The organism is Bacillus sp. FSL H8-0492, assembly GCF_038006145.1.
Lineage (GTDB): Bacteria > Bacillota > Bacilli > Bacillales > Bacillaceae_G > Bacillus_A > Bacillus_A mycoides.
Genome location: NZ_JBBOUP010000001.1, coordinates 771,372 through 1,232,744, shown reverse-complemented (window position 1 = coordinate 1,232,744; position 461,373 = coordinate 771,372). Strand labels below are relative to the sequence as shown.

General features: G+C 36.3%; 477 protein-coding genes, 3 tRNA genes, 10 pseudogenes, 4 riboswitches and 12 other annotated features (2 of these 506 running past the window's edge). Of the genes and pseudogenes, 116 read left to right on the top strand and 374 right to left on the bottom strand.

Annotated elements, in window-relative coordinates; all coding sequences use genetic code 11:
* Window positions 1-455, top strand: the 3' portion of a protein-coding gene (locus tag MHH66_RS06335; RefSeq protein ID WP_002033881.1) for a GNAT family N-acetyltransferase. It extends 97 nt beyond the left edge of the window; 455 of the gene's 552 nt are visible here — the last part of the coding sequence; its start codon lies beyond the left edge, outside the window; it ends in the stop codon at window positions 453-455.
* Between the two features lie 23 nt (window positions 456-478).
* Here the strand turns inward: MHH66_RS06335 and MHH66_RS06330 are convergent, their stop codons facing one another.
* Window positions 479-1,018, bottom strand: a complete 540-nt coding sequence (locus MHH66_RS06330) for an NUDIX domain-containing protein (RefSeq protein WP_002014941.1) — start codon at window positions 1,016-1,018, stop codon at window positions 479-481.
* A gap of 74 nt (window positions 1,019-1,092) precedes the next feature.
* Here MHH66_RS06330 and mciZ point away from each other — a divergent pair, with 74 nt between their 5' ends.
* Together mciZ and MHH66_RS06320 are read left to right on the top strand one after the other, a co-directional pair.
* Window positions 1,093-1,221: a Z-ring formation inhibitor MciZ gene (gene mciZ / locus MHH66_RS06325; protein ID WP_000870295.1), complete on the top strand. Its 129-nt coding sequence runs from the start codon at window positions 1,093-1,095 to the stop codon at window positions 1,219-1,221.
* A gap of 53 nt (window positions 1,222-1,274) precedes the next feature.
* A complete protein-coding gene (locus MHH66_RS06320; protein ID WP_078184394.1) occupies window positions 1,275-2,189 on the top strand; it encodes an aldo/keto reductase in 915 nt (304 codons plus the stop codon).
* A 57-nt stretch (window positions 2,190-2,246) separates the two neighbouring features.
* Here MHH66_RS06320 and MHH66_RS06315 read toward each other — a convergent pair whose 3' ends face one another.
* The 3 genes from MHH66_RS06315 to MHH66_RS06305 all read right to left on the bottom strand — a co-directional run bounded on the left by MHH66_RS06315 (window position 2,247) and on the right by MHH66_RS06305 (window position 4,061).
* Window positions 2,247-3,074, bottom strand: coding sequence for an aldo/keto reductase (locus tag MHH66_RS06315; RefSeq protein WP_063218947.1), 828 nt, complete (start codon window positions 3,072-3,074; stop codon window positions 2,247-2,249).
* 130 nt (window positions 3,075-3,204) lie between these two features.
* Window positions 3,205-3,729 (bottom strand): GrpB family protein, encoded by a 525-nt coding sequence (locus tag MHH66_RS06310; RefSeq protein ID WP_061674474.1) that lies wholly within the window; start codon window positions 3,727-3,729, stop codon window positions 3,205-3,207.
* A 68-nt stretch (window positions 3,730-3,797) separates the two neighbouring features.
* Window positions 3,798-4,061 carry a YqkE family protein gene (locus tag MHH66_RS06305; protein ID WP_002014945.1) on the bottom strand — a complete coding sequence of 88 codons (264 nt, stop codon included), beginning with the start codon at window positions 4,059-4,061 and terminating at the stop codon, window positions 3,798-3,800.
* Between the two features lie 201 nt (window positions 4,062-4,262).
* Here MHH66_RS06305 and MHH66_RS06300 point away from each other — a divergent pair, with 201 nt between their 5' ends.
* Together MHH66_RS06300 and MHH66_RS06295 are read left to right on the top strand one after the other, a co-directional pair.
* Window positions 4,263-5,852: a bifunctional metallophosphatase/5'-nucleotidase gene (locus MHH66_RS06300; RefSeq protein ID WP_078184395.1), complete on the top strand. Its 1,590-nt coding sequence runs from the start codon at window positions 4,263-4,265 to the stop codon at window positions 5,850-5,852.
* A gap of 169 nt (window positions 5,853-6,021) precedes the next feature.
* Complete coding sequence (locus MHH66_RS06295) at window positions 6,022-6,333, top strand: ferritin-like domain-containing protein (RefSeq protein ID WP_063218945.1); 312 nt, start codon at window positions 6,022-6,024, stop codon at window positions 6,331-6,333.
* A gap of 49 nt (window positions 6,334-6,382) precedes the next feature.
* On the opposite strand, the gene MHH66_RS06290 is transcribed toward MHH66_RS06295, so the two are convergent.
* Window positions 6,383-6,859, bottom strand: a complete 477-nt coding sequence (locus MHH66_RS06290; RefSeq protein ID WP_002014948.1) for a ribbon-helix-helix domain-containing protein — start codon at window positions 6,857-6,859, stop codon at window positions 6,383-6,385.
* Between the two features lie 131 nt (window positions 6,860-6,990).
* Between MHH66_RS06290 and MHH66_RS06285 the strand changes: the two genes are divergently transcribed.
* Both MHH66_RS06285 and MHH66_RS06280 read left to right on the top strand, forming a co-directional pair.
* Window positions 6,991-7,989: an alpha/beta fold hydrolase gene (locus tag MHH66_RS06285; RefSeq protein WP_002138220.1), complete on the top strand. Its 999-nt coding sequence runs from the start codon at window positions 6,991-6,993 to the stop codon at window positions 7,987-7,989.
* Window positions 7,990-8,108: 119 nt separating this feature from the next.
* Window positions 8,109-9,428, top strand: a complete 1,320-nt coding sequence (locus MHH66_RS06280) for a Na+/H+ antiporter family protein (RefSeq protein ID WP_002138221.1) — start codon at window positions 8,109-8,111, stop codon at window positions 9,426-9,428.
* A 25-nt stretch (window positions 9,429-9,453) separates the two neighbouring features.
* On the opposite strand, the gene MHH66_RS06275 is transcribed toward MHH66_RS06280, so the two are convergent.
* Together MHH66_RS06275 and MHH66_RS06270 are read right to left on the bottom strand one after the other, a co-directional pair.
* On the bottom strand, window positions 9,454-10,380 hold the full coding sequence (locus tag MHH66_RS06275; protein ID WP_063218944.1) for a LacI family DNA-binding transcriptional regulator: 927 nt from the start codon (window positions 10,378-10,380) through the stop codon (window positions 9,454-9,456).
* A 248-nt stretch (window positions 10,381-10,628) separates the two neighbouring features.
* Window positions 10,629-11,123: a GNAT family N-acetyltransferase gene (locus MHH66_RS06270; protein ID WP_078184396.1), complete on the bottom strand. Its 495-nt coding sequence runs from the start codon at window positions 11,121-11,123 to the stop codon at window positions 10,629-10,631.
* Between the two features lie 82 nt (window positions 11,124-11,205).
* Between MHH66_RS06270 and MHH66_RS06265 the strand changes: the two genes are divergently transcribed.
* Window positions 11,206-12,129, top strand: a complete 924-nt coding sequence (locus MHH66_RS06265; protein ID WP_002033868.1) for an alpha/beta hydrolase — start codon at window positions 11,206-11,208, stop codon at window positions 12,127-12,129.
* Between the two features lie 10 nt (window positions 12,130-12,139).
* Here MHH66_RS06265 and MHH66_RS06260 read toward each other — a convergent pair whose 3' ends face one another.
* Window positions 12,140-12,385, bottom strand: a complete 246-nt coding sequence (locus tag MHH66_RS06260; RefSeq protein ID WP_002014992.1) for a DUF2552 family protein — start codon at window positions 12,383-12,385, stop codon at window positions 12,140-12,142.
* 139 nt (window positions 12,386-12,524) lie between these two features.
* On the opposite strand from MHH66_RS06260, the gene MHH66_RS06255 reads away from it, so the two are divergent.
* The 5 genes from MHH66_RS06255 to ribH all read left to right on the top strand — a co-directional run bounded on the left by MHH66_RS06255 (window position 12,525) and on the right by ribH (window position 16,799).
* Window positions 12,525-12,731 carry a CDGSH iron-sulfur domain-containing protein gene (locus MHH66_RS06255; RefSeq protein ID WP_001151582.1) on the top strand — a complete coding sequence of 69 codons (207 nt, stop codon included), beginning with the start codon at window positions 12,525-12,527 and terminating at the stop codon, window positions 12,729-12,731.
* Between the two features lie 190 nt (window positions 12,732-12,921).
* Window positions 12,922-13,065, top strand: a riboswitch (FMN riboswitch).
* Window positions 13,066-13,374: 309 nt separating this feature from the next.
* On the top strand, window positions 13,375-14,487 hold the full coding sequence (ribD, locus tag MHH66_RS06250; RefSeq protein WP_063218942.1) for a bifunctional diaminohydroxyphosphoribosylaminopyrimidine deaminase/5-amino-6-(5-phosphoribosylamino)uracil reductase RibD: 1,113 nt from the start codon (window positions 13,375-13,377) through the stop codon (window positions 14,485-14,487).
* Window positions 14,469-15,113: a riboflavin synthase gene (ribE, locus tag MHH66_RS06245; protein ID WP_063218941.1), complete on the top strand. Its 645-nt coding sequence runs from the start codon at window positions 14,469-14,471 to the stop codon at window positions 15,111-15,113. Before ribD ends, ribE begins: the two co-directional genes overlap by 19 nt.
* 12 nt (window positions 15,114-15,125) lie before the next feature.
* Window positions 15,126-16,319 carry a bifunctional 3,4-dihydroxy-2-butanone 4-phosphate synthase/GTP cyclohydrolase II gene (ribBA, locus tag MHH66_RS06240; RefSeq protein WP_078184397.1) on the top strand — a complete coding sequence of 398 codons (1,194 nt, stop codon included), beginning with the start codon at window positions 15,126-15,128 and terminating at the stop codon, window positions 16,317-16,319.
* Between the two features lie 18 nt (window positions 16,320-16,337).
* On the top strand, window positions 16,338-16,799 hold the full coding sequence (gene ribH / locus MHH66_RS06235; RefSeq protein ID WP_000230892.1) for a 6,7-dimethyl-8-ribityllumazine synthase: 462 nt from the start codon (window positions 16,338-16,340) through the stop codon (window positions 16,797-16,799).
* Between the two features lie 23 nt (window positions 16,800-16,822).
* Here ribH and MHH66_RS06230 read toward each other — a convergent pair whose 3' ends face one another.
* From MHH66_RS06230 to MHH66_RS06195, 8 genes are all read right to left on the bottom strand, one after another.
* Complete coding sequence (locus MHH66_RS06230; protein WP_002088493.1) at window positions 16,823-17,143, bottom strand: hypothetical protein; 321 nt, start codon at window positions 17,141-17,143, stop codon at window positions 16,823-16,825.
* Between the two features lie 181 nt (window positions 17,144-17,324).
* Window positions 17,325-18,323: a biotin synthase gene (bioB, locus tag MHH66_RS06225; protein ID WP_078184398.1), complete on the bottom strand. Its 999-nt coding sequence runs from the start codon at window positions 18,321-18,323 to the stop codon at window positions 17,325-17,327.
* Window position 18,324: 1 nt separating this feature from the next.
* The gene (gene bioC / locus MHH66_RS06220; protein WP_078184399.1) at window positions 18,325-19,134 is read right to left on the bottom strand and encodes a malonyl-ACP O-methyltransferase BioC; all 810 of its coding nucleotides are present in this window, start codon (window positions 19,132-19,134) and stop codon (window positions 18,325-18,327) included.
* Window positions 19,100-19,840, bottom strand: coding sequence for an alpha/beta fold hydrolase (locus tag MHH66_RS06215; RefSeq protein ID WP_078184400.1), 741 nt, complete (start codon window positions 19,838-19,840; stop codon window positions 19,100-19,102). Before MHH66_RS06215 ends, bioC begins: the two co-directional genes overlap by 35 nt.
* Window positions 19,837-21,024 (bottom strand): 8-amino-7-oxononanoate synthase, encoded by a 1,188-nt coding sequence (bioF, locus tag MHH66_RS06210; protein WP_078184401.1) that lies wholly within the window; start codon window positions 21,022-21,024, stop codon window positions 19,837-19,839. The genes MHH66_RS06215 and bioF overlap by 4 nt, the downstream gene beginning before the upstream one ends.
* Window positions 20,990-21,718, bottom strand: a complete 729-nt coding sequence (gene bioD / locus MHH66_RS06205; RefSeq protein WP_078184402.1) for a dethiobiotin synthase — start codon at window positions 21,716-21,718, stop codon at window positions 20,990-20,992. Before bioD ends, bioF begins: the two co-directional genes overlap by 35 nt.
* Window positions 21,718-23,151 carry an adenosylmethionine--8-amino-7-oxononanoate transaminase gene (gene bioA, locus MHH66_RS06200; RefSeq protein ID WP_078184403.1) on the bottom strand — a complete coding sequence of 478 codons (1,434 nt, stop codon included), beginning with the start codon at window positions 23,149-23,151 and terminating at the stop codon, window positions 21,718-21,720. Before bioA ends, bioD begins: the two co-directional genes overlap by 1 nt.
* A 77-nt stretch (window positions 23,152-23,228) precedes the next feature.
* Complete coding sequence (locus MHH66_RS06195) at window positions 23,229-23,585, bottom strand: hypothetical protein (RefSeq protein ID WP_002111675.1); 357 nt, start codon at window positions 23,583-23,585, stop codon at window positions 23,229-23,231.
* A gap of 142 nt (window positions 23,586-23,727) precedes the next feature.
* Window positions 23,728-23,947: a binding site (T-box leader), on the top strand.
* Between the two features lie 338 nt (window positions 23,948-24,285).
* On the opposite strand from MHH66_RS06195, the gene nhaC reads away from it, so the two are divergent.
* Window positions 24,286-25,659, top strand: coding sequence for a Na+/H+ antiporter NhaC (gene nhaC, locus MHH66_RS06190; RefSeq protein WP_078184404.1), 1,374 nt, complete (start codon window positions 24,286-24,288; stop codon window positions 25,657-25,659).
* 56 nt (window positions 25,660-25,715) lie between these two features.
* Here the strand turns inward: nhaC and cpdB are convergent, their stop codons facing one another.
* Entirely contained in the window at window positions 25,716-28,097 is a 2,382-nt protein-coding gene (gene cpdB, locus MHH66_RS06185) for a bifunctional 2',3'-cyclic-nucleotide 2'-phosphodiesterase/3'-nucleotidase (RefSeq protein ID WP_078184405.1), read from the bottom strand.
* A 365-nt stretch (window positions 28,098-28,462) separates the two neighbouring features.
* Between cpdB and MHH66_RS06180 the strand changes: the two genes are divergently transcribed.
* Together MHH66_RS06180 and MHH66_RS06175 are read left to right on the top strand one after the other, a co-directional pair.
* Window positions 28,463-29,242, top strand: coding sequence for a GDSL-type esterase/lipase family protein (locus tag MHH66_RS06180; RefSeq protein WP_078184406.1), 780 nt, complete (start codon window positions 28,463-28,465; stop codon window positions 29,240-29,242).
* Between the two features lie 72 nt (window positions 29,243-29,314).
* Entirely contained in the window at window positions 29,315-29,761 is a 447-nt protein-coding gene (locus MHH66_RS06175; protein WP_002088507.1) for a MarR family winged helix-turn-helix transcriptional regulator, read from the top strand.
* 24 nt (window positions 29,762-29,785) lie between these two features.
* On the opposite strand, the gene MHH66_RS06170 is transcribed toward MHH66_RS06175, so the two are convergent.
* From MHH66_RS06170 to argC, 7 genes are all read right to left on the bottom strand, one after another.
* Window positions 29,786-29,992, bottom strand: a complete 207-nt coding sequence (locus MHH66_RS06170; RefSeq protein ID WP_002167706.1) for a hypothetical protein — start codon at window positions 29,990-29,992, stop codon at window positions 29,786-29,788.
* Between the two features lie 58 nt (window positions 29,993-30,050).
* A complete protein-coding gene (locus MHH66_RS06165) occupies window positions 30,051-30,602 on the bottom strand; it encodes a DUF2062 domain-containing protein (protein ID WP_002167705.1) in 552 nt (183 codons plus the stop codon).
* Window positions 30,603-30,749: 147 nt separating this feature from the next.
* Window positions 30,750-31,700 (bottom strand): ornithine carbamoyltransferase, encoded by a 951-nt coding sequence (gene argF, locus MHH66_RS06160; protein ID WP_002185000.1) that lies wholly within the window; start codon window positions 31,698-31,700, stop codon window positions 30,750-30,752.
* Between the two features lie 12 nt (window positions 31,701-31,712).
* On the bottom strand, window positions 31,713-32,873 hold the full coding sequence (locus MHH66_RS06155) for an acetylornithine transaminase (RefSeq protein ID WP_002129009.1): 1,161 nt from the start codon (window positions 32,871-32,873) through the stop codon (window positions 31,713-31,715).
* Entirely contained in the window at window positions 32,870-33,637 is a 768-nt protein-coding gene (argB, locus tag MHH66_RS06150; protein ID WP_078184407.1) for an acetylglutamate kinase, read from the bottom strand. The genes MHH66_RS06155 and argB overlap by 4 nt, the downstream gene beginning before the upstream one ends.
* An 11-nt stretch (window positions 33,638-33,648) precedes the next feature.
* Window positions 33,649-34,872: a bifunctional glutamate N-acetyltransferase/amino-acid acetyltransferase ArgJ gene (gene argJ, locus MHH66_RS06145; RefSeq protein WP_078184408.1), complete on the bottom strand. Its 1,224-nt coding sequence runs from the start codon at window positions 34,870-34,872 to the stop codon at window positions 33,649-33,651.
* A gap of 10 nt (window positions 34,873-34,882) precedes the next feature.
* Window positions 34,883-35,920, bottom strand: coding sequence for an N-acetyl-gamma-glutamyl-phosphate reductase (argC, locus tag MHH66_RS06140; RefSeq protein ID WP_078184409.1), 1,038 nt, complete (start codon window positions 35,918-35,920; stop codon window positions 34,883-34,885).
* A gap of 224 nt (window positions 35,921-36,144) precedes the next feature.
* On the opposite strand from argC, the gene MHH66_RS06135 reads away from it, so the two are divergent.
* A complete protein-coding gene (locus tag MHH66_RS06135) occupies window positions 36,145-36,330 on the top strand; it encodes a YqzH family protein (protein ID WP_078184410.1) in 186 nt (61 codons plus the stop codon).
* Between the two features lie 29 nt (window positions 36,331-36,359).
* Here MHH66_RS06135 and MHH66_RS06130 read toward each other — a convergent pair whose 3' ends face one another.
* Window positions 36,360-37,154: an SDR family oxidoreductase gene (locus MHH66_RS06130; RefSeq protein WP_078184411.1), complete on the bottom strand. Its 795-nt coding sequence runs from the start codon at window positions 37,152-37,154 to the stop codon at window positions 36,360-36,362.
* Window positions 37,155-37,163: 9 nt separating this feature from the next.
* The gene (locus MHH66_RS06125) at window positions 37,164-38,117 is read right to left on the bottom strand and encodes an MBL fold metallo-hydrolase (protein WP_002014957.1); all 954 of its coding nucleotides are present in this window, start codon (window positions 38,115-38,117) and stop codon (window positions 37,164-37,166) included.
* A gap of 166 nt (window positions 38,118-38,283) precedes the next feature.
* Between MHH66_RS06125 and proI the strand changes: the two genes are divergently transcribed.
* Window positions 38,284-39,123 (top strand): pyrroline-5-carboxylate reductase ProI, encoded by an 840-nt coding sequence (proI, locus tag MHH66_RS06120; protein WP_002033843.1) that lies wholly within the window; start codon window positions 38,284-38,286, stop codon window positions 39,121-39,123.
* A 57-nt stretch (window positions 39,124-39,180) separates the two neighbouring features.
* On the opposite strand, the gene sdaAA is transcribed toward proI, so the two are convergent.
* From sdaAA to rnz, 4 genes are all read right to left on the bottom strand, one after another.
* Window positions 39,181-40,059: an L-serine ammonia-lyase, iron-sulfur-dependent, subunit alpha gene (sdaAA, locus tag MHH66_RS06115; RefSeq protein WP_002033842.1), complete on the bottom strand. Its 879-nt coding sequence runs from the start codon at window positions 40,057-40,059 to the stop codon at window positions 39,181-39,183.
* 18 nt (window positions 40,060-40,077) lie between these two features.
* Window positions 40,078-40,737, bottom strand: coding sequence for an L-serine ammonia-lyase, iron-sulfur-dependent subunit beta (gene sdaAB, locus MHH66_RS06110; RefSeq protein WP_002088527.1), 660 nt, complete (start codon window positions 40,735-40,737; stop codon window positions 40,078-40,080).
* Between the two features lie 45 nt (window positions 40,738-40,782).
* Window positions 40,783-40,929 carry a hypothetical protein gene (locus MHH66_RS06105; RefSeq protein WP_158080567.1) on the bottom strand — a complete coding sequence of 49 codons (147 nt, stop codon included), beginning with the start codon at window positions 40,927-40,929 and terminating at the stop codon, window positions 40,783-40,785.
* 553 nt (window positions 40,930-41,482) lie between these two features.
* Entirely contained in the window at window positions 41,483-42,406 is a 924-nt protein-coding gene (gene rnz, locus MHH66_RS06100) for a ribonuclease Z (protein WP_002014952.1), read from the bottom strand.
* Between the two features lie 189 nt (window positions 42,407-42,595).
* Here rnz and MHH66_RS06095 point away from each other — a divergent pair, with 189 nt between their 5' ends.
* The 3 genes from MHH66_RS06095 to MHH66_RS06085 all read left to right on the top strand — a co-directional run bounded on the left by MHH66_RS06095 (window position 42,596) and on the right by MHH66_RS06085 (window position 46,473).
* A complete protein-coding gene (locus tag MHH66_RS06095; RefSeq protein ID WP_000665712.1) occupies window positions 42,596-42,847 on the top strand; it encodes a DUF3932 family protein in 252 nt (83 codons plus the stop codon).
* A gap of 196 nt (window positions 42,848-43,043) precedes the next feature.
* Window positions 43,044-43,211: riboswitch (M-box (ykoK) riboswitch) on the top strand.
* A 330-nt stretch (window positions 43,212-43,541) separates the two neighbouring features.
* Complete coding sequence (gene mgtA, locus MHH66_RS06090) at window positions 43,542-46,247, top strand: magnesium-translocating P-type ATPase (RefSeq protein WP_078184412.1); 2,706 nt, start codon at window positions 43,542-43,544, stop codon at window positions 46,245-46,247.
* A gap of 76 nt (window positions 46,248-46,323) precedes the next feature.
* Window positions 46,324-46,473: a hypothetical protein gene (locus tag MHH66_RS06085; RefSeq protein WP_165689456.1), complete on the top strand. Its 150-nt coding sequence runs from the start codon at window positions 46,324-46,326 to the stop codon at window positions 46,471-46,473.
* Here MHH66_RS06085 and MHH66_RS06080 read toward each other — a convergent pair.
* Window positions 46,466-47,704, bottom strand: a complete 1,239-nt coding sequence (locus MHH66_RS06080; protein WP_078184413.1) for a DNA polymerase IV — start codon at window positions 47,702-47,704, stop codon at window positions 46,466-46,468. The two genes, MHH66_RS06085 and MHH66_RS06080, sit on opposite strands and share 8 nt — an antisense overlap.
* A 142-nt stretch (window positions 47,705-47,846) precedes the next feature.
* On the opposite strand from MHH66_RS06080, the gene MHH66_RS06075 reads away from it, so the two are divergent.
* The gene (locus MHH66_RS06075) at window positions 47,847-48,053 is read left to right on the top strand and encodes a hypothetical protein (RefSeq protein WP_078184414.1); all 207 of its coding nucleotides are present in this window, start codon (window positions 47,847-47,849) and stop codon (window positions 48,051-48,053) included.
* Between the two features lie 51 nt (window positions 48,054-48,104).
* Here the strand turns inward: MHH66_RS06075 and MHH66_RS06070 are convergent, their stop codons facing one another.
* Window positions 48,105-49,223 (bottom strand): tripeptidase T, encoded by a 1,119-nt coding sequence (locus MHH66_RS06070; protein WP_002111705.1) that lies wholly within the window; start codon window positions 49,221-49,223, stop codon window positions 48,105-48,107.
* Window positions 49,224-49,350: 127 nt separating this feature from the next.
* On the bottom strand, window positions 49,351-49,896 hold the full coding sequence (locus tag MHH66_RS06065; RefSeq protein ID WP_078184415.1) for a GNAT family N-acetyltransferase: 546 nt from the start codon (window positions 49,894-49,896) through the stop codon (window positions 49,351-49,353).
* Between the two features lie 188 nt (window positions 49,897-50,084).
* On the opposite strand from MHH66_RS06065, the gene prli42 reads away from it, so the two are divergent.
* A complete protein-coding gene (gene prli42, locus MHH66_RS06060; protein ID WP_000549036.1) occupies window positions 50,085-50,177 on the top strand; it encodes a stressosome-associated protein Prli42 in 93 nt (30 codons plus the stop codon).
* A 90-nt stretch (window positions 50,178-50,267) separates the two neighbouring features.
* Here prli42 and MHH66_RS06055 read toward each other — a convergent pair whose 3' ends face one another.
* The 19 genes from MHH66_RS06055 to MHH66_RS05965 form a co-directional block, all read right to left on the bottom strand.
* A complete protein-coding gene (locus tag MHH66_RS06055; protein WP_002088543.1) occupies window positions 50,268-50,507 on the bottom strand; it encodes a DUF3894 domain-containing protein in 240 nt (79 codons plus the stop codon).
* Between the two features lie 64 nt (window positions 50,508-50,571).
* Window positions 50,572-51,132: a L,D-transpeptidase gene (locus tag MHH66_RS06050; RefSeq protein ID WP_002015103.1), complete on the bottom strand. Its 561-nt coding sequence runs from the start codon at window positions 51,130-51,132 to the stop codon at window positions 50,572-50,574.
* 16 nt (window positions 51,133-51,148) lie between these two features.
* Window positions 51,149-52,117, bottom strand: coding sequence for an aromatic acid exporter family protein (locus MHH66_RS06045; protein ID WP_002033971.1), 969 nt, complete (start codon window positions 52,115-52,117; stop codon window positions 51,149-51,151).
* A 156-nt stretch (window positions 52,118-52,273) separates the two neighbouring features.
* A complete protein-coding gene (locus tag MHH66_RS06040; protein WP_012261686.1) occupies window positions 52,274-53,431 on the bottom strand; it encodes an RNA-guided endonuclease InsQ/TnpB family protein in 1,158 nt (385 codons plus the stop codon).
* 380 nt (window positions 53,432-53,811) lie between these two features.
* Window positions 53,812-54,534, bottom strand: coding sequence for an amino acid ABC transporter ATP-binding protein (locus tag MHH66_RS06035; RefSeq protein ID WP_078184417.1), 723 nt, complete (start codon window positions 54,532-54,534; stop codon window positions 53,812-53,814).
* Window positions 54,527-55,186 carry an amino acid ABC transporter permease gene (locus tag MHH66_RS06030; protein ID WP_002067073.1) on the bottom strand — a complete coding sequence of 220 codons (660 nt, stop codon included), beginning with the start codon at window positions 55,184-55,186 and terminating at the stop codon, window positions 54,527-54,529. The genes MHH66_RS06035 and MHH66_RS06030 overlap by 8 nt, the downstream gene beginning before the upstream one ends.
* A gap of 36 nt (window positions 55,187-55,222) precedes the next feature.
* Complete coding sequence (locus MHH66_RS06025) at window positions 55,223-56,002, bottom strand: transporter substrate-binding domain-containing protein (RefSeq protein WP_078184418.1); 780 nt, start codon at window positions 56,000-56,002, stop codon at window positions 55,223-55,225.
* Between the two features lie 250 nt (window positions 56,003-56,252).
* Entirely contained in the window at window positions 56,253-56,666 is a 414-nt protein-coding gene (locus MHH66_RS06020; protein ID WP_002015097.1) for a BrxA/BrxB family bacilliredoxin, read from the bottom strand.
* A 144-nt stretch (window positions 56,667-56,810) separates the two neighbouring features.
* Window positions 56,811-57,269, bottom strand: coding sequence for an NUDIX hydrolase (locus tag MHH66_RS06015; protein WP_078184419.1), 459 nt, complete (start codon window positions 57,267-57,269; stop codon window positions 56,811-56,813).
* 73 nt (window positions 57,270-57,342) lie between these two features.
* The gene (locus MHH66_RS06010) at window positions 57,343-58,047 is read right to left on the bottom strand and encodes a DUF421 domain-containing protein (RefSeq protein ID WP_061674762.1); all 705 of its coding nucleotides are present in this window, start codon (window positions 58,045-58,047) and stop codon (window positions 57,343-57,345) included.
* Between the two features lie 106 nt (window positions 58,048-58,153).
* On the bottom strand, window positions 58,154-59,332 hold the full coding sequence (locus MHH66_RS06005; protein ID WP_000831201.1) for an FtsW/RodA/SpoVE family cell cycle protein: 1,179 nt from the start codon (window positions 59,330-59,332) through the stop codon (window positions 58,154-58,156).
* Between the two features lie 340 nt (window positions 59,333-59,672).
* On the bottom strand, window positions 59,673-60,989 hold the full coding sequence (locus tag MHH66_RS06000; RefSeq protein ID WP_000257676.1) for a dihydrolipoamide acetyltransferase family protein: 1,317 nt from the start codon (window positions 60,987-60,989) through the stop codon (window positions 59,673-59,675).
* 15 nt (window positions 60,990-61,004) lie between these two features.
* The gene (bfmBAB, locus tag MHH66_RS05995; RefSeq protein ID WP_000290070.1) at window positions 61,005-61,988 is read right to left on the bottom strand and encodes a 3-methyl-2-oxobutanoate dehydrogenase subunit beta; all 984 of its coding nucleotides are present in this window, start codon (window positions 61,986-61,988) and stop codon (window positions 61,005-61,007) included.
* A gap of 13 nt (window positions 61,989-62,001) precedes the next feature.
* Complete coding sequence (bfmBAA, locus tag MHH66_RS05990; RefSeq protein ID WP_000852549.1) at window positions 62,002-63,003, bottom strand: 3-methyl-2-oxobutanoate dehydrogenase subunit alpha; 1,002 nt, start codon at window positions 63,001-63,003, stop codon at window positions 62,002-62,004.
* Between the two features lie 27 nt (window positions 63,004-63,030).
* Window positions 63,031-64,452 (bottom strand): dihydrolipoyl dehydrogenase, encoded by a 1,422-nt coding sequence (lpdA, locus tag MHH66_RS05985; protein WP_002015090.1) that lies wholly within the window; start codon window positions 64,450-64,452, stop codon window positions 63,031-63,033.
* Window positions 64,453-64,456: 4 nt separating this feature from the next.
* Window positions 64,457-65,560: a butyrate kinase gene (gene buk, locus MHH66_RS05980; RefSeq protein ID WP_002088555.1), complete on the bottom strand. Its 1,104-nt coding sequence runs from the start codon at window positions 65,558-65,560 to the stop codon at window positions 64,457-64,459.
* A gap of 87 nt (window positions 65,561-65,647) precedes the next feature.
* Window positions 65,648-66,748, bottom strand: coding sequence for a leucine dehydrogenase (locus tag MHH66_RS05975; protein ID WP_002015088.1), 1,101 nt, complete (start codon window positions 66,746-66,748; stop codon window positions 65,648-65,650).
* 35 nt (window positions 66,749-66,783) lie between these two features.
* A complete protein-coding gene (gene yqiS, locus MHH66_RS05970) occupies window positions 66,784-67,683 on the bottom strand; it encodes a phosphate butyryltransferase (protein WP_002033959.1) in 900 nt (299 codons plus the stop codon).
* 195 nt (window positions 67,684-67,878) lie between these two features.
* A complete protein-coding gene (locus tag MHH66_RS05965) occupies window positions 67,879-69,951 on the bottom strand; it encodes a sigma 54-interacting transcriptional regulator (RefSeq protein ID WP_002129032.1) in 2,073 nt (690 codons plus the stop codon).
* Between the two features lie 137 nt (window positions 69,952-70,088).
* On the opposite strand from MHH66_RS05965, the gene MHH66_RS05960 reads away from it, so the two are divergent.
* On the top strand, window positions 70,089-70,322 hold the full coding sequence (locus MHH66_RS05960; RefSeq protein WP_001190193.1) for a DUF2627 domain-containing protein: 234 nt from the start codon (window positions 70,089-70,091) through the stop codon (window positions 70,320-70,322).
* A gap of 51 nt (window positions 70,323-70,373) precedes the next feature.
* On the opposite strand, the gene MHH66_RS05955 is transcribed toward MHH66_RS05960, so the two are convergent.
* Window positions 70,374-71,102: a glycerophosphodiester phosphodiesterase gene (locus MHH66_RS05955; protein ID WP_078184420.1), complete on the bottom strand. Its 729-nt coding sequence runs from the start codon at window positions 71,100-71,102 to the stop codon at window positions 70,374-70,376.
* Between the two features lie 50 nt (window positions 71,103-71,152).
* Here MHH66_RS05955 and MHH66_RS05950 point away from each other — a divergent pair, with 50 nt between their 5' ends.
* Window positions 71,153-71,299 carry a YycC family protein gene (locus MHH66_RS05950; protein ID WP_001247671.1) on the top strand — a complete coding sequence of 49 codons (147 nt, stop codon included), beginning with the start codon at window positions 71,153-71,155 and terminating at the stop codon, window positions 71,297-71,299.
* Between the two features lie 240 nt (window positions 71,300-71,539).
* Here MHH66_RS05950 and MHH66_RS05945 read toward each other — a convergent pair.
* From MHH66_RS05945 to accB, 21 genes and pseudogenes are all read right to left on the bottom strand, one after another.
* Window positions 71,540-72,102: pseudogene (locus tag MHH66_RS05945) on the bottom strand (PRK06770 family protein).
* Window positions 72,103-72,399: 297 nt separating this feature from the next.
* Window positions 72,400-72,495: pseudogene (locus MHH66_RS05940) on the bottom strand (sporulation initiation factor Spo0A C-terminal domain-containing protein); the annotation flags it as partial.
* A gap of 204 nt (window positions 72,496-72,699) precedes the next feature.
* A complete protein-coding gene (locus MHH66_RS05935) occupies window positions 72,700-73,158 on the bottom strand; it encodes an SMI1/KNR4 family protein (protein WP_078184421.1) in 459 nt (152 codons plus the stop codon).
* A gap of 18 nt (window positions 73,159-73,176) precedes the next feature.
* Window positions 73,177-73,629, bottom strand: coding sequence for a YrhA family protein (locus tag MHH66_RS05930; protein ID WP_063218917.1), 453 nt, complete (start codon window positions 73,627-73,629; stop codon window positions 73,177-73,179).
* Window positions 73,608-73,733, bottom strand: coding sequence for a hypothetical protein (locus MHH66_RS05925; RefSeq protein ID WP_098167373.1), 126 nt, complete (start codon window positions 73,731-73,733; stop codon window positions 73,608-73,610). The genes MHH66_RS05930 and MHH66_RS05925 overlap by 22 nt, the downstream gene beginning before the upstream one ends.
* A gap of 40 nt (window positions 73,734-73,773) precedes the next feature.
* Window positions 73,774-74,388, bottom strand: coding sequence for an immunity protein Imm33 domain-containing protein (locus tag MHH66_RS05920; protein ID WP_078184422.1), 615 nt, complete (start codon window positions 74,386-74,388; stop codon window positions 73,774-73,776).
* Entirely contained in the window at window positions 74,372-75,637 is a 1,266-nt protein-coding gene (locus MHH66_RS05915) for a WXG100 family type VII secretion target (protein ID WP_078184423.1), read from the bottom strand. Before MHH66_RS05915 ends, MHH66_RS05920 begins: the two co-directional genes overlap by 17 nt.
* Before the next feature lie 592 nt (window positions 75,638-76,229).
* Complete coding sequence (spo0A, locus tag MHH66_RS05910; RefSeq protein WP_002015081.1) at window positions 76,230-77,024, bottom strand: sporulation transcription factor Spo0A; 795 nt, start codon at window positions 77,022-77,024, stop codon at window positions 76,230-76,232.
* Window positions 77,025-77,310: 286 nt separating this feature from the next.
* Window positions 77,311-78,603 carry a SpoIVB peptidase gene (gene spoIVB, locus MHH66_RS05905; RefSeq protein ID WP_002015079.1) on the bottom strand — a complete coding sequence of 431 codons (1,293 nt, stop codon included), beginning with the start codon at window positions 78,601-78,603 and terminating at the stop codon, window positions 77,311-77,313.
* Window positions 78,604-78,722: 119 nt separating this feature from the next.
* Entirely contained in the window at window positions 78,723-80,462 is a 1,740-nt protein-coding gene (gene recN / locus MHH66_RS05900; protein WP_002088564.1) for a DNA repair protein RecN, read from the bottom strand.
* A 270-nt stretch (window positions 80,463-80,732) separates the two neighbouring features.
* Window positions 80,733-81,182: an arginine repressor ArgR gene (gene argR, locus MHH66_RS05895; RefSeq protein ID WP_002015076.1), complete on the bottom strand. Its 450-nt coding sequence runs from the start codon at window positions 81,180-81,182 to the stop codon at window positions 80,733-80,735.
* 142 nt (window positions 81,183-81,324) lie between these two features.
* Window positions 81,325-82,164, bottom strand: a complete 840-nt coding sequence (locus tag MHH66_RS05890; RefSeq protein WP_002015074.1) for a TlyA family RNA methyltransferase — start codon at window positions 82,162-82,164, stop codon at window positions 81,325-81,327.
* 3 nt (window positions 82,165-82,167) lie between these two features.
* Complete coding sequence (dxs, locus tag MHH66_RS05885) at window positions 82,168-84,060, bottom strand: 1-deoxy-D-xylulose-5-phosphate synthase (protein WP_002088566.1); 1,893 nt, start codon at window positions 84,058-84,060, stop codon at window positions 82,168-82,170.
* 307 nt (window positions 84,061-84,367) lie between these two features.
* The gene (ispA, locus tag MHH66_RS05880; RefSeq protein WP_061674771.1) at window positions 84,368-85,261 is read right to left on the bottom strand and encodes a (2E,6E)-farnesyl diphosphate synthase; all 894 of its coding nucleotides are present in this window, start codon (window positions 85,259-85,261) and stop codon (window positions 84,368-84,370) included.
* The gene (xseB, locus tag MHH66_RS05875) at window positions 85,261-85,491 is read right to left on the bottom strand and encodes an exodeoxyribonuclease VII small subunit (RefSeq protein WP_000428422.1); all 231 of its coding nucleotides are present in this window, start codon (window positions 85,489-85,491) and stop codon (window positions 85,261-85,263) included. Before xseB ends, ispA begins: the two co-directional genes overlap by 1 nt.
* Window positions 85,481-86,839 (bottom strand): exodeoxyribonuclease VII large subunit, encoded by a 1,359-nt coding sequence (gene xseA / locus MHH66_RS05870; protein ID WP_002015068.1) that lies wholly within the window; start codon window positions 86,837-86,839, stop codon window positions 85,481-85,483. Before xseA ends, xseB begins: the two co-directional genes overlap by 11 nt.
* A gap of 26 nt (window positions 86,840-86,865) precedes the next feature.
* Entirely contained in the window at window positions 86,866-87,726 is an 861-nt protein-coding gene (gene folD, locus MHH66_RS05865; protein ID WP_002067081.1) for a bifunctional methylenetetrahydrofolate dehydrogenase/methenyltetrahydrofolate cyclohydrolase FolD, read from the bottom strand.
* Between the two features lie 23 nt (window positions 87,727-87,749).
* Complete coding sequence (gene nusB, locus MHH66_RS05860; RefSeq protein WP_002067080.1) at window positions 87,750-88,142, bottom strand: N utilization substance protein NusB; 393 nt, start codon at window positions 88,140-88,142, stop codon at window positions 87,750-87,752.
* Between the two features lie 348 nt (window positions 88,143-88,490).
* Window positions 88,491-88,883 (bottom strand): Asp23/Gls24 family envelope stress response protein, encoded by a 393-nt coding sequence (locus tag MHH66_RS05855; protein WP_000807630.1) that lies wholly within the window; start codon window positions 88,881-88,883, stop codon window positions 88,491-88,493.
* Between the two features lie 22 nt (window positions 88,884-88,905).
* Window positions 88,906-90,258, bottom strand: coding sequence for an acetyl-CoA carboxylase biotin carboxylase subunit (gene accC / locus MHH66_RS05850; protein ID WP_002015065.1), 1,353 nt, complete (start codon window positions 90,256-90,258; stop codon window positions 88,906-88,908).
* Between the two features lie 16 nt (window positions 90,259-90,274).
* Window positions 90,275-90,763: an acetyl-CoA carboxylase biotin carboxyl carrier protein gene (gene accB, locus MHH66_RS05845; protein ID WP_002015063.1), complete on the bottom strand. Its 489-nt coding sequence runs from the start codon at window positions 90,761-90,763 to the stop codon at window positions 90,275-90,277.
* A 471-nt stretch (window positions 90,764-91,234) separates the two neighbouring features.
* Between accB and MHH66_RS05840 the strand changes: the two genes are divergently transcribed.
* The gene (locus tag MHH66_RS05840; RefSeq protein ID WP_012261697.1) at window positions 91,235-91,432 is read left to right on the top strand and encodes a hypothetical protein; all 198 of its coding nucleotides are present in this window, start codon (window positions 91,235-91,237) and stop codon (window positions 91,430-91,432) included.
* Between the two features lie 58 nt (window positions 91,433-91,490).
* On the opposite strand, the gene MHH66_RS05835 is transcribed toward MHH66_RS05840, so the two are convergent.
* From MHH66_RS05835 to MHH66_RS05795, 9 genes are read right to left on the bottom strand one after another with little or no spacing between them, the layout of a single operon-like run.
* Window positions 91,491-92,147 (bottom strand): SpoIIIAH-like family protein, encoded by a 657-nt coding sequence (locus MHH66_RS05835; RefSeq protein ID WP_078184424.1) that lies wholly within the window; start codon window positions 92,145-92,147, stop codon window positions 91,491-91,493.
* Window positions 92,148-92,162: 15 nt separating this feature from the next.
* A complete protein-coding gene (spoIIIAG, locus tag MHH66_RS05830) occupies window positions 92,163-92,825 on the bottom strand; it encodes a stage III sporulation protein AG (RefSeq protein WP_002088572.1) in 663 nt (220 codons plus the stop codon).
* Complete coding sequence (spoIIIAF, locus tag MHH66_RS05825; RefSeq protein WP_002015059.1) at window positions 92,815-93,447, bottom strand: stage III sporulation protein AF; 633 nt, start codon at window positions 93,445-93,447, stop codon at window positions 92,815-92,817. Before spoIIIAF ends, spoIIIAG begins: the two co-directional genes overlap by 11 nt.
* A gap of 12 nt (window positions 93,448-93,459) precedes the next feature.
* Window positions 93,460-94,632, bottom strand: a complete 1,173-nt coding sequence (gene spoIIIAE / locus MHH66_RS05820; protein WP_002067101.1) for a stage III sporulation protein AE — start codon at window positions 94,630-94,632, stop codon at window positions 93,460-93,462.
* 10 nt (window positions 94,633-94,642) lie between these two features.
* Complete coding sequence (gene spoIIIAD, locus MHH66_RS05815; protein WP_078172833.1) at window positions 94,643-95,026, bottom strand: stage III sporulation protein AD; 384 nt, start codon at window positions 95,024-95,026, stop codon at window positions 94,643-94,645.
* A 23-nt stretch (window positions 95,027-95,049) separates the two neighbouring features.
* Window positions 95,050-95,253, bottom strand: coding sequence for a stage III sporulation protein AC (gene spoIIIAC, locus MHH66_RS05810; protein WP_000020914.1), 204 nt, complete (start codon window positions 95,251-95,253; stop codon window positions 95,050-95,052).
* Between the two features lie 14 nt (window positions 95,254-95,267).
* The gene (spoIIIAB, locus tag MHH66_RS05805; protein WP_002088574.1) at window positions 95,268-95,783 is read right to left on the bottom strand and encodes a stage III sporulation protein SpoIIIAB; all 516 of its coding nucleotides are present in this window, start codon (window positions 95,781-95,783) and stop codon (window positions 95,268-95,270) included.
* A complete protein-coding gene (gene spoIIIAA / locus MHH66_RS05800) occupies window positions 95,777-96,703 on the bottom strand; it encodes a stage III sporulation protein AA (protein ID WP_063218914.1) in 927 nt (308 codons plus the stop codon). The genes spoIIIAB and spoIIIAA overlap by 7 nt, the downstream gene beginning before the upstream one ends.
* 27 nt (window positions 96,704-96,730) lie before the next feature.
* Window positions 96,731-97,012, bottom strand: a complete 282-nt coding sequence (locus tag MHH66_RS05795) for a YqhV family protein (protein ID WP_000816054.1) — start codon at window positions 97,010-97,012, stop codon at window positions 96,731-96,733.
* Window positions 97,013-97,190: 178 nt separating this feature from the next.
* Here MHH66_RS05795 and MHH66_RS05790 point away from each other — a divergent pair, with 178 nt between their 5' ends.
* Complete coding sequence (locus MHH66_RS05790; RefSeq protein WP_063218913.1) at window positions 97,191-97,772, top strand: GNAT family N-acetyltransferase; 582 nt, start codon at window positions 97,191-97,193, stop codon at window positions 97,770-97,772.
* Window positions 97,753-98,073: a hypothetical protein gene (locus MHH66_RS05785; RefSeq protein ID WP_063218912.1), complete on the top strand. Its 321-nt coding sequence runs from the start codon at window positions 97,753-97,755 to the stop codon at window positions 98,071-98,073. The genes MHH66_RS05790 and MHH66_RS05785 overlap by 20 nt, the downstream gene beginning before the upstream one ends.
* 35 nt (window positions 98,074-98,108) lie before the next feature.
* Here the strand turns inward: MHH66_RS05785 and efp are convergent, their stop codons facing one another.
* From efp to MHH66_RS05765, 4 genes are read right to left on the bottom strand one after another with little or no spacing between them, the layout of a single operon-like run.
* Window positions 98,109-98,666 carry an elongation factor P gene (gene efp, locus MHH66_RS05780; RefSeq protein ID WP_002015051.1) on the bottom strand — a complete coding sequence of 186 codons (558 nt, stop codon included), beginning with the start codon at window positions 98,664-98,666 and terminating at the stop codon, window positions 98,109-98,111.
* A 21-nt stretch (window positions 98,667-98,687) separates the two neighbouring features.
* On the bottom strand, window positions 98,688-99,749 hold the full coding sequence (gene pepQ, locus MHH66_RS05775) for a Xaa-Pro dipeptidase (RefSeq protein ID WP_002015050.1): 1,062 nt from the start codon (window positions 99,747-99,749) through the stop codon (window positions 98,688-98,690).
* Between the two features lie 4 nt (window positions 99,750-99,753).
* Entirely contained in the window at window positions 99,754-100,194 is a 441-nt protein-coding gene (gene aroQ, locus MHH66_RS05770) for a type II 3-dehydroquinate dehydratase (protein WP_002015049.1), read from the bottom strand.
* Between the two features lie 55 nt (window positions 100,195-100,249).
* Entirely contained in the window at window positions 100,250-100,735 is a 486-nt protein-coding gene (locus MHH66_RS05765) for a YqhR family membrane protein (protein ID WP_002015048.1), read from the bottom strand.
* Between the two features lie 244 nt (window positions 100,736-100,979).
* On the opposite strand from MHH66_RS05765, the gene MHH66_RS05760 reads away from it, so the two are divergent.
* Together MHH66_RS05760 and MHH66_RS05755 are read left to right on the top strand one after the other, a co-directional pair.
* Entirely contained in the window at window positions 100,980-101,900 is a 921-nt protein-coding gene (locus tag MHH66_RS05760; protein ID WP_002015047.1) for a DUF1385 domain-containing protein, read from the top strand.
* Between the two features lie 79 nt (window positions 101,901-101,979).
* Complete coding sequence (locus MHH66_RS05755) at window positions 101,980-102,381, top strand: SA1362 family protein (protein ID WP_063218911.1); 402 nt, start codon at window positions 101,980-101,982, stop codon at window positions 102,379-102,381.
* Window positions 102,382-102,460: 79 nt separating this feature from the next.
* Here the strand turns inward: MHH66_RS05755 and MHH66_RS05750 are convergent, their stop codons facing one another.
* The 3 genes from MHH66_RS05750 to splB all read right to left on the bottom strand — a co-directional run bounded on the left by MHH66_RS05750 (window position 102,461) and on the right by splB (window position 104,749).
* The gene (locus tag MHH66_RS05750; protein WP_078184425.1) at window positions 102,461-103,108 is read right to left on the bottom strand and encodes an HAD family hydrolase; all 648 of its coding nucleotides are present in this window, start codon (window positions 103,106-103,108) and stop codon (window positions 102,461-102,463) included.
* Window positions 103,109-103,161: 53 nt separating this feature from the next.
* Window positions 103,162-103,590 carry a transcriptional regulator MntR gene (gene mntR / locus MHH66_RS05745; protein WP_001143080.1) on the bottom strand — a complete coding sequence of 143 codons (429 nt, stop codon included), beginning with the start codon at window positions 103,588-103,590 and terminating at the stop codon, window positions 103,162-103,164.
* A gap of 133 nt (window positions 103,591-103,723) precedes the next feature.
* Complete coding sequence (gene splB / locus MHH66_RS05740; RefSeq protein ID WP_002067092.1) at window positions 103,724-104,749, bottom strand: spore photoproduct lyase; 1,026 nt, start codon at window positions 104,747-104,749, stop codon at window positions 103,724-103,726.
* Between the two features lie 156 nt (window positions 104,750-104,905).
* Here splB and MHH66_RS05735 point away from each other — a divergent pair, with 156 nt between their 5' ends.
* The 3 genes from MHH66_RS05735 (at window position 104,906) to MHH66_RS05725 (ending at window position 106,940) form a co-directional block, all read left to right on the top strand.
* The gene (locus MHH66_RS05735; protein ID WP_000556081.1) at window positions 104,906-105,223 is read left to right on the top strand and encodes a PadR family transcriptional regulator; all 318 of its coding nucleotides are present in this window, start codon (window positions 104,906-104,908) and stop codon (window positions 105,221-105,223) included.
* 5 nt (window positions 105,224-105,228) lie between these two features.
* Window positions 105,229-105,900 (top strand): DUF1129 family protein, encoded by a 672-nt coding sequence (locus MHH66_RS05730; RefSeq protein WP_078184479.1) that lies wholly within the window; start codon window positions 105,229-105,231, stop codon window positions 105,898-105,900.
* A 200-nt stretch (window positions 105,901-106,100) separates the two neighbouring features.
* Entirely contained in the window at window positions 106,101-106,940 is an 840-nt protein-coding gene (locus MHH66_RS05725; RefSeq protein ID WP_078184426.1) for a hypothetical protein, read from the top strand.
* 28 nt (window positions 106,941-106,968) lie between these two features.
* Here MHH66_RS05725 and MHH66_RS05720 read toward each other — a convergent pair whose 3' ends face one another.
* Entirely contained in the window at window positions 106,969-107,805 is an 837-nt protein-coding gene (locus tag MHH66_RS05720; RefSeq protein ID WP_002033999.1) for a lipoate--protein ligase family protein, read from the bottom strand.
* 169 nt (window positions 107,806-107,974) lie between these two features.
* On the opposite strand from MHH66_RS05720, the gene MHH66_RS05715 reads away from it, so the two are divergent.
* The gene (locus MHH66_RS05715) at window positions 107,975-108,358 is read left to right on the top strand and encodes a rhodanese-like domain-containing protein (RefSeq protein WP_002034000.1); all 384 of its coding nucleotides are present in this window, start codon (window positions 107,975-107,977) and stop codon (window positions 108,356-108,358) included.
* 35 nt (window positions 108,359-108,393) lie between these two features.
* On the opposite strand, the gene MHH66_RS05710 is transcribed toward MHH66_RS05715, so the two are convergent.
* Window positions 108,394-108,930: a hypothetical protein gene (locus MHH66_RS05710; protein ID WP_016100627.1), complete on the bottom strand. Its 537-nt coding sequence runs from the start codon at window positions 108,928-108,930 to the stop codon at window positions 108,394-108,396.
* 317 nt (window positions 108,931-109,247) lie between these two features.
* Here MHH66_RS05710 and MHH66_RS05705 point away from each other — a divergent pair, with 317 nt between their 5' ends.
* The 5 genes from MHH66_RS05705 to MHH66_RS05685 all read left to right on the top strand — a co-directional run bounded on the left by MHH66_RS05705 (window position 109,248) and on the right by MHH66_RS05685 (window position 111,898).
* On the top strand, window positions 109,248-110,225 hold the full coding sequence (locus MHH66_RS05705; RefSeq protein ID WP_002034002.1) for a LacI family DNA-binding transcriptional regulator: 978 nt from the start codon (window positions 109,248-109,250) through the stop codon (window positions 110,223-110,225).
* A gap of 98 nt (window positions 110,226-110,323) precedes the next feature.
* Window positions 110,324-110,905 carry a TetR/AcrR family transcriptional regulator gene (locus tag MHH66_RS05700; protein ID WP_002034003.1) on the top strand — a complete coding sequence of 194 codons (582 nt, stop codon included), beginning with the start codon at window positions 110,324-110,326 and terminating at the stop codon, window positions 110,903-110,905.
* A 71-nt stretch (window positions 110,906-110,976) separates the two neighbouring features.
* Window positions 110,977-111,309 (top strand): DMT family transporter, encoded by a 333-nt coding sequence (locus tag MHH66_RS05695; RefSeq protein ID WP_000312339.1) that lies wholly within the window; start codon window positions 110,977-110,979, stop codon window positions 111,307-111,309.
* Between the two features lies 1 nt (window position 111,310).
* Window positions 111,311-111,625: a DMT family transporter gene (locus MHH66_RS05690; protein ID WP_002015033.1), complete on the top strand. Its 315-nt coding sequence runs from the start codon at window positions 111,311-111,313 to the stop codon at window positions 111,623-111,625.
* A gap of 15 nt (window positions 111,626-111,640) precedes the next feature.
* On the top strand, window positions 111,641-111,898 hold the full coding sequence (locus MHH66_RS05685) for a DUF3975 family protein (protein ID WP_063218909.1): 258 nt from the start codon (window positions 111,641-111,643) through the stop codon (window positions 111,896-111,898).
* A 16-nt stretch (window positions 111,899-111,914) separates the two neighbouring features.
* Here MHH66_RS05685 and MHH66_RS05680 read toward each other — a convergent pair whose 3' ends face one another.
* The 11 genes from MHH66_RS05680 to gcvT all read right to left on the bottom strand — a co-directional run bounded on the left by MHH66_RS05680 (window position 111,915) and on the right by gcvT (window position 120,310).
* Window positions 111,915-112,100 (bottom strand): hypothetical protein, encoded by a 186-nt coding sequence (locus tag MHH66_RS05680; RefSeq protein WP_063218908.1) that lies wholly within the window; start codon window positions 112,098-112,100, stop codon window positions 111,915-111,917.
* A gap of 247 nt (window positions 112,101-112,347) precedes the next feature.
* The gene (locus MHH66_RS05675) at window positions 112,348-112,944 is read right to left on the bottom strand and encodes an ABC-2 transporter permease (RefSeq protein ID WP_078184427.1); all 597 of its coding nucleotides are present in this window, start codon (window positions 112,942-112,944) and stop codon (window positions 112,348-112,350) included.
* 32 nt (window positions 112,945-112,976) lie between these two features.
* Window positions 112,977-113,591 carry an ABC-2 transporter permease gene (locus MHH66_RS05670; RefSeq protein ID WP_078184428.1) on the bottom strand — a complete coding sequence of 205 codons (615 nt, stop codon included), beginning with the start codon at window positions 113,589-113,591 and terminating at the stop codon, window positions 112,977-112,979.
* A 14-nt stretch (window positions 113,592-113,605) separates the two neighbouring features.
* Window positions 113,606-114,274, bottom strand: a complete 669-nt coding sequence (locus MHH66_RS05665) for an ABC-2 transporter permease (protein ID WP_063218906.1) — start codon at window positions 114,272-114,274, stop codon at window positions 113,606-113,608.
* Window positions 114,255-115,127 carry an ABC transporter ATP-binding protein gene (locus MHH66_RS05660; RefSeq protein WP_063218905.1) on the bottom strand — a complete coding sequence of 291 codons (873 nt, stop codon included), beginning with the start codon at window positions 115,125-115,127 and terminating at the stop codon, window positions 114,255-114,257. Before MHH66_RS05660 ends, MHH66_RS05665 begins: the two co-directional genes overlap by 20 nt.
* A gap of 3 nt (window positions 115,128-115,130) precedes the next feature.
* Complete coding sequence (locus MHH66_RS05655) at window positions 115,131-115,505, bottom strand: GntR family transcriptional regulator (protein WP_063218904.1); 375 nt, start codon at window positions 115,503-115,505, stop codon at window positions 115,131-115,133.
* 118 nt (window positions 115,506-115,623) lie between these two features.
* On the bottom strand, window positions 115,624-115,815 hold the full coding sequence (locus tag MHH66_RS05650; RefSeq protein WP_002088608.1) for a hypothetical protein: 192 nt from the start codon (window positions 115,813-115,815) through the stop codon (window positions 115,624-115,626).
* Window positions 115,816-115,885: 70 nt separating this feature from the next.
* Window positions 115,886-116,089 (bottom strand): DUF3929 family protein, encoded by a 204-nt coding sequence (locus MHH66_RS05645; RefSeq protein ID WP_000262495.1) that lies wholly within the window; start codon window positions 116,087-116,089, stop codon window positions 115,886-115,888.
* A gap of 284 nt (window positions 116,090-116,373) precedes the next feature.
* Window positions 116,374-117,849 (bottom strand): aminomethyl-transferring glycine dehydrogenase subunit 2, encoded by a 1,476-nt coding sequence (gene gcvPB, locus MHH66_RS05640; protein WP_002122485.1) that lies wholly within the window; start codon window positions 117,847-117,849, stop codon window positions 116,374-116,376.
* Window positions 117,846-119,189: an aminomethyl-transferring glycine dehydrogenase subunit 1 gene (gene gcvPA / locus MHH66_RS05635; RefSeq protein ID WP_002015020.1), complete on the bottom strand. Its 1,344-nt coding sequence runs from the start codon at window positions 119,187-119,189 to the stop codon at window positions 117,846-117,848. Before gcvPA ends, gcvPB begins: the two co-directional genes overlap by 4 nt.
* A gap of 20 nt (window positions 119,190-119,209) precedes the next feature.
* Window positions 119,210-120,310 (bottom strand): glycine cleavage system aminomethyltransferase GcvT, encoded by a 1,101-nt coding sequence (gene gcvT / locus MHH66_RS05630; protein WP_002034013.1) that lies wholly within the window; start codon window positions 120,308-120,310, stop codon window positions 119,210-119,212.
* Between the two features lie 391 nt (window positions 120,311-120,701).
* Between gcvT and MHH66_RS05625 the strand changes: the two genes are divergently transcribed.
* Complete coding sequence (locus tag MHH66_RS05625) at window positions 120,702-122,384, top strand: DEAD/DEAH box helicase (protein WP_002015016.1); 1,683 nt, start codon at window positions 120,702-120,704, stop codon at window positions 122,382-122,384.
* Window positions 122,371-123,165, top strand: coding sequence for a YqhG family protein (locus MHH66_RS05620; RefSeq protein WP_078184429.1), 795 nt, complete (start codon window positions 122,371-122,373; stop codon window positions 123,163-123,165). Before MHH66_RS05625 ends, MHH66_RS05620 begins: the two co-directional genes overlap by 14 nt.
* Window positions 123,166-123,215: 50 nt before the next feature.
* Here the strand turns inward: MHH66_RS05620 and MHH66_RS05615 are convergent, their stop codons facing one another.
* Complete coding sequence (locus MHH66_RS05615; protein WP_002088613.1) at window positions 123,216-123,347, bottom strand: hypothetical protein; 132 nt, start codon at window positions 123,345-123,347, stop codon at window positions 123,216-123,218.
* Window positions 123,348-123,445: 98 nt separating this feature from the next.
* Entirely contained in the window at window positions 123,446-123,673 is a 228-nt protein-coding gene (locus tag MHH66_RS05610) for a hypothetical protein (RefSeq protein ID WP_000032698.1), read from the bottom strand.
* 71 nt (window positions 123,674-123,744) lie between these two features.
* Between MHH66_RS05610 and MHH66_RS05605 the strand changes: the two are divergent.
* Both MHH66_RS05605 and MHH66_RS05600 read left to right on the top strand, forming a co-directional pair.
* A pseudogene (locus tag MHH66_RS05605) lies at window positions 123,745-123,861 on the top strand (GTP pyrophosphokinase).
* Between the two features lie 128 nt (window positions 123,862-123,989).
* Window positions 123,990-124,625, top strand: coding sequence for a VC0807 family protein (locus MHH66_RS05600; protein WP_002015010.1), 636 nt, complete (start codon window positions 123,990-123,992; stop codon window positions 124,623-124,625).
* A gap of 67 nt (window positions 124,626-124,692) precedes the next feature.
* Here MHH66_RS05600 and MHH66_RS05595 read toward each other — a convergent pair whose 3' ends face one another.
* The 10 genes from MHH66_RS05595 to comGA form a co-directional block, all read right to left on the bottom strand.
* Window positions 124,693-124,893: a YqzE family protein gene (locus MHH66_RS05595; RefSeq protein WP_078184430.1), complete on the bottom strand. Its 201-nt coding sequence runs from the start codon at window positions 124,891-124,893 to the stop codon at window positions 124,693-124,695.
* 38 nt (window positions 124,894-124,931) lie between these two features.
* Complete coding sequence (locus MHH66_RS05590) at window positions 124,932-125,429, bottom strand: shikimate kinase (RefSeq protein WP_002129082.1); 498 nt, start codon at window positions 125,427-125,429, stop codon at window positions 124,932-124,934.
* Between the two features lie 151 nt (window positions 125,430-125,580).
* Window positions 125,581-126,231, bottom strand: a complete 651-nt coding sequence (locus MHH66_RS05585) for a 2OG-Fe(II) oxygenase (protein ID WP_002034016.1) — start codon at window positions 126,229-126,231, stop codon at window positions 125,581-125,583.
* Window positions 126,232-126,404: 173 nt separating this feature from the next.
* Window positions 126,405-126,776, bottom strand: a complete 372-nt coding sequence (gene comGG / locus MHH66_RS05580; protein WP_033709423.1) for a competence type IV pilus minor pilin ComGG — start codon at window positions 126,774-126,776, stop codon at window positions 126,405-126,407.
* Window positions 126,773-127,234 carry a competence type IV pilus minor pilin ComGF gene (gene comGF / locus MHH66_RS05575; protein ID WP_061689623.1) on the bottom strand — a complete coding sequence of 154 codons (462 nt, stop codon included), beginning with the start codon at window positions 127,232-127,234 and terminating at the stop codon, window positions 126,773-126,775. The genes comGG and comGF overlap by 4 nt, the downstream gene beginning before the upstream one ends.
* Window positions 127,218-127,514 carry a hypothetical protein gene (locus MHH66_RS05570; RefSeq protein ID WP_016100615.1) on the bottom strand — a complete coding sequence of 99 codons (297 nt, stop codon included), beginning with the start codon at window positions 127,512-127,514 and terminating at the stop codon, window positions 127,218-127,220. Before MHH66_RS05570 ends, comGF begins: the two co-directional genes overlap by 17 nt.
* Window positions 127,507-127,962, bottom strand: coding sequence for a competence type IV pilus minor pilin ComGD (gene comGD, locus MHH66_RS05565; RefSeq protein ID WP_078184431.1), 456 nt, complete (start codon window positions 127,960-127,962; stop codon window positions 127,507-127,509). The genes MHH66_RS05570 and comGD overlap by 8 nt, the downstream gene beginning before the upstream one ends.
* Window positions 127,959-128,258, bottom strand: coding sequence for a competence type IV pilus major pilin ComGC (comGC, locus tag MHH66_RS05560; protein WP_002088623.1), 300 nt, complete (start codon window positions 128,256-128,258; stop codon window positions 127,959-127,961). The genes comGD and comGC overlap by 4 nt, the downstream gene beginning before the upstream one ends.
* Before the next feature lie 11 nt (window positions 128,259-128,269).
* On the bottom strand, window positions 128,270-129,307 hold the full coding sequence (gene comGB / locus MHH66_RS05555) for a competence type IV pilus assembly protein ComGB (protein WP_078184432.1): 1,038 nt from the start codon (window positions 129,305-129,307) through the stop codon (window positions 128,270-128,272).
* Window positions 129,294-130,337, bottom strand: a complete 1,044-nt coding sequence (gene comGA, locus MHH66_RS05550) for a competence type IV pilus ATPase ComGA (RefSeq protein WP_002138337.1) — start codon at window positions 130,335-130,337, stop codon at window positions 129,294-129,296. The genes comGB and comGA overlap by 14 nt, the downstream gene beginning before the upstream one ends.
* 205 nt (window positions 130,338-130,542) lie before the next feature.
* On the opposite strand from comGA, the gene MHH66_RS05545 reads away from it, so the two are divergent.
* The 3 genes from MHH66_RS05545 (at window position 130,543) to MHH66_RS05535 (ending at window position 133,264) form a co-directional block, all read left to right on the top strand.
* A complete protein-coding gene (locus tag MHH66_RS05545) occupies window positions 130,543-131,238 on the top strand; it encodes a helix-turn-helix transcriptional regulator (protein WP_002014995.1) in 696 nt (231 codons plus the stop codon).
* Between the two features lie 281 nt (window positions 131,239-131,519).
* Window positions 131,520-131,762, top strand: coding sequence for a DUF2626 domain-containing protein (locus MHH66_RS05540; RefSeq protein WP_002088627.1), 243 nt, complete (start codon window positions 131,520-131,522; stop codon window positions 131,760-131,762).
* Window positions 131,763-131,869: 107 nt separating this feature from the next.
* Window positions 131,870-133,264, top strand: coding sequence for an L-cystine transporter (locus MHH66_RS05535; protein WP_002138338.1), 1,395 nt, complete (start codon window positions 131,870-131,872; stop codon window positions 133,262-133,264).
* Between the two features lie 80 nt (window positions 133,265-133,344).
* Here the strand turns inward: MHH66_RS05535 and MHH66_RS05530 are convergent, their stop codons facing one another.
* Together MHH66_RS05530 and MHH66_RS05525 are read right to left on the bottom strand one after the other, a co-directional pair.
* A complete protein-coding gene (locus MHH66_RS05530; protein WP_165689457.1) occupies window positions 133,345-133,755 on the bottom strand; it encodes a hypothetical protein in 411 nt (136 codons plus the stop codon).
* 69 nt (window positions 133,756-133,824) lie between these two features.
* On the bottom strand, window positions 133,825-134,040 hold the full coding sequence (locus tag MHH66_RS05525) for a DUF3912 family protein (protein WP_078184433.1): 216 nt from the start codon (window positions 134,038-134,040) through the stop codon (window positions 133,825-133,827).
* A gap of 252 nt (window positions 134,041-134,292) precedes the next feature.
* On the opposite strand from MHH66_RS05525, the gene MHH66_RS05520 reads away from it, so the two are divergent.
* Window positions 134,293-134,604: a hypothetical protein gene (locus tag MHH66_RS05520; RefSeq protein WP_002129099.1), complete on the top strand. Its 312-nt coding sequence runs from the start codon at window positions 134,293-134,295 to the stop codon at window positions 134,602-134,604.
* Between the two features lie 35 nt (window positions 134,605-134,639).
* On the opposite strand, the gene MHH66_RS05515 is transcribed toward MHH66_RS05520, so the two are convergent.
* From MHH66_RS05515 to MHH66_RS05490, 6 genes and pseudogenes are all read right to left on the bottom strand, one after another.
* Window positions 134,640-135,128 carry a hypothetical protein gene (locus tag MHH66_RS05515; RefSeq protein WP_002015119.1) on the bottom strand — a complete coding sequence of 163 codons (489 nt, stop codon included), beginning with the start codon at window positions 135,126-135,128 and terminating at the stop codon, window positions 134,640-134,642.
* Between the two features lie 108 nt (window positions 135,129-135,236).
* Window positions 135,237-135,615, bottom strand: a pseudogene (locus MHH66_RS05510) (nucleoside 2-deoxyribosyltransferase).
* A 97-nt stretch (window positions 135,616-135,712) separates the two neighbouring features.
* Window positions 135,713-135,955 carry a DUF3966 domain-containing protein gene (locus MHH66_RS05505; RefSeq protein WP_085960924.1) on the bottom strand — a complete coding sequence of 81 codons (243 nt, stop codon included), beginning with the start codon at window positions 135,953-135,955 and terminating at the stop codon, window positions 135,713-135,715.
* Window positions 135,956-136,199: 244 nt separating this feature from the next.
* Window positions 136,200-137,258 (bottom strand): undecaprenyldiphospho-muramoylpentapeptide beta-N-acetylglucosaminyltransferase, encoded by a 1,059-nt coding sequence (locus tag MHH66_RS05500; protein WP_063218900.1) that lies wholly within the window; start codon window positions 137,256-137,258, stop codon window positions 136,200-136,202.
* A gap of 18 nt (window positions 137,259-137,276) precedes the next feature.
* Window positions 137,277-140,675 (bottom strand): methionine synthase, encoded by a 3,399-nt coding sequence (metH, locus tag MHH66_RS05495; protein WP_078184434.1) that lies wholly within the window; start codon window positions 140,673-140,675, stop codon window positions 137,277-137,279.
* Entirely contained in the window at window positions 140,675-142,507 is a 1,833-nt protein-coding gene (locus MHH66_RS05490; protein ID WP_016100611.1) for a bifunctional homocysteine S-methyltransferase/methylenetetrahydrofolate reductase, read from the bottom strand. Before MHH66_RS05490 ends, metH begins: the two co-directional genes overlap by 1 nt.
* Before the next feature lie 70 nt (window positions 142,508-142,577).
* A riboswitch (SAM riboswitch) is annotated at window positions 142,578-142,687 on the bottom strand.
* Between the two features lie 202 nt (window positions 142,688-142,889).
* Window positions 142,890-143,003, top strand: a riboswitch (SAM riboswitch).
* An 89-nt stretch (window positions 143,004-143,092) separates the two neighbouring features.
* Between MHH66_RS05490 and metI the strand changes: the two genes are divergently transcribed.
* From metI to MHH66_RS05470, 4 genes are all read left to right on the top strand, one after another.
* A complete protein-coding gene (gene metI / locus MHH66_RS05485; RefSeq protein ID WP_078184435.1) occupies window positions 143,093-144,205 on the top strand; it encodes a cystathionine gamma-synthase/O-acetylhomoserine thiolyase in 1,113 nt (370 codons plus the stop codon).
* The gene (gene metC / locus MHH66_RS05480) at window positions 144,202-145,365 is read left to right on the top strand and encodes a cystathionine beta-lyase (protein ID WP_002184957.1); all 1,164 of its coding nucleotides are present in this window, start codon (window positions 144,202-144,204) and stop codon (window positions 145,363-145,365) included. The genes metI and metC overlap by 4 nt, the downstream gene beginning before the upstream one ends.
* A gap of 171 nt (window positions 145,366-145,536) precedes the next feature.
* Window positions 145,537-146,049 (top strand): cysteine hydrolase family protein, encoded by a 513-nt coding sequence (locus MHH66_RS05475; RefSeq protein WP_063218898.1) that lies wholly within the window; start codon window positions 145,537-145,539, stop codon window positions 146,047-146,049.
* 433 nt (window positions 146,050-146,482) lie between these two features.
* A complete protein-coding gene (locus MHH66_RS05470) occupies window positions 146,483-146,773 on the top strand; it encodes an ArsR/SmtB family transcription factor (RefSeq protein WP_000894375.1) in 291 nt (96 codons plus the stop codon).
* 151 nt (window positions 146,774-146,924) lie between these two features.
* Here the strand turns inward: MHH66_RS05470 and MHH66_RS05465 are convergent, their stop codons facing one another.
* Together MHH66_RS05465 and MHH66_RS05460 are read right to left on the bottom strand one after the other, a co-directional pair.
* Window positions 146,925-148,037 carry a class I SAM-dependent methyltransferase gene (locus tag MHH66_RS05465; protein ID WP_063218897.1) on the bottom strand — a complete coding sequence of 371 codons (1,113 nt, stop codon included), beginning with the start codon at window positions 148,035-148,037 and terminating at the stop codon, window positions 146,925-146,927.
* Between the two features lie 9 nt (window positions 148,038-148,046).
* On the bottom strand, window positions 148,047-148,676 hold the full coding sequence (locus MHH66_RS05460) for an MBL fold metallo-hydrolase (RefSeq protein ID WP_002034035.1): 630 nt from the start codon (window positions 148,674-148,676) through the stop codon (window positions 148,047-148,049).
* A gap of 170 nt (window positions 148,677-148,846) precedes the next feature.
* Between MHH66_RS05460 and MHH66_RS05455 the strand changes: the two genes are divergently transcribed.
* Window positions 148,847-149,017 carry a DUF2759 domain-containing protein gene (locus MHH66_RS05455; protein WP_002034036.1) on the top strand — a complete coding sequence of 57 codons (171 nt, stop codon included), beginning with the start codon at window positions 148,847-148,849 and terminating at the stop codon, window positions 149,015-149,017.
* Between the two features lie 80 nt (window positions 149,018-149,097).
* Here the strand turns inward: MHH66_RS05455 and glcK are convergent, their stop codons facing one another.
* The 15 genes from glcK to MHH66_RS05380 all read right to left on the bottom strand — a co-directional run bounded on the left by glcK (window position 149,098) and on the right by MHH66_RS05380 (window position 163,878).
* Complete coding sequence (gene glcK, locus MHH66_RS05450; protein WP_002034037.1) at window positions 149,098-150,081, bottom strand: glucokinase; 984 nt, start codon at window positions 150,079-150,081, stop codon at window positions 149,098-149,100.
* 19 nt (window positions 150,082-150,100) lie between these two features.
* On the bottom strand, window positions 150,101-150,301 hold the full coding sequence (locus tag MHH66_RS05445) for a YqgQ family protein (protein WP_002015140.1): 201 nt from the start codon (window positions 150,299-150,301) through the stop codon (window positions 150,101-150,103).
* Between the two features lie 103 nt (window positions 150,302-150,404).
* The gene (locus MHH66_RS05440) at window positions 150,405-150,983 is read right to left on the bottom strand and encodes a 5-formyltetrahydrofolate cyclo-ligase (protein ID WP_063218896.1); all 579 of its coding nucleotides are present in this window, start codon (window positions 150,981-150,983) and stop codon (window positions 150,405-150,407) included.
* Between the two features lie 104 nt (window positions 150,984-151,087).
* Window positions 151,088-151,237 (bottom strand): 50S ribosomal protein L33, encoded by a 150-nt coding sequence (gene rpmG, locus MHH66_RS05435; protein ID WP_001265616.1) that lies wholly within the window; start codon window positions 151,235-151,237, stop codon window positions 151,088-151,090.
* Between the two features lie 69 nt (window positions 151,238-151,306).
* Window positions 151,307-153,661 carry a sugar phosphate nucleotidyltransferase gene (locus tag MHH66_RS05430; protein ID WP_002190680.1) on the bottom strand — a complete coding sequence of 785 codons (2,355 nt, stop codon included), beginning with the start codon at window positions 153,659-153,661 and terminating at the stop codon, window positions 151,307-151,309.
* 345 nt (window positions 153,662-154,006) lie between these two features.
* Window positions 154,007-154,663 carry a phosphate signaling complex protein PhoU gene (gene phoU / locus MHH66_RS05425; protein WP_002015145.1) on the bottom strand — a complete coding sequence of 219 codons (657 nt, stop codon included), beginning with the start codon at window positions 154,661-154,663 and terminating at the stop codon, window positions 154,007-154,009.
* Between the two features lie 325 nt (window positions 154,664-154,988).
* On the bottom strand, window positions 154,989-155,804 hold the full coding sequence (pstB, locus tag MHH66_RS05420) for a phosphate ABC transporter ATP-binding protein (protein WP_002088644.1): 816 nt from the start codon (window positions 155,802-155,804) through the stop codon (window positions 154,989-154,991).
* A gap of 28 nt (window positions 155,805-155,832) precedes the next feature.
* The gene (pstA, locus tag MHH66_RS05415; protein WP_078184436.1) at window positions 155,833-156,699 is read right to left on the bottom strand and encodes a phosphate ABC transporter permease PstA; all 867 of its coding nucleotides are present in this window, start codon (window positions 156,697-156,699) and stop codon (window positions 155,833-155,835) included.
* Window position 156,700: 1 nt separating this feature from the next.
* On the bottom strand, window positions 156,701-157,651 hold the full coding sequence (pstC, locus tag MHH66_RS05410) for a phosphate ABC transporter permease subunit PstC (protein WP_078184437.1): 951 nt from the start codon (window positions 157,649-157,651) through the stop codon (window positions 156,701-156,703).
* Between the two features lie 27 nt (window positions 157,652-157,678).
* The gene (locus MHH66_RS05405; protein WP_002138359.1) at window positions 157,679-158,596 is read right to left on the bottom strand and encodes a PstS family phosphate ABC transporter substrate-binding protein; all 918 of its coding nucleotides are present in this window, start codon (window positions 158,594-158,596) and stop codon (window positions 157,679-157,681) included.
* 520 nt (window positions 158,597-159,116) lie between these two features.
* On the bottom strand, window positions 159,117-161,243 hold the full coding sequence (locus MHH66_RS05400) for a peptidoglycan D,D-transpeptidase FtsI family protein (RefSeq protein WP_002015153.1): 2,127 nt from the start codon (window positions 161,241-161,243) through the stop codon (window positions 159,117-159,119).
* Window positions 161,244-161,352: 109 nt separating this feature from the next.
* Window positions 161,353-162,630 (bottom strand): MFS transporter, encoded by a 1,278-nt coding sequence (locus MHH66_RS05395; protein WP_078184438.1) that lies wholly within the window; start codon window positions 162,628-162,630, stop codon window positions 161,353-161,355.
* A gap of 122 nt (window positions 162,631-162,752) precedes the next feature.
* Window positions 162,753-163,364: a superoxide dismutase [Mn] gene (gene sodA, locus MHH66_RS05390; protein ID WP_001052029.1), complete on the bottom strand. Its 612-nt coding sequence runs from the start codon at window positions 163,362-163,364 to the stop codon at window positions 162,753-162,755.
* Window positions 163,365-163,584: 220 nt separating this feature from the next.
* A tRNA-Ile gene (locus MHH66_RS05385) sits at window positions 163,585-163,658 on the bottom strand.
* 28 nt (window positions 163,659-163,686) lie between these two features.
* On the bottom strand, window positions 163,687-163,878 hold the full coding sequence (locus MHH66_RS05380; protein WP_002034057.1) for a hypothetical protein: 192 nt from the start codon (window positions 163,876-163,878) through the stop codon (window positions 163,687-163,689).
* 19 nt (window positions 163,879-163,897) lie between these two features.
* Between MHH66_RS05380 and MHH66_RS05375 the strand changes: the two genes are divergently transcribed.
* The 3 genes from MHH66_RS05375 (at window position 163,898) to ispG (ending at window position 166,365) form a co-directional block, all read left to right on the top strand.
* On the top strand, window positions 163,898-164,665 hold the full coding sequence (locus MHH66_RS05375; protein ID WP_063218894.1) for a DUF1189 domain-containing protein: 768 nt from the start codon (window positions 163,898-163,900) through the stop codon (window positions 164,663-164,665).
* A gap of 65 nt (window positions 164,666-164,730) precedes the next feature.
* Complete coding sequence (locus MHH66_RS05370; protein WP_002129120.1) at window positions 164,731-165,096, top strand: hypothetical protein; 366 nt, start codon at window positions 164,731-164,733, stop codon at window positions 165,094-165,096.
* A gap of 165 nt (window positions 165,097-165,261) precedes the next feature.
* On the top strand, window positions 165,262-166,365 hold the full coding sequence (ispG, locus tag MHH66_RS05365; protein WP_161793976.1) for a flavodoxin-dependent (E)-4-hydroxy-3-methylbut-2-enyl-diphosphate synthase: 1,104 nt from the start codon (window positions 165,262-165,264) through the stop codon (window positions 166,363-166,365).
* A gap of 84 nt (window positions 166,366-166,449) precedes the next feature.
* On the opposite strand, the gene MHH66_RS05360 is transcribed toward ispG, so the two are convergent.
* The 4 genes from MHH66_RS05360 to MHH66_RS05345 all read right to left on the bottom strand — a co-directional run bounded on the left by MHH66_RS05360 (window position 166,450) and on the right by MHH66_RS05345 (window position 169,539).
* A complete protein-coding gene (locus MHH66_RS05360) occupies window positions 166,450-166,863 on the bottom strand; it encodes a Fur family transcriptional regulator (RefSeq protein WP_002015164.1) in 414 nt (137 codons plus the stop codon).
* Window positions 166,864-166,876: 13 nt separating this feature from the next.
* Window positions 166,877-167,710 (bottom strand): metal ABC transporter permease, encoded by an 834-nt coding sequence (locus MHH66_RS05355; protein WP_002015165.1) that lies wholly within the window; start codon window positions 167,708-167,710, stop codon window positions 166,877-166,879.
* Complete coding sequence (locus MHH66_RS05350) at window positions 167,710-168,480, bottom strand: metal ABC transporter ATP-binding protein (RefSeq protein WP_002015167.1); 771 nt, start codon at window positions 168,478-168,480, stop codon at window positions 167,710-167,712. Before MHH66_RS05350 ends, MHH66_RS05355 begins: the two co-directional genes overlap by 1 nt.
* Before the next feature lie 180 nt (window positions 168,481-168,660).
* Window positions 168,661-169,539 carry a YitT family protein gene (locus MHH66_RS05345; protein ID WP_002015168.1) on the bottom strand — a complete coding sequence of 293 codons (879 nt, stop codon included), beginning with the start codon at window positions 169,537-169,539 and terminating at the stop codon, window positions 168,661-168,663.
* Between the two features lie 151 nt (window positions 169,540-169,690).
* Between MHH66_RS05345 and MHH66_RS05340 the strand changes: the two genes are divergently transcribed.
* A complete protein-coding gene (locus tag MHH66_RS05340) occupies window positions 169,691-169,945 on the top strand; it encodes a DUF2624 domain-containing protein (protein ID WP_002088657.1) in 255 nt (84 codons plus the stop codon).
* A gap of 19 nt (window positions 169,946-169,964) precedes the next feature.
* Here MHH66_RS05340 and MHH66_RS05335 read toward each other — a convergent pair whose 3' ends face one another.
* Window positions 169,965-170,861, bottom strand: a complete 897-nt coding sequence (locus MHH66_RS05335) for a deoxyribonuclease IV (protein ID WP_002167660.1) — start codon at window positions 170,859-170,861, stop codon at window positions 169,965-169,967.
* Between the two features lie 251 nt (window positions 170,862-171,112).
* The gene (locus tag MHH66_RS05330) at window positions 171,113-172,423 is read right to left on the bottom strand and encodes a DEAD/DEAH box helicase (RefSeq protein ID WP_002015172.1); all 1,311 of its coding nucleotides are present in this window, start codon (window positions 172,421-172,423) and stop codon (window positions 171,113-171,115) included.
* A gap of 179 nt (window positions 172,424-172,602) precedes the next feature.
* Between MHH66_RS05330 and vrrA the strand changes: the two genes are divergently transcribed.
* Together vrrA and MHH66_RS05320 are read left to right on the top strand one after the other, a co-directional pair.
* Window positions 172,603-173,316 carry a VrrA/YqfQ family protein gene (gene vrrA / locus MHH66_RS05325; RefSeq protein ID WP_063218892.1) on the top strand — a complete coding sequence of 238 codons (714 nt, stop codon included), beginning with the start codon at window positions 172,603-172,605 and terminating at the stop codon, window positions 173,314-173,316.
* A gap of 89 nt (window positions 173,317-173,405) precedes the next feature.
* The gene (locus MHH66_RS05320) at window positions 173,406-174,356 is read left to right on the top strand and encodes a 4-hydroxy-3-methylbut-2-enyl diphosphate reductase (RefSeq protein WP_002015175.1); all 951 of its coding nucleotides are present in this window, start codon (window positions 173,406-173,408) and stop codon (window positions 174,354-174,356) included.
* Between the two features lie 40 nt (window positions 174,357-174,396).
* Here the strand turns inward: MHH66_RS05320 and MHH66_RS05315 are convergent, their stop codons facing one another.
* The 32 genes and pseudogenes from MHH66_RS05315 to gpr form a co-directional block, all read right to left on the bottom strand.
* The gene (locus MHH66_RS05315) at window positions 174,397-175,518 is read right to left on the bottom strand and encodes a Nif3-like dinuclear metal center hexameric protein (protein ID WP_002190694.1); all 1,122 of its coding nucleotides are present in this window, start codon (window positions 175,516-175,518) and stop codon (window positions 174,397-174,399) included.
* Window positions 175,515-176,222: a tRNA (adenine(22)-N(1))-methyltransferase gene (locus MHH66_RS05310; RefSeq protein WP_078184439.1), complete on the bottom strand. Its 708-nt coding sequence runs from the start codon at window positions 176,220-176,222 to the stop codon at window positions 175,515-175,517. The genes MHH66_RS05315 and MHH66_RS05310 overlap by 4 nt, the downstream gene beginning before the upstream one ends.
* A 166-nt stretch (window positions 176,223-176,388) precedes the next feature.
* Complete coding sequence (gene cccA, locus MHH66_RS05305) at window positions 176,389-176,745, bottom strand: cytochrome c550 (RefSeq protein ID WP_002129130.1); 357 nt, start codon at window positions 176,743-176,745, stop codon at window positions 176,389-176,391.
* A gap of 385 nt (window positions 176,746-177,130) precedes the next feature.
* A complete protein-coding gene (gene rpoD / locus MHH66_RS05300; protein ID WP_000764062.1) occupies window positions 177,131-178,258 on the bottom strand; it encodes an RNA polymerase sigma factor RpoD in 1,128 nt (375 codons plus the stop codon).
* 59 nt (window positions 178,259-178,317) lie between these two features.
* The gene (gene dnaG, locus MHH66_RS05295; RefSeq protein ID WP_078184440.1) at window positions 178,318-180,120 is read right to left on the bottom strand and encodes a DNA primase; all 1,803 of its coding nucleotides are present in this window, start codon (window positions 180,118-180,120) and stop codon (window positions 178,318-178,320) included.
* A pseudogene (locus MHH66_RS05290) lies at window positions 180,101-180,235 on the bottom strand (hypothetical protein); the annotation flags it as partial. The pseudogene MHH66_RS05290 and the gene dnaG, both read right to left, overlap by 20 nt.
* 774 nt (window positions 180,236-181,009) lie before the next feature.
* Window positions 181,010-181,822: a pyruvate, water dikinase regulatory protein gene (locus MHH66_RS05285; protein ID WP_002015180.1), complete on the bottom strand. Its 813-nt coding sequence runs from the start codon at window positions 181,820-181,822 to the stop codon at window positions 181,010-181,012.
* Window positions 181,823-181,851: 29 nt separating this feature from the next.
* Window positions 181,852-182,484: a helix-turn-helix transcriptional regulator gene (locus MHH66_RS05280; RefSeq protein WP_002015181.1), complete on the bottom strand. Its 633-nt coding sequence runs from the start codon at window positions 182,482-182,484 to the stop codon at window positions 181,852-181,854.
* Between the two features lie 106 nt (window positions 182,485-182,590).
* Complete coding sequence (recO, locus tag MHH66_RS05275) at window positions 182,591-183,337, bottom strand: DNA repair protein RecO (protein ID WP_002129136.1); 747 nt, start codon at window positions 183,335-183,337, stop codon at window positions 182,591-182,593.
* Between the two features lie 33 nt (window positions 183,338-183,370).
* Window positions 183,371-183,514, bottom strand: a complete 144-nt coding sequence (locus tag MHH66_RS05270) for a YqzL family protein (RefSeq protein WP_000883924.1) — start codon at window positions 183,512-183,514, stop codon at window positions 183,371-183,373.
* A 176-nt stretch (window positions 183,515-183,690) separates the two neighbouring features.
* Entirely contained in the window at window positions 183,691-184,596 is a 906-nt protein-coding gene (gene era / locus MHH66_RS05265) for a GTPase Era (protein ID WP_002088672.1), read from the bottom strand.
* Complete coding sequence (locus MHH66_RS05260) at window positions 184,589-184,987, bottom strand: cytidine deaminase (RefSeq protein WP_002015184.1); 399 nt, start codon at window positions 184,985-184,987, stop codon at window positions 184,589-184,591. Before MHH66_RS05260 ends, era begins: the two co-directional genes overlap by 8 nt.
* A 99-nt stretch (window positions 184,988-185,086) precedes the next feature.
* Entirely contained in the window at window positions 185,087-185,440 is a 354-nt protein-coding gene (locus MHH66_RS05255) for a diacylglycerol kinase family protein (RefSeq protein WP_002190697.1), read from the bottom strand.
* Window positions 185,437-185,907: an rRNA maturation RNase YbeY gene (gene ybeY, locus MHH66_RS05250; RefSeq protein WP_002088675.1), complete on the bottom strand. Its 471-nt coding sequence runs from the start codon at window positions 185,905-185,907 to the stop codon at window positions 185,437-185,439. The genes MHH66_RS05255 and ybeY overlap by 4 nt, the downstream gene beginning before the upstream one ends.
* A complete protein-coding gene (locus MHH66_RS05245; RefSeq protein ID WP_063218889.1) occupies window positions 185,904-188,048 on the bottom strand; it encodes an HD family phosphohydrolase in 2,145 nt (714 codons plus the stop codon). Before MHH66_RS05245 ends, ybeY begins: the two co-directional genes overlap by 4 nt.
* 196 nt (window positions 188,049-188,244) lie before the next feature.
* A complete protein-coding gene (locus MHH66_RS05240; protein ID WP_063218888.1) occupies window positions 188,245-189,204 on the bottom strand; it encodes a PhoH family protein in 960 nt (319 codons plus the stop codon).
* A gap of 3 nt (window positions 189,205-189,207) precedes the next feature.
* Window positions 189,208-190,407: a sporulation protein YqfD gene (gene yqfD, locus MHH66_RS05235; RefSeq protein ID WP_002143171.1), complete on the bottom strand. Its 1,200-nt coding sequence runs from the start codon at window positions 190,405-190,407 to the stop codon at window positions 189,208-189,210.
* 249 nt (window positions 190,408-190,656) lie between these two features.
* Window positions 190,657-190,950, bottom strand: coding sequence for a sporulation protein YqfC (gene yqfC, locus MHH66_RS05230; RefSeq protein WP_002067170.1), 294 nt, complete (start codon window positions 190,948-190,950; stop codon window positions 190,657-190,659).
* Between the two features lie 107 nt (window positions 190,951-191,057).
* A complete protein-coding gene (locus MHH66_RS05225; RefSeq protein ID WP_000054578.1) occupies window positions 191,058-191,501 on the bottom strand; it encodes a GatB/YqeY domain-containing protein in 444 nt (147 codons plus the stop codon).
* 15 nt (window positions 191,502-191,516) lie between these two features.
* Window positions 191,517-191,690 carry a 30S ribosomal protein S21 gene (gene rpsU / locus MHH66_RS05220; protein ID WP_000048061.1) on the bottom strand — a complete coding sequence of 58 codons (174 nt, stop codon included), beginning with the start codon at window positions 191,688-191,690 and terminating at the stop codon, window positions 191,517-191,519.
* Between the two features lie 472 nt (window positions 191,691-192,162).
* Window positions 192,163-193,515, bottom strand: a complete 1,353-nt coding sequence (gene mtaB / locus MHH66_RS05215) for a tRNA (N(6)-L-threonylcarbamoyladenosine(37)-C(2))-methylthiotransferase MtaB (RefSeq protein WP_002015193.1) — start codon at window positions 193,513-193,515, stop codon at window positions 192,163-192,165.
* A gap of 6 nt (window positions 193,516-193,521) precedes the next feature.
* Window positions 193,522-194,271 (bottom strand): 16S rRNA (uracil(1498)-N(3))-methyltransferase, encoded by a 750-nt coding sequence (locus MHH66_RS05210; RefSeq protein ID WP_078184442.1) that lies wholly within the window; start codon window positions 194,269-194,271, stop codon window positions 193,522-193,524.
* Between the two features lie 145 nt (window positions 194,272-194,416).
* Complete coding sequence (gene prmA / locus MHH66_RS05205; RefSeq protein ID WP_002167655.1) at window positions 194,417-195,355, bottom strand: 50S ribosomal protein L11 methyltransferase; 939 nt, start codon at window positions 195,353-195,355, stop codon at window positions 194,417-194,419.
* A gap of 28 nt (window positions 195,356-195,383) precedes the next feature.
* Entirely contained in the window at window positions 195,384-196,490 is a 1,107-nt protein-coding gene (gene dnaJ / locus MHH66_RS05200; protein WP_002067161.1) for a chaperone protein DnaJ, read from the bottom strand.
* Between the two features lie 202 nt (window positions 196,491-196,692).
* Window positions 196,693-198,528, bottom strand: a complete 1,836-nt coding sequence (dnaK, locus tag MHH66_RS05195; protein ID WP_002015198.1) for a chaperone protein DnaK — start codon at window positions 198,526-198,528, stop codon at window positions 196,693-196,695.
* A 26-nt stretch (window positions 198,529-198,554) separates the two neighbouring features.
* Complete coding sequence (grpE, locus tag MHH66_RS05190; protein ID WP_063218887.1) at window positions 198,555-199,121, bottom strand: nucleotide exchange factor GrpE; 567 nt, start codon at window positions 199,119-199,121, stop codon at window positions 198,555-198,557.
* 114 nt (window positions 199,122-199,235) lie between these two features.
* On the bottom strand, window positions 199,236-200,252 hold the full coding sequence (hrcA, locus tag MHH66_RS05185) for a heat-inducible transcriptional repressor HrcA (RefSeq protein ID WP_002015201.1): 1,017 nt from the start codon (window positions 200,250-200,252) through the stop codon (window positions 199,236-199,238).
* Between the two features lie 133 nt (window positions 200,253-200,385).
* Window positions 200,386-201,525, bottom strand: coding sequence for a radical SAM family heme chaperone HemW (hemW, locus tag MHH66_RS05180; RefSeq protein WP_063218886.1), 1,140 nt, complete (start codon window positions 201,523-201,525; stop codon window positions 200,386-200,388).
* A gap of 51 nt (window positions 201,526-201,576) precedes the next feature.
* The gene (locus MHH66_RS05175) at window positions 201,577-201,951 is read right to left on the bottom strand and encodes a winged helix-turn-helix transcriptional regulator (RefSeq protein WP_002015203.1); all 375 of its coding nucleotides are present in this window, start codon (window positions 201,949-201,951) and stop codon (window positions 201,577-201,579) included.
* A gap of 190 nt (window positions 201,952-202,141) precedes the next feature.
* Window positions 202,142-203,965: an elongation factor 4 gene (lepA, locus tag MHH66_RS05170; protein WP_002015204.1), complete on the bottom strand. Its 1,824-nt coding sequence runs from the start codon at window positions 203,963-203,965 to the stop codon at window positions 202,142-202,144.
* 208 nt (window positions 203,966-204,173) lie between these two features.
* Window positions 204,174-204,536, bottom strand: a complete 363-nt coding sequence (locus tag MHH66_RS05165) for a DUF3679 domain-containing protein (RefSeq protein ID WP_176126954.1) — start codon at window positions 204,534-204,536, stop codon at window positions 204,174-204,176.
* On the bottom strand, window positions 204,536-205,639 hold the full coding sequence (gene gpr / locus MHH66_RS05160; protein WP_078184443.1) for a GPR endopeptidase: 1,104 nt from the start codon (window positions 205,637-205,639) through the stop codon (window positions 204,536-204,538). The genes MHH66_RS05165 and gpr overlap by 1 nt, the downstream gene beginning before the upstream one ends.
* 180 nt (window positions 205,640-205,819) lie before the next feature.
* Here gpr and rpsT point away from each other — a divergent pair, with 180 nt between their 5' ends.
* A complete protein-coding gene (gene rpsT, locus MHH66_RS05155) occupies window positions 205,820-206,077 on the top strand; it encodes a 30S ribosomal protein S20 (RefSeq protein WP_002088694.1) in 258 nt (85 codons plus the stop codon).
* Window positions 206,078-206,161: 84 nt separating this feature from the next.
* On the opposite strand, the gene holA is transcribed toward rpsT, so the two are convergent.
* Window positions 206,162-207,172 carry a DNA polymerase III subunit delta gene (gene holA, locus MHH66_RS05150; protein WP_063218885.1) on the bottom strand — a complete coding sequence of 337 codons (1,011 nt, stop codon included), beginning with the start codon at window positions 207,170-207,172 and terminating at the stop codon, window positions 206,162-206,164.
* 348 nt (window positions 207,173-207,520) lie between these two features.
* Here holA and MHH66_RS05145 point away from each other — a divergent pair, with 348 nt between their 5' ends.
* A complete protein-coding gene (locus MHH66_RS05145) occupies window positions 207,521-207,655 on the top strand; it encodes a YqzM family protein (RefSeq protein ID WP_000997609.1) in 135 nt (44 codons plus the stop codon).
* A 31-nt stretch (window positions 207,656-207,686) separates the two neighbouring features.
* Here the strand turns inward: MHH66_RS05145 and MHH66_RS05140 are convergent, their stop codons facing one another.
* The 3 genes from MHH66_RS05140 to MHH66_RS05130 all read right to left on the bottom strand — a co-directional run bounded on the left by MHH66_RS05140 (window position 207,687) and on the right by MHH66_RS05130 (window position 211,240).
* Entirely contained in the window at window positions 207,687-210,005 is a 2,319-nt protein-coding gene (locus MHH66_RS05140; protein WP_078184444.1) for a DNA internalization-related competence protein ComEC/Rec2, read from the bottom strand.
* 14 nt (window positions 210,006-210,019) lie between these two features.
* The gene (locus tag MHH66_RS05135) at window positions 210,020-210,577 is read right to left on the bottom strand and encodes a ComE operon protein 2 (protein ID WP_002088698.1); all 558 of its coding nucleotides are present in this window, start codon (window positions 210,575-210,577) and stop codon (window positions 210,020-210,022) included.
* A 63-nt stretch (window positions 210,578-210,640) separates the two neighbouring features.
* Window positions 210,641-211,240 (bottom strand): helix-hairpin-helix domain-containing protein, encoded by a 600-nt coding sequence (locus MHH66_RS05130; protein ID WP_063218883.1) that lies wholly within the window; start codon window positions 211,238-211,240, stop codon window positions 210,641-210,643.
* Between the two features lie 77 nt (window positions 211,241-211,317).
* Here MHH66_RS05130 and comER point away from each other — a divergent pair, with 77 nt between their 5' ends.
* Window positions 211,318-212,145 (top strand): late competence protein ComER, encoded by an 828-nt coding sequence (gene comER, locus MHH66_RS05125; protein ID WP_002015213.1) that lies wholly within the window; start codon window positions 211,318-211,320, stop codon window positions 212,143-212,145.
* 172 nt (window positions 212,146-212,317) lie between these two features.
* On the opposite strand, the gene MHH66_RS05120 is transcribed toward comER, so the two are convergent.
* The 8 genes from MHH66_RS05120 to MHH66_RS05085 form a co-directional block, all read right to left on the bottom strand.
* Window positions 212,318-213,067 (bottom strand): class I SAM-dependent DNA methyltransferase, encoded by a 750-nt coding sequence (locus tag MHH66_RS05120; RefSeq protein WP_078184445.1) that lies wholly within the window; start codon window positions 213,065-213,067, stop codon window positions 212,318-212,320.
* On the bottom strand, window positions 213,064-213,420 hold the full coding sequence (gene rsfS, locus MHH66_RS05115) for a ribosome silencing factor (RefSeq protein WP_078184446.1): 357 nt from the start codon (window positions 213,418-213,420) through the stop codon (window positions 213,064-213,066). Before rsfS ends, MHH66_RS05120 begins: the two co-directional genes overlap by 4 nt.
* Window positions 213,417-213,986, bottom strand: a complete 570-nt coding sequence (gene yqeK / locus MHH66_RS05110) for a bis(5'-nucleosyl)-tetraphosphatase (symmetrical) YqeK (RefSeq protein WP_002143180.1) — start codon at window positions 213,984-213,986, stop codon at window positions 213,417-213,419. The genes rsfS and yqeK overlap by 4 nt, the downstream gene beginning before the upstream one ends.
* Window positions 213,976-214,545: a nicotinate-nucleotide adenylyltransferase gene (locus tag MHH66_RS05105; RefSeq protein ID WP_002015218.1), complete on the bottom strand. Its 570-nt coding sequence runs from the start codon at window positions 214,543-214,545 to the stop codon at window positions 213,976-213,978. The genes yqeK and MHH66_RS05105 overlap by 11 nt, the downstream gene beginning before the upstream one ends.
* Before the next feature lie 135 nt (window positions 214,546-214,680).
* Entirely contained in the window at window positions 214,681-214,974 is a 294-nt protein-coding gene (gene yhbY / locus MHH66_RS05100; RefSeq protein WP_002015220.1) for a ribosome assembly RNA-binding protein YhbY, read from the bottom strand.
* 4 nt (window positions 214,975-214,978) lie between these two features.
* Window positions 214,979-215,812 carry a shikimate dehydrogenase gene (aroE, locus tag MHH66_RS05095; RefSeq protein WP_002015222.1) on the bottom strand — a complete coding sequence of 278 codons (834 nt, stop codon included), beginning with the start codon at window positions 215,810-215,812 and terminating at the stop codon, window positions 214,979-214,981.
* Window positions 215,813-215,827: 15 nt separating this feature from the next.
* Window positions 215,828-216,934, bottom strand: coding sequence for a ribosome biogenesis GTPase YqeH (yqeH, locus tag MHH66_RS05090; RefSeq protein WP_002015224.1), 1,107 nt, complete (start codon window positions 216,932-216,934; stop codon window positions 215,828-215,830).
* Between the two features lie 3 nt (window positions 216,935-216,937).
* Window positions 216,938-217,450 (bottom strand): YqeG family HAD IIIA-type phosphatase, encoded by a 513-nt coding sequence (locus MHH66_RS05085; RefSeq protein WP_002015225.1) that lies wholly within the window; start codon window positions 217,448-217,450, stop codon window positions 216,938-216,940.
* Between the two features lie 246 nt (window positions 217,451-217,696).
* Between MHH66_RS05085 and MHH66_RS05080 the strand changes: the two genes are divergently transcribed.
* Complete coding sequence (locus tag MHH66_RS05080) at window positions 217,697-217,852, top strand: sporulation histidine kinase inhibitor Sda (protein ID WP_002015226.1); 156 nt, start codon at window positions 217,697-217,699, stop codon at window positions 217,850-217,852.
* 152 nt (window positions 217,853-218,004) lie between these two features.
* Here the strand turns inward: MHH66_RS05080 and MHH66_RS05075 are convergent, their stop codons facing one another.
* The 3 genes from MHH66_RS05075 to MHH66_RS05065 all read right to left on the bottom strand — a co-directional run bounded on the left by MHH66_RS05075 (window position 218,005) and on the right by MHH66_RS05065 (window position 221,478).
* Window positions 218,005-218,793: a phosphatidylserine decarboxylase gene (locus tag MHH66_RS05075; RefSeq protein ID WP_002129166.1), complete on the bottom strand. Its 789-nt coding sequence runs from the start codon at window positions 218,791-218,793 to the stop codon at window positions 218,005-218,007.
* Window positions 218,794-219,084: 291 nt separating this feature from the next.
* On the bottom strand, window positions 219,085-219,798 hold the full coding sequence (sigK, locus tag MHH66_RS05070) for an RNA polymerase sporulation sigma factor SigK (RefSeq protein ID WP_000051382.1): 714 nt from the start codon (window positions 219,796-219,798) through the stop codon (window positions 219,085-219,087).
* Window positions 219,799-219,981: 183 nt separating this feature from the next.
* Entirely contained in the window at window positions 219,982-221,478 is a 1,497-nt protein-coding gene (locus MHH66_RS05065; protein WP_078184447.1) for a YcdB/YcdC domain-containing protein, read from the bottom strand.
* Between the two features lie 304 nt (window positions 221,479-221,782).
* On the opposite strand from MHH66_RS05065, the gene MHH66_RS05060 reads away from it, so the two are divergent.
* Window positions 221,783-222,433 carry a GTP pyrophosphokinase gene (locus tag MHH66_RS05060; RefSeq protein ID WP_002015229.1) on the top strand — a complete coding sequence of 217 codons (651 nt, stop codon included), beginning with the start codon at window positions 221,783-221,785 and terminating at the stop codon, window positions 222,431-222,433.
* Window positions 222,434-222,458: 25 nt separating this feature from the next.
* On the opposite strand, the gene MHH66_RS05055 is transcribed toward MHH66_RS05060, so the two are convergent.
* Window positions 222,459-222,923, bottom strand: coding sequence for a hypothetical protein (locus MHH66_RS05055; protein WP_061689599.1), 465 nt, complete (start codon window positions 222,921-222,923; stop codon window positions 222,459-222,461).
* A gap of 54 nt (window positions 222,924-222,977) precedes the next feature.
* Window positions 222,978-224,363, bottom strand: coding sequence for an alkaline phosphatase (locus tag MHH66_RS05050; RefSeq protein WP_002129171.1), 1,386 nt, complete (start codon window positions 224,361-224,363; stop codon window positions 222,978-222,980).
* A gap of 269 nt (window positions 224,364-224,632) precedes the next feature.
* Between MHH66_RS05050 and MHH66_RS05045 the strand changes: the two genes are divergently transcribed.
* Window positions 224,633-225,472, top strand: coding sequence for a GNAT family N-acetyltransferase (locus MHH66_RS05045; protein ID WP_078184448.1), 840 nt, complete (start codon window positions 224,633-224,635; stop codon window positions 225,470-225,472).
* Between the two features lie 15 nt (window positions 225,473-225,487).
* The gene (locus tag MHH66_RS05040; protein ID WP_078184449.1) at window positions 225,488-226,372 is read left to right on the top strand and encodes an alpha/beta fold hydrolase; all 885 of its coding nucleotides are present in this window, start codon (window positions 225,488-225,490) and stop codon (window positions 226,370-226,372) included.
* Window positions 226,373-226,407: 35 nt separating this feature from the next.
* On the opposite strand, the gene MHH66_RS05035 is transcribed toward MHH66_RS05040, so the two are convergent.
* The 3 genes and pseudogenes from MHH66_RS05035 to MHH66_RS05025 form a co-directional block, all read right to left on the bottom strand.
* On the bottom strand, window positions 226,408-226,908 hold the full coding sequence (locus MHH66_RS05035) for a DoxX family protein (protein WP_044442499.1): 501 nt from the start codon (window positions 226,906-226,908) through the stop codon (window positions 226,408-226,410).
* A 216-nt stretch (window positions 226,909-227,124) separates the two neighbouring features.
* A pseudogene (locus MHH66_RS05030) lies at window positions 227,125-227,521 on the bottom strand (hypothetical protein); the annotation flags it as partial.
* Complete coding sequence (locus MHH66_RS05025) at window positions 227,522-228,097, bottom strand: histidine phosphatase family protein (protein WP_002143189.1); 576 nt, start codon at window positions 228,095-228,097, stop codon at window positions 227,522-227,524. It lies immediately after the preceding pseudogene.
* A 169-nt stretch (window positions 228,098-228,266) separates the two neighbouring features.
* Between MHH66_RS05025 and MHH66_RS05020 the strand changes: the two genes are divergently transcribed.
* Together MHH66_RS05020 and MHH66_RS05015 are read left to right on the top strand one after the other, a co-directional pair.
* Window positions 228,267-228,605, top strand: a complete 339-nt coding sequence (locus MHH66_RS05020; protein ID WP_002143190.1) for a hypothetical protein — start codon at window positions 228,267-228,269, stop codon at window positions 228,603-228,605.
* A gap of 72 nt (window positions 228,606-228,677) precedes the next feature.
* On the top strand, window positions 228,678-228,800 hold the full coding sequence (locus MHH66_RS05015; RefSeq protein ID WP_000071861.1) for a DUF4023 domain-containing protein: 123 nt from the start codon (window positions 228,678-228,680) through the stop codon (window positions 228,798-228,800).
* Window positions 228,801-228,843: 43 nt separating this feature from the next.
* Here MHH66_RS05015 and MHH66_RS05010 read toward each other — a convergent pair whose 3' ends face one another.
* A complete protein-coding gene (locus MHH66_RS05010) occupies window positions 228,844-230,076 on the bottom strand; it encodes a TolB family protein (RefSeq protein WP_078184450.1) in 1,233 nt (410 codons plus the stop codon).
* 174 nt (window positions 230,077-230,250) lie between these two features.
* On the opposite strand from MHH66_RS05010, the gene MHH66_RS05005 reads away from it, so the two are divergent.
* From MHH66_RS05005 to MHH66_RS04995, 3 genes are all read left to right on the top strand, one after another.
* Window positions 230,251-232,998, top strand: coding sequence for a S8 family peptidase (locus tag MHH66_RS05005; RefSeq protein ID WP_078184451.1), 2,748 nt, complete (start codon window positions 230,251-230,253; stop codon window positions 232,996-232,998).
* Between the two features lie 70 nt (window positions 232,999-233,068).
* Window positions 233,069-233,297, top strand: a binding site (T-box leader).
* 51 nt (window positions 233,298-233,348) lie between these two features.
* Window positions 233,349-233,576: a binding site (T-box leader), on the top strand.
* A gap of 162 nt (window positions 233,577-233,738) precedes the next feature.
* Window positions 233,739-235,493: an aromatic amino acid hydroxylase gene (locus tag MHH66_RS05000; RefSeq protein ID WP_078184452.1), complete on the top strand. Its 1,755-nt coding sequence runs from the start codon at window positions 233,739-233,741 to the stop codon at window positions 235,491-235,493.
* Window positions 235,474-235,788, top strand: coding sequence for a 4a-hydroxytetrahydrobiopterin dehydratase (locus tag MHH66_RS04995; RefSeq protein WP_016096087.1), 315 nt, complete (start codon window positions 235,474-235,476; stop codon window positions 235,786-235,788). Before MHH66_RS05000 ends, MHH66_RS04995 begins: the two co-directional genes overlap by 20 nt.
* A 16-nt stretch (window positions 235,789-235,804) precedes the next feature.
* Here the strand turns inward: MHH66_RS04995 and MHH66_RS04990 are convergent, their stop codons facing one another.
* Both MHH66_RS04990 and MHH66_RS04985 read right to left on the bottom strand, forming a co-directional pair.
* Window positions 235,805-236,662, bottom strand: a complete 858-nt coding sequence (locus MHH66_RS04990; protein WP_078180811.1) for a VOC family protein — start codon at window positions 236,660-236,662, stop codon at window positions 235,805-235,807.
* 21 nt (window positions 236,663-236,683) lie between these two features.
* Window positions 236,684-237,088, bottom strand: coding sequence for a DoxX family protein (locus MHH66_RS04985; RefSeq protein ID WP_001071557.1), 405 nt, complete (start codon window positions 237,086-237,088; stop codon window positions 236,684-236,686).
* Between the two features lie 156 nt (window positions 237,089-237,244).
* Between MHH66_RS04985 and MHH66_RS04980 the strand changes: the two genes are divergently transcribed.
* A complete protein-coding gene (locus tag MHH66_RS04980) occupies window positions 237,245-237,790 on the top strand; it encodes a helix-turn-helix domain-containing protein (RefSeq protein ID WP_002015249.1) in 546 nt (181 codons plus the stop codon).
* A 39-nt stretch (window positions 237,791-237,829) separates the two neighbouring features.
* On the opposite strand, the gene MHH66_RS04975 is transcribed toward MHH66_RS04980, so the two are convergent.
* From MHH66_RS04975 to adhE, 9 genes are all read right to left on the bottom strand, one after another.
* Complete coding sequence (locus MHH66_RS04975) at window positions 237,830-238,207, bottom strand: MaoC/PaaZ C-terminal domain-containing protein (RefSeq protein ID WP_002015250.1); 378 nt, start codon at window positions 238,205-238,207, stop codon at window positions 237,830-237,832.
* A 110-nt stretch (window positions 238,208-238,317) separates the two neighbouring features.
* Window positions 238,318-238,776, bottom strand: a complete 459-nt coding sequence (locus MHH66_RS04970) for a GNAT family N-acetyltransferase (RefSeq protein WP_002015252.1) — start codon at window positions 238,774-238,776, stop codon at window positions 238,318-238,320.
* A 58-nt stretch (window positions 238,777-238,834) separates the two neighbouring features.
* Window positions 238,835-239,362, bottom strand: coding sequence for a GNAT family N-acetyltransferase (locus MHH66_RS04965; protein ID WP_078184453.1), 528 nt, complete (start codon window positions 239,360-239,362; stop codon window positions 238,835-238,837).
* A 294-nt stretch (window positions 239,363-239,656) separates the two neighbouring features.
* Window positions 239,657-240,052: an ankyrin repeat domain-containing protein gene (locus MHH66_RS04960; protein WP_002129192.1), complete on the bottom strand. Its 396-nt coding sequence runs from the start codon at window positions 240,050-240,052 to the stop codon at window positions 239,657-239,659.
* Window positions 240,019-240,837 (bottom strand): ABC transporter ATP-binding protein, encoded by an 819-nt coding sequence (locus tag MHH66_RS04955; RefSeq protein WP_002129193.1) that lies wholly within the window; start codon window positions 240,835-240,837, stop codon window positions 240,019-240,021. The genes MHH66_RS04960 and MHH66_RS04955 overlap by 34 nt, the downstream gene beginning before the upstream one ends.
* Window positions 240,824-241,852 carry a FecCD family ABC transporter permease gene (locus MHH66_RS04950; protein WP_002015259.1) on the bottom strand — a complete coding sequence of 343 codons (1,029 nt, stop codon included), beginning with the start codon at window positions 241,850-241,852 and terminating at the stop codon, window positions 240,824-240,826. The genes MHH66_RS04955 and MHH66_RS04950 overlap by 14 nt, the downstream gene beginning before the upstream one ends.
* A 5-nt stretch (window positions 241,853-241,857) precedes the next feature.
* Window positions 241,858-242,805, bottom strand: coding sequence for an ABC transporter substrate-binding protein (locus tag MHH66_RS04945; RefSeq protein ID WP_002015260.1), 948 nt, complete (start codon window positions 242,803-242,805; stop codon window positions 241,858-241,860).
* 147 nt (window positions 242,806-242,952) lie between these two features.
* Window positions 242,953-243,189, bottom strand: coding sequence for a YrhC family protein (locus MHH66_RS04940; RefSeq protein ID WP_002034123.1), 237 nt, complete (start codon window positions 243,187-243,189; stop codon window positions 242,953-242,955).
* A gap of 126 nt (window positions 243,190-243,315) precedes the next feature.
* Window positions 243,316-245,919 carry a bifunctional acetaldehyde-CoA/alcohol dehydrogenase gene (gene adhE, locus MHH66_RS04935; RefSeq protein ID WP_002143202.1) on the bottom strand — a complete coding sequence of 868 codons (2,604 nt, stop codon included), beginning with the start codon at window positions 245,917-245,919 and terminating at the stop codon, window positions 243,316-243,318.
* 478 nt (window positions 245,920-246,397) lie between these two features.
* On the opposite strand from adhE, the pseudogene MHH66_RS28565 reads away from it, so the two are divergent.
* A pseudogene (locus MHH66_RS28565) lies at window positions 246,398-246,581 on the top strand (transposase); the annotation flags it as partial.
* A gap of 21 nt (window positions 246,582-246,602) precedes the next feature.
* A complete protein-coding gene (locus tag MHH66_RS04930) occupies window positions 246,603-247,958 on the top strand; it encodes an RNA-guided endonuclease TnpB family protein (RefSeq protein ID WP_078184480.1) in 1,356 nt (451 codons plus the stop codon).
* A 288-nt stretch (window positions 247,959-248,246) separates the two neighbouring features.
* On the opposite strand, the gene MHH66_RS04925 is transcribed toward MHH66_RS04930, so the two are convergent.
* From MHH66_RS04925 to MHH66_RS04910, 4 genes are all read right to left on the bottom strand, one after another.
* The gene (locus MHH66_RS04925) at window positions 248,247-249,380 is read right to left on the bottom strand and encodes a bifunctional cystathionine gamma-lyase/homocysteine desulfhydrase (protein WP_002067265.1); all 1,134 of its coding nucleotides are present in this window, start codon (window positions 249,378-249,380) and stop codon (window positions 248,247-248,249) included.
* A gap of 3 nt (window positions 249,381-249,383) precedes the next feature.
* Window positions 249,384-250,307 (bottom strand): O-acetylserine dependent cystathionine beta-synthase, encoded by a 924-nt coding sequence (locus MHH66_RS04920; RefSeq protein ID WP_063219490.1) that lies wholly within the window; start codon window positions 250,305-250,307, stop codon window positions 249,384-249,386.
* 82 nt (window positions 250,308-250,389) lie between these two features.
* Complete coding sequence (mtnN, locus tag MHH66_RS04915) at window positions 250,390-251,085, bottom strand: 5'-methylthioadenosine/S-adenosylhomocysteine nucleosidase (protein ID WP_061674809.1); 696 nt, start codon at window positions 251,083-251,085, stop codon at window positions 250,390-250,392.
* A gap of 14 nt (window positions 251,086-251,099) precedes the next feature.
* On the bottom strand, window positions 251,100-251,738 hold the full coding sequence (locus tag MHH66_RS04910) for a class I SAM-dependent DNA methyltransferase (RefSeq protein WP_002015267.1): 639 nt from the start codon (window positions 251,736-251,738) through the stop codon (window positions 251,100-251,102).
* A 137-nt stretch (window positions 251,739-251,875) separates the two neighbouring features.
* Here MHH66_RS04910 and MHH66_RS04905 point away from each other — a divergent pair, with 137 nt between their 5' ends.
* Window positions 251,876-252,091: a YrzA family protein gene (locus tag MHH66_RS04905; protein ID WP_002015268.1), complete on the top strand. Its 216-nt coding sequence runs from the start codon at window positions 251,876-251,878 to the stop codon at window positions 252,089-252,091.
* Window positions 252,092-252,127: 36 nt separating this feature from the next.
* Here the strand turns inward: MHH66_RS04905 and MHH66_RS04900 are convergent, their stop codons facing one another.
* The 12 genes from MHH66_RS04900 to alaS all read right to left on the bottom strand — a co-directional run bounded on the left by MHH66_RS04900 (window position 252,128) and on the right by alaS (window position 264,251).
* Complete coding sequence (locus tag MHH66_RS04900) at window positions 252,128-252,778, bottom strand: YrrS family protein (RefSeq protein WP_002138429.1); 651 nt, start codon at window positions 252,776-252,778, stop codon at window positions 252,128-252,130.
* Between the two features lie 116 nt (window positions 252,779-252,894).
* Window positions 252,895-254,649 carry a peptidoglycan D,D-transpeptidase FtsI family protein gene (locus MHH66_RS04895; RefSeq protein WP_063219491.1) on the bottom strand — a complete coding sequence of 585 codons (1,755 nt, stop codon included), beginning with the start codon at window positions 254,647-254,649 and terminating at the stop codon, window positions 252,895-252,897.
* Between the two features lie 92 nt (window positions 254,650-254,741).
* Complete coding sequence (gene greA, locus MHH66_RS04890) at window positions 254,742-255,218, bottom strand: transcription elongation factor GreA (protein WP_078213491.1); 477 nt, start codon at window positions 255,216-255,218, stop codon at window positions 254,742-254,744.
* 276 nt (window positions 255,219-255,494) lie between these two features.
* Window positions 255,495-256,133 carry a uridine kinase gene (gene udk, locus MHH66_RS04885; protein WP_002015274.1) on the bottom strand — a complete coding sequence of 213 codons (639 nt, stop codon included), beginning with the start codon at window positions 256,131-256,133 and terminating at the stop codon, window positions 255,495-255,497.
* Window positions 256,134-256,150: 17 nt separating this feature from the next.
* The gene (locus MHH66_RS04880) at window positions 256,151-257,431 is read right to left on the bottom strand and encodes a peptidase U32 family protein (protein WP_002015275.1); all 1,281 of its coding nucleotides are present in this window, start codon (window positions 257,429-257,431) and stop codon (window positions 256,151-256,153) included.
* Window positions 257,432-257,449: 18 nt separating this feature from the next.
* A complete protein-coding gene (locus MHH66_RS04875; RefSeq protein WP_063219492.1) occupies window positions 257,450-258,379 on the bottom strand; it encodes a peptidase U32 family protein in 930 nt (309 codons plus the stop codon).
* A 7-nt stretch (window positions 258,380-258,386) separates the two neighbouring features.
* Entirely contained in the window at window positions 258,387-259,028 is a 642-nt protein-coding gene (locus MHH66_RS04870; RefSeq protein WP_002034114.1) for an O-methyltransferase, read from the bottom strand.
* 215 nt (window positions 259,029-259,243) lie between these two features.
* Entirely contained in the window at window positions 259,244-260,314 is a 1,071-nt protein-coding gene (mltG, locus tag MHH66_RS04865; protein ID WP_063219493.1) for an endolytic transglycosylase MltG, read from the bottom strand.
* A gap of 241 nt (window positions 260,315-260,555) precedes the next feature.
* A complete protein-coding gene (locus MHH66_RS04860) occupies window positions 260,556-260,834 on the bottom strand; it encodes a DUF1292 domain-containing protein (RefSeq protein ID WP_002034112.1) in 279 nt (92 codons plus the stop codon).
* A gap of 12 nt (window positions 260,835-260,846) precedes the next feature.
* On the bottom strand, window positions 260,847-261,260 hold the full coding sequence (gene ruvX / locus MHH66_RS04855) for a Holliday junction resolvase RuvX (RefSeq protein WP_001221204.1): 414 nt from the start codon (window positions 261,258-261,260) through the stop codon (window positions 260,847-260,849).
* Between the two features lie 3 nt (window positions 261,261-261,263).
* Entirely contained in the window at window positions 261,264-261,530 is a 267-nt protein-coding gene (locus tag MHH66_RS04850) for an IreB family regulatory phosphoprotein (protein ID WP_000348591.1), read from the bottom strand.
* Between the two features lie 78 nt (window positions 261,531-261,608).
* Window positions 261,609-264,251, bottom strand: a complete 2,643-nt coding sequence (gene alaS / locus MHH66_RS04845) for an alanine--tRNA ligase (protein WP_063219494.1) — start codon at window positions 264,249-264,251, stop codon at window positions 261,609-261,611.
* Between the two features lie 41 nt (window positions 264,252-264,292).
* Window positions 264,293-264,511 (bottom strand) — a binding site (T-box leader).
* A gap of 237 nt (window positions 264,512-264,748) precedes the next feature.
* On the opposite strand from alaS, the gene MHH66_RS04840 reads away from it, so the two are divergent.
* Window positions 264,749-265,093: a PH domain-containing protein gene (locus tag MHH66_RS04840; RefSeq protein ID WP_002167639.1), complete on the top strand. Its 345-nt coding sequence runs from the start codon at window positions 264,749-264,751 to the stop codon at window positions 265,091-265,093.
* Between the two features lie 38 nt (window positions 265,094-265,131).
* On the opposite strand, the gene MHH66_RS04835 is transcribed toward MHH66_RS04840, so the two are convergent.
* Complete coding sequence (locus tag MHH66_RS04835; RefSeq protein ID WP_078184454.1) at window positions 265,132-266,217, bottom strand: AI-2E family transporter; 1,086 nt, start codon at window positions 266,215-266,217, stop codon at window positions 265,132-265,134.
* A gap of 159 nt (window positions 266,218-266,376) precedes the next feature.
* Here MHH66_RS04835 and MHH66_RS04830 point away from each other — a divergent pair, with 159 nt between their 5' ends.
* Window positions 266,377-266,589, top strand: a complete 213-nt coding sequence (locus MHH66_RS04830; RefSeq protein ID WP_002015285.1) for a hypothetical protein — start codon at window positions 266,377-266,379, stop codon at window positions 266,587-266,589.
* A gap of 36 nt (window positions 266,590-266,625) precedes the next feature.
* Here the strand turns inward: MHH66_RS04830 and MHH66_RS04825 are convergent, their stop codons facing one another.
* The 7 genes from MHH66_RS04825 to cymR all read right to left on the bottom strand — a co-directional run bounded on the left by MHH66_RS04825 (window position 266,626) and on the right by cymR (window position 273,032).
* A complete protein-coding gene (locus tag MHH66_RS04825; protein WP_002015286.1) occupies window positions 266,626-266,754 on the bottom strand; it encodes a YrzQ family protein in 129 nt (42 codons plus the stop codon).
* Between the two features lie 18 nt (window positions 266,755-266,772).
* Window positions 266,773-266,961: a hypothetical protein gene (locus MHH66_RS04820; protein ID WP_002015288.1), complete on the bottom strand. Its 189-nt coding sequence runs from the start codon at window positions 266,959-266,961 to the stop codon at window positions 266,773-266,775.
* A gap of 127 nt (window positions 266,962-267,088) precedes the next feature.
* Window positions 267,089-269,425 carry an SF1B family DNA helicase RecD2 gene (gene recD2 / locus MHH66_RS04815; protein WP_063219495.1) on the bottom strand — a complete coding sequence of 779 codons (2,337 nt, stop codon included), beginning with the start codon at window positions 269,423-269,425 and terminating at the stop codon, window positions 267,089-267,091.
* Between the two features lie 107 nt (window positions 269,426-269,532).
* Window positions 269,533-270,192, bottom strand: coding sequence for a tetratricopeptide repeat protein (locus MHH66_RS04810; RefSeq protein ID WP_002088750.1), 660 nt, complete (start codon window positions 270,190-270,192; stop codon window positions 269,533-269,535).
* Between the two features lie 110 nt (window positions 270,193-270,302).
* On the bottom strand, window positions 270,303-271,418 hold the full coding sequence (gene mnmA, locus MHH66_RS04805) for a tRNA 2-thiouridine(34) synthase MnmA (RefSeq protein WP_002088752.1): 1,116 nt from the start codon (window positions 271,416-271,418) through the stop codon (window positions 270,303-270,305).
* 16 nt (window positions 271,419-271,434) lie between these two features.
* Entirely contained in the window at window positions 271,435-272,580 is a 1,146-nt protein-coding gene (locus tag MHH66_RS04800) for a cysteine desulfurase family protein (protein WP_002129219.1), read from the bottom strand.
* Between the two features lie 35 nt (window positions 272,581-272,615).
* The gene (gene cymR, locus MHH66_RS04795; protein WP_000704117.1) at window positions 272,616-273,032 is read right to left on the bottom strand and encodes a cysteine metabolism transcriptional regulator CymR; all 417 of its coding nucleotides are present in this window, start codon (window positions 273,030-273,032) and stop codon (window positions 272,616-272,618) included.
* 394 nt (window positions 273,033-273,426) lie between these two features.
* Here cymR and MHH66_RS04790 point away from each other — a divergent pair, with 394 nt between their 5' ends.
* Both MHH66_RS04790 and MHH66_RS04785 read left to right on the top strand, forming a co-directional pair.
* A complete protein-coding gene (locus tag MHH66_RS04790; protein ID WP_078184455.1) occupies window positions 273,427-274,713 on the top strand; it encodes a replication-associated recombination protein A in 1,287 nt (428 codons plus the stop codon).
* A gap of 37 nt (window positions 274,714-274,750) precedes the next feature.
* Window positions 274,751-275,392, top strand: a complete 642-nt coding sequence (locus MHH66_RS04785; RefSeq protein ID WP_002034101.1) for an RsfA family transcriptional regulator — start codon at window positions 274,751-274,753, stop codon at window positions 275,390-275,392.
* Between the two features lie 156 nt (window positions 275,393-275,548).
* Here the strand turns inward: MHH66_RS04785 and MHH66_RS04780 are convergent, their stop codons facing one another.
* From MHH66_RS04780 to MHH66_RS04730, 11 genes are all read right to left on the bottom strand, one after another.
* Window positions 275,549-276,316 (bottom strand): tRNA threonylcarbamoyladenosine dehydratase, encoded by a 768-nt coding sequence (locus MHH66_RS04780; RefSeq protein WP_000903181.1) that lies wholly within the window; start codon window positions 276,314-276,316, stop codon window positions 275,549-275,551.
* A gap of 195 nt (window positions 276,317-276,511) precedes the next feature.
* Entirely contained in the window at window positions 276,512-278,287 is a 1,776-nt protein-coding gene (gene aspS, locus MHH66_RS04775; protein ID WP_078184456.1) for an aspartate--tRNA ligase, read from the bottom strand.
* A 12-nt stretch (window positions 278,288-278,299) separates the two neighbouring features.
* A complete protein-coding gene (gene hisS / locus MHH66_RS04770; protein WP_033713424.1) occupies window positions 278,300-279,571 on the bottom strand; it encodes a histidine--tRNA ligase in 1,272 nt (423 codons plus the stop codon).
* A 69-nt stretch (window positions 279,572-279,640) separates the two neighbouring features.
* Window positions 279,641-279,871: a binding site (T-box leader), on the bottom strand.
* Between the two features lie 54 nt (window positions 279,872-279,925).
* Window positions 279,926-280,102, bottom strand: coding sequence for a hypothetical protein (locus MHH66_RS04765; RefSeq protein WP_001242605.1), 177 nt, complete (start codon window positions 280,100-280,102; stop codon window positions 279,926-279,928).
* Window positions 280,103-280,370: 268 nt separating this feature from the next.
* Entirely contained in the window at window positions 280,371-280,811 is a 441-nt protein-coding gene (locus MHH66_RS04760; RefSeq protein WP_002015302.1) for a D-tyrosyl-tRNA(Tyr) deacylase, read from the bottom strand.
* 17 nt (window positions 280,812-280,828) lie between these two features.
* Window positions 280,829-283,012, bottom strand: coding sequence for a GTP diphosphokinase (relA, locus tag MHH66_RS04755; RefSeq protein ID WP_002167636.1), 2,184 nt, complete (start codon window positions 283,010-283,012; stop codon window positions 280,829-280,831).
* Between the two features lie 211 nt (window positions 283,013-283,223).
* Window positions 283,224-283,736, bottom strand: a complete 513-nt coding sequence (locus tag MHH66_RS04750; protein WP_002015305.1) for an adenine phosphoribosyltransferase — start codon at window positions 283,734-283,736, stop codon at window positions 283,224-283,226.
* Window positions 283,737-283,801: 65 nt separating this feature from the next.
* Window positions 283,802-286,123: a single-stranded-DNA-specific exonuclease RecJ gene (gene recJ / locus MHH66_RS04745; RefSeq protein WP_078184457.1), complete on the bottom strand. Its 2,322-nt coding sequence runs from the start codon at window positions 286,121-286,123 to the stop codon at window positions 283,802-283,804.
* Between the two features lie 101 nt (window positions 286,124-286,224).
* Window positions 286,225-287,118: a cation diffusion facilitator family transporter gene (locus tag MHH66_RS04740; protein WP_063219497.1), complete on the bottom strand. Its 894-nt coding sequence runs from the start codon at window positions 287,116-287,118 to the stop codon at window positions 286,225-286,227.
* A 307-nt stretch (window positions 287,119-287,425) separates the two neighbouring features.
* The gene (gene secDF / locus MHH66_RS04735; RefSeq protein ID WP_063219498.1) at window positions 287,426-289,690 is read right to left on the bottom strand and encodes a protein translocase subunit SecDF; all 2,265 of its coding nucleotides are present in this window, start codon (window positions 289,688-289,690) and stop codon (window positions 287,426-287,428) included.
* 282 nt (window positions 289,691-289,972) lie between these two features.
* Window positions 289,973-290,257, bottom strand: coding sequence for a post-transcriptional regulator (locus tag MHH66_RS04730; protein ID WP_063219499.1), 285 nt, complete (start codon window positions 290,255-290,257; stop codon window positions 289,973-289,975).
* A gap of 186 nt (window positions 290,258-290,443) precedes the next feature.
* Here MHH66_RS04730 and spoVB point away from each other — a divergent pair, with 186 nt between their 5' ends.
* Window positions 290,444-292,003 (top strand): stage V sporulation protein B, encoded by a 1,560-nt coding sequence (gene spoVB, locus MHH66_RS04725; protein ID WP_002015313.1) that lies wholly within the window; start codon window positions 290,444-290,446, stop codon window positions 292,001-292,003.
* 29 nt (window positions 292,004-292,032) lie between these two features.
* On the opposite strand, the gene MHH66_RS04720 is transcribed toward spoVB, so the two are convergent.
* Complete coding sequence (locus MHH66_RS04720) at window positions 292,033-292,689, bottom strand: DUF421 domain-containing protein (RefSeq protein WP_002143230.1); 657 nt, start codon at window positions 292,687-292,689, stop codon at window positions 292,033-292,035.
* 103 nt (window positions 292,690-292,792) lie between these two features.
* Between MHH66_RS04720 and MHH66_RS04715 the strand changes: the two genes are divergently transcribed.
* A complete protein-coding gene (locus MHH66_RS04715; RefSeq protein ID WP_002015315.1) occupies window positions 292,793-293,176 on the top strand; it encodes a TIGR04086 family membrane protein in 384 nt (127 codons plus the stop codon).
* 37 nt (window positions 293,177-293,213) lie between these two features.
* On the opposite strand, the gene yajC is transcribed toward MHH66_RS04715, so the two are convergent.
* From yajC to ruvA, 6 genes are read right to left on the bottom strand one after another with little or no spacing between them, the layout of a single operon-like run.
* A complete protein-coding gene (gene yajC / locus MHH66_RS04710) occupies window positions 293,214-293,474 on the bottom strand; it encodes a preprotein translocase subunit YajC (protein ID WP_002015317.1) in 261 nt (86 codons plus the stop codon).
* A 27-nt stretch (window positions 293,475-293,501) separates the two neighbouring features.
* Window positions 293,502-294,641 carry a tRNA guanosine(34) transglycosylase Tgt gene (gene tgt, locus MHH66_RS04705; protein WP_002015319.1) on the bottom strand — a complete coding sequence of 380 codons (1,140 nt, stop codon included), beginning with the start codon at window positions 294,639-294,641 and terminating at the stop codon, window positions 293,502-293,504.
* Window positions 294,642-294,653: 12 nt separating this feature from the next.
* On the bottom strand, window positions 294,654-295,706 hold the full coding sequence (gene queA / locus MHH66_RS04700) for a tRNA preQ1(34) S-adenosylmethionine ribosyltransferase-isomerase QueA (RefSeq protein ID WP_002167633.1): 1,053 nt from the start codon (window positions 295,704-295,706) through the stop codon (window positions 294,654-294,656).
* Window positions 295,707-295,725: 19 nt separating this feature from the next.
* Window positions 295,726-295,926, bottom strand: a complete 201-nt coding sequence (locus tag MHH66_RS04695) for a DUF2905 domain-containing protein (RefSeq protein WP_000138161.1) — start codon at window positions 295,924-295,926, stop codon at window positions 295,726-295,728.
* Window positions 295,923-296,924, bottom strand: a complete 1,002-nt coding sequence (gene ruvB, locus MHH66_RS04690) for a Holliday junction branch migration DNA helicase RuvB (RefSeq protein WP_078184458.1) — start codon at window positions 296,922-296,924, stop codon at window positions 295,923-295,925. The genes MHH66_RS04695 and ruvB overlap by 4 nt, the downstream gene beginning before the upstream one ends.
* A gap of 5 nt (window positions 296,925-296,929) precedes the next feature.
* Window positions 296,930-297,547, bottom strand: coding sequence for a Holliday junction DNA helicase RuvA (gene ruvA, locus MHH66_RS04685; protein WP_002088786.1), 618 nt, complete (start codon window positions 297,545-297,547; stop codon window positions 296,930-296,932).
* A 188-nt stretch (window positions 297,548-297,735) separates the two neighbouring features.
* Here ruvA and MHH66_RS04680 point away from each other — a divergent pair, with 188 nt between their 5' ends.
* Window positions 297,736-298,680 (top strand): iron-hydroxamate ABC transporter substrate-binding protein, encoded by a 945-nt coding sequence (locus MHH66_RS04680; protein WP_078184459.1) that lies wholly within the window; start codon window positions 297,736-297,738, stop codon window positions 298,678-298,680.
* 11 nt (window positions 298,681-298,691) lie between these two features.
* Here the strand turns inward: MHH66_RS04680 and MHH66_RS04675 are convergent, their stop codons facing one another.
* Window positions 298,692-299,207: a BofC C-terminal domain-containing protein gene (locus tag MHH66_RS04675; RefSeq protein WP_078184460.1), complete on the bottom strand. Its 516-nt coding sequence runs from the start codon at window positions 299,205-299,207 to the stop codon at window positions 298,692-298,694.
* Between the two features lie 588 nt (window positions 299,208-299,795).
* Here MHH66_RS04675 and MHH66_RS04670 point away from each other — a divergent pair.
* Window positions 299,796-300,230: a branched-chain amino acid ABC transporter substrate-binding protein gene (locus MHH66_RS04670; protein WP_078184461.1), complete on the top strand. Its 435-nt coding sequence runs from the start codon at window positions 299,796-299,798 to the stop codon at window positions 300,228-300,230.
* Between the two features lie 32 nt (window positions 300,231-300,262).
* On the opposite strand, the gene MHH66_RS04665 is transcribed toward MHH66_RS04670, so the two are convergent.
* The 5 genes and pseudogenes from MHH66_RS04665 to nadB form a co-directional block, all read right to left on the bottom strand.
* Window positions 300,263-300,910, bottom strand: a complete 648-nt coding sequence (locus MHH66_RS04665) for a YhcN/YlaJ family sporulation lipoprotein (protein ID WP_002034140.1) — start codon at window positions 300,908-300,910, stop codon at window positions 300,263-300,265.
* Between the two features lie 1,928 nt (window positions 300,911-302,838).
* Window positions 302,839-302,995, bottom strand: a pseudogene (gene safA / locus MHH66_RS28560) (SafA/ExsA family spore coat assembly protein); the annotation flags it as partial.
* 224 nt (window positions 302,996-303,219) lie between these two features.
* Complete coding sequence (gene nadA / locus MHH66_RS04655) at window positions 303,220-304,326, bottom strand: quinolinate synthase NadA (protein WP_063218767.1); 1,107 nt, start codon at window positions 304,324-304,326, stop codon at window positions 303,220-303,222.
* Window positions 304,327-304,356: 30 nt separating this feature from the next.
* Window positions 304,357-305,190: a carboxylating nicotinate-nucleotide diphosphorylase gene (gene nadC, locus MHH66_RS04650; RefSeq protein WP_063218768.1), complete on the bottom strand. Its 834-nt coding sequence runs from the start codon at window positions 305,188-305,190 to the stop codon at window positions 304,357-304,359.
* 19 nt (window positions 305,191-305,209) lie between these two features.
* Window positions 305,210-306,739: an L-aspartate oxidase gene (gene nadB, locus MHH66_RS04645; protein WP_063218769.1), complete on the bottom strand. Its 1,530-nt coding sequence runs from the start codon at window positions 306,737-306,739 to the stop codon at window positions 305,210-305,212.
* 153 nt (window positions 306,740-306,892) lie between these two features.
* Here nadB and MHH66_RS04640 point away from each other — a divergent pair, with 153 nt between their 5' ends.
* The 3 genes from MHH66_RS04640 (at window position 306,893) to MHH66_RS04630 (ending at window position 309,309) form a co-directional block, all read left to right on the top strand.
* Window positions 306,893-308,035 (top strand): IscS subfamily cysteine desulfurase, encoded by a 1,143-nt coding sequence (locus tag MHH66_RS04640; protein WP_063218770.1) that lies wholly within the window; start codon window positions 306,893-306,895, stop codon window positions 308,033-308,035.
* Window positions 308,035-308,577 (top strand): transcription repressor NadR, encoded by a 543-nt coding sequence (locus MHH66_RS04635; protein ID WP_002034157.1) that lies wholly within the window; start codon window positions 308,035-308,037, stop codon window positions 308,575-308,577. Before MHH66_RS04640 ends, MHH66_RS04635 begins: the two co-directional genes overlap by 1 nt.
* Window positions 308,578-308,661: 84 nt before the next feature.
* The gene (locus MHH66_RS04630; protein ID WP_012261756.1) at window positions 308,662-309,309 is read left to right on the top strand and encodes an MOSC domain-containing protein; all 648 of its coding nucleotides are present in this window, start codon (window positions 308,662-308,664) and stop codon (window positions 309,307-309,309) included.
* Window positions 309,310-309,421: 112 nt separating this feature from the next.
* On the opposite strand, the gene pheA is transcribed toward MHH66_RS04630, so the two are convergent.
* The 20 genes and pseudogenes from pheA to MHH66_RS28555 all read right to left on the bottom strand — a co-directional run.
* On the bottom strand, window positions 309,422-310,273 hold the full coding sequence (gene pheA / locus MHH66_RS04625) for a prephenate dehydratase (RefSeq protein WP_002015384.1): 852 nt from the start codon (window positions 310,271-310,273) through the stop codon (window positions 309,422-309,424).
* A gap of 95 nt (window positions 310,274-310,368) precedes the next feature.
* Window positions 310,369-312,282: an ABC transporter permease gene (locus MHH66_RS04620; protein ID WP_063218771.1), complete on the bottom strand. Its 1,914-nt coding sequence runs from the start codon at window positions 312,280-312,282 to the stop codon at window positions 310,369-310,371.
* A gap of 49 nt (window positions 312,283-312,331) precedes the next feature.
* Window positions 312,332-314,254 (bottom strand): ABC transporter permease, encoded by a 1,923-nt coding sequence (locus MHH66_RS04615; protein ID WP_078184463.1) that lies wholly within the window; start codon window positions 314,252-314,254, stop codon window positions 312,332-312,334.
* On the bottom strand, window positions 314,229-315,005 hold the full coding sequence (locus tag MHH66_RS04610; protein ID WP_000114530.1) for an ABC transporter ATP-binding protein: 777 nt from the start codon (window positions 315,003-315,005) through the stop codon (window positions 314,229-314,231). Before MHH66_RS04610 ends, MHH66_RS04615 begins: the two co-directional genes overlap by 26 nt.
* Before the next feature lie 93 nt (window positions 315,006-315,098).
* Window positions 315,099-316,181 carry a HAMP domain-containing histidine kinase gene (locus MHH66_RS04605; RefSeq protein WP_050399547.1) on the bottom strand — a complete coding sequence of 361 codons (1,083 nt, stop codon included), beginning with the start codon at window positions 316,179-316,181 and terminating at the stop codon, window positions 315,099-315,101.
* Window positions 316,171-316,878, bottom strand: a complete 708-nt coding sequence (locus MHH66_RS04600) for a response regulator transcription factor (protein ID WP_002067394.1) — start codon at window positions 316,876-316,878, stop codon at window positions 316,171-316,173. Before MHH66_RS04600 ends, MHH66_RS04605 begins: the two co-directional genes overlap by 11 nt.
* Window positions 316,879-317,049: 171 nt before the next feature.
* On the bottom strand, window positions 317,050-318,333 hold the full coding sequence (obgE, locus tag MHH66_RS04595) for a GTPase ObgE (RefSeq protein WP_002015378.1): 1,284 nt from the start codon (window positions 318,331-318,333) through the stop codon (window positions 317,050-317,052).
* Complete coding sequence (locus MHH66_RS04590) at window positions 318,333-318,881, bottom strand: sporulation initiation phosphotransferase B (protein ID WP_002015377.1); 549 nt, start codon at window positions 318,879-318,881, stop codon at window positions 318,333-318,335. The genes obgE and MHH66_RS04590 overlap by 1 nt, the downstream gene beginning before the upstream one ends.
* Before the next feature lie 63 nt (window positions 318,882-318,944).
* A complete protein-coding gene (gene rpmA / locus MHH66_RS04585; RefSeq protein WP_000944957.1) occupies window positions 318,945-319,235 on the bottom strand; it encodes a 50S ribosomal protein L27 in 291 nt (96 codons plus the stop codon).
* 3 nt (window positions 319,236-319,238) lie between these two features.
* The gene (locus MHH66_RS04580) at window positions 319,239-319,583 is read right to left on the bottom strand and encodes a ribosomal-processing cysteine protease Prp (RefSeq protein ID WP_002138477.1); all 345 of its coding nucleotides are present in this window, start codon (window positions 319,581-319,583) and stop codon (window positions 319,239-319,241) included.
* Window positions 319,584-319,594: 11 nt separating this feature from the next.
* Window positions 319,595-319,903: a 50S ribosomal protein L21 gene (gene rplU, locus MHH66_RS04575; protein ID WP_000270907.1), complete on the bottom strand. Its 309-nt coding sequence runs from the start codon at window positions 319,901-319,903 to the stop codon at window positions 319,595-319,597.
* A gap of 14 nt (window positions 319,904-319,917) precedes the next feature.
* Window positions 319,918-319,996, bottom strand: a sequence feature (ribosomal protein L21 leader region).
* A 77-nt stretch (window positions 319,997-320,073) separates the two neighbouring features.
* On the bottom strand, window positions 320,074-321,483 hold the full coding sequence (locus MHH66_RS04570) for an Rne/Rng family ribonuclease (RefSeq protein WP_002034148.1): 1,410 nt from the start codon (window positions 321,481-321,483) through the stop codon (window positions 320,074-320,076).
* A gap of 42 nt (window positions 321,484-321,525) precedes the next feature.
* A complete protein-coding gene (locus MHH66_RS04565) occupies window positions 321,526-322,386 on the bottom strand; it encodes a M50 family metallopeptidase (RefSeq protein WP_002088816.1) in 861 nt (286 codons plus the stop codon).
* Window positions 322,379-323,125: a M23 family metallopeptidase gene (locus tag MHH66_RS04560; protein WP_002034147.1), complete on the bottom strand. Its 747-nt coding sequence runs from the start codon at window positions 323,123-323,125 to the stop codon at window positions 322,379-322,381. Before MHH66_RS04560 ends, MHH66_RS04565 begins: the two co-directional genes overlap by 8 nt.
* A gap of 133 nt (window positions 323,126-323,258) precedes the next feature.
* Window positions 323,259-324,056, bottom strand: a complete 798-nt coding sequence (gene minD / locus MHH66_RS04555; protein ID WP_000503308.1) for a septum site-determining protein MinD — start codon at window positions 324,054-324,056, stop codon at window positions 323,259-323,261.
* A 2-nt stretch (window positions 324,057-324,058) separates the two neighbouring features.
* Window positions 324,059-324,745: a septum site-determining protein MinC gene (gene minC, locus MHH66_RS04550; RefSeq protein WP_002015372.1), complete on the bottom strand. Its 687-nt coding sequence runs from the start codon at window positions 324,743-324,745 to the stop codon at window positions 324,059-324,061.
* Window positions 324,746-324,780: 35 nt separating this feature from the next.
* Complete coding sequence (gene mreD, locus MHH66_RS04545) at window positions 324,781-325,326, bottom strand: rod shape-determining protein MreD (RefSeq protein ID WP_002015371.1); 546 nt, start codon at window positions 325,324-325,326, stop codon at window positions 324,781-324,783.
* A gap of 14 nt (window positions 325,327-325,340) precedes the next feature.
* Window positions 325,341-326,192, bottom strand: a complete 852-nt coding sequence (gene mreC / locus MHH66_RS04540) for a rod shape-determining protein MreC (protein WP_002129256.1) — start codon at window positions 326,190-326,192, stop codon at window positions 325,341-325,343.
* 41 nt (window positions 326,193-326,233) lie between these two features.
* A complete protein-coding gene (mreB, locus tag MHH66_RS04535) occupies window positions 326,234-327,253 on the bottom strand; it encodes a cell shape-determining protein MreB (protein ID WP_002015369.1) in 1,020 nt (339 codons plus the stop codon).
* Between the two features lie 158 nt (window positions 327,254-327,411).
* Window positions 327,412-327,483, bottom strand: a pseudogene (locus MHH66_RS28555) (JAB domain-containing protein); the annotation flags it as partial.
* 204 nt (window positions 327,484-327,687) lie between these two features.
* On the opposite strand from MHH66_RS28555, the gene MHH66_RS04530 reads away from it, so the two are divergent.
* The 5 genes from MHH66_RS04530 (at window position 327,688) to MHH66_RS28550 (ending at window position 335,698) form a co-directional block, all read left to right on the top strand.
* Complete coding sequence (locus MHH66_RS04530) at window positions 327,688-329,109, top strand: hypothetical protein (RefSeq protein ID WP_078184464.1); 1,422 nt, start codon at window positions 327,688-327,690, stop codon at window positions 329,107-329,109.
* Window positions 329,069-332,110, top strand: a complete 3,042-nt coding sequence (locus MHH66_RS04525) for a hypothetical protein (protein ID WP_078184465.1) — start codon at window positions 329,069-329,071, stop codon at window positions 332,108-332,110. Before MHH66_RS04530 ends, MHH66_RS04525 begins: the two co-directional genes overlap by 41 nt.
* A gap of 29 nt (window positions 332,111-332,139) precedes the next feature.
* Window positions 332,140-333,903, top strand: coding sequence for a site-specific integrase (locus tag MHH66_RS04520; protein ID WP_078184466.1), 1,764 nt, complete (start codon window positions 332,140-332,142; stop codon window positions 333,901-333,903).
* Window positions 333,890-334,642 carry a hypothetical protein gene (locus MHH66_RS04515; RefSeq protein ID WP_078184467.1) on the top strand — a complete coding sequence of 251 codons (753 nt, stop codon included), beginning with the start codon at window positions 333,890-333,892 and terminating at the stop codon, window positions 334,640-334,642. The genes MHH66_RS04520 and MHH66_RS04515 overlap by 14 nt, the downstream gene beginning before the upstream one ends.
* A 678-nt stretch (window positions 334,643-335,320) precedes the next feature.
* Entirely contained in the window at window positions 335,321-335,698 is a 378-nt protein-coding gene (locus MHH66_RS28550; RefSeq protein ID WP_078184468.1) for an IS3 family transposase, read from the top strand.
* Window positions 335,699-336,007: 309 nt separating this feature from the next.
* Here the strand turns inward: MHH66_RS28550 and MHH66_RS04510 are convergent, their stop codons facing one another.
* A complete protein-coding gene (locus MHH66_RS04510) occupies window positions 336,008-336,283 on the bottom strand; it encodes a hypothetical protein (RefSeq protein ID WP_061688029.1) in 276 nt (91 codons plus the stop codon).
* Window positions 336,284-337,552: 1,269 nt separating this feature from the next.
* On the opposite strand from MHH66_RS04510, the gene MHH66_RS04505 reads away from it, so the two are divergent.
* Window positions 337,553-338,242: an anthrax toxin lethal factor-related metalloendopeptidase gene (locus MHH66_RS04505; protein WP_340866694.1), complete on the top strand. Its 690-nt coding sequence runs from the start codon at window positions 337,553-337,555 to the stop codon at window positions 338,240-338,242.
* Between the two features lie 393 nt (window positions 338,243-338,635).
* Here MHH66_RS04505 and MHH66_RS04500 read toward each other — a convergent pair whose 3' ends face one another.
* From MHH66_RS04500 to MHH66_RS04490, 3 genes and pseudogenes are all read right to left on the bottom strand, one after another.
* Complete coding sequence (locus MHH66_RS04500; RefSeq protein ID WP_078184469.1) at window positions 338,636-338,854, bottom strand: hypothetical protein; 219 nt, start codon at window positions 338,852-338,854, stop codon at window positions 338,636-338,638.
* Between the two features lie 206 nt (window positions 338,855-339,060).
* Window positions 339,061-339,576 (bottom strand): annotated as a pseudogene (locus tag MHH66_RS04495) (tyrosine-type recombinase/integrase).
* Between the two features lie 617 nt (window positions 339,577-340,193).
* Window positions 340,194-340,316, bottom strand: a complete 123-nt coding sequence (locus MHH66_RS04490; protein ID WP_078184470.1) for a DUF3983 domain-containing protein — start codon at window positions 340,314-340,316, stop codon at window positions 340,194-340,196.
* Window positions 340,317-340,570: 254 nt separating this feature from the next.
* On the opposite strand from MHH66_RS04490, the gene MHH66_RS04485 reads away from it, so the two are divergent.
* Window positions 340,571-340,816, top strand: coding sequence for a hypothetical protein (locus tag MHH66_RS04485; protein WP_078184471.1), 246 nt, complete (start codon window positions 340,571-340,573; stop codon window positions 340,814-340,816).
* A 2,161-nt stretch (window positions 340,817-342,977) separates the two neighbouring features.
* Here the strand turns inward: MHH66_RS04485 and radC are convergent.
* From radC to hemA, 13 genes are all read right to left on the bottom strand, one after another.
* Window positions 342,978-343,604, bottom strand: coding sequence for a DNA repair protein RadC (radC, locus tag MHH66_RS04480; protein WP_078184472.1), 627 nt, complete (start codon window positions 343,602-343,604; stop codon window positions 342,978-342,980).
* A gap of 50 nt (window positions 343,605-343,654) precedes the next feature.
* The gene (locus MHH66_RS04475) at window positions 343,655-344,230 is read right to left on the bottom strand and encodes a Maf family protein (RefSeq protein WP_012261761.1); all 576 of its coding nucleotides are present in this window, start codon (window positions 344,228-344,230) and stop codon (window positions 343,655-343,657) included.
* A gap of 217 nt (window positions 344,231-344,447) precedes the next feature.
* On the bottom strand, window positions 344,448-345,410 hold the full coding sequence (locus MHH66_RS04470) for a hypothetical protein (protein ID WP_063218775.1): 963 nt from the start codon (window positions 345,408-345,410) through the stop codon (window positions 344,448-344,450).
* Window positions 345,411-345,574: 164 nt separating this feature from the next.
* Window positions 345,575-346,876: a bifunctional folylpolyglutamate synthase/dihydrofolate synthase gene (locus tag MHH66_RS04465; protein WP_078184473.1), complete on the bottom strand. Its 1,302-nt coding sequence runs from the start codon at window positions 346,874-346,876 to the stop codon at window positions 345,575-345,577.
* Between the two features lie 94 nt (window positions 346,877-346,970).
* Window positions 346,971-349,616 (bottom strand): valine--tRNA ligase, encoded by a 2,646-nt coding sequence (locus MHH66_RS04460; protein WP_078184474.1) that lies wholly within the window; start codon window positions 349,614-349,616, stop codon window positions 346,971-346,973.
* Window positions 349,617-349,654: 38 nt separating this feature from the next.
* Window positions 349,655-349,886 (bottom strand) — a binding site (T-box leader).
* 134 nt (window positions 349,887-350,020) lie between these two features.
* Window positions 350,021-351,046, bottom strand: coding sequence for a spore coat protein YsxE (ysxE, locus tag MHH66_RS04455; protein WP_012261764.1), 1,026 nt, complete (start codon window positions 351,044-351,046; stop codon window positions 350,021-350,023).
* Window positions 351,047-351,118: 72 nt separating this feature from the next.
* The gene (gene spoVID, locus MHH66_RS04450) at window positions 351,119-352,126 is read right to left on the bottom strand and encodes a stage VI sporulation protein D (RefSeq protein WP_170969887.1); all 1,008 of its coding nucleotides are present in this window, start codon (window positions 352,124-352,126) and stop codon (window positions 351,119-351,121) included.
* A gap of 79 nt (window positions 352,127-352,205) precedes the next feature.
* Window positions 352,206-353,495 (bottom strand): glutamate-1-semialdehyde 2,1-aminomutase, encoded by a 1,290-nt coding sequence (hemL, locus tag MHH66_RS04445; RefSeq protein ID WP_002034163.1) that lies wholly within the window; start codon window positions 353,493-353,495, stop codon window positions 352,206-352,208.
* Window positions 353,495-354,484, bottom strand: coding sequence for a porphobilinogen synthase (gene hemB, locus MHH66_RS04440; protein WP_002015358.1), 990 nt, complete (start codon window positions 354,482-354,484; stop codon window positions 353,495-353,497). Before hemB ends, hemL begins: the two co-directional genes overlap by 1 nt.
* A 20-nt stretch (window positions 354,485-354,504) precedes the next feature.
* Entirely contained in the window at window positions 354,505-355,257 is a 753-nt protein-coding gene (gene hemD / locus MHH66_RS04435; RefSeq protein ID WP_063218779.1) for a uroporphyrinogen-III synthase, read from the bottom strand.
* Between the two features lie 2 nt (window positions 355,258-355,259).
* Window positions 355,260-356,189, bottom strand: a complete 930-nt coding sequence (gene hemC / locus MHH66_RS04430; protein ID WP_002034194.1) for a hydroxymethylbilane synthase — start codon at window positions 356,187-356,189, stop codon at window positions 355,260-355,262.
* 15 nt (window positions 356,190-356,204) lie between these two features.
* Complete coding sequence (locus tag MHH66_RS04425; RefSeq protein ID WP_002015354.1) at window positions 356,205-357,038, bottom strand: cytochrome c biogenesis protein; 834 nt, start codon at window positions 357,036-357,038, stop codon at window positions 356,205-356,207.
* 17 nt (window positions 357,039-357,055) lie between these two features.
* Entirely contained in the window at window positions 357,056-358,387 is a 1,332-nt protein-coding gene (hemA, locus tag MHH66_RS04420; RefSeq protein ID WP_002015353.1) for a glutamyl-tRNA reductase, read from the bottom strand.
* Between the two features lie 417 nt (window positions 358,388-358,804).
* Here hemA and MHH66_RS04415 point away from each other — a divergent pair, with 417 nt between their 5' ends.
* Window positions 358,805-359,257 (top strand): MarR family winged helix-turn-helix transcriptional regulator, encoded by a 453-nt coding sequence (locus tag MHH66_RS04415; protein WP_002034199.1) that lies wholly within the window; start codon window positions 358,805-358,807, stop codon window positions 359,255-359,257.
* A gap of 2 nt (window positions 359,258-359,259) precedes the next feature.
* On the top strand, window positions 359,260-359,676 hold the full coding sequence (locus tag MHH66_RS04410) for an organic hydroperoxide resistance protein (RefSeq protein ID WP_002015349.1): 417 nt from the start codon (window positions 359,260-359,262) through the stop codon (window positions 359,674-359,676).
* Between the two features lie 33 nt (window positions 359,677-359,709).
* Here MHH66_RS04410 and yihA read toward each other — a convergent pair whose 3' ends face one another.
* The 7 genes from yihA to MHH66_RS04375 all read right to left on the bottom strand — a co-directional run bounded on the left by yihA (window position 359,710) and on the right by MHH66_RS04375 (window position 369,153).
* Window positions 359,710-360,306, bottom strand: coding sequence for a ribosome biogenesis GTP-binding protein YihA/YsxC (yihA, locus tag MHH66_RS04405; RefSeq protein WP_002088829.1), 597 nt, complete (start codon window positions 360,304-360,306; stop codon window positions 359,710-359,712).
* A complete protein-coding gene (gene lon, locus MHH66_RS04400) occupies window positions 360,303-362,633 on the bottom strand; it encodes an endopeptidase La (RefSeq protein WP_002192456.1) in 2,331 nt (776 codons plus the stop codon). The genes yihA and lon overlap by 4 nt, the downstream gene beginning before the upstream one ends.
* Before the next feature lie 185 nt (window positions 362,634-362,818).
* Window positions 362,819-364,489, bottom strand: a complete 1,671-nt coding sequence (gene lonB / locus MHH66_RS04395) for an ATP-dependent protease LonB (RefSeq protein WP_063218780.1) — start codon at window positions 364,487-364,489, stop codon at window positions 362,819-362,821.
* Between the two features lie 106 nt (window positions 364,490-364,595).
* A complete protein-coding gene (gene clpX, locus MHH66_RS04390) occupies window positions 364,596-365,855 on the bottom strand; it encodes an ATP-dependent protease ATP-binding subunit ClpX (protein WP_000472285.1) in 1,260 nt (419 codons plus the stop codon).
* Between the two features lie 264 nt (window positions 365,856-366,119).
* Window positions 366,120-367,397, bottom strand: a complete 1,278-nt coding sequence (tig, locus tag MHH66_RS04385; protein ID WP_002015345.1) for a trigger factor — start codon at window positions 367,395-367,397, stop codon at window positions 366,120-366,122.
* Window positions 367,398-367,707: 310 nt separating this feature from the next.
* Complete coding sequence (locus tag MHH66_RS04380) at window positions 367,708-368,706, bottom strand: hypothetical protein (RefSeq protein WP_063218781.1); 999 nt, start codon at window positions 368,704-368,706, stop codon at window positions 367,708-367,710.
* A 198-nt stretch (window positions 368,707-368,904) separates the two neighbouring features.
* Complete coding sequence (locus MHH66_RS04375) at window positions 368,905-369,153, bottom strand: hypothetical protein (RefSeq protein ID WP_001983650.1); 249 nt, start codon at window positions 369,151-369,153, stop codon at window positions 368,905-368,907.
* A gap of 315 nt (window positions 369,154-369,468) precedes the next feature.
* Here MHH66_RS04375 and MHH66_RS04370 point away from each other — a divergent pair, with 315 nt between their 5' ends.
* Complete coding sequence (locus MHH66_RS04370; protein WP_063218782.1) at window positions 369,469-370,083, top strand: PH domain-containing protein; 615 nt, start codon at window positions 369,469-369,471, stop codon at window positions 370,081-370,083.
* A gap of 51 nt (window positions 370,084-370,134) precedes the next feature.
* On the opposite strand, the gene MHH66_RS04365 is transcribed toward MHH66_RS04370, so the two are convergent.
* From MHH66_RS04365 to MHH66_RS04330, 8 genes are all read right to left on the bottom strand, one after another.
* Window positions 370,135-370,208: transfer RNA gene (locus MHH66_RS04365), tRNA-Arg, on the bottom strand.
* A gap of 1 nt (window position 370,209) precedes the next feature.
* Window positions 370,210-370,283, bottom strand: a tRNA-Gly gene (locus tag MHH66_RS04360).
* Between the two features lie 108 nt (window positions 370,284-370,391).
* A complete protein-coding gene (locus MHH66_RS04355) occupies window positions 370,392-370,895 on the bottom strand; it encodes a metallophosphoesterase (protein ID WP_063218783.1) in 504 nt (167 codons plus the stop codon).
* Between the two features lie 13 nt (window positions 370,896-370,908).
* The gene (locus MHH66_RS04350) at window positions 370,909-371,517 is read right to left on the bottom strand and encodes an XTP/dITP diphosphatase (RefSeq protein WP_063218784.1); all 609 of its coding nucleotides are present in this window, start codon (window positions 371,515-371,517) and stop codon (window positions 370,909-370,911) included.
* 11 nt (window positions 371,518-371,528) lie between these two features.
* Complete coding sequence (gene rph, locus MHH66_RS04345) at window positions 371,529-372,266, bottom strand: ribonuclease PH (RefSeq protein ID WP_002015340.1); 738 nt, start codon at window positions 372,264-372,266, stop codon at window positions 371,529-371,531.
* A 131-nt stretch (window positions 372,267-372,397) separates the two neighbouring features.
* A complete protein-coding gene (locus tag MHH66_RS04340) occupies window positions 372,398-373,447 on the bottom strand; it encodes a GerMN domain-containing protein (RefSeq protein ID WP_002129281.1) in 1,050 nt (349 codons plus the stop codon).
* A 130-nt stretch (window positions 373,448-373,577) separates the two neighbouring features.
* Entirely contained in the window at window positions 373,578-374,390 is an 813-nt protein-coding gene (gene racE / locus MHH66_RS04335; RefSeq protein ID WP_002015338.1) for a glutamate racemase, read from the bottom strand.
* A 360-nt stretch (window positions 374,391-374,750) separates the two neighbouring features.
* Entirely contained in the window at window positions 374,751-376,076 is a 1,326-nt protein-coding gene (locus tag MHH66_RS04330; RefSeq protein WP_063218785.1) for an MFS transporter, read from the bottom strand.
* Between the two features lie 369 nt (window positions 376,077-376,445).
* Here MHH66_RS04330 and MHH66_RS04325 point away from each other — a divergent pair, with 369 nt between their 5' ends.
* Window positions 376,446-377,129: a type 1 glutamine amidotransferase domain-containing protein gene (locus MHH66_RS04325; RefSeq protein ID WP_063218786.1), complete on the top strand. Its 684-nt coding sequence runs from the start codon at window positions 376,446-376,448 to the stop codon at window positions 377,127-377,129.
* Between the two features lie 49 nt (window positions 377,130-377,178).
* Here MHH66_RS04325 and MHH66_RS04320 read toward each other — a convergent pair whose 3' ends face one another.
* From MHH66_RS04320 to MHH66_RS04300, 5 genes are all read right to left on the bottom strand, one after another.
* Complete coding sequence (locus MHH66_RS04320) at window positions 377,179-377,817, bottom strand: TetR/AcrR family transcriptional regulator (RefSeq protein WP_063218787.1); 639 nt, start codon at window positions 377,815-377,817, stop codon at window positions 377,179-377,181.
* A gap of 163 nt (window positions 377,818-377,980) precedes the next feature.
* Window positions 377,981-378,643, bottom strand: coding sequence for a type 1 glutamine amidotransferase domain-containing protein (locus tag MHH66_RS04315; protein ID WP_063218788.1), 663 nt, complete (start codon window positions 378,641-378,643; stop codon window positions 377,981-377,983).
* 107 nt (window positions 378,644-378,750) lie between these two features.
* Window positions 378,751-378,975 (bottom strand): spore germination transcription factor GerE, encoded by a 225-nt coding sequence (gene gerE / locus MHH66_RS04310; RefSeq protein ID WP_000659484.1) that lies wholly within the window; start codon window positions 378,973-378,975, stop codon window positions 378,751-378,753.
* Window positions 378,976-379,140: 165 nt separating this feature from the next.
* Window positions 379,141-380,436: a purine/pyrimidine permease gene (locus MHH66_RS04305; protein ID WP_078184475.1), complete on the bottom strand. Its 1,296-nt coding sequence runs from the start codon at window positions 380,434-380,436 to the stop codon at window positions 379,141-379,143.
* Window positions 380,437-380,548: 112 nt separating this feature from the next.
* The gene (locus tag MHH66_RS04300) at window positions 380,549-381,790 is read right to left on the bottom strand and encodes an amidohydrolase family protein (protein WP_063218790.1); all 1,242 of its coding nucleotides are present in this window, start codon (window positions 381,788-381,790) and stop codon (window positions 380,549-380,551) included.
* 364 nt (window positions 381,791-382,154) lie between these two features.
* Between MHH66_RS04300 and MHH66_RS04295 the strand changes: the two genes are divergently transcribed.
* Window positions 382,155-382,340 carry a PspC domain-containing protein gene (locus MHH66_RS04295; protein ID WP_002129290.1) on the top strand — a complete coding sequence of 62 codons (186 nt, stop codon included), beginning with the start codon at window positions 382,155-382,157 and terminating at the stop codon, window positions 382,338-382,340.
* A 70-nt stretch (window positions 382,341-382,410) separates the two neighbouring features.
* Here MHH66_RS04295 and MHH66_RS04290 read toward each other — a convergent pair whose 3' ends face one another.
* Complete coding sequence (locus MHH66_RS04290) at window positions 382,411-382,983, bottom strand: helix-turn-helix domain-containing protein (protein WP_002138507.1); 573 nt, start codon at window positions 382,981-382,983, stop codon at window positions 382,411-382,413.
* Between the two features lie 101 nt (window positions 382,984-383,084).
* On the opposite strand from MHH66_RS04290, the gene MHH66_RS04285 reads away from it, so the two are divergent.
* Window positions 383,085-384,050 (top strand): DMT family transporter, encoded by a 966-nt coding sequence (locus MHH66_RS04285; RefSeq protein WP_063218791.1) that lies wholly within the window; start codon window positions 383,085-383,087, stop codon window positions 384,048-384,050.
* A gap of 142 nt (window positions 384,051-384,192) precedes the next feature.
* A complete protein-coding gene (locus MHH66_RS04280; RefSeq protein WP_002067333.1) occupies window positions 384,193-384,858 on the top strand; it encodes an aquaporin in 666 nt (221 codons plus the stop codon).
* 62 nt (window positions 384,859-384,920) lie between these two features.
* On the opposite strand, the gene MHH66_RS04275 is transcribed toward MHH66_RS04280, so the two are convergent.
* The 3 genes from MHH66_RS04275 to MHH66_RS04265 form a co-directional block, all read right to left on the bottom strand.
* Window positions 384,921-385,352, bottom strand: coding sequence for an Rrf2 family transcriptional regulator (locus MHH66_RS04275; RefSeq protein ID WP_002088848.1), 432 nt, complete (start codon window positions 385,350-385,352; stop codon window positions 384,921-384,923).
* Between the two features lie 271 nt (window positions 385,353-385,623).
* On the bottom strand, window positions 385,624-386,850 hold the full coding sequence (locus MHH66_RS04270; protein ID WP_002015418.1) for an ABC transporter permease: 1,227 nt from the start codon (window positions 386,848-386,850) through the stop codon (window positions 385,624-385,626).
* Window positions 386,851-386,852: 2 nt separating this feature from the next.
* The gene (locus tag MHH66_RS04265; protein WP_078184476.1) at window positions 386,853-387,713 is read right to left on the bottom strand and encodes an ABC transporter ATP-binding protein; all 861 of its coding nucleotides are present in this window, start codon (window positions 387,711-387,713) and stop codon (window positions 386,853-386,855) included.
* A 353-nt stretch (window positions 387,714-388,066) separates the two neighbouring features.
* On the opposite strand from MHH66_RS04265, the gene MHH66_RS04260 reads away from it, so the two are divergent.
* A complete protein-coding gene (locus MHH66_RS04260; RefSeq protein ID WP_063218792.1) occupies window positions 388,067-388,894 on the top strand; it encodes a 5'-nucleotidase, lipoprotein e(P4) family in 828 nt (275 codons plus the stop codon).
* 28 nt (window positions 388,895-388,922) lie between these two features.
* On the opposite strand, the gene motB is transcribed toward MHH66_RS04260, so the two are convergent.
* Window positions 388,923-389,708, bottom strand: a complete 786-nt coding sequence (gene motB, locus MHH66_RS04255) for a flagellar motor protein MotB (RefSeq protein WP_063218793.1) — start codon at window positions 389,706-389,708, stop codon at window positions 388,923-388,925.
* Entirely contained in the window at window positions 389,698-390,492 is a 795-nt protein-coding gene (gene motA / locus MHH66_RS04250) for a flagellar motor stator protein MotA (RefSeq protein ID WP_002129301.1), read from the bottom strand. Before motA ends, motB begins: the two co-directional genes overlap by 11 nt.
* 264 nt (window positions 390,493-390,756) lie before the next feature.
* Between motA and MHH66_RS04245 the strand changes: the two genes are divergently transcribed.
* Window positions 390,757-391,536 (top strand): M15 family metallopeptidase, encoded by a 780-nt coding sequence (locus MHH66_RS04245; protein ID WP_063218794.1) that lies wholly within the window; start codon window positions 390,757-390,759, stop codon window positions 391,534-391,536.
* A 36-nt stretch (window positions 391,537-391,572) separates the two neighbouring features.
* On the opposite strand, the gene MHH66_RS04240 is transcribed toward MHH66_RS04245, so the two are convergent.
* From MHH66_RS04240 to sdhC, 4 genes are all read right to left on the bottom strand, one after another.
* On the bottom strand, window positions 391,573-392,016 hold the full coding sequence (locus tag MHH66_RS04240) for an acyl-CoA thioesterase (protein WP_002034215.1): 444 nt from the start codon (window positions 392,014-392,016) through the stop codon (window positions 391,573-391,575).
* Window positions 392,017-392,261: 245 nt separating this feature from the next.
* Window positions 392,262-393,023, bottom strand: a complete 762-nt coding sequence (gene sdhB / locus MHH66_RS04235) for a succinate dehydrogenase iron-sulfur subunit (protein WP_002088861.1) — start codon at window positions 393,021-393,023, stop codon at window positions 392,262-392,264.
* A complete protein-coding gene (gene sdhA, locus MHH66_RS04230) occupies window positions 393,016-394,809 on the bottom strand; it encodes a succinate dehydrogenase flavoprotein subunit (protein ID WP_002034228.1) in 1,794 nt (597 codons plus the stop codon). The genes sdhB and sdhA overlap by 8 nt, the downstream gene beginning before the upstream one ends.
* A gap of 13 nt (window positions 394,810-394,822) precedes the next feature.
* Window positions 394,823-395,449, bottom strand: a complete 627-nt coding sequence (gene sdhC / locus MHH66_RS04225) for a succinate dehydrogenase cytochrome B558 (RefSeq protein ID WP_002015407.1) — start codon at window positions 395,447-395,449, stop codon at window positions 394,823-394,825.
* Window positions 395,450-395,758: 309 nt separating this feature from the next.
* On the opposite strand from sdhC, the gene MHH66_RS04220 reads away from it, so the two are divergent.
* Complete coding sequence (locus tag MHH66_RS04220) at window positions 395,759-396,208, top strand: YslB family protein (protein WP_002015405.1); 450 nt, start codon at window positions 395,759-395,761, stop codon at window positions 396,206-396,208.
* 115 nt (window positions 396,209-396,323) lie between these two features.
* Here the strand turns inward: MHH66_RS04220 and uvrC are convergent, their stop codons facing one another.
* The 8 genes from uvrC to MHH66_RS04180 form a co-directional block, all read right to left on the bottom strand.
* Window positions 396,324-398,108 (bottom strand): excinuclease ABC subunit C, encoded by a 1,785-nt coding sequence (gene uvrC, locus MHH66_RS04215; RefSeq protein WP_063219801.1) that lies wholly within the window; start codon window positions 398,106-398,108, stop codon window positions 396,324-396,326.
* Between the two features lie 154 nt (window positions 398,109-398,262).
* Window positions 398,263-398,577, bottom strand: coding sequence for a thioredoxin (trxA, locus tag MHH66_RS04210; RefSeq protein WP_000974757.1), 315 nt, complete (start codon window positions 398,575-398,577; stop codon window positions 398,263-398,265).
* A 211-nt stretch (window positions 398,578-398,788) separates the two neighbouring features.
* Window positions 398,789-399,766, bottom strand: a complete 978-nt coding sequence (etfA, locus tag MHH66_RS04205; RefSeq protein WP_002015402.1) for an electron transfer flavoprotein subunit alpha — start codon at window positions 399,764-399,766, stop codon at window positions 398,789-398,791.
* A 36-nt stretch (window positions 399,767-399,802) separates the two neighbouring features.
* Window positions 399,803-400,576 (bottom strand): electron transfer flavoprotein subunit beta, encoded by a 774-nt coding sequence (etfB, locus tag MHH66_RS04200; protein ID WP_002088867.1) that lies wholly within the window; start codon window positions 400,574-400,576, stop codon window positions 399,803-399,805.
* A gap of 78 nt (window positions 400,577-400,654) precedes the next feature.
* The gene (locus MHH66_RS04195) at window positions 400,655-401,431 is read right to left on the bottom strand and encodes an enoyl-CoA hydratase (protein WP_002088868.1); all 777 of its coding nucleotides are present in this window, start codon (window positions 401,429-401,431) and stop codon (window positions 400,655-400,657) included.
* 11 nt (window positions 401,432-401,442) lie between these two features.
* Window positions 401,443-402,030 carry a TetR/AcrR family transcriptional regulator gene (locus tag MHH66_RS04190; protein WP_012261773.1) on the bottom strand — a complete coding sequence of 196 codons (588 nt, stop codon included), beginning with the start codon at window positions 402,028-402,030 and terminating at the stop codon, window positions 401,443-401,445.
* Window positions 402,031-402,136: 106 nt separating this feature from the next.
* Window positions 402,137-403,822 carry a long-chain-fatty-acid--CoA ligase gene (locus MHH66_RS04185; protein WP_078185963.1) on the bottom strand — a complete coding sequence of 562 codons (1,686 nt, stop codon included), beginning with the start codon at window positions 403,820-403,822 and terminating at the stop codon, window positions 402,137-402,139.
* Between the two features lie 193 nt (window positions 403,823-404,015).
* Entirely contained in the window at window positions 404,016-404,936 is a 921-nt protein-coding gene (locus tag MHH66_RS04180) for a BclA C-terminal domain-containing protein (protein WP_340866693.1), read from the bottom strand.
* A 406-nt stretch (window positions 404,937-405,342) separates the two neighbouring features.
* Between MHH66_RS04180 and MHH66_RS04175 the strand changes: the two genes are divergently transcribed.
* From MHH66_RS04175 to MHH66_RS04160, 4 genes are all read left to right on the top strand, one after another.
* Window positions 405,343-406,317 carry an ABC transporter substrate-binding protein gene (locus MHH66_RS04175; RefSeq protein WP_078185037.1) on the top strand — a complete coding sequence of 325 codons (975 nt, stop codon included), beginning with the start codon at window positions 405,343-405,345 and terminating at the stop codon, window positions 406,315-406,317.
* Between the two features lie 7 nt (window positions 406,318-406,324).
* Window positions 406,325-408,361, top strand: a complete 2,037-nt coding sequence (gene fhuB / locus MHH66_RS04170) for a Fe(3+)-hydroxamate ABC transporter permease FhuB (protein WP_063218401.1) — start codon at window positions 406,325-406,327, stop codon at window positions 408,359-408,361.
* A gap of 113 nt (window positions 408,362-408,474) precedes the next feature.
* Complete coding sequence (locus MHH66_RS04165; protein ID WP_002129313.1) at window positions 408,475-408,978, top strand: DinB family protein; 504 nt, start codon at window positions 408,475-408,477, stop codon at window positions 408,976-408,978.
* A gap of 134 nt (window positions 408,979-409,112) precedes the next feature.
* On the top strand, window positions 409,113-409,445 hold the full coding sequence (locus tag MHH66_RS04160) for a YfjL-like protein (protein WP_078185038.1): 333 nt from the start codon (window positions 409,113-409,115) through the stop codon (window positions 409,443-409,445).
* 63 nt (window positions 409,446-409,508) lie between these two features.
* Here MHH66_RS04160 and MHH66_RS04155 read toward each other — a convergent pair whose 3' ends face one another.
* From MHH66_RS04155 to MHH66_RS04130, 6 genes are all read right to left on the bottom strand, one after another.
* Window positions 409,509-410,204: an ABC transporter permease gene (locus MHH66_RS04155; protein ID WP_002167610.1), complete on the bottom strand. Its 696-nt coding sequence runs from the start codon at window positions 410,202-410,204 to the stop codon at window positions 409,509-409,511.
* Window positions 410,205-410,308: 104 nt separating this feature from the next.
* On the bottom strand, window positions 410,309-411,013 hold the full coding sequence (locus tag MHH66_RS04150; protein WP_002167609.1) for an ABC transporter permease: 705 nt from the start codon (window positions 411,011-411,013) through the stop codon (window positions 410,309-410,311).
* Window positions 411,014-411,047: 34 nt separating this feature from the next.
* Window positions 411,048-411,209, bottom strand: a complete 162-nt coding sequence (locus MHH66_RS04145) for a hypothetical protein (protein WP_002167608.1) — start codon at window positions 411,207-411,209, stop codon at window positions 411,048-411,050.
* Window positions 411,202-412,125 (bottom strand): ABC transporter ATP-binding protein, encoded by a 924-nt coding sequence (locus MHH66_RS04140; protein ID WP_063218399.1) that lies wholly within the window; start codon window positions 412,123-412,125, stop codon window positions 411,202-411,204. The genes MHH66_RS04145 and MHH66_RS04140 overlap by 8 nt, the downstream gene beginning before the upstream one ends.
* A 126-nt stretch (window positions 412,126-412,251) precedes the next feature.
* Window positions 412,252-413,187: a HAMP domain-containing histidine kinase gene (locus MHH66_RS04135; protein WP_063218398.1), complete on the bottom strand. Its 936-nt coding sequence runs from the start codon at window positions 413,185-413,187 to the stop codon at window positions 412,252-412,254.
* Between the two features lies 1 nt (window position 413,188).
* A complete protein-coding gene (locus tag MHH66_RS04130; RefSeq protein ID WP_061675613.1) occupies window positions 413,189-413,881 on the bottom strand; it encodes a response regulator transcription factor in 693 nt (230 codons plus the stop codon).
* A 170-nt stretch (window positions 413,882-414,051) separates the two neighbouring features.
* Between MHH66_RS04130 and MHH66_RS04125 the strand changes: the two genes are divergently transcribed.
* Together MHH66_RS04125 and MHH66_RS04120 are read left to right on the top strand one after the other, a co-directional pair.
* Window positions 414,052-414,225 carry a hypothetical protein gene (locus MHH66_RS04125; protein ID WP_002015431.1) on the top strand — a complete coding sequence of 58 codons (174 nt, stop codon included), beginning with the start codon at window positions 414,052-414,054 and terminating at the stop codon, window positions 414,223-414,225.
* The gene (locus MHH66_RS04120; protein ID WP_001014315.1) at window positions 414,226-414,420 is read left to right on the top strand and encodes a YwbE family protein; all 195 of its coding nucleotides are present in this window, start codon (window positions 414,226-414,228) and stop codon (window positions 414,418-414,420) included.
* A gap of 43 nt (window positions 414,421-414,463) precedes the next feature.
* Here the strand turns inward: MHH66_RS04120 and MHH66_RS04115 are convergent, their stop codons facing one another.
* Together MHH66_RS04115 and MHH66_RS04110 are read right to left on the bottom strand one after the other, a co-directional pair.
* The gene (locus MHH66_RS04115; protein WP_063218397.1) at window positions 414,464-415,663 is read right to left on the bottom strand and encodes a class I SAM-dependent rRNA methyltransferase; all 1,200 of its coding nucleotides are present in this window, start codon (window positions 415,661-415,663) and stop codon (window positions 414,464-414,466) included.
* A 92-nt stretch (window positions 415,664-415,755) separates the two neighbouring features.
* A complete protein-coding gene (locus tag MHH66_RS04110; RefSeq protein WP_078185039.1) occupies window positions 415,756-417,546 on the bottom strand; it encodes a cation:proton antiporter in 1,791 nt (596 codons plus the stop codon).
* 256 nt (window positions 417,547-417,802) lie between these two features.
* On the opposite strand from MHH66_RS04110, the gene isdG reads away from it, so the two are divergent.
* Window positions 417,803-418,126, top strand: coding sequence for a heme oxygenase (gene isdG, locus MHH66_RS04105; protein ID WP_002015426.1), 324 nt, complete (start codon window positions 417,803-417,805; stop codon window positions 418,124-418,126).
* 69 nt (window positions 418,127-418,195) lie between these two features.
* Here isdG and srtB read toward each other — a convergent pair whose 3' ends face one another.
* From srtB to zapA, 13 genes are all read right to left on the bottom strand, one after another.
* Window positions 418,196-418,960 (bottom strand): class B sortase, encoded by a 765-nt coding sequence (srtB, locus tag MHH66_RS04100; protein ID WP_002129321.1) that lies wholly within the window; start codon window positions 418,958-418,960, stop codon window positions 418,196-418,198.
* A 31-nt stretch (window positions 418,961-418,991) separates the two neighbouring features.
* The gene (locus MHH66_RS04095) at window positions 418,992-419,762 is read right to left on the bottom strand and encodes an ABC transporter ATP-binding protein (RefSeq protein ID WP_002088890.1); all 771 of its coding nucleotides are present in this window, start codon (window positions 419,760-419,762) and stop codon (window positions 418,992-418,994) included.
* The gene (locus MHH66_RS04090) at window positions 419,752-420,735 is read right to left on the bottom strand and encodes a FecCD family ABC transporter permease (RefSeq protein WP_078185040.1); all 984 of its coding nucleotides are present in this window, start codon (window positions 420,733-420,735) and stop codon (window positions 419,752-419,754) included. The genes MHH66_RS04095 and MHH66_RS04090 overlap by 11 nt, the downstream gene beginning before the upstream one ends.
* A gap of 27 nt (window positions 420,736-420,762) precedes the next feature.
* Window positions 420,763-421,644, bottom strand: coding sequence for a heme ABC transporter substrate-binding protein IsdE (isdE, locus tag MHH66_RS04085; protein WP_078185041.1), 882 nt, complete (start codon window positions 421,642-421,644; stop codon window positions 420,763-420,765).
* 69 nt (window positions 421,645-421,713) lie between these two features.
* Window positions 421,714-424,653 (bottom strand): NEAT domain-containing protein, encoded by a 2,940-nt coding sequence (locus MHH66_RS04080; protein WP_078185042.1) that lies wholly within the window; start codon window positions 424,651-424,653, stop codon window positions 421,714-421,716.
* A gap of 32 nt (window positions 424,654-424,685) precedes the next feature.
* Complete coding sequence (locus MHH66_RS04075) at window positions 424,686-425,144, bottom strand: NEAT domain-containing protein (RefSeq protein ID WP_002067448.1); 459 nt, start codon at window positions 425,142-425,144, stop codon at window positions 424,686-424,688.
* Window positions 425,145-425,167: 23 nt separating this feature from the next.
* Window positions 425,168-425,902 (bottom strand): heme uptake protein IsdC, encoded by a 735-nt coding sequence (gene isdC, locus MHH66_RS04070; protein WP_078185043.1) that lies wholly within the window; start codon window positions 425,900-425,902, stop codon window positions 425,168-425,170.
* 460 nt (window positions 425,903-426,362) lie between these two features.
* Entirely contained in the window at window positions 426,363-427,688 is a 1,326-nt protein-coding gene (gene brnQ6 / locus MHH66_RS04065; RefSeq protein ID WP_078185044.1) for a branched-chain amino acid transport system II carrier protein BrnQ6, read from the bottom strand.
* A gap of 113 nt (window positions 427,689-427,801) precedes the next feature.
* Window positions 427,802-428,052, bottom strand: a binding site (T-box leader).
* Between the two features lie 107 nt (window positions 428,053-428,159).
* Window positions 428,160-428,849, bottom strand: coding sequence for a 23S rRNA pseudouridine(2604) synthase RluF (locus MHH66_RS04060; protein ID WP_078185045.1), 690 nt, complete (start codon window positions 428,847-428,849; stop codon window positions 428,160-428,162).
* A gap of 196 nt (window positions 428,850-429,045) precedes the next feature.
* A complete protein-coding gene (locus MHH66_RS04055) occupies window positions 429,046-431,406 on the bottom strand; it encodes an endonuclease MutS2 (protein ID WP_078185046.1) in 2,361 nt (786 codons plus the stop codon).
* A gap of 19 nt (window positions 431,407-431,425) precedes the next feature.
* The gene (polX, locus tag MHH66_RS04050) at window positions 431,426-433,144 is read right to left on the bottom strand and encodes a DNA polymerase/3'-5' exonuclease PolX (protein ID WP_033709473.1); all 1,719 of its coding nucleotides are present in this window, start codon (window positions 433,142-433,144) and stop codon (window positions 431,426-431,428) included.
* A 55-nt stretch (window positions 433,145-433,199) separates the two neighbouring features.
* Window positions 433,200-433,739 (bottom strand): CvpA family protein, encoded by a 540-nt coding sequence (locus MHH66_RS04045; RefSeq protein WP_002034246.1) that lies wholly within the window; start codon window positions 433,737-433,739, stop codon window positions 433,200-433,202.
* 2 nt (window positions 433,740-433,741) lie between these two features.
* A complete protein-coding gene (zapA, locus tag MHH66_RS04040) occupies window positions 433,742-434,011 on the bottom strand; it encodes a cell division protein ZapA (protein WP_002088902.1) in 270 nt (89 codons plus the stop codon).
* A gap of 123 nt (window positions 434,012-434,134) precedes the next feature.
* Between zapA and rnhC the strand changes: the two genes are divergently transcribed.
* Entirely contained in the window at window positions 434,135-435,073 is a 939-nt protein-coding gene (gene rnhC / locus MHH66_RS04035; protein ID WP_078185047.1) for a ribonuclease HIII, read from the top strand.
* 216 nt (window positions 435,074-435,289) lie between these two features.
* On the opposite strand, the gene MHH66_RS04030 is transcribed toward rnhC, so the two are convergent.
* The 6 genes from MHH66_RS04030 to MHH66_RS04005 all read right to left on the bottom strand — a co-directional run bounded on the left by MHH66_RS04030 (window position 435,290) and on the right by MHH66_RS04005 (window position 443,056).
* Window positions 435,290-435,424: a YuzL family protein gene (locus MHH66_RS04030; RefSeq protein ID WP_002112167.1), complete on the bottom strand. Its 135-nt coding sequence runs from the start codon at window positions 435,422-435,424 to the stop codon at window positions 435,290-435,292.
* 82 nt (window positions 435,425-435,506) lie between these two features.
* Window positions 435,507-436,409 (bottom strand): SDR family oxidoreductase, encoded by a 903-nt coding sequence (locus MHH66_RS04025; RefSeq protein ID WP_063218387.1) that lies wholly within the window; start codon window positions 436,407-436,409, stop codon window positions 435,507-435,509.
* 173 nt (window positions 436,410-436,582) lie between these two features.
* Window positions 436,583-437,974: an asparagine--tRNA ligase gene (gene asnS / locus MHH66_RS04020; RefSeq protein WP_063218386.1), complete on the bottom strand. Its 1,392-nt coding sequence runs from the start codon at window positions 437,972-437,974 to the stop codon at window positions 436,583-436,585.
* Between the two features lie 52 nt (window positions 437,975-438,026).
* Window positions 438,027-438,278 (bottom strand) — a binding site (T-box leader).
* Window positions 438,279-438,420: 142 nt separating this feature from the next.
* Window positions 438,421-440,841, bottom strand: coding sequence for a phenylalanine--tRNA ligase subunit beta (pheT, locus tag MHH66_RS04015; protein ID WP_078185048.1), 2,421 nt, complete (start codon window positions 440,839-440,841; stop codon window positions 438,421-438,423).
* Window positions 440,842-440,859: 18 nt separating this feature from the next.
* Window positions 440,860-441,894 (bottom strand): phenylalanine--tRNA ligase subunit alpha, encoded by a 1,035-nt coding sequence (gene pheS, locus MHH66_RS04010; protein WP_078185049.1) that lies wholly within the window; start codon window positions 441,892-441,894, stop codon window positions 440,860-440,862.
* A 43-nt stretch (window positions 441,895-441,937) separates the two neighbouring features.
* Window positions 441,938-442,166 (bottom strand) — a binding site (T-box leader).
* A gap of 92 nt (window positions 442,167-442,258) precedes the next feature.
* Window positions 442,259-443,056, bottom strand: a complete 798-nt coding sequence (locus MHH66_RS04005) for a TrmH family RNA methyltransferase (RefSeq protein WP_002015458.1) — start codon at window positions 443,054-443,056, stop codon at window positions 442,259-442,261.
* Window positions 443,057-443,138: 82 nt separating this feature from the next.
* Between MHH66_RS04005 and sspI the strand changes: the two genes are divergently transcribed.
* The 5 genes from sspI to MHH66_RS03980 all read left to right on the top strand — a co-directional run bounded on the left by sspI (window position 443,139) and on the right by MHH66_RS03980 (window position 445,980).
* On the top strand, window positions 443,139-443,348 hold the full coding sequence (gene sspI / locus MHH66_RS04000) for a small acid-soluble spore protein SspI (protein ID WP_000009511.1): 210 nt from the start codon (window positions 443,139-443,141) through the stop codon (window positions 443,346-443,348).
* 326 nt (window positions 443,349-443,674) lie between these two features.
* On the top strand, window positions 443,675-444,232 hold the full coding sequence (locus MHH66_RS03995; RefSeq protein ID WP_002067431.1) for an HD domain-containing protein: 558 nt from the start codon (window positions 443,675-443,677) through the stop codon (window positions 444,230-444,232).
* A gap of 139 nt (window positions 444,233-444,371) precedes the next feature.
* A complete protein-coding gene (locus MHH66_RS03990) occupies window positions 444,372-445,085 on the top strand; it encodes a CPBP family intramembrane glutamic endopeptidase (RefSeq protein WP_078185050.1) in 714 nt (237 codons plus the stop codon).
* A 142-nt stretch (window positions 445,086-445,227) separates the two neighbouring features.
* The gene (locus tag MHH66_RS03985; RefSeq protein ID WP_063218383.1) at window positions 445,228-445,599 is read left to right on the top strand and encodes a hypothetical protein; all 372 of its coding nucleotides are present in this window, start codon (window positions 445,228-445,230) and stop codon (window positions 445,597-445,599) included.
* Between the two features lie 24 nt (window positions 445,600-445,623).
* Window positions 445,624-445,980 (top strand): hypothetical protein, encoded by a 357-nt coding sequence (locus MHH66_RS03980; RefSeq protein WP_016102978.1) that lies wholly within the window; start codon window positions 445,624-445,626, stop codon window positions 445,978-445,980.
* Between the two features lie 21 nt (window positions 445,981-446,001).
* Here MHH66_RS03980 and MHH66_RS03975 read toward each other — a convergent pair whose 3' ends face one another.
* Entirely contained in the window at window positions 446,002-447,795 is a 1,794-nt protein-coding gene (locus MHH66_RS03975; protein WP_063218382.1) for a DHA2 family efflux MFS transporter permease subunit, read from the bottom strand.
* Window positions 447,796-447,807: 12 nt separating this feature from the next.
* Complete coding sequence (locus tag MHH66_RS03970; protein ID WP_002190842.1) at window positions 447,808-448,461, bottom strand: HlyD family secretion protein; 654 nt, start codon at window positions 448,459-448,461, stop codon at window positions 447,808-447,810.
* A 296-nt stretch (window positions 448,462-448,757) separates the two neighbouring features.
* On the opposite strand from MHH66_RS03970, the gene MHH66_RS03965 reads away from it, so the two are divergent.
* A complete protein-coding gene (locus MHH66_RS03965) occupies window positions 448,758-449,375 on the top strand; it encodes a TetR/AcrR family transcriptional regulator (protein WP_002015467.1) in 618 nt (205 codons plus the stop codon).
* Between the two features lie 41 nt (window positions 449,376-449,416).
* Here MHH66_RS03965 and MHH66_RS03960 read toward each other — a convergent pair whose 3' ends face one another.
* The 12 genes from MHH66_RS03960 to MHH66_RS03905 all read right to left on the bottom strand — a co-directional run.
* A complete protein-coding gene (locus MHH66_RS03960; RefSeq protein ID WP_002088917.1) occupies window positions 449,417-450,502 on the bottom strand; it encodes a M42 family metallopeptidase in 1,086 nt (361 codons plus the stop codon).
* 69 nt (window positions 450,503-450,571) lie between these two features.
* Window positions 450,572-451,063 (bottom strand): dUTP diphosphatase, encoded by a 492-nt coding sequence (locus MHH66_RS03955; RefSeq protein WP_002015469.1) that lies wholly within the window; start codon window positions 451,061-451,063, stop codon window positions 450,572-450,574.
* 515 nt (window positions 451,064-451,578) lie between these two features.
* A complete protein-coding gene (gene rplT / locus MHH66_RS03950) occupies window positions 451,579-451,935 on the bottom strand; it encodes a 50S ribosomal protein L20 (protein ID WP_001138364.1) in 357 nt (118 codons plus the stop codon).
* 38 nt (window positions 451,936-451,973) lie between these two features.
* Window positions 451,974-452,174: a 50S ribosomal protein L35 gene (gene rpmI / locus MHH66_RS03945; protein ID WP_001125945.1), complete on the bottom strand. Its 201-nt coding sequence runs from the start codon at window positions 452,172-452,174 to the stop codon at window positions 451,974-451,976.
* 21 nt (window positions 452,175-452,195) lie between these two features.
* Window positions 452,196-452,699 (bottom strand): translation initiation factor IF-3, encoded by a 504-nt coding sequence (gene infC, locus MHH66_RS03940; RefSeq protein WP_002015470.1) that lies wholly within the window; start codon window positions 452,697-452,699, stop codon window positions 452,196-452,198.
* A gap of 63 nt (window positions 452,700-452,762) precedes the next feature.
* Window positions 452,763-452,883: a sequence feature (ribosomal protein L20 leader region), on the bottom strand.
* Window positions 452,884-453,089: 206 nt separating this feature from the next.
* Window positions 453,090-455,027, bottom strand: coding sequence for a threonine--tRNA ligase (thrS, locus tag MHH66_RS03935; protein ID WP_002034275.1), 1,938 nt, complete (start codon window positions 455,025-455,027; stop codon window positions 453,090-453,092).
* A 48-nt stretch (window positions 455,028-455,075) separates the two neighbouring features.
* Window positions 455,076-455,303, bottom strand: a binding site (T-box leader).
* 31 nt (window positions 455,304-455,334) lie between these two features.
* Window positions 455,335-456,216: a putative sporulation protein YtxC gene (ytxC, locus tag MHH66_RS03930; protein WP_078185051.1), complete on the bottom strand. Its 882-nt coding sequence runs from the start codon at window positions 456,214-456,216 to the stop codon at window positions 455,335-455,337.
* Between the two features lie 389 nt (window positions 456,217-456,605).
* Entirely contained in the window at window positions 456,606-457,544 is a 939-nt protein-coding gene (gene dnaI / locus MHH66_RS03925; RefSeq protein ID WP_002015473.1) for a primosomal protein DnaI, read from the bottom strand.
* 33 nt (window positions 457,545-457,577) lie between these two features.
* On the bottom strand, window positions 457,578-458,984 hold the full coding sequence (locus tag MHH66_RS03920; protein ID WP_002015474.1) for a replication initiation and membrane attachment family protein: 1,407 nt from the start codon (window positions 458,982-458,984) through the stop codon (window positions 457,578-457,580).
* 145 nt (window positions 458,985-459,129) lie between these two features.
* Window positions 459,130-459,591, bottom strand: a complete 462-nt coding sequence (gene nrdR / locus MHH66_RS03915; protein WP_001203686.1) for a transcriptional regulator NrdR — start codon at window positions 459,589-459,591, stop codon at window positions 459,130-459,132.
* 196 nt (window positions 459,592-459,787) lie between these two features.
* On the bottom strand, window positions 459,788-460,171 hold the full coding sequence (gene speD, locus MHH66_RS03910; protein ID WP_002003660.1) for an adenosylmethionine decarboxylase: 384 nt from the start codon (window positions 460,169-460,171) through the stop codon (window positions 459,788-459,790).
* 384 nt (window positions 460,172-460,555) lie between these two features.
* Window positions 460,556-461,373: the 3' portion of a glyceraldehyde-3-phosphate dehydrogenase gene (locus tag MHH66_RS03905; RefSeq protein ID WP_063218381.1), read on the bottom strand. 211 nt of this gene lie beyond the right edge of the window; the window shows 818 of its 1,029 coding nt (coding positions 212-1,029); its start codon lies off the right edge, out of view; it ends in the stop codon at window positions 460,556-460,558.

Below are 461,373 nucleotides of genomic sequence, written 5' to 3'. Positions count from 1 at the left end.
CAATCCAAGCTTCGCTAGAAGACTTATTACCATGGATGCCAATTACAGCTGAAACAGAAGAACGTGCTGAAGAAATTGTTCGCGAAGCTCACGGACAGTTTTTACTTCGTGAAACACTTGATTTCCACTTATACGATAAAGTATCTGGTACATTCATCGGAGCTATTACGCTCAAGCCTGAAAACTGGGATATTCCAAAGTTTTCACTTCACTTTTGGCTACATAGCGCTTATACAAAGCATGGCTATATGACAGAAGCCATTAAAGGTGCGATTCAATTTGCCTTTGATAAACTAGGTGCTAGAAGAATTGAAATTCGTACTGATGCAACAAATATAAACGCATGTAACTTAGCAGAACGTCTAGAATTTATTTTAGAAGGTACAATGGAAAATGATTTCCTAGCACCCGATGGCAGCTTACGCGATGCACGTGTATATGCAAAAATCAACTAAAAACACTCGCCTTAGGCGAGTGTTTATTTTTGTAATTGTAAATATTGTACTGCAAACATCGTCTTAGCATCATGTATGCGAAGGTCTTTCATAAGATCAATCGCTTCTTCTAATGACACTTCCATTAATTCCACAAATTCATCTTCATCTAAAGCTGCTTTATTTTCTTTTTGTTTTAATCCTGTCGCTTTATATACATATAAAATCTCATCTGCAAAACCAGGTGATGTATAGAAAGATGTAATAAGCTCCATATTTTCACATACATATCCTGTTTCTTCTTCTAATTCACGAACTGCTGTTACCTCTGGCTTTTCCCCAGGTTCTAACTTCCCAGCAGGAATTTCCACAATTGCCTTTTCGAGAGCTTTACGATACTGCTCAACGAGTACAATTTTCCCCTCATCAGTAATAGCAATAATAGCAACTGCCCCAGGGTGATTTACGATTTCACGTTTACTCATTTCTCCATTTGGTAATACTACATCATCAACACGAACTTTTATAACTCTACCATCAAAAATCGGTTCAGTTTTTACTGTTCTTTCTGCAAGATTACTCATACTACTTCATCTCCCTGTTCTATTTCCTAATCGTTCTTCATACATTTTACCACATTGAAAGGAGCGTGATAGAAATGAAAGTTTACATTTTACCAAATCGCGTCACTTTAGTCGGCAAAGCATGGCAAATTCGTCATAAGCTAAAACAATATGGCAAAGAGTATACAACTGTACAAGAGTGGATTACAGCAAATAAAAAGTAAACGTTTGTCAACCTCCTTCCCCTTTCGTACAATAAAGGTAAGGAGGTTGACCTATGAAAAAACGTCAATTAGGAAACTCAGATTTATATGTTACGGAAATTGGATTTGGCTGTATGTCTCTCGGTGCATCTGAGGCTGAAGCTATGCGTATTATCGATGAGGCAATCGATTTAGGAATTAATTTTTTTGATACAGCGGACTTATACGATTATGGATTAAATGAAGAATTTGTTGGAAAAGCTCTGAAAGGAAAACGTGACCAAATTGTTCTTACAACAAAGGTTGGAAATCGATGGACAGAAGAAAAAAACGGTTGGTCTTGGGATCCTTCTAAAGCTTATATAAAGGCCGAAGTAAAAGAGAGTTTACGTAGACTTCAAACAGATTATATTGATTTATATCAACTGCATGGCGGGACGATTGAAGATCCTATAGATGAAACAGTTGAAGCCTTTGAAGAATTAAAGAAAGAAGGGATTATTCGTCATTATGGTATCTCTTCTATACGTCCAAATGTCATTCGTGAGTATGCAAAACGATCAAATATCGTTAGCATATTAATGGAATACAGCCTTTTAAATCGTCGCCCTGAAGAATGGTTCCCGCTTCTTAATGAACAGCAAATTAGCGTTATTGCTCGCGGACCACTTGCAAAAGGGATTTTAACTAACAATAATGCAAGAAAGATAGAAAGAGTAAAAGAAAAAGATTACCTCTCTTATTCTTACGATGAGTTATATTCGACACTCACGAGTGTAAAAGAAATAACCCAAGAAAGCTCTTTAACAGGAACAGCTATTCAATATTGCTTACATAACGAAACTGTTGCAGCTGTTATACCTGGTGCAAGCTCTATTCAACAATTGCAAGAAAATATACAAGCTAGCCAACAGTTATCTTTAACAAAAGAAGAATATGTACAACTTCAAAAGATTGTTAAGTATGATTCATATGCTTTGCATCGCTAAAATATTGATACCGATAAAAGCAAAAGACTGCCCCCCAACACTAGGCGGCAGTCTTTTTTATAACGTATCATATTTATCAGGATTCGTTCCTACATGTAAATTACGATTTAACGTATTAATTTGATCCATCTCTTCTTCAGTTAATGAGAAATCAAAAATAGTAAAGTTCTCTTTAATACGAGATGGCTTAACAGATTTAGGAATAGTCACAATCCCACTTTGAATATCCCACCTTAATATAACTTGTGCAGGTGACTTTTCATATTTTTTAGAAATAGCCTGAATAATTGGATGCTGGAATACTTCGCCGCCTCTCATTAAAGGACTCCACGCTTCCATCTGAATTTGCTCACCTTGACAGAAATCACGCAATTCAAATTGCGCTAACATCGGATGAAGTTCCACTTGGTTTACCATCGGCTTCACTTTGCAATTTGGTAATAACAGTTCTAAGTGATGTTTATGAAAATTAGAAACACCAATCGCGCGCACTTTACCTTCTTCATATAGCTTTTCTAAAGCACGGTACGTATCAACATACTTCCCTCTTATCGGCCAATGGATTAAATATAAATCTACATACTCCATTTGTAATTTCTTTAAACTTTTTTCAAACGCCTCGAGCGTCTCCTCGTACCCTTGATCGTCGTTCCAAACTTTTGTTGTAATAAACAAGTCTTCTCGCGGGATTCCAGATTCACGAACCGCTTCTCCGACACCGCTTTCATTTTCATATACAGTTGCTGTATCAATCGAACGGTATCCAACTTCTAACGCTGTTTTTACTGCTTGTTTAACTTCGTCGCCTTCTTTCGCTTTATAAACGCCTAGACCAATCATCGGCATTTTCACGCCATTATGAAGTGTAGTTGTTGGAATATGCATACTCGTTCTCCCTTTCATTGTTACATTTTTATAAACCACCACTTTATTTCAACAAGATTCATCCAAAAAGTCAAAACATATGTACAGTTTACATAATAATTTTATACACATTTAAAAAAATAAAGTGAACTCAGTCATTCACTTTATTTCCTTTCCATTCTTTCGCTTTTTCATCAACATTACGTACAAATTCATTTTTTCCTTCTGTATACAACGTGCCATCATATGTATATTTTTCAGCTAGTTCTTTCTTTAAAGTCGCATACGCTTCTGCTTCTTCACAATGAGCCATCATATAATCACGAAATGCTAAATGCCTTACTATCTCAGGATTTCCTTTTTCAAATACGTGTAAGTGATACGAGCGTTTTTCCTCAGTCCCATGAATAAAATAACGACGTCTTGAAATACCATTTTCCCCTTTTACGATGTAACCAAGCTCTTTAAAACGTTCATTCCAATGATCTACTCTGTCGATACTCTCTACTTCCATAATCATATCTATAATTGGTTTAGCTGCCAGTCCTGGCACTGACGTACTTCCAATATGATGGACTTTCACCATTTCTGGCATCGCCGATTTTAATCTTTCGGCTTCCATTTGGAATTTCTCACTCCAATGATTTTCATACGGAACGACTACAATTTCCCTCATTCTAACTCCCCTTTTCTTACAAACTCGTCAAAAAAATGATCAGCGGCATTTCACTGACCATCTTTTTATTATTTAAAGTCTTTCCAAGTAAGGCTACTTTCACTTAACAGTTCTTCAAATGATTTATTCTTTTCACGTTCTTTTTGTTCCTTACGCTTTCTTTCTTGTTCTGCTGCCTCTTTTTTCTCTTCTCTCACTTGCAACTCTTTTTTCTTATTCTTTAATTGTTGCATTAACGAATCGTTCAATTGATCACCTAGTGTAAGTGATTCTTTCTCTGGTTGATTCATTTGAGAGTGTCTTTGTGTTTGTCTTTGCTTCTTTTTCTTCATACTATTCACCTTTTACTTTTTTCTCCATTATAGAGGATACACGGCGAAATCGACAATAAAAAAGGTTCCCTACTCTATTATTTATCTTTTGTAAATATGTTAATTTTTCGAAAAAACTAAATTTTTATATGGATATAATCCTAGTAATCTATTAAAATTATGTCGTATGATGTCAGATTATAAAAAAAGGAGAAATTAATTATGTGGAAAAAAATTATTCCTGCTGTTGCTGTTTTAAGTACTATTACTTTTTCAAGCGTATTCGCCGCTCCTCCATCTCAGACTCCTGCCGAACAAAACCGATACATAGACGTACAAATGCTTGGTATTAATGATTTACATGGTCAACTAGATACTGTAAAAAAAATTAACAATAAAGAAGCTGGTGGTGCTGATTACTTAGCTACTTATTTAAAAGAACGCAAAAAACAAAACCCTAATACACTTCTCGTACATGCTGGAGATATCGTCGGAGCTAGCCCACCAGTTTCTGCTTTATTACAGGACGAACCAACTATTGAATTTTTAAATGATTTAAAGTTTGATGTTGGTACAATTGGAAATCATGAATTTGATGAAGGCATTGATGAAATGCGACGTCTCATTTATGGTGGATATCATGAAAAAACAGGGAATTTCAAAGGAGCAAACTTCCCTTATGTCGCTGCAAACTTCTATAATAAATCAACTGGCCGCTTATTTTTACCACCATTCACTGTAAAAATGGTTGACGGAGTTCCTGTAGGGTTCATTGGAGTTGTTACAACGGATACACCGAATGTCGTTATGCCTACTATGCTTAAAAATGTAGAAATCACTGATGAAGTAGAGGCTATTAATAAATCCACACAACAATTAAAGCGTCTCGGCGTTAAATCTATCGTAGTCCTTGCACATGTCGGCGGAACAACTGATGAGTCTGGTGTAACAAATGGAGACCTCACTCGAATTGCAAATGAAACAGATCCCGAAGTTGATGTTATTTTCGGCGGACATAGTCATACGTACGTAAATGGTACTGTAAATAATAAACTTATCGTGCAAGCGAACTCTTACGGGATGGCTTTCTCTGATGTAGATGTAACGATTGATAGAAAAACAAAAGATATTGTGAAGAAAAAAGCTGAAGTTATTACAACGTACCATGAAGGTGTAGAGCCTGATAAACAAGTAAAACAAAAGTTAGATCAATATAAAGAAAAAATTGCACCGCTTGTAAATGAAGTTGTCGGAAAATCTACAGCACCTATCGACCGTAAACAAAACGATGCTGGTGAATCTACACTTGGAAATTTAGTTGCGGATGCCCAGCGCCAAACTATGCAAACACAAATCGCTCTTATGAATCCTGGTGGAATTCGTAATGATCTAGACGCTGGAGATATTACATGGGGCGAATTATACGGCATTCAGCCTTTCGGAAACCAATTAATTAAAGTAGATCTAACAGGTCAAGATATTCGTGATATATTAAATCAACAATGGCAAAAAGGAGCAACGAGAATGCTTCAAATTTCAGGTATTCAATACACTTGGGATGCAAATAAACCAAATAACGAAAAGGTTACGAATATCCGTTTAGCAAATGGTGAAGAATTAGTTCCCTCTAAAACGTATAGCGTAGTTGCAAATGCTTTCCTAGCTTCTGGCGGTGATGGATTCGTATCCTTTAAAAATGGAAAAAATGCTGAAACTGGTCCAAACGATTTTGAAGCATTAGTCGATTATGTAAAACAAGTGAAAGAACCAATTCAGCCGATTATTGATGGACGTATTCAAAAAAACAATTAAATACTATTTAAACTAGTGCGTGACACTCGAAAGAAGAAGCTCCTTTTATATGCAAGGAGCTTCTTCTTTTAGAGTCATACGTATTGTCATTCTTCTAGTGCAGTAAAGGATACGCACATAGCCCCTTGTTTCTTCGTAGTATATAGAAAACTATAATGGGAAGATTTGTATGTATTTCTATCAAACAATGACGATACATTGTATCGACAAACACATTCGTAGTATTGAGAAAGCAATTAATGGAGAATATAGCGCCATTCATTTTTATGCTAGATTAGCTACTTTAGCTCCAGACATAAATGAACGAACTCAAATCCTTGAAATTCGGCAAGATGAGCAACGAACAGTTGATTTTTACTTAGAAATTGCTGACGAAACGACAAATCAACAAGTGAAAGAAACATTTCAGCGCGCAGCAGCTGATGAACAAAATCATGCCGTTTGGTTCCTATATTACTTTTCGAAACAAAACAAAAAATGAAATAAAAGAAAGGATACACGCTCTTATATGGAACATAGTATCCTTTCTTTTATTTCTCTGGATACGTTTCATGATTAACATCATACCGTTGCAAAAACTCCTGTAGTGCTTCTTCTACAATTTTAGACTTTTGAATCCCTTTTGATTCCGATATAACATCTAGTCTTGCTAATACTTCTATATTAATCGAAAAGGTTCGTTTCTTTTTCTCTGTGCTCTTACTTATAATTTGAACACTTACTTCTTCTCTTTTTCTTAGCAATTCATAAATGCTTTGTAATTGTTCATAAATTAGTAATTGATAGTCTGTTTTTGCATATTGAAGGGCAGTAGCTTCTTGTATTTGCAAATGACGTGGCTCTTCACCATCACCTATAAAGATACGTTTTTTCTGCTCTCCATCATATTCATATCCAATCACCCTTAATTTCTTTGATAATGTATATGGGCTCATTTCAAGCCGTTTCGCTATAATAGCGATTGATTCGCGTCTATTTAAAGAATCAATAATTTCTCCAATCGTCACATTCTCCCTCCTCTCTTAATCGCCTAAACTTGAAATCAAACCAGTATGTTATGATACAATGATTTTCTAGTAGTATATGCAAAAGAAAGAGCCTGTGCGATTCATACCATTTAAGAAAAGGAGGTTTACATATGCTTTTTCGTAGCCATACCCCTCGGTTTTACAACGAAAAGAAGCAACTAATCCCTAACAGTATCGCTACGATAGAAAGCGTTATGATTAATGACCGGAAACAATCTCTCCTTATACGCGGCCAAAACGTGGATCAGCCTATTTTATTATGCTGTCACGGCGGTCCTGGTATGGCACAAATCGGCTTTATTCGCCATTTTCAAAAAGAGTTAGAAAAGCACTTTATCGTTATTAATTGGGATCAGCGAGGGGCAGGTAAATCCTTTTTATGGCGGGACATCCAAACAAATCTTACGATTGATCAATTTTTTTCAGATGCAAAAAAGGTTATTCAATATCTTCTCAAACGCTTTAATAAGCAAAAACTATTTCTCGCTGGTCATTCTTGGGGAAGTATTATCGGACTACAAATCGCTAATCAATGTCCCGAATATATAGAAGCATACATCGGCATCGGTCAAATCGTACATATGAAGCAAAATGAAGAATTACTATATCAACATTTAATTAGCTCTGCCAAAAAGCATGACCATAAAAAGGCATTAGCTTCTCTTTTAAAATTAGGGAAACCACCCTTTTTAGATACGAGACGCCTCATTATTCAAAGAAAGTGGCTTGGTACATTCGGAGGAGCAATCCAAAATGGATCTTCCTTTTCTTTCATACGAAAAGGCTTCTTTTCTCCTGAATATACGCTATTAGATTGGTTCAAATTTCTCGCAGGAAATTTAAAATCCGGAGTTTTATGGGAAGAGATGCTGACAATCGATTTCTTTTCATCTATTTCAAGTTTATCTGTTCCTGTTTATTTTTGTTCTGGTCGCTATGATTATCAAACTCCTTATGCACTCGTTCAACAATATTGCGATATCATTCAAGCTCCTATTAAAAAGATGATTTGGTTTCCAAACTCGGCACATTCTCCAGATTTAGAAGAGCCTGAGTTATTCGCTAAATCTTTACAATCAATTAAACAAGAACTATCTTTTCAACATTAATAACAAAAGGCGCTTTTACATTTCATAGAAAACATTTTATAATGATATGTCGCAAGTATATGTCACTACAAACACTTGCTTGCCTTAACAGAATAAAAATTAGGGAGATTACATTTATTATGAACGCTGTACTCATCGCAGTAGCAGTCATGCTACTGCTTAGTTTGTTACGTGTCCAAGTCATTGTCGCCATTATCGTTGGAGCTTTAACAGGCGGCCTTATCGGCGGACTCGGTATTTCAGAAACAATTAGTACTTTTACAGCCGGTCTTGGGAACAGTGCTCCTATCGCATTAAGCTACGCAATGCTCGGTGGATTTGCTATTTCCCTTTCAAAAACAGGACTTCCTGATGCAATGATCCAATCAGCTTTAAAATGGATCGGCAACGAACAAGACACGAAAAAACAAGTCTATTCTAAAATACTTATATTATTTATCATTTTAACAATGGCTTGTTTCTCACAAAATATTATCCCTGTTCATATCGCTTTCATCCCAATCTTAATTCCAGCACTTTTAAAAGTATTAAATGAGCTGAGGGTGGATCGTAGGCTTGTAACATGTCTTATTACATTTGGGTTAATTACCCCTTACATGTGGGTTCCAGCAGGGTTCGGAAAAATTTTTCATGACGTATTGCAAACAAATGCTGCGCAAAGCGGTCTTACATTTGATGTCGCACTTATTCCAAAAGCGATGACTATTCCAGCAATCGGTATGATTATCGGATTATGTGTAGCGGTTTTCATTACATACAGAAAACCACGTACATATGAAACAGAACAAATTCATGCTGCACAGAATGAAATCGTTCCCTATACGAAAAGAAGCATTACTTTGGGTTTATTATCAATACTCGCTACATTAACTGTGCAATTAGCAACAGAATCAATGATTTTTGGTGCTTTAGCAGGTATTATCGTCTTATCAGTTAGCGGTAGCCTCCCTCTTAAAGAAGCCGATGCTATTTTAACGAGTGGAATGCGTATGATGTCCTTTATCGGATTTGTTATGATTTCTGCCGCTGGATTTGGCGCTGTTCTTCGAAAAACTGGACATGTTGAATCTCTTGTGCAAACGAGTGCACATATAATCGGAAATAATAAACCGCTTGCTGCATTTCTTATGCTCATTATTGGACTTCTCGTTACGATGGGAATTGGCTCTTCCTTTTCAACCATCCCAATCTTAACAACAATTTTCGTACCGTTATGCGTCCAGCTCGGATTTAGTCCCATGGCTACAATCGCAATTATCGGTACAGCTGGTGCACTTGGTGATGCAGGTTCTCCAGCATCTGATAGTACACTTGGACCAACGTCTGGTTTAAATGCTGATGGTCAGCACCATCATATATGGGATACATGTGTCCCAACATTTCTACACTATAATATACCGTTACTTATATTCGGCTTTATTGCCGCAATTACACTATAAAAGGTGCGTTTTAAAAACGCACCTTTTACTTTGTTGTTTCTCTCTCAATGCACCTAAATTCTGTTTCCACTTCTTCTTGTCGCACTTGTTTCTTCTTTATTTTTCCTATTAACTGTTGAAAAGCTATTTCCCCATTTTCTTCGATATAACTTCCAATCGTCGTTAATGATGGACTTATCCATTCACCCTCTACACTCCCGTTAAATCCAATGATTTGTAACTTACCTGGTATATGAATATTAAGAGTTTTCGCCGCCCTGATTAGCTCAATAGCGACCTTATCACTTGAAGCTACAACCCCATCTATGTATGGATGCTTTTGTAACAATTCAAGAAACTGTTGATTCGTATACCCTTGTACAATTTCCTCTCGATAAGAAAGTCCTTCTTTCCAAGCAGTATCTAGAAATCCTGCCACATGCTCTTCCATTTCTTCACTCTCTACTCCCTCACCGATATAAGCAAGAAACTGGCAGCCTTTCTCTTTTAATAAAGAAACAGCTTTCTGTCCACTTTCATAATAGCTCATAAGAGATTGTCGTTCTTCAAGCACAGCGAAAGGAAGTGAGATGTCTCCTATACTTCGAAAAACAGATTTCGTCATTATAACGCCTGCAATGTTATTTTGCTCCAACATATCTATGTATCTATTCTTATTTTCTATATTACAAACTATTACTTGATACCCTTCTTTGTATGCTATTTCCTCAACGAAACGGAGCAAAGTGATGTATGATGGATTATGCAAATTATCTACAAGTAATGCAATCACCATTGAAGGCTGTTTAAATAAAGGCTTTGCTGTAGCATTCGGTCTATAATGTAATTCTTCAATTGCTTTTTTTACTTGTTTCACCGTATCTTCATGGACATATCCTTTTTCGTTAATGACTCTTGAAACGGTTGCGACTGAAACACCGGCCAATTTTGCAACATCACGTATAGTTGCCACATCGTCACCCCTTAATATGGTAATAGATTACAATTTTAAACTAAACCAAAATATAACATTCGTCAAGGTTATTGTTTTATATTTCTGAAAATTGTTACACAATTCCCACTCTACTCATAAAGTGAAACTTTAATCAGTGGGGGTTTTGTTCATCCCCCACTGATTATTAGTTGAACCAATCGGGCGTTTACGGGCAGTGGATCTCCCACCTAACTTCTTTGCTCCAACTGAATTTTGAGGTGGGAGTTTTACTGCCCGTTAATGCGGGAGAAAATATACTCCAGCTGAATTTCATGTGAAATCGCGATATTACCATAACCAATAAATGGAATTTCTTTCTTTATTTTTCGTGCTTCCTTTACCGCATCAATATACAAGTTCGTCATCATGAAGTTACGTTTTTGATAAAAACGAAGTGCGTTCATATTATCATTCGTCGTAATAAGCCACACTTTTTTACATTCGTTCTCTTTTGCCACTTGCAACACACAATCCACCAGTTTTGTACCAATCCCCTTCCCTTCCTCAAAACTATTTAACGATACAATTTCACACATGTTTTCTATCACTTTATATGTTATAATTCCCACTATTCTGTTATTTCTAAGTACAATAAAACCAGGTAATTCTTCTAATTGATGTACTCTGCCTCGCGAGACCATCATTGAGCTTCCCCAATTTTCACACATAAAATCCTGAATTACTTCTTTCATTTCTGGTGTGATTTTTTGTATATGAACCATACACGATTTCTCCCCTTTTCACATCATTGTGATACAATGTTAGTGTATCACATGTAGAGGTATTTGGAGGATGAGGTAAAGTATGAAACGTTTTTTTACAGCATTGTTTACTATACTAGGTGCACTAACTGCGATTGGGATTTTCTTTACAAATAAAGTTATGTACTTGAAGAAAAAAACAGAGGAAGAAGTTTTAGAACGCGAAACGAAAAAGCATTTTCATTTGGACGATTTTAAGGCTATTCAAAAAGAAGAGGTTCACATCCCTTCTCAATTCGGATACGAACTTCACGGATATTACATGCCAGCTGGTCATTCCAATAAATTTATGATTTTTTGCCACGGTGTGACTGTAAATAAAATGAATTCCGTTAAATATGCAAACTTATTTTTAAATAGAGGATATAACGTATTTATTTATGATCATCGCCGTCATGGTAAAACCGGTGGTAAAACAACAAGTTATGGCTATTATGAAAAACATGATTTAAAGTCAGTAGTTGACTGGCTAAAGGATCGTTTCGGAACGAATATTACACTCGGAATTCATGGTGAATCTATGGGCGCTGCAACTCTTCTTCAATATGCAGGATTTGTAGAAGATGGTGCTGATTTTTATATTGCTGATTGTCCTTTCTCTGATTTTTATGGACAGTTACAACATCGTTTGAAAGTTGAGTTTCATTTGCCAAAATGGCCTTTATTACCTTTAGCAAATGCCTTTTTAAAAGTTCGTGATGGCTATACAATTCGTGAAGTTTCACCAATTGATTGTATAAAAAATATTAACAATCCGGTTCTCTTTATTCATAGTAAAGATGATGACTATATTTTATCTGATATGACGAAATCACTTTATGAAGCGAAAGAAAATAATAAACAGCTTTATATTGCAGAACATGGTGCACACGCTTGCTCTTATAATGAAAATAAAGAAGAGTACGAAGATGCCATCGATCAATTTTTAAACACATATGTAAAAGAAACAAAAAACAGGCTTGCATAAGCCTGTTTTTTTACTGCGCTAAAACGTCTGTAACTTGTTCCATATTTTCAGAAATCCACTTTACTGCCTCGTCTAGCGTTGGGAATTCCGTCGTTTGAAAAGTTACCTCATCTTGAAGTAACCAAACATCTTTCGGTTCTTGTCCTACACCTGCGATTGACCAATGAAGTAAACTATATGGATGATTATCATTCAAAAATGATGCCCATGTGCGCTCATTTGCAATATTTTGTAGTGTGTGTAATTTTTTATCCATCTTTCGTCACCTTACTCTAGTCAGTTATAAAAACTATTATAACACTCTCTTCTCTCTCAAACAAAGCGCTCTTTTTATATTGTCAAGTACTCTCCCTAATTATATGATGAGAGTAAGCGTTTGGAAGGGAGGGATAACGTTGGCAAAAGTACAAATTAAAGTGAATGATAATGGCTCTTTTCGCGTTACAGGGGACGTGGAATTAGTTGACTCACAAGGGAATGTATTCCCAGCAAAACCAGCATTTTCTTTATGTCGTTGTGGTTTATCAAAAAACATGCCTTATTGCGATGCTTCGCATAAAGGAAAATTCGAGTCTGTTGTTAGAGCACCAGAGGCAGAATAAATATTTAAAGAGCATGCACATTTATTTGTGTATGTTTTTTCTTTTGATCAAAGCCTATACAGCCCTTCCCCTTTCCACATTTCTATTACTTTCTTCCCCATTCAAATCGGTATATATTTTCAAACAATTCTTCACATTCGAATATTTTTTACTATGCTTTTTTCTTTTTTGTGCTATAATGTGAGCAAACAACATCCTTCGGGGTCGGGTGAAATTCCCAACCGGCGGTGATGAAGCGATAGCTTCTAAGTCCGTGACCCGTTTTCAACGCGAAAACGGTGGATCTAGTGAAACTCTAGGGCCGACAGTATAGTCTGGATGGGAGAAGGATATGTTTTCTAGTAATTTTATATAGCGAATACACTTTTATTTCAGTATGCATATTTTTAAAGTTTCATTTTGAATCTTTATATATGTTTTATTTTGTATAGTTATGTTTCTATACTGAAATAAAAAGATACGACTAGCGTTGAAAGAATTTGATATTTTGCTAGGTTTTTTCCTTATGCCAAAATATCAGTCATCGTTAGGTTTCTTTCCTATACTTTCGTATTCGAACTATATTTCTAGAAATCACGTCTCCCAAACCCCAAGGATATAAAATCCTTGGGGTTTTTTGATTTTTTCAGGAGAGGTGAAAAGAATGACAGATCAAGAATATATGAGGATTGCCTTGCAGTTAGCACAAGGAACATCGGGACAAACAAGCCCAAATCCTATGGTTGGTGCCGTTGTTGTTAAAGATGGAAAAATTGTTGGAATGGGTGCCCACATGCGTGCTGGTGAAGAACATGCTGAAGTTCATGCTCTTCACATGGCTGGTGAAAGAGCAAAAGACGCTACCGTTTATGTAACACTTGAACCGTGTAGCCATTTTGGAAAAACACCCCCTTGCTGTGAATTACTCATTGAAAAAGGAGTTCAGCGTGTTGTAATTGCTACTCTTGATTGCAATCCACTCGTTTCCGGCAATGGAAAAAGGAGATTAGAAGAAGTTGGAATCGAGGTAACTACTGGTGTTCTTGAGGCGGAAGCCACTTTATTAAATCGATACTTTTTTCACTATATGAAAACGAAACGTCCCTTTGTAACAATAAAAACAGCAATGAGCTTAGATGGAAAAACAGCAACTATAACCGGTGAAAGTAAGTGGATTACAGGCGAAGAAGCACGCGCTGACGTTCACCAGTATCGTCATATACATGATGCTATTCTAGTCGGTGTGAATACAGTTCTAACTGATAATCCACACTTAACAACACGAATTCCAAACGGAGGTAAACATCCTATACGCGTTATTTTAGATACCCACTTACGAACGCCGCCATCTTCTTATGTCATAACAGATGGCTTAACTCCGACATGGATTATTGTCGGTAAGGATGTAAACAAAGAGAAAATAGCGTCTTATGAATCTAACAATATAGCTGTATTCCAAATGAAAACACAGCAAATTGAAATACAAGATGTCCTATCCCTGCTCGGTGAGAAACAAATTCTTTCTCTGTTCGTTGAAGGTGGTCAAACGGTGCATGCAAACTTCTTAAAAACAAATAGTTTTAATGAAATCGTGACCTATATAAGCCCGAAATTAATTGGTGGAAAAGATGCACCCACCTTATTTGGCGGAGCTGGTTTTTCGAAGTTACAAGATGCACTTTCCTTAACAATTCAAGAGATGAAACAAATCGGTAATGATATAAAAATTGTTGCAACCTTAAAAAGCGAGGTGACGGAATGTTTACAGGAATCGTAGAAGAGTTAGGAACGATATCAAGCATGACTCAAAGTGGTGAAGCAATGAAGCTAACTATTAGCGCAAAGCAAATTTTATCGGATGTCAAATTAGGTGATAGTATCGCAGTTAACGGCATTTGCTTAACAGTAACTACTTTTACGACTACTTCATTCACTGTCGACGCAATGCCTGAAACAATGAAAGCAACATCACTTCGTATGCTAAAGCCAAGTGCCAAGGTGAATTTAGAACGGGCGATGGCTGCAAGCGGACGATTCGGTGGACATTTCGTCACCGGACATATCGATGGCATCGGTACGATTTTAACTAAAAAACAACATTACAATGCCATCTATTACAAAATAGCAATTTCTGATGAATTACTACGCTATTGTTTGCATAAAGGATCCGTTGCTGTTGATGGCACTAGCTTAACAATATTTGATATAGACGAATCTTCAATTACAATTTCACTCATCCCCCACACAGTAAGCGAGTCTATAATCGGAGAAAAAAAAGCCGGGGACATCGTAAACATTGAGTGTGACATGATTGGAAAATATATTGAACGCTTTATCTCAAAGCCAGCAAAAAGAACTGGTTCAATGACCGAAAGCTTTTTACAAGAAAACGGATTTCTATAAGGAGGAAGCACAATGTTTCATCGTATTGAAGAAGCTCTAGAAGATTTAAAACAAGGAAAAGTCGTTATCGTATGTGATGATGAAAACCGAGAAAATGAAGGCGATTTTATTGCTTTAGCAGAGTACATTACACCAGAAACGATTAATTTTATGATTACACACGGTCGTGGTCTCGTTTGCGTACCGATTACGGAAGGGTACGCAGAACGTCTACAGTTAGAACCAATGGTATCTCATAATACAGATTCACATCATACTGCTTTTACAGTAAGCATCGATCACGTTTCTACAACAACAGGCATTAGTGCTCATGAGCGTGCAACTACGATACAAGAATTGTTAAACCCTGCATCAAAAGGCGCTGATTTCAATCGCCCTGGACATATCTTTCCATTAATTGCGAAAGAAGGCGGTGTACTGCGCCGTGCTGGTCATACAGAAGCCGCTGTCGATTTAGCCAAACTTTGCGGAGCAGAACCAGCTGGAGTCATTTGCGAAATTATAAATGAGGACGGTACGATGGCACGTGTACCTGATTTACTAGAGTGCGCAAAACAATTTGATATAAAAATGATTACAATAGAAGATTTAATTGCTTATCGCCGCCATCACGAAACACTCGTGACGAGAGAAGTGGAAATTACATTACCTACAGATTTCGGTACTTTCCATGCGATTGGCTATTCTAACTCATTAGATATGAAAGAACATATCGCGCTCGTAAAAGGTGATATTTCAACAGGCGAACCTGTACTTGTACGCGTTCATTCAGAATGCTTAACAGGAGATGTATTTGGTTCGTGCCGCTGTGATTGCGGACCACAGCTACATGCTGCACTTGCTCAAATTGAGCGTGAAGGAAAAGGTGTTCTTCTCTATATGAGACAAGAAGGACGAGGAATTGGCCTTCTGAATAAGCTTCGCGCTTATAAGTTACAAGAAGAAGGGTTAGATACTGTAGAAGCAAATGAAAAACTTGGGTTCCCAGCTGATCTTCGTGATTACGGTATTGGCGCTCAAATTTTAAAAGATTTAGGCTTACAAAGTTTACGATTATTAACGAATAATCCACGAAAAATTGCTGGCTTACAAGGTTACGATTTAGAAGTAACCGAGCGTGTACCGTTGCAAATGCCAACAAAAGAAGAAAATAAAACGTATTTACAAACGAAAGCAAGCAAATTAGGACATTTACTAAACTTATAATTAAGGGAGAGATACATTATGGTATTCGAAGGTCATTTAGTTGGTACAGGATTAAAAGTTGGGGTTGTTGTTGGACGTTTTAATGAGTTTATTACAAGTAAGTTACTTGGCGGAGCTTTAGATGGATTAAAGCGTCACGGTGTAGAAGAGAATGATATTGATGTTGCATGGGTTCCTGGTGCATTTGAAATTCCTTTAATCGCTAAAAAGATGGCCAATAGCGGAAAATATGATGCTGTTATTACATTAGGTACAGTAATCCGCGGTGCTACAACACATTACGATTACGTTTGTAATGAAGTAGCAAAAGGTGTTGCGTCTTTATCACTACAAACGGACATTCCAGTTATTTTCGGTGTATTAACGACAGAAACAATTGAACAAGCGATTGAACGTGCAGGTACAAAAGCTGGTAATAAAGGATATGAATCGGCAGTTGCTGCGATCGAAATGGCTCATTTATCAAAACAATGGGCTTAAAAAAGAGGCTACGGCCTCTTTTTTTATTTTCTCACCTTTTTTCGTACATCTTCTATTAATTCATCCATCGTTTTTCCTTCTGTTTTTATACGAAGAGCTTGTGCTGTTCTCCACACATTTTCTCTCTTTTCCGCTTCTTCTATAATAGAAATTTCCTTCCTCACTTCTTTTAAATCTTTTCCTTCTGTTTCAAGCCCAAAATGTTCAGCTTTCGTTCGAAAATGCTGTTCAATTCTTTGTTGCATTTCTTTTTGTTCAGGATTTTCAGCCGCCTTAACTGGATCAGCACTTATCGCTTTTATTAAAATCAGACAGGTCATAATCGTTAATATGTATTTGTACATGTAAAATCCTCCAACCCGATATAAATTACATTTTTACTATGTACAATTAGGGCTTGGAAAATTCGTCCACAAAATTATTTTTCTCGTCCAAAAGTGACTACTATCAAGCGTTAATGGACTTTTATTACATTTTATTTACAAAAAAAAGCAAACCCTTTAAAGAGTTTGCTTTTCATCTATCTTATAGCGCACATTCTTCAATCTCAAATCCTAAATCTTCAATCATACCCCAGTCCGCAGTCGGCTCTTGTCCAGCTGTTGTTAAATAGTCCCCGACAAAGATAGAGTTTGCTGCAAATAAACCAAGTGGCTGTATAGAACGTAAATTAAGTTCTCGACCACCTGAAATACGAATTTCTTTTGTTGGATTTACAAAACGCATCATCGCCAGCACTTTTAAACATTCTACAGGTGTTAATTCTTTTTGTCCTTCAAGCGGAGTACCCTTTACAGCAACAAGGAAATTACATGGAATAGAATCCGCATCTAAACGTTGTAATTCAAATGCAATTTCAGCGCGCTGTTCAATCGTTTCTCCCATTCCGAAAATTGCTCCAGAGCATGGAGAAATACCGGCTTGCTTCGCTTTTTGGACTGTATCAACACGATCGTCATACGTATGCGTTGAACAAATGCTATCATAATTGTTGGCATGCGTATTTAAATTGTGATTATAACGATGCACACCAGCTTCTGCTAACTGACCTGCTTGATCTTCATTTAAAAATCCTAAACAACAGCAAATTTTTAAATCTGTCGTTTCACGAATTTCCTTAACTGCTCCAATAACGTGATTTACTTCTTTATTCGTCGGACGACGACCAGATGCAACAATACAATATGTACCTGCTTTACGACGAATTGCTTCGTGCGCTCCTTCAACAATTTTCTCTTGTGTTAACCATGCATACTTATCAATCGGTGCTTCTGAAATAATAGACTGTGAACAATACCCGCAATCTTCAGGACATAATCCAGATTTCGTATTTATAATCATGTTCAACTTTACTTTTTTACCAAAATGATGATGGCGAATGATGTAAGCTGCATTCATAATTTCTAAAACCTCTGTATCATCAGCTTCTAATATTGCAATTGCATCTTCTTTCGTAATCATTTTCTCTTCTACTACGTCGTATGCAAGTTTTTTCCAATCCCTTTTTGTTTGTACTTGTTTCATTTCATCTCTTCCCCTCTTTTGTTATATACGTAAATAAAGCATGATATGTTGCCATTATCCCTTCTTTTCCCGTGAAGTCTCTTTCGTATATACGAAGCATCGTACGAAAGAGTGAAGGGCTTTGACAGTAAGACTCTTCATTACTATTGGTTGCCCCTACTTTTCGAATAGAATGTAGAAACTCCCTAACTTCTGTAAAGCTTTCTATGTAACACGTTTCAGAAACATGTACATCCCCTGTTTCTATCTTGCATATATGAAGCAACTGATCTTTCGAATAAAAACGTTGACCAATCAAAGTTTCATTTTGAATGTTTTTTTCCTCTTTCGCTCGCTGAAACGAAGCATGGAGCTCTTGAAAAGTTTCTTGTCCAAAGGTGGAAAAGAGTACTATCCCATCTGTAGACAAATGATCAAATAAATTTCTTATCACTTGTTTTACATTGTTAAGCCATTGAAATGTGGCATTCGAAATAATAACATCATATGATTCTTCTAATCGTAATCGTTCAATATCCTCACAATGAAACGTCACATTTTCGGTATTTTGTCTAGTTTTTGCAATCGTAATCATACTTTCAGCAAAATCAACGGCTGTAATTTGTGCTTTTGGAAATAACTTTGATAATTGCTCTGTGACATAACCTGTCCCGCATCCAAGTTCTAAAATACGTATTGATGATGTTTCACTATATCGCCGCTTCAATATAGAAAGTAACGAATGTGCCATCTTTTTTTGTACATTTGCATATTGATCGTAAGATACGGCTGCCCCATTAAACCGTTTTTGTAGTAACGTTTTGTTGATCATTTCGTATCCCCTCTACAAATTGGATTATCTCATTCGCGCAATATTCGAAATTCGTTACACATAATGTATGACCAGCCCCGCTTACTACTTTTAGCGTAGCATTCGTATTCTCCGTCATATTATGAGCTGCGGATAATGGACATATCACATCCTGTTCTCCATGAAGAAGTAACAACGGGACTTTGATATCTGTTAATTCGTTTCTCATATCTGTTTCTATTAAATAATCTAAGCCTAATTGTAAAGACTGAATCGAGTCCCCTTTAAAATTCAGCGCAATCTCTTTAAAACTCGTATTCTCCTTCAGCTCATTTTTTGTAAACATATTTTCATAGAAACGATTCAAAGTATCTTCTTTCTTTCTCGTTAAATTCTTTTTCATACGTTCTACATGCAAAGAATTCCATCCGCTTGTATAGTCGCTCGTATTTGTAAATTTAGCAGTACCACCAATTAGTACAATACCTTTCGCCTTAATCTTTTTATAAGCTTGAATTGCCGCTAATGCTCCTAATGACCATCCAACTAAAATTACATTTTCATCACGTGCTACCTCTATTATTCGTCCCGCAAATTCACTTTGTTCTTTCACATTACGCCAATCTAAACATTGAACAGGATAGTCTTTAAAATACGGAAGTACAAAATTCCAAACATCTTCTTCCATTCCCCACCCAGGAATAAAAATAACCTTTAGCTCTTTCATACTAAAAACCCCTCTTCTTTACCGATGCGTATAATATGCTGAATGGCCCATTTTAAATCCGCCATTGTATGTTGTGACGTAACAGCAAAGCGAATTCGGGAACTACCAATCGGAACAGTTGGCGGACGAATTGCAATGGCTGCGATACCTATCTCTTGTAATCTTTCACTAAACCGTAAAGCATTTTCATTTGAACCGACTACAATTGGTACAATATGAGTTGAGCTATTCCCAATGTCAAAACCAGCTTCTTGTAAATGCGTCCTGAAATATGCACCATTCGCTATAAGGTTCTCTCTTCTTTCGTTATCTTCTTTTACAATCTCAATTGCTTTTTGCACTGCTCCTAATGCTCCTGGTGGTAAAGCTGTAGTAAAAACAAAGCTTCTCATCATATTTTGTAAGTACTCTATATAAATTGCATCACCTGTTAAATACGCACCATAACACCCTAAAGCCTTGCTAAACGTCCCCATATGTATATCGATTTTTTGAGCAAGATCTTTTTCTATATGAGATAATCCAGCTCCACCGATTCCATATATTCCACTCGCATGTGCTTCATCAACTATAATGATTGCCCCGTATTTCTCTTTCAGCTTCACTAAATCTCTCAAATATGCAGTATCACCATCCATACTAAAAACAGTATCAGTTACGATTAATTTCCTCTTTTCAGGTGACGCTACTTTCAACATCTTCTCTAAATGATCCAAATCATTATGACGATACCTTTTATGTTCTGCACCGCTTAATATAATTCCATCAACAATACTTGCGTGATTTAATTTATCACTAAAAACAATATCGTGACGACAGGCTAAAGAAGATAGTACACCTACATTTGCTGTATACCCACTATTTACGATTAACGCTCTTTCAGTACCTTTCCAGTTGCATATACTTCTCTCAACCTCTTCATACAGTGGATAATTTCCTACAACGAGACGAGATGCTGTCGCTCCAGTTCCATATTTTCTTGTGCAAGCAATAGCAGCTTCTTTCAACCTTTCATCTCCAGCTAACCCTAAATAATTATTTGACGCTAAATTTAGCATCCTTTTCTCATTTCGAATAAGCCATGTCTCTTCCGCTTTCTCTGTCACATGCAAATTACGATACTGTCCTTGCTCTCTTAATTGTTCTATTTTAGATTGAAGATGCGCGCGCCACTTTTGATTCATTTTGGATGGACTCCTCTAATTTTGAAATCATAATATGTTCTTTTGCCGATTCCAATAATTCTTCCCTAGTAAAATCACCTTCAAGGAATGGTAATAAACCTAAAACCGGTACCCCGCTCAACTCTTCAATCATTTCTTTGTTTTCTTGTACTCTTTCTTTTTCACATTCTTTACAACCAGACAAAACGACACCTGCTACTGTTAAGCCATGTGCCCTTGCATAAGAAATCGTTAAGACAGTATGATTCACTGTTCCTAGTGTAGGACGCGCTACTACAATAAGAGGAAGCTGTAATTCTTTTGCAAAATCGATTACTAAAGCATCTTCTGTATATGGGACTGCAAGCCCACCAGCCCCTTCTACAAATAGGCTATTAAACTCTTTTAGTAGTTCATTATAGTGATCAGTAATTTCTTTTAACGTTACTGTCCTTCCAGCTCTTTTCATAGCAAGTCTCGGAGCAAGTGGTTCTTCAATAGAATACGGACAAATTTCTTCTTCTCTTGTCGATACACCCGATAAGGCTTTTAACCTTGCTGCATCTCCCTCTGCGTTTGATGCAGCATGTCCACTTTGCAACGGTTTATATACCCCTACGTTATATCCCAATTCTCTAAATACACCTGCTAACGCACCTGCAACCACAGTTTTTCCAACTTCAGTATCAGTTGCCGTTATGAAAAAACCACTCATTATTCTTCCTCCGTAACATCCGAGATTGCTTTATATAAAATGCGTAACATCTCATCAATTTCAGCAATTGTAGATGCAAGAGGAGGCATAAATACAATGGTGTTACCAAGCGGACGTAAAATCATGCCTAACTCTCTTGAGCGTTTACATACTTGAACACCGACTCTTTCTGTCCATTCATACGATTCTTTCATTTCTTTATTTTTCACAAGTTCAATACCAATCATTAATCCGCACTGACGAATATCACCTACGTGCTTATATTCATTAAGCGCTTCTAATTGCCCCGCTACATATTCTGTTTTATGCGCAACAGATTCTATTAAATTAGTTTTTTCATATAGTTCTAGATTCGCAATTGCTACCGCACACCCTAACGGATTACCTGTGTAACTATGCCCATGGAAAAATGTTTTTTGTTCCTCATACTCTCCTAAGAAGGCATTATATATTCCGTCTGTCGTTACCGTAACAGCAATCGGTAAATATCCACCTGTTAAACCTTTCCCAGCTGTTAAAATGTCCGGCATCACATTTTCATGTTCACACGCAAACATTTTCCCCGTACGCCCAAACCCAGTCGCTACCTCATCTGTAATAAATAAAACATTATATTTTGTACATAAATTACGTAGCCCTTTTAAATATCCTTTTGGCATTGTAATCATGCCTCCAGCACCTTGCATTAAAGGTTCTACAATAATTGCTGCAATTTCTTCATGTTTTTCTTTCAGCAATTCTTCCATTTCTTCTAAATGTTTCTTTACAATTTGTTCCTTATTATCTCCATAAGGAGAACGATATGTATATGGATACGGCATTTTAATTGCCTCAAATAACAGTGAACTATACACTTGGTGAAACAAGTCTATTGCTCCTACTGAAACAGCACCTATTGTATCACCGTGATATGCTTCTTTTAATGTAACAAATCTTTGTTTTCTCGGTTTTCCTTTATGCTGCCAATATTGAAAAGCCATCTTAATTGCAATTTCAACAGCGGTAGAACCAGAGTCTGAATAAAATACTTTCTTCAAGCCTTCTGGTACAACATCAATTATTTTTTCTGCTAATAAAATAGATGGAACGTTAGCAAGTCCTAACATAGTAGAATGAGCAATTTTATTTAATTGCTCACGAATTGCCTCATCTAGTTCCGGTACTTGATGCCCATGAACATTTAACCAAATAGACGAAACACCGTCCCAATATTCATTTCCATTTACATCGTATAGCTTTCTTCCCTCTCCACGTTCAATAATGACAGGATCTTCTTCTAAATAATCTTTCATTTGTGTAAATGGGTGCCATACGTAATCTTTATTCTTCTTCGATAATTCTTCATATGTATAAGACGATTTTTCACTCGTGTTACTATTAACAGCCACAATTGTCACCCCTAATGTTAACTTGTTCATAAATATAGTTAACATTAAAAACAAATGACTGTCAATTATTTTTAAATCAAATAGTTCTTAAAAAAGAACAACTTATCATACGATAAGTTGTTCTACTTTCCATGTTGTATCTTTCCAATTTCTAAAATAATCTCTTCCTCTTTTTTTCCTTCTGTATCAATTCCAAGCTGCTTAGCATGCTCAATTAATAAATCATGGCGCTGCTCAAACCTAGCGGTATCTACTTCTTTCGTAATCTCTTCTTTTGTTTTCCCTTCAGTAGAAACTCCTAGTTTTGCAGCTGATTTTTCCATCGATTTCTTCTCTTCAGTTTCTTTCACTTTCTTCACTTCTGACTGCTGTATTTGCTTTTGTTTCGACTGCTCTGATTCAGCTGCAAAAGCTGTGTAAATTCCAGCACTTCCGCCAACGACTAGTAAGGTGGTAAAAAGAATTATTTTTTTCTTCACTCTTTCCTCCCCTTTCAAATTCATTATAACGCACATTTTTACAGTATAAAAAACATTTCTCCTTTATTCCCCTAAAAAAATATCGAATATTTTTATTGACATGTATGATGAATATATGATAAAAATTTAACTAACATCATATGAATCGGCGTTGATAGGATTTAGTAGTATTTCGTTTTCTGATTTCAGAGAGCTGGTGGTCGGTGCGAACCAGTACAGAGCGATTTATGAATTACCCCCTGGAGCTTCTTTTACGAAACGTGAGGAGTAGTGAAAGACGGTTTAGACCGTTATGTCTAAAGAGTGGTGAAACGACACTGTTTCACAATTTAGGGTGGTACCGCGAATTTTTCGTCCCTGCATATATTGCAGGGGCGTTTTTATTTTATTAGCGCATATCATATGGCCCTTTATTTTGTGATACATTCCTTTCACAAGCTAGGGTGGTACCGCGATTTCTTCGTCCCTGCATAATTATATGCAGGGGCGTTTTTTTATTCCAATCTTTATTGAGCGATTATCCTAAAAATTTGAGATAGGAGAGATACAAAGCTTGATAAATCCCGATTTTTTAAACTTTATGATGAAAAACAATTACCGGTAATTTGTCACAAATTTCTAAATCTTAAAAGGGAATATACAGTATTGGCGAATTTCATATAAAAAAGAGCTATTTTAGATTAATTAGGAGGGGAAAACAATGATTTCAAAAATTGAATCTATTCTTTTAACATTTTTTATCTTTTTCTGTATTGGCTTTAGTGTTATTCAATTAGAAGTTTCACCACATATCCCAATTTTATTCGGCATCGTTATTTTATTAGCGTTTGGATTTATGAAAAAAATCTCTTGGTCTACTATGGAAAAAGGGATGATAAGTAGTATTTCAGCTGGTATTCCATCTATTTTTATTTTCTTACTTGTAGGAGTATTAATTAGTGTTTGGATCGCAGCTGGAACAATTCCAACTTTAATGGTATACGGATTCCAACTTGTATCTCCAAAAATTTTCGTTCCCACTGTTTTTGTTGTTTGTGCAATTGTTGGAACAAGTATCGGTAGTGCATTTACAACTGCAGCAACAGTAGGGCTTGCCTTTATGGGAATGGGTAGTGCTCTCGGATACGATCCAGCTCTTATTGCTGGTGCAATTATTTCTGGTGCATTCTTTGGGGATAAAATGTCTCCTTTATCTGATACAACAAACTTAGCTCCAGCTGTAACTGGTGTAGATTTATTTGAACATATTCGCAACATGCTTTGGACAACAGTCCCTGCTTTCATTATTGCTTTTATCGCATTTTTCATTTTAGGAAGCGGCACTAGAGGAGACGTTGATTTCACAAACTTTATTAGTACGTTAGAAAAAAATGCAACGATTTCTATCGTTACACTTATTCCGATTTTATTACTGTTCCTATTCGCATTTAAGAAAGTACCCGCAGTTCCAACATTACTTGCAGGAATCGTAGTAGGGATCATCATTCTCTTTATTTTTAACCCTAGTACTTCTTTAGCTGATTTAATGAAAATTATGCAAGATGGTTACGTTTCTAAAACTGGTATAAAAGATATTGATAGCTTATTATCTCGCGGTGGTTTACAAAGTATGATGATGTCAATTGCTCTTATTTTCCTAGCTCTTTGTATGGGTGGTTTACTACAAGGAATGGGCATTATCACGCAGCTTATGAATATCATCTCTAGCTTCGTAAAAAATAGTACACGCTTAATCATCTCTACCGCTTTCACTGCAATTGGTGTAAACTTCTTACTTGGCGAACAATACTTATCAATCGTTTTAACAGGACAAGCATTCGCTAACAAATACGATGAAGTCGGTTTAGAACGTCGTAATTTATCACGAGTATTAGAAGATGCTGGTACAGTAATTAATCCGCTCGTACCATGGGGTGTAAGCGGCGTATTCTTAACAAACGTCCTTAGCGTTCCAACATTCGATTATGTTCCATACGCAATCTTCTGTTTAGCTTGCCCAGTCTTAACAATTATTGTTGGTTTCACTGGATTTGGTCTTTCATGGAAGAAGGAAAAAACAGTACCAGTTTCATAATATATACGTAAAAAAAGGATTACCGATTACGGTAATCCTTTTTTTACAATGCTTTACTATCTATTTGCTTTCTTTTTTCTAAATAACATAAGTAATCCCGCTCCAACAAACGCAAGACCCGCTCCAATTGTAGAAGCGACACTTGCACCTGTTTTCGGTAAATCACGTTCCTCTTTATCCGCTTCTTTATTTTCACTTACAGTTTCTTTTGAATTTTGATTATCCGTTGTAGTTTGTCCAGATCCTGCGTTGTTTCCATCTTGTTTTGGTTCATTTCCATTATTACCTTCATCTGTTGGCGGTGCCGTTGGATTCTCCCCATTATTACCATCACCTGTTGATGGTGTCGTTGGATTTTCTCCATTACCTCCATCACCTGTTGGTGGTGTCGTTGGGTTCTCTCCATTACCTCCATCACCTGTTGGTGGTGTCGTTGGGTTTTCCCCACCAGTTTCCTTATCATCATTCTTCTTCGTTATATCAATTGCATATTTAGCAAATTCATTTGCAGATGGTCCAACATATGATATCTTTCCATCTTCCTTTATATACTCTTTTGCTTTTGGTGAAGAGTCAAATGTTGTAATTAATTTATCTGCAACGATCGGTTTAAATGTCCAATTTTGATCGGCTGTCGGATTAATAACCGGTGTTTCTTGCATATACTTCACAATGATTTGACGTGTTTCATCTTGTGATTGGTATACAACTTCGCCTTTACTTACACCAGGGAACGTTTTACTGCTGCCACGATAGTTATTTGTAGCGACGATGAACTCTTGAGTGTCAGCTACAGGCTTACCTTCATACGTCATATTTACAATACGATTCGCATTCGCATTTTCCTTTATAACTTTTCCATCTTTATCATATTTCGCTGGTTGCGTCACATCAATTTCGTATTTTAAACCATCTAAAATATCAAAGTTATATGTAGGGTATCCTATATTTACCAGAGGTTGTTCTTTTGTTTCCTCTGGCTTAATTTTATTAAACTGACCTGCAGACATTTCAAGCCATTCTTTCACTTGCGCTCCATTTACTTTTACAGCATATAATGTATTTGGATATACATATAAATCTGCAACGTTTTTAATTGCTAAAGTTCCTTTTGGAATATCAGTATAATATGCAGCACCGTTTCGGCCACCTGCTTTAAATGGTGCCCCTGCAGATAAAACTGGAATTCCTTTAAACTCTTCGTACTCTGGTTTTTTAAGCTCCTCTTCTACGTACCATTTTTGTGCATTTGTCACAAGTTGTACGGAAGGATCATCTTGTACTAGTGAAAAATAACTATTAATTGGTGCAGTCGTTTTACCTACAGGTGTATTTACATATTCGATTGTCTTTTCATGCTCATCTTTAATCTCATTAACTAATGTTTGATCAGGTCCTACATTACCTTTATCATTAACAATCGGACGAAGTTGTGGCTTAGATTGATCTTTTTGTACTTCCCATTTTCCGTTTACCTTTTTCAATTGCATATCGATAATACCTAAGTTACTTCCAAAAACACCAGGCATTACAACTGGAACACCATTAAATACATCCTTCACTTCAGTATGTGAATGTCCCATTAATACTGCATCTACACCAGGAACTTCTGTCGCTAAATGAAACGATGCATTTTCCATTTTTCCCCCTTCTATGTATTTGCTCTTATCGACGCCTGAATGAGCCAATGCAACGATAACATCTGCACCTTCATCTTGCATTTTTCCTACCATTATTTTAGCCGTTTCAACGATGTCTTTCGCCTTTACTTTTCCTTCTAGGTTCGCTTTATCCCAATCCATAATTTGTGGTGGGACAAACCCCATTACACCAATTTTCAATTTCTGTTTTTCACCGGCTTCATCTACTACTTCTTTCTCTAAAATATGATACGGTTTAAAATAATTTTCATCGTTCGCTTCATTATCATCATGGTCATCTTTATATACATTCGAGTTAATAACTGGGAAATTCGTTTTTTCAATCACTTTGTTTAAATAATCTAAACCGTAGTTAAATTCATGATTCCCAAGAGAGATGACGTCATACTTCATTAAGTTCATTAAACGATATAATGGATGTGTATAACTAGGATCCACAGGCTTCTTCGGATCATTTATTTTATTCGCTACATAATCTCCAAGCGGTGTCCCTTGTAATGCATCCCCATCATCAAATAGGACAGAGTTCTTCGCTTCTTCACGTGCTTCATTAACAAGTGTTGCAGTTTGCACGAGACCTACTTTATTATCTGTTTTCGTTTGATAATAATCGTAATTCATTAAGTTAACGTGAATATCTGATGTTTCTAGAATTCGTAAGTTAACCGTACTCTCCCCAGTATTCTCATCCGCATGGGCTGTTGTTGGCAATACTTGCGGCGCTATTACACCTATAGCAAGTGTTGCTCCAGCTAGCATTTTTTTTGACTTTTTCACAAAAAATCCCCCTTATACAATTACCAGAAATAATGAAATGAATCCCTATCTGCCTCTAACCACATACCTTTTTTCTTCTATTAGAGACACGATTTTCATTTCATCCTGCGCTAACGAGTAGTCCCCTTAAACGCCCGATTGATGAAAACTAACAATTAACGGGAAATAAAGCTCCCACTAAGCCGAATTTCACCTTATCTGACATTATCATATATAAAGTTCTTTCATATCGTCAATATTTTTTGACAAACTTCAACAAATTTTCTGTAAAGTTATTATAAACTTTTCATAAACATATAATATGCCCTTACATTGCTAATACTGCTGAATATGATACAATTACCAATTACAAGGAGGATGAATTTATGAGAAAAGTCATCTTAACAATTGTTTGTCTCCTCCTTCTAATCATTTCTTATTCTAATTTTGAAAAGAACGATGAGACAAAACAAAAAGAAACTGAAAGAAAAACAGAAAAAACATCTGCTCCCAGTTGGATTGATAAGCAAACGAATGATTCCTTTTATCACCTCGTATTAGGTGATTCACTTGCAAAAGGATATGGATCTACACAAGGGGGATTTGCCGAATTAGCTTCTAAACAATTAGAAGGACAAATTCATAAACCAATTAGGGTAGAAAACCTCGGTGTAAATGGTCTCACTACAGATCGTCTCGTTAAAAAAGTCCAGTCAGAAGAAGTTCAACAAAAAATTAGGGAAGCAAATATAATTACTATTAATATTGGAGCAAATAATTTATTCCGCTTAAATCGTGATGTAGGTGTTATAGATGGTATTAAAATGTTAAATAAAGAAAAAGCCCGTTTTGAAACGGATGTAAAAAACATTGTAAAGACCGTTCGAGATCAAAATCCGAATGCTTTACTCATTCTATCTGAACTCTATAACCCTTTACAACTAGATGACTCCATCGCAAGTTATGCAAATATGTTTTTAGATGGTTGGAATGATTCTATTTATTCTATTTCAAAAGCACATCAACCGTCGATTGTTTTACCAATTCGCAAATTAATATCGAAGGATAAAAAAGATTTACTATTTGACCAAGTACACCCAAATGATAACGGTTATACGATTATTGCCAATACATTTACAAAGCAAGTGTTATCCTACAAATATTAAGGCTACCATGAAACAATTCTATTTTTATACCTTGTCTTTTTTGTTACAATGATAGTGGAAGGGGGCCGTTATATGGAATCACGCGAGTGGGAACGTATTGTTGATCATCTTCTTTCGCTAGTGCCTCTTTTTTATCGCAAATTTATGCTTCCTGGAGAGTTTTCTTCTCAAAGACATATGCCGCCATCACATACGCAAGTGTTACTGCTTTTGCATGAAAATGGTACATTAGCAGTTTCAGAAATTGGCAAGCGGCTAGCGATTTCACGGCCTAACATGACCCCTCTATTAAACAAACTTATTCAAGAAGAGCTAATAGAGCGTCATTATAGCGAAAAAGATCGAAGGGTCATTTTAATTTCCCTAACAACTGAAGGGAAAATGTTAGTAAGTCAGTATCAGCAATTCATTTTAGGCAAACTAAAAGAAAATTTTCAAACATTATCTGAGGAAGAGCGCGAAAAGCTCATTTATTCTCTTAAAACCATTCAAAATTTAATTTTGAAAACAAACGCATAAAGCTGCTTCTAAATAGAAGCAGCTTTATGATTCGTAATAATTACCATAGTATACATTTGAATACGGCCATGTCGTTAAATATGGTTTTTGTTCTTGCGTAGGCTGTTGTTGTGGTATTTGTGGTATTTGCTGTAATTGTTGTTGTCGATATAACTCGTATTGTCTACTCATATCATAAACCGGATAATAATTTACATATGGGTATACTTGCGGTACGTAATAATAATACATTCATTCTCTCCCCCTTTTTCTTAAACATATTCAAAGGAGAAAATGAATGTGACATTCTTTATATTTGAACAAGTGGTTCTCTCACTTGTTTCTTTCTTTTCTTCAAACGTAACTTACGATTCTTTTCATATAAATAATGCACAACGAAATATGAAATTACCCCACACACAATTCCTATTATCGTCATACCAATTAATACATATACTTCACTCTGTAATAAGCTCTTTAACATCGTAAAAATATGGCTCGAAAACAAATCTGATATCGTAAATGGTTCATGATGTATTTTCTGTACATGAAATGGGTAAATCATTTTTCCTAGCGCATAAGCAAACGGAAATAAAAATACTGGGAGAAACGATATTTTCCCAATAATATTACCAATGACTGCGGCTGGAAAAGATCCCTTTGCTAACCTTACAATTGGATAAAATATTAAATATACGAGCGATGCTGTATAAATCACCAACATTTCTAAACCAAATCCAATAGCAAAACCTAGCGACACTTTCTTTGCTCCTTCTGGCGATCGAAGCAACTTAAAATATTGAAACTTTAATATTCTCCACATCCGCTGAAAAAACGAATATGTTTTCTTAGTTGTTTTCAAATTCATCATCTCTTTAACTATATTTTTTATCTAGTATGTCCTTACATGATATGAAAAACAAATTTAGTTTTCTCTTTTTATTATAAATGATATAGAGATAATTAACTAAATATACATCCGACATTTCCATATAAAAAAACCTCCCTTTTAGGAAGGCTCTTCTATATTTTTAAATAAACTCACTAATAAAGCTTTTTGCGCGTGCAACCTGTTACCAGCTTGCTCAAAAACGATAGACTGTGGCCCATCTATAACCTCTCCAGTTACTTCTTCTTCACGATGAGCAGGCAGGCAGTGCAGGAAACGATATGTTTGCTTTGCATGTATAACAAGCTCTTTATTTACTTGGAAAGGCTGGAATAAAGTATATTTTTCTGCTTCTCCTTCTTGGCCCATACTCATCCAAACGTCAGTATAAATAAAATCTGCTCCACTTACCGCTAATTCAGGATTATGCAAAATTTCAATTTCAGCCCCTGTTTCATCAGCAATCGCTAATGCTTTTTTAACAATTTCTTCATTCGGCTCATACCCTACGGGAGTTGCAACAGTCATATTCATTCCAACTTTTGCACTCGCTAGCAATAGTGAATGACATACATTATTCCCATCACCTACATAAGCTAATTTAACTCCTTTAAACGTATGAACTTCTTCATATATCGTCATTAAATCTGCCAATGCTTGGCAAGGATGATGATCATCAGTTAAACCGTTAATAACTGGGATACTGGACTCTTTTGCAAGCTCCTCTACATCCGCATGCGAAAATGTGCGTATCATAATTCCATCAATATAATGAGATAGTACTTTCGCAGTATCTGACACCGTTTCTCCTCTGCCAATTTGCATCTCTTTTCCACTTAAAAACATTCCATGTCCTCCGAGCTGTACCATTCCTGCTTCAAAAGAAACGCGAGTACGGGTTGAATGTTTATCAAAAATGAGACCTAATATTTTCCCTTGTAATAAAGGCTCCTGCTTGTTCTTTTTTAAATATATAGCGAACTCAATTAAAGAAATGATTTCTTCTTGCGTCAATTCTTCTAACGTTAAAAGATCTTTCGTATTTAATTTCGGTACTTGTACAGTTGACATGAAATTTCCCCCTTATATTATTGATGCATTTTTTGTACAAACCACTCTTTTTATCATATATATTGCCTGTTCTAGCTCTTCATTCGTTACAATAAGTGGTGGTAATAGTCTTATAACATTAGGCCCTGCTTGTAATACGAGAAGTCCTGCTTTTTCTAGTTGTTCTATGACATTTGCAACCTCATGCTTGCATTCGATTCCAATCATAAGTCCCTTACCACGAATATTTTGAACACATTCAACGTGTCGTAATTCTTCTTGCAATTTCTTTAATACGTACTCGCCCTTTTCCTGTACCTCTTTAAAAAACGATTGCTCCTTAATGAATTGCAATACTTCTTTCGCTGCAGTCATAGCAATATAATTCCCACCGAAAGTTGAACCGTGTGAGCCGGCAGTAAAAGAAGAACCTAGTTCTTTTCGGCCAATCATCGCTCCAACTGGAATACCATTCCCAAGCGCCTTTGCGATGGTAACGATATCAGGAACTATTCCCATTTGCTCATAAGCGAATAGTGTTCCTGTTCTGCCTATTCCAGTTTGTACTTCATCTATAATAAAAAGAGCATTGTACTGATTACATAGTTTTTCAATTTCCTTCAAAAAGGATGGATCAGCTAATATTACTCCTCCTTCTCCTTGAATAACTTCTACCATTACCGCCGCAACTTCTTCATTCATTACTTCCTCTAATGCTCGTATGTCGTTAAATGGTATATGTAAAAAAGACGGAAGTAATGGACCGAATCCTTCTTTCACTTTATCTTGCCCTGTTGCACTCATCGTTCCAAATGTTCTCCCGTGGAAAGATTGCTCACATGTTACTACGAGAGATTTTCCAGTATGCTTACGTGCTAGTTTTAAAGCCGCTTCATTTGCCTCCGCCCCGCTATTACAAAAAAACACATGATCTAATGCTGTATCTTCTGTTAATAATGATGCGACCTCTTCTTGTAAGGAGTTCGTAAATAAGTTAGATATATGCCATATATTTCTAAGTTGCTTTTCTACTGCCTTTACAACCGTAGGGTGACAATGTCCTAAGTTACATACTCCAATACCAGAAGTGAAATCTAAATATTGCTCACCACTTTTATCAATAACTTTCGCCCCATTGCCCTTTAGAAATTCAATTTCTCTTCTTCCATATGTTTGAAAAAGATGGTTTGTCATACGATACTCACTCCTTTTGTTACCGTAGTTCCAACACACTCTCCTGTAACCTCAGTAAAATCCTTTGTACCATTTACGATACTAGCCTTTTTCACTCCCATTTTTAACGATGTAAGTGCCGCCTGTACTTTCGGAATCATTCCACCTGTAATGACGCCTTGTTCTATAAAAGTAAGAATTTCATATTCATCCGTTTTCTTTACCAATCTTCCTTCGTGTAATACTCCATCTACGTCCGTTATAAAAATGAGTTCCTTTGCAGATAATGCTGCCGCAATTCCAGCTGCAGCATTATCCGCATTTATGTTATAAATCTCATTTTCATTTATCCCGATTGGAGCAATAACAGGAATATAATTCATATTTATTAACCCTTTTAGTAAGGCTGTTTCGACATAACTTACTTCTCCCACATATCCTATCTCCTTGCTGACAGGTTGAACTTGAAGTAAATTGCCGTCACATCCTGAACAACCTACCGCAAGTAAATTATGCTTTTGTAAATTCATTACGAGTTTTTTATTCGTACTTCCACATAGCACCATTTGAACAATATCCATAACTTCTCTTGGTGTTACTCGTAACCCATCTCTTTTCTCTACTTTGATGTTACAATCTTTTAATTTGGCATCAATTTCTGGACCACCACCATGAACAATCACTACCTTATACTTTTGTTGCAATTTCTTTATACAATCAAAAAACACATCATTTAATTGATCCAACATACTACCGCCGCATTTCACTACAATATAATCGCTCATCTTCCCTCTCCTTATGTACGATAACAAGCGTTTATTTTCACATATTCATAGCTTAAGTCACAGCCCCAAGCTGATCCGTTCTCTTCTCCTAAATGTAAATACACATCAATAATAATTTCATGTTCTTGTAATCTCTTTTTCATTTCCTCTTCAGAAAACATTTGAGATTCACTATTTTTTAACACAGCGATAGATTGAAGAGTAATATCAATTGTATTCGGATTAATCTCTACTTCACTTTGTCCAATACTGCTAATAATTCGCCCCCAATTTGGGTCTTCACCATATATCGCTGTTTTCACAAGACTCGAACCGACTATTTGCTTTGCAATTTTCTTTGCCTCTTCATTTGTTAGAGCTCCTAGCACATTTACTTCTATTAACTTCGTAGCACCTTCACCATCTTGTGCAATTTTTTTCGCTAAATCTTCACATACCTTTTGTAAAGCAACTACGAAAGTTTCCCAGTCTTCATGTTCCATATTCATCGTTTTCGTTTCTGATAATCCACTTGCCATAACGATGACCATATCATTTGTAGAAGTATCTCCGTCCACCGTAATTTGATTAAACGTATGATTCGTAATTTGTGATAATGCTGTTTGCAATACTTCATGCTCTATATTGGCGTCTGTTGTAATAAAACTAAGCATCGTTGCCATATTCGGTTTGATCATCCCTGAACCTTTTGCGACCCCAGCAATGATCACTGCTTCCCCATCAATTATCATCTCATAGCAAGTTTCTTTCGTTATAAGATCTGTCGTTAAAATTGCTTCACAAAAAGAATAAGCTTCACTTACTTCCTTTGTTGGCACAAGCGATTCAATTCCCTTTCGAATGATATCCATCGGTAAAGGTACTCCAATTACACCTGTTGAAGCGACTGCGACGTACTTTTCTTTTACTCCAAAGTGTTCCGCTCCTAATGTTCGCATCTCATAAGCATCTTGCAATCCTTTCATCCCCGTACAAGCATTTGCATTGCCGCTATTTACAACAATTGCTTGTAATTTCCCTTCTGCTGCTATGCTCTCCTTCGTTACTTGCAACGGCGCTGCTTGTATTTGATTTGTTGTATACACAGCGGCACATGATGCTGGCACCTCACAAACGATTGCACCCAAATCCTTTTTCACCTTTTTCAGACCATTTGCAGTACCGATTGCCAAAAAGCCTTTTGGTGTAACAATTGAACCATTTGTTAATTTTGTAATAGACGATGCTTTAATCATAATTTCCCCCTTATGGATAAAGCGGCATATGCTGTAAACCCGTTGTCTCTTCTAGTCCCGCTAATAAATTTGCATTTTGAACTGCTTGCCCTGCCGCACCTTTCATCATATTGTCTATAACAGAAACGACCGTAACTCTTTCTGTTCTTTCATCGTAAGCTATCCCAATATCACAATAATTTGAGCCCCTTACTTCTTTCGGACTTGGAAATTCTCCTTGCGAGCGAACTCGAACGAAAGCTGAGTATTCATACGTTTCTTCATACAACTTTTGAAGTTGCTCTATTTTCATTTCCTCTTTCACTTTCGCATAAAGTGTAATCATAATCCCTCGTGATATCGGTATTAAATGTGTACTAAACGTGATTGGCTTCGTTTCACGATTCCACTCTGCAAGCATTTTCTCAATCTCAGGAACGTGCTGATGTTGATTAACTTTATAAATGTGTAAGTTATCGTATAACTCAGGAAAGTGAGTCATTGTTGTTGGCGTTTTGCCCGCTCCAGATACTCCTGATTTCGCATCAATAATAATCGAAGCTTCTTCAATTATGCCGCTACGTACTAACGGCGCTACCGCTAATAATTCAGCTGTAGCAAAACATCCTGGGTTTGCAATTAAATTTGCATTTTGGATCTCAGGCCTTTTCCATTCACTTAATCCATATACTGCTTTCCTAAGAAGTTCTTCCTGTGCAGCTGGCCTTTTATACCACAATTCATATGACGAGGGATCTATCATACGAAAGTCTCCAGATAGGTCAATTACTTTTAAACCTACTGCCAACAATTTTGGTGCTAACTCTGCCGATACTCCCGCTGGGGTTGCTAAAAATACAATTTCAGCTTCCTTCTCTATTTTCTCCGCATCAATTTCTTGTAACGTATGGACAAGAACATTTCGAAAATGCGGGTATACATTTGTTATAAATTCACCAACTTGTGAAAAAGAATGGAGAGATGCTATCGAAAAATATGGATGTTGCTCTAATAACCGAATTAACTCAATACCTCCATATCCAGTTGCTCCAATAATTGCGACTTTCATAAGCTCCTCCTCATATCTATTCTTTAAATTAAGTTTGATTATAATATTGCATAATTATAAAGTCAATTAAATATTTATAATTTTTAAAAACTTCAAAATATTATTCTCACTATAAAAGCAATATACACAAGTGGATTTTTATGCAAAAATAGTGCATAGTAGTATTTTCATTTCACTTCAAGTACAATAAAACAATACATGTATACATACAGGCGGGGAAAAACATGAATAAAAAATTAATTGAGAAAATGATTATAAAAAGCTTTCGGCAATATCAATGTAATCCTGTTTCAAAAGAGGATCAGGCAATGCTAATTAAACATATTCAAATGATAATTCATTTAAATACTGAAATTGATGTATACGAGGCTGTTGAGGATATCGTTTACGATTATGTGACTGGAAAATAAAAAATAGGAGATTTCCATATGGAAATCTCCTATTTTTCACTTAATGATTTGCCTGCAACGCGTTCAAATAAACCTGGGAATAATGCGTAGAGCTTTGGCCCCATTCCCATCCACTTTGGCAAGTTTACTTCACGTTTTTTCGTTTGCATCGCCTTTACGATTTGTTCTGCTACATATGTTGGTTTTAACATGTAACGTCCCATATTTTTCACATATGTACCTGATTGATCGGCTATTTCAAAAAAGTTCGTATCTATCGGTCCTGGGTTAATTGCTGTTACATATACATTTGTGTTAGATAACTCCATACGTAAACTATTCGTAAATCCTAATACAGCGTGTTTTGTTGCTGCATAAGCACTCGACTTCGGAGTTGCAATTTTTCCAGCCAATGAAGCAATATTAATAATTTGTCCTTCGTTCCTTTTTACCATATTAGGTAATACCGCTTTCGTACAAGCTACTAATCCAAATACATTTACTTGAAACATATCCTTCACTTCATCCATTGAAGCATCTTCAAACGTTTTAAAAATACCAAACCCAGCATTATTTACCAATATATCAATACGTCCTACTTCTTGTAATACCTTTGAAAAAACAGATTGTACTTTCGTTTCTTCACTTACATCTAATACATAGTAATAGCAAGGCGTATTATAAGTTACTTTAATTTTGTCTGCTAATGCTTGTAGCTTCTCTTCTGTTCGAGCCATTAATACCGGCGTCGCCCCTTGCTCTGCAACCTGCATTGCCACTTGCTCTCCAATTCCACTAGAAGCACCTGTAATGACGATTACTTTTTCTTGTAAACGTCCCGTCATTGCTGTCACCTACTTTGCATAATAAATCAATTGTTGTGAAGATTCATCAATCATCACCTGTTGATTATATGCTAAAAAGTCTAATTGTCCAACAGTTTCTGAGATAGTAAGTGGTAATTGCTCTTTATATAATACCGGAAATAGTTTTACACACACCTCAAATGCTGTCATTGGCTTTTCCTTTAATAGTTCAAGCACTTTAAAAGCACGTGTCTCTTGCTTTTGTAATCTTGTTTCAATAAGTTGTTTCACATTCAGAACATCTTCCCCATGCCCTGATAAAATCCGTGAAATATTCATTTCACTTAAACGTTTTAACGTTTGATTGTACTGCAATAAAGGATGCGCTCTTTCTGTTTGCCCTTCATATGGTGGTTCTAATATTGGATTTGAAGAAATATGACTAATGAGAGCATCCCCACCAATTAATATTCCATCAGATTCTCTATATAATGAAATATGAGTGGAAGCATGACCCGGGGTTTCAATCACTGTAAATCCAGGTAAGGAATCTATACGATCTCCCTCTCTCACGGTATGTGTTAACGATCTATTACAAGAATATTTAAGTGTCTTCGTCGTCAATAACGCCTCACCATTCAGAAATACTGCTGGAACGCCGAACTGCAAGGCTGTCTCTTTAAAAAATTCATGATACCTCTTTAAAAATTCAGCATTCTGTGTAATCCACGGTTCATTCCAAGGATGTCCGATAATCTTTACTTTTTCAGAAAATGTATTTAAAAGTCCGCAATGATCCGCATGGTGATGCGTAATCACTACCGTTTCAATATCTTCTATCTTATATCCTAATGCACCTAATTGACTTTCTAGTGCTTTCTTTGCTTCTTCTGTATTTGTCCCTGTATCAATTAACGTTAATGTTTCTCCCTCAACTAAAAACACATTCACTGTCTCAACTGCAAATGGAACAGGAATCTCCATTCGATGAATCGCCGTCATGCTTAGCCCCCCCTGTCTTTTTCCGGTTCAAAAATGAATACCTCTTCAGTTTACAACTTCCCTATAAATTTGTCATTATTTTCAGATAAAAAGAGGTCTTTTCCATAACATAACGAATGTATGTACATTTATAAGTATTTCTAACCAAATTTAAAGGAGGCACATCATGTCTATGCAAAACATTTCCTTTCTCGGTGCAGGCTCTATTGCCGAAGCGATTATTGGTGGCTTATTAAACGCAAATGTTGTTAAGGGAGAACACGTCACTGTAAGTAATCGTTCTAACGAGACAAGATTACAGGAGTTACATAAAAAATACGGTGTCAAAGGTACACATAATAAAAAGGAATTACTTGCTGATGCAAATATTCTTTTTCTAGCTATGAAGCCAAAAGATGTCGCAGAAGCGGTTATTCCTCTTAAAGAATACATAAATAATGACTTGCTTATTATTTCGTTATTAGCAGGTGTTTCTACTCATTCAATTAGAAACCTACTTCAAAAAGACGTTCCGATTATTCGTGCAATGCCAAATACATCTGCAACCATTTTAAAATCCGCTACCGCTATCTCACCTTCAGAACACACAACGGAGGAACATATTCGCACTGCAACATCTTTATTTGAAACGATTGGTCTCGTCTCTGTTGTAGAAGAAGAAGATATGCATGCTATCACTGCATTATCTGGAAGTGGACCAGCTTATATTTATTACGTGGTAGAGGCACTGGAAGAGGCAGCAAAAAAAATTGGTTTAAAAGAAGATGTTGCAAAATCTCTTATTCTTCAGACGATGATTGGTTCTGCTGAAATGCTAAAAGCAAGCGAAAAACACCCTTCTATTTTGCGAAAAGAAATTACTTCTCCTGGCGGAACAACTGAAGCAGGTATTGAAGTATTAAAGGAGCATAATTTTCAACAAGCATTAATCTCATGTATTACACAAGCAACGAAACGATCACACGATCTTGGAAAAACATTAGAAGAAATAGCAAAAGAAAAATAAAAAACGGAGCTCAACTTTATTTGAGCTCCGTTTTTACTTTAATCATATGATATGCTTTTAGTTATTACTCTTACCAAAAATCTCTTCTTGCAAACGACGACCTGTCGGTGTTGCTGCAAGGCCACCTTCTGCTGTTTCACGAAGTGCTACTGGCATCGTTTGTCCAATTCTAAACATCGCCTCAATGACTTCATCACATGGAATTGTACTAGTTACACCAGCTAATGATAAATCAGCTGAAATCATGGCATTCGCAGCTCCTGCTGCATTACGTTTTACACAAGGTACTTCTACAAGCCCTGCAACAGGATCACATACTAAACCAAGCATATTCTTTAATGAAATCGCCATCGCTGTAGCTGCTTGATCTTGTGTTCCACCAGCCATCTCAACTGCTGCTGCAGCTGCCATTCCACTTGCTGAACCTACTTCAGCTTGGCAACCTCCTGCCGCGCCAGAAATACAAGCATTATTCGCAACAACCATACCGAAAGCTCCTGCTGTAAATAAAAATTCAATCATTTCTTCGCGTGTCGGCTGTAATTTTTCTTGTAGTGCAAACAGTACACCTGGCACTGTTCCAGCAGATCCTGCTGTTGGTGTTGCACAAATAATTCCCATCGCCGCATTTACTTCATTTGTCGCAACAGCTTTACTCACTGCGTCCAAAATCGTATCTCCAGATAAACCTTTTCCACTCTGCATATACGCTTGGACTTTCACAGCATCCCCGCCAGTTAAACCAGTCGGTGATTTTACACCACGAATACCGCGTTCTACTGCTTGTTCCATCACGACTAAGTTCTTTTCCATTCCAGCAATTACTTCTTCACGTGAGATATTTCTTGTTTGCATTTCACATTGAATCATAATTTCTGCGATTTTTACATTTTGCTCTTTAGCTTGCGCCACTAGTTCCGCTGCGTTCCGAAACATGGTGTGTCCCCCCTGCAATTAATCCATAATAGTTACTTGACAAATATTTTGTTGCCCATTTATTTCCGCAATTACTTCATCTGCTAATAATTCATCTGTTTCAATGACCATAAGCGCTCTTCTTCCTTTTTCTTTACGAGAAACACTCATTGTACTTATGTTAATCTCATGCTTAGCAAGGATTGAAGCTACAGCTGCGATAGCACCAAAGCGATCGTTATTTACAATAAGTAGTGCTGGACTCGTGCCTGTTAATTGAAGATCGAATCCGTTTAATTCTACAACTTCAATTTTACCGCCACCAATTGAGCAAGCAACAACTTCAATTTCCTCTTCACCTTTATACAGACGAATTTTCGCTGTATTTGGATGCGGAGCATTTGCATCTTCTTCAATGAATTCCACTTCAATCCCGCGTTCTTTTGCAATATCTAACGCACTTGGAATACGTAAATCATCTGTTTCAAATCCTAGTATTCCACCGATTAGCGCTACATCCGTACCGTGACCACGGTATGTTTTTGCAAATGAACCATATAATGAAATGCTAACTCTCTCTGGTTCATGACGAAACAGCTGACGAGCAACTTGCCCCATTCTTGCCGCGCCTGCTGTATGTGAACTTGATGGACCAATCATAACCGGACCAATAATATCAAACACTGAGCGATACTTCATCATAACTCCCCCTAAACCTCTATGAAAAAATTATTTACTATTCTATTAAGCTACCGAATCGGTTGCTGTTCCAGTCGTACCACGAATTTGTTCCGCTGTAAGAATTGGATAGTTTTTGAATAACAGTGAAGCAATATATCCTGAAATAATACCAGTTATAATAATAAATAAGAAACTTAGCATTACCTGCATTTAAAAATAATATAAGATAGTCCACAATAAAGTCTGGTAGCAATCCAAAGTTTAACACAGAACCCCTTACAAGCATAGCATAAACAAGTGAAACTCCCATTGCTTTCATACCTTTTGATATTTTAAAGCTAAAAAGGGAAAAAAGACTTAGTACAAATAATAGTAATATCCTTCCTATTATAATTTCCATGTTGCTCTCTCACGATTTAGTCAACTTCACTTGTTATGACAAATGGCTAAAACGCATGTAGCCTACAATAAATTATAATCTGCCCTCATTATAGCTTGTTTTTAATAAAACGCTTACTTTTAATGAATTTTAAAAGTTCTGAATAAAAATCCATTTTTGCTATTTGTACCACTCGTATGTCGTCTGACTTATATAACAGTTTTTCTAAATAATCGGTATTATGTATTTTTATCCTATATCTTCACATCATTAAAACTTTCTGTGTCATCCTATATAAAAATAAAATGATAACAGTTTTATTTTTAATTTTTTTTAGAAATAAAAAAAATGGCAACCTATCGTCACCATTTTTTCACAACATTATTATCTTTCTACTGGAAATGATTTTAAATCCGTAGCTATTTCTGTATTAGAAAATAGCTCTCTTGCCTCTTTCAATAATTCCTTATATGTATCTCCTTGATAACGAGAACTAATATGAGTCAATATTAAGCGTTTTGCATTTGCCTGAAGTGCAATACTCGCAGCTTGCTTAGATGTGGAATGAAAATAATCATACGCTTGTTGTTCATCTTCTGCCGCAAAGGTCGCTTCATGAACAAGTACGTCAGCATCTTGCGCAAGCTCTCTACTCGCTTCGCAATATCGTGTATCGCCTAAAATTGTAATAACTCTTCCTTTTTGAGGTGGGCCAATAAAATCTTTTCCATCTAACACTGTGCCATTCTCTAATTCAACTACTTCACCATCTTTTAAGCGTTTAAAAACTGGACCAGGTTTCACACCCATTCCAAGTAACTTATCCACTAAAAGAGCTCCCTGTATATCTTTCTCTACAATTCGATATCCGAAGCATTCAATTCCATGTGATAACCTTTTTGTTTCTACACAAAATTCATTATCCTCAAACACAATACCTTCTTCCGTAATCTCAACGATTTCAAGTGGATATTTAACGTGTGTCGTACTTACTAATAATGCCACTTCAATAAATTGTTTAATTCCTTTTGGTCCGTACACTGTTAATTTTGTTGTTCCACCTTGAAACGAACGGCTACCCAATAAACCCGGCAATCCAAAAATATGATCGCCATGTAAATGCGTAATAAATATTTTTTCAATGCGGCGTGGACGTACAGACGTATGTAGTATTTGATGTTGCGTCGCCTCGCCACAGTCAAATAACCAAGTCTGTCCTCGTTCTTCTAACAACTGCAAAGCAATTGCTGAAACATTCCTTCCTTTTGAAGGAACACCTGCACCAGTCCCTAAAAATACAAATTCCACTTTCTTTCCTCCAGCTCTTTATATAATCTATCTTTCATCTTACGGAATGTTATTTCAAATGGCAAATTGAATTTGTATAACCAATCATCTAGACAACTATATAACACGAACATTATACTTAAAAAATTTAGCTATCGTTCGTATTTTGTGGTAAAATGATTGTACTACATTTTAAGGGAGCGTTTTATTATGAAAGAAGTATTTCGTTTACAAACTGATTTTTCATCTTCATTTGATCGCTGGGTAAGTTCTTTCGTTTCTGATCACCCAGCACAATTAGAATGGACGACTTTAAAAGAATTAATCCATGAATATACAACATCACATACAAATGAGACGTTACCAACATATATTTCTTCAGCTTTAACATATTACGCACAACGCGTTTCAACAACAAGTAACTCAGAAATTGTTATTTTTGAAAATCCTACAATCTCATAATCTATAATAAAAAAGCACTGGTTACAGTGCTTTTTATTTATGTTCATTAAAGTATTTATTTTCCCGCCTTATTTCAAAAACTCCGCTTATTTCCTACTATATAGCCATCATAAATCTATTTGATTTTTCGAAAAAATAGATTAAAAAGATATTGACACTACGATTTTACAGTGCTAACATTCAACTTGTAATTGAATATGGTCTCTGTTAGGTGAGGCTCCTGTATAGAGAAACGCTGCTGCCCAAAAATGTCGAGAGACGCCAATGGGTCAACAGGAAAGGTCGGAATGAAGGCCTTTCTTAACGTAGCTGGTTTCAGTACCTATGCTATACAGTGCTAAAACTCAACGAGGGAGAGGTGCGTATGTTTTGTCATACACAAAAACTGTTTTTATCTATGTTTAATAACAGTCTTTGTTGTTGACTCTTTTTGACTACGAATTCAGACCTTTACTCGTTTTGAGTAAAGGTCTTTTTATGTCTTTATGCACCTTACTATGAAACAAACATAGCATATTCAGAAACTACTAATTGTACGGAGGTGAGGAACAGTGGCAAGTGATGATTCGGCCCAGATACCCATATGTTTTACGTTAATATTTCACCATGTAGGTAGGAAAGAAACTGTTCCTCCCAATTTTAAATAGTCGAGTAACAGATTGTTTCCTCCTTCATGAAAGAGGAGGAACTACCAATGTTAAATTTACAAAGACAAGAAACAAAGCATGCTTACGATCAAGATAGCATGAAAGCAAATAACGAATTATTAGTGGAAGTTGCAACACAGGATGTAAACTCTGCGTTAAAACTCTTAGAAACAACAGAAAATGGACTCTCTAAACAAGAAGTGTCTCGTAGACTTTCTTTATATGGTCCGAACGAAATTGCTCATAATAAAACATTGCCGTGGTACATTCAATTTCTGCTGGCATTTAAAAATCCATTTATTTTTGTTTTATTAGCTCTTGGAGCACTCTCTTTTTTCACAGATGACATACAAGGAACAATTGTCGTATTTGTAATGGTACTGCTAAGTGCAACGATTCGCTTTTTACAAGAATTCCGCTCTCAGAAAGCGGCGGATAAGTTAAAGGCTATGGTTCGAACAACTGCGAGTGTCTTTAGAATAGATGGATTTGTACACGAAACAAAAAACGTAACAAATTTAAAGCGAAATTACACAACAGAAATTCCAATTGAAGAACTTGTACCTGGCGATATTATTTCACTTTCAGCTGGTGATATCGTGCCAGCTGATGTGCGTATTTTATCCGCAAAAGATTTATTTGTTAATCAGTCTTCTTTAACCGGGGAAGCACTTCCTGTAGAAAAATACGAAAACTGCTACCATACGGAAAATAAACATATATTACCGAAAAACATGAAAAAAAATTACAATCCGCTCGATATGGAAAACCTTTGCTTTATGGGTACAAATATTGTTAGCGGTAGCGCAAAAGCTGTTGTTGTTTCAACTAGTACGGATACGTATTTCGGCTCTTTAGCAAAAAAGGTTATCGGAAAACGTGCAGAAACAAACTTTGATAAAGGCGTAAACAAAGTAAGTTGGCTCTTAATCACATTCATGCTTATTATGGCACCCATTGTCCTTCTCATTAATGGATTCACAAAAGGAGATTGGCAAGAAGCTTTTTTCTTTGCTATTGCTGTTGCAGTTGGCCTTACACCTGAAATGCTGCCAATGATTGTAACTGCTAATTTAGCTAAAGGCGCCGTGAACATGTCTAAACAAAAAGTAATTGTAAAACAGCTCAACTCAATTCAAAACTTAGGTGCTATGAACATTCTTTGCACAGATAAAACTGGAACTTTAACAGAAGATAAAGTTGTCCTAGTTCGTCATTTAGATCCTAACGGAAATGAATGCGATCGTGTATTACGCTTTGCCTATTTAAATAGCTTCTATCAAACTGGATTGAAAAATTTAATAGATAAAGCTGTTATTGAACATACAGAGGAGAACCATAAATTTGATCCATCAGCTTTTCAAAAGCTAGATGAAATTCCATTCGATTTTGCTCGGCGTCGCATGTCTGTCATCGTGAAAAATATTTTAGGTGAACATACAATGGTTTGTAAAGGTGCCGTAGAAGAAATTTTATCAATTTGTAACTACACTGAAGTTGATGGACAAATTGTCCCTCTCACTGAAGAAATGAGAGTAAATGTAAAACATCTTAGCGAAACTTTAAATAGTGAAGGAATGCGTGTCATCGCTGTAGCCTACAAGAACGATAACAAACCTTATCATAAAGCTTATGCAGTACAAGATGAATCCGCTATGATCCTTACTGGATATATCGGCTTTTTAGATCCACCTAAACCATCTGCTGCTTCTGCAATTCAAGCATTGCAAAAACATGGCGTACAAGTGAAAATCTTAACAGGCGATAACGAAATTGTTACAAAAAAAGTTTGTAAAGAAGTGGGATTAAATATAGGTGAGCCTGTCCTCGGTTACGAAATTGATTCTTTACCAGATAAAACATTAGCAACACTGGCAGAAGAAACAACAGTGTTCGCAAAACTAAATCCAATGCAAAAGTCCCGCATCATTCGCGTATTGCAAGGTAATGGTCATACTGTAGGTTATATGGGGGATGGTATTAACGACGCCGTTGCACTACGTGATGCTGATGTTGGAATATCTGTTGATACTGCTACTGACATTGCAAAAGAATCTTCCGATATTATTTTACTTGAAAAAAGTTTAACTATATTAGAAGCAGGTATTTTAGAAGGACGCACTACTTTCGGCAATATTTTAAAATATATAAAAATGACAGCTAGCTCTAACTTTGGAAATGTATTTAGTGTATTAGTGGCAAGTGCTTTCATTCCATTTTTACCGATGCTTGCAATTCATCTCTTAATTCAAAACTTACTTTATGATATTTCACAGCTTTCAATTCCATGGGATAAAATGGATAAAGAATTTCTAGAGAAGCCTAGAAAATGGGATACTGCAAACTTGCGTAACTTCATTATTTGTATCGGTCCAATTAGCTCTATATTCGATATTATCACATTCGTTGTCATGTGGAATGTGTTCGGTGCAAATACACCTGGAGAACAATCGCTATTCCAATCTGGTTGGTTTGTCGTTGGGTTGCTAACTCAAACATTAATTGTCCATATGATTAGAACACAGAAAATTCCGTTCATTCAAAGTACAGCATCAATACCAGTTCTTATATTAACCGCTTGTATTATGGCAATCGGAATTTACATTCCATTCTCACCACTTGGTGCAGCAATTGGTTTACAAGCATTACCACTAAGCTACTTCCCGTGGCTCATAGGAATATTATTAGGTTATGCTTTCTTAACACAATTCCTGAAAAAGCTTTATATTAAAAAATTCCACAGCTGGTTGTAAAAATGAGAATGAGTGGGTATTTCTCACTCATTCTCAAAAAATATAACATGTACTTATATGTATGGAGGTAACCATGATGATATGGTATGACATCGTATTAAGGTTATTTATAGCAATTATTGTAGGATCTTGCATCGGAATGGAAAGACAATGGAGACATCGAATGGCTGGATCCTCTCTTCCATCTAAAACAGAAGGGTTTAAATCTCTAAAACCTTCTACATAAACTTATTTTCTAATTTTTGCTGAAACGACTTTTCTTGCTTACGCAATAATTGACTACCTCTCTGTAAAAGAGGTGTTCCATACTTTTCATTAATTTGATCAATAACAGCAAGTAACGGCTCTTCTTTCGCATCTTCTTCGAATGAAAACAAATCTAACTGTTTCACTGATTCTGTCTTCCACTCTAATTCAGTAGCTGTAACACCTAACAGACGAACAGAATCACCATCCCAGTGTTGCTTCCATAAACGTGATGCTGCTTGGAAAATAACCCGTTCTTCCCATATTGCATTTTTCAATTGTTTACTCCGTGTTACCGTGCGACGATCATGGTATTTAATCATAATTTGAATGTTATAACTAACGAGAGTTCGTTTTTGTAGCCTTTTGCTTACTGATTTCGATAACCTTTCTAACATATCAAGTAATTCTTTTTCTTCGTCCATATCCTTTGAGAAAGTCATCGAATTTCCAACGCTTTTATGTTGTCCCATTTGATTCGGATCAACTTCCCTGTCATCCATACCTTTTGCACGTTTTTGTAAATCAACACCGTGCTTTCCAATTTTAGCGCGAATGATATGCTCGTCTCCTTTTGCTAACTGTTCAATTGTATGTATATGAATATCTTTTAGTTTTTCAGCTGTTTTCTCTCCGATTCCATGCATCTCTGCAACTGATCGTGGCCAAATAATTTCTGGGATATCACGTTTTCGAAGTACTGTAATTCCAAGAGGTTTTTTCATATCTGAAGCAGTCTTTGCTAGGAAAAGGTTTGGGGCAATCCCAATGCTACATGGAACCTGTAACTCTGTTAGTAACGCTTGTTGAATCATCTTCGCTATTTCAAGAGGCGAACCGAGCGCATAGCAATCTGTAATATCTAAATACCCTTCATCTATAGAAAACGGTTGTATTTTTTCTGTAAAACGGGAAAGAATTTGAAACATTTGAAATGAAGCTTCTCGATATAATGTAAAATTAGGGTGCCTCACAACTAATTGCGGGCATAATCGCTTCGCTTCCCATAGAGGCATCGTCGTACGTATTCCATATTCTCTCGCCTCATAACTACATGTTATGATAATCCCTTTTCTCTCTTTTTCATTCCCCGCAATCGCTAATGGCTTTCCTTGTAATGATGGGTCATGAGCAATTTCGACAGATGCGAAAAAACAATTCATATCTACATGTAAAATAACACGTCCATTTTTCGGATACATTTCTCGCATACTACTCACCCCTTAAAGAACATTTGTTCCTTCATTATATCAAATTTCTTTACACGTTATACTAATTATTGGCTTTTCTCTATCTATTTTTTGCTATACTGTACGTAACAAATGGATATTATTGTAAAGGAGGTGAATCGTTATGAAACAACATAATAAACTCAATTATGTATTTATTATTATTATAGTAATCCTTGCGATTAATTATTTGTTACTTCCCCTTTTTAACATTAACATTTACGCTTTAGGAATCTTCTCTCATTTCATACATTTTGCAACAACTTATGTACTTCCGTGGGTCTTCTTATATTGGCTTATCCGCCTTGTGAAAGCAATTGAATCAAAATAAAAAAAGACGTGTAAACCATAATTGGTTCACACGTCTTTTTGACTTTATTACTTACTTCGCTACTTCTTCGATAATAGCTACAACTAATTCTGCTGTTTTCGCTAATTCTTCAACAGGAATTTTTTCATTTGTTGTATGAATTTCTTCATAACCAACTGCTAAGTTAACTGTTGGGATACCATGTCCTGCGATTACGTTCGCATCACTTCCGCCACCACTTTGGTGAAGAGAAGGCGTACGACCAATGTTTTCAGCTGCACGTTTCGCAACTTCTACAACGTGATCGCCAGCAGCAAACTTAAATCCTGGATACATAACGTTTACTTCAACGTCTGCATGACCACCCATTTCTTTTGCAGTTGTTTCAAATGCTTCTTTCATTTTTGCGACTTGTACTTCCATTTTCTCATTTATTAAAGAACGAGCTTCTGCAAAGATTTGAACATGATCGCAAACGATATTTGTTTGTGTACCACCTTCAAAACGTCCAATATTTGCAGTTGTTTCAGAATCGATACGACCAAGTGGCATCTTTGCGATTGCTTTTGCTGCGATAGTAATTGCAGATACACCTTTTTCTGGTGCTACGCCAGCATGAGCTGTTTTCCCGCGAATAATTGCATTCACTTTCGCTTGTGTTGGCGCTGCAACTACAATTTCACCAACTTTTCCATCACTATCTAATGCATAACCATATTTTGCTGTAATGCGCTCGCGATCTAACGCTTTTGCGCCAATAAGACCAGATTCTTCTCCAACTGTAATAATAAATTCAATTTTACCATGAGGAATGTTTTTCTCTTTTAAGACACGAATTGCTTCAAACATAGATGCTAATCCAGCTTTGTCATCGGCTCCTAAAATTGTAGTACCATCTGATACGATATATCCATCTTTAATAGAAGGCTTAATTCCATTACCAGGAACTACTGTATCCATATGAGAAGTGAAATAAATTGTATCAACACCGTCTTTTGTTGCTGGTAAAGTACAAATTAAGTTACCTGCACCATGACCAGTCACACCCATCGTGTCATCCTCAAATACTTCTACACCTAAAGCAGTAAATTTCTCTGTTAACACTTTGCAAATTTCTGCTTCAAATTTTGTTTCAGAATCTACTTGTACTAACTCCATAAATTCATTTACTAAACGTTCTTGATTAATCATAAGACTGCGCCTCCTGCACTACCATTATGTATGTAACAACATTAATTATAACAGAATTTCGCAAAAGTTTCGAAATACAAGACAAAAAACAGATGGTTAACACATCTAGATACCCATCTGCCTTCTATTACTCGTTTAACAATACCCAGCGCATATGATCTTCCCAGATGCCATTTACCATTAGCATTTTTCGAGATACACCTTCATATTGAAATCCTATCTTCGTCACTACTTGTATAGATGCTAAATTTCGTGGCATAATTGGTGCTTCTATACGATGTAAATGAAATTCTTCAAAGGTAACTTGAATTGCTTTTCTAAGCGCTTCTGTTGTGTAACCTTTATTCAATTCTTCCTTATCTAATTTATAACCGAGTACACAAGATTGATAAATTCCGCGAACAATTAGATTAAATGAAATACATCCAATAATTTTTGTATCATCACCCTTTTTAAAAATCCAAAGCCTGATAATCTTGCCTTCCGCGAACTCTTTTCTATCCTTTTGTAACTTTTTCTTTTGATAATCTAACGTGAAAAACCCCTCCGGTCTATACTCTTCCCACGCTTTTAAAAATTCACGATTTTTGTCGTAATATTGAAGAACTTTTTCCGCATACGACTCATCAATTTCTCTTAAATGTAAACGCTCTGTCTCGTATATTTTCATCATTGTATCTCCATTCTTCAGCTTGCATAAAAAAAAATTAATAATCTATCTTTTAACATATTCTCTACGTATGCTCAAATTTCCTGTAATATTTTGCACCCCCTTCCCGAATTTTGTCCTTTCTCTCCCCTTGTCCACAATTTCATTTCTCGTTACAATGAAATTGTACTGATTTGCAAGGAGGTTTAACGATGCATAAAAAAGCTCAAAAAATTATGGTTTATATAATGCTAATTTCTATGCTTGTAACAACATTACTTACTGGCGCAAGTATGTTTTGGTAAAAAGGACGATTCACTCGTCCTTTTTTTACTGCTTACACATACAAAATAGACCATCTCGAAATCGAGATAGTCTATCTTGTAATGAACATTTTATTTTATATATATTACAATTGCTACAATGCTAAAGGAAAAGGCCATTACAAGTGCTATTACAAAACTTGTATATTGTTTCTGCTGAAATGCCCCAATAACAAAAGTAAGATTGAGTAATGCCATAAATACGATCGCTACAACGTAAGAACATATATTAAAAGTTGCCAATATGAATGTAATAACAAATAGAAAACCAACACAAAACTGCATGTAAGAAATTTTTGGATTTAAATACATATGAGCAACCCCTTTACTCAATTATCTTTATATATTCTCATTAACGCATGGTTATGTACACATGTCAAGACAACTTATAATAAAAGAAAAAGCCAACCGTTTCGTTGACTTTTCCAAATACTATGGCCCCTTTTTCCTTCGCCAATTGCTGAAATGTTTTTTTCGATTTCACAATCGATACTTTCGTTCCAATTGGAATACGATCAAACAAATATTCCACATCATGTTTCTTCATTCTTATACATCCTTGCGAAATATATTTTCCAATTGAACTAGGTTGGTTTGTCCCGTGTATCCCATACTTACTTCCATCCGTGCCTCTTGCATTAAATCCCATCCATCTCGATCCAAGTGGATTTTTGGGAGAGCCCCCAGGAATATCCTTCGCAATATAATAGGGATCCTTCGCCTTCAATACAATGTCAAAGGTTCCTTCTGGGGTTAATTCATTTGTTTTCCCTGTCGCTACTGGAAAAACCTTTTGGATCTTCCCATCATCGATGTAAGCTAGTTTATTCGTTGCTTTATTTACAATTATAAAAGGATCTCCAGCACGTGGGTTATCACCAAGAGGCCAGATCGGTGATAGAGAAAGACATAATAATAAAGAAAGAAGATACGGCATATATAGTTCCTACCTTCTAAATAAGTTCTTTTATATTATCCTTTCCCTTAAAACGACTTTTAATGAGTAAATATTGCTCCATCTCATAAACAAGTTGAACAAGTTTTGCACGTATTTCAAATTCTTCTCGCGAGACTGGTAAAGGCATTTCTCTAAATACTTCTCGCATTTCTTGAAGTTGTCTTAACGAAATGACCCCTGTACTTTCAGGTCGAATAGAATTCCCTATATTTTCAATTACGTCTGCAATCATATCAGCTTGTTCATACGTCCAAGATAGTGATGCAGCTAATGGTATCATGCGCTCCAAAATTTCAAATTGTTGCATACGCATATCAAAATACCGATAATAATAGTCATCTTCACGCATAAATTCATTCTCAAGTTTTTTAAATGATAAATCTTTCGCTTCTTTCAGCATCATTTCTGTTTCAATTAATTCGGCCCCACTCCAATTACTATCTCGATTCCGTAAATAAACGACCATTTCAAACAAAATCGTTCTGAAATGCTCTTCTATTTTTCCTTGATACTCTTTCAGTTTATTCTCACTGCTTGGCATGTACATGTTTACTAATAAAGCGACACTAATTCCAATCGTTAATATAGCAATTTCATTACCAACTATAGACCATGTAATTTGCTTTAATGAATACAGATGCATAACGATAACCGAACTCGTGACAATCCCTTCTTGAATTTTGCACATAACTGCAGTTGGAATAAAGGTAAGCAGTAATACGCTAATCGCAAGTGGTGTATAACCAATCGTTTCAAAAATACAAAACGCAAATACCATCGATAATACACAAGCTAAAAAACGGTGCAACGATACTTGAACGGATTTTCGTTTCGTATTTTGCACACATAAAATGACTAAAATACCAGCTGAACTATAAAATTCTAATCCTAATAACTGAGCAATAAAAACTGCCGCTCCCGTTCCAAGCGCTGTTTTCACTGTTCTATATCCAATTTTAAACATATCATTACTGCTACAAAAAATGTAGACAAATGTATATTCTTAGAGTATTCCTGCTTCTATGTGTCCTGTCTCACCACTAACTCGCTACTACAGTTTGATCTAACACTCCACAGGCGTAAATTCCGATGTAGCCCACCGTACATATATACAATCTATTCACGTTAGTATTGTATATTTTTTTGCTTGTAAAAGGTTGATTGACGCGTTCAAATCTCTATCCATTACATTTCCACATTCACATGTATATACTCGGTCAGATAGCTTTATATTCGCTTTCTTTTGACCGCAACATGAACATAGCTTTGAAGATGGATAGAACCTGTCTACTTGACGTAGTTCAATTCCATATTCCTCACATTTCGTCAATAACCATGTTTTAAATGTATAAAAGCACTGCTTAGCAACTGCTTTAGATAGATGTTTATTCTTCATCATACCTTTCACATTCAAATCTTCCACTGTAATAAACGTTGGCTTGGTTTTCACCACATCATTTACAATAGACTTTACATACTCTAATCGAATATTTGCTAGCCTGGCATGTAGTTTTTGCACCCTAAGAATATTTTTATCTATATTCGCTCTTTTGTTAGTAACAGATTGTTCACCTCTCTTTTTTATATTTTCAAATTTACGCGATAAAGAACGTTGCTCACGTTTTAAGCGTTTTTCTATCTTTTTTACTTGTATTGTTTTATTAATGTTTTCATGAACGATACCGTCGCTACGTATAGCAAAATCCTTCAACCCCAAATCAATCCCTACACCTGTTTGATTGAGTATTGGCTTCGTTCCTGCTTCTTCCCATTCGCAAAGCACAGACACAAAATATCTTCCTGCTCTTTTACCTATCGTTCCACTTTTTACAATCGCATTTTTGGGGATATGCCCATATTCTTTTAACCTCATCCAACCAATCGTTGGGACTTTTACCCTATGTCTTTCTACTGTCCAATCTGTTTTGTTGTTTTTAGGAAAATAGCATTTCACATCTTGATTCTTCTTTTTCTTATAACGTGGAAATCCAGATAAACCCTTAAAAAATCTTTTAAAAGCTTTATCTCCATTCATAATTGCCTGTTTTACCGCTTTACTAGATACCTTTTTAATCCATTGGCTACATTCTTTTGTATAGACATTGTTTAGCCATTTAGAAAAATCATATCCACTCAAAAACTTTCCCTCTGATTCATACATCTCTTTGTTTTTGGAGAGATACAGATTGTAAACGTACCTACACACTCCAATTGTTTGATTGATCTTGATTATTTGTTCATTTGTCGGTTTCATCTCTATAAAATATGCTCTTCTCATATCTCTTTATCCCTCGACATTTTTTGTATTTTCTCAATCATATATCCTACGACTACATACATGAATGATAGATAGCAAATCTTGAACAAGTTCTTCTTGTGGAGATCGTTTTTCATTTATTTTTTTGATTTCGATAAGCAGTTAAAACACCTGAATTATCCCATCTTTTCAATGTTTCAATAGACATATGAATTATTCCCAAAAATTCTTTCAACATATACTCGTTCATAATTATATTTTAATACATATGTCTATGATGGTTTACTTTTTTGACTACTGTTTAATGCTCCTATATGGTATAAAGGTATTTACAGTTAGTATAAAAAAAGGATGACGCAATGTCATCCTTTTCTACCTATTATTCACGTACCCTTCACATATTACAATATCTTTTGCAAAAATTCTTTTGCACGGTCACTTTTTGGTGCTGTAAAAAACTCTTCCGGATTACTATCTTCTACGAGCTTTCCACCATCTAAAAAGAGAACACGGTCTGCTACTTCTTTTGCAAATCCCATTTCATGTGTAACGATTGCCATCGTCATTCCTGTCGTAACTAATGATTTCATAACTTCTAACACTTTTTTCACCATTTCTGGATCTAGCGCAGAGGTAGGTTCATCAAATAACATAACTTCCGGTTCCATCGCTAACGCTCTTGCAATTGCTACACGTTGCTTTTGTCCTCCTGAAAGACGATTTGGATATGCATCTTTCTTATCTAATAACCCCACTTTTTCTAGAAGTTTCTCAGCTTTTTTTTCAGCTTCTTGCTTCGTTACTTCTTTTACATTGATAGGAGCATACGTAATATTTTCTAATACAGTCATATGAGGGAATAAGTGAAAATGTTGAAATACCATTCCGACATTTTCACGAACGTGCATAATATTTGTTTTCGGATTCGTTACTTCTTCCGTTCCAATCCAAATGTGACCATCTGTCGGCGCTTCCAATACATTCATACAGCGTAAAAACGTTGACTTTCCAGATCCAGACGGTCCAATAATTGCAACAACCTCTCCTTTCTCAATCGTTGTTGTAATTCCTTTTAATACTTCATTTTTCCCAAATGATTTATGAAGGTTGTCAATTTTAATCACTTTTCTTCATTCTCCCTTCAATGGCTTTCCCGACTAATGTAAGAATAATTACTAATATATAATAAATAAGTCCAACAAAAAGTAATGGCTCAAGATATTTAAATGTTTCACCACCTACAATATAAGCACGGCGCATTAAATCAGTCGCTCCTATTACGGTTACTACAGCCGACTCTTTCGTAAGTGTCGCAAACTCATTCACAAGCGCTGGTAATATATTTTTTAAAGCTTGAGGAAAAATAATATTTCTCATCATTTTACTGTACGGAATACCTAAAGCCATTGCTGCTTCTGTTTGTCCTTTATCGACTGCTTGAATGCCGGCACGAATTACTTCTGACATATATGCACCTGAATTTAAGCTAAATGCAAGTACAGCTGCTAAAAAGGCCGGTATCTCATAACCCATCATTTGCGGAACACCGAAATAAATAATCATTAATTGTAATACTAGCGGTGTGCCACGAAATATTGACGTATAAATATCTGCTGCAATATTTAATACTCGTATTCTAGCAATTTTGCAAAGTGCTAATAACGTTCCTAAAATAAATCCTACCACAGCTGATGCAGCTACAATTTTCAATGTAACTTCTAATCCCTTTAATATATATGGTATTGAAGGCGTAATTGCCGAAAAATCTAGATTCATCCTTTTCATTCCCCTCACAGAAAAGTGAAAGGCAGCTTATTTTCCGCTGCCAAACCATTTCTTCACTAATTTATCCATTTCTCCATTTTCTTGCATTTTCTTAATTACTTTATTAAATTCTTCTGTTTTATCACTATTTTTCGGAAGAGCAATTGCTGCACCTACTTCTTCTGGTGCTTCTTGAATTTCAATTCCTTGTAGTTCTTTCATTTTTTCTAAATAATTTTTTGCAACTGTGTCTTCTATAATTGCAGCGTCAAAACGACCAGCTTTAATTTCTTGTACGATTTCTGGTATACGGTCACGTCCCTCAGCTTTGAAATCGACTTGTTTCTGAAATTCTTTTGCCTTTTCTTCTTGAATTGACCCTGTTTGTACCCCTACTTTTTTCCCTTTTAAATCTTCTAACGATTTAATATTAGAGCCGTTTTTTGAAACGATCATATTTTTAGCAACAAAATAAATATCTGTGAAATCAGCATTATTTTTACGCTCTGCAGTTGGCGTCATACCTGCCATAACGAAATCAACTTTTCCTGAATTAAGAGATGCTAATAATCCGCCGAAATCCATGTCTTTCACTTTCACTTCGTATCCAAGTTCTTTTCCGATATATTTGGCAATATCAACATCAAAGCCGATAATTTCATCACTTTTTGAAGCTTCCACGTATTCATACGGTTTATAGTCTGCTGAAGTCCCCATAACGAGTACTTTTTTATTTTTTCCCGTAGCCTTTTCTTTCCCATTACTACAAGCACTGAACATACTTACAATTAAAATAAGTGCAAACGATATTGATAATAACTTTTTCATCTTTCTTCCCCCTAATAATGTATATTTAAAAGTTTAATAGAATATTTATTCGATGTTTGTATTGTATCAGCACTTTAATTTTTATGCAATATATAAAATAAAAATAAATATAAAAACAGTATTAAAGCTGTTGTTAATGCATAAAAACATGTATAAAATAACAACTTCCTGCATGTTTAATTATTTTAAAAACTAAATAAAAAAGGTGGTACACCCACTTGATTGTGGACGTACCGCCTTTTTCTCTTCCTTATAGTTCTTCGCAATTATCTTCGAAATAAGATTGTAGTTTTGCAATTACTTGCATTGGTTCATGACCTTCAATTTCATGACGTTCTACCATCGTTACAATTTTTCCATCTTTCAATAACGCAAATGATGGAGATGAAGGTGGATATCCTTCAAAATATTCACGAGCTCTTGCTGTTGCTTCTTTATCTTGACCCGCAAATACCGTTACAAGGTGGTTAGGGCGTTTATCATAATGTACGGAATGTGCAGCAGCAGGACGAGCAATGCCACCTGCACAACCACATACAGAGTTTACCATTACAAGTGTTGTACCATTTCTTTTAAATGCTTCTTCGACTGCTTCTGGTGTCGTCAATTCTGTATATCCCGCAGAGACAATCTCTTCACGCGCTTGACGGACAACATCATTCATAAAAAAGTTAAAGTTAATCAATCTTTTCCCTCCTCTAATTCTACCTATTTGTATCTTACCAGTTAATGTTTATGAAATACAAGTAAGTTTACTTGTATTTAGGCATAGAAAAGGTGTTAGAGCCCTTGCTCTAACACCTTTTTGTCACTTTTCCATAATTTTCATATATTCACCAATCATTTTTTTATGCGATCCTACAATATAGTCAGGTAGTTCTGTTAGTGGGAAGAATGTAAGCTGAACCGCTTCTTCTTTATTCATAACAAAATTCCCTTCGTATTCATCGGTATAATAGGCTGTCGTTACGGATTGAAACTCATCACCGTTTGTTAATTTTGAAAAATAGTTCGCTCCAGAAAATACATTGATTAATCGGAGGTTCTTTACTTCTATTCCTGTCTCTTCATATACTTCACGGTAAGCTGTTTCTTCTGGTGATTCACCAAGCTCCATTAGCCCGCCAGGCAACCCCCATTTTCCGTAAGGCTCTGTTCTTTGCTGTAATAATACATATCCACTTTCATTTATAACGAGTACAACAGCACCAACTAAAATTAAAGGGCGATGACCAACTATTTTTCGTAATTCCTCTACATATCCCATGGAAACACCTCCCATTTTTACGTTGTCCACACTATTGTATCATATGTATGAAACGACAAAATGCGTATATTTTTCATTTTTTTAACAAAATATTTATTTTATGCGCTTCATCTACTGTAGCTAACATAATGGATTCGACTTCTGCACTCTTCTCTAGAAATTCTCTCGCCCACTCTTCTGTTTTCCCTACTAAAGCTAGAACATCTTGCTGAATCCTCCCATCCTTTACTAATACAAAAGAAACTGGAGATCTTCTTCCCGCCACTTTCAGATCAAGCCGCGAAACTGCTTCATATTCTGGATACCGAAATATAGAAACAACACCATTCGCTTCCCACAATGCTAATTTAATCGTTTGAATATCGCTCACATTTCGCATACGAAGTTCCGAAAATAAATATTCCACCGTAATTCTCGCTTTTTTCAAATTGCTAAAATCAATGGAGCCATTGTGTATAAGAATAATAGGTGCTGGCTCTAAAAAGCGTCTCCATCTATCCCATTTCAACATTAAGACTGAGCTTATAATGTGAAGTACAACGAGTATGAACGTTGTAATCATCGAGCCGAGTAACCCCACTTTTTCATCAGATAATGCGTTAGAAATATTCCCACCAAGCAATAATACTAATACAACATCTAAAAAACGAAGTTGCGCGATGGACCTTTGCCCCATCGCTTTCGCAACTAATATTAAAAATATGTATGCTATGATAGCCCGAATAACCCATTCACTATTAGAAAGATGCCGTGCCCCTTCAAAAATATGCATATGCATCACTTTGCACTCCTTACCCGTCTCAAACTGCTACTTTGTTTTAGTTTGCAACGTTTAAGAGCATATATGTAAAAAAGCTAGTTCGTTTTTACACGAACTAGCTTTTTTACTTAACTGAAAACATATATTTTTTATACGTTTTCCGTACGGACAATATGAGCCCCATCATAATCATATTCGAGAATAAGGAACTTCCCCCATACGATAAGAAAGGTAATGCAATCCCTTTTACAGGCATTAATCCGACGATCATACCAATATTTTGGAATATTTGAACTGTTAATATACCAATAGACCCAGCACATAATAATGTACCGAATAAATTATCAGCAGAATAACCGATAATAATTGTTCGATATAGCAGTAATAGGAACAAGAACACAACTAACGCGGCTACGATAAATCCACCTTCTTCGGCAATTGTAGCGAAAATAAAGTCAGTATGCTTCTCAGGGATATAGACGTTCCCTTCGCCAAATCCTTTCCCTTCCATACCACCACTACCTACAGCTAAAATCGATTGCTGTGTTTGATAACCTTGATCTGTATGTTCAAATGGATCTAACCAACCTAAAATACGTGATTGTTGGTGAGGTTTTAGTAACGTAACTAACTTATTAAAGAAGAAATCCTCATACCTTACGTAAATAAATATTAACGCCGATAATATGGTGACTGGAATAACTGTACATAACGCTATCAATTTCTTCTGAATACCTGACATAAATAAAATACATGCAATTGCAGCAGCATATAAGAACACCATCCCTGTATCCGGTTGGCTATATACAACAGCCATGGGCGGAAGGGATACAAGCACAATTTTACCTACTAATTGTAAATCCGTTTGGAATGTCCTTGCCATATACTGTGCATTATGTTTCACTGCTATACTTGCTACTACGAGAAGCAATGAAATTTTGAAAAACTCAGATGGTTGAATTTGTCCAACTAACGGAAATACAAACCATCTTTTTGCACCTAATTTTTCAGGTGTGAAAGTGGAAACCGGTAGTATTTTCAAAAGAATAAGTGAACCAAATCCGACGATATAAAGTGGCCAAGACAATTTTTGTAATTGATCTAAGTCGATGCTTGCAACAAGCAATAACAATACAACTCCAATTATGTAGTTCAAACCCTGTTTCATCGCAAAGTTTGCCTCTCCATATTGGCCAGTTTGCTGACTGCTATATATAGCAGCTATACTCGTAACACATAATGCTAACAAAATTAATATTAATTTTACATCTAAACTTTTTAGAAACTCGGTACTTCTTTTCATGACATCCTCCTGAAACATTGTTACAGCAAAATAAAAAACCAGGAGTCAACATTCTTCATGTTTTGACGACTGATTACACATTATCTATAAAACACTTATATAGAATAACCCTCTTTTTCATACAATACAATATATTATACTACAGTTTCGTCAGTAAGATTTGCCAAAAAAATTATTCTTTTCTTATTTTATATCTATATACCATATATCAGCAATGTATTTTCGTAAATTTCTAATACATACTCGTTCATTGTAAGATTGCCGGGAAAAGTGTTGTACATATAGTAGGATGCAAATGAAGAAATAAGATGATAAAAAGCTCGCATAAGCGAGCTTTTTATTAATATACAGATGTATTATTTTCTGACGTATTTTCTAGAATTTCTTTTACACGTCCTAAGAACTTACCACAAATTAGGCCATCTAGTACACGGTGGTCAAGTGATAAACATAAGTTAACCATGTCGCGAGCACCGAACATACCGTTATCCATAATTACTGGGCGTTTTACAATTGATTCAACTTGTAAAATAGCCGCTTGTGGGTAATTAATAATACCCATAGATTGAACAGAACCGAATGACCCTGTGTTATTAATTGTAAATGTTCCGCCTTGCATTTCGTCCGCTTTTAACGATTTCGTACGTACTTTTCCTGCAAGCTCTGTAATTTCACGAGCGATACCTTTAATCGTCTTCTCGTCCGCGTGTTTAATTACTGGTACAAATAGTTCATCCTCTGTTGCAACAGCGATAGAAAGGTTAATATCTTTCTTCTGAACGATCTTATCGCCAGCCCACATTGAATTGATTTGAGGATACTCTTTTAACGCTTGCGCTACTGCTTTTACGAAGAAAGCAAAGAACGTTAAATTAAAGCCTTCGCGCTTTTTGAAATCACCTTTAATTGAATTACGGTATGACACAAGGTTTGTCACATCTACTTCAATCATCATCCAAGCATGTGGCGCTTCGTGTTTACTACGTAACATGTTCGCTGCAATTGCTTTACGCACACCTGTTACTGGAATTTCGATATCGCCAGGCATTGTTGGTACAGAAACTGGTTTTGCAGCTTCTACTTTTTGTGCTACTGGCGCTGCTTTTGGTGCTTCTGGACGTGCTTCTACTACTGCTGCTACCGCTTCCTCTTTCTTCGCACCTGCTTGCGGAATATTTCCAGATTCCACTAGCTTTAAAATATCTTTACGAGTGATACGGCCATTTGCTCCCGTACCTTCTACTAAATCTAAATCAACGTTATGCTCGCCCGCAAGTTTTAAAACCGCTGGTGAAAAACGTGGTTTTCCATCAGTTGGTTGTTTTGCTTTCGGTGCTTTTTCAGGCGTAGCTACTTCTGCCTTTGGTTCTTCTTTTGTTTTTTCCTCAACAGCTGTCGCTGCTACTTCATCTGCGCCTTCTACTTGAATAACACAAACTACTTCACCTACAGCTAGCGTCTCACCTTCACCAGCGATTAATTCTTTCACAATACCAGTGAAAGAAGATGGTACTTCAGCATTTACTTTATCAGTCATTACTTCTGCAAGCGGATCATACTTGTTTACGTGATCGCCAACATTAACGAGCCATTTACTAATTGTACCCTCTGTAACGCTCTCCCCGAGCTGAGGCATTGTGATATTTTCTACAGCCATGTATAGTCCCCCCGATTAAAATTCCGCAAGTTCACGCATTGCTTTTTCAACTTTATCTGGATTTACCATAAAGAATTTTTCCATTGTTGGTGCATATGGCATTGCTGGAACGTCTGGACCTGCAAGACGTGCGATTGGCGCATCTAAATCAAACAGACAGTTTTCAGCAATAATTGCTGCCACTTCACTTATAATACTTCCTTCTTTATTGTCTTCTGTTACAAGAAGAACTTTACCTGTTTTAGAAGCCGCTTCAATAATCGCTTCTTTATCTAACGGATATACCGTTCTTAAATCAAGAATGTGTGCAGAGATTCCATCTTGTGCTAACTTCTCAGCTGCTTGAAGAGCAAAGTGAACACATAATCCGTAAGTGATAACAGTAATATCATCACCTTCGCGTTTTACATCTGCTTTTCCGATTGGTAATACATAGTCATCTTCTGGCACTTCACCTTTAATTAAGCGATATGCACGCTTATGCTCAAAGAATAATACTGGATCTTCATCACGAATTGCAGCTTTTAATAAGCCTTTTGCATCATATGGTGTAGAAGGAATAACAATTTTTAAACCTGGTTGGTTCGCAAACATCGCTTCCACAGATTGTGAATGATACAATGCACCGTGAACACCGCCGCCAAATGGCGCACGAATTGTAACTGGACAAGTCCAATCGTTATTAGAACGATAACGAATTTTTGCTGCCTCAGAAACAATTTGGTTTACTGCTGGCATGATGAAATCAGCAAACTGCATTTCAGCGATTGGACGCATACCATACATTGCCGCACCAATTGCTACCCCAGCAATTGCAGATTCTGCAAGCGGTGCATCAAGCGCACGATCTTCACCAAATTGATCATATAATCCGTGTGTCGCTTTAAATACGCCACCTTTTTTACCAACATCTTCACCTAAAACAAATACTTTCTCATCGCGTTCCATTTCTTCGCGCATTGCTAATGTAATAGCATCAATATAAGACATTACAGCCATGAAACGTTCCCCCCTATTCTGCGTATACGTGCTTCAATGCATCTTCAGGTGCTGCATACGGAGCATTTTCTGCATATTCTGTTGCTTCATTTACGATATGCATAATTTCGTCTAACATTTGTTTTTCAAATTCCTCAGTTAACACGCCAGCTTCTTTTAAATAAGCTGCAAATGTTATAATTGAATCTTTTTTCTTTGCTTCTTCTACTTCTTCTTTATCACGATAAACACGATCATCGTCGTCACTAGAATGTGCTGTTAAACGATATGATACTGTTTCAATTAAAGTTGGGCCTTCACCACGACGGCCGCGGTCTGCTGCCTCTTTTACAGCTTTATATACTGCAAGCGGATCGTTTCCGTCTATTGTATATCCAGGCATACCGTAACCAATTGCACGGTCTGATACGTTTTTACATGCTAATTGTTTTTCAACTGGAATAGAGATTGCATATTTGTTATTTTCACACATGAAAATAACAGGTAGTTTGTGTACACCAGCAAAGTTTGCTCCTTCATGGAAGTCACCTTGGTTTGAAGAGCCTTCTCCGAATGTAACGAACGTTACTAAATCTTTCTTCTCCATTTTTCCAGCTAGTGCAATACCAACTGCATGTGGTACTTGCGTTGTTACTGGTGATGATCCTGTAACAATACGATTTTTCTTTTGACCGAAGTGACCAGGCATTTGACGACCACCAGAGTTTGGATCTCCAGCTTTTGCGAAAGCAGACAACATAAGCTCTTTAGCTGTCATACCAAACGCTAGTACAACACCCATATCACGGTAGTATGGTAATGCATAATCTTTCTCTCTATCAAGAGCGAATGCCGCTCCAACTTGTGCAGCCTCTTGTCCTTGACAAGAAATTACGAATGGAATTTTACCTGCACGGTTTAATAACCACATACGTTCGTCAATTTTACGTGCAAGTAACATCGTACGGAACATTTCTAATACTTGCTCATCACTTAAGCCAAGCTCTTCATGGCGCTTTTCTTTTACTTCTGCCATTTTTCATAACCTCCTAAATCCACATTTTTATGCGTGTAACGCTCTTCCATCTACAGCAAGTGCAGCTTCACCAATCGCCTCAGATAATGATGGATGCGGATGAATTGTATGTGCTACTTCCCAAGGTGTTGCATCAAGTACTCTTGCAAGACCAGCTTCAGAAATCATATCTGTTACATGTGGTCCGATCATATGAACACCGAGAATGTCATTTGTTTCTTCATCAACTACAAGTTTTACAAAACCGTCTGATTCTCCGTATACAAGTGCCTTTCCGATTGCACGGAATGAGAATTTACCGACTTTTAACTTATAGCCTTTTTCTTTTGCTTCTTGTTCTGTTAAGCCGACAGAAGCAACTTCTGGACTACTATATACGCATTTTGATACCATAGAATAATCAATTGGTGCAACTTCTTTACCAGCGATATGTTCTACTGCAACAATTCCTTCATGAGAAGCAACGTGAGCAAGTTGCAAGCCACCGATTACATCTCCAATTGCGTAAATATGAGATTCCTTCGTTTGATAAAACTCATTTGTTTGAATGTATCCTTTTTCCACAACAATATCTGTGTTCTCTAAGCCCATATTTTGCGTATTCGCTTGTCTTCCTACAGATACAAGCATTTTTTCTGCTTTAAATGCTTTGTTCTCACCGTTATGTTCAGCTTGAATTGTTACTCCATTATCTTTTACCAATGTTTCTGGTAATACTTTTGCACCAGTTACCACTTTAATACCTTTTTTCTTGAATAGACGTTGCATCTCTTTTGAAACGTCATTATCTTCTAGTGGTAATATGTTTTTCGCATATTCTAATACAGTAACTTCTACACCGAAGTCAGCAAGCATAGATGCCCACTCAATACCAATTACACCGCCACCAACGATAATGATTGAGCTAGGAAGCGTTTCCATTTTTAGGGCATGATCCGAAGACATTACATACTCTCCGTCTAACTCTAATCCTGGTAATGAATTTGGACGAGAACCTGTTGCAACAAGTACATTTTTTGGAATTAACATTTCATTCTCTTCTCCACTTGCAAGTTCAACTGAAATTGTACCTGGCATTGGAGAGAAAATAGATGGGCCAAGAATACGGCCAATACCTTCAAACACATCAATTTTACCTTGTTTCATTAAATGCTGAACGCCTTTATGAAGCTGCGTTACAATCTTCTCTTTACGCTCTTGTACTTTAGCAAAGTTTAGTTCTACATTACTTGCAATAACTCCGAACTCTTCTCCTTTTTTAGCAGTTGCGTATACTTCCGCACTACGTAAAAGAGCTTTACTAGGAATACATCCTTTGTGTAAACAAGTACCACCAAGATTTTCTTTTTCAACAAGTGCAGTTTTTAACCCTAGTTGTGATGCACGAATAGCAGCAACATATCCACCAGTACCGCCGCCAACGATGACTAAATCATATTCTCTTGCCATTATCTCAACCCCTAGCTACTGTTTGTTTTTCTCGTACAATATATTCTTTTGGAGCTTCTTCTTCACGTAATACACGAAGTGCTCCTTCTGCTAACGCTTGTAATTCATCTTCTCCTGGATGTACGATAACATCTGCAATCCAGTGAACACGTTCTTTTATTTCATCGACAAGAATTTTACTGTACGCAAGTCCACCAGTTAATACGATTGCATCGATTTTCCCGTGAAGTACAGCACTAGCTCCGCCAATCTCTTTTGCAACTTGATACGCCATTGCTTTATAAATAAGTGTTGCTTCAGGATCACCTTTTTCAACCATTTGTTCTACTTTAATTGCATCGTTTGTACCGATAAGACTTACAAGTCCACCTTGTCCGACAAGTTTTTTAACCATTTCGTCTCGGTAATACTCACCAGAAAAACACATTTCAACTAATTGTCCTACTGGTACTGTACCAGCACGCTCTGGACTAAATGGTCCTTCTCCGTTTAAGCCATTATTCACATCGATAACTTTTCCTTTTTTATGAGCACCAACTGTAATACCGCCGCCCATATGTGTAACTAATAAATTTAAATCCTCATATTTGTGATTTAATTCATCTGCTACTTTACGAGCAACCGCTTTTTGGTTTAATGCATGGAAAATACTTTTACGTTCCATACCAGCAATACCGCTAATACGAGCAATTGGCTCCATTTCATCTACAACGACAGGATCCACAATGAATGCAGGAATGTTTAATCCAGAAGCAATTTCATATGCTAAAATGCCTCCAAGGTTTGAAGCGTGATGACCGCTAAACCCATTTTTTAAATCTTCTAACATCGCATCGTTTACTGTATACGTACCGCCTTCGATTGGACGAAGTAATCCACCACGCCCACAAACAGCGTTTAATTTTGAAATGTTAATACCATGAGAATGTAGAACTTCTAAAATCGTTTCTTTACGAAACTCATATTGGTCGATAATTCGCTTATATTTTCCAATCTGTTCTACGTCATGACGAATAGTTTCTTCTAGAACGGGTCTTTCATTATCAAAAACACCAATCTTTGTGGATGTACTACCTGGGTTAATAACAAGAATTCGATTTACAGACAATGTTGCTACCTCCACTAATAAATTTAAAAGGAAGTGGCAACCTCATAAGAGGTAACCACACCTTTTGTAAAAGTTATATATGAATGATTAGCGACGGCTAATAATGTCGTGACCGTTGCGTAAGTATGTGCTACGAGAGTTTTTCAAGCTTGCAATGCGCTCTTCAGCTAGACGATCTGCTGCTACATAAGTTGCTATGCCATCGCGTTTTGAAATTTCGATTACTTTTGCAATTGTGTCATAAATAGACTCAACACGTTTTAATGCACGTTCTCTATTGTATCCATATAATTCGTCTGCTACGTTAATTACGCCACCTGCATTAATAACATAGTCTGGTGCGTATACAATACCCATTTCATGAATAAGGTCGCCATGACGATCTTCTTTTAATTGGTTATTTGCAGAACCTGCGATTACTTTTGCTTTAAGTTGTGGAATAGTTTCATCATTAACTGTTGCGCCTAATGCACATGGTGCGTAAATATCACATTCAACACCGTAAATTTCATTTGGCTCAACTGCTGTTGCACCGAATTCTTCTACTGCACGTTGTACAGCTTCTTTATTAATATCTGTAACGATTAATTTTGCTCCTTCAGCGTGTAAATGTTTGCATAGGTGATATGCTACATTACCAACACCTTGAATAGAAATTACTCTTCCTTCTAGGTTATCTGTACCAAATGCTTCTTTTGCAGCTGCTTTCATACCACGGTAAACACCGTATGCAGTTACTGGAGATGGGTTACCAGAAGAACCGAATGATGGTGAAATCCCTGTTACAAAATCAGTTTCCTCATGGATAATATCCATATCATCTACTGTTGTACCAACATCTTCAGCTGTAATGTAACGTCCGTTTAGTCCTTGAATGTAGCGTCCTAATGCACGGAACATCGCTTCGCTTTTATCTTTACGTGGATCACCGATAATTACTGTTTTTGCACCACCTAAGTTTAAACCAGCTGCTGCATTTTTGTATGTCATCCCTTTTGCAAGACGCAATGCATCTTCAATCGCCGCTTCTTCAGAATCATATGTCCACATTCTTGTTCCACCAAGAGCTGGTCCAAGTGTTGTATCATGGATTGCAATGATTGCTTTTAAACCAGATTCTTTATCTTGACAAAATACCACTTGCTCATAATCATATTTTTCTAAGTATTCGAAGATTTCTAATGTCATTGTCGTTTCCCCCTAATTGTTTTACCCTATTTGGTTTATTTTGAAGCAGTCGCAACTGCCAATGCTAATGAATATACTTTTGTTTCTGCTGAATCAGCACGTGATGTTAAAACAATCGGTGCTTTAGCGCCAGCAATCATCGCTCCTACCTTTGCATTTGCAAAATAGACGAGTGATTTATATAGCACATTTCCAGCTTCAATCGTTGGGACGAGTAAAATGTCTGCCTTACCTGCTACATCACTTACTATGCCTTTATGTTCTGCTGCAATTTGTGATACTGCATTATCTAAAGCAAGTGGTCCATCAACGACACAATTTTTAATTTGTCCGCGGCGATTCATTTGAGTTAACATCGCTGCATCAATTGTCGCTTGCATCGCAGGATTAACAACCTCTACCGCTGCAATTGGCGCTACCTTTGGCAAATCAATTCCTATTGCCTGGGCAACTTCTACAGTATTTTGTATAATAGCAGCTTTTTGTGTTACATCAGGTGCAATGTTCATCGCTGCGTCTGTAACAAAAATAAGACGATCGTAATTTGGAACTTCAAACGCTGCAACATGTGAAAGCACGCTGCCCTTACGAAGTCCCCACTCTTTATTTAATACAGCTTTCAAAATATTTGCTGTTGGGATGTTCCCCTTCATTAGCACATCTGCTTCGCCATTGCTTACAGATTTAACAGAAAGTTCTGCAGCCTCAGCACTTGACGCTGCTGCAATCACTTCAATATGTTCTGAAGTTTGTAACCCATGCTCTTGTAGCATCCCTATTATTTTCTCTTGATTTCCATATAGACGAAATTGAGCTAGCTGTAACTTGATTGCTTTCGCTACAGCTTCAATTACTTCATGATCTTCAGCTACTGCTACAGCCACAGTTTTTTTAGGCTGTCCTGCTGCTTGATCAATTAAATGTTCTAACTTCATATTTTGTAATCAACCCTTTCCGTCGTCCCTCGTCTATTCATTAAGCAAATACCGTGCCAACTTTCAAAAGTGGTCTTACCAATAATGAAAACGCATTCAAAATGCAGTAAAATCAATACTTTGGAAAACAACGAAATATTCTGTCTCGTTTTGTCGCTTTTTGTATACCACGCAATAAATTGCACGGTACGCAATTTATTGCATGCTATTTTTTGCACAGTCATACTTTTCTAACTTGTAATATAAGTTTCGAACTGAAATTCCTAACGCTTTTGCAGTCTTCGTTTTGTTCCCATCAAATTTCTCTAAATATTCACGGATAATATTCCCCTCAAATTCTGTCACTAGGTGTTCAAGGGCCTTCTCTTCTAATTCAGGTAATAAATTATTTTGTTTCGTCTCTACTTGTTCTTCTTTATGTAAAGGCGGTAAATGATGTACATCAATATATATTTCGTTATAATTCATAAAGATAATAGCTCGTCCTAAAATATTTTCAAGTTCCCTAACATTCCCTGGCCATTCATATGATTGTAAATACGAAACGGCTGAATCGGTGAGTCCTTCTACATTACGACCATAATCTTGATTAATTTTTTGAATTAACCTTTCTGCAATCGCTGGTATATCTCCTTTACGCTGACGAAGGGAAGGAATTTGAATCGGGATTTTATTTAAACGATAATATAAGTCCTCTCTGAACTCTCCTTCTAGAATACCCTTTTCTAAATTCACATGTGTTGCTGCAATTACCCGGACATTAATCGGTATCGCTTTCGTTCCCCCTACTTTCACAATTTCTTTTTCTTGTAGCACACGAAGGAGCTTCGCTTGCGTATTTGCAGATAACTCTCCGATTTCATCTAAAAAAACACTTCCATTATTCGCTTCTTCAAAGAATCCTCGTTTCCCGCCTCTTTTCGCTCCAGAAAACGCACCTTCCTCATAACCGAATAATTCACTTTCTAATAAGGTCTCAGAAATAGCAGCACAGTTTACTCGTACAAACTTATTGTATTTTCGATTACTACTGTTATGAATAGCGTGTGCAAATAACTCTTTCCCCGTACCAGATTCCCCTCTAAGCAATACTGTTGCCGGTGTATTCGCTCCAAGTTTTGCTTGTTCAATAGCTGCCGTCGTTTCATCTGAATCACCAACAATATCATCAAATGAATATTTTGCTTCTAACGTTCGAATAATTTGTCTTGCCCTATTCAATTCATTTGTTAACTTTTGAATTTCTGATACATCGCGAATTACCCCGACGCTCCCTTTCAATATTCCATCGACAATAACCGGTGCTACGTTTACAATTACATCTCGCTTTTTTTGCCCAATCTTCATATGTATTCCTCGTACCGCTCGGCGCGTCCGAAGTACTTTCATATGCATACTTTCACCTTCCACAATATCAGTTGTAGCCGGCTTCCCAATAATTTCTTCTTCAGTCAAACCCGTTAACTTCGTATAAGCAGGGTTTATAACTAGTCCTCTTCCTTTCTCATCAACAACCGAAATTGCTTCCTCAGATGAGTTAATAATCGCCTCAAGTAGCGTTTGAATTTCTTTTAAGTCTGTAACTTCTTCCGCTAAATCTACAACTTCTGTAATGTCTTTAAAAATCGCAAATGCCCCTTGAACCTCCCCACCTTCTTTTAATATCGGAATACGCGTTGTAATAATCTTTTTTTCATTCTCTAACGTCAGTTCATGATTCACTTCTATTTTTTTCGTGCGTATAATACGAAGCAACTTACTCGTTGGAATAACTTCTAAAATATATTTCCCTATTGCTTCCTCTTTTTTATATCCAGTAATACGCTCTGCGCTTTTATTAAACAGACGAACTTGTCCCTCTTGGTCTATAACAATCATACCGTCATGCGTTGAATTTAAAATTAAATTCCCTTGTTGCGTCTGTTCTTCTAGCTTTCCAATTAAGCTTTCCTTCTCATGCGCTAATCTCGTAACAATTTTTGCAATATCCCCTGGTATAAGAAGGGTGTCTTTATGCTTGCTTCCCAATAAAACTTTATGTAAATCATAATCACCTGTCATATCAAACATTACATCAATATGCATAGAAAGAAACGGAGTTACACTATCACCAATCGGAACCCCATATTCCTTTGCGATTTGTAATCCTTTCGCAATTGGATTACTATCAATAACTCCTATAATTTGAAATATATTCGAATTTTGCAACAGACTCAGCAGTGTACTCCCACCTTCACCTGCTCCAACAATTAACACATTTTGTTTCATACATTACACTTCCTCTCGAAGTATCTCTGCAAAATTTTTCACATTCTTATCTTACTCGTTCAGCAACCTCTTGACAAACCCCCATTCCATATAACATCATTAAAATACACAAAATAATCTGAAAAGGAGCGTTATGTATGCAGCGTTACCTCGCTCTATTATTAGCACTCATCCCCATTTCATTAGCCGTGCTTGGTATTAAACTAATGAGAGATACTGTATTTGGGATTTTGTTCTCCCCAATCCCTATATTATGGTTACAATTTTTAATCGGCGCTCTTTGCTTCGCACTCGGGTTTTATATCTTCGGCGGCTTCGTCTTACACAGAGATCGTAAGAGAAATAAAGTACAAGCACGCTTCAGAAGATAAAACAAAGTTTTCACATATCATAAATAAAAAATGAGACCATTATATTAGGTCTCATTTTTTTATCGGTAATAAAGTTCTTGCTGTTTCAGGATAATCAGTAATAATCGCTGATATATTCATATCAAAATATTTACGCATAAGCGTTTCTTCATTTATCGTGTAAGGACGAACCTCCACACCACTTCCCATCGTTAATTCAGCGATAGCATCTTGAAGATAACGATAATTCGGATGTACTGCAGTAGCACCCATCTTTTTTGCATATGCCCACGGGCTATGCAAACCTTCACGATACAAAATAGCTGTTTGAATATCAGGAGCCATCATATGACATCGCTTCATACTGTAGTGATTAAAGGAAGAAAACACAATCCGATCCTCTAGACTAAACTTACGTACAAGTGTTATAACCACTTCTTCTAAACCTCTGTATGGGATTTTATTATTTTTCAGTTCAATATTGAGTAGCAATTTCGTTTTTGCGAGCCATTCTAACACCTCTTCTAGAAGAGGTATTTTGCAAAAACCTACTTTGTCACCGAATTTATAACTCGCATCCAACTTACATAAATCCTCATATAAATAATTTCGAACCGCACCTTTTCCATTTGTTGTCCGATCCACCGTTTCATCATGAATAACGACAACTTTTCCATCTTTCGTGAATTGAACATCGAGTTCAATTCCATCTGCCCCGAAAGCCTCCGCCGCTTCAAATGAAATCATTGTATTTTCCGGATACGTTCCCGCCGCACCACGATGTGCAAATATAAGAGTCATCCTCACTCCCCCAATCTTATGCTATACTATACGAAAAAGGAGGTACTTCTATGAGACCATTACAAATTTCTCCAGACACTGCAGTCCGCCTATCAAAAGCGTTAGGTGTTCCACTTGAACAACTTATGCATATGCCACAGCATATTTTAATCCAAAAGTTAGTTGAATTAGAAAAACAAAATAAAGACGAAGAATAATATAGTCCTGTTTTGCAGGGCTTTTTATTATCATCTATTATATCATGGATGACTTCCCCGCTAAAATCCTTTAACAGATGTACTACGATGCGATTTAGCCTTTACTTCATCATTTAATAATGAATTATATATCTTCTTTTTTGTTACAAGTCATAAAGAAAGCAGAATATTTATTCACAAGTCACCATTGCCCCCTTAAAGCAAGGTAATAAAATAACTAGAAGCCCTTCATATTATTTTTTATTGAACGTGCGGAGTATCCCCTGATTCGTATAGTTCTTTCGCTTTTTCCTCCCCGAATGTAGTTAAAATATAATGTTGCTCTTCTACCGCATCCATCGCTCTAGTGGCTTTACAAACATTCCCCTCTTGAGCATCCGAGAAAAAATTGTGATCTTCTACAATTTTACTAAAATCTTTTTTCACCCATCTATCAGCAATTGCTACAAGCTCATTTTTCTTCGCAAAACTACTCTTATTTATGATTTTTTTAATTTTTCAGCGTTATTTTGAATCATTGGGATGGATCCCGATTTTCGTTCTGCCACTACTTTTTGATGAGTCATGTGATACATCGCTGTAATGACTTCGCTTTCAGTAGAATTTTCAGTAACATACACATCAACAAAGACTCCATCTACCTCTCTACCTACTATCGTTGGGTCTTCTTTTTTATCTATTTGAGCACTCACTTCTTTATCTACTGGATTATCGGCAAGCTCTAACATTCCAAATGTAACTGCAACAGCAAGAACTCCCATAGCTGCTACTATTCCTAGCCAAGTTAATATTTTGTTTTTCATTTTCCTTCTCCCTCTGTATACCTATTTAATTACCTTAAAAAACTCACTTATATGTAATATTACTAAAAACAGGTTTTATTTTCCATAATATCAAACAACCCTTTTTATCTACCCAAATAATTTTGATAAAATCGATATCACTTCTCCCTCTTTTTCTCAACAAAATAAAAAGACCAACGAATTCTAAAATTCATTGGTCATTAAATAAAAGTTTATTGGTTTTAAAATTGATATCGAGTATAAATTTCAAGAATTATTAAGCTCTATTAAAACTTAAATCCCTTACTACTTTTCCTCTCAGCTAGCCTTATGTTCAAGTCTTAGCTTATCCGCAACCATTGCGATGAACTCGGAATTCGTAGGTTTTGCTTTTGACATAGATACTGTATAACCACCGCTATATCAAGGCATTGTATATTTCATAACTATCATTAAATGCTTCTATTTATTGGTTAGAAGTGCAAAATTTATCGCTTATCTAAATTTGATTGTATCATCTATTCAAAGTACCTTCAATAAAAAAAGGTAATGGACATTATAAAAGCTTATGATTAGATATTTTTCAAACCCTACACCTTACAGCAAGTCTTAAAAAGATTAAATATAATAGTCAGGATTTTCATCCATTTTAATTAAAAATCCTTCTAAAGAATCCGCTATTTTCTCATCTTCAGAGTAAATAGGACATTGACCTAATTCATTTTCCTCTTTAAATTTAATTGTTAAAAAATTCAATTCTGTTACTTCAAAAAACACTAATGATTCATCATCATCTACATCATCTAGGTTTGGATTATATTCATAAATATCTTGCCTTAAACGGAAATCTGCAACAGAAAAGGGGTCCATAAATCTGTTAAAAAAGAACTTACTTGATGCCTCTAAAAAACCATAACCAATTTCTATATAAAAATTTTTCAATTCTTTAGGGAATTTCATTTTTAATAAATCTTCTGCTTCCTCTATCTCTTCACTTTTTAAAGGATAGAAAATAGGTGTTTGGTCAGATTTTATACTTTCATCAGCTACAACACACTTTTTCAAAAAATTAAACATAATTTTTAATACCCCCTATTAAAGAAGTGCTGTTTTCAATGCTTCTTCAAGCATCGTATTAAAATCATTATATGTTTTCATCACTGTGCCAGATGGTTTATCAAGTTCTAAGTAAGTACCGTCAGATAAGTTTTTACAAAACCAAGCAATACTTGAATCTCCAAAGAAAAGATACTCTTTTTGAAATTCATTTTCATACCAAATCTCATTCGTGTCTATAAATCCACAAATCGGTTCGTTTCTTTCTGTTTCTAGTAAAGAAGGGTCAACTCCATAAATAACTAGTCCACCAAAATCTAAACCATTTATAATTTTAAGAAACTCCTCAAATTCACTCGGTAAATCAACATTAAATTTCTCTTTTGCATGTTCTCTTAATTTCTGAACTTCGCTATCTGTTGCTGGTGTGTTCAGATTAAAGTTAACACTTTTCAGTATATCTTCAATTTCTAAAATCGGATTTTTCCACATATAAATTTCACCATTGCTTCAGCTTGAATCTGTTCAAAAATTTCTTTTTCATTTCCCTCATAATTGTTTAACATTCTTAGAATTTCTGAAACCTTTGCGTCCATGCTGTTAACTCCTATCAATGATTTTAGAATTTAACTAATCTCAGTTTATAACACCATTCCAAACATCGACATCTTTATCATCTAAAATTGCTTTGATTTTATCTTTCTCAAAAACTACCAGATATTCATAAGGTAAGGCTAAAACTTGAATAATTGAAGGTCTAATTTTTAATAACTGATATGCGTAAAATGCTTCTAATTCATCTTCTGTTTCTTCTGTTTCTTCGACAGGACCGATATACCAACCAGAATCACCTTTTTCACAATCACTAGCCCTTTGTAAATAAACCTCATCTAGTTGCAACACGTTCTTTGCAGTCACTATTTTATCGCTAAACTTTATCATTTCACCCTCAATATTTAACTGACGTAAACAGTGTACTTGTTCTAATTGCACCCATAAAGCAATTGTTAAATCTTCTGTAGTATCCTTAAAAGGATTTTTTGTATAATCTGGGACAATAATACGATACCCATCTTCACATTTGGATAGAATAAAAAGAGACCAGCCAACTTGTATAGAAAATCCATCAACTAATTTGCTATCTTCTACTTTAGTTAGCAAATATAATAACTTTTCTATTTGAGGGCTTAAATGTTCTTCTGCTGTAGCTATTATATTTTTACCACCTATATTTTTAACTATTGTTTTCAATTGACTGCAACCTCTCTTTTATTGATTTTCTCAAAGCTTTTCTAGCCGTTACTTCACGTTCTAACATTTCCATTCTTATATTTTCGGGAACCTCTCCGTATCTAGGATGCCCCGGCCATGTACTCCAATCTTTTGCACCCTTAGAAGCATTTGTTGGTTTCCCAAGCCCTACAAAATTTTCATCCATATTAAGCACTTCTATTTGCTGTTCTCTCGGCAACGTATCAAACCCATCCATTTCTGTTATTTCTTTCATCGAAACAACATGGTCAGCTTCCAGTTTTTCAACTTCATAACCATATACAGGGTCAACTTTGGGTACATCTGTATTTACATTTTTTCTTACCCTATCATTAGGTGTTCTCTTCCTTAAATCTTTATATTCCTCTTTTGAAACCGCAAATTGATTTAATAAGTCTTTTGCTTCATGGTATGCACCACCAAGTTCATATTTTACAGAACTTCCCCCAACACCTTCATAGGCAAATCGATTCCCATTGTTTAACTTAAAATTATTTAATATATGTAGTGCGTTTCTATATCCAGCGGCATCAGTAATTTTAGAAACGCCCTTTGCTAAGTTTGCGGCTGTTGCTACCTTCCCTGCTTGTCCTGCTTTACTAAGACCTTTATCACCAATAAAACCTGTTAATAATGATGCTACACCATAGGCAGCATAATGCATTCTACTTTCCATATCTCCATTTTTGAAATTATTTATATATGAATCGGATAATGTGTTCCACATTGCAGGAAGGGTTTCATCGTAGTTTACAATTGCATCACTCATGTTTTCCCACGTCTCTGCATCACCCAATGCTTTAAGTCCTTCCCATGCATCTGTGACAGCATCTTCTACACCAGTAGAAATACCAGTCCATGCGTCACTTAAATCCTTTTTCTCTTCGTCCCAAGCTTTCTCAAAGTCAGATTTCGGCGGAAGTTTACCGCACATTGCACCCTCTTGGATATTACCATCATAAAGTTCATCAGCATTACGAAACTTTTCAGCAGCGTGCATTAGTTCTTCTGCAATCTTATCAAATTCCCGAAACACATTAAACATTTGAGGTTTTGTTTCATTAAACATCTGATAAAACCTTTGACTCGTTGCACCATTCCACATTAAAGCTACGTATTCCGTTTGGTTATATAAATCTTTATGTATCTGTTCTAACCTATTTTTAGTTTCAAGAACAAGCTTTGCTGACTGTTCTAGCCGTTCTGGCGTAACCTTTATTTGCGTCATGCCACCCCTTCTCCATACAATATTTTACAAACAAATTATATCACGTGAAACTATTTTACTGTCCTAAATATTCGGATTTTCTAGTAAAAAATTTAATCCATTCCTTTTAAAGAAGTTGAAATGAAGCTGTCTGCTATATAAAAAGCAAATAAACACGAGAACCCTATCAAAATATAATTCCCCCTAATCTTCTCTTTGCAGAATCAAGTATTCACCTTACTCTTTCAGGGTGATTTATATAATATAAAGTGAAACTTTAATCAATGGGGGTTTTGTTCATCCCTCCACTGATTATCACCCCTCACCAATCGGGCGTTTACGGGCAGCAGGGCTTCCACCTAACTTCTTTGCTCACGCCGAATTTTGAGGTGGGAGTCTTACTGCCCGGCAAATAGCGGGATAAATCACCTAAATCTCGATATAATAATTGTGTGCTTTCTATCAACAAAAAACCTCCTAATTATTAGGATCTGAATTTCAATCCAATAATTAGAAGGTTTTTAAATTAACCGCCAATTACCTATGTACTTTATTGCCTACATATGTAATTCGTTGGTTATTAAATTTTGTTATGAAATTAATACGACAACATTTACGAAGCCTTATGTTCAAGTCTTAGCTTATCCGCAACCATTGCGATGAACTCGGAATTCGTAGGTTTTGCTTTTGACATGGATACAGTATAACCAAATAAGGACGAAATAGAATCAATATTCCCACGGCTCCAAGCTACTTCAATTGCGTGACGGATTGCGCGCTCGACACGGCTTGCTGTTGTATTATATTTCTTTGCAATATCTGGATATAATACTTTCGTAATAGATCCTAGTAATTCGATATCATTGTACACCATAGAGATTGCTTCTCGTAAGTACATGTACCCTTTAATATGAGCGGGTACACCAATTTCATGAATGATACTTGTAATACTCGCATCTAAGTTTTTCGGTTTTCCATCGATTGTTGTTGCTGATCGGAAAGATGGTAATGGACGTTTAATAGTAGCACTTTCCTTACCACTAACTTGACGAATATGACTTGTTAAATTCTCCATATCAAATGGCTTTAATATGAAATATGATGCCCCTAAATCAACCGCTTTTTTCGTCACATCTTCTTGTCCGAATGCTGTCAACATAATAACGCTAGGTTGTCTTAACCTCTCAATATGTCGCATTTTCTCTAGCACAGCTAGACCATCTAAATGTGGCATAATAATATCTAAAACGAGTATATCAGGCTGCTTTTCTTTCAATAAGTTTAAACATTCTTGACCATTGTAAGCAATTCCGATAACTTCCATATCATCTTGGGCAGCAACATAACTCTCTAGCATCGATACCAATTCTTTATTATCATCCACAAGACATACTTTAATTTTTTCCACAGTTTTTCCTCCCTTACCGAATCGATTCTTCCGACATGTGTAAGCTTCTAGGCTACATGAATTGTTCGACAATTGTGTGAAAATTCCCTTTAAAGTTTCTTACTTTCCGATAAAATCACAAAAAAATATGTTTATCGTTCATTTTTTTACTTTCGCAACACATTCCATCATAGAATTACAGCGAAACGTTCAACCCTTTGCTTATATCTTACAACAAAAAACAGCTCTTGCGGAGCTTTTACAAAATTTCAACGAATTTTTCAAAAGAAAAGCGAGCTAATATGTATTAGCTCGCTTTTTTCTCTTGATCATAAATATTAATTCCAGCCTCATGTAACATCCATTCAATATGAACACCGTATCCTGACGTTGGATCATTTACAAATACATGTGTAACCGCACCAATTACTTTCCCATTTTGTACAATCGGACTTCCACTCATTCCTTGTACAATACCACCCGTTTTTGCTAGTAAACGTTTATCTGTCACTTTTATAACCATACCTTTTGTAGCTGGGAACTTTTGTGGTACCGTACTAACAACTTCAATATCAAACGCTTCCACCTTATCTTGATCAATAACTGTTAATATTTTCGCTGGCCCTTCTTTTACTTGATGGGATAATGCGATAGGCATTGCTTTATCCATTATGCCGTTTGTCATATCTGTGTTTAATTTCCCAAAAATACCATACGGGCTATTTATTGTAATATTACCAATCACTTCACGATCCGGTGAAAATCTTGCTAATTTTTCTCCCGGGTTCCCGTGACTTCCTCTTTCAATAGACGTTACTGTCGAACGCATAATTTGTCCATCTTCTACTTGAATTGGCTTTTTTGTATCATTATCGGAAATTACATGACCAAGCGCTCCATATTTCATAGAATCTGGATGTACAAATGTCATCGTTCCGATACCAGCTGCTGAATCACGAATATACAGTCCAATTCGGTAAGAGGATTCACCATTGTCTTTTTGTGGTGTTAGCTTAGCACGAATATATTTTCCATCTCTTAATAAAACAAGATTAAGCGGTTCACCTGTTTCTCCACTATTATGAATAAATGGTGCTACATCACTCATTCTTTCAATTGTTTTACCATTGATTTCAGTAATCATATCTCCAATCTGTACACCAGCTGTTTCACCAGGAGATACTTTACCCTTTTCAGTTTGAATTAAATGATGGCCTACAACAAGTACACCTTTTGTGTTCAATTTTACACCAATCGATTGTCCACCTGGAATAACTTTAAAATCTTTTAATACTTTCACATTTACTTTTTTCACTGGAAAACCAGCAAGTTGAAACACCATATCAGCTTCACCATTTTGGTGAGAATTTACCATAAGTTCTTGTTCATTTGAACTTACAGTAAATACATTACGATTTGTAGATGCAGCCTTAAAAACTGGTAATGATGCTATTTCTGATTGTTGTCCTTCAAAAACAACAAGTTGCTTCGGCGATGAAATAAACGTTCGAAGCGGTTTAAAACATCCAATAAAAACTAGAGAAACAAGGAGACAAAGACCTATTATTTTTCGAAATCTTTCTAATTTCAATTTGTTCACTCTCCTCGCTCCTACCCCACATTCAGCCTCTTGGCTTCACTTTTTAATCTCTCCTTGCAGCGCTTTATTTATAACCGGAAGAATTAAGAAATCGTCATTTGAGAAAAAAAAGCTATCCATTACTGGATAGCCTCTGCTGTCTGTTTGAAATGATGCGCTTGCGTAAGTAACTCTTTCGCATGCTCTGTCGTTAAATCTGTAATTTCAACACCAGAAATCATTCGAGCAATTTCTGTTACTTTTTCATCCGTACTTAACACAGTAACCGATGTAATCGTACGATCATTCGCCACTTGTTTTCTAATAAATAAATGAGAGTCCGCCATTGAAGCTACTTGAGGTAAGTGCGTAATACAAAGTACTTGCGAGTTTACTGATACACGATAAATTTTTTCCGCAATAGCCTGTGCAACCCGACCACTCACACCCGTATCCACTTCATCAAAAATAACAGATGCAACACCTTGATGCTTAGAAAAAATGCTTTTTAAAGCTAAAATAATACGAGATAACTCTCCGCCAGAAGCGACCTTTGAAAGTGGCTTTAACGGTTCACCCGGATTCGTTGAAATATAAAATTCCACATGATCGTAGCCATCCGCCGTAAGTTTTACCGGTGTTCCTTCCACGAGAGGTTCTTCTACATTTCCTACCCTCTTCATAATTCTCACTTCAAATTTCGTTTTTTCCATATATAGTTCTTTTAATTCTTGATGAATAGCGCTTGTAAGATGATCTGCAAGCTCATGACGCATAGTACTTAACAACGTTGCTTCTTTTACAATAACACCTTCTAATTTCGTTAACTGCTTTCTCGTCGTTTCAATATGTACGTCTTTATTTTCAATCGTAAAAATTTCTTGTTCAATTTTATCAGCATACGCTAAAATCTCTTCTACAGTATTTCCATACTTTCTCTTTAACATACGGATTTCATTCAAACGTGTTTCAATTTCATCTAGACGTTTCGGATCATATTCCATCATATCTAATTTTTCTCTAAGCTGGTATGCAACTTCTTCTAATAAGTAATAACTATTTGCAATAGAATCATGATTTTCTTGATACGCTTCATCTAAGTGCGTAATACTCTCCATTTGTCCCATTGCATTTCTTACGTGATCCAATCCCTGTCCGTCTCCACTTAACGAACGATACGCATCTCCTAATGCTTTATAAATCTTTTCAAAATTGGAGATTTTTAATCGTTCCTCAGTCAATTCATATTCTTCATCCATTTTTAAATCCGCCTTACGAATTTCTTCATGTTGGAATTGAATTAAATCTAGACGATGGGCCATTTGTTGTTCATTTTCACTTAAAGATTTCAGCTGTTTTTTTAACTTCTCATAGTCTGTATATACATTTTGATATATGCCCAATTGTTTAACAATGCGATTTCCATCAAAATGATCAAGCATAAACATATGACGCTCTTCATTCATTAAATCTTGTGTTTCATGCTGTCCATGAATATCAACTAGCGTTTTTCCAATCTCTTTTAATATGCTGAGTGTAACAAGTTTCCCATTTACACGACAGACACTTTTTCCGTTCGCAGCGATGTCACGCTTCAAAATAATCATGCCATCTTCTATTTCTATATCTAACTCTTCTGCCTTTGCGATACATGGATGCTTGTCATCTTCTACATAGAATAAGCCTTCTATCTCAGCCTTTTCTGTTCCATATCGAACAAATTCTGCTGAACCACGGCCACCAACAAGCAAACTAATTGCATCAATAATAATGGATTTTCCAGCTCCTGTTTCACCACTTAAAACGGTTAAACCTTTTTGAAAAGAAATATTTAATGCCTCAATAATAGCAAAGTTTCTGATCGATAATTCCGATAACAATGCCCCATTCACCTCGTTATAAACTAATCCCCTATTAAGGGCTTTTCTCAGTATTCTTCATTCAAATAGTTATACTATATGTTTGTATGTATAAATTACTCTTCTAACCCGCTCCATTGTACCAAACATTCGTTTTACGGGTCAATCCACCTATTTTCTAACTTCATTCAAAAAAAATAATGTATTGTATTTGAAAATCCGTATTTTTCGCCAATAAAAATATCTTGTTTACTTTCCACTTTACAGAGGAAAGTAAACAAGATTTTTCTGTTAAAGCATATTTAAGAAACGATCAGAGACAACACCTGTATCTTCAGGTGTACGGCAAATAATTAAGCAAGTATCATCACCACAAATGGTTCCGACGATCTCATCCCACTCTAAATGATCAATGAGTGCCCCAAGTGAATGAGCGTTACCAGGCAATGTTTTTAGCACAAGCATATGTCCTGCCGTGTCTAATTTTACAAATGAATCCACTAGATTTCGTTTTAATTTTTGCAACGGATTAAATCGTTGATCTGCTGGCAAGCTATATTTATAGCGGCCATCATGTAATGGCACCTTCACTAAGTGCAGTTCTTTAATATCGCGCGATACTGTTGCTTGCGTTACATTAAACCCCACATTACGTAAAATATCAACTAGTTCATCTTGTGTTTCAATTTCTTTGTTAGCAATAATTTCCCTGATTTTAATATGGCGCTGACCTTTATTCATACATTTGCACCTCACACTATCTCTTACCATAGTTTAAACATTGGTATACTTCATTTATTTATGTTACCGTATAATCCATTACTTGTACACAATTGTTTTTACAATCATTATACGATTACAACAAAAAGAGGAACAACATATGTTATTCCCCTTTCCCTTTTTGTTTTAGAACATCATGTGCTTCTGTAACAACTTGCTCAATAGAAACCGGAGAATGATTTTCGCCATTCTCACGCTCACCGTGCCACTTTAGATGAATTAAAAATTCAATATTTCCATCCCCGCCTGTAATTGGTGAGAATGTTAAACCTTCGATATTATAACCTTCCTTAAGAGCAAAATCGACAATCATTTCCACGACAGCTTCATGTACTTTTCTATCACGAACAATGCCTTTTTTCCCGACTTGTTCTCGTCCAGCTTCAAACTGAGGTTTAATCAATGCAGCTACATCACCATTTGGCATAAGCATTGTTTTTAAAACTGGCAATATAAGCCTTAATGATATAAATGAAACATCAATACTTGCAAACTGCGGTAAACCACGCTCTAAATCTGCCGGTGTCACGTAACGGAAGTTCGTTCGTTCCATCACAACAACACGCTCATCTTGACGCAATTTCCACGCAAGTTGATTATATCCTACATCTAATGCGTAGGATAACTTCGCCCCATTTTGAAGCGCACAGTCTGTAAAACCACCAGTTGATGAACCAATATCTATCATAACCTTATCTTGTAAATCAAGTTGAAATGTTTCTAATGCCTTTTCAAGCTTATAACCACCACGGCTTACATACGGCATGACTTGCCCTTTCACCGTAATCTCCGTATCTTGTGAGATTTTCTCCCCTGGCTTATCGAGTCTCATTTCATTCGCATATACAAGACCTGCCATAACAGCACGTTTAGCCTTCTCACGCGTTTCTATAAGTCCTCGCTCTACTAATAGTACATCTACTCTTTCTTTTTTTACGCTCATTTGTTACGCCCTTTTTTGTTTTGATGGAATCATTGTATGAATACGGTCTACAACAGCATCTGTTGTTAAACCAATTTCTTCTAACAGTTTTGTTACACTACCATGCTCTATGAAGCGATCAGGAATACCCATTCGTTCAATTAAAGCACTATGGTATCCGTTCTCAGAAGCAAATTCAACTACTCCCGTTCCAAAGCCACCGATTAAACAAGCCTCTTCAATCGTTAAAATCGGTATATTTTTCCCTAAAAGCTCATGTAAATATGCTTCGTCCATCGGCTTAATAAAGCGAGCATTCACTACTTTCACTGATACTCCAGCTTGTTCAAGACGCTCAGCTGCTTCCATTGCCATCGGGATTGTCGTACCAAACGTTAAAATTGCTGCTTGTGTGCCTTCTTTTAACGTTTCCCATGTACCGATTGGAATCGCCTTTAATTCTTCATCCATTTGAACGCCAAGTCCATTTCCGCGTGCATAACGTAAAGCAATCGGTCCATCTTCGTATTGCATCGCTGTATATACTAAATGTTGACCTTCATTTTCATCTTTCGGCATCATAAGCACCATATTCGGCAAGTGACGTAAAAACGCGATGTCAAATACACCTTGATGCGTTTCACCGTCTGCTCCTACTAATCCAGAGCGATCTATTCCAATGAAAACATTTAAATTTTGGCGACAAATATCATGAACAACTTGGTCGTATGCTCTTTGTAAAAATGTTGAATAAATTGCTAAGAACGGCTTCATCCCTTGTGTTGCCATACCAGCTGCCATTGTTGTAGCATGCTGCTCTGCAATACCTACATCAATCATGCGATCCGGAAATTCTTTTTGGAATTTCTCAAGTTTCGATCCAACAGGCATTGCAGGCGTAATTGCAACGATACGTTCATCCGTTCTCGCTAGCTTAAGCACTGTTTCACTAACAACAGCACTCCATGCTGGTGCAACTTCTTTCGGTTTAACGAAGTCACCTGACTCAATTTTATACGATCCTGTTCCATGCCAAGTTCCAATAACGTCACTTTCAGCTGGTTTATAACCTTTTCCTTTTTTCGTAATAACATGAACAAGTACTGGGCCTTTTGTTTTCTTTGCATATTGCAACGTTTCGAATAACTTTTCATAATCATGCCCATCGACCGGACCTAAATATGTAAAGCCTAATTCTTCAAAAAAGACGCCTGATACTAGTAAATATTTTAGACTATCTTTTATTTTCTCTGCTGTCGCAGCAACTTTCCCGCCGACTGCTGGGATTTTCTTCAATATATACTCTAGTTCATCTTTTACCCAATGGTACTTCCCTGCGGTACGTAAACGACCAAGTACATTATGAAGTGCACCGACGTTTGGTGCAATTGACATTTCATTGTCATTCAAAATAACAATCATGTCCGTTTTTTCATGCCCAATGTGGTTCAATGCCTCTAAAGCCATTCCGCCTGTTAATGCACCATCGCCAATGATTGGTATAACGTATTCTTCCGTTTTCTTTAAATCACGTGCTAGAGCCATTCCCATTGCAGCAGATAACGATGTCGAACTATGACCAGTTTCCCAAACATCATGCTCACTCTCGCAGCGTTTTGGAAAACCACATAGACCTTGGTATTGCCTTAATGTGCCGAATTCTTTCGCACGCCCTGTTAAAATTTTATGTACATAGGATTGATGTCCTACGTCCCATAAAAACTTATCTTTCGGACTATCAAATAATTTATGCAGAGCAATTGTGAGTTCTACTACACCTAAATTAGGTGCAATATGTCCACCTGTTTGAGAGAGCTCTTCAATTAAAAACTTACGAATATCCTCACTCAACCCCTCTAGTTCACTGATAGACATATCTTTCAAAAAACTAGGGTTTTGAATTTGCGTTAGATCCACATGGATCACTCACTTTCATTTCATAATCTGTCAACATGTCAAATATTATAAGAAACATTTACACAACACAAGAAATTATCTTTTCTATTCTTTTTATCTTGTCCTGCTTTCAGAAAACACTTCCATTTTTTCACTTATCATATTATACATCATATTTCTTTACGTGATGAAAAAAATAGCCGCTAACACGAAGTGATAACGGCAATGTAATCTACATATATTTTTGCCAATAACAAGAAAAGAAAAACCTTTCCTACATTTATATCATAAAATGATGAATGACTCAACAAATGGAAACGCTGTTATATTAGTTATTACGTTTTGCGATTAAATCACAAATAGATAGTAAATATTCATCTTGTAATTGTAAGGAGCTAATAGAATCTTTTGCTTTTGCAATTTTCTCCTCTAAAATAGATTTTGCTCTATCTACAGTAAATAACGTCGTATATGTGCTCTTCTCGTTGGAAGCATCACTACCAATCGGTTTTCCAATCTCTTCTTCTGTTCCTTCTACATCCAAAATATCATCTCTAATTTGGAAAGCTAGACCGATATATTTCGCAAATGCAAGTAACTTCTCTTCTTGCTCTTCTGTAGCATCAGAAAGTATCGCACCTGCAAGTACAGCAAACTCAAGCAGTTTACCTGTCTTATGATTATGAATGTACTCTAATTCATTAATTGTAAGTCGTTTTCCTTCAGCTTCCATATCTGCCACTTGTCCAGCAACCATTCCTTCAGGTCCTGCTGCTTTCGCAAGCTCAAGTACAAGTCTTACTTTTTTTTCAGCAGAGATTTCTTTTTGCCCATATGCCATAATAACTTGAAAAGCATATGTCAACAAACCATCTCCTGCTAAAACTGCCATTGCTTCACCAAATACTTTATGATTGGTAGGCTTTCCTCGTCTTAGATCATCATCATCCATACAAGGTAAATCATCATGAATTAACGAATATGTATGAATCATTTCAAGGGCACAAGCTGCACCCACTCCAAGATTTCTTTCTTTCCCAAACGCTTGTAACGTTGCAAATAAAAGTAACGGGCGGAGACGTTTCCCACCCGCTTCCAAAGAATATGCCATCGCTTCACGAAGCACATTTGGACATTGTAATTCATTTGCATAGCTTACAAGCTTTTCTTCTACGAAAGTTTTACTCTCTTTCAAAAAAGCATCAAAAGCTATATGTGTCACTATGCTTCATCTCCTAAAGCAGTAAACGGTTTAAGCTCTCCATCTTCCCCAAGGATAACTGCCATTTGTTCTTGTACATCTTTCAATTTCTCATCACAAAGCTTAGATAATTCCATGCCTTCCTTAAAATAAGAAATTGCTTCCTCTAAAGGTACATCACCTTGTTCAAGCTTAGAAACGAGATGCTCAAGCTGCGAAATTGCTTCTTCAAAGCTTAACTTATTTTCCATTATTCAATTCACGCTCCTCTATGCTTGATACGCTACAATCTAGTATTCCATCTTGTAATTGAACCGAAACAGCATCTCCAAGGCTAACATCTTTCACGCTTTTTAATACTTGTTTCTCTTCATCGTATACAAGCCCATACCCTCTCATCATTACTTTAAGCGGGCTTAATACCTCAAGCTTTTGAGCCGCTCTCACAAATACGAACTCCTTCGTTTGAAGTAATGTTTGCATTTCACGTTGCAACTGCTTTTGCAACGTTTCAATTGCCGTTTTCGTTTGTATAATTTTTTGAGATGGGTGGTGCTTTTCTAAATAAAATGAAAGTTGCTTTAATTGATTTACTTTTTTATCTATATAACGCTCTTTCGCTAAAACAAGTTGTTCAAGAGCCCTGTCTAACTGCTCTTCTTTTTGCTCGTACACTTGCCTTGGATAACGGAACGCATAAGATTTTTGTAACACTTGCAGTTTTTCTTCTTTTTTATGTACTCTCTCTCTCATTGCTCTTTGCAATCTCAGAGTTCTTTGTAATACCTTTTCTTGTAACTCTATAGTATTAGGTACCGCCAGCTCAGCTGCTGCAGTCGGTGTTGGTGCACGTAAATCCGCGACAAAATCTGCGATTGTAAAATCTGTTTCATGGCCTACAGCCGAAATAATCGGAATCTCACTTGTGAAAATTTCTCTTGCAACTACTTCCTCATTAAAGGCCCATAATTCTTCAATAGAGCCTCCACCACGTCCAACAATTAAAACATCAATATCTCCCATTTCATTCGCTGTACGAATTGCTTGTACAATCGAGGGAGCTGCTGACTCCCCTTGTACAAGTACAGGAAATACAATAACATTTCCAATTGGATAACGACGTTTAATTGTTGTTATAATATCGCGAATTGCTGCTCCTGTTGGCGACGTGATTACACCTATTGTTTTAGCATACGGAGGAATTATTTTTTTATAAACTTGAGAAAACAAGCCCTCTTCCTCTAAACGAACTTTTAATTGCTCATAAGCTAAATGCAAGTTTCCAATTCCGTCAGGCTGCATGTCTTGAATATAAATTTGATAAGAACCACTCGCCTCGTAAACAGAAATCTTTCCTTTTACAAGTACTTTCATTCCATTTTCCGGTCTGAATTTAATGTTACGATTGTGACCCGCAAACATAACCGCTGCAATTCTTGCATTTTCATCTTTCAATGTAAAATACATATGACCACGACTATGATATTTAAAGTTGGAAATTTCTCCTTTTAACCAAACAGACTGTAAATGCGGATCATACTCTATTTTTGTTTTAATATAGCGTGTTAATGCTGTAACGGTTAAATATTGTTTCTCCATTTCTCTCTCCTCATAGCCGATTCAAATTATTGACAAACAACACCTGCACGCTTTGCAGACTCCACAGTGTTGTGAAGAAGCATTGTAATAGTCATTGGGCCGACTCCTTTTGGCACAGGCGTAATGTAACCTGCAACGTCTAATACATTGTCAAAATCAACATCACCACAAAGTTTGCCTGTTTCTAAACGGTTAACACCAACATCAATTACAACCGCACCCTCTTTAATATAGTCAGCTGTTACCATTTTCGGTCGTCCAACGGCTACGATTAAAATATCAGCTAACTTCGATAATTCTTTTATATTTTGCGTCTTAGAATGACAATATGTGACAGTTGCATTTTCATTTAAAAACAGTTGCCCCACTGGTTTACCAACAATATTACTTCTTCCAATTACAACAACATGCTTTCCAGAAATATCAAGATTCGTTTCTTTTACTAATTCTAAAATGCCATGCGGTGTACATGGAAGGAATGTGTCTTGTCCCGTCATCATACGTCCTACGCTGATTGGGTGAAATCCATCTACATCCTTTTCCGGTGAAATTCTTTCAATGATAGCTTTTTCTTCAATATGTTTTGGTAAAGGTAATTGTACCAATATGCCATTAATGCGGTCGTCTCCATTTAAGCGATCGATTTCAGCAAGCAAACGCTCCTCAGTAATCGTTTCAGGAAGTTCAATTAGCTCTGAATAGATTCCTACTTGCTCACAGCCTTTTTCTTTTCCTTTTACATAAGAACGAGATGCTGGATCTTCTCCAACTAAAATAACTGCTAATCCTGGTACAATCCCTTGCTCTTTTAACTTCACAACTTTTTCTTTTAATTGTGCTCGTTTTTTCTCCGCAACTTCATTTCCTTTGATGATTACTGCTACCATTTTAAGTTTCCCCCTTAAAGAAATTACAGTGTATCTTTTATATTAGATAAAACGCCGTTAATAAAACGACGAGATTCCTCATCCCCAAATGTTTTTGCGATTTCAATTGCTTCGTTAATTGTTACATTGTGCGGAATTTCTTCCATGTATTTCATCTCACACACAGCTACACGTAAAATACTGCGATCAACAATACTAATACGCTCAAGCTTCCACTTTTTTAAATTTTGACGAATTGCTGCGTCAATCTCTTCTTTGTTGTCTACAAATCCTACAACAAGTGATTCTAGAAACTCATTTGTTTCTTCGCCTTCATCTAGCGTATTTTCCACCGCTACTTTCGGTTCCAATTCACCTGTAATATCCATTTGGTATAATGCTTGCATTGCTCTTTCTCTAGCCGTCCTACGTTTCATTGTAACTCTCCTTTATACTTCAAGTCTTTCCTTATGTTTTGTTATATTATTATAATTTATAAGCCGTCAATTCACTTACTCTTGCAGTTTTCATTGATTTTCCAACCTTATAATACAATGATAATAACACAATTTATCGTTTCACACACGGGGTACAAGGCTGAAAAATAATAAAAAGATTAACTTCAAGTTCCATATCTTATCACAATGTACGTTTTTTGGAAAAATGAAACATACCGTTTTATTTTTCTTTTTTTTTGAAATAGTATAACAATTAGAGGGTTTTAATTTGTGAAGAAATGAAACGATAAAAAAGATGCCTATTTTACTAGGCACCTTTTTCCACTCTTACACTGGTTCGATTTCTGTTTTTTGTGTTTCGAATGTTACGCCAACGATGTGAACGTTCACTTCTTTTGGCTCAAGTCCTGTCATTGTAAAGAGTGCTTGGCGAATATTGTCTTGAATTTTTTGTGCAACAACCGGAATCGCTACACCAAAATACATCACAACATAAAGGTCAACAATAATATCTTCGTTTGCCAATTCAACCTTTACACCTTTACCATGATTTTTCTTACCTAACTTCTCAACAACATCTGTAGCAAAATTACCACGCATTGCCGCTACACCTTCTACTTCAGCAGCTGCAATACCTGCAATTACTTCGATTACTTCTGGTGCAATTTCTACTTTTCCAAGAGTTGTATCTTGACCCATATCTAACATATGTTCAGCCATGAAAAAAACCTCCTTTAATGTATCACTGCGTCACAAGTTCATGCTCTTCCAAAAATTTCGTGTTAAACTCACCTTTTACAAAATCAGGATGCTCTAGCAATTGCAAATGGAACGGGATTGTTGTATGTACGCCTTCAATGACAAACTCACTGAGCGCTCGCTTCATTTTTGCAATTGCCTCTTCACGTGTTTTTCCGTGAACAATTAATTTAGCAACCATCGAATCATAGAAAGGTGGTATTGAATATCCCGGATATACAGCTGAATCGACGCGAATACCAAATCCGCCTGGTGGTAAGTACATTTCTACTTTACCTGGAGATGGCATAAATTTTTTGGCAGGGTTTTCCGCATTAATTCGACATTCCATTGCCCAACCATTAAATTGTACTTCTTCTTGCTGTAACGATAACTTTTCTCCAGAAGCAACAAGAATTTGTTCTTTAATTAAATCCATCCCTGTTACCATTTCAGTAACTGGATGTTCAACTTGGATTCTCGTATTCATCTCCATGAAATAAAAGCTTTTCGTTTTATATTCATAAATAAACTCAACCGTACCAGCACCTGTATAATCAACCGCTACCGCCGCTTTAACTGCTGCCTCACCCATTTGCTTGCGAATATTCTCATCAAGTGCAGGTGATGGACTTTCTTCTAATAGTTTTTGCAGACGGCGCTGAATTGTACAATCACGTTCTCCTAAATGAATGGCATTTCCATGTGTATCTGCCATTATTTGAATCTCAACATGGCGGAAATCTTCAACGTACTTCTCCAAGTATACACCAGGGTTCCCAAAAGCGGTACTGGCTTCTTGCTGTGTAATTTGAATTCCTTTTACAAGCTCTTCTTCATGGCGCGCAACACGAATACCTTTTCCGCCGCCACCTGCAGTCGCTTTAATGATAACTGGATATCCAAGTTGATTAGCAAGCTCGATCGCTTCTTCGGTATTTTTAATAATCCCTTGTGAACCTGGTACAATCGGAACCCCTGCTTCTTTCATTGTATCACGTGCAACGTCTTTTGTGCCCATCTTTGAAATGGCTTCTGGGCTTGGACCGATAAAAATCAAGTTACACTCACGGCATAATTCTGCAAAATCTGCATTCTCTGCTAAAAATCCATATCCCGGATGAATTGCATCACAACCTGTTAATTTCGCAACACTAATAATGTTCGTCAAATTTAAATAGCTTTCTTTTGAAATCGTTGGTCCAACACAATACGCTTCATCTGCAATTTGCACATGAAGTGACTCTTTGTCTGCTTCTGAATAAATTGCAACTGTTTCAATATCCATTTCTTTACAAGCACGAATAATTCGTACAGCAATTTCCCCACGATTGGCTATTAATACTTTTTTTATCATCACAAAGACTCCCTTATTACGCTTTTACAAGAAATAGCGGTTGTCCATACTCAACAAGCTGTCCGTTATTAACAAGAATCTCAACAATTTCGCCCTCTACATCTGCGTCAATTTCGTTAAATAATTTCATAGCTTCAACAATACATACGATAGAATCTTTCGATACTCTGTCCCCAACACTTACATATTGAGGTGTATCAGGCGAAGAAGAGGAATAAAATGTCCCTACCATCGGTGATGTGATTTTATGTAGGTTTTCATCTTGAACAACTTTCTTCTCTTCTTGTTTTGGCGCTTCTACTTGCGCTGCCGCTACTGCTGTTTCTACTTCGACAGATGCTGCTGGCTGTACTACCTGTTTCGTTACCGGTGCTTGCACAGTAACTATTTCATTACCACGTTTTTTCATTTTGATTGTTGTACCGTCTTTTTTGTATTCAAATTCATCAATATTAGAGCTATCAATTAATTTAATTAATTCACGAACTTCTTGAATTTTAAACATGTAAAATCCACTCCCATACTCTTGTTTGTCCCGTTTTTACAGATTGGCATCAAACTGATTTACTGTAAAAATACGATGTATTCTATTAGAAAATTTATTCCTATGACATTTACTAATAGAAATATTTACTATTCCCATCTTACGCTAAATTTTTTAAACATTCCAATTTATATTTCTTTATTATAAATCGAAACTCCTGTAAAAATATTATTCCACCAAAAAATTATTACCTAGTAATAATACCAAGTTTCACACAAAATTGGCAAGACCACTTCCTAAAAAACATTCTTTACTTTTTCAAAACTGCAAAGTGTAAAAACGTAATTCCCTCAGCATTCTTCATTTTATCCACGGTAAAAAAACATATTTTTACCAAATATTATTTTTTTGTTTACGCGCCGTTCATTCTTCCTTCATAAAAGAATAGTATGTTCAAAGTGTAGCAAATTTATTGTAGTGAGGTGCGGACATATGATATGGCTCATCCTGTTCTTGCCTGCCGTAGTGATTTGGACATTGGTCCTCTTCATTCACGTCAAATCTGGAAAAACTAATCACCATCATCACGAACCATTAATCTTTTACTCACAGCGTATTTCCCCGTTTCCAATTGAAAATACTAAATACAACTGCAAAGATGAAATAGAAAAAAGCTATCGAAAACGATAGCTTTTTTCTATTATTCTTTTATCTAATTTGAAGCAGCAACACCTATTATAATTTCAATTTATTTTACTGATGGATCAAATTTCACACCTACATCTTTTGAACCACCTTCACTTCTTACGAGCTGAATAATTTTATTCGCTTCTTTTTGTGAATGCTTTGCCGATTTAACTGTTACTTTAATGTCTGTTCCATCAGCTCTTACAAGAGCATCCTTATATCCGCCTTGAGATTTAATCACTGTCTCAAGTAATTGTTGCTTCGTTTCCATCGTAGTGATTGCATCAAGATTATCTTTCGCTTTACTCTTTTCTTCTGCTGAAGATTTTGATGACTTCATTACATTTTGTAACTTTTCTTTCTCTACACTACGCTGATCTTCCATTTGCATACGTAGCGCTGTAAAATTCTCATCGCTTGATTGAACTGTTACGCTAGCCTCTTTTTTACTTGTTTCTTTTTTGTCATTCTCTTTCTTGTCTGTTTCTTTATTTGTAGTTTCCTTGCTTGTATTTTCTTTTGTTGTCTCTTTATTTGCAGTTTCTTTCGTTGTTTCTTTTGTAACTGCTTTATCAACACCTTGCTTTTCTTGTCCCATCTTTTCACCCGTTGCCGGTGCTGCTGTATTCATTTTATCAGGAGTTGTTACGTAATAAACAGATAGTACAACCACTAAACTTAACATCGTTAATAGCCAAACCGTTTGTTTTTTTAACACTTTATTTCCTCCCTATCAATTTTTCGGTGATACTGAAACGCGATGAGCTGGTACATCTAATAATCGCGTCACAGCTTCTTTTACCATTGCTTTTATTTGTATATTATCCACTCCCTTTGCTACGACCAGAACACCTCGTACTTTCGGTTTCTCTGTTCGCAAAACAATCGGAGTTTCTTTATCACCTTCACGTATAATGACTGTCTTTTCATCAAGAGACTCGTCTTCTACTTCCCTTTTCCCGCCTGCTTTATCAGTTTCACCTGTCGTTTGTGAACGTTTTACTGTATTTTTCTCGAGTATTTTTTCTTCAGATGAATCTAAGTTCACTTTAATAGTTACATCTTTTACTCCGGCTATCTCTTCTAAAGAAGCTTTCAATTCTTGTTCATACGCTTTTTCGTATTTTTCTACATTTGACATATTATCATTGTTTTTTTGACCGAAAGTTGGTACATCTTTATCTTGGCTTTGACTTGTCTTTTCTTTAAACACAGGCACTTCTTCTTTTTTAGGTGATAAGAAATTACTAGAAAACATAAGCGCAATCCCAAGTATGAGTAGGACAAGCAAAAACTTAGGTGTTACCTTTTTCCCCTTCTCATTACTTTCTTTTCCATCCCCATTTAATAGGTTTCGAAAAAATGAGAACCTCGAATTTTTATCTTTATTGTCCATTTACGCTACCTGTCCTCCCTTCCATCTGAACTTGGATTTGTTTATCCTCTAGTTGCCACCTGCTTGAAAAGAAATCTTTCATTTCTACATTCGTTTCTTCTATTTTTTTTGGAGGTTCTTTCATATTAATTTCAATTGGCTTTACTGTTTCGATTGCATCATTTTTACTACGTTCTTTTTCTTTCAACGTCACAACAACAGATTGAATATCTTTCGCTGACTTTACTTCTTCTGCATGTTCCACTGCGACTATTTGTATTTCAGAGACTGTCATACCATACTTTTTCTCAAACTCTTTTCCTACGTCTTTTTTCATTTTGGTAGCCATCTCTTCTAAACTATATGCACGTGTTAGAGCTTGTATTTCTTTTTTCTTCGAATCTATCGAATTTTTTACAGATCCATCTGCTACGTACTTTTCCTCATTGAAATTTGCGATAACTTCATTTACATCTGTTTGTAACAACTTAAATAGAGGCGTTAAAATTAATACGACTAACAATAGACTTACAACGAATTTAACGTACTTTTGCAAATTTGAATTTGGAAGAATAAGATGAAGCATTGTCGCTAAGAGTAAAAAAACGATAATATTTCTAATCCACTCTGTAACAAATTGCATACTCTTCACCTCCTACCGCATCATGAGAGTAATGTTCCCGGCAGCAATAATAATTGTGATACTTAAAAAGAACATAAATGATACGATAGCTAAGCAAGCAAATACGTAAATGATACTTCGTCCAATGATATCTAAACATTGAATAATTGCTCCTCCGCCTACTGGTTGCAATACTGCTGCTGCGAATTTATAAATAAACGCGATACAAAAAATTTGAATCGCTGGGAAAGCGACAATTAAGCATAAAATAACGAGCCCGATAATTCCGACTGTGTTTTTTAATAATCCAGATGCACTAATAACAGTATCCGCCGCCTCAGTAAACATCCTTCCTACTACAGGAATGAAATTTCCTGTTACAAATTTAGCCGTTTTCACAGCTATACCATCAGCAACGGCTGACGCTGTTCCCTGTACAGATAATACGCCTAAAAAAACCGTCAAAAAGATACCAATAATCCCAACACTAACGTTTTGCAAAAGCTTGGACAATTTCGTAACTTTATATTGATCACTCATCGTGCTTACAATACTTAATATAGTTGCAAGTAATAAAAGTGGTAGAACGATATAGTTCATAAGAAGCCCACTCGTATTCATTAAGAAAATGATGATTGGATGAAAAAATGATACAGAAACAACACCGCCGCCTGTTGCTACGAGTGCAAGTAAAATTGGTAATAACGCTAGTATAAAATCTACCATTGTTTGTATCGTCTCTCTTGCATATGTCATAACGACATAAAAACTATTTAAAGCGAAAATAATAAGTACCATGTATACGACTGCATCAGCGATTTTACTCACGCTACTCTTTGAAAAAGCAGATTGCAACGATTGCAACAATGCACTGAAAATCGTGAGCATAATGAGCGTTCCGAGTAACTTTCCATTTGCAACAAGCTCATGAAATAAATATTTTAATAGACCTATCATCCACTCTTTTATGGAGAACTCTTTTTCTCCCTTTACAAACTCCATAAAGCTTCCTTTTTGACTCTCTGGTAAATAGCCTCCATACTTTGTAACAAGCCCGTCCCAAAATTGCTTCACATCTTCAATTCCGAGCTTATCCAATTGTTGATCAACGACGTTTGTTTCTATAGGAGAAGCTTGTACAACAATCGGTAAAGAAAAGAAAAGGAAGCAAGCAAATAATAGCTTAGCTCCAAACTTCCTCAACATTCACTCCCCCTTATCCCGTAGGTAAAAAACCGAGAATTGTTTCAATTACAACCGTCAAAATAGGAATTGCCATGACGAGAATTAAGATTTTCCCAGCTAATTCAATTTTCGAAGCGATTGCACCTTGACCAGCATCCTTTGTAATTTGCGCACCAAACTCAGCGATATAAGCAATCCCTATAATTTTCAATAACGTTTCTACATATACGTTGCTAACCTTCGCTTCACTCGCCACTCTCTCAATCATTTGTAAAATAGAATGAATTTGATCGATTAAGAGAAGAAACATCATGCTACCAATGAACACAATAAATAACGATGTAATACTAGACTTATGCTGATTTAAAACAGCAGCTAAAAATGTAGCAACGAGGCCTAATCCGACAATTTGTATAATTTCGATTCGAACCGCCTCCTTTACTGGAAGAGAAAGACACTTTTAATCTTGTCGAATAGAGTATTAATTAAAAATGCAACATGAAACAAAATAACGACAAAACCGACAAGGATAACCCAATTTGCAATATCCTCTCGCTTTAATTCTTTTAGTACAGTATGAATGAAAGCTAAAACAATGCCGATTCCGGCGATTTGAAATATTAATCCAACATCAATGGACATCGCCTTTCTCCCCCCTATAGCAGTAAAATTACGATAAGTAGCCCTGCTAGTACCCCTAAACTCTTTATCATTTTTTCATATTGTAGTTGTAATGCTTTCGCTTCTCCTTCTTCTCTCTCCAAATGTGTAATACATAAGCGAATATGTTTTTGCTGTGATTCACGATCATGTTGTCCAAGTGTTTCACCAAATTGTTGTAAGATTTCATACTCGGTTTGTTTAAACGCCGTTAACGTCCAGTTCTCCTTCAAACTATCAATCCAAGCTTCTCTAACTGTTTGCTCCCCGTCCTCTAGCCGTTTCGAAAAGCTTTGAAATATCCAATTTAACGGCTTCGGCATTTGTTTGACTAAACGCTCTGCAGCCTCAGATAACGGCGTGTGTCCATACATAATTTCAGCTTCTAATGATTGCAATGCTGCCTTCAATAACCTAAGTTGCCGCGGTCTCTCACTGTACCTTTTAGCGTATGAAAATCCGAAAAAAGTGCTAACAGCAACTATTAATACCGCACCAAATATTTTCACCATACGCCTTGAACCTTTCTATGGGATAATACTGGTTTTCCATCTCTATCTTTCACTTGCATAACTGTTCCTGGCCCTCTCGCTTTTGATAATTCCACAAACCTATCAAATACACCAAGTTCCAGCACCGCCTGTAACGATGGACGTTTCACAACATCATCATAAGAAAATCCATGTGCACTTATAAAAAGCTGAACACCTGCATGTACCGCCTCCATAATCGCTTCACTATCTTCTTTACGTCCAATTTCATCTACGATTAATATGTCTGGGCTCATAGAACGAATCATCATCATCATTCCTTCAGCTTTTGGACAAGCGTCTAATACATCTACTCGCACGCCAAAGTCATATTGCGGGATTCCTTTCACACAGCCCGCAATTTCTGATCGTTCATCAACAATCCCCACTTTACATGAAGGAATTTTCGAAGCACTTACACCTTGACTCATACAGCGTGCTACATCTCTTAAAAGTGTTGTTTTCCCCGTTTGCGGTGGGCCAATTACCATCGTGTTTAACCATCGCGATTCATAAAGATATGGCAGAAGCGGCTCAGCAATCCCTATTTTTTGACGGGCAATACGAATATTAAAAGAAGAGACATCTCGAATCATTTTCACTGCGCTTTTTTCTGTAATGACTTTTCCAGCTAGGCCAATTCTATGTCCTCCTCGTAGTGTCACATATCCACGTTTCAATTCCTCTTCCATCGTATAAATTGAGAATTGACTTAATTTATTCAATAAATGGATTGCATCTTCCGCTGTAGCGATATAGTCATAGAAAAACACTTCTCCATGTGCAATACACTCTAGTGGCCTTCCAATTCGAACGCGAATTTCCTCTAGAGTATCGTATTGTTTACAGCCTTCAACTAACTGTCTCATCGATTTCGGTAAAACTTCTAATACTTCTTTCATAAGCTTCTCCCCACTATACTCGACTTACTATTTCAACAACGCGATAAAAATGCAGCCAATTCCAAGCGCTAGAAAAAAGAGTTTCAAGAAAGAAATCTCACTTGCTACACTCGCTATGCCAATTGTCATTGTTAAAATTAATACGGTCGGTCCAACAAACGCCAACATACCATTTATAAACAATGCTTTCTTCGCATCATTCACGTAAAGCATAAGCAGAGCGGCGAATATTTCCGCGCTTCCTGAAAACAACCGAAGTAATCCCATAACAAGCACGGATGTTTCCATTGCCGCTAGCCACTGTTTCATTCTCCCACCTTCTCCCATAACAGTTACTACTTCCTTATTCTGAAAAAGAATATATTTGTACAACCATATGCAGAGGTTGTCTATTTCAGAAGTAAAAACATAATTTTTCTCTATCGACTTAATCTAAAACTGAATATTCCAATTAATTTATGGTATATTTAATAGAAAAGGAGCATAGATGATGAAGCAAGTTACTTTATTACCGCTCGATTTACGATATGCAAATGTGATTTTTGAGCTATCAAGCAATCCACATGTAAAAAATGCATTAGGGCTAAAAGTAGAATCAGTGGAAGATACAAAAACATTCATTCTTTTTGCAATTGAAGAGGAACGAAAAAAGCACTCCTTATCAAGAGTGATTGTAAATGAAGAAAATGAAATAATTGGCCTCACGACACTTAAACATATTAATTACGAACAAAAGCACTCACATATTGGAAGTTGGCTCGGCTATCAATATTGGGGAAGAGGATATAACGAATCTGCTAAAAAAGAGATCTTTAAAATCGCTTTTTTAGACTTGCAACTTACATACGTATTTGCCGGTGCTAAAACGACTAACATTCGCTCTTTAAAAGCACAAGAGAAACTATCTTACATTTCATTACATGTGGAAAAACAATTTCCAGACGTACACGCTGCTTTGGAGAAAGAAGTAAAATCACCTTGCGTACTGCATGTTGTATCATGCGAAAAATTTTCAAATTGGTTGGAAGTACAAAATGAGGGGGGAAAATATGAAAGCATTAAAAATTAGTTTAACAATTGTAGTAGAATTAGCTATTATTTATCTTTTTTCAAAAATGGTTGGCTGGTCATTTATCGAGAGCTTTTTCCTTGGCAGTCTAGCAATATTTGCAATTACGTGGTTAATTATTATGAGTAACTTTAGAAATAACAATATGGATCATGTAACGAATAAAACTTTTACCGGTATTGAAACTGGTGAAATACGCCCGTTTCAAATTGTTTTGACTCCATATATTATGGGTACCCTTTCACTCGTCACAGTTAGTTTTGTTATAACCGCAATTTACTATCTTCCCTACTTCCTATAAAAAAAGCACTCGTGATAATCACGAGTGCTTTTCTACTATGCACGAGAAACGTATTTACCTTCACCAGTGTTGATGATAAGCATTTCGCCTTCGTTAATGAAGATTGGTACTTGTACAACAAGACCAGTTTCTAATTTAGCTGGTTTTGTTACGTTAGAAGCTGTGTCACCTTTAATACCAGGCTCTGTTTCTGACACTGCTAATTCAACTGTGTTCGGAAGTTCAACACCAAGTACTTCATCTTGGTATGTCATAATAGATACTCCCATGTTTTCTTTTAAGAATTTTAATTCGCGCTCGATTTGGTTTTCGCCAAGTTCGATTTGCTCATAAGTTTCGTTATCCATAAATACGTGAGACTCACCGCTCGCGTATAAGTATTGCATACGACGGTTTTCGATGTGTGCTTTTTCTACTTTTTCACCTGCACGGAATGTTTTCTCTTGAACAGATCCTGTGCGAAGGTTGCGTAGTTTAGAGCGAACGAATGCAGCACCTTTACCTGGCTTTACGTGTTGGAAATCCATTACTTGCCAAAGGGCATTGTCCACTGAAATTGTTAAACCTGTACGAAAATCGTTTACTGAAATCATGTAAAAAAATCCTCCTGTGTATTACAAAATAATAAGTTCTTTTGGTGATTTCGTTATTACTTCATTACCTTCACTTGTTACAATGATATCATCTTCAATACGTACCCCGCCAACACCTGGAATATAAATACCTGGTTCTACTGTTACAGCCATACCTGGTTCAAGTACTGTATCAGAACGGAACGCTAAACCTGGTGCTTCATGGATTTCAAGACCGATTCCATGACCAGTAGAGTGTCCGAAGTATTCACCATATCCTTTTTCCGTTATGTAATCACGCGTTAATGCATCGGCCTCACGACCCGTTAAACCAGCTTTAATACCGTTCACACCACGTAGTTGTGCTTCTAAAACGATATTATAAATTTCTTTTAATTTATCAGATGGTTCACCGACTGCAATCGTACGAGTAATATCAGAGCAATATCCTTTGTAATAAGCGCCGAAGTCTAATGTAACGAAATCTCCTTTTTCTATCACTTTTTCAGATGCCACGCCGTGCGGTAATGCCGAACGAAGACCTGAAGCAACGATAATATCAAACGAAGAAGATGTTGCTCCTTGTTTTCTCATGAAAAATTCAAGTTCATTTGACACTTCAATTTCAGATACTCCCGGGCGAATGAATGATAGAATATGCTCAAAGGCAGCATCTGCAATCTGTGCAGCTTCCTTTAATATCTTAATCTCTGAATCAGTCTTTATCAAGCGTAACTTTTCTACAAGCCCAGAAGTTGGGATGAATTCAGCTTCGATCGCTTCATTATGCGTTACGTAAGAGCTATATGTAAGAGTATCTTGCTCAAATCCTAGCTTTTGAATTCCAAGTTCTTTAACTTGTTTCGCAACTTCATCAAGAATTAATCCTGCATGCTGCACTATTTCGTATCCAACCGCTTGCTTACTAGCTTGCTCTACATAACGGAAATCTGTAATAAATAGAGCACGCTCTTTTGAAATTAGTACAACACCAGCTGTTCCTGTGAAATTCGCCATATATCTACGGCTATGTTCATTCGTTAATACGATACCGTCAATACCAGCCTCATCAAACGCACTTCTTAATCTCTCGATCTTTTCCATTACTTTATGCCTCCCTCAATTTCTCCATTAATGCAAATAACGCTAACTTATAGCCATAAAAACCAAATCCAACAATTTGTCCCGCACAAACAGCCGCCGTCACAGATTCGTGACGGAACGATTCACGCTGGTGAATGTTAGAAATATGTACTTCAATAACAGGAATCGAAATGCTCGCAATTGCATCTCGAATCGCATAGCTATAATGCGTAAATGCTCCAGGATTTAAAATGATCCCTTCATATATATCTTCAGCCTCATGAAGACGATCGATAATAGCACCTTCATGATTCGATTGGAAACATTCTAACTCCACTCCCATTTTCTCTGCTTCGTGTTTCATATCTGTTTCAAGCGTCGCTAACGTTCCTTTTCCGTATACATTTACTTCCCTAACGCCAAGGCGATTTAGGTTAGGACCATTTACGAGGAGTAACTTTTTCATTTTCTTAAAACTCCTTAATATTAAAAAATGTCTATACGACATTTTAACATAGGAATCACTTGTTTGAATAGTTTGTCTTCTCGACCCCTTCTCCTCTATTTGTATTATTCGATTCGAATGCTACAGAATACGAAATAAAAACACCATATAATATAAAGATACATATTGTCGTTACAATTGTTTCTTTCGGTAAATGGAGTGCACTTTTAATAACAGGTGCCATTAGCCCCATCCCCAAAAATAATAATGCCCACCAAAACAAACCGTATAGTACGCCAGGGAATACTCCTTCAAACTTTTTAAAAAGGGCTTTATAGAGAAATGCCACTAAAATTGAAAGAAGTCCCATACAAACGATACCTAGTACATTTCCCCAAACCCCTTCTTTCCAATCTCCAAATGCAAACGGTAAAAGTAAATAGTTAGGTCCAGCTTCTGTAAATGAGAATATATGAAGGAAATACCATATACCTCCCCAAAATAAGCCACCAAATAAACCAATTTGTACAAAGTTTCTTATTGTTGATTGTTCTTGATTCACATTGACACCTCCGCTCACTAGTATGCCCGAAACTATTTTGAGGCATGTTTAAATCCTGCAAAATTTGTCTATAAAAAGAATAAGAAATGTCCGACTCTCGTAACATTTTCCCTTGTCATCTGCCTGTATTTGTCGATAAAATAAAGGAAACTCGGTGATTGTCTTATTTCAAGATGACAAAACCAAGTATGACAATTGCCTCTTTTTCTACATAAGAGAGAAACAAATACAGGTTGGTGTTAACATGGCAGAAGAGTCAAAACAAATATATGGCGGGCAGGCAGTCATAGAAGGAGTTATGTTTGGCGGTAGAGAATATACTGTTACAGCGGTTCGTCGTAAAGATAAATCGATTGAATTTTATCGTTTACCACGCGTTCGTAATAAAGCATTATCTCTACTAAAGAAAATTCCATTTTTACGAGGTATTGCCGCTATTGTGGATGCAAGTGCGAATGGAGCGAAACATTTAAACTTTGCTTCAGAACGATTTGATGTCCACCCAGAAGAAGATGAACAACTTGCAAATAAAAAAGAAGAACAATCAAAATTAACGATGGTATTAGGAGTTGCAGCAGTTGGCGTTTTATCGTTCATATTCGGTAAAGTAATTTTCACAGCAGTTCCTGCACTTTTAGCTGAATTAACGAGACCGATTTTCCCATCTCATACAGGGCAAATCATTGTCGAAAGTGTCATTAAGCTCATGCTATTATTGAGCTATATATACTTCATTTCTTTAACCCCACTTATTAAGCGGGTATTTCAGTACCACGGTGCGGAACATAAAGTAATCAATGCTTACGAGAATAACCTTCCACTGACTGTAGAAAATGTTCAAAAGCAAACTCGCCTCCATTATCGCTGTGGCAGTAGCTTTATAATATTTACAGTCATTATTGGAATGTTTGTTTATTTCCTAGTTCCTACAGATCCACTTTGGGCAAGGGTAGTAAACAGAATTTTATTAATTCCAGTTGTTCTCGGCATTTCTTTTGAAGTATTACAATTTACCAATCGATTACGAGATGTCCCTGTTTTGCGAGTACTTGGATATCCAGGATTATGGCTGCAACTATTAACAACGAAAGAACCAACAGATGATCAAGCGGAAGTTGCAATCGCATCGTTTGAAGAATTATTACGTTTAGAAAACAAACAATAATTATTTAAAAATGGTGTTCAACTCCTTTCCTCATCGTTAATATACTAATTTTAATATATGTTTTTAGGAGGTGTCCCTTATGAACGGTCGTTCGTTTACATTCGCTATATTTGTGCTTATTATCGGATTAGCAATATTCGGCCTTGTTTCATCTGTTATTACAGATCCAATGGGAGTATTGAAAAACATTGGTATCATGTTAGCTGTCGTCGGTATCTTTTACTTACTCTACAAAATGTTTACAAACTCTAGTGGTTCTGCAAATTCGCAAAGCTCATATAAGCGTGCAGCGAAACAATCGAACCGCAAACACGGGAAACAAAATGTAGCACCCCTAAGTAATTCTTTCTTGAAACGAAATGTTTCTGATGACAAGGGGAAAAAGGGTAATTCTCCATCGTTGAAAAGAAAAAGAAAACAATCTCATTTAACTGTCATTGAAGGTAAAAAAAACAAAAAGAAAGACCGTGCTTCCTTTTAGGAAATACGGTCTTTTTTTATCTCAATTAGTATGGGCAAATAATCAGTGGGGATGAGAAAAGCCCCGACTGATTAAAGTTTCACTTTATATGTTGAAGTACTTCTTTCAAACTTTTATCTTTCATACTTTCGATACGAAGGTGATGGTTTTCAAATTGTAAATTTCTTGTCACATCATTAGGTACGACGACACATTTTAATCCTGCTGCCACCGCTGCTTTCAATCCATTTAATGAATCTTCAAATACAACAGCTTCTGATGGTTCAATTCCTAATTCTTCTATCGCAACTTTATAAAGAGCTGGATCTGGTTTTACCTTCTCTACATCTTCTCGCGTTTTAATCACTTCAAAATAATCTCTAATTTGTAGCTCTTCTAAAAAACGAACGACCCACTCCCTAGATGAACTAGAGGCTAATGCGATTTTCAATCCAAGTTCTTTCGCTTCTTCTAAATATTCTTTTACCCCGTCACGCGCTTTTGGTATTTTCATTTTCTCTTTATGTAAAGTTGTTACTTTTCCCTTTAATGCATGCTCGTTAAATTTTTCTTTTAATTGCTCTTTTAAATATGCATAAAGCACTTCATCTGTCGTTCCAATACATTTCGCAAATTCCTCTAAAGGTAACTCGCCGCCGTATTCACGAACAGCATCTCTGAAAGAGTGAAACCATATTGTTTCTGTGTCCACAATTAATCCATCAAAATCAAAAATAATTGCTTTCATTATTCTCCCGTCCTTTTCGATTGAAATAAAAAAGGAAACGCCACACGTTCCCCTTAATTACTTTTCTCTTCATTTGCTTTTTGAACACCACGAAGTGTTTCTACTCGAACTTCATCTTGTTCAAAGTATTGTACTAAATCACCGATACGGTCAATTGATTCCCAACTTAAATGATGTTCAATTCCTTCTACATCATTATAAATTTTGCTTTCATCCACACCGATAATGCGCATGAACTGTTCTAACAATTCATGACGATATACGAGACGTTCTCCGATTTTTTTACCTTTTGATGTTAATACAAGCCCTCTATATTTTTCATAAATTAGATATTCGTCTTTGTCTAATTTTTGTACCATTTTTGTTACAGAGGATGGATGTACACTAAGCGCTTCAGCAATATCAGATACACGGGCATAACCCTTTTCATCAATCAACAAATAAATTTGTTCAATATAATCTTCCATACTAGGGGTAGGCATCGGTTTCCTCCATCCAATTTCATTTTGCTTATTCCGTGCGAAGCAATCAATAAAATGATACACCAGAAAGAATAACGTGACAAGGTGGAAACGAGCCTAAATATATAAAACAAAAAAAGAATCCAGATTCCCCTTATGTAAAATATTGAATTTCTGCATCGGGAAAATACTCATATATATAACCTCGTATTGTTTCTTCCAATACTTCTGCATCATCCTTTTGATATACATATTTCCCAATACCGTATCGTCCCCATTTATATTTCCGCTTCTCTTCATCCATTTCAAGTTTCGTATTCGGATAACGTTCTTGAATGACTTTTTTGGCTGGTTTCGTAAAACGATGTTGAATTAATTCGAACGTTAAATTTGGTATCGTCATGTCTTTTAATTCATTGTACAATCGTTCAAACAATTCACGGTACCCTTCTTCCCACCCTTCATGCATATAAATTGGCGCAACAATAAAGCCAAGAGGATAATTAGCCCCCGCTACTTTACGAGCAGCCTCAATTCGCTCTTCAAATGGCGATGTCCCTGGTTCAAAATTTTTAATCACATAACGTGAATTAATACTAAATCGAAAACGCGTTTTCCCATTATGCTTTGCATCTAATAAATGATCAACATGCGAATATTTCGTAACGAAACGTAAACGTCCATGTTCACTTTCTCCGATAAACTCTATCGCCCGCTTTAATGCATGTGTCAAATGATCAATTCCAACGATGTCTGATGTACACGCCGCTTCAAATCTTGTTATTTCAGGGGCCCTTTCATCCATATATTGCTTTGCCTTCTCAAAGATTTCATCTAGATTCACATACACCCTTACGTAAGGTTTGCTCCCAAGTGTCGTTTGCAAATAACAATAATGACAATGTCCCATACACCCTGTTGCAAGCGGAATTGCATATTCAGCTGAAGGTTTTGATGTATCGAACTTTAACGTCTTCCTCACCCCAACGACAAGTGTTGCTTTTGCATTACGATACTTTTGCAATTCATTTTCCCCTGGAAAATTTCTAATTTGATTGTGTGATGTCGTTTCACGAATTTCTAATCCCATCTTCGTAAACTTCTCATAAAGCTCTTTTCCAAGCGGATATTCGAGTGCCCTCGGTTCAAAGTAAACGAGTTTTGGCATAAATGGTTTCATGTGCTTCCCTTCTCTCGTTAGTATGGGAAGCACATGAAAATTAACACAGATTAAAGTTTTCCACTTCAGTAACTTGCGTTGCAAGTTACTGACTGTTATAATTTGGATAACAGCTACCTTGCAACGCAAGTTACCTGGATAAAAGGTGGTGAAATCATGCACAGCCAAATGTTAAAAGGTGTACTAGAAGGTTGCATTCTATATATCATTTCACAAGAAGAAGTGTACGGATATGAACTAAGTACAAAATTAAATAAACACGGCTTTACATTCGTAAGTGAAGGAAGCATCTATCCTTTATTGTTACGCATGCAAAAAGAGAAACTTATTGAAGGAACATTAAAAGCTTCCTCACTCGGTCCAAAACGAAAATATTATCACGTAACCGATAAAGGATTAGAACAACTTGAAGAATTTAAAAAAAGTTGGGGAATGGTTTCAACGACGGTAAACAACTTATTACAAGGGGAGTGATGGGGATGAAAGCTCAAGATATGATAGAACTAAACAACAGAAAACGCAAACTTCTAACACCTGAAAACGAAGCTGCTTATGGCGATATGCTAGTATATCTTCGGTTATCTAACGTACCTGAACATCAAGTAGAAGAACTATTATTAGAAATATTAGATCACCTCATCGAAGCACAAGCAGAAAATAAAAATGCTTATGATATTTTCGGAAATGATTTACGATCTTACTGCGATGAACTTATATCAGCTTTACCAACCCAAACAAAGCTAGAACAAACTTCTTTAATCGGTTTTGTTATTAGCTTACTTCTTGCTATACAGTTTGGAATAGATGCACTTGTTTCGACTTTCATTTTAATCTTCGGGAAGAATATCGAACAATTAAGCCCAGCTTTTAGCATCCCTGGAACCACTTTGTTCGTTTCACTTATTATACTAGGTATACTTTTCATTTTATATTTATTAAAGCGCTATTCCTTTGATCAAAAGATGAATTGGAAAAGAAGGATTCTATTTGGATTTGCATTTGCTACTCCATTTTGTTCAGCTGTATTTTTAAATGTCTATTTCAAAAAACAACCTTATCTCATTTATCATCTAACCTTTTGGCAAAACGCTTTAATCGCTATTCTATTTTATATTTTATATAAATTACTATACAAAAAATCAAATTTTTAACAGCCCTTCAAACGGCTGTTTTTCTTCTGTATAATTTTACAAATTGAAAAATTTCATAAAGAAAATAAGAAAAATGCAAAATAATTAAAGTTAATTGTTGACGTGATGCTTTTATTATCGGTATCATAAATCTTCGTGAGCAATTATTTTTCGTTATACGATTTTTTTATTATTACTGAATTTTTGAGAGGAGAAATTTGATGTCAGTTAAGAAGAAAACGCAAGTACGCACCGGCAAAATGGTACGTGAACTAATGTTAGCAGACGAAGATGTAAATGCTTCGCTAATTATGGTATATAGTGAAAACGGTGTAAACGCAGAAATTAAAATCGAGGGCTTAACGCCGAAATGTAACGAAGAATTATTTTTGAGCGGAAACGTGGATTGGAACAAGAGTGTTATTTATAAAATTGTTGATTTCACTGGGAACGCTGAGGTTGGTAAAGTTACATTAACAGCGATGAACAAAAATAATGTTTCTCTAGAAGTTGAACGCGTTATGTGGAGCAAAGAAAATAAAGAAGCTGCTGAGCAAGAAGAAACAGTTGTAGAAGCTACTCCGAAAAAAGAAGTAGTTGTAGAAGCTCCAAAAGCAGTTACACCTGCTCCAAAGCCTATTACGCGAGTAGAAACACCTGCTGCATCTAAACCTACTCCGGTACCAACGCCGAAGTCAGTAAGTGTTGAAGCAGCTATAGAACTATCTACTCCAGCACCTGTGAAAAAAGCAGTACCTACTCCAGTTACAAAGCAAGAGACAGCACTGGTTACTCCTATAAAACCGAAGCAACCTGCTTTGACTGAAACAAATACAAAACTACAAGAAAATTATGTTAAACTTGTGAAAAAGACAATTGAAGTTTGTCAAGATTACGAGCTTGGCATCGACATAGATGATTCTATTGAAGGATTAAAAAAAGAGCTACAAAGCCAAGGTATTAGCGTTACATTCGACAAAGAAATTATGGACGTTGTAAATCGCCTTCGTTCTTTACAAGATAAAGGAATCAAAGTAGAAAAAGTACTTAATTTACTATAAGAATAAGGAGATGGCGACCGCCATCTCCTTATTTTTTATAATTCCATTCATTACTTTCATACTTCTCTTTTGCTAAAGTTTGAACTTCATGAAGCTGTTCTTCTGTTAGTTCATACGGCACAAGCTCTATATCTAAACCTTTTTCAAATCCAGTTTCAAACGCTTTAATTAACTGTTCAATCGTAAATGTGCGGTCTGTTAATTCATTAATCGCTACCGCTTTAGAAGAAAACATGTTTTTCATACGCTCTTTTACTCGCTCATTTGGGAATAAAAATAAGTCGTATAACTCATCTAAATCTATTTCTAACGGAATAGAACCGTGTTGTAAGATAACACCTTTTTGACGTGTTTGGGCACTACCCGCGATTTTTCTTCCTTCAACTACAATCTCATACCAAGATGGCGCATCAAAACATACTCCTGAACGCGGATTTTTTAAATTCTCACGATCCGCTTCTGTTTTCGGAACTGCATAATACGCTTCTAATCCTAATGCCTTAAAACCGTCCAATAAGCCTTGCGAAATAATTCGGTATGCTTCTGTAACTGTTTTTGGCATATTCGGATGATCTTCAGACACAATAACACTGTACGTTAATTCTTTGTCATGTAGTACACCCCTGCCGCCTGTTTGACGACGAACGAATCCATATTTTTTTTCGTTAACTACATCCATATTTATATCTTTTTCAACACGCTGGAAATACCCGACTGTTAATGTTGGTACTTCCCATTCGTAAAAACGAATTGTTGGTGGCATTTTCTTTTCACTTTGCCAATTTAATAAACATTCATCTAACGCCATATTAAATGCTGGTGAACATTGACCAGAGTTAATATAACACCATTTTTCTTTTCCCATCCTGCACCTCATATAACCAATTATTTTTCACATTCTCTAGTCTACCAAATTCGACAAAATTTGTGAAAGAATACGAAATTTCTTCTTATATACAAATGAATCTGTTGCATAAATACATACGGGCATTATAATATTGAAAGTAGGATAAGAAAAAAGGAGCGATAGAATCGTGTCAACAAACTTGATTATTATACTAGCCGCAATTGCAGCATTCATCGGCTACACTGTATGGATGTATTTCTATCAGAAAAAATTAATTAAAACACTTTCAGAAGAAGAATTTCGCGCTGGCTACCGTAAAGCACAGCTTATCGATATTCGCGAAGCAGATGAATTTAACGCGGGACATATTTTAGGTGCGCGTAACATTCCATTATCACAAATTCGCCTTCGCCACAAAGAACTTCGCCAAGATCAACCGGTTTATTTATATTGCCAAAGCGGATTCCGTACAGGTCGTGCAGCTCAATACTTAAAAAAACAAGGCTACACAGATTTCTACCAATTAAAAGGTGGATTTAAATCTTGGTCAGGAAAAATTAAAAAGAAATAACATACAAAAACTAGCTGCACGATACAGCTAGTTTTTTATTCCATATTGTTCGCAATGTACAGTAGATTTTGTTTAATCACATCTTCATCTTTCTCATCTACATTACGATATAATAGCTGATATTCAATCCCCTTCTCTTTCCATATAAGCGTAGCAAATTCGTCCCCTCGCTCGTAATCATCCTTATTTTTAAAATAAGCAGGTGCTCCATTATTCAATTTCATTTGTTCTTGAAATCGATTTTCTTCTACGAGGTATGGAAAACTGTAAGAAAAGTTGGCCACTGTTAATTCTATATAATCGTGCCTTCCTTTCTCTTGTTGCTTATATTTAATCGTTAAGACAGCATTCTTCTTTCCCATCGTTCTTACCTCTCCCTGCACATCACTCGTAATGTCATAAGGTAAAAACGTTGGAACTTTAAACTTTGCCGGAAAATATTTTGGAAGTTCCTTTAGCGGAATCGGATCAGTAACACGGTCCTTAGCCCCTCCTGTTGTTCCTACAAATGTTTTTTCTTCTTGCATCGTTTGCTGAAATGAACATGAGCTAAGTATTACACTAGAAAACACGAAACAAATGATTCCTTTTTTCAATTTGTTTCCGCCCTTTCATACCGCTCTCTTAACGAGTGAAGCGTTTATACTCTCTACTATTCGCTTCGTTATCAAACGCCTCCTCCGAAAACTTTCCACGTTATTCTCACACATTCTGACAAAAATTCTTTGCAGACATACAAAAAAGACCCCACTATTCTTACGCCCAAATAAAAAGGTTACGCGAACAACAGAAGTCATGCTTATAACATAGATTGTGAAAAGCTTTTCAGGTCAAGATTTTTTTCATTCTTATTATTTTCCCCTTATAATTAAGGAAAGAGGTGATACATATGGCCAATATAAAACAAATTGCAAAAACTGCTGGTGTATCTATATCAACTGTTTCTCGTGTCCTTAATAATCATCCTTACGTAAAAGAAGAAAAGCGTAAGCGTGTTTTAGATGCAGTTGAAGAATTGAACTATGCAAAAAATATAAATGCTATCCATTTAATAAAGGGTAAAACATATACAATTGGCGTTATGCTACCTTTTATTAATCTTCCGTACTTTAGCACGATCATTGAAGGAATCGGAAACGAAGCGTTAGCAGCTGGATATCATATTAATTTATGCCAAACGAATTACGATAGTATTGAAGAAATTCGCGTTCTTGAAATGATGAAAATGAAACAATTTGACGGGATGATTATTTGCTCTCGCACGAGTTCATGGGAACAAATTGAACCGTTCGCAAAATTTGCCCCTATTATTTCATGTGAAAAAATGAACCATCCCCTCATTTCATCTGTCTATGTAGATCATTACGAAGGATTCCGCCTTGGTACTTCCTATTTACTCAGTAAAGGTCATGAAAAAATCGGCATTTGTTTAGCAAGAAAAACAAGTGTTAATTCAATCGAGCGTGAAAAAGCTTTCGCCGACACTCTCCGTCACGAAGGAAAAACAGTACACCCTGATTGGATTTTCCATCAATGTTATACGATGCAGGACGGGGCAAAAATACTTCATCGTATTTTAAACATGAAAAATCGTCCAACCGCTATTTTCACAGCGAACGATCAAGTAGCTGCTGGTTTATTAACAGAGGCAAAAAAACATGGCATTCGCATACCTGAAGACCTCGCTATCCTGGGATTTGATAACCATGAAATTTCAAAAGCATTAGAAATTACAACTATTGAGCATCCCGGGCTCACAATGGGATCACGTGCTTTTTCTTTATTTCATAAACAGATACAAAACGAACACATTATTGGAAACTCAGAAGAACTTTCATTCCATTTAATTGAGCGAAAAACAGTCTAGAAAAGAGTGCCAACCATAGCACTCTTTTTTCAGTTCTTCACCTATTGACTTTATATTTTTTATCTCATATAATGAACCTAACGAACGGTAGGTAGGGGATGAAAATGACAGCAAACCGCATTAAAGCTGTAGCACTTTCTCATTTCGCGCGCTACGGCTACGAAGGAACTTCATTAGCAAATATTGCTCAAGAAGTTGGGATTAAAAAACCATCGATTTACGCACACTTTAAAGGAAAAGAAGAGCTATATTTTACATGCTTAGAATCCGCTCTTCAAAAAGATTTACAAAGCTTCACTGACGATATCGAAAATTTTTCAAAATCGTCTACTGAAGAATTGCTAGTAAATCTGTTAAAAGGTTATGCAAAACGATTTGGTGAAAGTGAAGAATCAATGTTTTGGTTACGAACTTCTTATTTTCCGCCGGATGCATTTCGCGAACAAATTATTGATAAAGCGAATGTACACATTGAAAATGTCGGAAAACTTTTATTCCCTGTGTTTAAAAGAGCAAGCGAACAAGATGAACTGCATAACATTGAAGTAAAAGATGCTTTGGAGGCTTTTTTATGCTTACTTGACGGCCTTATGGTTGAACTACTATACGCAGGTTTAAATCGTTTTGAGACACGTTTAGAAGCTTCTTGGAAAGTATTTTGGCGCGGCCTTTCAAACTGACGGATTGCTCCTTTGCAATGCGTCGTTTTTAAGCCCTTTACCTAACGACTGGTAGGAAGGAGAAATGACATATGGCATGGATTTATGTAATCATAGCTGGTATTATTGAAATCTTTTGGGTTATTGGACTTAAAAAAGCGGAGGCACCACTTGAGTGGGCTGGTGTTGCTCTATTAATTACAATTAGTTTCGTCTTATTATTTAGAGCATATAAAGATTTACCTGTCGGCACTGTATACGCAGTCTTTACAGGAATTGGAGCTGGTGGAATCGTTCTTACAGAGATTTTCATCTTCGGAGAACCTTTCTCTATCGTAAAAGTATTATTAATCGGTTTAATCTTCTTCGGAGTAATTGGTTTAAAACGAGTAACAGAAGAAAAAGAAGCGAAGGAGGCCGCATAAAATGGCTTGGGTATTTTTAATTCTAGCTGGTATTTGTGAAATTGTTGGTGTACTCTTTATGAAAGTAGCCACTGAAAAGAAAGGCTGGGCACCAAAAGTTATTTTAATCGCTAACTTTGGCGTAAGCTTCTTCTTCTTATCTCTTGCAATGAACACATTACCGATGGGAACTGCTTACGCAATTTGGACTGGAATCGGAACTGCCGGAAGTGCACTTCTCGGTATTCTTATTTTCCGCGAGTCAGCGGATTGGCGTCGCCTTGCCTTCTTAAGCTGCATTCTGTGCGGCGCTGTTGGCTTAAAATTATTAGGCTAACGTGAGGTGAATGTCATGTGGAAAGAAAAAGGAAAACAAATCTTAGCATGGATTACACTCGGGATCGTCATTCTATTACAAATAAGTTTTCATATAATAGAATGGCTGTTTCATAAAATATTATCCATTCTTACATTCCTTCCTAACATGGCACTTGAAATTGCATCTATCGCTTGGTCAATTATTGTCTCCATTACAATCGTGATTATATGGAGTATCGCCAAGCTATGGAACAAGTTATTTAAAAAGGACAGTTCTTCTGAAAAGAAGTAACTGTCCTTTTTTATGTCTATTTAGATTTTCTATAGAAATTTGATGCGATAAGACAAAGCAAACCAACTATGACAACACTCATACCAATCCCTTTATGCAAAATAGGAAATAGCGGTGGTATATCCGAATAAAAATTTGCTATTATGAGACCAATTGAAAATAAAAGTACCCCAATTCTATATAACCACTTTCTTTTGTTCATCATTCTCCCTCCTAAAATTTTTCATATCCTTCTTTCTTTTGGACATACTACCTAAAAAAGGAGTGGGTTATATGCAAAATTCTATACATAAGCAGATCCTATTTTTATTTTTCCTCTTTCTCATTTTCGTTATCGTTTTCAGCTTTATATTACATACTCCGAAAGATGTGCCTAATAGCCTTTCTGTTTATAAACTTTTGCTCTCGTATTGCCGTTATTGAAGAAGGTGCCTTTTACGAGGCACCTTTTAAAATTCTCTCTTCTCATACAATTTCACTGAAACGAAGATAGATACTATGAACATGCAAATTGAACTAACGAATAACACGCTGTTATATAGCTGAATTTGTTCTAGGTTGATTTGAAAGAACATAGAACAGATTGCTGTCGGTGCTATTAGTATGAAAAGCGTAATAAAAATAGTTTTTTTATACGCTAACCAAAACGATATTGGTAAAACAAAGTTTAAATACACTAAAATAAAGCTAATACTAGCAACCGTTGTCGTTTCAATAAATTCAAATAGATTAACCCCATTCTTCATTCCCATCGTGAAACAACCGACCGTTACGCTTATAAAAAGAATAATAATTGCTACTATATATTTCGCAAATACAATTTGTTTTCTCAATATTGGTAAACTATTGACTATAACTTCACTCTCATTTTTACTATCTGCTTCAAATGTTTTTACTGTTGCCCCAATTGTAATAATTACTGACATAATTATGAATAGATTTTCCGTATCTGTTAAAGCCATATAAAAGAGAATAGGATAGAGTATGTACCAAATTAAAAATTTCCATTGAATGATGAAATCTTTTAAAATTAATTGCTTGATCATGTTTTACCCCTCCTAATATGAAAATGTCCCTTCTATAACTCTGCCTCCTGAAACATTGATATGACTATACTTACTAATACTCCGATACCAAGAACAATCATTGCTAGTGTAGCCTCTTGAGAGTGGAGTACTTTTAACATAATTGTTTTATCACCAAAAACATTGCACATAAGACCAATCATACCCATTAAAGGAAAAAGCATAATCACATTCAAGACAGTAATAGCTTTATATCCCCCAATGTAATTAGTAGGTATCGTTACTACACAATAAATTAAAGTTGCTACTATTGCTGAAAACACTGCATATCCGGGCATAACTATATCCCTGTCCAACAAAATATTTTTTAATATTACGACTATAAAAGTTGCACTCAAACCAGCCATAATAAATAATGTGCTTGAAATATATTTAGCTATAACTATCTCTTGTCTTGTTATAGGCAAACTCACTAATACTTTTTCTGCTTTACTTTTCTCGTCATAATAAAAAGAAATATATATAATCGTACTACATGTTATAAATAATCCTATTGCAATCCCCATTGGTTCGACGGAATTCTTAAAAATAGATAAAATGGGTATTAAAAAATAGAAAGGAAACATCTTCTTCTGTAAGAAAAACTCCTTCAAAATCAACTGTTGCATATGAATTCTCCTCTCTATAAATCACGCGTTTCATAAATTTTAATTGTAAGAAACATAGAAGCAATGTAAATACTAACTAATGTAATGAATCCAACTATAAATACACCAATATGCATAGGATTCATAATCCACTCAATGAATGAAAGTGCTGTTTCATTCAGCCCATCACTAATAAACATCCAAAAAATTACACCCACTCCCATTGATGCTGCTGATATTATACTTCTTACTACCTTCGATTTTGTACCGTAATAACTAGGGAAAAGTATCACAACAAAAAACAAGGCGTAAACAGCTCCATTGATTACTTCATACCATGGAATTTCAATGTATAGATTAGGATGATAGGCACCGATATCACCAATGACCACAATGCCTCTTATAAGAAAAACAACTAACATCGTAGAGAGTATGCCACCAACAATGAATATTGCACAGGAAATATATCTAGCAATGATGATATCCTTTCGGCTTACCGGTAAACTATTTATAACAATGTCACTTTTATTCCTTTCATCCATAAAGATTAACGTCATAACCGAGGAAAGGGTTATAAATAAACAACTCATCGGAAATAACAATTCACCACTTGGCTCTAACATAAATAACAAAAGAGGCATAACAAAATTCACTAACCACGTTACCCGAAAAAAGAACAAATCTTTATATATGAGCTGACGCATAGGCACCTCTCCCTTTCGCAGTGTAAACGATGATAGCATCTAATGTAGGATTTTCTAGTACGACCTCATTTCCAAACCAATCTATAATTGCTTGTTTATCCTTCGCTAAACCTTCGAAACCAAACTTATTTTTTCGTAATCCAACAAATAGCTCTTTTCCTTCTTGATCTAATAAATCATTACTTCCCTTTACGATTACGTAATTCTCCATTAATTCATCTTTCTCACCAGTAAATATAATTTCTCCATCGTTGATAAACGTAATATAATCCGCGATGCGCTCTAAGTCTGTTGTAATGTGTGTTGAGAATAATACAGATACTTCATCTTCCATTACAATCTCTTGCAGCATATCAAGTAATTCACTTCGAACAACTGGGTCTAATCCTGCTGTTGGTTCATCCATAATAATGAATTCCGCATGGTGTGAAAGTGCGATTGCAATCGCAAATTTCATTTTCATCCCTTTGGATAACTCTTTAATCTTTTTATACATTGGAACTTGTAATCTCTGCATATACGATTGATACTGCTTTTCGTCCCACTTTTTATATAACGGTGCAATAATCCGTTTCATTTGCTCACACGTTAAATCTTCGTAATAATGATTTTCATCATATACAAAACCAATATTTTGTTTTATTTCCTTTTCGGCTTTCTTATTGTCCTTACCAAAAATTTTTATATCACCGCTCTCTTTTCTGATTAAATTCATAATCATTTTGATCGTCGTACTTTTTCCAGCTCCATTCGGTCCGATAAATCCCATAATATATCCACGTGGCAATGTAAAACTTACATTTTTCACTGAGAAATCTTGATAAGTTTTACAAACGTTTTTTAGCTCTAACATCTCTTATTCCCCCTCATATAAACACGCAATCATCTGCTGTAAATCTTCAAGTGAAAGCTGCAACGCTTTACTTTCATTTACAACCTCTTCCACTTTACTTTCCAATAAACGAAGCCTTTGTTCTTTTAGTAGTTCATTATTTTTACGTGAAACATAAGTCCCTTTCCCAGCAACAGTTTCTATATATCCTTCTTTTTCAAGCTCCTCGTACGCACGCTTCGTTGTAATTACACTAATCTGTAATTCCTTCGCTAAGCTACGAATAGACGGTAATTGGTCTCCACCCTTTAAACCACCCTTTAAAATAAGCTGGCTTAATTGTTTTCTTATTTGCACATAAATAGGGTCTTGGGAAGAATTCGAAATAATAATATTCATGTTTTCCTCCAGTGTGTGTATATACTGTGTATACCTTATATATACAGTATATACACACCATCCTATTTTTGGCAAGAAAAAAAGACCAACATTTTCCTGTTGGTCTTTCGTATATGTATCACTTTTCAAAGCGATCTAACATTTCGTCTCTCATTCCGAAACTAACAACCGCAATTCCTACATACATAAAAAGAAGGAATGCTGGATGAACTGTATTGTACCAGCTGCTATCAACAATTAAATAAATCGTTAACGCCACAACAAGAACAAACGCTAAAATAAACATATAAAAGTGTCGTGTATTACCCATGATAAACTCCTCTCTTCTCTCTTCACCATTCAACAGTATATTGTATCGAATAATTCGATATGACTCAAGGTTAACTTTCTGTTATGTAATCAAGTTCTACCTTTACAATGTCCTCACACGCTATTGAAATGATTGTTCCTTGTTTATCAATCGCTGTCACTTCTCTATTATCCATTACACGGTGTGCTACTCTTTCTAACACTTTCCCTTGGTCTCGGTAACAAAATTCTTTTACATCTTTAATTGTTTCTCCATTTTCTAAATGGTATACCATTCTATAACATCGATATCCCACGCTTCCACCCCCGTCTTGCTCGTTTTTTCACATATACATAAAAATGAGTAATTTCTACCTCATCACATCTTCTTAATTTCAATAAAATTCTAACAAAAATAAATACTTTTATCAAACCGACTTTTTCAACAAAATCACCTATAAAACCGCATCTTTACAGCAATATGAAACAAAAAATATAAATTTTTAACATTTTTTTCATTCTAGCTGCACCAATGGTGCAAAAAAAAGAACCCGCATGTAGCGAGTTCTTTTTTTTCCAATCACACTTGTACAGGTGCTAGCTTTTCATAACGTAAAACTGGTTTACGAGCAGCCAATGTTTCATCTAAACGTTTTATTACTGTTGTATGTGGTGCCTCTTGTACAACTTCTGGATTTTCTTCTACCTCTTTAGCAATTTGAATCATCTTATCAATGAAACCATCTAATGTTTCTTTTGATTCTGTTTCTGTTGGCTCAATCATAATACATTCTTCCACATTTAATGGGAAGTAAATTGTTGGTGGATGGTAACCGAAATCAAGCAGACGTTTTGCAATATCTAATGTACGTACACCAAGTTTCTTTTGACGACGACCTGATAATACAAATTCATGCTTGCAATGTCTATCGAACGGAAGATCATAGAATGGTGCTAATCTTCTCATCATATAGTTCGCATTTAATACAGCATACTCAGTTACTGCACGCAAGCCATCTGGGCCCATAGAACGAATATATGTGTATGCACGAACGTTAATTCCGAAGTTACCATAGAATGGTTTCACACGCCCAATTGCTTCTGGACGATCATAGTTGAAGTGATAGCCATTTTCTGTTTTCTCTAAAATCGGTTTTGGTAAGTACGGAATTAAATCAGCTTTCACACCTACTGGACCAGAACCTGGGCCACCGCCGCCATGCGGACCTGTAAATGTTTTATGAAGATTTAAATGCACAACGTCAAATCCCATATCTCCTGGGCGTGCTTGGCTTAATACCGCATTTAAGTTTGCACCATCATAGTATAATTTACCGCCTGCGTTATGGACGATTTCTGCCATTTCTAAAATATTTTCTTCGAATAGGCCTAATGTATTTGGATTTGTTAACATAAGTGCTGCTGTTTCTTCGTTTACAACACGTTTTAAATCATCTAAGTCAACAAGACCATGTTCATTTGATTTCACCGTAATTGTTTCAAAACCAGCTACTGTTGCAGACGCCGGGTTTGTTCCGTGAGCAGAGTCAGGAACAATTACTTTCGTACGGTTAAAGTCACCGTTCGCTTCATGATATGCACGAATTAACATTAATCCTGTCCATTCTCCGTGTGCACCAGCTGCTGGTTGTAACGTAACAGTATCCATACCTGTAATTTCAATTAAATGTTCTTGTAAGTCATACATTAATTCCATTGCACCTTGCACTGTTTTTTCATCTTGAAGTGGATGAATATTTGCAAAGCCTGCGAAACGAGCTACGTTTTCATTAATTTTCGGATTATATTTCATCGTACAAGACCCAAGTGGATAGAATCCAGAATCCACACCGTGGTTACGGTTTGAAAGCGCTGTGTAATGGCGCATAATATCAAGTTCAGATACTTCTGGAAGCTCTGCATCTTCTACTCGAATATAATCACTCTCAAACACATCTTCTAATTTTACTTCTTCTACATCTAATTTGGGTAAGCTATATCCTACGCGTCCTTCTTTAGTCACTTCAAAAATAAGTGCTTGGTCTTGGTTCTTCATTGGATAGCCCCCATTTCGTTTACAAGTGTGTCAATTTCCTCTTTTGTACGAAGCTCTGTTACCGCTACAAGCATATGGTTTTCATGCTCTTTATAATCACGGCCTAGGTCGTAACCACCGATAATATTCTTTTGTATTAATACATCATTTATTTCTTTAACTGGACGTTTACAATCTACAACAAATTCATTAAAGAATGGTCCAGCGAACGTTACTGTGAAACCTTTCGCTTCAAATTGACGTTTTGCATATTGTGCTTTAGAAATGTTTTGACGTGCCATTTCTTTTACACCTTGTTTGCCAAGTGCCGTCATTGCAACAGAAGCTGCTAATGCATTTAACGCTTGGTTTGAACAAATGTTAGACGTCGCTTTATCACGACGAATATGCTGTTCACGTGCTTGTAACGTTAATACAAATCCACGTTTACCATCTGAATCTACAGTTTGTCCGACAAGACGTCCTGGAATTTTACGCATAAATGCTTTCGTTGTTGCAAAGTAACCACAGTGCGGTCCACCAAACTGCGTTGGGATACCGAATGGTTGTGCATCACCGATTACAACATCAGCACCGAATTTTCCTGGCGGTGTTAATGCGCCTAATGATAATGGATTTGAAGAAACGATAAATAATGATTTTTGTTGATGAACGATTTTTTCGATATCAGCTAACTTTTCCACTTGTCCGAAGAAGTTTGGATATTGAACGATTACACAAGCAACTGTATCATCTACTTCACTTTGTAATACTTCTAAATCTGTTACACCGTTTTTATGATCAATTTCAACAACTTCAAGATTTTGACCTTTTGCATATGTTTCAAGTACCGCTCTTGATTCTGGATGAACTGCCGCTGAAACAAGAATTTTCTTTTTGCGAGTATGACCAGCTGCTAGCATTGCTGCTTCAGCTAAAGCTGTACCTCCGTCATACATAGAAGAGTTTGCTACATCCATTCCTGTTAATTCACAAATCATTGTTTGGAATTCAAAAATTGCTTGTAATTCCCCTTGTGAAATTTCTGGTTGGTATGGTGTGTAAGCTGTATAAAACTCTGAACGAGAAATAACATGATCAACAATTACTGGAGCGTAATGATCGTATACACCTGCTCCTAAGAAAGAAGCATATTCTTTTAAATTAGCATTTTTACTAGCCATTTGAGATAACTCTTTTAACAGCTCTGGCTCTGATTTTGCTTCTTTAATTTTTAAATCCCCTTTAAAACGAACACTCTCTGGAATATCAGAGAATAACTCATCAATCGTTTGAACGCCGATTGTTTGTAACATTTCTTTTTTGTCTTCTTCTGTCATTGGAAGATAACGATGCAACATGAAATCTACCCCTCTCCCCGTTACTTTGAACGTTTATAAAATGGTGTTGGAACAACTACTGCTTTGACGCGTTTATTACGAATTTCAATTTCTACTTCTGTATCAACTGCTGCGTATTTTACATCAATTAGTGCTAAACCAATGCTTTTCTTTAACGTTGGAGATTGTGTACCACTCGTTACTTCCCCGATTTTTTCTTCTCCTATAAATACAGGGTAATGCGTACGAGGAATACCGCGTTCGATTACTTCGATGCCGACTAATTTACGAGATGCACCGTTTTCTTTTTGCTCTTTTAACGTTTCTTTTCCAAAGAAATCTGCTTCTTTATTTGGTTTTACCGCAAAGCCAATTCCCGCTTCAATCGGTGTAATATCTTTTGATAACTCTTGTCCGTATAACGGAAGTGTTGCTTCGAAGCGAAGTGTATCACGAGCACCTAAGCCACATGGTTTTAAGCCCTCTTCTGCTCCCACTTCAAGAAGTTTCTCCCAAAGTTTTGCTGCATCTTCACTCTTACAGTAAATTTCGAATCCATCTTCACCTGTGTAACCTGTACGAGATACAAGTGCAGGAATTCCATCTACAAGAATATTATTTTTAAATTTAAAGAACTTAATTTCTTTCAAATCTTCTGACACAACTTTTTGTAAAATGCCTTCTGCTTTTGGTCCTTGAATTGCAAGCTGCGCAACTTCACTAGAAACATTGACTACTTTCGCATCGCCAATTACATGGCTAGCTAACCATTCGTAATCTTTCTCGATATTTGATGCATTGATTACTAATAAATAGTCTTCTTCACCACGTTTGTAGATTAATAAGTCATCTACTGTGCCACCATTTTCATAGCACATAGCTGTATATTGTGCGCCCCCTACCTTTAAGGTAGATACGTCATTTGTAACAACACGTTGTAAAAATGCTAAACTATCTACACCTTTTACCTCTACTTCTCCCATATGAGATACATCGAACAAACCTGCTCCTGTACGTACAGCTTCATGTTCCTCTTTAATGCTTGAAAATTGAACTGGTAATTCCCAACCACCGAAGTCGACTGTTTTCCCACCATACTTCGCGTATACATCAAATAACGGTGTACGTTGTAATGTAATCATGCTCTTTCCCCCTTATGCTCTGACAAATCAATAAAAGTTGCTTCCCATATCTAAACATTTTCATTCTGAAAAGATAAGGTTATACGGAATCTCAGTATATTTTTTTATGAAAGCGTAAATAAAAAGTTACTTTCTTGGATAAAATACGAAAGATTCCACACATTTCACACCATTATCCTAACATTATTCGCTATATTTCATCAATATTCTAGCATAAAAAATAATTTAGAATTTTTCATTCTTAATCTTATTAAATACAAATTTTGAAATTTAGCCCTCTATCATTGCCTATTCTTTAACTTTTAGTAATTGTGATAGCGCCTTATTACGAGGCTTATAATAAAGATTTTTTTAATAATCACTTTAGTTTATAAAAGGTGGGAGAGTCTTAATGAATGTCGATATTTCCGTAGATCGAACGTGGCAAAATAATTTTTTAAAAAGAATTGATGAAGATGGTCCTTGGACAAATTGGGATTTATATCATTTAGCTTATAAAACAGAGAAATCGTTACTCGTCCCTACTTTTGATGGATTGCAAGCACCGAAACATTTATCACATTTCACGCCGCTTCCACATCAATTAGAGGTCGCTCAAAATGTCATTGAACAAATGAATGGTAAAGCGATTCTAGCAGATGAAGTTGGACTTGGAAAAACGATTGAAGCTGGACTTATTTTGAAAGAATATATGGTTCGAGGACTTGTAAAAAAGGTACTCATTCTCGTTCCAGCTTCTCTCGTATCTCAGTGGGCGTATGAACTAAACACAAAATTTTTTATTCCTGCGGTCGCTCAAAAGAAAAGTTATTCTTGGGAACAAGCTGATGTCATCGTTTCATCAATCGATACTGCGAAACGTTCACCGCATCGCGATATCGTTTTAAACCTAGAGTATGACCTTATTATTATCGATGAAGCACATAAACTAAAAAATAATAAAACAAAAAACTATGAATTTGCACAGCGATTAAAAAAGAAGTTTTGTTTATTACTAACTGCAACTCCTGTTCAAAATAAAATCGATGAAATCTTCAACCTCGTTTCTTTATTAAAACCAGGTCATTTAGGCAATCAATCTAATTTTGAAGAATATTACGCTTCCAAAAATCGTTCCACTGAATCAGATGAAGATTTAAAAGCTCTTATCAATAAAGTAATGGTTCGAAATAGACGCAATAACACTGGCATTGATTGGCCGAAGAGGCATGTACGAACAATCTTCGTTGAATTCAATGAAGAAGAACAAGCTTTGTATAATGAAATTGAAAATTGGCGTGGACAAGATGCCGTCACATCTGCTTTCTCATCCTTAACTTTAAAACGGGAAGCATGTAGTAGTCGTGAAGCTGTTTACTATTCACTAAAAAAACATGTAGAAAAAAGACAGAAAGAAAATGAGCACTACATAAAGGACCCACATATTGATGTGCTGATGGACAAAATTAATCATATTCCGTTCAACTCCAAAGCAAATAAAGCACTAGAGCTTATAAAAGAAGTTGACGATAAAGTCATTATCTTCACTGAATATAGAGCTTCACAAATGTATTTACAATGGTTCTTACAACAACATGGCATTTCCTCTGTTCCATTTCGCGGTGGATTTAAGCGCGGGAAGAAAGATTGGATGAAGGAGCTTTTCCAAAATCATGCCCAAGTATTAATTGCGACCGAAGCTGGTGGTGAAGGAATTAACTTACAATTTTGTAGCCATATGATTAATTACGACTTACCGTGGAATCCAATGCGACTCGAGCAAAGGATTGGACGTATTCACCGTCTTGGACAAAAAAATGATGTTCACATTTATAACTTAGCAACAAAGCACACTGTTGAAGAGCACATTTTAAAACTACTATATGAAAAAATTAATTTATTTGAACGTGTAATCGGTGAACTCGATGAAATTTTAACGAGAATCAACATGAAAAATATTGATGCGCATATTCAAGAAATTTTCGCGCAGTCAAAAAGCGAAGGTGAAATTCGAATCAAGATGGAAAATTTAACATCTATTATCGATTTTGCGAAGCGCAATGAAGCAGAGGTGCAGGACTATGCAGCAAAATGAAATTCATAATTACTTATATAACTTTTTTGAGGCGAATAACTGCGAAATTTTAGAACGTTCCCCTCACCTATTAGACGTGCAATTAACAATTGAAATGGATAAATTATTAATGAACCGCCCTTTCTATTGGCACTATCTTGAAAAAACAGGAGGCGTTCCGAACCCGATGCGCCTTACTCTTATTACAAATCCGGAAAACGAAGAAAACGACGGTGAACTTATTCATTACGGTTCACCCCGTTTGCATCAAATATTTGAAACAACAAAAGAACTAGGTTCATACATACGTTTATATGAGGAAGTGAAACATAGCGGGGCAACTCATACCCCCCTTCATCCTTGGCTTGGTGTAAATATAAAAGTATCTTATCAATGCGACCGAAAAAAAGACATACTTCATTCCATCGGTATTCATCTTATTTCCGGGACAATGATTGCAAACTTTCATGACACTTTAGCAGAGATCAAACTCACACCGAAAATACCTGACTTTTGTTTTACCCTCTCACCTATCAGTAAGCCACAAAGTGGCTTACAGCGTATAGAGGATGCTTTAAAAAGTATAATCGCTGAAGATGACCACACGTGGGCAAAAGAAGCGAGAGTGCGTTGGAATCACGATTTAGACCTTTTAAATCGATTTTACGAAGATAGCGATGAACTTCCAGAAAGCTATGAAATTGAAAAGCAAGCATTACAAGAACAATACGAACCACGCATTACAATACAAATTATAAACGGTGGTCTCTTTTATGTTACCGCAAATCATTTTCTATCTTAAAGAAAGCTCCTTCAGATTGAAGGAGCTTTCTTTTAAGATATGTTCCCAGCCTATTCTCTATCTTCATTACGCTCTTGCTGTTTTTTCTCTGTCATACGTTTCTGATATGCACGATCCTTTGCACTTACATGGTTTGCATCAGTTGGAAGATTCTCTTTTGAACGACCAATTCCATTACTCATCTTTTTCGCCTCCTTTTTGCATGTTTCAAAATGCATCTTTATTTTCAGCTAGAGGCACAATCCTTATACAAAAAAATAAGAGCAGCCAGTAGCTGCTCTTACTCATTCACGTATTTTTGAAACATATCATGGATGCCTTGATTTACGAGGTTCGAGATCTGTTCGTCAGATTTATTCGGATAACGATCACGTAATCTGATAGATGCCTTCACCATTAAATTTTCTAATACAGAACGGCCACCTTCTCCATAAATAATTTCAGCATACTTAACCAGTCTTCCATCCTCTAATGTTGCTGGATTATGATTGAAGAAAAATTTACTCATTGTCTCCACCTCTCTTTTGATAACGTTTACATTTATATAGATTATTTATGTTATTTATTTCACAATATTGTATGCATGTATATTTAATTAGTTTCATTATAAAGTAACATATCAATAGTAAATATGTGATTTTCCATCCATTTTGTGAACAAATCAAAAATGAAAGCGTTTCCTTTATTATATACTAAAAAAACTTACTACGCTAGGGACAATTTTTTTAATCTACTAATCATCTACTTTTCTTTTTTTTATTAAACTTTATACAATTTTCAGAAATTATATTATAAAATATATGTATGACTTAAGGAGGATTTGTATGAATCAAAATAAAAAAGCTATATTAGATCTTGTCTTTTATCTCGTATTCCCATTCCTCATTTGGAAATTTGCAAAACCTTATATCGATCCTTATTACGCAATGTTAATTTCCTCTGTTCCGGGGATTATTTATACACTGTATACCTTTAAAAAAGAAAAACAGTTTAACGTTACAGGGTTCTTTATTTTAATTACACTCATTTCTAATACAACGGTAGACTTAATATCTGGATCAGCGGAACGAATGCTATGGAATGATGCATATTATCATATCGTACTTGGCTGCATCGTTATATGTACAATCTTTATAAAAAAACCACTTATGTTATATTTCGCAGCGGATATTTCAGCACTGCAAGGTCATGATCGTGATAAAAGTCGTGAGCTTTATCGTGATAGTCGTATATATCCAGCACTGCAATATTTAACACTATTTTTCGGCCTTCAATTTATATTAAAAAGCTTCTTGAAAATCTATTTCATCTCTGTTTTCGGTGTAGATGGATATGGTGAAATGAGAGCTATTATGACCGCTGTTGGCTGGGGTATTTCTATTTGCATCGGAATAGGGTTTGTATGGGTAAATAATAAGATACATGCGGTTACTGAAGAAAAAGAATCTGTGCAACAATAAATAAAGATCCCCTAGCAGCTTGTTGCACTAGGGGGATCTTTATTTTGCCAGACATATTACGAAAAAGTTAGTTTGATTTTTTTCTTTTATTTTTTACATTTCGATAAAACAAAGCAGCGCTCAGTGGCATAACACCAAACCATTTATTTAAGAATGGCTCTTTCTCCGCGCGACGTTGTTGTTTCTGTTGTTTTCGATCCTCTTTTGGAGCATCCATATATGACACAAATTGCTGTGTCACAAAGCGTACATAATCATTAGTAGACATATTATCATCACCTCTACTTGATTAGTATGTCCACTTTTTTATTCATTAATCTTTTGCTTTAATTCATTCATAATTTGCTTTACCGACTTATTTGTCGTATCGATATGAATATCAGCCTCTTCATAATAAGCTCGGCGCGATTCAAATTTCGTTATAAATGCATCTATATCTTTCTTCTGAAATAGTGGACGTGTCGTATCTTCACGAAGCCTTTCTGCAATTACATGTGGATCGCAATATAAATACACAACAGTTCCATTTTCCTTCATCCACTTTCGATTTTCCGCTCGTTCAATAATCCCTCCACCCGTTGTAATAATTACATTCTGAACCGGTAGTGAACGTAACATTTCACTTTCATATTCCCGAAAAGCCATTTCGCCTTCTTCGGCAAAAATATCACGAATTGCCTTCTCTTGCTTCTCTTCAATTTTTTGGTCTGTATCTACAACATCCATATGAAGTTCTTTACTTAACACTTTTCCAATTGTTGTTTTCCCGGCTCCCATATAGCCAGTTATGTATATAGATTTCATTTTCGTTCCTCTCAATCATCCGTTATTATTTGTTATTATAACGAAAGATGTTACTTTATTTAATAAAAAAACGTTTTGTTCTTCTTATGCTATGAAGAACAAAACGTAACATACTCACTATTTTCTCGTAATCAAACAAGCTGGCTCACTTTTACTTATAAGTACCTCTTCTCACCCACTGCGTTGCAATCCATTTCTCACCTTTCGTTACAGGTGCTCCTCCATGTAACGTAAGCTCATTTAGTAATTGATCTTGATAAAAATACTCAAAGTATACTGCCATTCCCTTTCTAGGGTGTACAGAAAGATTTAATTTCGGAAAGAATGTTTCCCCGCCTTCTTCTACATCATTTAAGTACATCACAAGAGTACTTATACGATTATTAGCAGCTGACCTGCTATGTTCTGCAAAATAATCATAGTGCGCTTTATATTCTTGATCCACTTCATAATTTAAAATGTGCAATCCTTCTCCATGCGCTACAGGAACATTCGTGATAGATGAAATTCGTTTTTCAATCTTCGAAGTAAGTTCATTCTCTTCCAAAAATGCACCACTACTCGTTCGAATATCATTTACATCACGTGATGAACCAACTTTAGAACGTTTCATATTACTTTTAGACAATTCAATCAATTCAGCGCACTCTTCATCACTTAATACATTTGCTAATACAACAATAAGAGGTTCTTCGAATTTTGAAATAATTTGTATTTCCCTATCCTCTGTCATAATCGTATTTCCTTTATGATCAAAAATAGTTTGTTCCTTACTTTCACCTATTTGATTGTTATTTGTCATTTTCTTATCTCCCTAGAAAAAATGATTGGATAGCATGAATATATCATATTCTTTCTACCTTTCTCTTTTTTGAGAAAATTTAAACTTTTGAACATCGTTCTTATCCCTTTCCTCAAAGAAATTGACTCCCTCCACAATAGAAACTCATGGTTCTTCTCCATATATTTTACATATTATCCTTCTACCCAATCAAATATTTTATTATCCTTTTTCCTATAGTGAAAGCTCACTGTATAGAAAACTCTCTGTTTTGTAACACATTGCAACGAAATGATAATAACATCATTTTCAAAGACGTACTTTCCACTCACTTCTCCTCTTTCATACTGAAATAAAAAAACATCCTCTTTTTCTTTTTGCTGTAAGTCTCTTTTTATATCTGAAATAGCTCGATCAACAAGTTCCTCCATGAAAAAACTTTGTTCTATTTCAGAATAAAATTTTTTATCCGAAAGTAACATATTCGTTTCGTACATCAAAAAAGAAATGAATAAAATAAGAAAAATAATTGTTCCTGGCATTACAAATCCATTTTGTTTTCTCATGTTTCTATCTCAATTTCACTATAGCGCACAGCCACGCCTTCATATATTTCACCACTTATATCTTTCACATATATATATAAGAAATGAGGTGTTAATTTATACGAAATCGCTTCAATCCTTTGTAATATAAATTCCCTTCCGCGCATATTTACTTTTCTTATTAAATTACTATTCAACTTTTCATACGTCACCTGATCACCATTACGAAGTTGGAAGCGTAAAATATTCCCACCGTTTTCTAGCTCTATCTTCCTCCCACTTGATACTTCACGAAACTCTAATTGCATTTGTCCTAAAAACACATCCCACTCCCAGTCATTTAATCCTTTTGAATGTGTATTTTCTATCCCCATAATATGAAGACGCGGTAAAAGTAAAAAGAACATTGATAAAAGCAACAAACATGCAATCATTTCTATTAATGTAAATCCCGCTTCTTTTTTATTTTTCCTTTGCATAAAGGCATTGCTCCATCGCTTTTCCTCTCCTATCTTTCCACATCGTACAAACTTCATCTCCTCTCCAATATGTGTAATATACAATTCCTTTTATGACTTGCTCTTTTACTCGCTTTTCCTCATTCTCATACTTAAATAAGGCCGCTTCTTTTTTTAATAATATTAATGCTTTATAGCTCATTTTTATATTTTTTCTTTCTTGCATAATTAATAATGTTTGCGGGAGCAATAACGATGCCGCCATCATTATTAAACTTAACGCTACAACCATTTCAACCATTACTGATCCTTTTTGACACTTCACGATACGTAAATCTCCCTCTTCCAAGCTGAAATACAATCTCATATTTATACCCTCGATAGGAAAGTAAAATCGTACCACCCCTATTAATATTCCCGCTCGGATTATATGTCATTGGATTTGGAAAGGTATGCAAATCCACTTGGACATCTTTATCATATTCTCTCTTAACAATTAAAAGGTCTGTCTCCGATTCCGAAATATAATACATCTGTTTCCCTTTAAACCAGCGTAACGTATAATGTTGTTGACGCTTAATCGCCAACTGCTGCATATACAAAATATCATTTGAAAACTGTTTCAAAAACTGCTCAACTTTTTGTTTTTCATGTAATGAAGTAACGTTAAAATGCGTAACAACACTCAGTACAGAAATAGCAAATAAGACAAGTAGCATTTCTAAAAGAGTAAAACCTTTTTGCTTCACGATTTCCCAGCTGATACCGTACCATCATCGGAAATATGGATTGGTTCACCTTTCGGGCAAGTTTTTGAAGTAATATACTTTCCTGTTTCAAGTTCCTCTATTGATGGAATCTTATTATGTTGCAAGTGATATGCTTGTATTTGTGCTTCTATAGATTTCACATAGGCTGCACATCCTTTTCCTTGGACGGATGAGCGCTGTGTAACTACATTTGGAATAATTAATAGTAATAATACAGTTATGACAACCATAACTAATAACATTTCTAAAAGAGTAAAACCCTCCTCATTCTGCATGTAAATGCCCCCTATATAGAATTCATCATTTGAAACATCGGCATAATCATCGCTAAGTACATCAAAATGACTATAACCCCAAGACATGTAAATAAAATGGGTTGAATCACAAATAACATACGTTTAATTTTTTGTTCTACCTTTTCAATAATGAGCTCACTGTAATCACCAAGCTCATTTGTTAAATTACCGTTTGCTTGTCCATGCGTAATGATATAAGAAAGTTCTTTCTCGTAATAACCGCTTTTATCAATAATAGATTGTAACGGTTCTCCTGCAATTAATTGTCGCTCAATTCGGTCTGCTTCATACTGAAAGAACGGATGATACTTTTGCTTCATCATTATTGTTAATGCTTCGTGTACGGACAATCCACCGTGTAATAAACCACTTAATTGAGTGGAGAAATAATGAGAATGATTTAAAATAAGAAATGTTTTCATAAGGGGAATACGGATCATAATCTTTACCTTTTGAGTAGGCGGAAGTTTTCGGAAATAAAATATATATAAACTAAATCCCGTTATAACGATAAGAACAATCATATAAATGAAGTAGGGTAATAATTTAATTGCAACTAAAATTTGCTCCGTAAGTGGTGGTGCTGTAGAACGTAAAGAACTATACATCATTTCAAACTGAGGCAATAAAATGAGGTTAAAAACAGAAAGCATAATCATTAAAAAAAATGATAAAAACATAGGATATCGCATTACTTTCATCATATCTTTCCTATATTTATCTTTCTTGTAAAGAAGTACGCTTCCTTGTTGCAAAGCAAAAGAAATGTCACCATGTCGCTCTGCATAAAACAAATAACTTAACATCTCAGAGTGAAACATTAATTGGTGAAAAGAAGCGTGCAAACTTTGTCCATTTTTCAATCCCTCGATCATACGCTGTAACTGTAATTTCTTCCCTAATGGTAGTTGCAACTGCAAAAATTCTAACGCCTGCAAAAGTGAGTAACCTTTCTCTAATAAATCACTTAATCTTTTACATAATAATGCTTGATCACTTAAACTCCATTTTCTCTTAAACATATACATCTTCTTCTAAAAAGCCTAAAGCATACCCTTTTCGAACCGACGATTCCAACGTTTTATAGTGATACGTAACATGTTCTCCACTTGCTTCTTTAATCGCTTGTTTTAATTCATATCCATATAACAGTTCATAAATGCTTGCCTGTCTCACTTTCCTCATTGATTTACATAAAGTTGCACACTTCCCTCTGCAAAATGGACATTTTAATTCGACGAGCCGCTGAGCAGCTACTGCTAATAATGATTGTTCAATTTCTTGCCTTGTAATACCATAATCCATAAATCGTAGTATCGCTCCTTTCGCATCATTTGTATGCAAGGTTGTCATTACTAAATGTCCCGTCAAACTGGCCCTTACAGCTACTTTTGCTGTTTCTTCATCACGAATTTCGCCAACTAAAATAATATCTGGATCATGACGCAAAATAGCCTTTAATCCTGTTTTATATGTGATACCAGCTTTTTCATTTATTTGAATTTGTAATAAACCGTCTTTTCTTTGCTCAACTGGATCTTCTAGTGTAATGATGCGACGTGTTTGCCATTTTCTAGCTACTTCTAATAACGCATACATTGTTGTTGTTTTTCCAGAACCAGTCGGCCCAGTAAATACGAGTAACCCATGCGAATGCTTTAAAAAAGAGAGTAATTTTTCCGCTGAACTTGGAAATAACGAAAGGTGAGACAACGGCTGTACAGATGCTTGTAAATGGAGGCGAATAACGAGACTTTCTTGATATACTGTTGGAAGTGTTGAAAGGCGTAAATACACTTCTTGCCCATCAATTTGTAAGTACAACGAACCATTTTGAGGTTTTCTCCTCTCTCCTATATCCATTGATGCTAAAAATTTAAAGTGCGAAACAAGCTTTTCTCCAAATCCCTTTTCAATACACCGTTTCGTAATTAAATCTTTTCCAATACGTAATTGAATCGCCACATCCTTCTGCCTGGGCACAATATGTAAGTCCGATGCTTGCACCCCACAAGCTTCTTTCATAATCATATTTGCAAAAAGCTCGACACTATTCATCAAGTTTCCCTCCTCACTATGTATATATCATGAAAAAATGCACAAGAAAAATTAGAGATTTTGTATTTTCACTAGGATAAAAAGGGAAAATATGTTTGTGAAATTATGAACAATTTCTGAATTATTGTCTGAAATTACCTATATGGAAGTTTATCTGTATTATAATGTTAATATCTTGGATAAAGTGATAAAGGTGGAGATCCTAATGGAACAAGCTTTAAAAATTACAGGTGTGTTATCTGACCCTACTCGTTATTACATTTATAAATATATTTCGCAAAAGCATAATTACGTAACTGTACAAGAAATTGCAGATGAGTTTAACATTCATCCAAACGTAGCGCGTTTACATTTATCTAAATTAGAAGATGTTAATATGCTCAAATCAGAAACAAAAAAAACTGGGAAAGGCGGCAGACCAAGCAGACTATACGTCTTGTCTCAAGATGTCATCCAGTTACAATTCCCATTTCGCGATTATCAATTGTTAGCGCAGATAGCATTTAATTCACTGCTAAGCTTAGGTAGTGCTGGTGAAAAAGCGCTATATGAAACAGGGAAACAATTCGGCAAAGAATTAATGCAACAACATATGCATCGCTTAAATGTAAGTGCAGAAGCATTGACGATAGAACAAAAAATGCTAATCGCAAAAGAAGCATTCTCAACAGCTGGCTTATCTCCTGCTTTTGAATTAAGTACAGATGGCACAAAAATTTTCTATGATGTACACAATTGCCCATTTAAAGAAGTTGCTGCGCATCATCCGACTGAAATTTGTAATATGCACGGAGATATGATGAAGGGGATTTTTGAAATCCTATTCCCGAACGTGGAATTAACACGAAACGATAGTCTACTAGATGGATGCAAATCTTGTAACTATAAAGTGAAACTTTAATCAGTGGGGGGTGTTCTTCCCCCACTGATTATTAGCCCGCACCCATCCCGCATTAACGGGCAGTTATCTCCCACCTAACTTCCTCGCATTTTGCCGAATTTTGAGGTGGGAGTTTTACTGCCCACAAATAGCGGGATAAAGTTCGAATTTAGTTTTTCAACTAAGAAGAAGTCAATATTATAGTTGGCTTCTTTTTTATATGAATGAATATTTACAATAGTTAGAAAAATAAACTATAATGAAAAGAGGTTTTACTTTTTTTAGAAAAGGAGGGAGATGGCATGGAGCGCATGTTTCGCGTTCTTGGCTTTTGGACTGGAATTTTCTCGGTTATGTTTTACGTAGGGGATATGCATTCGGCCGCACTACTATTTTTAGGACAAACAGGATTCTTCGTACTTTTAAGTTATTTAAAATTAACAGAGCGTATGTATATATACGTATTCGGGGCATATTTAACCGTTTTCTTCATCGGATTTACATGGTACACAACATTTTTACTTGTCCCTGGAGCTGGGCATTAAGAGATGGCAAATTGCCATCTTTTTTTTAATTCCGCAATTCCCTAGTTGACTTATAGGTTTTATTACCTTATATTCTATATAACACATTGGAATTAGGGGGAATCAACATGAATACACTGCTTGTCGGGATTAACATCACAGTCATGCTCATTTTAGTTGGCGTATTGTATTATATGCAACGTAAGCATGTATCTTTTAATAAACGTGTATTTACTGCTTTAGGAGTCGGAATTATCTTTGGTCTTATATTACAATTTATTTATGAACCTACTTCTAAAGTAATTATCGAATCAAATACCTGGTTTAGTTTAATTGGTAACGGTTATGTGAAATTACTTCAAATGATCGTTATGCCACTTATTTTAGTATCTATTATTTCAGCATTTACAAAATTACAATTAACGAAAAACCTTGGTAAAATCAGTGGTCTTATTATCGGAATTTTAATTCTTACTACAGGAATTGCCGCAGCTGTCGGTATAGCTGCAAGCGCAGGATTTGATGTATCAGCAACAGGATTACAACAAGGTGATGCAGAATCTGCTCGTCTGAAATTAGTAGAAGAAAGATTTACTTCTATTGAAAAGACAACAATTCCAGACAAATTGTTAGAACTATTGCCTACAAATCCTTTTCTTGATTTAACAGGTGCTCGTCCAACATCAACAATTTCTGTTGTAATATTTGCAGCCTTTATCGGCATTGCCTTTATAGGTGTAAAACGAAAATATCCAGAACAAGCAGAGCTATTTAAGAAAATGCTTGATGCTGTATATGCAATCGTAATGCGTATGGTAACATTAATTTTACGTCTTACTCCATACGGCGTATTAGCTCTTATGGCAAAGACAGTTGCTGGTAGCGATATTAACGCTATTTTAAAACTTGGTAACTTCGTGTTAGCATCTTACGTAGCTCTTATCGTAATGTTTATCATTCACTTATTATTAATCGCATTATCTGGTTTAAATCCAATTCAATATTTGAAAAAAGTGTTCCCTGTATTAACATTTGCATTCACATCTCGCTCTAGTGCTGGTGCAATGCCATTAAATATTGAAGCTCAAAAAGAAAAGCTTGGTATTTCTGAAGGAATCGCTAACTTCGCTGCATCCTTTGGGGTATCTATCGGTCAAAACGGTTGCGCAGGTATTTATCCAGCAATGCTTGCTATGATGGTCGCTCCAACTGTAGGAATTGATCCATTACAACCACAATTCATTTTAACTTTAATCGCTGTCGTTGCTATTAGCTCATTCGGTGTTGCAGGTGTTGGTGGCGGTGCAACATTCGCAGCCTTAATCGTACTATCTACAATGAACTTACCAATCGGCATTGTCGCTCTTGTTATCTCAGTTGAACCATTAATCGATATGGGTCGTACAGCTCTTAACGTAAGTGGTTCTATGACAGCAGGTCTTATTTCTAGTAAATGGCTTGGTGAATTAGATCAGGATACGTACAATCAAGATGATGTAAAAACTGGTGAGATTGCTTCATAATAAAAAAAGACGCTAACAATTTATACTGTTAGCGTCTTTTTTATTATGTTCCATCTCTATACATCTTCTCTTGAAAGTTATCACTCCAAGTATTCTTCTAGTTGCTCTTTTAACTCTTCCTCAATCTCATAACAAGATTCATCAACAAGTTCCCCTACTTTCTTACTTCCCCAAATGCTTAATTGAATTTGCATTCCTAAAAAGATTCTTTCGCATTTCCAAATTGGAATATTATAAAATCCAATCATCTCTTTTTCTTCATCTAATATAGCTATGGCAACTGATGAATAATAACCCACCTCAAAAGGATGCTCTTTATCTTTAACAAGTTCCATAGATAGTTCCATGTTTTTCTCTATGTATAAATATGAATACTCTTTAAAAAGTTCAAGTGATATTCGCTCTATTCCATTCTCCATACATTGAATCTTCTCTTTCAACTCCAATGTAAGCTCCTGTGCTTTATATTTCATTTCCGCCTCCTTAAACATAAAAAAAGAGAATACAATAACATATTCTCTTTTCTCAAATATATTTCATTATCTCACAGCCCGTCCCTTTCACAAATAACCATTTTGCTCGCACCATGTATGAAATTGTCCTACATCTACTCCAACTAACACGATATCCTTTAGCTCTACATCAATACTTTGTTCTCCAATTACAATAGCAAAATGGGATTCTAATTGTTTTTCATTTTTCTTTACAGTTCCAATTTGGTTCCGATGCGGCCCATTTTTTATATATGCTTTTTGTCCTACAATATCAAAGTTCAAGATTCTCACCTCTTTTACTGCGCTCAAATTGGAAATACAATCTCCACCTCGGAAAATTTCCTTTCATTGCACTATTTCTCTCTATATATGACGAAACAATAAAAGAGTCCTTCCTTCTTTACAATTATTTTTTCTTTGTTTCATTTTTATGATTGAAACGTAAAGTTTATAATAAAATACACTTGGAAGCGCTTTCTACGTAATTTTTTATGTTATAATATAAAAGTAGAACTTCGTAAAGAGGGTTAAAAAATGAATACAAACATGATTAACAAAGTAATTGAAGCATTAAAAGTATATGGCTTTCAGGATGTATCATTCTGTGAAGAAACGAAGCAATTTTTATTTCATAACGAAACCGATATTATGAGCGGCTATGCAGAAATAACATATAGTAGCCAATTCGAAAAATTTAACGTACAAATTCATCCAATTGAAACGCATCACCAAGCAGAGTTACAAGAGGTTGAAAGACATATACAAGCTTGCATACGAAAAGTAGAGTATTTAAATGCACTTCTTACTGGACAAACAAAGCTAGATGATAAAATTATTATTATGTAAAAAAAAAGAACGTGAAGCTATCACGTTCTTTTTCATTATACGTTCATTTTCCCCTTCAGCTGTAATCCTGTAACAGATTCTAATACATCCATCGCTTCTTCAAACGTCATATCAAAAATTGTCTTCTCTTCTATATATGGAAACTGTCTAAAGCGCTTTTCTAACATTTTCACTGCATCCGATGTGAAGTTTGCGCTATCAATGCCAAATTCTGTTTCAAGAAGCACAATCCAATCTAACACATGAAAACCTAATCCATTTACGAATGAAATAAGTTTTTCTTCTGGCTGTGGAGATAAGAATACGTTTCGCTCCAGCTCACTGAAAAGTTCTTCTCCTAAAATTCCTGCTAACTCATCATCATGTTCGCGTTCAATAATCTCTTCATAACCGTAATCATCAACAAGCTCTTCTACTTCTTCACTATCCGCAAAAAGCAATTGACTAAGAATTGCATCTTTCTTAAATTCACTGTTTTGTACAACCTCTAAAAAACTTGTTTCCCATCCATTTTCTAATTTCATATTTATAACTCCTTTATATGCTTTACTTATAATAACTGTGCCCAAAATAGCCTAATGGTAACCTTCACTCTTTTTTTGCAAGAAATATTTCTCGCTGCATTCCCACGTCTAACATTCCACTTTATTCAATATATATGAGACAAGCCCCTCAATTTCTCCTTCGAAAATATCAACTTCTCGTAAATGGTAGAATGTCGTTTGCAACTCATTGCCCTTGTGATATATATAAATTTTCTTTTCTAAAGCAATTGCCATCCCTAATTCTGTATGACTTCCATTCCCACCCTCTAGTATGAGTAAGAAAACATCAGCTTCTCGTATCGCTTCTTGTTCTTCTTCACCAATCTTTTTGCAATTGTTCTCTATTGGTTGCTCTTTCATTTTTCGTCCAATCATATGTATGCTGCCATCCCACTTCTTTCAACTGGCTTGATACGAAACGAACAAGATGTTTATTTTGAAATCCTGAAGCAATATAAAATTTCATTTATATTCACTCCTTAAATATGTATGGGGAAACTCCTTTTTTAGCGTTAATGGGATTTTTTCAAAAAAAATCCCCATCCTTAGAACTTATTTGCGTTTCAATGATGGGGTGCCTCATGATCTTCTTTTATTTTTTGTTTTTTATAACTTTCATCAGCTAACATTTCTAGTTCAGCTGTTATTTCTGATTTTTCAAGCTCTCGTTCTTGTGAAAATTTCCGTGAAATATAAACAATAACACTACCAACGTACAACACAAAGCATATAATAAGTGCAGTATTTTCATAGAGACTTAGCTCCAACACAGTCACTCCTAATCCATTCGTATTTTCACGCTTAATCAATTGGAATTTCCCTATTAACCATTTGTTACCCCGCTATTTGAGGGCAGTAAGACCCCCACCTCAAAATTCAGCGAAAACAAAGAAGTTAGGTGTGGGATTAACTGCCCGTAAAAGCCCGATTGGTGAGGGCTAATAATCAGTGGGGATGAACCCCCCACTGATTAAAGTTTCACTTTATTGTAACATAAAAATATCAATTCTTGGAATCTTTCATCCTACTAAAAAAGACATGATTGTTTAATCATGCCTCTGAAATATGTTGAATGATAGTTTTAATCGCTTCTTTTCCATTATATTTTTTTAATGCTATTTTATACGTCTCATTATTATGAGATAGCTCTTCTATATGCTTTATAAGTGAGTTCACCGTTACATCCTCTTCATATAATACCGATGCATACCCTTGTCTTTTAAAGGATTCAGCATTTAAAATTTGATCTCCACGGCTTGCAAATTTCGATAACGGAATTAAAACCATCGGCTTTTGCATTGTTAAAAATTCAAAAATCGCGTTGGATCCCGCACGTGAAATAACAAAATCTGTTGCTGCTAATATATCCGGCAACTCTTCATGTACATATTCAAATTGTCTATATCCTTCTTTATTTTGTAAGGATTCATCAAGATTTCCTTTTCCGCAAAGATGCACAATTTGATAATTTTTCAGAAGATTTGGAAGTGCCGATCGAACCGTTTCATTAATTTTCTTTGCGCCTAAACTTCCTCCCATAACAGTAATAACTGATTTCTTCCGGGAAAACCCTAGAAACTTTAAACCTTTTTCAAGATTTCCTCTTAGTACGTCTTCACGTACAGGCGATCCTGTATATATTACTTTTTCTTTCGGTAAATGTTTCGCTGCTTCTTCAAATGTAACAAATATTTTCGAGGCAAAACGGAGCGCAATTTTATTTGCTAGTCCAGGTGTCATATCAGATTCATGTAATAAAACTGGCACCCTATTTAGCCACCCTCCTATTACGACTGGTACGGATACGAAACCACCTTTTGAAAAAATAACATCCGGTTTTAGTTTACGAATTGTTACGTACGCATCCATAACACCCTTCATCACGAGAAAAGGATCTTTTATATTTTTCAAATCAAAATAACGACGTAGCTTCCCGCTTGCAATACTATGGTATGGGATTCCTTCTTTTTCTATAATCGTTTTCTCAATCCCTTGATGAGAACCAATATAAGAGATATCCCAGTTCTGCTTTTGTAAATGTGGAATAATTGCTAAATTAGGTGTTACATGCCCGGCCGAACCGCCACCTGTAAAGACTATTTTTTTCATACGTCTCCCCCTTCTACACTATAGTACACTAAAATACCTTGCCTCAGGGTGAGAAAATACCATAGCCGTTACAGACGCTTCTGGCTCCATCATAAATCCTTCTGTTAATGAAATACCAATTTCTTCTGGATGAATTAAGCGAAATAATTTTTCTTGATCAGCAAGTTCTGGGCATGCTGGATAACCAAAGGATACGCGTATTCCTCTATATTTCGTACGGAATCTCTCTTCCATCGTCAGTTCAGGTGAATCTGGAATTCCCCAACGATCACGAATGAGCATATGTGTTTTTTCAGCAAGTCCTTCTGCTAATTCAAGTGCTAACGACTGAATCGCATGACTGCGTAAATAATCTCCCTTCGCCTTCCATTCCTCTGCAATATCTCGAACCCCTTCTCCAACGGTAACAGATAAGAAAGCGACATAATCCATCTCATCTCCAATCGGGCGTATATAATCTCCTAAAGTACGGTATGGTGCTTTCCCTTGTCTCGGAAATTCAAATCGCTCTATAATACGTGTGTGATCTTCCGGATCGTATATAATTATATTTTGTCCATCACTTTGCGCCGGGAAAAATTGATACACCGCTTTTGGGCGTAACCAAGATTGTCCTTCTTGTAATAATTCATCAATTAAATCATTTAGCTCATGTGCTCTTTTATCCCCTTCTTGCAAGAGTTTTTTTACGTTTCCTTTTAATCCAAGATGGTGTCCAATTAACATTTGTCTATTTAAAAACGGTGCAAGATGAAGGGCAGGAATATCCCGTAATACAACTCGTTTCGTCGAATCTGGCACTATAACAGTTGCTTTTGGCAACGGCTCAATAACTGCGGGAATTTCTATTTTTTTCTCCTCTTGTTTCACAATATGAAGATGGCGTTCCTTTTTATCTCGCTTCATCTTTTCACGTTCTTCTTCTTTTTGTAATTTGTTAATAATATCAAGACCTGTCATTGCATCACTTGCATAACATACGAGCCCTTTATAAGATGGAGAAATACGATTATCTGTAAATTTCCTCGTTAGTGCTGCACCACCTACAACAATTGGAATATCAATATTCGCTGCTTTTAAATCTTCAGCAGTCGTTACCATTTGTTGCGCTGATTTTACTAACAAACCCGAAAGGCCAATAATATCAGGTTTCTTTTCTTGTACTTCTTGAACAATTCGATCCGAACGAACATTAATTCCTAAATTAATAATTTCATATCCGTTATTTGATAAAATAATTTCAACAAGGTTTTTCCCAATATCATGTACGTCTCCTTTAACAGTCGCTAATAATACTTTCCCTTTTTTTGCACTCTCACTAGATTCCATATGTGGCTCTAAATAACTTACGGCAGCTTTCATACTTTCAGCACTTTGCAATACTTCAGCAACGATAAGCTCATTACCATTAAATAATCGCCCCACCTCATCCATTCCTGTCATAAGCGGCCCGTTAATAATATCCAGAGGTTTTCGTCCTTCTGTAAGCGCGAGACTTAGATCTTCTTGTAGTCCTTTCTTCGTACCTTCTACAATATAATTTGCCAGTCGTTCATCAAGTGTTAGCGTTTCTTGTATAACGACATCTTTCTTTTTGGCAACACGATAAAAGTTTGTAAATTTTTCTAACGTCTCTTTCGTCGTTTCAAATAATAATGCATCCGCAAGACGTTTTTCTTCCTCTGGAATTAACGCATAGCGTTCTAATTTTTCCGTATTAACAATCGCATAATCTAATCCTGCTTTCGTTGCATGATATAGAAAGACAGAGTTTAATACTTCACGTCCAGCTGGTGGTAAACCAAAAGATATATTACTCACACCTAGAATCGTTAAACATTCTGGTAACGCTTCTTTAATAAGACGAATTCCTTCTATAGTCGCTGCCGCTGAACCTATATATTCTTCATCACCTGTTCCTACAGGAAACACAAGCGCATCAAAAATAATATCAGATGGGCGTATACCATACTTTTTCGTTAGTAATTCATAGCTTCTTTTAGCAATCTCTATCTTTCTTTCTGCACTAACTGCCATACCATCTTCATCAATTGTCCCTACAACTATCGCAGCACCGTATTTCCGAAGAAGGGGTGTCACTTTTTCAAAACGTTCTTCTCCATCCTCTAAATTAATAGAATTGATAACACCTTTTCCTTGAATATAAGTAAGAGCTTTCGCCATAACATTTTCATCTGTTGAATCAATCATAATCGGTACTTTTAACACTTTCGTAACTTCTGCCAAGAATCTTTCCATATCTTCTATTTCATCACGATCAGGGTCTGCCATACAAATATCAATAATATGAGCATTTTTCTTCACTTGCGCTCTTGCCACTTCAGCAGCCTCTTCAAATTTCCCTTCTGCTACTAATCTTTTAAACTTACGCGATCCAATTACATTCGTCCTTTCTCCAACAAATAAGGGCCTCATAGAATCATCGTATTGCAACGCTTCTAGTCCACTAATTCCATGTCCAACCCTTTCATGATGCTCACGAGGATTAATCGAGGCAAGCGCCGATTTCATTACACGTATATGTTCTGGTGTTGTGCCACAACAACCACCAATAATATTAATCCATCCTTCTTCAGCAAAACGTTTTACTTTTTCAGCAAGTGACGCTGGAGATTCGTGATAATGCCCATCTTCATCAGGAAGACCAGCGTTTGGATAACACGAAATATAACACTCCGATAAATCAGATAGGGAACGTATATGTTCCCTCATAAATTCTGGACCAGTAGCACAGTTTAATCCAACCGATAATGGCTTCATATGCTCTACCGATAAATAAAAGGCTTCGATCGTTTGACCCGCTAAAGTCGTTCCCATCGGTTCAATTGTTCCAGAAATCATAATAGGTACTATTTTGTTTAGTTCTTCAAACGCCGATTGAATTCCAATGTACGCAGCTTTCACATTACGCATATCTTGACTCGTTTCAACGAGTAATACATCAACTTCTCCTCTTAATAGTCCTCTCGCTTGCCTTGTATAGGCTTCAATTAACTCTTCAAAAGTCACACCACCTGTAACACTAATCGCTTTCGTCGTTGGTCCCATCGCTCCCGCAACATACACTTCTTTCCCACTTTCTTTAACCGCTTGCTTCGCCAAAAGCGCTGCCCTTTCGTTTAACTCTTCATCTAAATGAGACAATGCATAATCACTTAATACAATATTTGTTGCACCAAACGTATTCGTTTCAATAATATCTGCTCCAGCTTCAATGTAGACTTTATGAATATTTAAAATAACATCCGGTCTTGTTTTTACTAAATATTCATTACAACCTTCGTATTCTTCTCCTCCAAAATCTTCCGCTGTTAAGTCTTCTTGCTGGATCATCGTTCCCATTGCACCATCTAATATTAAAATTTCATGTTGTAATCTCTCTTCTATTCGTTTCATCAATTAATACCTTCTTTCACTTCTTGCTTTTCTCTCACATATTTCACGAGATGTTCTGTAATTTCATATTTTAAAAACGGTGTAATAAGATAAATACCGTTAAAGTATTTCATCGCCGCATCGATCAACTCTTGTGAAATACGAATCCCTTCCTCTATGGCTGCCTCTTTCGTTTCATGTCCATCCATTCTTTGTCTTATCTCTTCAGGGAGAGTAATACCCGGCACTTCAAAATGAAGAAAATCTGCGTTCCGCTTACTTACTAACGGCATAATTCCAATAAAGATAGGTTGTTCCAAATGCTTTGTCGCTTCATATACTTCTTCTATTAAAGCAACATCATATATCGGCTGCGTTAAGAAATATTCAGCACCAGCATCAATTTTTCGTTCCATTCGCTTGACCGCTGCTTTTAAATGCCTTACATGAGGATTGAATGCACCTCCAACAGAAAATCTTGTTGCCGGACCAATTGATTTCCCTAAAATAGAGCGTCCGTCGTTCATCTCTTTAATCATTTTAATGAGCTCTATCGATGACAAATCATATACAGAAGTTGCACCTGGGAAATCACCAACGCGCGCTGGATCACCAGTTAAAGCTAGCACTTCCTCCATACCTAATGCTGATAATCCAAGTAAGTGAGACTGTAGTCCAATGACGTTATGGTCTCTACACGTTAAATGCGTCAATACTGGAATATCATGCTTCGTTAATAATGCACCCATAGCCATATTCGAAACACGAGGAGATGCTAATGAATTATCTGCTAGAGTAATAGCATCCGCTCCAGCCCTTTTCAGTGCTCTTGCCCCTTCAAAAAAACGCTGCGTGTCTAACGTTTTCGGTGGATCTAATTCCACTACAACTGTCGTTTGTTTCTTTGCCTTTTCTGCTAGAGTAACATGAGCTCTCGAACGCTTCTCATGTGTATGGACCACTTTAGGCCTTTGAATCGTCTCCTTTGCTATTACAGGTGCAACATTTAGAGTGGCACGTTTCATTCCTTCAATATGTTCCGGGGTAGTACCACAACAACCACCTAATAAACGAATACCTTGTTCAATAAATTTCGGTGTCATTTCTTCAAAATACGCTGGACTTCCCTCATATACGTAACGCCCTTCCACATAATTCGGGAGACCTGCATTCGGATATGCTGATAAATAGCCATTTTGAGGAATCGATATCATTTTGAAAGCTTCCGTCATGTGAAGCGGGCCTAGTTGACAGTTCAACCCAACAACATTGGCACCGTAATCTAAAAGCTGTTTTAATATTTCATTGACATCATTCCCATTTTGAGTCGTACCTGCCTCATGTAACGCTAACTGAGCAACAATCGGAATATTCGTTTGTTTACGCAATACTTTAACCGCATGCAATAATTCAAATTCATCATAAAAAGTTTCTAATAGTAATCCATCAACCTGTTCTTCTAGTAAAGCACCTGCCTGCTCAAGTAACATAAATTCTCGCTCTATATCAGTCGTTGTAACAGCACCAATATGTTTCATACCTCCAATTGTCCCTAAAATTGCATTCCGATCTGTTACTGATGCTTTCGCAATATTCACTGCCGCTTTATTAATTTGGACAACTTGATTCTCTAGACCATACATGCGGAGTTTCGCTTCATTCGCACCATACGTATTCGTTTGAATAACATCCGCTCCAGCAGCTACATATTGTTTATGGATCGATATAATTAAGTCCGGATCAGACAAATTCAATTCTTCAAAACTACTTTGTAAACCATGCGAATGTAATAACGTTCCAACCGCACCATCACCTATTACAATTCCTTTTGATAATAAATCTAGTAATTTCACGAATCTCCCTCATTTCTATCAATATAAAAACCCCCTCTTCACTTTGAAGAGGGGGACATAATTGTTCCTCCTCTTATTATGCAAAACACACGTTTTGCAGGTTTTAGCACCGTTTCAAACATTTAGTTTGAAGGTTGCCGGGTTTCACAGGGCCTTTCCCTCCACCGCTCTCAATAAGAGTTTGTCTTTATTATTTTATTTATGTAGCTAAAAGGAAATACGTTCCCCTTTTAACAATGTTTGTTAATTTTTTATAAATTTAGCACGCACTAAAATAAAAGTCAATGACACTTGCGGAAAAATAAAAATTATTTAAAATAAAGTTGCAATTCAATTATCTTTTGTTGTAAAGTTAAAACCATAATAAAATTTCATACGAACATTCTTATCTAGAGAGGTAGAGGGACTGGCCCTTTGACGCCTCAGCAACCATTAACATTCATTCGTTAATAAGGTGCTAATTCCAGCAAATTGTGAAAGATTTGACAGATGAGAAGAAGACTCTATTCAATCCGAAAGCCTTCTTCTTAGAAGGCTTTTTTTATTTTCACTTCGTCGTTCACTTTAAAAAGGGGGAATTTTCACATGTCAACAATCGAAACAAAACTAGCACAAATCGGGAACCGTAGCGAAGCTACAACAGGAACGGTTAATCCACCTGTTTATTTCTCAACTGCTTATCGTCACGAAGGAATTGGTAAATCTACTGGATTTGACTATTCAAGAACTGGAAATCCGACTCGTGGCCTTTTAGAACAGGCAATTGCAGACTTAGAAAGCGGTGAGCAAGGGTATGCCTGTAGTTCAGGAATGGCGGCTGTTCTCCTTGTCCTTTCACTATTCCGTTCAGGAGATGAGCTTATCGTATCTGAAGACTTATACGGGGGAACATATCGTCTATTTTCCGAACATGAAGACAAGTGGAATATTCGATGTAGATACGTAGATACACAATCTATTAAACAAATTGAGCAAGCAATCACATCTCAAACGAAGGCTATTTTCATAGAAACACCGACTAATCCATTAATGCAAGTAACTGATATCGTAAGTGTAGCAAGTGTAGCGAAAAGGCACGGACTACTTCTTATTGTAGATAACACGTTCTATACACCTTATATACAGCAACCATTAACAGAAGGTGCAAACATCGTCCTTCATAGCGCAACTAAATATTTAGGCGGTCATAACGATGTACTAAGCGGACTTGTCGTTGCGAAAGGGAAATCTCTTTGCGAGGAGCTTGCTCATTATCATAATGCCTCTGGTGCTGTCTTAAGCCCGTTTGATTCATGGCTATTAATTCGAGGCATGAAGACTTTAGCACTTCGCATGAAACAGCATGAAAAAAACGCTCATGCAATTGTTGCTTATTTAAATGATGAAGATGGTGTGACAGATGTATTTTATCCAGGAAGAGGTGGTATGATTTCATTTCGCCTTCAAGATGAAACTTGGATTAATCCTTTCTTACAATCTTTATCCTTAATTACATTTGCTGAAAGTCTTGGCGGTGTCGAAAGTTTAATGACTTATCCAGCAACGCAAACTCATGCCGATATTCCAGAAGATGTTCGAACAGCACGTGGTGTGTGTAATCGTCTTCTCCGTTTTTCAGTCGGCATCGAAAATAGCAATGACTTAATTCAAGACTTAAAGCAAGCAATTAAACTTGTAAAAGAAGGTGTAAGAATATGAGTTATTCCATAGATACGCTTTTACTGCATAATCAATACAAGCATGACTCACACACAGGAGCTGTTAACGTTCCCATCTATAACACATCAACATTCCATCAGTTTGATGTAGATGCTTTCGGAAAGTATGACTATAGTAGATCTGGAAATCCAACACGTGAAGCTCTTGAAGATATCATTGCTTTATTAGAAGGCGGGACAAAAGGATTTGCCTTTGCATCAGGCATTGCAGCCATTTCTACTGCATTTCTCCTTCTTTCACAAGGTGACCATGTTCTTATTTCAGAAGATGTATATGGAGGCACTTACCGAATTATAACTGAAGTTCTCTCTCGTTACGGTGTTTCACATACATTTGTTGATATGACCAATTTAGAGGCAATAAAACAAAATATCAAACCGAATACGAAGCTCTTTTATGTAGAAACACCATCTAACCCACTTTTAAAAGTGACAGATATTCGCGAGGTTTCTAAACTCGCAAAATCTATTGGTGCTCTTACATTTGTTGATAATACATTTTTGACACCACTATTCCAGAAGCCACTTGACCTTGGCGCCGATGTCGTTCTTCATAGTGCCACAAAATTCATTGCCGGTCATAGTGATGTTACTGCCGGATTAGCAGTTGTAAAAGATGCCGAACTCGCTCAAAAACTTGGATTTTTACAAAATGCATTCGGCGCTATTTTAGGACCGCAAGATTGTTCTCTCGTGCTTCGCGGCATTAAAACATTGCATGTACGTCTCGAACATTCAGCTGCAGGTGCCAACAAAATCGCACATTTTTTACAAGAGCACTCTAAAGTTCAAAATGTCTATTACCCTGGATTACAATCACATCTTGGCTATAGTATTCAACAAACTCAAGCAACATCAGCTGGGGCTGTTTTATCTTTCACCTTACAATCCGAAGATGCACTGCGCCAATTTTTATCAAAAGTTAAACTACCCGTTTTTGCGGTTAGTCTAGGAGCTGTTGAATCTATTCTTTCATATCCAGCAAAAATGTCACATGCAGCTTTATCACAGGAAGCACGTGATGAAAGAGGGATTTCCAATTCATTACTTCGTTTATCGGTTGGTCTTGAAAATGTTAACGATTTAATATCCGATTTCGAAAATGCTCTTTCTTATGTCGAAGAACCTGTAAATGCATAGAGAGAAAAGAAGATATGAAATTAAGTTTTTATATCTTCTTTTTATGCTGTCTAGCATATTCATTTTAATGTTTCTCTTTCTGTTATAGTCCATAAAAAAATAAAAATGCATTATCTATTTCCAAGTAATGGATTAATTGATATATTAAGAAATAAAAAAGGGGTAAAAATAATGGATACTTGTGCAGATATTTTAATCGTTATCGATTTACAAAATGGGGTATGTTATAGCGAAGAGCATTTATTCGATTTACAAAATTTACTTACAAAAGTAAATAAAAGAATTTCTTCATACAGAAAATCAAATAAACCAATCATTTTTGTTCAACATTGTGATGATGATTTGGTACCCGAAAAAGAACTTTGGGCTATTCATACCGATCTAGATGTTCAAGCACAAGATTTTTTTGTAAGAAAAACACATGCAAATTCATTTTATAAAACGAACTTAAAAGAGATTTTAGACCAATTATCTGTACATCGTATTGAATTCTGTGGTGCCCAAACAGAGTACTGTATGGATGCTACGATTAAATTTGCCCATGGACTGGGATACGAAAACTTCATGGTACAGAAAACAACCTCTACGTTAAATAATCCATTTATGTCCGCAAAAGAGACAATTAATTTTCATGAGAATATATGGAATCACAGATTTTTAAAGTTGATAAAAGATGAACTCTAGAATAAATGACTAATGACTTGATTATTCTAAGATTTATCAGTTACATCCAAACATTTCATTATCATCATAAAGAAGCTAATCATAATCAGCTTCTTTTCTTTTAACCTGTTATATATTCTATATATAACATTATAATTCCTTTTTCATATTATTTTAAAAATTTTGTATATTCATTTGAAAGAATAAGAAAATCATGATAAAATTGTGTTACGAATATATCTATATCTTTCAATTTTTGAAACGCATCAAAATTTTCACTCAAAAATGTCATTTTACAAAACTGTGCAAATTTATCTATTTTATTTACATCAGGGTCTCTTTTCTTACAATTTCTTTACTTTAGGACTTTTTTTCTGCAACAACTGTTTTCTTTTCTTTGATTTTTTGGTATGTATAGTATGGTATAACAGCTCACACGGAGGTGGAAAAGAACATGTTAGAAACCTTTCAAAAAGAAATAGAACTATATGAAAGCAATGCAGAATTATTGAAAGTGCTTGCTCATCCTGTTCGCTTATGTATTGTAAAGGGATTAATTGAACGTGGCCCAAGCAACGTTTCTACAATGTACACAGGCTTAAACATGCCACAATCTACAATTTCACAGCATTTAGCAAAGTTAAAAAGTGCTAAAATCGTTTCTAGTGAAAGAAAAGGATTGGAAATTTACTACAAAGTAGAAAACGAAACAATCATTCAACTCGTTCGCGTATTATTAGGTTAGGGACCTATAGACAGAGAAAAAGAGTGTATTCTATATTTTTCATCTCATATCTTTAATATAAATATATATCATGAGAGAAAATATATAATGCTACATAATTAAAAGTCGTATTAAAAAACAAGACACAGAAAATACTGTGTCTTGTTTTTTTTCATATTGTTAAATATTGATTCAAAAGTAAATTCTTCATATCTTTTGTGTGTATAACAACATCGAAAGCATTACCTAATCCTCCGTTCAAAATCATAGAGCGAATAGCTCTATTTAGTTTTTGAGTTTCAGAAAAAGGGTTGGTATCTTGATGGCTAGCAAGCTGATCTAATATTCCTGCTGCTAACAAAAACTCTGATTGCTTCCTATGCCATATCGTATTAATTCCTTGTAGCTCAAAATTCATCTTCAACTCATCCCAATGAACATGCGTAGTAAGGTCCATTTCTCCTGGATATGCAAGAGGATTACGAATTAGCTTGTGCTTATAATATCCTCTTAAACTTCCTTCACGATGTGCAGGATGCATCCATTCTTCTTTTGTATATCCATAATCAACTGTAATACATATACCTTTCTGAAACCATTTCGCAATCTCTTCTATATACTCTTCCATTGCAATAGGCACTTCAAAGCGCTGTCCCTCGGCAATATGAATGTTATATTTCAATAAGTAACGACCGACTCTTTTCTCTATCGGTCTAAATACTTCTGTAAGGTTTCCTTCATCTGTATACGTGATACGTACTTCATACAAAATTCCATTTCTTTTCTCAACTATCTCAACAGGAAACGCATCAAATAATTCATTCGAAAAAATAATTCCTTCGAAAGACTCTCCCATTTCAATATAAGATGTATAATACGACACATTATCAAATAAGCAAAGCCTCTCCTGTTGTAGCCTTCTATGAAAAGGGCTCACTTCAATAATTGAATAGTTTAAATTGATAAAGGTTTCCGGAGATAATTGTTTCCATTCTTGTAAAACATCATAGGCAAACTTTCCTGTTCCCCCACCAATCTCACAAATATTTGGAAAAACTTCTCCCTTTTCAACAAGCCGAATAAAAAACTTAGCAAAAGTCTTCGCAAATACAGAAGATACATTGCTACTCGTAAAAAAATCTCCCTGTCTTCCAATTTTTTCACGTTCTCTCATATAATACCCATATTCCTCTGCATATAATACGAGGTTCATATACGTACTATATGAAATCGAATGATCCTTTTCTTTTCCCATCCATTCTCTTAAAATGAGCTCCATCTCCATAATGACTCCTTATTGTAAAAATGGATTATTTTCTTTTTCAAAACCAATGCTTGTTTCTGGACCGTGTCCACATAGCACCGCTGTTTCATCTGGTAATACAAATAATTTCTCTTCAATACTTCCAATTAATTCAGCAAAACTTCCACCAGGTAAATCCGTTCTTCCAATACTCATTTGGAACAATACATCTCCAGAAAATACAGCATTCGCTTCTTTACTATAATAAGAGATACTTCCTGGAGAATGTCCTGGTGTCTCAAAAATTTCAAAACTAAAAGAACTGATCGTTAATGTACCCTCTTCGTCGATAATATGATCTGCTGGTTTTGCTGTAATACTGCGGTTCATCATAAAAATTTGCGAGCCATTCACAGTTGCATCGCCTAACCAATTCGCTTCTTCTTTATGTACGTATACCGGAATATGAAAAGCGTCTCTCACGGCATCAACAGCACCAATATGATCGAAATGAGCATGTGTTAATAAAACCGCAAGTGGCTTTAACTGTGCTTCCTGTAAATATGTAACAAGTTTCTCTCCTTCATGACCAGGATCAAAAATAATACACTCATTTTGATCATTCGTTAAAATATAAGCATTTGTTTGTAATGGGCCTAAAGGCATTTGTATCCATTTCATATGAAAATCTCCTCCAGTTATTTAATTTACTTTTAATGATACAACATTTCTTTCTCTTAGGAAAAGAAGGCGTGTTATCTCGACAATCATTTTTAAAACATGTACAATATAAAAGAGTAAATATTCTAAAAACTCATTTTAAGGAATGAGTAGACAGAGGAGGATATTGTATGGGCCTTGTTATTATTTTTACGCTAGTCACTCTGTTAGCTGTATTTGCTACGCTTAGAACACTTCGCGAAAAAAACTTATTCGCGGGTGGCTTCGCTATTGCAACCGTACTTGTTTTCGGATGGTTTACAATCATGACTGTTCTATATAATGGGTACCCACCAGCTTAATCCATTTACATTTTTATTCTCCAACAAGATCTTGCATAAAAAGAGGAAGGGGGCCCCTTCCTCTTTTCATTATTCACAACTTATATCATCTTCGCCTCGTATTTGTGCTTTTTTACAAGCCACGCTCCTCCAATTACACCTGCATCATTACCAAGTATTGCAATTGCTAACTTTGTGCTCTTTACAGCACGAGAGAAAGCATATTGCTCGAAATAACGTTGAATTGGCTCTAATAGTGCGTCTCCAGCTTTAGATACGCCACCACCAATTACGATTTTCTCTGGGTTCAACGTACTAGCAAGGTTCGCTACAGCTAATCCTAAATAAGAAGCTACTTTTTCCACTACTTCACCTGCTAGTTCGTCACCTTGTCCAAGCGCTTCAAACACATCTTTTGATGTAATAAGCCCTTCTTCTGCTAACATAGAACGTAAAACACTTTCTTTATCTGTCTCTTGTATTTGTTGCATAGCAACACGTACAATACCTGTTGCAGAGGCTACCGTTTCTAAACAACCCGACTTCCCGCAATTACATGGAAAAGCGTTCTCTGTAACAACTGTAATATGTCCAATCTCACCAGCAGCACCGCTTATACCATGTACAATCTCACCATTGGCGATAACACCACCACCAACACCAGTGCCAAGTGTCATACAAATTAAATCTTTTGCTCCTTCACCAGCACCTTTCCACATTTCACCAAGCGCCGCTAAGTTTGCATCATTATCAATAACAACAGGTAATCCCGTTTCTACTTCTAGTAAATCTTTTAACGGATAGTTTTTCCATCCTAAATTAACCGCTTCATAAATCATTCCAGATGCCACATGTACAGGACCAGGAGCTCCCATACCAATACCAATTAGCTTACTTTTTAATTCACCTAATTCTTCTAACTTTTTATCAATAGCTTTCGCTACATCAAGTGTAATATGTTTTCCTTGTTCATTTGTATTCGTAGGGATTTCCCACTTATGTAAAATTTCACCGTACACATTAATAAATGCTAATTTAATCGTTGTACCACCAAGGTCAACACCAACTAACCATTTCTCTTCCATGTTACGTACCTACCTTTATCTATTTCTTATTTATTTCTTTTTGAATTTCTTGCTTCAACAAAAATAAAGCTGTTTGATAGTCTTGTGGATCGATTAGCTGTGATTGATTTAATTCACGCAATTCATCTTGCATTAATTGTAAATCAGCGATTCGATCACCCGTATAAATAATCGTGCCAAATTTCTTTAGCAATTGCTGAATATCATAAATGGATATCATTTCATCACCCTCTATGCTCACTTACTATAAAAAATTATAATAAGAAAACGTTCACATATTTTATTATAATCACGAAGAAAAAGTCTCGTCAATTTTTATTTGTCTATACAAGCCCAATTTTAACCATTGTTCCTTTTTCTGTAATAATTTTTTCTACATTTTTATCAAATGGCTCTACTGGAATATGTTCTACCATTTGAAAACTATAAGCTAATGATAGCGCTTTCCCTTTATAATGCACGAGATAACGATCATAATAGCCACCGCCATATCCAATCCGTTCTCCTCGCTCTGTATAAGCTACGCCTGGCACGATTTGAAGATCAATTTCATCTGCATTCACTTCTTCCGTAAGGGCTGGAATTGGTTCACGTAAATTCATATACACTGTTTCTAATTGATCAAAATTACTAATTTTCCGGAAAGACATCGTTCGTGTTCCTTTATTACACTTCGGAACAACAACTTTCTTTCCTTCTTCCCAAGCTTTTTCGATAATAGGATATGTATTCACTTCATGCTCCATCGAGAGGGTGATTCCAATTGTTTTAGCTTCAACCCACTCTTTTTGCGCATACAACGAAGCTGCAATTTGCTCTGATAAAGTTGTATACCGTTCTTCTGATAAAGAATTCATGTGTTCTATTATTTGTTTACGTAAACGTAGTTTCTCTTCTCTCACACATTTTCCCCCTCACAGTGACACTTTGCTCTACGATGATAGTGTATCACTTTTAACAGAGGAACCGAATAAAAAAAGAAACAGTAGGAAAATATTCCTACTGCTTACTTTGTTTCACGGTGTAACGTAGACTTCTTGTCACGCTTGCAATACTTTTTAAGCTCGATACGCTCAGCGTTGTTACGTTTGTTTTTCTTTGAGATATAGTTACGATCTCCGCATTCTGTACATGCTAGAGTAATATTCACACGCATTCTTATTTCCCTCCAGTACTAATAACTTAAATCAGACTATACTATAATACCACTTTTAAAATAAAAATTCTACACCTTTTGATATTGTCTAATTTTTTCTATAAGATTTTTCATGTTTTCCCTTGCTATTACTGGGTTTCTAGCATGCGAATACACTAAAAATTTCGGTTGTTTTGTGTCAGAAACGATATAAGACCACTCTTTTTCGGTATATTTGAACTGTACTCCTTCAAATATACCTTCTTCCTTTCTTTCCATATCAGCCAATAATTTCCTCATTACTTTCCCTTTTTCATTCCATGAACATACAACTTCATCACAAAGTAGATAGAGCGGAGGTGATTGCTCTACTATGCTGAGAAATGTTTTTCCCTGCAATGCTATTAGCTCGAATAATTTTCCAATTCGATATAAAATATCTCGCTTCCATCTCGCTTGAAACGACTTTTTTTCATCCTGCGTATAAAATAGAAGGTAACATTCTCCTAATTTCAAAGACATCGGGTAAATATTTCCTGCCGATTCAAGTAATAAATCTGGAATATCTACCTCTTCAAAATCTGTTCCCTGGTAAATATTACTATGATTATCATATAACTCGAAATAATTTCCTTGCTCTGAAAACATAAGTGCCATATTTGCTTTACTTGATTTCATCAAGGCTTTCACATGATGCTTTTGTTCGCCCGCATAAATCCATGTAACTGTGCATCCGAGCCTTTGCAAAAAAATCATAAGTAAATGTTGTAACATATCATTTCTCTTATTAATAAGAAGATGAAACTTCTGTTTTTGTATCGTTTCAATATCAATACGCTCTAACACAGCTTCTACATAATTATTTGCAGAAACGTGAACTAGCTTATTTCGCCCCAGTTCTTTCTCAGAAGCGTAATAAAACGACTCAGACATATATACTTGTTCTATCTCTTTTTGCTGCTTATACGTTAAAAACGAGCCCTCCTTGCCATACAGTTGTATAACAATCCCTCTTTTGCTTTCCACTTGAACGAAAACTCCACCTGCACATTGCAAATTATGAATGGCATACTGAAAAAGCGACTCATTCATTTCTTTACATTCCATCGTATGAATCCCGCTGCCATGAATGGCATGGAGGAATAAATTTTTAAAGGAAGTTGTTTCTATATTTTCCTGACTTCCAATCAATATACTCTCCCCTTTGGCAAAAAGAGATCCATAAGCCATTGCAACTTTCACAATAAATTGAGGAGTAATTTCAACATTACCCCTTCCTACAATTCGGCTTTTTTGTAACCATCCTGCACTCTTTTCACTCTCTTTAACACCGGCAGAACCTACTATCGAATGACTATCTATCTCCTTATATGGCCATATTTTTCCTTTTTGCTTAATTACTGTACTTTTCCCTATATGACAATGATCCGCTACAATACTTTTTTGAAAAAGTGTAACATCATCTTCGACCATTGTATGATCTCCTATTGTTGTTTCTAACAACTCACAATTTTTTCCTATATGTGAATTTGCAAAAATAATGCTTTTTTGAAGATGAGAATAACTTGAAACGATACTATTTTTCCCGATAATAGAGTACGGTTCAATTACAGCCCCTGCACCAATCATTGCTCCTTCTCCAATAAAAGAAGGGCCATGAATTTTCGTCCCTTTTCCTATCGTTACACCTTCTCCCATCCACACCATCGGTAATACTTCTGTATATGGAATAGGCACCTTCAATTTTTTCGTCAACAAATCGAATTGAGCTTGCCGATATTGATCAAATGTACCAATATCTAGCCAATAGTCTTCTGATAAATATGCAAATAAAGCATTTTTATTTGCCAATAAAGGAAACACATCATGACTGAAATCCGAAAATTCCATGGATGGTATGTAAGAAAAGATTTCTGGCTCCATTATATAAATACCTGTATTCACAATATTAGAAACTACCTCATTCCAGCTCGGCTTTTCTATATATCGTATAATTTCTTGTTCTTTATTCATTACAACTAAGCCAAATGAGAGTGGGTTTTCTACTTCTTTCACAAACATTGTTACCATTCTCTTCTTCTGTTCATGAAATGCAATTCCTTCTGATAATTGAAAGTCAGTTAGTGCATCCCCACTAATAACAACAAATGTTTCATCTAAAAAACTTTCCGCTTGCTTAATACTCCCTGCTGTTCCAAGCGGAGGAGAATCTTCAAAATAATACAAGTTAACTCCCCACTTACTACCATCACCAAAGTATTGCTTAATGGCAGTACTCATATATTGAACTGTAATTGCAATTTCACGAATACCATGCTGACGTAATAATTCAATATTATATTCAAGAACTGGTTTTTCTAACAATGGTAACATCGGTTTTGGAGTATTACATGTTAATGGTCTAAGGCGTCTCCCTTTTCCTCCAGCTAAAATAACCCCCTTCATATACTTCAGCCTCCACTTATATAATGTTCAAGAACTCCGTATATCATTTACCCCACATTAACTGCAGTAAAATTCCGGTTTAGTATGATCTAACAATCAGCGAGAGACAGCCCCACTAATTAAAGCCTCACTTTATAAATAAATGTACCTTTTAACTCCCATCAAAAAGAAAGCGCTTACCATTAACTTGGTAAAATAATTAATAAAACGTAACTAACATATATGTACTTATTTTTCCATTAATTATGATACATCTTATCATCATAGACTAAAGGAAACAACGAGCTTTTTTTGTCATGTTTTGACTAAAAAAAGCAGGTGATTTCTCATCACCTACTTTTCCCCCTACTCATTCAATAAATAATGCTTTCCTTTTACTACATAAAATACATTCTCGGCAATATTTGTAACATGGTCTGCTACACGCTCAATATATCTTGCAACAAAGGATAGTTGTGTAATTTGTGTAATCGCTTCTGGTTGTCCAGGGATAGATGAAATAAATTCACGAATCGCCTTCCCATAAATTTCATCAACTGAATCATCCATTTCAGCAATTTGTTTAGCAAAAGTTAAATTTTCTTGCTCATATGCTTCTAATGCTAAATTTAACATCTTATGAGCAATCTCAAACATTTCCTCAAGATTATGTAAACTAACAACCACTTCTTTTTCACCAAGACGAATTGTTGATTTCGCAATATTAACAGCATGGTCTGCAATACGTTCTAAATCTGTCGCTGTTTTAATTGAAATGAAAATTCTTCTTAAATCACTTGCTACAGGCTGCTGCTTTGTAATAAGCATAAGCGCAAGGTCATTTATTTCCTCTTCTAAATTATCCATGCGATAATCTCCATCAATGACTTCTAACGCTTTCTCTACATCCCTGTTGTGAAGACCTTCCATAGCAATCAATAAAGCTCCACTTGCTAACTCACCAAGCTCGATCACCTTTTGCTGTAACGTTTTTAAATCACATTGAAACTGTTCTCTTACCATCATTTCTTCCCCCTCAATATTATGTGCCATTTTATATAAAGTGAAACTTTAATCAGTGTGGGGGTTTTTCATCCCCCACTGATTATTAGCCTTCACCAATCGGGCGTTTATGGGCAGCCCGACTCCCAACTAACTTCTTTGTTCCAGCCGAGTTTTGAGTTGGGAGTTTTACTGCCCGTTAATGCGGGATAAATCCCCTACCCAGCCTCTTGCATGTTTATTAAGCCTTGAGAAAAGAGAAATATTACTCCTCTATTTAAAATGAGGTGAAAATGAGAAATGCCCTCTGTTAAGAGGGCATTTACTCTTAGCCTTGCTAGCGATATCAACCAAATCGTCCTGTAATGTAGTCTTCTGTACGCTTATCTGCAGGTGTTGTAAATAATTTGTTCGTATCTGTATATTCCACAACTTCTCCACTTAAGAAGAAAGCAGTTTTATCTGAAATTCGTGCTGCTTGTTGCATGTTGTGCGTTACGATAACAATACTAAAATCTTTCTTTAACTCCTGAATTAATTCTTCTACTTTTGATGTTGAAATTGGATCTAGCGCCGATGTTGGCTCATCCATTAAAATTACGTCTGGCTCAATCGCTAAGCAGCGTGCAATGCATAGACGTTGTTGCTGACCACCAGATAAACCGTATGCATTATCATGCAAACGATCTTTTAACTCATCCCAAATAGCTGCGCCGCGCAAGCTATTTTCAACAATTTCATCAAGTGTTTTTTTGTCACGAACACCATGGATTTTCGGACCATATGCTACATTTTCATAAATAGATTTTGGGAATGGATTTGGCTTTTGGAACACCATACCCACATGCGTACGTAATTCTTCAACCGGATATGATTTATCAAATATGTTTCGTTCTCTATATTCGATAACGCCCGTAGTTCGAACGATAGGCACTAACTCTACCATACGATTTAGCGTTTTTAAGTATGTTGATTTCCCACAACCACTCGGACCGATAATCGCTGTTACTTCATTCTCATGAATACTTAAGTTGATATCTTTTAAAGCATGGTCTTCTCCGTACCATAAATTTAAATTTTTCGTATCAAATACTATTTTTTTTGGTGCTGTCTCAATCTTTTTCTCATTTTTCACCTGTACATTTACTACTGTTGCTACCATTTGAATTCCCCTTTCATCCACTTCCAACTTATTTTCGATTTCGTAACCATAAGACAAATATATTTATAAAGAGCAACAATCCTAGCAAAACAATCATCCCAGCTGCTGCTACATACTGAAATTCTTCTTGTGGTCTACTCATCCAATTAAAAATTTGAATTGGTAAAACCGTAAATCTATCAAACATACTGAACGGAACATAATTTGCAAAGGCAAGGGCCCCAATAACTAATAATGGTGCTGCCTCACCAATTGCTCTCGATACCGCTAACGTACATCCCGTTACAATCCCTGGCAAAGCGACTGGCAATACAATTCGATACATCGTTTGCCATTTCGTAGCACCTAATCCGTAAGAAGCCTCTAGTAATGAGCTCGGCACAGTTCTAATCGCTTCTTGACTAGCTACAACAACAGTTGGTAAGACGAGTAAACTCATCGTCAGTGCCGCTGCCATTATGCTCTCTCCCAAATGGAGAGCGTATACGAAAATAGTTAACCCGAGTAAACCAAACACAACGGAAGGTACCCCTGCTAATGTTTGATTATTTAATTCAATCAACCTTTTAAAAACGGACTCCTTCGCATAATGCTCTAAATAAAGAGCTGTTCCGACTCCAAATATAAAAGAGACTGGTATAACAATGCTCATAAATAGTATTGTTCCTGACAAAGCAGCGACAATCCCAGCTTCTCTCGGATTACGTGAGGCGAAGTTTGTAAAGAAATCTATTGAAAGATAACTTATACCTTTTTCAAAAATTTGAAAAAGCAATATAAAAAGTATTACTACTGAAAACAAAATTGCTATATAAAACAAACACTTGTAAATCCGATCCTTTAAAAAACGCGATGCCATATTTTCTTGTATGTTCTTATGGTTTAACATTCGCATATTATGCCAACCTCCTAAAACGGCGCATAATATATTGCGAAATGATATTCATAATAAAAGTAAACATAAATAACGTTGCACCTACAGCATACATGCTGTAATAAGTAATCGTTCCGTGCGGAGCATCACCTAAACTCACTTGTACAATATAGGCTGTTAATGTTTGAATAGAATGAGTCGGATCTATCGATACATTAGGTGTTGATCCAGCTGCAATAACAACAATCATCGTTTCACCAATTGCCCTGGAAGCTGCTAATATAATCGCTGCCATTATGCCCGTAAAAGCCGATGGAAACACCACTTGTTTTACCATCTCAAAACGAGTTGCTCCTAGCGCTAATGAGGCTTCTTTAATTCCTTTCGCTACAGCTCTCATCGCATCTTCAGAGAGAGACGCAATCGTCGGTATCATCATAAACCCTATAACAATACCTGGACTAATAGCATTAAAAAACTGCAAATCTGGTATAACCCGTTGTAAAAGTGGTGTGACAACTGTTAACGCGAAAAAACCATATACAATTGTCGGGATGCCTGCTAGTAGCTCTAACAACGGTTTTAATATTTTCCGAGCGCCATTCGAAGCGTATTCGCTTAAAAACACGGCACAACCTAAACCAATAGGAATTGCTACGAACATGGCAATTGCTGTTACAAGGATTGTTCCACATATAAGTGGCAATATACCGAATTTGGGATCTTCAAAAAAAGGTAACCATTCCTTCTCTGTCAAAAAAGAATACAATGATATCTTTTGAAAAAACATGATTGTTTCATTTGCCAACGTAATAATAATTCCAAGTGTCGTTACAATGGACACGCTAGCAATGGCTTTTAGTATTAACGGAACAATTCGATTGATTCGCTGCGTTTTTTTTCTTCTATTTGTATTTCTCTCAATCAAATGTTGTACAGAAAATGTAATTTGACTTTTGTCATTATGAGCCAAAGATGAAAACCCCTTTCCACCCTGACATTACCTTTTTATTTCTGTTAGCATTCGCAGCTGTTCATTATATTTTTCTTTTGGTAATTTTACATATCCGACCTCTTCAGCAAGGCTTCCAACATGCTTAATCATAAACTCAACATAATTTGCTACATTAATTTTATTTCTGATAGATGCATGATTCACATACGTAAATAGCGGCCTAGATAATGGCTTATACGTACCCGACTGAATGGTCTCTTTCGTTGGAAATACACCATCCACCTGTATTGCTTTTACCTTATCTCGATTGGCCATATAATAAGCATATCCTACAAAAGCAATGGCATTTTTATCATTCATTACCCCTTGCATAATAACTTGATCGTCTTCAGACAAAGAAACCGTTTTTACAAGGCGATTATTTTGTAAGACAACATTTTGGAAATAATCATAAGTACCAGAGTCTACGCCTGGCGCATAAAATTTAACTTGTTCACGAGGCCATGATGAATGAATTTGTGACCATCGTTTCAATCTTCCATTTTCACTCCATAATAGACGTAACTCGTCTATCGTCATATTGTTTACCCACGTATTTTGACGATTCACAACAATCGTTAGACCGTCATAAGCAACCTCAAATGGTGTAAATTGAATGGATTTTTTCTGCATTGCATTTTCTTCTACCGGTTTCATCAATCTCGAAGCATTGTTTATATCTACTTCTCCTTTACTGAAACGATTAAATCCTCCCCCTGTCCCAGAAATACTAATAGAAATTTTCACGTTTGGATGGGCCTTTGTATATTCCTCTGCTACTGCCTCTATAATGGGGAAAACCGTTGAGGATCCATCAACTCTCACTTCTCCCATTTCATTTGTAGCGAATGCAGTAGACATATTAAAACAAAGGAAACATGTCGATAATGTCAAAACTTTAATCGATGCGCTCATCCATTTCACGTGTTCTTCCTCCTAGAAGTAACCGGAAATAACAGGATTACAGATATAAGAATACTGCTAAACTATTAATTCGGTTTTAATTATTTGTAAAAGTTTTGTAAAGTCCCACAAAAACAACTGTATACACATACTTTATTTTCACTTTTGTACTTTAGATGCAGGAAATTTTCTAATCATCCATAAAGCGAAACTTTAATCAGTGGGGGTTTTGTTCATCCCCACTGATTATTAGCCTTCACCAATCGGGCGTTTACGGGCAGCAGGGCTCCCACCTAACTTCTTTGCTCCAGCTGAATTTTGAGGTGGGAGTTTTACCGCCCTCAAACGCGGGATAAAACTGCTATCGCCTATCACACACAACAAACTTAGAGCGTATGCACTAATCTTGTTGTGTTCATCGTTTTTGAAACTACATGTTTTTTCAATATTTTATGCTTGTCCACATTTACTAAACCATATGCGTAAGGCATAAAAAAAAGCACACTATCTTTTCAGATAGTGTGCTTTTTTTACAACTTTTTTATTCATCATCTTGATTTTTATTTTTTTTCGCTTTTTCATCTTGCGGAGCTTCACCAGTTAATGCTTGTTTTTTCAAATCAAAGTAAGCGTCCATTATTTGACGACTGATATATCCATTAATCCCTGTTTTATCATCATGTACCCATGGCACAACAACAGAAAATGCTACTTCTGGATCTTCGAGCGGGGCATAACCTACTAATGTTAAGTTATATGTTTCAACACGCTCACCCTTTGCATTTCTACCAATCTCTTTATCTCCGCCATATACAGTTTGAGCTGTGCCTGTTTTCCCAGCGGCTTTATATGGTGCACCTGCAAAGTATTTTGTAGCTGTACCACCTGTATCGTTAAACACTTGTCTAAATCCTTCTTGAACACGTTTAATTTGTGATTCAGGCATATCAACACGATTTAATACTTTCGGTTCCATGGATTGAACCACTTTTCCAACTTCCTCTGGCTTCGCCGATGGCTGACGAATTTCCTTTACAACTTGTGGTTGCATACGATATCCACCATTTGCAATCGTCGAAATATATTGCGCTAATTGAAGCGGTGTATACGTATCATACTGCCCGATTGATAAATCTAATAAGAAACCTGGTTGATTTCCTTTACCTATTTGACCAGCAGTTTCATTTGGCAAATCAATGCCTGTTTTCACACCAAGTCCAAACTGACCAAAATAGTAACGCATAGTATCGAACGCACTTTTCGGAATATCTAACGTACCGCCTCGTACATATGGAACCCCAGCGATATTCATCGCTGTTTTAAACATATAAACGTTTGAAGACTGTTTTAACGCTGTAAGGTCATTAATATACCCCATCTGTTTCCAAGATGACTTCGTAGGTGTCCCTTTTAATTTAATTGGTTCATCTAACTGTACAGATCCAGGTTGAATCGCACCAGTTTGATACCCCGTAAGTACTGTCGCACCTTTTACAGTTGAACCCATCGGATAAGAACTTGTCATCGTTCCTAATGCAAAATCCTCTACTTTCGTTTCGCCGTCTTTGTTCACTAATTGTTTCCCCGCCATAGATAAAACTTCACCATTTTTCGGGTTCATCATTACAACGAATGCACGGTCTAAAAGAGGTTCGCTCCCTTTAAAACTCATTAAGTTTTTTGTAAGAATTTCTTCTACGCGCTTTTGTAATTTCATATCAATCGTTAAATTCAGATCGTTACCTCGTTGTCCTTGTGACACATTAATAGTTTCTAAAATATTACCGTCTTTATCTGTAACATTTCTAACTTCAGCTTTTGTGCCGTGTAAACTATCTTCGTACTGTTGCTCAAGGTAACTTTTTCCTACGCGATCGTTACGATTATAATCACGAACAAGATAGTGATCTAATCTTTCTCTCGGTAACCCTTCATCAGAAGAAGTTACACCACCAAGTACACTTCGGAACATATCGTCATACTTATATTTTCGCTCCCAGTCAACATTTGTATCTACACCTGGTAATTTCGCTAAATTTTCACTAATAATCGCGTATTCTTCCGGTGTTGCATTTTTTTTAACGATTTGCGGCGTCATTGCATATCCGCTTTCCATCTTGCTTTTGATCGCCAATATTTCTAAATCTTTTGCTGACAATTGATTAATCTCTTCTTCTGTTACACGATTTCGTTGACGTTCATCTAGTTCTTTATCGTCAATTTTATTCGCTTTAAACTCTTCACGATCTTTTTTTGTGATTTTTGCTTCTGCTTCTTCTTTATGTAAAGCAAGCCAATAATCTTTCTTATCGCGATCTGTTAACTTATCTGTTGGGACTTCAATTAAATCTGCTAACTTTTTCGCCGTCTCTAAGCGATCTGCTGCAGTTGATCCCTTCATTTTTGTAAATGTAATTGTACGAATAGGCTCATTATCTACGACCGCTTCTCCATTACGATCAAATATTTTCCCGCGTGGTACAGGATTACTTATCGTTGAGTTTTCTTTTTTCTCAACTTCATTTTTATATTCCTCACCACGAACAATTTGTACGTATCCAAGCCTTACAATAACCGCGGAGAACATTAAAAACACGCAAAAAAACAACACGTTTAACCGAAAAGGAACGTGGGTCTTTTTCTTTTGTTGTTTCTGCTTCTTGCTCATACAAACCCCCTCTACCAACAGCTATGTAATGTGAAAGGGACACCTTCATACAGGTGCCCTCACTGCTGTCTTACATCTTTTTCTATTCTAGCATAAAACACGCGATAAGTTAACCTTCTGGTTCAGTTTGATTCTGTGTGCTTCCTTGCGCTACAACACTGGTTTTGTTCACATTCCCCTCATCATATTTGACATTTTTAACTGCAAAATAAATAAGAAAATGTCCAGCTCCTAAAATACATAGTAAGAAAGGTAAACTTTTTTCAGGCGGAAAAAATATGACAGCACATAAAAAACTTAAAATGGAACAAATTCTTCCGGCATTTAACCATAATTCCCTGACCACTATATATTCTACACGCCATTCTCTCGCCTGTTTTGCTCTACCAATTACATCGTATGTCATTGAGCCGTACGGAACGAGTAAAATCGGATATGCAACCGCAATACATGCTGCATAAATAAGTAATTTCGTATATGTAACATTAAAAATAACTAAAAATACGACCGCATATAAAATAATGCCACCAAGTAAAATTGCTTTTTTTCGCCATTCTTTCTTTAACATACGAGCAACTAAATAATAGCATACAAATGATACTGCAGAATTCACTAAACTATATTTCCCTAGTGCTAACTCGCTACCAGATGCTAAATAGACATATACCGAAATGACGAAAATAAACGTTCCCTCTCTCAAACCTTGGAAGAAATGAGCGCGCGTAATTCTTCCCCAGTTTTCATCAACTTGCCGCTCTTTCAATACTTGCACAATTTCATAGCGTCCTTCACATTCCCTCTTCGATAAAAAAAAGCTTAGAACGACTGCAACCGCAAATAGCATTAACGAGAGGAAGAAAACGACAGTATAACCACTCCATTTTTCCATACGTGAAATTGTATATCCTGCTGCTATCGGTCCAATCATTCCAGAGAACGATGTAAGAAGTCCTAGAAAACCGTTAAAAAAATCTCTTGTTTCTGGTTCTGTAATCTCAAATGTCAACAAGTTAAAAGCGAGCCAATAAAAACCATAACCAACTCCTAAAAGGGCTCCCATTAATAAAATATAGTGAGATGCACTTTTTCCCGCTACTAAAACGACGATAAAAAAAACAGCTAACGTGCCTACACCGATTCTCAATAAAATCGAGCGATCAATACGTTTCGCTAATTTCCCGCCCACAAGAAATGTTAGAAGCTGCAATACAACGCTGGCCAAATTATACAAGCCCAGATTCACATAATTTTGTGTTTGCTTCCATAAATAAATGTTTACAAACGTATTCGATAAAGAAATTGCGAGCGTGTATAAACCTCCTATAACGAGCAATAATACTAAATCCCGATTCACTTCAACATCACCGATTACATGTTTCCACTTCATACACAACTCTCCTTTACTTCATGTTCTAGTCTTCCAAAGACAAGCTCAATTATGTAAAAGGAGAACATAGAAAAAAGCTAGGAGAAAACCCCCTAGCTTTTTTCTAGCTGTATTAACTTTAATTATTTTGCTTCTTGGTAAAGTTTTTCAGCAACGTTCCAATCTACAACGTTCCAGAATGCACCGATGTAGTCAGGACGACGGTTTTGGTAATTTAAGTAGTAAGCATGCTCCCAAACATCTAAACCGATAACTGGAGTTTTACCTTCAGTTAGAGGAGAATCTTGGTTTGGAGTGCTTGTTACTTCTAACTCACCATTGTTTACTACTAACCAAGCCCAACCAGAACCGAAGCGAGTTGCGCCAGCTTTTGCGAATTCTGCTTTGAATGCATCGAAGCTACCGAATTTCGCTTCAATCGCAGTTGCAAGTTCGCCTACTGGTTGTCCCCCGCCGTTTGGAGATAGGATTGTCCAGAAGAATGTATGGTTAGCATGTCCGCCACCATTGTTACGTACTGCTGTACGGATTGCTTCAGGTACTTCGTTTAAGTTTGCAACTAATTCTTCAACACTTTTGTCAGCTAATTCTGCATGACCTTCTAAAGCAGCGTTTAAGTTTGTAATATACGTGTTGTGATGTTTTGTATGATGGATGTTCATTGTTTCTTTATCAAAGTGAGGTTCTAAAGCATCATACGCATAAGGTAAATTTGGTAATTCGTGTTTTGCCATTGTTATATTCCTCCCGGTTTATGTATTGCCACTTAAGTGACATACAACTTCATTCTACCCTAATTGCCATAGGGTGCAAACAAATAAATCGCTTTGTCTTGCTATCATTAAAGTAGCAAAATTCCCACTTCTTTTCAATTAAAATGCTCATATATTCCGAAAAAAAGCTTCCTTCTACAAGGAAGCTTCCTGCTGACATAATAAACATATGAAATGGATATGGACCCTGTAGGACTCGAACCTACGACCGGACGGTTATGAGCCGTCTGCTCTAACCAACTGAGCTAAGGGTCCACGATTATGTATGTACCATTAAAAATAACTAAATTCCAATCGGATATATCGTTTGAAAAATGTAAGATAAATTTACCATATACGAAAGAAAAGTGTCAATTGTATTTTTCTCTACTAAAAGAAGTAAATTAATAAGAAGGAATTTAGTCCTCTCTACTATATGTAAATATAATATATCTTGAGCTTCTCTAGATTCGTACGTTACAATGATTTTATACATACATAAAGGAAGTGAATCTATGTCCATTTTTAAACAGCTAGCAAAAAGCGTATATTCGCCTAAAGATATGGCGCTTTTCCGTTTTCAAAAAATCGGTAAAACCATTTTGTATATTATGCTTCTTTGCCTAATCACTACTATTCCAAGAACTTTCTTGTACGGTAGCGTTATTCAAGATGGTGTTAACATGGTAAATACAGTAATCGAAAAAGATTTACCTGATTTTAAAATTGAAAATGGCGAGCTAACAGCTGATATTGATCAACCTATCGAAAAAGAAGATGGAAATGCCCTTTTCGTATTTGATCCAAATTCAACAGACTTAGAAAAATATCAAAATAAAACAGGTTTATTTGTTTTAAAAGATAAAGTAGTCTCTATGGGGAATGGTCAAACACAAACATACTCCTATAATGACTTATTAGGCGCATCTCTTGAGAAAAAAGATTTACAAGATTTCATTTCGTTATTTGACAGTATTTATCCAATCTTATTATTCGTTATTGGGTTCTTACTGTACTTGTTCCAATTATTTATTACCTTTGTAGGAGTTACATTGCTTGCCTTCATCGGTTCTGCGATGAGCGGTCAACGCAAATTATCTTATAAACAAGTTTGGACATTAACTGCTTACAGCTACACAATTCCAACAATCTTCTTTATGATTATGGATTTATGCAAAATAAACGTACCTGGCGCAACATTCATTTACATTGCAGTTGTTTTAATCGTTCTATACTTAACAATTAAAGAAGTTCCAAAGCCGAAAGAAAAACAAGAACTATAAAAAAATGCCTAAATAGGCATTTTTTTTTTGGACAAGCATATATTCCTAGCAAAGGAGTGAAGGATATGAAGAGATTAGGTGTACTCTTATTCGTGCTTGTCCTCGGTTATATATTTTATTACGACATAAAAATCGGTACTTTACCGATGTTAAGTTCATACAAAAAAACATCTGCTGCCCAAACGATAAAAAAAGAAAATACAGATACAAAACAAAATAAAGAGAAAGAAACAGAAAAAGAAACGGATACAGCTTATAAAGCAATCGAAGTAAAAACTGGCGATACAGTTCTTTCTATTACAGAAGCGATTAATAAGAAAAAAATTCCTTCTATTGAAAAAGTAATTGATGATTTTAAGCAATTAAATAAAAATACATCTGCTACAAAAATCCAAGTTGGAAAGTCTTATAAATTCCCCTTATATCAATAAGCAATCACTTAATCCTTGTCAATTACATAAAGGCGCTGATACAATAGTAAAAGTGAAACCGAGTACTTTGGTTTCTATAGCCCTTTCTCACACATACTATCATTGATGTAAGGGACTAAAATAAGAAACTTCTTTTATAAGGAGAGCGATCAATTCGTGAATGAAATGACTCAACGCACAAAAACACGTCCGGTTAAAGTCGGTAATTTAACAATTGGCGGTAACAATGAATTAATTATACAAAGTATGACGACAACAAAAACGCATGATGTTGAGGCTACAGTTGCTGAAATTAAACGTTTAGAAGAAGCTGGCTGTCAAGTTGTTCGTGTTGCTGTTCCAGACGAACGCGCAGCAAATGCTATTGCTGATATTAAAAAACAAATCAACATTCCACTTGTTGCTGATATTCATTTTGATTACCGCCTTGCTTTAAAAGCAATCGAAGGCGGCATTGATAAAGTACGTATCAATCCAGGTAACATTGGACGTCGCCATAAAGTAGAAGCTGTTGTAAATGCAGCGAAAGAGCGTGGCATTCCAATCCGTATCGGTGTAAATGCCGGCTCATTAGAACGTCATATTTTAGAAAAGTATGGATATCCAACTGCTGATGGTATGGTCGAGAGCGCACTGCACCATATTAAAATTTTAGAGGACTTAGATTTCCACGATATTATCGTATCAATGAAAGCCTCTGATGTTAACTTAGCAATTGAAGCATACGAAAAAGCTGCTCGCGCTTTTGATTATCCATTACATTTAGGTATTACAGAATCAGGAACATTGTTTGCTGGGACTGTAAAAAGCGCCGCCGGTCTTGGAGCAATTTTAAGTAAAGGCATCGGAAATACACTTCGTATCTCTTTAAGCGCTGATCCAGTTGAAGAAGTAAAAGTTGCACGTGAACTATTAAAATCATTCGGTCTTGCATCTAATGCCGCAACACTTATTTCTTGTCCAACTTGTGGTCGTATTGAAATCGACCTAATTAGCATTGCTAATGAAGTCGAAGAATACATCTCCACACTTAAAGTTCCAATTAAGGTTGCAGTACTCGGCTGTGCCGTAAACGGTCCTGGTGAAGCTCGTGAAGCTGACATCGGTATTGCCGGTGCACGCGGAGAAGGTTTATTATTCCGTAAAGGGCAAGTCGTTCGTAAAGTACCAGAAGAAACAATGGTAGAAGAACTGAAAAAAGAAATTGATGTAATCGCTGCTGAAATGGCTGCCGAACGAGAAAAAGAAAAAGAAAAACAAGAACAATAAAAAGAAGGTTGCCACAATTTTTGTGAGCAACCTTTTTTTACATTCAAATTAAAAACTCGTCAGTTATATAACTGACGAGCCCTCTCATTTTGCACATTTTGGGCAACGACCATATATTTCAAACTTATGCCCCGTTACCTCATAACCTTTAAAATCTTTATTCATAAAATCCATCGGGCAGGAATTAATCTCTTTCGTACCACCACAATCTAAACAAATGAAATGATGATGATGTTCCATAATGGAGCATGTAAAACGGAAATGCTTTTCACCATTTAATTCCGTTTGCTCTAAAACACCGACTTCAGCAAAAACCGTTAAATTACGATAAATCGTATCAAAACTAAGTCCTGGATAATCACCCTTCATATGCTCTAAAACATCTTTCGCAGTTAAATAACGATTATGAGCTGCGAATAATCTCAGCATCTCTTCCCTTTTCCCCGTATGTTTGTATCCCTTTTCCTTCATTAGGCGTAAAGCTTCTGTTAGATTCATACCTATCCCTACTTTATGCAGTTTTTTTCTTTTTCCATAAAATTGCACCAATTAAAATAAGAACCGCTATCATAACAATTGTACCACCTGGAGCTAAATCAAGTTGATACGAAGCAAACATTCCACCAATTACTGCAATTTCACCAAATAAAATGGAAAAGAAAATTGTTTGTTTAAATCCTTTTGCAATACGAATACTTGCTGCAACTGGTAACGTCATTAAAGATGATACGAGAAGAACACCTACAACACGCATTGATACCGCAATTACAAGAGCAACTAATATAATGAAGATAAAGTGAATCCACTTTGCACTTAAACCGGTTGATACAGCGTATTCCTCATCAAATGATAGTAAAAACAACTCTTTGTATAATAAAACAATCGTCGCAATAACAACAATTGCTACTATACCAATAATAATTAAATCCGCACTTGTTACAGCACTTACACTACCAAATAAATAACTAAATAAATCCGTATTGAATCCATTAGCAAGTGAGATGAAGATAACTCCAATCCCCATCCCTGCTGAAAGTATAATCGGGATTGCTAACTCTTGATAATGTTTATATACAGTACGTAATTTTTCAATTAGCAATGCTCCACCGATTGAAAAAAACATCCCCATATATAAAGGGTTTAAAAACCCACCGGTAAAGATTGTCTTTTCAAGTAATAAACTTGCTGCAATTCCTGATAACGTCACATGACTTAATGCATCCGCAATAAGTGACATGCGGCGAATTACAACGAACACGCCGATAAGTGGTGCGACAAGTCCTATTAAAATACCAGCGTATAAGGAATTACGTAAAAAATCATATTGTAAAAAATCCTGTATCATTATATCCTCCCGTGATGCCCATGTTCATGTTCTAAGCGATGAACATGATGTCCATATAAAATCGACATTTCTGCATCTTCTAACTCTCGGAATTTCTCTACATTCCCATGGAAATGTAAATGCTGATTCAAACATGCAACATGCGTCACCTTCTCTGTTACAGCACCCATATCGTGCGTAACAAGAATTAACGTAATTCCCAATCTTTTGTTTAAATCCTCTAGTATCTCATAAAAACTTGCCACATTTTTCACATCAATCCCAACAGTAGGCTCGTCCAAAATAAGCAATTCCGGATCACTTACAAGTGCACGAGCAATAAATACACGCTGTTGTTGTCCACCAGAAAGTTCTCCAATGTTGCGACCTCGAAACTCGCTCATACCTACATCAGCAATCGCTTTTTCTACTTTCGCATTATCGTCTTTCGTAAAAAAGCGAAAAAGCCCTTTTTTCGAAACGAGCCCCATTGAAACAACCTCGAAAACAGTTGCCGGGAAACCTGAGTTAAAGCTACTTGCCTTTTGGGATACATAACCAACTTTATTCCACTCTTTAAATTTCTTACTATCAATGCCAAACAATCTAATACTTCCTTGCTTTGGTTTTAAAACACCCAATAAGCATTTAAGTAAAGTCGATTTCCCTGAACCATTCGGTCCAACTAAACCTAAAAAAGCTCCCTTCGGAACTTGCAAATTAATATCTTCTAACACGTTGCGATCTTCATACCGAAACGTTAATCCTTCTATTTCCAATATATTATTCATAGCATCTCACCTATTTTAATTCAGAATGATTCCGATTTATCTCTATTTGAATTATAGTACAGCTTATTATAGTTGTAAACCAATCTGCCTAAAATATATTCTTTATTTCAAGAAACCTTATTATTATAACAAAAAGCAGAGAATAATTCTCCGCTTTCAAAAGATATTACAATTAACTTTTTAGTGAATTGCTGATTTAAACTTACCACCATTTGTCTCTTGTGTATTCATAATCGTAACAAATGCGTTTTCATCAATTTCATGCACAATTGATTTTAACTTCGTCACTTCCAGACGTGTTACAACTGCATAAATAACTTCTTTTTCTTTATCTGTATAGCCACCTTTAGCAACAAGTTTTGTTGTTCCACGACCAAGGCGGTGTAAAATCGCATTTGATACTTCCTCATATTGATCCGATACTATTAAAACTGCTTTCGTTTCGTCTAATCCTTGAATTACCGTATCAATTGTTTTGAATGCGATATAGTACGTCATAACAGAATACATCGCTTGTTCAACACCAAACACAAATGCTGCCCATGCAAAAATGAATAAGTTCACAAACATTACGAATTCACCAACAGAAAACGGTAATTTCTTCGTTAATAGAATTCCCATAATTTCGGTCCCGTCTAACGATCCACCATGACGAATAACAAGTCCTACACCAATCCCTAAAATAAGACCGCCGAAAACTGTTGCTAAAATCGGCTCTGTTGTAAATGGCGGGATAGCATGCAACGTTGATTCAATAAATGCTAAAGCTACAATTCCAAATGCTGAAGATAACATGAATGTTTTTCCAATTTGCTTATAACCGGAGTACATAAAAGGAATGTTGAGGATAACAACTAAAGTAGAAAAGCTTAACCACCAAATATTAGGAGTAAGATAATCTAATATAAGAGAAATACCAATAATTCCACCATCAATAATTTTATTTGGCATTAAAAACAGTTCAATCGCTACCGCCGCACACGCCGCCCCAAAGACAATCATAACTAAACGATATACAAGATGAATAACACTTTCTTTTCGATGTTGCTTTTTTTCCATAAGTCCTCCTTATACTCTTTATCTATAGTTTTGTTCTTATATTATAACATAAGCTTCTTTTCCCCATTGAAAAAATGCACCTTGATACGAATATGTACAAGCTATGCGTACATATATTTCGATAGAAGAACGTGTGAAGGAGGACAACACGATGAACCTCATTAAACAAATTGTGAACAAAAAATTAAATCATATTTCTACAAAAGAACTATTGAAATATAGTAAAGAATACGAAGTTCCAATCACAACTGCACAAGCTGATAAAATCGTTTTACTTATGAAAGGGAAAAACATTAACATTTACGATAATACCGAGCGACTAGATTTGTTAAAACAAATCGCTAAAGTAACTACTCCTGCCACTGCCCAACAAGTAAATATTTTATTTCAGCAGCTATTAAAATAAGGAGGGGAAAATCCCCTCCTTATTGCTCTTTAATTTTTTCAAGAATTCCTTCATCAAAAGTACCATTTTTCAGCATTTCGATTTCTAATTTATATGGTGGCTTCTTATCTTTTTTATCTTCACCTACATACGGCGTTTCAAGAATTTTTGGTACGTGCGTAAGTTGTGGGTGATGCACAATGTGATGCAATGCCTTATAGCCAATATGACCAAAACCAATATTTTCATGACGGTCTTTTCCAGCTCCGCGTACATTTTTGCTATCGTTAATATGAAGTACTTGTAAACGATTTATCCCAACAATTTTATCAAATTCGTTTAACACACCGTCAAAATCATTTACAAGGTCATAACCTGCATCATGCGTATGACACGTATCAAAACATACAGATAGTTTTTCATTATATTTCACACCATCAATAATTTTCGCAATTTCTTCAAAGCTACGACCGCATTCCGTTCCCTTTCCTGCCATCGTTTCTAACGCAATGTTAACCGTCTGCTCTGGAGTTAATACTTCATTAAGCCCTTTAATAATTTGTTGAATACCAGCATCCGCTCCTGCACCAACGTGCGCACCTGGGTGAAGAACGATTTGTTTCGCTACACCTAATGCCGATGTTCTTTCAATTTCCATGCGAAGGAAGTCTACACCTAATTGGAATGTTTCTGGCTTCGTCGTATTCCCAAGATTAATAATGTATGGCGCATGTACGATAATTTCTTCAATACCGTTTAGTTCCATATGTTTTCTTCCTGCTTCTATGTTCAATTCTTCAATTGGTTTTCTTCGTGTATTTTGCGGTGCACCTGTATAAATCATAAACGTCGTTGCACCGTATGAAACAGCCTCTTCACTTGCTGCTAATAACATTTTCTTACCACTCATAGAAACATGAGATCCAATCTTTAACATACAATCACCTCTTCAATATACAATAGATATAATGATAGCATAATTTGTAGAAATATGTAGCGAATTGTTTGTTCACACAAAAGGCACTACATAAATTAAACGGACTATTCAAACAATCTGAACTCTATACTTAAATTAACCCAATAAAGCGAAACTTTAGTCAACGTTTTTTCTACCCCTCACTAATTATTAGTCTACATTAATCGACTTTCTCTCAAGCAGTGAGATAAAAAAAAGATAAGGGAAATCCCTTATCTTTTTTTATTGCTATATTTTTTCTTCACTTTGTCACGTTCTGTTGCAAGTTTTCGTTTATAGTTTGGTTTTACTTTTTTCGGCTTCTTAACAACTTTTGTTGCCATAACATCTAGTCCATCACTTGGTTTTTTACGGCTCTTACGACGACGACGGTCACCTAAATCCGCCCATTCATCTCCGCGTAAATCTACATGTTTAAACTCGATATGACGTTGTTTTTCCAAACTATCTAACGCTTCTTCATTTGCTGGATCATAAATCGTCACTGCAATACCTGAATGACCCGCACGTGCAGTTCTTCCAACACGGTGAACGAAGAAATCTAAATCTGGTGGAAGTTCATAGTTAATAACATGGCTAATTCCTTCAATATCAATACCGCGTGCCGCCAAATCTGTTGCGACAATGTATTGGAACTCTAAATCACGAACTTGTTTCATCATTTTTCTACGATCACGTGGTGATAAATCACCGTGTATACGCCCTACTTTTAATCCACGTTCTGCTAATCCATCGGCTACTTCGTCAGCCTTCTTCTTTGTGTTTGTAAAGACAATTGCTAAATATGGTTTAAATTGAAGTAGCATATTTTTCACTAATTCAGTTTTATTACGGTGTCTTGAAGGCACAAGGTAATGATCAATATTTCCTGCTGCAACTTGCTTCGGATTAATATGAATATGTTCTGGATTCTCCATATATTTCTTCAAAAATGGTTTTAATTTTTGAGGAATTGTTGCAGAGAAAACTAACATTTGCAGATTTTTAGGCATACGTGCCGCAATTTTATCTACATCTTGAATGAATCCCATATCAAGCATTAAGTCCGCTTCATCGACAATAATAGTATCCGCTTTATAAACAAATAGCGCCTTTTCTTCTACTAAATCTTTAATACGTCCTGGCGTTCCAACTACAATATGAGGTTGTTTTTTCAACTTTTCAATTGATCGTTGTTTATCAGTTCCACCAATTAAACAGCGTGCTGTAATCATTTGATCTTCTGCACAGAACTTTGTTAGTTTCACAATTTCTTCGTAAATTTGTTGTGCTAACTCACGAGTAGGCGCTGTAATAACAAGTTGTACCTCTTCACGACTTGCATCAATTCTGTTTAATGTAGGAAGTAAGTATGCATGTGTTTTCCCAGAACCAGTTTGGGATTGTCCAATTATACTCACACCTTTTTTCACGACCGGGAAAATTTTCTTTTGAATTCCTGTTGGCTCTGTAAAGCGTAGTTCACGAACTGCATCTATTAAAAATGGTTTAAAATCATACTGTGTAAAAGTTTGTAGTGTCATAAGTTACACCTTCTTTCTAAAATTTCTACTGCGCACAAATCAGTCAAGTCTACATTATATCGAAATCTACAAGTAAAATCCATCTTTAGTTTAGGTTTTTATCTCAAAAACTAACCTTCTTTCCTTCCATTGCATATTGTATGTGTATATACCTAACTGAAGAAAGGAGGATTTCCCACATGTTTCCGAAATCCCCTATAAGACAAATGTATCCGAATCGAGGACAACAATCTTACACACCATATCCGATTCCACAACTACCACCGATGGCTCAAAAAAAGAAAGGTTTCCTTGCTAAACTCTTTAAAAAACACGATCCAACCGAACCTTTCATGCAAATGGTCCCTCCTTATCGACAAATGGAAGGGCCACCGATGATGCACCAACAACCGCCGCCCCAATATCAACAGCAACAGCCATACCAACAACAATATACACAACAATATCAGCCATACATGCAGCAATATCCAGAGCAGATGATACCACCTCAAATGTATGAATCAAATGATACACGTGGTGCTGCGTCAGCTACAACTGCAGCGGCATCTAGCAGCGGCATCGGTAGTTTTTTTTCAAATTTAATTTCGAACCCAACTAATATGATAAATAATATCGAAAAAGTATCTCAAGTCGTGCAATCTGTCGGTCCTGTTGTCGAACAGTACGGTCCCATTATGCGTAGTCTACCAAGCATTGTTAAAATCCTCACCTCTGGAAAAAGTACGGAAGAAAATCAAACTGAAGATGCAACAGAACAGGTTGAGGTAGCAACTCCACCTCCTCCACCTCCAAAAAGGAAACGAAAAAAAATAGTGCTTGAACCGGTAATAGAAAAAGAGGTTCCGAAAGAACCGGTTCAACAATCAGTAACAAAACCAAAACTATATGTGTAACAATCCTTTGTTTTCTATCCACTCCTCCTTTATAATGTAATGGACTATGCACAAAAGTATCCCTTGTTTAGAAGGAGAGGATTACTCACATGAAGATTGTTAAAATTTCCCCTCGTGGTTATTGCTATGGTGTTGTTGACGCAATGGTTATTGCACGTAATGCCGCATTAGATAAATCATTACCGAGACCCATTTATATTTTAGGTATGATTGTTCACAATAAGCATGTCACAGATGCTTTCGAAGAGGATGGCATCATTACATTAGACGGTCCAAGTCGATTAGAAATTTTAGATAAAATCGATTCTGGTACTGTTATTTTCACTGCACACGGTGTTTCTCCAGAAGTTAAACAACGTGCAAAAGAAAAAGGTTTAACGACAATTGATGCAACTTGTCCAGATGTTACAAAAACACATGACCTTATCGAAGCAAAGAAAGCTGAAGGATACCATGTCATTTATATCGGCAAAAAAAATCATCCAGAACCAGAAGGCGCAGTTGGTATCGCACCTGATATCGTTCATCTTATCGAAAAAGCTGATGATTTAAAAACACTAGAAATTCCAACGGATAAAATTTTAGTTACGAATCAAACAACAATGAGTCAATGGGATGTTCAACATTTAATGGAGGACATTCAGAAAAAATTCCCAACAGCAGAATTCCACAAGGAAATTTGTTTAGCAACTCAAGTTCGCCAAGAAGCTGTCGCTAAACAAGCTGATGTTGCAGATTTAACAATTGTTGTCGGTGATCCGAAAAGTAACAACTCAAACCGTTTAGCACAAGTATCACAAGAAATCGCTGGTACGACAGCATACCGCGTTGCAGACGTAAGTGAAATCCAATTAGAATGGCTACAAGGTGTAGAAAACGTAGCTGTTACAGCAGGTGCTTCTACTCCAACGCCAATTACAAAAGAAGTTATTGCTTTCTTAGATCAATATGACCCAATGAATCCAGCTACATGGGACAGAATTCGAAAAGTACCACTTCAAAAGATACTACCTCGTGTAAAAGTGAAAAAAGAACAATAATAAAAACCGTTGCCTACATGAGCAACGGTTTTTATTTTTCTTATACAAATGTGAATGGATCTGTATGTAACTGCGAAGCGTGAATGTGTACATTGAATTTCTTCACATCTACTTTTTCTTGCAATTGTTTTTGTACACCTTGCTTCATTACTTTTTCAACGTTATGTCCTGGATCGACTATATTTAAACCAATCATCATCGCATCGTGAGCAACATGATAATACATATCACCTGTTACATATACATCTGCTCCTTTAAATTTCGCTTGGTTTATATATTTATTACCGTCACCACCAAGTACAGCTACTTTACGCACCTTATCATCTAACTTTCCAACAACTCTTGCACCCTTTACATGTAATGATTGTTTCACATGTAAAGCAAACTGCTCAAGCGTCATTTCTTCTTGTAAATACCCTATTTTACCAAGACCTAATGTTTCACCTTTATTATCAAGCGGATATACATCATATGCCACTTCTTCATATGGATGGGCTGCCAACATCGCTTTAATAACTTTTCTTTGTAATGAAGCTGGAATAATCGTTTCGACACGTATCTCTTCCACACGTTCTAACTGCCCAGTTTCTCCGATATAAGGATTTGTACCTTCTTGAGGGATAAACGTACCTACCCCTTCGCTACCGAACGTACAGTGGCTATAATTACCGATATGACCTGCATCCGCATCTCCAAGAGCTTTGCGCACTTCTTCTGCATGGGTTACTGGAACAAATACAACAATTTTTTTCATTTCTTCTGCATATGTAGGAGCTAATACTTCTGTATTTTGTAACCCTAACGCATCAGCAAGTAAATCATTTACCCCGCCCTTAGCAATATCTACATTTGTATGTGCGGCATAAACCGCAATATCATTTTTAATACACATTTCAATAATTCTTCCGTACGCCTTATCTGTATGAATCGCTTTTAATGGATTAAAGATTAAAGGATGGTGCGCTATAATGATATTCGCTCCTAATTGGATCGCCTCGTCCACAACTTCCTCAGTTACATCTAACGCGATTAATACGTGCTGGACAGGTTTATTAAGCGCTCCAATCTGTAAGCCAATCTTATCCCCTTCCATCGCTAAATGCTTCGGATACATACCTTCAAACAAAGAAATAATTTCATGACCATTCGGAATTTTACTCATGATAAAACCTCTCCTATCATTTTCATTTTCGCTTCTACTTCTGCACGCTTCGCTTTTGTCTCTTCAGACTCTGCTGCACGTTCTAACTGTTTTAAAATATTTTGGAAGTTTTTCAATTCCCCTTCCCACTTTTCAATAAAAGCTTCACTTTTTTCTTTTATTAAAAATGGACCCATAAACAATTCAGCTTGTTTATTTTCAGAGTAAGGTACTGCTGTATCTCCTCGCTCTCCGACTAAAATCTCGTAAATCTTTCCGTCTTCTATTACAATTTTCTCACGGATAAGCTCCCATCCATTTTCAATAAACCATTCACGGATATGGTGTGCTGCAATATTCGGCTGTAAGATTAAACGTGTTACACCTTCTAATTTTTCTTTACCACTTTCTAAAATGTCACGAATTAACGCTCCACCCATACCAGCAATCGTAATAACATCTACTTCTCCTGGCACTATAACAGCTAATCCATTCCCTTTACGAACGTCTACTTTATCTTGTAAGCCACTTTCAGCTACAGTTGCTTGTGCAGAGCGAAACGGTCCATCTACAACCTCTCCTGCAACTGCTTTTGTAGCAATATTATTTATAATTATATAACACGGTAAATACGCATGATCCGATCCAATATCAGCTACTGTAGAGCCTACCGGAATCTCCCTCACAACTTCTTCTAATCGTTTCGAAAGCTTTACTTCATTCATGTATTTCCATTACTCCTTCTTTTCTCAGTCTGTCTCCATGATAATGAATTTATAGTAGTTGTTGCAAGTCCATAACAATACTTCAATTCTCTATTACTAATCGTATTTTAGATAGTATAGAAAAACAAGCCTTTTGCAAAAAGCAAAAGGCTTGTTTTTCTATACTTTATTTTTTCTTCGATAACCAATCAGCTACTTTTGCCGCTTGATCAGCTGGAACTATATTTGGCGGCATATTTCCTTTTCCTTTTGAAATAACTTCTTTAATTTCATCTTTTGAAAGTTTCCCACCAATTTTTTGTAAATTAGGGCCTACCGCTCCTTGTAACTGATCACCATGACAGCTCGTACAGCTTTGCTTTACAATATCCTCTGGCTTTGATGCTGTTTGTGCTGGTTTCCCACCATTTTTTGCATCAGCTAACTCTTTAGATTTATTTAGCCCCTGAAATGAAAATACAAACATAACGATAATACCTAATGCTGCAATAAGAGCGAACGGAATCAACGGATTACGTTTCATATCTCTTCTCCCCCCTCTATACCGCTAAATAGTTAGATGATTCAGTCATTTATATTGTACTTGAAAACGCCCTATCAGAAAAGAGTAAACTACTACTTGTTAAAAATATTCCGTAAATTCATTTTATTGATTTTCACTATTATATCGCATATTATTTCGATAATTACTAACGTTTCTCATCATATTTTTTACTTTTCTACATATTATTTTGTATATAATAAACAAAATAAATCGAAAAATCGAAAAATGAGCATTTGCAAATCAAAAGACAATTCTGTAAAATAAATTACAAGAAATTGTAATCGTTGCCGATAGCTAAATTTTAACAAAAATTAACAAAATAAAAAAGTTTACTTCACAAAAGTGAAGTAAACTTAAAGGTAGCCTATTCTAAGAAATCCTTAAGACGCTTACTACGGCTTGGATGTCTTAATTTGCGAAGTGCTTTCGCTTCAATTTGACGAATACGTTCTCTCGTTACGCCGAATACTTTCCCAACTTCTTCAAGCGTACGAGTTCGTCCATCATCTAAACCAAAACGAAGACGCAGAACATTTTCTTCACGATCTGTTAGTGTATCTAACACATCTTCTAATTGTTCTTTTAGCAATTCATACGCTGCATGGTCCGCAGGCGATGTTGCTTCTTGGTCTTCGATAAAGTCACCTAAATGGGAGTCGTCTTCTTCACCAATTGGTGTTTCAAGAGAAACTGGCTCCTGTGCAATCTTTAAGATTTCGCGTACTTTTTCTGGAGCAAGATCCATTTCTTCACCAATCTCTTCAGGAGATGGTTCGCGTCCTAAATCTTGTAATAATTGACGTTGTACACGGATTAACTTATTAATTGTTTCAACCATATGAACTGGAATACGAATTGTTCGCGCTTGGTCTGCAATCGCACGTGTAATAGCTTGGCGAATCCACCAAGTTGCATACGTACTAAATTTAAAACCTTTACGGTAGTCGAACTTTTCAACTGCCTTAATTAGACCCATATTTCCTTCTTGGATTAAGTCTAAGAAAAGCATACCACGGCCCACGTAGCGCTTTGCAATACTTACTACAAGACGTAAGTTTGCTTCCGCAAGACGGCGTTTTGCTTCTTCATCGCCTTCTTCAATACGTGTCGCAAGTCGAATTTCTTCTTCAGCAGATAGTAAGTCTACACGACCAATTTCTTTTAAGTACATACGAACAGGGTCATTGATTTTCACACCTGGCGGCACACTTAAATCATTAAGGTCAAATTCTTCTTCCGTTTTTGTAATTTGACGATTATTAGGACCTTCGTCGTTGTCATTGTCACCAACTAAGTCAATCCCTTGTTCACCTAAATATTCATAGTATTCATCCATTTGATCGGATTCAATTTCAAATCCATTCATGCGTTCTGCAATCTCTTCATATGTAAGAACGCCACGTTTTTTCCCGAGCTCAGTGAGTTGTTCTTTCACTTGCTCAAGGGTCATTTCAGTTTCAATTTGTTTAGAACGAGCTGGTTTATCAGCCATCTGTTCCCCTCCTTACGCGAGATACAAACATTCATTATACTAAAACTTTATCGAAAAAGCTATTTTCTTGCTTTTTGACTTTGTAAATATGCCACATAATATTTAGCAGCCTCTACAGGATCTGTTTTTTCCATTTGTTTTACTTTAAAGATAATTTCCATCTTTTCAAGTTTTTCTTTATGGCGTCTTAGCGCCTCCAAATGACCTTGTAACGCTTCTTCTGTGTACTCTGGATTAATAAATTCATCCGTCGAAATATCAGTAATAATATTTTTCAACTTTTCATCAGAGAGCCAACTTAAAAATGTTCCGACTGAAGGTTCATTTCCCTTTTCATAATATGCGTATAGTTCATATAAAATCCCTTTATGTTCTTCTGTATAAAAATCTTCTATATGAGGTTCCATACGCACTGTCACTTCTGCACTTTGCAACATATGGTAAATAATTTCTCTTTCTGCCCTTTCAAAACCTGTTAATTTCGGTTTCGTTTGAACAATTTGAGATGGCTTAGAAACCTGCTTTATTTGTTTTTGCTGTACCTTTTGTTCTTTGCGATATTGGTGCAATTGATTCAAAAGTGTTTCCATTGAATACGAAAATTCTTGCGATAATGATTTTAAATATGATTCCGCCTGCATCGCATCCTGTAGCAATGATAACTCTTTTAAAACACTTTTTACATATTCTTCTTTGCCAGACTCATCTTGCAAATTTTTCCCTAAACGCAAATAATTTATTTTGAAACCAACAAAACTTATACTTGATTTCACAAGATTTTCAAAAGCGGTTGTCCCATATTGTTGCACATATTCATCAGGGTCAAGCTTATCTGGCAAGGATGTAACTTTCACTTGGCAACCAACTTGCAATAGTAATTGCCCTGCTTTCATCGTCGCTTCTCGCCCTGCTTTATCACCATCATAGCAAAGAACAACAGTTTCAACGTTACGTCGCAGAAGTTTCGCTTGTTCTTCAGTTAAAGCTGTTCCCATTGTCGCAACAGCTTCTTCCACACCACTTTTCACCGCGGCTAGTACATCGGCATAACCTTCAAAAAGGACAACCTGCCCACGTTTTCTAATAAACGGCCTTGCTTGGTGGAAATTATACAACAGCTTACTTTTGTAAAAAATCGGTGTTTCAGGACTATTCAAATATTTCGGAGTATCATCTCCTAATGCCCTTCCACTAAACGCTATCACCTTACCTTGTAAAGTATAAATCGGAAACATAACTCTTCCGCGGAAGCGGTCATAATGACTGCCATCCTTCTCACTTCTTACAAGAAGACCAGCCTGTTCCATACTAGATAGCGACAAACCTCTTTTTTGTAAAATTTTCGTTGCTGCATCCCAAGCTTGTGATGCATAACCAATTTCAAATTTCTCAATCATCTCTTTTGTAATACCACGTTTTAATAAATATGAAAGTGCTTCATTTCCTTCTTCTGTATTTACTAATAAATGATGATAATACTTTTTCAAAAGTTCATGAGCCTGTTGCATGATGACAGCGTCATCAGATATGTCTTCTTGTTGTTGTTGTCCTTGCCCTGATGTATATTCTGCAACTGCAATTCCATTTCTTTCGCCAAGCTTTTGAACAGCCTCTGTGAAAGCAAGTCCTTCCATTTTCATAAGAAAAGAAAATACATTTCCACCTTCTCCACATCCGAAACAATGAAAAATTTGCTTATCAGATGAAACAGAGAATGAAGGAGAATTCTCACCATGAAATGGACAAAGGCCGAAATAGTTACGCCCCTGCTTTCTAAGTTGAACATACTCACCAATCACTTCTACAATATCGGATGATGTCCGAATCTGTTCAACAACTTCTTCAGGAATTCTGTTCCCCATAACTCCATCTCCGTGTCGTATTTTGTATTCGATATAAATTAAAAGATTCCTTTATAATTCGACAATATTTTTCTAAATTTGTTAGAAAGTACTGTCGATCACATTGTGTAAACGATTTTGGACCTTTCGTATAAGTCCCCCGTCTGCGTAAATTCGCAGATACATACTACTATATAAAATTGTATACATTTGCTCATCTGTTACAAATGTATCTCCTGGAGACAATACATATACTCCTTTTTCACAAGAAGACTAGCAAGAAGCACTATAGCCTGTATGATCATGAGATCTGTAGCTTTTGCATGTTAATAAATATAACAATCAACTTCATCTTGCTCAGAATCTACATAGACCCAATTACCTTGCTGTTTTCTTGAACGATGAGCATAGGATACGACAAACAAAATTTCGACATAAAATTTTGTTCCAACTTGCACAATTGCATTCTTCACGGGATACGCATCTGCATCAAATAATATCTTATCTGATGTTTTGCATATTTCTGTATTCTACATCCCTTCTGTGAATCCTTCCATAATGTGCGTTTTCTTGTCTAGATTTTGTCGATTTAACGTAAATACATGTCTTTTTCGAAAATCCTATCCCTAGTTTATTCTGAAAAATTAAAGTCTAAACGTAAAATATAGGTTTTTATCACAATTTTTTATTATAATATATTTTCTTCAACTACGCTACATATCCCTTTAATTTTCATCTTACACTTAAAGATAACGAAATCGTTCCTTTAGCATAATTAAAAAACAGAAGAATATAAGTATAACCATTCCGCTATATTCTATTACTAAGCCGAAAGTTCATGCTCTACTTCGCATCTTCCTCTAACGCCTTCTCACGAGCGAAAAAAGCACATTCACCTTTGGTAAATGTGCTAAAACATTTTTTGGTTTTGCACTGCATTCACAATAATATTTGCCGTTTCTTCAATTGCCTTATTTGATACATCAATCACTTGACAATTTATTTTACTAATTACTTCCTCAAAATGATCAATTTCTTCTTGAATACGATTAATATTTGCATATGTTGCTCCATCACTTAATCCAAGTGATTTCAATCGTTCTTTTCGAATATGATTTAACTTATCTGGTATAATTTTCAAACCGAAACATTTCTCTTTTGCCACTTGATATAATTCCTCAGGCGGATCCACTTCCGGTACAAGTGGTACATTAGCAACTTTCAAACGTTTGTTATGCGCTAAATATTGTGAAAGTGGTGTTTTTGATGTACGTGAAATTCCAATCAACACGATATCAGCTTTTAAAATACCACGTGCATCTCTACCATCATCATACTTAACTGCAAATTCAATCGCTTCTATTTTTTTAAAGTACTCTTCATCTAATCTTCGAACGACACCTGGCTCATACCTTGGTACTTGCCCTGTAATTTCTTCAATTTGATCGATAAGAGGTCCGATAATATCGTATGCCTCTACTCCTTCTTTTGCCGCTTCTGTCAATAAATATTGACGCATATCAGGCTTTACTAACGTAAAACAAATAAGCGCTTGATTGCTCTTGGCAATCGAGATTACTTCTTTTAATGTCCCTGTATCTTCTACATACGGTACACGCCTAATATCAGGAGCGAATGGGAACTGTCCCATTGCCGCTCTAACAACCAAATCAGCCGTTTCTCCTACAGAGTCAGATACGACATATACGATTTTATTATCCATTACATTACCTCACTTTAAACAAATTACACTTATTCGTTATTTACTAAATTTACAAACGCACGTGTAATATTTGTTTTTGTAATTCGTCCAATCACTTCTAAACCTTGTTTCGTATCCTTCACAACCGGCATCGCATCAATCTGTCTTTCTATTAATTCCATCGCAATATCATATAAAGAATCCTCCCTGCGACACATCGCAATGTTTGGCATCCTTGTCATGATAATATTAACCGGAAGAGAGGTTAAATCCTGCTTTCCTAAGCTAGCTCGTAATAAATCTTTACGAGATACAACGCCAACTAATAAAGTAGCTTGATCTACAACAAATAATGTACCAACGTCCTCTAGAAACATAGTACAGATTGCATCGTATACTGATACATTTTTATCAATTACAGCCGGTCTAGATTGATAATCTTGCACTTTAATTTTCTTAACAGCTTCAGATAATAGCTGTCCCCCGGTTTTACCCGTATAAAAATAACCTACACGTGGACGCGCTTCTAAATAACCAGCCATCGTTAAAATTGCTAAGTCTGGTCTTAGCGTTGCACGTGTTAAACCCAATTGCCCAGCAATTGACTCCCCTGTAATAGGACCGTGATCTTTTACAATCTGAATGATATGCTCTTGCCGTTTATTCAGCTCTATGATAATCACCACCTTTAATGCACAACGAAAAAAGTTATACTATCTCTTAAATATTATATACTAAATATGCTATTCGAAAAAGAAAGTATGTAAAAAGGACCGTATACGGCCCTTTTTATATTTGAAACTTATCAAGTTGTTCCAAGAAACGCCTTGTTTTCAAATAAATCCCACAATATTCGTCATAATATGTATTCAATACTGTGCGCATTTGTTTTTTTGTACTATCCTTCACCGATACATTACCGAGCCGGTGTAAATCAAAGTGAAAAAAGAGACGTAATAATTTATGAACAGCCTCTCCCACCGGAATACGATACGGATCTTGCTCCGCATGACGCGAGCACAGAAAACCGCCTTCCCGGACAGAGAAGGCGACAAAATCTGTTTCTTGATGACAAATAGCACATGTATCAAAGTACGGGCGCATCCCTAATACCGGAAGCATTTTCGTTTGATAAATTAATGATAATACTTCTGGATCAACACCCTCACACATATAATGCAACGTTTGATATAACATTTCAAATAAATACGGATTATGCTTCTTATCTTCTGTTGCTTTATCGGTTAATTCAATAATAAATGATGCATAAGCAGTTAAAAATATATCCTCGCGAATTTCTTTCATAGATGAAATAATCTCGCCTTGTTGCAAAGTTCCAAGTCCAGATCCCATTTGAATAAGAAAATGACCATGTGTCATAAGTTGCGAAATAGCTGCTAACCGACTCTTCGGCTTTTTCGCCCCTCTTGCCATTGCACTTACCTTACCAAATTCCCGTGAGTATATTGTAACAATCTTATTTGTTTCTCCGTAATCTGTCGTACGGATAACAATGCCCTCAACTTTTTGAAACATGTTCGTCACCATCCAAGGTTTGAACAAAACGGGTCAAGAAATTGGAGAGTCTAGATGCGCTAACTCCTCTTCATGTTGATCCATCTCATCGTTTACGTCTTTTTCCATTTCTTTCAAAAGCAAATACGTTTCAATGCTTCCTGTTTTGGAGAAAAACTTCCAGGTAAAATCTAGCATAAGAATCCACCTTTCTCAATAAGCGTAGCCTATAAACCAATTTCTTTTGTTGTTATTAAGTTGACCCATTTTGTTCATTTTCATGTGAGAAAAATTTTTCCTAATTTATCAAGGTTCATAAAAACCAATAATCAGCGGATGAACAAAACATCCACTGATCACAACTTTACTTCATATTAATACTCGTCTTCACGGAAACCAAGGTCACGAAGCTGTGACATCTTATTACGCCAATCTTTTTGCACTTTCACCCATACTTCTAAAAATACTTTAGAACCAAGAAGTGCTTCAATGTCAAAACGAGCTCTCTTACCGACTTCTTTTAACATCTTCCCTTGCTTACCTATAATAATTCCTTTTTGTGATGCACGTTCAACAACAATCGTTGCGTTTATATAAACCGCTCCGCCCTCACGCTTTTGAATTGCATCAATAACAACCGCTACAGAATGCGGTACTTCTTCACGTGTTAAATGTAATACTTTTTCACGAATAAGCTCTGAAATAATAAATCGCTCTGGATGATCCGTTACTTGATTATCCGGGTAATATTGCGGTCCTTCTGGTAAATACTTTTTAATTGCTCCGATTAACGCTTCAACGTTATTACCGTCCAATGCAGAAATTGGCACAATCTCCGCGAACTCATATAATTTACGATATTGATCAATCAACTCCAGCAATTGCTCTGGATGAAGTTGGTCAATTTTATTAATTACCAAAAATACCGGTTGTTTCGTTTCTTGTAATTTCTCAATAATAAATTCCTCACCACGACCATATCCTTCAGTTGCATTGACCATAAACAAAACAATATCAACTTCTTTTAATGTCGTTTGAGCCATCTTCACCATGAAATCGCCTAGTTTATGTTTAGGTTTATGTATTCCTGGTGTATCAATGAAAACTACTTGTGAATCATTTTCTGTATATACACCTTGAATTTTATTACGAGTTGTTTGTGGCTTATCGCTCATAATGGCAATTTTTTGGCCAATAATACGATTTAAAAATGTAGATTTCCCAACATTCGGTCTGCCAATAATAGAGACAAAACCTGATTTATAACCTTTTCTATTCATGTAAATCCTCCGCTAAAAATGCTCCTGGTAACAATTCTCCGACTGTTGTCTCTTGAACATCACCATGTAAGTTTGATAGGTATACTTTCGTATCCTGTTTACATAATTCTATCATAACTTGTCGACATGCTCCACAAGGAGGTACTGGACGCTTTGTATCCGCTACGACTGCAATAGCTACAAACTCGTTATCCCCTTCAGAAATTGCCTTAAATAAAGCTGTTCGTTCTGCACAGTTACATAAACCATATGATGCATTTTCAACATTACATCCACGATATATTTTTCCATCCTGAGTTAGTAAAGCTGCACCTACTTGAAATTTAGAATATGGTACGTACGCTCGTTTACGCGCTTCGGTTGCTTCTTGAATTAATTGTTTGCTATTCATATTCCCGCATCCTTTCCGTTCATAGATGTGAATAGATACACTCTTTCATTAAAGGCCTTCACGGCGCTCCCAAAGCCTAATAAAAGCTTCGGAATGCAACTATACCATATACGGTAAAAAGATAATAGCACCAATTACAGCAGCTATAATTGCAAATAATAAAACTGCCCCTGCTGCAACATCCTTTGCAATTTTTGCAACCGGATGAATATCGGCGGTTGCTAAGTCTACTGTTTTTTCAATAGCCGTATTCACCATCTCTAAACTCATTACAATCCCTATCACAATAAGTACGACAATCCATTCCATTGTTGTAATATGGAAATAAAAGCCGCAGCATATAACGATGACTGCGGCTAAATAATGAATTTTCATATTTCGTTCATGACGAAGACAAAAGTATATACCAGCTATAGCATATCCAAAACTATCTAAAAGTTTTCCTGTTTTCATCGTCCTAATCCAAAGGCCTCTAAAATTTCTTTTTGTCTTCCAAACATTTCTTTCTCATCTTCTTCTGTCATATGATCATAACCAAGCAAATGCAAAAAGCCATGTAGTGCTAAAAACCCAAGTTCTCGATCAAAAGAATGCCCATATTCTTCAGCTTGTTCTTTTGCTCTTGGAATAGAAATAATAAGATCTCCTAACATACGCGGCATCTCTGCACCGACAATTTCCATTTCGCCTTCTCCCATTTCTTCCATAGCAAAAGAAATAACATCCGTAGGCTGATCCTTATCTCGGTAATCACGGTTTATTTCACGAATACGTTCATTATCTACAAATGTAACCGATAATTCTGCGCCTTCTTCTATGTTCTCCATTTGGGCTGCTTTCTCTACTAAACCTCGAATCAAACTTATATATTCATCTTTCACTTCTTCTGTTTCATCAATAAAATCAATTAATAAACTCATTCTTTCTCCTTTTCTTCCGGCGGTTCCGGATATGTAATACGGGAATGGAAAATACCATTTAACGTTTCACATAACGTTTTTCCAACGATTTGTAGTTCCTTAAATGTCAAATCACATTCACTAAATTGACCATCTTGCAGGCGATCTTTAATAATACTTTGCACTAAATTATTAATCTGATCTGGTGTTGGATGGTTCATCGAACGTACCGCCGCTTCCACACTATCAGCAATACCAACGATCGCTGACTCTTTAGAAGTTGCTTTTGATCCTGGATAGCGGAACATTTCCTCCGTATATTTCTCTTTATCTTCTTTAATCGCATTATAATAAAAATATTTAAGTAACGTTGTACCATGATGCTGACCAGCAATATCGATAATTTCTTGAGGTATATGGTGTTCTTCTAACATTCTCACCCCATCGGTTACATGAGCAATTATAATATCTTTGCTCGTTACAGGGTCTAATCTATCATGCGGGTTTTCAATACCCATTTGGTTTTCAATAAAAAACTGTGGTTGTACCGTTTTCCCTACATCATGATAATACGCCCCTACACGCGCTAATACTCCATTTGCTCCAACTGCTTCACAAGCAGCTTCTGAGAGATTAGCTACCATTACACTATGGTGATATGTACCTGGTGCTTCTAATAAAATTTTACGCAAAAGCGGGTGATTCGGACTTGAAAGTTCCATCAATTTCATACTCGATACAATCCCAAGACCACTTTCTAAATACGGTAAAATCCCCATAGCTAGAACAGAAGAGATAATACCCGAAACAGCAGCCATTAATAATTGCACCCCAATTTCAAGAGGCGAAAAATTCCCGTTACGTAATAATAGCAAAGCCGCTAATACGACTACATTTAATACAGAAACGAGTATACCAGCTTGTAAAATCATCGTACGACGATTTTTTTCTCTCAAGAAAATACTAACTGATAATGAACTTAATAAAACATAAATCCCCACACTATAATTCAGTGTACTCGTTACACCTTCATTAAACATAATACTTCCGCATACAGAAAAGATCATACTCGTTAAAAATACAAATCGATCACCAATCATTAATTTTACAAGTATTGTTCCCATTGCAACTGGAACAACATACGCGATTCCTGCATACTCAAGCTTTTGAAACAAACTAATGATTTTCATTAAAACAATCGTGATAGACAAAATTGTAATATACGCTAGGACATACGGTCTATCTTCCCTTTTCCGCTGTAAAAACACTTCAAACTGCTTATGCATAAAGTACAATAGCACACCAATGAGTACCGCTAACCCAACATAGGGTTGAAAACTGTTCCCTTTTTCTAACAGGCCAACTAATTTCAACTGATTGTACATATCACTTGAAATCGTTTCACCTTCTCTAACAAGGACTTGCCCTTGAAGAATATAAACAGGTGGAACTAAATCTTCTTCCGCTTTTCTCTTCTCTTTTGTTAAGGTCGGATCATAAAAATAGTTTGCAGAAATCGCATATTTCCCTAACGCCTTAATAGATTCCTTTAAACCATTATCAACATTAACACTATTCATCTCACTTACATATCGTTCCTTCGCATCCTTCAATTCATCCATTTTAACATGCTCAGTCATGATACTATTAATAGCTGTAACTGTTGCATCTTTCGCTAATACTAATTGGTTCGAATCTGCATTAATTAAGTTTAGTAAGTTTAAATCAGATAATTCTTTCGTTAAATCAGTAGGCAATTTTTTTTTCAACTTGTCCACTTTTTCAGCATCAGTAATCTTTTTTTGCTCATCCGGTCCAACCGCTTTAATCTCTTGTATCACTTCATCTACTTTAGCAAAGACGTCATTCACAATATCCACTTTATTTTGTTTATACTCACTTTTATATGTATATTGATCTTCAACTTTTGTAGCGGCTTCTTTTTTCTTTTTGTCCGTTGTAACTTTATCTTCAATTTTAATAGGAGAATGGATTGTTTTTTTCGCAATAGAATATGTTGTAACATCTAATTGCTCTGGTTTTACATTATTCATAAGTGCAAAAAACAGCACTGCTCCTAATAAAACGTAAGAAATCCAACTTAGTTTTTTCGAATGTTGTAAATTACGAAACCACTTAGAAATTTCTTGAGATCTTGACATGATTTCAATACCTTCTCCTCTCCAGAAATAAAGTGAAACTATTTATAGCTTTCATTTCTTCTAGGTAACGATACTTTTTGGACAACATTTTTATCCACCATCACCTATAGTTTATTTCCCTCGTCTTTAATGATAGTAAAAAATATGTCATTCGCCAACCTTATCATACAAAAAGAAATGATCCTGACAAATAGGATCATTCCATTTTATCATATGCCTTAATAATACGTTGCACTAACGGGTGTCTCACAACGTCCGTTTGTTCCAATGTAATGAACGAAAGACCTGATACACCAGATAAAATATTAGCAGCAATAGAAAGACCTGACTTTACCCCTTTCGGCAAGTCTACCTGTGAAGGATCCCCCGTAATAACCATTTTAGAACTAAAACCTAATCGTGTTAAAAACATTTTTATTTGAACACCAGTTGTATTTTGCGCCTCATCTAATATAACAAATGAATCATCAAGAGTACGCCCTCTCATATAAGCAAGAGGTGCAATTTCAATTACACCACGTTCCATCATACGTTGTGTATATTCTTGTCCAAGAATATCATGTAACGCATCATATAGTGGACGTAAATACGGATCTACTTTTTCTTTCAAATCACCTGGTAAAAACCCTAAGCTCTCTCCAGCTTCTACAGCAGGTCTTGTTAAAATAATTTTCTTTACATACCCTTGCTTTAAAGCTCTCACAGCCATTACTACGGCTAAGTATGTTTTTCCTGTCCCAGCAGGTCCTATCCCAAATACAATATCATTCTTTTTCATTGCATGAATATATCGTCTTTGCCCCATCGTTTTCACACGAATGGATTTACCTTTTGCCGTTTTAAAAATTTCCTCTTCATATAATTCTTCGAATTGAGCAATTTTCCCTTGTTGCCCAAGCTGAATCGCATACGCAACATCTCTTTCCGAAATTGATACACCTTTACGGATAACAACAAGTAACTGTTGTAAGATTTTTTCTACGAGCACCACAGTTTCATCTGCCCCAGATACACGAACAGATTCTCCTCTAGTCACAATCGATACACTAAGTTCTCGTTCAATTACTTTTAAATGAGCATCATTTACCCCAAAAAGAGCGATTGCTTCGTTGGGATTTTCCAATTGTTGGTTCATTTCTACTAATTGTTCTGCCATTACTCAGTCTCCTTGAATATCGGATTCAGATATTGGTTGTGGCTCTGCAATATTTTCAATCACTGTATAATGTAATGTGACCTTTAGGTGATCCGCCTCAACCTCTTTACTCAAAATGTTATCACTTACAATCATAGCATGTTCATCCAATTTTTTCTTCAGTTCTTTTTCTGCCATCTCTTTCGCTACTTTCATTGCTTGTTTTTCGGTATATTCTCGGTTCGCTTCTTCCTCTTCTCGTACAATATCTTTCTCGTATGCAATTGGTAATGTAAATCCAAATAATTTCACATCATGTTTTACACTTTCAGTACGAGAGCGCTTATACTTATCCTGTAGAAATCCCCATATTTTTATTTTAGTACTCCCAAATTTAAGGAAATGTTCATTGTATGAATTACCAGTATACACTTGAAATTGTGTCTTTAACGGAACATCCACCTCAGATTTATACCACGTTTCTCCATATACAATCCCTTTAGCCGAAACAACTGTCGGATTCTCCTCATTACCATACATCCCGGATACGAGAAGTTGCCCCTTTTCCACATGGTCATTTTTCATGACAACCGGCTTCCCAACTTCCACAAATGTTTTTGTAATAATCCCTTCTTTTTTTGCTACTAAGTTTTGTGGCTGTTGTTCACTTTCTTTTTTCGGCTCATTTTTTTCAACAATCTTAAAATGATATGTTGTCCCTCTTATTTCTAATCCCGCCCAAGTAATCGCATTAATATTGTCTGTCAAATGACGTTGAACATCTTCTACACTCGGCATTTGGAATTGTAATTTACCTTTTTTTATACCCATTTTGTCCAATTCTTTCATCAATATATATTCTGTTTCAGGTTTTGCTCCTGTAATTTCAATTTTCCACACCATATTTGACAATGCGATCATTCCGAAAAAAAATATTAAAAACCCAATTAAAAATCCACTATTTTTAATTACACGCTTATTCCAAAAAGGAAAACCGTAACGTCCAATAAAATATAATTTACATTCATTTTTTCTATAAATTGGTTTTATCTTTTTCACATCTCGTAATAACATACAAAAAACTAACGTTTCATCAGCTATCTTCTTTACATCCCAAACGAGTAATTTCTTCCGCACACACTCGTTAACAAAGCGTTCCGCTCCTCTACCTTCAATTCGCACCTTTACATACCCAAGCCATTTTATAAACCATTTATTTTTCATCGACTATCTCCACTACCTTCCTAAAAGTAGATACACTACTTTTCAATTCGATTATCAAACTAGCTCGTACTAAAATTTTAATTAGCAGATTCCTTGATCCTCACTAATTATTAACCTTCACGAGCCAGTTTTTTACGTGGAACTCAATTCCCACCTATCCTCTTTGTACGAACCGAATATTGCGGCCAGAACGTTACCACCTGTTAATACAAGGTAACGAAGAAAAACTTCACAAACGGAAGTTTCTCCTCACTCCTCTTTCTTTTCATTTTCTAAAAACGTCACTTGTTCAATAATCCCTTCAAGCAACAGTTCTTCTGGAAGGATTGTTTTAATAACAAAGGATTGACCTTTAATTAATAATTGACCATGTTTCAATAGCAATCTTACCTCTTTATCTGAAAACACTAATAATCCTCGATGATTTTCTATATAGATATGTACTTGCCCAACAAGCGTGATCCGAGGTAGATCCATTAACACATCCACTGGCAGGTCTATTTGCTTCGTTAACCAATTCTTCATTTGTTCTATTTTTTTCATCTCAAAAGACCCCCTCTCATCCCATATGTATGAAAAAAGAGCTTGTAATATCACGTCCAAACTGAAAAAAGCATAAAAAAACGTCTCATACGAAATGAGACGCTTTTTTATGCTAATAGCTGGATAACCAGCTTATTCACAAGTGATCCGTCTGTTTTACCTTTTACTTTCGGCATAACAGCAGTCATCACTTTACCCATATCTGCTTTAGATGTAGCACCAACTTCAGAAATAACTTGCTTAATTATATCCGCTAGTTCTTCTTCTGTTAATTGCTCCGGCAAATATGCGCTTAAAATCTGAATTTCACTTTGCAGTTTATCAACAAGGTCTTCACGACCAGCTTTTTTAAATTCAAGGAGGGAGTCCTTATACTGTTTTACTTCACGAGCTAAAACTGTTAATTCCTCTTCTTCAGTAAGAGTATGTTGCAGTTTAATACCTTCATTTTGTAAAGCAGCCTTAACCATACGAATAACGGTTAATTTTTCTTTTTGTTTATTCTTCATCGCTTGTTTCATATCATCGTTTAAACGACCGAGAAGACTCATAACTTACACCCTCTCTTAGAACTTACGCTTTCTTGCCGCTTCAGATTTCTTCTTACGTTTTACACTTGGCTTTTCATAAAACTCGCGCTTTCTTGCTTCAGCAAGTGTACCAGTTTTAGAAACCGATCTTTTAAAACGGCGAAGTGCATCCTCCAAAGACTCGTTTTTACGAACGACTGTTTTTGACATTCTCTTTCCCTCCCTCCGAAACATCACACTTACATACTAATTTCAGCATGCAAAAAGAAACCCTTCTTCAGCATGTCTTTTACGATTATAATACATTTTATCACTTCAGGTCAACTATTTGGCAGAATAAAAGAAGAATAGATGCTCCTTACCTGTTCAAAAGCTATGTAGATAGCTATTATCCTTTGCCCCTGAAGACAACTATATTTTTTATCATTACACCTTTTTTAATACAAGAAAGCATTAAATAACTACTCATTCAACGTACCTGCCTTTTCAGTACTTAACTTCTCCACAAAAAAAAAAAAAAAGAAAGCATGCAAATCGTTTCCGTTTGCATGCTTTTTTATCCCGCTATTTGCCAGGACAGTAAGACCCCCACCTCAAAATTCAGCGAAAGCAAAGAACTTAGGCGGGGGTCAGGCTGATAATCAGCGGGGATGAACACCCCCCCACTGATTAAAGTTTCATTTTATGCACTTGCTGATTCTTTTTTTACATCATCTTCAAGAACACGAACAAACTGCGCTTCGTTATATGGATAACCAGCTTTTGTAATTTTCACTTTTACTAGCTTACCAATCAATTCTTCAGATCCTTCAAACACAATTTTTAAGTAGTTATCTGTATAACCTACATATAAACCTTCACGGTCACCATCTTTAAATGTCTCTTCCGGAATGATTTCAAGTACTTCACCTTCAAATCTAGAAGCATACTCTTTCGCTAATTGATTTGATAGCTCAATTAGACGGTGAACACGATCGTTCTTCACGTCTTCAGGAACTTGATCTTCCATACGTGCTGCTGGAGTACCTGTACGTTTCGAATAAGGGAAAACGTGTAATTCAGAGAAACGATTCTCTTTAATGAAATTGTACGTTTCCATGAATTCCTCTTCTGTTTCGCCTGGGAATCCAACAATTACGTCTGATGTAATCGCAAGACCTGGTAACGCTTCTTTCAAACGATCTAAACGCTCTTGGAAAAATTCCATCGTATACTTACGGCGCATACGTTTCAATACAGTATTAGATCCTGACTGTAATGGAATATGCAAGTGACGTACAACTACTTCTGATTTATCTAACACTTCAATTACTTCATCAGAAATTTGACTCGCCTCAATAGAAGAAATACGAAGGCGTTTCAATCCGCCTACTTCCGCTTCCATATCGCGCAGTAATCCAGCTAAGTTGTACTCTTTTATATCTTCACCGTACCCACCTGTATGAATACCTGTTAATACGATTTCTTTATAACCCGCATCTACTAATTGCTGCGCTTGTTTAATAACTTCTTTTCCATCACGAGAACGCATTAAACCACGCGCCCAAGGAATGATGCAAAATGTACAGAAGTTATTACAACCTTCTTGTATTTTTAAAGATGCACGTGTACGGTCCGTGAAATATGGTACATCGAGCTCTTCATATACACGTGTTTTCATAATATTGCGGACAGCATTAATTGGTTGACGCTCTTTACGGAATTCTTCAATGTATCCTAACATCTTCTCACGATCTTGCGTACCAACAACAATATCTACACCTGGAATCGCCATAATTTCTGCTGGAGATGTTTGTGCATAACATCCAGTTACACAAATTACCGCATCTGGATTTTGACGTACAGCACGTCTAATTACTTGACGGCTTTTTTTATCTCCAGTATTCGTTACTGTACATGTGTTAATAACGTATACATCAGATTTTTTTTCATATTCAGTTCTTTCATAACCACCTTGTTTAAACAATTGCCAAATCGCTTCTGTTTCATAGTGGTTTACTTTACAACCTAACGTGTGGAACGCAACAGTTGCCATTGATTATCACCCCATCAATTCAAAATGATAAGAAGCGGCACTTAACGCATAAAGCGGAGCCGTTTCTGTTCTTAAAATTTTTGGTCCTAAACTACATGGTACAAATTTATGTTCACGAAGTGCGGTTATCTCTTCCTCCGCTAAACCGCCTTCTGGTCCAAATACAATCAGCAGCTTTTGGCCTGGTTTAATCGTCGCTAAAGCTTTCGCAAAATTAGATTTCTCACCTTGTTTCGCTTCTTCTTCATACGCAACAAGACAAACATCATACTCGCTACTCATCGACAGCAGTTGTTTAAATGATGAGGGAACGTGTACTTCTGGAATTTCACTTCTATGCGATTGTTCCGCAGCTTCTTTTACAATTTTTTTCAAACGCTCAACTTTTTTATCTGCTTTTTTCGCATCCCACTTTACAATAGATCGAGATGCTTGAAATGGTAAAAATGCAGCTGCCCCAAGCTCAGTTCCTTTTTGAAAAATTAACTCTAGCTTGTCTCCTTTCGGCAGTCCACTTGCAATCGTCACGAACACAGGAAGTTCGCTTGACGCCTCTACCCATTCTACAATAGTGGTATCCACAAATTCACTGGTAATTTCAGCAATTGAACACTCTGCTGTTTTACCATTTACACAGCAATAAATGTGGTCACCAGCTGACATACGCATCACTCTTGCGATATGATGGACATCATCACCCATTATGCGAATACTTGTCTCATTTACATATTTCTCTTCTACAAAATAACGTTGCATATAATCACCTTAGTAGAGTTTCGTTCCTTTCGTAAGTCAACACTTACGAAAAGAACGAAACGTTATCATTTTCATATAACAAACGGTAAGTCCCTCACCTTATACGGTGAGAGACTCCCCTGTTCTTTATAGACTAAAATCTATATTACGCATTTCGTGCAATAATTGCTACCCAATCTTCCATTCGAAGTACTTCTTCAATTGAAAATCCAGCTGTTTCTAACGCTTCAGAAATTACTTTTTCTTTCGCCCCAATAATACCAGATGTAATAAATAATCCACCTGGCTTCACAACTCTCGCTGCATCTTCAGGGAATAGAAGAATAATTTCCGCTAGTAAATTTGCTACGATTAAATCAACCGGACCTTCAATACCTTCTAATAGACTATTCTGTCCAACATTGACAATGTCATCTGTTTTATTTAAGCGCACATTCATTTCTGCACTTTCAACTGCAACTGGGTCTAAATCATACGCTTGAACAGAAGCCGCACCTAATTTTGCCGCAGCAATACTAAGTACCCCCGAACCTGTCCCCACATCAATCACAGTATCACCTGGCTGAACCGTTTTTTCTAACGCACGAATACACATCGTCGTTGTTGGATGTGTCCCTGTACCAAACGCCATACCTGGATCTAATTCAATAATTTTTTCATCTGGAGAAGACGGTGTATACTCTTCCCACGTCGGCACAATTGTGAATGTATCAGAAATTTGAACTGGATGATAATACTTCTTCCAAGCAGTAGCCCAATCTTCCTCATCGACTTCATTAATTGTAATAGTTCCTTTACCAATTTCGATGTCGAAAGATGGTAGTGCATCAATAGATGATTTTACACCTGCAACCGTTTCGTTTAAAGAATCCGTTTGTGGGAAATATGCTTTTACCAAAACACCCTCACTTGGATATTCATCTGGGTTAAGTGCATAAATCTCACCGTATTGTTGCTTGCGCTCTTTCGTCAACTCCGCTGGGTCCTCAATCGCAACCCCACTAGCGCCTGCTTCATGCAAAATATGAGAGACAGCTTCTACTGCTTCTTCTGTTGTATGAATACTAATTTCTGACCATTTCACAATTTACCAACTCCATTTTTTATTTCCATTATTCCCCTTTAAAAGCACGTTTAAGCTTTCTGAATAAGCTATCATCCTGCTCTTCTTGCCCTGCAAATTCACGCAATAAATCTTTTTGATGTGAAGTTAATTTCGTCGGCACAACAACACGAACGACTACATATTGATCTCCTTGACCATATCCACGTACGTTCGGAGCACCTTTTCCTTTTAAGCGGAATTCTGTTCCTGTTTGTGTTCCTGCTGGAATTTTCAGCTTCACTTTGCCATGAACGGTAGGAACTTCTACTTCCGCACCAAGTGCCATTTGCGCAAATGTTATTGGCATTTCGCAAATAATGTGATCCCCTTCGCGTTCAAAGAATTCATGATTTCTCACATGAACAACAACATATAAGTCACCTGCCGGTCCGCCATTTACGCCTGCTTCACCTTTTCCAGATACACGAATTTGTTGACCATTATCGATACCCGCTGGAATTTTAACATTGATTTTTTTACGTTTACGAACTTTACCAGAACCATGGCATGTCGTACATTTCTCTTTAATCATTTGACCTGTTCCTGAACAATGTCCACAAGCTTGACGGTTTACAATACGCCCAAATGGTGTATTTTGTTCTACACTTACTTGCCCTGATCCTGAACAATGTTTACATGTTTCTTTTGAAGTCCCTGTTTTTGCTCCACTACCCTTACAAGTATCACATGGATCCTCCACTGGAATCTCAACGTTCAATTCTTTACCAAAAATAGCTTCTTCAAACTCTAAAGTAACTTGATATTGTAAATCAGCACCTTGACGTGGAGCATTTGGATCACGACGTCTTCCGCCGCCACCGCCAAAGAATGAACTAAAGATATCTTCGAAACCGAAGCCACCGCCGAAGTCTCCTCCGCCACCGAAACCTTGATTCGGACCAGCGTGACCAAATTGATCATACTGCGCACGCTTTTGATCATCGCTCAATACTTCGTATGCCTCTTGTACTTCTTTAAACTTTTCAATTGCATTTTCTTCTTTACTTACGTCTGGATGGTATTTTTTAGCCAAACGACGATACGCTTTTTTAATTTCATCTTTTGAAGCGCCCTGGCTAAGTCCAAGGACCTCATAATAGTCTCGTTTATTCATAAATTTGCAACCCCCGAATCTTTCACATAAACGTAATTTTAACACCGAAAGAAAGTGCTTTGCAACAAAGTTTCCTCACTTACAGTATGCAAAATAAAAAACTTAAGATCCTCACACATTTCTTCTTATTCGTGAAAAAAGCCAAAGCCAAGGCACGCTTGACTTTGACTTTTTGTCATCTTACTTATTTTATTTCACTGTATTACTTGTCTTCTTTTACTTCTTCAAACTCAGCGTCTACTACATTATCTTTTTTCGCGCCAGCGTCTTGTGCTCCTTGTGCACCTTCTGCTTGCCCTGCAGCCGCTTGAGCTTGCTCGTATAATTTAACAGTTAATTGTTGTACGATTTCTTGAAGAGCATCTTTTTTCACACGGATTTCTTCAAGTTCGTTTTTCTCGATTGCCGCTTGTAATGCTTCTTTCGCTTCCGTTGCTTTCGCTACTTCAGCTGCATCTACTTTACCTTCTAAATCTTTTACAACTTTGTCTGTTTGGAATACAAGTTGGTCAGCTTCGTTACGAAGTTCAACTTCTTCCTTACGTTTTTGGTCAGCATCAGCATTTGATTCAGCTTCTTGTACCATACGATCTACTTCTTCATCAGAAAGACCTGAAGAAGATTGGATTGTAATAGTTTGCTCTTTGCTTGTTCCTAAGTCTTTTGCACGTACGTTAACGATACCGTTCGCATCAATATCGAATGTTACTTCGATTTGTGGAATTCCACGTGGTGCTGGCGGAAGGTCTGTTAATTGGAAACGACCTAACGTTTTGTTGTCAGCTGACATTGGACGCTCACCTTGTAGTACGTGAATGTCTACCGCTGGTTGGTTATCAGCAGCTGTTGAGAATACTTGTGACTTACTTGTCGGAATTGTAGTGTTACGCTCGATTAGTTTCGTGAACACACCGCCCATAGTTTCGATACCTAAAGAAAGTGGAGTTACGTCTAATAATAGAACGCCCTCTACATCACCAGTAAGTACGCCACCTTGAACTGCAGCACCTAATGCTACAACTTCATCTGGGTTTACACCTTTGTATGGCTCTTTACCAGTTTCACGTTTAATTGCTTCTTGTACAGCTGGGATACGAGTAGATCCACCAACAAGGATAACTTTATCTAATTCGCTTGGAGCAAAACCAGCGTCTTTTAATGCACGACGAGTTGGCTCTAATGTTCTTTCAACAAGACCAGCTGAAATTTCTTCGAATTTAGCTCTTGTTAACGTTAATTCTAAGTGTAATGGGCCAGCAGCTCCAGCACTAATGAATGGTAATGAAATTTGTGTTTGTGTTACACCAGAAAGATCTTTCTTCGCTTTTTCAGCTGCATCTTTCAGACGTTGAAGTGCCATTTTATCTTGGCTTAAATCAATGCTATTTTCTTTTTTGAATTCAGCTACTAAATGATCGATGATAACTTGGTCAAAGTCATCTCCACCAAGACGGTTGTCACCAGCAGTTGAAATAACTTCGAATGTGCCGTCTGCTAACTCAAGGATAGATACATCAAATGTACCGCCACCTAAGTCATATACTAAGATTTTTTGCTCTTCATCTTGTTTTTCTAAACCGTAAGCAAGTGCTGCAGCTGTTGGTTCGTTAATGATACGCTCAACTTCTAAACCAGCGATACGACCAGCATCTTTCGTTGCTTGACGCTCTGCATCGTTGAAGTATGCAGGTACTGTAATAACAGCTTTCGTTACTGTTTCACCTAAGTATGCTTCAGCAGAAGCTTTTAAGTTTTGTAAAATGATTGCAGAAATTTCTTGAGGTGTAAAATCTTTACCTTCAACTTCTACTTTGTAGTCTGTACCCATATGACGTTTAACAGACATGATTGTATTTGGGTTTGTAATTGCTTGACGCTTCGCAACTTCCCCAACTTGACGCTCTTCATTTTTGAAAGCTACAACAGAAGGTGTTGTACGATTTCCTTCTGGATTTGGGATAACCTTTGGTTCTCCACCTTCCATAACAGCTACACAAGAGTTTGTTGTACCTAAGTCAATACCGATAATTTTACTCATGGCGAATCCTCCTACTTTTATGTAAATTATTGATTTACTTTTACCATTGATGGGCGAATCACACGGTCTTTTAGTTTATAACCTTTTTGGAATTCTTCAACTACCGCGTTTGATTCAAATTCACTGTCTTCCACTTGCATAATAGCTTGGTGTTCATTCGGATCAAACTGTTTACCAACAGCTTCAATCACTTCAACACCTTCCTTAGTCAACGCTTCTAGCAATTGACGATGCACCATTTCCATACCTTGTAACAAGGATTGCGTTTGCTCGTCAGTCGCTTCCACTTGCATCGCTCTTTCAAAATTATCAAGAGCTGGCAAAATATCTGAAACTAGACTTTGTGCTCTATATTTATCAGCAGCCTGTTTATCCATTTGGACACGGCGCTTATAATTTTCAAAATCAGCTTGTAGACGTAATGTGCGACCTTCCGTTTCCGTTAGTTTCGCTTGTAACTCATCTACTTTTTCTTGTAAAAGAGCAGCCTCACTTTTTTCTTCTACAGTTTTTTCACTGTTTTCTGGCGTGACAGCTTCTTCAACTTGCGCTTCTTTCACTTCTTCTACCACTTGTTCGTTACGCTCTTCCACAATTTTCACCTCCTTAAAAGGTATTAGGTATCATGCTTAGCATGATTACCTAAGCATTATATATTACACACAGCAATGAAAATTTCATCACTTGAGCGAATGTATTACTCTCATTTACTTTTTAAGTCCGTCTGTAAATTGTCTTGTAAATAACTGCAGTAAACTAATTACACGAGAGTATTGCATTCTCGTCGGACCTAAAATTGCAATTGTTCCAAGTTGCTCTTCTCCAATCGAATACGTTGCAGAAATCAAACTGCAATCCTCCATTGCCGTAGAAGAATTTTCTCTACCAATTTTCACTTGAATTCCGACTTGTTTATGACGCAAAATGTCATAAAACGCAGCCTCATTATCAATCATCGTCAGCAAAGATCTTACTTTGTGAATGTCATGGAACTCTGGTTGCGAAAGCATATTTGCTTTTCCTCCAAAGTATATCTTTTCCGATAAAGGGACTTGAAATGTACCATCTAACATTTTTATTGCACTATCGTAATTATGAACATACCCACGCAAGACTGTAACAATCTCTTTAAAGATTTTATTATGAAGTTCTGCCATAGGTATACCAGATAGCTTTTCATTTAAAATATTAACCATTTTTTCTAAATCTGATAAGTCAACAGATTCCGGAACGGTAATCGTTTTACTTTGCACATGCCCTGTATCTGTTACAATAATAGCGACTGCTGTTTGACGATCAAGCGGTACGATTTGTACATTTTTAAGTTTATTTGTGCTCAATTTGGGACCAAGAACAATGGCCGTATAATTCGTAAGCTCTGATAAAATTTGAGCTGATTGTTGTGCAATTTTTTCTGCTTCAAAAATTCTTTCAGCAAATAAATCTTTAATTTGTACAATTTCATCGGTCGGTAAGTTTTGCGGCGCTAAAAGATGGTCTACATAAAATCGGTATCCTTTTTCAGAAGGAACACGCCCAGAAGAACTATGCGTTTTTTCAATAAATCCTAGTTCTTCTAAATCAGCCATTTCATTTCGAATAGTAGCTGAACTAAACGTAATTTCATCTTTCTTAGCCAACGTCCTCGAACCAACTGGTTGCGCTGATCCAATAAAGTCATCAACAATTGTTTGTAAAATTAAGAGCTGACGTTCCGTAAGCATCTCATCATCACCTCTGTTAGCACTCTTTGTCTTCGAGTGCTAAATCTATTAATAACTTACCAAAATTGACATTCAATTGTCAACGGAAACGTCACGAAATAACAAAAATTTTTCGCGCTTATGGCACATTTAATTAATCAATCAAAAATGACTGGAATACTTCATTCCCTAATAGTTTCCCTTTCCTCGTTAAACAAACATGTCCATCTCTGTTTTCAAGTAATCCTTGTTCTTGATTACTTTGTAACTGCTTTGCAAAAACATGGTCCATCTCCACATTAAATTTCTTTTGGAATTCTAACTTAGAAACACCTTTTGTTTTTCGAAGTCCTAAGAACAACTCTTCTTCCATTTTTTCTTTCTCTGTCACTGGGTGAACATCTAAATATGGAAATCCTGTCTCATCAATTTTAGTGAAATATTGCTTGAGCGGACCTACATTTTGAATTCGTTCCCCGTTCACATAGCTATGCGCTCCAGCTCCAAATCCATAATACTCTTCATTATTCCAGTATGTGAGATTGTGTCTACTTTCATTATTACCTTTTGAGAAGTTACTAATCTCATACTGGTTATAACCATGTTTCTCCATTTCATCCATTACCATTTCGTACATTTTCGCTTCATGATCTTCACCTGGTAGTCTTAATTTCCCTTTATTCATTAAGTTATAAAATACAGTTTTCGGTTCCACAATTAAGGAATATGCCGAGAAATGTTGTACACCAAGCGTAAAGGCAATGTCTAATGTTTCCTTTACATCTTCTATCGTCTGTCCTGGCAGAGCATAAATTAAATCTACATTAATATTTGTAAAACCGACTTCCTGCGCTTCTCGAATTGCTACGAATGCATCTTCTCTCGTATGCCTGCGTCCAATCTTCTCAAGTAGCTCATCACGAAACGTTTGCACACCAAAACTAATTCGGTTTACTCCACCTTCTAGCAATACGTTCAACTTCTCTTTCGGTAAATCACCTGGATTCGCTTCAAATGTTACTTCACAATTCGGCGCAAATGGGCGCAAACGACGGTTAATGATGTCGAGTAGTTTTTTTGTTTGCTCCATATTTAAAGCTGTCGGAGTTCCTCCGCCAACAAAAATCGTTTTCATACTTTCAAACGGTACTTTTTGAACCGTATTTATTATTTCTTTCTCTAAATATTGTAAGTATTGATCAACCGGTTGGCGTTCAATAAATACTTTATTAAAATCACAATAGTGACAAATATGCTGACAAAATGGAATATGAATATATGCAGCTTGTACCAAATATAACTCCTACCTTTCTAAAAAGAAAACCTCCGCACTCCGGAGGATTCTTTACTTCTCTACTGTATTACGGATTTGTTCCATTCGCATTTTTCCCCAATCATACATCATTTCAACGATCGGTAAAAGCGACATACCTAATTCCGTCATATAGTACTCAACACGCGGAGGAATTTCCGGGTATACCGTTCGATCAACAATCCCGTCCTCCATTAACTCTTTCAATTGATTTGACAAAACTTTATGAGAAATGCTCGGGAACAGACGTTGCAATTCACTAAAACGATGCGGACCTTCCACACCTAAGTGCCACAATATCACAACTTTCCACTTCCCACTAATTATAGAAAGCGTCAGTTCCTTTTCGCAATTAAAATTACCTTTTTGTATTTTCTCTCGAATATCTTTTCGAATATTTTCGGACATTAATAGTCTCCTAACTCTATATCAATCACTAAAAAGCTCTCTCACTATTGTAAATGAGAGATCATAAGATGTCTAAAAAGTAGCATATAAAAAAAGAAGCCGAACGAACGGCTTCTACTTTTATCACGATTGGTGCGGGCTAATAATTAGCGAAGAATAGAAAAATCTCCACTAATTATAGTTCACTCCATTAGTTATCATCCATTTTCAGTACAGCCATGAATGCTTCTTGCGGCACTTCTACAGAACCAACAGACTTCATACGTTTTTTACCCTCTTTTTGCTTATCAAGAAGTTTACGCTTACGAGAAATGTCACCACCGTAACATTTTGCAAGTACGTTTTTACGCATCGCCTTAATTGTAGAACGAGATACAACTTTATTTCCGATAGTCGCCTGAATTGGCACTTCAAACTGTTGTCTTGGAATTAATTTCTTTAATTTCTCTACAATTACTTTACCACGGTCATACGCTGAATCACGATGTACAATAAATGATAAAGCATCTACTTGTTCATTATTTAAAAGAATATCCATTTTCACAAGTTTAGATGGTTTATAACCAATTAACTCGTAGTCAAATGATGCATATCCTTTCGTATTTGATTTCAATTGATCGAAGAAATCATATACGATTTCTGATAACGGGATTTCATATGTCAATGTAACACGTGTTTCATCTAAATATTGCATATCAATAAACGTTCCACGTTTCCCTTGGCAAATTTCCATTACAGCTCCAACATAGTCATTCGGAACCATAATTGCAGCCTTCACAAACGGCTCTTCTACACGATCGATAGTCTGTGGATCTGGCATATTAGATGGATTATCAACAATAAAATCTTCACCGTTTGTTAAATACACTTTATAAATAACGCTTGGCGCTGTTGTAATTAAGTCAATCTTGAATTCACGTTCAATACGTTCTTGAATAATCTCCATGTGAAGAAGCCCTAAGAAACCACAACGGAAACCAAAACCTAAAGCTTGAGATGTTTCAGGCTCAAATTCAAGAGCAGAATCATTCAATTCTAGTTTTTCTAACGCATCACGTAAGTCGTTATAACGTGCAGAATCGATTGGATATAAACCACAGAATACCATTGGGTTTAATTTTCGATACCCTTTTAACGGCTCTGCAGCCGGACGTTTCGCATGTGTAATCGTATCACCAACACGTGTATCGCCTACATTTTTAATAGATGCTGCCAAGAAACCTACATCACCTACCGTTAACTCGTCACGTTGCGTCGTTTTCGGTGTAAACACACCTACTTCTGTTACTTCAAATTCTTTTCCAGTTGCCATCATACGTACTTTATCGCCAACTTTTACCGTTCCATTTACAACACGGATATATGCAATTACACCACGGTACGGATCATATAAAGAATCGAAAATCATACATTGTAACGGCTCTTCTGAATCACCTGTTGGAGCTGGTACCTTTTCAACGATTTGTTCTAAAATTTCTTCAATACCAATGCCAGCTTTCGCTGAAGCAAGTACAGCTTCCGATGCATCTAAACCAATTACATCTTCTACCTCTTGACGTACGCGTTCTGGGTCTGCACTTGGTAAGTCGATTTTATTAATAACTGGTAAGATTTCTAAATTATTATCAAGCGCTAAATATACGTTCGCTAATGTTTGCGCCTCAATTCCTTGCGCTGCATCCACTACAAGAATTGCACCTTCACAAGCCGCTAAACTACGAGATACTTCGTACGTAAAGTCGACGTGTCCTGGAGTATCGATTAAGTGAAGAATATACTCTTCACCGTCTTTCGCTTTATACGTTAGTTGTACTGCATTTAATTTAATTGTAATACCACGCTCACGCTCCAACTCCATAGAGTCAAGCAATTGCGCCTTCATTTCGCGCTGTGCCAACGCGTTTGTTTTCTCCAAAATACGGTCTGCCAACGTTGATTTCCCGTGGTCAATGTGAGCAATGATGGAGAAGTTACGAATTTTGGACTGTCTTTTTGCTCTTTCTTCTTTATTCATCTATGTTCTCAACTCCTAATAGTCTCGCCAATATACACTAGCACTGATTATATCAATAGAGCAGCAAAGATTCAATGAAAACTCGTGCTGCTTACAATACAAATCACTCTATCTATATCTTATGCGAACAAACCATAAGAGACAAACCTTTTTCAAATTAAAAGACAGCTCTCTTACAAACATAAGACAACCATCCTTCCCGCTACCCTTAACTAAAAATTCCTTTTATTGCCCCAACAACTATATCCGTTCCAAACTTTGTCATATCACGAACAACACTTGCTATCGCCATACCGATACCTTCTACAACATTAAAACTTCTTAAGCTTTCTAACTGTTTTTGTTTTTCAATAGCCGAAAACGTCTCTCCCGAAATTCCGGGTTCAGCCCCAGCGCCTTCTGTTCCTGTCATATGAGCAATTTGTTCATATGACAGCTGACGATATCCCTTCATACTTTTTAGACCATGATTAGCGAGTCCCACTCCAGCTATCATCATAAGCAAACATAAGACTGTACCGCATATACATAACAGCGTAAATTGACTCAAGCTATTTCTGCCTCTTTCCATCAATGTGTATATGCCCCTGTATTATCCTGATCAATCTGATGATGCAGCGCTGCATTTAAACCGCTGGCTATTACATTTGCCATATCCTCAATAAACGCATCTACTTCTTTTGGAGTTACCATTAAATTATGACCAAGAGGAGATAACACTTCATAAATTAACTTTCTCTTTTCTTCTTCTTCTAACGTACCAATAGCTCCTAAAAACATATTTCGACTCTTTTCATCTGGCATATCTTCTTCTGTTAATTTTTTCTTTTCTCCAAATGTAAAACCTGCTGGCAATAAAGAGCGTGACGGTTTGTTTCCTGCTTTCAGTTCCCGGCCAAAATGTTTCAAAATAAAATCAATTGTATCACTCGTAATCGAAACAGCATCTACCACAGTTGGCACACCAATTGCGATAACAGGAATACCTAATGTTTCTTTACTTAGTTCCTTACGCTTATTCCCAACACCAGATCCTGGATGAATTCCTGTATCAGAAATTTGTATCGTACTATTTACTCGTTCAATAGAACGCGCAGCTAATGCATCAATTGCGATGACAAAGTCTGGTTTTGTCTTCTCAATAATTCCGTAAATGACATCGCTCGTTTCAATCCCTGTAATTCCCATTACCCCTGGACGAATGGCACTAACAGGTCTAAACCCTTCTTCCACACTTTCAGGCTGCAATTTAAACAAATGTCTCGTCACCAATACGTTCTCTACAACTATCGGTCCGAGTGCATCCGGCGTTACATTCCAATTCCCAAGACCTACGATTAAACAACTCGCTTCTTTTGAAACTCCAACCTCTTCTAAGAAATAAGAAAATTCTTTTGCAAAAATACGCTCTACCTTTTGCTGAAGTTCCGTATCTTGTTGTCGTATACCTTGCACCTCAAGAGTTAAATAACTTCCAGGTTTTTTCCCCATCGACTCAGATGCAATTTCATCAATAGTTACTTTTGTAATTGTAACTCCCTCTTCTTCCCTCTCTTTTACAATAACTCCCTGTATCCCTTTTTGTTCTTCTTGGCGCTCTTGTAGCATTTGGTGCGCCTCTACAGCAAGGTCAGTTCTAACACTATATTTACTTAAATCTAATGGTTCTTTCATCGTATCTCCTCCGTAATTCATAGTAAATATCGTTAGATTTCCCCAAGTTATATTAGGTCATTCTTTCCTTTACGTGAAATTTCATTGATATACTATTGCAATTCTCTTCACCGTTTGATAAAATATCACTTGTTCTATGTAAGAATCGAGTCATTCGATTGCACCAGGGAGGTGAAAAGTATGGCAAACATCAAATCTGCTATCAAACGCGCTAAACTTAGCGAAGAGCGTCGTTCACATAACGCTTCTATCAAGTCTGACATGCGTACTGCTGTTAAAACTGTAGAAACTTTAGTTACTAATAACGATCTTGAAAATGCTAAAGAAGCTTTCAAAACTGCTTCTAAAAAACTTGACAAAGCAGCTCGTAAAGGTCTTATCCACCAAAACGCTGCAGCTCGTCAAAAATCTCGCTTAGCGAAACAAGTAAACGCGTAAGGCGTTTAAAAAACGATCCATTCGGATCGTTTTTTATATACACAAAAAAGTTCACGTACTAAGTACGTGAACTTTTTTGTGTCACTACATATGATTTAACCGCATTAAGAAAAACTCAAGCACAAGTTTCTTATCCATCTTTCCAGTCTTCATACTATAATCAGCTTCCGCCAATTCTATAATAACTTTTTTTAATTCTTCAAAAGAGAAAAACTTCGTTTGATTCATCGCCAACTTTACCCGGTACGGATGTACACCAATATGGGACGCGATTTGATTTTGTCCGTAACCACGCTGTTGCAACTCTTTCACTTGATGCAGCAAGCGGAACTGACTTACTAATAAAGCGAGCAGTTTAATCGGTTCTTCCTGCTGTGTAAATAATCCGTCTAAAATTTGCATCGCACCAGCGATATCTTTTTTCACCACTTTTTCTGTTAAAGCAAACACATTTTGCTCAACAGATTTCGGCACAAGTTCCGTGACAAGTTTTGGCGTAATTTCTCCGCCCATACCGACGTATAACGTTAACTTGTCCATTTCCTTCGCCAACATTGTTACATTACTTCCCACAAGCTCTAACAATAAACTAACAGCTGCATTATCAATATGCACATGCATCTCATCCCCACGAGAAACAATCCACTTCTGAACATCCTGCACTTGCATCGCATTTGCTTCTATTACATCCGCTGTTTTCTTTAATAGTTTTGTAATTTTTTTTCGTTCGTCTAATTTTTCATAAGGCGCAACAAAAACAAGAATAGAAAAAGGAGAGGGCTCCCCAATATATTCTTCTAAAATTTTTATATTTTGTTCTAATTTTTCTTTTTGTGCCGTTAAAAATAGTGGTGATTTTATTAATATAACTTTACGCTCTCCAAAAAAAGGAAGCGTATGCGCATCCTCAACTACATCTTCTAAATACGCTTCTTCCAAATCGTATGTCACAACATTAAACTCTCGATCTTCCTCTTCAAGCGCGTACGTTGTAATAAGCTTTATCGTTTCATTTATAAAATAGGCTTCCGTTCCATACAGTACATACAACGGAGCGAACTGTTTCTTTTTAATCTTCTTATGTATATCACTCATATTTTTTCCTACTCCCTAACTTGGCAATATATATTTATACTAATGCCCTAGCTTTTGTTTTACAAGTACAAAGGGACGGTCTTTATAACCCGCCCCTTTATTTATATAAAACGCCACGCAATAAGCCCCGGATTTCTTATTGGTGTGCGGTAATCACCTTCCCTTTATTATTTACAATAATAATCTTAGTATAAGTGCCAACTGTTAACATGATTGGAAATGAAAAATTCACGCTACTTAACTAACTAGAAAAAGTATACAAATACTCTATTTCACTTCATATGGAAATTGTAGATTTTTTTCTGACAATATTTTATACTAAAATGGAATGTTGGGGAGGGATTCTAAATGAATGATTTTGAACAAAACGTTCAAAGTAAACGCAATGACGCTATTGATTCAGGGGTAGGATTTATCGTCTCATTTGGTTTTTTCGCAACACTTTTCATTATTGCAACTGTTATTAAATTCATCGGTTCTTAAAGGCTGCTGCTTAACGGCAGTCTTCTTTTTTTCATCTTCTATGTGTTTCATCATATGTGATTTTACTTTGAAAGGTTCCTTTTTCTCCATTAAAAACATAGGAAATAGCACCTTGCTTATCCGTACGCCATATATCAATACCCATCTTCTTAAAACGCTCTATAACTTCCTTATGCGGGTGCCCATACCTATTACGCTCCCCCACAGAAATAATCGCTACAGCAGGCTGTACAAGGCTTAAAAATGGGTCTGTAGACGATGTTTTACTCCCATGGTGGGCAACTTTTAAAATATTAGCCCGCAAATCAGGATATGTTGATACTATAAACTTTTCTCCTTCTTCTAGATCACCCGTAAATAGCCATGTTAGTCCCCCTAGTCTGGCCCATAGTACAATCGAAGAGTCATTTTCTCCCTTTTCTTTCCCCTTTGGAGCTAATACGAAAAATTCCGCTTCATTTACCCTCCAACCTTCCCCTTCTCCTACTACACTTATCTTCACGCTCTTTTCTAACGCCTTTTTCTTCACCACTTTTTCCAATACAGCATCTTGTTCCTTTCTCCCAAATACAACTTCTTTTACAATAATAGATGACAGCAAATCCAGCGCAGCACCTATATGATCCGCATCTCCGTGCGTTACAATTAATTTATCAATCGTTTTTATACCTTCTTTTTGTAAAAAAGGAACAAGAATATCATGCCCAACAGAAAATTCATGCTTTTTCTGTTGCCACGCTTCCTTCTTGACAGAAAGGGCTCCTCCTGTATCAATAAGATAAACCTCTTTATCGTATGGAAGACGAATTAATATCGCATCTCCCTGTCCAACATCAAGAAATGTAACACTCCCACTTTCGCGAAAATATGGATATACATAATGACAAGTACTAATAAAAAGAAACACACCCACAACTATGCACAAAATTTTTTTCGTTATTACCCTTTCCCAAATCACAAATATACTAACGATACTAAAACAATATATAGCCACAAGAAATAAAGGAGTTTGACCAAAAGTAAGTCGAATGAAAGGGAAACTTTCACAGTAACTTAGAAAATCATTAGAAATGGTTAAACATAGTGAAAGTACATATGCAATTCCTTTTGCGAAAAATGGAATAACCGGCATACATATAAGAATAATGATGCTACACGGCAATACAATAATGGATAGAAAAGGAACATATATAAGATTGAGGAAAATGCTATAAGGAGAAAAATAACCAAAATGATATAACAAGATGGGGGTACTAGCGAGCTGTGAAATTATAGAAATGTAAATAGAATTTCGAACTATCCCATTACTACGCCCTAATAATATCGGCGCAGATAGTAGTAAAGAAAAACTACCTACAAATGAGAATTGAAATCCAATGTTGAAAATAAGATACGGATCGTATATAAGCATACATATAGCCGTTATACTTAAGGCGTCTAGACTAGATAAGCGAACAGAGCATATGAAAGCTACCAATAATAAAACTCCTGTTATAGAAGCCCTCACAACAGATGGCGACGCCCCAGCTATGATCATATACAGAGGAATGCAAACTATAAGGCATACTGTTGCTATCTCTTTCGTCACACCACTTCTTAGCAAAACAAAATACATTATAACCATTAATAATACGATATGCGATCCTGAAATTGCTAACAAATGTATAAGACCAAATTGTTGATATTTCTCTTCTACTTCAAACGTCATTTGTTGTCGATCTCCAAATAATAATGCGTTCATAAATGCACCTGATTGTTCCGGGAACATTTCTGTAACTTTCGAGATTGTTTGTTGCCTGAGAAGGAAAATCCATTGCACGAGTGACAACGATGTTTTTTGACATTCAGAAATGTATGTCACATCAAATATAAAATGTATTTTTTGCTGATATAAATAATTACGATAATCAAAAACATGAAAATTCCGGGCAGTTTGTGGTTCTTTCACCTCCCCTTTAAATGTACACGATATACCTGCATGTAATTGTTGCAACTGCTTCTTTTCCGAAGCAGATTGTATTTTATAATTTAACTGCACTAAGTTTTTATTCTGATCTTCAATTTGAAAAGAGAGACGATCCCCATTAATTAGAGGTGTATTTTGCACGACCCCTCGTGTAACTTCATAGGACTCCCCTAGCGGCTTATTTAGACTCTGAACATGCGTGGTGTACATAACGCCACTAAAACACGCTATTATACAAAATATGAAGGTTTTACGCGAAGTACGATATAAACAAAATAAAACATAACAAACGAAACAACAAGCAGCCAACAAATGCGATGCGGAAAAGGTAATTGCAATCCCAATTATAAACGAGATTGCAACATAGCCCCATTGCCCATTCAACTCATACTCACTCCTTATAGCATCATTTTCGCTTTAGTGAATACACGCTGTAATTCTTCCATTGATAAATTATCTTTTTCTAAAGCTGCGAATAATTCCTTTAGCTGTAAATGACGCTCTTGTTCCTCTAGCGATGTAATATCGTATTCTAGCGGAACGTGCTTTACTGTTACACTCGCTTGTTCAAATAACTCTACGGCATACGGATGATTTTTATAGTCCTGTGCATAATAAACCGCTGTAACACCACTTTGAATAATCGCCTTACAGCACTGCAAACAAGGAAAATGTGTGACATAAATTTCCGCTTCCTCTGTTTTTGCACCAAATTTCGCACATTGCAATAAAGCATTCATTTCAGCATGAATTGTACGAACGCAATGATTATCAATGACATAGCAACCATCGTCTATACAATGGACACCACCTTTAATTGAACCGTTATATCCACCAGCAATAATTCGTTTATCACGAACGATTGTCGCTCCTACCGCAAGCCTTGTACATGTACTACGTAAAGATAGTAGATGGCTTTGCGTCATAAAATATTGATCCCATGAAATTCGTTCCATATTTTTCACCTTCTTTTTTGTCTACTTGTAGTGTAGCGAAAAAAGAAAAACTTCGTCAATCTTTTATGGAATAATAATTTGATCTTTTATTTTCTCTAAAGACTTCGCACCAATCCCATCAATTTCTAATAAATCTTCTATTTTCTGAAACGGACCATGTTCTTCTCGGTATTTCAAAATACTTTCCGCTTTCCGAGAACCAATGCCTGTTATTTTTTCAAGTTGCTCTTTAGAAGCTGTATTTATTTGCACCTTACCCTCGCTTTTTGAAAAAGTAGTCCCTTCTTGCACTGGCTCATTCTTGTTAGGAACATACAGAAGCATTTGGTCTTGGACCATTTGCGCCAAATTCACTTTCTTCACATCTGCATCCGGCAACAAACCACCAGCTTTTTCAACCGCCTCCTTCACCCGGTCCCCTTCCTTCATTTCATACACACCCTCTTTAAAAACCGCCCCTTTCACATCAATTATAATTATTTTTTTCTGCTCCTTTGTATCCAATACTTTCGGTTTACTTTTTTTCTCCACATCTTTTACTTGAACTTCCGTTGTAATGAGCGATCGCTCTGTTTGCTGATTCGTTTTCCAGAAAAAAAGAAAAATCAAAGTGCCAATAATAACCACTAATCCCAACCATTTTTTCGGAAAATCCCACATCATTTTACACCTCTAATCATAAATTTATAACATCATTCATATTGTTTAGGAGAAAGCTGTTACGAAGGAGGGATGAAACATTGAACATAGGAATTATAGGGACAGGGAACATGGGGAATATACTAATCGATGCATTTTTAGAAACCCGTGCTGTCAAACCTTCGTGCCTTACTATTATTAATCGGACGCCTGCCAAAGCATATCATATAAAAGAAAAATACCCTTCTGTTCATATAGCCAAAACAATCCAAGAGGTAATCGAACAATCCCAGCTTATTTTCATTTGCGTAAAACCGATAGACATATACCCTATTCTACAAAAATACGCTGACCATTTTTCAGACGAAGATTGCTTAGTTTCTATCACAAGCCCCATATCTCCATCACAATTAGAAACACTTATACCTTGCCACGTCGCTCGTATCATTCCAAGCATCACAAACCGCGCCTTATCCGGCGCATCACTATTTACATTTGGAAATAACTGCTCTCTAGAATGGCAACAAAAACTACTTCGTCTATTCAAAAACATTTCTACTCCCCTTGTTATAGAAGAAGATATAACGCGCGTTTCATCTGATATAGCAAGCTGCGGCCCTGCTTTTTTTAGTTATTTATTACAATGTTTCATTAACGCTGCTGTAGATAAAACAAATATTACACATGAAGAAGCCACTACTTTAGTAAGTGAAATGGTCATTGGAATGGGGAAATTACTCGAAAAAGAAATTTTCACATTACCTACTTTACAAGAAAAGGTATGCGTTAAAGGCGGTGTTACAGGAGAAGGTATTCGTATTTTAGAAGAGCACGTTGGGGATATGTTTCATAAATTAATCGAACGGACACACGAGAAATTTGATGAAGATTTAAAATGCGTTGAGCAGCAATTCAATAAACACACATAATAAATACGCCATCGTAATCCCAAACCCTTTTTATTAATACTTATCTTTTTCATGCTACATTTTCACTAAAACTAGCATTTTTACACTTTACACATATCATCTTTTTATTTTTCTAGAACTAAAACTACATCTTTTCTATAAAAGAAAAGCAACCTTATCGGTTGCTTTTCTTTTATCCATTCTTCTTCGCCATAAAAAAGATGCGCTCTGTTTGTTCTGTCACTTCAATTCGTTCAAAGTCACCTGTGACGCGAAGCACTGTAAACCCAGCTTCTTCAAGCCATTTTGTTAACACTTCAACCGAATACGCACGTTGCACGTGACATTCGTCAAAACGATGATACACATCTTCTTCTGAATCTTGTACAAAGAATGTCAAATCATGTTCCACACTATCTGATTCTTCTCCAGGGAAGCAGTTCCAAATAAGTGATATTTCTTCGCCGTTCACTGTATATGTTTCATTTTGAAATACGTGATGTATTTTATATAAAGAGTGTACATCGAATAAAAACAAGCCATCCTGACGTAAATGGTGGAAAACTCTTCTAAATGTTTCTTGCACTCCATCTTCTTGCAATACGTAATTTAATGAGTCACAAAAGATTGTCACACAATCAAATTCACCAGGAACATCGAGCTCTCTCATGTCTTGTTGGTAAAAAGGAATAAAATATCCTTCTCCCCCCAATTTTTGCTGCGCGACAGTTAACATTTCTTCCGAAAGATCTACACCAATTAAGTCATAACCTTTTCGCACAAGCGGAAGTGTTACGTTACCAGTTCCACATGCTACGTCAAGGATTTTTGCCTCTTTCATAGATACCTGTTGTAAACTTTCCTCTGTGAATTCCACCCATTTATCATAAGGGACATCATTCATCAGTTCGTCATACAGCAAAGCAAATTGTTCGTATTTCATTGATCTAGCTCATCTGCAATATCTTCACGCGGCACATCGCCCCATAGACGCTCTAAATTATAGTGATTACGCTCATCTTTATGGAATACATGAGCAACCACATCACCAAGGTCTACTAAAACCCAACGTGCTTCATCAAAGCCTTCCATACGTTGTACGTTAATTTCGAACTCATGTGCCTTCGCTTTAATTTCACGTGCAATTGCTTGTACTTGCTTGTCTGAATTTCCGTGACAAATAATAAAATAGTCTGCAATCGGTGAAACACCTTGCATATTTAGTACAACCATATCTTCTGCTCTCTTATCATCAGCTGCTTTTGCCGCTAATACTAATAACTCTTTATCTTTCATTTATTAATTTCCTCCTTGATAACTTCATTGTATGTTTGGAATGTTAATGGATAAATCGTTTGATCTTTTTCCATTAAAAATTGAATTGTTCGCTTTAAAGCAAACAGTAAAGCTTGATTTATATCTTTATATGCGAGTTTCCTCGCTTCTTCCACACCAGGAAACTTACGTCCTGGTTCAATGTAATCTGCTACATAAATAACTTTATCTAACATTGTCATTTTTTCATGACCACTTGTATGATATGTAATAGCTTGTAGAATTTCAGGATCAGTAATGCCTACTTCTTTTTCTACTAAGTATGCCCCAACAGGTGCATGCCATAACTCTTTGTTATAGTGCAGTAGATCCTTTGGCAAAGCTTCTCTCTTAATAATCTCTTCCATTTCTGGAATCGCTCTACATTTTGCATAATCGTGAAATATAGCAGCCGTCTCTGCCTTTTTCTCATCTACACCATATAACCTAGCAAGTTCAATCGCTGTTTCCATTACACCAACCGTGTGTATATAACGTTTTTCATGCATTTGTTGTTTGACAATACTAAGTGCTTCCTCACGATTCATACAACCCATTCCTCTCGATATATACCTGTACTTTTTCGGGGAGTAAATATTTGCACGTTTTCTTCGTCATATATCTCTCACGTAACAGAGAAGAAGAAACTGCAAACTCCGGAATTTCCACTTTTACGATATCATAAGGCGTATGTAATGTATAACCTGGTCTTGCAACTCCAACGAAAGTCACAAGCTTAAGTAACTTTTCAATGTTATACCACTTCGGCAAATACTCAACCATGTCTCCGCCAATAATAAAGTGAAACTGCACATCCGGATACTTCTCCGTTAATTGTACCATAGTATCGTACGTATAAGATGGGCCTTCTCTGTCTAGCTCTTCTAAACAAATTGAAAAGTATGCTTCTTCCTCAATCGCTATTTGCAGCATGTTTAATCGACTTTTCACACTCGTAATGTTACGTCCTTGCTTGTGCGGTGGAACTTGATTCGGCAAAAACCATACCTCTTCCAACCCTAAAGCATGATACACTTCATTTGCAATTAACAAATGCCCATTATGAGGTGGATCAAACGTGCCACCAATAATGCCAATTTTTCTCAAAAGAAACGCTCCTTCCTTTTACATACAGCAACTCTCCCCATACAAATTCGAAGAGAGCCCACTGTTAATAAAAGTTCAATTGGTTTCGCTTTCTACATATCAAGCGTCCATTACGAAATAACTCACGTATATCTTTTATCGAGGAAGCTTAATCTGCTTATTTTCTCTTGATTCTTTGTATAAAACAATTGTGCTTCCGATTACTTGAACGATTTCAGCTCGTGCACCTTGTGCAAGCTCTTCTGCAACTTCACTACGATCAAATTCACAGTTTTGTAATACGCTCACTTTAAATAGTTCACGAACTTCTAATGCTTCTCCAATTTGTTTCACCATATTTTCATTCACGCCACCTTTTCCAACTTGAAAAATCGGTGTTAAATGATGTGCCTTTGCACGTAAAAATCTTTTTTGTTTTCCTGTTAACATATAATTAGCCTCCAAGCTCTCTCATTACTAATTGTTTCATTCTATCAATATTCGGCACACACCCTGTCCACATTTCAAACGCAAGTGCACCTTGATAAACGAACATATCGATTCCATTTTGAATTATTGCACCTTGTTCTTTCGCATCGCCTAAAATTTTCGTCTCAAATGGATTATAAATAATATCAGAAACAATCGTTCCTTGTTTCAATGAACGAATTTCCAGCGGCGTATACTCAACATGTGGATGCATACCTATCGTTGTTGTTTGGATGATAATATCATATTCCCCTTGATTTTCTGCTGCACATTCTAACGATAGAGCATGCGAATTAACATTTGCCATGCACCCAGAGATAAGGTTTTTCGCCTTATCTCTCGTACGATTAGCAATATCAATTTCTTTCACACCTACATCGGCAAGCGAGAAGTAAATAGCTCGGCTAGCACCACCTGCACCGATTAATAAAATACGTTTCTCTTGAAGTGGATCTTCACTAATTGACTGCAGGGCACGAACAAAACCAATTCCATCTGTATTATACCCAATCAATTTTCCATCTCGATGAACTACTGTATTTACCGCACCGATTTGCCTTGCTAACGGGGCAATCTCATCCAAGTACTCCATAATTGCAACTTTGTGCGGAGTCGTTACATTAAATCCTGAAATACCTAATGCTTTCAAACCTTTTACTGCTTCCCCTAGCGCTTCTTCTTCTACAAGAAACGCATGGTAATGGGCATCCATATTCAAGTGTTCAAATGCATCGTTATGCATAACGGGTGATAATGAATGTCCAATTGGATTTCCGATTACACCATATAATTGTTTCATAAATCCCTCTCCATATTAAATTAAAGATTTACGTAATGAAACACTTACTCCTTTTGGTACATGAGCAACAATTTTCGCTCCTGATTCATTTACAGTAACCCAGCCCAATCCAGAGAATACAACATCCGTTTTCGGCTCACGAATATTAAATTCATATTTCACAAACTTAGGCATATTTTCTAATTCTTCTGGTGTCGGTGGATTCAATAATTCTCCAGCGTGTTTTTCGTACAATTCATCAGCCTTTTCAAGCTTTGTACGATGGATTGTTAAACGGTTTGAGAAATGACAAGTGAATGCACGACGGCCCCCACTTACATAATCAAATCGTGCTAATCCACCAAAGAATAATGTTTGTTCTTCATTTAATTGGAATACCATTGGCTTAACTTCTGTAGTCGGTGTAATAAGCTTTAAGCTTTGTTTCCCAACATAATGCGCCATTTGATGATGATTAATAATACCTGGTGTATCGTATAAAGATGACGTTTCGTCTAATGGGATATCAATTAAATCAAGCGTTGTTCCTGGGAAATGTGATGTTGTAATTACATTCTCAGTCTCATCACTAAACTCTTTAATCATACGATTAATAAATGTTGATTTACCAACATTCGTACATCCAACAACATAAACATCTTTACCTTCGCGGTAATGCTCAATTGCATCAGCAAGTTCAGCGATTCCTTGTCCTTTAGCTGCACTAATTAAAAAGACATCTTCTGGTTTTAAACCAAGTTGCTTTGCACTATAGCGCATCCAATGTTTTACTTTATCATGCTTAACTGACTTTGGAATTAAGTCAGCCTTATTCCCTACAAGTAATACTTTATTGTTCCCTACAAAACGATGTAAGCCCGGTAACCAGCTACCATTGAAATCGAAAATATCTACGATTTTAACCACTAGTGCGTCTGATTGTCCAATTCCGTTCAAAATACGAAGGAAATCATCATCTGTTAAAGATACATCTTGAATTTCGTTATAATGTTTCAAACGAAAACAACGTTGGCAAATTACTTGTTCTTTTTCTAAAGATGATACAGGAGCGTATCCTACTTCATTTTTATTTTCTGTTTGAATTTCTACACCGCAACCAATACATTTAATTGTTTCAGTCAAACTTTATTCCTCCCAGTTAATTAAGCCTTTTTTCTTCATGTTTCTCATAATTCTTCGTTCAATTTTCCGATTAAATCGTGTCACCAATCCGTCCGTTTGCGCTACCGGTACAACTAAAATTGTATGAAGTCCCACACGATTCCCGCCGAGCACATCCGTTAGTAACTGATCTCCAATTACTACAACTTCATCTGGCTGCAGGTGCATCTCATGTATCGCACGCTTAAATGCGCGAACAAACGGTTTGCGCGCACTATGAATAAACGGAATACCTAATGGATCAGCGAAGTCTTTAACGCGTTGCTCGTTGTTATTTGAAACGACCGTTACTTGAATATCATTTTCTTTCATTTTCAAAAACCACTCTTCAAGCTGTGGCGTTGCGTTTGGACGATCCCATTCAATTAAAGTGTTATCTAAATCAGTAATAACTCCTTTAATTCCACGTTTTTTCAAATCTTCTGGTTGAATATGATATATATTTTTCACATATTCATTTGGTAAAAATAACTTCAATTTCTTTCACCTCTTTGAGGATTTTTCATAAAATTTTTCGACAACATTTTTCGATAGATAACCTGTGGATAAACTTGTACACACTTTCCACGTTAATTTTTCAGTCAATTTGAAATTTACTAACAATCTATCCACATTTTATCCACTGAGTTATGTGGATAACCTCTTGTTTGTGACTGTCATATTTTTTTGGTACATTAAATGCAACAACGAATCAATCCTTATATTATTAGGAGGTGACTCACCTTGAAAACAAAACATATGGAACAGTTATCTACTGATTTACTCACTGAGTCTTATTATAAAGCAAAAGAACTAAAATTAAATCCCGACTTCATTTTACTTATAAAACAAGAAATTATTAGACGCTCGTTAGAGGACAAGCTCGTCAAATCTTCTTGAGTACATATAGATTGCTGATTGACCTGTAAAAAGAGCCATCCTGCGATGGCTCTCGAATAAACAAGTACTCCCATCTAGGGGATTTCTTCATTAAGCATCTTTGTCCACATTTCTTAATTAGAGCTTCATAAGTATATTATAAAACCTTTTCTTTACTTATGAGATACTCGGGTTGCAATTTTTTCACCAAGACGCAGCTCTTGCCCACTTGTCAATTCCTGCACTGCTTTAATCATATCTTTTTCAAATAATAAAACAACTGTTGAGCCAAATGTAAAGTATGCCATCTCTTCACCTTTTTGAACAGTACTTCTTTCATGAAGGAGCTCGATACTATTAACAAACATAGCACCTACTTTTACAAGTGCCATATGTTCGCCGTCACTATTTACTTCTGTAACAGAGCGATAATTTTTTGACAATGGTTCTTTCCCATACTCCATACCCGCTGCATTTACCGGATATGATTTTCTACCGAGTACAAATCTTTCAGTCACAGAGCCAGAAAGCGGGCTATGAATGCGATGATAATGACTTGGACTCAAATAAATCACCATATATGTACCGCCTGCATATCGCTTTGCACGCTCTTCATTACCTAGCATATCCACAATTGAATAACGCTTTCCTTTTATATCGAATGTTTTTGTATCCTCAATAGGACCTTGATCAGCAAAAACACCATCAACAGGACTAACGATACTCGATGCATCAGTATCAATACTACGCTTTCCTTCTTTTAGCCTACGTGTAAATAAATCATGCAATGTTCCATATTCCTTCAAACCCTTTTCCATCTCATCTTGATTAATTTGAAAAACTTTCACATACGATGGAATAATGATAGAGCTCAAACGAGATTGTGCAAATTTACGTAATATATAAGAAGTAAAACGACCATTTGTAAGTTCGATCATAAGTCGATATAATGTCCGTCGCAAATTACGAAACCTCCTAATCAGCCTATAACTTTAGTTTCCCCTTCTTTTCTCTCTATATCATATGTAAAATTGGTTCTTATTCCCACATATAGAATGGAGCCGTCTCGTTATACACGAAGAAAAACTAAGTATAATTTTTATTCTTAAATTGTTTAGCACCTTCTAATATTACAGATAGAACCCGCCATTTTCAACAGTGAACATGTATTTCTTCTTAGAACAGCTCGTTTTCTTTCCGTTTTCCCGAAAGAAAAGCAGCCACTTTTAAAGTGTAGCTGCTTACAATACACATTATTCTTTTGCTTTTTTCTCTTTCTCAGCCCGCACAAATTCATGGAACATTTTCATTAAAGCACGCTTTTCAATTCGCGATACGTAGCTTCTTGAAATACCGAGTGCCTTCGCAATCTCCCTCTGTGTTTTCTCTTTATCAAGCCCAAGTCCAAAACGCTTCACAATTACTTCTTTCTCTCGTTCGTCCAAAATATCGATATACTCTTTAATTTTTTCTAACTCCATACTAAGCTGAATCATATCAATTACATCTTCAGATTCTGATTTTAATATATCAATAAGCGATATTTCATTACCCTCTTTATCTTGCCCAATCGGATCATGAAGTGAAACGTCTTTTTTCGTTTTCTTCAGCACACGTAAATGCATCAAAATTTCATTTTCGATACAGCGTGCTGCATATGTTGCAAGCTTAGTTCCTTTCCCTGCTGAATAGCTTTCAATCGCTTTAATAAGCCCAATGGTACCAATTGAAATTAAATCTTCTGCATCTTCACCAGTGTTTTCGAATTTCTTAACAATATGAGCTACAAGCCGTAAATTATGTTCAATTAAAAGATTTCTCGCTTGAGCATCACCTTGCTCCATTAACTCTAAGTACTTTCTCTCATCATCTGATGATAACGGCTGCGGGAACGCATTGTTCTTCACATAAGAAACAAATACAAACACTTCTCGAACCATATATCCAATTGCGGCGAATAGACTCAAACCTTTCACCTCCGCCAAAATAGTGGTCTTTACTATGTGTATGTGGGCATGAGGTTGTTTGTGTCTGTACGATGTAAATATGGAACTCTTAACTTAATGGCATTCTTAAACCACTCAACGCTAATCATTAAATTTTTCTATAAACATAGTAAAAGCCAATCGAAACGTATCGATTGGCTTTTACTAATATTCACTCCAAATTTTCTCTCCAGTATGCGCATCTATGTAACGAATTTTCCGACTACAATCGACGGATTCTTTATGATTTTCACTCCTCGTTTGTTTATACAGCAGTTTATATTTCATTTCCTCTGCATCATGATCTATACACCATTCTAATTTTATTCGAATGACCTCTTTATATATTTCTAACGCTTTTTCTTTTGTTACTTTTGGTGCTGTTTCATGTGCAAGTAACTCTTCTATTATATTGCTAGGTTTTCCCGAGTAATGCATCACAGCACCATTTTCTGTATTAATGTTGACCATGAATTCCCTATACTCTACCGGAATTTCATTCACATATACTGAAAAGACAAATCTTTCAATCCCTTCATCTTCGTCACGTTCATCCCAAAGGCGAAGATATTGTGTAACATCTGGAATAACATGTTCTAAAAATTGAAGTGCTTTTTGTAAACATTCCTCTCTAGACAGTATTTGTTTTACTTCTTTATCGTCTGCCAGTTTTATAAAACCAATTAATTCATTGGTTGATTTATCAATCGTAATGCCAACTAAATTATTATATTTTAACATCGGTAAATGCTTTTTAAAGAATTCATTCATTAAATATGGATTCTTTTCTTCTTTCTGTTTTTGTAATTCCTCTTTCGAAACAAATTTCATCCTTATTCCATCTTCATTTTCTGTCTCAGCCACTTTTGTAAAACTTTCTTTATCCCAGTCAAATAAATCGAATATATCATCTTGTTGACTAACTTTTTTCGGTTTTTCAACAGCTACAGTTGGAGGCAATTTATAATGATCTGGGTCAAATAAATCTTTACCTGTACTTGCATCAATAAACGCATGACTAGGTTCTGGTTCATATACAAGATGATAGCCTTTTACTTCCTCACCATTTTCATATTTACATGAAGAATGTGTTAAATCCACAAATACAAGTCTCATATCTTGTCTAGCTCTCAAAGTTTCTAAAACGGCGTTCTCCTCAACAATTTCAATTGGCCATAACGGTTTTTTCTCTATAGCTTTTTGTCCATTGTAATGAAAATGCACAACATTACCTGAAGGATGAATTCGCACAACACATCCTGTATTCGGCAATGGATATCCATTCACTTCCTGCATATAATTTATTTCTTTCCAACCACGCCAGTCATCCTTAACTGACACATATGTATAAAATTCTAATTCTTCTTCCACATATTTTTTTATAAATACATTTGCAATCTCTCTTGCCTTATTCTCCTCTATCACTTCTTTATCACTCGAAAAATAATTTTCATCATCTATCCTGAATTCGAATAAATTACCAGTATGCCTATTTAATGTAATTTGTATCTTTTTCTCCTCATCCTCTTTATGCCCCCACCATAATAGATGATACGGATCATCCACTCCTTCTTGATCATCTACAACAAGCCTATATTCATCTGGAATTTCAATAATGTGGGCCACTTGCTCTTTTCTTTTTTTATCTTTTGGATTCATCATACCCTCTCCTTTATTACAATTTAAGGTAATTATAACAAACAAAACCAAAAGCCATTAACAAAAAGACAAAAAACTGAAACAATTAGTTCATACGAATTTCACATGAATCTATTACTATAAGAATTGTACATAGTGAAATTACTAACAATGACGTTTATTCATATATAATTTCATTTGAAAGGGGTTGAAAAGATGAAAACTAAATATCGCTTTATGATCTCATCATTTGCTGCTTGCGCCTACATGATTTGGTGTTTAGTATAATAACAACTTCACTTGTAAATAAGAAAAGGTGTGTATAGAAATGGAATATAACCAATCAACAGTTAACTACTGGAAAGCTTTTGTATTACCTTATACATTCGCTTTAGAAGAGTTAAAAACTAAATTTGAAATTATGAACCGGGAAGCTCAATTTTTAGAAGACTACAACCCGTTTGAACATATAAAAACAAGACTTAAACAACCCGAAAGTATCATTAGGAAGCTTGAGCGTAAAAACCTATCACCAACAGTTGAAAATGCTCAAACACAATTACAAGATATTATTGGCATCCGTATTACATGTTGCTTTGTAGAAGATATTTATCATTTAAAAGAAGTTATTGAAAATCGTGGAGACATGGAAATTGTAGAAGTAAAAGATTATATTGCTAATCCAAAAGGAAATGGCTATAAAAGTTTGCATATGATTATTAAATATCCATTGTCACTAAATTCTGGTACGAAAGATGTCTTTGCAGAAATTCAATTACGTACACTTGCCATGGACTTTTGGGCAAGTTTAGAACATAAACTTTACTACAAATATGAAGGAAATATACCTGACTATTTGAAAGATGAACTACATGACGCTGCTATGAAAGCTGAAGACCTCGATAATAAGATGGCAACAATCCGTCAAGATATTGATGACATTGAAGCATGTTCAAATCAAATTTTATTACCACTTTAAAAGGTTCTCTCCTATGAGAACCTTTTTATTTCTTCTCTATCATACGAACCTCTTCAATCTTCCACCCTTCGTCTTCTTTTCCAAGTGCGTACTGCATTTTCTTCTGAAGAGTAACCTCTCCATCTACTTCTTTTTCCTCCGTTTCAACAATAACAAGCCCACCTTTAAGAGCTTTCATATTCATATGTTCTAACTCTATTTTCTTATTTCCCTTTTGAAATGCCGCTTCCTTTTGTGTTTTTAAGTCTTCAGCACTAGGCATCTTCTTTGAAAATAACTCCATATGTTCAGCAAGATTTTTTTCATTCGTCGTCCGTACAAATGCCTCAATAACATCTTGAATGGATTTCTCTTCTTCTTTCGTTATATGTACCTTTTCCTCAGTTTTCCCAGCAGATTTTTGTTCTATATTATTCTCTTGAGATTGACATCCAACTAGCAATAATACGAATACTAGAAGGAATCTTAATTTCCCTAAAAAAACGCTCATCTTTCCATCTCCTAAAAAGAAAAGTGAGGCATTTCGCCTCACTTTCATTTATAATTAGCGTCTTCCTTTATTCGGATCGCCGCCGCCAACGATGTCAAAGACACGTTTAGCTATATTTGTATTCTCTTGAACGCCAGAGAATAAGTATTTACCTGGTCCGAATGCATATACGTTCACATCTTCACCTGTATGTCCACCCGTTGTCCAACCTGTAACCGAACGCTTATTGAAGATATCTTCAATTGCATTATCAATCTTTGTTACATCTTTTGATGGAGCTATATCATTTACAGCTTTAATTTCTTCTGGTGTTAATTGTAGATCAATATACTTTTTCAATGTTTCTTCTACATTTGCACCTTTTACAATCTCATTTGCCATAAAGTCTGGCGTACGTTTCGCAGCTTTAATCGGATCTACTTTAAAGTTATACTCACCATTCGCACCTAAAGATAATCCGCCAGTAGCGTGGTCTGCAGTTGCAACAACTAATGTGTTCTTATCTTTTTTCGCAAACTCAATTGCTGCTTTAAACGCTTTTTCGAAGTCTTCCATTTCACTCATTGCACCGACAATATCATTATCATGTCCAGCCCAATCAATTTGACTACCTTCGACCATTAAGAAGAAACCGTCTTTATTTTTGTTCAAGCGCTCAATCGCTGCATTTGTCATCTCTTCTAATGAAGGTGTTTTGTCAGTACGGTCAATCATTTTGTCTAAACCACCTGGTGCAAATAAGCCAAGAACTTGATCGCTTTTATCATTTAATAATTGATTACGATCTGTTACATAACTATAACCAGACTTCTTAAATTCTTCTGTAAGATTGCGGTCTTTTCTAACAAAGTTCTTTACGCCCCCGCCAAGCATAACATCTATTTTATGCTTACCTTTAATTTTCTCATCAAAGTAATCATTTGCAATTGCGTCCATATTTTTACGACTAATATCATGTGCACCGAATGCAGCTGGTGTTGCATGCGTAATTTCAGAAGTTGCAACGAGTCCCGTTGACTTCCCTTTTTCTTTCGCTTGCTCCAATACTGTTTTCACTTCAGCTTTATCATTATCTACTGCAATAGCTGCGTTATATGTTTTTATACCTGCTGACATCGCAGTAGCTGCCGATGCAGAGTCTGTAATATTTTCATGTTCATCTTCTGGATATGTTTTTTGTGTTCCTACAAGATGCTTATCAAATTCTGTAGATTCCATCTCAAATGTTTTTGGATTATCTTTCATATAACGATGAGCTGTCATATATGAAGGCCCCATACCGTCCCCAATTAATACAATGACATTTTTAATTTTTGCATTGTTTCCGTTCTCATCTGCATTAACCTCACTAGAACGCGTAAAATTCCATGTTGCTACCGAAGTAACTGCTAACGACGCCACAACTGCAAATGGCCATGCTTTTTTCACAAACTTTTTCACTGTCTTGTCCCCCTAATTAGGTTATTCATTTCCCACTATCAAATTTAATAGAAGACTGTTAAGAGAAAATGAGTTATATGTAAATTTTTTGTTAACTTATGTAAATTTAAGTTATAATTTGTATAAGTTTGTCTTTTCATATCAAGCATACTCCCCTTTACAAAGATAAATATAAACATGTTGGATTTCTTTTAATACGAACCTATTATTTTACATTTCGTAATATTATTCTTATTTTTTCTAATTTAAATAGAAATATGGTGAACTTTATGAAAACAGTAAAACTAGACGCATCTTCCATTCCAGATTTACTCTCTCTTTGCAAATCAGTCGGGTGGTTACAGCATGAGAGTTTTATGAAAGAACAATTCCATATGTACCTTTCCATTGGCACAATTTTTGGCTATGTACATGAGAATAAACTTATTGCAGCGGGCGGGGTCTTTTCGTTTGCCCCTGGATTTTCTTCTATCGGTATGTTAATCGTGCATCCTGATTTTCAAAGAAAAGGAATTGGCCGTATTTTGTTAAACAATAGCTTAAAAGTAACTTATCCATCGCTCCCTATTACGCTCATTGCAACAAAAGCTGGTGAATCCTTATATGAATCTTATGGATTTCAATCAATAACAACAATTCATCGTTTCGAAAAACAAGCGGCTCATATAAGTACAAATTCTTTTCCCATAAAACAAATTCAGCAAGCCGATCTTCAATCTCTCATTTTTCTTGATCAAACTGCGACTGGTGCAGATCGTTCTAAGCTTTATTTATCACTACTATCGAGAGCAACTTACTCCTTTAAAATAGAGCGGGATAATCAAATAGATGCTTTTGCTTTATGCATACAAAAAGGAGATGTACTATGTATCACTCCACTTATTTCAAAAAAAGAAAAAGACGCTATTCAGTTATTAGAAATAATTTGCAACTCGTGGAATGGGACGATACGCATTGATGTTCCGCACTCACAATTCATTTTCCGTCAATTTCTTCAAACAGAAAATTTCCAGGAAACGCTCCTTTCACCTCTTATGATAAAGAACGGTAATCAACTTCCTGGAAATCGTAATATACTATTTGCTATGATAGATGCAGCGTTATGTTAGAAAGGGGACACCTAATTGAAGCGATTTAGCTATTTTATGGTAGGTTGTCTTACTCTTACACTATTAGTAGGATGTAGTGCAGCAGAAAAGCCAGTAGAACAAGTAAAACAAGTTAAAAATACAATTACAGCGAAACTAGCTACCGAGGAAAAAATGGTAGAGATAGATGGTCAAACGATTTACTTTAAAAAGATTGGTGATGAAAAACCACCTTTACTTATGATCCATGGATTTGGAGGATCATCCGATGGTTTTCAAAAGGTTTACTCAGATTTAGCAAAAGATCATACGATTATTTCTGTTGATGCTTTAGGATTCGGACGTTCCTCTAAACCGATGGATTTTTATTATTCTTTCCCAACTCATGCAAATTTGTATTATAAGTTAATGAAAAAATTAGGGTACGACTCATTCGCAATACTGGGACATTCTATGGGCGGAGAAATTTCTCTTAATTTAACATATTTATACCCCGAAGCGGTTACCCACCTTATTTTAACTGATGCTACAGGCGGCCCTCATACGTTCGTTAATAAACAAGGTTCACCAAAACCAAAGTTGTCGACTGATTTAAGTGCCGTTTCTTCTATTGCAGATTATGATGAGAGCAAAGTTAAATTCAAGCGTAATGATGAAGAGCATTATAATAAAATGAAATTATGGCCTAGGCGTCTTCAAATCAATGCAACTGAAATCAAGCAACCAACTTTAATTATATGGGGAAGAAATGATAATAGCGTTTCTTGGAAAGAAGGAGAAACTTATCATCAATTCTTAAAAAATAGCACTTTCCATATTATTGAAAAAGGTTATCATGCCCCATTTCGTCAAGAGCCACAAGAATTTGTAGGGTATGTAAAAGATTTCTTCGAGAAAAATCCTATAAGTGCTGAAAAATAAACGGGTATCTCATTTTGAGATACCCGTTTCATATATTAAGCAGCTTGCTTTTGGCGTTTTTGAATTTTTGATCCTAGTACTTTTGGAATAACTAAGCCATCAATTCCAAGTTTTCCAGCATTTATACCAGAAACAAGAACGAACATGGATAAGATAACCATTTCAGGGTTTACACCAATTGACCCACTAAACATATAGGAAAAGTTCATTACAAGACCGAAAAAGACCGCTGTTTTTGTTAAACAGCCTACAATTAAACCAATTCCGACTAAAATTTCTCCCCACGTCACAAGTGTATTAAATAAATCAACGTTTGGAATTGCAAAATCTTGTAAAAATGATGCCCACCAAGATTGAACAGCTGGTTGTGCTCCTTTAGATTTTTCAATTGCACCTTGTAAATAACCAGTTGCATCGAAGCCTTTCCCTTGTAATTTACCGATTCCAGCCATTACCCATGTGTAACCAAGATACACTCGAATTATCGCTAATACAAAAGAGACTGCTTTGTTTTCTCTTAAAAATTGAATAATCATATCTTCCTCCTAAAGTTGTAATTAAGTCAGTTACAGATAATATAATAACATTAGTTACTTACTTTTAAAACATTAATCGTGAATAATTTGTGACATACATAAAAAATATTAAATACTAACGTTTATATAGTAACTTTTATTACCTGTAAAAACTTGAACATATCATACCACAGGTGATAATCATTTTCATTGAAGAAAATGTAAAAAAACTGTGAGTTAAATGTGAAACGCATTCATTCGAATATAGAATAAATCCGTTTCATATTGTTTATATACTCGAAATGTACATGTCTCCTCATCGGTTAATCTCGCTTCTCGAACAACTTCTTCTAACGTTTTGTCATGGTTAATAAACCCGTAAAATAGGCGTATTGTAAACATAAGTGCTACATTTCCATCTACATAATCTATCAATCCAACATATGATTTTACACCACTATGTAAAAAGGATTCTACTAGTTAGTTTCAACTCCCCAAACTTATACCAACCATTTACAATATGTGTAATATGCAATTTTGCATATTACTTAATTTCCGCTACGCTAAAGTATACTCTCGGCTCATTTAAGTCGTACACATCTTCTCCTAACTCTTCCATTACAAATTTCCTCTCCTATAAGTCCATTTCATATATACCCGTTTCTTTCAAAAAATCAGCTCTAGTTAAAGCGACTTTATGTAAATATTGCCTATACGCTGTAATTGTTCCATCGTGTGCAACGATACAAATTTTTTCTGCTTTTAACTGATAGCACCAGTGCAGAAATTCATCTACTATTTGCTGAAATTCCATCTCCGAGATGATATTGACTCCCTCATTCCATAACAATTCATTTCTACTTTCTTCTAATGAAAAATGTGGAAATAAATTTTGTATTATCTTTCGATCTAACAATTGATCGCACGGTAATGTTTTGGCGGATTCCCGATAAGGAAAAATACGTGGGGATATATATGGGTGAACAATTTTTTGACAAGCAACTTCCGCACTCCATATTGTCGCAGTTTGTAAAGTTCGAAGTGTAGGACTAGCGATTAATATATCCTTTTCTTGTAATGGTACATCGCACTGAAGCAATTCAGCCTGCTTCTTTCCCACGCCCGTCAATGGCGGATTCACTGCTTGTAAACTTAATGGTAAATCTTTCGTATGTTCACCTTCACCATGCCGAACAAAAATAAGCTTCATTCTCCTCTTCCTCTCACTAGGAAATAGTCTCACATATTTCTTCCCTATTTTTTTCTTTACTCCTGCTATTTTAAAAAGTAGAATGTAAAAAGTGTTTGACACTAACGTTTGAAAAATATTACAATTATATATGTAAAACACTTTTTACAAGAAGAGGAGGATTACAAATATGAAATGGATTATCGTCTTTATGGGAATGGTCATATGGGGATACATAAATGGCTTTTTTAATAGTGATAAAACTGCTAATCCTTGGATTACAGATGATGAGCGTGAAACAAAAATTAAACAAAAAGCAATTATCGCCAGCTGGTCTGGTGTTTTCATATTTTGTATCATGAACCTCTTAAACAAATGGTTAGGTTTAGGAACGAGCAATACATCACCTTACTTACCATCTTCTGTCGCAACTATTTTAAAAGAAAATGTAGAGTTACAAGTTTTACTTATGTTATTCATTACATATGGCATATTTTACGTATACTACCGAAGAAAACTAAGCGCTTAACTTTTATCTCATGATTTTCCTCCTAAATGGTTATAGTAACTAGGACGCAATGAAAAAAGGAGAGATATAAAAATGAGTAACTCAAATGATTTTTTAGATACATTACATGAAAAACAAGCAAAAGATGAACAAAATAGAAAGCGCCAAGGAAACGGGAACCCCGCAAAAAAAAAGCCAAATAAAACACATAAATAACATTGAAAAACCTGCCTGAAAATTATATTTCAGGCAGGTTTTTTTACTCGTCTGTAACCGAAACGACATCTTCCCAATTCCATTTCTCATAATACCACTCTGGTACATCTATATTTTCAATCCACTTCTTCTCATGTTTTCCATCGTTATGAGCAAGCCATACATCAGCTTTCTTACGATTTGAACGGAGCCACATTAATTGGTTGCTTTTCTTACTAAAAATAGGGTTATAATCGTCTTTGCTATTGGATGGCTTTGTAATTTGATGTTGTTCATCTGTTGTACTATTTATTTCATATAAAGATGGTAGTGGTCTTTTTTCTAGAGGGACCGATAGCTCTGCTTCCTTTGCCCTTGAAACGATAATTACATTCTCGTTCTTCCATGTGAAGTCCCAATCAACATAGCCTTTTGGAGTAAATGTATTTTGCTGGAGAACCGGCAATTCTTTTATTTTTAAATGCTTATTCTCTAAAGCAACTCTCCCGCTTCCTTCAATATAGGCTACTATATTTTTTGATGGCGCCCATTTGAACCATTGTGTGTTTAATAACATTTGATCTACTGTTTCAAAACGACTGCCGTCTGATCGAATTAAGCAAAGGGTATTACTATCAGCTGACAAAGAAGCTGTTGGTACTGCCAAAAACGAAATCCATTTTTGATCTGGCGACCACTTAAATCCACTTCCAACTAATGCTAAAAAATCATCATGCTCATTCGGTAGTGCATATAAATGTTTCATCTTATGAGGATTCATATTTGCATCCTTTTGTATTTCATATAACTGAGCACCTGTCCATCCTGTTGGAAGCAAGTACGCTTCTGATGATACAAGAAACTTCTTACCATCAGGATACCATGCATAGTCACCTACACCATTAGCTACGTTTTCAAAATCTGCTTTCTTTTTTTCAGCATCAAATGTATTTAATGTGCGTGCAAATACAAATGCAATTATATTCTCTGTTGGTGACCATTGATAATTCGATGCTTCTGATTGAGATGGCGTAACTTTCTTTCCATCTTTCAGCCGATACAGTTCAAAGTGATTTCGCTTCTTTCCTTTTGCATATGCAAGCCATTCTCCATTGTGTGACCATTTCGGTCCTGTTATGTACTCTCCTTTTGTAATTTGTTTTTCTTTTTCACCGACTTTAATCCATAGATTATGATTACGAATAAAGGCAACTTTTACTCCATTGTTTTCTGCGCTAGTAATAGAACTTGAACAGAAAAAAAGGAACAAAATCACGATTCCACTTACTATATGCAAATATTATCCATTCGACATAATTCCAAAAAATTTCCCAAGAAATTTTCAATTCAAAGAGGTTTGGTATGAATTATGTCGAATGTATAGTTTAGCCAACATCCGTTCCTATAATTAACGATAAAAATGTAATATTTATTTTCGGAAAATTGGCACTTTTTATTAGGGGGAGTTTCAATGAAGAAAACTACATCAACACTATTAAGTATGGCGCTCGTCTTTTCGAGCTTTGGAGCATTAAGCGCCCATGCTGAATCACTGCAAAAAGAGAAGCAATTTAGCCCACAGTTAAAAGCAAATATTGAACAATGGGGAGAAAACAAAATCGCGCAAAATGTTGAAACAAAAACATCCAAAGAAATTTCAGTTATTGTAGAATTGCAACATGCTCCACTCGCTTCACAAAGTAACATTCAACATGCTCCGGACCTACAAAATAGCAATGTGCAATCATACCATGCACAACTAAAAAAAGCACAAGAGGATACAACAAAGAAAATAAAAGAAAAAGCACCGAAAGCAACCATAAAAGAAACGTATAGTACGTTATTTTCTGGATTTTCTATTTCTATCCCAGGGGATCAAATTGCCGCTCTAGCTTCTTTACCTGAAGTAAAAGCAATTTATCCGAACTTAACATATAAATTACATGAAACGTCAAAAAGCCTAGCAGATCAAGAAACACCAAACGTTGGAGGCCCTACAGTTGGTGCACCTGAAGCTTGGAATTTAAAAGACCCGACTGGCAAATCCCTTGATGGAAAAGGGATGAAAGTCGCTATTATCGATTCAGGTGTCGACTATACCCATCCTGATTTACAAGCAAATTATATCGGTGGCTATGATACAGTCGATGAGGATAATGATCCGATGGATGGAAACGTTCACGGTACCCATGTTGCAGGAATTATTGCTGGTAACGGAAAAATAAAGGGGATTGCTCCGAATGCTTCTATACTTGCTTACCGTGTCATGAATGATGGTGGTACTGGTACGACCGAAGATATTATTCAAGGTATTGAGCGCGCTATTCAAGATGGTGCGGATGTTTTAAATCTATCTCTTGGTCAAGATTTGAATGTACCTGATCAACCTGTAACAATGACGTTAGAACGCGCAGCAAAACTTGGTGTTACTGCAGTCGTCTCAAATGGAAATGATGGACCAAAACCTTGGTCTGTTGACGCTCCTGGTAACGCAAGTAGTGTCATCTCTGTTGGTGCATCTACTGTATCTATTCCATTTCCAACATTCCAAGTAGCTGGTTCCAATAAATTTTACCAAGGATTACCGTTATCAAAAGCAGACTTCCAAGTAGGAAACGATGCTCAGCTTGTCTATGTTGGCTACGGTAATTCAAGCGATTACGCTAAACAAGATGTGAAAGGTAAGTTCGCCCTTGTTTTACAAGGAACTTCAAGCACCTTAGTAAAAGCAGAACAAGCGAAACAAGCTGGCGCTCTCGGCGTGCTACTAATTTCTAACGAAAAAGAAATTAATCTTATGCCCGAATATTTTGCACGTGAAGATGTAGCTCTTCCAGTTATGCAACTATCAAATACAAATGGCGAAGAGTTAAAAACTTTAATTACAAAACGAAAGAAAAATATAAAAATTGGACAACCAAAGCAAACAGAACTTATTGGTAACTTTAGTTCAAGAGGACCCTCTCAAGGTAGTTGGCTTATAAAACCTGATATTGTTGCACCTGGAGTGAAAATTACTAGTACAGTGCCGGGAGGTGGCTATGAATCTCACAACGGGACAAGTATGGCTGCGCCGCAAGTAACAGGAGCTGTTGCCCTACTCCGTCAAATGCACCCTGATTGGACGACAGAACAATTGAAAGCAGCTCTTGCCAATACTGCAAAAACATTAAAGGATGTCAATGAAAATACATATCCTGTTATGGCACAAGGCTCTGGTTTAATTAACATTCCAAAAGCCGCTCAAACAGATGCATTAGTGAAACCTAACAATGTAAGTTTCGGTCTTATTAAACCTAATAGCGGTAAAGTGAAGTTAACACAAAATGTTACGTTACAAAATCTTTCTAACAAAAAGAAAAACTTTTCAACTCGTATTGAATTACTAGATACAAAAACAAAAGTCCAGACTTCTTTCTCTTCTTCTATTAGTATGAAACCTAATAGTAACATCGAAAAGCCTTTTACTATTACTGTAGATAGCTCCTTACCACAAGGTGTATATACAGGAAATCTATATGTAAAAGAGCAAGGGAAGACTGAAGAAATGCGTATTCCATTTACATTTAGCATCGATCCGAAAGAATACAAGCGTATTGATGGCCTTGAAATCGTTAATTCTACTTTCAGTCCAAATAATGACAAAATACTAGATGACAACTTGATCAATTACTATTTAGTTACACCAGTTGAGGATGTAACATTTCACGCTAATTTAATTACGAAAGACCGTGTAGCATATCAAGGCATGATACATCAAGGGAAAAATGAAACACCTGGTTATAAATCTTTCAAATGGAATGGTACGAAAACTGACGGATCTCCTCTACCTGATGGCTTATACCAAATCGAAGCTGTTGCTTCTAACTCTGGTGGAGAAACAAAGCAAACAGGAGCTGTATTTGTCGATCGTACTGCACCGAAGTTATCGTCTGAAGTAGATCAAGAAAACCTCGTAATTAGAGGGAAAGTAGATGATATACTTTTAGATTGGATGACAGAATCTGGATGGGTTGCTCCAGGACATCCAGTAACGATACAATATGAAATTAACGGAAATGGCGTGTGGGAAAGTGCGTTCCTGAACCCTTGGGAGAAAAGTTACGACATTTACTTCGATCGTAACCAATTACAACAAGGAAAAAATATAATTCATATTGTAGCAACCGATGCAGCTGGAAATAAGTCTAATTTAAACGTCGATTTAGAAGTGAGATAATAAAATTATTGTTGACAAGCTTTTAAATATAGTTTTATAATACAAAACATAGTTTAGTTGAACGAATTATATATCGGCTTTGAAGGAATACTAGTAGCGACTTATATCCCTGTCTCAGAGAACTGATGGTTGGTGCGAATCAGTACATATACAAGCGTGAATTACAATTCTGGAGCTTCTTTCCCGTAATGCTTTTTATGCATGAAGAGAAAGACGGATCTTTCCGTTATCTTAAAGTAAGTGGTAAACAATTAATTGTTTACAAATAGGGTGGTACCGCGATTTTTATCGTCCCTATCGGATTTTCCGATAGGGGCTTTTTTGCGTCCTTCCCTTTTAAATAACTTCATATATACGCGTTGAAAGAATCGCAGTAGTATCTTGTATCCCTGTTTCAGAGAGCTAATGATCGGTGGAAATTAGCACATATATAAGTACGAATTACAATTCTGGAGCTTCTTTTTCGTAGTGCTTTTATGCATGAAGGAAAAGACGGAATTTTTCCGTTATCATTAGTTGAGATGTAAGTATATTTTCACTTACAAATAGGGTGGTACCGCGATTTTTTCGCCCCTATCGGATTTTCCGATAGGGGATTTTTCTATTTCTCACGCAAACAGTTGTTAAAGAATTTCGAATGTTATGATAAAATTTTATAAGCGCTTACAATTCTGAAAGGAGGTGGTACAAGCTATACAAAACTGGTATTCATTTTTATAGAGAAAAAGGAGGACGTCTAAATGACAAAGAAAAAAGAAATTCCATCACATTTAAAACCATTCGTATCCACACAGCATTATGATCAATACACACCGGTAAATCACGCTGTTTGGCGTTACATTATGAGACAAAACCATAGCTTCTTAAAAGATGTTGCTCATCCATCCTATGTTAACGGACTACAATCATCTGGTATTAATATAGATGCAATTCCAAAAGTAGAAGAAATGAATGACTGTTTAGCACCAAGCGGCTGGGGTGCCGTAACGATTGACGGACTTATTCCCGGCGTCGCATTCTTCGATTTTCAAGGTCATGGATTACTACCAATCGCAACAGATATTCGTAAAGTAGAAAATATCGAGTATACACCCGCTCCTGATATCGTTCATGAAGCTGCAGGCCACGCACCGATTTTGCTTGATTCTACATATGCAAAATATGTGAAACGCTTTGGACAAATTGGAGCGAAAGCTTTCTCCACAAAAGAAGAACATGAAGCTTTTGAAGCTGTTCGTACATTAACGATCGTAAAAGAAAGCCCGACTTCTACACCTGAAGAAGTTGCAGCTGCTGAAAATGCTGTAATCGAAAAACAAAACTTAGTTTCTGGTTTATCAGAAGCAGAACAAATTTCACGTCTATTCTGGTGGACAGTGGAATACGGCTTAATCGGTAATATAGATGACCCAAAAATTTACGGTGCTGGTCTCCTTTCCTCTGTCGGTGAAAGTAAGCATTGCTTAACAGATGCTGTAAAGAAAGTTCCATTCTCAATTGAAGCTTGCACCGGGACAACTTATGACGTAACAAAAATGCAGCCACAGCTATTTGTTTGTGAATCATTTGAAGAGTTGACTGAGGCACTTGAGCAGTTCTCTACAACGATGGCATTTAAAACAGGTGGCACAGAAGGATTAGAAAAAGCAATCCGCTCCGAAAATCATGCTACAACTGAGCTAAGTAGTGGATTACAAATTACGGGTACATTTACAGAGACAATTAAAAATGATACTGGTGAAGTTATTTACACACGAACAAGCTCACCAACTGCATTAGCAATTCATAATAAACAACTAGCAAATCATTCTACATCTGTGCACAGCGATGGATTCGGGACACCAATCGGATTACTAGATGGTGATATTGCATTAGAAAATTGTACAGAAGAACAATTACAATCATTAGGCATTACAATTGGACATAGTGCAGAGTTTACTTTTGCAAGCGGCATTCATGTAAAAGGAACAGTAACAGACATTGTAAAGAATGATAAAAAAATTGCTCTTATCTCCTTTATAAATTGTGCAGTTACTCATAAAGATCGCTTATTATTTGATCCTTCATGGGGAGCATTTGATATGGCTGTCGGCTCACAAATCACTTCTGTATTCCCAGGAGCGGCAGATGCGGCTGCATTTTTCCCGATGAATGAAGAAGTACAAAAAACGCCTGATCCACTTGTACTGAATAAGCTTGAACGCATGTATCAAACAGTTCGAGATATACGTAACGATAGTATTTTACACGATACTCATACTGATCAATTAATAGCTATTCAAGAAGTATTAAATAAATTTTATCCGAAAGAATGGTTGCTTCGTCTTGAAATTTTAGAATTGCTTTTAGAACATAACAAAGGTCAAGAAGCATCAGCAGCATTATTACAACAACTTTCTACTTTCACAACTGAAGAATCTGTAACACGTCTTATTAACAATGGTCTTGCGTTACTGCAGGTAAAGGATGTGAAAAATGATGCTACGATTAACTAATGAAGAAGTACACGAGGAATTAACAAAGCTGGATAAATGGACAGTGAAAGATGAAAAATGGATTGAAAGAAAATATATGTTTTCCGACTACTTAAAAGGAGTCGAATTTGTCTCTGAAGCCGCCAAACTATCAGAAGAACATAATCACCACCCATTTATCCTTATCCAGTATAAAGCAGTCATTATTACTTTGTCATCATGGAATGCAAAAGGTTTAACGAAACTAGATTTTGACCTTGCAAAGCAATTTGATGACCTATTTTTACAAAATGAAAAAGCTATTATAAGAAAGTGAAAAAAGAGAAGCCTTTTTAGGCTTCTCCTTTCACTTTAAAATGTATACAATGTCCAAACGGATCCTTGGCCTGTAATATTCCATCTTTATACGTAGCAACTACGCCAATATATTTTAAACTTTCACACACTTGCTCTTTTTGTTTTTCATCTGCTAGTACAATTGTGAAATATTTCAAACCAACGGAATTTGGCATTTGTGGTGGTATACCTTCACCCTGCCATGTATTTAAACCGATATGGTGATGATAACCACCTGCTGATACGAACAACGCTCCATTACGAGCTGGAATCGTTACATCAAAACCAAGGCCATCAACATAGAAACGTTTCGCTTCTTCTAAGTCAGCTACATGTAAATGAATGTGCCCCATCACAGTACCAGCCGGGAACCCATTCCATGCACTTCCTTGCTGCAATAATTCTTCACCGGCTAATGGGTTACTAACAAATGGTAGCTCTCCATTCTCATCACGCCAAACTTCTTTTTGGCGATCATGATAAATTTCAATCCCGTTTCCATCTGGATCAGCTAAATAAAGAGCTTCACTAAAGTAATGATCGGCTCCACCGTGCAGTGGATATACCATCTCTACAAGATGACGAAGAATGTTCGCTAAGTCCTGTCTGGTTGGTAATAAAATTGCGTAATGATATAACCCTGTTCTCCCTCTTTGCTTTGGTAAAGCTTCTTTCTTTTCTTCAATGATAAGGAGTGGTTCTTCATTTTCATTCCCAAATGTAACGACTGTTTTCTCTTCTTTTAGCACTTTCATACTTAATACTTCTGTATAAAACTCTAGTGATTTCTTTATATTTGATACGTATAGATGAACAACACCAAGTGTTGTTTCGGGATGAAGTTGAAAGCTCATCTTGTTATACCCCCATTTAAATTAGTTCTTCTTTGACATTTTCTCTTTTAAGAAATTATCTACAAAACCATCAGCTTTCGCAACAAATAAATAAGCACCCATTGCTAATAATGCAAGTTCTAATTCGAAGCCAGGATTTTTCCCATCTCCTAATAAACCAGCTGACCATTTCACTTTTACAATTGCTCCAACCATAACAAGTGCAAATAATAAGCCAATATACCTTACACCTAAACCTAGAATTAACAATAGACCTCCAACTAATTCAACTGTTGCTACACCGTATGCAAGTCCTCCTGGTAAACCAATGCTTGTAAACCACCCTGCAATATTGTCAATTCCTGATTGGAATTTTGTTAAACCGTGCATAAAGAACGTTACCCCTAACACGATACGAATAATTAAGTTACCAATATGTTGATTCATTTCTTTCTCTCCTTTATAGTTTTGTTATACAAAACTTTTATTCACATTACAAAACATACACTAATTATTTTTATTCGTCAATTCATTTTTCATGAGAAAAAATATTTTTTTTTTGCTATGATACAAATAGTTGTTTACAAAAAGGAGCATGATTTTATGAATATCGGTTCTGCGATTCGTGAAATTCGTCAACGTAGAGGAATTACGATTGCCCAAATTTGTGAAGGAACAGGTCTTTCTAAAGGCTTTATGAGTCAGGTTGAAAACAATAAAACATCACCATCTATCTCAACTTTAGAAATGATCGCTAATTTTTTAAATGTTCCCCTTCCATATTTATTGTTAGAACAAAAAGATCGTTTAAAAATTGTAAAAAAAGAAGAGCGTAAATACAGTGTGTATGGAAAAGATGAACAAAGAATTGAGCATGTTGCGGAGCAAGGTGGTCTCCGCCTATCTCTAGTAGAAATTTCTGCCGGATTCCCGAAAGAAAATTCACCAAATGCTCATGAAGGTGAAGAGTGTCATCTTGTATTACGCGGAAAACTAGAAGTTCAACATGGAGAAGATATTGCGATTGTAGAAGAAGGTGATTCTTTCTCTTGGAATGCATGCGTTCCTCATATTGTTCGCAATATAGGTGAAGAATCTGCATTATTACTTATCTCTAGTCATGCGGAAAATCGAAAACGTGTTTACTAAACGATAAAAAAGAAGCCTGTTTCGTAACAGGCTTCTTTTTTATTCCCTTATAATTCCATAACTCGTCCCAACTAGTACGGTCTTTTCATGTTGATTGCGATAAACTGACTCAATTGAAACTTTTTTATATCCTTCCATTTGCTCAATATTTGTTAAAGTTAATTCACAAGTAACCGTATCCCCTGTAAAAACTGGTCTAATAAACTCACTTACTAATTCCCTCGCTATGTAATGTAACTCTTCGCCTACTTTCGTCCCAATGCTAGCAGTCAATAAACCATGGACCATTAATCGTCCATTCTCATCATATTCCATATGATGTCTACCTTTATCGCCTGTAATATTTGCAAATTCAAAAACTTCTTCCTCGGTAAATCTTCTTTCGTATTTAAATATATCCCCAACTTTTACATTCATTTTTATCCCCCGTTTAATAAACTGAATTTTCTTTTATTTTATCACAAAATGAGTCTCAGTTCAGTTTATATTATTAAAATAGCAATCCTTTTTCTTTATTACCTTATAAGTTATCGATGCCCTTCCTTTTTTGCCACTTGATACCCATAGTACGCACATGTTCCATTTCTTGATAACTCTCTTACTTCAAAATCACAACTTCTATAAAAATCAAAATTGTTAGCGGACGTATGCGCAAACCAATCGCCATGCGGAAGCTTTTGTAAACAAAGAGCTACAAGTTTCTTACCTAACCCTTTCCCCCTATACTCACACTTCACAACTAAATTTACTATGTTAGCAACCATGATTTGATCAGAAATCACTCTAACCATCGCGACCATTTCTTCTTCATCCCAAATTGTGAAAGCCCATGTTGAATTTTCAAATGCAATCGTAAACTTTTCAATTTGCCAAGAAGGGATATTATCATTACTCCAGCCAGCATCTTCAAATAATGTCTTAATCGCATATGCTGGCACTCCATTCGTTCCTTCACGAATAATTAATCCATTATGATAAATATACATGTAATCCCTCCCTTTATTTTTTATATACCATTCTCCAAAAAATGCAATTCACCTTTTTTCATCCAACCCGCTTAATGGAATAAACGAGAACTTCCATCTCATGAAATGAAGTTGTTTTCTCATAACTAAGCCCTGTTTTTCTAGCAACAAATATTGAAGCTGGGTGGTTCGGATTAATAAGTGAAATTAATTTATTCATTTGTAATGCTTGAAAACCATAGTCTCGAAAAGCCGCCGCAGCCTCTTTCGCATACCCTTTCCCCCAATATTTAGGAAGTAGCCAATAGCCAATCTCAATTTCCGCTTTTCCATCTACCTTCTGCTTGACAAGTCCTGCATGACCAATTCTTATCCCTGTTTCCTTTTCAATCATTACAAATAAACCGAGACCATTTTTATAATTTGGCAGTACCCTCTCCTCCAAACTTTTTTTACATTGCATAAATGTTTTTAACGTTCCATTTCCAATATAGCGCATTACCTTCTCATCCCCCCATAAAGAAGCATAAAATGGTAAATCATCCATTGTATATTTGCGAAATTGTAAGCGATCTGTATGGAACACTCTTTTATTCACTCCCATCATTTTGAACCTCATTACATAACAACATATTTCAAACTACGTAAGTGTTGAATAATTCATATCAAGAAAGTTACCAAAAAGAAAGAAAATTCAATCTTATAAAAGTATATTATATCAAAAAAAAGCAGTAGACAAAAGAGTGTCTACTGCATCCATATCATAACTAGTATAAAGAAAACTACAATTGAGGGGGTGTAGGATTTTCAAATATACTAGATACTTATCCCGTTCTAACGGGCGGTAAACCTTCCAATCCTTTGAGTGGAAAGTTTACCGCACATAAGAACTTTGCGGTCATTAAGAAAGCACTGTTAAGTACTCAAATACACGCTGAGCTTTTTCTCCACCCATTCGTGCATGTTGAAGAAGAGAGATGCCATGTGGGCCAGATGCACGTAATGCTTCTGGTTGTGCTACTAAAATGGCTTGTACGACTTCAAGTTCACCCAGCATAGCTGCTGCAAAAATATCCATCCGAGCTCCCTTTTCCAGTAAATAAAGAGCAATATCTTTACGGCCTACATGGGCCGCTGCTCCTAAGGCACTTTCCCAATCTGATCCACCCCAATTATAAGAAGCATGAAGTAAGCTCGGTGATTCGGCCAAAAGCTCCTGTACTCTTTCTAGATCTCCGTGAGCTGCCATAACAAATTCCCTTACTAACTCAGTGGTAATACGCTCGTCTGTTTGCATCTCTCTTCTCCCTTTTCACAAATTCGTTTCGGTGTAAAAAATGGCTTGTCACTCCCTTGGAATATATCAACTTCAATTCCAAATACACGCTGAAACATTTGATGACATAGTACTTCTTCTGGTACGCCATCATACTGAATCTTCCCTTGTTTTAATACGAGTAAACGATCGCTATATTGAGCCGCTTGATTAATATCATGTAAAACCATTACAATCGTCATACCAAACTCTTCGTTTAATCGTTTAACAAGTTCCATTACTTCTAACTGATGGACGATATCTAAAAAGGTTGTTGGTTCATCTAATAGTAAGACATTTGTGCGTTGTGCAAGCGTCATTGCAATCCAAGCACGTTGCCTTTCTCCTCCTGATAAGGATTGTAAAAGACGATATTCATACCCTTCAAGCTTTGTAACAGACAATGCCCAATCAACAATTTCTTCATCTTCTTTATTTAAGCGACTACTCCATGATTTATGAGGACCTCTTCCGAACTCTATTAGTTCTTTCACTGTTAAATCTAATTGATGATCGTGCATTTGTGGTAACATCGCTAATTGCTTCGCTACATCTGCACTCTTCATCGTATAAATATTTTCCCCATCTAAAATGATGTCTCCTTCGCTTTGTTTAAGTAGCCGTGCTATTAAACGAAGCAAAGTAGATTTCCCCGATCCATTCGGGCCGATTAAACTAACGATTTCTCCAGCTTTAATATGTACATTCATATTTTGCATTTGAAATCTTTCAGAATGTGCGTAAAACACTTTGTTAACGGAAATCACGTTGTTTTCCTCCTCTATGGATTAAATATAAGAAGAACGGACCACCTAAGAAGGACAATAAAATACCAACAGGCAATTCGATTGGATCGAACCAACTTCGAGCTATCGCATCCGCAAAAACAAGTAATATCCCACCGCCAAGGCATGATAATGGCAGTAAATATTTATAGTCATTTCCAACTAATAAACGTAACATATGCGGTACAACAAGACCGACAAATCCAATAAGACCAGAAACACTAACTGCTATTCCAGCTAACATTGTACTTACTACTATTAAATAAAACCGACTTCTTTCCACGTTATACCCTAATAATTTTGCCATTTCATCCCCAAGCATTAATACTCGAATATGTTTAATACCGAAGAAAGCTAATATAATAGCGAATATCGCATAGTAAATAATCATATTTAAATGTGCCCAACTAACACCACCAATACCACCAGCTAACCACGGTAAAACTGATTGTACTTTATCGCTATGTAATAACATTAGCGCTGAAGTCGCTGCACCAATTAAGGCGTTTATTGAAACACCTACTAATACAATTCGTGAAGGTGGCGCCCCCTTTTGCCATGATAGTGCGTAAATGACCATTGCTGTAATAAAAGCTCCTAAAAACGCTCCTAGTGGTAAGAATGCCATATGTTGAGGAAATAAAATCATGATTATAATTGCTACAAGGCCTGCTCCTGATGAAACTCCGATAATTCCAGGATCTGCAAGAGGATTTCTCATAACCCCTTGCAATAATGCTCCTGATGCAGCTAAACACGTTCCTACTATAAAACCAACGAGCACTCTCGGTATACGAAGATCCCATACAATTCGATGAACTGTCGAACCTTCATCTTGTATACCTTCTATAATGTCTCGTAAAGAAAAAGATAAGCTCCCTGCAAAAAGGCCATAAAAAAGACCTAGAACAGTTAATACGACTAAAGTAACTGTTATTATCCACCTTTTTCTCGCAAAAGGATGTTCCTTTTCTCTTACTATTTCACTACTCTCCATACTTATCATTTCCTTACATCTTGTATACTTTTATACATAAAGTCCATCGCTTCTGTAACTTTTGTCCCAGGATTTGATCCAAATAAATCTGGTGGTAAAATAACTACACGATTTTGTTTTACTGCATCTAAATTTTTCCATGCTTCATTTTTCATCATTTCGCCTTCAAATGCTTTTTTCACACTATTGGGATCTCCATGTGTAATTAAATAAATCACATCTGGATTTGCTTCAATAATACGTTCTACACTTAGCTGTGCATATTGCGGATACTCTTTCATTTCTGGAAAACTAGCTGCGATATTTTTCCCGCCTGTTTTTTCTAAAATATCCCCTGATAGAGATGTTGGTAATGCTGCTAAATAAGTGCCTGGTGCTCCATAAACTAGCAACGCTTTAACGTCACTCTTTTTCTCATATTTCTTCATTTGATCATTAATTTTTTGGTTAAGCTCTTTTGCTTTATCTTCTTTCTTCATTACTGTTCCATACATTTCAATACCCTTTTGAATATCTTTTACAGAGTTGGCTGAAGAAATGATTACTTTTGTTCCTTGTCCTTCGACCGTTGGAATGTTCTTTTGGAATCCATTGTTAGCAACAAGTACATCCGGTTTTAAACTAGCAATTTGCTCAAAATTCGGTTGATGTGCATTCCCGATTACTTGCGCTTTCTTTAATTCCTCTGGGAGAGTTAATTTTGTATCCGGACGACCTACTATTTTTCCACCTAAAGCATGAATAATATCCATGTCTCCCATACTCAACGTAGCAAAACTTTCAGGAACTTTATTGAATGTTATCTTTCTGTCTGAGAGATCGGTAATTTCGATTTTGTCTGTTCCTTTGTCTGTTTTTGTTGCGGATGCTTTTTCGTTTTCTTTTGCACTGCAACCTATTAATAAGAAAAAAATAGATAAGATCGCTGTGAACAGCGTAATAGATTTGTTCATTCTTTCACCTCTAATTGATAATAATAATCATTAACTACTATTCTACTTTAATTGATAAGGATTATCATTGTCAATATGAAACGCATACATTTTCTACAAAAATGAAAAAACGCTACAAAAAGATTTCTTCTTTTCGTAGCGCCCTATTTAACAATTTTCTTCATATTCGCTCTCCTCTAATTGATCACGCATCGTTCTAACACGCTTAAAGAAGAAAAAAGCAAGAACTAAAAATACAATAATACTCCCCATCATAACAAAAGACTGTACCATACTTTTTATTCCACTTGGAATTAATAAACCGATCATTAAAAATGTACTTATAGCTAAAAGTACTTGTGCAAACCGGGTATAATCTGCTATTTTTTCTTGTAATTCTTTCATCTGCTTATCACTCCCATCCTCACTTTATCACATTCTATCAAGCTTAAAGACAAGTAAATAGAACCAATCTGGGAGATGTTTTCCAAAGTAAAAAAGAGCCGCTTACTCGCGGCTCTTTTTTATCTATTATACGCCTTTATATGCTTCCATATAGATTTCTTTCAGCTCTGAAATGAGCGGTAATTTTGGATTAGCTGTTGTACATTGATCTTCAAAAGCTCTTTCTGCTAATAATCCAACAACCCCTTCAAATTGGTCTTTAGCAACTCCTTGTCCTGCAATACTCATATTTATATTTAAGCTTTTTCCAAGCTCAATAATTGCTTGGACGAGTGATTCCACACCTTCCGCTGTTGAGCTTGCTGGAAGCCCGAGCATTCTCGCAATATGTGCATAGCGTTCATCAGCCACAAAGTGCTCATATTTTGGGAACAATGCGTGTTTTCTTGGCTTAATAGCATTATAGCGAACTACGTGCGGCATAAGAATTGCATTCGCACGTCCATGCGGAATATGGAATTCCGGTCCAATTTTATGCGCTAAACTATGATTAATACCTAGGAAAGCATTTGCAAATGCCATCCCTGCGATTGCGGAAGCATTATGCATTTTTTCTCGTGCTTCTTCATCATTTCCATCTTTATATGCTCTCGGTAAATATTTAAATACGAGATCAATTGCTTTTAATGCTAAACCATCAGTATAGTCATTTGCCAGAACAGACACATACGCTTCAATTGCATGTGTTAATACGTCCATACCAGTATCTGCCGTCACATGAGGTGGTACTGTCATTACAAATTGCGGATCAACAATCGCTACATCTGGTGTTAATTCATAATCCGCAAGCGGGTATTTAATATTATTTTTCTTATCTGTAATAACCGCAAATGGCGTCACTTCTGATCCCGTCCCTGATGTTGTTGGAATGGCAACAAATTGTGCTTTATTTCCCAAGTTCGGATACTTACATGTACGTTTTCTTACATCTAAAAACTTCTGTTTTATTCCATAGAATGTCGTTTCTGGGTGCTCATAGAATAGCCACATCCCTTTTGCTGCATCCATAGCTGAACCGCCACCAAGCGCGATAATTACATCTGGTTTAAAGCTTTTCATCATGTCCGCACCTTTAAATACAGTTTCATCTGATGGATCTGGCTCAACTTCAAAGAAAACTTCAACTTTCACATCATTTGTATGCTTACGTAAATAGTGCGTAACTGTATCTACATAACCGTGCTCAACCATCCCTGGATCCGTTACAATAAATGCGCGGGAAATGTTAGGCATGTTTGCTAAATATGCTGTCGCATGTTTTTCAAAATAAATTTTGGGTGGTAATTTGAACCACTGCATATTCTTTTTTCTATTTGCCAACCTTTTTATATTTAATAAATGAGTCGCCGTTACGTTTTGGGAAACTGAGTTTTTCCCGTAGGAGCCACAACCAAGCGTAAGTGATGGAATAAATCCATTATATATATCACCAATTCCACCTTGTGATGAAGGTGCATTTACAATGAGACGGCAGGCTTTCATACGTAACCCAAATTGTTTTTGTACTTCTTTATTTGTAGAATGGATAACCGCTGAATGCCCTAGGCCACCAAGCTCTAACATTTCTTCGCAATATGTAAATCCTTCTTCTAATGAATTTGCTTTTACACAAGCTAACACTGGGCTCAGTTTCTCACGAGATAGTGGATACGCTGCTCCGATGCCTTTAATTTCAGCTACAAGCATTTTTGTATGTTCAGGTACAGTAATTCCTACTAATTCAGCAATATACTGTGCTGATTTCCCAACAATATCACTATTTACTGCACATGTATTTTCATTAATAACAAGCTTTTCTAATTTCTTTCTCTCTTCCTCTGTTACAAAATAACAATTATTTGCAATCATTTCTGCTTTAACATCATTATAGATTTCCTTATCTACAATGATGGCTTGTTCTGACGCACAAATCATACCGTTATCAAATGTTTTCGATAAAATCAAATCATTAACAGCACGTTTTACATGTGCCGATTTCTCTATATAACATGGTACATTACCTGGCCCTACACCTAGCGCGGGTTTACCAGTAGAATAAGCCGATTTCACCATACCAGCCCCTCCAGTTGCTAGAACGAGTGCGACACCATCATGGTTCATTAATTGTTTCGTTGCTTCCACAGAAGGTCTTTCAATCCATTGAATACAATGCTTTGGTGCACCAGCTTTCACTGCTGCATCATATACTGTTTTTGCCGCTGCAACGGAACAGTTTTGTGCAGAAGGATGAAATGCGAAAATAATTGGATTTCTCGTTTTTATCGCGATTAATGCTTTAAACATTGTTGTCGATGTTGGGTTCGTTACTGGCGTTACCCCAGCTACTACACCGACAGGTTCTGCGATTTCTATTATTTCTTCATGAGGATCTTCATGAATAATCCCTACCGTTTTATCTTTCTTTATACTATGCCAAATATATTCAGTGGCAAAAATATTTTTAATGCATTTATCTTCATATACGCCACGGCCCGTTTCTTCAACAGCCAACTTCGCAAGCGGCATATGTTGATCGACACCCGCAAGCGCCATTTCATGAACAATGTTGTCAATTTGCTCTTGTGTAAAACTTTCTAATGCTTGTAAAGCTTTTTGACCGTTATCTACTAACGTATCAATCATCTCTTTTACCTCTTGCATTTCATTTACAACTTTCTCTTTGACTACCATGTAAATTTCCTCCTATTCTGCTATCCTGGACTTCATAAGTCCCTATAGGTCATAAAAAGTCCCGATTAGCGTAAAAAAATAGAGTTACCTTCCTACATGAATCCCATTGATTGTGAAATATTTCACAAGTTTGTTCGTGAATAACATTTCATGAATTCAATATACATGAAATCATTTCATTTGTGTATGTCTAATTTGTGAAATATTTCACAAATTAATATAATAAAATGCACTGCTCTATATTAGCAGTGCATTTTTTATCCTTTTCGGCAAGAAGGCTCCATCTAATTTGTGTTACGGGTGAAACCCAACAATTCAGGTGGAGATGAATTGCCGTCAGAAGGTAGGCTGAACTCTTTTGTTTCGGTCATAACAATTTTTTGAGGGCGAATATTTGTTTCCTTTTGTCTTACGATATAATCTGTCGTAGATAAGGAGGGAATATATCTTAAGACAACGAAATTGGATAATAATAATCATTCGGTTACTTGAACCAAAAGGAATTACGATGAAGACTATGTTCACATTTTGTTCCGTTTAGTTCCAAATATTGATTTGTCAAAAGTAATTAACAGTTACAAAAGTGTTAGTTCTCGTTTCGTGAAACGAGATTTCCCAAGATAAAACATTATCTTAGGAAAGAAATAATTTTAATGAACTCTCTAAGAAAGGTGGTGAAAACAATGGCTAGAAAGAAAGCAGTGAAAGTATTACGTAAACAAAAGAAAAGAGAAAACATGCAACGATTCACTCAGAAACAGAATATCGGACGAGCTTGTCTCACAGCTAAAGAATTTCGTTTACTTCAGCGCATGTCACATAGTTCAAAAGCATTGCGAAATGTTGGATTGTACACCATTAAACAAAGTTACTTGAATAATAACAAGATGGCTACTGTAAAAGAAGTGGATACTGCCATGCAAACCGATATGAACTACTGGGGCATTCAATCAAACTCTGTTCAAGCGATTCGTAGAGCCTTATTTACAGAAGTGAAGAGCTTTTTTAAAGCACTGGAACAGTGGAAGAAAAAACCTGAAACATTCGCAGGTCGTCCTAAGTTTCCGAATTACTCTGGTCCAACTGACAAACGAATCATTGAAATCTATCAAGTTCCAAAAGTGGATGATAACGGGTATTGGCTGATTCCGATGAATGTTGCATTCAGAAAAAAATTCGGTTCTATTAAAATACGTATGCCTAAAAATGTAAGAAATAAAAAAATCTCCTACATTGAGATTGTACCGAAGCAAAAAGGTCGGTTCTTTGAGGTGCATTATACATATGAGATGCACGTTTCTCAAATGAAGAAACAATCCACGACTACTAGTAACGCTTTGAGTTGCGATTTAGGTGTAGACAGATTATTAAGTTGTGTAACAAATACAGGTGATACATTCTTAATTGATGGGAAAAAATTAAAATCCATTAACCAATACTTCAACAAAATGATACGTAATCTACAACAGAAAAATATGGACAATGGAATTTCAAAACGTATTGTAACGAATAAAATGGCTGCACTTTGGCATAAACGAGAAAGACAAATAAATGGTTACATTTCACAAACTGTAGGCCTGTTGTTCAAAAAAGTGAAAGCATGCAACATAGATACGGTTGTCGTAGGGTATAACACTGGTTGGAAACAAAAATCTGATATGGGAAAAAAGAATAACCAAAAATTTGGTCAAATCCCATTTCATAAACTGATTGCAGCAATTGAGAATAAATGTGTAAAAGAAGGCATCCGATTTTTAAAACAAGAAGAAAGCTATACTTCAAAAGCTAGTTTTCTTGATAAAGATAGGGTTCCAGTTTGGGATAAGGATGATAGGACGCATTATCGCTTTAGTGGCAAACGAATCACTCGTGGTCTGTACCAAAGTAAAGCAGGAACATGTATCCATGCTGATATTAATGGTGCGCTGAATACATTGAAAAAATCAAGAGTTGTACAATTAGATGAAAATCTCAAAGTGAAAACGCCGATTCTATTAGAAGTGCAAAAACGTAAGGCTGTTGCTTCGTGCATAGCTTAGTGGGTGTGTCAACCATCCATGTGTACTCGACTTTTCGGGGCTTGTAGCACACGCCAGGGTAATCTGAGTGGTGGCTTCTTCCATAAGGAAGAATTGCTCTTTTTCGAAAGGGTGGTGCAAGTGGGGAAACGATTGTTCGTTTCTAGTACCAACCAAAAACTTACTTGGGGTGTTACCTTAAGGTGGCATGCATTCTAGAGCGTCAAACTGTCTAGCGATAGACGAAAAGACCTAGAGTTCTAACTCAAAGCCCCCACTGAAACGCTTCATCTCAGCGGGGGTAGTTGACTATGCTAGTGCTTGTGCCAAATCTTCAATTAAATCTTCTCCATCTTCAATACCAACAGAGATTCGAATTAATGTATCTGTAATTCCTAATTCTTTACGGCGATCTGCTGGGATTGATGCATGTGTCATTTGTGATGGAATCGAAATTAAACTTTCTACTGCTCCTAAGCTTTCAGCAAGTGTAAAGTATTGCAGTTTCTCAAGTACTTTATTCAACGTTTCCGCACTATCTACATCAAATGAGATGATAGCACCAAATCCATTTGCTTGTTCTGTTGCTAGTTCATGGTTTTGATGGGATTCAAGACCTGGATAATATACTTTATTTACTTTCGGATGGTTATTTAAAAACTCGGCAATCGCACGTGAATTCGTTTCATGTTCTTCCATACGAATTCCTAATGTTTTTAAACCACGAAGTAGTAAGAAGCTATCTTGTGGGCCAAGAATACCTCCTGTTGAGTTTTGTACAAAGTGAAGGTCTTCTGCTAATTGCGGGCTATTTACAACTACTAGGCCTGCAACTACGTCACTATGTCCTCCTAAATATTTCGTTGCACTATGAAGCACAATGTCTGCTCCTAAAGAAATTGGCGACTGCCAATATGGCGTCATAAATGTGTTATCAATAATTGTTAATAAATCTTTCTCTTTAGCAAGAGCAGATATTTTCTTAATATCAGTAATTTTTAGTAATGGGTTCGTTGGTGTTTCTACATAAATCGCTTTCGTATTTGGACGAATCGCTTCTACAACTTCCTCTAGGTTTGTTGTATCTACAAATGTATGCTCAATACCGAAGCGGTTTAATACTTTCGTAATAACACGGTACGTTCCGCCATAAACATCATCTGTTAAAATGACGTGGTCACCTTTTGAGAACAACATAATTGTTGCTGTAATAGCAGCCATTCCTGAACCAAATGCAAATCCAGCATGACCGTTTTCTAATACAGCAATCATTTCTTCTAAAGCTGCACGTGTTGGGTTGCCTGTACGTGAATATTCATATCCTTGATGCTTACCAACTGCTTCTTGTTTATACGTACTTGTTTGATAAATCGGTACGTTTACAGATCCAGTTGAAGGTTCTCCTATGCGAATACCATGAATTAATTTTGTCTTTGCTCTCATTTTTTATTCCCATCCTTTGTATATGTCTTTACTTAAATAGCGCTCACTACTATCAGGAAAAATCGTTACAATATTCGTACCTGGTGCTGCTTTCTCTGCCTCAAGTAAGCTTGCATGAAACGCTGCTCCTGAAGAGCTCCCAACGAGAAGGCCTTCTTTTTGCGCTAACTCTTTCACTCGTAAAAATGCATGTCGATCAGAAATTGTATGAATTTCATCAAAATAAGATGTTTTTAAAAATGGCGGGATGAATTCAAGACCAATCCCTTCTGTTTCATGTGAACCAGCTTTACCACCATTTAAAATAGATCCTTCTGGTTCTACAATAACCGTCTTAATATCAATGTTTTTCTCTTTTAAATAAGACGCAGTTCCCATAAACGTACCGCCAGTTCCTGCCCCTGCAACAAATATGTTAATTTCTCCATTCAATGCATCCCAAAGTTCAGGACCTAATGTTTTGAAATAAGCACGAGGGTTTGCTTCATTCGCAAACTGACTTGGAGAGTATGAATTCGGTATTTCATTTACTAATTCTTTTGCCTTTGCAATCGCGCCGGTCATTCCTTGCTCAGTCGGTGTATGCACGACCGTTGCACCTAGCGCTTTCATTAATTCTTGTTTTTCAATACTAAATTTTTCTGGTACACAAACAATGACGCGTAAATCATGTTCTAACGCTGCAAGTGCCAGTCCAATGCCAGTATTCCCAGCCGTCGGTTCAATAATTGTTCCGCCCTCTGCAACAAGCCCTTTTTCTAGTGCATCTTCGATTAATTCTCTTCCTAAACGATCCTTAACGCTTCCGCCTGGGTTGTAAAATTCAAGCTTTGCAAATAAACGGACTCCTTTCGGAAGTAAAAAACGAGTAATTTCCACGATTGGTGTATGACCAATCAACTCATGAACTCCACGATATACATTCATCGTGTTCTCCCCCTTATTTGCCAATAAAGAAAAGGCAACTGTATGTATTTTCTTTATATGAGACAGTTGCCTTTTTGTTACATTACTTTAACTCTTCTAGTACTTTTACGATAAAGTTTGTAGAATGAAGAGCTGCTTGATCTAAAAATTGATCAAATGAAACATTCGATTCTTTACCAGCAATATCAGAAAGTGCACGAATAATAACAAACGGAACTTCGTATTGGTGGCATACTTGCGCAACAGCTGCTGCTTCCATTTCTACTGCATAAAGGTCTTCAAATTTATCACGAATTGCTGCAACGCGGTTCGGATCACTCATAAATGAATCACCTGTTGCAATCATACCTTTTACAACTTGAATATTTTCTTCTGCCTGCATACATTTCTCAGCTAATGCAACTAATGCCTCATCAGCTTTAAATCCAGGTGGCATTCCTGGCACTTGACCATATTCGTAGTTAAATGCTGTTACATCTACGTCATGGTGACGAACTTCTGTTGAAATAACTACATCACCAACATTTAGAGAGTGATGGAATCCACCAGCTGAACCAGTATTAATTATTTTTTCAGGCTTATATTTTTCTAATAAAATTGTCGTTGACATCGCTGCATTTACTTTACCAATACCAGACTTTAGCAAGATTACTTCATGTCCTGCCAATAGCCCTTTCGTAAATTCACAACCTGCAACAGTTTCTGTTTCTGCTTGTTCTAGTTTGTCACGTAAAATACGTACTTCTTCTTCCATTGCTCCAATTACAGCAATTCTCAATCTAATCCCTCTTTCTATTGCTTAGTTGCCTCCATTACCCAAACGAAATGATTTAATCTCGTAAACGTTACGTGGAAGCCATTGTTTTCAAAAATAGATTGCATGATCGGAATACGTGTATAGTATTCTGTTTGCAAATCGTTTGCTAACTGATGAAAACCTCTTTGTTTTGCTACTTCGACAGTTTTATCATATGCATCTTGATCTGCAAATATCGTATCAGCAAACACTATTTTACCACCTTTGTTTAGCAATTGACTATACTTCGCAATTGCTACGTCTTTTTCTTCATCTATTAAATGATGAAATGCGTAAGTGCTCACAATAGTATCGATTGAATTTGGGACTTCAAATGAAAGAAAATCACCTTCTGTAATTGAAAACTCTTTTGGTAATTTCTCTTTTGCAATAGTACGCATTTCGCGTGACGGTTCTATACCGTAAACTGTGCGACCAGCAAGTAATAATTTATTTGTTAAATTGCCAGTACCAACACCGAATTCTAATACGTTGCCAAATGACTTGTTAACTACATCCTCTAAAATGTCCTCATAATGGGCGAAAACTTCTTTATATTGTATATCTTCGCCTTGTACAAATGAGTCGTACGTATGAGCCCATTCATCAAATAAACCATTAAATTCTGTTCCCATAAAAATTCCCCTTTTTCTTATCGGTTTTATCAGTATGATATTCTCTCTTTCTAAAAATGTCAATTGAAATGTACGTAGTATTTCCTTCTTTTCTTTGTTACACTATAGGTGATTATCATAGGAGAGGGGGCATCTTCGTGTCATTTACCTTTGAAATGTTAGAAGATAAAGTAGAATTTTTCGAGGCTGCAAACTTAGTTTCTCTAGAAAAAAAAATTAACGAACAAATTGATAATAATAAAGCACTTATGCTCGAAGTTCATCATATTTCTCACCAAATGATTATGGATCCTGAAAGCAAAAGACCTTATTATAGTGCGGTTGTTCATTTTAAATTAAAGAAATTACGCTAACTAAAAAAAGAGAGGCTCTTAAGAGCCTCTCTTTTTTTAGTTTAGAGTTTGAACGAGTACTGGTTTCCAGCCCTCATTGTCTACCCAATCAATATTCACATAATATTTTTTACCTGATTGTTTATCTTGTACGTTACCGTAAGCTTTATTCTTACCGTTATTTCCAATTCTATGGATAACTAATTGATTTACTGGAACGTCAATTGCAGCTGAAATCGCTTGATTCATCTCATTCCAATCTGCTGTACCTTTTTTAAACGTCATCGCAGGTGTTGCACCTTGCTCTGTACCTACTGGCTTCCAAGAAGATTTCGTATAAGCATCTGTTGCCTGTGACTGTGTTTTTTCAGCTGGTGCTTTCTCGTTAGCTTTCGCTTCTTCTTCAGCTTTTTTCTTTTCTTCCTCAGCCTTTTGCTTCTCTTCTTCTTCCTTCTTCTTAGCCTCTGTCTTATCTTGCTCATTCTTCTTCGGCTCTTCTTTACCTTTAGCTTTCTCAGCTTTATTCTCTTTTGTTGTTTGCTGAGCTACCTTTTTATCATTAGAAGACGCTTGCTCTTTTGTGTCAGGAACAAACAATTGATATGCTACAATAGCTACTGCTACTAATACAATAGCGATTGCAATATTTAAAACACCGTTTTGACGACGTTTTTGTTGTTTCTGTTGGAATCTAGATCCTCCTGCCATTCTTCAAACCTCCATGCAGTTTTTCATACTTGCTATTGTAACATTAAATCTAGAAAGGTTGAACATTTACAATAATATTTTCACGAAATGAAAACATTTCATAAATAATTGCAAGATTACTTTTCAATTTCTAATTGATGAATTGCCTCTACCATTTCTGCAAAAACTGGTGTGACTACATTTTCATTACTATCTGTTTCTATATCAACTACAACTAAAGCATATCTTGGGTTTTCATATGGAAAATAACCTGCAAACCAGCGATTCACCCTCTCTCCTTTTCCTGTTTGTGCCGTCCCAGATTTTCCAGCGACAGTTAGTGGCAACGAACGGAATGCGGTTCCCGTTCCTTTCTCCATCGTTACAACGTCTCTTAACAACTGTTGTAATTTTTTCATCGTTTCATAAGAAAGCTGTTTCCCATTTAATTTATGATTTTCAAATGTAAAAAAGTCGGTTCCATTTTTATACACTATTTTTTTCACAGCTTTCACTTCCATCTTCTCTCCACCTCTAGCAATTGTCGCCATCATATTCGCTATAGCTAGAGGTGACACACGTACATCTTTTTGTCCGACCATCGTTTGAGCAATCGCTTTTCTACTATCTTTATTTTCTTCGCTTCCCCAAATAATAGCACTCTTTTCTTCTGGCAATTGCTCAAATTCTGGTGTATGAAATACTGAACCTTTCCAACCTACCTTCTCACTTGCTCCTAAGGCCTCTAAATACGTTTCTAATACTTCCCTATCCTTTTGCATTAGTTCATCACCTAATGCGGCAAACGTTCGATTACAGCTTCTAGCAAAGCTTTCCTTAAAGTTTAATGACCCCATCATAACTTGTGGAAGATTTTCACCGTATAAATCTGTATTACAGTTAAATGTACGATTAAACCGCACCAAATTCTCATCAATTACTGCTGCTGCAACTACTGTTTTAAAAACAGACCCCGGAAAATGAGGAGTTAACATTTGATTTTCAAGTGTAGATTTATATATCCTCCTATCATTCATCTGTAAAGAAGGCCTACTTACCATTGCTAAAACTTCACTATTCTTTATGTCTATTAATACTAACCCACCTTTTTTTATTCCGTTTTCATCTATAATCTTCTCTGCTCGTCGTTGCAACGTTTTATGTATTGTTGTTTGAATAGTAACTGGATAAAATGGATTTCCTGGTGAAGTGTATTTCGCCTGCTTCCCAAAAATCGGTTCTCCTTGTCGATCCACTTGATATAGTACTTTCGCTTCTCCATCAGTCAGTAAAAATTCATCAAATGATTGTTGCAATCCAGAAATACCAATTGGCGTTTGTTTCGAAGTTTTTTTCATTTCTCCATAACGCTTTTGAAATTCTTGTTCATTCTCTCCCACATCACCAATTAAATGATTTGCCTCCCCCATTTGCTTCAGTCGAACTTCTGCTGCTACAATACCTAAAATATCTAATTCATTTACCTTCTTCATCTGCTCGAGCGTTAATTGAAATGGGGTATTCTCCTTTCGTAATATAAATGCTTGATTCTTATTTTTCATTTGCAGTCTTATCTCTTGTCTCGACACACCAATGATATGCGCAATTTTCTCTAACATGTCATTTTTTATTTGTAAAAATGGAAAAACAATTAAGACTGGATATTTCTCTTCACCAATTTCCTTACCATTTCGATCTGTAAAATGCCCTCTTCCATTATCTACTGTAAGTGATTGTGTTCGTTGCGTAACACTTTTTTCAATCAGATTGATATTTCGGTCAGTAAATGATTCCGTATCTATAATCTGTATTTGGATTAAACGACAAAGTAATAAAAAAATCACACCCATAAAACAAATTAAAACAATTATAATTCTCCGTTTCATTTTCATAAAAAACACCTCGTCTATTGTAGTTTAGACGAGGTGTTTCACCTTTTATACAAATAAAAAATCACTCGTTTTTACACGAGTGATTTTTTACGTTATTTTACAGAGATAATCTCTACTTGCATTTCTCCACCTGGTGTTTGGATTGCTACCTTCTCACCAATTTGCTTACCTAATAAGCTTTTTGCGATTGGAGAATCGTTAGAAATTCTTCCTTCAAATGGATCGGCTTCTGCGCTACCTACGATTATGTACGCTTCTTCGTCTCCACCTGGTAACTCTTTAAATATTACTGTTTTACCTAATGTTACAACTGTAGACTCTTCACCATTGTCTTCAATGATAACCGCATTACGAATCATGTTTTCAAGTTGTGTAATACGTCCTTCTACGAATGCTTGCTCATCTTTCGCTGCATCGTACTCAGAGTTCTCAGAAAGATCTCCGAAGCTACGTGCGATCTTAATACGCTCTACAACTTCTTTACGTCTTACTGTTTTTAATTGTTCAACTTCGTTCTCTAGTTTTTGCTTACCCTCTTGCGTCATAGGGTATGTTTTTTCTGTTGCCATGTTTTCCACTCCTTTTATATACCAATCCCCCGAAAAAAAGAGGAGTTCCATATGAAAACTCCTCCGCTTATATAGCGGAGGTTTCTAGCACACGTAGCACTAGTGGAGTTGTCACATACAACCCCTTATTCTCCAATTCTTCCTTATATAAAGAAGGTATGTATGGAAAGTTGATATAAATATGCCCTCACCTATTGGTAGGTGAGGTTTCATGTTTCATTGTATTCGATAAGAAGGGAAAAAATCCCTTCCTATCGTATATCTTTTACTATGCTATTACAAATTTACTTTTTGTTCAAGAATTGTTGCAATTTTTGTAACCATAATATCAATTGCAACATGGTTTTGTCCACCTTCAGGGATAATAATATCCGCGAATTTCTTAGAAGGCTCAATAAATTGATTATGCATTGGACGTACAACGTTTACGTATTGGTCGATAACTGAATCCATTGTACGACCGCGCTCTTCAATATCGCGCTGCATGCGGCGTAAAATACGAAGGTCTGCATCTGTATCAACGAACACCTTAATATCCATTAACTCACAAAGACGTGGGTCTTCTAAAATAAGAATTCCTTCTAAAATGATTACATCTTTCGGCTCAACTGGAATAATTTTTTCTGAACGCGTATGCAATGTATAGTCATATATAGGCTTTTCCACTTGCTCATATGCAAGCAACTGCTGCAAATGGTCAATTAACAAATCATTATCAAACGCTAACGGATGATCGTAATTTGTTTTTAAACGTTCTTCCATTGGTAAATGACTTTGATCTTTGTAATAATAATCTTGCTCCAAGATTAAAATGGAATGACCTTTAAAATGGTCAAAAATCGCTTTCGTTACACTTGTTTTTCCTGATCCTGAACCACCAGCGATTCCAATTACAACAGGCTTATTCGTCCCCATTCGACTACCACTCTTTCTTATTGAAGTATGTTTTTGCGCATCATATTATTCACATACACTGGTTGATCCACTTTGAATTTCACGATTTGCAACGGATGTCTCGCTGCATCTAATTCGTTTCCATCCTCATCCCAAATTTTCTCCACCGTCTGCGTAAAGTTTTCTATTTCTGGCCCAAAGAACTCCACTTCATGTCCTGGTTTGAAGTGATTACGTTGCTCAAGCGTTACGATGCCCGTTTCTTCATTATAATCTAACACTAAACCAGCAAAATCATACGTTGTTTTCTTACTATGATTTCCAAACATTTGCTCTTGATGTCCTGGAACCCCTTCAAAGAATGCAGGAGCTGTATCACGATTTGCACATTTATCAAGTTCATCTAACCATTCTTGTTTAAACTCAAAGTTATCCGGATCCGCACAATACGCATCAATTACTTTACGATATACAGTTGCTACAGTCGCTACGTAATGGATAGATTTCATACGTCCTTCAACTTTTAAGCTATCAATTCCAATTTCAATCATTTTCGGAATTGATAAGATTAAATTTAAATCTTTTGGGCTCATCGCAAAGTGAGCATCTTCTTCTTGGAATAGAGGAAGCTCTTTTGCATCTTTATGTTGTGATACCGTTTGAACTAAATCATAATCCCAGCGGCAAGATTGACAACAACCACCACGGTTAGAGTCACGCGCTGTCATATGGTTACTTAATGTACATCTCCCTGAATACGCGATACACATTGCACCATGGACGAATGCTTCAATTTCAACATCAACTTTTTCTTTAATTTCTTTCATTTCTTCATAGCTTGCTTCACGAGCTAATACAAGACGATGTAAACCTTCTTCTTTCCAATACTGTGCTGCTTTCCAGTTGGATAGTGATTGTTGTGTACTTAAATGCACCTCAACAGAAGGAGCTACACGTTTACATGTCTCAATAATAAGCGGATCGGCAACGATAATTCCCGTTACGCCAGCTTTTTCAATCCCTTTTAAATATTCCTCTAGCCCATCCATATTTTCATTATGTGCAAAAATATTTGTTGTTACGTATATTTTTGCTCCATATTTCTTTGCAAATTCAACGCCTTCTGCCATGTCTTCCAGCGTAAAGTTACCTGCATTAGAACGAAGACCAAATTCTTGTCCACCTAAATATACAGCATCTGCCCCATAATGGATAGCTACTTTTAATTTTTCTAAGTTACCCGCAGGGATTAACAGTTCAGGTTTTTTCACAATAACGCGTTTGCCATCGATCACTCGTGAAATTTCTTGTACAGTCATTTCCTACACCCTCCTCGTTTAGTAAACCGTTTCTTTAAAGAAGAATCCTGTATCTAACGGACGATTTACCGGTTGTATTTCTTCTATCTCTTTAAATAAATCATCTTTCACGTCATAATACGCATCACGATCTTCTACACATAAATCAATCGCCTTACGATATTTCTGCGTTACATCAATAATGTACTCAGAACTTTTTAGGACACCATCAATTTTTAAGCTATCGACTTCAGCATCGATTAGTTCCTCTAACTCATCGATGAAACAAATATCATTCGGACTCATAATGTGAGTACCATTTTCATCTTCATAAATTGGATATTTGTTATTACGTTCCGGGTCGTATAAGAACATATTCTCTTCATACTTTTTCTTTTCGATGTCGAGATTACGCCCTTGATACTCAAAGTAGTTTCCTACTAGTGAACGCTTCGATTGGAACATGCAAGTCATACCGTGAATTTGTACTTCAAGTTCCACTTCAGCATTTTCTTTTAATTCAGCAATTTCATCTAAGCTAAGCTCACGAGCTAATACAGCGCGTTTCGCTCCTCTTTGCCCCCAATAGTTACAAGTAAACCAGTTTGTTGCTGTCGTTTCTGTATTCCAGTGAAGTTGCATATTTGGTGCAACTTCACGAACAGCCATTAATACCGCTGGATCTCCGAAAACAATCGCATCTACATTTACCTCATTTAAAAAGGCAACATAGTCCGTTAATTCTTCTACTTTATCATTGTGGAACATCGCATTCATTGCAACGTATACTTTCACACCATTTTCATGCGCAATGTTTACAGCTTGTTTCACATCTTCACGTGAAAACTCTCCTGCCAAACGTAAACCAAACTTTTGTTCACCAACCATTACTGCATCTGCCCCTGCTTTCGCAAGAGGTTCAATATCCGCCACCGCTCTAGGCGTTACTAACAATTCAGGTTTCTTCATACTTTTGTCACCCTCTCTTTTTACTTACAGCCACTCCATCGCCAATTGGGAAAATCGTTGTATCATATCCTTCATGATTCATAAGCCATTCATTGTACGTCTTAATACGACGAATCAAACCACGGGTACGTCTATTTTCAATTTTCTCTTTTGTCGTCACAAGACCATGGTACATAACGTTATCTGAAATAATAACGCCACCAGGATTTAATAACGGTTCGTATAAGTCAAAAAAGCGACGATACTGCCCTTTCGCTGCATCAATAAAAATAACATCAAATGTTCCATGTTCTTTCACTTGTTCGCCCGTTTCTAAAGCATCACCGTAAATAACAGAAATACGGTCTGTTACCGAGGAACATTCTATATATTCAAGTGCCTTTTCATATCGTTCACGATTGCGCTCTACTGTCACAATGCGAGAGTTCGGAATAGCTTGCATCATACGAATACTAGAATAACCGATTGCTGTTCCAAGTTCTAAAATACTTTCCGGTCCAATTAAACGTAAAAATTGCAGCATAAATTCCATTCCAAGTCGATCCATAATCGGCACATGGTTTTCAGTTGCATACTCTTCCATTTCAAGAATTAATTTATCTTTTGGATCAATAAATGATAATAGGTACTCGTTAACTGCATCCTCCATAATTGGTCCTCCTTATTTACATGGAGAAGTGCCTCTATGACGCGTCAACCTTTGTCTTTTCACACATAGAATGCAATAAAAATACAAGCCAGTTTCACCCTTAGCTTGTACGTCCCGTTTTGATATTAAAAACGATTCTTCTGCCAGTTTTTAACCCGATATATTTTACCACAAAAAAGAGGGATATGCGACCCTTTTCGCTATCCCTCCCCATTTCACTGTTTTTTCGTAATGTATTTTTGCTTTAATGCATTATGTTCTTCTAATGTTTTCGCATAATACACTTCACCACTTGGTGCAGCTAAGAAATAATAATAATCTGTTTGGACAGGATCTAACGCTGCTTCCACTGAATGTTTACCAGAGTTTGCAATCGGTCCAACCGGCAACCCTTTCACAACATACGTATTGTACGGTGAGTTTACTTTCAAGTCTTCGTATAATACACGTTGTTTATGCTTTCCAAGCGCGTATAATACCGTCGGATCCGTTTGAAGCGGCATACCTTTCGCTAAACGATTATAGAAAACACTAGAGATTTTTTGGCGATCAGTAAAGCCAGTAGCCTCTTCTTCAATAAGTGAAGACAACGTGAGAAGTTGATGAACATCCCAGTTCTTCGCTTTCATTTTCACCTCATTTTGAACAATAATTGCATTTGTTTTCTCAAGCATCGGGATTACAATTTCTTCTAATTTTGTATCCTTTTTATAGAAAGAATACGTTGCTGGATATAAGTATCCTTCTAGTGGATATTTAATGTTGCTATCAAAAATTTTATCCGTTAATAGCTTCGGATACTTTTGCTTCATTTTTTGAATAAATGCTTTATCGTTTAATTGACGCACAACATCATCTTTATTCCACTTTAATTCTGCCGCAATCACTTCAGCAATTTCAGTTACTTGCGCCCCTTCTTTAATCGTCACTTTATAAAGAGCCGGACGATGTACGTTGCCAGATGACATTTGTTCAATGACATCGTGGGCACTCATCGAAGGATTTAATAAATATGTACCTGCTTGTAAACTTTTCGACTTAAATTTCGTATAAAAACTAAAAACTGTACTGCTTTTCACAGCACCTTTTTCTTCTAAAATCTCACCGATTTTACTTGTAGATGACCCCTTTGGAATCTCTACCTCAATCTCTTTTTTATTTCCACTATCAACTGGCCCTAATGCAGATGAAATATACGCATAGACTGATCCACAAACTAAAAGCAGTGCGATAATCGAAATTAAAAAAATGCGTCTACGCTTCTTCTTCACTTGATTCTCTACCAAAATTCTTCCTCCTTATTCAATTGTAGACCGTATACACTTCCTCTATACAATGCCCTACAAACATAAAGCAAAACCAATCATTTCTAAATAATCGGTGACAGCTACTTATTTAAAGCCTTTTTTCATACAACCCGTCTTATTATACTATAAACAATTAAGTAGTTTCGACAAAAAATCTGTCATTTTGCATATGAATACAAAAAAGGCGAACTGTGTACACAGTTCGCCTTTTTATCCATTACTATTCTTCTTCTTGCTCATCAGCAAGAGTGTTAAACATTTCTTGTACCATTTCCCACTCTTCTTCAGATTCAATTGAAAGTAATGTTCCGCCCTCTTCTTCACTTTGCTCATATGCCATTGCATCGAAGATTTGGTCTCCATCTTCGTCTACTTCACCGATTGGAGAGAAGACTACGTAAGATTTTTTGCCGAATTTTTCAGCATCAAAAGTGAAAATAATTTCACATAAATGTTCGTTTCCTTTTTCGTCTACAATTGTAATTTGATTTTCTTCCATTTTGGTCACCTCTTATTTACTATCTAAAAATCCTTGTAAGATCACGACTGCAGCCATCTTATCGATTACCTGTTTTCGCTTCTTACGGCTCACATCAGCTGAAATGAGCAGACGTTCCGCTGCCATCGTCGACAAACGCTCGTCCCACATTACAACTTCTAATTGTAACAGATTTCGCAGGTTTTCTGCAAATTGCTGGCACGCTTCACCACGAGGGCCGATTGTACCATTCATATTTTTAGGTAAACCTACTACTATTTTGTCCACATTGTACTGTTTTACCAACTCAGAAATACGGTCAAAACCAAAGTGGCCTCGTTCTTCGTTAATCCTGATTGTTTCCAGCCCTTGTGCTGTCCAGCCCATTTCATCGCTCATTGCAACACCGACTGTTTTAGTACCAACATCTAAACCTAATATCCGCATAAACTACTCCTCACGATGATGTTTCAAGTAAGACTTCACAAGCTCTTCAATTATCTCATCACGTTCAAGCTTGCGAACGATGCTTCGTGCATCTTTATGGCGAGGTATGTATGCTGGATCTCCACTTAATAAATAACCGACGATTTGGTTAATCGGATTATAACCTTTTTCTTGAAGTGCATCATACACAGTTAAAAGTACATCATTTACATGGACACTCTGTTTTTCATCTTGAATGCTAAACTTCATTGTCTTATCAAAACCGTCCATTTCAAGCACCTCACTTGTAAGTAGTAAGTATAGGGAGAAGAACTTCTCCTCTCCCTACCATTGTACACTACTATCTCTTTATTTTGAAACAGATTTAACGTACTCTTGTACAAACGCTAAAGCTTCCTCTACTTGCGCTGGGTTTTTACCGCCTGCTTGTGCCATATCAGGACGGCCACCACCGCCGCCTCCACAACGAGAAGCTACTTCTTTCACAAGCTTACCCGCATGGTAACCTTGACTAATTAAATCTTTCGTTACGCCAGCTAAAATGTTTACCTTATCGTCATTTACAGACGCTAATACAACAACTGCAGAATCTAATTTATTTTTAAGGTCATCCATCATTGTACGTAAGTTGTTCATATCTGCAACATTTACTTTCGCCGCTAATACGTTCACGCCATCAACTGTCATTACTGAATCAGTTAAGTTTCCAGCTTCGATATTGCTTAATTTCGCAGCAAGAGATTCGTTTTCTTTTTGAAGTTGTTTTACTTCAGTAAACAAACCATCAACTCTTGTTAAAATATCTTTTGGATTTGTTTTCATTTTTCCTGCTGCTTCTTTTAATAAACCTACTTGATCGTTCATTAATTCGTATGCAGACTTACCAGTTACCGCCTCAATACGACGAGTTCCTGCACCGATACCAGACTCAGCAACGATTTTGAAAATACCGATAGAAGCTGTGTTATCAACGTGACAACCACCGCAAAGCTCTAAGCTGTAATCGCCTACTTGCACAACGCGTACAACATCACCGTATTTTTCACCGAATAATGCCATTGCGCCCATTTCTTTCGCTTCTTCGATTGCTTTTTGAGAAATCGCAACATCAATACTTTCCCAAATTTTTTCGTTTACGATACGCTCAATTTTTTCTAATTCATCAGCTTGTACTTGACCGAAGTGAGAGAAGTCAAAACGTAAACGTTCAGATGTTACAAGAGAACCAGCTTGGTTAACATGCGCTCCAAGTATATCTTTTAATGCTTGGTGTAGTAAGTGAGTCGCTGTATGGTTTTTCACAACGCTACTACGGTTCTTTGTATCAATAACAGCTTTTACAGCCGCATCTTTCGTTAATGTACCTTCTTCCACAACAACTTTGTGTAAGTTTTGACCATTTGGTGCTTTTTGTACGTCTTTTACAACAACTTTCACGCCGTCAGCAAGAAGGTAACCACGGTCTGCAATTTGCCCACCGCTCTCAGCGTAGAATGGCGTTACATCAAGCATTAATTGTCCTTCTTCACCTGCTTGTAAGCTATCTGTATACTCACCATTTTTCACAAGTGCAACAACGTTACTTTCTGTTGCAACTGTACCGTAACCAACGAATTCACTCGCTACTTTAACTTCACCAAGTACACCGCCTTGAACTTGCATAGAATCAACGTCTTGACGAGCAGCACGTGCACGCTCACGTTGTTTCTCCATTTCATTTTCAAAGCCCGCTTGATCAACTGTCATACCAGCTTCTTCTGCATATTCTTCTGTTAATTCAATTGGGAAACCGTACGTGTCGTATAGGCGGAACGCATCTACGCCAGAAATAACAGTTGTTTTTTCTTCTTTCGCTTTTGCAATTACTTCAGCTAAAATTGATTCACCATCATGAAGTGTTTCATGGAAACGCTCTTCTTCATTCTTCACAACTTTTGCGATGAAATCTTTCTTTTCAAGTACTTCTGGATAGAAGTCTTTCATTACTTCTCCAACAACCGGTACTAATTCAAACATGAACGGACGGTTGATGTTTAATTTCTTAGAATAACGAACAGCACGGCGTAATAAACGACGTAATACATAACCACGGCCTTCGTTAGATGGAAGAGCACCGTCACCAACAGCGAATGTTACTGTACGGATATGGTCAGCAATTACTTTAAACGCCATATCTTTTTCTAAATCGCCATTACGATATTTCTCACCAGAAATTGATTCTGTTGCACCAATCATCGGCATGAATAGGTCTGTATCAAAGTTCGTAGGTACATCTTGAACGATAGATGTCATACGCTCTAGACCCATCCCTGTATCGATGTTTTTCTTAGGAAGCGGCGTATATGAACCGTCTGGATTATGGTTAAATTGAGAGAATACAAGGTTCCATACTTCTAAGTAACGCTCGTTTTCTCCGCCCGGATATAATTCTGGGTCACTAAAGTCATTACCGTAAGATTCACCGCGGTCATAGAAAATTTCTGTATTCGGTCCACTTGGTCCTTCACCGATATCCCAGAAGTTTTCTTCTAAACGGATGATGCGTTCTTTTGGAACACCCATTTTCTCATTCCAAATTGTGAATGCTTCTTCATCTTCCGGATGAATTGTAACAGATAGTAATTCTTTATCGAATCCGATCCATTTGTCGCTCGTTAGAAATTCCCAAGCCCAAGTAATTGCTTCTTCTTTGAAGTAATCACCGATTGAGAAGTTCCCTAACATTTCAAAGAATGTATGGTGACGAGCCGTTTTCCCAACGTTTTCAATATCGTTTGTACGAATTGATTTTTGTGCATTTGTAATACGTGGATTTTGTGGGATTACACGACCATCAAAATATTTCTTTAATGTCGCTACACCACTATTAATCCATAACAGAGATGGATCTTCATGAGGAACTAGTGATGCACTTGGTTCTACTGCATGTCCTTTTTCTTGGAAAAAGTCTAAAAACATTTGACGAATTTGTGCGCCTGTTAGTTGTTTCATTGTATTTTCCTCCTTAAATATAAAAAACTCCCGCCCCTAATAAAAGGGACGAGAGTTAACTCGCGATACCACCCTAATTATGAATTGATTATTATAACAATCAATTCATCACCTCATGGTGCCGTAACGTGGCAAGACGGCAGTGATTAGCTGCTCTCAGGATTAGCTTTCTGTTACCCTTCATTTAAAGCTCCTTTCAGCCAGTGGAAGCTTCTCTCTACAAATGGACTGTAACGTACTTGTTCCGTCATTGATTTAATGTATTATATGACTAAATATAATAGAATTCTCTTAAGTTTGTCAATGTAGATAATCATTTATATTGTATCAATTGCTTATTAATCATAGTTATTCTACTATTCATTCTTAACAGCCTTTAAATATATTATGCATTTATTACTAAATAGGAATCTCCTCTCAAAAAATACTTTATGAAAATTTCTAAATATTACATTATTTGTTATAATTAAATTATTAACAATAAAGGAGCGATTACAATGACAACCTTATTGAATCAAGCTAAAGAAATGTTAACAACTGATGAAAAAATCCTTTTTCATGCAGCATGCTCATTAAATATATTTATATATCGTTCCGTCGCAAGACCAGGACTGTTAATTTTAACGAACAAACGGCTCTTCTTTTATGGACCAGATGTAAGTAAGAACCCAATATTTGAAGAGTACTCTTTTGCAAACATTTCTAATCTAAAAGAGCAAAAGCGTCTTTTCAGCAATCAAATTATATTTATGTACGATAATGAATGGAAAAAAATAAAACATATTCAAACAAATGATATAAGCTCTCTCGTTCAACAAATACACGAGCAACTCTCTAAATAATGATAGCCCTCTACTTTTATAAGTAGAGGGCTATCATATTACACATCTTCTTTTTTCCAAAGAGGTCTCACATGAACGACCACTGTCCGAATGACCGCTAAAATAGGAACCGATATTAGTAATCCTACAATCCCCGCAACTTCTCCCCCTACTAGTAATGCAAACATAATGATCACAGGATGCATACGAAGCGACTTACCAACGATGTAAGGCGATAAAATGTTACTTTCCAAAAATTGCAAAATAGCAATCATAATTCCCGCCTTAATGAGTAAACTCGTTGATACCGTTGCTGCAATCATCAACGTCGGAATCGCCCCTAAAATAGGACCAAAGTACGGGATTATATCCGTTACCCCAATAATAATACCGAGTAATAACGGATATTTCATACCGATAAACCAAAAAGAAAGAACAGATACTCCTCCTAATACTAAGCAAACAAATAACTGTCCTCGAATATAACTTCCGAGTGACTTATCAATTTCTTTCGCAAGCATTTGACCCGTACTACGCCACTTACTCGGAACTAGTTTCCAAAAAATATGATAAAACTCACCGTAATCTTTTAATATGTAAAATACAATGAACGGAATTAAGAAAATAATGAGCAATGAATCCAGTACACCACGAGCTGTGCTCATGACTTTATTTAAAAGCGCTTGAATCTTCGTTTCTACACCACCAAAAATTTGTTTCACCTTTTCATGAATAAATGATGGGAAATTCGCTGTTTGTTCTGTAACTCCATCCATCCAAGAATCGTACATTTTTGTAAACTGCGGAAATTGTTCATTAATTTCTTGTAACTGTTTAATAACAACTGGCGTTCCTTTATAAATTCCATAGCCAATTCCGCCAAAGAAAAGAATATAAATGAGCAAAATAGCAAGTGTGCGCGGCATTCCTTCCTTATGGATTTTTTCAATTAAAGGGTGTAATAAATAAGCAATAAAACAAGCAATAAAGAACGGTGTGATCGCCACTTTAAATACAAAAATAATCGGTGCCCATAGTGGCTTGATTTTTAAAAAGACGAGCAAACAAAGAAAAACGAGTAACAATAATCCTAAACGATATATCCAAATGATTTTAAGATTCTTCACACGAAAAACCTCCTCCATCTTTATTTTGAAAATAAATAGGTTAGGTTATGTGCAAAAGTTTTAAAATCTTTTTATACAGACCATACTGTTTTTTAAAGACGTACATATATTTAACATAATAAGGACAACCACCCCTTGAAAATACAAAATGTCAAAATATAATCAGGAGGGCTCATAATGATCTTATTTATGCTTGCATTATCCGCACTTTTTATGCTTCTTGAATGGATTTGTATCGGGTTTGGTATTTGGAAAGGCTTCTTTATTCGTTCCTCGCGAAAGGAAAGAGCTAAGCACTTATGGCATTATGGAATGCTTGGCGTTGGATGCTACGGTTTATCTTATCTCTTCTCTGAAATCGGACTTTTATATTTGCATACAAGCGCATAAAAAAACTCCCTTATCATGAAGGGAGTTTTTTACGCCTTATAAATAAGACTTAATCATCTTACGTGCTTTTTTCACATTGCGTTTTGAGAATACATCTTGTTTGCGAGCATATTGATATGCTGCAGCTCCAACACCTAATGCGATTAATGAATTGCGTAGATTCAAAGTAAATCCCCCTTTTCGTTATCCGATCGTTCTTTCATTATCATCAAATAAATCATCAAGAGAGCTTAATGAACCATCTTCCTCTACTTGATGTGTATGGATTTTCCCCTTTGAAACCGATAATTCGATATAACAATTCCAGCAATAAAATTGGTTGACACCTATTTTTCCGATGTCTTTCCCTTTGCAATTTGGACAACTGAACATATGGCTTTCATCTCCTTACAGTCTCCCAGATTCTATTCGCCATTATGTCCAAACTGCATTCATTTATACATTGCTAGAACCTTTCAACGTTATACGTTTGAAAGGTTCACTATATAATTTCACCTTGTTACATGAAATCATACGGTGAAATGTTTTCCACGTCCATTTCTTCACCATTAACCGTCACCATCTGCACTTCTCCTTGTGATTCTTGCAATCGGCCAGCTAAAGTCGTTTGACGCATTGCATCATCAAGGCGATTTACACCGGATTGAAACGCTGCTTCCTCCCCGCAAATAATAAGGAATTTCTTACTCCTTGTAATACCCGTGTAAATTAAATTACGACGTAACATACGGTAGTAGCTCTTTACAATCGGCATAATAACTATTGGGAATTCACTACCTTGCGATTTATGAATCGAGCAGCAATAGGCATGCGTAATTTGATTTAAATCCGGCTTTGTATATGTTACTTCAATTCCATCAAATGAAACGATAATCATATCTTGTTGCTCGACATTTTCTTTCGCATAAAATACTGAAACAATTTCTCCAATATCACCATTAAACACTTGGCTTTCCGGCTGATTGACTAATTGAAGTACTTTATCACCTCTGCGGTATACAACGTCACCGTAGGCAATTTCTTTACTCTTTTCTTTTTTCGGATTAAACACTTCTTGAAGAGCTTCATTTAACACATTAATACCTGCTGGTCCGCGGTACATTGGTGCCAATACTTGTACATCTCTTGCACTAAAGCCTTTTGTCTTAGCATTTTCACAAACCTTTTTAACAACCTCAACAATTTGAGCACCTGCACAGCTGATAAATGAACGATCTTTTTTATTTTGTGCTAAATCTGGCGGGAGCATCCCGTCTTTTATCGCATGGGCAAGCTGAATAACAGACGAACCTTCTGCCTGACGATAAATTTCTGTGAGTTTTACCGTTGGAATGGCACCTGCATTTAATAAATCTTTCAACACTTGTCCAGGTCCTACCGATGGTAATTGGTCTTCATCACCTACAACGATTACTTGGATGTTCGTCGGCAAGGATTTAAACAATTGATTTGCCAGCCAAATATCTACCATCGAAAACTCATCAATAATAAGGAGCTTCCCTTGAACAGGGTCTGTTTCATTGCGCTGGAAAGACCCTTCTGGCGTCCATCCAAGCAGGCGATGAATTGTGCACGCCGGAAGCCCCGTCGATTCACTCATTCGCTTCGCTGCTCTTCCTGTTGGAGCCGTTAATAGTATTGGAAATGGATTGTCATCACTATATTCATTTAGATTTAGTGATAGCCCGTGAAGCGACGCATACATTTCAACAATTCCTTTAATAACTGTAGTTTTCCCCGTTCCTGGTCCACCTGTTAATAACATCATCGGCTTATGAAGTGCAGTTTGAACTGCTTCTTGCTGAAGCGGTGCATACTGTACCTTTAGCTGTTCTTCAATTTCACCTAATGTCTTTAACACTTCTGCTTCAGGAAATGCAGGGGTTTCCTCTTGATTCATAAGCCTGCGAATGGACTTTACAACGCCTTTTTCAGAGTAAAATAACGAAGCTAAATACACACGCTCTTCTTCTATGATGACTTTCCCTTCACTTTGCATCATTTCAACGCAGCCTACAATATCTTCCTCAGTCACTCCGCCTTCTTGATTATTTAAAAGTGACATCGTTTCTCTTACAAGCTGACCTTTTTCCATATACACGTGACCGAGTTGTAATGAAATATTCTCTAACGTATAAAAACACCCTGCACGTACACGATCGTCGTGATTGCCCGTTATTCCGATTGCACGCCCTATATCATCTGCTCTTCCAAATCCAATTCCGTCCACTTCTTCAATAAGTTTATACGGATTATTACGAATCACTTCTAATGTCATCTCTTTATATTGCTGATAAATTTTAATAGAAAGTTTTGTTCCAAAACCGTAACCATTTAAAAAACTCATCACTTTCTCGAGCCCTTGATGCTCAATAATCGTCTCATATATTTCCTGCGCTTTTTGCTTGTTTACAACACCACTTAACGCATCCGGATCATCCATAATTTTAGAAATCGCATGCTCACCAAGATGGTCCACGATTTTTTCGGCTGTACGCTTTCCAATCCCTTTAAATAAATCGCTCGCTAAATATTGCACCATACCTGCTTTTGTTTGTGGCAGTTCTTTTTTAAACGTTTCAACTAAATATTGTTTTCCATACTTTGGGTGGTCTTTAAAATGACCTGTTAATGTAAACACTTCATCTTCATGCATACGGGGAAAATGACCGTTTATCATTACTTTTTTTTCGTCGTATGTTTCATTCGTTTCAATGACTTTCATACTGACAACGGAATAGAGGTTTTCTTCGTTGTGGAAAATGGTATGAAGAACTTGCGCTTTTATAAATTTTTTTTCTTCCTCAAACAAATCCATTGCATGTTGATTTCCCATATTTCCTCTCCTTTCCGAGTTCTTTTCACTTTAATGAGCAGTACATCCCCCACCTCTTTCACAATCTTTAGATGAGGGGTAACTGCGCATTAAACTATAATTTCACTTTATTCAGCTTCTTGCTCTAATAAACGAATACCATTACCAGCTAAAAAGTGGTCTGCTTGAATTTCAGTCGCTTTCTTAAATAAAGTAAGAGCTTTCTCGTTATTCTCCTCGAATACGTACGCAACACCTAAATTATAATACGCATCTGCATGCTCTTCATCCATTTCTAACACCTTTTCAAAATAAGGTTTTGCCTCTTGAATATGTTCTAGTCGTGCGAAGCAAAGTCCGCATTGGAAAACAGCTTCTACATCGCCTTCATCTAATTCCGTCGCTCTTTGTAAAAATGGAAGTGCAAGACGATCATTTCCAAGTTGCACATGTGTGATACCTAACATAAATGTTACGTCAGCTGATTGTAATCCCACTTGCATCGCTTGTTCAAATACAGCCTTCGCCTCTGCAAATTGCTCTTGACCGTAATATACGTTTCCTAAGCCATAATAAGCAGCCGCAGATTTACCATCTAATTCTAATGCACGTTTATAAAATAAAATTGCTCGCTCACTATCACCTAATACATCTAATAAATTCGCAAAGTTAATGTATCCAAGCGCATCTTTCGGGTTTTCTTCGATTGCTTCTGTGAAATTTTCAGCTGCTTCTTCCCAGTTTCCTTCTTGCATATATTTAATACCTGTTTCAAGTTTGTTTGACATATCCTTCACCTCTACAACAAATTATAACAAAGAATGTATTTTCCAAGCGAACAAAAATTCGCTTTATGTAAAAGAAACCTCTAACCGCTAATCGGCAGAGGCTTCTCGTGTTATCCTAAATAATCTAATTTCTTACCACTATGATATACTTCATCAATTGTAGCGCCGCCTAAGCACTCATCTCCATCATAGAAAACAACTGCTTGGCCTGGCGTAATCGCACGAATTGGCTCATCACAAAGAATACGAACTGTATTTTCATCAACGATTTGAACCGTTACTTTATTGTCTGCTTGACGATAACGGAATTTCGCTGTACACGTAAATTCTTTTTCCTTCGCTTTATTACTTACCCAGCCTACATTCGTAGCAATAACTTCATCACCATATAGAAGTTCGTTATGGAATCCTTGATCAACATATAAAATGTTTTCTTTCAAGTTTTTCCCCACAGCAAACCACGGATCACCATTACCACCAATACCAAGGCCATGACGTTGTCCAATTGTATAATACATTAAACCATCATGTTTCCCTTTCACTTCACCAGATAATGTTTGCATCACACCTGGTTGCGCCGGTAAATAGTTACTTAAGAAATCTTTAAAGTTACGCTCACCGATGAAGCAAATACCAGTACTATCTTTCTTCGCCGCTGTCGCTAAACCAGCTTCTGTCGCCATTTCGCGAATTTGTGGTTTCTTTAATTCACCTAATGGGAACATTGTTTTTGATAGTTGCTCTTGGCTTAATTGATTTAAGAAATATGTTTGATCTTTATTGTCATCAACGCCGCGAAGCATTTTATATTCGCCGTCCATATAAGCAACGCGTGCATAATGACCTGTTGCTACATAATCAGCACCAAGTGCAATTGCATGCTCTAAAAATGCTTTAAATTTAATTTCTTTGTTACACATTACATCTGGGTTTGGTGTACGACCAGCTCGGTACTCATCTAAAAAGTACGTGAATACTTTATCCCAGTATTGTTTTTCAAAGTTTACTGCATAATACGGAATGCCGATTTGGTTACACACTTCAATTACATCATTGTAATCTTCTGTTGCTGTGCAGACACCATTTGCATCTGTATCATCCCAGTTTTTCATAAAAATTCCGATTACATCATAACCCTGCTCTTTTAATAAAAGAGCTGCTACAGATGAATCGACGCCACCGGACATCCCGATGACAACGCGTGTTTCTTGAGGTAGTTTGTTCATCATGTCACCTCCCATGCTAATTTTGTGTTAATCGCTTCACGATTTTCACTGTTTCGTACGCCGCTTTTTCAATTTGCTCTTTCGTATTTCCAAGTCCGAAACTAAAGCGTACGGATGAACGTATTTGATCGGAGTCTTTTCCGAACATCGCCACTAATACATGTGATGGATCAATCGAACCAGCTGTACAAGCAGAACCACTTGATACTGCAATACCAGCTAAGTCTAGGTTTACAAGAAACGGTTCAATATTCATTCCTGTAAAACTTATATTAAACACATGTGGTAAGCGATATTCCAAGTCTCCGTTTACCTCGAAATGAATGTCCTCATTTTTGAAGACAGATACCATTATATCTTTAAACTCTTCATATTGGGCATTTTTTTGCTCACGAGTTTTTTCAGCTAGCGAAACTGCATGTTGAAGTCCAACAATACTAGGTACATTTTCAGTACCAGCACGACGTTTTCTTTCTTGCTCTCCGCCTATTAATAACGGTTCAAATTTCACATTTGCACCAGCATATAGGAACCCTACACCTTTTGGGCCGTTAATTTTGTGAGCGGAAATCGATAATAAATCAATACCAAACTCTTTCACATCTATTTCTATTAAACCGTAAGCTTGTACAGCATCTGTGTGGAAATAAGCTTGATGCTCTTTTAACAGCTTACCTATTTCCACAATTGGTTGTATTGTCCCTACTTCATTATTCCCGAACATAATAGATACAAGAATCGTCTCTTCCGTTAGTGCCTTTTGTATGTCAGAAACTTGAACACGCCCTGTTTCATCAACAGGTAAATACGTCACTTCAAATCCTTCACGCTCTAACAATTCACACGTATGCAAAATCGCATGATGTTCAATTTGCGTTGTAATAACGTGGTTACCTTTATGACGATTCGCACGCGCTACACCTATAAGTGCTAAATTATCAGCTTCTGTACCACCGCTCGTGAATATAATTTCATTTGGACTCGCGTGAATGCTACGTGCACACACACGTCTCGCCTCATCTACCGCATGGCGCGTTTGACGCCCATAAAAGTGAATACTAGACGGGTTTCCAAATGTTTCTGTCATATATGGAATCATCTTTTCGACCACTTCTGGGTGAGTCGGAGATGTCGCAGCATGATCTAAGTAAATGCGTTCCATTAAATCTCCTTCTTTCCAAATCGTTTCACAAGGAATTAAATGTAAAACATATAGCCCCCGTGATTTTCTTCCTCATAACGTACTAAATCTTCTAAAGTTGTACTATCTAATACTTCTTGCACTGCATCACGAACACGCATCCATAATTGGCGTTGTGCTGGTTCTTCTTCTTCTATCATTTCTACAACACTAATTGGACCCTCTAGTACACGGATTACATCTCCAGCTGTAATGTTGACTGGCTGATCAGATAATACATATCCGCCATATGCACCACGCGTACTCTTTACAAGACGAGCGTTACGAAGTGGTGAAATTAATTGCTCTAAGTAATGCTCAGATAGGTCATGTGCCTGTGCAATTGATTTTAATGAAATTGGGCCTTCACCAAACTTTTTTGCAAGGTCGATCATAATTGTTAAGCCGTAGCGGCCTTTCGTTGAAATCTTCATCTATTTGCACCTCATTTCAAATTTTCACTTCTATTGGTTATATCTTATTTATCCCGCTATTTGCGGGCAGTAAAACTCCCACCTCAAAATTCGGCTGGAGCAAAGAAGTTAGGTGGGGGATGAACAAAACCCCCACTAATTAAAGTCTCACTTTATAAAAGAACACAATTTAAAATCCTATGAAATTATAGCATAATATAGTATTATAAGAAATTTCAACTTGTGTATCAAAATGATAACATAAAATCACATTGAAAAACTCGGAAATTATTACAATTGAAAGAAAAATAGGAATATTCATATTCATTTTCCCCACAAAACAGCATCCTATTTCAAATTTCATCAAAAAAAATGATACGATAGAATGAGATTATACATTAAGGGAGAGGGTCAAATGAAACAACCACTCGCACATCGAATGCGCCCTACAAATATTCAAGAAATTATCGGACAACAGCATTTAGTTGGTGAAGACAAGATTTTATGGCGTATGGTCCAAGCAAATCATTTTCAATCAATGATTTTATACGGTCCTCCAGGCACAGGAAAAACATCAATCGCTAGCGCAATTGCAGGAAGTACTGGAACCCTGTTTCGCCTCTTAAACGCTGTTACTCATAATAAAAAAGATATGGAAGTTGTCGTACAGGAAGCGAAGATGCATCGGCACCTCGTTTTAATTTTGGATGAAGTTCATAGGCTAGATAAAGCGAAGCAAGACTTTCTATTACCCCATTTAGAAAGCGGACTTCTTACTTTAATTGGTGCAACGACAAGCAATCCGTTCCATGCTATTAATTCTGCTATTCGAAGTCGTTGTCAAATCTTCGAATTACACGCATTAACAGAAGATGATATTTTAATTGGCTTAAAACGAGCGCTTGAAGATAAAGAAAAAGGGCTTGGGGAATATGATGTAACTGTTACGGATGAAGCATTACATCACTTTGCAAATGCGTCAGGCGGAGATATGCGCTCAGCTTATAATGCACTTGAACTAGCTGTTTTATCTAGCTTTACAACTGACGACAAAGCCGCGGAAATTACACTTGAAATCGCAGAAGAATGCTTACAGAAAAAGAGTTTCGTTCACGACAAAGGTGGCGATGCTCACTATGACGTTTTATCTGCTTTTCAAAAATCAGTACGCGGAAGTGATGTGAACGCCGCACTTCATTATTTAGCACGTCTTATTGAAGCTGGTGACTTACAAAGCATCGGTAGACGTCTGCTTATTATGGCATATGAAGATATCGGACTTGCTAGCCCACAAGCTGGACAACGTACACTTGCAGCGATTGAATCAGCTGAACGGGTCGGCTTCCCAGAGGCACGCATACCACTTGCAAATGCTGTTATTGAACTTTGTCTATCACCGAAATCAAACTCGGCCTATAAAGCACTCGATGCCGCACTACACGATTTACGTAATGGCCAAACAGGCGATATTCCAAGTCATTTAAAAGATAGTCATTATAAAGGAGCCGAATCGTTAGGAAGAGGCATCGGATACTTATATCCACACGATCACCCAAATGGCTGGGTACAACAACAATACTTACCTGATAAAATTAAAAACAAGCAATATTATAAACCGAAAACGACAGGAAAATTCGAACAAGTACTTTCTACTGTTTATGAAAGATTACAAAGTTCGCATAAAACGAAGAATAAAGGGTAATATAAGCGAAAACGTCACCATTACGGAGGGTTCGCTTATGAAAACACGTCAAGATGCATGGACAAAAGAAGACGATCTCCTTTTAGCAGAAACTGTTTTACGACATATTCGCAGCGGAAGTACACAAATAAAAGCATTCGATGAAGTTGGTGATACATTAAACCGAACTTCAGCAGCTTGTGGCTTTAGATGGAATGCTGAAGTAAGACCATATTATGAAGATGCGGTGCAGATCGCAAAAAAACAACGTAAAGAATTAAAGCGTTCGGAAGCTAAAATAGAAAAAGAGCAGTTCACACAAACTCGGCAGCTCGTAATCGATGCCGAGTTTTCAGAAGATATTGTCCCAAATAAACAAGATCTTACAATGCAAAATGTCATCTCATTTTTGCAAAACTTGGAGCACAATAACCCTTCACTCGCAAAGTTACAAACTGAAAATGACGTATTACAAGATCAGCTCACTTCCCTGCAAAAAATGAATAATGAACTTGAAGCAAAATTAGCTGTTCTCACAAAAAAACAACAAGCAATCGAAGAAGATTATGCAATGCTTGTTAGAATTATGGATCGTGCTCGAAAACTTGTTTCGGTCGAAGAACAAGAAGAGCAAATTGCTCCGATTTTCAAAACCGATCAAAATGGAAATTTAGATATTATATATTCTGCAGAAAACTAAAAACAGGGATGCCACTTTTTCAACTAAGTGACATCCCTGTTTATTTTCCCTTAGTGAAAAAGCACCACAGTAAATGAAATTATATTAACGATTCGACATCGACATTTCTTTAAAACATACAAAAAGCATATATCCTAAACGATATATGCTTCCTTTTTATTCTTGCCCTACACGCTTCACTTCTACGTTTTTAATACGCTCACGTACAACGTGACTTGCCATAATTAAACCAGCCACAGATGGTACGAACGCATTTGAAGAAGGTGGTAATTTCGCTTTACGAATTTTTGCATTTTCGTCTGGTACGATTTCTTTACGTACTTCTTCACGAATTACGATTGGGTTTTCGTCAGAGAAGACAACTTTTACACCTTTTTTAATACCATCTTTACGAAGCTTCGTACGAATTACTTTCGCAATTGGATCTGTATGTGTTTTAGAAATGTCCGCAATACGGAAACGAGTTGGGTCCATTTTATTTGCCGCACCCATACATGAGATAATTTTGATTTTACGACGTAAACATTGTTTAATTAAATGAATTTTGAACGTAATCGTATCAGATGCATCTACTACGAAATCTAAACCGTGTTTAAAGAACTCTTCATATGTTTCATCTGTATAAAACATCTCTAGTCCAATTACTTCACACTCTGGATTAATATCTGCAATACGCTCTTTCATTAATTCTACTTTTGAACGTCCTACAGTAGATACTAACGCGTGAATTTGACGGTTTACGTTTGTAATATCTACAACATCTTTGTCAACTAATACAAGACGTCCTACGCCAGAACGTGCTAACGCTTCTGCCGAAAATGATCCTACGCCGCCAATACCTAAAATACCGACTGTACTATTTTTTAATATTTCAAGGCCTTCTTTTCCAAAGGCTAATTCATTACGTGAAAATTGATGTAACATTCAGCTCTACACTCCTATTACAAAAATGGTCTACCATGTATTCTAGCCTTTTTCCGACTATTTGTATAGAAAAAGTTATAGAATTCCTAAAAATACATATTTCAAACAAGGAAAACATAATGTAAACCGGACTTTTTAAACAACCTCTATAAAAAAAGCCTAGATGGGGTTAGTATAACCATCTAGACTCTATTCTTACTTCTCTTCTTTCAAGCTCAATTTTAAGCTTAGCTCTTCAAGCTGAGCTTCTGCAACTGGGCTTGGCGCTTCTGTTAATAAGCAGCTTGCGCTTGCTGTTTTCGGGAATGCAATTGTATCACGAAGGTTCGTACGACCTGCAAGTAACATAACAAGACGGTCTAAACCTAATGCGATTCCGCCGTGTGGTGGTGTACCGTATTCGAATGCTTCTAATAAGAATCCGAATTGTTCTTGTGCTTCTTCTTGTGAGAATCCAAGTGCTTTGAACATTTTTTCTTGTACGTCACGCTCGTAAATACGAAGTGATCCACCACCAAGCTCATAACCGTTTAATACAAGGTCATATGCTTGTGCACGTGCTTTTTCTGGTGCTGTTTCTAATAACTCAACGTCTTCACGGAATGGCATCGTGAATGGGTGGTGAGCTGCGAAGTAACGACCTGCATCTTCATCGTACTCAAGAAGTGGCCAATCAGTTACCCATAGGAAGTTAAATTTACTTTCGTCAATTAACTCAAGTTCTTTACCTAGACGTAAACGAAGTGCACCTAAGCTATCTGCAACAACACTTTTCTTATCTGCTACGAATAGTAATAAGTCACCAGCATCCGCTTCTAATGTACTCATTAACACGTTTGCCTCTTCTTCACCGAAGAATTTCGCAATCGGTCCTTTTAAGCCGTCTTCTTCAACTTTAAGCCAAGCTAGACCTTTTGCACCGTATACTTTGGCGAATTCAGTTAATGCATCGATGTCTTTACGAGAGTATTTGCTCGCTGCACCTTTTGCGTTAATCGCTTTTACTTGTCCGCCGTTTTCTACAGCACTTGTAAATACTTTAAATCCACAACCTACTGCAAATTCAGATAGGTCTTTTAGTTCCATTTCAAAGCGTGTATCCGGCTTATCAGAACCAAAGCGAGCCATTGCATCAGCATATTTCATACGAGGGAATGGTGCACTAACTTCTACACCTTTTGCATCCTTCATGACTTTCGTCATCATACGCTCCATCATTTCTAAAATTTCATCTTGTGTTAAGAATGATGCCTCGATATCAATTTGCGTGAATTCCGGTTGACGATCCGCACGTAAATCTTCGTCACGGAAACAACGTGCTACTTGATAGTAACGCTCAAATCCACCGACCATAAGAAGCTGTTTAAATAGCTGCGGAGATTGAGGTAATGCATAAAATTCACCATCATGCACACGGCTTGGTACTAAATAGTCGCGAGCTCCTTCTGGCGTGCTCTTCGTTAAAATTGGTGTTTCAACTTCTAAGAACTCTTCTGTATCTAAAAAGTTACGAATTGTTTTCGTTACGTCATGACGCATTTTGAATGTGTTGAACATTGCAGGACGACGTAAGTCTAAGTAACGATATTTTAAACGCACATCTTCTGATGCATCTGTATCATCAGCAATAATGATTGGCGTTGTTTTCGCTGCGTTTAATACATTTACTTTCGATGCTTGTACTTCAATACGACCAGTTGCCATATTATCATTAATTGCGCCTTCACCACGTTCAACAACTGTACCTTCTACGTGCAATACGTATTCGCTACGAATCGTTTCTGCTACTTCTAACGCTTCTTTTGATGTTTCTGGATTAAATACAACTTGTACGATACCTGTACGGTCACGTAAGTCGATAAAGATTAATCCACCTAAATCACGGCGTTTTTGTACCCAACCTTTTAATTGAACTGTTTGTCCAACCGCTTCTACTGTTAATTTCCCGCATGCATGTGTTCTTTCAGCCACTTTAAGTTCCCCCTATATTAATTTCTCTGCTACATATGAAGCAAATACATCTAACGCTACTTCTTCTTGTCCGCCTGTTGCCATATCTTTTAAGTTAATGATGCCTTTATCTAGCTCATCTTCCCCTAATACAGCTACGTATTTCGCATTTAAACGATCTGCAGATTTAAATTGTGCTTTCATTTTGCGATCTAAATAATCTTTTTCAACTGATAATCCAGCTTTACGAAGATCGAACGCAACTTTTGCAGCACGGTCTTTCGCTTTTTCACCAAGTGCTACAACGTAACAATCAATACTATGTTCAATTGGTAACTCAATATTTTCAGCCTTCAGCGCCATAATTAAACGCTCAATACTCATCGCAAAACCAATACCTGGCATTTCCGGTCCACCGATTTCTTGTACAAGTCCGTTATAACGGCCACCACCACTTAATGTTGTGATAGCACCGAAACCTTCTGCCTCACTCATAATTTCAAAAACAGTGTGTTGGTAGTAGTCTAAACCACGTACTAAATTCGGATCTTTCTCAAATGGAACATCCATCATCGTTAGTAGTTCTTGTACTTTGTCGTAGTATACTGCTGAATCTTCGTTTAAGTATTCTGTAATAGATGGTGCCGTGCTCATTAATTCATGATTACGGTCCTTCTTACAGTCTAAAATACGAAGAGGGTTTTTTTCTAAGCGAGATTGGCAATCAGAACAGAATTCTCCGATGCGCGGCTCAAAGTGAGCAATTAACGCATCACGGTGCGCTTGACGACTCGCTGCATCACCTAAGCTATTTAATACAACTTTAATATTTTTCAAGCCCATACCGCGGTAAAACTCTACAGCAAGTGCAATTACTTCTGCATCAATTGCTGGATCGTTACTACCAATTGCTTCAATACCGAATTGTACGAATTGACGATAGCGACCTGCTTGTGGTCTTTCGTAACGGAACATTTGACCAATATAGTATAATTTCGTTGGTTGTGTTGCATCACCGAACATTTTGTTTTCAACGTAAGAACGTACAACAGGTGCAGTACCTTCTGGACGTAATGTTAAACTACGCTCTCCACGATCTTGGAATGAGTACATTTCTTTTTGTACGATATCTGTCGTATCACCAACACCACGTAAAAATAGCTCTGTGTGCTCAAAAATTGGTGTACGAATTTCTTTATAATTGTAACGACGGCAAATTTCGCGTGCTTGCCCTTCGATATACTGCCATAACTCAACACTACCTGGAAGAATATCTTGCGTTCCGCGTGGGATTTGAATAGACATATTCAGTTCCTCCTCAAATTGTTTTAATCTTAATAAAAATAAAAAAACTCCCGCCTCTACTGTTTGAACAGTAGGGACGAGAGTATTATACCCGTGGTGCCACCCTAATTGAAGCACGTATGCTTCCACTTTTTTAATAACGCTTAAATGTGCGTTCATCCCTAATAAGCATATATGCCGTTCAAGTTGAAACCTCTAGAGTGTCATTCAATCAGTCATCATGCAGAAATGTTTTCAGCCTAAGACATTTCTTCTCTTTCCATGTGTGTCTCATTTACTCTTCTCTATCAACGGTTATATTCATATGTAAATATAAAATTACTATACGTTTGTTGAGTAGGATTGTCAAGTACTCTAAGAGCGCTCAATCTGCTTCTTTAGACGCTTTACATCTTGAAGAGAAATCCCAAACTCAGAAGCGAGCTCCATTGAAGTATTGTTTTGCTCTTTTGAAATAAAATCATGAAAATTTACGTTAAACAGTTGATTTGCACCATTTGTAACAGAATGCCCTTTTTCATTCATACGCATACGTATATCCCTCACATTCAATATAGATGTTTTACTTTTTATTGTTCCATATTGATGAAAGAGTTATACATAACCAAAACAGCTATTGATTCCAAATAAAGTGAAACTTTAATGAATAGGGGTTTTGTCCATCGCCACTCATTATTAGCCCTCACTAATCAGGCTTTTACGAGCAGTGGATCTCCCACAAATAGCGGGATAAATGAACAAAACATACAACAATGTATGAAAAAAGAGAGGACCTATAATCCTCTCTTCCCCGGCAACACTATTTACTTTCTACAATTAAGGTCACCGGACCATCATTGATTAAAGAAACGTCCATCATTGCTCCGAACTGTCCTGTCTCCACATGTAGTCCTTGTTTACGAACTTCTTCATTAAAGAAATCATATAAATGTTCTGCATAATCAGGTTTCGCAGCATCCATAAAGTTTGGACGTCTTCCTTTACGGCAATCTCCGTATAATGTAAATTGCGAAATAGATAGAACTTGTCCCTTCATATCAAGTACAGAGTGGTTCATCTTTCCGCTCTCATCTTCAAAAATACGTAGGTTTGCAATTTTTTCTGCGATATAAGTTGCATCTTTTTCTGTATCTTCATGCGTAATGCCAACTAGTAATGTTAAACCGAATGGAATTTGTCCTACAATCTCGCCATCTACTGTGACAGACGCTTCCTTTGATCGTTGTAAAACAACTCTCATCTTTTCTACACTCCCTATTAATGCATCATGCGTCGTACGGCATAAATTTCTGGAACACGTTTAATGCGCTCTACTACTTTTTTCAAGTGTTGTAAGTTTCGAATAGAAATCGACATGTTAATCGTTGCCATCTTATTACGATCACTTCTACCAGAAACAGCTGAGATATACGTCTTCGTTTCTGTAACAGCTTGTAATACTTCATTCAATAAACCACGACGATCATAGCCTGAAATTTCAATATCAACATTGTACTCAATTTCTTTTTCAGGACTACCTTCCCAATCTACTTCTAATAAACGCTCCACCGCTTCTTCTGTATGCACATTGACGCAATCGCAACGGTGAATTGATACGCCTCGACCTTTCGTAATATACCCAACGATATCATCGCCTGGAACTGGGTTACAGCATTTTGATAAACGAATTAACAAATTATCTGCACCACTTACCTTTACACCAGAATCCCATTTTCGAATTTTCATCGGTTTACGAACTTCTTTAACTTCAACGATGTCTTCTTCTTCACGTTGTTTACGGAACTTGTCCGTTAGTCGCGTAACAATTTGCGCTGCTGTAATTCCGTTATATCCAACTGCTGCAAACATATCTTCTTCATTTGCAAAGTTAAACTTCTCAGCGACACGTTTTAAATTATCAAGCGCTAATACTTCTTTCATCTCATACTCTAAGCCACGCACTTCTTTTTCAACAAGTTCACGGCCTTTTTCAATATTTTCATCTCTACGTTGTTTCTTAAAGAATTGACGTATTTTATTTTTCGCATGAGATGTTTGAGCAAGCTTTACCCAATCTTGACTTGGACCATACGAATGTTTCGATGTTAAAATTTCAATGATGTCACCAGTTTTCAACTTATAATCAAGCGTCACCATTTTCCCATTTACTTTTGCACCAATTGTCTTGTTTCCAATTTCCGAATGGACACGATACGAAAAATCAATTGGAACAGAGCCAAGTGGTAATTCCATTACATCGCCTTTTGGTGTAAAGACGAATACCATGTCAGAGAATAAATCAATTTTTAATGACTCCATAAATTCTTCTGCATTAGAAGCTTCATTTTGCCATTCTAATATTTGACGGAACCAAGTTAGTTTCTTCTCTAATGTACCCGTTGTTTCTGCTGCTTTACCTTCTTTATACGCCCAATGTGCCGCGATTCCGAATTCTGCAATCTCATGCATTTCTTTCGTACGAATTTGCACTTCTAGCGGATCACCTTTTGGTCCAATTACAGTCGTATGAAGAGATTGATATAAATTTGCTTTCGGCATTGCAATATAATCTTTAAAACGACCTGGCATTGGTTTCCAGCACGTATGAATAATTCCAAGCACCGCATAGCAATCTTTAATACTATTCACAACGACACGTACAGCTAGTAAATCGTAAATTTCATTGAATTGTTTATTTTGCAATGCCATTTTACGATAAATACTGTAAATATGTTTTGGTCTTCCAGAAATCTCAGGTTGAATTGAAACCTCTTTTAATTTCTCGCGAATGCCAGTCATTACTTCATCTAAATATTCTTCACGCTCTGCACGTTTACGCTTCATTAAATTCACAATACGATAATATTGCTGCGGGTTTAAATAGCGAAGTGACGTATCCTCTAACTCCCATTTAATAGTACTAATTCCGAGTCTATGTGCTAAAGGTGCAAAGATTTCTAACGTTTCATTTGCGATGCGACGCTGCTTCTCTTGAGGCAAATGTTTCAATGTACGCATGTTATGAAGACGATCAGCTAGTTTAATTAAAATAACTCGAATATCTTGAGCCATTGCAATAAACATTTTGCGATGGTTTTCTGCTTGTTGCTGCTCATGGGATTTGTATTTAATCTTTCCAAGCTTTGTAACACCATCGACAAGCATAGCGATTTCTTTATTAAATTCCCGTTCAATGTCTTCTAATGTAATTTCTGTATCTTCCACTACATCATGTAAGAAACCTGCCGATACTGTAGCTGGATCCATGTGTAAATCAACTAAAATACCTGCAACTTGAATTGGGTGAATAATATATGGTTCACCCGATTTTCTATATTGTTCGCTATGTGCATCACGCGCATATTCATAGGCACGTGCCACTAGCTCAATATCTTCATCCGCTAAATATTGACTTGCTTTCTCGAGTACCTGTTCAGCTGTTAGTACTTGCTCATTTGCCATCGAATCACCTTTTATTGAAAATTGACTTTATCTTTATTGAATAGAATAAATTATATTCTATCATTATAACCCAATGATTGTGAATTGTGAAAAGGAAAAGATTTTACTGACATTTCACCATGTTTTTTTGTGCAATTATACAAAAGTACCCGCTCCTCTCCAAGAGATTCACGGGTACTTTTTTATCACCGTAGTTTCACCTATATAATGATTAGTATTTTTCTAATACTAATACATCGTAACCATCTAACATTTTACGACCATCTAAGTAAGTAAGCTCTACTAAAAATGCAATTCCTGCTACAACTCCACCAAGTTCTTCAACTAGTTTAATTGTCGCTTCGATTGTTCCACCTGTAGCTAATAAGTCATCTGTAATTAATACACGTTGGCCGGGCTTAATTGCATCTTTATGGATTGTTAAAACATCCGTTCCATATTCTTTACCGTAGTCAACTGTAATTACTTCACGTGGTAATTTTCCTAATTTACGAACTGGTGCGAAACCTACTTCTAATGCATAAGAAACTGGGCAACCAATAATAAAACCACGCGCTTCTGGTCCTACTACAACATCAATGTCTCTTTTATTTGCATACTCAACGATTGCATCTGTTGCTGCTTTATATGCTTTTCCGTCGTTCATTAAAGGTGTAATGTCTTTAAACACAATACCTTCTTTCGGATAATCTGGTACAATTGCGATATGTTGCTTGAAATCCATATTTCTGAATCCTCCTCAGATATAAAAGGTTTGTAAATACAAATCCTTTACCCTAACTGTTCTACTTATTTATGATCACGAATCGTTTCAAACCATGTATATAGTTGCTGATATGTGCTATAAACCAATTCTTTCTCTAATTGTAAGTGGTTCATTTTCTCACGATATGTGTTCGATTCAATTAAATCACGCTTTTGTTTTTTGTCTGCCATAAAAATGACACCGTCTTTTATTGTAACAAATTCTAACTCAAAAAACACCTGTGTCATGAAATTTACTGTATCTTTTGACCAACCTTTATGACGACACAGTTGTTCCCCATATTGCCTTAAAGAAAATGGTGTTTTTTGGCTTAAGAAAGAATAGTACCATTTAAAATGTTCCCTCGTTGGGACCGTACTAAATAAATGATTATTCTCTTGATAAAATAGCGTGTAAATTCGAGCTGGGAATCCAGCCTTAAATACATCACCTAATTCATCTATTCCTTTCGGCAAATCAAGTAGCACAATGTATTGATCATCAAAATGAGCTACCTCTGATGCATGCACGAGCTGTTCTTTATAGCCTTCTAAAGAAAATTTATTCAATACCTCTTCAGAAAAATACACCAATGTTATTTTTTCTTTCGGAAGTTCTGCTAAATTTGCTTCTACATTACGCATACTACGCCAGTCAAATAATTGCCATGCCTCTACAGCAATATCTTGCACCATTAATTGCGGCTTTTTAAAGTTATTCCATTCATTAATGGACACTTCTCCTACTACAGAAACCTTCGCAACTGGAGAGATTTCTTTCGCATAAGTACCAAATCCAAATCCAATCGTGTCCAGTGTTGCTTGTCCATCACGAAGAGCCATTTTTAAATGCGAACCATCAGATCCAATTGCACGGATACTTTCTAAGTCGGCATCTTTCACCGCAATACGCGGTTTCGGATTTCCTACGCCAAATGGCGCTAACTTTTGCATATCCTCAATCGCGGCAAGCGTTACATCCTCTACTTTACAAAATGCATCCACTGCTGTAATCGGAATAAAATCTTCTGCTGTTAAAATTACATCTGCTTGCTCATTTAACCTGCGTCTTAATTCATCCACATCATTCATATTAAGTGTCATTCCCGCTGCCATCGGATGACCTCCGAAATGCGGTAACAATTCACGGCAATCTGAAAGGTTTGCAAACAAATCAAATCCTGCAATACTACGAGCCGATCCCTTTGCTGTTTCTTTATGAGGATCAATGCTTAATACAATCGTTGGACGATAAAAACGTTCAACTAACTTAGAAGCGACAATTCCAATTACCCCTGGATTCCAACCTTCTTTTGCAAGGACTAATACTTTATTTTCTTCTGGCGGGAAATTATTTTCGACTTCAGCGATAGCTTCTTCAGTAATTTGCTTTACAATATCTTTTCGAAGTTTGTTCAGCTCATCAATTTCTTCAGCTAGCTCTTTCGCTTCCTCTGGATCTTCTGATAATAAAAGGTGTACAGCAGGTGTTGCATCTTCCAAACGACCAACTGCATTAATACGAGGTGCGAGTGCGAACCCGATGCTTTCTTCTGTAATTTCGCTTTGCGAAACGTTAGCGACTTTAAATAACGCCTTTAAACCGATATTCCGAGTCATTCGCATATGCTTCAGTCCACGCTGTACTAACAATCTATTTTCACCATGAAGCGATACTAAATCGGCTACCGTACCGATTACTGCAATTTCCAACAAATGCTCTGGCACACGGCCCAAAAGTGCATGTGCAACTTTAAATGCAACACCAACACCCGCTAAATAATGAAACGGATAAACACCGCCTTCTAATTTCGGGTGAATAATCGCAAGTGCCTCTGGTAATTCTGGTGGTGGCTCATGATGATCTGTAATAATAAGATCTATTCCAAGTTCCTTCGCTACCTTCGCTTCATGTACCGCTGCGATACCAGTATCGACAGTAATAATTAGTGAGAACCCTGCACTGTGCGCCCAACGAAACGCTTCTTCATTTGGCCCATAGCCTTCAGTAAAACGATTTGGAATATAAAACTCTACTTCTGCACCTAATTCTTTGAGAGCAAGATATAACACAGTCGTACTGCTTACTCCGTCCGCATCGTAATCGCCAAATATTAATATTTGCTCTCCATTTTCAATAGCTTTTTTCACACGTTCTACAGTCCGATCCATTCCTTCAAGTAAAAATGGATCATGAAATTCTTGATCTGCTGTATTTAAAAAGTCTACAATCTTATCTTCTGTATTTAAGCCTCTGCCAAGAAATAATGAAGTCACAAGAGGTGATAGTTGCAATTTATTTGCTAATTCACTCACTAGTTCCTCATTATATTCTTTTTCTTTCCAACGCGTCTTCGGTTGTAACACGAAATCACCCCTTAACCTATCCATTATACAAGACAGATTAAGGGGTGACAATATAATGCAAACTACGATTCGATATCTATATAATTAAATATCCGTTATGTTTAATTTGGAGAATACGGATTAATATGTACAAAAACGTTTTGTACGTTATCTTGTTTCATAAGTTTTTCTTTTACATGTTTTCCGATGCGGTGACCTTCTTCTACAGTGATATATGGATCTACAGATACTTTAATATCGACAATAACATAGTGGCCATGTTCTCTTGCATATAAAGAGCCGATTTTTTTCACACCTTCCACTTGAAAAACTGCCTCCCTAAGCGGAACAACATCTTCTTCATGCAGAACATGATCGAGCGTTGCATGAATAGCTTCTGCTCCAATACTCCACGCCATCTTAGCAACGAGAATTGAAACAAATAATCCCGCAATTGGATCGGCATATACAAGCCAATCTATACCTAACTTACCGCCGATAATAGCTGCACAAATGCCGATTAAAGCTGCAATTGAAGAAAACACATCCGAACGATGTTCATATGCATTTGCAATAATTGCAGCACTATTTATCCTCTTCCCTAATCGATATTTATACTGAAACATCCCTTCTTTCACTACAATCGAAAGAATAACTGCAAAAATCGTAATTCCTTTTGGTGGTTCCAAATCTTGTGAAAAAGCTTTTATAGACGAAATCGCTATCTCTATTCCAACAATAAATAATAATACCGCAACAATAATCGCTGAAATCGATTCCGCTTTACCATGACCATACGGATGATCTTCATCAGGCGGTTGCTTTGCCGCTCGTAATCCAAAAAATACAGCTAACGAGCCAATTACATCTGATCCAGAATGCACCGCATCCGCTAAAAGTGCCTTACTGTTTCCAATATAACCAATTACCGCTTTTACAATCGCTAATATAATATTACCAACGATTCCGACAATAGCACCAAACTCGGCCTGTTTAAAACGTTCATCTTTTTCCATAATTGAAATCCCTTCTTTTCTTAACCTATCTTTTTATCCCGCTATTTGCGGGCAGTAAGCCCCCCACCTCAAAATCCAGCAAATACAAGGAAGTTAGGTGGGAGATCAACTGCCCGTAAAAGCCCGATTGGTGAGGGCTAATAATAAGTGGGGATGAACAAAACCCCCACTTATTAAAGTTTCACTTTATTTTAACAAAATCAGCGATAACATCACCACTTTATTCCATTTCATTCTTTCAAAAGTTGCTATCTTATTGTATCCACAAACGAAAAAAGAGATGCCTCATAATGAGACATCATCTTTTTTATACTTGCGGTTCAGGTTCTTCTTTCTCAACCTTCTTCTTGTTTTTTCCCCTTTTCAAACGACGGTTTTCAAGCATCAACCAAATTTGAGAAGCCACGAAAATAGAAGAATACGTACCTACAACTAATCCAATTAATAATGCAAGTGAGAAGTTACGCAGTGATTCACTACCGAAAATAAGTAGTGTGATTACTGGGAATAACACTGTTAACACTGTATTAATTGAACGACCAATTGTTTGACGAATACTTGAGTTTACGATTTCTTCTAAATCTTTTATGTCGCGAACTCGTTTTTTCTGTTTGTATAACTCACGGTTTCTATCAAACGTAACGATTGAGTCATTGATAGAGTAACCAATAATCGTTAATACCGCAGCGATAAACGTTAAGTCTACCTCTATCTGGAAAAGACTAAATACAACAATCATAACGAACGCATCATGTAATAATGCGATTACTGCAGATACTGCGTACGTAAGACGGAAACGAATACTTACGTATAAAACGATTACTGCAGAAGCAATTAATACTGCGATAAATGCATTTCGTGCAATCTCTTTACCGATTGTCGGTGAAACTGTACTTACATTCGGATCTGTACCGTATTTATCGTGGAAGAATGTTTTTGTTTTCGCAATTTCATCTTTTGATAGAACACCTAATGTACGAACTGCGAAACCTTTATTGTCATCTCCAGTCGGTACAATATTTTCTTCCTTCACATCGATGTTCAATTCTTTAAAATCTTTATGAACATCAGACACAGTAACTGCTTGTTTTGATTGCAAGTCGATACGTGTCCCACTTGCAAAGTCAATACCAAGATTCATTTTGAAAATCGGTAATATAATTGCCCCAGCAATTACGACTACAATTGAGAATAAGAAGAATTTATGACCGATATTTACGAAGTTAATACGATCAAATCTCGTTGGCGGATGTACTACACCTTTTGTTAATGGAATAATATCCTTTTCCTTAACACCAAAGTAAGATTGTTTTTTATCGAAGTAACGGCTCTTTACAAGTAAACCTAGTAAGAAACGAGTACCGAATACGTTCGTAATGAAACCGACTAAAATACTAACAATTAAACTTGTTGCGAAACCTTTTACAGAGCTATTACCGTAAGCAAATAATACACCCGCTGCTGCAATCGTTGTAATGTTCGCATCTAAAATTGTTGCTAATGAACGATGGTTACCAGCACGAAATGCTGACATCATTGACTTACCAATTTTCAGCTCTTCCTTTAACCTCTCGTACGTAATAATATTCGCATCTACTGCGATACCTACCCCGAGCACTAATGCCGCAATACCTGGCAACGTGAGAACCGCATGCATCCAGTTAAAGACAAGTAATGTAACGAAAATGTATAAACCTAACATAATAACCGCTACAAGCCCTGGTAAACGGTAGAATACAAGCATAAATAAGAAGATAATAGCAATACCGATTGCACTAGCGAAAATCGTTTGCTCTAATGCTTGTTGACCAAATTTTGCTCCAACAGATGTTGAATACATTTCTTTTAAATCAACAGGAAGTGCACCTGCATTTAATAAAGATGACAGTTCTTTCGCACTTTCAACTGTAAAGTTTCCACCTACGATAGATACTTCAGCTTGATTAAATACTTGTTCTACTGTTGCCGCTGATAAAAACTTTGGATTCGGTTTTACAGATTCTGCTTTATACGAATCTTTTCCTTCTTCAAAATCAAGCCAAATTACCATTAAATTCGTTGGTGGTGGCATTTTTGAAATCTTCTCTGTTACTTCACGGAATTTTTCAGCGCTTTTTAACGTAAGTCCAACACTTGGACGACCTTTATCATCAAATGTTTGCTTCGCTCCGCCGCCTTTTAAATCCGCTCCATCCATAAGAAGGTTGTCATCTACATCACGGAATGTTAATTTCGCTTGCGTTGATAACATTTCACGTGCTTTTTGCTGATCTTGTACACCAGCAAGCTGCACACGAATTCGATCCTGTCCTTCGATTTGAATGTTCGGCTCACTTACACCGAGTGCATTGACACGATTTTCAAGAGCACCTACTGTACTTACAAGTGCCTCTCGGTCAATTTTATCACCTTTTTTGGCTGGTTTTACTTCATACAGAATTTCAAAACCACCGCGAAGGTCTAGTCCTAGACTAATTCCTTTTGCTATGTCTTTTCCTGCCGCACCAATTACTCCACCAATTAATAAAACGATGAGGAAAAAGGCGGCAATTCTTGTACCACGCTTTGCCATATGTACCCTCTTTCTGCTACTAACACTTTCAATAAATCTCTTACGATTCATTTTCGCACGTGTGCATACGCCTAGTTAGTAGACTTACTTTCTATAAAATACATGTATTTCCGCTAGTTCATCACTAGCTGTGTCGGTAAGCTTTTCACAATACCTACACTATTCATTATTTATTTTTCCTCTTCACTACCTCCTTTATATATAATCTTAGACATAATTAATTCCTCTTTATCAATACCTATCATTATACTGCAAAAGGAAGAACAAACCAATTACAGTCGGTTATTTATTTTCATATTCATCAAACGACCAAAGTGGCGCTTGATATGCTTCAACAGTTAAATAATTCATATATTCATTAGTACTTACTCTTAATACATCATTTACTAATTCATATAACCTAACATCACTATTTATCTTTTTCCACTTTTTTGCCTTGAGAAACTTCCAAATATCATTATCTGTCACTCGGTCGTAACCGAACATTTGAAACTCTTCTACTTTACTTTCTAAAACGACTTGTAACTGTCCGCGGTATGATTCTACCAAAGCCTCTTTATCCAACATATATAACATCTCCTTCTTATTTCAGCACGAAAAGTCGCTTTTAATCCCGCTCTAATGGACAGTAATAACTTCTTTCAAGAGTACCATTCATACTTCACTCTCTTAAATGCTTGTCATTCTTGTCTCATACGTGCATATAAATTATTGTAAATCATTCCATTGATTTTGAGAAGGTAGGAGAAGAGTATGACGAGACAAAGCTTTTTAAAAGGCGCATTTATTTTAATGATAGCCGGTTTTATTACAAAAATCCTTGGATTTATTAACCGCATTGTAATGGCACGTATTTTAGGCGAAGAAGGCGTCGGCCTTTATATGATGGCTGTCCCCACCTTCATTTTAGCAATTACATTAACACAAATTGGCCTTCCTGTTGCAATCGCAAAATTTGTAGCAGAAGCAGAAGCAGTGAACGATAAGCAAAGAGTTAAAAAAATATTAACTGTCTCACTAGCCGTTACATCCATTATTAGTATCATTTTAACAATTGGGATTATGCTACTCACACCTATTTTAGCAAAAACATTATTAACAGATGAAAGAACTTACTATCCATTAATGGCTATTTTACCTGTCGTCCCCGTTATTGCAGTTTCTTCCGTTTTACGTGGTTATTTCCAAGGGAAACAAAACATGAAGCCGAGCGCTTACGCTCAAGTCATAGAACAAGTTGTCCGCATTACAATTATCGCTGTATGCATTCGGTTATTTTTACCTTACGGCGTAGAATATGCTGCAGCCGGTGCCATGCTATCAGCTGTTCTAGGTGAAGTTGCATCTTTATTATTTTTACTTACTTTATTCCAACGCGAAAAACATTTATCTATACGCTCTGGATTTTTCACTACTGTAAAGGAGAGCAAAAATACATTTTATTCCCTTATGGACATTGCTTTACCAACTACAGGAAGCCGTTTAATTGGTTCCGTTTCTTATTTCTTTGAACCTATCGTCGTTATGCAAAGCTTAGCGATCGCCGGCGTTGCTGCTTCTGTCGCAACTCAGCAATACGGTATATTAAACGGATATGCATTCCCACTTCTATCACTGCCAGCCTTTATTACATATGCTCTTTCTACAGCACTCGTCCCATCAATTAGCGAGGCAATGGCAAAGAGACAACACAAATTAGTAGAACACCGATTACAACAAGCACTTCGAATTTCCTTAATAACCGGCGGATGGTCAGTCGTTATATTATATGTATTTGCTTCTCCAGTTTTAACTCTCATGTACGGATCAGACAACGCGGCCGCTTTCATCCAGCTTCTTGCACCTTGCTTTTTATTTCATTATTTTCAAAGCCCCCTTACATCTGTGTTGCAAGCTTTAAACTTAGCACGCGCTGCTATGATGAACACATTTATTGGCGCTATCGTAAAATTAATCGTTATCTTTGTACTCGCTTCACGCCCAGAGTTCCAAATGATGGGGGTTGCCCTCGCCATCGCAGCAAATATAGTAACCGTAACATTCCTTCACTACGCCACTGTTTTAAAGAAAATTGCATTTACCATTTATGCAAAAGACTATATTTTCGGCGGAATTGCTATCGGGATTGCTGGTACCTTCGGTTTTTATCTTCATAAGTATATCGTTTTTTCTCATTCACTTGGCATACAAACATTATGGGAAATCACTTTAACAACAATCGTTTATATCGTTCTCCTCTTCGTTTTCAAACTCATTCGAAAAGAAGAATTAAGTCGTCTCCCTATCATTCGGAAACTTTCATTTTTGAAGTAAGCAGGCTTGCCATTCAAAATGGTAAGCCTCTAATTTTCTTTCAAATCAACGAAAAACTGTCCATTTTGAAAACTACAATATAAAATCCGTTTCACATCTTTATAACCTAAGTTATTCAGTTTCTCAACGAGCCACCCATCTGTATGTTCAATCATTTGCAAATGATTGTATTGAATTTCTCCATCAATAATTAGTGGGAGTGTAAAAATTGGTGTATCATTTTTGCTCTTTTTACTTTTTTGTTTTTGAAAGACAGATAACTTTCCAGATGGTTCTAAAATAGCGTATTCTACATCACGCACATCTCCGATTCCTTGCTCACGTAGTTGCATCAATAAATCATCTATGTTATATCGCTGCTTCCGCATCTTTTTTTCATCAATTTTACCTGCATTCACAAGAATCGCAGGCTCCCCTTCTATTAAATGCCGAAAACGCTGGAACTTTAAAGAAATGACCGACAAAATGATTTGTATACACATAAGAAAAGTCATTGGAACTAATTGATGCCAAAGTGATTTATCAGTATTTTCGATTGCCACTACAGCCATTTCACCGAGCATAATGAATACAACTAAATCTAATACACTTAATTCTCCAATTTCACGTTTACCCATAAGACGAAAAATAATTAAAATGATTATATACAAAAGCATTGTTCGTCCGATTATTGATACCCATTCCATTTCTACATCCCCTTTTTTTACTTATAGGCTCCCCTACAAAAAAGAAACTAGTCTAACTTAAACAAAATGAAAATATGCTTGTATTAAAAAGGGGGAATGCATAATGGATGGAACGAAAAAATTATCGAGCGCAATCGGCTTCGGTATTATTACCCTATTAATCCTCGCATCTATTACAAGTATGATCATGGCTCTTTTATTAAAATTTACGAATATTAATGAAGGGACATTAGTAATTATTATTTTTATAATAGCCCTTCTATCTATGCTTATGTCTGGATTTATTGCTGGTAAAAAGGCACAAGGAAAAGGATGGCTAGTAGGTTTCACAACAGGCCTTACATTCGCTATTCTCGTCTTTCTCGTTAACTATTTAGGCTTCTCTCAAACTTTATCGAACTCACAGTTACTCTACCAATTAGCATTGATGGGTGCGAGTACACTCGGAGGTATTTTCGGTGTAAATATGTCAAAACAAAATAGTTAAAAAAAGGCCCTGCACATTTCATGCAGGGCCTTCATCATTAGTTTTTCACAACTTCACGAATCGCATTGCGATCGAAAGTTAAGTGTGCACCACCAGATTTAACAACAATTTTTGTTTCATCCACTGATTCGATTGTAGCGTGTAAACCACCGATTGTTACGATAGCATCACCTTTTTTGATTTCATTTTGCATTTGTGCAACTGCTTTTTGACGCTTTTGTTGCGGGCGAATTAATAAGAAATAGAAAATCGCAAACATCGCAACAATCATAACGATATTCATCATACCTGCATTCATCTTGTGTTCCTCCTTTTAAATTATGTATTAGAAGTTTTTAGCATTCGGTTTATTAAAGCCATACTGTTCAAAGAACTCTTCGCGGAAATCGCCAAGACGGTCTTCACGAATAGCTTGTCTCACCTGCTCCATTAAGTTTAACAGAAAATGAAGGTTGTGATAAGACGTTAAACGAATTCCGAACGTTTCATCACATTTCATTAAGTGACGAATGTACGCACGAGAATAGTTTTTACATGTGTAGCAATCACAGTTCGGATCAAGCGGCCCGAAGTCTCTAGCGAATTTCGCATTTTTCACAACTAAGCGGCCTTCACTTGTCATACATGTACCATTTCGAGCGATACGAGTTGGAAGTACACAGTCAAACATATCAACACCGCGAATCGCACCATCAATTAACGAGTCAGGAGAACCTACACCCATTAAATAACGTGGTTTATCATCAGGAAGAAGTGGTGTTGTAAACTCAAGAACACGATTCATAATATCCTTCGGTTCACCAACAGATAGACCGCCGATAGCATAGCCAGGGAAGTCCATTGAAACAAGATCTTTCGCACTTTGACGACGAAGTTCTTCAAACTCCCCGCCCTGTACAATACCGAATAAACCTTGATCTTGTGGACGTTCATGCGCCTTTAGGCAACGCTCTGCCCAGCGGCTTGTACGCTCTACCGACTTTTTCATGTATTCAAAAGTAGCTGGGAACGGTGGACACTCATCAAATGCCATCATGATATCTGAACCTAATGCATTTTGGATTTCCATCGCTTTTTCTGGAGATAAGAATAATTTATCGCCATTTAAGTGATTGCGGAAATGAACACCTTCCTCTTCAATACGTCGGAAATCACTTAAGCTAAATACTTGGAATCCACCTGAATCCGTTAAGATTGCACGATCCCAGTTCATAAACTTATGCAAGCCACCTGCTTCACGAATAATTTCGTGGCCTGGACGTAGCCATAAATGATACGTATTGCTTAAAATAATGCCAGAATCCATTGCTTTTAATTCTTCTGGTGACATTGTTTTAACTGTTGCAAGTGTACCAACTGGCATAAATGTCGGTGTATCAAATGAGCCGTGTGGCGTGTGCACTCGACCTAAACGCGCACCCGTTTGTTTACAAGTTTTAATAAATTCATAACGAATTGCTGTCATAATTTACTCCTTTTATTTGTTTCTCATTTTAGCGTGAGATGCAACGAACATTGCATCACCGAAACTAAAGAAACGATATTTTTCTTTTACTGCTTCATTATAAGCATGAAGTACATTATCTCTATTTGAAAATGCACTTACAAGCATAATTAATGTTGATTTCGGCAAATGGAAGTTTGTAATTAAACCATCAATTGCTTTAAATTCATATCCTGGGTACATAAAAATATCTGTCCAGCCAGAAGCTGCGCAAAGCTTACCACTATTATCTGTCGCAATCGTTTCTAACGTACGAGTTGATGTCGTACCTACAGTAATAATACGGCCGCCATTCTCTTTCACGCGGTTTAATAACGCCGCAGTCTCTTCAGACATATGGTAATACTCTGCGTGCATATGATGCTCTTCAATAGTATCTGCAGAAACTGGTCTAAAAGTTCCAAGTCCTACATGGAGTGTAATGAATGCTAACCCGACGCCTTTTTGCTTCAATTTCTCAAGTAACTCTTCTGTAAAGTGAAGGCCAGCCGTCGGTGCTGCTGCTGAACCGATTTCCTTCGCATATACCGTTTGATAACGATCGCGATCTTCTAGCGTCTCTTTAATATATGGAGGAAGTGGCATTTCTCCAAGCTCGTCTAAAATTTCATAAAAGATGCCGTCATATGAAAACTCAAGTTGACGCCCACCTTGATCTGCTGTTCCAATGCAAGTTGCTTTTAACTTCCCTTCACCAAAAGAGATGACAGTTCCTTCTTTTACACGCTTCGCTGGCTTTATAAGCGTTTCCCACTTATCGCCTTCCTCTTGTTTCAAAAGAAGCACTTCAATGTGTGCACCTGTATCTTCTTTCACACCGTGCAAGCGAGCTGGCATCACTTTCGTTTCATTTAAAACTAAACAATCCCCCTCTTGTAAGTAAGAAAGAATGTCTGTAAAATGTTTATGCTCAATATCTCCTGTTTCACGGTCTAACACCATCAATCTTGATGTTTCACGCTCTTCAAGCGGAATTTGTGCAATGAGTTCTTCTGGTAAATGAAAATCAAACAGATTAATATCCATAACTGTATCCACCTATTTCTTATTTGAATCGATTTATTATATACATAATGAAAGATAATGCAATACTTAACACAATACATGTAATGATAGGAAAATAAAAGGTAACGTTACCTTTTTTCACAAAAATATCGCCTGGAAGCCTTCCTATGAACTTCCAAGCTAATCCAACAACAATGAGCAAAATACCAGCTGTAATAAGCAACTTTGGCATCTCCGTCATACTTGGGGCATCTCCATTCCGAAATGCTCATATGCGAGCGGTGTTACGATCCGGCCTCTTGGCGTTCTTTGTAAAAAGCCAATTTGTAATAAATACGGCTCGTACACATCTTCAATCGTATGAGATTCTTCCCCAATCGTTGCTGAAACAGTTTCTAATCCAACTGGACCACCGCGGAACTTTTCAATAATACCAAGCAGTAATTTATGGTCGATATGATCAAGTCCTAATTTATCTACTTGTAATAGTTCTAACGCCATTTGTGTAATTTCCATCGCAATCGTTCCGTCACTGCGAACTTGTGCGAAGTCACGTACACGTCGTAATAGACGATTCGCAATACGAGGTGTACCACGGGCACGTCTTGCAATTTCTAATGCAGCTAACGAATCTATTTCAACTTCAAACACTTCTGCTGTGCGTTCTACAATCGCAGAAAGCTGATCTACTGTATAGTACTCTAATCGTGAAAGTACACCGAAACGGTCACGAAGTGGTGCTGATAATGCACCTGCACGCGTCGTTGCCCCAACTAGCGTAAATGGAGGTAAATCTAGGCGTACAGAGCGAGCTGATGGTCCTTTCCCAATAACGATATCAAGGCAAAAGTCTTCCATCGCTGGGTATAGCACTTCTTCAATAGATCTATGCAAACGATGAATTTCATCAATAAATAATACATCCCCAGGCTGAAGTGCTGTTAATACAGCCGCTAAATCTCCTGGTCTTTCAATTGCAGGACCTGACGTCGTTCGAATGTTAACACCCATTTCATTGGCAATAATATTCGCAAGCGTCGTTTTACCAAGTCCAGGTGGCCCATATAAAAGTACGTGATCTAACGTTTCTTCACGCATTTTCGCCGCTTCAATAAACACTTCTAAATTATGTTTCGCTTTATCTTGGCCAATATACTGACGGAGCGTCTGTGGCCGTAATGAATACTCTAAATCCGCATCTTCGTATCCAGATTCCCCTGAAAGGAGACGTTCGTCCATTATACTCACCTCTTACCATTTAGTAAAAGACTAAGTGCCTTTTTAATATACTGATCCGTCGTTAGTGATTCTTTTAATAACTCTGGTACAACGCGAGAGACTTCTCGTTCTGCATAGCCAAGTGCACGCAGTGCTTCCAGTGCTTCATCAAGTTCAACTGATGAACCTTTCTTCGTATCAAAACTTTCAGTATCTGAGAACAAATCAACAAAAGCATCTGGTACAACATCTGCTAGTTTTCCTTTTAAATCTAAAATCATTTGGCGCGCTGTTTTCTTTCCGACGCCTGGGAACTTCACTAAGAACTTCTCATCTTCATGTTCAATCGCTTGAACGACCTGTCCGGTTTGACCAGAAGCTAAAATTGCAAGAGCACCTTTTGGTCCAATCCCCGATACACCTAACAATTTTGTAAATAATAAACGCTCTTCACGTGTTTTAAACCCGTAAAGTGCCATAATATCTTCTCTCACATAATGATATGTATAGACACGGATTTCTTGCTTACTTCTTTGAAATACATACGGATTTGGTGTGAAAATTTGATAACCAATTCCATTATGATCAATTACGACATATTCCGGTCCTACATACTCCACGTAGCCTGTAACATATTCAAACAAAATACGATCTCTCCCTCTTAAATCATGTATTCCATTTTAACATATTTAATGATAGAAAAGCGAGAATACCCCAACGAATGTTCTCTGTTTAAAACTTCTGTTATTTTCCATTGACAGAAAGGATAAAGCCCCTTAATATACAGAAATCGATAATGATTATCAATACTAATTAAAGGGGTTACATCAGGATGAAACAAAAGCTATTTATTTTATTTACTATTATGCTAGTTGTTCTTTCTATCGTTGGCTGTTCTTCTCAAAAAGAAGAATCAAAAGCAAAAGAACAACCGAAAACGAAAGTTGTAAAACATGCTAAAGGGGAAGCAACAATTCCAGCTAATCCAAAGAGAATTGTTGATTTATCTGGATCAACAGAGGAATTATTAATCCTTGGACATAAACCTGTTGGCACAGCAAACACATATAAAGATAAAATCCAAAATCATTTAACTGAAAAGTTAGACGGAGTAAAAGCAGTTGGCTGGTATTGGGCACCTAAAGTTGATTTAGAGGCTGTTACTGCTTTAAAACCAGACTTAATTATTTTAAACAATCGTCAATTGAAAATTTATGATCAACTAAAAAAAGTGGCACCGACAGTTGTTCTGGAAACAAATCTAGAAGACTGGCGCGGTAAGTTTAAAGAAGTAGGCAAACTATTTGACGAAGAAAAGAAAGCAGACAAATGGATTGCAGATTACGATAAAAAAGCAGACTCTTTATCTAAAAAAATTAAAGAGAAAACAAAAGATGAGAACTTTATGTTCGTTGCAGTTACACCACAAAACTTCCGTGTATACGGTAGCTTCGGATACGGTGACATCATCTTTAACGACTTAAAGCTTCCAGCAACAAAAGGTACAGATTTAAAACAAACGATGGCACAAGTATCACTAGAAGGTCTTGTTGCATTCCAGCCTGATCAAATGTTTATTGTAAACTTCGGCGGAGAAGCTGATAAAGTGTACGAAGACTATAAAAACAGTGCGGTTTGGAAAGATAATAAAGCAGTAAAAAACAATCACGTATATGAAGTATCGAATGAAGCCTTCAATACGAAAGCATTCAATCCAATCGGAAAAGATATGCTAATTGATGAAATCGCAAAAGAGATTTTAGCTAAGAATAAATAAGAAAAAGCAGCTCACCCTGAGCTGCTTTTTTTCTTATTTTGCACTGCGTATTGCTTCATTTTTTCGATTGTCTTCACGAATCCTTCTTTTGACTTAATACGAATACCACGCTTTAGTTTTGCTCGCTCATAACTCTCAAGCTTTTTCATATCAATTTGAAAGAAGGAATGGATCGCGTTATCACTTTTCGGTACCCCTTTAAAAATTTGCAATATCCCTTCCTCTGAAACACCAAAATAACCGCTCGTTTTCAGTAAAGGAGAAATATCATCAACTTTCCTTTGTAATACGATTTGCACATCATCACGATCAACAAGTTGCCATTCTTTATATTGCTGCAAAAATTTTTCTAAATCCGCTACTTTTTCTGTCAGTATTTCCTCACTTACTTCTCCATCAACATACATGCGCTCTAATAAAATTGTAACTTGAGGTTCTTTTTCTACTACTTCTGCCCTCACACCGGATCCATAAGCTAAGCAAAACATCACAATGAAAGCTTGCACTGCAATTAGCATCCATTTCATTTCCGTTCACCTCTTCTAGGCAAAATCATACTTTCATTTGTAGCTTTTCCGGAAATGGGGGTTTTATCCATATAAACAATAGCATTAAATTTCTAAGGAAAATAAAGTGAAACTTTAATCAGTGGGGGGTTTTGTTCATCCCCCCACTGATTATTAGTTAAACCAATCGGGCTTTTACGGGCAGTGGATCTCCCACCTAACTCCCTCGCATTCGCCGAATTTTGAGGTGGGAGTCTTACTGCCCACAAATAGCGGGACAAAAAATGCAGATAAGGGTTAATCCTCATCTGCATGTATCATTTACTTTTATATAAAATGAAAGACGCCTGCAAAGCAGGCGTCTGATGCGTTTACGGCGAAAGACCAGGCGACCACATTCGCGTGTTTAGCACTTAAGCATATCTCTCGACTTACGTAAATTAGCTCATCGCTTTGCTAATATAACATTAACAAGGTAGAAGCGCAATATATTTCTAAATATATTTTTCTTCCTCTTTCAACCAATTGAAATTTATGTAAATTATAAATTGATTAATGTAATATATATGTTACAATTAATACTATAAATATAAACAGGGGATGAATGCCTTGAAAAAAATTAAAGATGAACGCCTCATACTCCAAATGTTAAAAAACATACGTATTGCCTTTCTTTTTCAATCAATTGGTATAATCGGAATTTTAGGCTATATCGGATTCACAGAAGGAATGGATCAAATTACGAAATCTCCATTGTGGTTATTATTTATTCTTACAAGTATTGTACTTAGTTATTTACAGTTAAGCGTTTCTATCGATGTAGAAGAAAGCGAAAATGAAATAAAGTTAACTCCTTATTACAAAATTATTTTGCGCTCTCTTATTGTAGGAATTATCATGGCTATTATTTATATCATTTTCAGTCCAGAAAGACCTCTATTTGAAGCTATTTTAACAGGTGGTATTCTCTTCATATGCTTTTTAGCGTCTTACTCCGTTAGTTATTTTATAAAAAAACGACGTTTACAAGACGAAGATGAATAAAGAGGAAGGGCTATCCCTTCCTCTTTGATTTGTTATCGCATAGTACCAGTCAGGCCGTAACGAATGTCTCGGAACATATTTGTTATGTCACGATTAAAATCGTTTGTAGCTGTGCCGTTACGTAAACGCGTACTCATTGCATCGACACGAGTAAACATGTCATTTCTTACAGAAACATATACGTTTCTATTTCCAACTTCATTCACAACAGCTTGACGAATTTCGTTCGCCATCGCTGTTTCATTCGTCGCTGTATTACGTGGTTTTACCGCAATCGCTACATCGTTTCCATATACAACTGTAGAAACTCGGTCTACGTTATTCATACGTTTCACACGATTCGTAATTTTCTCCGCAGTTTTACCATCATTGTTAATGTATGAATTGTTCATTGTAATATTACGAGTTGGGTGTGGATTAGCAATTTGCCCATTGTAATTTACATCACGGTAATAATTATTATATCCTGTATCGTTACGACCGTTTCTATATGTTACATAATCTGTAGAACGATCGTTACGCGCTACATTATCACGATACTGGTGTGTATCATTATAAGATGTACGCTCGTAATTGTAGTTACGTCCATCCATCGCATTATTATCTTTTGGTGTACCACATGCAGCTAATGCACTGGTAACTAACAAAGAAGCAGCAATAACTTTTACTTTCGTATTCAATACAAAAACCCCCTCTGTTAGAATGAACTTCTCTTTCGAAAAGCTCCCCCTTATGATGAGTAACAGAGAGGGTTTTTACACTGTTAATATTTCACTAGGAATTTTCTAGCACTTAATGTAAATTCACCATATTCCTGACTATCATGAATACAAAAAAGGTGGGAATAACCCCACCTTTTTTTAAACTTCCTCTTCGTCCTCTTCTTCTGAAACTGGTTCTCCAAATACGTTTGGTGGGTCCGGCTGATAATACATCGTTCCTGGCTGTGGTGCATATGCTGGCTGAGTTGGTTGATAATATAAAGGATTAGCATATTGTGGTCCACCCGGTTGTGGACTATATAACCTACTTTCTCCTCCGCATCCACAATCTTCTTCACCTTGCACGAGTGGCGGCATATTATTATCCATTGGCATCATATTTGGATTTGGCATAGAAGTATATTGCGGCGCCATTTGTTGATACGGCATTTGATTGTATGGATTTTGTTGCTGATACGGCGGATATGGCGGCATCATTGGCTGTTGATATGGCATCATGTTTGGCATTTGATTGTTATCCATTATCGGCATCATGTTTGGCATTTGGTTGTTATCCATTATCGGCATCATGTTCGGCATTTGATTGTTATCCATTATCGGCATCATGTTCGGCATTTGATTGTTATCCATTATCGGCATCATGCTCGGCATTTGATTGTTATCCATTATTGGCATCATGTTCGGCATTTGGTGGTTATCCATTATCGGCATCATGTTCGGCATTTGATTGTTATCCATTATTGGCATCATGTTCGGCATTTGATTGTTATCCATTATTGGCATCATGTTCGGCATTTGATTGTTATCCATTATCGGCATCATGTTCGGCATTTGGTTGTTATCCATTATCGGCATCATGTTCGGCATTTGATTGTTATCCACTATCGGCATCATATTTGGCATTTGGTTGTTATCCATTATCGGCATTATATTTGGTGGTTGATTGTTATCCATTATTGGCATTATATTTGGTGGTTGATTGTTATCCATTATTGGCATTATATTTGGTGGTTGATTGTTATCCATTATTGGCATTATATTCGGCACTTGAATATTAGGCGGTATTACTTGCGGGATAATAACACTTTCTTTTGATACGTTTGGTGAGACTATGTTCCCTACATTCTCTTTCTTCACTTGCGGCGACACTATATTCCCTACATTCTCTTTCTTCACTTGCGGCGACACTATATTCCCTACATTTTCTTTTTTCACTTGCGGCGACACTATATTCCCTACATTCTCTTTCTTCACTTGCGGTGACACTATATTCCCTATATTTTCTTTCTTCACTTGCGGTGACACTATATTCCCTATATTTTCTTTTTTCACTTGCGGTGACACTATGTTTCCTATATTGTCTTTTTTCGTTTGCGGAGAAATGACATTGTTAGGTTTCATTTTATTAATTTGAGGAGCAATTAACTCGCTTCCCTTTTTTATTACGTCTGAAATCTTATATTCTTTTTTCGCTTTAATTGGTGGTTGCGGTGGCTGTGGTAACACATTGATAGAAAATTTAGTGTTTTCTTTCGTAGTAGGTTTTAGTTTTTCTACTTTCTCTACAACAGGTGGTTTTTGAATGACAGGTGGCTTTTCAACTGGCTTCTCTTTTTGAATCGGAATTTCTTTTTGTACTTCTTTTTGTGGCTTCACTTGCACTTCCTTTTGCGGCTTCACCTGTATTTCTTTTTGCGGTTTTATCTGCATTTCTTTTTGCGTTTGTTGCATAGCTGGTTGTTGTGTAATAGGTGTTGATTGATACGTGATCTCATCTTCATCTTCTATTGCAAGTGGCGTTGGTGTTGATGCAAACTCTTTTTGCTGCACCTCTTTTACATATTGTTTCGGGGGCGCTGAACCCGATCCAGTTTGTTGTTTCACATGAACGCTATGCGATGGCACTTTAATTTTCATCCCTGGCATAATTAGGTCTGGATTGCTAAGCTGTGTATTTGTTTTTTTTAGCGTTTCAAAATCCACTCCGTACTTTTTTGCAATTTTCCAAAGGGTCTCCCCTTTTTGCACGATATGAATTTTCAAATTTTCCCCCTCCTGTATAACTTATCTATAAGTAAAAACACTTTGAAGTAACACTTTCTAAACAACATTAACTTCTTTTACTTTTATCACTTCTTCTATTTCCAATATGATTCGAAGTGGAATAAGCATAGAAAAACCGCAATGATTTCCTCAACACAATGTATGCCTATTTCATCCTTGTTATGATTATATGTACGAAAAAAAGCAACGGAAATCCCGCTGCTTTAAACGCGCTCTAACATACGATTTAATGCAAGAACTGCCTCTTCTGTTACTTGTTTCTCTACACGAATAACGTTAATTTGTTCTCCTCTTTCTATGTTCTCAAGTGCCCATAACAGGTGAGGTAAGTCAATTCGGTTCATCGTTAAGCAAGGACACATAAACGGATTTAGCGAAATAATTTCTTTATCTGGATGTTGCTGAATAATTCGGTTCACTAAATTCATCTCTGTACCAATCGCCCACTTACTTCCCGCCGGAGCTGCTTCAATCATATCAATAATATATTTCGTTGATCCTGCATAATCAGAAGCAGCAACCACTTCATAACAACATTCAGGGTGAACAATAATATTCATATCCGGATGATTTTTTCGCACATTTTCAATATTTTTCACAGTGAAGTTTTGATGAACAGAACAATGGCCTTTCCATAAAATCACTTGAATTTCTTCTATATCTCCATCGTACTCTAATGAATCTGTATGCGGGTTCCACACTGCCATTTTTTCTAACGGAATACCTAAATCATACGCTGTATTTCTTCCTAAATGTTGGTCTGGTAAAAAGAAGAGACGCTCTTTTTGTGTAAACGCCCAAGACACCATTTGTTTTGCATTAGAAGAGGTTACTGTTGCCCCTCCATTACGACCACAAAACGCTTTGATCGCAGCTGTTGAATTTACATACGTTAATGGAATCATCGTATCCCCAAATAATTTCGCGAGCTCTTTCCACGCTCTTTCTGTTTGTTCAATATCTGCCATATCTGCCATAGAACAGCCGGCACGCATATCTGGTAAGATGACAATTTGATCATCTGTCGTTAACATATCTGCCGTTTCTGCCATAAAGTGCACACCACAAAACACAATATATTTTGCCTCTTTATTATTCGCTGCAACTTGCGCGAGTTGAAGTGAGTCCCCTGCTGCATCTGAAAATTGCACCACTTCATCTTTTTGATAATGATGTCCTGGAATAAATAGTAATGCCCCCATTTTTTCTTTAATTTCACGGACACGCTCTTCCATCTCTAATGTAGACATCGTTTGATAACGCTCTGGTAACATTACTTCGATTGGCTGAACTTTCTCTAAAATACCCATTTATGATTCTCCCCCTCTAAACCACTCTCATTAGGCCTCAATATTAAAACTAATATCAAGTGCTTTCACTGAATGTGTTAACGCTCCAAGTGAAATATAATCTACCCCTGTTTTTCCGTATTTTGATAAATCTTCAATTGTAATACCACCTGAAGCCTCCGTAACGATGACACTTGGTACAATTTTTGAAAACTCACGAATCTCTTCTGGCGTACGATTATCGAACATAATAACATCTGCACCGGCCTCTACTGCTTCTCTTACTTGCGCCTCTGTCTCTGTTTCGACTTCTACTTTCACCATATGTCCCAATCTTTCTTTCACCGATGTAACAGCTTTTGTAATCGAGCCAGCAAAAGCAATATGATTGTCTTTAATCATGACACCATCATATAAACCGAATCTGTGGTTAAATCCGCCCCCGCATACTACAGCATATTTATCAAACATACGTAGTCCTGGCATCGTTTTTCTCGTATCACAAATGCGTGTATGACTGCTATCTAAAGCAAAAACCGCCTTACGTGTCATCGTCGCTATCCCGCTCATACGCTGAATAACGTTTAATATAACGCGCTCTGCCGTTAATAATGATGCGATTGGGCCTTGCACGGTTGCAATTATTTCGCCTTTTTCTACAAGATCCCCATCTTTTTTATGAAGTTCAACTTCAATTCTCTGATCAATTAATTTAAATCCTTCTTCAATTACTAAGCACCCTGCAAATACCCCTGTATCCTTTACAAGAAACGTTCCTTTCGCAAGTGCATTATCGGGAAAGATAAGCTGAGATGTTACATCTCTTTCTCCTATATCTTCTAGAAAAAATCGATTTAATGCTTCCTTAACTTTTAACGTATTCATAAAACCCCTCTTCCCCTTATTAAACAAGTTGTAGTTTTCTTCTCACTCGGATAATCTCTTTTTTTACGCTATTTCTTTCTGGATAATCAATGCGATAATGACCACCAACACTGTCTTCTCTTTGCAAAGCTGATACTGTTATAAGCTCACAAACTGTTAACATATTAATAAGCGTTATCTCTTCATTTGTAAGTGCATCATATTGTAAGATCATATTTCGCACACCGTACCTACTAAACCATCTCTGAGCATATGATAAATTTTTCTCAGTTCGCACAATCCCAACATATTTCATCATGCATTCTTGTATTTCTTCTTTCAACGGTAAATCATTAAGAGCTATAAAACTTTTCCCTCTCTCTTCCGGCACATTTTTTCTTTCCTCTGCTGGCTTAGCTAAAATGTGTTTTCCTATTCGTCTTCCAAACACAAGACCTTCTAATAATGAATTACTCGCCAATCTATTCGCACCATGAACTCCATTACAAGCCACTTCACCGACCGCATATAAGTTTGAAATGGACGTCTCTCCGTCACAATTCGTCTTCACGCCGCCCATATGAAAATGAGCGCCCGGTACGACCGGAATAGAATTTTCTTTTAAATCAATACCATTCTTTTTACATAATGATGAGACGGTCGGAAAACGTTGTTCAAAGTTTTGAATGGTTTCGATGTTTAAGTACACTTTTTCACCTGCAAGAAGTTGTTCATGAATAGCCCTTGCCACTACATCACGTGGTGCGAGATCTTTCCCGGGATGTATATCCATCATAAAACGCTGTCCTTTTCCATTTATAAGGACAGCTCCTTCACCACGGACTGCTTCAGAAACGAGACCACAACATCGCCCGTCCACGTATAACATCGTCGGATGAAATTGTACAAATTCTAAATCAACAAGTTCCCCCCCAGCTCGATATATCATCGAAAGTCCATCGCCTGTAATTGTCTCATCATTCGATGTAAAGGCGTACAAACCACCTATTCCTCCTGATGCTAACACCGTATTATCAGCATAGTAACGCTTCAGCTTCCCTTCACTATTTCGCGTTAAAGCTCCTATGCATTTATTATTTTCTATAATAAAATCGAGCACCATTTCATGCTCAACGACAGTAACGTTCGGAACTACTTCTTGTATTAAATGCTCTAACAGATTTTTACCAGTTGCATCTCCTCCGGCATGTAAAATGCGCCGTTTTCGATGCGCCCCTTCTTTACCAAGGTGGATCCCTTTTTCATCCCCATCAAATTTCATTCCATTCGTAATAAGCTTACTTATTTCTTTCGGTCCCTCTTCAACTAAATAACGAACTGCTTCTTCGTTGTTATAATGGCAACCTGCCACTAATGTATCTTCAAAATGCCCACTCGGATCGTCATATGTAGCAACTGCTGCTGCAATTCCTCCTTGAGCTAAATGTGTATTATTATTACGTCCTGTTTTTTTTGTGATAATTATCACATTCTTTTCGTGACAAAGCTCTTTCGCAACACGAAGCGCCGCAACGCCACTTCCAATAATCAAGACATCTGCACTTGGCATAATTGTTGCCTCCCACTTTACACTTTCCAACTGTCTTGACACCTATATTTACATAGTTTTAAAATAATGACAAGAGTTTTTTTACAATTCTTATTTTCACTACCATTCTAAAAACGAAAACAAATGTCACTCTTACCGAAGAGAGGAAATTACATGATGATATATCTAGATTATGCAGCGACAACACCTATGAGCGAAGAAGCTTTAGAAACATATGTAGAAGCAGCAAAGAAATATTTCGGAAATGAACAAAGTTTACACGATATCGGCGGAAGCGCATCATCTTTATTGCAAGTTTGTAGAGAAACATTTGCAGAAATGATTGGGGGTAAGGAACAAGGTGTATTCTTTACAAGCGGCGGTTCAGAATCTAACTACCTTGCGATTCAATCCCTTCTAAATGCTAGAAATGGAAAGCACATTATTACGACACCTATGGAACACGCATCGATTCGAAGTTATTTTCAATCCTTACAATCGCAAGGTTATACTATTACTGAGATTCCTGTTGATAAAAGTGGGATAATTCATTTAGTAGATTTAGAAGCGGCTATTACAGAAGATACTGCTCTAGCAAGTATACAGCACGGAAACTCTGAAATCGGGACCGTTCAAAACATTGCAGAGATCGGAGCACTTTTAAAAAAATATAATGTTTTATTTCATTCGGATTGTGTTCAAACGTTTGGTAAACTTCCAATAGACGTTAAAGCGCTGGAGATTGATAGCCTCTCTGTTTCAGCCCATAAAATATACGGACCAAAAGGAGTTGGAGCTTGCTATATAAATCCGCAAGTTCGCTGGGAACAAGTATTTCCAGGAACTTCTCATGAAAAAGGCTTTCGCCCTGGTACAGTGAACGTTCCTGGAATCGCTGCTTTTTTAACAGCCGCAGAGCATATATTAAAGAATCAAAAGGAAGAGAGCTTTCGTTTTAAACAATTACGATCTTATTTTTTAGAGCAATTACAAACACTTCCTCTAGAAATTGAAGTGAAAGGACATTCTACTTCTTGTTTACCACATATTATTGGGGTTACAATAAAAGGAATAGAAGGTCAGTATACAATGTTAGAATGTAACCGTCATGGTATAGCCATTTCAACTGGAAGTGCTTGCCAAGTAGGTAAACAAGACCCTTCAAAAACAATGCTTGCAATTGGAAAAACGTATGAAGAGGCAAAACAATATGTCCGCTTTTCTTTCGGACATCACACAACGAAAGAACAAATTGATACAACTATTCATGCACTACACACAATTGGAAATCAATTTTATAGAGGTGTTAAATCATAATGAAACAAAATGATCAAAAAAAGATTTTAGGCGAAGAAAGACGACAACTCATCCTTGAGTGGCTTCTTGCTGCAAATGAACCGTTATCAGGGAATGAACTATCTAAAAAGACAAACGTAAGTAGGCAAGTTATCGTTCAAGACATTTCCTTACTAAAAGCACGAAATGAACCAATTATTGCGACTGCACAAGGATATTTATATTTAAAGCCACAAACAAGACAACAAGCTTTCGAACGCGTAATCGTATGCCAACATAAACCGGCAGAAGTACGTCAAGAACTTACTATGTTAGTTGACCACGGCGTTACGATTAAAGACGTAAAAGTTGAGCATCCTGTATACGGCGACTTAACAGCATCGATTATGGTAAGTAATCGCTTCGATGTAGAACAATATTTACAAAAAATCGAAAACACAAACGCTTCCTATCTTTCGCAACTAACAGATGGTATTCACTTACATACAATCGAAGCAGATTCTAAAGAAAAATTAGATGCTGCCTGTGAGGCACTAGATCGAGCTGGATTTCTCGTTTATTAATTAATGTACAGCACAGAGTTTTTCATCATTCTCTGTGCTTTTTTAGTGATATAATATTGAAATCAATTGTAAAGGAGATCAAATATGGGAATTGAACTCGTTCACTTTAGCACTGGTAAACCGAAACAAATGAAATATGGCGAAGATAAAGAAATGATAACAGGTATATGTAAAGATCCTACAGAAGAGGCCTTCCTCTCAAAAGACGGATTCCGTGGTGATGATGTAGCGGATTTAAAACACCACGGGGGACCTGATCGCGCAGTTTGTGTGTACCCACACGAGCATTACGCACTATGGGAAGAGGAATTTCAAACTACACTTCCAGCTTCCACATTTGGCGAAAACATTACCGTAACAAATATGTTAGAGCGTGATGTTTGCATCGGAGATACATATCAACTAGGCGAAGCAATCATTCAAGTAACACAAGCTCGCGTACCTTGTAGCACAATTTCAAAACGTGTCGGTATTCCTGGCATTTTACCACGCATTGTAGCAACTGGATATACTGGCTACTTATGCCGCGTTCTTCAAGAAGGTACTGTGCGTAAAGATTCTAAAATTACATTACTAGAGCGTCCATCAAACAATGTATCTGTTTTGTTCTCTAACGAAATTTATTTTCATAATAGGAAAGATAAAGATGGCATTGAGAAGGTTCTTGCTGTTCCAGAACTAGCCGAGATTTGGCGTGGTCAGTTAGAGGATCGTCTTGCGAAGTTAAAATAAATAGAATCCCACCATTTATAGGTGGGATTCTATTTATCTATCACAAAATGTATTATCCGATAAAATTATATCAGCGATTAGAAGGGAAATATCGACAGTTCATCCACCTCTCTTACAACCAATAAGAAGAATAACTCCCCAGCACTGTAACAGAAAAACCGAGTGCTTCAAGTTCCATCATTACGCCTGGCAATAATACGTCATCATATGCTTTATCTACGTCGATTAAGAAAAAGTAATTTCCAAGACCTGTTTTCATCGGGCGAGATTCGATTTTGGATAAGTTTAATTTTCTCCATGCGAAAGCTGATAACACTTGATATAGTGCCCCTGCGTAATCAGCGGGTAACGTTATCATAAGCGTCGTTTTCTCTCCTCGGTTTTCTCCGTTATTTGGGAGTACTGCTTTCTTTTTCTTATGGAGAACAAGGAAACGTGTATGATTGTTTTTATGCGTATGAATATCACGCCTTACAATTGTTAATCCGTATTTTTCTGCCGCTGCTTCATTTGCAATAGCTGCAATTTTTTCTTCAGGATGTTCTTTCACATATTGTGCAGCAGCGCTTGTTGATGTCATATCGCGAACGGTTACCCCTTTTAATTCCTCATTTAAAAATTTATGGCACTGTGCAATGGCATGCGGATGAGAATGTACAGCGTATACTTCTTTCCACACTTCTTCGTACTGCGGGTGTACGAGTAAATGCTGCTGAATTGGCACTGTAATTTCTCCTACAATGGAAAGTGGCTGCTCATGTACGAGATAATCAACCGTTATATTAACTGAACCTTCTATGGCGTTCTCTAACGGTACGACCGCATAATCTACATTTTCATTTGCAGCTGCATCAATACAATCCGGAATCGTTCGATACGGTACATGCTCTGCTTCCGGAAAAAAACGACTCACCGCCATATTTGTAAATGTCGCTTCTGGTCCTAAATATCCTACTCGAATCATCGTCTTTTCCCTCTTTTTCGTTTTCTTACTGTTATACCATACTTTTTAATATTCTTCTATGAGAATTTCGAATATTAAAAAAAGACTAGCATTCGCTAGTCTAAATGTTTCTTGTATTCTCTTTGAGCGAAGAAGAAATAGATGATACATGCAGCGATATAAAACAGAATAAACAATCCCACTTTTCTTAATGATCCGTCCATAAAAAGAGTATTATGAAACGTATATAATGCAACTGCACTATGCATACTCCCTACTATAATTGGCGCAAAAAATAGCATACACAATTGCCAACGAGAAATCTTCCACACTTCTTCCTTCGTCATTCCAAGTTTAGAGAGCGCCCCGTACTGCTTTCGATCGGATGCAATATTATGAAACCATTTAAAATATACGATACTACATGAAGTAAGGAAGAATAATATGCTAATGAATGAGCCTATAAATAGAGTAATATCACCACCTTCTTTCATATTCACATATAATTCCATATTACTTCGAAACGCATCATTTGTATCATGTTTCATATGTTTCCGTAAATCCGCGTTTAATTCCTTCGTATTTTCGATATTTGGTAATGTATACCCTCTATATATCATTTTTTCAGAATCCGGAATTGTATTTGCTATACTGTTAAAATCTTCATCATTCATGACAAAAAACAGACCATTAATGTATGAAGGGTGATAGTTAAATTGTACCCCTTCTTTCTGACCGTTAAATACGAATGGGTACGCTTGATTCATTACTTGCAATTGAATCTCTTTTTGATTATATACATTTGGATAATTGCGTTTATTATAATAGACAAGTGTAACTGTTCCTTTTTTAGGATAATACATTTTCTGTTTTTGTTTTCTTGCCTCTTGATTGTATTCACTTTCCTTTATAAGCGGCGCTACCTCTGTTTCTCCCTTATTGGACTGAAAGGATGCATACACTCCAACAAAACTCATATATTGAAAATTATCATATCCATATTGATGTAATAAGTTTTCAACCTTGTCTTTCTCGAAAACTTCATGAGCAGAAGTACCTTTTTCTATGTACGAAAACGAGTGTACTCCTCCGCCACGCCACATATCTTGCATGCTAGAAAAATATAAGAACACCATACCTGTCGCCGTAACGACAAACGTTGTTGCCATAGACAACAGAAAGAAAAAGCGACTATTTTCCTTCATTCGATGTGACAATTGATTCACTATAAATAAATACGGATATGTATACATAATCTTTTTATTTCGTTTTATCACTTCTAACAATTGGCTAACACCATGTGTAAAAGAAAAATACGTTCCAAAAAAGATAAGTATAGACACAGGGAAAAAGTATAATGCTATCGTTTGCATCGTCACTTGTAGTGCTAACGCATATCCACCCACTAAACAAGCAAAACCGAATAAACAAAGCCACTTTGATGTTTTCCTCTCCCGTTTATCTGTTCGAAATTCTTTCAATAACCGGATGATTTTTATATTCCATATACGTAAAGCACTTATAAAAGATAAGACAATAAAGACGACCATATATGTAACAAACGTTACACCAATCGCTCTCATGTCAAATATAACAGGAAGTTCTTTCGGAAGGCGAAGTAACATGCTAAACACCATAAAAAAGAGTTTTAAAAAGATCATACCAAGCCCGATACCGAAAATATTTGCGAAAATCCCGATCAATATTTGCTCGGTCATAATCACCCCTATTACGTTAGACTTCGTCGCTCCCATTAACATATATAATCCTAATTCTTTCTTACGTGCTTCTATAAAAATAGAAGTAGAATACAAAATAAATATGACGAAAAAAGAAATAATTATAACGTTACATATGATAAGTCCCCAGCGTACATTTTGATACCACATCGTCTCTTGCATATACGGATGTACAATGACAGACATGTATGCAAAAGAAGCAAATATCGCAAAACAACTACTTAAGAAAAACACTTTATAATTACGCCAATTCCCCTTTATATTTTGCAGCGCCAGTTGCTGAATGTTCATCTATCGTCCTCCTGTAACTTACTACACACATAAAAAGCTAGAGGTTTCCCTAGCTTTTTACGTGTTTTAAATATCCTCTTTGCGCGATCATAAAGTAAATGGCAGAAGCTAAAATATATGCTCCAATTACAATCGAACCTGATTTCCATAAATCGATATAAAGCATTTTCCCTAACGTATGAAGAGCAAACCCACTATGAATTGTACCGATTAAAATTGGGATAAAGAAGATAACACCCATTTGTCGAATTGCAATTTTACGAATTTCTTTATCTGTCATACCGATTCTCTTTAACGATTTAAATTGAATACGATCTTGTTCTTTATCGTTAAACCATTTAAAGTATGTCATACTACAAGCGAAGAAGAAGAACAGTACAGCTACAAAGAAACCGATAAACATCGTAATTGCTCCTGATTCTCTTATATTTTTATAAGCGAGCACCGAGTTATTTAATTCCTCTTGCTTATCTGGTGCAACTTCCTTTTTCAAATCTAACACAAGGTCTTCCGTACTTTTCCAGTCTTCTATATAATAACCGTAATATTTCGTCTTTTCTTCATCTGGTACGAGCTTTGCGTATTTCTCAAAATCTTGATCATTCACAATGAGATATTCACTATCATTAAAAACAGAAAATGGAGTTGGCTCATTTAATTGAACAGACTGCGTTTGTCCGTTAATTTTAAATTCATATGGTTTTGCAAGATCTACCTTCATCATATCTTTCGCCATATCCATTATGACCATCGTTGCACTACCTGGTGCATTATGAACTTCTCTAACTTGCTCCCTCTTTTGTTTACGTGCTTCAGCATTATATTCTTTTTCTGAAACAATCGCCATCGGTACTTCATGTTCACTGTTAAACATCGTGATTTTTTGAGTTCCAGGAAGTTTTACATACGTTACTTCTCGCGCTTCTTCAAATCCATGTTTTTTTATTAATTCTTTTGTTTTCCCTTCTTTTATGACATTATGCGTATGAATGCCTTTTTCCTCATACGAAATAGCATGCGGGGTACTAGTTACTGCCTTATAACTCATATCCTCAAAAAATACGTACAGTGTACCAACTGCCGAAGATACAACCGCCGTAATGATAGAAATTACAAATAGAAAACGAGCATTATCTTTCATTTTATAAATAAGATTGCTAAGTACGAACATGTTTGGATATGTATAAAAAGATCTTTTTCTTTTTTGCAGTGCTTTTAATACGACTGTACTACCTTGTGTAAACAGTAAATACGTTCCGCCTATCGTCAGCCCTACAATCGGTAAAAACAGTATGATAAAATTCATAAATGTCACTTGGAAGCTAAGTACATATGCAACAATAATACATCCTATACCAACTACACATAACGATGTAAATGCAAAAGGTTCTACTTTTTGTTTTCTTGCTTCTCTTAATAAATCAATAATTTGCAAGCGCCCTACTGTCCAAACACTAAACAATGATAGGATTAAAAATAGAATAAAGTATACACCAGCTGTAATAAGAATTGCTTTACTATTCCATACGAGTGGAAGTGTTTTATCTATTTTCAATATTACGCTTAATGCTTGGAAAAATAATTTTGAACAAAGCATGCCAAGCCCAATACCTACTACAATTGCAATACTACCTAACATAAGCTGTTCTAATATAATCATTCGGCCAAGTTGAGATTTTGTTCCGCCTATTAATGTTAATAGACCAAACTCTTTTTTTCTTGCTCGTAAAAATGTTGAATTCGCATATAAAATAAAGAGTGCTGAGAAGATGACTACAATATAATTCATCGATTCTAGCCCTTTTGAGATCATATCCCTCATACTAATATTACCGCTTACGACATCTGGATGATAAATGAAGGAAGCATACATGAAAAATACGACAATCGATAAACAGCTACTAATAAGAAACGCTTTATAATTACGCCAATTTCCTTTTACGTTATTAAGCGCGAGCTGGCGAAAGTTCATGATATTCTCCTCCTAGCATCGCAAGTACATCCAGAATTTCTTGGAAAAAGGCTTGTTTCGTTCTTCCCTTATGTATTTCTGAGAAAATTTCTCCGTCGCGAATGAAAAGAATACGTTCGCAATAACTCGCCGCTACTGGATCGTGCGTTACCATTGCAATTGTCACTTTCTTTTGTTCATGTAAATCTTGCAACGCGCTCATTAATGATTTTGCTGACTTCGAATCTAAGTTTCCAGTTGGCTCATCCGCTAAAATTAGCGTAGGTTCATGAATGATTGCTCTCGCTGCTGCTGCACGTTGTTGTTGTCCGCCTGACACTTCATATACTTTTTTATTTAAAATTTCTTCGATGTTTAAAAACTTTGCAATCTCAAGCACTTTCGCATCGATTTCATTTACAGATTTCTTCGCCATTACAAGTGGTAAAATGATATTTTCTTTAATCGATAACGTATCAAGTAAGTTAAAATCCTGGAAGATGAATCCTAAATGTGTACGACGAAACTCCGCTAATTTTGCAGCACGCATTTGATTAATTTCTTCACCATTTACAAGCACATGACCTGAAGTTTGCTTATCAATTGTTGCTAATAAATTTAAAAGCGTTGTTTTTCCGCTTCCTGAAGGCCCCATAATCCCTACAAACTCGCCTTCTTCAATTTTAAAATTTATATCATTTAAAGCAGTCGTCGCTACTGAACCTTTTGATTGGTACACCTTTGTTAACCCTTTTACTTCAAGAACACTCATTTCTAATCCCCCTACGTGTTTTCTTCTTACATTTACTATAAGAAAAATAAGAAAAAGAAACGAGTGATTTCCCTTACAAAACGTTTTGTTATCTTACAGTTTTGTCATTTTTCTCATTAATGTATGATATTCTTCATCTTTTGCAAATTGGAACGTAACTGTTGTTCCTTCCCCTTCAGTTGATTGTACATACACTCCATGATGTAAATTATCGCAGATTTCCTTCGTAATATATAAACCCATACCTGTCGCTTCCCTTGTTTTACGGCCGTTTATTCCCGTAAAGAACGGATCAAATATACGCTTTACATCTTGCTCAGGAATACCAATTCCATTGTCCTTAATATGTAATAACACCTTTTGATCTTTCTCTTCAATTTGAAATTGAATTTCTTTTTTCTCTGCTTCTGAAATTTTTGTATACTTAATTGCATTCACAACAATTTGGCTCATCGCGATACTAAGCCACTTTCTATCAGACGCAATCATACAAGTCTCTTCTTCAAACATCATTTTCGGAAATACAGAAGATTGAATGAACGACTTCCGATTTTCATTAATAATATCTCGAATGACCTCTATAACATTTACTACTTCTACTTTATAGTCTTTCGAAAATTGATCTAACCTTGCCATATGTAACGCTAAATCTAACCCATTTAAAATACGGTTATTTTCTTCACGAATACTTTCAATCGTTCCCCTTGCTTCACGGTGTTCCTTACCATATTTCTGTAACAATAATTCAATAACGGATACTGGTGTTTTCATTTGATGGATCCACTGGTTCATAAAAATCATTTGCTGTTGCTCTTTTGCATGCTGCTTATGAACCTCATTCATATATTGCTGCCTTAATAGCGTAAACGCTTCAACGACCAGTTCTTGCTCTGCTGTATAAGAAGTATCAATAAGTAAAGAGTCATGTAATGTATGTCCACCGGCAATATACTGTTCTATTCTCTTTAAAAACACACTTCGTTTTCGATAATCGTAAATAAGGTATACACTAAACACAACTGTCCCTAATAAAAGTCCGTATAACCATGTACTCCAGTCCAGCGCACGCTTTTCTAAAAGGCTTTGCAGCTGCAATACGAGTCCAAATAAACAAAGGCTTACAATATAAGTAATAATTAAAGAAAAGCGGTCTATGAGGTAATTTTTAACCTTCATGCCCTTCGCCCCACTCAGTAAGAAGAGCATAACCGTACCCACGCTTTGTGACAATTGCATTTTTAATGCCTAACTCCTCAAGTTTCTTCCTTACACGCTTTACATTCACGGTTAATGTATTATCATCAACAAAAGCTACTTCATCCCATAAAGCCTCTAACAGCTCTTCACGTGTCGCGTATTGATTTGCTTGTTTCATTAAACATTCTAATAAATAAAACTCATTTTTTGTAAGTTCCGTTTGTTGACCTTTCCACTCTACCGTGTGCTGTGATGGGAATAATAACAATCCATTAACACCTAAGCAGTCACTTTCCGCGGCCAAAGCATACTCACCATACCCGCGGCGGAGTGCACTTTTCACCTTTGCCATTACGATATCTAAATGGAATGGCTTCGTAATGTAATCATCTCCGCCATTTTCAATCGCCATTACTTGATCCATTTCCCCTGTTCTTGCAGAAACAAAAATAATCGGCGCATTCGATACAGTGCGGATTTGGCGGCACCAGTAGAAGCCATCAAAGTATGGTAAATTAATATCAAGTAACACAAGATGAGGACTTACTTTTACAAACTCATCTTTTATATGCCGTAAATCGCTCACTCTGAAAGATTGATATCCATACCTTTCTAAATGCTCCTCTAATATCTCTGCAATTTTTTCATCATCTTCTACAATTAATATTTTATACATATTCCTTTTCTCCCCATAAAATATTCTTCTAAAATCACTCCTTTTTCTATTATAAATTGAAACTTTAATCAATGGGGATTTTTTCCTATATCGACTTATGGTTCTCCTATATGAATTGGGTTTTTACTGGACTCAAATAACGAAAAAAAAGACCGCCATATTTCGGCAGTCTTAATCGATAAATTCAAATTGATATTCAAGAATTTTCACAATATCTCCGTCTGTTGCACCACGTGCACGAAGGGCTTCATCAATACCCATTCCACGCATTTGACGAGCAAATCGGCGTACAGATTCATCACGTGAGAAGTCTGTCATCTTGAATGTTTTCTCAATGTCATAACCAGAAATAACAAATGTGCCATCACTTTCGCGTGTAATTTCAAAATTAGATTCAGATTCAAATTTGTACATTACACTTGCTTCAGATTCTTCTACATCATCGTACATTGGGAATTCTGGTGTTGTTTCTAATAAGTTCGCTACTTCAAATAGTAAGTCACGAACACCTTGTTTCGTTACAGCTGAGATTGGGAAAATTTTCACTTCGTCTCCCAATTTCTCTTTAAATGCTTGTAAGTTTTCTTCTGCATCTGGCATATCCATTTTGTTTGCAACAACAACTTGTGGACGCTCAGTTAAACGCATATTGTATTCTTTTAGTTCATTATTGATTGTGACATAATCTTCATATGGCTCACGTCCTTCTAAACCAGACATATCGATAACGTGTACGATTACACGTGTACGTTCGATATGACGTAAGAATTGGTGTCCAAGTCCAACGCCGGAGTGTGCGCCTTCAATTAGTCCAGGAAGGTCAGCCATAACGAAGCTGCGGTTATCACCAGTTTCAACAACACCAAGATTCGGAACGATTGTTGTAAAGTGATATTCTGCAATTTTCGGACGCGCTGATGATACAACAGATAATAATGTAGATTTACCTACACTTGGGAATCCAACAAGTCCAACATCTGCTAGCACTTTAAGTTCTAGCGTGACATCACGTTCTTGACCTGGTTCCCCGTTCTCAGCGATTTCTGGCGCTGGGTTCGTCGCTGTTGCGAAACGTGAATTACCACGGCCACCACGGCCACCTCTTGCGATTACAGCTGTTTGTTCATGCGTTACTAAATCGGCAAGAATTTCACCTGTTTTTTCATCTTTCACTATTGTTCCTGGTGGAACCTTTACGATTAAATCTTCAGATTTACGACCGTGCTGACCTTTACTCATTCCGTGCTGACCGCGATCAGCTTTGAAATGACGTTGGTAGCGGAAGTCCATTAATGTACGTAAGCCTTCCTCAACAACAAAAACAACATCTGCACCTTTACCACCGTCGCCACCTGCTGGGCCACCTTTAGGTACATACTTCTCACGACGATACGCAACCATTCCGTTACCACCGTCGCCGCCTTTTACATATATCTTGACCTGATCTACAAACATTATTTCACCACACTTTTTTCGATTAGTTGTAATATAACTGAGACTTCTTCGTCTCGTACTGTATAAGAAATGGAATACCATTTATTGTTTTCGTTCGCAAGCCACGTTTGTAGTTCTTCTACATTCGTTAGCTTTCCACGAAAATCAAAAAAGAAACGAGCATTCTCCGCGTCACTTTCAATTGTGATACAAACATAATTTTCAACATATACGTCTAAACTATGCTGAAGCATTAAGAAAAACTGATTCGTCCATGTACATACAGTCTCATCTAGATGAGATAAGTTATGTAATTTCCCTAATACTTCGTACTCCAATAAGCACGGTTGCTGTTTCCAATTATATGTTAAAATCCACTCTGAAAATAAAGGCATTGATAGCCCCATCAGATTGGATTCTTGTCTCGCTTCTTGGACAAAACGATCGATGAGCCTATGAATCTCTTCCACTTTTCCAAGGGAAAGATTTCCTTTAACCATCTGCAAACGATTGAGCCAATCATGTCTCGAGTGGCTCAACGCATCTATAATTGTCCATTTTTCATTCATTTAGATACCCCTTAATATAGAAAAACTCTAACCTGCACTCAGGTTAGAGTTTTCCGTGAGTTCTTATGCTTCTTGAGCAACAGGATATACGCTCACTTGTTTGCGGTCACGACCAAGACGCTCAAAGCGTACTACGCCGTCAACTTTCGCGTATAAAGTGTCATCGCCACCACGACCAACGTTAACACCTGGATAAATTTTTGTACCGCGTTGACGGTAAAGAATTGAACCACCTGAAACCGTTTGACCATCTGCGCGTTTAGCACCAAGACGTTTTGACTGAGAGTCACGACCGTTCTTTGTACTACCTACACCTTTCTTAGATGCGAAAAACTGAAGATCTAATCTTAACATACGTTACACCTCCTGCACTTTTTCTATTAAACGGATATACTTTCCGTAATCAAGTTCAATCGTCTTAAGTGAAACAACCAATCCTTCTAAAAGTATTTGTGCTTTTTCTGCTGTATGAACGTCTAAATCATTAGGCAATTCATACGTCAAGAATCCGCCATCACTTCCGAGTTCAATAGTTGCCTGCACATTACAAAGTTCTTCCACTGCATTTATAGAACCAAACACAACCGCTGTAGTTCCAGCACAGACAAGATCTTGTCCATGTGGCGCATAATTGGCATGTCCAGTCATTTTAAATGATCGGATACTTCCTAGTTTCGTGCGACTTATCGTAATCTTAATCATCTTAACCAGAATTAAGCGTTGATAGCTTCAACTACTAGCTTAGTGTAAGGTTGACGATGACCTTGTTTCTTACGATTGTTCTTTTTCGCTTTGTATTTGAAAACGATGATTTTCTTAGCGCGACCTTGTTTTTCAACTTTCGCAGTAACTGTTGCACCCTCTACAACTGGGCTACCAACTTTCACGTTTTCGCCACCAACGAAAAGAACTTTGTCAAAAGTAACAGTTTCACCAGCTTCAACATCTAATTTTTCAATGTAGATTGCTTGACCAGCTTCAACTTTAATTTGTTTTCCACCTGTTTCGATAATTGCGTACATACTTGCACCTCCTCTTAATTACTAAGACTCGCCAAAAACGAGGTAGACATAAAATGTCTTTAGGGAACCTGTCTTGTGCGGTTGTAGCATATAGCAGTTTAGGTGCTATAAACTATAACATAAAAATATTACCATGACTCATTGACTATTGTCAATGAATGTTCTGCTAACTATTTTTTCCGTTCTACAATTTCTTTCTTACTTCCAAAACGGATAATAGCGTACTTTTCGATAATATCATCTTTGAAATAAATTTCAAATGGAATATTTTTTTGTAATTCTTTTTGTGAAAAATGTTTTTGTACTTTTTTTGAAGCACCAATCAATACAGCTTCATCCTCTATATTACCATAAGTAATAAGCTCTCTCTCTAGCTCATACGCAATTGTTTCATTAGATATAACGTAACCTGTCGCTTTACAAGGCGCACACTCTTCTAATAATACGTCACGCAACGAATGTTTCTTGCGCTTACGCGTCATCTCTAAAATACCTAACTCTGTAAACCCAAGCACTCTTGTATATGTGCGATCATCTTGTAAAGCTATCATTAAACGCTCTCTTACCTTCTCTTTATCTTCCCGTCTTTTCATATTAATAAAATCAATTAATATCATCCCGCCAATATCACGAAGTCTTAATTGACGAGCAATCTCTTCAGCAGCCATTTCATTTGTGCGAAATACGGTATCTTGTAAATTTTGTTTTCCAGTAAATTTACCTGTATTCACATCAATTACAGTCATCGTCTCCATTTGTTCTACAATTAGATAGGCACCATTTGGTAGCCACACAATTTTTTGAAGTGCTTTCTCGATTTCACGATCTATTCCAAAATGGTTAAACATCGAAGATTTTTCATTATAAAAGGATACTCTTTCTTTCCCTACTTTTTCTTCTAATTCTTTTACTATACTTCTCGTATCTACAACTATTTTTTCAATTGTTTCAATTGGGTTCTCCTGAAATACACGATCTAAAAACGTCGCTGGTTGATGAAGTAGTAAGGGCGCCTTCCCTTGATCTTCTTTTCTTTTTAACTCTTCATATAACTGCTGCAACCCTTGCATTTCAGCTTGTATTTCATCGATCGTTCCTTTTTCAGAAGCAGAACGGAAAATGTATCCACCTGTCCCTTCTACTTCAATTCCCAGTAACTGTTGTCTTCTTTTATTATTTTTTATTTTCCGAGAAACAGCGCGCATTTCATCATAGGGCATGTAAACGACATATTTTCCGGTAAATTCTATCTTCGCCGTTAATTTTGGCCCCTTCGTATCAATTGCCTCTTTCACAACTTGTACAAGTATCGCCTGTCCTTCATGTATGCGATATGAAGATGGTACATCATCAAATGAAAGATATGCGTGTTTTTCTAATCCGATATTTACAAAGGCTGCGTTCATTCCAGCAATTGTTCTTACGATACGCCCAACATAAATATGTCCGACAATCTCCTGCTCTTCATTCCGTTTCCATAAAAGCTCTACAATTTTTTGTTTCTCTTCTATCGCAACACGCTTTTCCGAACCAGTGTAGTTAATATATAACGTCTTCAAAATTCTTTCCTCACTTTTCATTTCTTTTCCTTACAATATAAAAGGTTAGTGTCGTCGTCAACACTAACCAATTAATTCTTCAACAGATGAGGTTGTTCGTTTTTCAGCAAAATACGCATACAACAATTCATTTTCGTCCAATGTGTAATGCTCTTTATATTTTCCATGGACGATAATAGAGTGTTTATATCCTCTGCGAAATTTTGTGAAAATCGTATATAAATGATCTTCCGTTTTCACCTCAATAGGTGCTATTTTTTCAATATCTCTTTTATTCCCATAATAACGCTCTAATAAAAAACGCATAAATGCGTACCGTCTTTGTTTCCATTCTTGATATAAAGAAATCGCTAGAAAAACGAGTAATACCCACATCATAATGTTATTACTATTCCAAAGTAACTGCCATCCTAATATTACACTAAAAAAAACACATGACAATTTCATCATCTTTTCATGTGCTTGTAAATAGGGAAAACGATATGATAATACATTAAATAATACTTTTCCACCATCAAGTGGCCAAATAGGCAATAAATTAAACCCTAAAATAATGACATTATTCCATACAAAGAAATGGTACAAATCGTCAGTTACCCAGCCCGCTTTATACAAAATGTAAGCGACTGCAATCATCCATATATGCTGAATTGGCCCCGCCATAACGACAATTAATTCTTCTTTTAATGATTTATTCCCATGTTCTTCCATCTCAACTACACCACCAAACGGCAAAAGCTGAATTTGTTTAATACGCCAATTATAATACGCTGCGGCAAAAGCATGCCCAAGTTCATGAACTAAAACGATACAAAATAGTAATAGTAACTCTTTAAAACGTGCTGTAAAAATACCAATGACAATAATAACCCAAAACAACGGATGCACAGAAATTTTCGTGAAAACATCCCTATATTTAATCAAATGAAATCACCTGAATTGGATCAATAAATTTTTCATTCTTTTTTATTGCAAAATAAAATTTGCCATTTTTATTATTTTCATCATTACTCACTATTCCAATTTTTTGTTTCTTTGAAACGTAATCATATAATTTTACTGACATATCATTTAAATTTGCATACCATGACTCCGTACCATCAGCGTGCTGAATTTGAACTGTATTTCCAAGTTCCTCTTTCTTGCCCGCAAAAACAACTATACCTTCATTTACTGACTCCACCGTTGCATTTGTAGCCGTTTGAACAAATACACCCTGGCCGTTTTTTTGAAATCCTTGCATCACCTTTCCAGAGGCAGGAATCGCATAATCCTTTTGCTGAATAGCCTCTTCTTTTTTCTCATTTGGAGAAAAGAACACGAGAGGTTTTCCAAACTGATTTTCATACCATTTTGATATAGTAGCAAATTGAAATTCTTCTTGCATAACTTTTTCTGTAACAGCTCTAGTACCATCAAAAGAAGAAGGTGCGTTCTTAAATAAAATAGCAACCGAAAGAACTAATATTGCTGATAGCAAAACTTTGAAGAGAAAAACTTCTTTTCGAAATAGAGGATGAATTTCCTTCTCCCCCTCTTCAATAAAGACCGTTTCGCTATCAAAATCTCCTCCCGCAAAATACTGCTCTTCTTCTAGCAATTCTTGCTCTGCTTTCCTTTTCGCAATCCGCTTTTTAATTTCTTCCACACGTCTATTCTTCATACTGTCTCCTTTCTTTCGTTAGCCTTATTCAAATAGAAACAGTTATATACAGTTTGTACATATGTATGAGTTATAGAAGGAAGATATTCATGCGAAGAAAAAAGAAAGCACTCCGCATTTATGCGAAGTGCTTTTAACGGATTCCAAAGAAATTTTTCATCTTTGTAAATACCGATACTTTTTCTTGTTCAAATGCTTGTAATGGTACATTCTCACCTAACAAGCGTCTTGCAATATTACGATAAGCTATTGCTGCTTTCCCACTAGGTTGCAGCGCTACAGGTTCACCTGTATTCGTAGCACGAATAACTTCATCATCATCCTCGACAACTCCAAGAAGCTCGATTGACAGTGTACGTACGATTTCATCAACGTCTAACATATCCTGTTCATGAAGCATATGACTACGCACACGGTTAATGACAAGTTTCGGTGGTTCAATATCCTCTTTCTCTAAAAGCCCGATAATACGATCCGCATCACGCATTGAGGATACTTCTGGTGTTGTTACAACGATTGCTTTATCCGCACCTGCTACTGCATTTTTAAACCCCTGCTCAATCCCCGCAGGACAATCAATTAATATGTAATCATAATCTTGACGTAATACTTGTATTAATTCATCCATTTGTTCAGGTGTTACCGCCGATTTATCACTCGTTTGTGCTGCAGGTAATAAATAAAGATCATCAAAACGCTTATCTTTAATAAGAGCCTGAGGTAAACGACAACGCCCTTCAACGACATCAACAAGATCAAATACAATACGATTTTCTAGCCCCATTACTACGTCTAAATTGCGTAAACCGATATCTGTATCAATTAAACACACTTTTTTTCCAGATAACGCAAGGGCTGTACCAATGTTCGCAGACGTTGTAGTTTTACCTACTCCGCCTTTTCCAGATGTAATTACTATTGCCTCTCCCACAGCTATACAATTCCCCTTTCTAACTTTGTTAAATTAGGTCTAAGATGAGTGAGAAGTTGCAGGCGATCGACAACAATGTGATTATTCTCATTAATGTACGCACATTCTGCCGCCTCTGCTCCGTCTTCTTTCTCTTCCGGAGCCCGCATTGTCACATCACTAATTCGGAGTTGCATAGGATTCATAATAGATGCAGCAATAACAGCTTCTGAATCTCCATCATACCCCGCATGTGCAATTCCTCTTAATGATCCCAAGACAAAAATATTCCCCCCAGCGATAACCGTTCCGCCTGGATTAACATCTCCAATTAATAATAAATTGCCTTTTACATGTAACACTTGTCCAGAGCGAACAATTTTGGAAATAGGGACAATTTCTGTTTCTTCTTTCCAAGCTATTGCTTCTGCTTTTGTTATAACATCACTTTCGATTGATTCTACAACAAGGTTCTTCTTATTGCGAATTAACGTACGAATCTCTTCTTGTTGTACTTCTGTTAAATAGCGATTTCCTACTTTAACACGCACTTCAATTAAAGACCGTCCGTCACTCTCATAGTAATGTGTAGAAAGCTTTTCATCCAATTCTTTTAGTAGCTCAGAGAATGAACAGCAATCATCTAAATGAAGTGTTATTCCATCTTTTGTCCCTTTTATCGTTACATTTTGTTGCTTTTTTTCTTCCACTAAAGTTCACCCCACCGATTCAATTCGACATAAAATTAGAAAATCCTTTTTTCTTTTTCTTCTATCGCTTTTGAAAGACGCACTAAATATCGTCTCAGTGGGAAACAAACTATTAATAAGAAAATTCCATTTAGCAATAAAGTAGCAAGGAGACGATCTGTGAAAAAGACAGATGCTGACATGTGAGTACGTCCTAACAAAGTTAAAAACCCATACACATAATACTCTAATGCTGCAATGCCAGCCAGTACGATAGAAGCGACAATAAATAAATTCAATTGTAATACTTTCATCACACTATAAACTAAATAAGCTAAAATCGGATAAGCAAATATATATATACCGACAAGTTCCGTGTATACGGTATCAAATAAGAAACCAAATAATAGTCCGTAGTAAATCCCTTGAACCGGACTATAGTACACTGTAATAAAACATAACACAATTATAAAGAAATGCGGTGCTGCTATACTGCCTTTCCAAAAGACGTCTGTTGGAACAACAGTAGAGAACATATTTTCAAATAAAAAAACAAAAAGGAGCAAAAGAGGAAGAGCTGCTCTTTTTAAAATCGTCATCATCTCTTCTCTCCCTCCTATTCTAACGGCGCTGTAGGCATATCACGTTTTGCAACTATAATATGCTCTACATCATTCAAATCAGCGGATGGTTTTACATAAGCCGTTTTTGTTAAACCGTATGGATCTGGCTGAACATCAACAATTTTCCCAATCGCAAGACCTTTAGGGAAGATATCACCAAGTCCAGATGTTACAACTAGTTGATCTTTTTGTACCTCTGCATCAGAGCTAATCTTTGTGAAAAGAAGTAGTTGTTTTTCTTTATCGTAACCTTCAATTAATCCAAAGATATTTTCTTGTCCTTGTACAATAGCAGAAACACGGTTTGTTCGGCTCATCGAACTTAACAACTCTACTGAAGATGTAAACTGAGATACACTTTTTACGCGTCCAACTAAACCTTTCGGAGTTACAACAGCCATATCTTTTTTGATCCCTTGCTGTGCTCCTTTATCAATTCCAACTAAATCGTACCATTTATCGGGATTACGAGAAACCACACTAGCTTGTACTTCCGTATAATCACCACGGGACTTTTCTTTACCAGTTAATTCTCGTAGTTTTTTATTCTCATCGTCTAAATTTTTCACTACTGCAGATAAATCTGCGGTAGAATCTAATTTTGCTTTCAGCTTTTTATTCTCTTCATACGTGCGCTTTACATCTTCTACGTTCTCGAAGAATCCGGCAACATAATTCGCTGGCTTTTGGAATACACGTTCTACAACACCGACAGTATCTTTTATAAACTGCTCTGGCCATGATAAACTGTTCCGTTCTTTCAATGAGATTCCAATCAATGCCACGAGAAGAATAATACTAACTAACAAAACAATTAATCTTTTGTTTAAGAAAAACTGTGGCACGTTCACACCCTCTTAATTTCATTGATTTTTATTTTGCAATATTATCGAGCAGCAGTTTTGAAAAGATCGATATTGTCTAATGCTTTACCCGTTCCAATTGCTACGCAATCTAATGGATCCTCTGCAACAAGAACTGGCATATTTGTTTCTTCACTAATAACTTTATCTAAGTTACGTAGTAATGCCCCGCCACCCGTTAATACGATACCACGGTCCATAATATCCGCTGCTAATTCAGGTGGAGTTTTTTCTAACGTATTTTTAACTGATTCTACAATTGCATCTACTGTATCTTTTAATGCATCTGCAATTTCTTCTGGTTGAATTAGTACTGTTTTCGGTAAACCACTTACTAAATCACGACCGCGAATTTCCATAGGCTCAATACCTTCTGGCTCGCCTGCAGAACCGATTTCTAATTTTAATGCTTCTGCTGTTCTTTCACCGATCATTAAGTTGTAGCTTTTCTTAATGTACTGAATGATTGAATCGTCCATATCATCACCAGCAACACGAACTGATTGACTTGTTACAATACCACCTAAAGAAATAATTGCAACTTCTGTTGTACCACCACCGATATCAACAACCATACTACCAGTCGGCTCCCAAACAGGTAAGTTTGCACCAATTGCTGCTGCAAATGGCTCTTCGATTGGATAAGCATCACGAGCACCAGCTTGACGAGTCGCATCGATTACTGCACGTCTTTCTACAGCTGTAATACCAGATGGTACACATACCATTACGTATGGTTTACGTGAGAAGAATCCATTTGATTTTTGAGCTTGTTGAATGTAGTATTTCATCATTATTGCTGTTGTTTCGTAATCAGCAATTACACCATCTTTCATAGGACGAAGTGCCACTACGTTTCCTGGTGTACGACCAATCATTTGTTTTGCATCGCTACCTACCGCAACGATTTGTTTCGTATCAGTTTGTAATGCTACTACTGAAGGTTCACGTAAAACTACACCTTTCCCTTTCACATATACAAGCGTATTCGCTGTTCCTAAGTCTATTCCAAGATCGCGAGTAAATCCACCAAATCCAAACATATCATTTATCTTCCCTTCTTATTTTCACGGACTCATTTTTCTTACTTTATATTTATAAAAACAGTACGTTTTTTTATATCTGCATCCTTTTTGTAGATAATTTTCTACAAAAAACTCATAAATCACATTATAAAACAAAATAAGTAAAAAGAATAGTCTTAAATATGACCTTTTTCCTTTAAACTCACGAATTTATGGTCACCTATTATGATATGATCAAGTACATATCCCAATAAAAAAGAGCAAGTTATAGAACTCTATTATTTCTTTAAAGAATCCCCTCTAGAGACCATCTGTATAGAGCTTTCTTTTTACGCCCTTTCCACAAAAATTGTGCTAAAATTAAGATAACTCATCCTTAGAATTAAATCTTCCTTAGAATAGAAGTAAATTCTTTTAAAACATTTAACTACAAAATAGGGAGAGGTGGACATATGGATTTAGAGTCTAGCGAAGATACAATAAAATTCGTTAAAAGAGAAGTTCCCATATACCGAATGAAAGGCAATGAATACATTTCAGATAGTCGATATATAATTGGTCTTCTGATAGAAGATGAAATTGTAATCCCTCACCCAGTTACAGACTTCCTTGATAAAAATTACTATAATGAATCAGGTTCAATAAACAGCGAAAAGGCAGTTGCAGATACCTTGGTACAATTTCTCAACTATATACTCCATCAAAAGAACAGTGGTCATTCGATATTTAAAAAGATAAGAGGCATCGCTGATTTAAAATTATGCCATATGGAAGCTTTCCTAGAGTATTGTGGAGAAAAAGGAAACCTACGTGATACTGTTAAACGCAAAGAATATTACCTTCTACACTTTTATTACTTTTTTGGAATCCAAAAAAAAGTTTTAAAGAATACACCTCTGATAAATAGACCAAGCCATTCCAACAGCTTAAATGGAAACAAATCATATAGACAAACAAGTACCTTCAATGTAAATCTCTATTATAAAAAGCCCAAACAACAAGACTATGACGTTGACGTAATTAAGAAAAAAGATTTCCTAACCCAAAAGTGGACAACACCACAAGAAAAACAAGCCATACGTTTAAAAATAATAAGAGAATTTTTAATGCTAGCGAAAATAGAATTTCCTCATATAGCATTTGCAATTTGCTTACAGATATTCGGTGGGTTACGTGCAGCCGAATGTATGAACCTTGATATAAACTCTGTACTACCCCAAAACAACTCACAATATGGGGAAAAAGGAATAATTTTAAAAATTAGAGATAGACAACCAAATTTATTTCCTTTATATTCTCCTCAAAGTAACAACCAAGTGAAACGTCCACGGGATCAAGCTGTTTTACTAGATCCACTTGTTCCTTACTTATACAAAAAACATTTAGATTGGTTGAATACAAAGCATCGTTCCATGAAAGGGAAAAGTAAGTTTAAAAGTAATTTAGCTTTATTTATTAATAGTCGTGGGGAAGCAATGCAGACCCATACTTACCGAAATACGTTCAATAATTTGAAACGCTTTTACTTAGGAATGTTAAAAAATACAAATGGGCGATATGAAGATTTTAAAGAGTTTCGTGAGACAAAATGGAGTACACACATCGGACGTGGTGCCTTTACCAACCTTTGCTTAGATGCCGGCTACAGTGCTGTACAAACTGCTATCTTAAGAGGAGATAGATCACCTCAAGCAATGTTAGACTACACCGATATTTTAACTGCAACAAGTAGTATTATACGCGCAATAGATATTATATCCCCTAAATCTATTGATTCATCCTATGAATTTGAAGAGATCGAATTGAATAAAACATGGAAGGATGTCATGCACTTTGCTAATCCAGATAACCGATACACAGAATTTACAGATTAAAGATGCTGTAATTAGTAGTGATCAATTTGCAGAAAGAATTGGCTTAAATCCATCCGCACCTTTTTTTTCAAAACACCTGTATACACAAACACTAAAACAATTAGCCACTGCAAATATTCTAGATGTTTGGGAGACAAATGATACAAAACTTTTTCTAAATCAACATGAAGACTCAGCCTACCTAGCAAAACACATGTCTGGTAAACAAATCATGGATAGTTGTAATATTTCTCCTCAAACATTAAGAAAGCTATGTAAAACACATAATATTCCTCTACATAAGTTCAACACCATATACAAAGATATTTTTATTCCACTAGAATTCATTGAAAAGTATATAACCGATGATAAATACATTACTGGATATGATTTATTAAGAAAAAGCTCTATAGATAAAAAATCAAAAAAATTTTTTCCACGCCGGGCATTACTAAGTGTGATTAACAACATTCAAAAACACAATTTAAATAACTTATTGGGTTACAAAGAACTTACAACACCTTTATATTTCAAAAATATAACTCAACCTCAACACCATGTTTTTCTTCGTAAGAAAATCATTAATTTTTTTGAAAAACATGTGAGTATCAACAAAGTATTAAATGAATTATCTATGAGGAGAAGTAACTTAGTTACCCTCTTGCATCACATTAATATAAAAATATATACGCTTTATGGCAGTAGCCACGATGGCAAATTCATTTCAAAAAGCGATTATCACTACTTACAGACATATAGAAAAGGAATTACCAGTGGAGGAAATGGCAGTTACGCTCAGCGCAATGACAAATATATTGAGTATAGGGAAAAATATTATACAAAGAAGCAAGTAATGAATTACCTTTCACTCAGTAGCGATTACATCAATACGGTATTAGATAACTATGATACTAAACCTGTAAAAATATTAGAATACAAGTTCAATACAGATAAAACAAGTTTTATTTACTTCTTTTCAAAAGATGCAATCCATAAATTAATCGAAAAACAAAAGCTTCTAAAACGCCAATATAAGCAAGAATATTACACAATCCGAGAGATTAAATTACTTATGGACAAAGATGGCTCTACTACAAATTTTTTATATGCCTATATACCTAGAAACAATATTCAACCTACTGAATGTCCCTCCTTATTAATGGGTGTATTAAAAAGATACAATGGCAGTAAGAATTTATTTCGAAAAGAAGATGTTCACCAATACCTATTAGATCGTAAAAACAGTAAAAACCTAATTAGTATCGAAATGGACGACCCTTTTAAAGAGTTCATTTACAAAACAGAAACACTTTTACAAATTTCTTTTTCAAAAAAATTAATACGAACTAAAGATCTGTGGTTTCAATATGTTCGAAAACAATTACACGCTACCAGAAGTTCAAATATTAGCATTTACATTAACCAACTCTCAAAAACAAGTTTCCATTTAGCAGATTTATTAACTAAAGAAATCTATAGTTATTCTGCGTCATCCTTAAACAAATTATTTTTTGAAGAAAACTCAAACATACCTCGTACTTACCAGCGCATCCTATATCATTTTTGCCGAGAAGTTTATGCTTCTATTTATGAGGTTACACAAAAACCACCTTATACACTGGACAAACTTACTAATCCTAACCATTTTTTAAATCAACGTGATGTAGATTTATCTAGATATACCTATGAAGAGTACAAAGATTTATATCGATTTGTCAATGACTTATCAATACACAAACTTACTGCAATTCAAGATGTCGAATCTTTTCTTAAAGGAAACAAATACTGTAATTATGACAGTTATTGGTTATACATATTGATACAACTTACAAATAATTGGCGCCATGCAACAGTTATAACTCAAATTCCAGAAGTAGACTTATCAAATACCTCGATTACAGACCTAGATTGGTTAAAACAAAATAATCCTTCAATAGATGATGCTAACTCTATAATCTTCCAGGTAGGTCGTTATGTAAAAAAGATCCACAAAACTGGCGCAGACAGCATTTTTCGGATTGCTGATCCTTTAAAAATCGCTTTTGCAACAGCCATAAGTATTTGTCAATTACGCGTAAATGCTTATCATATCGTTGCTCCAAGTTCAAATCAAAAAAACACATCACCTAAGAATATTCCCAAAAATGTAGGTGCTTTAATATGGATTAAAACTCGTTCTATAGTTCAACCGAGACATACAATACATAAAGTCTTTTTTAAATATTTCAAACATGAATTTAAATTTTCTAATCGAAAAATGAATCGTACGCTTACTACTTTGATTTGGTCTGTATTAAGATCTTTAAACGCCGCTAAAATTTCAAGATCTCACTTTAATGAAGATTCAACAATGCACTACATTAAATTAGATGAGAAGCAACTTACTCATTTAATAGAGCAAATCTTTGAAAGAAGTTCCTTCGGCTATATAACTCAGCTATTAACTAACAAATTATTTGATGGATTAAACATTGAAAAAAATGTAGAAACACAAAAAATGCTAGAGTTAACAAAGAAATTTGGTGATGTTCAAAAAATAGAAGTCTCTTCTGGTCTCATAGATCGTCTAGCAACTGAACAATGGGAAGTTATAGATTTAATAAACGGCTTAAAAAAAGAGGAAATTCAACATCTCCTCTCTGAAGCAATGGCCAATACATTATATTCTAAACAAGAATATTACCAGTGTATCTTTTCCAGGTGCAAATATGACGATATAACCAGTAATAGAGACTGCACCTGTTGTCCCTTTTCTATTGTTAATGTATTTGCCTTATCAAATTTAATGAACACGTATCTAAAAGGGATCCATCATATAATTTCTCATTTTGATAGTGCTAAAGAAGGAGAAAAGAAAAAAATGGCCAATCATTTCTACTTGCTCTGGCTACAAGTTCAATCAGCTAAAGTACAGTTTGGTGATTTAATATATGATTTTGTTGAAGGCGGCAAAGAAAAATTCACACTCCTTTCTCAACAATTACCAAAGACTAAAAAATATTTGACAGACGGAATCTATTAAATACAATTTCGTAATGAAGGAGGATTCACTTGTTAAAAATTAATCATAAAGTTTTAGAAGACCTTTCAACCCTTGATAATGTATTTGATATTAATGAAAATTTTATAGAGGCTCAACAATTATTTAACGAGTATTTCGATATAAAATCTTTTAACCAAACAAAGGATTTCAAAAGTAATATCTGGTCATTCACTGAATTAATCAATGGCCAAACTTATTATTTCAATTTTGAATCTTTTCAACCATTGCTTAAGTTTAATAGTAATTTAGTAGTTAATGAATGTATACTAGCTTTAAAATGTTGGATTATTTTACATTTAGATTCTAAATCCCCCTCGGTAACCTATAAACTTTTTAGTAATTTATACTCTATTTGTCGACTAACAAAAGGGTTTCAAACGAACTATGAAAATTTAATCCAATTAATTAACTCCGGTAAAGTCTATAGTAGAAAAAACTCTAGAAGTAATGACTATGTAACCAAAGCTGTGGCTCCCGAAACCATACTACGCTTTATAAATAGTTTTCTTAGCTTTTCAAAATTTTATACAGATCTCCCTATAGATCCGTATTACATTCAGATATTAGAAGATGAAAGAGCTAAAATAAAATCATCTACAAGCAATCGTGATTTGCCTCCACCAAAAGATATCTTAGTCTTTAAAGACTGTATAGAATATTTTTTTATAACCCATCAAGATCAAATAACAGACAAATTAAAATTCAATAAACTGACTAAATTCTTTCCAGTCATCCTATGGTGGGATATAACATCCATTATACCAATGCGCCCTAGTGAATTTTGTTTAATTAAGAAAGATTGTCTCTCTCTTACAGAGAATACCCTAACTTTCCCTCGTCTTAAGCAAAGACGGAATAAAAAAAACAGAACTGAACTAACATATGACACATTACCAATCCCAAAAGAATTAAACAGGAAAATTACACAATACTTACAGCTAACATCAGAATATGAATCTTCCGAATACCTAATATCTTTCGAAGCTTTTAAGGAACTAATATTAAAGAATATAAAGAGCTCTATAAACTATGAACAAAAAATATTCACTCGAGAATATTTACAAAAATTAATTGAATGTTTTTATATGGAGGTTATTAAAGAGGAATATAACTTAGAAATTAACCATCAACTTAAACCCGGTGATTTGAGACATATAGCTATCATATCACTAATGATGCAAGGATATGACCGAGTCGAGATTGAGAGACTGGCAGGCCACTTTGACCTTAACACACAATATTCTTATGGGAACCATATGAAATTTTGGATTGACACAGATATACAAAGATTAACAAACCAATTTATATTACAAAATACAGAGAACTTCGTGTCACCACATGGTATTCAAGAATATGAAAAACTATATGATGACATTGCTTATAGTGAATGTAACACCTACAATCGTGATGCATCCAGTAATTTTATCGAATTGAACCTGGGTTATTGTAAAGATAAAACAATGCCCTGTCCCTCATTCAATTGGAACTTTACAGGATGTTACTTCTGCAAACATTGGGGTATATCACTACATGAGTTGCAAGAAAAACGAGAATTAATTATTACAGAAATTAGTGTAATTTATAAAAATATCCAAAAAAAGATTAATTACTTAGTAGGGCTATATAATTTACACCATTTAGATGAATTCGGAAAAATTAATCCTCAATTAAAAACTGAGCTAAGGACAACATTTGACAGAATAGAATACGACAAAACTTCTATTGCAAGATTACAATACCTATTAGGAGTGGAGATTGATGAACTCAAATAAAGGGCCCGGCAGACCAAAAAAATATGAACTCACTGAAAAGCTTAAACAAGAGATACTATATTTACTTAGAGTTTATAACCAAAACCACAACCCTTACCCTCAAATAAAATATAAACATATTTGGGAATATGCTACTAACCTTTATGAACAAGGAACATTCTCTATCAAAACAAGCTATGATTTTTGGAAAAAGAAAGATCGTACTGGTCGTCAGTTAGTCGATACAGTTAATACTATACAGTCACAAAAAGTTTCTATTTCTCAATCAATAGAACTAGACTTAATTGATATTAAAGAACTGATTGATAAGTATGGCGGGAAAAACAAAGATTTACTGTGGGAGTATTTAGAGCCTTATGATAAACATTTGTACAATATTGCTTCAAAAATTAAACAATTGGAAGATAAAAATAATAAATTACAAAATAAATTAAATAAACAAGAATTGACCATTCAGAGTCTAAAACAAAAAAATTATAGAATTCAAAAATCATTATTAGCCATGTTTACCTATAGTAACAAAGAAAATGAACTCGTAAATATGCTAAATACAGGTAACTCTAAATCACATATCATAAACTTAGCATTACACGACACATTTGAAAATCCAATATCATTTATCCAAGAATTAGAAAAGCATTTAAAGCATCAAGCTAGACAACATTTGGATTCTTCTAAAGTAATCCCTTTACATCCAATCAATAAAAGTCAAGACAATACCCCAGAATATGATTTATGAAACAGATTCAATATATTTGCTTTATTTCATTGTTTATAGTTTTTAAAGGAGTCTGTTATTAGTCTTATGCCTGTCAAGTGGACATATTCAAAAGTACTATGCAATCAGTGTGCTCCGATATTCAATTAGTGCACACTGATCTAGATTTTTCTGAAATCGTTCATAAATATAGAACCAAATATAGTCCCCCACAGCTCGATAGAGATCGTTTTCTGTTTTGAAGTGTGAAAAGAACGATTCAATGCATGCATTATCTAGGCAATTTCCTTTGCGAGAATGACAACCTATTATCCCCTAATGCCTTCATTTGATTATTGTATGTTTTAGATATGCACTGAAAACCTTGATTTGAATGAAGAATTACTTCTTATACCGCCCTTGTTGTAGCCAGTTTTTCGACAATGTCACTCACCAACTTCAGATCATTTCGTGTTGATAGCTCCCACGCGACAATTTCATCATTAAACAGACTTGGATAGCAAACAGATCATAGAAACGATCTCCAAGATTTAGATAGGTTATATCTATAACAGTAACATAATGACGGTTCGGTTGATTCGTTTTAAATATACGATTGAGTCAATTTGGTCTTTCATTAACCTATACACACGTTGATGATTCACATGAAATCCCTCTTTTTTAGTGCTACTTGTAAACGGGAGCATCCATAAAGAGAGAATGTACCACCAACGCCGCTTCACATGCCAAGTGAAGAAGATGTGCCAAGTTCTACATGTATCCCGAAGCGGGTATTATAAATGGCGAAATCACACCAAAAGTCCCAAGCCAATATCAAGGGAACACTTAACTAAAGAAATACATTGTATTTTTCTAGAGCCACGTTGTTTATATGGAAGCCCGAAGGTAACATCTGTGTTACGCCAAAAAGGAAAGTATATTTCACAAAAAACAGTGACCAGAATCATAAAAGAACAAGGGTTACAATCAAAAACTATAAAAAAAGATAAAGCTACTACAAATTCCAAATATTCTTATCCGATACATAACAATATGTTGGATCGTCAATTCAAGGTAGAAACGCCAAATCAAACTTAGGTAGCTTATATTATTTATATACCGACGAAAGAAGTTTAGTTTATTTAGCAAGTCTGATGGACTTGTATTCTAAAAAAATTGTGGGTTGCCATGCTAATCCGGGGTATTTTTTGTCCGATTTTAAGACAAATTCATCAGTGCTTTTATACAGATGCAATGTTATCCTTAGACATGTAACTTGTAGTTACATGCAGTTTCCCTAAACAAGTATCCTGTAGGTCCTAGACTCTTTCTAGGGCTTCTTCCCATTTATCTAGAGTGATATCTTGTGTACTTCCCTCCCTTAATAAAGTACTCAGATGGATACTTTCACTCTAAATCCTTATTTATTTTTTCAATTCTAAATACTGAAGGTATATGAGGTTGCATTCTTATATTAGACTCTTCAATCGCTACTATATACCGCGGATTTAAAGCAACTTGCATTTCGTTTCCTGTTTCCACATCTATATGAGGTAACACAACAAAAGTATTAAGAAATTCTCCCTCACCATTTACAAGTGTCTTTCCAATGAGGGAACCAAGCTGAATCGATACAATATATTCTTTCCCATTTGATAAAATAATTTTAGCCAAACTGTCCATCCGTATCCCACTCCTCACTTTGTCAAAATAACCAATTTATCATATATTTTCTATATACTTTATATGCCCATTTTTCATATCTATGCCTCTTTCTATAAAAGTACATATGGACGTAAAAAGAGAGCAACCAAGGGAATGGATGCTCTTACATCATGTATATAGAAAGGAAGGTCTTTGGAAAAGCACTATTAATAGGTGTTGTCCTATGCTTCATTATATGCTTATTCTTAGAAAAAAGTTCTAGGCAACACATTGTTTTTGGTTTTAAAAACCATTTTTCTGCATATACTAAAAATGGTTGGAAAACTGACGCTGTCTACTGTTTATTTCAGACCCTTAACTTAGTAAGCAGTTACAATCCATCTGTTTTCCTCCAACATTTCTTTCAGAAGGGTGAAGAGTGCGAATGGATATCCCTTATCCCAAAATTAACCTACCACACATCTATATCTTTGCATTCTTCATTCCTTCATACATCTCTTACCGCCTTCATCCATCACCCCATTATAAATCCTATAAAAAAGAGCACCTCAATAATAAAAGTGCTCTCTTCTAGTACAACTTGTACTGCATGTACTTATTATTAAAAAATTAGCCTAAAAACTTAATCTAACATTATGTATTATTTAGCCCCTCTTTCAACCGCTAAGCATATATGTTTAACTTTCCCGGTTATACATTCATGTCTAAAACTTAGCGGCTGAAAGAAGAGCAAAAGCTCTTCCGAATTACAATGGATGCCCGTAAATCTATTTATACATATATTGTAAAAATGGTTTCCGCCATCATTTACCTAATTTAAAATACCATACAATCCTATATTCAACTATCTATTTTTTGTCCTTTATTAAAGAACACTTTTCTCTCCTCACTACAAACCCTGCATGTTAAAATACATATACCCTAATTAAATTTCTACGAGGACGTAAAAACTCACTTGTCCTCCTACTCACTTCCAGAGCTACATGACTTGTCTTATACAGACCATGTAGCTCTCTTTTTTATAGCAAACTATAGACTTATCTTGCACATTAGCATTCTGTGAGAACATACGAAAAAATTATAATTTTTTAATAACTTTATCCCTATTTTTTCTTTTCCTTCTTACATATAAAAATAACGATTACATTCTTATCACCATAATCTTAATTTCATTATATAATACTATTAATATAAATTACTTTTAAAGGATGAATAACTGTGAAGTTCAAAAAATTACTCTTAACTGTCTTATATTGCTCATTATCCCTAACCATACCCTCAATTAGTGTGAGCGCTCAAGAAGGACAACCTATCACTTCTGATAAAAGTACAACGAATCACTCTGTCTCTACCTCTCCTTTCTTTCCATCCATCCTTCCGAGTTTCCAAAAACTGCACACACCATCACTGGCGAATCTCCCTCAACAACTTATCATCGTCCAAACCTCTGGCAACTATAATCAACAAGAAGCCGCCAATATGACACAGCGTATTAGCAACATTGATAGCAAAACCCTATATGCTCTTTACCATAAAAATATTCGTATTAAACTCATTAACTTTCCGATCACTTATTTACCCGAATATTCTTATTTAAGAGGACAAATCCCTAGAGGCTGGGAAGGTACAGGCTATACCTGGGACTCTGTTCCAGGTATTGGCGGGAATCCCGTTGTTGCTCGTATAGGATATAGTAATTACGGTAATATGCATACTTCAATCAATCTTGAATTACACGAAACAGCTCACGCTATTGATCGTTATGTATTCCAAAACATTAGCTATTCACAAGAATTCTTAAAAATTCATAGTCGTGAATATAATTCCTTTTCCAACAGTTCTTATTACTACTATCCCGAGGAATATTTTGCTGAAGCCTATGCCTACTATTATTTGAATAGTTCTACTCATGAAACTTTAAAAACACGCGCTCCTTATACCTACGAGTTCATACAAAAACTACCTCTTCGTTTATAATTGTATCCATGTACATGTATTAGCGATACAACAATTTTTTAAGTCGTTCCTACCACATCAAAGATTCCCTGTTTACTCTAAATAAAGAAATAAGATGACAGAGTAACATTCTTTTTTGTAAACATAATTACTACAAGAATTAGTATTTTTCTATATACAAAATAAAGAGCATCTTTAAAGATGCTCTTTCCATTCAACGGCTACATTCAATCTCGCACCATCGAAAACTGGTTTCGGATTTTAGATACCGTCATTATGAACCGTTTAGAATTTTAATACCATCATCGTGAGTTGCGTTTTCCGACACTTCCCACCATACAAATATAACACATTACTTCCAAAATAACCGACACATTTTCTGCCAAAAAGCGGCCACAACTCCGCCAGTGTGTTTCATAGTTCAAATTTTCCCACTGCATCTGTTACTTCTACTGGTACACCAAATATACTTTTTTTCATTTCTATCATCTTCTTTTTAATAATCCATTCTGGATAATTCAATTCTTCTAATATAGTTCTAAAATAAGTTGGATTCAGCTTTAACATATCCGGATTTCTTCCCGTATTCCTTTTATATTTAATGATTACTTCTAATAGTTCTTCATTTAACATGAATCACAATTACCTCCCCTTACAGTTTATATGTATGTATATACACCATTCGATTTCTCGATACCTGTACCCATATCTTATATTGTGTGTAACTGACCCCTTCTCCAAATCCCTTGATATCATTGACCTAATTAAACATTCCCTTTTGAGTTACACAGTATGAATTTTACGAGTAACTGTATAGATTCAAAAAGAAAAAGCAATGCTTAAATTTTAAACCTAGTCATTGCTTTATCCATTGCATCTTGGTTTACCCCTATATAACGTAATGTGACCTTCTCTGACGAGTAATTGAATATCTCCATAAATAAATTTTTTGTTTGCATGTACATATGATACCCGTACGTCTTTCTCAATATATGTGTTCCTATTTCATCTAATCCAAACTCTGCCGCTGCTCCGCTTTATATCTTATATGCCATACTACGAACAATTGGACGATTCCTACCTTGTCTACTTTGCAATAAATACTCACTATCTTCTCTTTCTTCAATAAACCATTTGAGTTCTCTTTTCAATGCTGCAGTAATTTGTATTCGTTTCTGTTTCCCGGTTTTCTTTTCTCTTATAGATATATGACTACCTTTGACATCCCCTACCTTCAATTTCAAAATGTCCGATATTCTCAAACCTGTATTGATTCCCATAATGAAGAGAATGTAATTACGTAAGCTCTTTTCTTTAAAATACTCTAACCTTAACACATCGATACGTACGCTCATGCCGATTTCGCTATATACCATATAATCACATACATCTTCATCTTCTAAATAACGCTTAATGATGATGTCTCTTTGATCCTTTCCTGCGCGCCCATTACCCAAACGACTAAGAAACTGGTCAATACGAAATGATGTTTGCTTAATCCACTCTTCTCTTTTACTTTGTTGAATATTAACCATCGCTACATCATTTGTAGGTCCATGATATCTAATTTCATAAGAAGGAGTGACTTTCATTTCTTCACGCATCATTCCAAACTGTCTATATAAACGTACATTTTCGAGAACACCTTCTAATTTTTTCTGCGTTGCTATTCTATCAATTTTTTGTAAGAAAGATAATTGTTTCGTCATACAAGACCACTCCTTTTTATTACTTTTGTCTTAATGCTCTAAGTCTACGTTCATAATGCAAGCCACGAACCCCTATTCATTCTTCAATTTCACGCATACTTATTTTTTTTGTTTTCCCCACTCATGTAATTAATCCTTTAGTGTCTTTCTTCCCCATCTCCCTTCCAAAATAAAAGAGGCCACCATTTCTTAAAACAGCTGCAATTGCTGTTTTAAAAATTGGTGGCCTCTAGTTTTCTAGCCAGACTCTATCCAAATTCTATTTATTTCAAATAACCAGTTCGTACAAAAATATTCCTCCAAACCTTATCAAACTGATATTTTTCCACTACCTTCGCACGACGCGCAATTGATTTTCTAATTTTTCTTTTCTTCAAAGCTTTCATTCTTCTACCCTCACTTTACAACAGCATTTTTATTTTATGGTTTTTAAAACCATTTTTCTCCCTGATTAAGAATAAATCATTTAACTCCGAATATATTATAAACATCTCCCCTTCAGGAGACATCCCATATTTGAGTCACCTTCGAAGTTGAGCACTTAGTTTTACTAACTTGCTCAACTTTGGTTATTTTAACCAAATAATTCGATTGCCATACATAAAAAAATACAATCAACCATTACAAGGAGGATTTAATAATGAACGGTATTAAGCAGAAAAACCTCTTTACTAACAATACTGACTTTTACATTTTACTTGGTGATTATACAGATATTGTAAGCTATCACGAAACATGGAACGATGCCACAATAACTTTAAGGTCTATTCATATCTCTGATAGTAGCTGGACTTCCATTTGGATTTTGAAACCAGGTGAAACCCTTTCAGGTACTTACATAAATGCTCCCCACGAGGAACATGGGGATGTTTCATATAGATCATAAAAATCCCTTTAATTCGATTGAAAACATCATAGGTGTTAAATAAGATACTGAATTGTTATATAACAATTCATATTTCTAACTCATTCAGTAGCTCACCAATGCCTTCCTAAAACAGGTTTATTTTTCATTCTCAAATTCTTAATTTCTACCCGTCTATCTTTTCATGACCGATCAACAAAATCATCGTTCAACATTAGGTATATATAACCAAACACTCATGATTCCCTGGTATAAAAAACGGACTCATGTGCATACTGTAAACACCTCCTTTAATCGAGTTTTTGTTATTTCGGTCACCCTTTTGTTTAAGCAGTTAGCTTTTGCTAGCTGCTATTTTTTGGTTCAAAGAACCAATAACTCCAACATACATATACTATCTTGAATCCTTACTTTCCTAATTATTCCTTGTTCATGACTCACACACATAAACATAAATAAAATGGTTTAAGGCTTCATAAGCGAGCACTCTGGCACAAGTGCTCGTTTTTATTAAATAACTATCCTTGCTATTGCAATCACTATTGTTATAAGCGACATTCCTATCAAATATGCTGTCCATGAAACATAACCGCCTCTCTTCCAACATTCATGAAACGGATTAAATCCCATCATCTTTCATCACCTACCTTTACTTCCGTGCGTGATAGGTAAGGCTTTGATATTATTTCCACCTTTTCCCCCACCTAACACCGTACGTGTCAGTTTCCCGACATACGGCGTCACATCATCTTACTCGATCCTATGAGTTACATCTAATTGATTTAGTCTTCAACGAACAAAACTAGGGACTATCCCTCCACATTCATTACATGATTCGTCGGTACTGTGTCCCCACCTTCACAAGAATAAAGCAATTTCGGTTCGTTAGAACCTTATATGCACCTGTCTGCTAGTAGGCGTTTGCGACAGTTTCTTGCTTACCACGTTCCGATTGACTTAGCTATACATGTATTCTTAGGTGCTTGCTGTAAGCCTGTTATCTTTACATCCTCATCGTTAGATGTTCCGAAGTTCATATTATTCAATCTTACTTTTCGGTAGATAACGTCGTCATTGACGACATACACATTTCTAATGTATTAAGCGTTTAGACCCATACATTCGCATGTTCGTCAGTCCTTTTTGGACATTCTCACCATAGATATTTTGTAGCATCCCGGCCTATCCATCACCATATGATTTCTCACTTAGGTTTTGTTCAGCCGACTTCACCTAGCTTCATACAATTTATGACTACTATCACGCCTTGCATGTAGGAGTATCAGATAAGTAGTTTCAGCTCAACCTGACGGCTTTCATTCCTACTTTCAGCCAATCAGTTGTTGCTATCAAATTGATAACCCTCCTATTTCGTATACACACACCTATAAGGAAACGTGTCGCGCAAATAAAGCTTTTGTTTGATTGTCATCCGCCTATATTAGGATTGATACATTCCCACATGTAATCATCAAATTCAATCTCTACGTTCTTAATAATTTCGCCCTTATAAATTTCAACATCTTGATTAAATTCCATACCACGCCCAAAAATATAAATTTTTATATCTACGTTGTATTCTTTAGACAAGGTTACTAATAGAACTACATCTATTTCCCAAGCCGCTTTATAACCTTCCAGTATACATATCTCTAATTTGTCTTCATCATCTACAAAATGAAGTGAGTTACATGAATTACTTATTATTAGAAAATCATCCTAAAACCTAATTTTAAATTATATATTATTTAACTTCTCTTCCAAACAAACATACGTTTAACTTTCCCAATTATATATTCATGTCTCAAACTTAACCGCTGAAAGAAGAGCGCAAACTCTTCTGCTACTTCAACACTTTTAATTCGCTAACCTCGTCTAGAAATAAGACATCAAAATAAAACTGACAAGTCTATAATTCTCCCCCCTTCATTCATACAAAAATAAAAAATAGCCAGTGTACCCTCCGATAGTAATCTTCATTCCCCTACCCTTCACTATGTATACCTAAAATTAAAGCTTCACGATTTAATACATTTATTAATTAAAAAAACCATTTAAATCAATATAATCAACTTAACCACACAACAGATATATACGCAGCTCATATTTTAAATTAAGATAGGGCAAAAGTGAGATACATAATTATTTTCACTGCTAATATAATTTCGCCCTATATTTTTTATTAGGATAACAACATTTCAATTCCGATAATTCGACCACATTCTACTAATCGTTTTGTAACTTCAATATCTTCACGGCTCGGCGCCGGATCTCCTGAGGGATGGTTATGAAGACATATAATAGAGGCTGCTGCCCGACGGAACGCTTCTTTAAAAACTTCCCTTGGGTGCACAATCGACGTATTTAAACTTCCAATAAAAATAGTTTGCCTATGTATAACTTGATTTTTCGTATTCAAATATAAACAAACAAAATGCTCCTGTTGCAAAAAACGCATCTCTTCCATCATATAACTCGCACAATCTTCTGGACTTCGAATACTATATCTATTTTGATATTCTAAACGTACCATTCTTCTACCTAATTCAAAAGCAGCCATAAGCTGCGACGCCTTTGCAATCCCAACACCATGAATGCTCATCATCTCTTCTAACGTTGCATCCTTTAACATTCGTAAGCCGTCAAAATGATGTAGAATATTATCTGATAACGTTAACACTGTTTCTTCTTTAGAACCCGTTCTGAGTAAAACTGCAAGAAGTTCTCGATTCGATAAACTTCCTGCTCCTTCTAACAATAAACGCTCCCGTGGCTGTTCTTCTCTCACAACATCACGAATACCGTTCATCTCTCCACCCCTTTTTTTACGATTTCTCCTAAAGAAAACCCCATGCAATTTTACGCATGGGTTACATCGCTATCAAACTGTTTTAATTCACGGACAAGACGCGCAATTGGCAAGCCAACTACACTGTAGTAGTCCCCTTGAATATGTTGAACAAAAATAGACCCTTTACCTTGAATTCCATAGCTCCCTGCTTTATCAAGTGGTTCCTTCGATGCAACGTATACGTCTATTTCCTCTTCTGTTAATCCCCAAAATGTTACTTCTGTACGTTCATAAAAAGTTACCGTTTTTTCTTTCGATATAATTGCAACACCTGTGTATACTTCGTGTGTTTTCCCCGATAATAATCGTAACATTTCTTTCGCCTCAGCCTCATTAGACGGCTTTCCAAGAATACGCGAATCATATGTAACAATTGTATCTGCACCTAGTACAACTTGATTACTATGGTTTTCTGCCACAGCAGATGCTTTTTGCAAAGCAAGCGACATAACAATATCAGAAGGTGATGAATATGCACCAATCGTCTCTTCTACTTCACTAACAACGATTTCAAATGGCACATCAGCTAATTCAAGCAGTTCCTTCCTCCTAGGTGATCCTGAAGCTAAAATAATTTTCCTCATATTTTCTCCTTCCCTTCTCGCATGAAGCAGAATAATTCAAATCAATCGTATCAAAGGAATAGTTTCCCCACAAATTCTAGAAATATCATTTTCTCTAAACAAAATAATAGTTCTTTTTAAATACGATTATATGCTGCCCATACAGAAAGCACTTTGCTCTAAATTCAAAAGAAAAGAAAGAAGTATATGTACTTCTTTCCCCTTCATCATTATCTTATTATTTTACTTTTTGTGAAACCATTTTTTCGTACGAAAGTAATCCATCAATAATAACTTGATTTAATTTAGCTATAGATTCCTTATCGTTCTTCCCTTCCTTAATCGTTTGCACCGCTATTGACGTATACGTATAAAGCTTCTTCGCATCTTCACGCTTCATACTCTTCCCTTCCTTTTCCATAGCTTTCCACTCTTTTTGAATCGCTTCTATATCTTTTGGATTACTTTTTCCACTAGTTTGTACGCTGGACACATATTTTGCTAAATGAGTATATAATGGCTGCACTTTCGCTAAAAACATTCCTACTTCTTTATCATTTTTGAGCAATGCTTTATCTGTAATATCCCAATTTTTTTTCAAAACTGAAACACCATCTTGCTTATACTGATCTATTAATTGATTAACAGCCTGTTCATCGCTCGTAATAGCAACAACTAACGCATACTTATCACCACTCGGTTTCAAAGTAGCCACGCCCCCATTACTTTTCCACTCTTCAATAGCAGCCTGTCCTTTTTCTTCAGAGGAATAAAGCCCTCCTTGAACGAAAAATAGTTTCATTGGGTCTAATGACGTTCCTACCTGTGCTTTTGGTTTTTCCTCTTTCGGTGTTGGTGTTTGTTCTGCCGTTCCACCCACCTTTTGTTCCTCATTACCCGTCTGCTTCGAAGCCGTTACCTTACCTTCTCCTGTCGTCCCTTGTCCAGTTAATAAATGAATCATACCCATCCCAAATGCAGTACCAATAATTATTGCAGTTGCAACGATTGCGATTATTGTATTGCTCCACTTCTTTCGATATTTTTCCATAGATACTGATTTCGCTTTTTGAAACGGAACGACATTTTTCGGTCTCTCACTTTCTGCTACCATCCAGTCAAACTCATCCTTCTTTTGTTCCTCATACTTCGCCTCTGTTCCATTTACTTTCACCGAGATCGTTCGTGATTGCTTGTCCATACACTCACACCTCACCTCTTGTCATTGTCCGCATCATATCATATTCATTCCACAAAAAAACGAGATATTTGTCAGAGGAATTCGTCAAATAACCCTATATTATTATCTTATATGTATGCATTTGACTTCATTTGTAGAACAAAAAACTAGATAGCAAAGACTATCTAGTTTTTCTCGCGAATATATTTTCTAACTTCGGAAATGAAATACAAAGAACCTGTTATGATAAAAACATCATGTTCTCCTATCATGTCAACCTTTGTATCAATTGCCTCTTTCCAATCTTCAAAAACTAATTTTGACTCTTGTTGCGAATACGATGCAAGCTTGTCAGCAGAAATGGCACGATCAAAGGCAAACGTCGTAAATATTATTTCATCAGCAACTTTTTCTAATTGCCCTACCATGTTATGTAACTGTTTGTCACCAAGAGCAGTAAATAAAACTATTACATTCTTCTTTTTATAATGTGCCTCTACTGTTTTTACAAGACTTTCAATACCTTCTGGATTATGAGCACCATCTATTATAATATCTGGATTACTTTGTAACTTTTCAAATCGACCAATCCAGTAGGCTTCTTGTAAGCCAGCTTTCATCTCCTCTTCATTAATTAAAAATGATAAATATGTTTTTAAATACATTACTGCCATAAGCGCTAGCGCTGCATTGCCTACTTGATGAATACCTTTCATTGAAATTCGAACATTTTCAAACGAGGCAAATGGACAATCAAAATCAAAATGTTCCCCATCTTCATTAGAATGTTTATGTAATGTTGTAAACTGTTTTCCAAGTTCATATAAGCTTGCATGGTTTTCCTTAGCAACCTTTTGAATTACTTGCAATGCTTCTTCATTTTTCACACCAGTAATAACTGGAACACCAGACTTAATAATCCCTGCCTTTTCATATGCAATTTCTCCTAGTGTATTGCCTAAAATATGCATATGATCGTGGCCGATATTCGTAATAATCGTGAGAACCGGATGAATAACATTTGTAGAATCAAATCTTCCCCCAAGCCCCGTTTCAAATAAAGCAACATCACAGAAATTAACTTTACCGAAATAATAAATTGCCATTACTGTAATGATTTCAAACTCAGTCGCTTCTCCTAAGTCCGTCTCATCTAATTTTTCAACGACTGGCTTTACCATATTTACAAGTTCCGCAATCTCTTCATCTGCAATCGGTATTCCGTTTACACTAATACGTTCATTGAATGTTTCTATGTAAGGCGATGTAAACGATCCTACTTTATATTTCGCACCTTCTAACATGTAGCGCATGTATGTTAAAGTTGAACCTTTTCCATTTGTGCCGGCTAGATGAACACATTTTATATGACGCTCTGGATTTCCGAGTTCTTCTAACATCCATTGCATTCTTTCTAGTCCTGGTTTTATCCCAAATTTCAATCGGCTATGAATCCAGTTTATCGCTTCTTCGTATGTATGTATCACGTTTGCTATTCCCCTTTCAAAAGACAAACTTCTTAATTCTATTATACGCAAAGCAAAGAGACTCACCAATATAGTGAGTCTCTGAAAAACATTTTTATTTCTCAAGATCCGCTAGACGTTGACGAACCGCTTCGCGTTTTTCTAGGTAATCTTGCTCTTTCGCACGCTCTCCGTCAATAACTTCTGCAGGAGCTTTCGCTACGAATCCTTGGTTTGAAAGTTTCTTCTGTACACGTTCTACTTCTTTATCGAACTTCTCAAGTTCTTTTTCAAGACGCGCTTTCTCTTCATCAAGATTGATAAGATCAGCTAACGGTAAGAATAACTCTGCACCTGATACGATTGCAGTCATCGCTTTTTCTGGCGCTTGTAAATCAATCTTAATTGTTAGTTCACTTGGGTTACAGAAACGCTCAATGTAAGAGCTGTTTTTCGTAAGCTGAGCTAGTACTACCTCGTCTTTTGCTTTAATTTGCATTTGAACTTTTTTGCTCATTGGCGTATTTACTTCCGCACGGATGTTACGAACAGAGCGAATGATATCAACTAGAAGGTGCATTTCTGCTGCCGCTTCTTTATCTTGTAAATCTTCGCGAACTGTTGGCCATGCTGCTACTGTAATAGACTCGCCTTCATGCGGTAAATGTTGCCAAATTTTCTCTGTTACAAATGGCATGAATGGATGTAATAGACGCATCGTTCGGTCTAATACGTAAGCTAAAATCGAACGAGTTGTTTTCTTAGCTGCTTCATCTTCACCGTATAGTGGAAGTTTCGCCATCTCAATGTACCAGTCACAGAAATCATCCCAAATGAAGTTGTATAATGAACGACCAGCTTCACCGAACTCATATTTATCCATGTTACGTGTTACACTTTCGATTGTTTCGTTTAAGCGAGTTAAAATCCACTTATCTGCAACTGATTTTTCACCAGTTAAATCGATTTCTTCATACTTCATGTCATCCATGTTCATTAATACGAAACGTGATGCGTTCCAAATTTTATTAATGAAGTTCCAAGTAGATTCTACTTTTTCCATGCTGAAACGTAAATCTTGACCTGGTGCACTTCCTGTTGATAAGAAGTAACGCATCGCATCTGCACCGTACTTCTCGATAACATCCATCGGATCAATACCGTTACCAAGAGATTTACTCATTTTACGTCCTTGCTCATCACGAACTAAACCGTGAATTAATACATCTTTAAATGGACGCTCTCCTGTAAACTCTAAACCTTGGAAAATCATACGAGATACCCAGAAGAAGATGATGTCATAACCAGTTACTAAAGCATCTGTTGAATAGAACTTTTTAAAGTCTGCTGCATCTTCATTCGGCCAGCCAAGTGTTGAGAATGGCCATAATGCTGAACTGAACCATGTATCAAGCACGTCATTATCTTGATTCCAGTTTTCAAGATCTGCTGGCGCTTCTGTACCTACGTATACTTCACCAGTTTCTTTATGATACCAAGCTGGAATGCGGTGTCCCCACCATAATTGACGAGAAATACACCAGTCATGAATGTTTTCCATCCAGCGTAAGTATGTGTTTTCAAAACGCTCTGGTACGAACGTTACTTTTTCTTCTTCTTTTTGTTGAAGTTCTACCGCTTTTTCTGCAAGTGGAGCCATTTTTACGAACCATTGTGTTGATAAATAAGGCTCAACAACTGCACCGCTACGCTCACTATGACCTACTGAGTGCATATGAGGCTCGATTTCTACTAATACGCCAGCTTCTTGTAAGTCTTTCACTAACTCTTTACGGCATTCGAAACGATCCATACCGTTATACTTACCAGCTTTTTCGTTCATCGTTCCATCTTCGTTCATTACTAAAATACGTGGTAAGTCATGACGGTTACCTACTTCAAAGTCATTCGGGTCATGAGCTGGTGTAATTTTCACAACGCCTGTTCCGAAGTCTTTTTCTACGTATTCATCAGCAATAATCGGAATCTCTCGGCCTACGATTGGAAGTGTAACTGTTTTTCCGATTAAATGTTTGTAGCGATCATCTTCTGGATGAACTGCTACCGCTGTATCACCAAGCATTGTTTCTGGACGAGTAGTTGCAAGGCGAATGTGACCAGAACCGTCTGTTAACGGATAGTTCATATGGTAGAATGCACCTTGAACTTCTTTATGAATTACTTCAATATCAGAAAGAGCTGTGCGTGTTGCTGGATCCCAGTTGATGATATACTCACCGCGGTAAATTAAGTCTTTTTCATATAATTGAACGAATACTTTATTAACAGCGTTAGATAAACCTTCGTCTAATGTGAAGCGTTCACGAGAATAGTCTAGTCCTAAACCAACTTTCCCCCATTGTTGACGAATGTGAGAAGCGTATTCTTCTTTCCATTCCCAAGCTTTTTCAAGGAATTTCTCACGACCAAGATCGTAACGTGAAATACCTTCTTCACGAAGTTTTCCTTCTACTTTCGCTTGCGTTGCGATACCAGCATGGTCCATTCCTGGAAGCCATAATACATCGTAACCTTGCATACGCTTTGTACGAGTTAAAATATCTTGAAGCGTCGTATCCCAAGCGTGACCTAAGTGTAACTTACCAGTTACGTTCGGAGGTGGAATTACAATTGTATATGGTTGTTTCTTCTCATCTCCTGTTGCTTCGAAATATTTGCCTTCAAGCCACCACTTGTAAAGGCCTTCTTCAACGGACATATGATCATATTTAGTTGGTAAATTATTTTCCGTATTTGACATTATTTTCCCTCCTTAAAATAAAAAATGCCCCTCATCCAAAAAAGGACGAGGGACATCGCGGTACCACCTTTATTTACAAACAAATTCAGAATTTGCTTATACTCTTAATTTGATAACGGACAAATCCGTCTTTTCCTAATAAGAATCATTCCGTTCAGAAAAGATGCTCCAGGGCTACCTTCTAACATAACTATCTAGAGAACCTCCCAGCCAATGGTTCCCCTCTCTGAAGACGTTTCATGTTATACTCTTCCCCTTCAATGCATTTATGTGATTGTTAATTATTATATACAATAGTGTAAAAAACGAAACCTTATTCGTCAAGATAAATTTGAAACTACGGCTTTTATCTCTTTATGAAACTAATAAAAAAAGATAAGCAGGGTTCTCCCTACTTATCTTCTTTATCCGTTCCCTTGCTGGGCAGCTTGTAATTGCGAAAGAAAATATTCTGTATTACTAATGAGCCAATGCGATTGCTGCAGAATTTTTACCCCGCGAAGCTCATTTTCTTCATTACGACTCTTTCTTCTTTTCGTATACGACTGAATTTGCCGAATAAAATGCGACGGGTACGTCATATACGCAAACATAAGAAGCTGCTCCTCTTTCGTAAATGGAAAATTTTTTTGATACATTTGATACCATTCAAAGCGGTCGCTCCGTGCAATTGGATATGTGTTCAAGGACCTTGAATAAAAGCTGACGATATCCTGTACCGGTGTAGCAAACTGAGACTTTTCTAAACTAATAAAATAACCGTTTCGTTCATAATCAAATAAAAAGTGATTAAGCGATACATTTCCATGAACGAAAGTAGTACGTGTTTTTTCCTTTTCTTTCATTGCATCATGCCATTCACTTAATTGTTTCGTTGCGAACTCACGTGCTCTCATAACGTGGTGATAATACGTACAATATTGTAATTCAAATGGAGACATATACCACTTCGCTTCTGATTCTACAAGAAACTCTTCTAATATCTCACCATCATTTTCCCAACGGCCGGATATATTTGTATAATGTTTTTCTAAATCTTCTTCTGTATAAGTCTCCTCTTTCACCGTTTTTTGATGCAACGTCCCGAGCGTTTGAAACATCTTATGGTATTGATCATTATCTTCGCCATTTCCTTCCGCACGTTCTAACCAAGGCATTAAATAATAGCTATATGCCCCATCACTTAAAACATAATTCCCGTCCGTCGTGTGATAGATAGGTACATAATTCGAAAAACCTTTCTCCTTCAAATATTGAATATGGTGTAAAAAATTATTCCGCTCTAATTTTCTATCTTGTATTTTCTTTAACGCATACGGACCTTGATTCGTATAAATTTTCATTACACTTCCGTGCTCTTCCATATGCTGAGTGTCCAATCTATATTGCCTCACAATGGGTTCATAGCGATTTCGTAATTCAATATCCATACGAATAACCCTTTCTTATTCAAAACATAGCTTCTAGGAAAAGAAAAGAGGTGAGTGAAAAAACTCACTCACTTATTTCACTGTTGCTTTTGAAACAGGAATATATATAATTTGCCCTGTAGTTAAATATATATCTTCTGATTGATTTACACGATATAAGCTTTGTACAGTCGTTTCATAACGTTCTGCAACCGATTCAATTGTATCTCCTTCTTGTACGAAGTACATTCTTACCTTCGTAAATTCTTCTTCTGGTTCTTTCGTAAATAATTTCGTTAAATAAAGTGCATTTTCATCTCGCTGTGAATATGCTTCTTCCTCTGGCTCTTCCTGCTTTTTCGCTTTTTCTTTCTTGAAATTTTTCCGCCCGAACAATTCAAATTGTGGCGTCTTTTCTTGCTCCTCTTCACGCTCCACAAGTTCATGTTCTTCTAATTCCTCTTCTTCTATTTCTTGCTCTTTTCTTTCTTCTAACTGAAACGGCTCAAATGCATAATCTTCCCATCCATCTGATTCTTTATAGGCTGGTACCTCTTCGTGCGGTGCAGGTCTACTTTCATCTTCTTCAGCTGAATCAGCTTCCAACTCGGCATACACCGTCTCTTCCTCTTCATCCTCGGTTCTTTCTTCGTCACATAAACCTGTAATAGATATATCCGCTAATAGTTGTAAGCAACCATTTTCCTTTAATTCATAATCAAATTCCTCGATTGATACATATAATTCTTCAATTACTTTCACTCGATTTCTTGGAATTGATATTTCGAGCGGAAAGGAATGGACAAGCTCATTAACCCCGTCTGCCCTTGTTTCTACATAATCAATTGCCTTTGCTGGTGATAGCTCTCTTAATGAATAAGCTGAATCATCTTGCCTTGCAACGTACTCTCCCGTTAAATCTAATTGCCCCCTCACGATAACTTCATGATCGAGCTCCTCTATCTCAACGTCTGGATCTAACGAAATTGACAAAAGTTCTTCGACTTCCTGTCCCTTCTGGAACCAAACAGATTCTTTTAATGAAAATCGTAATGAATGATCTGTTGCCACTTCTTTTCCCCCTCCCAAACTATATGTCATTACAGATTTATGTTCCCTAAGGCTACTTTATGAATAAAAAAAATCGCTCCCCTAATGGAAAGCGATTTTCTCTAAGAAATTATGCTTTTAATTTTGACATTGCAATTTCGGCCGCCGCAATTGTCGCCTCAATATCTGCATCACTATGTGCTGTCGATAAGAATAAACCTTCAAATTGAGAAGGTGGTAAAAATACACCTTGTTCTACCATTTCACGATAGTAAGCTGCAAAGAATTCTAAGTTTGAAGATTTTGCTGCATCATAATTAATAACTTGCTCATCTGTAAAGAAAATACCAATCATAGAACCTGCACGATTAATGTGATGCGGGATATTATGCTTTTCAGCTGCCTTACGTAGTCCAGCCTCTAACATTTCTGCTTTACGCTCAAATTCCACATATGATTCTGGCGTTAACTGCACTAACGTTTCATAACCTGCTGTCATTGCAAGTGGATTACCCGATAATGTTCCAGCTTGGTAAATCGGTCCGCTTGGTGCAACTTGACGCATAATCTCTGCCTTCCCACCGTATGCTCCTACCGGCAAGCCACCACCGATTACTTTACCTAAACAAGTTAAGTCAGGAGTTACACCGTAGTAACCTTGTCCACAATTATAAGCAACACGGAATCCTGTCATTACTTCATCAAAAATAAGTAGTGCACCGTTTTGCTCTGTCACTTCACGAAGTCCTTCTAAAAACCCTGGTTGCGGGGGAACAACGCCCATATTCCCTGCCACTGGTTCTACAATTATACAAGCGATGTCATCACCGAATTGTTCGAAAGCATATTTTACACTTTCTAAATCGTTATACGCTACTGTAATCGTATTTTTCGCTACACCTTCTGGTACACCAGGGCTATCTGGTAAACCTAGCGTTGCTACACCCGAACCTGCTTTAATCAATAAAGAATCACCATGACCGTGATAACAACCAATGAATTTCAAAATTTTGTTACGTCCAGTGTAACCACGAGCTAAACGTAGTGCACTCATTGTCGCCTCTGTTCCAGAGTTAACCATACGCACAATCTCAATTGATGGTACACGCTCGATAACAAGCTGCGCTAATTTATTTTCAATTTCTGTTGGTGCACCAAAGCTTGTTCCTTTTTCAGCAACAGCTTTTAAAGCCTCAACAACACGATCATTCGCATGACCATGAATTAAAGGTCCCCACGATAATACGTAATCGATGTATTCATTCCCATCGATATCATATACTTTAGAGCCTTTTCCGCGCTCCATAAACAGCGGATTCATACCAACAGACTTAAAAGCACGAACAGGGCTGTTTACGCCTCCAGGCATTAAATTTTGAGCCTCTTCAAACGCCGCAATCGACTTATCAAATTTTTTCATTATTTAGCGCCTCCTTCTTGTAACCATCTTGCTGCATCTTTTGCATGATACGTAATAATCAAGTCTGCTCCTGCACGTTTCATGCTAATTAATTTCTCAAGTACAACTTCTTTTTCATTAATCCAACCATTTTGTGCTGCTGCTTTAATCATCGAATATTCACCACTTACGTTATAAGCAACGACTGGTAAGTTAAAGTTATTTTTCACATCACGAACGATATCTAGATAAGAAAGAGCTGGCTTTACAATTAAGAAGTCGGCCCCTTCCATTACATCTGATTCTGCTTCACGGAATGCTTCCATACGGTTCGCTGGGTCCATTTGATATGTTTTACGGTCACCAAACTGCGGTGCACCGTGTGCTGCATCACGGAACGGTCCGTAAAATGCTGATGAATATTTCACAGCGTACGACATAACTGGTACGTGCGCGAAACCATTTTCATCTAATGCATGGCGAATTGCTGTTACAAATCCGTCCATCATGTTAGATGGTGCAATAATGTCTGCCCCTGCTTTCGCTTGACTTACAGCTGTTTTTGCAAGAGCTGCAAGAGACTCATCATTTAAAATAACGCCATCTTCAATAACACCGCAATGACCATGGCTTGTGAATTGACATAAACATGTATCTGCAACTACTACTAGCTCTGGGAACTCATCTTTAATTTGCTTAATTGCACGCTGTACAATTCCATGCTCACAATATGCCGATGATCCAACTTCGTCCTTTTCAGCAGGTAAACCAAATACAATAACAGAACGAATACCTAAATCAACGACCTCTTGCATTTCAGCTTGCAATAAATCCAAAGACATTTGATATACGCCTGGCATAGAAGGAACTTCATTACGAGTATTTTCTCCTTCTAATACAAAAATAGGGTAAATAAAATCTTCTGTATGTAAAAATGTTTCACGTACAAGCGCACGCATGCCCCCGCTTTGTCTTAAACGACGATGACGATTAAATTGTAAAGAATTCATAGATTTCTATCCCCATTCTTTTATTTTATAGATTCACAAATGCATTGTAGTAATGCTTCTACAGTGTACTCTTTTGGCACAATAACATGTGGAAAATAGAGGTTCGCCTCTTTTTCCGTAATAGGCCCTATACAAGCAATTGTACATTTTTTCGTCCATTCTCTCCAGTTTGTACCCTCAAGTAAACGAACAAAACTATCAACAGTTGAAGGGCTCGTAAATGTAATAATATTTACTTCCCCTAATTTCAATGCTGTTATAAGTTCTTGTTTTTTCTCTACATTCACCTTCGTACCATATACAATTAACTCATCTAGAAAAACACCAAACTCCCTAAGTTTAACCGGGATTACATCTCTTGCTAAATTCCCTTTCGGAAATAAAATACGCTCGTTTCCACTTAACTCTTTTAGAAACTCTTCGGCAAATGTTTCTGCAACAAACGAGGTCGGAACAAAATGAACTTGATAGCCCCTTTTTTCTAACTCTAATTTTGTTTTCACGCCTACCGCAGCAATTTTAATAGTTAATGGTATTTTTGTTTCTAAACCATCTAGAAAAAAAGCTACACCATTTTTACTCGTGAAAATAACCCAGTCATACGAATGTAGCTGCCCTGCTATATGTTGAATTTGCCTATGAGACGTACCTTCCATACGCAAAAGCGGAATTTCCAATGGAATTCCGCTCCTTTCTTTCACTGCTACACTCATTTGTTTCGCTTGGTGCTGGGCACGTGTAATCAATACTGTTTTGCCAGCGAGAGCGTTCATATTTATTGTTGCTCCTTATTTGCAGCAAGGATGAGCTCTTTTGCTCCTTGTTTAATTAAACGGTCCGCAGCCTCTAATCCAACTTGCTTCGGATCATTACCTACTACTATCTCTTTCAATAAAACAGAACCGTCCATAGAACCGACAAGCGCTGTTAATTCGATTGCATCATTTTCTTTAAGAGTTGCATATCCAGCGATTGGAACTTGGCATCCACCTTCAAGTTTATGAAGAAATACTCGTTCAGCAGCCACTGTTCTTTCTGTTACTGCATCATTAATATGCGCTAACAACTGAAGTAAATCCGTATCATCCTCACGACATTCAATCGCTAATGCACCTTGTCCTACGGCTGGTACACATAACGTTTCATCTAAATGTTCTGTAATAACTTCTCCGTCCCAGCCCATTCTCTGTAATCCAGCTGTCGCTAAAATAATTGCATCGTAATCTTCATCTTTTAACTTACGTAAGCGTGTATCGATATTCCCGCGAATCCATTTCACTTGTAAATCTGGTCTCGCAGCTAGTAGTTGTGCACTACGTCTCAAACTACTCGTTCCTAAGATCGCGCCTTCTGCTAAGTCTTTAAACGATTCTCCGTTTTTAGAAATAAAAGCATCACGAGGGTCAACGCGCTTTGGCGTACAACCAATCGTTAATCCATCTGGAAGTACAGCTGGCATATCTTTCATACTATGTACAGCCATATCAATTTCTTTCGTAAGTAACGCATGTTCAATTTCCTTTACAAATAAACCTTTTCCGCCTACTTTTGAAAGAGTAACATCTAAAATAACATCACCTTTTGTGACGATTTCTTTCACTTCAAATTCATATGGTAAACCAAGCGCTTTTAATTGATCAATAAACCAATTAGTTTGTGTTAATGCTAGTTTACTCTTTCGTGAACCTACAATAATTTTGCGCATAATTCTCTCTCCTCATTATAAATACCAAAAGTGGAAATTAGATAAACTGCTTAATAGAAAAATGTTAACTAGCATTACGAGAAATGCCCCGATATTCCACTGCACAATTTTCTTACCTTGCAACACATCTGCTGCTCGTAAATATAAGCCCACGCAATATACAAATAGAACGACAAAAGACCCAATTACTTTCGTATCATACCAATGGAAATTATCCAATTTTGTATATCCCCATATGCATCCTAATATAATTGCTAATAAGAAAAACGGAACAGAAAATAAATTTAATCCGTAAGACATAGATTCAAGCTTCGGCAAATTTCCTAATCTTCTTAATCTCGCATTCCACTTTTTCTTTTTTAATAGTCGGTATTGCAATAAATACATAATAGAAAAAATAAACGATACAGTAAACGTTGCATAAGAAATAATCGCCATACCGACATGCACGTATACAAGTTCTGAAACTAATTGCTCTGCAAGTACTGGCGACATCTTCCCGAGCGGTGTAAAAATAGAAAAAGCGCTTACGCCAAATGCTACAACATTTGTAAAAAAGACTAAAAAGTCAATACGCATAAATCGATTAATGACTAATGACATCGTAATCAATAACCAAACATAAAAATAAATCCCTGATAATAAAGTTAAAATAGGATTCGTTTCTGAATCTGTAGCCCTAAGCAACATAAAGATAGACTGCAGAACCCATACAATCGAAAGTAACCAAAAAGCAAAGCGGTTCGCCTTTCGGTTACTTTGGAAATAATCTATAAAATATAAACTAATGCTACAAGCATATAAAATAATTGCAATATGATAAATAATACTGTTATTTAAAAAACTCATCCGATCATCCTTCCAAGTTATAAAGATGGAACGGATGGTGTCCACGCTCTTTTATGTTCTACTTCTTCCGTATTTCCCGCTTCTTCCACTTCTAAATCAAAAATCTTCGCAAATAAAGCTAATTTTTCGCCAGCTCCCTCTTCAACAGCTAATTCTTTAGCTACTAAAATTGGGTCTTTTAACAATTGGTTAATAATACTTTTCGTATGTTTACTAATTACTTTTTTCTCACGATCACTAAGGTTTGGTATTTTTCGCTCAAGACTTTCCATCGTATCACTTTGAATTGCTAGCGCTTTATCACGAAGAGCTGATATTAACGGTACAACACCAAGCGTACTTAACCACGTTTTAAATAAAACCATTTCTTCTTCAATCATAAATTGAATTTTCTCTGCTTCTTTTAAACGTTCAGCACGGTTTGCTTCAACTACACCTTGCAGATCGTCGATATCATATAAGAAAGAGCCTTCTAATTCATCAATCGCCGGATCAATATCACGTGGTACTGCAATATCAACCATAAATAACGGACGACCAGAGCGCATTCTCTCTACTTTTGTCATCATTTCTTTCGTAATGACATATTCTGATGCACCCGTTGAACTAATTAAAATATCCGCTTCTAATAATGCACATTGCAATTCACTTAAAGGCTTTGCATGTCCCATATATTTCTCAGCCATCACTTCCGCTTTCGTAAGCGTCCTATTCATAACCGTTACTTTACGAGCTCCACTTCCGTATAAGTTTTGCAGTGCAAGTTCACCCATCTTACCCGCACCAAGAATAAGTACATGACAATCTGTTAAATCGCCAAATATTTTCTTTCCGAGCTCAACAGCAGCATAACTAACAGACATCGCACTTTCACCAATCGTTGTTTCTGAGTGCGCACGTTTTGCTAACGTAACCACTTGCTTAAACAACTCATTAAAAATTGTACCTGTCGCTTTTACTTGTTGTGCTTCTAAAAAGCTATCTTTTATTTGACCTAAAATTTGCGTCTCTCCAACAACCATAGAATCCAAACCGCACGTTACGCGGAATAAATGATCTATTGCGCCATCTTGTTCAAAAATAGACAAGTATGGTGCGACTTCTTCTATTTCAAGCTGAAACCAATCAGCTAAAAACTTCTTAATGTAATACCGTCCCGTGTGTAATTGATCGACAACAGCGTAAATCTCAGTGCGATTACAAGTTGATACAATGACATTTTCTAGCACGCTCTTTTGGTTTTGTAATATAGTCATTGCTTGCTCTAGCTCTGCTGCCTGAAATGTGAGTTTCTCACGAAATTCTACAGGGGCTGTTCGATAATTTACACTAACAACAAGAATATGCACGCAGCATGTCCCCCTTCACCCGTTTTATCACTTTATCTACTATCATAATACAACTTTCCTCTTATGAATCTGACAATCGTGTGAACAACTGATTATTTTTTATTTATTCTCCATATGTAATAAGGGAGCTTCAGTAAGATTAATAAAGAACTTTCTACTTTATAATAATTATAAAATAATAACTCTATTTGTACGTTACCAAAAAAAGTCCTCATAATCAAGTGATGGAAACTATTCCATATTAATTATAACATCATCTTTTCTATCTTCTTTCATCATGAAGGAAAATATGTATGATTGTTCCAAAATATAGTACTCACTTTCTCGATGCAATGCATTTGACATTGTATTTCTTTTTCGTTATATTGGTTTTACAAAATTAAATTGTGAACAATTTAAAAATACAAGGAGTTGCCTATGAAAGAAAATCCTTTGCATCTAGATAACCAACTTTGTTTTTCTATTTACGCTTGTTCTAGAGAGGTTACCCGTTTTTACCGCCCCTATTTAGAAGAAATGGGCATTACGTATCCCCAGTACATTACTTTACTCGTACTCTGGGAACAAGACGGACTAACAGTAAAAGAAATTGGAGAACGTCTATTTTTAGATTCTGGTACTTTAACACCTATGTTAAAACGTATGGAATCATTAAAACTTGTACAACGTGTTCGTTCAAAAGAAGACGAGCGAAAAGTTTGTATTGAATTAACAAAACAAGGTAAAGATTTAAAAGAAATAGCTTGTTCATTACCAACAACGATGGCTACAAATTTAGGAATTACAGAGCAAGAATATCATTCTTTATTAATTCAATTAAACACATTAATTGAAACAATGAAAAAAATTAATGACAGAAAAGGGGAATAAACATGGATAAATTATATACTGCTTCAGTAACAGCAACAGGTGGAAGAAACGGTAAGGTAGTTTCAGATGATGGCATATTAAATCTTGATGTAAAAATGCCAAAAGCACTAGGTGGCGCAGGCGGAGAAGCAACAAATCCAGAACAATTATTTGCAGCTGGTTATGCAGCTTGCTTTGATAGTGCATTGCAACTTGTAATTCGTACAAAACGTATGAAGGTGGAAAGTACAGAAGTGACTGCACACGTTTCTATCGGTAAAGATACAGATGGTGGTTTCGGACTATCTGCTGTACTTGACGTACATGTTGCTGGTGTTTCTCATGCCGAAGCACAAGAACTTGTAGAAGCCGCTCACGGTGTATGTCCTTACTCTAAAGCAACAAGAGGAAATATTGAAGTTACATTAAACGTACGCTAAAAGTTTAGTAAATAAAAAAACGCGCGACATTCGTCACGCGTTTTTTGTTTTTGTCATTTTATGAATTGCTTTCCATGCTTCTTCTTTTCCAAGTCCTGTTTCAGAAGAGAATAGAACGATTTCATCGCCAATTTCAACAGCAAGCGTTTCTTTTACAACTTTTAAATGCTTTTGCCATTTCCCTTTCGGAATTTTATCGGCTTTCGTTGCAATAATAATTGTTGGGATTTCATAATGCTTTAAGAAATCATACATCATAATGTCATCTTTTGTTGGTTGGTGACGTAAATCAACTACTAATACAGCTGCGTCTAATTGCGTACGTGTTGTAAAGTAAGTTTCAATCATTCTGCCCCATGCCGCGCGCTCTGTTTTAGATACTTTCGCATATCCATAACCTGGAACGTCAACAAAATGCATCATTTCATTGATTAAGAAAAAGTTCAGCGTTTGCGTTTTTCCTGGTTTAGAAGAAATACGTACTAACTTTTTACGATTTAAAATTTTATTAATAAAGGAAGACTTCCCGACATTAGAACGACCTGCTAAGGCAATTTCTGGTAAATCACTGTCTGGATATTGTTCCGGTTTAACGGCACTAATTACAATATCTGCTTTTGTTACTTTCATTGTTTCACTCCTACTAATGCGTGCTCCAATACTTCGTCTAAATGAGATGCAAGCACAAACGTAAGGTTTTCTTTTACGCTCTCTGGAATATCATCTAAATCTTTCTCATTTTCCGCCGGTAAAATAATTTTTGTTAATCCCGCGCGGTGAGCACTTAATGTTTTTTCTTTCAAACCACCAATCGGTAATACACGACCACGAAGTGTAATTTCACCTGTCATACCAACTTCTTTACTTACAGGAATACCCGTTAGTGCAGAAATAAGTGCCGTTGCCATCGTAATACCTGCTGATGGTCCATCTTTTGGAACTGCTCCTTCTGGAACATGAATATGAATATCGTTTTTCTCATGGAAATCCGGATCAATATGAAGTTCTTCTGCACGAGAACGAATATAGCTAAACGCGGCTTGTGCGGATTCTTTCATAACATCCCCAAGTTTCCCTGTTAAAATTAATTTCCCTTTTCCTGGCGCTACAGACACTTCAATTGCAAGTGTATCGCCGCCGGCTGCTGTGTAAGCTAAACCTGTTGCCATACCAACTTGGTCTGTTTTTTCAGCTTGACCATAACGGAATATATGCTTACCAAGTAAATCAACAATATTTTTCTCTGTTACAACAATGCGCTTGCGTTCTGCTGTAACGATAATTTTTGCTGCTTTACGGCAAACTTTTGCAATTTGACGCTCTAACGTACGAACACCAGCCTCGCGTGTATAATAACGAATAATTTCAAGAAGCGCTTCATCACGTACTTGCAAATTACCTTTTCGCAAACCGTGCTCTTTTAATTGTTTCGGCAATAAATGCTCACGAGCAATGTGCACCTTTTCAAGTTCTGTATAACCAGCAATTGAAATGATTTCCATACGGTCAAGCAATGGGCCCGGAACACTTGCAAGTGTATTAGCAGTTGCAACGAACATAACTTTCGATAAATCATATGGCTCTTCAATGTAATGATCACTGAAGTTATGGTTTTGTTCTGGATCTAACACTTCAAGTAACGCCGCTGATGGGTCTCCCCTGAAATCGTTAGACATTTTATCAATCTCATCTAATAAGAAGACTGGATTAACTGTTTTCGCCTTTTTCATACCTTGAATAATACGTCCTGGCATCGCTCCTACATATGTACGACGGTGACCACGAATTTCAGATTCATCACGCACACCACCAAGAGAAACACGTACAAAATTACGGTTTAACGATGTTGCAATAGAACGTGCTAACGAAGTTTTCCCAACCCCAGGAGGTCCTACTAGACAAAGAATTGGGCCTTTTAATGAATTCGTTAACTTCTGTACAGCTAAATATTCAAGTACTCGCTCTTTCACTTTTTCAAGACCGTAATGATCTTTATTTAAAATTTCTTCCGAATGAGTGAGGTCAATCATATCCTCTGTTGCTGTTGTCCATGGGAGAGCTAATAACCAATCAATATAATTATGAATGACACCACTCTCAGCAGAACTTACAGGTAATTTTTCATAACGATCTAATTCTTTCAGTGCAGCCTTCATTGTTTCTTCAGGCATTCCCGACTGTTCAATTTTCTCACGAAGTTCTTCAACTTCCCCGCCCTTGCCTTCTTTATCACCAAGTTCAGTTTGAATCGCCTTCATTTGCTCACGTAAGAAATATTCTTTTTGCGTGCGCTCCATTGAACGTTTCACTTTTTGTCCAATTTTCTTTTCTAGGCTAAGTAACTCTTGTTCATCTTGAATAATTGAAATAAGTGTATGTAGTCGCTCTTTCACAGATACAATCTCTAAAATCTCTTGTTTCTGCTTCGTTTTAATCGGTAAGTGAGAAGCAATTAAATCAGCTAGTCTTCCCGGTTCTTCTACATCAGCTACCGTTGCAAATGTTTCATTTGAAACTTTTTTCGAAACTTTAATATATTGTTCGAAATGCTCCAGTAACGTACGCATAAGAGCCTTCTCTTCCAAATCATCTTCTACTTCTTCAGTTACTGTTCTAATAGAAACTTGTACCACATTTTCTTCTTCGATAAACTCTACTACTTCTGCTCTATGTAAACCTTCTACAAGGACACGAAGCGTACCGTTCGGCAATTTTAACATTTGCTTCACTTTCGCCACTGTACCTACACTATATATGTCATCTTCTTTCGGATCGTCGATATTCATTTCTTTTTGCATTGCTAAAAAGATGATATTTTCATCCATTGCCGCCTGCTCTAGTGCTTGTATCGATTTATCACGTCCTACATCAAGATGCAGAACCATCGTTGGATATACGAGAATGCCTCTTAATGGTAGGAGGGGCACAATTCTTTCATTCGTATTCATACTAGACATAGCACCTCCATAATAAATTAAACTCCTGTTCAACTATTTTATATTACAATACATCTAGATGCAATTGCAGAGATTCTTCGCAATTGTTAATCCCCTGTTTTTTTGTGCCTCACGAAAAGAAAAAAGACTCCGCTTAAGCATACAAACTTAAACGAAGTCTGGCAAATTTTTATTATTGTATATTCTCACATTGATTGTGCATCTGTTTCGTCCAAATCATTATGTGCATCAAGCTCACGATGCATATTTTCCTGCATAAATGTTAATTCAAATACTTCTTTTAATTTGCGAACAGGAATGATCTCAATTCCCTTTATTGTATACAAAAATGGTTGCATGTTTTCAGCCGGAATGATGACTTTCTTAGCTCCCGCTTTTTTCGCAGCTTTTATTTTTGCGTACACACCACCAATAGGCTTCACTTCTCCATGGATACTTATCTCACCTGTCATCGCTACTTCATTATTCACATACGTACGATGCACTGCTGAATAGACACCTGTTGCCATAGCAATACCTGCTGAAGGACCATCAATCGGGATACCACCAGGAAAATTAATATGTATATCATACCCTTCCGGCAACACATCTAGAGAACGAAGTACTGTTAACACATTATCAACAGAACCTTTCGCCATACTTTTACGGCGGATTGATTTCGTTTGATTCCCAATACTTTCCTCTTCTACAATTCCAGTGACATTTACTGATCCTTTATCTTTCGCAGGAATAGCTGTTACCTCAATTTCTAATAACGCACCTGTATTCGGCCCATATACAGCAAGCCCGTTCACAAGGCCAATTCTCGGAATTGGATAAATACGTTTTTCGTACTTTGGTGTAAGCTGACTAGAATGAACAACCCACTCAATATCTTCATCTTTAATGAAAGGTCGTTCTTCATTTATCGCCATACCAGCAGAAATTTGCACGAGATTAATTGCTTCTCGCCCATTTCTTGCATACATTCCAATCATTTCGATACCGTTCTCACCTACTTGCATCTCCACTTTGTCAGCTGCATTTTTCGCTACTTTTTGAATTTCTTCTGTATCTAACTCACGGAAGAAAACTTCTAAACAACGCGACCTAATTGCAGGAGGAATTTCCTCTGGTGAACGTGTCGTTGCACCAACTAAGCGAAAATCTGCAGGTAAACCTTTTTGAAAAATATCATGTATATACGTTGGAATCATCGGATTTTCTTCACTATAATACGCACTTTCCAAAAATACTTTCCGATCTTCTAACACTTTTAGCATTTTATTCATTTGAATTGGATGTAATTCACCAATCTCATCAATGAACAAAATACCACCATGCGCATCTGTTACAGCCCCTTTTTTCGGTTGCGGGATACCCGCTTGTCCCATTGCACCTGCTCCTTGATAAATAGGATCATGCACTGAACCAATTAATGGATCCGCAATACCACGCTCATCAAACCTAGCTGTCGTCGCATCAAGTTCGATAAATGTTGCATTTGTACGAAATGGAGATTTCGGATTTCGTTTCGCTTCTTCTAATACAAGGCGTGCTGCCGCTGTCTTTCCGACACCTGGCGGACCGTATATGATCACATGTTGCGGATTAGGACCACAAAGAGCCGCTTTTAACGACTTAATCCCGTCTTCTTGCCCTACAATGTCTATAAAGGATGTAGGACGTACCTTTTCCGCAAGCGGCTCTGTTAAAGAAACCTCACGCATTTTACGAAGCTGCTCTAATTCTTTTTTCGATTCTCGATCAATTGAAACTTTTTGTGTTCGCTGATTTCGAAGTAAATGCCAAAAATACAATCCGACAATTACGCCAAAAACAAGTTGAACAAGTAAAAATATATTTGTCCAGCTCATAATTCATTTCCTCCCGCTATGTTTTACCTTTTAGTATTTCCTGGGAGGAATAGTGCTAAACATAAAGAAAAACAGCAATTATAAAAATTGCTGTTTCTTCTTCGCATTATGCAGATGTTTTTGTATCAAGTACAGTACCGTCCTGTAACACCAATTTCGGCGGTTCATTATCAGCTACTGTTTCTTTCGTAAGAATACACTTCTCGATATCTTTGCGAGATGGAAGTTCGAACATTACATCAAGCATCAAGCCTTCAATAATAGAACGAAGTCCACGAGCACCTGTTTTACGTTCAATTGCTTTTTTCGCAATCTCAACTAGTGCACCTTCTTCAAACTCTAACTCAACATCGTCAAGCTCCAATAATTTTTGGAATTGCTTAACAAGTGCATTTTTCGGTTTAGTTAAAATATCTACAAGAGCATCTTCATCAAGCGGCTCTAGGTTCGCAATAACTGGAAGACGACCGATAAACTCCGGAATTAAACCGAATCTTAAAAGATCCTCTGGTAAAACGTGAGATAAAACATGCTTCTCATTTACATCAGCATTTTTCTTCTCAGCACCAAATCCAATTACTTTCTCACCAAGGCGACGTTTAATAATAGGCTCGATGCCATCAAACGCTCCACCACAAATGAATAGGATGTTCGTTGTATCAATTTGAATAAACTCTTGATGCGGGTGCTTACGACCACCTTGAGGTGGAACGCTCGCTACAGTACCTTCTAAAATTTTCAGAAGTGCCTGCTGTACACCTTCACCAGATACATCACGTGTAATTGATGGATTTTCGGACTTACGTGCCACTTTATCAATCTCATCAATATAAATAATTCCTTTTTCCGCTTTTTCTACATCGTAATCAGCCGCTTGAATTAGTTTTAGTAAGATGTTTTCTACATCTTCCCCAACGTATCCAGCTTCTGTTAAAGATGTTGCGTCCGCGATTGCAAATGGAACATTTAAAATACGCGCTAATGTTTGTGCCAATAATGTTTTACCACTACCAGTTGGCCCAATAAGTGAAATATTACTCTTCGCTAATTCTACATCATCAATTTTGCTGTTAGAATTAATGCGTTTGTAATGGTTATATACCGCTACCGCTAGTGCTTTTTTCGCGTTATCTTGTCCGATGACATACTCATCTAAGATTTCACGAATTTCTACCGGTTTCGGTACATCTTTGAATTCTACTTCTTCGTCCTTCGCAAGCTCCTCTTGTACAATTTCAGTACAAAGCTCGATACACTCGTCACAAATGTAAACACCTGGACCTGCAACTAACTTTCGAACTTGCGTTTGTGTTTTACCACAGAAAGAACATTTTAATTGACCTTTTTCATCATTAAATTTAAACATATTTTCACACCCCTTACAAAGTGCTAACCTCTTGCCTTCGTATGTACACGATAAATGTATCGTATGTAAATACATATTATGTCACTACGTAGCGAGAAATACAAATAATATGACTAGTTATGTACAAATAAAAAAATTTTAAAACTTTTGAAATATGTATATTCGACTTACAAAGGCACTTTTCCTTCTTCATCGAAAAGTTTTATAAATATATTTCTATATTTATAAAACAAGGCACGATTAAAATCGCGCCTTGTTATTTTATTATGCAGCGTTGTCTACTAAGAAGTCTACAGCTTTACGCACTTTAAGATCTTCAGATAAAGCGTCTACGCTTCCAAGAGCTTGCTTGATAGCGTCTACTGGCATACCGTACATTTCAGCCATTTTTTCAACTTCTGCAGTTACTTCTTCTTCAGTAACTTCGATGTTTTCAGCTTCAATGATAGCTTCAAGAACAAGATTGATTCTTACACGTTTTTGTGCATCCTCTTTCATTTGCTCTTTTAATTTGTCAGCGTCAGTACCTGTGAATTGGTAGTAAAGCTCAAGGTTCATACCTTGTTGGCTTAAACGTTGCTCGAATTCACGAACCATACGATCTAACTCAGTGTCGATCATAGCTTCTGGAATGTCGATTTCAGCGTTAGCAGCAGCTAATTCTACTACTTCGTCACGTACTTTGTGCTCAGCTTCGTGCTTTTTGCCTTCTTCTAAGTTTGTACGAAGTTTTGTTTTTAATTCATCAAGAGTTGCAACTTCTTCGTCAGCATCTTTAGCGAACTCGTCGTTTAACTCAGGAAGTTCTTTTGTTTTGATTTCGTGAATTGTTACTTTGAATGTTGCTGGTTTACCAGCTAATTCAGCAGCATGGTACTCTTCTGGGAATGATACTTCAACTTCTTTAGAATCACCAGATTTAAGACCAATTACTTGCTCTTCGAAACCTGGGATGAAAGTACCAGAACCGATTGCTAGAGAATAGTTTTCGCCTTTTCCGCCTTCAAATGCTTCGCCATCAACGAAACCTTCGAAGTCGATTACAGCTGTATCACCATCTGCTGCAGTTCCGTCTTCTTTAACAACTAGTTCAGCTTGACGCTCTTGTAAAGCTTTTACTTCGTTCTCTACATCCTCGTCAGTTACAGTTGTTTCAACTTTTTCTACTGCTAAACCTTTGTAATCACCTAATTTAACTTCAGGTTTTACAGTAACTTTTGCAGTGAAAATTAAGTTTTGGCCTTTTTCGAATTTCTCGATGTCAATCTCAGGATGAGCAACTGGGAAGATACCAGCTTCATCGATTGCTTCACCGTATGCTTTTGGTAAGATGATATCTAAAGCATCTTGGTATAAAGATTCAATACCAAAGCGTTGTTCGAATAATGGACGAGGCATTTTCCCTTTACGGAAACCTGGTACATTAATTGTTTTTACTACTTTTTTGAATGCAGCGTCGATAGAGTTATTTACTTCTTTAGCATCAACTTCGATTGTTAAAACGCCAACGTTACCTTCTAATTTTTCCCATTTTGTAGACATTTATTCTTTCCCTCCAACTATAATAATGTATGCACATACCTCTATAGATCAAAATTTTTATTATCTCTTTCTTGAAATAACAAATGTACAAATAACCCTCTAGCAAAAAGCTTTCAGATACAATGTTCCAATCTACTAATTGTCTAAAAGACAACTACGGTATATTTTGTTCGAGACTAATATGAAACATATTAAGTAAGAGAATTATACTCCTCTTCTCTTACAAACAGGCAGATTTCTGCCTTTTGCAACCCTTACATTATAACATAGAATGTGCTCGTTTCAATAACTGAACGATTCTTTTTCATAATTATACGGGCAAATACCCTTCTCTTTCAATGCGCAGTAACCATTGATAGGCAATATGAAATTCCTCAAACTCAATATTGTATGCTGTCATAAGTTCTTCTTCATCAATAGCCAATCCGAAACGCTTTCTTCCAATTCTCTCTAAGACAGCAGCCCAAATTTCTACTTTATCCATTAATAGAGGGAACGGAAAAACGCTAATTTGTAATTCTTTCCAGTATGTAACCATCGTACTAAATATATCTGGATAATTTTGCTCTAATCGGTTTGAGAATTTATGTATAATTTTATCGGATTGCTCCTCATTATGACCTGTAAATGCTGGAATCACCTTTATCGTATTTCCAAACTTCTCTACTTCTATCTCTTCTTCTATTTGATTTTCTACCATTTTATACAAAATAGAAGTTTTTAAATAAGGGTGCTGATCTTCGTCTATTAAAAATTTCTTTAAAGTAGGAAGTGCGAGATCCAGGTCTTTTAACGAAAGTTTCTGGATCACTCTTAGCTTTTGACCAAAGTTTTCTCCAAAAAGCCCATCGGTAAATTCTTCTAATTCAAAATTCGAATCCACTAGCGGTGTATCTTCTTCATTCAGCATCCCTTGCGCAAACAAAGCAAGCTGCGCCAATTTTTCCTTTTGCTCAGGAATTATATCTTTCGTTTGCAAAACTTCCTCAACAGTTTCAATGACACCTTCATAATCATTTGTTTGAACTAAAATAGTTACATACGTTTCAAGAATATCACCAAATAATACAGCTCCTGTTTCAAGTAACTGCTCACATTTTTCTTTCGCTTCTTCCATACGTTTTAATTCTAGCAAACAAATAACGGAAGCTAATTCTGTTTGTTCCGTTTCTGCATTATACTGACGTAATATTTCAAAGCAGCGCAATGCATCTTCGAATTCCCGCTCTTTCAACGCTAAAAAACCTTTATCAATATAGCGTTCTGATAGTTGCGGAAACAATACGACCGTATTTTCTTTTTTATCCATACGTCCGCCTCTTTTTCTAGATTTTAATGATCTTCAAAGTAAATATATCAAATGCGTAATGAGAACACAACATTCCAAAATTATTTATTTGAAATATAGGAATATTCTATTTTCATAACGAAAAAGCAACAAACTTCTAAACGAAATTCATTTTTCACAAACAAAAACCCTCAGCAACAGACGGCAGAGGGTTCATCATTAATGGAAAGCTTTTATAATTGTGGGGTATATAACAAGGGTAATAATTTGGAGAACAATAATTGCCATAACAATCATGCTAAAATAGAAGATTGGTTTACTTCGCTTCATTAAAAACATAATAATAAGCATCGTACAAGCAAACAAACTTAAAAAGAATAAACTCGTTGTCGAACTAAGTATACCACTCGGGACAAAGAACAATAAAACTACACTACAAGTACCTATAATTCCAAATAACCATTCCATTCATTCACTCATTCCCTTTCCCTCTCATGGCAGTTTTTTCTACGCTACTAAATGTTTTACAACATCAATTACATATGTTAACTTTTCATACGCCACAAACCCAAAAGCTACTGTTAAACCCGTTACGATTAATCCTTTCATCATCTCTTCCTCCTCATTTATCGTTGTTATCTTCATTATATAAGATTAGTAATTTGTTACCATCGAACTTCCTTACACTTACCTTACAGAGTTGTAAGATTTCAAAAATAAGTTTAAAATCATGTTAATATATTTTTGTACAATTAAGAATTTAATTTACAAGGGGGATTATATATGTTCAAAAAAATGGCAGCTGACGTTTTAGGATTAAGCGATGTAGGTTCCGTTATCACACCAAAAGATTACGATAAGGTCGATGCTGATGATTACGTAATGCATGAAGATGGGGAGAAAATTTACTTTCTTATTAAATCAAAATCGGATGAATATTGCTTTACAAACAAAGGATTAATTCACCTAGATGGTACAAGTGCCACAAGCAAAAAACGTACATTACGCCGCTTTAGCTATAGTAAATATCAAATTAAAAACGTAGCACTTGAAACTGCAGGAACGATTGATTTAGATGTAGAAATTAAATTTCAAATGGGAGATGAGCATTACTCAATTGATGTTCATAAAAAACATATTGAAGAATTAAAAGATTTATATAAGGCTCTTCTTAAAATCGAAGAAATTTCATACGACAACGACATTACATTGCAGTATGCACATAAAAGTTTAGATATGGCATCTAACGCTTTCAGCCGTATTTCAAATGCACAAGTAAATTTAGCAGAACAGTTTAAAGAGATGAACGAGATCGCCTTTAACTGGCTCGTTGATACGAAAAAGCAATATAACGTAAAAGATTACAGTTTTGTCTTTGAAAAATTTATTAATAACTAATTTAAAACAAACAAAAAACCTTGTTATCAAAAGATAACAAGGTTTTTTTAGCGTCCCAGGAGAGATTCGAACTCCCGACCGTACGCTTAGAAGGCGTATGCTCTATCCGGCTGAGCTACTGGGACATGGAGCGGGTGAAGAGAATCGAACTCTCGACCAGAGCTTGGAAGGCTCTTGTTTTACCACTAAACTACACCCGCATATGTTATTTAATTTTTCTTCGTTAGCGCCATTGCCCTATCGACAATATTTATTATATTCATAACCACTTATAAAGTCAACACTTTTTTAAAAGAGGATAATTTTTATTATCCTCTTTTAAAAACTGCTTGTTCAACTAGCTGTCCGTCTAATGTTTCAAAACGAACTTCTATATGATTTTCATCCATTTCTAATAAAGCGAATGTCTTTTCCACACGAGAGCGCGGAAGCAAAATACTTCCTGGATTAATAAATAAAATCCCATCAAGTAATTCTGCCCCTAATACATGAGAATGTCCAAAGCACGCTACTTGTGCTCCTACTTCTTCTACATGATACGCTAACGTTTGTAACGTCATTTTCACATTATGACGATGACCGTGTACAACTAAGAAACGAATTCCATCTACATCAGTTACAATTTCATCTTGAAAGTTAGCATAATCACAATTCCCTTTTACAACTTGGAAACCTTGTAGCTCTTCGTGAGCAGGCGTTAGCTCTGAATCACCACAATGAATCATGACATCTACTTTCCCTTCATATTTCTCTTTTAACTGCTGTAATTCCTTCACAGAGCTATGACTATCGCTTACGATTAAAGCTTTCATCAATCTCTCTCCCTTATTCTTCTAAAAACCATTCCGGGATTTTCTCTTCTAATTTACGAAGAGCGCGTCCGCGGTGGCTAATGGCATTTTTCTCATCTGAGCTTAGCTCCGCCATTGCCTTTTTATATTCTTCTACATAAAAAATCGGATCGTATCCAAAACCATTTTCCCCGCGGCGCTGTTCTAAGATTTTCCCTTCACACGTTCCGTTTACAATAACCGGCTCTTTATCTGCCTCAGGGAAAGCAACCGCTAGTGCACAGTAAAAACGAGCTATACGTTTTTCTAAATCGATGTCAGTTAACTCTTGCAACACTTTATCGATATTCGCTTGGTCATCTTTCGGCTCTCCAGCAAAACGAGCTGAATATACACCTGGTTTCCCGTTTAAGGCATCTACAATAAGACCTGAGTCATCCGCAATTACGATGGAATTCAACTGTCTACTAAGACTGTCCGCTTTCAAAATTGCGTTTTCTTCAAATGTTTCACCAGTTTCTTCGACTTCTTCAATATGAGGAAAATCGTGTAAAGATTTCACTTCTAAGTCAAATCTCTCAAATAACTCAGCAAACTCACGTACTTTCCCAAGATTTTTCGTCGCTACAACAACTTGCTTCATATTTTCCACCTCTACTCTATATGAGATACGATGTCACCTAACGCTTCTTTTTGCTTTTCAACAAGTTGGAAAATCCCTTGTTCAGCAGCATCAAGTAATTCATTTAATTCAGCTCTGCTAAACGTCGCTTCTTCTCCAGTTCCTTGCACTTCAACAAACTGACCTTTTCCAGTCATAATAACGTTCATATCAACGTCTGCTTTAGAATCTTCAGCATAATTTAAATCTAAAACAACACCTTGTTCTTCAACAACACCTACTGACGTTGCCGCTAAATAATCTTTCACCGGAATTTTAGATACTTTTTCTGCTTGCAATAATTTTTCAAAAGCTAATACCATCGCTACATAAGCACCTGTAATAGAAGCTGTTCTCGTTCCGCCATCCGCTTGAATTACATCACAGTCAATCCAAACCGTTCTTTCGCCAAGCGCTTCTAAATCAACAACCGCACGTAGTGCTCGTCCAATTAAACGCTGGATTTCCATTGTACGCCCTGTTACTTTCCCTTTACTTGACTCCCTGATTGTACGTTGCTCTGTCGCACGTGGAATCATTGAGTATTCTGCTGTTACCCAGCCTTTTCCTTCTCCGCGCATAAACGGCGGTACACGCTCTTCAATTGTCGCTGAACAAATTACCTTTGTATCCCCAACTTCAATTAGTACTGATCCCTCTGGATGTTTTAAATAATTTGTATGAATATGTATATGGCGTAGCTCTGCTTTTCCTCTACCATCTACTCGCATAAAAATAACCCCCTCATAAATACTCTCATTAGTATAGCCAAATTTAAATGTACGATATGTATAACAATAAAAGAAGGGGAACTCAAAAAGCAATTCCCCTTTCTTACATAAGTATATCAAATTATTCGCGATTAAAAACTACCTGTATTCACGTTTTGTGGACGATCAACAGGTTTTATTAACTTTTCACCTTTCTCATCCATAAGATTTGCTTTCCCATTCACTTCAATAGAAACATTTTTCACACCTTGTTTTTCCGTTAAAGATAAGACTAACGATTTCAACACATAATTTGAAATCATGTTTTTGTCTGGGTTCACAAATATATTTTCATTAAAGTTTAATGTAATATTTCCGTTCTCCACTTTTGGATTCGTAATAAGCTTAGCTCCTGGATTAAAATCATTTAGTAGCGACCCTTGAATCGGACCTTTTACAAGCTCATCCACAATTGCCGAGTAATCATTTTCTTTTCCTTCTGCAACGCGCCTTGTTACCGGTACGTAATATTGTTGCTTATTATTATTTTGCGCCATAAAGTAAAGTGTAACCGGTTTTGTATGCGTCACATCTGCTACTTGTTCATCATCAAAGTTAATTCCATTCGCACGACTTACACCTTCACCAAGCGGTGTACCCGCAACAGGCATCTTCACTAACTTTTCACCATTTATTTGGAACTGCACTTGTTTTATTTCTGTAAATTGAGTCAAAGTCCACGCTACTGATTCAACAATTTGACGTTCTTCTTCTTTTGAATAATTTTTCATTTCTTTAGAGAAATCAATTACTGCTGTCCCGCCTTTTTTCAAATTCAAGGTCATCGTCGTATTCGCTGGAAGGACTGCTCGAAATCCATTTGGCAATAAATTTGTAACTGGTCCATCTTTCACAAGATACTCTAACGTTTGCTGTACAACCTCATTCGCTTTCGGAGTAGGCATTGCAATAGTTTGCGGTACGACATATCCATTTTTATCAACGAGGTATAACTCTCTATTTACTGTTTGCCCTTGTTTATCTTTTTTAGCAGTTTCTTTCTTTTCACCTTCTGTATACGTAACTTTTTTTGGCGGATCAATTTGTTCTGTCGCTTTCTCTTGATTTAACAAGCCACACCCTGATAATAAAATCGCACTCACAGTAGCACCAACAACCCATTTAAAAGTGGATTTAGGCATGCCATTCCCCCCTAAAATCTAAGTTTGTACTATTATGTATACGAGCTGTTTCATGTTTTAGAACAAGCTATGGCTACTTATACAGAAAAAACCCCTGATTTCTCAGGAGTTCTCTTATATGAATCTACTATTATTCTGTTTCTAAATTGATATGCTTCACATTTTCAATCGGCTGACCGAACCACTTTGATGCAATTTCTTTAAACAGGCCTATTTTGCCAGTCGTTAAGAAGAGATGATCACTTTGTTCTTCTCCCTCATTTAGCATCTTACTATGGTATAAAATCGTGCTTACCTCACGCGCTGTTTCATCACCCGAACTAATTAATTGTACTTGATCCCCCATTACCTTTTTAATAACAGGACCTAAAATCGGATAATGTGTACATCCTAGAATAAGCGTATCAATGTCAGTACTTTTCAACGGTTGCAATGTTTCTCTTACAACTTCATACGCCATTTCACTTTCGAAATTCCCACTCTCTACAAGCTCAACGAAAGGTGGGCACGCTAAACTTTCTACCATAACACGGTTATTAATAGACTTTAGCGCCTCTTCATAGGCGCCACTTTTTACTGTTCCAATCGTTCCAATAATCCCAACATGATACGTATTTGTCACTTTTAAAGCTGTACGTGATCCTGGATGAATAACTCCAACTACTGGAATTGGTAATTGTTTCTGCATTTCTTCTAATACAACCGCAGTTGCTGTATTACACGCAATAACTAACATTTTGATATTTAAATCTAATAAATGCTCCGTCATTTCCCACGTAAATTGACGCACTTCTTCACGAGAACGCGGACCATAAGGGCAACGTGCTGTATCCCCTAAATATATAATACGCTCTTTCGGCAACTGACGAATTAATTCCTTCGCTACTGTTAAACCGCCCACTCCTGAATCAATAACACCGATCGCTCTATTCAACTTAATCACCCGTTTTCTCATTCATCATCTTTTATGTTTATCAGTATATTTTACACACTTTAAGTTCGCTAACTTAAAGTGCCCCTGTATAAAAATTTTCATTTGTACCTATATAGATCAGGACCTTTTTTATTTTGCTCCTTTTTTTCATAATTTGCAAGACAGAAAAATAACCGACCTTCTATATGAAAGTCGGTTTCTTCTATATAAATTGCGTATTTACCTCGCCATTTGCTGGACAGTAAGACCCTCACCTCAAAATTCAGCGAAAGCAAAGAAGTTATATGGGGGATCGGGCTGCCCGTAAAAGTCCGATTGGTGTAGGCTAATAATTAGCGGGGGATGCCCCCCACTAATTAAAGTTTCACTTTATTGCTCCATCTTTTTTTGGAAAGAAGACATTCCTATTAATAAAAAGAAATGAGCAGAAATTAAAATGATGATTAAAATAAAATTCAAACGATAACTATTTGTAGATTCCATAACTTTGCTCGCTACAGCTGGTCCAAATGCCATACCGAAAAAGTTAATTAAATTATATAAACCAAGACCGACTCCAACTTTAGCTGGATGTAATGTTTTCGGTATAAATGTGTTTAATGATACTTGAATAGCTGAATAACTCATAAATGTTAAAATAACCGCTACTAAAATAATGATTAAGTTCCCGTTCGGAATAAGCCCTAAAATTAAAAAGCCAACGATCATAATGACAGACGCTACATAAATCATATTCACATTTCCAAACGAAGGGACAATCTTCCCCGTAATAAAACTAGATACAATACCAAAGAGTGATGCAACAAACAATGCAATTCCGATAACGAATGGCGACAATCCGTGCACTCTTCCTAACAGTGATGGCAATAATAATAGACTAGCACATAACGCCACATTAATTATAAACCCGACCGCTATTAAACGAAGAAATGGTTTGTTCGAAAATAACTCAATATCAATAAATGGATGCTCCGCGTTCTTCATACGAACCGTGAATAAAAATAAGAACGCTACCGATAACACAAATAGCCAACTATTAATATTGACACCTAATAAAACAGTCGTAATGAATGCAAATAATAACGCCGCTCCAATGTAATCAAAATGAAACGCTTCATCCGTATGCTGCGCTTCTTCTGGCATAAATTTTATAAGCAAGAAAATCCCAACTACTGAAATAACCATAAATAAAAATAAATATGGCCACCCTAATGTATTTGTAATAGCCCCGCCAACTAAAGGACCAATGCCTATTGCTAATGCAATAGAAGAACTAATCATCGCTAATGCACCAGGCTTCTTAGCAGGAGCAACTAATTTTGCCACTGCAATCATACTAAGCGCAATAAACGCCGCGCCCCCACTCGCCTGCACTAATCTTGCAAGAATGGTAATCGCATAAGATTGATTCATAAATCCAATAATAGAACCCGCTACAAATATGATAATTGAAATAATCAATAGTTTTTTTACGCTATAACGATCAGCCAACTTCCCATATATCATCGAACCAATACCGACAACTAAGGAATAACCTACTACAACCCAACTTACTTTCGATTGACTAATAGATAAATCATTAGCAATATCCTCTAACGCTACATTAAATAAAACCGCATTCATCGGTCCTAATAAAACGATAAAACATAATGTGAAAACAAACCATTTTGAATGGTTACTTATATCTTTCCCCATGCGTAACACCTCTTCTGATTGTAGTAACTGTAAATGAAAAATAAAGTTGTTTAGCTCCTCTATCACTACTAAACAACTTCATCAAATGTATAAATTTATCGCGCGACAAATTGAATTCGAAACGTAACATTATGTTGTTCGATATTCATGGAACTATCATAGTTTCAGCATTACAGTTTGTCAACGAAAAATATACAAAGTAAACTAATTTAGTGTTTTTAGTTTACTTTGTATAAAAATTGTTATACACTAATTTCGAATCCGGTATAAGGGGGACTGACATGGTTATTCAAATTTGCAATTTCTAACTTAATACAATCAAGTAAATAAAGAACTTTTATATAGAAGAAACATTACAGGAGGATTATGATGAAGAAAAAAATGTTAGTTGTATTAACGAGCGTAGAAAAATACCCAAATTTAAATAGAGCTACCGGGCTTTGGCTTGGTGAAGCTGTCCATTTCGTTAAAAAAGTAGAAGAAGCTGGTTACGAAGTAGATTATGTCAGTCCACAAGGCGGCTATACACCGATTGATCCGCATAGTTTAGCGATGGCGGAGAGCATTGATTGGAAATGGTATCAAAAGAAAGAATTTATGAATCGTCTCGGTTCTACAATGAAACCGAGTGAAGTGAATCAAGAAGACTACGCTGTTATTTATTACGCGGGTGGTCACGGAGTTATTTGGGACTTCCCAGAAAACAAAGAACTTCAAAATATTAGCCGCAACATTTATGAAAATGGCGGAATTGTTTCCTCTGTTTGTCACGGAGCTGCTGGTTTATTCCATATCACATTAAGTAACGGGGATCGTTTAATTAACGATAAAAAAGTAACAGGATTCTCAAATGAAGAAGAGAAACTGGCTGAATTAGATCAATTCGTTCCATTTTTAACAGAAAATGAACTCGTTAAATATGGAGGACTTTACGAAAAAGCTGCGCAACCTTGGGAAGCTTACGCTGTAGAAGATAATCGTGTAATTACTGGTCAAAACCCTGCTTCAGGTGGTCCAGTAGCTGAATTAGTATTAAAACAGTTGCAAAAATAATATGTACTAAAAAAGCAGATTTCCCTCTAGTAAGGGAAATCTGCTTTTTTTACGAAATCATTTGTAGATTAGCTATAATTTCTTTTTCAATTTCAGAATCATCAACTACATCTAAAAATTCCGGTTTAAACAGTTGGTATTTCTTCAAATTGTAGAAATCAAGTATCGCTTGCTTTAACGTAATATCGTACTGAATGCAAAAAGTATGATCTATAATGCGTCTTAACATCACATCATCTTGCACCATAAATAGTTGCGCATTCATTTTATTAAAGTAACCTTGTTCCATACCCGATTCAAAAAACATTTGCAAATTACGATTGCGATTTTGTTGTGCAGCGACTAATTGATCCGACAAATGCGGATACGCTTCTTTCAAATCTTGTAAAAAAACATCCGAAATATACGTCACACATTTTAAAGAATGGATAAACGTCTTTTGGAAACGTTCTGTAAACGACATACTTTCATCTTGATTATCCGCATCTCCTTCAAGAAGATAGTTTATAAAATCCTCTACTACTGCCTCAATAACCTCATCTTTCGAAGAAAAACGTTTATATAAAGTAGCTTTACTAATATCCATATATTTCGCAATTTCATCTATTTTTAATTGGCTAAAACTCGTCTTTCGAATAACGGGCTTTATTTTATTAATATAAGTATTTGCACACGCTACTTTTCTCATTTAAAAGAGCCTCCCCTTTTGTTCATACAAAATAGTATAGCAAATTCATGAATGTTTATAAATGAAGTTATTATACTCATTACGTCTTTTTAGTTTATTACAATTTCAATCTACGCTATACATAAAAAGTACCCGCTACCTTTGTTAGTAGCGGGCACCTTTTCTATAATTTATTTACAGCTCTTTTTATAGCCTTACCTATTCCCACACTAGACTGCGGATTCTGCCCTGTAATCAAATGCCCATCTACTACAACATGCGGCGTGAAATTAGGTGCTACATAAAATAAAGCCCCTTCTTCTTTCAACTTACTTTCTAGCAAAAACGGAACTCGATTTTCTAAATGTACAGCTTTTTCTTCATCGTTTGTATAACCTGTTATACGCTTACCGGCAACAAAAAACGAGCCATCTTTATTTTTCACACCAACTAAAGAACTTACCCCGTGACAAACAGCCGCTACGATCCGGTTATTATTGTACATATTCTCAATTAAATTTGCTAAATATGGATTACCTGGAAAATCTACAATCGCCCCGTGCCCACCACAAAATAATACCGCATCATACTCTGAAGAGTGAACAGTTGAAATCGCCCTCGTATTTTGCAATAAAGAAGCGACATGCTTAAATTCACGAGGTATGCCATTCGGAATAGACACTCTATCAATTGGTACTCTCCCGCCTTTTATCGACACAATATCAACATCGAACTTAGCTTTTTTAAATAAATGATAAGGAGCTGCGAGCTCTTCCAGCCACAAACCAGTCGGGTGTCCATTCAAATCATGAGCGCTTGTTGAAACTAATAATACCCTTTTCAACATATCCCCTCCTTACTACCTATTTATGTATGAAACATTCTTATCATTCATATGGAGCATGAAACAAACAGAAAAATAGCCGACCTTTTGTATAAAAGTCGGCTGCTTTCTTATAGTTCGAGCTCTCCCATACGAAGAAGCTCAACAACTGCTTGTGAACGTCCTTTAACCCCTAGCTTTTGCATTGCGTTTGAGATGTGATTACGTACTGTTTTTTCACTTATAAACAGTTCACCTGCAATTTCCTTCGTCGTTTTATCTTGAACCAGTAATTCAAATACTTCTCTTTCTCTCTTTGTGAGTAACGGTTTAGATTGATACGCTTTTTCCTTCAACTGGTATAACCCTCCTTGCTTAAGCCAGAGCTGTATATGTGTAAGTTGGGTGTTTATTTAGTCAAGATATTGTATGAACGAAATGTGCAGGTGGTGAATGAAAATGGGCTTTATTTCTTATGTTATTTTAGACTTTTATACAGTGCGTACACTCTTTTTATCCACTTACTTTTCAGTACGCCATATTTGTTCTAGTAATATGCTGAAAACTGTACCTACGAACAAACCATTTCCGAATATATATTGCATCACAGACGGCAAGGATTGGAGTGCTCCAGACGGTAAAAACATAACACCACTTCCAAATAATATAGCAACTCCTAAAATCGTTACATTCCTTTCGCTGATTGGCACTTGTTTTATATTATTAAATCCAATTCCAATTAACTGTACGAACGAAGCCATTAAAACGGCCGATGCGACAGCGGATGGTAAAGACGCTAAGTAACGAATGATACTTGGAAAAAGAGACATTACGACTAGTAACGCACATGCCATTAAGAACGATCGTATATATTTTTGTTTTGTTAAGCGTATAAACCCTGCCGTTGCTGGTAACGGAACGACACCTACAGTTGAAAATACAGAGGAAATGATATGTGAAATCCCTCCAACCCACGTTCCATCCTTCAACTGTTTTTGTTCAATAGTCGCTTTATGAATGGTAGCTTGATTAATTGCTATAATAGCTGCCACTGTATTTGAAACTAAAATACATACCATAACGAAACTTGATACAGCCATACCTGTATTCCATTTTGGAATTCCCCACGCGAATATATGTGGAAGTTGCACAAAATGAGTTACTTGAGATGGGATCGTCACTTTTCCTGCAATGAGAAAAATAATCCAGCCACTAATTAACCCTATTAAAACCGCATAACTTTTAACAAACCCTTTTCCGAAGTTGGAGAGTATGACTACGAATAAAAATATGCCAAAAGCAATTAATGCTGTAAATCCATCAATTTGAGAAACAGTAGCTGTAATTCCTAGCATTCCTTTTAAAAATACACCACTTAATTGTAAACATAATAAAAGTAAGAACGTCCCTGTCACGAGCGGCGTAAATAAAAATAAAATACGCCCGATAACTCCCGTTACTCCTAGCCCTATTAAAACAACTCCCGCAACCATCATTCCTAATTCTAAAATTTGCAATGTACTATGTAATTGATCCTGCCCTACAGTTGCATAAGCAAGCACGGTAAATACACCAACCCAAGATCCAGCTGGTCCATCCGCAATCGGAAGCTTATGTCCAAGCCATCCTTGTAAAAAAGAAGATATACCAACTACGAAAAACGTACGCTGCATTAAATAAAATACTTCTTCCGTCGTAAGATGAAATAATCCGCCAACGACAATTGGTAGCGCGATTGAGTTTGCTAATAAAAAAATAAACCATTGCAAAGTTCCCATAATATGATTTTGATTATGTTGATTGTCCAAACTTTTCATCCCTTCTTACTTCCTTATAAGGAAGTATAGTACTTCCCTGTTTCTACTAAATAAAAAAGAAGGGTTCTATTTTCACAATTAGAACCCTTCTAAAAACATCTAAACGATTCCTCTATACAAGATTATCAGATTTCACTTGATCTAAATCCCCTATAACAACATTCCCTTTATACATAACTACACGCTTCTCTGTTTGACGAGCCACTGCTTCCGCGGCGCATGTTGCATTCGTTAAAACAAAACTTGCCTCATCCCCTACATTCGGCCACACTCGTTTTCCTTCATTATTTAACGTTTCTTTCCCTCCAGTAATAAAACGAAGAGCTTTCCCTAAAGACCTTTCATCATTCCAACCAAATCGTTCTGCCAATCGATTTGCCTTTTGAAGCATATCACCTGTGCCAAACGGAGACCAATGATCTGTAATACTATCATTTCCTAATGAAACTTTAACTCCTTTTCGATCTAGTAACGGAATTGGGATTACTTGTTTACCGATTGGAACGGTTGAAGTGATATCAATCTTTAATGCTGCTAGTCTTTCTGCCACTTCTTCAGCTTCTTTATCAGTAACACCACCAAGTCCAAGCGCATGACTAATTGTTACACGACCTTGCCATCCTGCTTCTTCCGTTAGACTTGCCAATCTCTTCATTGTAAACGTTCCAAGGTTATTTGCATCATGCAAATGAATATCAACATCCGCGTTAAATTCTACCGCAATGTCCATAATCGTATGTAATGATTTTTCAATATCATTATCTACTGTAGCTGGGTCCACTCCGCCAACTAATTGTGCGCCCATACGCATCGCATCTTTCACAAGTTGCATAGAATTACTTCGCAATAATCCATGTTGCGGAAATGCAACTATTCTACCAGACAACCGATCTTTATATGTTCCTAAAGCCGCTAACGTTGCCTCTAAATTACGAAGTCCAATAACCGGATCCACATTACAATGCGTTCTAATATTTGTTGCGCCATTTCGAAGCAATAACTCTAGCATATTTTCCGCCCTGTCTTGAGCAGTTGCTAATTGCTTTGGTAAAATCGTTTTTTCTTCATTAAAACGTGTAAAAATATTTTCTGCTGGCATACAAGCTTTCCAAGGCCCACTATAATATGTTTTATCAATATGAATATGCATCTCTTCAAAAGCTGGTAAAACTAATAAACGATTAGCATCAAAAGTTAACGTTCCTTCCTCTTGGGCGATTCCCGATATAATTCTTTTAATTCGCCCATCTTCAATAAGAAGACTGCATATCTCAGTTTCCGTTTGTGAAATTTTCGCTTCTTCATATGTATAACCTGTTTCAAGCTTTACATTAGTCAACCAATATAATGTCATTACCATTTCCCCACCTTATATTAGAAAATACGTCACACCCTCATTTTCATTTTAATACCAACTGAAAATTAAGACAATTAATCCACTGTATTGTCCTTTCACAAAAAAATGTAATATAACCTAATGGTCTTCTCATAAAGTGAAACTATAATCAGTGGGGGGGTTCATCCCCCACTGATTATTAGCCTTCACCAATCGGGCGTTTACGGGCAGTTGATCTCCCACCTAACTTCTTTGCTTCAGCCGAATTTTGAGGTAGGAGTTTTACTGCCCACAAATAGCGGGATAAATTTCCATATAGAATAAAAGTACACTGTATCACTCATACATAACAGCGGTGATATAAAAAGGAGAGGATCATAATATGTCGAAGAGGTTATATAAATCCGAAACTGATAAAATGTTATTTGGTATATGCGGTGGTTTAGGAGAATATTTTGATATTAGCTCTACTCTCATTCGCATACTTTGGGTCATTGCTATTTTATGTTTTGGGACGGGGTTTTTAGTTTATTTTATTTGTTTATTACTTATGCCACGCTCTTACTAATAACATTCTTTCATATATTTGAGCATAGCGTATAAAAAATCCCCTATAGATTTTTCTATAGGGGATTTTTTCATGAAGAATATTTCATCGTTAAATGTAATACCGCTACTTCATCCTCTTCATTTTTATAACTATGTTTCTTATTAGCTTCAAACTGAATGGAGTCAAACTCATTTAGCACATATACGTCATTCTCAACTTGAATAGAAACTTTCCCTTTCATTACTGTTACAAGCTCAATTGCTCCTTCATGATGAGCTTCCGGTTCATATATACTATTCGCTCTTAAACAAGCACGGTGCATTTCCATCCCTGTTTCTTTCGTGTAACGGAACATCGTTTCTAAATGCCATGCTTGTCCTACATCTACTGCAAATCCTTCTCCGCAGCGCGCAACAGCTACAGGTTCTCCAACAACCATTAATCTCGATAAAGGAATCGATAACCCTTTCGTTATTTTCCAAATGACAGCTAACGTTGGATTCGTTTCGCCTCTCTCAATTTTCCCTAATGTTAATTTACTAACCCCTGTTTTTTGGGCTAATTCTTCTAAACTTAATTTTTGTTCATTTCGAATTTGTCTTAATAGCTGACCTACTTGCTGAATTACTTCTTTCGTTTGTATATCTTCATTTTCTTTCATATATAAAACCACCTTGAAAATATAAAATAGTTTACTTTTATTTACTTTAAGTATATTATACTATACATAAATACTCAATTCCGAAAGGAGTGCCATACTTCATGCGCGCAATATTACTAGGTCTTTTATCATCGGCCTTTTTTTCTGCAACCTTTATTATTAACAGAGCAATGAATGTATCTGGAACAAGCTGGGCTTGGACTGCTTCCTTCCGTTTTCTATTTGCTCTCCCTATTTTATTCCTTATCGTTTTATTTCGCAAAAACTTAGGAGCTTTATGGGAAGAATTAAAAAAACATCCATTTGTATGGATCGGGTGGGGCTCTGTCGCTGGCATCGGCTTCTATTCTTTATTAAGTTTCGCAGCTGTTTTTTCTCCAGCTTGGCTCGTTGCTGGAACTTGGCAAGTTACGATATTAGCAGGTTTACTTTTATCGCCATTATTCTTCATTAAAATAGAAACAAAATCAGGTACAAAACTTGTACGTGGAAAAATTCCACTACGCAGTTTATACGTCGCTTTATTTATTTTACTTGGTGTACTTTGTATGCAAGCTACTGAAGCGGGTCATATTACAATGACTCAATTCATTTCTGGTTTTTTACCTGTCGTTTTAGCAGCTTTCTTATACCCCTTCGGTAACCGAAAAATGATGGAACTTGTTGGCGGGCGTCTTGATACATTCCAACGTGTATTAGGAATGGCAATCGGAAGTCTCCCTATTACAATCCTACTTGGTATATACGGGTTTTCCACTACCGGTATTCCATCATCAAGTCAAATGATGCAAGGATTTTTGTTAGCATTATGTTCCGGAGTTATTGCGACGATGACATTTTTCTTTGCTACTGACTTAGCAAAAGACAATTTTGCTTTACTTGGAGCTGTTGAAGCAACACAAGCTGGAACGATGGTCTTCACTGTGCTTGGTGAGATTATTTTCTTAAATGGTTCATTCCCTAGCGGGCTGTCACTGATTGGGATGATTATTATCATGCTAGGAATGATCGTAAATAGCGTTTTAAACCGTTCTGTTCCAGTCATTAAACAAAAAAAATCAGCATAAAAATAGATATGGTTCTTCTTCATAGAACCATATCTATTTTTATTGTCTCCCTATTTCGCCTTATCAGAATAGTATTTCATTAGCTGTTTATACTAAAACCTATGTTATAATACGTTTCATGTGCATTAACAGGAGGTAAATTATGTTAAAAAAAGCAATTGCTGAATTTATTGGTACATTTGTACTTGTATTATTCGGAACTGGAGTAGCTGTCATTGGTGGCGGAATTGAAGGAATTGGAACATTAGGTATCGCTATGGCTTTCGGATTATCTATCGTGGCTATGGCATATAGCATTGGAACAATTTCTGGATGTCATATTAACCCAGCAGTATCAATCGCTATGTTCATCAACAAAAGAATGAACGCTATGGAACTTAGCTATTATTTATTAGCTCAAATTTTAGGTGGTTTATTAGGAACTGCAACGTTAGTAACAATTTTACGATCTGCTAAATTACCTTTAGATAATTTAGGACAAAATAGTTTTGGAACTCTTGGTTTATCTGGAGCATTTTTAGTTGAATTCATTTTAACTTTCGTATTTGTTTTAGTTATCGTTGCTGTAACAGGTAAAAAGGGAAGTTCTTCTTTAGCTGGACTAGTAATTGGTTTCACATTAGTATTAATTCACTTATTAGGTATTCCGTTAACTGGAACATCTGTTAACCCAGCTCGTAGTATCGCACCAGCTCTATTCGCTGGCGGAGAAGCAATTTCTCAACTATGGGTGTTCATCGTTGCCCCAATTTTTGGTGGTATCGTAGCAGCTGTTGTAGGAAAGTTTATTTTAAATACGGAAAAATAGAACTTCCAATATTTCCGAATAAAAAAAAGCGAGCCCTCATCATGAGGAAGCTCGCTTTTTTTTTATTCTTTAATTTTCGACTTTAAATTTGTAACTAATTGCTGCACCGTTACATTTGCAAGTACGTTTTCCATCGCTTCTTGCGATTGTATTAAAATAATCTCTAATACCGATTGAATATTAGCTCCTACTGGACATTCAATGTTGGGATTTTCATGGAAAGAAAATAGATGTCCTTCTTCTACAACTTCCACAGCTTTATATACATCAAGTAATGTAATTTCATCTAAATCACGAGCAAGTGTCGTACCACCTTTACCAGCTTGTACATCAACAAGTCCTGCTCTCTTCAACATTCCTGTAATGCGACGAATCACAACTGGATTTGTATTCACACTACCAGCAATCCATTCAGAGGTACAGCGAGAGTTTCGATCTATTGCAAGTAACGTTAACATATGAACACCTACTGTAAAACGACTACTAATTCCCATCTGCACACCCTCCTTTTTATTCATTCTATTAAAAGACAACTCTTATTATTATATACTATTTTTAATTTATACATAAAGTGAAACTTTAATCAGTGGGGGTTTTGTTCATCCCCCACTGATTATTAGTTGAACCAATCGGGCGTTTACGGGCAGCCCGACTCCCATCTAACTTCTTTGCTCCAGCTGAATTTTGAGATGGGAGTTTTACTGCCCACAAATAGCGGGGTAAAGAAAAAGCATGATTCCATTAGAAAATCATGCTTTCCCTCTATTATTGACGCTTTATAAATTTCGCCAAATCTTTAAACTTCACTTTATCAGAGTAATTCATTACACCGTTTACATAGATACGGCTTGTAATCGCATTTAATATACCAATCGTCGCCAATAAAACTACTAATGTTATCGTAATCTCTAACATACCTGCTTCACCAGCTACAATCCGCGAGAAGGTAACCATTGGTGTGAAAAACGGAACATACGAACTTACAACAACAATAGTACTATTTGGATCACTTAATGATTTAATACTAATGAAGAATGCAGCCATGATCAAAATCATTATCGGGAAAGATACAGCTTGTAAATCCTCTGTCTTAGACACAACAGCTCCAGCCGCAGCGTACATCATCGCATAAAGTAAATACCCCGTAATGAAATAAACAAGAAACATACTTATAACCTTTGCATCTAATTTTGTAAAGTCAATTGGAACACCAAGTAATGAAGCACTTTCTAAATCGACCCAACCTAACAAATAAGGAATAAGATAACCACACGCCAATATTACAAGTTGTAATAACGCCGTTGAAACAACCGCCAAAATTTTCGCATACATCATCGTAAGAGGCTTTACTTTCGGAAGCATTACTTCCATTACACGTGACGCCTTTTCAGATGCAATATTCATTGCGATTGTATTTCCGAAAGCTACAATAAACATATACAAAGCAAATGTAAAGAAATATGCAATTCCGAAAGAAGATGTACGATCTTTTATCGCTTCTTGCTTCACTTGAATTTCTGCTTGTAATTGCTGCGCAATTTCTGGTGAAACATTATTTTTTGCAATCGTCACCTTCGTATATTGTTGTTTTAAATAACCCGCCATAATCGCAGAAGTTGCTTGGCTTGGAAATCCATTATACATATATGTAACTGCTGGAGTCCCATCCTTTTCCGTCACATGGAATAGACCATCTAAATCTCCCTCTTCTACTTGCTTATGCAGTTTATCAAAATCATCCTTTGAACCGACCGTTATTTTTGCTGATGGCAATAGCTTATTTAGCTCTTCTTTTTGTACTTTGTATGTGGAACTCTCTACTACAACTGCAATTTTATCTTTATCCTTATTTTTATCATCGCCTGAAGTAAAATGATTAAATGCAAAAATACCAAACACAACTAAAAATAAAATCGCACTCGTAATTAATGATTTTTTAGATAAAAACGCTTCCTTAAAATAAAATGAAAATACATGAGAAAATTTACGCATCTTTATTTCGCCCTCTCTACAAAGATTTCGTTTAACGTCGGCTCTAACATTTTAAATTGTCGTAAGCTAATACCTTGCTCTTGCAACTGTTGCAAAATCTTTAGAGCTTCTGCATCGCCTTGTTGTTTTTCATACGGAACGTGTATAGCTTCTAATCCCTTTTCATTCTCTACTGTATCTTCAATAGTTAAATTACGGAAACCGTATTCTTTCTTAATATCACTTAACTGTCCTTCTACGACCGCTTCGCCTTTTTTCAAAATACATACATGTTGGCAAAAAGCCTCTACTTGCTCCATACGGTGACTAGATAAAATAATTGTCTTTCCGCTCTGTACTTGTTCTCCAATAATACTAGCCAACATTCCAGCATTAACTGGATCAAGTCCGCTAAATGGTTCATCCAAAATAAGAAGTTCTGGATCATGAAGAAGAGCAGCAATCAATTGAATTTTTTGCTGGTTCCCTTTCGAAAGTTCTCCTGCTGTTTTGAATTTATATTCTGGGATTGCTAAGCGCTCTAACCAGTAATCAATTGCAAGATCCACTTCTTTTTTCGTCATTCCTTCTAATCTGCCAAAATATCGCAACTGATCTATTACTCTACTTTTTGTATATAATCCTCTTTCTTCTGGTAAATATCCAATTGTTACCCCGCTATCACCAAATGATTTTCCATCCCACGTAATAGAACCTTCATTTGGCGTTAATAAGCCTAGTAACATTTTAATTGTCGTTGTTTTCCCTGCACCATTTCGGCCAAGTAACCCTAACACTTCACCTTTCGGTAACGAGATTTGCAAACCATTAACTGCTTTAGATTCTCCGAATATTTTTGTTAATTTTTGAATTTGTAAACTCAATGTATAAAGCCTCCCCTTTAGTATCATTCGTACCTTCTGTTAAAGCCTATGATTGTTCAGAATGAAATATAGTACTATATTTCATTCTCTTATATGTATCACTACACCTAACCCATCATTTGTTTCATTTAGTTAAAATTGTAAATAAAAATCCTGTTTTTGTCAATTATAATTGTCATTACGACAATAAAACTTGTCAAAATAATTATTATTATTTAACCGATCTTTCTAATATAGGACAAACTACTACATATACAAAAGACAATATGCAAATGTTCATAAAAAAAAATATAAAAAGCATTATATTTTAATATATAATATTAAATGATTTACTAACATCAAGGAGGATACATATGAAGATGAAGAGGGGTATTACCACTTTATTATCTGTAGCCGTTCTTTCCACATCGCTTGTAGCATGTTCAGGAACAGCTGAGAAAACAGTGGCGAAAGAAGAAAAAGTAAAATTAACAGACCAGCAATTGATGGCTGATTTATGGTATCAAACAGCTGGTGAAACGAAAGCACTATACTACCAAGGATACAATATTGGTCAATTGAAGCTTGATGCAGCTCTTGCAAAAGGCACAAACAAAAAACCTGCTATCGTACTTGATTTAGATGAAACTGTTTTAGATAACAGTCCCCATCAAGCAATGAGCGTAAAAACAGGAAAAGGCTATCCTTATAAATGGGACGATTGGATTAATAAAGCTGAAGCTGAAGCTCTTCCAGGCGCTATTGATTTCTTAAAATATACAGAATCTAAAGGTGTAGATATTTACTACATCTCAAATCGTAAAACGAATCAACTAGATGCAACAATTAAAAATCTCGAGCGCGTAGGTGCTCCTCAAGCAACGAAAGAACACATATTACTACAAGACCCGAAAGAAAAAGGAAAAGAAAAACGCCGTGAACTTGTTTCTCAAACACATGATATTGTCCTATTCTTCGGTGATAACTTATCTGACTTCACTGGTTTTGATGGAAAATCTGTAAAAGATCGCAATGAAACAGTCGCAGATTCAAAAGCACAATTTGGTGAGAAATTCATCATTTTCCCTAATCCAATGTATGGCGATTGGGAAGGCGCTTTATATGACTATGATTTCAAAAAATCAGATGCAGAAAAAGATAAAATTCGTCGTGACAATTTAAAATCATTTGATGCAAAATAACAAAGAGGATGGCTTTCGCCATCCTCTTTTATTGCATATTTCTTGTTAAAGGTAAAATAAATACTTCTACACGTCTATTTTTTGCTTTTCCTTCTGGTGTATCATTTGGTGCAATTGAACGGTATTCTCCGTAACCAATTGCACTAAATTTTTCTGGTTGCAAATCTTTATTTTGAAGTAATACCTGCATAAAATTAACGGCACGCTGTGTACTTAACTCCCAGTTTGATGCAAACTGAGCATTTGCGATAGGAACAGTATCTGTATGACCAGACACTGTAATTTCACGAGGTGATGCGGAAACAAGTAGGTTAGACATCTCTTTTGCAATCCCTAACGATTCCAACTTCACATCTGCTTTCCCTGAATCAAATAGTACATTTTCTAATATTGTTACCATTAAACCTTTTTCAGTTAAATCGGTTTTAAAAGAAGATGATAATTGCTTTTCCTCAATATAATTATCGATACCTTTTTGTACTGCTTTTAATTCATTCATTTCTTGCTTTTTCACTTCAGCTTCAGCATCTTTTTTGATCTTCTCAGATTCCAAACTACTTGCCGATAATTCTTTTTCTTCCTTTGGTTTTTGATCACTTAAAAACTCTTTATTTCCTGTTCCACCTGCTAGTTCACTTCTAAAAGCCACTGCCATCTGTTTAAACTTCGCAGCATCTATACTACTCATTGCGAATAATACGATGAATAGTGCAAATAACAACGTTAACATATCAGAATACGGAATTAACCAAGTTTCATCGATATGCTCATCATGTTTTTTCTTTTTGCCTCTTCTATTTTTCTTACTCCGCATTTTTTTCTGCTCCTTTTTCTAGCTTTTTACGCTCAGTTGCAGAAAGTGCACCTAAAATGCGGTTCTTCATAATAAACGGATATGTACCTTCTTGTAACATTAATAAACAATCAATAATTAAACGTTTCTTCTCTAATTCAGCAGCAGACTTTTGCTTTAATTTATTTGCAAACGGATGCCATAATACGTAACCTGAAAAAATACCGAAAATCGTTGCAATAAACGCACCTGAAATAGCATGCCCTAACTTTTCAATATCAGTTAAATTTCCAAGTGCAGCTACAAGACCAATAACAGCACCTAAAACCCCTAGTGTAGGTGCATATGTACCAGCTTGCGAAAAAATAGCAGCCCCTTTTGCATGTCTCTCTTCAATCGCTTCTAATTCGGCTTCTAAAATTTGTTCTAAATCCTCTGCAGATACACCATCAATAACAAATTTCATACCACGCAAAAGAAATTCATCTTCAATTTCATCTAATTGTTGCTCTAAAGACAAAATACCGTATTTTCTACTCTCAGATGTCCAATGAACAAATAATTCTAGCAATTGTTCATAACTTAAATCTTTTTTATTTGAACCAAAAAGAACTTTAAATAATTTTGGAACTCTTTTTAGTTGATTCATCGGAAAGGCAATACACACTGCAGCAAATGTACCGACGAAAATAATTAGTGCTGCGGCAGGATTTAGTAAGGCTGTTATGTCAGCGCCCTTGACGACCATCCCTACGACTACCGCTAATACCCCTAAAATGATTCCAATAATTGTTGCAAAATCCATTCCCATTCACTCCTAGTCTATACAAGAGGTCTTTTATTCTCGATAATCGCTACATCTTCTTATATACATATATTACATAAAAAATGAACTTCATGAAAGATAAGAAATGAATTATATGAAAAAATACTACATTTTCACACATTTTCTGACATTTTCTTTGCGTTTTTATTACGTTATGACTCTTATATTTCTTTTTCAATAAACTAAACTTATAATAAAAGCGATACATATTTTATTAAGAAAGGACAGTGATTACAAGGTATCATGAAAAAGATAATAATTATTTCTGCCATTACTATTGTAATCGGTATCACATCTTTCGCTTACTTTGCTTCTAAATCACCACTGCAAAATGAGGTGAAAGCTGTCGAAAGTCAAAAACATAGTAACCATCCAAAAGAAGAGATTCCTGCTTTTCCAAAAGCTGATCATAACGCAAAGAAACTAGATAATAATTTTTCCGTTGTAACAAATCCAGATTCTGCTCTTGTATTAGTCAATAAACATCGTAAATTACCAAATGGGTACATTCCAGAAGATTTAACGAAACCGAACGTACCATTTACTAGTCCAAAAGATAAAGAGAAAACATTACTTCGCAAAGATGCTGCAGACGCTCTTGAAAAAATGTTCCAAGCAGCGAAAGAAGAAGGTTTAGAACTTACAGCAGTTTCAGGTTACCGTTCTTACAAACGCCAACAGTCATTACATAATACATATATTAAACGCCAAGGAAAAGCTGAGGCTGATTCGGTAAGTGCAATTCCTGGAACAAGTGAGCATCAAACTGGTCTAGCAATGGATATTAGCTCAAAATCTGCTAAATTCCAATTAGAACCAATCTTCGGAGAGACAGCAGAAGGAAAATGGGTTGCAGAACATGCCCATGAGTTCGGATTTGTCATTCGTTATTTAGAGGATAAAACAAAAACAACAGAGTATGCATATGAACCGTGGCACTTACGCTACGTCGGTAATCCATACGCCACATACATATATAAGCACCACCTAACATTAGAAGAGGCAACGAAGGACAAAAAATAAGAGAGCGAATCGCTCTCTTATTTTTCTTTTATTCTATTATTGTAATAATTCCTTCCATTCCTCAGTCCACGGTTCGCCTCTTCCAGTTTTTTTCGATGCTTGGACCATCATACCGCGTCCAACTAAGCAAACTTCTCCTTCTGCATTTTTGACCATATAGTGTAAATCTAAAGAGGAATTACCAACCGCTCCCGCCTTTACATATACTTTCAACTGCTCATCAAAATAAATTTGTTTAATAAAATTGCATTGTAGATCTGCGACGACTATCATCGTTTCTGATGATTCATGTGTCCATTCTTGCATAAATCCGAGTTCTTTAAACAATGCGATACGCGCTTCTTCAAAATATGTAAAAGCAACGACATTATTTACATGTCCAAACATATCTACTTCACCAAAACGAACTTTGACAGGATTATAAAATGAAAAACCACTTTCCCATTGCTCAAAGTCTTCAATATAAGAAATTCTCTTCATCGTTCCCTCTCCTTTTCGTCCTTAAAATAAAGTGAAACTTTAATCAGTGGGGGTTTTGTTCATCCCACACTGATTATTAGTTGAACCAATCGGGCGTTTACTGGCAGTTGATCTCCCACCTAGCTTCTTTGCTCCACCTGAATTTTGAGGTGGGAGTTTTACTGCCCGTTAATGCGGGATAAACAGAATAAACAGAAATATAAAGTTATAAATATTGCCTCTTCAACATGAAGAGGCAATATTTATTAATAGTTATTATCGCTACCAAAGAAATCTTTGAACGATTGAATTGTTGTATCACGGTTTAATGCTGCAATTGAAGTTGTTAATGGAATACCTTTCGGACATGATTGCACACAGTTTTGAGAGTTACCACAGTTTGCAAGTCCTCCATCACCCATAATTGCACGTAAGCGATCTGCTTTATGCATTTCACCAGTTGGATGCGAGTTAAATAAACGCGCTTGTGAAAGCGGTGCTGGTCCAATAAAGTCAGACTTACTGTTTACGTTCGGACATGACTCTAAGCAAACACCACATGTCATACATTTCGAAAGTTCATATGCCCATTGACGCTTTTTCTCTGGCATTCTTGGACCTGGCCCTAGGTCGTACGTACCGTCGATTGGAATCCAAGCTTTAACCCGTTTTAACGCGTTAAACATACGGCTACGGTCAACTTGTAAATCACGTACAATCGGGAATGTCTTCATCGGCTTTAAGCGAATTGGTTGCTCTAACTGGTCAATAAGAGCTGTACATGATTGACGTGGTTTTCCGTTAATCACCATCGAACAAGCACCACATACTTCTTCTAAACAGTTCATATCCCATGCAATCGGAGTCGTCTGGTTTCCTTTTGAATCAACAGGATTACGACGAATTTCCATCAGTGCCGAAATAATGTTCATATTTGGACGATATGGAATTTCAAACTCTTGATCAAACTCTTGTGCATCTGGTCCATCTTGTCTCGTAATGATGAGGCGGATTGTTTTCTCAGACATGTTGCTTATCCCCCTTCTCTTCACCCTTAGCAGCTACATCATGTTTTGAGGAATAGTCACGTTTACGTGGTTTAATTAATGAAACATCCACTTCTTCGTAATGGAATGCTGGTGCCTTTCCTTCTCCCTCAAATTTCGCCATCGTAGTTTTTAAGAAGTTTGCATCATCACGATTTGGGAATTCTGGTTTGTAATGCGCTCCGCGGCTTTCATTACGGTTATATGCGCCAATTGTAATAACACGTGCTAACTCGAACATATTTGCAAGTTGGCGTGTAAATGAAGCACCCTGGTTACTCCATCTAGCTGTATCGTTAATGTTAATGCGTTTGTAACGCGCCATTAACTCTTCAATTTTCGCATCAGTTTCTAGTAACTTTTTATTTTCACGAACTACTGTAACGTTATCTGTCATCCATTCTCCAAGCTCTTTATGAAGAACATATGCATTTTCGTTACCATCAAGCATTAAAATATTGTTAAATTTCTCTGTTTCGATTAATTCATTTTGCTCATATACAGTAGATGAAACAGCATCAGATGATTTAGAAAGACCTTTCATATACTCAATTGCGTTCGGTCCTGCTACCATACCACCGTAAATTGCTGATAATAATGAGTTCGCACCAAGGCGGTTACCACCGTGCATAGAATAATCACACTCACCTGCTGCAAATAAACCTGGAATACTTGTCATTTGCTTATAATCAACCCATAATCCGCCCATTGAATAGTGAACTGCTGGGAAGATTTTCATTGGTAGTTTACGAGGATCATCACCTGTAAATTTCTCATAGATTTCAATAATTCCACCAAGTTTAATATCTAGTTCTTTCGGATCTTTATGAGAAAGATCTAAGTACACCATGTTTTCACCGTTAATACCTAGTTTTTGCTCTACGCAAACATCAAAGATTTCACGCGTTGCAATATCACGAGGTACAAGGTTTCCGTAAGCTGGATATTTTTCTTCTAAGAAGTACCATGGCTTACCATCTTTATACGTCCAAACACGTCCACCTTCACCACGTGCAGATTCACTCATAAGACGTAACTTATCGTCTCCAGGAATTGCCGTTGGATGAATTTGGATGAACTCACCGTTCGCATAATATGCACCTTGTTGATATACAGCAGACGCTGCTGTACCTGTATTAATAATAGAGTTTGTTGATTTTCCAAAGATGATACCAGGGCCCCCTGTTGCCATAATCACGGCATCAGCTTGGAAACTTTTTATCTCCATAGTTTGTAAGTCTTGCGCGACGATTCCTCGGCACACACCTTCATCATCTACAACAGCTCGTAAGAAATCCCAACCTTCATATTTCGTTACAAGTCCTGCTACTTCATGACGACGTACTTGCTCATCTAATGCATATAGTAATTGTTGACCAGTTGTTGCGCCAGCAAATGCTGTACGGTGATGTTGTGTTCCACCGAAACGACGGAAATCCAGAAGTCCTTCTTCCGTACGGTTGAACATAACACCCATGCGATCCATTAAATGAATAATACCAGGTGCTGCATCACACATCGCTTTAACTGGTGGTTGGTTCGCTAAGAAGTCCCCACCATAAATTGTATCGTCAAAGTGGATCCATGGAGAATCCCCTTCACCTTTTGTATTTACGGCACCGTTAATTCCACCTTGGGCACATACAGAATGTGAACGTTTTACTGGTACTAAAGAAAATAGTTCAACATTTACTCCTGCTTCTGCCGCTTTAATCGTTGCCATTAAGCCGGCCAAGCCACCGCCGACTACTATAAGTTTCCCTTTCATGCTCTCCCACTCCTTACTGGTTTGCTAGCTGTGGATCGATGAACGCTAATAATGCACTCACACCTACATAAGATAGACCTAAGAAAATAGCTAATGTTACATAAGTAGAGATTCTTTGTGAACGTGGAGATACTGTAATTCCCCAGCTTATACAGAATGTCCATAGTCCATTTGCAAAGTGGAAAATTGTTGAAACAACACCAACTAAATAGAAACCAAACATAAATGGGTTGTTTAAAATATCTGCCATCATATCATAGTTTACCTCTTTACCTAACAATGCTTGAATACGAGTTTCCCAGACGTGCCAAGAAATGAAGATCAGCGTAACGATACCTGAAATTCGTTGGAAGACGAACATCCAGTTACGGAAATAGCCGTAAGATACCGCATTGTTCTTAGCTGTAAATGCAATATATAAGCCATATATAGCATGGTACAGTATAGGTAAAAAGATGATGAAAATTTCTAGCGCATACCGGAATGGAAGGAGCTCCATAAAGCCTGCAGCTTTGTTAAAAGCCTCTGCTCCCCTTGTTGCAAAGTTGTTTACAATTAAATGTTGCGTCAAAAAGACACCAACCGGAATGACCCCCATTAATGAGTGCCACTTACGAAACGTATACTCGCGGCCTTTCATGTCCCCATTACCCCCTTGAATGTTTGACTGCTGTTTTCAGATTAATTTACAACAATAATGTTTTTTCACTATTGGCATAAGAAAAACTGAAAAAATTATTCGAAATATTTCAGCATAATTTGATAACAAGTTCATTTTACCCCTATTTTTGTCGAAGCGTCAAGAAAACGTATACATAATTTGCACATAATTTGCATATAATTTGCCAATTCTTTTTTTTTCTTATATATTCAGATTTCCCCAAAGAAAAATCTATTTTTATAAATGAAAAATGTTATATAATAATCCCTATAGAAAGAGGGGAATATTGTGAGCAAAAATACAATCGATATAACATCTTTAGAAGATGTTTCATTGAACGCCTTCGCTTATGAATTGCTACGTGAAGAATTACTACCTGATTTAATTGGTAACGATTTAGATGGTATTTTATACTGGGCTGGTAGAAACCTTGCGAGAAAATATCCGCTAGAAACAATTGAAGAAGTCATTCAGTTTTTTGAAAAAGCTGGTTGGGGCACTTTAAGTATCATTGAACATAAACGTCGTGAAATGCAGTTTCAACTTAAAGGTACACTTATTACTGAGCGTCAAAAACAAAAAAGACATTCATCTTATCAATTAGAAGCTGGATTTATCGCCGAGCAAATTCAAAGACAAAGAAACGTCGTTGCAGAGTCCTATGAGGAACAGAAAAAGCGTTCAGACTCTATTACATTTCTTGTTAAATGGGATATAAAAGATCTCATTGAAGTGTAGCATCTACTTACAGTCAACTAGACATATAAGTTTAGTTGACTTTTTTGTATATTCATTTAGGTGTGTTTATTTTAAATCTTCAGAAATTATACCAAAAAACAGAAGACGTTGTAAACTACAACGTCTTCTTATCTGTTAAATAAGTATAAATCATCTCTGCAACATTTTTCGGCATACCTGCTTCGACAAATTCCGATATGGAAGCTTCTTTCATCTTTTTTAATGAACCAAAATGTTTTAGCAATACCTTTTTTCGTTTATCGCCGATTCCTGGAATATCATCCAATGCTGATTGAATGACCGATTTCCCGTGCAACTGGCGATGGAATGTAATTGCAAATCTATGCACTTCATCTTGAATGCGTTGCAATAAATAAAATTCTTGGCTATTCCTCTCAAGCATCACAGGTTCAGGCGGAGCTCCAATAATTAAATGTGATGTTTTATGTTTGTCATCTTTTACAAGCCCTGCCATCGGAATATATAATCCGAGTTCATTCTCCAGAACATCACTTGTAGCGGCCAGATGGCCTTTTCCACCATCAATAATGATTAAATCTGGTAAAGGTAAATTCTCTTTAAGCGCCCTCGTATAACGGCGTCTTACAACTTCCCTCATAGATTCGTAATCATCAGGACCTTGAACCGTTTTAATTTTATATTTCCGATATTCTTTCTTCGCTGGTTTCCCATCGATAAAAGCAATCATTGCTGAAACAGGATTTGTTCCTTGAATATTTGAATTATCAAACGCTTCAATACGATATGGTGTTTCAATCCCTAGTTGCTTCCCTAGATTATCAACAGCTTTAATCGTCCGTTCTTCATCACGTTCAATTAAGTGAAATTTCTCTTCTAGTGCAATTTTCGCATTTTTATTTGCTAATTCCACAAGATCTTTTTTCTTCCCACGCTTCGGCTGTGTCGCTTCAACTTCTAAAAAGCGCTCTACTAATTCTGAATCTATACTTCCTGGAACAACAATTTCCTTCGGCTTGAAATGACTACTGTTTTCATAAAATTGACCGATAAAAGTTAAAAATCCCTCTTCTGGTTCATCATAAATCGGAAACATAGAAACATCACGTTCAATTAGCTTTCCTTTTCGAACGAAGAAAACTTGAACACACATCCACCCTTTATCAACTGCATATCCAAACACATCGCGATCCACTAAATCACTCATAATCATCTTTTGCTTTTCCATAATTGCATCAATATGAGCAATTTGATCTCGCAACTCTTTCGCCCGTTCAAATTCTAGCTTTTCTGAAGCCTCATACATCTTCGTTTCTAATTCTGAACGAATTTCTTTATGCCCACCGTTTAAGAATTTAATAATTTCATCAACAATTTCTTTGTTTTGCTCATCCGTTACTTCTTTCACACAAGGTGCTAAACATTGACCCATATGATAATACAAGCAAACTTTATCTGGCATATTTGAACATTTACGAAGTGGATACATACGATCTAATAATTTCTTTGTTTCATGTGCCGATTGCGCATTTGGATAAGGCCCAAAGTACTTTCCTTTATCCTTTTTTACATTTCGCGTAATGAGTAAGCGCGGCTGTTTTTCAGCTGTAATTTTAATGAAAGGATATGTTTTATCATCTTTTAATTGAATATTATATTTTGGATCATATTTTTTTATTAAATTTAACTCTAAAATAAGAGCCTCCAAATTTGAGGAAGTCACAATATATTCAAAATCAACAATTTCTCCAACAAGCCGAAGTGTTTTCCCATCATGCGAACCAGTAAAGTACGAGCGCACACGATTTTTGAGTACCTTTGCTTTTCCGACATATATAACCGTTCCCTGCTTATCCTTCATTAAATAACAACCAGGTTGATCGGGCAAAATTGCTAACTTCTCTTTTAAATGCTCGTGCACTCGTCTCCCTCCATTTCTACATGCTTATGCTTATCATTTTTATTTTCACATAAAAACATACTATGCCAAAACACCCAACATACGTTCTTTTATTGTAACGGAAAGGTTGTAAAAAAGAAAATAAAAAAAGCTACCAAATGGTAGCTTCTTTATTTTAGAAGTGTTTAGAAACTAATTCTACTAACGCTTCTTTCGGTTTATATCCTAACGCTTGATCAACCACTTTACCGTCTTTTAATACGAAAAGAGCTGGAATGCTCATTACTTCGAATTGACGAGCAGTTTCTTGGTTTTCATCAACGTCCACTTTTACTACTTTTACTTTCTCGCCTAACTCTGAATCGATTTCCTCTAATACAGGAGCGATCATTTTACAAGGTCCGCACCAAGGCGCCCAGAAATCTAATAGTACAACACCTTCGCTAGTTTCAGCTGCGAAGCTTTGGTCATTTGCATTTATAATTGCCATTTTATTTCCTCCTTCAAGTATATTCTACCAAGAGTATATCATTAACTTTTATACGTGGCGAATATTATGTATCGTTATGTATTGTAACAAAAAAATGTTCCTTTATACTATATAAAAATATGGATGAAATACTAAAAAGATGAGAGACAGGGGATCTCTCACCTTTTTCTATATATAGGGGTACTTCACTTGGAACTCAAGGGTACTCAAATCATGAATGTACTTTTAACTTTTTAAACTCTTCTGTTAAAAGAGGTAATACTTCAAACAGATCACCGACAATACCATAGTCAGCTACTTTGAAGATACTAGCTTCTGGATCTTTATTAATCGCAACGATTATTTTTGAATTAGACATACCAGCTAAATGCTGAATTGCACCAGAAATCCCGCATGCAATGTATAGGTCTGGTGTAACAACTTTACCTGTTTGACCAATTTGTAATGAATAATCACAGTACTCAGCATCACAAGCACCACGAGATGCTCCAACAGCGCCGCCTAGTACGTCAGCTAATTCTTTTAACGGTTTAAATCCTTCTTCACTCTTCACACCACGTCCACCAGCTATAATAACTTTCGCTTCAGAAAGATCAACACCTTCTGCAGTTTTACGGACAACATCTTGAATGATTGTACGTAAATCTTTCACATCAACTGTAATAGAAGACACGTCAGCTGTGCGAGACTCGTCTTTTTCAAGAGTTGCAATATTATTTGGACGCACTGTCGCAAATAATATACCATCTGTTACAATCTTCTTCTCAAATGCTTTACCAGAGTAAATCGGACGAGTGAAGATAACATTTCCACCTTCAACTTCTAAAGCCGTTACGTCAGAAATTAAACCAGCTTCTAATTTCGCTGCTAATTTTGGTGATAAATCTTTACCAAGTGCCGTATGTCCAAATACAATGCCTTCTGGCTTTTCTTCAGCATATACAGCTAAAAACGCTTGTGCATATCCATCAGATGTATATGATTTTAATTTATCATTTTCAACTGTCACAACGCGATCTGCACCGTAATGAATCAATTCATTTGCAAAAGAGGCAACGCTGTCTCCAACTAGAAGACCTACCACTTCACCGCCTTCTGCAATTGTTTTTGCTGCTGCTACCGCTTCAAACGAAACGTTACGTAGCGATCCATCACGAACTTCACCCATTACTAATACTTTACGAGCCATAGATTTTCCCTCCTGCATATATAATTTCGTATTTTATTAGATTACTTTCGCTTCTGTATGGAGCAACGATACAAGTTCTTTTACTTGATCTTGCAGCTCGCCTTGTAACACTTTTCCTGCATCTTTCTTAGGAGGCAAATAGATTTCAATTGTTTTTGTTTTTGCTTCCACATCATCTTCTTCTAAATCTAAATCATCTAATTCTACTTCTTCTAGTGGCTTCTTCTTCGCTTTCATAATACCTGGAAGTGATGGATAACGCGGTTCATTTAAACCTTGTTGCGCTGTTACTAGAAGAGGTAATGATGATTCAATTACTTCTGTATCCCCTTCAACATCACGCTCAATCTTCACATTTGTACCATCAATTTCAAGCTTCGTAATCGTCGTTACGTATGGGATATTTAACGCTTCAGCTACTCGTGGACCAACTTGTCCAGATGCACCGTCAATCGCAACGTTCCCGCCTAAAATTAAATCGATTTCTTTATCTTTTAAATATTCAGCAAGCACTTTTGCTGTTGTAAATTGGTCACCATTCTCAACATCATCTTCAATGTTAATTAGTACCGCTTTATCGCAGCCCATCGCTAATGCTGTGCGAAGTTCTTTTTCACTATCCTCGCCACCAACTGTTATAACAGTAACTTCTCCACCTTGTGCATCTCTTACTTGAATCGCTTCTTCAATCGCATATTCATCGTAAGGGTTGATGATGAATTCCGCTTCGCCATCGTAAATTGCACCGTTTTTAATTACGATTTTTTCTTCTGTGTCAAATGTTCGTTTCATGAGTACGTAGATGTTCATTCCATTTACCCCCTTATTTTTCAGAAAGATTCTATCAATTTTAAAATTCTGTTAATTTTTATTAAAAAAATAATTGGACTACCTACCACTAAATGAAGGCTTACGTTTTTCTAAAAACGCTGCTACGCCTTCTCTTCCATCTTCACTCGTAAATACTTCACCAAAAATCTGTGATTCACGCTGTACACCTTCATAATAATGAGACGATTTTGTCGTTTGTAATAACTCTAGCACAGCACGAGTTGTTGCTGGGCTTTTTCCAGCAATCTGTTTTGCAATTTTAAGCGTATCTTCTAAAATGGATTCTTCAGAAAACACTCCGTTAACAAGTCCCCATTGTAATGCTTCTGCACCAGTAATTGGTGTACTTGTTAACATCATTTCACAAGCTTTCGCTTTACCAACATAACGTGGTAAGCGTTGTGTACCTGCAAAACCAGGAATTAATCCAAGTGTTAATTCAGGTAAACCAAGCTTTGTACTTTCAGTTACAAAGCGCATGTGGCAAGACATAGCAAACTCAAGGCCGCCGCCAAGTGCCGCTCCATGAATTGCCGCAATAACTGGTTTTGAGCATTTTTCAACACGCTCAAACGTAACTTGTCCAAGCTGTGCTAACTCTGTTGCTTGCTTCGCTTCAGTAACAGATGTAAATTCTTTAATATCTGCCCCTGCTGAGAAGAAGCGTCCTTCACCATGTAAAACAACAACACGAATGTTATCATCCTTTTCCACTTGATCGATTAATTCAGTAACGTCATGCATAACTTGTGAAGACATCGCATTAGCTGGCGCATGATTTAACGTCGCCACCGCGATATGATCTTCAACTTTTACAGATAGGAATTTCAACATGATCCCTCCCATTATTGACGATAACCACAAGCTGCAATAAGTAGCCCATGTACCGTTTTTGAAAGTGCGACCAGATCATACTTATGATCGCTCATTACCCAATTGGTCACAACTTCATCTACTGTTCCAAAGATCATTTGTCTTGCCACACGAACGTTTAAATCCGCCTGAAATTCACCTTGCTTTATACCTGTCTCTAAAATCTCATCCATAACTTGTAAGTAGCCTTTTAATACTTCATTTATTTTAAGGCGCAAGTCTTGATTGGACTGCCTTAGCTCTAATTGCGTAACGATAGCAAGAGGATCATTTTGTGACAACAGCAAGAAGTGCGTTTCTACCAACATGAATAACTTCGCTACAGCGCTTTCAATTCCTGCTATTTTTTGACGAATTGTTTCAACAAATTCTCCCATCTTCTCTTGGAATAAGGATATTAATATATCTTCTTTATTTTTAAAATATAAATAAATCGTGCCATCAGCTACCCCAGCTTGCTTTGCAATTTTAGAAACTTGCGCTTGATGGTATCCATTCTCCGCAATCACAATGACTGCAGCATCAATAATCTGATTGTATTTCGGTCTATTTTTCTTCACTTTACTGTCCCCTTCAAGAAGATGACTGAATGAATAGTCATTCATATTCTTATAATACTGACTATTTAGAAAAGTGTCAATCCTATTTTTTCAAAAAGAAAGGGCCTTAGCCCGTTTGCTCATCCTCATTCTTTCTCTTCTCTTCATCTATTAGGACACGACGTAAAATTTTTCCGACTGTCGTCTTCGGCAACTCACTTCTAAACTCATATACCTTCGGAACTTTGTAAGCTGCTAAATATTTACGTGCAAACTGATCTAATTCTTCTTCAGAACACTCAGTGCCTTCTTTCAAAACAACAAACGCTTTTACAGTTTCCCCTCGATACGGATCAGGAACACCGATTGTTACCACTTCTTGCACCTTTTCGTGTTCATATAACACTTCTTCTACTTCACGAGGATATACGTTAAAGCCACTAGCAACGATCATATCTTTCTTACGATCTTTCACATAGAAAAAGCCATCCTCATCCATGTATCCTACATCACCTGTATGGAGCCAGCCATCTTGCAGTACAGCTGCCGTTTCTTCTGGCTTATTCCAATACCCTTTCATAATTTGTGGGCCCTTTACAACAATTTCACCAATTTCACCTGGAGGTAATGACTCTCCTGTTTCAAGTGACATGATGATTGCCTCTGTATCCGGCCACGGTACCCCAATACTTCCCGGCACACGCTTTTCCCACAAAAAATTCCCATGTGTAACTGGTGATGACTCCGTTAATCCATAACCTTCTACTAATTTACCACCTGTAACTCTCTCAAACTCCTCCTGCACTTCTACAGGAAGCGGTGCAGAACCACTAATACAAGCCTGAATTGAAGAAATATCATATTCTTTTAAAAGAGGACTATTTAATAGAGCAATATAAATGGTTGGTGCTCCTGGAAATAGTGTAACTTTATGTTTCTTAATTGCTTCAAAAACCATTTTCATATCAAACTTCGGAATAAGCACCATTTTATATCCTTGCATAATACTTAAATTCATTACAGCTGTCATCCCGTACACATGAAAAAACGGAAGAACACCGAGAATTACCTCTTCTCCTTCTTTACAATTATATAACCAATGCGCTCCCATTAAAGTGTTCGAAACGAGGTTTTTATGCGTTAACATAACCCCTTTTGGAAACCCTGTCGTTCCCCCTGTATACTGCAAAAGGGCTAGATCATTTTCGGGATCACATGGAACTTCAACATCAGCATTACTTTCTCTTTCTACCGATTTCCAAAGATGAATCGTTTCGCTTTCCGACACATTCACAACAAGATTCGCCTGCTTTTTTTGTACAAATGGATAAAGTAAATTTTTAGGGAATGGTAAAAAATCTGCAATACGGGTTACGATAATATGCTCAAGCTTTGTTGCAGTTTGAACATTAGTAACTCTCGGAAACACTAAATCCAGGCAAAGAATAGCTTTTGCCCCTGAGTCATGAAGTTGGTACTCAAGCTCTCTTTCTGTATAAAGAGGATTCGTTTGTACAACAATCCCCCCCGCAAGCAAAGTACCATAATAACCAATTACAGATTGCGGACAATTCGGTAACATAATCGCAACTCTATCGCCTTTTTCAATACCAAGCCTTTGAAGGTAATTCGCAAATTTCTTTACCTTGTCATGGAAATCTGAAAATGTAACATCTTTACCTAAAAAGTGAAGCGCTTTCTTTTCTGGATAACGAACAGCCATTTTCTCTAAATACCCATGAAGTGGCTGAATATCATATGAAATCGTACCTGGGATCTCCTCTGGATAACTCTGCAACCAAGGTTTTTCCACTCTCATTCCCCCTTCCAATACTTGTGAAAATAAATGAATGTTCATTCATGATGATTGTTTTCATTATATTATAGTCAGAACAGCGTTACAATCATAATATTCTGACTTTTGTATAACTATGCTTTACTTCGTTAACTTCTTATTATATGTATAAACTCTCTTAATTTTAAAAGAATAAGAGAGTTCACGTTACTTAGCTTAATCTTATAATCGTTAAAACTGCACCAGGTGTAGTCGTTGATAACGTGGCAACTGCTAACAATCCAAACAACTGCAAACTAATTGCACTCCCCGCTGCAAGAGTCGTAATAATTGTTGCACTAAATGAAGTCGTTGCTAATGCAGGGGAGTTGATAGTCCCAGCAAGCGGTGCCCCATTAATTGTAATTCGCGAACTAACTAATAATGAAGCTGTTATATTAATTGTATATGAAATATAATAATTCCCTGCATTTGCGGCCGTAAATACTGTGTTCCCCCCCGACACTGTAATTCCTGGACCGATATTCTGATTATTTGGAAGTGGGACATTTGTCCCACCAAGTAATACTGATATTGCCGTACCCGATGTATTATTCGCAAATGCATACGTTGCCGTGATACTTGTACCTGTTACTCCCGTCGCTCCTGTTTCACCTGTTGCTCCCGTTGCTCCTGTTGCTCCCGTTATTCCTGTCGCTCCCGTTACTCCCGTTGCTCCCGTTGCTCCTGTTGCTCCCGTTGCTCCCGTTATTCCTGTCGCTCCCGTTGCTCCCGTTGCTCCCGTTGCTCCCGTTGCTCCCGTTGCTCCCGTTGCTCCCGTTGCTCCCGTTGCTCCCGTTGCTCCCGTTGCTCCCGTTGCTCCCGTTGCTCCCGTTGCTCCCGTTGCTCCCGTTGCTCCCGTTGCTCCCGTTGCTCCCGTTGCTCCCGTTGCTCCCGTTGCTCCCGTTGCTCCCGTTGCTCCCGTTGCTCCCGTTGAACCTGTCGCTCCTGTATCACCTGTCGCTCCTGTTGGACCTGTTGGACCGAGCTTAGGAACTGTCCCATCGCAACTAAAACAGCACGAATCAACATGTAAACCATTTTGATTATTACATCCACAATATCCATTTGCATTATTACTCCATAAAGACATGTTGACCCTCCTTCGTGTTCGATCTTTTAAGTAAGCCCACTAATTAAAAATATCTTTCTAATAAAAATCAGTTTTTATTTTCCTTATCGACTACCCGCTCTGGAACAAACTTTTTATAAACAAAGTTTTTTTCCTTACATTCTAATAAATATTACATGCAATACGCTCTCCTTTCGCTTGTACTTTTGCCTTCCTCATTAAAGGAATTTCAGCTCCTTCAACCTTGATACACGTATGCATTTCAATACTATATATTAAAATCCGTATAAATCATTATTTTTAGTCAAAATTTTAAAAAAATATTGACACTTAAAACGCCCTCATAGTATGATTTTGGTGTTGTAATTGATAACGATTTTCAATATCGTACATATTGCAAATAAAACATTTTATTTGGGGGCAGAAGATGAAGAAAATTTTCAGTATTTTCATAGTAGTTCTTCTATTTGCTGTTGGATGCGGGCAGCAAAAAGAGGAGAAAAAAGAAACAAAAGCGGACAATAAAAATCAAGCTATAACAATTAAACACGCTGAAGGGGAAACGAAGTTAGATAAACCAGCGAAAAAAGTTGTTGTACTTGAGTGGGTATATTCAGAAGACTTATTAGCGCTTGGTGTTCAGCCAGTAGGGATGGCAGACATTAAGAATTATAATAAATGGGTAAATACAGCAACAAAACCAGGTAAAGATGTTGTCGATGTAGGAACACGTCAACAACCAAACTTAGAAGAAATTAGCCGTCTAAAACCAGATTTAATTATCACAGCTTCATTCCGTAGTAAAGCTATTAAAAACGAATTAGAGCAAATCGCTCCTACAGTTATGTTCGATCCATCAACAAGCAATAACGATCACTTTGCTGAAATGACAGAGACATTTAAACAAATTGCAAAAGCAGTTGGAAAAGAAGAAGAAGGTAAAAAAGTATTAGCTGATATGGATAAAACATTTGCAGATGCAAAAGCGAAAATTGACAAAGCAGACTTAAAAGATAAAAACATCGCAATGGTACAAGCATTTACAGCTAAAAACGTACCAACATTCCGTATATTGACTGACAATTCTACAGCTTTACAAGTTACAAAAAAATTAGGTTTAACAAACACTTTTGAAGCTGGGAAATCAGAGGCAGATGGTTTCAAACAAACAACTGTAGAATCATTACAAAGTGTACAAAATTCAAACTTCATTTACATTGTAGCGGATGATGATAACATTTTTGACACGCAACTAAAAGGTAACCCTGCTTGGGAAGGGTTAAATTTCAAAAAAGAAAACAAAATGTATAAATTAAAAGGCGACACTTGGATTTTCGGTGGTCCTGAGTCTGCAAAATCTTTAGCAACACAAGTAGCAGATGTAATGACAGCGAAGAAGTGATTACACGATGAATAGCTTACAACATACACTTCGAGCAAGTCTTGTATTCGGAGGAGGAGCAGCTCTCTTGCTCCTCCTTTTCTTTATTCATATCGGACAAGGGCAAGCAAACATTTCCTATAGTATGATTATTGATGCTCTTATCTCACCGAACCAATCACTAGAGCATCAAACTTTAATCATGCTTCGATTACCTAGAGCTGTAATTGCCATTTTAGCTGGAGGTGCTCTTGCTGCATCTGGGGTTATTTTACAAACATTAACGAAAAATCCACTTGCTGAATCCAGTACAATGGGTATTCACTCTGGCGCATATTTCTTTCTAGTAGCGGCTACAATTTTCTTACCGAAAGGTCTGCAAATTAATTCACTTCTTTTCACATTTATCGGCGGTGCTATTACTGCTTTATTTGTATACCGTATTTCTGGTGGGAAAAAGGGAACCCCACTTAGAATGGCACTAGCTGGTATGGTCGTTACATTAATGCTTTCTGCCTTTACCGGAACGATGCAGCTTTTCTATGAAAATGAAACAGCTGGTTTATTTTTATGGGGAGCTGGATCTCTTATTCAAAATAACTGGGATGGCGTTCAATTTGCTTTTCCATTTATCATTATTTCTTTCCTAGTTTTACTATTTATGTCTCGTAAACTCAACATCCTCTTACTTGGTGATGATGTTGCTGTTTCTCTTGGTGAAAAAACAGCAGTAACACGTCTTATCGCCTTCATTGCTGCGATCTTTTTAACAGCAGTAATTGTAACTGTTGTTGGACCAATTGGATTTGTCGGCTTAGTTGCACCACATTTAATGCGTCTTATTGGCTACCGTCAACACTTTACTCTCCTTCTCTCTTCTTTCTTATGGGGAGCTGTACTATTACTTGGAGCTGATGTCGTTGGTAGACTAATAGATCCAACTGGGGCTGAACTTCCTGTCGGAGCAGTCACAGCAATGATTGGATCACCTTGGCTTATTTATTTAGTGTATCGCATGATGAAATCGAAACAATATATGAATGATAACGGCGCAAATGCAGCTGGAGCTAGTTCTCGCTATTACTCTTATAAAAAGGTAATCATTATCTCTATCACACTTTGCATTGTGACGATTGCTCTTGGTGTTACAATCGGTAGCAATTCTTATATCGAAAGCATTACAAATGCCATAACAGGACAATTAACACAATTTGATAAAAATATGATGATGAACCTTCGTTTACCAAGAATGCTCGTTGCTGCTATTGCCGGAGCATGCCTTGCAATAAGCGGGCTTGTTTTCCAAGGAATATTACGAAACCCACTTGCCGATCCTTCTATTATTGGTATTTCATCGGGAGCTGGTGTTGGTGCTTTAACTATTATGTATGTCTTTCCCGCACTTCCTGGTTTCTTCCTACCAATTGGTGCATTTATTGGTGGACTACTTGCAGTTGGAATTGTCCTCTTCTTCTCATGGAAATCAGGATTTAGCCCAACAGCTCTTGCTTTAATAGGAATTGGCATTTCCGCGCTCGGCTCAGCGATTATTCAAATCTTTATCGTTAGAGCAAATTTGAATGTTGCTGCGGCCTTAACATGGTTGTCAGGCAGTACGTATGCAAGAGGATGGAATCACTTAGAAAATATCATTCTATATCCATCTCTTATTCTTATACCAATTATCTTTTTCTTAATGAAACAACTTGACGTTCTTGTACTTGGAGATGATTTAGCAACCGGACTCGGGCAGCCTGTAAATAAAACGCGTCTTGCTCTAATTGTGTTAGCGACACTACTTGCATCAATTAACATTGCTGCTGTCGGTACAATTGCCTTTTTAGGTCTTGTTGCACCTCACTTAGCACGAATCGTCGTTGGTATGAATCATCAAAGACTATTCGTTTGTTCCGCACTGTTTGGAGCAATCCTTCTTTCCCTTGCTGATTTACTCGGACGAACGATTGCATATCCGAAAGAAATCCCTTCTGGTCTTGTCGTTGCTGTACTTGGAGCACCTTATTTCTTATGGTTGATGAGGAAGAGTGGGAAGAAGGTTGGTTAAAAAAAGAGGCTTCTTAATATGAGAAGCCTCTTTTTTATTCGTTCTGATAGGTTAAAAGGAAACTATCTTTTTTTCACGAATGTAACCTATGAACATAACTAGGAGGGATAAATATGTACCAAACTATTGAAGGTTTTCTACAATCATGGACATACGAGGCTGAGTCTACTCAGAAGATGCTCGATGCATTAACCGATGAATCTTTATCACAAGAAATTGCACCTGGGCACTGGACTTTAGGGAGAGTCGCTTGGCATATCGTTACAGCACTTCCTATTATGCTATCAGGGACAGGACTTAAGTTTGAAGGAGAAACGAAAGATTATCCTGTACCAACTTCAGCAAAAACAATTGCAGATGGGTATCGCAAAGTGAATACGGCTTTTATTGAAGCACTTCAAAGTGAGTGGACTGATAAAGACTTAGCTACTATTAATAACTTCTTTGGTCGTCCTATGCCGAATTCTATATTTTTAATGACACTCATCAATCATCAAAATCACCACCGCGGACAGATGACTGTTTTAATGCGTCAAGCTGGCTTAACAGTCCCTGGCGTTTATGGTCCTGCAAAAGAAGAATGGGCTGCTACTGGAATGGAAGCTCCCCAAATGTAACGACAGAAAAAGACAAGGTGTTTTTGCACCTTGTCTTTTTCTGTAACTTGTTTCATGTGAAACTATTTTCTACTAAATGGTATTTTATGAGAAAATACGTTAAGATAAATTCATATTAATTGGAGGGAACTAAATTGAATACAAAAAACAAAAAAATAACAATAAGAACTCTCTTACTAACTTCTATCATTGGAGTTATCGGTTTATCTCTTTATTTCACAAGTTATGGTACCCCTTGGGGAAAACAAACAGCAGTTACGGAATCAAAAGAATATATTACAAAATACTTTGATCTAGATGCAGAAGTCAAAAATACTTCTTACGATGCTAAAATGAATAGCTATGCAATCGCCTTTGAAACAATTGAAGATGGAGAGTTTACTATCGAATATAAAGGTCCTAATAACTTTAACATTTCTCCAGGAGTGCAAGAGTATTTAAGCAAACACTATAAATTTACAGAGTAGCAACGAAGCATACATATACAAAAAAGAGTTGGTATAACGCCAACTCTTTTTTACGTATTCTTGTCATACTGTTATATCTTCCTTCTCTATATTTTTAATTCCGTAATATGCAATCGCAACTCCAATCGCTGCAAATGTGAATTGAAGAGGAAGAAACGTCGCTATAGGAAATATGGACGGGTTATTCATTGCGATTAATACAACGATAATAGAAGAAACGATTGTAGCTGGCACAGAACGTTTACGCATCCCGAAATATAGAGGAATTAAGCTTATTCCTGCCGTGGCAATGGCTAAAGGAATAAGATTTATCCCTTCTTGAATCAATTGATCTACTGTGAATGAATTAGGAAGAATTGAAAAATAACTATCTATCCCAAAGAAAATTCCTACTACTAAAATGTTCGATAAAATAACTGTTATAAATGTTAATGTCGCTGTAATAGCCAACTTACTAACCATCATTTTCTTTCTGTTAATTGGATAAGAAAACATGAGTAGTATTGTTTTACTTTTATATTCATCAATTATTAACTTGGCTATTAGTACGCCACCAAAAATAATAAATGTTGCTCTTACTAACGCACTAGCCATCGACAAAATTATCTGCGGATCCCTTATTTTTGGATCCCCTTCTATTTGAGCAACGATACTAACGAAGATTAGTAGTGCCAGTATAACGATATTTGCAATAACCGCTCTCTTCACATACCATCCAAGCTTAAACTTCCTCAATTCTAGCTTCATAAGACGTAGCATGATAGTCCTCCTTTCATGTAAGCCACTGAAATTAACTTAAAATTGCAATTACTATTATTTTTTTCACTATTCATACCCCAGTTCGTTGTTGTTTTAAGCTTGCTTCACGCCACATCAATCTTGTCGATTTTACGATATGAAAGATAACTAATAAAAATCCCTAATAAACAGAGCACTATTGGGATAGCGATAAAATTAAACATACTTACTTGACCGTTTCCAGAACCAAAGTTACTACTAATTAGCATCCCAATTATTACTGCAGAAGTAATTGTTGTCGGTGTCGATTTCTTTCTCATCCCAAAAAATAAAGGAATTAAACTTATACCAGATATCATAAATGCATTTATAAAAGTAGCTGGAACGATAGCTATTATTTCACCTATCGTAGCTGGCGTTTCAATCAGCCCCATCATTGGACTCACAAAATATACGAGTAAACTAATACTGAAAGTAGCGATAATCGTGCTCACAAAACAAAAACAAAAAACAATTGTTAATTTCGCCCTCATTAGCATTTTTCTTTGCAGTGGGTACATAAACAATAGTTGTATTGTTTTGTTCTTATACTCATCAATTATTAAACGTGATAAAATGACCGAACTAAAAATAATGAATGTTATCCTAATAACAGTGTTTATTAAAACCATTTGTTGCGTGAAGTCAGAGAATAGCCCATCTACCTCGTCTTTCGCTCCCAACGCCATGAGGTTTACTACGGTGAAAATTGCTATAATACAAATTGCTACACTTTTAAAATAACTAGATAATTGATGTTTCTTCCATTCAAGCTTCATTAATTTAAGCATATAAACCATGCCTCCATTCCTTATATAACTGCCTCTACGCTACTAACATTCTAATTCCAGCAGTAACTACGCTTAACATTCCTATCACTAGTAAAATTAACAACCATTTCCGCACTGGTTTTCTATAATATAAAATCCCACTTATGAACATTACGATTAATCCACTTACTATATTCACTAACAATCCATTAAGCATGAATGCCCTCTCCATCCATTACATTTAAGAAATACTCCTCTAAAGAACTATGTTTCTTATTAATACTTTCAATTTCTACATCGTTCATAATGAGTGCTTTTGAAATGGCTTGCTGCGTCGCCTTCAATTCATACACACGAATCATGTTTCCACTCATTATTTTGTAATTTTTTATAGCGAGTTTATCTTCTAAAATATAAGCTGCACGCTTCACATCAGGAACAGTGATTTCAATGTACTCTGTTTGTTTTCCGTTAATACTCTTCATCGAAACTTCTTTTATTAGTTTTCCATTTTGAATCACACCAATTGTATCTGCCATTTGTTCCATCTCACCTAAAATATGACTAGAGACTAATAACGTAATGCCATATTCTTTGCAGAGCATTTTAAATAAGTCTCGTAACTCTTTAATACCAATTGGATCTAAACCATTAATCGGTTCATCTAAAATGAGTAGTTCTGGCTTTGTCATGATCGCCCTTGCAATACCAAGTCGTTGCTTCATCCCTAATGAAAAATCTTTTACTTTTTTATTTTCTATGCCGTGTAGTTTCACTAAATTTAACGCATGATCAATTGTATTTTTATCGTAATACCCCATATATTCACAATGTAATTCTAAGTTTTCTTTCGCCGTTAATTTATCATAAAAGATTGGATATTCAATAATTGTCCCCATTCTTTTTAATACTTCATAAGATGTGTCTGTTAACTTCTCACCGAAAATTTCAATATCACCGCTCGTCGGTTTTATTAAATTTGTAATCATTTTCATAATCGTTGTTTTACCAGCACCATTCGGTCCTAAAAAACCGTAAATCTCTCCTTTTTTCACATGCATGTTAACGCTAGAAATAACTTCATTCCCTTTAAACACTTTCGTTAACTGGTTCGTTTTTAATATATATGTCATGTCACTTTCCCCTTTCGCACTGCTCTATATTTCTATAATAGACAACGGAAATCTCTTTTTTCTTACCCGTTCCTTACAAATTCCTTACGCTGAAAAAAAAGCTTGTAGAATTTACTTCTCTACAAGCTAAAACAGCATCTTTGTTAATACAACTGTAAAAATTGTTTTTTCATACGGCTTACTAGAAAGATGTATTTCTCCGTCCATCGCTTCCACAAGCCTTTTCGTAATCGTTAACCCTAAACCGCTTCCTTGGTACAATCTATTTCTGGAATCTTCAAGTGTGTACATACGCTCAAACACTTTATCAATGTGAGATTCATCAATTCCTTTTCCTGTATCCCATACATCTATATACACACTCGTTTCATCATCTCTTAACGTCATACCAAGTGTCTTTCCATCGTCACCATATGTAATCGCATTTGATATTAAATTATTCAATACTCTACCTAATACTTCTACATTTCCAAGTGCATATATATTTCTTTCTGGTATATCAATATGAACTTGAAACCCTTTCGTCGTCACTAAATCATAAAAAGATAAAATCTTCTCGCGACAAACTTCATTCATATTTACTTTTGTCATCTCAATTGCTTTGTCACCGGATTCTAATTTTGCTAAATCAAAAAACTTATGAATCAGTTCCATCACTTCTAGTGTTTTTACATGCACCTTTTCGAGTAATATTTGCTTCTCTTCCTCATTTATCGTTTTATCCTTATTTAACATTTCGGTATATCCAAGAATAACTGTTAGTGGTGTTTTCAAATCATGTGAAATATTTGAAAGCATTTTTCTCATCGAAATTTCCACTTTCGCATGATCTGCATTCGTTTTCTGTTTTGCATCTAATAAATGATTAATCGCCACTAATAAATTTCGCAATTCTAGATCATCTGTCATAATTAATAGCTTCTCACCAGTTTGTTCTTTTACAATTCGATTTAACTTCTCATACGTGTAGCGTAAATTCCTACTACTATTTTTTCTAATTTTATATTGCACGTAAATAACGATAAGCAATATAATAATCACCACTGTTAAAAATACAACCATACTACATCACTTCCAACTTATAGCCGATGCCCCATAATGTTTTAATATATTCTGGATTAGATGGATCACTTTCAATTTTCTCACGTAATCTTCTCATATGAACATTAATAACATTATCATCACCATAATATTCTTCATTCCAAACAAGCGTATATATTTGTGCTTTCGTAAAAACACGATTTTGATTCTTCACGAATAGCTTTAAAATCTCAAATTCTTTTAAAGTAAGTTTAAGCTGTCTTCCCTTTTTCTCCACAGTAAAATTAATTGGGTCAATTATTAAATCACCAATCTGAATCGCCTCATCTTTTGATTCCACAGCTGAATACTTTGTAGACCTCCGAATACCCGCTTTTACACGTGCAGCTAGTTCAATCATAGAAAACGGCTTACAAATGTAATCATCTGCTCCAAGGCCTAATCCAACCGCTTTATCAACATCTGTATCTTTCGCTGACATCATTAAAATCGGAACTGCACTTTTTTCTCGAATGATTCTGACGACCTCTAACCCATCTAACTTCGGCATCATAATATCGAGAATTATCAAATCAAATGAACCTTTTGAAAATACGCCAACTCCTTCTTCTCCGTCAGATGCGATTGTAACTTGAAAACCTTCTTTTACTAAATATGTTTCAACCATCTCTTGAATTGAGATGTCATCTTCAACTAATAAAATATGATGTGACATATTTCTATCCCCTTTTTTAACAAACATTAACAATTTAATTGTATCGTAACGAATGAATGCTGGAAAGAATTATATGAATTTTCAAACCAACTTCCCTTCCTTCCTTAACAATGATATGATGAAATTCACTACGATTGTTCATAATTAACTTTATATAAAGGAGACTTATCATGTCAGAAAACAAAAAAGTAAGCTTAGCTGATTTAATGCGCGAACAACTTGCGAAGAAAAAGCAAGGAAATGGAAACGGCTCAAATAATGGAAGTCAAAGTCAAGAAACGAAAAAATTACAAAACCAACAAACGAAAAAAACAAACAACCAACGTAGACGTACAGGTGTATAAATGAACGGGCAAAAACGATCTAACATTTCATCAGGTCTTGAAGTTGATATTGTATTAAAACAAGATCAACGTACAGGTAAGCTAACAAGAGGAATTGTAAAAGATATTTTAACGAACTCACCTTCACATCCGCACGGCATTAAAGTAAGATTGCAAGACGGACAGGTTGGCAGAGTACAAAATATTATTCAATAAGAAAAGGAGCTCATTTAAACTTGAGCTCCTTTTCTTATTTTCATTAACCTTTAATTTTTTCGATGAAAACTACTTTTAAATAGTCTCCCTCTTTAAATTGATCAATTGTACGGAAATCTTCCGGTAAAGAATGTTCTTCTAATATTTTATATTTACCGTTCATTTCTTTAAATGCTGTATCGATAAAGCCATTAAACTTTTTCATATCGAATGCGCTACAATTTGTAGAAGCAACGATAATACCGTTATTTTCTGTAATCGCAATTGTTTCTTTTAATAAGTTTTTATAATCTTTCGCCGCACTGAACGTATATTTTTTCGAGCGTGCAAAGCTTGGGGGATCAAGTACAACCATATCAAATTTCATCTTTTTCTTAGCTGCATATTTGAAATATAGAAATACATCTTCTACAATAATATCTTGTGCTTCATAATCAATTTCATTTACACTAAACTGCTCAATCGTTTTACTTAAACTACGATTTGCAAGGTCCACACTCGTTGTTTTACTCGCTCCGCCAAGCGCTGCAAATACAGAGAAAGCCCCAGTATAAGAGAACATATTTAAAACCGTTCTTCCTTTTGCATATTTATCACGAATTTGTTTTCGAACGTTACGCTGATCTAAAAACACACCAACCATCGCCCCGTCATTTAAATATACAGCAAAGTTTACACCGTTCTCTTTTACGATAAGTGGGAACTCACCGCGCTCTCCTGCGACGAAATCATCACCTTCAATGTATTTCCCTTTAGTATCAAAACGCTTTTTCTCATAAATCCCTTTGAAATTTGCTACTTTTTGAAGTGCTGCTATAATCTCATCGCGGAAAGTATAAACCCCTTCACTATACCAACTTATTACGTAATAGCCGTCATAATAATCGATGATTAAACCACCAAGGCCATCGCCCTCACCATTCAGGGCACGAAATGCTGTTGTATCATTTGATTTATAAAAATCTTTTCGTTTATGTAAAGCAGATTTGATTTTACTTTCAAAGAAAAGTTGATTAATTTGCTCTTTCTCTTTTCTCGTTAAAATCCATCCATATCCTTTATTTTGTTTTCCATAATAGCCTTTTCCGATGAATTGGTTCTTCTCATCTACTACGTTGATGATTGTTCCTTCTTCACGTACATCATTTAAATTTTGAATAGCATCTTTTAAAATAAGTGGATATCCACTTTTAATTTCTTTTATAAACTTCGGTTTTATTTTTATAGTTACTTCAGATCGCATGTAATGTCTTCCTTTCCATTTGAATGCTTTCTAATTAGTAGGAAGCAATGTAAAAAACGAGGCTGAAAAAAGCCTCGTTTCACTATACCATATTATTGCTTTGCTAGTACAACTAGCTCATCTCCTGGTATAACCGCTATATATTTATACAATGTTGAAAAAGTAAGACTACCATCATCGTGACGAATAAATAATATTACATCCTCTGAATCGCTCTCTTCTTTATTAATTTTTTGTTTTTCCTCAACTTGTATCGTTTTAAATGTATAACCCTCTTCAATTTTTCTATCTAACTCTTCATAAATTTCATTTTGACCAAACAGTAAATGAGCTTTTTTCGAAAGAGAGATGCGTTCTTGCTCAATCTTTTCCACATCATGAATCGGAAGTAAAAATGTATTATGATGTCCAAACTGCGGTACATATGTGTTTGCGACTAATACATTGTAAGAATCCGTATCTGTAACTGAAATTAAGTATTCATACTGATTCATATCTACTTCAAATTGCAACTGCTCTGAGAGTACTTGGCCGTTATATGTATTAAGCCCTTTCACCTTTGCGCATTGCAAATGTTCTTCCGATACATCTACGATTAAGCTCGGAATCCCCATCTCTTTACAATGCATAGCGAATGCAGTTGAGAATGTACTAGCTCCTGAAATTAAAATACCTGGTGGCTGTGTATTGGCTAATCCTAATTTTTTTGCTAAAAATCCAATTGAAAATCCATGAGCACAAACGGTCGTAATTACGAGTGCAAATGTAAGTGCTGTTAATATAGAAGCATCTTTATACCCTTCTTGTAATAACTCCGTCGCAAAGTAACTTGAAACCGTTAATGCAACAATACCTCGCGGCGCAATCCAACCAACTAGCGCCCTTTCTGATTTTGTTAACTCTGTTCCGATTGTCGATACCCAAATTGATAAAGGACGAACAACAAATATCATCATAAGTACGAAGCTAATAATAGGCCAGCTAAAAATCTCCATAATCGTCGTTCTTGGAAGTGATGCTGTTAAGATGATGAAAACAGTCGATGTTAATAGTACGGAAATATTTTCGTTAAAATGACGAATATCACCGATAGAAGAAATATATTTCTTCATCCGTGCAAGTGTAATCCCCATTACTGTTACGGCTAGCATACCTGTTTCATGCATGACTTCATCTGCAATGCCGAAGCATAGTAATACCGTAACGAGCAAAATCGGTGCCTTTAAATATTCTGGTACTTTCCCTTTTAAAATCATATAACTCATAAAAATACTAAACGCATACCCAAGTACCATTGCAAATAACGAACCTGCAAAGAAATATAGTAACGTATGTAAGTGTACATTTTCTTTCGTTAAGAAATTTACAATTTGAAAGGCGAATACAGCAAGTAATGCTCCAAACGGATCAACGATAATCCCTTCCCACTTTAAAATTGCAGCTGTCCTTGGCTTTAATCGTGCTTGGCGTAACAACGGAATAATTACAGTTGGACCTGTCACAATAAAAAGTCCTCCAATAATAAATGCAACCGCCCAATCTAATCCAGCGACGTAATGGGCTGCAAGTGAGCCAGCAATCCAAGCAATAAACGCACCAAACGTAACAATACGAAATACTGGTTTTGATAGTCCCCTCAGTTCACGTACATCTAAACTTAAACTACCCTCAAACAATATAATGGCAACAGAAAGTGATACGAGTGGACTAAAAACATCTCCAAGCACCTCTTTTGGATTAATAATACCGAAAACTGGACCAATTAATAATCCGGCAACTGCCATAACAACAATAGCAGGGAGCTGGAAGCGCCATGCAGTCCATTGTGAGGCGATGCCTAGTGTAATAATAATAACGATACTAAGTAACAGTGATTCGACCATAATACCCTCCTTGTTCATAGTATTGCGAAAGCAAGGTATAAACCATACTTTGCTTGTGTATATTTCTTATTTTGTTTTATTTTAATAATATATAACTTCATTAACTATATGGTCAAATTATTTATATAATAGTAAATTCATCCTTAATTCTACATTTATATGAAAATTACTATTGACAATGATAATGATTTTCATTATCATTCAATGTATATGAGTTCTTGAAAATAAAGGCTACACATTTATAGGAGGAATAAACATGATTATTGTTACAAATACAACTAAAATTACAAAGGGAAATGGCCATAAATTAATTGAGCGTTTTAATAAAGTAGGTAAAGTCGAAACAATGTCAGGATTTTTAGGATTAGAAGTTCTTTTAACGCAAAATACAGTTGATTATGATGAAGTAACAATTAGCACTCGCTGGAATGCAAAAGAAGATTTCCAAGGTTGGACAAAGAGCTCAGCATTTAAAGATGCTCACTCACATCAAGGCGGGATGCCAGACTATATTCTTGATAATAAAATTGCTTACTATGATGTAAAAGTTGTACGTATGCCAATGGCTGCAGCACAGTAAGCATATTTCTTTTTTAAAGTATAGAATATGAAGAGTGTTACCACTTCTCATATTCTATACTTTTTTTATTTAATGTCTTTTTACTAGTTTCGCATGTACTACTAATCTTCCCGCTTCTGGATCAAGTGCATAGTCACACGTCGAAAGTGTTACGATTTGATCACTTTCTGTCACTTTTGTATCCGTTTTGTACAGCGATTTTTCTTGAATTTTCTCCAAAAATGATGTGTATTCCGTATCACTACTAAAATCCGTTTCAATGTAATAAAAATCAGTTGTTGTTGTATACACCGAAAACACTTCAAGATCATATCCTTCAAATAATGTATCGTAATATAATTTACGATGCGACATGAAGAAATCTTCATCCAACATTTTCTTTAAACTTCCAAACATAGAACCATCTTTCATACGGTGACCATATAAAATAGTATTTCGATTTTGAGATTTCACATCATTACGATAGTCCATAAAAATGCTTCCTGCTCTCATATCTTCACCTTTATAATTTCGAAATAAATAGTAATCATTGTCTTTTGCTTGAACGATTGGATAATTAATTTGTGTATCATCCATCGTAATCCATCCAACTATTTCTTGGTTAATTTGCTGCAGAACTTTGAACTGTTTACGTACTTCCCCGTCTTGTGATTGCTCTTCCATCGGACTTTTTTCATAAATGTTTTGTGCTTCGGCCATTACTTTACGATTTTCATAGTAATCCATGAAAATATCACCTAATTCATATACTGAATAGAAAAAGGTACCTAAAAAAACAACTGTAAGTATTCGTTGAAAAAAAGAATTCTTCTTCCTTTCTTTTTTGCTACTCAAATTATCACCTCAAAACGGATTGTTCGCATGTTTAAATACCCATTGGGACCATATACAATCCTGTATCTTCATCTTGCTTTACAACGACATCTACACCGTATATCGTCTTTATCATACTTTCTGTCACAACATCATTCGGCTTGCCTTTTGTAACAATTTCGCCGTCTTTCATAACAATGATATGATCACTATAGCGAATCGCCTGATTAATATCGTGTAATACCATAACGATTGTCAATCCTTGTGCTTCATTTAATTCTTTTACTAACTCTAATATTTCAAGTTGATAATAAATATCTAAATATGTTGTCGGTTCATCTAAAAAGAGCATTGGCGTCTTCTGAGCTAACGTCATGGCAATCCAAACACGCTGTCTTTCTCCACCAGATAAAGCATGAATTTCCTTATCACGTTTACTTAGCAAATTCGTACATGCTAAAGCCCTTTCTATTGCTTCTCTATCTTCATCAGTTTGCGAAGAAAATATATTTTTATGAGGCATACGGCCAAAGCTTGTTAATTTCTCTACCGTCATATCTGCCGGTGCTTCATTTTGTTGATGGACAACGGCTAACTTTCTAGCAAACTCTTTCGGTTTATATTGGCTAATTGCCTTCCCATCAAGTATTACCTCTCCACTACGAGGATCGTGATTTCTTGACATCACACCAAGTAATGTTGATTTCCCGCAACCGTTTGGTCCAATAATTGTTGTAATTTTACCAATCTCTATTTCACTACTAACCGACTTTAATCGATCCGTTACATTATCGTACGAAAAGGTTACATTTTTAATTTCCATGAACTTTATCACTCTTTCTAAGCAAGAATATTAAGAATGGGCCACCAATAACTGCCATAATCGTCGCTGCTGGAATTTCGTTAGGTGGCACAATTAACCTTCCAATCGTATCCGCCGTCAAAATTAATAACGCCCCTGCAAGAGCAGAAAATGGAATTAACGCTTTATGGTCTGAACCAACTAGTTGTCTTGAAATGTGCGGAACGAGTAATCCTACGAAAGCGATAACACCTGCAATTGCTGTTGATACTGCCGCTAAGAGTACTGCAATGGCAGAAATAATAAGACGAACTCTCGTCACGTGCAAGCCTAAGTTTTTTGCAGTCTTATCTTGTAGAGATAATAAGTTACACCAAGCTCCGACAAACAGTGCAAGAATAAGACCAATTGTTCCATAAGTAACCATTATTTCTACATCGCCCCACGTCTTCATCGTTATATTAGAAGTCGTCGTTTGCTTAATACTCTTAATGAAGTATCCACAAATCGTAATGAACGATTCATTTAATCCAGTGAACATCGCATTAATGGCAATACCAATTAAAATAATGCGAAGCGGACTTAATCCTGATTTCCATGAAAACGAATAAACGAGATAACACGCAAACGCACCACCTAGAAAGGCGAATACCGGCGTCCAGAAAAAGAATTGCGGGAATAGCGTAATAATAACAAGTGTCATAAAACTTGCTCCTGAAGATATCCCGATTACCCCAGCATCAGCAAGTGGATTTTTCATGACAGCTTGGAAGAGCACGCCCGAAACAGCAAGAGCTGCTCCAGTAAATAGTGCAATGATAATACGTGGGAAACGTAAATCTTTAATCACTTCAACATCTTCATTTGCCCCTGTAAATATTCCTTGTACAAGGTCAATAATACCTACTTCTAAACTACCTTTCGTCGCTGACAACAAAATCATAATGATGAGTAATACAGTAACAATAAAGAAACTCCAAAATTTTTTATTCATGCTAATCTTCCTTTATATTAAAATGCATCACGGATACATCATTTTTTTCAATTCATCTAGCGCTTCAGTCGCTGCTAAATTTCCTGTCGTTCCAAATAAACGCTCTTCTAAATCGTAAACACGATTATTTTTAACTGCAGCGAAGTGTTTCCAAATATCATTTGTTTTAAATTCTTTATCAAACATTTTTACAACTTCATCAGGCATACCATGTGCCGCTCGTAAAATAATGTCTGGATCAGCTTTTTTTAAATACTCTGTATTAGAAGCTAAATACTCTACTTGTTCACCTTGTACAATGTTTTTACCACCTAATTGTTTCACTAAATCTCCAATATAAGAATGCTCTGTTGCTACTAAATAGCTCCCCGGTACACCTAATAAAATAAGCACTGTCGGTTCTTTCTTTCCCTTTACTGCTTTTTGAATCTCTGCAACCTTGTTATCTAACTTAGTTACAACTGCTTCAGCCTGCTTTTCACGTCCATATTGCTTACCTAAATTACTAATGGAATTTTGCATATTTTTTAAACTTGTTAGATCTAAAAAGTTTGCTTTCATACCTACACCATCAAAAACTGGCTTTAATTCATATTCAAGTGTTGTCACTGATAATACTTCTGACGGCTTTAATGATTTTACCTTTTCCATATCAGGACTCATCGGATTCCCAACTTCAGGTAAACCTTTATATCTCTTTGGTAAATCTTTAGTACTTGTTGGTACACCAATTAAATCTACTTCTAACGCATCCATAATTTCAGTAACAGCAACTGTCGTTGCAACAATTCTCTCTTTACCCTCACTCTTTACCTGTTTTGCTGCTTCTTTTTTGGGCGCCGAGCATCCAGCTACACTCACTAATAGAATGATAGCCATTAGTACACTAGCAATTTTCTTCACTCTCAATCACCACTCCTTTCCAAACAATATGAAACAAGTCTTGATGCATGCGAACATGCATCAAGACTCCAAAAATTACAATCTTCCTGCTCTATATTTACGAACTAGTAAAGCAAGTGACCCAAGCAATAGCACCATGTATAAACCTAGTTGTGCTGTATCTGCCGTTTTTGAGTTTTTCTCTTTTTTTGGATCATTTTTTTGATCTTCTTTTTTCTTCTTATCATCTGCATTTCGGTTAAAATCAGGATTATCTACTTTTTTTACATTATCTACTTTCGGTGTAATCACTGGATTGTTCGGATTATTTTTTGGATCCTCTTTAATTGTTCCTAACGCACCAATATTATTTGTATCAAATTGAATTTGGACATCGTAGAAATGATGGTAGTTCATCTCATCAATGTCTACTTTCACTTTTGCATTTAATTTTTTAAATAAATCTTCTACTTCAAATTGTACTACTCGCGTATTTGCATTTTTATCTTCACTTACTACTTTTGCATCAGCAAAAAGACTATTGTTTTCTGTTTGGAATTTCGTAATCCACGCACTATTTTTCAGCGTCATCTCAATGTACTTTTTACCATCTTTAACGATTAATTTTGCTGGATTTACAGTATAGTCATGCATCTTTGAAAGTTCTTCTGTTTTGTTTTTTAACACTTTAAATGTAATATCATATTGACCATCTACTAAATTTTTCGGATCAACTATTACTTTCGGTGTATTATTTCCGCCTTGGTTATCGTTTCCGCCTTGGTTATCGTTTCCGCCTTGGTTATCGTTTCCACCTTGGTTGTCGTTTCCGCCTTGGTTATCGTTTCCACCTTGGTTATCGTTTCCACCTTGGTTCCCTAAAGCTTTGATGCTATCTTGATCAAATACAAATTGAACATCGTAGAAATGGTGATAATTCATTGAATCAATATCTACTTTTACTTTTGCATTTAATTTTTTAGACAAATCATTTACTTCTACTTCTACTACTCTTGTATTTTGCTCTTTATTTTCACTTAATACTTTTGCATTAACGAACGAGCCATTCTTCTCAAAATCAAACTTTGTAATCCATGTACTATTTGTTAATGTAAACGATACATATTTCTTACCATCTTTTACTTTCAATACACCTGGGCTTTTTGTGTATGTATTCATCATTGATATTTCATCTGTTTGATCTTTTAATACTTTAAAGCCAATGCTGTATTCACCGTCTTTAAGAGCGTTTGGATCAATTGTTGTATTATTGCCTTGGTTGTTGTTTCCACCTTGGTTGTCGTTTCCGCCTTGGTTGTTGTTTCCACCTTGGTTATCATTTCCGCCTTGGTTGTCGTTTCCGCCTTGGTTGTTGTTTCCACCTTGGTTGTCGTTTCCGCCTTGGTTATCGTTTCCGCCTTGGTTATCGTTTCCGCCTTGGTTATCGTTTCCGCCTTGGTTATCGTTTCCACCTTGGTTATCGTTTCCGCCTTGGTTATCGTTTCCGCCTTGGTTGTCGTTTCCGCCTTGGTTATCTAACGGTTTAATGCTATCTTTATCAAATGCAAATTGAATATCATAGAAATGATGATAATTCATTGAATCGATATCGACTTTTACTTTTGCGTTCAATTTTTTCGATAAATCTGCTACTTCCACTTCCACTACACGCGTATCAGCTTTCGTATCTTCACTCAATACACTCGCATCAACAAACGAACCATTTTTATCAAATTCAAACTTTGTAATCCAAGCGCTATTCGTTAATGTGAATGATACATATTTTTTACCATCTTTCACTTTTAACACGCCTGGACTCTTTGTATACGTGTTCATCATTGAAATTTCTTCTGTTTGATCTTTTAAAGCTTTGAAATTGATACTGTATTCACCATCTTTAATTGTTTCAGCATCTGGTTTTTCTACTTCCGGTTTCTCTACTTCTGGCTTCTCTACTTCCGGTTTCTCTACTTCTGGCTTCTCTACTTCTGGTTTCTCTACTTCTGGTTTCTCTACTTCTGGTTTCTCTACTTCTGGTTTTTCTACTTCTGGTTTTTCTACTTCCGGTTGTTTCTCTTCATTTTTAATTTGTTCAAGTTTATCTTGTTCAAATAAAAGTTGTACATTATGTGTTTGCTTGTAACCTTGTGATGCCACTTCAATAAATACTTTTGTATTTAGTTTTTTAGATAAATCGTCTACTTCAAATTCTACTACTCTTGTATCTTTTTCTTTATCTTCACTCACTACTTTTGCATCAGCAAATGCGCCATCTTTTTCCGTTTGGAAATTTTTAATTAATGAGCTATTTTTTAACGTTACAATTGCTTTTTTCTTACCGTTTTCTACTTTTAATACCCCTGGATTTACCATGTAAGTATTCATCTTAGATTCTTCATCTGTTTGATCTTTTAACACTTTAAATGGAATGCTGTACTCTCCATCTTTAATTGTGTTAGAATTTGGTTGTTGATCTGGGTCAGGCTTTTGGTCGGGCTTCTGACTCGGATCCGGATTTTCATTTGGATCTGGCTTATTAGCTGGGTCCTCTTTTTCATTTGGTTGTTCTACATGAATCGGTGTAATACTATTTTGATCAAATGCAATACGCACATCATAGTCATGATGATAATTTAAAAAATCAATGTCTACTTTTACTTTCGCATTTAATACCTTCTCTACATCGTCCACATCGAATTCTACGACTCTTGTATCTTTTTCTTGATCTTCACTAATTACATTTGTCGCAACAAACTGACCACTTTTTTCCGTTTCAAACTTTGTAATCCATGAACTATGTTCTAACGTAAAGGATACTTTCTTTTTCCCATTCTTCACTTTTAAAGTTCCTGGACTTACAGAGTATTGATTCATCATGGATTCTTCATCTGATGTGTCTTTAAGAACTTTGAAACCGATTGAATATTCACCGTCAGCTAGTTGACTAGCAGCTTGAACTGCAAGTGGTTGTAGCGTTGATACGAATGTGAAAATCGTTAGAAACATTGCAACAACAATTTTAAAATACCTGTTCAATAGAATGACTCTCCTTTTTAAAAAATTTCCAATTATTTAATGCTGTTCCCATCAAATACAAAACGAATATCATATGAAGCGTTATAATTAATAATTGGGATGTTAATTTTCACCTTTCCTTTTAGTTTTTCTGACAAGTCAGCAACTTCAAATTCTACTACTCTAGTATTCTCTTTTTTGTTTTCACTTAAGACTGTTGTTTCTAAAAATTGACCATCTTTTTCTACTTGGAAACTTTTAATAGAAACACTATCTTTCACTTTCAATGAAACGTATTGTTTTCCATTTTTAACTGTTAATGTTGCTGGACTTTCAAAATAACTATTCATTCTAGATGATTCATCTTTATCGCCTTTCCATACAGTAAAAGCAATATTATATTTTCCATCAGCTAGTTGTGTAGCAGCTTTTGCATCTTGTAACCCTAGTGTTGCTATAAACGTAAATAAGACAGCAAATACGGCAATAATCATTTTAAATTGTTTAAACATATATTCATCGCCCTTCCAAAGATTTATTTACCTAACTTCACTTTACGAACTAAGAAAACACCTGAAATAAGAAGTAATGCTGCAAATAATCCGATACGTGCTTCATCACTTGTTTTTGGGTTATCTGTTTTTTCAGCTTTCCCACTTTCATTTGTTCCTTTATTTACATCTTTGTTTGTTTCTTTGTTTGTTTCTTTGTTTGTTTCTTTGCTCTCTTCTTTCTTCACTTCTTCTTTTACTTGTGTATTTTTTTGAGTTTGATCTTCATTTTTTGTTGCAGCAGTTTCCTTATTCTCTCCACCTACTGCTTTTACATTTGCATCAAACGCAAAGCGAATTGTGTAATTATGGTCATAATTCACATTCGGTACAACAACATGAATTTTTGCAGCTGCTGGTTTAGATAAGTCGTCTATTTTAAACTCTACAGTTCTTTTATCTGCAGATTCATCTTTACTAACAACTTTTGCATCAACAAAGTTTCCGTTCTCTGGTGCTTTAAATTCTGTAATCCAAGCACTATGATTCATCGGAATTTGCACTCTCATCTCACCATTTTTTACAATTAACTTAGCTGGTTTTTCAAAATAATCATTTGCCATTGAAGCTGAATCATTTTCTGCTTTTTGTATGACATAGTTAATATCGTAAGTACCGTCAGCTACATTTGCCGAAGCTTGTCCGAATGGCACTACGAGAAAAGCTAGCATACATACGAATGTCACAATAAAAGCGGGTAATACCGAAAACTTTCTCATTTACCTTACTGCCTCCTTGTTTTTCTTTTTTGAAAATGATAATTATTCTCAATATATAAGAAAAAAAATAATCTTTCTATCTCTATTTTATAACGAGTAACACTATGTAGTTAGAAATATATTGATTATCATTCTCATTGATAGACAAAAAAATAATCCCACCAATTTTTCCTATAAGAATAAACATAAAACTCTTTCATCATTTTATTGATTATCATTCTCAACGAATTTCAAAAAAAATAAACCGCCTAATTCTATCGTTTTATCACCTCTTCTTACAAAAATGATATAGTCATAGAAAACCTCTTCCCTTCCAATATTTCCACAACTAAGTCAATCTTAGCCTACTGGTAATTTTTTTGTCAACTATATTATATGCATTTTTTTAATATCTAAATTTCCATACATAACAGTTTTTCTACAAAATAAGAGGCTTTCTTTGAAAGAAAGCCTCTTATTTTTATTTTTCTACAGCAGCTTCTTGTTTCCGGAACACAGAAATTACATATCCGATCACAATACCAACTATAGCAGGAACTAACCAACCAATCCCTACACTATATAATGGAACCTTATCTAAAATAGGTGCTAATGCCGCAATGTGAAGATTCGCATTGTGTAATCCATCAAAGAAGCTAATCGCGAACGCTCCTACAATACCGCCTACATACATCGATAATGGAAGACGAACATAGTTTTCAACGAGTGACAATACAATAAGTACGATCCCAATTGGATAAATTGCGATTAAGATTGGTAATGCTAATGCGTTTAACTGAGTTAAACCAAGATTCGCTACCATAAATGCTAATACAGAGAAAATGAAAACAACTTTTTGATAAGAAAGCTTTGGTAATAAGGAAGAGAAATATTCTCCACAAGCAGCAACAATACCGACAGAAGTTGTTAAACATGCTGCTGTAATTGCGATGCCAAGTAATAATGTTCCGTAGCTACCAAATAAATAATTCACGACATTTGTTAAAATAATTCCCCCGTTTGCTCCCATTCCAAGTGACACACTAGAAGCTCCAAGGTAAGCAAGTGCTAAGTAAACTAATAGTAAACCAAGTGCTGCAATAAATCCTGCAAAGATTGTTACTTTCGCAATACTGTTCTTATTTGTAATACCTTTTGCTTTTAAAGCATTAATGACAACATTCCCGAAAACAAGTGCTGCAAGTCCATCTAAAGTTAAATATCCATCAATAAAACCTTTAAAGAGCGGGGCACTATACGCTTCTGTCGGTGCACCAAACTCTCCCATTGGAGTAATAATTGCTTTCGCTACGATAATTGCAATAACAGCTAATAAAATTGGAGTTAACACTTTACCGATGCGTCCCACTAATTTCGATGGGTTTAAAGCTAAATAGAACGTTACTGCAAAGTAAATAAGTGTAAAGATAACAAGTGGATATGATTGACCAGCTATTTCACTTGGTAAAAACGGTGCAATGCTCATTTCATAAGCAACAGTCCCTGTACGTGGCACACTAACAAATATGCCTAAACATAAATAAATTGCAGTAATGAAAATTAGTGCGAATACAGGATGTACACGTCCTGCTAATTCATTAATATCTCCCTTTAGAGCTATAACAATAACTCCTAATAAAGGCAGTCCTACACCTGTTACGATAAAGCCAAATAACGCAATCCATACATCTGTTCCAGCACCTTGCCCTAACGCTGGTGGGAAAATCATATTACCGGCACCGAAAAACAGTGCAAATAACATTAAGCTTATTGCAAACATCTCAGAAAACTTTAAAGATGAATTCATTTCTACTACCTCCTAATTATTTTATTGACAAAATATTCTGAATTAAAATCCGTCACATATCCTCTTTCAAGCATACTTCCCCGTAAAAGAACGCAAAAAACACCCGTCCCTAACAAAGGGACGAGTGTTGAAATCGTGGTTCCACCCTTATTCTAATAAAATGAATTTATAACGAAATAAGCTCATTTTATAGCTCGTGTAAATTGATAACGGTTTTATCCGCCAAGAATTACAATGCATCTGCAGTTCACTCTTGAAGTTTAGAGGTGGTAAGTTTGTCTTTCCGTATTAGGAAGCTCACAGCCTAAGGCTTCCCTCTCTGAAAATCGTCAAAAACAACTCATGTCCTCATCATTACTTTTATAAAATATGTTGTCGAAACTTGTTGTTTTTTATTATATGGGCTATTTTTTAAAAAATCAATAGTTTTATTTTTTCTGACAAAAAAATATAGGGAGAAAACTTTCCTCCCTATAACTGCCCTATTAATATTTCTAATTCCTTAGGTGTAATGTCTCGCCATTTTCCAGCTTCAAGCTCATTTAGCTCTATATTCATAATGCGCACTCGCTTTAGCTTTGTTACAGTAAATCCGAAAGCACGACTCATTCTACGAATTTGCCTGTTCATTCCTTGCGTTAAAACGATGCGAAATGTAGATTGATCGACTCTCGTTACTTTACACGGCTTCGTCATTCCATCTTTAATTTTCACTCCACCAGACATCTCCTCAATAAACCAATCTGTAAACGGCTTATCAACAGTGACAACATATTCTTTCTCATGCTCATGATCACCGTGCAAAATTTGATTCGCAATCGCACCGTCATTCGTTAATAAGATGAGTCCTTCCGATGCTTTATCTAATCGTCCAACAGGAAAGATTCGTTCTGGATAATCGATATAATCAATAATGTTTCCTTCAATATGTTCGGCTGCTGTACAAGTAATTCCGACTGGTTTATGGAAGGCAATATACACCTTTTCTTTCTCTTCTTTTTCAATAACCTGCCCATCAATCGTTACAATATCACCATCGCGGACGCGTGTACCGTGCGTACATATTTCACCGTTAATTGCGATACGTCCTGCTTTAATGAGACGATCTGTTTCGCGTCTTGAACAGGACTTTGCTTCGCTTATGTATTGGTTGATTTTCATGTTTTGTTCCTTTTCTTATAGATTAAAAGCGTCAATCCATGGCAATATCATTATGCCAAGATTGACGCTCCTTTACTTCGCAAAAACAACTAAATAAATAACCCCAATTACCAAAAATATTCCGCAACAAGCTAACAATACTTTTGCAAGTTTGTCCATAAACATATAATGGTTTCCCCTTTTGTTTGGTTGTTTGCTATTTTAATTCGACAACTGTTACGCCTAGGCCTCCCTCGCCCATGTCACCGTAGCGGTAGTTTTTCACGCCGCGATGTTTCTTCAAGTAATCTTGTACACCTTGGCGAAGCGCTCCTGTTCCTTTGCCGTGAATAATTGATACACGAGGATAGCTTGCAAGCTGTGCATCGTCTAAATATTTTTCAACGCGCATCATTGCATCTTCATAACGTTCGCCGCGAAGGTCTAGCTCTAACGACACGTGATAATCTCTACCCTTCACACTTGCGACTGCTTTTTTCTCAGTTTGCTTCGGTGTATTAATGTATTCCATATTGGATTCTTTCACTTTCATCTTCAGAATACCAATTTGTACGCTCCACTCTGTATCACTTACTTTTTCAAGCAATTGACCTTTTTGACCGAACGTTAACACTTTTACTTCATCACCTGCGCGTAATTGTTGTTTTGGCGCTGTGTTTTTCACGTTTACTTTTTGTTTCTTCACAAGCTCTGGCGCCGCACCTTCTAGACGGCTCTTCGCTTCAATAAGCTCATGGTCTTTCACGTTTATAAGCTGTGCTTTACGCAATTGACGAAGTTCTTGAATAATGCCTTCTGCTTCTTGCTTTGCAGCTTCGACTTTTTCTTCCCCTTCTTTTTGCGCTTTTAATAATTTTTCATCGCGCTCATCGTTAAATTCAATAATTTGACGTTGTAATTCACGATGAAGTTTTTCAGATTGCTTACGATGCTCTTCCGCTTCTTTTCGTTCGCGCTCTGCATTTTTTTGGCTTTCTTCTAGCTTTGCAATCATATTTTCGATTTTGTTCGTATCTGTACTAATATGGTTACGAGCGCGATCAATAACTCGATCAGACAAACCAAGACGCTTCGAAATTTCAAAGGCGTTACTACGTCCTGGTACACCGATTAATAATTTGTACGTTGGGCTTAATGTATTCACATCGAACTCAACGCTCGCATTAATAACTTGCTCACGATTGTATCCATATGCTTTTAATTCTGGGTAATGCGTCGTTGCAACAACGCGAGCACCACGGTTACATACTTCATCTAAAATAGAAATCGCTAGTGCAGCCCCTTCTTGCGGATCTGTCCCAGCACCTAATTCATCAAATAGGACTAAACTTTCAAAATCAGCTTTTTCTAAAATATCTACAATGTTTACCATATGAGAAGAGAATGTACTTAAATTTTGTTCAATCGATTGCTCATCACCGATATCAGCAAAGATGTTTTTAAATACACATATCTCTGATTCATCCATTACTGGGATATGAAGACCAGATTGCGCCATTAAGACACAAATACCGACTGTTTTAAGTGTAACTGTTTTACCACCTGTATTCGGTCCTGTAATAACGATTGTTGTAAAGTCTTTACCAAGCATAATGTTATTTGGTACGATAATTTCCGGATCAATAAGCGGATGGCGTGCTTGTTTTAAATCCATGTAGCGTTCATTATTTACGATTGGCTTCGTCGCTTTAATTCGCTTCGCATAAAGAGCTTTCGCAAAAATAAAATCAAGATTTGCAACTACTTCTACGTTTGATAAAACAATATCAGCTTCCACTGCTACTTCTTCCGTTAACATCATTAAAATGCGTTCTACTTCTTGTTTTTCTTTCACACGTGCTTCTTGAAGTGCGTTATTTAATTCCACGATTACTTGCGGTTCGATAAATAATGTTTGTCCAGAAGCAGATTGATCGTGAACAATACCACCATATACGCCGCGGTATTCTTGTTTTACCGGGATTACGTAGCGTTCGTTACGAATTGTTACAATTGCATCTGATAACATTTTTTGCGCGTTTGAAGAACGCGTCATGTTTTCTAATTTCTCACGAATACGGCTTTCCGCAGTACGAATTTGATTACGAATACCACGCAATTTGTCACTTGCGCTATCGACTACTTCACCGCCGTCACCAATACAATTTGTAATCTTCTTTTCTAAATCATATAAAGACACAATTTGCGCGACATGTGTTTCTAAAATTGGAAGCTCAACACCGTTGTCAATCATATCGTCAATGAAACGTTTCATTTGGCGACTACCGTACATCGTACTTGCGATTTCAATTAATTCATGAGGACTTAACATACTTCCAATTTTCGCACGCTTAATATTTGCACGAATATCAGAAATCCCTCCAAGTGGTACATGTCCTTTTAAGCGGATGACTTTCGCTGCCTCATCCGTTGTTTCTTGCAATTCCACAATTTCTTCAAAATCTGTGCTTGGCACTAAATTCTTCACTTTATCACGACCAAGTGAAGATGCTGTATGTTCAAGTAATTGTTCTTTTACTTTATTGTATTCTAATACACGCAACGTTCGTTCTAACATGTTGCAGGTCCCCCCTGTATTACTTATTACGTTTAATATAGTCTAATAAACGTTCAATATCCCATGTGTTAATCACGTTATCTTTTTGAATCCAACCTTTGCGCGCTGCTGCTACACCTGTTTCCATATCTTCTAACATTTCAAGTGTATGGGCATCCGTATTAATCGCTACTTTTACACCAGCATCTTGTGCTTGTTTTAATAATTTCGCGCTTAAATCTAGACGGTTTGGATTTGCATTTAATTCTAAAACTGTATTTGTTTCTTTTGCGAGCTGGATTAATAAATCTGTATCTACATCGTAACCCTCACGGCGCCCAAGAAGACGTCCTGTCGGATGGGCAATCATTGTGACATGCTTATTCTCAAGTGCAGTGCGAAGACGCTTCATAATCGTTTCACGGTCTTGTGAGAAGCTAGAGTGAATAGCTCCAATGACATAATCTAGTTCTGCTAATACTTCATCGTCAAAATCAAGTGTCGCATCTGGTAAAATGTCCATTTCAATCCCGCGCAAAATTGTAATGTCTGGATACTTTTCATTCATACGTTCAATTTCTTTCGCTTGTTCACGAAGACGCTCTTTCGTTAAACCGTTTGCTACTTTCAAGTATTGCGAGTGATCAGTAATTGCCATAAATTTATATCCACGAGCGCGGCACGCTTGCACCATTTCTTCAATTGAAAAAGCACCGTCACTCCACGTTGTATGCATATGTAAATCACCCTGTATATCAGAGAACTGAATTAAGTTGGGATACTCTTTAATTAATTCAATTTCTTTTCCATCTTCACGCACTTCTGGTGGGATGAATGGAAGGCCAAAGTGGGCGAAGAATGCTTCTTCTGTTTCGAATGTTTTCACTTCACCTGTCTCTAAGATTTCCACACCGTATTCACTAATTTTCTCGCCTCTATCTTTCGCAATTTGGCGCATTTTTACGTTATGGTCTTTTGATCCTGTGAAATGGTGAAGAGTTGTAATAAATTCTTCTGGTTTTACTAAGCGGAAGTCAATTGAAATATCATATTCATATTGAAGACGAACAGATACTTTCGTATCTCCACTTGCAATCACTTCAATCATATTATCAAATTGTAGTAAATGTTCACGCACTACTGCTGGCTCTGTCGTTGCAATGATGAAATCTAAGTCCTTCACTGTCTCACGAACACGGCGTAAACTACCAGCGCGTGAGAAACGAATTATTTCAGCAACATTCGACAATTTCTCCTCTATTTCCCCGGCAATAGGCAATACCATCGCAATTGGTAAACGCTCTGGACGAGAGCCTACTTGATCAATTGCTTCTAATATTTTCTCTTCTGTTTTCTTACCGAAACCTGCTAAAGCTTGTACTTTATTTTCCTCACAAACCGCTTTTAGCGATTCCATATCAACAACACCAAGTTCTTTATATAACTTAGCTACCTTTTTACCACCAAGGCCTGGTAATTTTAATAACGGTAATAAGCTACTTGGAACTTCTTTCTCAAGCTCTTGTAATACTTCAGATGTTCCCGATTCTATATATTCTTGAATAACTGCTGCTGTTCCTTTTCCAATGCCCGGAATCTTCGTGAAATCTTCAATCTCAGAAAGACTACGATCGTCACTTTCTAATGCTGCCGCCGCTTTACGGAATGCAGATATTTTAAATGGATTCGCGCCCTTTAGTTCCATAAATAGGCCGATTGTCTCTAGTAATTTGATAACTTGTTTTTTATTCACTTTCATCATTGCCCCGCCTTTCTTTCATAGAAAAAAACTTCTCTTTCCGAAAAAAGAGAAGTTACACTCTGCTACCTGTCTGCCATAGTTCCTTCACCTTTTCAGAAAGAATCGGTGTATCGTCTACAATTATTTTGCTAATTGATGATTTTTGTAATGGTGTTTGTATTTGTTCAATTGGAAGAATTGTTCCAACAATAATTAAGACAAACAGAATGATATACACTTCTAAAAAGCCAAGAAGTGCCCCAGCAACCGCATTGACTTGCTTTAAAACTGGGATTTCTGCAAACATATTCAGTAAATTACCAAGTAGTGAAAGTGCGATTTTTGTAATAATAAATAATACAATAAACGCAATTGCTTGATAGAAGACACCCTCAATATTATTCGCATCTATCCATTCTGGAACAGATACATTCTTATCGAATGGATACGGAATAAATTTCGCAAGCGTTGGCGCTAAATCTTTACAGTACCAGTATGCAACGAGGTATGCGATAATAAAGCTTGTTAACTTTACAAGTTGCAAAATAAATCCTCTGCGTAAACCGAGGAAAAATCCCATAACAAGCAATAAAATGATAATAATATCAATCATGTTTATTCCATTCCTTTTTGTGTCATACTTTCTTTCAACTTCTCATGTTCTTCTTTTAATTTTATGTAATCGTGTATGACGTTTACCGCCGTCAATACCGCTAGTCTACTCGTATCAAGCGAAGGATTCTTGGCATTGAGTTCGCGCATTTTATCATCCACAATCGCTGCTACCATGCGGATATGACTTGTACTTTCATCGCCAACAACTGAATACTGTTGGCCATATATTTCTACATTAATTCGACTTTTATTTCCCTTTTGTTGTGACAACTCACCGGCCTCCAATCACGTACAGAATCCTAAAGTTTATCATACCATGAACCATCATAATATGGAAACAGAAAGAACAATCCGATATGATAAAAATAACAACATAAAAAAGGAGCGACCATTTTGTCAAATTCTATCGTAATACAAACAAGTTCTACAGTAATTGAAGACATGAAACAACAATACAAACAAGCACTTAGCCCCAAAATTCCGCAAGGCGGTATCTTTATGGCAAAGGTTCCATCTTGCACAATTACAGCCTATAAATCAGGGAAAGTAATGTTTCAAGGTGGACGTGCTGAAGCAGAGGCTTCTCGTTGGCAAACTGTCTCTCAAACACCAAAATCAGCTGTAAAAAAATCGGTCAATTCACATCGTTATGCGCCGCCCGCTTCCATCGGCACAATGTCTATTCTAGGATCAGACGAAGTAGGTACTGGTGATTACTTCGGACCGATGACAGTAGTTGCTGTATATGTGGATGCGAAGCAAATTCCACTTTTAAAAGAACTCGGTGTAAAAGACTCCAAAAACTTAAATGATGCTCAAATTGCTGAGATTGCAAAACAACTCCTTCACGTTGTTCCTTACAGCTCCCTCGTTCTCCATAATGAAAAATATAACGAGCTATTTGATAAAGGAAACAACCAAGGTAAACTAAAAGCTTTACTACATAACAAAGCCATCACAAACTTATTGGCAAAAATCGCGCCTACAAAACCAGAAGGCATCTTAATCGACCAATTTACACAGCCTGATACATACTATAAATATTTAGCGAAACAAAAACAGGTACAGCGTGAAAATGTTTACTTCGCTACAAAAGGTGAAAGTGTCCATTTAGCAGTAGCCGCCGCTTCCATTTTAGCTCGTTACTCATTCGTAAAACAATTTGACGAACTAAGCAAAAAAGCTGGTATGCAACTTCCGAAAGGTGCTGGTAAACAAGTTGATATTGCCGCTGCTAAATTAATTCAAAAAGTCGGTAAAGAAAGACTACCTGAATTTGTGAAAGTGCATTTTGCTAATACAGAGAAGGCGTTTCGCTTATTAAAAAAATAACTACTTTTTAGTATCGACAGGATATGAATGAACTAAACAAGGCGAAAAGAATTGAATTCTTTTCGCCTTTTATGGATGAAAAATGGATAAATAGAATCTCACACGTTCCTATTTTTGTCGCACTTCTTCGTTATATCGATATATATTTAAATTTAGGACGATATATATTCACTATTCACCTAAAAAAAGAGCGTCTCCATGACTCCCTTTTTATGTTTAACTTCGTTTCTGCTTCTTATTTGATGAAGGTACTTTATAAGAACCCGTTTCATGCGTAGTCGTTCCTTGTCCTTCCACTTCCGGAGAACCTAAGCTTGATCTAGAATGGTCTGTTTTCACTTTCTTACTCATTACAATCACCCCCAAGATTACTTTTCACTTAAGAGTAAAAAACTATTCAGCATAACCATCTGAACATATACTGGCTACTCTTTTATCCTCCTATCTGTTTTTCACTAATGTCCCATAGACGTTTTGCGGCATCCTTATCCAAGGCAGCTTCAGACATTTTTCCTATTTGCTTATCGGCATAGTAATAACCACTATGATCAGTAAATTCAGTTGATTCTGCTAGCCATATTAGAGTTTCAGCACCTTCCTCGGGTGTACGAGAGAAAGGTTGCATTGCTGCCATAGTTAAGCGAGCAACCAGACCATTGTCCTGGTTAAAATTCGTATCCACTAGCCCTGGATCAAAGCTATAGGCACTAACACTCGTTCCCTCCAACCGCTGTGCCAATTCAGAGGTGAATAAAATGTTAGCCAGTTTTGTTTGCGCATAACGCATTGTGGGACCGCCCATGAACTTCTTAACACCGCGATAAAGTTGTTCTGCATCTAGATCACCGAAGTCAATTCCCTTTTTAGCCATTTTGTGACCGTGAGATGCAGTGGTAATGACACGAGCAGGAGCACTTTCTTTTAAACGCTCCAACAACAAATTAGTGAGTAAAAATGGACCTAAATGGTTTACCGCCCAGGTCATCTCCAAACCGTCCTTCGTAAGCTGCCTTGTTTGAAATAAAGCACCAGCATTATTCACTAATATATCTATTCTCGGACACCTTTCTAAAATATCAGTAGCTACCCGGCGTATAGATTGTTGGGAAGCCATATCAGCTAAAAATATATCTACCACTGCATTCCCATTCGTTACATTTTTAATTTGAGTCATAACATCATTCGCTTTTGCTTCGTTACGTGCAATGATTCCTAGTTTGGCACCGCGTTCGGCAAATACCTTAGCTGCCGCTAATCCAATACCACTTGTTGCACCAGTGATCACTATATACTTGTCACGCAATGTCCACTTTGTATGACTTGGAATTTCTCCCATTGTACAAAAACCCCTTCCCTATAAATGTCGCATTCGTTTTACTTATATATGAAGTGGGAAGGGAACTATGAACAACATCTTTTCCAATCGTGAAATACTTTATAAAATTCGGCTTGTAGTTACACCCTTTCCAATAAAAAAAGCGAGAGGAAATCCTCTCGCTTTTTTATATCTTAAAACTCTGAAGAACCTGGAGTTCTTGGGAATGGAATTACGTCACGGATGTTAGCCATGCCAGTGATATACATTAGGAAGCGCTCGAAACCTAGACCGAATCCAGCGTGTTTTGTACCGCCGTATTTTCTAAGTTCTAAGTACCACCAGTAGTCCTCTTCGTTCATACCTAATTCTTTAATTCTGTCTACTAAAACGTCCATTCTTTCTTCACGTTGACTTCCGCCGATTAATTCGCCGATGCCAGGAACTAGAAGGTCAGTAGCTGCTACTGTTTTACCATCTTCGTTCATACGCATGTAGAATGCTTTAATGTCTTTCGGATAGTCAGTTACGAATACAGGGCGTTTGAAGATTTCTTCTGATAAGTATCTTTCGTGCTCTGTTTGTAAGTCAATACCCCATTCTACTGGGTATTTGAATTCAGCACCTGATTCTTGAAGTACTTTAATTGCTTCTGTATAAGTGATGCGACCGAAGTCAGAGTTGATTACGTTGTTCATGCGCTCTAGAACTGTTTTATCAACGAAGCTGTTGAAGAAGTCCATTTCTTCTGGTGCATGCTCTAGTACGTATTTCATTGCATATTTCAGCATATCTTCTGTAAGATCCATTACATCGCCTAACTCAGCGAATGCAATCTCAGGCTCAACCATCCAGAACTCAGCTGCGTGGCGAGTTGTGTTTGAGTTTTCTGCACGGAATGTAGGACCGAATGTGTACACATCACGGAATGCTAGTGCATAAGCTTCAGCGTTCAGCTGTCCACTTACTGTTAAGTTTGTTTCTTTGCCGAAGAAGTCTTTTGATTCATCAACTTGTCCGTCCTCACCTTTTGGTACGTTGTTTAAATCTTGCGTTGTTACGCGGAACATTTCGCCAGCACCTTCTGTATCACTACCAGTGATGATTGGTGTGTGAACATGTACGAATCCACGCTCTTGGAAGAACTGGTGAATCGCAAATGCTGCTACAGAACGTACACGGAACGTTGCAGAAAATGCATTTGTTCTTGGACGTAAGTGAGCGATTGTACGTAAGTATTCAAACGTGTGACGTTTCTTTTGAAGTGGGTAATCAGAATCTGATAAGCCCTCGATATCAATTTTTTCTGCTTTAATTTCAAATGGTTGCTTCGCTCCAGGTGTTGCAATTACTGTACCTTCTACTTTAACTGAAGAGCTAAGTGGAAGTTTTGCAATTTCTTTGAAGTTTTCTAACTCTGTATCGAAAACGATTTGAACGCCTTTGAAGAAGCTACCGTCGTTTAATTCGATGAAACCAAATGCTTTTGAATCACGTAAGTTACGAATCCAACCTGATACTTGTACTGTTTGACCTGCGTATTTATCTGTATCTCTATACAGACTTTTTACTAATGTGTTTTCCATAGTAAAATTCTCCTTTACTCATATATTTAAATACAAAAAAACCTTTCATCCATAAAGGGACGAAAGGTTAAACTTCGCGGTACCACCCAATTTGTCATAAAGACCAACTTTAACTCGTATGTAATACATACTTCCCGGTTTGTAACAGGCCGGATTCCCGTCTAAGTCTACTCTTGAATACAAGTTTCAATTTCGGTTAGCAACTCCAAGGTGTTCTTCACATATACCGCCTCATCAGGCTCTCACCGTCCCTGACTCGCTTTGGATTATAGTATATACTACTTTTCCTTATCATCGTCTTTCATTTTGTTAAACTAAAATTAATGTACTACATTCGAGAGAAAGATGCAAGATACCAAAAAATATATCATCGATTTTTGTAATATATCGCTTTTCCGACAATCGTGCCATAAAAAAATTGCCGGACTGAATCCGGCAATCTTTTATTACTTACGTAACTCCGCACCAAATTTCTCTTCTACCGTTGTTAATACACGGTTATGTGCTTCTGTTACTTCTTCATCTGTTAACGTACGTTCTGCATCGAAGTAGGTCATAGAGAATGCAAGTGATTTCTTGCCTTCTTCCATTTTTTCACCTTCGTATAAGTCAAATAGTGCTACGTCTTTCAGAAGTTCTCCGCCAGCTTCAGCAATGACTTGCTTCATTTCGCCAGCTTTTGTTTCTTTTGTTACGACAACAGCCATATCACGTGTCATAGATGGGAAACGTGGAATTGCTAAGTAGTAAGTTTCTTCTGCGTCTGCACCAAATACTTTTACAAGAGATAGTTCGAATACGAATGTATTTTTCACATCTAATTGTTTTTCTGCTTCAGGGTGCAATTGACCGATGAAACCAATTACTTCGCCATCTAATACGATGTCAGCTGTACGACCTGGGTGCATACCTTCACGTTTTGCTGGTGCATATGTGATTTGGTTTGCAACGCCAAGTACGTCGAATAATCCTTCTAGTACACCCTTCACAACGAAGAAGTCTACTACTTTCTTCTCACCTTGCCATGCATGGTGAAGAGCAAGACCTGTCATAACACCTGCAAGATGTTGTTCTTCTTTCGGAAGTTCTCCTGCTTCTGTCGGTAAGAAGACAGAACCTACTTCGTATAAAGCAACACTATCGTTTTTACGTGCCACATTATATGAAACAGCTTCTAATAATTGCGGTACTAAGCTTAAACGAAGTTGGCTACGCTCTTCACTCATTGGAAGTGCAAGGTTTACAGGAGCTTTTTCATTTGGCTCAACCATATATTGCTTCGCTTTATCAACGCTCGTTAATGAATACGTGATTGCTTCATATAAACCAGCACCTTCTAAGAAGCGACGTACTTTACGACGTTTCGTTTGTGCTGATGTTAATTTACCACGAGTCATTGTTCCAGAAGGTAATGTAACTGGAATGTGGTCATAACCGTATAGACGACCCACTTCTTCTACTAAGTCTTCTGAAATTGTAATATCAGGACGACGTGCTGGTACATTCACATGGAATGTTCCTTCTACTTCTGTGAATGGGAATTTTAAGTTTGTGAACATTGTACCCATTTCACTTGCAGAAATATTCGTACCTAATACACGGTTTACTTTTTCAGCAGTAACAGATACTGTACGTTCTTGTACTTGTAGGTTGTCAGCTTCTACTACACCTTCAAGTGCTTCTCCGCCAGCGTATTTTGCCATTAAAGCAGCTGCGTGTTGAATTGCTTCAAATGTACGTGTTGGGTCGATTCCTTTTTCAAAACGTGCACTTGATTCACTACGAAGACCTAAGTCTTTTGATGTACGGCGCACTGTTTGACCTGCAAAGTATGCAGATTCAATAAGAACGTTTACTGTCTCATTTGTAACTTCAGAATCCGCTCCGCCCATTACACCAGCAACAGCTAAAGCTTTTGTTCCGTTTGTAATTACAAGGTGGTGACTTTGTAACGTACGCTCTTGAGCATCTAATGTTTGAATCTTTTCGCCTTCTTTTGCAAGACGAACAACGATTTCTTTTGAACCTAATTTATCGTAATCGAATGCATGTAACGGTTGACCGTATTCCATTAAAATGTAGTTTGTAATATCAACTACATTACTAATTGGACGAATGCCAGCTGCCATAAGACGAGTTTGCATCCACATTGGTGATGGACCAATCTTTACGTTCTTCACCATTTTTGCAATATATAATGGGTTTTCTTCTTTCGCTTCTACACTTACAGAAATGTAATCAGAAGTTTTTTCTGCTGTTTCTTGTAAGTCGATAGCTGGAAGTTTTACTTCACGGCCGTAAATAGCAGCTACTTCATATGCAACACCTAACATGTTTAAGCAATCTGCACGGTTTGGTGTTAAACCAAGCTCAAGTACTTCATCATTTAAATTTAAAATTTCAAGTGCATCTGCACCAACTTCAGCATCACTTGGGAAGATGAAGATACCGTCTGCATATTCTTTCGGAACGAATTTCCCATCAATACCAAGCTCTTGAAGAGCACAAACCATACCGTGAGAAGCTTCCCCGCGTAGTTTTGCTTTTTTAATTTTGAAGTTACCAGGAAGTACAGCGCCAACTTTTGCAACTGGTACTTTTAAACCTTTTGCAATGTTAGCAGCTCCACAAATAATTTGAACCGGCTCTTCTTCACCGATATCGATTAAGCATTTGCTTAATTTATCAGCTTCTGGGTGTTTTTCACATTCTAATACGTGACCAACTACAACACCCTTTACACCTTTATTTAATACTTCAACACCTTCTACTTCAATACCACTTTTCGTGATTTTGTCTGCTAGTTCTTGTGCTGTTACATCTTTAATATCTACATACTCTTGTAACCAACGATATGATACGAACATATTTATCCTCTCCTTCCCTTACACTCGTTTGAATTGTTGTAAGAAACGTACATCATTTGTATAGAAATGACGAATGTCATCTACGCCGTATTTCAACATTGCGATACGCTCTGCGCCCATACCGAATGCGAAACCTTGATATTCTTTTGAATCATAACCAGCCATTTCAAGTACGTTCGGGTGAACCATACCTGCTCCTAAAATTTCGATCCAACCAGTCCCTTTACAAGTACCACAACCTTTACCGTGACACATCATACAAGAAATATCCATCTCTACAGACGGCTCTGTGAATGGGAAGAAACTTGGACGAAGACGAATTTCACGATCTTCACCGAACATCTTTTTCACGAATACTTGCAATGTACCTTTTAAGTCACTCATGCGAATGTTTTTATCAATTACAAGACCTTCAATTTGCATGAATTGGTGTGAATGCGTTGCATCATCGTCATCGCGGCGATACACTTTACCAGGACAAATAATTTTAATCGGTCCTTTTTCTTTATTCTTTTCCATCGTACGTGCTTGCACAGAAGATGTATGTGTACGTAGTAACGTTTCTTCTGTAATGTAGAATGTATCTTGCATATCACGCGCTGGGTGATCTTTCGGTAAGTTTAATGCTTCGAAGTTGTAGTAGTCTTTTTCTACTTCTGTTCCTTCAGCTACTTCATAACCCATACCGATGAATACATCTTCAATTTGTTCAACAACTGCTGTTAACGGATGGTGACAACCTGTTTCAACAGGACGACCTGGCAGTGTAACATCAATTGTTTCAGTAGCTAATTTCGCCTCAATTACTGCTTTTTCTAAGTTACCAATTTTGTCTTCTAGACGCGTTTGAATCGCTTCACGTACTTCATTTACTAATGCTCCCATACGTGGACGCTCTTCTGCTGATAATTTTCCCATGCCGCGTAATACTTCTGTAATTGGACCTTTTTTCCCTAAATACGCTACGCGTACGTCGTTTAAGCCCTTTAGCTCTTTCGCTTCTTCAATAAGCTCTAACGCTTTTTGCTTTAGCTCTTTTAAACGTGCTTCCATTTGGAACCCTCCTAATTTTAAAAATAAAAAAACCCCGCTCCCAAAAAGGGACGAGGTAAATTCGCGGTACCACCCTAAATTGACAGAACAAGTCTGCCCACTCATTAGTTATAACGATCAATTCTGACCGGAACGCCTTTACATATAAATGGTCCTGGCGCCAACTCCAGAGGTGAATTCACTTCCATCTACCATAAGAATGCTTTCAGTCTACGGCACTCTCTCCCTATATGGCGATTTTGTAAGCTACTCTTCTCTATCAACGTTTTTCATTAATATACTTTTATTATATGTTCAAAAAAGTTCGATACTCATTTCACCACTTTTTTATGAACATGTACTTCAACTTATTATAAGAAGTTTTTTATCGATTCGCAACTGGGCTTTGTAAATAATACGTTAAAATCCCTGCTGCAACCGCAACATTTAATGATTCTGCCCCGCCGTAAATCGGAATATACAAGTTTTGATCACTTTTCGCAAGAATTTCTTGGCGTACGCCGCTTCCTTCATTCCCTACAATTAATGCAAAACTTCCAGCCGGGGTTACTTCACCAAATGGAACTCCATTTTCAAGAGCTGTTCCATATACAGGGACATTATTTTCTTTTAACTTGTCTACCCATTCTTCTAAGTTCCCTTTCACAACCGGTAAGTGGAAAATAGAACCTTGTGTAGATCGTAGTACTTTACTATTATAAACATCAACGCACCCTTCTCCAAGCACAACGGCATGAATACCCGCTGCATCCGCTGTACGAATAATCGTTCCCAAATTACCTGGGTCTTGAAGGCCGTCTAATAAAAGAAATTTCCCATCAGTAAGAGCTACTTCTTTCTCATGTTTCTCACAAACAGCAAATACACCTTGCGTTGTTTCTGTTTCGCGAAGTACTTTTACAATTGCTTCAGGCACAATATACATTTCAACATCATTAACTGTCCAATCTTTCGGAAGATCTGTCTGATCTGAAACGATAAGTTCTGTTACAACTCCTGCCTTTAACGCTTCCTCTACTAAATGGAATCCTTCTACAAAAAATAAAGCTTTGTTATCGCGCTCTTTTTTCGTCTGCAGCTTTTTCCACTGCTTCACACGCGGGTTTTGTACTGAATCAATGTTTTTCATAATATGTATTTCCCTCTCTTCTTGTCTTATCATTATAGCCTATTTTTCATACATATTTACATAAAAAAGAACAAAAACTAACGTCAGTTTCAATTCTGAAGAAGAGGTGAAGATAATGAGTTTTAATTTACGCGGCGCGGTATTAGCGAATGTATCTGGAAATTCACAAGACCAATTACAAGAAACGATTGTCGATGCAATTCAAAGCGGTGAAGAAAAAATGCTTCCAGGTCTTGGCGTTTTATTCGAAGTCATTTGGAAAAATGCTGATGAAAATGAAAAACACGAAATGTTAGGAACACTGGAGCAAGGATTAAAAAAATAAGCAATAAAAGGTCACCTTAGAAAAAAAACTAAGGTGACCTTTTATGTCTATAAAATTTTTCTTCTCCTAAACATTTCTACTTTACTAACGCTACCCCGATGGAGTACAATATTCAAAATACATTTAAACCGATCGATTTTTTTTCATGTACATCATTAGATAAAGTGAAACTTTAATCAGTGGGGGTCCCCCCCACACTGATTATTAGTTGAACCAATCGGGCTTTTACGGGCAGTTGATTCCCCACCTAACTTCCTCGTATTCGCTAAATTTTAAGGTGGGAATCTTATTGCCCGTTAAAGCGGGATAAAAGGAGTGAATGTTTTATGCAACGTATTACGCTTGAACAAGTTTTTAAACATCACATTACACAAAAATATGTAAACCGTTCTGGAATGGTCCACGCGATTGCTGTCGCTTACCATGCGTTTCACTTAGCCAAAAAGCATCACGCCTCAGTCGATGCTGCGACAAAGGCTGGCTTCCTTCATGATATCGGACATCATACGTGGTACACAGGCGGCGAATGGGACTATGACTTGTACAAAAAGAATGATATACATGCGATTAAAGGGGCAGAAAGATCTCATAAATTGCTTATTAGATTAGGAGAACATCCTAAACTAGCAAAAGAAATTTCTGTTGCAATTCTTCTGCACACTGATTCTTTCCTACTAGAACAAACACTTGAAAGAACACCTCTACAAAATGTTATTAAGTGGGCGGATGAAGCCGATGAAGAACCAGGTGGCGCACACCATTATAGAACTATTTCTTATGAAAAAGCATTGAAAGCAATTCAGCAATTAGACCGATTGGTAGAGCGTGAATTACAAATAGAGCAAAAGAAATTGAATGACAAGGCAGAACATAGTTATCAATGAGAAAGAGGCATCACTATAGGGTGATACCTCTTTTATTATTTTGCGAAAAATACACCTTTGTATGTAATATTTAAATGTTACACTCAAAAGTAAAATACTTTATAATTAAATATACAAATATAAAGAGGTGATTTTACAAATGCAACCCGTTACACAACTTTCTAATGAGCAGAAATACTCTATGTCATGGGGACAATTTATTAGCTCCGTTTTATTCGCTTTTTTCGGAACCGGACTTATTACTGTGTTCCTCGCAATGCCCTTAACAATTTATACAGCCGGTCTTACAGATAAAAAACAAATTGCCCTGTATGAATCTATTGCAAATACTGCAAGTATCGTATTACAACTAGCCGTGTTGTTATTCTTCATTTTTAAATTCGAACCCGCAAAAAAATTACTACTAAAATCTTTTAACTTTAAAGTATTTAAAGAATGGCGTACATACGTATACTTACTTCTTTTCTTCGCTATAAACATTATACTCAATTACATCTTGTTAAATTATGTGTTCCAAGACGCAACAAAGCAGCAATCTTCCGCACTAAACTTAGACGTTTTTAAGCAGTATCAAATATTATTACTTCTCGGCTTCGCTATACTCACACCAATTTTTGAAGAGCTTATTTTCCGTGGTTTTATACTTCGCTTCTTCTCAGAACGCTTTCCATTTTGGATTGCAGCCATCATAACAAGCTTCTTCTTCGGTATCGCTCATACATACTCACTTGGAGTAATGGTAATTACTTTCTTCATGGGATTATTAATGGCTATTTTATGTAAAAAAACAAAATCCATTATTCCAGCTATGTTATTTCATATTATGAATAATATGTTAGCATTCTTGAGTTAGAAAGAGGTGTCATCGCGATACCTCTTTTATTAATTCGTATCATCACTTCTCATTTCTATCAATTTATACATATTTATTAATAATATCCAAAATAAACCTCATGTAGTAAAATATAACTCATCACCATAGAAGGAGATTATTTATGTCGAGCTTACTTTGGATTTTTTATATGCCACTTCTTGTTTTATGCGGATTTTTCGGTGGTATTTTTTTAATTATTACTAGCATTAAACATCTTAAATTATTTGTGGGTTTAATGGGGCTACTTATCCTATCTTTTGTCACACTACCTTTTGTTTTTTGGGGCATGGGGGTGAATAGCGATACGATCCTCCCTATTTCAACTACTTTATATTGGATACTGTTTTCTTTAACTGGATTATTGGCAGGATTAAATGGATTACAGGCAAAGATTAAAAGTATACGTAATATGGGATTCATTATTTTTATCGCTGGCATATTAGGGGTTATTTTCTGGGTACTTATGTCTGTAGGGGATTCATTCTATATATAATATTTTATCGGAGGTAATACAGAAGTGTTTGGAATATTAACTTGGATGGTTTTGGCTCTTACTTTGATGTTATGCCAATTCATCGTTGGCATTTTTTTAATTATTGCTGGCATTAAATATCGTAAATCACTTACTATTATAGCTGGTTTAATTAGCATATCGCTTATTGTTGTTCCTATCATTTGTATAGGTTTTGGAATAGATTTAGAGGGGATGGTTCCAATTTCAGGAACTTTATATTGGTGTTTCTTCTCTTTAGCTGGACTATTAGCTATTATAAGTGGAAGACAAATATCCAGCATTCGTGCTATGGGAACAATTTTGTTTATAACAGGGCTGTGCTCCGTAGCTGGTTATCATTTTTTATATCTTACTCTTTAAAAAGGCAAAAAAGCAGGGAAATTAATTCCCTGCTTTTCTATTTGGTTTATTGCCTGATGGTAAGAAGAACGATAACACCCAAGCAATACCGGCTAATATTGTTGCAATTAAGAAGGCATCGTTAATACCGTTAATTGCAGATAGCTTTGAAATTTGTCCGAATAATAGTTGTGTACTCATCGCATCTCCTGCTTGAGCTGATCCGGCTAATGCCGCTAAGCTTTGGCCCATACCGTGTACTTTATCAACTAAAATCGGGTTTGACGTTGTTAACATATTGCCGTAATCCGCTACGTGAGCAGTAGTTTGTTGCGTCATAAGCGTGATTAATATCGCTGTTCCAATTGAACCAGCTACTTGTCTTGACGTATTTTGCGTTGCTGTACCGTGAGAAATTAATTTCATCGGCAGTGCATTCATACCAGCTGTCATAATTGGCATCATAATGAATGACATACCAATTGAGCGTATAATATAATCCGTCATAATAACGCTATACGGTGTATCCATCGATAACGTTGTAAATTTATATGTCGCATATGTTGTAATGGCTAATCCGACAATTGCTAACGGACGAATACCATACTTATCGAATAGTTTACCTGCAACTGGTCCCATGATCCCCATAATTAATGATCCTGGAAGTAATAATAAACCAGATTCCATCGGCGTAAAACCGCGAATGTTTTGCAAGTATACTGGAAGTAATAACATACCTCCGAATAAGGCCATCGTTACAATCGCGTTAATTACTAATGTGAAAGTGAACGTCGGATATTTAAACACTTGTAAATCAAGCATTTTATTGTCTGTTGTTAACTCTCTCCAAATAAATACAGCTAAACCAATGACACCGATGATAAGTGTTATAACAACTTCTGCACTAGTCCAGCCATTATTTCCAGCTTCACTAAATCCGTACAGTAAGCTACCTAGTCCAATACTTGAACTAATAACACCGAATACATCTAACTTTGTTTTGGACACTGGCTGAGCTAGTGTAAAGAATTTAAAAGATAAGAACGTAATAATTAAACCGATAACAAACATCCCATAGAACATTAAGTTCCAGCTATAGTTTTCAATTACCCAACCTGTTACAGTTGGTCCGATAGCTGGTGCTAAAATCATCGCTACCCCAAGTAACCCCATAGCTGCTCCGCGTTTATTAGGCGGGAATAATGTCATGAAGATATTCATACCAACTGGCATTAAAATACCTGCACCAACCGCTTGAACAACACGGCCTGTCATCATCATTGTAAAGTTTCCTGATGTAGCACAAATGATAGATCCTACAGTGAAGAATAACATTGCTGCTATGAATAATTTACGATACGTAAATCGTGAAACTAAAAATGCACTGATTGGTACTAAAATTCCGTTTACAAGCATGAAGCCTGTAATTAACCATTGTGCTGTTGAAGTTGATACGTTAAATTCATTCATTAATGGAGGCAGTGCAACATTAATGATCGTTTGGTTTAAAATAGAAACGAACATACCGAGAATTAATACAGCTACAACTGCCTTTACATTCACATTCTCTACCGGCAATTGTCTCTTCAGCATTTCTTTTTCCTGTTTTACTTGCTCTTGCTTCCCTGTTTCTAATTCCACTACGTTAGAAGCTTCTGTTTCTTGTTTTTGTTCAAGTTCTTTCTCTACTGTTTCTGCTTGACTTACTTCTATCTTACTTACGGCTGGGACTTGTTCTTCTCCCAAATTCGTTTTTTTCTTTCGTAAAAGACGATTTACAAGGAAGAAGACGATTATACAAAATAGTGCATATCCTACAATTGCAATTGAGGACATCTCATCTCCCCCTTACTTATGAATACGAACTGACACATTCATTCCAGGAACAATATTTACTGATTTACTATGATCTAAAGAAACTTTAACTGGTACAACTTGCTTTACTTTCGTATAGTTTGCTGTTGCGTTACTTGATGGCAACATCGAGAATGTATTCGCCGTTGTTAATCCAACTTGTTCTACTTTTCCCGTTAACGTTGTATCTGGGTATGCGTCTACATACACATCTACTGTTTGGCCTTTTTGAACATCATCAATATTTGTTTCTTCAATATTTGCTGTTACCCATAAATTGCTCATATCAAATGCATAAGCAATTGGGCTACCTGCCCCAACGAACGCATTAGTTGTTGCATTTGATTGTACAACTGTTGCATTTTGCGGAATTGTTACATCTACTGTTTGCTCACCATTTGCTCCTGCTACAGTAACCGCACCTAATTTATCGTTCTCATTGTAATTTTTTCCGACTTCAGCTTTCCAGTCTGTTAATTTACCTGCTACTGGTGATGCAATTGGGATTACTTTCCCGTCAATCTTTGCATTTTCTGTTTTTAAATAGTTTTCCGCTTGATTGTAATAGTAATAACCGCCAATACCGCCGCCAACTAATACAATTAATGTGATAATGTTGATAATTACCATTCTTCGAAACTGATTCATTGCATTCCTCTCCTTATATCGCATATAATTTTTTTCTAAACTATTTATATCCTTAGTGTTTATATTGTTTAATTGTTAATTATATTAACCTTTAAACAAAAAAAGCACACCTTTTACGACGCAAACTATGTTTTGTCTGCATCCTAGCGGTGCTGATTTCTAAAGGACTATCGTTTATAATTATAAATAATTATCCCGAATCTACAACCAACAATTTAAACCTATATGTTGTTTAAACAACATTACACTATACATGTGTTGTTTAAGGTTAAAAAATTAAACGAGGTGAAGTAAAAATGTCTATTAAAAATACAAATGATCCACGTGTAAAACGAACGAGACAACTCATACAGGATGCTTTTGTCGCTTTAGTAGGCGAAAAGGGCTTCGAAAATGTAACTGTGCAACATATCGCGGAACGCGCTCCTGTAAATCGTGCTACATTTTATAGCCATTACCATGATAAATATGATTTATTAGAAAAAAGCATAGAAGAAATGTTAGAAAAACTAGCTGCAGTAATTAAACCACAAAATCGAAATAAAGAAGATTTTCAGCTCACTTTTGATTCACCGCATCCAACTTTTTTAGCTTTGTTTGAGCATATCGCAGATAATACTAATTTCTATAACGTTATGCTCGGCGATAAGGCAGCTGGAAACTATTCTTATAAAATGATGAAAACAATTCAAACACATTTAACATTAAGCCTATCTATTTCCCAGCCAGATGATGAAGACCTTATGGTCCCTCGTGATATTCTTATTAGTTATGTTACAGGCGCTCATATCGGAATGATTATGTCATGGTTAAAAAGAGGCATGATTTATACCCCACATTTCATGGCAATGCAATTAACTCGCTTAATTATTTTAGGAGCTCATACTGCAGCAGGATTAGAAAGACCGTTTTAAAAATGAAAAAAGCGAAGGAGGTTATCCTTCGCTTTTTTCTATTAATTAAATGTAATGTTATGTACAGCCTCTTTATCAAGACGTTTAATAACTTCTACAATTAACTTCACCGCGTTTTCATAATCATCACGATGTAACATCGCTGCATGAGAATGAATGTAGCGTGTCGCAATCGTAATTGCCATAGATGGGATACCATTTACAGAAATGTGAATTGCTCCTGCGTCCGTTCCCCCGCCCGCTACAGAATCATACTGATATGGAATTTGTAATTCATCCGCAACATCAACAACGAAATCACGTAAACCTGTATGACCAATAACAGAAGCATCATATAGAATGATCTGCGGACCATCACCCATTTTACTTTGTGCTTCTTTTGCCGTTACACCTGGTGTATCACCAGCAATACCTACATCTACTGCGAATGCGATATCTGGCTTAATATAGTTTGCAGATGTTTTCGCACCACGAAGACCAACTTCTTCTTGTACAGTCCCAACGCCGTATACAACGTTTGGATGCTTTTCATCTTTTAATTGTTTTAATACGTCAATTGCAATTGCACAACCAATTCGGTTATCCCATGCTTTTGCAAGTAACATCTTTTCATTCTTCATCACTTGGAATTCGAAGTACGGTACAACTTGATCTCCTGGTCGTATGCCCCACTCCATCGCTTCTTCTTGGCTAGAAGCACCAATATCGATGAACATGTCTTTAATTTCAACTGGCTTTTTACGAGCTTCTGGAGGTAAAATGTGCGGTGGTTTTGAACCAATTACACCTGTTACATCTCCTTTACGCGTTACAATCGTTACGCGCTGTGCAAGCATAACTTGCGACCACCAGCCACCCACCGTTTGGAAACGAAGGAAGCCTTTGTCATCAATTTGCGTAATCATAAATCCGACTTCATCTAAATGACCTGCAACCATAATTTTCGGGCCGTTTTCTTCCCCAACTTTTTTCGCAACTAAACTTCCTAAATTGTCAGTAGAAAGTTCATCTGCAAACGGCTCAATATATTTCTTCATTACTTCACGTGGTTCGCGCTCGTTACCCGCAATACCGCGTGCGTCTGTTAATTCTTTTAGCATTGTCAATGTCTCGTCTAATTTTATCATTGCCAACACCCTCCTTTTTCTTCAGTCACTTTATTATACAAAAGGAAATTGAAATATTCAAAAATTAAATTAGTATCCTTGTGTTTGACGCTGATGATTTACTTCATTTTTATCCAAATATGCTTTTTCAATTTCATCTTGTTCAAATTCAAGCGCTTGTCCAAGGCGAAGATAGCTTGTAAATAGTTCAATATAGTTCGTAATAGAAGGTTGATCTGTAAAACGAATTACTTTCGCATATGTGTCTAAGAAAATTTCCACTTGTGTTTTATTCGTTTGCGCACATTTATAGAATAAGAAGTTTTTATCAATTCCTAAATCGATTCCGATTGATAAAATAAAATGTAAACCATCTACGTATTCTTCTAATATTACTTCACGTTCTGAAGCTGGTTTATTGCTCCAATATTTAAAACAACGTGTTTCATTTGCAAGTTCTCCAATTTCTACAAGAAGAGCTAACATTTTTTCTTTTAACAATTTTTTCGGTTGTAAGTCATGTTCTTTCACAATACGGTCATCTAATTCTTTTTGTAATTTAAATAGTTGTAGTAAGTCCATTCTATTGTCCTCCTCCAACATCGCATTTTCCGCAACAATGTTGTTTCATCTCAAAGTTCATTATTATTTTTCGTTTCTTATTAACAAGTCAGCTACCTACATCTTTATAAAGATAGCTTGTCCTTAATTTGCAAATACGTTTCAATCATCACTCATATATTGTTCACTTGATGAAAGTTCCATATCATCTTTCCATTATAGCAGTGTCGTTTCTGCTAGGAAAGATGCACTTCTCACGAATGAGTTCAAATAAAAAAAGTCAGGAGGATTCTCCTGAGTTTATATATATATTCTTTTATATCGCTATAGCTTTTATATTGATTTTGTCATATCGATAACGACACATCCGTTAATCTTTCCTACTTTCATGTAAAAGTCTCCACGTTATCGTTACAAAAATTCTTACAAGCACATCTTAATATACTTGAGCAAGAAATAACGATAATAAGTGGCTGATTTTACAATAAATACAAATAAAAAAACCTTAGAAGAAAATCTTCTAAGGTTTTAAACAATTAGTTAATGTTGTTTTTTGCAACTGTTGCTAATTCAGCGAAAGCTTTTTCGTCATGAACAGCTAAGTCAGCAAGCATCTTGCGGTTAACTTCGATGCCAGCATTTTTTAAACCGTGCATTAAGCGGCTGTAAGAAAGACCATTCATACGAGCTGCTGCGTTGATACGTGTAATCCATAATTTACGGAAGTCACGTTTCTTTTGACGACGGTCACGGAATGCATACATTAGAGATTTCATAACCTGTTGGTTAGCAACCTTAAATAATGTACTCTTAGAACCGTAGTAACCTTTTGCTAATTTTATAACTTTTTTACGACGTTGACGAGTAACTGTACCACCTTTTACTCTTGGCATAATATTACCTCCTAGTTTGTTCTATATATCAGCCGAACTTATTTTAAGTTGTCAAGCATTTGACGAATGCGTTTGAAGTCACCAGCGCTAACTACACCAGCTTTACGTAGTTTACGTTTAGCTTTTGTAGATTTGTTAGCGAATAAATGGCTTGTGTAAGCGTGAGAACGCTTCAGTTTACCAGATCCAGTCTTTTTGAAACGCTTTGCAGCGCCGCGATGAGTTTTTTGTTTAGGCATAGGTATTTCCTCCTCTATCTATTACTTATCGTTTTTCGGTGCTAAAACTAAGAACATACTACGTCCTTCCATTTTAGGCTTAGATTCAATTGTACTAACTTCAGCACAAGCTTCTGAGAAGCGATCTAAAACACGTTGACCGATTTCTTTATGAGTAATGGCACGTCCTTTAAAGCGAATTGACGCTTTAACCTTGTCGCCTTTCTCTAAAAACTTGACAGCATTACGAAGTTTTGTGTTAAAGTCATGTTCATCAATTGTTGGACTTAAACGAACTTCTTTCATGCTAATTACTTTTTGATTTTTGCGCTGTTCTTTTTCTTTCTTCTGTTGCTCAAAGCGGAATTTACCGTAGTCCATAATGCGGCATACTGGTGGTTTCGCATTTGGAGCAACCAATACTAAATCAAGATTAAGACCTGCAGCTAAGTCTAAAGCGTCATTACGAGACTTGATTCCAAGTTGATCGCCGTTTGCGCCAACTAAGCGTACTTCACGTGCACGAATTTGCTCGTTAATCATCATATCCTTGCTAATAGTAAGCCACCTCCAAGGTTTTCTTAGAATACGTTTTGCAATTGTAGAACCCGAACAAAAAAAGTGCGGGCACACGGCACCCACACTTGTAATATCTTTAGTAAGAAATACATTTACCTGCTAACTGCGAATGCGTCCATCAGGTGAGAAGCGGGTGCTTCTACTTGTCAAAACCATATTCTATTATCCTTGATGAGTTTATCATAGGACATGACGTCTGTCAAGAAGACGCGATGTGTTTTACTAACAACAAGAAATATTGTAACAAACAACCAGCATACTTGCAATACTTTTTTATGATAAGTATTGTTTGGTTATTTTTTCTAGATTTTCTTTTTTATAATACATAAAAAAGCCGCGGTATACCGCGGCTCTTTCTTATCGTTTTCCTTCTACCTTAATCATGTCAACAAACGCATCTAATGCGATTGTTTCTGATTTTTGTTCACCATATTTACGTACGTTAACGCCATTTTCAGTAACTTCATTGTCACCTACTACAAGCATGTACGGAATCTTTTGCATTTGTGCTTCACGGATTTTGTAACCAATTTTCTCTTCACGAGTGTCTAATTCAACACGGATACCAGCACGTCGTAATTCATCTTGTACTTTCTTCGCATAGTCTAAATGTACTTGCGGAGAAACTGGAATTACTTGCGCCTGAACTGGAGCTAACCAAGTTGGGAATGCGCCTTTGTATTCTTCAATTAAGAAGGCTACGAAACGTTCCATAGTTGATACAACACCACGGTGAATTACAACTGGACGATGTTGTTTACCGTCTTCACCAACGTAAGTTAATTCAAAGCGTTCTGGAAGTAAGAAGTCTAATTGTACAGTTGAAAGTGTTTCGTCTTTTCCAAGAGCAGTACGAACTTGAACGTCAAGTTTCGGACCATAGAATGCCGCTTCACCTTCAGCTTCATAGTAATCAAGACCCATTTCATCCATAGCTTCTTTTAACATACCTTGTGCTTTTTCCCACATCTCATCATCAGCATAATACTTTTTAGTATCTGCTGGGTCACGATAAGATAGACGGAATGAATAGTTTTCTAAACCGAAATCTTTGTACACTTCTAACGTTAAGTTTACAACACGTTTTAATTCTTCTTTAATTTGATCTGGACGAACGAAAATGTGCGCATCATTTAAAGTCATTCCGCGTACACGTTGTAATCCAGATAATGCTCCAGACATTTCATAGCGGTGCATTGTTCCAAGTTCCGCAATACGGATTGGTAATTCACGGTAGCTGTGAATATCATTTTTATAAACCATCATATGGTGAGGGCAGTTCATTGGACGAAGAACTAACTCTTCATTATCCATTTCCATTGATGGGAACATGCCATCACGGTAATGGTTCCAGTGACCAGAAGTTTCATAAAGCTCTCTACTTCCTAATACTGGAGTGTATACGTGATCATAGCCTAAGCTTGCTTCTTTATCAACGATGTAACGCTCGATAATACGGCGAATTGTTGCACCTTTTGGTAACCAAAGTGGTAAACCTTGTCCTACTTTTTGGCTATTAGTAAATAGTTTTAACTCTTTACCTAATTTACGGTGATCGCGCTCTTTCGCTTCTTCAAGCATACGTAAGTGCTCATCTAATTCTGCTTTCTTAACGAATCCAGTACCGTAAATACGTTGTAACATTTTATTATTGCTATCGCCGCGCCAGTAAGCACCAGCAACACTTAATAATTTAAACACTTTAATCTTCCCTGTAGATGGAAGGTGAACACCACGGCAAAGGTCGAAGAATTCGCCTTGCTCATAGATTGAAATAACTGCATCTTCTGGAAGATCGTTAATTAAATCTAATTTTAACTCATCGCCGATTTCTTCAAAGCGACGAAGTGCTTCTGCACGCGGTACTTCATGACGAACGATTTCTAAGTTTTCGTTCACGATTTTTTGCATTTCTTTTTCGATTTTCTTGAAGTCTTCAACTGTAATTGCTTCTTCCATATCAATATCGTAGTAGAAGCCATTTTCGATTACTGGACCAATGCCAAGCTCAAGCTTAACATCTTTATATAAACGTTTTAACGCTTGTGCTAAAAGGTGAGCTGTTGAGTGGCGTAAAATATATAAGCCATCTTCAGAATCTAATGTAATAATAGAAACTGCACCATCTTCTTCGATTGGTGTAACAAGATCGATCATCTCATCGTTTAATTTTCCAGCCACAGCTTTTTTCTTTAAGCCTGGGCTAATAGAAGCTGCGATTTCTTCAGTTGTTACTCCTTTTGGAAACTCCTTCACAGCTCCATCAGGGAAAGTAATTTTAACTACATCTGCCATCACTGGTCACTCCTCTTTTTTTTCAAAATAAAAAACACTCATCCCATAAAAAGGGACGAGTGTTGAATTCGTGGTTCCACCCTTGTTCCAATTAACCTTATTGTTAATTGCTCAAGTTCAACATAACGGTGTTGTCCGTTAGCAATTACTAGAAAAACGTTCACTGCTAAAGTTTAGAGGTGGTAAGTAATTATCCCGTACTAGGAAGCTCACACCCTAAGGCTTCCCTCTCTGAAAATCGTAGAAAACTACCCATGTCCTCATCATGACATTTCAATATATTTCATTTATGTAGGTAATTATATGCTCAAAAACTTAGAAAATCAAGGGCGTTACCTTTATTTTTTAAATTTTTCACATTGCGCTCAAACTCATGTAATCCATGTAGTTGCACTCGTTCCTGAAATACATTTCGCAAAGTAATAATCATATTATGATCTTGTTCTTTCGTATATAAATAAATCTTTTTCGGCGAAATAGAAAGAAGTGGTGCAATTACTTTCGTATCGATATATACATCCTGTTTCTTTAATAATTCTTCATCTATATATTGAACCAATTTCTCCTGTTTTAAACGCCTACCTTTATCATCATAGAAAATAAAACTTTCATCAAAAATAAGATGTACACAGGACAAACGTGATTTCCGGCTACTTACTTGTTGGCGAAGTGTCTCAATGAATATTTGGTATTCCTGCTCCATCTTATACTCATCAATTGCAACTTCAGCAAGCTTAGTTACCATTTCCCTATATGTACGAAGACGAAAACGAACGTATGATGAAAACGAGAATGAGAGCGGATCACAAAGCCAATCATTCAAAGACGACGCAATATAAGATTCAAATTTTTGACGTGTTAAATCACTAGATACTCCTTTTCTTCTTTCCTTTAAAATCTCCTGTGCCATATGCAATATTTGATGACACTCTTCTTGTTCTTCATAAAAAAACTTTTCCTTTAAAATGGTATGAATCCATTCATTTTGTTTCACATTCATAATGAAATATAGTAATACTGGCAATAAAATCTTTTCAATATAATTTGATTCACATAATGGTATATGAATAACAACCTTTTGTTCGTTTAAATATACACTTGTTTCCTTATATAAGGATTCTGTTCTTTTCGTTAGTTGTCTGTATACGTACACAGCATCATTTTTTTCTTCGAAGCAAATTTCAATCACTTTTGTCCCCCCTTTTATCCCCGCTCTAAAGGATTGCATCTATACGTTACAAATCCTATAAGAGTCCGATCTATGGAAGTTCACTCTTAGTAGAAACCTATCTCCCATTGTTAGAACATCCACTCGATATGGCTTGCTAATTTTATATATATTAAGGGAGGGAGAAAAAAATGATACAAGCTACTCTGAAAAAATGATTAAAATAAAGTGAAACTTTAATCAGTGGAGGTTTTGTCCATCGTTCACTGATTATTAGCCCGCACCAATCGGGCTTTTACGGGCAGCAGGGCTCCCACCTAACTTCTTTGCTTTACAGCCGAATTTTGAGGTGGGAGTCTTACTGCCCGCCAATAGCGGGATAAAAAAGAGCAAGCTTCTCAGCTCGCTCTTTACTTATTACGACGATTCTTCCCGCCAATTGGGATTGGCTTCGCTAAATATTTAATTCGTTCCATAATACGGGCCGCTTTCATCTCTTCTGCTTCACCGCGCTGTGTATACGTTAAATGATGTTCCAACTGTTTGAAATCAAAGTTAGATGTAAAGAACGTCGGTAAGTTTTCCAACATACGGAATTGCAAGATTGCACCGAGTACATCATCACGTACAAAACTTGACATCGCTTCTGCCCCGATATCATCTAACATTAATACTTGTACACGTTTGACAGCATCAATCTTTCCGCTAATCGAATTATCTTGAATCGAACTTTTGATTTCACGTAAAAATTCAGGGAAGTATACGAGCATCGAACTAATTTTCTTTCGCGCAAGCTCATTTGCAATTGCCCCTAAAAGATACGTTTTCCCTACACCAAATTTACCGTACAAATATAAACCTTGTGCTTTTTTACCTGGTTCGTATGTGTTTAAAAATTCATTCGTTGCACCTATTGCATCAATACGTGCATCTAAATCTGAAGGGTCTAAATTTTCCATAGTTGCCTGCAAAATGTCAACTGGCATATATACACTTTGAACGAGTTTTTCATATTTTTTTCTCTCATCATATGCTACTTTTCTAATACAACGATCGTATTGAATATCAATCATCTTACCTTGAATGACGAGCTTCGGCTCATATCCTTGTAGCATATTTTTACATGACCCTAAATCTGGACAATCCGCACACCCTACACTTTGTCCAATATATTCATATAACTTCACAAGACTTCGTTCAATCATAGAAGTCGTTACTTCACCTTTATGTTCGTCTATAAATTCTTTCACACGAGGGTGCGCCATCACTTCTGCCTTTAAGACTTCATATCTATTTTTAAAGTTTTTATTTTCCATTAATTTCGTAAATGAATTTTGAATATGCTCCATTTTCTCACCTCAAAGAGCGTTCATTTTCTTTTATTAATCACGCTTATATTTTTTCAATACTTCTTCTAATCGTTTCCGTTCATCTTCTAACGTACTTGCATCTTTTTTCGCACTTACGTCATTTTTTACAGGTTCTTTCTCTTCTTCTTTCGACTCTTCTTTAAGCCAATCTGGTACCATTTCTTTTCGCACTGTTTTCTTCGCTGTACGACCTTTTTTCTTCGTCTCAGCCCACTCTTGATATTGACGATTCTCTTCTTTCGCTAGCGCCATCGCCTCGCCTACTGTACCGACCTTTTTTCGCGCCCAATGTCCAGCAATCTTCTCGACATACGTTTTAGCAAGCTTCATATCTGAGCGTAGCATAACGTAATAAATAAGTACATTCACAACCCCTGGCGTTAACTTTTGATTTATCATTACATCCTCAACGATTTGCAAGTCCGCTTTCGTCGCCTCTGCACCGCCTGAAATCTCTTTCAATAGTTGTTTTGGCGAGATTTCCTCTAACTGTTTCATTAGCATCTCTTCTTGCGTAGATGGCTCTTTCTCTTTCATTGTACGAGCAGCATGAGGTTGCACTCTTTCACTTAATACAGGTAACGCTTGACCATTTTCGAATTGATACCAATCGCGTGCTCCCTTCCGAAGCCTTTCGATATCAATTGTTTGCACTTCTGTCACTGCGCCAAGAACGATATTTTGCATCGATAACACATCCACACCGTACACATAAGCGAGTGTAATAACACATTCTCTCACTTGATCTGTAATCGCCTTTTTAGGAACAAGGGCTGATAGTCCGTCTACAAATAAAGAGAAATCAAAGAAATCGTTCCAAACTTTCGGAGCATCCCCATTCTCGTTACTTGGCATAATTGTCGTTTTCGGGATACGCAGTTCTTCTTGCGCATATTCAAACTGACCTGGGTTAAACGAATCAAATATATCGTTGAAGGAGCGCGTAACATTTTCATAAGAAGCAAAATCGAATTCTTCTTCTAAGAAATATTGCTTTACTTGGTTGTATTTTGTCCGACTCAAGCGATTATATAAAAAGATACTTAAAACAATATCATCAAAAAACTGCTTCGGAGATAAAGGTGGTTGCAATTCATATATAAACATCCGAATATCTTTTTCTTTCTTAATATATACATTTAAAAGACCAATCGCTTCTAACTTTACTCGTTCCCCATATATTTCAGGAAGTTGCATTTGCATAGTCACCATAAGGGAGTGATGTGTATTCTCTTTTCCAAACACACGATCTTGCTCTAACTCTCCCCATAGTGTCATGTATAAGCTAAAAGCTCTACTACCTATTAACGGCTGATACAACATCGTTAATACTTTCCGGTCGTAATTATGTAACAACCCTTTCGCACTTACTTTATAACGATCAATCGGCAATAGCTCCATCCATGACTGTTTTTCCATTCTTGCTTTTCCTTTCTCTCATCCAATCTAGCCTACATTTCACTCGTTCTATCTTTATTATATAATTTATTAGCGAAAAAGAGCTATTAGCTTCCGCTTCTAGCTCTCTTATCTCGTTTACTTACAGTATATAAAGAGATTCCTTCTATTCTCTCTCTTTTTGCAGTATATCTTTTAATTCTTCAATAAATACATTTAAATCTTTAAATTGACGATACACAGAAGCAAAACGTACGTAAGCAACATCATCAATATCACGAAGTTCTTCCATAACAATTTCACCAATCATATCACTTTTCACTTCTGATATACCTAAGTTACGAAGTTCACGTTCCACACTTTGTGTTACTTCCTCTAACTGCCTTAAAGATACAGGTCTTTTTTCACACGCTTTAATTAAACCGCGTAAAATTTTCTCTTTATTAAACTCTTCTCGTGTTCCTTCTTTTTTAACAACGATAAGAGGTGATTCTTCTACTCTTTCAAATGTCGTAAAGCGACTTAAACAACTTTCACACTCTCTTCTTCTTCGAATAGAGCGCCCCTCGTCTACCGGACGCGAATCTAACACTCTTGTGCCATTATGAAAACAGGATGGACAACGCAATTCATTCACTCCTTTACAATATAATCTTTATTCTTTCGCTACTCACCTACATGTGAAAATATATATACAATATTATATAACTCATTCTTCTATAATGACCACTCTAAGTTATTACATATCGTGATCCTGTTTTATATAAACTAAAAAAGAGGTGCATTATACACCTCTTTACATTTTAAATCAATTATGTTCTTTTTTAAAGAGCTTTTGTTTCTCTCTGCTTAATTTCGAAGCTACCAGTGCCTCGAGGAAGCTCGATGCTCTCACGCGTTTTCGCGTTTAAACCTTCTGCAATATATTCTGCAGCAACATTTGGATCAATACGATCCCCACAAGTATAAACATCAATACTTGCGTAACCGTGCTCCGGAAAGCTATGAATTGTTAAATGTGATTCCGAGATAATTACCACTCCACTTACACCTTGTGGTGCAAATTTATGAAAAGCAACCTCACGTACTTCAGCACCAGCTCTTAGTGCTGCATCCACAAATAATTGTTCAATATACGGCATGTCATTAAGCTTGTCGAAATCGCAATCCCAAAGTTCAGCGATCACGTGACGACCCATCGTATCCATAGTATCCATTCTACAGTTCCCCCTTGTAAATTTATTCTAACTGTTCGAATTGAAAACTAATTTGCAATTTGGCTTGCTCCACTACCACGGGGGAAAGTTAGTCCAGAGAGGTCCTAACCCTTTAAGTAGTGACTACGTACCTCAGCTCTTAAGTTTACGAGTGTTAGTATACTTTGTTTATTTTCATTTTGCAACAACAGTTTTTTCGATTTTCTGTCATAATTTCCTCTTTACTTTTCCCTAAAAAAAATAAACGATTCACAAATACAGTAATCACAACGTTTTTTGGTCTGTCCACTATTTGAAAATATACCCCTATAATTTTTTTCTTTTCAGAAAAAAATAAAAAAGAGGGCAAATTTCCACTTGCCCTCTCTCGTTCACTTAAATATGTTGCACATTTTTTTGTTTCGCTAATTCATCAACAACTAACGTTACAAGATCTACAACACGACGAGAGTAGCCCCACTCGTTATCATACCAAGCAAGTACTTTCACTTTACGCTCACCCATTACCATTGTAGATAAACCATCAATAATAGCTGAGTGTGTATTTGTATTAAAGTCAATAGACACTAAAGGCTCTTCGCTAAATTCTACAATTCCTTTCAACGCACCGTTTGCAACATTTTTGAATGCTTCATTAATACCTTCAACTGTTACATCACGTTTTACGTCTACTACTAAATCAACAAGAGACACGTTTGGCGTTGGTACACGAAGTGCCATACCATGAAGTTTTCCGTTTAAGTGTGGAAGAACTTTTGCAAGCGCTTTCGCGGCACCCGTCGTTGTCGGAATGATAGACTGTCCGCAAGCACGCGCTCTTCTTAAATCTTTATGTGGGTTATCAATATTTTTTTGGTCATTTGTATAAGCGTGAACAGTTGTCATTAAACCGTTTTCAATTCCGAACTGCTCATCTAACACCTTTACAACCGGCGCTAAACAGTTTGTTGTACAAGATGCATTTGAAATAACGGTATGCTTTGTAATATCTAATTGGTCTTCGTTCACACCAACTACGATTGTTACATCTTCATTTTTACCAGGTGCTGTTAAAATAACTTTTTTCGCTCCAGCTTCAACATGAAGAATTGCTTTTTCTTTCGAGTTAAATTTACCAGTTGCTTCAATTACAACTTCAACACCTAATTCTTTCCAAGGCAATTCCTTTGGATCGCGGTTGTTTAAAAGGCGAA

Bases quoted from the DNA above. Each gene is read 5' to 3' on its own strand.
- mtaB (WP_002015193.1), bottom strand. From the start codon at position 193,515: ATGGCAACTGTTGCGTTCCACACGTTAGGTTGTAAAGTAAACCACTAT.
- MHH66_RS05725 (WP_078184426.1), top strand. From the start codon at position 106,101: ATGTCAGTTAAGAAGAAAACGCAAGTACGCACCGGCAAAATGGTACGT.
- spoVID (WP_170969887.1), bottom strand. From the start codon at position 352,126: ATGACATATAGTTTGGGAGGGGGAAAAGAAGTGGCAACAGATCATTCA.
- MHH66_RS03995 (WP_002067431.1), top strand. From the start codon at position 443,675: ATGCAACGTATTACGCTTGAACAAGTTTTTAAACATCACATTACACAA.
- MHH66_RS06075 (WP_078184414.1), top strand. From the start codon at position 47,847: ATGAAACAACATAATAAACTCAATTATGTATTTATTATTATTATAGTA.
- MHH66_RS04370 (WP_063218782.1), top strand. From the start codon at position 369,469: ATGTTCAAAAAAATGGCAGCTGACGTTTTAGGATTAAGCGATGTAGGT.
- pepQ (WP_002015050.1), bottom strand. From the start codon at position 99,749: ATGGAAAAGATCGAGAGATTAAGAAGTGCGTTTGATGAGGCTGGTATT.
- vrrA (WP_063218892.1), top strand. From the start codon at position 172,603: ATGTTTCCGAAATCCCCTATAAGACAAATGTATCCGAATCGAGGACAA.
- relA (WP_002167636.1), bottom strand. From the start codon at position 283,012: ATGGCAAATGAGCAAGTACTAACAGCTGAACAGGTACTCGAGAAAGCA.
- lepA (WP_002015204.1), bottom strand. From the start codon at position 203,965: ATGAATAAAGAAGAAAGAGCAAAAAGACAGTCCAAAATTCGTAACTTC.
- MHH66_RS06130 (WP_078184411.1), bottom strand. From the start codon at position 37,154: ATGACGGGACGTTTACAAGAAAAAGTAATCGTCATTACAGGTGCTTCT.
- MHH66_RS03920 (WP_002015474.1), bottom strand. From the start codon at position 458,984: ATGGAAAAACAGTCATGGATGGAGCTATTGCCGATTGATCGTTATAAA.
- MHH66_RS05975 (WP_002015088.1), bottom strand. From the start codon at position 66,748: ATGACATTAGAAATCTTCGAATACTTAGAAAAATATGATTATGAGCAA.
- MHH66_RS05130 (WP_063218883.1), bottom strand. From the start codon at position 211,240: ATGATGTGGGATTTTCCGAAAAAATGGTTGGGATTAGTGGTTATTATT.
- sdaAB (WP_002088527.1), bottom strand. From the start codon at position 40,737: ATGAAGTATCGCTCAGTGTTTGATATTATTGGTCCGGTTATGATTGGT.
- MHH66_RS04115 (WP_063218397.1), bottom strand. From the start codon at position 415,663: ATGCGATCTGAAGTAACTATAAAAATAAAACCGAAGTTTATAAAAGAA.
- MHH66_RS05695 (WP_000312339.1), top strand. From the start codon at position 110,977: ATGGCATGGATTTATGTAATCATAGCTGGTATTATTGAAATCTTTTGG.
- proI (WP_002033843.1), top strand. From the start codon at position 38,284: ATGTCTATGCAAAACATTTCCTTTCTCGGTGCAGGCTCTATTGCCGAA.
- MHH66_RS05915 (WP_078184423.1), bottom strand. From the start codon at position 75,637: ATGACGCAAATAAAGGTTACGCCAGAACGGCTAGAACAGTCAGCAAAG.
- rpsT (WP_002088694.1), top strand. From the start codon at position 205,820: ATGGCAAACATCAAATCTGCTATCAAACGCGCTAAACTTAGCGAAGAG.
- fhuB (WP_063218401.1), top strand. From the start codon at position 406,325: ATGAATAGCTTACAACATACACTTCGAGCAAGTCTTGTATTCGGAGGA.
- obgE (WP_002015378.1), bottom strand. From the start codon at position 318,333: ATGTTTGTAGATCAGGTCAAGATATATGTAAAAGGCGGCGACGGTGGT.
- prli42 (WP_000549036.1), top strand. From the start codon at position 50,085: ATGCATAAAAAAGCTCAAAAAATTATGGTTTATATAATGCTAATTTCT.
- lon (WP_002192456.1), bottom strand. From the start codon at position 362,633: ATGTCTAGTATGAATACGAATGAAAGAATTGTGCCCCTCCTACCATTA.
- MHH66_RS03970 (WP_002190842.1), bottom strand. From the start codon at position 448,461: ATGAATCAGTTTCGAAGAATGGTAATTATCAACATTATCACATTAATT.
- MHH66_RS05700 (WP_002034003.1), top strand. From the start codon at position 110,324: ATGAAAATGACAGCAAACCGCATTAAAGCTGTAGCACTTTCTCATTTC.
- MHH66_RS05500 (WP_063218900.1), bottom strand. From the start codon at position 137,258: ATGAAAAAAATAGTCTTTACAGGTGGCGGTTCGGCCGGGCATGTAACA.
- MHH66_RS05165 (WP_176126954.1), bottom strand. From the start codon at position 204,536: ATGGAAAGAGGCAGAAATAGCTTGAGTCAATTTACGCTGTTATGTATA.
- rpmA (WP_000944957.1), bottom strand. From the start codon at position 319,235: ATGTTAAGATTAGATCTTCAGTTTTTCGCATCTAAGAAAGGTGTAGGT.
- xseA (WP_002015068.1), bottom strand. From the start codon at position 86,839: ATGGAGAAACAATATTTAACCGTTACAGCATTAACACGCTATATTAAA.
- MHH66_RS04910 (WP_002015267.1), bottom strand. From the start codon at position 251,738: ATGGGAACAGAATTTAATGGTTTATTTGATGAATGGGCTCATACGTAC.
- MHH66_RS06135 (WP_078184410.1), top strand. From the start codon at position 36,145: ATGAATAAAAAATTAATTGAGAAAATGATTATAAAAAGCTTTCGGCAA.
- MHH66_RS06045 (WP_002033971.1), bottom strand. From the start codon at position 52,117: ATGTTTAAAATTGGATATAGAACAGTGAAAACAGCGCTTGGAACGGGA.
- argC (WP_078184409.1), bottom strand. From the start codon at position 35,920: ATGAAAGTCGCAATTATTGGAGCAACTGGATATGGAGGTATTGAGTTA.
- MHH66_RS05705 (WP_002034002.1), top strand. From the start codon at position 109,248: ATGGCCAATATAAAACAAATTGCAAAAACTGCTGGTGTATCTATATCA.
- MHH66_RS06230 (WP_002088493.1), bottom strand. From the start codon at position 17,143: ATGTACAAATACATATTAACGATTATGACCTGTCTGATTTTAATAAAA.
- dnaK (WP_002015198.1), bottom strand. From the start codon at position 198,528: ATGAGTAAAATTATCGGTATTGACTTAGGTACAACAAACTCTTGTGTA.
- rpmI (WP_001125945.1), bottom strand. From the start codon at position 452,174: ATGCCTAAACAAAAAACTCATCGCGGCGCTGCAAAGCGTTTCAAAAAG.
- MHH66_RS04800 (WP_002129219.1), bottom strand. From the start codon at position 272,580: ATGGAACGCATTTACTTAGATCATGCTGCGACATCTCCGACTCACCCA.
- MHH66_RS04840 (WP_002167639.1), top strand. From the start codon at position 264,749: ATGACAACCTTATTGAATCAAGCTAAAGAAATGTTAACAACTGATGAA.
- MHH66_RS05270 (WP_000883924.1), bottom strand. From the start codon at position 183,514: ATGCTAGATTTTACCTGGAAGTTTTTCTCCAAAACAGGAAGCATTGAA.
- MHH66_RS04965 (WP_078184453.1), bottom strand. From the start codon at position 239,362: ATGATGGGAGTGAATAAAAGAGTGTTCCATACAGATCGCTTACAATTT.
- MHH66_RS05730 (WP_078184479.1), top strand. From the start codon at position 105,229: ATGAAAGCTCAAGATATGATAGAACTAAACAACAGAAAACGCAAACTT.
- bioD (WP_078184402.1), bottom strand. From the start codon at position 21,718: ATGAGTGGTTTTTTCATAACGGCAACTGATACTGAAGTTGGAAAAACT.
- MHH66_RS04950 (WP_002015259.1), bottom strand. From the start codon at position 241,852: ATGGAGAGTAGTGAAATAGTAAGAGAAAAGGAACATCCTTTTGCGAGA.
- MHH66_RS04120 (WP_001014315.1), top strand. From the start codon at position 414,226: ATGAACGGGCAAAAACGATCTAACATTTCATCAGGTCTTGAAGTTGAT.
- MHH66_RS05245 (WP_063218889.1), bottom strand. From the start codon at position 188,048: ATGTCAAGATCTCAAGAAATTTCTAAGTGGTTTCGTAATTTACAACAT.
- MHH66_RS04140 (WP_063218399.1), bottom strand. From the start codon at position 412,125: ATGACATATATATTAAAAACGAACCAGTTAACGAAAGTGTTTAAAGGG.
- alaS (WP_063219494.1), bottom strand. From the start codon at position 264,251: ATGAAACAACTAACAGGCGCACAAATTCGTCAAATGTTTTTAGACTTT.
- MHH66_RS04680 (WP_078184459.1), top strand. From the start codon at position 297,736: ATGAAACAAAAGCTATTTATTTTATTTACTATTATGCTAGTTGTTCTT.
- etfA (WP_002015402.1), bottom strand. From the start codon at position 399,766: ATGGCTCGTAAAGTATTAGTAATGGGTGAAGTTCGTGATGGATCGCTA.
- mnmA (WP_002088752.1), bottom strand. From the start codon at position 271,418: ATGAACAAACTACCTCAAGAAACACGCGTTGTCATCGGGATGTCCGGT.
- hemC (WP_002034194.1), bottom strand. From the start codon at position 356,189: ATGCGCAAAATTATTGTAGGTTCACGAAAGAGTAAACTAGCATTAACA.
- yqeK (WP_002143180.1), bottom strand. From the start codon at position 213,986: ATGAATCGTGAGGAAGCACTTAGTATTGTCAAACAACAAATGCATGAA.
- argB (WP_078184407.1), bottom strand. From the start codon at position 33,637: ATGAGCGATTATATTGTAGTGAAATGCGGCGGTAGTATGTTGGATCAA.
- MHH66_RS05755 (WP_063218911.1), top strand. From the start codon at position 101,980: ATGAACGGTCGTTCGTTTACATTCGCTATATTTGTGCTTATTATCGGA.
- metC (WP_002184957.1), top strand. From the start codon at position 144,202: ATGAGTTATTCCATAGATACGCTTTTACTGCATAATCAATACAAGCAT.
- MHH66_RS03960 (WP_002088917.1), bottom strand. From the start codon at position 450,502: ATGATAAAATTAGACGAGACATTGACAATGCTAAAAGAATTAACAGAC.
- MHH66_RS05375 (WP_063218894.1), top strand. From the start codon at position 163,898: ATGTCCATTTTTAAACAGCTAGCAAAAAGCGTATATTCGCCTAAAGAT.
- MHH66_RS04980 (WP_002015249.1), top strand. From the start codon at position 237,245: ATGAATATCGGTTCTGCGATTCGTGAAATTCGTCAACGTAGAGGAATT.
- rplT (WP_001138364.1), bottom strand. From the start codon at position 451,935: ATGCCAAGAGTAAAAGGTGGTACAGTTACTCGTCAACGTCGTAAAAAA.
- trxA (WP_000974757.1), bottom strand. From the start codon at position 398,577: ATGGCAATTATAAATGCAAATGACCAAAGCTTCGCAGCTGAAACTAGC.
- MHH66_RS05620 (WP_078184429.1), top strand. From the start codon at position 122,371: ATGCAGCAAAATGAAATTCATAATTACTTATATAACTTTTTTGAGGCG.
- MHH66_RS03955 (WP_002015469.1), bottom strand. From the start codon at position 451,063: ATGGACTTACTACAACTATTTAAATTACAAAAAGAATTAGATGACCGT.
- MHH66_RS06080 (WP_078184413.1), bottom strand. From the start codon at position 47,704: ATGCGAGAAATGTATCCGAAAAATGGACGTGTTATTTTACATGTAGAT.
- MHH66_RS05655 (WP_063218904.1), bottom strand. From the start codon at position 115,505: ATGAATATTATTATTTCGAATTCTTCCCAAGACCCTATTTATGTGCAA.
- gcvPA (WP_002015020.1), bottom strand. From the start codon at position 119,189: ATGTTGCATCGTTATCTTCCAATGACAGAAGAAGACAAAAAAGAAATG.
- mreD (WP_002015371.1), bottom strand. From the start codon at position 325,326: ATGATGACGATTTTAAAAAGAGCAGCTCTTCCTCTTTTGCTCCTTTTT.
- MHH66_RS04175 (WP_078185037.1), top strand. From the start codon at position 405,343: ATGAAGAAAATTTTCAGTATTTTCATAGTAGTTCTTCTATTTGCTGTT.
- mgtA (WP_078184412.1), top strand. From the start codon at position 43,542: ATGTTAAATTTACAAAGACAAGAAACAAAGCATGCTTACGATCAAGAT.
- argJ (WP_078184408.1), bottom strand. From the start codon at position 34,872: ATGATTAAAGCATCGTCTATTACAAAATTAACAAATGGTTCAATTGTT.
- MHH66_RS04240 (WP_002034215.1), bottom strand. From the start codon at position 392,016: ATGAAGAGAATTTCTTATATTGAAGACTTTGAGCAATGGGAAAGTGGT.
- nadB (WP_063218769.1), bottom strand. From the start codon at position 306,739: ATGCCAAGTGCAGATGTCTTGATTATTGGAAGTGGCGTTGCGGCGCTT.
- MHH66_RS06055 (WP_002088543.1), bottom strand. From the start codon at position 50,507: ATGTATTTAAATCCAAAAATTTCTTACATGCAGTTTTGTGTTGGTTTT.
- spoIIIAF (WP_002015059.1), bottom strand. From the start codon at position 93,447: ATGCAATTTGTTACAGAGTGGATTAGAAATATTATCGTTTTTTTACTC.
- MHH66_RS04245 (WP_063218794.1), top strand. From the start codon at position 390,757: ATGAAAAAGATAATAATTATTTCTGCCATTACTATTGTAATCGGTATC.
- comGF (WP_061689623.1), bottom strand. From the start codon at position 127,234: ATGCAAAGGAAAAATAAAAAAGAAGCGGGATTTACATTAATAGAAATG.
- MHH66_RS06175 (WP_002088507.1), top strand. From the start codon at position 29,315: ATGGAATCACGCGAGTGGGAACGTATTGTTGATCATCTTCTTTCGCTA.
- MHH66_RS05685 (WP_063218909.1), top strand. From the start codon at position 111,641: ATGTGGAAAGAAAAAGGAAAACAAATCTTAGCATGGATTACACTCGGG.
- rpmG (WP_001265616.1), bottom strand. From the start codon at position 151,237: ATGCGTGTGAATATTACTCTAGCATGTACAGAATGCGGAGATCGTAAC.
- aroE (WP_002015222.1), bottom strand. From the start codon at position 215,812: ATGAAACAATTATATGGTGTAATCGGAAATCCAATTGGACATTCATTA.
- MHH66_RS05025 (WP_002143189.1), bottom strand. From the start codon at position 228,097: ATGAAGCTTATTTTTGTTCGGCATGGTGAAGGTGAACATACGAAAGAT.
- MHH66_RS05720 (WP_002033999.1), bottom strand. From the start codon at position 107,805: ATGGGAAAAGAAAAATGGTGTTATATTAACTCTGGTCAATGTTCACCA.
- MHH66_RS06280 (WP_002138221.1), top strand. From the start codon at position 8,109: ATGAACGCTGTACTCATCGCAGTAGCAGTCATGCTACTGCTTAGTTTG.
- MHH66_RS04270 (WP_002015418.1), bottom strand. From the start codon at position 386,850: ATGCGTAAATTTTCTCATGTATTTTCATTTTATTTTAAGGAAGCGTTT.
- splB (WP_002067092.1), bottom strand. From the start codon at position 104,749: ATGAAACCATTTATGCCAAAACTCGTTTACTTTGAACCGAGGGCACTC.
- MHH66_RS04425 (WP_002015354.1), bottom strand. From the start codon at position 357,038: ATGAGTTTTTTAAATAACAGTATTATTTATCATATTGCAATTATTTTA.
- motA (WP_002129301.1), bottom strand. From the start codon at position 390,492: ATGGATTTTGCAACAATTATTGGAATCATTTTAGGGGTATTAGCGGTA.
- asnS (WP_063218386.1), bottom strand. From the start codon at position 437,974: ATGGAAAACACATTAGTAAAAAGTCTGTATAGAGATACAGATAAATAC.
- MHH66_RS06305 (WP_002014945.1), bottom strand. From the start codon at position 4,061: ATGAAGAAAAAGAAGCAAAGACAAACACAAAGACACTCTCAAATGAAT.
- MHH66_RS05340 (WP_002088657.1), top strand. From the start codon at position 169,691: ATGAACCTCATTAAACAAATTGTGAACAAAAAATTAAATCATATTTCT.
- MHH66_RS04900 (WP_002138429.1), bottom strand. From the start codon at position 252,778: ATGGCAGGAGGATCTAGATTCCAACAGAAACAACAAAAACGTCGTCAA.
- spoIIIAG (WP_002088572.1), bottom strand. From the start codon at position 92,825: ATGGACAATAAAGATAAAAATTCGAGGTTCTCATTTTTTCGAAACCTA.
- spoIIIAE (WP_002067101.1), bottom strand. From the start codon at position 94,632: ATGTTGAGGAAGTTTGGAGCTAAGCTATTATTTGCTTGCTTCCTTTTC.
- accC (WP_002015065.1), bottom strand. From the start codon at position 90,258: ATGATAAAAAAAGTATTAATAGCCAATCGTGGGGAAATTGCTGTACGA.
- MHH66_RS04410 (WP_002015349.1), top strand. From the start codon at position 359,260: ATGGATAAATTATATACTGCTTCAGTAACAGCAACAGGTGGAAGAAAC.
- etfB (WP_002088867.1), bottom strand. From the start codon at position 400,576: ATGAACATCTACGTACTCATGAAACGAACATTTGACACAGAAGAAAAA.
- MHH66_RS05045 (WP_078184448.1), top strand. From the start codon at position 224,633: ATGAAAACAGTAAAACTAGACGCATCTTCCATTCCAGATTTACTCTCT.
- MHH66_RS05855 (WP_000807630.1), bottom strand. From the start codon at position 88,883: ATGGCTGAACATATGTTAGATATGGGTCAAGATACAACTCTTGGAAAA.
- MHH66_RS04165 (WP_002129313.1), top strand. From the start codon at position 408,475: ATGTACCAAACTATTGAAGGTTTTCTACAATCATGGACATACGAGGCT.
- MHH66_RS05735 (WP_000556081.1), top strand. From the start codon at position 104,906: ATGCACAGCCAAATGTTAAAAGGTGTACTAGAAGGTTGCATTCTATAT.
- MHH66_RS04975 (WP_002015250.1), bottom strand. From the start codon at position 238,207: ATGAATGTAAAAGTTGGGGATATATTTAAATACGAAAGAAGATTTACC.
- adhE (WP_002143202.1), bottom strand. From the start codon at position 245,919: ATGGTAGTCAAAGAGAAAGTTGTAAATGAAATGCAAGAGGTAAAAGAG.
- hemB (WP_002015358.1), bottom strand. From the start codon at position 354,484: ATGAATTCTTTACAATTTAATCGTCATCGTCGTTTAAGACAAAGCGGG.
- MHH66_RS03975 (WP_063218382.1), bottom strand. From the start codon at position 447,795: ATGTCCTCAATTGCAATTGTAGGATATGCACTATTTTGTATAATCGTC.
- udk (WP_002015274.1), bottom strand. From the start codon at position 256,133: ATGGGGACGAATAAGCCTGTTGTAATTGGAATCGCTGGTGGTTCAGGA.
- secDF (WP_063219498.1), bottom strand. From the start codon at position 289,690: ATGGCAAAGCGTGGTACAAGAATTGCCGCCTTTTTCCTCATCGTTTTA.
- MHH66_RS04850 (WP_000348591.1), bottom strand. From the start codon at position 261,530: ATGGACGGTTTTGATAAGACAATGAAGTTTAGCATTCAAGATGAAAAA.
- MHH66_RS04500 (WP_078184469.1), bottom strand. From the start codon at position 338,854: ATGTTAAATGAAGAACTATTAGAAGTAATCATTAAATATAAAAGGAAT.
- MHH66_RS04295 (WP_002129290.1), top strand. From the start codon at position 382,155: ATGTCGAAGAGGTTATATAAATCCGAAACTGATAAAATGTTATTTGGT.
- comGA (WP_002138337.1), bottom strand. From the start codon at position 130,337: ATGAATAGTGTCGAGCTTTTTGCAAATATGATTATGAAAGAAGCTTGT.
- MHH66_RS05395 (WP_078184438.1), bottom strand. From the start codon at position 162,630: ATGAAGTGGAAACATGTAATCGGTGATGTTGAAGTGAATCGGGATTTA.
- rpoD (WP_000764062.1), bottom strand. From the start codon at position 178,258: ATGGCTGATAAACCAGCTCGTTCTAAACAAATTGAAACTGAAATGACC.
- MHH66_RS04875 (WP_063219492.1), bottom strand. From the start codon at position 258,379: ATGAAGAAACCTGAATTGTTAGTAACGCCTAGAGCGGTGGCGGATATT.
- comGG (WP_033709423.1), bottom strand. From the start codon at position 126,776: ATGAGAAAACAAAATGGATTTGTAATGCCAGGAACAATTATTTTTCTT.
- hemD (WP_063218779.1), bottom strand. From the start codon at position 355,257: ATGAACGCTCTCGCTGGCAAAACAGTATTGATTACACGTGCCCAGCAC.
- MHH66_RS04375 (WP_001983650.1), bottom strand. From the start codon at position 369,153: ATGGAATGGTTATTTGGAATTATAGGTACTTGTAGTGTAGTTTTATTG.
- cymR (WP_000704117.1), bottom strand. From the start codon at position 273,032: ATGAAGATTTCAACGAAAGGCCGCTACGGCTTAACAATTATGATCGAC.
- MHH66_RS04125 (WP_002015431.1), top strand. From the start codon at position 414,052: ATGTCAGAAAACAAAAAAGTAAGCTTAGCTGATTTAATGCGCGAACAA.
- MHH66_RS05345 (WP_002015168.1), bottom strand. From the start codon at position 169,539: ATGGAAAAAAAGCAACATCGAAAAGAAAGTGTTATTCATCTTGTATAT.
- era (WP_002088672.1), bottom strand. From the start codon at position 184,596: ATGAATAGAAAAGGTTATAAATCAGGTTTTGTCTCTATTATTGGCAGA.
- MHH66_RS06300 (WP_078184395.1), top strand. From the start codon at position 4,263: ATGTGGAAAAAAATTATTCCTGCTGTTGCTGTTTTAAGTACTATTACT.
- MHH66_RS04720 (WP_002143230.1), bottom strand. From the start codon at position 292,689: ATGGAATGGGTATCAATAATCGGACGAACAATGCTTTTGTATATAATC.
- recD2 (WP_063219495.1), bottom strand. From the start codon at position 269,425: ATGGGAAATCAACATGCAATGGATTTGTTTGAGGAAGAAAAAAAATTT.
- MHH66_RS04135 (WP_063218398.1), bottom strand. From the start codon at position 413,187: ATGGTTGTATTTTTAACAGTGGTGATTATTATATTGCTTATCGTTATT.
- MHH66_RS05665 (WP_063218906.1), bottom strand. From the start codon at position 114,274: ATGCGTCAGCTCATATATAAAGATTTGTTCTTTTTTCGGGTAACGTGG.
- MHH66_RS05315 (WP_002190694.1), bottom strand. From the start codon at position 175,518: ATGAGTAAAATTCCGAATGGTCATGAAATTATTTCTTTGTTTGAAGGT.
- MHH66_RS05660 (WP_063218905.1), bottom strand. From the start codon at position 115,127: ATGTTAGAGCTAAAAAACGTTTGTAAAACTTATCAAGATTTCTCAGTG.
- lpdA (WP_002015090.1), bottom strand. From the start codon at position 64,452: ATGGCAAGAGAATATGATTTAGTCATCGTTGGCGGCGGTACTGGTGGA.
- MHH66_RS05600 (WP_002015010.1), top strand. From the start codon at position 123,990: ATGAATCAAAATAAAAAAGCTATATTAGATCTTGTCTTTTATCTCGTA.
- MHH66_RS06000 (WP_000257676.1), bottom strand. From the start codon at position 60,989: ATGGCTGTAGAAAATATCACAATGCCTCAGCTCGGGGAGAGCGTTACA.
- MHH66_RS05645 (WP_000262495.1), bottom strand. From the start codon at position 116,089: ATGGTATACCATTTAGAAAATGGAGAAACAATTAAAGATGTAAAAGAA.
- MHH66_RS04090 (WP_078185040.1), bottom strand. From the start codon at position 420,735: ATGAATAAAAAATTTTGGAGTTTCTTTATTGTTACTGTATTACTCATC.
- MHH66_RS04150 (WP_002167609.1), bottom strand. From the start codon at position 411,013: ATGCTTAAATTAATGAAGCTTGAATGGAAGAAACATCAATTATCTAGT.
- comGB (WP_078184432.1), bottom strand. From the start codon at position 129,307: ATGTATATGTTTAAGAGAAAATGGAGTTTAAGTGATCAAGCATTATTA.
- MHH66_RS06005 (WP_000831201.1), bottom strand. From the start codon at position 59,332: ATGAAAAGAAGTACCGAGTTTCTAAAAAGTTTAGATGTAAAATTAATA.
- MHH66_RS04510 (WP_061688029.1), bottom strand. From the start codon at position 336,283: ATGGACAGTTTGGCTAAAATTATTTTATCAAATGGGAAAGAATATATT.
- MHH66_RS05370 (WP_002129120.1), top strand. From the start codon at position 164,731: ATGAAGAGATTAGGTGTACTCTTATTCGTGCTTGTCCTCGGTTATATA.
- ribH (WP_000230892.1), top strand. From the start codon at position 16,338: ATGGTATTCGAAGGTCATTTAGTTGGTACAGGATTAAAAGTTGGGGTT.
- MHH66_RS05210 (WP_078184442.1), bottom strand. From the start codon at position 194,271: ATGCAACGTTATTTTGTAGAAGAGAAATATGTAAATGAGACAAGTATT.
- MHH66_RS05035 (WP_044442499.1), bottom strand. From the start codon at position 226,908: ATGATTATTCAATTTTTAAGAGAAAACAAAGCAGTCTCTTTTGTATTA.
- MHH66_RS04620 (WP_063218771.1), bottom strand. From the start codon at position 312,282: ATGAACATTCAGCAACTGGCGCTGCAAAATATAAAGGGGAATTGGCGT.
- MHH66_RS05540 (WP_002088627.1), top strand. From the start codon at position 131,520: ATGGAGCGCATGTTTCGCGTTCTTGGCTTTTGGACTGGAATTTTCTCG.
- MHH66_RS05260 (WP_002015184.1), bottom strand. From the start codon at position 184,987: ATGAATAGCAAACAATTAATTCAAGAAGCAACCGAAGCGCGTAAACGA.
- nusB (WP_002067080.1), bottom strand. From the start codon at position 88,142: ATGAAACGTAGGACGGCTAGAGAAAGAGCAATGCAAGCATTATACCAA.
- MHH66_RS06065 (WP_078184415.1), bottom strand. From the start codon at position 49,896: ATGATGAAAATATACGAGACAGAGCGTTTACATTTAAGAGAAATTGAT.
- infC (WP_002015470.1), bottom strand. From the start codon at position 452,699: ATGATGATTAACGAGCAAATTCGTGCACGTGAAGTACGCTTAGTTGGC.
- MHH66_RS04095 (WP_002088890.1), bottom strand. From the start codon at position 419,762: ATGGAAATTAAAAATGTAACCTTTTCGTACGATAATGTAACGGATCGA.
- MHH66_RS04730 (WP_063219499.1), bottom strand. From the start codon at position 290,257: ATGTTGGATAAAGAGGCTTTGGTAGAATCATACCGCGGACAGTTACAA.
- MHH66_RS05590 (WP_002129082.1), bottom strand. From the start codon at position 125,429: ATGAAATCTATATACATAACTGGCTATATGGGAGCCGGGAAAACAACA.
- MHH66_RS06170 (WP_002167706.1), bottom strand. From the start codon at position 29,992: ATGTATTATTATTACGTACCGCAAGTATACCCATATGTAAATTATTAT.
- MHH66_RS05350 (WP_002015167.1), bottom strand. From the start codon at position 168,480: ATGAATAATATATTGGAAATAGAAGGATTAACGTTTCGGTATGAAGAT.
- ribBA (WP_078184397.1), top strand. From the start codon at position 15,126: ATGTTTCATCGTATTGAAGAAGCTCTAGAAGATTTAAAACAAGGAAAA.
- MHH66_RS05515 (WP_002015119.1), bottom strand. From the start codon at position 135,128: ATGAAATTAGAAAATGGATGGGAAACAAGTTTTTTAGAGGTTGTACAA.
- MHH66_RS04820 (WP_002015288.1), bottom strand. From the start codon at position 266,961: ATGTTCAGTTGTCCAAATTGCAAAGGGAAAGACATCGGAAAAATAGGT.
- sspI (WP_000009511.1), top strand. From the start codon at position 443,139: ATGAGTTTTAATTTACGCGGCGCGGTATTAGCGAATGTATCTGGAAAT.
- MHH66_RS04490 (WP_078184470.1), bottom strand. From the start codon at position 340,316: ATGAAAGCTTTGAAGAAAAGAAAAATTAGAAAATCAATTGCGCGTCGT.
- MHH66_RS04760 (WP_002015302.1), bottom strand. From the start codon at position 280,811: ATGAGAGTTGTTTTACAACGATCAAAGGAAGCGTCTGTCACAGTAGAT.
- MHH66_RS04630 (WP_012261756.1), top strand. From the start codon at position 308,662: ATGGGAATTGAACTCGTTCACTTTAGCACTGGTAAACCGAAACAAATG.
- spoVB (WP_002015313.1), top strand. From the start codon at position 290,444: ATGACGAGACAAAGCTTTTTAAAAGGCGCATTTATTTTAATGATAGCC.
- MHH66_RS05960 (WP_001190193.1), top strand. From the start codon at position 70,089: ATGCAGCGTTACCTCGCTCTATTATTAGCACTCATCCCCATTTCATTA.
- polX (WP_033709473.1), bottom strand. From the start codon at position 433,144: ATGAAAGTGAATAAAAAACAAGTTATCAAATTACTAGAGACAATCGGC.
- MHH66_RS05175 (WP_002015203.1), bottom strand. From the start codon at position 201,951: ATGTCCGAAAATATTCGAAAAGATATTCGAGAGAAAATACAAAAAGGT.
- MHH66_RS04075 (WP_002067448.1), bottom strand. From the start codon at position 425,144: ATGTTTAAACAATTTAAAATGATTATTGCCGTATTTGCTGTCTTATTT.
- MHH66_RS04640 (WP_063218770.1), top strand. From the start codon at position 306,893: ATGATGATATATCTAGATTATGCAGCGACAACACCTATGAGCGAAGAA.
- yqfD (WP_002143171.1), bottom strand. From the start codon at position 190,407: ATGAAAAATAAATGGTTTATAAAATGGCTTGGGTATGTAAAGGTGCGA.
- MHH66_RS05135 (WP_002088698.1), bottom strand. From the start codon at position 210,577: ATGGAACGAATTTCATGGGATCAATATTTTATGACGCAAAGCCATCTA.
- MHH66_RS04715 (WP_002015315.1), top strand. From the start codon at position 292,793: ATGGATGGAACGAAAAAATTATCGAGCGCAATCGGCTTCGGTATTATT.
- bfmBAA (WP_000852549.1), bottom strand. From the start codon at position 63,003: ATGGCAGAAGTAAAAGAAAAGCGCCATGAAGAGCTTGGCTTAAGTGAT.
- MHH66_RS04605 (WP_050399547.1), bottom strand. From the start codon at position 316,181: ATGAAGGTTAAAAATTACCTCATAGACCGCTTTTCTTTAATTATTACT.
- MHH66_RS05930 (WP_063218917.1), bottom strand. From the start codon at position 73,629: ATGTGGAAAAATCCGATTTTAGAAATTGAAGATATACTGAAAAGTGTT.
- argR (WP_002015076.1), bottom strand. From the start codon at position 81,182: ATGAATAAAGGTCAGCGCCATATTAAAATCAGGGAAATTATTGCTAAC.
- MHH66_RS06025 (WP_078184418.1), bottom strand. From the start codon at position 56,002: ATGAAAAAGTTATTATCAATATCGTTTGCACTTATTTTAATTGTAAGT.
- yqfC (WP_002067170.1), bottom strand. From the start codon at position 190,950: ATGAAAAAAATAGAACAAATGAAGAATTGGTTAACGAAGCAAATAGAC.
- MHH66_RS04055 (WP_078185046.1), bottom strand. From the start codon at position 431,406: ATGTTAGAACGAACGTTGCGTGTATTAGAATACAATAAAGTAAAAGAA.
- MHH66_RS03985 (WP_063218383.1), top strand. From the start codon at position 445,228: ATGTCGAGCTTACTTTGGATTTTTTATATGCCACTTCTTGTTTTATGC.
- isdG (WP_002015426.1), top strand. From the start codon at position 417,803: ATGATTATTGTTACAAATACAACTAAAATTACAAAGGGAAATGGCCAT.
- MHH66_RS05570 (WP_016100615.1), bottom strand. From the start codon at position 127,514: ATGGTTGAAATGGTTGTAGCGTTAAGTTTAATAATGATGGCGGCATCG.
- sdhB (WP_002088861.1), bottom strand. From the start codon at position 393,023: ATGTCTGAGAAAACAATCCGCCTCATCATTACGAGACAAGATGGACCA.
- MHH66_RS06260 (WP_002014992.1), bottom strand. From the start codon at position 12,385: ATGGATAAAAAATTACACACACTACAAAATATTGCAAATGAGCGCACA.
- MHH66_RS05380 (WP_002034057.1), bottom strand. From the start codon at position 163,878: ATGTATAAAATCATTGTAACGTACGAATCTAGAGAAGCTCAAGATATA.
- MHH66_RS04600 (WP_002067394.1), bottom strand. From the start codon at position 316,878: ATGTATAAAATATTAATTGTAGAAGATGATGAAAAAATTGCAGAGATA.
- sdaAA (WP_002033842.1), bottom strand. From the start codon at position 40,059: ATGTTTCGGAACGCAGCGGAACTAGTGGCGCAAGCTAAAGAGCAAAAT.
- MHH66_RS04380 (WP_063218781.1), bottom strand. From the start codon at position 368,706: ATGGATAAAAAAGAAAATACGGTCGTATTGTTTCCGCAACTATCAGAA.
- ruvB (WP_078184458.1), bottom strand. From the start codon at position 296,924: ATGGACGAACGTCTCCTTTCAGGGGAATCTGGATACGAAGATGCGGAT.
- MHH66_RS05465 (WP_063218897.1), bottom strand. From the start codon at position 148,037: ATGGAGATGGAGCTCATTTTAAGAGAATGGATGGGAAAAGAAAAGGAT.
- MHH66_RS05005 (WP_078184451.1), top strand. From the start codon at position 230,251: ATGAAGAAAACTACATCAACACTATTAAGTATGGCGCTCGTCTTTTCG.
- dnaI (WP_002015473.1), bottom strand. From the start codon at position 457,544: ATGGAGCATATTCAAAATTCATTTACGAAATTAATGGAAAATAAAAAC.
- MHH66_RS05055 (WP_061689599.1), bottom strand. From the start codon at position 222,923: ATGAGCGTTTTTTTAGGGAAATTAAGATTCCTTCTAGTATTCGTATTA.
- lonB (WP_063218780.1), bottom strand. From the start codon at position 364,489: ATGAGCTGGACAAATATATTTTTACTTGTTCAACTTGTTTTTGGCGTA.
- MHH66_RS06010 (WP_061674762.1), bottom strand. From the start codon at position 58,047: ATGCATATGCATATTTTTGAAGGGGCACGGCATCTTTCTAATAGTGAA.
- MHH66_RS04765 (WP_001242605.1), bottom strand. From the start codon at position 280,102: ATGCGTATGAATGAAAAAGGGCATTCTGTTACAAATGGTGCAAATCAA.
- MHH66_RS05330 (WP_002015172.1), bottom strand. From the start codon at position 172,423: ATGACACTACAAACTTTTACACAGTATGATTTTAAACCATTTTTAATA.
- MHH66_RS04155 (WP_002167610.1), bottom strand. From the start codon at position 410,204: ATGCTACGTCTTATGAAGCTAGAATTGAGGAAGTTTAAGCTTGGATGG.
- MHH66_RS05965 (WP_002129032.1), bottom strand. From the start codon at position 69,951: ATGAAACAAAATGTGTTAATTGTTGGAGCAGGTGAAGGTGGGAGTACA.
- MHH66_RS05460 (WP_002034035.1), bottom strand. From the start codon at position 148,676: ATGAAATGGATACAAATGCCTTTAGGCCCATTACAAACAAATGCTTAT.
- MHH66_RS05255 (WP_002190697.1), bottom strand. From the start codon at position 185,440: ATGAAAACAGGAAAACTTTTAGATAGTTTTGGATATGCTATAGCTGGT.
- MHH66_RS04610 (WP_000114530.1), bottom strand. From the start codon at position 315,005: ATGAGTGTTCTTGAAGTAAAAGGGTTAACAAAGGTGTACCAATCAAAA.
- bioA (WP_078184403.1), bottom strand. From the start codon at position 23,151: ATGTTAACTATATTTATGAACAAGTTAACATTAGGGGTGACAATTGTG.
- MHH66_RS04330 (WP_063218785.1), bottom strand. From the start codon at position 376,076: ATGGGGAAAGATATAAGTAACCATTCAAAATGGTTTGTTTTCACATTA.
- MHH66_RS04830 (WP_002015285.1), top strand. From the start codon at position 266,377: ATGATCTTATTTATGCTTGCATTATCCGCACTTTTTATGCTTCTTGAA.
- mreB (WP_002015369.1), bottom strand. From the start codon at position 327,253: ATGTTTGGATTTGGTGGATTTACTCGCGATCTTGGAATAGACTTAGGA.
- MHH66_RS05530 (WP_165689457.1), bottom strand. From the start codon at position 133,755: ATGTTTAAGGAGGCGGAAATGAAATATAAAGCACAGGAGCTTACATTG.
- pstB (WP_002088644.1), bottom strand. From the start codon at position 155,804: ATGGTAGCAACAGTAGTAAATGTACAGGTGAAAAATGAGAAAAAGATT.
- dnaG (WP_078184440.1), bottom strand. From the start codon at position 180,120: ATGGGGAACAGAATTCCTGAAGAAGTTGTTGAACAGATTCGGACATCA.
- MHH66_RS05455 (WP_002034036.1), top strand. From the start codon at position 148,847: ATGGGCCTTGTTATTATTTTTACGCTAGTCACTCTGTTAGCTGTATTT.
- MHH66_RS04485 (WP_078184471.1), top strand. From the start codon at position 340,571: ATGAACGGTATTAAGCAGAAAAACCTCTTTACTAACAATACTGACTTT.
- hisS (WP_033713424.1), bottom strand. From the start codon at position 279,571: ATGTCTATTCAAATCCCACGCGGAACGCAAGATATTCTTCCAGGTAGT.
- accB (WP_002015063.1), bottom strand. From the start codon at position 90,763: ATGTTTAAAATTCAAGAAGTTCGTGAATTAATTAAATTAATTGATAGC.
- MHH66_RS05675 (WP_078184427.1), bottom strand. From the start codon at position 112,944: ATGATCAAGCAATTAATTTTAAAAGATTTCATCATTCAATGGAAATTT.
- comGC (WP_002088623.1), bottom strand. From the start codon at position 128,258: ATGCAGAATGAGGAGGGTTTTACTCTTTTAGAAATGTTATTAGTTATG.
- MHH66_RS05015 (WP_000071861.1), top strand. From the start codon at position 228,678: ATGAGTAACTCAAATGATTTTTTAGATACATTACATGAAAAACAAGCA.
- bfmBAB (WP_000290070.1), bottom strand. From the start codon at position 61,988: ATGGCTGTAATGTCTTATATTGATGCTATTACATTAGCAATGCGCGAA.
- MHH66_RS04350 (WP_063218784.1), bottom strand. From the start codon at position 371,517: ATGAAGCAAGTTGTTGTAGCGACGAAAAATCTTGGGAAAGTACGTGAG.
- ispG (WP_161793976.1), top strand. From the start codon at position 165,262: ATGACTCAACGCACAAAAACACGTCCGGTTAAAGTCGGTAATTTAACA.
- yajC (WP_002015317.1), bottom strand. From the start codon at position 293,474: ATGAATGCAGGTATGATGAATATCGTTATGATTGTTGCGATGTTTGCG.
- tig (WP_002015345.1), bottom strand. From the start codon at position 367,397: ATGTCTACAAAATGGGAAAAATTAGAAGGTAACGTTGGCGTTTTAACA.
- gpr (WP_078184443.1), bottom strand. From the start codon at position 205,639: ATGAAAGAACCATTAGATTTAAGTAAATATAGTGTTAGAACTGACCTT.
- MHH66_RS04355 (WP_063218783.1), bottom strand. From the start codon at position 370,895: ATGAAAGCTTTAATCGTAAGCGATAGTCATAGCTCTGTGAAGGAATTA.
- MHH66_RS04180 (WP_340866693.1), bottom strand. From the start codon at position 404,936: ATGTCTTTATGGAGTAATAATGCAAATGGATATTGTGGATGTAATAAT.
- MHH66_RS04060 (WP_078185045.1), bottom strand. From the start codon at position 428,849: ATGAAAATCAACCAATACATAAGCGAAGCAAAGTCCTGTTCAAGACGC.
- rsfS (WP_078184446.1), bottom strand. From the start codon at position 213,420: ATGAAAGATAAAGAGTTATTAGTATTAGCGGCAAAAGCAGCTGATGAT.
- MHH66_RS06085 (WP_165689456.1), top strand. From the start codon at position 46,324: ATGATATGGTATGACATCGTATTAAGGTTATTTATAGCAATTATTGTA.
- MHH66_RS04130 (WP_061675613.1), bottom strand. From the start codon at position 413,881: ATGTCACATCATATTTTATTAGTTGAAGATGACATCTCAATTCAAGAG.
- yihA (WP_002088829.1), bottom strand. From the start codon at position 360,306: ATGAAAGTAACAAAAGCAGATATTGTAATTAGTGCCGTTAAACCGGAA.
- MHH66_RS05240 (WP_063218888.1), bottom strand. From the start codon at position 189,204: ATGGCAGAACAATTAGTAGAAATGAACCAACAATTGGAAAATCCCAAC.
- MHH66_RS04880 (WP_002015275.1), bottom strand. From the start codon at position 257,431: ATGACTGTACAAGAAATTTCACGAGTGATCGATGGCAAACGCGTTATT.
- hrcA (WP_002015201.1), bottom strand. From the start codon at position 200,252: ATGCTTACGGAACGTCAGCTCTTAATTTTACAAACAATTGTTGATGAC.
- MHH66_RS04970 (WP_002015252.1), bottom strand. From the start codon at position 238,776: ATGTATATTTATCATAATGGATTAATTATTCGTGAAGGAACGAATGGA.
- MHH66_RS04945 (WP_002015260.1), bottom strand. From the start codon at position 242,805: ATGAACAAATCTATTACGCTGTTCACAGCGATCTTATCTATTTTTTTC.
- sdhC (WP_002015407.1), bottom strand. From the start codon at position 395,449: ATGAAAGGCCGCGAGTATACGTTTCGTAAGTGGCACTCATTAATGGGG.
- MHH66_RS06030 (WP_002067073.1), bottom strand. From the start codon at position 55,186: ATGAATCTAGATTTTTCGGCAATTACGCCTTCAATACCATATATATTA.
- MHH66_RS06310 (WP_061674474.1), bottom strand. From the start codon at position 3,729: ATGAGGGAAATTGTAGTCGTTCCGTATGAAAATCATTGGAGTGAGAAA.
- efp (WP_002015051.1), bottom strand. From the start codon at position 98,666: ATGATTTCAGTAAACGATTTTCGTACAGGTTTAACAATTTCAGTGGAC.
- ruvX (WP_001221204.1), bottom strand. From the start codon at position 261,260: ATGCGGATATTAGGTTTAGATGTTGGTACTAAAACAGTCGGTGTTGCA.
- cccA (WP_002129130.1), bottom strand. From the start codon at position 176,745: ATGAAACGTAATCCGTTGATTCCGTTCGCTCTTATTGCAGCATTAGGT.
- isdC (WP_078185043.1), bottom strand. From the start codon at position 425,902: ATGAGAAAGTTTTCGGTATTACCCGCTTTTATTGTGACATTCGTATGT.
- ysxE (WP_012261764.1), bottom strand. From the start codon at position 351,046: ATGGATATTGAATTACGAAATCGCTATGAACCCATTGTGAGGCAATAT.
- MHH66_RS04030 (WP_002112167.1), bottom strand. From the start codon at position 435,424: ATGAGTAAGAAAGTGAAAACAGACCATTCTAGATCAAGCTTAGGTTCT.
- spoIIIAB (WP_002088574.1), bottom strand. From the start codon at position 95,783: ATGGTGAAAATATTTGGTGCGGTATTAATAGTTGCTGTTAGCACTTTT.
- MHH66_RS05285 (WP_002015180.1), bottom strand. From the start codon at position 181,822: ATGGATAATAAAATCGTATATGTCGTATCTGACTCTGTAGGAGAAACG.
- MHH66_RS04870 (WP_002034114.1), bottom strand. From the start codon at position 259,028: ATGGAGGATGCAGTTAACGAGTACCTATTATCATTTATTGATCCAAAA.
- MHH66_RS04860 (WP_002034112.1), bottom strand. From the start codon at position 260,834: ATGGAAGAAAATCAAATTACAATTGTAGACGAAAAAGGAAACGAACAT.
- MHH66_RS04300 (WP_063218790.1), bottom strand. From the start codon at position 381,790: ATGACATTATATTGGTTGACTAATGTAAAGCTTGAAACAGGTTATACA.
- MHH66_RS04325 (WP_063218786.1), top strand. From the start codon at position 376,446: ATGAAGAAAAAAATGTTAGTTGTATTAACGAGCGTAGAAAAATACCCA.
- MHH66_RS04470 (WP_063218775.1), bottom strand. From the start codon at position 345,410: ATGGACAAGCAATCACGAACGATCTCGGTGAAAGTAAATGGAACAGAG.
- MHH66_RS05310 (WP_078184439.1), bottom strand. From the start codon at position 176,222: ATGAATGAAGTAAAGCTTTCGAAACGATTAGAAGAAGTTGTGAGGGAG.
- MHH66_RS05760 (WP_002015047.1), top strand. From the start codon at position 100,980: ATGGCAGAAGAGTCAAAACAAATATATGGCGGGCAGGCAGTCATAGAA.
- pstA (WP_078184436.1), bottom strand. From the start codon at position 156,699: ATGCGAATGTTAAACCATAAGAACATACAAGAAAATATGGCATCGCGT.
- MHH66_RS04195 (WP_002088868.1), bottom strand. From the start codon at position 401,431: ATGTTGAAATTCCTATCTGTAAAAGTTGAAGATCATATCGCGGTGGCG.
- MHH66_RS04790 (WP_078184455.1), top strand. From the start codon at position 273,427: ATGAAACAACCACTCGCACATCGAATGCGCCCTACAAATATTCAAGAA.
- pheT (WP_078185048.1), bottom strand. From the start codon at position 440,841: ATGTTCGTATCATATCGTTGGTTACAAGAGTATGTAGATATTAAAGAT.
- motB (WP_063218793.1), bottom strand. From the start codon at position 389,708: ATGCGGAGTAAGAAAAATAGAAGAGGCAAAAAGAAAAAACATGATGAG.
- spoIIIAA (WP_063218914.1), bottom strand. From the start codon at position 96,703: ATGAAAGAAGTATTAGAAGTTTTACCGAAATCGATGAGACAGTTAGTT.
- MHH66_RS05690 (WP_002015033.1), top strand. From the start codon at position 111,311: ATGGCTTGGGTATTTTTAATTCTAGCTGGTATTTGTGAAATTGTTGGT.
- MHH66_RS05065 (WP_078184447.1), bottom strand. From the start codon at position 221,478: ATGATGAATCCAAAAGATAAAAAAAGAAAAGAGCAAGTGGCCCACATT.
- MHH66_RS05470 (WP_000894375.1), top strand. From the start codon at position 146,483: ATGTTAGAAACCTTTCAAAAAGAAATAGAACTATATGAAAGCAATGCA.
- MHH66_RS04025 (WP_063218387.1), bottom strand. From the start codon at position 436,409: ATGGGAGAAATTCCAAGTCATACAAAGTGGACATTGCGTGACAAGTAT.
- MHH66_RS04995 (WP_016096087.1), top strand. From the start codon at position 235,474: ATGATGCTACGATTAACTAATGAAGAAGTACACGAGGAATTAACAAAG.
- MHH66_RS05670 (WP_078184428.1), bottom strand. From the start codon at position 113,591: ATGCAACAGTTGATTTTGAAGGAGTTTTTCTTACAGAAGAAGATGTTT.
- queA (WP_002167633.1), bottom strand. From the start codon at position 295,706: ATGGATATTAATCTGTTTGATTTTCATTTACCAGAAGAACTCATTGCA.
- rpsU (WP_000048061.1), bottom strand. From the start codon at position 191,690: ATGTCAAAAACAGTCGTTCGTAAAAACGAGTCTTTGGAGGATGCACTT.
- pheA (WP_002015384.1), bottom strand. From the start codon at position 310,273: ATGATTCGAGTAGGATATTTAGGACCAGAAGCGACATTTACAAATATG.
- MHH66_RS06050 (WP_002015103.1), bottom strand. From the start codon at position 51,132: ATGCCGTATCTTCTTTCTTTATTATTATGTCTTTCTCTATCACCGATC.
- MHH66_RS04580 (WP_002138477.1), bottom strand. From the start codon at position 319,583: ATGATTAAGATTACGATAAGTCGCACGAAACTAGGAAGTATCCGATCA.
- MHH66_RS04615 (WP_078184463.1), bottom strand. From the start codon at position 314,254: ATGAACTTTCGCCAGCTCGCGCTTAATAACGTAAAAGGAAATTGGCGT.
- MHH66_RS05020 (WP_002143190.1), top strand. From the start codon at position 228,267: ATGAAATGGATTATCGTCTTTATGGGAATGGTCATATGGGGATACATA.
- MHH66_RS06315 (WP_063218947.1), bottom strand. From the start codon at position 3,074: ATGCATATTCCAACAACTACACTTCATAATGGCGTGAAAATGCCGATG.
- MHH66_RS05445 (WP_002015140.1), bottom strand. From the start codon at position 150,301: ATGATATCCATTTATGATATTCAGCAATTGCTAAAGAAATTTGGCACG.
- MHH66_RS04940 (WP_002034123.1), bottom strand. From the start codon at position 243,189: ATGAAAGAATTACAAGAAAAAATAGCAGATTATACCCGGTTTGCACAA.
- greA (WP_078213491.1), bottom strand. From the start codon at position 255,218: ATGGCAACAGAAAAAACATACCCTATGACGCAAGAGGGTAAGCAAAAA.
- pheS (WP_078185049.1), bottom strand. From the start codon at position 441,894: ATGGAAGCACGTTTAAAAGAGCTAAAGCAAAAAGCGTTAGAGCTTATT.
- MHH66_RS04260 (WP_063218792.1), top strand. From the start codon at position 388,067: ATGAAGATGAAGAGGGGTATTACCACTTTATTATCTGTAGCCGTTCTT.
- MHH66_RS04895 (WP_063219491.1), bottom strand. From the start codon at position 254,649: ATGAAAATGAAACGGAGAATTATAATTGTTTTAATTTGTTTTATGGGT.
- MHH66_RS05795 (WP_000816054.1), bottom strand. From the start codon at position 97,012: ATGAAACAGTGGCTAGCGGCAATGGAAACATCCGTGCTTGTTATGGGA.
- MHH66_RS04985 (WP_001071557.1), bottom strand. From the start codon at position 237,088: ATGAATCAACATATTGGTAACTTAATTATTCGTATCGTGTTAGGGGTA.
- MHH66_RS06285 (WP_002138220.1), top strand. From the start codon at position 6,991: ATGCTTTTTCGTAGCCATACCCCTCGGTTTTACAACGAAAAGAAGCAA.
- MHH66_RS04515 (WP_078184467.1), top strand. From the start codon at position 333,890: ATGAACTCAAATAAAGGGCCCGGCAGACCAAAAAAATATGAACTCACT.
- MHH66_RS06320 (WP_078184394.1), top strand. From the start codon at position 1,275: ATGAAAAAACGTCAATTAGGAAACTCAGATTTATATGTTACGGAAATT.
- sdhA (WP_002034228.1), bottom strand. From the start codon at position 394,809: ATGAAAGGGAAACTTATAGTAGTCGGCGGTGGCTTGGCCGGCTTAATG.
- ribE (WP_063218941.1), top strand. From the start codon at position 14,469: ATGTTTACAGGAATCGTAGAAGAGTTAGGAACGATATCAAGCATGACT.
- MHH66_RS05595 (WP_078184430.1), bottom strand. From the start codon at position 124,893: ATGTCTACTAATGATTATGTACGCTTTGTGACACAGCAATTTGTGTCA.
- MHH66_RS04835 (WP_078184454.1), bottom strand. From the start codon at position 266,217: ATGGAGGAGGTTTTTCGTGTGAAGAATCTTAAAATCATTTGGATATAT.
- sodA (WP_001052029.1), bottom strand. From the start codon at position 163,364: ATGGCAAAACACGAATTACCAAATTTACCTTATGCGTATGATGCTTTA.
- MHH66_RS05615 (WP_002088613.1), bottom strand. From the start codon at position 123,347: ATGAGTAATGGAATTGGTCGTTCAAAAGAGAATCTTCCAACTGATGCA.
- MHH66_RS06180 (WP_078184406.1), top strand. From the start codon at position 28,463: ATGAGAAAAGTCATCTTAACAATTGTTTGTCTCCTCCTTCTAATCATT.
- clpX (WP_000472285.1), bottom strand. From the start codon at position 365,855: ATGTTTAAATTTAATGATGAAAAAGGTCAATTAAAATGTTCTTTCTGT.
- aroQ (WP_002015049.1), bottom strand. From the start codon at position 100,194: ATGAAAAAGTTACTCCTCGTAAATGGTCCTAACCTAAATCGCCTTGGC.
- MHH66_RS04635 (WP_002034157.1), top strand. From the start codon at position 308,035: ATGAAACAAAATGATCAAAAAAAGATTTTAGGCGAAGAAAGACGACAA.
- yqiS (WP_002033959.1), bottom strand. From the start codon at position 67,683: ATGAAGTTAGAACATTTAATTGATCAAGCAGCAGGACAGCCTAAAAAA.
- speD (WP_002003660.1), bottom strand. From the start codon at position 460,171: ATGGATACGATGGGTCGTCACGTGATCGCTGAACTTTGGGATTGCGAT.
- MHH66_RS06155 (WP_002129009.1), bottom strand. From the start codon at position 32,873: ATGACAAACCATCTTTTTCAAACATATGGAAGAAGAGAAATTGAATTT.
- nadA (WP_063218767.1), bottom strand. From the start codon at position 304,326: ATGGGTATTTTAGAGAAAGTTCAGCCAATCGAAGTAATGTTACCAGAG.
- metH (WP_078184434.1), bottom strand. From the start codon at position 140,675: ATGAAACGAATAGAAGAGAGATTACAACATGAAATTTTAATATTAGAT.
- MHH66_RS05935 (WP_078184421.1), bottom strand. From the start codon at position 73,158: ATGTTTAATTTTTTGAAAAAGTGTGTTGTAGCTGATGAAAGTATAAAA.
- MHH66_RS04275 (WP_002088848.1), bottom strand. From the start codon at position 385,352: ATGGGAATTAGTAGTCGTTTTACAGTAGGTGTTCATATGTTAACGTTA.
- MHH66_RS04340 (WP_002129281.1), bottom strand. From the start codon at position 373,447: ATGCCTAAATCCACTTTTAAATGGGTTGTTGGTGCTACTGTGAGTGCG.
- mntR (WP_001143080.1), bottom strand. From the start codon at position 103,590: ATGCCTACCCCTAGTATGGAAGATTATATTGAACAAATTTATTTGTTG.
- MHH66_RS04560 (WP_002034147.1), bottom strand. From the start codon at position 323,125: ATGAAGAATAGACGTGTGGAAGAAATTAAAAAGCGGATTGCGAAAAGG.
- MHH66_RS06015 (WP_078184419.1), bottom strand. From the start codon at position 57,269: ATGGGATATGTAGAGGAATTACGAAAAATAGTTGGTCATCGCCCTTTA.
- MHH66_RS03990 (WP_078185050.1), top strand. From the start codon at position 444,372: ATGCAACCCGTTACACAACTTTCTAATGAGCAGAAATACTCTATGTCA.
- MHH66_RS04990 (WP_078180811.1), bottom strand. From the start codon at position 236,662: ATGAGCTTTCAACTTCATCCCGAAACAACACTTGGTGTTGTTCATCTA.
- MHH66_RS05950 (WP_001247671.1), top strand. From the start codon at position 71,153: ATGAGACCATTACAAATTTCTCCAGACACTGCAGTCCGCCTATCAAAA.
- MHH66_RS06105 (WP_158080567.1), bottom strand. From the start codon at position 40,929: ATGCAGGTAATGCTAAGTTTCTTATTTATTATTATAACTGGTATTATT.
- recO (WP_002129136.1), bottom strand. From the start codon at position 183,337: ATGTTTCAAAAAGTTGAGGGCATTGTTATCCGTACGACAGATTACGGA.
- MHH66_RS05000 (WP_078184452.1), top strand. From the start codon at position 233,739: ATGACAAAGAAAAAAGAAATTCCATCACATTTAAAACCATTCGTATCC.
- MHH66_RS04750 (WP_002015305.1), bottom strand. From the start codon at position 283,736: ATGGATTTCAAGCAACATATCGCAATTGTACCAGATTATCCGAAAGAA.
- MHH66_RS06330 (WP_002014941.1), bottom strand. From the start codon at position 1,018: ATGAGTAATCTTGCAGAAAGAACAGTAAAAACTGAACCGATTTTTGAT.
- MHH66_RS05625 (WP_002015016.1), top strand. From the start codon at position 120,702: ATGAATGTCGATATTTCCGTAGATCGAACGTGGCAAAATAATTTTTTA.
- mciZ (WP_000870295.1), top strand. From the start codon at position 1,093: ATGAAAGTTTACATTTTACCAAATCGCGTCACTTTAGTCGGCAAAGCA.
- MHH66_RS04110 (WP_078185039.1), bottom strand. From the start codon at position 417,546: ATGGTCGAATCACTGTTACTTAGTATCGTTATTATTATTACACTAGGC.
- MHH66_RS05355 (WP_002015165.1), bottom strand. From the start codon at position 167,710: ATGATACAGGATTTTTTACAATATGATTTTTTACGTAATTCCTTATAC.
- nhaC (WP_078184404.1), top strand. From the start codon at position 24,286: ATGATTTCAAAAATTGAATCTATTCTTTTAACATTTTTTATCTTTTTC.
- MHH66_RS04675 (WP_078184460.1), bottom strand. From the start codon at position 299,207: ATGAAATGGATGCTAATTGCAGTGCAAGCTTTCATTGTGATGTTTTGC.
- metI (WP_078184435.1), top strand. From the start codon at position 143,093: ATGTCAACAATCGAAACAAAACTAGCACAAATCGGGAACCGTAGCGAA.
- argF (WP_002185000.1), bottom strand. From the start codon at position 31,700: ATGTCAACTGTACAAGTACCGAAATTAAATACGAAAGATCTTTTAACG.
- MHH66_RS05060 (WP_002015229.1), top strand. From the start codon at position 221,783: ATGGAATATAACCAATCAACAGTTAACTACTGGAAAGCTTTTGTATTA.
- MHH66_RS04285 (WP_063218791.1), top strand. From the start codon at position 383,085: ATGCGCGCAATATTACTAGGTCTTTTATCATCGGCCTTTTTTTCTGCA.
- MHH66_RS05335 (WP_002167660.1), bottom strand. From the start codon at position 170,861: ATGTTAAAGATTGGATCTCATGTTTCTATGAGTGGTAAGAAAATGTTA.
- hemL (WP_002034163.1), bottom strand. From the start codon at position 353,495: ATGAAAAAATTTGATAAGTCGATTGCGGCGTTTGAAGAGGCTCAAAAT.
- MHH66_RS04810 (WP_002088750.1), bottom strand. From the start codon at position 270,192: ATGTCAAACAAACTTGAAACAGGTATTAAATATATGCAAGAAGGAAAC.
- MHH66_RS06020 (WP_002015097.1), bottom strand. From the start codon at position 56,666: ATGAATGATGTTGTCCGTCAAGCGCGTGAAGAGATTGTCTCTGCGGGA.
- MHH66_RS05520 (WP_002129099.1), top strand. From the start codon at position 134,293: ATGAATACAAACATGATTAACAAAGTAATTGAAGCATTAAAAGTATAT.
- MHH66_RS05610 (WP_000032698.1), bottom strand. From the start codon at position 123,673: ATGAGTAAATTTTTCTTCAATCATAATCCAGCAACATTAGAGGATGGA.
- MHH66_RS05360 (WP_002015164.1), bottom strand. From the start codon at position 166,863: ATGAATCTAACAGAAGCTTTACGCCTAATGAAGGAAAAGGGATACAAA.
- dnaJ (WP_002067161.1), bottom strand. From the start codon at position 196,490: ATGAATAAACGAGACTATTATGAGGTCCTTGGACTTAGCCAGGGCGCT.
- rplU (WP_000270907.1), bottom strand. From the start codon at position 319,903: ATGTACGCAATTATCGAAACAGGTGGAAAACAAATTAAAGTTGAAGCT.
- MHH66_RS04320 (WP_063218787.1), bottom strand. From the start codon at position 377,817: ATGAGAAAAGTAGCGTGTGCAAATACTTATATTAATAAAATAAAGCCC.
- MHH66_RS04925 (WP_002067265.1), bottom strand. From the start codon at position 249,380: ATGAGAGCAAAGACAAAATTAATTCATGGTATTCGCATAGGAGAACCT.
- MHH66_RS28550 (WP_078184468.1), top strand. From the start codon at position 335,321: ATGTACCACCAACGCCGCTTCACATGCCAAGTGAAGAAGATGTGCCAA.
- MHH66_RS04930 (WP_078184480.1), top strand. From the start codon at position 246,603: ATGGCTAGAAAGAAAGCAGTGAAAGTATTACGTAAACAAAAGAAAAGA.
- MHH66_RS05145 (WP_000997609.1), top strand. From the start codon at position 207,521: ATGAATGATTTTGAACAAAACGTTCAAAGTAAACGCAATGACGCTATT.
- MHH66_RS04005 (WP_002015458.1), bottom strand. From the start codon at position 443,056: ATGATAAGACAAGAAGAGAGGGAAATACATATTATGAAAAACATTGAT.
- bioC (WP_078184399.1), bottom strand. From the start codon at position 19,134: ATGATCAACAAAACGTTACTACAAAAACGGTTTAATGGGGCAGCCGTA.
- MHH66_RS04695 (WP_000138161.1), bottom strand. From the start codon at position 295,926: ATGACGGAGATGCCAAAGTTGCTTATTACAGCTGGTATTTTGCTCATT.
- MHH66_RS05650 (WP_002088608.1), bottom strand. From the start codon at position 115,815: ATGGGTAATACACGACACTTTTATATGTTTATTTTAGCGTTTGTTCTT.
- glcK (WP_002034037.1), bottom strand. From the start codon at position 150,081: ATGGAAGAGAAATGGTTAGTTGGTGTTGACCTTGGTGGTACAACGATT.
- MHH66_RS06095 (WP_000665712.1), top strand. From the start codon at position 42,596: ATGAAAGAAGTATTTCGTTTACAAACTGATTTTTCATCTTCATTTGAT.
- MHH66_RS04305 (WP_078184475.1), bottom strand. From the start codon at position 380,436: ATGAAAAGTTTGGACAATCAACATAATCAAAATCATATTATGGGAACT.
- ybeY (WP_002088675.1), bottom strand. From the start codon at position 185,907: ATGAGTTTATTAATTGATTTTATTGATGAAACAGAAGAAGTGAAAGAT.
- MHH66_RS06125 (WP_002014957.1), bottom strand. From the start codon at position 38,117: ATGACGGCGATTCATCGAATGGAGATTCCTGTTCCATTTGCAGTTGAG.
- MHH66_RS04785 (WP_002034101.1), top strand. From the start codon at position 274,751: ATGAAAACACGTCAAGATGCATGGACAAAAGAAGACGATCTCCTTTTA.
- MHH66_RS04280 (WP_002067333.1), top strand. From the start codon at position 384,193: ATGTTAAAAAAAGCAATTGCTGAATTTATTGGTACATTTGTACTTGTA.
- MHH66_RS05750 (WP_078184425.1), bottom strand. From the start codon at position 103,108: ATGAAAGCAATTATTTTTGATTTTGATGGATTAATTGTGGACACAGAA.
- MHH66_RS04145 (WP_002167608.1), bottom strand. From the start codon at position 411,209: ATGCTTAATGGATTGTTAGTGAATATAGTAAGTGGATTAATCGTAATG.
- brnQ6 (WP_078185044.1), bottom strand. From the start codon at position 427,688: ATGAATTCATCTTTAAAGTTTTCTGAGATGTTTGCAATAAGCTTAATG.
- bioB (WP_078184398.1), bottom strand. From the start codon at position 18,323: ATGAAACAAGTACAAACAAAAAGGGATTGGAAAAAACTTGCATACGAC.
- MHH66_RS04290 (WP_002138507.1), bottom strand. From the start codon at position 382,983: ATGAAAGAAAATGAAGATATACAAACGAAAGAAGTAATTCAGCAAGTA.
- MHH66_RS06215 (WP_078184400.1), bottom strand. From the start codon at position 19,840: ATGAAAGAGCTAAAGGTTATTTTTATTCCTGGGTGGGGAATGGAAGAA.
- MHH66_RS05320 (WP_002015175.1), top strand. From the start codon at position 173,406: ATGAAGATTGTTAAAATTTCCCCTCGTGGTTATTGCTATGGTGTTGTT.
- MHH66_RS05925 (WP_098167373.1), bottom strand. From the start codon at position 73,733: ATGGACGCAAAGGTTTCAGAAATTCTAAGAATGTTAAACAATTATGAG.
- ribD (WP_063218942.1), top strand. From the start codon at position 13,375: ATGACAGATCAAGAATATATGAGGATTGCCTTGCAGTTAGCACAAGGA.
- MHH66_RS04780 (WP_000903181.1), bottom strand. From the start codon at position 276,316: ATGTTACATCAATTTTCACGTAATGAATTAGCCTTTGGAAAAGAAGGC.
- gcvT (WP_002034013.1), bottom strand. From the start codon at position 120,310: ATGATTACATTACAACGTACACCGTTATTTGATGTATACGCGAAGTAT.
- MHH66_RS06040 (WP_012261686.1), bottom strand. From the start codon at position 53,431: ATGAGAAGAGCATATTTTATAGAGATGAAACCGACAAATGAACAAATA.
- bioF (WP_078184401.1), bottom strand. From the start codon at position 21,024: ATGAATCAAAAGTGGCGCGCGCATCTTCAATCTAAAATAGAACAATTA.
- MHH66_RS04045 (WP_002034246.1), bottom strand. From the start codon at position 433,739: ATGATTGATATTATTATCATTTTATTGCTTGTTATGGGATTTTTCCTC.
- thrS (WP_002034275.1), bottom strand. From the start codon at position 455,027: ATGGCAGATGTAGTTAAAATTACTTTCCCTGATGGAGCTGTGAAGGAG.
- MHH66_RS04475 (WP_012261761.1), bottom strand. From the start codon at position 344,230: ATGAGGAAAATTATTTTAGCTTCAGGATCACCTAGGAGGAAGGAACTG.
- spoIIIAC (WP_000020914.1), bottom strand. From the start codon at position 95,253: ATGTCCATTGATGTTGGATTAATATTTCAAATCGCCGGAATCGGCATT.
- MHH66_RS05790 (WP_063218913.1), top strand. From the start codon at position 97,191: ATGATGAAGCAAGTTACTTTATTACCGCTCGATTTACGATATGCAAAT.
- MHH66_RS05545 (WP_002014995.1), top strand. From the start codon at position 130,543: ATGGAACAAGCTTTAAAAATTACAGGTGTGTTATCTGACCCTACTCGT.
- MHH66_RS05120 (WP_078184445.1), bottom strand. From the start codon at position 213,067: ATGAAATACGAACAATTTGCTTTGCTGTATGACGAACTGATGAATGAT.
- MHH66_RS03965 (WP_002015467.1), top strand. From the start codon at position 448,758: ATGTCTATTAAAAATACAAATGATCCACGTGTAAAACGAACGAGACAA.
- MHH66_RS04920 (WP_063219490.1), bottom strand. From the start codon at position 250,307: ATGAATGTATATCGTGGAGTTCATGAGTTGATTGGTCATACACCAATC.
- MHH66_RS04740 (WP_063219497.1), bottom strand. From the start codon at position 287,118: ATGGAAAAAGATGAACGTTTTAAACAGGCCGAGTTTGGTGCTATTGTC.
- MHH66_RS04415 (WP_002034199.1), top strand. From the start codon at position 358,805: ATGAAAGAAAATCCTTTGCATCTAGATAACCAACTTTGTTTTTCTATT.
- folD (WP_002067081.1), bottom strand. From the start codon at position 87,726: ATGGTAGCAGTAATCATCAAAGGAAATGAAGTTGCGGAGAAAAAACGA.
- holA (WP_063218885.1), bottom strand. From the start codon at position 207,172: ATGAGTGATATACATAAGAAGATTAAAAAGAAACAGTTCGCTCCGTTG.
- MHH66_RS06265 (WP_002033868.1), top strand. From the start codon at position 11,206: ATGAAACGTTTTTTTACAGCATTGTTTACTATACTAGGTGCACTAACT.
- MHH66_RS04960 (WP_002129192.1), bottom strand. From the start codon at position 240,052: ATGCAAACAGACGAGCGTATTACCACTGAGTTAGTAAGGGAATTTGTT.
- MHH66_RS04590 (WP_002015377.1), bottom strand. From the start codon at position 318,881: ATGAATGAAAAATGGACAATTATAGATGCGTTGAGCCACTCGAGACAT.
- MHH66_RS05785 (WP_063218912.1), top strand. From the start codon at position 97,753: ATGAAAGCATTAAAAATTAGTTTAACAATTGTAGTAGAATTAGCTATT.
- tgt (WP_002015319.1), bottom strand. From the start codon at position 294,641: ATGACAGCAATTCGTTATGAATTTATTAAAACTTGTAAACAAACGGGT.
- nadC (WP_063218768.1), bottom strand. From the start codon at position 305,190: ATGAATACGTTAAAAGTTAAGGAAGCATTAAATCGATTTTTTCTAGAA.
- MHH66_RS04530 (WP_078184464.1), top strand. From the start codon at position 327,688: ATGGATTTAGAGTCTAGCGAAGATACAATAAAATTCGTTAAAAGAGAA.
- MHH66_RS05400 (WP_002015153.1), bottom strand. From the start codon at position 161,243: ATGAGCAAGAAGCAGAAACAACAAAAGAAAAAGACCCACGTTCCTTTT.
- radC (WP_078184472.1), bottom strand. From the start codon at position 343,604: ATGAACGGTATTCGTGATGTTGTGAGAGAAGAACAGCCACGGGAGCGT.
- MHH66_RS05890 (WP_002015074.1), bottom strand. From the start codon at position 82,164: ATGAGCGTAAAAAAAGAAAGAGTAGATGTACTATTAGTAGAGCGAGGA.
- gcvPB (WP_002122485.1), bottom strand. From the start codon at position 117,849: ATGAAGAACCAAGACCAAGCACTTATTTTTGAAGTGACTAAAGAAGGA.
- MHH66_RS05955 (WP_078184420.1), bottom strand. From the start codon at position 71,102: ATGACTCTTATATTTGCACATCGTGGTGCGGCGGGAACGTATCCGGAA.
- MHH66_RS06270 (WP_078184396.1), bottom strand. From the start codon at position 11,123: ATGGTTCATATACAAAAAATCACACCAGAAATGAAAGAAGTAATTCAG.
- yhbY (WP_002015220.1), bottom strand. From the start codon at position 214,974: ATGTTAACAGGAAAACAAAAAAGATTTTTACGTGCAAAGGCACATCAT.
- MHH66_RS06070 (WP_002111705.1), bottom strand. From the start codon at position 49,223: ATGATTAATCAAGAACGTTTAGTAAATGAATTTATGGAGTTAGTACAA.
- MHH66_RS05225 (WP_000054578.1), bottom strand. From the start codon at position 191,501: ATGAGTCTTCTCGGTCGTTTAAACGATGATATGAAACAAGCGATGAAG.
- MHH66_RS04460 (WP_078184474.1), bottom strand. From the start codon at position 349,616: ATGTCAAATACGGAAAATAATTTACCAACTAAATATGATCATATGTCC.
- MHH66_RS05585 (WP_002034016.1), bottom strand. From the start codon at position 126,231: ATGACAAATAACAATCAAATAGGTGAAAGTAAGGAACAAACTATTTTT.
- MHH66_RS05680 (WP_063218908.1), bottom strand. From the start codon at position 112,100: ATGAACAAAAGAAAGTGGTTATATAGAATTGGGGTACTTTTATTTTCA.
- MHH66_RS04315 (WP_063218788.1), bottom strand. From the start codon at position 378,643: ATGTTGAAAAGGGTATTATTAGTTTCAACAAGCGCTCATGATTTGAAT.
- MHH66_RS05430 (WP_002190680.1), bottom strand. From the start codon at position 153,661: ATGAAGGGGGTTATTTTAGCTGGAGGAAAAGGGAGACGCCTTAGACCA.
- rph (WP_002015340.1), bottom strand. From the start codon at position 372,266: ATGCGAGTAGATGGTAGAGGAAAAGCAGAGCTACGCCATATACATATT.
- MHH66_RS05535 (WP_002138338.1), top strand. From the start codon at position 131,870: ATGAATACACTGCTTGTCGGGATTAACATCACAGTCATGCTCATTTTA.
- MHH66_RS05475 (WP_063218898.1), top strand. From the start codon at position 145,537: ATGGATACTTGTGCAGATATTTTAATCGTTATCGATTTACAAAATGGG.
- MHH66_RS06295 (WP_063218945.1), top strand. From the start codon at position 6,022: ATGTATTTCTATCAAACAATGACGATACATTGTATCGACAAACACATT.
- MHH66_RS04570 (WP_002034148.1), bottom strand. From the start codon at position 321,483: ATGAAAAGTGAGGAAAGAATTTTGAAGACGTTATATATTAACTACACT.
- xseB (WP_000428422.1), bottom strand. From the start codon at position 85,491: ATGGAAAATAAGTTAAGCTTTGAAGAAGCAATTTCGCAGCTTGAGCAT.
- MHH66_RS05840 (WP_012261697.1), top strand. From the start codon at position 91,235: ATGATATGGCTCATCCTGTTCTTGCCTGCCGTAGTGATTTGGACATTG.
- phoU (WP_002015145.1), bottom strand. From the start codon at position 154,663: ATGGTAAGAGAACAGTTTCAATGTGATTTAAAAACGTTACAGCAAAAG.